The organism is Mycolicibacterium aromaticivorans JS19b1 = JCM 16368 (assembly GCF_000559085.1).
In the GTDB taxonomy this organism is placed as follows: domain Bacteria; phylum Actinomycetota; class Actinomycetes; order Mycobacteriales; family Mycobacteriaceae; genus Mycobacterium; species Mycobacterium aromaticivorans.
Map to the genome: position 1 here is coordinate 2,003,891 of NZ_JALN02000001.1, position 455,795 is coordinate 2,459,685.

Annotated in this window: 440 protein-coding genes, 8 tRNA genes, 1 other RNA gene and 9 pseudogenes (2 of these 458 running past the window's edge); 214 read left to right on the forward strand and 244 right to left on the reverse strand. The window is 66.6% G+C overall.

What is annotated here, in order from left to right:
* The 3 genes from Y900_RS09725 to Y900_RS09735 all read left to right on the forward strand — a co-directional run.
* On the forward strand, window positions 1-1,085 hold the 3' portion of the coding sequence (locus Y900_RS09725) for an oxidoreductase (RefSeq protein ID WP_036341671.1). It extends 868 nt beyond the left edge of the window; 1,085 of the gene's 1,953 nt are visible here — the last part of the coding sequence; its start codon lies off the left edge, out of view; its stop codon occupies window positions 1,083-1,085.
* A 36-nt stretch (window positions 1,086-1,121) separates the two neighbouring features.
* A complete protein-coding gene (locus Y900_RS09730) occupies window positions 1,122-1,547 on the forward strand; it encodes a nuclear transport factor 2 family protein (protein WP_036341672.1) in 426 nt (141 codons plus the stop codon).
* An 82-nt stretch (window positions 1,548-1,629) separates the two neighbouring features.
* The gene (locus Y900_RS09735) at window positions 1,630-2,499 is read left to right on the forward strand and encodes an SDR family NAD(P)-dependent oxidoreductase (RefSeq protein ID WP_036341673.1); all 870 of its coding nucleotides are present in this window, start codon (window positions 1,630-1,632) and stop codon (window positions 2,497-2,499) included.
* A gap of 1 nt (window position 2,500) precedes the next feature.
* On the opposite strand, the gene Y900_RS09740 is transcribed toward Y900_RS09735, so the two are convergent.
* The gene (locus Y900_RS09740) at window positions 2,501-4,468 is read right to left on the reverse strand and encodes a glycosyltransferase family 39 protein (protein ID WP_036341674.1); all 1,968 of its coding nucleotides are present in this window, start codon (window positions 4,466-4,468) and stop codon (window positions 2,501-2,503) included.
* Window position 4,469: 1 nt separating this feature from the next.
* Window positions 4,470-5,690 (reverse strand): bifunctional glycosyltransferase family 2/GtrA family protein, encoded by a 1,221-nt coding sequence (locus Y900_RS09745; RefSeq protein WP_036341675.1) that lies wholly within the window; start codon window positions 5,688-5,690, stop codon window positions 4,470-4,472.
* Between the two features lie 110 nt (window positions 5,691-5,800).
* Here Y900_RS09745 and Y900_RS09750 point away from each other — a divergent pair, with 110 nt between their 5' ends.
* The gene (locus tag Y900_RS09750; protein ID WP_036346319.1) at window positions 5,801-6,205 is read left to right on the forward strand and encodes an HIT family protein; all 405 of its coding nucleotides are present in this window, start codon (window positions 5,801-5,803) and stop codon (window positions 6,203-6,205) included.
* Here Y900_RS09750 and Y900_RS09755 read toward each other — a convergent pair.
* A complete protein-coding gene (locus Y900_RS09755; RefSeq protein WP_036341676.1) occupies window positions 6,202-7,641 on the reverse strand; it encodes a sensor histidine kinase in 1,440 nt (479 codons plus the stop codon). The two genes, Y900_RS09750 and Y900_RS09755, sit on opposite strands and share 4 nt — an antisense overlap.
* A 38-nt stretch (window positions 7,642-7,679) precedes the next feature.
* Window positions 7,680-8,399, reverse strand: coding sequence for a two-component system response regulator PhoP (gene phoP / locus Y900_RS09760; RefSeq protein ID WP_036341677.1), 720 nt, complete (start codon window positions 8,397-8,399; stop codon window positions 7,680-7,682).
* 128 nt (window positions 8,400-8,527) lie between these two features.
* On the opposite strand from phoP, the gene Y900_RS09765 reads away from it, so the two are divergent.
* Together Y900_RS09765 and Y900_RS09770 are read left to right on the forward strand one after the other, a co-directional pair.
* On the forward strand, window positions 8,528-9,274 hold the full coding sequence (locus tag Y900_RS09765; RefSeq protein ID WP_036341678.1) for a hypothetical protein: 747 nt from the start codon (window positions 8,528-8,530) through the stop codon (window positions 9,272-9,274).
* 45 nt (window positions 9,275-9,319) lie between these two features.
* Window positions 9,320-9,391 (forward strand) — tRNA-Thr (locus Y900_RS09770).
* Window positions 9,392-9,496: 105 nt separating this feature from the next.
* Here Y900_RS09770 and Y900_RS30840 read toward each other — a convergent pair.
* A complete protein-coding gene (locus Y900_RS30840; protein ID WP_081845050.1) occupies window positions 9,497-9,907 on the reverse strand; it encodes an HNH endonuclease signature motif containing protein in 411 nt (136 codons plus the stop codon).
* Window positions 9,908-10,055: 148 nt separating this feature from the next.
* On the opposite strand from Y900_RS30840, the gene Y900_RS09775 reads away from it, so the two are divergent.
* The gene (locus tag Y900_RS09775) at window positions 10,056-10,337 is read left to right on the forward strand and encodes an HNH endonuclease (RefSeq protein ID WP_051659985.1); all 282 of its coding nucleotides are present in this window, start codon (window positions 10,056-10,058) and stop codon (window positions 10,335-10,337) included.
* On the opposite strand, the gene Y900_RS09780 is transcribed toward Y900_RS09775, so the two are convergent.
* Window positions 10,334-11,425 (reverse strand): GGDEF domain-containing protein, encoded by a 1,092-nt coding sequence (locus Y900_RS09780; RefSeq protein WP_036346322.1) that lies wholly within the window; start codon window positions 11,423-11,425, stop codon window positions 10,334-10,336. The genes Y900_RS09775 and Y900_RS09780 overlap by 4 nt on opposite strands.
* Before the next feature lie 129 nt (window positions 11,426-11,554).
* Here Y900_RS09780 and Y900_RS09785 point away from each other — a divergent pair, with 129 nt between their 5' ends.
* Both Y900_RS09785 and Y900_RS09790 read left to right on the forward strand, forming a co-directional pair.
* Window positions 11,555-12,574 (forward strand): phosphotransferase family protein, encoded by a 1,020-nt coding sequence (locus Y900_RS09785; protein ID WP_131536128.1) that lies wholly within the window; start codon window positions 11,555-11,557, stop codon window positions 12,572-12,574.
* Window positions 12,571-13,335, forward strand: a complete 765-nt coding sequence (locus Y900_RS09790) for an SDR family NAD(P)-dependent oxidoreductase (RefSeq protein WP_036341680.1) — start codon at window positions 12,571-12,573, stop codon at window positions 13,333-13,335. The genes Y900_RS09785 and Y900_RS09790 overlap by 4 nt, the downstream gene beginning before the upstream one ends.
* On the opposite strand, the gene Y900_RS09795 is transcribed toward Y900_RS09790, so the two are convergent.
* From Y900_RS09795 to Y900_RS09805, 3 genes are read right to left on the reverse strand one after another with little or no spacing between them, the layout of a single operon-like run.
* Window positions 13,336-13,914 (reverse strand): TetR family transcriptional regulator, encoded by a 579-nt coding sequence (locus tag Y900_RS09795; RefSeq protein WP_036341681.1) that lies wholly within the window; start codon window positions 13,912-13,914, stop codon window positions 13,336-13,338. It abuts the gene before it with no gap.
* Window positions 13,911-14,921, reverse strand: coding sequence for a zinc-dependent alcohol dehydrogenase family protein (locus Y900_RS09800; protein WP_051659988.1), 1,011 nt, complete (start codon window positions 14,919-14,921; stop codon window positions 13,911-13,913). The genes Y900_RS09795 and Y900_RS09800 overlap by 4 nt, the downstream gene beginning before the upstream one ends.
* Window positions 14,918-16,213: an acyl-CoA dehydrogenase family protein gene (locus tag Y900_RS09805; protein WP_036341682.1), complete on the reverse strand. Its 1,296-nt coding sequence runs from the start codon at window positions 16,211-16,213 to the stop codon at window positions 14,918-14,920. Before Y900_RS09805 ends, Y900_RS09800 begins: the two co-directional genes overlap by 4 nt.
* Before the next feature lie 77 nt (window positions 16,214-16,290).
* Between Y900_RS09805 and Y900_RS09810 the strand changes: the two genes are divergently transcribed.
* Window positions 16,291-17,286 carry an NADPH:quinone oxidoreductase family protein gene (locus tag Y900_RS09810; protein ID WP_036346330.1) on the forward strand — a complete coding sequence of 332 codons (996 nt, stop codon included), beginning with the start codon at window positions 16,291-16,293 and terminating at the stop codon, window positions 17,284-17,286.
* A gap of 8 nt (window positions 17,287-17,294) precedes the next feature.
* Here Y900_RS09810 and Y900_RS09815 read toward each other — a convergent pair whose 3' ends face one another.
* Window positions 17,295-18,089 carry a DUF2127 domain-containing protein gene (locus Y900_RS09815; protein ID WP_051659989.1) on the reverse strand — a complete coding sequence of 265 codons (795 nt, stop codon included), beginning with the start codon at window positions 18,087-18,089 and terminating at the stop codon, window positions 17,295-17,297.
* A gap of 221 nt (window positions 18,090-18,310) precedes the next feature.
* Between Y900_RS09815 and Y900_RS30220 the strand changes: the two genes are divergently transcribed.
* Window positions 18,311-20,047, forward strand: a complete 1,737-nt coding sequence (locus Y900_RS30220) for a cadherin-like domain-containing protein (RefSeq protein WP_131536130.1) — start codon at window positions 18,311-18,313, stop codon at window positions 20,045-20,047.
* Between the two features lie 12 nt (window positions 20,048-20,059).
* Here Y900_RS30220 and Y900_RS09830 read toward each other — a convergent pair whose 3' ends face one another.
* Window positions 20,060-20,479, reverse strand: coding sequence for a hypothetical protein (locus Y900_RS09830; RefSeq protein WP_036341684.1), 420 nt, complete (start codon window positions 20,477-20,479; stop codon window positions 20,060-20,062).
* A gap of 162 nt (window positions 20,480-20,641) precedes the next feature.
* Here Y900_RS09830 and Y900_RS09835 point away from each other — a divergent pair, with 162 nt between their 5' ends.
* Together Y900_RS09835 and Y900_RS09840 are read left to right on the forward strand one after the other, a co-directional pair.
* Window positions 20,642-22,267 carry a S53 family peptidase gene (locus Y900_RS09835; protein WP_051659991.1) on the forward strand — a complete coding sequence of 542 codons (1,626 nt, stop codon included), beginning with the start codon at window positions 20,642-20,644 and terminating at the stop codon, window positions 22,265-22,267.
* Window positions 22,258-24,153, forward strand: a complete 1,896-nt coding sequence (locus Y900_RS09840; protein WP_036346339.1) for a zinc ribbon domain-containing protein — start codon at window positions 22,258-22,260, stop codon at window positions 24,151-24,153. The genes Y900_RS09835 and Y900_RS09840 overlap by 10 nt, the downstream gene beginning before the upstream one ends.
* A gap of 19 nt (window positions 24,154-24,172) precedes the next feature.
* On the opposite strand, the gene Y900_RS09845 is transcribed toward Y900_RS09840, so the two are convergent.
* From Y900_RS09845 to Y900_RS09855, 3 genes are all read right to left on the reverse strand, one after another.
* On the reverse strand, window positions 24,173-24,847 hold the full coding sequence (locus Y900_RS09845) for a GAP family protein (protein WP_036341685.1): 675 nt from the start codon (window positions 24,845-24,847) through the stop codon (window positions 24,173-24,175).
* Between the two features lie 82 nt (window positions 24,848-24,929).
* Window positions 24,930-26,231 (reverse strand): ammonium transporter, encoded by a 1,302-nt coding sequence (locus tag Y900_RS09850; RefSeq protein ID WP_036341686.1) that lies wholly within the window; start codon window positions 26,229-26,231, stop codon window positions 24,930-24,932.
* A gap of 109 nt (window positions 26,232-26,340) precedes the next feature.
* Window positions 26,341-26,841, reverse strand: a complete 501-nt coding sequence (locus tag Y900_RS09855; protein ID WP_036341687.1) for a DUF427 domain-containing protein — start codon at window positions 26,839-26,841, stop codon at window positions 26,341-26,343.
* Window positions 26,842-26,858: 17 nt separating this feature from the next.
* Here Y900_RS09855 and Y900_RS09860 point away from each other — a divergent pair, with 17 nt between their 5' ends.
* Both Y900_RS09860 and Y900_RS09865 read left to right on the forward strand, forming a co-directional pair.
* Complete coding sequence (locus tag Y900_RS09860) at window positions 26,859-27,284, forward strand: YkvA family protein (protein WP_036341688.1); 426 nt, start codon at window positions 26,859-26,861, stop codon at window positions 27,282-27,284.
* A 102-nt stretch (window positions 27,285-27,386) separates the two neighbouring features.
* Complete coding sequence (locus Y900_RS09865; protein WP_036341689.1) at window positions 27,387-29,705, forward strand: xanthine dehydrogenase family protein molybdopterin-binding subunit; 2,319 nt, start codon at window positions 27,387-27,389, stop codon at window positions 29,703-29,705.
* Here the strand turns inward: Y900_RS09865 and Y900_RS09870 are convergent.
* Together Y900_RS09870 and Y900_RS09875 are read right to left on the reverse strand one after the other, a co-directional pair.
* Complete coding sequence (locus Y900_RS09870) at window positions 29,702-30,184, reverse strand: (2Fe-2S)-binding protein (RefSeq protein WP_036341690.1); 483 nt, start codon at window positions 30,182-30,184, stop codon at window positions 29,702-29,704. The two genes, Y900_RS09865 and Y900_RS09870, sit on opposite strands and share 4 nt — an antisense overlap.
* Entirely contained in the window at window positions 30,177-31,052 is an 876-nt protein-coding gene (locus Y900_RS09875; RefSeq protein ID WP_036341691.1) for an FAD binding domain-containing protein, read from the reverse strand. Before Y900_RS09875 ends, Y900_RS09870 begins: the two co-directional genes overlap by 8 nt.
* Before the next feature lie 138 nt (window positions 31,053-31,190).
* Here Y900_RS09875 and Y900_RS09880 point away from each other — a divergent pair, with 138 nt between their 5' ends.
* The gene (locus Y900_RS09880; protein ID WP_036341692.1) at window positions 31,191-32,759 is read left to right on the forward strand and encodes an LCP family protein; all 1,569 of its coding nucleotides are present in this window, start codon (window positions 31,191-31,193) and stop codon (window positions 32,757-32,759) included.
* Window positions 32,760-32,790: 31 nt separating this feature from the next.
* Complete coding sequence (locus tag Y900_RS09885) at window positions 32,791-33,681, forward strand: NAD(P)-dependent oxidoreductase (RefSeq protein WP_036341693.1); 891 nt, start codon at window positions 32,791-32,793, stop codon at window positions 33,679-33,681.
* On the opposite strand, the gene Y900_RS09890 is transcribed toward Y900_RS09885, so the two are convergent.
* Window positions 33,664-34,494, reverse strand: coding sequence for an SDR family oxidoreductase (locus tag Y900_RS09890; protein WP_036341694.1), 831 nt, complete (start codon window positions 34,492-34,494; stop codon window positions 33,664-33,666). The genes Y900_RS09885 and Y900_RS09890 overlap by 18 nt on opposite strands.
* 410 nt (window positions 34,495-34,904) lie before the next feature.
* Here Y900_RS09890 and Y900_RS09895 point away from each other — a divergent pair, with 410 nt between their 5' ends.
* From Y900_RS09895 to Y900_RS09915, 5 genes are read left to right on the forward strand one after another with little or no spacing between them, the layout of a single operon-like run.
* Entirely contained in the window at window positions 34,905-35,213 is a 309-nt protein-coding gene (locus tag Y900_RS09895; protein WP_036341695.1) for a hypothetical protein, read from the forward strand.
* Between the two features lie 52 nt (window positions 35,214-35,265).
* Window positions 35,266-35,652: a hypothetical protein gene (locus tag Y900_RS09900; RefSeq protein WP_036341696.1), complete on the forward strand. Its 387-nt coding sequence runs from the start codon at window positions 35,266-35,268 to the stop codon at window positions 35,650-35,652.
* Window positions 35,653-35,679: 27 nt separating this feature from the next.
* The gene (locus Y900_RS32125; protein WP_131536132.1) at window positions 35,680-36,123 is read left to right on the forward strand and encodes a hypothetical protein; all 444 of its coding nucleotides are present in this window, start codon (window positions 35,680-35,682) and stop codon (window positions 36,121-36,123) included.
* Between the two features lie 31 nt (window positions 36,124-36,154).
* Window positions 36,155-36,319, forward strand: a complete 165-nt coding sequence (locus Y900_RS31640; protein WP_109751046.1) for a hypothetical protein — start codon at window positions 36,155-36,157, stop codon at window positions 36,317-36,319.
* A gap of 3 nt (window positions 36,320-36,322) precedes the next feature.
* Complete coding sequence (locus Y900_RS09915) at window positions 36,323-37,780, forward strand: alpha,alpha-trehalose-phosphate synthase (UDP-forming) (protein ID WP_036341699.1); 1,458 nt, start codon at window positions 36,323-36,325, stop codon at window positions 37,778-37,780.
* A 16-nt stretch (window positions 37,781-37,796) separates the two neighbouring features.
* Here Y900_RS09915 and Y900_RS09920 read toward each other — a convergent pair whose 3' ends face one another.
* Window positions 37,797-38,717, reverse strand: a complete 921-nt coding sequence (locus tag Y900_RS09920; RefSeq protein ID WP_036341700.1) for a 3-oxoacyl-ACP reductase — start codon at window positions 38,715-38,717, stop codon at window positions 37,797-37,799.
* A gap of 13 nt (window positions 38,718-38,730) precedes the next feature.
* A complete protein-coding gene (locus Y900_RS09925; protein WP_036346341.1) occupies window positions 38,731-38,922 on the reverse strand; it encodes a ferredoxin in 192 nt (63 codons plus the stop codon).
* A 175-nt stretch (window positions 38,923-39,097) separates the two neighbouring features.
* Between Y900_RS09925 and Y900_RS09930 the strand changes: the two genes are divergently transcribed.
* The 4 genes and pseudogenes from Y900_RS09930 to Y900_RS31645 all read left to right on the forward strand — a co-directional run.
* Window positions 39,098-40,282, forward strand: coding sequence for an acyl-CoA dehydrogenase (locus Y900_RS09930; protein ID WP_036341701.1), 1,185 nt, complete (start codon window positions 39,098-39,100; stop codon window positions 40,280-40,282).
* A gap of 36 nt (window positions 40,283-40,318) precedes the next feature.
* A complete protein-coding gene (locus Y900_RS09935; protein WP_036341702.1) occupies window positions 40,319-41,416 on the forward strand; it encodes an acyl-CoA dehydrogenase family protein in 1,098 nt (365 codons plus the stop codon).
* Window positions 41,417-41,424: 8 nt separating this feature from the next.
* Window positions 41,425-42,945: a long-chain-fatty-acid--CoA ligase FadD17 gene (gene fadD17 / locus Y900_RS09940; protein WP_036346343.1), complete on the forward strand. Its 1,521-nt coding sequence runs from the start codon at window positions 41,425-41,427 to the stop codon at window positions 42,943-42,945.
* Between the two features lie 71 nt (window positions 42,946-43,016).
* Window positions 43,017-43,200: pseudogene (locus tag Y900_RS31645) on the forward strand (IS3 family transposase); the annotation flags it as partial.
* Window positions 43,201-43,355: 155 nt separating this feature from the next.
* On the opposite strand, the gene Y900_RS09945 reads toward Y900_RS31645, so the two are convergent.
* Complete coding sequence (locus Y900_RS09945; RefSeq protein WP_036341703.1) at window positions 43,356-44,474, reverse strand: zinc-binding alcohol dehydrogenase family protein; 1,119 nt, start codon at window positions 44,472-44,474, stop codon at window positions 43,356-43,358.
* 6 nt (window positions 44,475-44,480) lie between these two features.
* Window positions 44,481-45,614, reverse strand: coding sequence for a saccharopine dehydrogenase family protein (locus tag Y900_RS09950; protein ID WP_051660353.1), 1,134 nt, complete (start codon window positions 45,612-45,614; stop codon window positions 44,481-44,483).
* A gap of 124 nt (window positions 45,615-45,738) precedes the next feature.
* Between Y900_RS09950 and Y900_RS09955 the strand changes: the two genes are divergently transcribed.
* Entirely contained in the window at window positions 45,739-46,332 is a 594-nt protein-coding gene (locus Y900_RS09955; RefSeq protein WP_036346346.1) for a TetR/AcrR family transcriptional regulator, read from the forward strand.
* 272 nt (window positions 46,333-46,604) lie between these two features.
* Here Y900_RS09955 and Y900_RS09960 read toward each other — a convergent pair whose 3' ends face one another.
* From Y900_RS09960 to Y900_RS09975, 4 genes and pseudogenes are all read right to left on the reverse strand, one after another.
* Window positions 46,605-48,161 carry an acetolactate synthase large subunit gene (locus Y900_RS09960; protein ID WP_036341704.1) on the reverse strand — a complete coding sequence of 519 codons (1,557 nt, stop codon included), beginning with the start codon at window positions 48,159-48,161 and terminating at the stop codon, window positions 46,605-46,607.
* Window positions 48,158-48,860, reverse strand: a pseudogene (locus Y900_RS33710) (amidohydrolase family protein). Before Y900_RS33710 ends, Y900_RS09960 begins: the two are co-directional and overlap by 4 nt.
* Before the next feature lie 160 nt (window positions 48,861-49,020).
* Complete coding sequence (locus Y900_RS09970) at window positions 49,021-50,151, reverse strand: NAD(P)H-dependent flavin oxidoreductase (RefSeq protein ID WP_036341705.1); 1,131 nt, start codon at window positions 50,149-50,151, stop codon at window positions 49,021-49,023.
* Entirely contained in the window at window positions 50,151-51,803 is a 1,653-nt protein-coding gene (locus Y900_RS09975; RefSeq protein ID WP_036341706.1) for a medium/long-chain-fatty-acid--CoA/3-oxocholest-4-en-26-oate--CoA ligase, read from the reverse strand. The genes Y900_RS09970 and Y900_RS09975 overlap by 1 nt, the downstream gene beginning before the upstream one ends.
* Window positions 51,804-51,871: 68 nt before the next feature.
* On the opposite strand from Y900_RS09975, the gene Y900_RS09980 reads away from it, so the two are divergent.
* Window positions 51,872-52,672 (forward strand): crotonase/enoyl-CoA hydratase family protein, encoded by an 801-nt coding sequence (locus tag Y900_RS09980; RefSeq protein ID WP_036341707.1) that lies wholly within the window; start codon window positions 51,872-51,874, stop codon window positions 52,670-52,672.
* Here Y900_RS09980 and Y900_RS09985 read toward each other — a convergent pair.
* Entirely contained in the window at window positions 52,659-53,357 is a 699-nt protein-coding gene (locus tag Y900_RS09985; RefSeq protein ID WP_051660354.1) for a cutinase family protein, read from the reverse strand. The two genes, Y900_RS09980 and Y900_RS09985, sit on opposite strands and share 14 nt — an antisense overlap.
* A 237-nt stretch (window positions 53,358-53,594) precedes the next feature.
* Window positions 53,595-54,806: a cytochrome P450 gene (locus Y900_RS09990; protein WP_036341708.1), complete on the reverse strand. Its 1,212-nt coding sequence runs from the start codon at window positions 54,804-54,806 to the stop codon at window positions 53,595-53,597.
* 59 nt (window positions 54,807-54,865) lie between these two features.
* On the opposite strand from Y900_RS09990, the gene Y900_RS09995 reads away from it, so the two are divergent.
* Window positions 54,866-55,585, forward strand: coding sequence for an acetoacetate decarboxylase family protein (locus Y900_RS09995; RefSeq protein WP_036341709.1), 720 nt, complete (start codon window positions 54,866-54,868; stop codon window positions 55,583-55,585).
* Window positions 55,586-55,640: 55 nt separating this feature from the next.
* Here the strand turns inward: Y900_RS09995 and Y900_RS10000 are convergent, their stop codons facing one another.
* The gene (locus tag Y900_RS10000) at window positions 55,641-56,672 is read right to left on the reverse strand and encodes an LLM class F420-dependent oxidoreductase (protein WP_036341710.1); all 1,032 of its coding nucleotides are present in this window, start codon (window positions 56,670-56,672) and stop codon (window positions 55,641-55,643) included.
* A 67-nt stretch (window positions 56,673-56,739) separates the two neighbouring features.
* Between Y900_RS10000 and Y900_RS10005 the strand changes: the two genes are divergently transcribed.
* Genes Y900_RS10005 through Y900_RS10025 form a run of 5 tightly spaced genes read left to right on the forward strand, consistent with a single transcriptional unit; the run spans window position 56,740 to window position 61,273 of the window.
* The gene (locus tag Y900_RS10005) at window positions 56,740-57,732 is read left to right on the forward strand and encodes a Zn-ribbon domain-containing OB-fold protein (RefSeq protein WP_192827492.1); all 993 of its coding nucleotides are present in this window, start codon (window positions 56,740-56,742) and stop codon (window positions 57,730-57,732) included.
* Window positions 57,733-57,745: 13 nt separating this feature from the next.
* Window positions 57,746-58,807: a thiolase family protein gene (locus Y900_RS10010; protein WP_036341711.1), complete on the forward strand. Its 1,062-nt coding sequence runs from the start codon at window positions 57,746-57,748 to the stop codon at window positions 58,805-58,807.
* A gap of 2 nt (window positions 58,808-58,809) precedes the next feature.
* Window positions 58,810-59,988, forward strand: coding sequence for a thiolase family protein (locus Y900_RS10015; RefSeq protein ID WP_036341712.1), 1,179 nt, complete (start codon window positions 58,810-58,812; stop codon window positions 59,986-59,988).
* A gap of 5 nt (window positions 59,989-59,993) precedes the next feature.
* On the forward strand, window positions 59,994-60,875 hold the full coding sequence (locus Y900_RS10020) for a TIGR03619 family F420-dependent LLM class oxidoreductase (RefSeq protein ID WP_036346354.1): 882 nt from the start codon (window positions 59,994-59,996) through the stop codon (window positions 60,873-60,875).
* A complete protein-coding gene (locus Y900_RS10025; RefSeq protein WP_036341713.1) occupies window positions 60,872-61,273 on the forward strand; it encodes a nuclear transport factor 2 family protein in 402 nt (133 codons plus the stop codon). The genes Y900_RS10020 and Y900_RS10025 overlap by 4 nt, the downstream gene beginning before the upstream one ends.
* Here Y900_RS10025 and Y900_RS33435 read toward each other — a convergent pair.
* Together Y900_RS33435 and Y900_RS10030 are read right to left on the reverse strand one after the other, a co-directional pair.
* Window positions 61,270-61,404 (reverse strand): hypothetical protein, encoded by a 135-nt coding sequence (locus tag Y900_RS33435; RefSeq protein ID WP_272945545.1) that lies wholly within the window; start codon window positions 61,402-61,404, stop codon window positions 61,270-61,272. The genes Y900_RS10025 and Y900_RS33435 overlap by 4 nt on opposite strands.
* An 85-nt stretch (window positions 61,405-61,489) precedes the next feature.
* Complete coding sequence (locus tag Y900_RS10030; protein ID WP_036346357.1) at window positions 61,490-62,014, reverse strand: gamma carbonic anhydrase family protein; 525 nt, start codon at window positions 62,012-62,014, stop codon at window positions 61,490-61,492.
* 120 nt (window positions 62,015-62,134) lie between these two features.
* On the opposite strand from Y900_RS10030, the gene Y900_RS10035 reads away from it, so the two are divergent.
* Together Y900_RS10035 and Y900_RS10040 are read left to right on the forward strand one after the other, a co-directional pair.
* Window positions 62,135-63,277, forward strand: a complete 1,143-nt coding sequence (locus tag Y900_RS10035) for a 3-ketosteroid-9-alpha-monooxygenase, oxygenase component (RefSeq protein ID WP_036341714.1) — start codon at window positions 62,135-62,137, stop codon at window positions 63,275-63,277.
* A gap of 2 nt (window positions 63,278-63,279) precedes the next feature.
* Window positions 63,280-63,738, forward strand: coding sequence for a hypothetical protein (locus Y900_RS10040; protein WP_036341715.1), 459 nt, complete (start codon window positions 63,280-63,282; stop codon window positions 63,736-63,738).
* A 72-nt stretch (window positions 63,739-63,810) separates the two neighbouring features.
* Here the strand turns inward: Y900_RS10040 and Y900_RS10045 are convergent, their stop codons facing one another.
* Genes Y900_RS10045 through Y900_RS10055 form a run of 3 tightly spaced genes read right to left on the reverse strand, consistent with a single transcriptional unit; the run spans window position 63,811 to window position 66,861 of the window.
* Window positions 63,811-64,947, reverse strand: coding sequence for a sulfotransferase family protein (locus tag Y900_RS10045; RefSeq protein WP_036341716.1), 1,137 nt, complete (start codon window positions 64,945-64,947; stop codon window positions 63,811-63,813).
* Window positions 64,947-65,729 carry an SDR family oxidoreductase gene (locus Y900_RS10050; RefSeq protein WP_036341717.1) on the reverse strand — a complete coding sequence of 261 codons (783 nt, stop codon included), beginning with the start codon at window positions 65,727-65,729 and terminating at the stop codon, window positions 64,947-64,949. Before Y900_RS10050 ends, Y900_RS10045 begins: the two co-directional genes overlap by 1 nt.
* Before the next feature lie 4 nt (window positions 65,730-65,733).
* Window positions 65,734-66,861, reverse strand: a complete 1,128-nt coding sequence (locus Y900_RS10055; RefSeq protein ID WP_036341718.1) for a hypothetical protein — start codon at window positions 66,859-66,861, stop codon at window positions 65,734-65,736.
* Between the two features lie 124 nt (window positions 66,862-66,985).
* Here Y900_RS10055 and Y900_RS10060 point away from each other — a divergent pair, with 124 nt between their 5' ends.
* On the forward strand, window positions 66,986-67,897 hold the full coding sequence (locus Y900_RS10060; protein WP_036341719.1) for an IclR family transcriptional regulator: 912 nt from the start codon (window positions 66,986-66,988) through the stop codon (window positions 67,895-67,897).
* A gap of 59 nt (window positions 67,898-67,956) precedes the next feature.
* Here the strand turns inward: Y900_RS10060 and Y900_RS10065 are convergent, their stop codons facing one another.
* From Y900_RS10065 to Y900_RS10080, 4 genes are read right to left on the reverse strand one after another with little or no spacing between them, the layout of a single operon-like run.
* A complete protein-coding gene (locus Y900_RS10065; RefSeq protein ID WP_036341720.1) occupies window positions 67,957-70,047 on the reverse strand; it encodes a RecQ family ATP-dependent DNA helicase in 2,091 nt (696 codons plus the stop codon).
* 30 nt (window positions 70,048-70,077) lie between these two features.
* Window positions 70,078-71,124 (reverse strand): 4-hydroxy-2-oxovalerate aldolase, encoded by a 1,047-nt coding sequence (gene dmpG / locus Y900_RS10070; RefSeq protein WP_036341721.1) that lies wholly within the window; start codon window positions 71,122-71,124, stop codon window positions 70,078-70,080.
* Window positions 71,121-72,038 (reverse strand): acetaldehyde dehydrogenase (acetylating), encoded by a 918-nt coding sequence (locus Y900_RS10075; protein WP_036341722.1) that lies wholly within the window; start codon window positions 72,036-72,038, stop codon window positions 71,121-71,123. The genes dmpG and Y900_RS10075 overlap by 4 nt, the downstream gene beginning before the upstream one ends.
* Window positions 72,039-72,051: 13 nt before the next feature.
* Window positions 72,052-72,837 (reverse strand): 2-keto-4-pentenoate hydratase, encoded by a 786-nt coding sequence (locus Y900_RS10080; RefSeq protein WP_036341723.1) that lies wholly within the window; start codon window positions 72,835-72,837, stop codon window positions 72,052-72,054.
* A gap of 154 nt (window positions 72,838-72,991) precedes the next feature.
* Between Y900_RS10080 and kstD the strand changes: the two genes are divergently transcribed.
* The 3 genes from kstD to Y900_RS32345 all read left to right on the forward strand — a co-directional run bounded on the left by kstD (window position 72,992) and on the right by Y900_RS32345 (window position 76,333).
* The gene (gene kstD / locus Y900_RS10085; RefSeq protein WP_036341724.1) at window positions 72,992-74,704 is read left to right on the forward strand and encodes a 3-oxosteroid 1-dehydrogenase; all 1,713 of its coding nucleotides are present in this window, start codon (window positions 72,992-72,994) and stop codon (window positions 74,702-74,704) included.
* 1 nt (window position 74,705) lies between these two features.
* A complete protein-coding gene (locus Y900_RS10090) occupies window positions 74,706-75,566 on the forward strand; it encodes an enoyl-CoA hydratase ChsH3 (RefSeq protein WP_036341725.1) in 861 nt (286 codons plus the stop codon).
* 137 nt (window positions 75,567-75,703) lie between these two features.
* Window positions 75,704-76,333: a hypothetical protein gene (locus Y900_RS32345; RefSeq protein WP_036341726.1), complete on the forward strand. Its 630-nt coding sequence runs from the start codon at window positions 75,704-75,706 to the stop codon at window positions 76,331-76,333.
* Window positions 76,334-76,369: 36 nt separating this feature from the next.
* Here Y900_RS32345 and Y900_RS10100 read toward each other — a convergent pair whose 3' ends face one another.
* The 7 genes from Y900_RS10100 to Y900_RS10130 all read right to left on the reverse strand — a co-directional run bounded on the left by Y900_RS10100 (window position 76,370) and on the right by Y900_RS10130 (window position 83,318).
* Window positions 76,370-77,239, reverse strand: a complete 870-nt coding sequence (locus Y900_RS10100) for a hypothetical protein (RefSeq protein ID WP_036341727.1) — start codon at window positions 77,237-77,239, stop codon at window positions 76,370-76,372.
* Between the two features lie 101 nt (window positions 77,240-77,340).
* Window positions 77,341-78,507, reverse strand: a complete 1,167-nt coding sequence (locus tag Y900_RS10105; protein ID WP_036341728.1) for a 17-hydroxy-3-oxo-4-pregnene-20-carboxyl-CoA lyase — start codon at window positions 78,505-78,507, stop codon at window positions 77,341-77,343.
* The gene (locus Y900_RS10110; RefSeq protein ID WP_036346359.1) at window positions 78,507-78,908 is read right to left on the reverse strand and encodes a MaoC family dehydratase; all 402 of its coding nucleotides are present in this window, start codon (window positions 78,906-78,908) and stop codon (window positions 78,507-78,509) included. The genes Y900_RS10105 and Y900_RS10110 overlap by 1 nt, the downstream gene beginning before the upstream one ends.
* Window positions 78,905-79,876 carry a bifunctional MaoC family dehydratase N-terminal/OB-fold nucleic acid binding domain-containing protein gene (locus Y900_RS10115; RefSeq protein WP_036341729.1) on the reverse strand — a complete coding sequence of 324 codons (972 nt, stop codon included), beginning with the start codon at window positions 79,874-79,876 and terminating at the stop codon, window positions 78,905-78,907. The genes Y900_RS10110 and Y900_RS10115 overlap by 4 nt, the downstream gene beginning before the upstream one ends.
* The gene (fadE29, locus tag Y900_RS10120) at window positions 79,873-81,036 is read right to left on the reverse strand and encodes an acyl-CoA dehydrogenase FadE29 (protein WP_036341730.1); all 1,164 of its coding nucleotides are present in this window, start codon (window positions 81,034-81,036) and stop codon (window positions 79,873-79,875) included. The genes Y900_RS10115 and fadE29 overlap by 4 nt, the downstream gene beginning before the upstream one ends.
* Window positions 81,037-82,044, reverse strand: coding sequence for an acyl-CoA dehydrogenase family protein (locus Y900_RS10125; protein ID WP_036341731.1), 1,008 nt, complete (start codon window positions 82,042-82,044; stop codon window positions 81,037-81,039). It lies immediately after the preceding gene.
* A gap of 35 nt (window positions 82,045-82,079) precedes the next feature.
* Entirely contained in the window at window positions 82,080-83,318 is a 1,239-nt protein-coding gene (locus Y900_RS10130) for a cytochrome P450 (RefSeq protein WP_036341732.1), read from the reverse strand.
* Between the two features lie 120 nt (window positions 83,319-83,438).
* On the opposite strand from Y900_RS10130, the gene Y900_RS10135 reads away from it, so the two are divergent.
* The 4 genes from Y900_RS10135 (at window position 83,439) to Y900_RS10150 (ending at window position 85,922) form a co-directional block, all read left to right on the forward strand.
* The gene (locus Y900_RS10135) at window positions 83,439-84,602 is read left to right on the forward strand and encodes a steroid 3-ketoacyl-CoA thiolase (RefSeq protein ID WP_036341733.1); all 1,164 of its coding nucleotides are present in this window, start codon (window positions 83,439-83,441) and stop codon (window positions 84,600-84,602) included.
* Window positions 84,602-84,976 (forward strand): DUF8021 domain-containing protein, encoded by a 375-nt coding sequence (locus tag Y900_RS10140; RefSeq protein WP_036341734.1) that lies wholly within the window; start codon window positions 84,602-84,604, stop codon window positions 84,974-84,976. The genes Y900_RS10135 and Y900_RS10140 overlap by 1 nt, the downstream gene beginning before the upstream one ends.
* A 15-nt stretch (window positions 84,977-84,991) precedes the next feature.
* Window positions 84,992-85,447: a nitroreductase family deazaflavin-dependent oxidoreductase gene (locus tag Y900_RS10145; protein WP_036341735.1), complete on the forward strand. Its 456-nt coding sequence runs from the start codon at window positions 84,992-84,994 to the stop codon at window positions 85,445-85,447.
* Window positions 85,448-85,517: 70 nt separating this feature from the next.
* Window positions 85,518-85,922: a nitroreductase family deazaflavin-dependent oxidoreductase gene (locus Y900_RS10150; protein WP_051660355.1), complete on the forward strand. Its 405-nt coding sequence runs from the start codon at window positions 85,518-85,520 to the stop codon at window positions 85,920-85,922.
* A 1-nt stretch (window position 85,923) separates the two neighbouring features.
* Here Y900_RS10150 and Y900_RS10155 read toward each other — a convergent pair whose 3' ends face one another.
* Together Y900_RS10155 and Y900_RS10160 are read right to left on the reverse strand one after the other, a co-directional pair.
* Window positions 85,924-86,829 (reverse strand): SDR family oxidoreductase, encoded by a 906-nt coding sequence (locus Y900_RS10155; protein WP_036341736.1) that lies wholly within the window; start codon window positions 86,827-86,829, stop codon window positions 85,924-85,926.
* Between the two features lie 13 nt (window positions 86,830-86,842).
* The gene (locus tag Y900_RS10160; protein WP_036341737.1) at window positions 86,843-87,622 is read right to left on the reverse strand and encodes an SDR family oxidoreductase; all 780 of its coding nucleotides are present in this window, start codon (window positions 87,620-87,622) and stop codon (window positions 86,843-86,845) included.
* Window positions 87,623-87,690: 68 nt separating this feature from the next.
* Between Y900_RS10160 and echA20 the strand changes: the two genes are divergently transcribed.
* From echA20 to Y900_RS10195, 7 genes are read left to right on the forward strand one after another with little or no spacing between them, the layout of a single operon-like run.
* On the forward strand, window positions 87,691-88,446 hold the full coding sequence (gene echA20 / locus Y900_RS10165) for a (7aS)-7a-methyl-1,5-dioxo-2,3,5,6,7,7a-hexahydro-1H-indene-carboxyl-CoA hydrolase (RefSeq protein WP_036341738.1): 756 nt from the start codon (window positions 87,691-87,693) through the stop codon (window positions 88,444-88,446).
* A gap of 1 nt (window position 88,447) precedes the next feature.
* A complete protein-coding gene (gene ipdA, locus Y900_RS10170; RefSeq protein WP_036341739.1) occupies window positions 88,448-89,326 on the forward strand; it encodes a cholesterol ring-cleaving hydrolase subunit IpdA in 879 nt (292 codons plus the stop codon).
* Entirely contained in the window at window positions 89,323-90,069 is a 747-nt protein-coding gene (ipdB, locus tag Y900_RS10175) for a cholesterol ring-cleaving hydrolase subunit IpdB (protein ID WP_036341740.1), read from the forward strand. The genes ipdA and ipdB overlap by 4 nt, the downstream gene beginning before the upstream one ends.
* 4 nt (window positions 90,070-90,073) lie before the next feature.
* Complete coding sequence (gene ipdC, locus Y900_RS10180) at window positions 90,074-91,138, forward strand: (3aS,4S,5R,7aS)-5-hydroxy-7a-methyl-1-oxo-octahydro-1H-indene-4-carboxyl-CoA dehydrogenase (protein WP_036341741.1); 1,065 nt, start codon at window positions 90,074-90,076, stop codon at window positions 91,136-91,138.
* A 43-nt stretch (window positions 91,139-91,181) separates the two neighbouring features.
* Window positions 91,182-91,823, forward strand: coding sequence for a SatD family protein (locus tag Y900_RS10185; RefSeq protein WP_036341742.1), 642 nt, complete (start codon window positions 91,182-91,184; stop codon window positions 91,821-91,823).
* Window positions 91,820-92,599, forward strand: coding sequence for a hypothetical protein (locus tag Y900_RS10190; protein ID WP_036341743.1), 780 nt, complete (start codon window positions 91,820-91,822; stop codon window positions 92,597-92,599). The genes Y900_RS10185 and Y900_RS10190 overlap by 4 nt, the downstream gene beginning before the upstream one ends.
* Before the next feature lie 46 nt (window positions 92,600-92,645).
* A complete protein-coding gene (locus tag Y900_RS10195) occupies window positions 92,646-93,758 on the forward strand; it encodes an NDMA-dependent alcohol dehydrogenase (protein WP_036341744.1) in 1,113 nt (370 codons plus the stop codon).
* 73 nt (window positions 93,759-93,831) lie between these two features.
* On the opposite strand, the gene fadA6 is transcribed toward Y900_RS10195, so the two are convergent.
* From fadA6 to ipdE1, 4 genes are read right to left on the reverse strand one after another with little or no spacing between them, the layout of a single operon-like run.
* Window positions 93,832-94,989, reverse strand: coding sequence for a steroid 3-ketoacyl-CoA thiolase FadA6 (fadA6, locus tag Y900_RS10200; RefSeq protein WP_036341745.1), 1,158 nt, complete (start codon window positions 94,987-94,989; stop codon window positions 93,832-93,834).
* Between the two features lie 10 nt (window positions 94,990-94,999).
* Window positions 95,000-95,590 (reverse strand): TetR family transcriptional regulator KstR2, encoded by a 591-nt coding sequence (gene kstR2, locus Y900_RS10205; RefSeq protein ID WP_036341746.1) that lies wholly within the window; start codon window positions 95,588-95,590, stop codon window positions 95,000-95,002.
* Complete coding sequence (ipdF, locus tag Y900_RS10210; RefSeq protein ID WP_036341747.1) at window positions 95,587-96,378, reverse strand: (5R,7aS)-5-hydroxy-7a-methyl-1-oxo-2,3,5,6,7,7a-hexahydro-1H-indene-carboxyl-CoA reductase; 792 nt, start codon at window positions 96,376-96,378, stop codon at window positions 95,587-95,589. The genes kstR2 and ipdF overlap by 4 nt, the downstream gene beginning before the upstream one ends.
* Entirely contained in the window at window positions 96,378-97,526 is a 1,149-nt protein-coding gene (gene ipdE1, locus Y900_RS10215) for an acyl-CoA dehydrogenase IpdE1 (protein ID WP_036341748.1), read from the reverse strand. The genes ipdF and ipdE1 overlap by 1 nt, the downstream gene beginning before the upstream one ends.
* A gap of 79 nt (window positions 97,527-97,605) precedes the next feature.
* Here ipdE1 and fadD3 point away from each other — a divergent pair, with 79 nt between their 5' ends.
* From fadD3 to Y900_RS10245, 6 genes are read left to right on the forward strand one after another with little or no spacing between them, the layout of a single operon-like run.
* Entirely contained in the window at window positions 97,606-99,159 is a 1,554-nt protein-coding gene (gene fadD3 / locus Y900_RS10220) for a 3-((3aS,4S,7aS)-7a-methyl-1,5-dioxo-octahydro-1H-inden-4-yl)propanoate--CoA ligase FadD3 (protein ID WP_036341749.1), read from the forward strand.
* Window positions 99,159-100,313, forward strand: a complete 1,155-nt coding sequence (locus Y900_RS10225; protein ID WP_036341750.1) for an acyl-CoA dehydrogenase family protein — start codon at window positions 99,159-99,161, stop codon at window positions 100,311-100,313. Before fadD3 ends, Y900_RS10225 begins: the two co-directional genes overlap by 1 nt.
* Window positions 100,310-101,275 carry an acyl-CoA dehydrogenase family protein gene (locus Y900_RS10230; RefSeq protein WP_036341751.1) on the forward strand — a complete coding sequence of 322 codons (966 nt, stop codon included), beginning with the start codon at window positions 100,310-100,312 and terminating at the stop codon, window positions 101,273-101,275. Before Y900_RS10225 ends, Y900_RS10230 begins: the two co-directional genes overlap by 4 nt.
* A complete protein-coding gene (gene ipdE2, locus Y900_RS10235) occupies window positions 101,272-102,219 on the forward strand; it encodes an acyl-CoA dehydrogenase IpdE2 (protein ID WP_036341752.1) in 948 nt (315 codons plus the stop codon). The genes Y900_RS10230 and ipdE2 overlap by 4 nt, the downstream gene beginning before the upstream one ends.
* 10 nt (window positions 102,220-102,229) lie before the next feature.
* Window positions 102,230-103,390: a pyridoxal phosphate-dependent aminotransferase gene (locus tag Y900_RS10240; protein WP_036341753.1), complete on the forward strand. Its 1,161-nt coding sequence runs from the start codon at window positions 102,230-102,232 to the stop codon at window positions 103,388-103,390.
* Between the two features lie 31 nt (window positions 103,391-103,421).
* On the forward strand, window positions 103,422-104,705 hold the full coding sequence (locus Y900_RS10245; protein WP_036346363.1) for a 13E12 repeat family protein: 1,284 nt from the start codon (window positions 103,422-103,424) through the stop codon (window positions 104,703-104,705).
* Window positions 104,706-104,712: 7 nt separating this feature from the next.
* Here the strand turns inward: Y900_RS10245 and Y900_RS10250 are convergent, their stop codons facing one another.
* Together Y900_RS10250 and Y900_RS10255 are read right to left on the reverse strand one after the other, a co-directional pair.
* Complete coding sequence (locus Y900_RS10250) at window positions 104,713-105,459, reverse strand: 3-hydroxybutyrate dehydrogenase (protein WP_036341754.1); 747 nt, start codon at window positions 105,457-105,459, stop codon at window positions 104,713-104,715.
* Window positions 105,456-106,811 (reverse strand): MFS transporter, encoded by a 1,356-nt coding sequence (locus tag Y900_RS10255; protein ID WP_036341755.1) that lies wholly within the window; start codon window positions 106,809-106,811, stop codon window positions 105,456-105,458. The genes Y900_RS10250 and Y900_RS10255 overlap by 4 nt, the downstream gene beginning before the upstream one ends.
* 111 nt (window positions 106,812-106,922) lie before the next feature.
* Here Y900_RS10255 and Y900_RS32350 point away from each other — a divergent pair, with 111 nt between their 5' ends.
* Entirely contained in the window at window positions 106,923-107,099 is a 177-nt protein-coding gene (locus Y900_RS32350; protein ID WP_157838243.1) for an alpha/beta fold hydrolase, read from the forward strand.
* Here Y900_RS32350 and hsaB read toward each other — a convergent pair.
* Genes hsaB through hsaA form a run of 3 tightly spaced genes read right to left on the reverse strand, consistent with a single transcriptional unit; the run spans window position 107,096 to window position 109,800 of the window.
* Window positions 107,096-107,662: a 3-hydroxy-9,10-secoandrosta-1,3,5(10)-triene-9,17-dione monooxygenase reductase subunit gene (gene hsaB / locus Y900_RS10260; RefSeq protein WP_036341756.1), complete on the reverse strand. Its 567-nt coding sequence runs from the start codon at window positions 107,660-107,662 to the stop codon at window positions 107,096-107,098. The genes Y900_RS32350 and hsaB overlap by 4 nt on opposite strands.
* A gap of 3 nt (window positions 107,663-107,665) precedes the next feature.
* Window positions 107,666-108,565: an iron-dependent extradiol dioxygenase HsaC gene (hsaC, locus tag Y900_RS10265; RefSeq protein ID WP_192827493.1), complete on the reverse strand. Its 900-nt coding sequence runs from the start codon at window positions 108,563-108,565 to the stop codon at window positions 107,666-107,668.
* 44 nt (window positions 108,566-108,609) lie between these two features.
* Window positions 108,610-109,800, reverse strand: coding sequence for a 3-hydroxy-9,10-secoandrosta-1,3,5(10)-triene-9,17-dione monooxygenase oxygenase subunit (gene hsaA / locus Y900_RS10270; protein ID WP_036341757.1), 1,191 nt, complete (start codon window positions 109,798-109,800; stop codon window positions 108,610-108,612).
* Window positions 109,801-109,944: 144 nt separating this feature from the next.
* Between hsaA and Y900_RS10275 the strand changes: the two genes are divergently transcribed.
* Window positions 109,945-111,012 (forward strand): ferredoxin--NADP reductase, encoded by a 1,068-nt coding sequence (locus tag Y900_RS10275; protein WP_036341758.1) that lies wholly within the window; start codon window positions 109,945-109,947, stop codon window positions 111,010-111,012.
* A 48-nt stretch (window positions 111,013-111,060) separates the two neighbouring features.
* Here Y900_RS10275 and Y900_RS10280 read toward each other — a convergent pair whose 3' ends face one another.
* Entirely contained in the window at window positions 111,061-113,166 is a 2,106-nt protein-coding gene (locus tag Y900_RS10280; RefSeq protein ID WP_036341759.1) for an acyl-CoA dehydrogenase family protein, read from the reverse strand.
* Between the two features lie 208 nt (window positions 113,167-113,374).
* On the opposite strand from Y900_RS10280, the gene kstR reads away from it, so the two are divergent.
* Together kstR and otsB are read left to right on the forward strand one after the other, a co-directional pair.
* Window positions 113,375-114,040, forward strand: a complete 666-nt coding sequence (kstR, locus tag Y900_RS10285; RefSeq protein WP_036341760.1) for a cholesterol catabolism transcriptional regulator KstR — start codon at window positions 113,375-113,377, stop codon at window positions 114,038-114,040.
* 21 nt (window positions 114,041-114,061) lie between these two features.
* Window positions 114,062-114,820, forward strand: coding sequence for a trehalose-phosphatase (otsB, locus tag Y900_RS10290; RefSeq protein ID WP_036346367.1), 759 nt, complete (start codon window positions 114,062-114,064; stop codon window positions 114,818-114,820).
* Here otsB and Y900_RS10295 read toward each other — a convergent pair.
* Entirely contained in the window at window positions 114,817-115,917 is a 1,101-nt protein-coding gene (locus Y900_RS10295) for an Rv3575c family transcriptional regulator (RefSeq protein WP_036341761.1), read from the reverse strand. The two genes, otsB and Y900_RS10295, sit on opposite strands and share 4 nt — an antisense overlap.
* A 107-nt stretch (window positions 115,918-116,024) precedes the next feature.
* Here Y900_RS10295 and Y900_RS10300 point away from each other — a divergent pair, with 107 nt between their 5' ends.
* From Y900_RS10300 to Y900_RS10325, 6 genes are read left to right on the forward strand one after another with little or no spacing between them, the layout of a single operon-like run.
* The gene (locus tag Y900_RS10300) at window positions 116,025-116,942 is read left to right on the forward strand and encodes a metal ABC transporter solute-binding protein, Zn/Mn family (RefSeq protein ID WP_051659993.1); all 918 of its coding nucleotides are present in this window, start codon (window positions 116,025-116,027) and stop codon (window positions 116,940-116,942) included.
* Between the two features lie 9 nt (window positions 116,943-116,951).
* Window positions 116,952-117,764 (forward strand): metal ABC transporter ATP-binding protein, encoded by an 813-nt coding sequence (locus tag Y900_RS10305; RefSeq protein WP_036341762.1) that lies wholly within the window; start codon window positions 116,952-116,954, stop codon window positions 117,762-117,764.
* Complete coding sequence (locus tag Y900_RS10310; protein ID WP_036341763.1) at window positions 117,757-118,623, forward strand: metal ABC transporter permease; 867 nt, start codon at window positions 117,757-117,759, stop codon at window positions 118,621-118,623. Before Y900_RS10305 ends, Y900_RS10310 begins: the two co-directional genes overlap by 8 nt.
* Window positions 118,624-118,652: 29 nt before the next feature.
* Window positions 118,653-119,411, forward strand: a complete 759-nt coding sequence (locus Y900_RS10315) for a LamB/YcsF family protein (protein WP_036341764.1) — start codon at window positions 118,653-118,655, stop codon at window positions 119,409-119,411.
* Entirely contained in the window at window positions 119,411-120,331 is a 921-nt protein-coding gene (locus Y900_RS10320) for an MBL fold metallo-hydrolase (protein ID WP_036341765.1), read from the forward strand. Before Y900_RS10315 ends, Y900_RS10320 begins: the two co-directional genes overlap by 1 nt.
* Before the next feature lie 10 nt (window positions 120,332-120,341).
* On the forward strand, window positions 120,342-121,577 hold the full coding sequence (locus Y900_RS10325) for an SLC13 family permease (RefSeq protein WP_036346372.1): 1,236 nt from the start codon (window positions 120,342-120,344) through the stop codon (window positions 121,575-121,577).
* A 2-nt stretch (window positions 121,578-121,579) separates the two neighbouring features.
* Here the strand turns inward: Y900_RS10325 and rlmB are convergent, their stop codons facing one another.
* Genes rlmB through carD form a run of 5 tightly spaced genes read right to left on the reverse strand, consistent with a single transcriptional unit; the run spans window position 121,580 to window position 125,610 of the window.
* Entirely contained in the window at window positions 121,580-122,521 is a 942-nt protein-coding gene (gene rlmB, locus Y900_RS10330; protein WP_036341766.1) for a 23S rRNA (guanosine(2251)-2'-O)-methyltransferase RlmB, read from the reverse strand.
* The gene (gene cysS / locus Y900_RS10335) at window positions 122,522-123,925 is read right to left on the reverse strand and encodes a cysteine--tRNA ligase (RefSeq protein WP_036341767.1); all 1,404 of its coding nucleotides are present in this window, start codon (window positions 123,923-123,925) and stop codon (window positions 122,522-122,524) included. It abuts the gene before it with no gap.
* Between the two features lie 28 nt (window positions 123,926-123,953).
* On the reverse strand, window positions 123,954-124,445 hold the full coding sequence (ispF, locus tag Y900_RS10340) for a 2-C-methyl-D-erythritol 2,4-cyclodiphosphate synthase (RefSeq protein ID WP_036341768.1): 492 nt from the start codon (window positions 124,443-124,445) through the stop codon (window positions 123,954-123,956).
* Entirely contained in the window at window positions 124,442-125,104 is a 663-nt protein-coding gene (gene ispD / locus Y900_RS10345) for a 2-C-methyl-D-erythritol 4-phosphate cytidylyltransferase (protein WP_036341769.1), read from the reverse strand. Before ispD ends, ispF begins: the two co-directional genes overlap by 4 nt.
* A gap of 17 nt (window positions 125,105-125,121) precedes the next feature.
* Window positions 125,122-125,610: an RNA polymerase-binding transcription factor CarD gene (carD, locus tag Y900_RS10350; RefSeq protein ID WP_019512593.1), complete on the reverse strand. Its 489-nt coding sequence runs from the start codon at window positions 125,608-125,610 to the stop codon at window positions 125,122-125,124.
* A gap of 262 nt (window positions 125,611-125,872) precedes the next feature.
* On the opposite strand from carD, the gene Y900_RS10355 reads away from it, so the two are divergent.
* The 3 genes from Y900_RS10355 to disA are packed head-to-tail and all read left to right on the forward strand — an operon-like array spanning window position 125,873 to window position 129,066.
* On the forward strand, window positions 125,873-126,454 hold the full coding sequence (locus Y900_RS10355; RefSeq protein WP_420329750.1) for a copper chaperone PCu(A)C domain-containing protein: 582 nt from the start codon (window positions 125,873-125,875) through the stop codon (window positions 126,452-126,454).
* Window positions 126,455-126,511: 57 nt separating this feature from the next.
* The gene (gene radA, locus Y900_RS10360) at window positions 126,512-127,960 is read left to right on the forward strand and encodes a DNA repair protein RadA (protein ID WP_081845056.1); all 1,449 of its coding nucleotides are present in this window, start codon (window positions 126,512-126,514) and stop codon (window positions 127,958-127,960) included.
* The gene (gene disA / locus Y900_RS10365; RefSeq protein ID WP_051659995.1) at window positions 127,951-129,066 is read left to right on the forward strand and encodes a DNA integrity scanning diadenylate cyclase DisA; all 1,116 of its coding nucleotides are present in this window, start codon (window positions 127,951-127,953) and stop codon (window positions 129,064-129,066) included. Before radA ends, disA begins: the two co-directional genes overlap by 10 nt.
* A 63-nt stretch (window positions 129,067-129,129) precedes the next feature.
* On the opposite strand, the gene Y900_RS10370 is transcribed toward disA, so the two are convergent.
* The gene (locus Y900_RS10370; RefSeq protein ID WP_036346381.1) at window positions 129,130-129,915 is read right to left on the reverse strand and encodes a hypothetical protein; all 786 of its coding nucleotides are present in this window, start codon (window positions 129,913-129,915) and stop codon (window positions 129,130-129,132) included.
* 89 nt (window positions 129,916-130,004) lie between these two features.
* Entirely contained in the window at window positions 130,005-130,622 is a 618-nt protein-coding gene (locus Y900_RS10375; RefSeq protein ID WP_036341770.1) for a carbonic anhydrase, read from the reverse strand.
* Here Y900_RS10375 and Y900_RS10380 point away from each other — a divergent pair.
* Window positions 130,621-131,535 carry an iron-sulfur binding domain-containing protein gene (locus Y900_RS10380; RefSeq protein WP_036341771.1) on the forward strand — a complete coding sequence of 305 codons (915 nt, stop codon included), beginning with the start codon at window positions 130,621-130,623 and terminating at the stop codon, window positions 131,533-131,535. The two genes, Y900_RS10375 and Y900_RS10380, sit on opposite strands and share 2 nt — an antisense overlap.
* Here the strand turns inward: Y900_RS10380 and Y900_RS10385 are convergent.
* Window positions 131,532-132,491: a GlxA family transcriptional regulator gene (locus Y900_RS10385; RefSeq protein ID WP_036341772.1), complete on the reverse strand. Its 960-nt coding sequence runs from the start codon at window positions 132,489-132,491 to the stop codon at window positions 131,532-131,534. The genes Y900_RS10380 and Y900_RS10385 overlap by 4 nt on opposite strands.
* Window positions 132,492-132,562: 71 nt before the next feature.
* On the opposite strand from Y900_RS10385, the gene Y900_RS10390 reads away from it, so the two are divergent.
* Window positions 132,563-132,760, forward strand: a complete 198-nt coding sequence (locus tag Y900_RS10390) for a hypothetical protein (RefSeq protein ID WP_051659996.1) — start codon at window positions 132,563-132,565, stop codon at window positions 132,758-132,760.
* Here Y900_RS10390 and Y900_RS10395 read toward each other — a convergent pair.
* The gene (locus Y900_RS10395) at window positions 132,734-133,507 is read right to left on the reverse strand and encodes an alpha/beta fold hydrolase (RefSeq protein WP_036341774.1); all 774 of its coding nucleotides are present in this window, start codon (window positions 133,505-133,507) and stop codon (window positions 132,734-132,736) included. The genes Y900_RS10390 and Y900_RS10395 overlap by 27 nt on opposite strands.
* A gap of 55 nt (window positions 133,508-133,562) precedes the next feature.
* Between Y900_RS10395 and mhuD the strand changes: the two genes are divergently transcribed.
* A complete protein-coding gene (mhuD, locus tag Y900_RS10400) occupies window positions 133,563-133,880 on the forward strand; it encodes a mycobilin-forming heme oxygenase MhuD (protein ID WP_036341775.1) in 318 nt (105 codons plus the stop codon).
* Window positions 133,855-135,219 carry a serine hydrolase gene (locus Y900_RS10405; protein ID WP_420329751.1) on the forward strand — a complete coding sequence of 455 codons (1,365 nt, stop codon included), beginning with the start codon at window positions 133,855-133,857 and terminating at the stop codon, window positions 135,217-135,219. Before mhuD ends, Y900_RS10405 begins: the two co-directional genes overlap by 26 nt.
* Here Y900_RS10405 and Y900_RS10410 read toward each other — a convergent pair.
* The 7 genes from Y900_RS10410 to lysS all read right to left on the reverse strand — a co-directional run bounded on the left by Y900_RS10410 (window position 135,199) and on the right by lysS (window position 142,236).
* A complete protein-coding gene (locus tag Y900_RS10410) occupies window positions 135,199-135,756 on the reverse strand; it encodes a histidine phosphatase family protein (RefSeq protein WP_036341777.1) in 558 nt (185 codons plus the stop codon). The genes Y900_RS10405 and Y900_RS10410 overlap by 21 nt on opposite strands.
* Before the next feature lie 61 nt (window positions 135,757-135,817).
* A complete protein-coding gene (locus Y900_RS10415; protein ID WP_036341778.1) occupies window positions 135,818-136,621 on the reverse strand; it encodes a CbtA family protein in 804 nt (267 codons plus the stop codon).
* Window positions 136,622-136,645: 24 nt separating this feature from the next.
* Window positions 136,646-136,858 (reverse strand): CbtB domain-containing protein, encoded by a 213-nt coding sequence (locus Y900_RS10420; protein WP_036341779.1) that lies wholly within the window; start codon window positions 136,856-136,858, stop codon window positions 136,646-136,648.
* Between the two features lie 145 nt (window positions 136,859-137,003).
* Window positions 137,004-137,372, reverse strand: a complete 369-nt coding sequence (locus Y900_RS10425) for a YbjQ family protein (protein ID WP_036341780.1) — start codon at window positions 137,370-137,372, stop codon at window positions 137,004-137,006.
* Between the two features lie 107 nt (window positions 137,373-137,479).
* The gene (clpC1, locus tag Y900_RS10430) at window positions 137,480-140,008 is read right to left on the reverse strand and encodes an ATP-dependent protease ATP-binding subunit ClpC (protein WP_036341781.1); all 2,529 of its coding nucleotides are present in this window, start codon (window positions 140,006-140,008) and stop codon (window positions 137,480-137,482) included.
* 250 nt (window positions 140,009-140,258) lie between these two features.
* On the reverse strand, window positions 140,259-140,600 hold the full coding sequence (gene lsr2 / locus Y900_RS10435; protein ID WP_036341782.1) for a histone-like nucleoid-structuring protein Lsr2: 342 nt from the start codon (window positions 140,598-140,600) through the stop codon (window positions 140,259-140,261).
* Between the two features lie 115 nt (window positions 140,601-140,715).
* Window positions 140,716-142,236, reverse strand: coding sequence for a lysine--tRNA ligase (lysS, locus tag Y900_RS10440; RefSeq protein WP_036341783.1), 1,521 nt, complete (start codon window positions 142,234-142,236; stop codon window positions 140,716-140,718).
* A gap of 23 nt (window positions 142,237-142,259) precedes the next feature.
* On the opposite strand from lysS, the gene Y900_RS10445 reads away from it, so the two are divergent.
* A complete protein-coding gene (locus Y900_RS10445; protein WP_036341784.1) occupies window positions 142,260-143,528 on the forward strand; it encodes an alanine racemase in 1,269 nt (422 codons plus the stop codon).
* On the opposite strand, the gene Y900_RS10450 is transcribed toward Y900_RS10445, so the two are convergent.
* The 11 genes from Y900_RS10450 to ftsH form a co-directional block, all read right to left on the reverse strand.
* On the reverse strand, window positions 143,525-144,337 hold the full coding sequence (locus Y900_RS10450) for a type III pantothenate kinase (RefSeq protein ID WP_036341785.1): 813 nt from the start codon (window positions 144,335-144,337) through the stop codon (window positions 143,525-143,527). The two genes, Y900_RS10445 and Y900_RS10450, sit on opposite strands and share 4 nt — an antisense overlap.
* 2 nt (window positions 144,338-144,339) lie before the next feature.
* Window positions 144,340-144,756, reverse strand: a complete 417-nt coding sequence (gene panD, locus Y900_RS10455; protein ID WP_036341786.1) for an aspartate 1-decarboxylase — start codon at window positions 144,754-144,756, stop codon at window positions 144,340-144,342.
* On the reverse strand, window positions 144,756-145,694 hold the full coding sequence (gene panC / locus Y900_RS10460) for a pantoate--beta-alanine ligase (protein ID WP_420329752.1): 939 nt from the start codon (window positions 145,692-145,694) through the stop codon (window positions 144,756-144,758). The genes panD and panC overlap by 1 nt, the downstream gene beginning before the upstream one ends.
* A complete protein-coding gene (locus Y900_RS10465) occupies window positions 145,682-146,617 on the reverse strand; it encodes a Rossmann-like and DUF2520 domain-containing protein (RefSeq protein WP_036346385.1) in 936 nt (311 codons plus the stop codon). Before Y900_RS10465 ends, panC begins: the two co-directional genes overlap by 13 nt.
* Before the next feature lie 96 nt (window positions 146,618-146,713).
* On the reverse strand, window positions 146,714-148,033 hold the full coding sequence (locus Y900_RS10470; RefSeq protein WP_036341787.1) for a DUF6779 domain-containing protein: 1,320 nt from the start codon (window positions 148,031-148,033) through the stop codon (window positions 146,714-146,716).
* A gap of 67 nt (window positions 148,034-148,100) precedes the next feature.
* On the reverse strand, window positions 148,101-148,574 hold the full coding sequence (locus Y900_RS10475) for a DUF3180 domain-containing protein (protein WP_036341788.1): 474 nt from the start codon (window positions 148,572-148,574) through the stop codon (window positions 148,101-148,103).
* Window positions 148,574-149,095, reverse strand: coding sequence for a 2-amino-4-hydroxy-6-hydroxymethyldihydropteridine diphosphokinase (gene folK, locus Y900_RS10480; RefSeq protein ID WP_036341789.1), 522 nt, complete (start codon window positions 149,093-149,095; stop codon window positions 148,574-148,576). The genes Y900_RS10475 and folK overlap by 1 nt, the downstream gene beginning before the upstream one ends.
* The gene (folB, locus tag Y900_RS10485) at window positions 149,092-149,493 is read right to left on the reverse strand and encodes a dihydroneopterin aldolase (RefSeq protein WP_036346386.1); all 402 of its coding nucleotides are present in this window, start codon (window positions 149,491-149,493) and stop codon (window positions 149,092-149,094) included. The genes folK and folB overlap by 4 nt, the downstream gene beginning before the upstream one ends.
* Window positions 149,486-150,340, reverse strand: a complete 855-nt coding sequence (gene folP, locus Y900_RS10490) for a dihydropteroate synthase (RefSeq protein ID WP_081845058.1) — start codon at window positions 150,338-150,340, stop codon at window positions 149,486-149,488. The genes folB and folP overlap by 8 nt, the downstream gene beginning before the upstream one ends.
* Window positions 150,337-150,939, reverse strand: a complete 603-nt coding sequence (gene folE, locus Y900_RS10495; RefSeq protein WP_102807395.1) for a GTP cyclohydrolase I FolE — start codon at window positions 150,937-150,939, stop codon at window positions 150,337-150,339. Before folE ends, folP begins: the two co-directional genes overlap by 4 nt.
* A 17-nt stretch (window positions 150,940-150,956) precedes the next feature.
* The gene (ftsH, locus tag Y900_RS10500) at window positions 150,957-153,281 is read right to left on the reverse strand and encodes an ATP-dependent zinc metalloprotease FtsH (RefSeq protein WP_036341792.1); all 2,325 of its coding nucleotides are present in this window, start codon (window positions 153,279-153,281) and stop codon (window positions 150,957-150,959) included.
* Between the two features lie 174 nt (window positions 153,282-153,455).
* Here ftsH and Y900_RS10505 point away from each other — a divergent pair, with 174 nt between their 5' ends.
* Complete coding sequence (locus tag Y900_RS10505; protein WP_036341793.1) at window positions 153,456-154,355, forward strand: alpha/beta fold hydrolase; 900 nt, start codon at window positions 153,456-153,458, stop codon at window positions 154,353-154,355.
* Entirely contained in the window at window positions 154,352-155,533 is a 1,182-nt protein-coding gene (locus Y900_RS10510) for an LLM class flavin-dependent oxidoreductase (protein ID WP_036341794.1), read from the forward strand. Before Y900_RS10505 ends, Y900_RS10510 begins: the two co-directional genes overlap by 4 nt.
* Here the strand turns inward: Y900_RS10510 and Y900_RS10515 are convergent.
* Window positions 155,530-156,033, reverse strand: coding sequence for a Clp protease N-terminal domain-containing protein (locus Y900_RS10515; protein ID WP_081845059.1), 504 nt, complete (start codon window positions 156,031-156,033; stop codon window positions 155,530-155,532). The genes Y900_RS10510 and Y900_RS10515 overlap by 4 nt on opposite strands.
* Window positions 156,034-156,123: 90 nt before the next feature.
* The gene (locus tag Y900_RS10520; protein ID WP_036341796.1) at window positions 156,124-156,726 is read right to left on the reverse strand and encodes a TetR/AcrR family transcriptional regulator; all 603 of its coding nucleotides are present in this window, start codon (window positions 156,724-156,726) and stop codon (window positions 156,124-156,126) included.
* A gap of 425 nt (window positions 156,727-157,151) precedes the next feature.
* Here Y900_RS10520 and Y900_RS10525 point away from each other — a divergent pair, with 425 nt between their 5' ends.
* A complete protein-coding gene (locus tag Y900_RS10525) occupies window positions 157,152-157,871 on the forward strand; it encodes an SIMPL domain-containing protein (protein ID WP_036341797.1) in 720 nt (239 codons plus the stop codon).
* A gap of 81 nt (window positions 157,872-157,952) precedes the next feature.
* Here the strand turns inward: Y900_RS10525 and hpt are convergent, their stop codons facing one another.
* From hpt to dacB, 4 genes are read right to left on the reverse strand one after another with little or no spacing between them, the layout of a single operon-like run.
* A complete protein-coding gene (gene hpt, locus Y900_RS10530; protein WP_420329753.1) occupies window positions 157,953-158,522 on the reverse strand; it encodes a hypoxanthine phosphoribosyltransferase in 570 nt (189 codons plus the stop codon).
* 38 nt (window positions 158,523-158,560) lie between these two features.
* Window positions 158,561-159,526 carry a tRNA lysidine(34) synthetase TilS gene (tilS, locus tag Y900_RS10535; RefSeq protein WP_036341798.1) on the reverse strand — a complete coding sequence of 322 codons (966 nt, stop codon included), beginning with the start codon at window positions 159,524-159,526 and terminating at the stop codon, window positions 158,561-158,563.
* On the reverse strand, window positions 159,505-160,551 hold the full coding sequence (locus Y900_RS10540; protein WP_036341799.1) for an Rv3626c family coenzyme F420 biosynthesis-associated protein: 1,047 nt from the start codon (window positions 160,549-160,551) through the stop codon (window positions 159,505-159,507). The genes tilS and Y900_RS10540 overlap by 22 nt, the downstream gene beginning before the upstream one ends.
* Window positions 160,548-161,930 carry a D-alanyl-D-alanine carboxypeptidase/D-alanyl-D-alanine endopeptidase gene (gene dacB, locus Y900_RS10545; RefSeq protein ID WP_081845060.1) on the reverse strand — a complete coding sequence of 461 codons (1,383 nt, stop codon included), beginning with the start codon at window positions 161,928-161,930 and terminating at the stop codon, window positions 160,548-160,550. The genes Y900_RS10540 and dacB overlap by 4 nt, the downstream gene beginning before the upstream one ends.
* Before the next feature lie 187 nt (window positions 161,931-162,117).
* On the opposite strand from dacB, the gene Y900_RS10550 reads away from it, so the two are divergent.
* The 6 genes from Y900_RS10550 to puuE all read left to right on the forward strand — a co-directional run bounded on the left by Y900_RS10550 (window position 162,118) and on the right by puuE (window position 167,135).
* Complete coding sequence (locus Y900_RS10550; protein WP_036341801.1) at window positions 162,118-162,606, forward strand: inorganic diphosphatase; 489 nt, start codon at window positions 162,118-162,120, stop codon at window positions 162,604-162,606.
* An 89-nt stretch (window positions 162,607-162,695) separates the two neighbouring features.
* Window positions 162,696-163,226: a 2-oxo-4-hydroxy-4-carboxy-5-ureidoimidazoline decarboxylase gene (locus Y900_RS10555; protein WP_036346388.1), complete on the forward strand. Its 531-nt coding sequence runs from the start codon at window positions 162,696-162,698 to the stop codon at window positions 163,224-163,226.
* A gap of 9 nt (window positions 163,227-163,235) precedes the next feature.
* A complete protein-coding gene (locus Y900_RS10560; RefSeq protein ID WP_036341802.1) occupies window positions 163,236-164,198 on the forward strand; it encodes an alpha/beta hydrolase in 963 nt (320 codons plus the stop codon).
* A 239-nt stretch (window positions 164,199-164,437) separates the two neighbouring features.
* The gene (locus Y900_RS10565; RefSeq protein ID WP_051660356.1) at window positions 164,438-165,118 is read left to right on the forward strand and encodes a hypothetical protein; all 681 of its coding nucleotides are present in this window, start codon (window positions 164,438-164,440) and stop codon (window positions 165,116-165,118) included.
* A gap of 63 nt (window positions 165,119-165,181) precedes the next feature.
* A complete protein-coding gene (gene alc / locus Y900_RS10570) occupies window positions 165,182-166,216 on the forward strand; it encodes an allantoicase (RefSeq protein WP_036346395.1) in 1,035 nt (344 codons plus the stop codon).
* Window position 166,217: 1 nt separating this feature from the next.
* Window positions 166,218-167,135, forward strand: coding sequence for an allantoinase PuuE (gene puuE, locus Y900_RS10575; RefSeq protein ID WP_036341803.1), 918 nt, complete (start codon window positions 166,218-166,220; stop codon window positions 167,133-167,135).
* Here puuE and Y900_RS10580 read toward each other — a convergent pair.
* The 5 genes from Y900_RS10580 to Y900_RS10600 all read right to left on the reverse strand — a co-directional run bounded on the left by Y900_RS10580 (window position 167,105) and on the right by Y900_RS10600 (window position 171,682).
* On the reverse strand, window positions 167,105-167,833 hold the full coding sequence (locus Y900_RS10580) for an aspartate/glutamate racemase family protein (RefSeq protein WP_036341804.1): 729 nt from the start codon (window positions 167,831-167,833) through the stop codon (window positions 167,105-167,107). The two genes, puuE and Y900_RS10580, sit on opposite strands and share 31 nt — an antisense overlap.
* Window positions 167,830-169,380, reverse strand: a complete 1,551-nt coding sequence (locus tag Y900_RS10585) for an NCS1 family nucleobase:cation symporter-1 (RefSeq protein ID WP_036341805.1) — start codon at window positions 169,378-169,380, stop codon at window positions 167,830-167,832. The genes Y900_RS10580 and Y900_RS10585 overlap by 4 nt, the downstream gene beginning before the upstream one ends.
* A 53-nt stretch (window positions 169,381-169,433) precedes the next feature.
* Window positions 169,434-170,156 (reverse strand): GntR family transcriptional regulator, encoded by a 723-nt coding sequence (locus Y900_RS10590; protein WP_109751049.1) that lies wholly within the window; start codon window positions 170,154-170,156, stop codon window positions 169,434-169,436.
* Window positions 170,157-170,203: 47 nt separating this feature from the next.
* Complete coding sequence (locus Y900_RS10595) at window positions 170,204-170,575, reverse strand: SpoIIAA family protein (protein ID WP_036341806.1); 372 nt, start codon at window positions 170,573-170,575, stop codon at window positions 170,204-170,206.
* A gap of 114 nt (window positions 170,576-170,689) precedes the next feature.
* Window positions 170,690-171,682, reverse strand: coding sequence for a TerC family protein (locus Y900_RS10600; RefSeq protein WP_036341807.1), 993 nt, complete (start codon window positions 171,680-171,682; stop codon window positions 170,690-170,692).
* A gap of 208 nt (window positions 171,683-171,890) precedes the next feature.
* On the opposite strand from Y900_RS10600, the gene Y900_RS10605 reads away from it, so the two are divergent.
* From Y900_RS10605 to Y900_RS10625, 5 genes are read left to right on the forward strand one after another with little or no spacing between them, the layout of a single operon-like run.
* Complete coding sequence (locus tag Y900_RS10605) at window positions 171,891-175,826, forward strand: Pls/PosA family non-ribosomal peptide synthetase (RefSeq protein ID WP_081845063.1); 3,936 nt, start codon at window positions 171,891-171,893, stop codon at window positions 175,824-175,826.
* Window positions 175,823-177,160: a M1 family metallopeptidase gene (locus Y900_RS10610; RefSeq protein ID WP_036341808.1), complete on the forward strand. Its 1,338-nt coding sequence runs from the start codon at window positions 175,823-175,825 to the stop codon at window positions 177,158-177,160. Before Y900_RS10605 ends, Y900_RS10610 begins: the two co-directional genes overlap by 4 nt.
* Entirely contained in the window at window positions 177,157-178,443 is a 1,287-nt protein-coding gene (locus Y900_RS10615) for a lipopolysaccharide biosynthesis protein (RefSeq protein WP_420329754.1), read from the forward strand. Before Y900_RS10610 ends, Y900_RS10615 begins: the two co-directional genes overlap by 4 nt.
* A 25-nt stretch (window positions 178,444-178,468) precedes the next feature.
* Window positions 178,469-179,170, forward strand: a complete 702-nt coding sequence (locus tag Y900_RS10620; protein ID WP_036346405.1) for a polyprenyl-phospho-N-acetylgalactosaminyl synthase PpgS — start codon at window positions 178,469-178,471, stop codon at window positions 179,168-179,170.
* On the forward strand, window positions 179,167-179,505 hold the full coding sequence (locus tag Y900_RS10625; protein ID WP_036341809.1) for a DUF2304 domain-containing protein: 339 nt from the start codon (window positions 179,167-179,169) through the stop codon (window positions 179,503-179,505). The genes Y900_RS10620 and Y900_RS10625 overlap by 4 nt, the downstream gene beginning before the upstream one ends.
* Here the strand turns inward: Y900_RS10625 and Y900_RS10630 are convergent.
* Window positions 179,502-180,434 carry an NAD-dependent epimerase/dehydratase family protein gene (locus tag Y900_RS10630; RefSeq protein ID WP_036346407.1) on the reverse strand — a complete coding sequence of 311 codons (933 nt, stop codon included), beginning with the start codon at window positions 180,432-180,434 and terminating at the stop codon, window positions 179,502-179,504. The genes Y900_RS10625 and Y900_RS10630 overlap by 4 nt on opposite strands.
* Window positions 180,435-180,472: 38 nt before the next feature.
* Here Y900_RS10630 and Y900_RS10635 point away from each other — a divergent pair, with 38 nt between their 5' ends.
* Both Y900_RS10635 and Y900_RS10640 read left to right on the forward strand, forming a co-directional pair.
* Entirely contained in the window at window positions 180,473-182,263 is a 1,791-nt protein-coding gene (locus tag Y900_RS10635) for a hypothetical protein (protein WP_036341810.1), read from the forward strand.
* Between the two features lie 27 nt (window positions 182,264-182,290).
* Window positions 182,291-182,659: a carboxymuconolactone decarboxylase family protein gene (locus Y900_RS10640; RefSeq protein ID WP_036341811.1), complete on the forward strand. Its 369-nt coding sequence runs from the start codon at window positions 182,291-182,293 to the stop codon at window positions 182,657-182,659.
* Between the two features lie 78 nt (window positions 182,660-182,737).
* Here the strand turns inward: Y900_RS10640 and Y900_RS10645 are convergent.
* Both Y900_RS10645 and Y900_RS10650 read right to left on the reverse strand, forming a co-directional pair.
* Window positions 182,738-182,813 (reverse strand) — tRNA-Thr (locus Y900_RS10645).
* 23 nt (window positions 182,814-182,836) lie between these two features.
* Window positions 182,837-184,051 (reverse strand): DNA polymerase III subunit delta', encoded by a 1,215-nt coding sequence (locus Y900_RS10650; protein WP_036341812.1) that lies wholly within the window; start codon window positions 184,049-184,051, stop codon window positions 182,837-182,839.
* Between the two features lie 93 nt (window positions 184,052-184,144).
* On the opposite strand from Y900_RS10650, the gene Y900_RS10655 reads away from it, so the two are divergent.
* Window positions 184,145-185,746: an adenylate/guanylate cyclase domain-containing protein gene (locus Y900_RS10655; RefSeq protein ID WP_036341813.1), complete on the forward strand. Its 1,602-nt coding sequence runs from the start codon at window positions 184,145-184,147 to the stop codon at window positions 185,744-185,746.
* Here Y900_RS10655 and topA read toward each other — a convergent pair.
* The 3 genes from topA to Y900_RS10670 all read right to left on the reverse strand — a co-directional run bounded on the left by topA (window position 185,743) and on the right by Y900_RS10670 (window position 189,601).
* Entirely contained in the window at window positions 185,743-188,550 is a 2,808-nt protein-coding gene (topA, locus tag Y900_RS10660; RefSeq protein WP_036341814.1) for a type I DNA topoisomerase, read from the reverse strand. The two genes, Y900_RS10655 and topA, sit on opposite strands and share 4 nt — an antisense overlap.
* Before the next feature lie 114 nt (window positions 188,551-188,664).
* The gene (locus tag Y900_RS10665; RefSeq protein ID WP_036341815.1) at window positions 188,665-189,243 is read right to left on the reverse strand and encodes a hypothetical protein; all 579 of its coding nucleotides are present in this window, start codon (window positions 189,241-189,243) and stop codon (window positions 188,665-188,667) included.
* Window positions 189,244-189,397: 154 nt separating this feature from the next.
* A complete protein-coding gene (locus tag Y900_RS10670; protein WP_005138711.1) occupies window positions 189,398-189,601 on the reverse strand; it encodes a cold-shock protein in 204 nt (67 codons plus the stop codon).
* 289 nt (window positions 189,602-189,890) lie between these two features.
* Between Y900_RS10670 and Y900_RS10675 the strand changes: the two genes are divergently transcribed.
* Together Y900_RS10675 and Y900_RS10680 are read left to right on the forward strand one after the other, a co-directional pair.
* Window positions 189,891-192,218, forward strand: coding sequence for a DNA 3'-5' helicase SftH (locus Y900_RS10675; RefSeq protein ID WP_036341816.1), 2,328 nt, complete (start codon window positions 189,891-189,893; stop codon window positions 192,216-192,218).
* 309 nt (window positions 192,219-192,527) lie between these two features.
* Window positions 192,528-193,553, forward strand: coding sequence for a PAS domain-containing protein (locus Y900_RS10680; protein ID WP_036341817.1), 1,026 nt, complete (start codon window positions 192,528-192,530; stop codon window positions 193,551-193,553).
* 14 nt (window positions 193,554-193,567) lie between these two features.
* On the opposite strand, the gene Y900_RS10685 is transcribed toward Y900_RS10680, so the two are convergent.
* From Y900_RS10685 to Y900_RS10715, 9 genes are all read right to left on the reverse strand, one after another.
* Window positions 193,568-193,954: an Rv3654c family TadE-like protein gene (locus Y900_RS10685; RefSeq protein WP_272945546.1), complete on the reverse strand. Its 387-nt coding sequence runs from the start codon at window positions 193,952-193,954 to the stop codon at window positions 193,568-193,570.
* Complete coding sequence (locus Y900_RS10690) at window positions 193,905-194,195, reverse strand: TadE family type IV pilus minor pilin (RefSeq protein ID WP_109751050.1); 291 nt, start codon at window positions 194,193-194,195, stop codon at window positions 193,905-193,907. The genes Y900_RS10685 and Y900_RS10690 overlap by 50 nt, the downstream gene beginning before the upstream one ends.
* Before the next feature lie 35 nt (window positions 194,196-194,230).
* Window positions 194,231-194,386 (reverse strand): DUF4244 domain-containing protein, encoded by a 156-nt coding sequence (locus tag Y900_RS30855; RefSeq protein WP_081845295.1) that lies wholly within the window; start codon window positions 194,384-194,386, stop codon window positions 194,231-194,233.
* 27 nt (window positions 194,387-194,413) lie between these two features.
* Entirely contained in the window at window positions 194,414-195,307 is an 894-nt protein-coding gene (locus tag Y900_RS10695; RefSeq protein WP_237752539.1) for a hypothetical protein, read from the reverse strand.
* A gap of 15 nt (window positions 195,308-195,322) precedes the next feature.
* On the reverse strand, window positions 195,323-197,008 hold the full coding sequence (locus Y900_RS31655) for a tyrosine-type recombinase/integrase (RefSeq protein ID WP_131536135.1): 1,686 nt from the start codon (window positions 197,006-197,008) through the stop codon (window positions 195,323-195,325).
* Between the two features lie 407 nt (window positions 197,009-197,415).
* Window positions 197,416-198,546: a tyrosine-type recombinase/integrase gene (locus Y900_RS10705; RefSeq protein WP_036346416.1), complete on the reverse strand. Its 1,131-nt coding sequence runs from the start codon at window positions 198,544-198,546 to the stop codon at window positions 197,416-197,418.
* Between the two features lie 18 nt (window positions 198,547-198,564).
* Window positions 198,565-198,708, reverse strand: coding sequence for a hypothetical protein (locus Y900_RS32355; protein WP_157838244.1), 144 nt, complete (start codon window positions 198,706-198,708; stop codon window positions 198,565-198,567).
* Window positions 198,709-198,730: 22 nt separating this feature from the next.
* Entirely contained in the window at window positions 198,731-199,300 is a 570-nt protein-coding gene (locus tag Y900_RS10710; protein ID WP_192827497.1) for a type II secretion system F family protein, read from the reverse strand.
* Window positions 199,297-200,076, reverse strand: coding sequence for a type II secretion system F family protein (locus Y900_RS10715; protein ID WP_036341819.1), 780 nt, complete (start codon window positions 200,074-200,076; stop codon window positions 199,297-199,299). The genes Y900_RS10710 and Y900_RS10715 overlap by 4 nt, the downstream gene beginning before the upstream one ends.
* Window positions 200,077-200,421: 345 nt before the next feature.
* On the opposite strand from Y900_RS10715, the gene Y900_RS10720 reads away from it, so the two are divergent.
* The 6 genes from Y900_RS10720 to Y900_RS10745 all read left to right on the forward strand — a co-directional run bounded on the left by Y900_RS10720 (window position 200,422) and on the right by Y900_RS10745 (window position 207,467).
* The gene (locus Y900_RS10720) at window positions 200,422-201,123 is read left to right on the forward strand and encodes a hypothetical protein (RefSeq protein ID WP_131536137.1); all 702 of its coding nucleotides are present in this window, start codon (window positions 200,422-200,424) and stop codon (window positions 201,121-201,123) included.
* 211 nt (window positions 201,124-201,334) lie between these two features.
* Entirely contained in the window at window positions 201,335-202,444 is a 1,110-nt protein-coding gene (locus tag Y900_RS10725; RefSeq protein ID WP_420329807.1) for an ImmA/IrrE family metallo-endopeptidase, read from the forward strand.
* A 22-nt stretch (window positions 202,445-202,466) separates the two neighbouring features.
* Window positions 202,467-203,672, forward strand: coding sequence for a tyrosine-type recombinase/integrase (locus Y900_RS10730; RefSeq protein WP_036346421.1), 1,206 nt, complete (start codon window positions 202,467-202,469; stop codon window positions 203,670-203,672).
* Complete coding sequence (locus Y900_RS10735) at window positions 203,656-205,884, forward strand: tyrosine-type recombinase/integrase (protein ID WP_036341822.1); 2,229 nt, start codon at window positions 203,656-203,658, stop codon at window positions 205,882-205,884. Before Y900_RS10730 ends, Y900_RS10735 begins: the two co-directional genes overlap by 17 nt.
* Window positions 205,881-206,282 carry a DUF6262 family protein gene (locus tag Y900_RS10740; protein ID WP_036341823.1) on the forward strand — a complete coding sequence of 134 codons (402 nt, stop codon included), beginning with the start codon at window positions 205,881-205,883 and terminating at the stop codon, window positions 206,280-206,282. The genes Y900_RS10735 and Y900_RS10740 overlap by 4 nt, the downstream gene beginning before the upstream one ends.
* 705 nt (window positions 206,283-206,987) lie before the next feature.
* A complete protein-coding gene (locus Y900_RS10745; RefSeq protein WP_036346424.1) occupies window positions 206,988-207,467 on the forward strand; it encodes a hypothetical protein in 480 nt (159 codons plus the stop codon).
* Between the two features lie 32 nt (window positions 207,468-207,499).
* Here Y900_RS10745 and Y900_RS10750 read toward each other — a convergent pair whose 3' ends face one another.
* Window positions 207,500-209,035, reverse strand: coding sequence for a multicopper oxidase family protein (locus tag Y900_RS10750; RefSeq protein ID WP_036341824.1), 1,536 nt, complete (start codon window positions 209,033-209,035; stop codon window positions 207,500-207,502).
* A gap of 4 nt (window positions 209,036-209,039) precedes the next feature.
* Window positions 209,040-209,810, reverse strand: a complete 771-nt coding sequence (locus Y900_RS10755) for an arsenate reductase/protein-tyrosine-phosphatase family protein (RefSeq protein WP_036341825.1) — start codon at window positions 209,808-209,810, stop codon at window positions 209,040-209,042.
* Between the two features lie 274 nt (window positions 209,811-210,084).
* On the opposite strand from Y900_RS10755, the gene Y900_RS10760 reads away from it, so the two are divergent.
* The 4 genes and pseudogenes from Y900_RS10760 to Y900_RS33725 all read left to right on the forward strand — a co-directional run bounded on the left by Y900_RS10760 (window position 210,085) and on the right by Y900_RS33725 (window position 213,605).
* Window positions 210,085-211,647 (forward strand): multicopper oxidase family protein, encoded by a 1,563-nt coding sequence (locus Y900_RS10760; RefSeq protein ID WP_036341826.1) that lies wholly within the window; start codon window positions 210,085-210,087, stop codon window positions 211,645-211,647.
* Between the two features lie 99 nt (window positions 211,648-211,746).
* Window positions 211,747-213,072 carry an APC family permease gene (locus tag Y900_RS10765; protein ID WP_036341827.1) on the forward strand — a complete coding sequence of 442 codons (1,326 nt, stop codon included), beginning with the start codon at window positions 211,747-211,749 and terminating at the stop codon, window positions 213,070-213,072.
* A 25-nt stretch (window positions 213,073-213,097) separates the two neighbouring features.
* Window positions 213,098-213,268: pseudogene (locus Y900_RS33720) on the forward strand (hypothetical protein); the annotation flags it as partial.
* Window positions 213,269-213,374: 106 nt separating this feature from the next.
* A complete protein-coding gene (locus Y900_RS33725; protein WP_237752724.1) occupies window positions 213,375-213,605 on the forward strand; it encodes a hypothetical protein in 231 nt (76 codons plus the stop codon).
* A gap of 4 nt (window positions 213,606-213,609) precedes the next feature.
* Here the strand turns inward: Y900_RS33725 and Y900_RS10775 are convergent, their stop codons facing one another.
* The 3 genes and pseudogenes from Y900_RS10775 to ssd form a co-directional block, all read right to left on the reverse strand.
* On the reverse strand, window positions 213,610-213,915 hold the full coding sequence (locus Y900_RS10775) for an Rv3488 family transcriptional regulator (RefSeq protein ID WP_036341828.1): 306 nt from the start codon (window positions 213,913-213,915) through the stop codon (window positions 213,610-213,612).
* Window positions 213,916-214,310: 395 nt separating this feature from the next.
* Window positions 214,311-215,297, reverse strand: a pseudogene (locus tag Y900_RS10780) (TadA family conjugal transfer-associated ATPase); the annotation flags it as partial.
* On the reverse strand, window positions 215,294-216,361 hold the full coding sequence (gene ssd, locus Y900_RS10785; RefSeq protein WP_036341830.1) for a septum site-determining protein Ssd: 1,068 nt from the start codon (window positions 216,359-216,361) through the stop codon (window positions 215,294-215,296). The pseudogene Y900_RS10780 and the gene ssd, both read right to left, overlap by 4 nt.
* Window positions 216,362-216,771: 410 nt before the next feature.
* Between ssd and Y900_RS10790 the strand changes: the two genes are divergently transcribed.
* Complete coding sequence (locus Y900_RS10790) at window positions 216,772-217,635, forward strand: HAD-IB family hydrolase (protein ID WP_036341831.1); 864 nt, start codon at window positions 216,772-216,774, stop codon at window positions 217,633-217,635.
* A gap of 373 nt (window positions 217,636-218,008) precedes the next feature.
* On the opposite strand, the gene Y900_RS10795 is transcribed toward Y900_RS10790, so the two are convergent.
* On the reverse strand, window positions 218,009-218,755 hold the full coding sequence (locus Y900_RS10795) for a hypothetical protein (protein ID WP_036341832.1): 747 nt from the start codon (window positions 218,753-218,755) through the stop codon (window positions 218,009-218,011).
* Between the two features lie 113 nt (window positions 218,756-218,868).
* On the opposite strand from Y900_RS10795, the gene acs reads away from it, so the two are divergent.
* Entirely contained in the window at window positions 218,869-220,827 is a 1,959-nt protein-coding gene (gene acs, locus Y900_RS10800) for an acetate--CoA ligase (RefSeq protein ID WP_036341833.1), read from the forward strand.
* 1 nt (window position 220,828) lies between these two features.
* Here acs and Y900_RS10805 read toward each other — a convergent pair whose 3' ends face one another.
* A complete protein-coding gene (locus Y900_RS10805; protein WP_109751201.1) occupies window positions 220,829-221,494 on the reverse strand; it encodes a S1 family peptidase in 666 nt (221 codons plus the stop codon).
* 188 nt (window positions 221,495-221,682) lie between these two features.
* On the opposite strand from Y900_RS10805, the gene Y900_RS10810 reads away from it, so the two are divergent.
* A complete protein-coding gene (locus Y900_RS10810) occupies window positions 221,683-222,195 on the forward strand; it encodes a phage holin family protein (RefSeq protein WP_036341835.1) in 513 nt (170 codons plus the stop codon).
* On the forward strand, window positions 222,195-223,151 hold the full coding sequence (locus Y900_RS10815; RefSeq protein WP_036341836.1) for an alpha/beta fold hydrolase: 957 nt from the start codon (window positions 222,195-222,197) through the stop codon (window positions 223,149-223,151). Before Y900_RS10810 ends, Y900_RS10815 begins: the two co-directional genes overlap by 1 nt.
* Here the strand turns inward: Y900_RS10815 and marP are convergent.
* From marP to nth, 4 genes are read right to left on the reverse strand one after another with little or no spacing between them, the layout of a single operon-like run.
* Window positions 223,144-224,331, reverse strand: a complete 1,188-nt coding sequence (marP, locus tag Y900_RS10820) for an acid resistance serine protease MarP (RefSeq protein ID WP_036341837.1) — start codon at window positions 224,329-224,331, stop codon at window positions 223,144-223,146. The genes Y900_RS10815 and marP overlap by 8 nt on opposite strands.
* Window positions 224,328-225,104 carry an NUDIX hydrolase gene (locus Y900_RS10825; protein WP_051660361.1) on the reverse strand — a complete coding sequence of 259 codons (777 nt, stop codon included), beginning with the start codon at window positions 225,102-225,104 and terminating at the stop codon, window positions 224,328-224,330. The genes marP and Y900_RS10825 overlap by 4 nt, the downstream gene beginning before the upstream one ends.
* Window positions 225,105-225,127: 23 nt before the next feature.
* A complete protein-coding gene (locus tag Y900_RS10830; RefSeq protein ID WP_036341839.1) occupies window positions 225,128-225,769 on the reverse strand; it encodes a TlpA family protein disulfide reductase in 642 nt (213 codons plus the stop codon).
* Window positions 225,770-225,791: 22 nt separating this feature from the next.
* Window positions 225,792-226,604, reverse strand: coding sequence for an endonuclease III (gene nth / locus Y900_RS10835; RefSeq protein WP_081845067.1), 813 nt, complete (start codon window positions 226,602-226,604; stop codon window positions 225,792-225,794).
* A gap of 94 nt (window positions 226,605-226,698) precedes the next feature.
* Here nth and Y900_RS10840 point away from each other — a divergent pair, with 94 nt between their 5' ends.
* Window positions 226,699-226,998: a hypothetical protein gene (locus tag Y900_RS10840; RefSeq protein WP_131536139.1), complete on the forward strand. Its 300-nt coding sequence runs from the start codon at window positions 226,699-226,701 to the stop codon at window positions 226,996-226,998.
* Window positions 226,999-227,098: 100 nt separating this feature from the next.
* Window positions 227,099-227,773, forward strand: a complete 675-nt coding sequence (gene crp / locus Y900_RS10845) for a cAMP-activated global transcriptional regulator CRP (RefSeq protein WP_005138643.1) — start codon at window positions 227,099-227,101, stop codon at window positions 227,771-227,773.
* A gap of 58 nt (window positions 227,774-227,831) precedes the next feature.
* On the opposite strand, the gene Y900_RS10850 is transcribed toward crp, so the two are convergent.
* Genes Y900_RS10850 through Y900_RS31665 form a run of 3 tightly spaced genes read right to left on the reverse strand, consistent with a single transcriptional unit; the run spans window position 227,832 to window position 229,242 of the window.
* Complete coding sequence (locus tag Y900_RS10850) at window positions 227,832-228,632, reverse strand: MBL fold metallo-hydrolase (protein ID WP_036341842.1); 801 nt, start codon at window positions 228,630-228,632, stop codon at window positions 227,832-227,834.
* Window positions 228,629-229,084, reverse strand: coding sequence for a RidA family protein (locus tag Y900_RS10855; protein WP_036341843.1), 456 nt, complete (start codon window positions 229,082-229,084; stop codon window positions 228,629-228,631). Before Y900_RS10855 ends, Y900_RS10850 begins: the two co-directional genes overlap by 4 nt.
* On the reverse strand, window positions 229,081-229,242 hold the full coding sequence (locus tag Y900_RS31665; protein ID WP_005138621.1) for a Sp36 family protein: 162 nt from the start codon (window positions 229,240-229,242) through the stop codon (window positions 229,081-229,083). The genes Y900_RS10855 and Y900_RS31665 overlap by 4 nt, the downstream gene beginning before the upstream one ends.
* A 62-nt stretch (window positions 229,243-229,304) precedes the next feature.
* Between Y900_RS31665 and bagA the strand changes: the two genes are divergently transcribed.
* Window positions 229,305-230,327 carry an ATPase BagA gene (gene bagA / locus Y900_RS10860; protein ID WP_109751054.1) on the forward strand — a complete coding sequence of 341 codons (1,023 nt, stop codon included), beginning with the start codon at window positions 229,305-229,307 and terminating at the stop codon, window positions 230,325-230,327.
* Between the two features lie 55 nt (window positions 230,328-230,382).
* Window positions 230,383-231,516, forward strand: a complete 1,134-nt coding sequence (gene bagB, locus Y900_RS10865; RefSeq protein WP_036341845.1) for an ATPase BagB — start codon at window positions 230,383-230,385, stop codon at window positions 231,514-231,516.
* A gap of 39 nt (window positions 231,517-231,555) precedes the next feature.
* On the opposite strand, the gene Y900_RS10870 is transcribed toward bagB, so the two are convergent.
* Complete coding sequence (locus Y900_RS10870) at window positions 231,556-231,909, reverse strand: WhiB family transcriptional regulator (protein WP_036341846.1); 354 nt, start codon at window positions 231,907-231,909, stop codon at window positions 231,556-231,558.
* Between the two features lie 292 nt (window positions 231,910-232,201).
* Between Y900_RS10870 and ponA2 the strand changes: the two genes are divergently transcribed.
* The 4 genes from ponA2 to Y900_RS10890 all read left to right on the forward strand — a co-directional run bounded on the left by ponA2 (window position 232,202) and on the right by Y900_RS10890 (window position 237,090).
* Window positions 232,202-234,634, forward strand: a complete 2,433-nt coding sequence (gene ponA2 / locus Y900_RS10875; RefSeq protein WP_036341847.1) for a transglycosylase/D,D-transpeptidase PonA2 — start codon at window positions 232,202-232,204, stop codon at window positions 234,632-234,634.
* Between the two features lie 38 nt (window positions 234,635-234,672).
* Window positions 234,673-235,629: a metallophosphoesterase gene (locus tag Y900_RS10880; protein WP_036341848.1), complete on the forward strand. Its 957-nt coding sequence runs from the start codon at window positions 234,673-234,675 to the stop codon at window positions 235,627-235,629.
* A gap of 28 nt (window positions 235,630-235,657) precedes the next feature.
* Window positions 235,658-236,776 carry an L-cysteine desulfhydrase Cds1 gene (cds1, locus tag Y900_RS10885; protein ID WP_036341849.1) on the forward strand — a complete coding sequence of 373 codons (1,119 nt, stop codon included), beginning with the start codon at window positions 235,658-235,660 and terminating at the stop codon, window positions 236,774-236,776.
* Window positions 236,777-237,016: 240 nt separating this feature from the next.
* Window positions 237,017-237,090: transfer RNA gene (locus Y900_RS10890), tRNA-Pro, on the forward strand.
* A gap of 69 nt (window positions 237,091-237,159) precedes the next feature.
* Here Y900_RS10890 and Y900_RS10895 read toward each other — a convergent pair.
* The 3 genes from Y900_RS10895 to Y900_RS10905 all read right to left on the reverse strand — a co-directional run bounded on the left by Y900_RS10895 (window position 237,160) and on the right by Y900_RS10905 (window position 241,237).
* The gene (locus tag Y900_RS10895) at window positions 237,160-238,545 is read right to left on the reverse strand and encodes an alpha/beta hydrolase (RefSeq protein WP_051659998.1); all 1,386 of its coding nucleotides are present in this window, start codon (window positions 238,543-238,545) and stop codon (window positions 237,160-237,162) included.
* A 149-nt stretch (window positions 238,546-238,694) separates the two neighbouring features.
* Complete coding sequence (locus Y900_RS30225) at window positions 238,695-239,426, reverse strand: hypothetical protein (protein ID WP_131536141.1); 732 nt, start codon at window positions 239,424-239,426, stop codon at window positions 238,695-238,697.
* Between the two features lie 140 nt (window positions 239,427-239,566).
* Entirely contained in the window at window positions 239,567-241,237 is a 1,671-nt protein-coding gene (locus Y900_RS10905; protein ID WP_036341850.1) for an FAD-binding dehydrogenase, read from the reverse strand.
* Between the two features lie 43 nt (window positions 241,238-241,280).
* On the opposite strand from Y900_RS10905, the pseudogene Y900_RS10910 reads away from it, so the two are divergent.
* Together Y900_RS10910 and Y900_RS10915 are read left to right on the forward strand one after the other, a co-directional pair.
* Window positions 241,281-241,646: pseudogene (locus Y900_RS10910) on the forward strand (hypothetical protein).
* Window positions 241,647-241,706: 60 nt separating this feature from the next.
* Window positions 241,707-242,729 (forward strand): iron-containing redox enzyme family protein, encoded by a 1,023-nt coding sequence (locus tag Y900_RS10915; RefSeq protein WP_036341851.1) that lies wholly within the window; start codon window positions 241,707-241,709, stop codon window positions 242,727-242,729.
* Here Y900_RS10915 and Y900_RS10920 read toward each other — a convergent pair.
* Together Y900_RS10920 and Y900_RS10925 are read right to left on the reverse strand one after the other, a co-directional pair.
* A complete protein-coding gene (locus Y900_RS10920; RefSeq protein ID WP_036341852.1) occupies window positions 242,706-242,936 on the reverse strand; it encodes a CDGSH iron-sulfur domain-containing protein in 231 nt (76 codons plus the stop codon). The two genes, Y900_RS10915 and Y900_RS10920, sit on opposite strands and share 24 nt — an antisense overlap.
* A complete protein-coding gene (locus Y900_RS10925) occupies window positions 242,933-243,628 on the reverse strand; it encodes a HemK2/MTQ2 family protein methyltransferase (RefSeq protein WP_036346433.1) in 696 nt (231 codons plus the stop codon). Before Y900_RS10925 ends, Y900_RS10920 begins: the two co-directional genes overlap by 4 nt.
* A gap of 126 nt (window positions 243,629-243,754) precedes the next feature.
* On the opposite strand from Y900_RS10925, the gene Y900_RS10930 reads away from it, so the two are divergent.
* A complete protein-coding gene (locus Y900_RS10930) occupies window positions 243,755-244,453 on the forward strand; it encodes a hypothetical protein (protein ID WP_036341853.1) in 699 nt (232 codons plus the stop codon).
* On the opposite strand, the gene Y900_RS32715 is transcribed toward Y900_RS10930, so the two are convergent.
* Window positions 244,450-244,623 (reverse strand): hypothetical protein, encoded by a 174-nt coding sequence (locus Y900_RS32715; protein WP_192827498.1) that lies wholly within the window; start codon window positions 244,621-244,623, stop codon window positions 244,450-244,452. The two genes, Y900_RS10930 and Y900_RS32715, sit on opposite strands and share 4 nt — an antisense overlap.
* A gap of 89 nt (window positions 244,624-244,712) precedes the next feature.
* On the opposite strand from Y900_RS32715, the gene Y900_RS10935 reads away from it, so the two are divergent.
* Complete coding sequence (locus Y900_RS10935; RefSeq protein WP_036346436.1) at window positions 244,713-245,297, forward strand: hemerythrin domain-containing protein; 585 nt, start codon at window positions 244,713-244,715, stop codon at window positions 245,295-245,297.
* 63 nt (window positions 245,298-245,360) lie between these two features.
* Here Y900_RS10935 and Y900_RS10940 read toward each other — a convergent pair whose 3' ends face one another.
* The 3 genes from Y900_RS10940 to Y900_RS10950 all read right to left on the reverse strand — a co-directional run bounded on the left by Y900_RS10940 (window position 245,361) and on the right by Y900_RS10950 (window position 247,823).
* Window positions 245,361-246,251: a manganese catalase family protein gene (locus tag Y900_RS10940; protein WP_036341854.1), complete on the reverse strand. Its 891-nt coding sequence runs from the start codon at window positions 246,249-246,251 to the stop codon at window positions 245,361-245,363.
* A gap of 84 nt (window positions 246,252-246,335) precedes the next feature.
* Entirely contained in the window at window positions 246,336-247,322 is a 987-nt protein-coding gene (locus Y900_RS10945) for an LLM class F420-dependent oxidoreductase (protein WP_036341855.1), read from the reverse strand.
* A 36-nt stretch (window positions 247,323-247,358) separates the two neighbouring features.
* Complete coding sequence (locus Y900_RS10950) at window positions 247,359-247,823, reverse strand: GatB/YqeY domain-containing protein (protein WP_036341856.1); 465 nt, start codon at window positions 247,821-247,823, stop codon at window positions 247,359-247,361.
* Between the two features lie 42 nt (window positions 247,824-247,865).
* Here Y900_RS10950 and Y900_RS10955 point away from each other — a divergent pair, with 42 nt between their 5' ends.
* The 5 genes from Y900_RS10955 to Y900_RS10975 are packed head-to-tail and all read left to right on the forward strand — an operon-like array spanning window position 247,866 to window position 253,273.
* Window positions 247,866-249,185, forward strand: a complete 1,320-nt coding sequence (locus Y900_RS10955) for a DUF7847 domain-containing protein (RefSeq protein WP_475035282.1) — start codon at window positions 247,866-247,868, stop codon at window positions 249,183-249,185.
* Window positions 249,186-249,199: 14 nt separating this feature from the next.
* Window positions 249,200-249,853, forward strand: coding sequence for a DUF4129 domain-containing protein (locus tag Y900_RS10960; protein ID WP_036346438.1), 654 nt, complete (start codon window positions 249,200-249,202; stop codon window positions 249,851-249,853).
* Window positions 249,850-250,971 carry a DUF4350 domain-containing protein gene (locus tag Y900_RS10965; protein ID WP_081845068.1) on the forward strand — a complete coding sequence of 374 codons (1,122 nt, stop codon included), beginning with the start codon at window positions 249,850-249,852 and terminating at the stop codon, window positions 250,969-250,971. The genes Y900_RS10960 and Y900_RS10965 overlap by 4 nt, the downstream gene beginning before the upstream one ends.
* Entirely contained in the window at window positions 250,968-251,951 is a 984-nt protein-coding gene (locus Y900_RS10970) for an AAA family ATPase (protein WP_036341859.1), read from the forward strand. Before Y900_RS10965 ends, Y900_RS10970 begins: the two co-directional genes overlap by 4 nt.
* Complete coding sequence (locus Y900_RS10975; protein WP_036341860.1) at window positions 251,951-253,273, forward strand: DUF58 domain-containing protein; 1,323 nt, start codon at window positions 251,951-251,953, stop codon at window positions 253,271-253,273. The genes Y900_RS10970 and Y900_RS10975 overlap by 1 nt, the downstream gene beginning before the upstream one ends.
* A 1-nt stretch (window position 253,274) precedes the next feature.
* Here Y900_RS10975 and Y900_RS10980 read toward each other — a convergent pair whose 3' ends face one another.
* Window positions 253,275-254,267 carry a stage II sporulation protein M gene (locus Y900_RS10980; protein WP_036341861.1) on the reverse strand — a complete coding sequence of 331 codons (993 nt, stop codon included), beginning with the start codon at window positions 254,265-254,267 and terminating at the stop codon, window positions 253,275-253,277.
* Between the two features lie 28 nt (window positions 254,268-254,295).
* On the opposite strand from Y900_RS10980, the gene Y900_RS10985 reads away from it, so the two are divergent.
* Window positions 254,296-255,177, forward strand: coding sequence for an RDD family protein (locus tag Y900_RS10985; protein WP_036341862.1), 882 nt, complete (start codon window positions 254,296-254,298; stop codon window positions 255,175-255,177).
* Window positions 255,178-255,303: 126 nt separating this feature from the next.
* On the opposite strand, the gene Y900_RS33000 is transcribed toward Y900_RS10985, so the two are convergent.
* From Y900_RS33000 to Y900_RS11015, 6 genes are read right to left on the reverse strand one after another with little or no spacing between them, the layout of a single operon-like run.
* Window positions 255,304-255,645 (reverse strand): hypothetical protein, encoded by a 342-nt coding sequence (locus tag Y900_RS33000; protein WP_036341863.1) that lies wholly within the window; start codon window positions 255,643-255,645, stop codon window positions 255,304-255,306.
* Between the two features lie 44 nt (window positions 255,646-255,689).
* The gene (locus tag Y900_RS10995; protein ID WP_081845299.1) at window positions 255,690-256,802 is read right to left on the reverse strand and encodes a cation:proton antiporter; all 1,113 of its coding nucleotides are present in this window, start codon (window positions 256,800-256,802) and stop codon (window positions 255,690-255,692) included.
* A 41-nt stretch (window positions 256,803-256,843) separates the two neighbouring features.
* Window positions 256,844-257,221, reverse strand: a complete 378-nt coding sequence (locus Y900_RS11000; RefSeq protein ID WP_036341865.1) for a hypothetical protein — start codon at window positions 257,219-257,221, stop codon at window positions 256,844-256,846.
* Window positions 257,222-257,246: 25 nt separating this feature from the next.
* A complete protein-coding gene (locus tag Y900_RS11005) occupies window positions 257,247-257,747 on the reverse strand; it encodes a nuclear transport factor 2 family protein (protein WP_036341866.1) in 501 nt (166 codons plus the stop codon).
* Entirely contained in the window at window positions 257,740-258,489 is a 750-nt protein-coding gene (locus Y900_RS11010; RefSeq protein ID WP_036341867.1) for an SDR family NAD(P)-dependent oxidoreductase, read from the reverse strand. The genes Y900_RS11005 and Y900_RS11010 overlap by 8 nt, the downstream gene beginning before the upstream one ends.
* 48 nt (window positions 258,490-258,537) lie before the next feature.
* The gene (locus Y900_RS11015; protein ID WP_036341868.1) at window positions 258,538-259,884 is read right to left on the reverse strand and encodes a carotenoid oxygenase family protein; all 1,347 of its coding nucleotides are present in this window, start codon (window positions 259,882-259,884) and stop codon (window positions 258,538-258,540) included.
* An 89-nt stretch (window positions 259,885-259,973) separates the two neighbouring features.
* Here Y900_RS11015 and Y900_RS11020 point away from each other — a divergent pair, with 89 nt between their 5' ends.
* The 3 genes from Y900_RS11020 (at window position 259,974) to Y900_RS11030 (ending at window position 262,598) form a co-directional block, all read left to right on the forward strand.
* Window positions 259,974-260,498 (forward strand): PadR family transcriptional regulator, encoded by a 525-nt coding sequence (locus Y900_RS11020; RefSeq protein ID WP_036341869.1) that lies wholly within the window; start codon window positions 259,974-259,976, stop codon window positions 260,496-260,498.
* A gap of 83 nt (window positions 260,499-260,581) precedes the next feature.
* Complete coding sequence (locus Y900_RS11025; RefSeq protein WP_036341870.1) at window positions 260,582-261,334, forward strand: PadR family transcriptional regulator; 753 nt, start codon at window positions 260,582-260,584, stop codon at window positions 261,332-261,334.
* A 70-nt stretch (window positions 261,335-261,404) separates the two neighbouring features.
* On the forward strand, window positions 261,405-262,598 hold the full coding sequence (locus tag Y900_RS11030; RefSeq protein WP_051660000.1) for a histidine phosphatase family protein: 1,194 nt from the start codon (window positions 261,405-261,407) through the stop codon (window positions 262,596-262,598).
* 3 nt (window positions 262,599-262,601) lie between these two features.
* On the opposite strand, the gene glpK is transcribed toward Y900_RS11030, so the two are convergent.
* Complete coding sequence (gene glpK / locus Y900_RS11035; RefSeq protein WP_192827499.1) at window positions 262,602-264,170, reverse strand: glycerol kinase GlpK; 1,569 nt, start codon at window positions 264,168-264,170, stop codon at window positions 262,602-262,604.
* 1 nt (window position 264,171) lies between these two features.
* On the opposite strand from glpK, the gene Y900_RS11040 reads away from it, so the two are divergent.
* The 5 genes from Y900_RS11040 (at window position 264,172) to Y900_RS11065 (ending at window position 269,784) form a co-directional block, all read left to right on the forward strand.
* The gene (locus Y900_RS11040) at window positions 264,172-264,927 is read left to right on the forward strand and encodes a class I SAM-dependent methyltransferase (protein ID WP_036346442.1); all 756 of its coding nucleotides are present in this window, start codon (window positions 264,172-264,174) and stop codon (window positions 264,925-264,927) included.
* Window positions 264,928-264,974: 47 nt separating this feature from the next.
* Entirely contained in the window at window positions 264,975-266,453 is a 1,479-nt protein-coding gene (locus Y900_RS11045; protein WP_036341872.1) for a glutamate-cysteine ligase family protein, read from the forward strand.
* Window positions 266,454-266,480: 27 nt separating this feature from the next.
* A complete protein-coding gene (locus Y900_RS11050) occupies window positions 266,481-267,158 on the forward strand; it encodes a class I SAM-dependent methyltransferase (RefSeq protein ID WP_036341873.1) in 678 nt (225 codons plus the stop codon).
* 129 nt (window positions 267,159-267,287) lie between these two features.
* On the forward strand, window positions 267,288-268,658 hold the full coding sequence (locus Y900_RS11060) for a C39 family peptidase (protein ID WP_131536143.1): 1,371 nt from the start codon (window positions 267,288-267,290) through the stop codon (window positions 268,656-268,658).
* A 340-nt stretch (window positions 268,659-268,998) separates the two neighbouring features.
* The gene (locus tag Y900_RS11065; protein WP_131536145.1) at window positions 268,999-269,784 is read left to right on the forward strand and encodes a C39 family peptidase; all 786 of its coding nucleotides are present in this window, start codon (window positions 268,999-269,001) and stop codon (window positions 269,782-269,784) included.
* Window positions 269,785-269,814: 30 nt separating this feature from the next.
* On the opposite strand, the gene egtE is transcribed toward Y900_RS11065, so the two are convergent.
* The 9 genes from egtE to Y900_RS32360 form a co-directional block, all read right to left on the reverse strand.
* On the reverse strand, window positions 269,815-270,930 hold the full coding sequence (egtE, locus tag Y900_RS11070) for an ergothioneine biosynthesis PLP-dependent enzyme EgtE (protein ID WP_036341877.1): 1,116 nt from the start codon (window positions 270,928-270,930) through the stop codon (window positions 269,815-269,817).
* Window positions 270,927-271,892, reverse strand: a complete 966-nt coding sequence (gene egtD / locus Y900_RS11075) for an L-histidine N(alpha)-methyltransferase (protein WP_036341878.1) — start codon at window positions 271,890-271,892, stop codon at window positions 270,927-270,929. The genes egtE and egtD overlap by 4 nt, the downstream gene beginning before the upstream one ends.
* Window positions 271,889-272,617, reverse strand: a complete 729-nt coding sequence (gene egtC / locus Y900_RS11080) for an ergothioneine biosynthesis protein EgtC (RefSeq protein WP_036346444.1) — start codon at window positions 272,615-272,617, stop codon at window positions 271,889-271,891. Before egtC ends, egtD begins: the two co-directional genes overlap by 4 nt.
* The gene (egtB, locus tag Y900_RS11085) at window positions 272,617-273,903 is read right to left on the reverse strand and encodes an ergothioneine biosynthesis protein EgtB (RefSeq protein ID WP_036341879.1); all 1,287 of its coding nucleotides are present in this window, start codon (window positions 273,901-273,903) and stop codon (window positions 272,617-272,619) included. Before egtB ends, egtC begins: the two co-directional genes overlap by 1 nt.
* Entirely contained in the window at window positions 273,900-275,189 is a 1,290-nt protein-coding gene (gene egtA / locus Y900_RS11090; RefSeq protein WP_036346445.1) for an ergothioneine biosynthesis glutamate--cysteine ligase EgtA, read from the reverse strand. Before egtA ends, egtB begins: the two co-directional genes overlap by 4 nt.
* Before the next feature lie 77 nt (window positions 275,190-275,266).
* Window positions 275,267-275,908: a sensor domain-containing protein gene (locus tag Y900_RS11095; protein WP_036346447.1), complete on the reverse strand. Its 642-nt coding sequence runs from the start codon at window positions 275,906-275,908 to the stop codon at window positions 275,267-275,269.
* A gap of 5 nt (window positions 275,909-275,913) precedes the next feature.
* The gene (locus Y900_RS11100) at window positions 275,914-276,342 is read right to left on the reverse strand and encodes an organic hydroperoxide resistance protein (RefSeq protein WP_192827500.1); all 429 of its coding nucleotides are present in this window, start codon (window positions 276,340-276,342) and stop codon (window positions 275,914-275,916) included.
* Between the two features lie 82 nt (window positions 276,343-276,424).
* The gene (locus Y900_RS11105; protein ID WP_036341881.1) at window positions 276,425-277,873 is read right to left on the reverse strand and encodes a catalase; all 1,449 of its coding nucleotides are present in this window, start codon (window positions 277,871-277,873) and stop codon (window positions 276,425-276,427) included.
* A 147-nt stretch (window positions 277,874-278,020) separates the two neighbouring features.
* Window positions 278,021-278,473, reverse strand: coding sequence for a hypothetical protein (locus Y900_RS32360; protein WP_036341882.1), 453 nt, complete (start codon window positions 278,471-278,473; stop codon window positions 278,021-278,023).
* A gap of 128 nt (window positions 278,474-278,601) precedes the next feature.
* Here Y900_RS32360 and Y900_RS11115 point away from each other — a divergent pair, with 128 nt between their 5' ends.
* Both Y900_RS11115 and Y900_RS11120 read left to right on the forward strand, forming a co-directional pair.
* The gene (locus Y900_RS11115; protein ID WP_036341883.1) at window positions 278,602-279,102 is read left to right on the forward strand and encodes a hypothetical protein; all 501 of its coding nucleotides are present in this window, start codon (window positions 278,602-278,604) and stop codon (window positions 279,100-279,102) included.
* 145 nt (window positions 279,103-279,247) lie between these two features.
* Window positions 279,248-279,469 (forward strand): hypothetical protein, encoded by a 222-nt coding sequence (locus tag Y900_RS11120; RefSeq protein WP_131536147.1) that lies wholly within the window; start codon window positions 279,248-279,250, stop codon window positions 279,467-279,469.
* A gap of 140 nt (window positions 279,470-279,609) precedes the next feature.
* Here the strand turns inward: Y900_RS11120 and Y900_RS11125 are convergent, their stop codons facing one another.
* From Y900_RS11125 to Y900_RS11135, 3 genes are read right to left on the reverse strand one after another with little or no spacing between them, the layout of a single operon-like run.
* The gene (locus Y900_RS11125; RefSeq protein WP_036346450.1) at window positions 279,610-280,728 is read right to left on the reverse strand and encodes a DUF4185 domain-containing protein; all 1,119 of its coding nucleotides are present in this window, start codon (window positions 280,726-280,728) and stop codon (window positions 279,610-279,612) included.
* 36 nt (window positions 280,729-280,764) lie between these two features.
* Window positions 280,765-281,811 (reverse strand): aspartate-semialdehyde dehydrogenase, encoded by a 1,047-nt coding sequence (locus Y900_RS11130; protein WP_036341885.1) that lies wholly within the window; start codon window positions 281,809-281,811, stop codon window positions 280,765-280,767.
* A 2-nt stretch (window positions 281,812-281,813) separates the two neighbouring features.
* Window positions 281,814-283,079 (reverse strand): aspartate kinase, encoded by a 1,266-nt coding sequence (locus Y900_RS11135; protein ID WP_036341886.1) that lies wholly within the window; start codon window positions 283,077-283,079, stop codon window positions 281,814-281,816.
* Between the two features lie 94 nt (window positions 283,080-283,173).
* Between Y900_RS11135 and Y900_RS11140 the strand changes: the two genes are divergently transcribed.
* Window positions 283,174-283,782 carry a nitroreductase family protein gene (locus Y900_RS11140; RefSeq protein WP_036341887.1) on the forward strand — a complete coding sequence of 203 codons (609 nt, stop codon included), beginning with the start codon at window positions 283,174-283,176 and terminating at the stop codon, window positions 283,780-283,782.
* A gap of 12 nt (window positions 283,783-283,794) precedes the next feature.
* Here Y900_RS11140 and Y900_RS11145 read toward each other — a convergent pair whose 3' ends face one another.
* Window positions 283,795-284,082: an FmdB family zinc ribbon protein gene (locus Y900_RS11145; protein ID WP_036346453.1), complete on the reverse strand. Its 288-nt coding sequence runs from the start codon at window positions 284,080-284,082 to the stop codon at window positions 283,795-283,797.
* 130 nt (window positions 284,083-284,212) lie between these two features.
* On the opposite strand from Y900_RS11145, the gene fmdA reads away from it, so the two are divergent.
* The gene (gene fmdA, locus Y900_RS11150; RefSeq protein ID WP_036341888.1) at window positions 284,213-285,466 is read left to right on the forward strand and encodes a formamidase; all 1,254 of its coding nucleotides are present in this window, start codon (window positions 284,213-284,215) and stop codon (window positions 285,464-285,466) included.
* 5 nt (window positions 285,467-285,471) lie between these two features.
* On the opposite strand, the gene Y900_RS11155 is transcribed toward fmdA, so the two are convergent.
* On the reverse strand, window positions 285,472-285,918 hold the full coding sequence (locus Y900_RS11155) for a MarR family winged helix-turn-helix transcriptional regulator (protein ID WP_109751056.1): 447 nt from the start codon (window positions 285,916-285,918) through the stop codon (window positions 285,472-285,474).
* 154 nt (window positions 285,919-286,072) lie between these two features.
* On the opposite strand from Y900_RS11155, the gene Y900_RS11160 reads away from it, so the two are divergent.
* Complete coding sequence (locus Y900_RS11160; protein WP_036341889.1) at window positions 286,073-287,137, forward strand: substrate-binding domain-containing protein; 1,065 nt, start codon at window positions 286,073-286,075, stop codon at window positions 287,135-287,137.
* Between the two features lie 23 nt (window positions 287,138-287,160).
* Here the strand turns inward: Y900_RS11160 and Y900_RS32365 are convergent, their stop codons facing one another.
* Together Y900_RS32365 and Y900_RS11170 are read right to left on the reverse strand one after the other, a co-directional pair.
* Window positions 287,161-288,891 carry a purine-cytosine permease family protein gene (locus Y900_RS32365; RefSeq protein WP_081845070.1) on the reverse strand — a complete coding sequence of 577 codons (1,731 nt, stop codon included), beginning with the start codon at window positions 288,889-288,891 and terminating at the stop codon, window positions 287,161-287,163.
* Between the two features lie 214 nt (window positions 288,892-289,105).
* Complete coding sequence (locus Y900_RS11170; protein WP_237752540.1) at window positions 289,106-289,555, reverse strand: hypothetical protein; 450 nt, start codon at window positions 289,553-289,555, stop codon at window positions 289,106-289,108.
* Between the two features lie 129 nt (window positions 289,556-289,684).
* On the opposite strand from Y900_RS11170, the gene Y900_RS11175 reads away from it, so the two are divergent.
* The 7 genes from Y900_RS11175 (at window position 289,685) to Y900_RS11205 (ending at window position 297,094) form a co-directional block, all read left to right on the forward strand.
* Window positions 289,685-290,938, forward strand: coding sequence for an ammonium transporter (locus Y900_RS11175; protein ID WP_036341890.1), 1,254 nt, complete (start codon window positions 289,685-289,687; stop codon window positions 290,936-290,938).
* A gap of 91 nt (window positions 290,939-291,029) precedes the next feature.
* Window positions 291,030-292,337 (forward strand): type III glutamate--ammonia ligase, encoded by a 1,308-nt coding sequence (gene glnT, locus Y900_RS11180; protein ID WP_036341891.1) that lies wholly within the window; start codon window positions 291,030-291,032, stop codon window positions 292,335-292,337.
* A 20-nt stretch (window positions 292,338-292,357) separates the two neighbouring features.
* Window positions 292,358-293,251 (forward strand): class II glutamine amidotransferase domain-containing protein, encoded by an 894-nt coding sequence (locus Y900_RS11185; protein WP_036341892.1) that lies wholly within the window; start codon window positions 292,358-292,360, stop codon window positions 293,249-293,251.
* Window positions 293,239-293,925, forward strand: a complete 687-nt coding sequence (locus Y900_RS11190; protein WP_036341893.1) for a GltB/FmdC/FwdC-like GXGXG domain-containing protein — start codon at window positions 293,239-293,241, stop codon at window positions 293,923-293,925. Before Y900_RS11185 ends, Y900_RS11190 begins: the two co-directional genes overlap by 13 nt.
* 1 nt (window position 293,926) lies before the next feature.
* Window positions 293,927-295,261, forward strand: coding sequence for an FMN-binding glutamate synthase family protein (locus Y900_RS11195; RefSeq protein ID WP_036341894.1), 1,335 nt, complete (start codon window positions 293,927-293,929; stop codon window positions 295,259-295,261).
* Entirely contained in the window at window positions 295,258-296,445 is a 1,188-nt protein-coding gene (locus Y900_RS11200) for an NAD(P)/FAD-dependent oxidoreductase (protein WP_036341895.1), read from the forward strand. Before Y900_RS11195 ends, Y900_RS11200 begins: the two co-directional genes overlap by 4 nt.
* Window positions 296,420-297,094: a helix-turn-helix domain-containing protein gene (locus tag Y900_RS11205; RefSeq protein WP_051660001.1), complete on the forward strand. Its 675-nt coding sequence runs from the start codon at window positions 296,420-296,422 to the stop codon at window positions 297,092-297,094. The genes Y900_RS11200 and Y900_RS11205 overlap by 26 nt, the downstream gene beginning before the upstream one ends.
* Here the strand turns inward: Y900_RS11205 and Y900_RS11210 are convergent.
* Window positions 297,066-297,944 (reverse strand): hypothetical protein, encoded by an 879-nt coding sequence (locus Y900_RS11210; RefSeq protein ID WP_036341897.1) that lies wholly within the window; start codon window positions 297,942-297,944, stop codon window positions 297,066-297,068. The two genes, Y900_RS11205 and Y900_RS11210, sit on opposite strands and share 29 nt — an antisense overlap.
* 381 nt (window positions 297,945-298,325) lie before the next feature.
* Window positions 298,326-299,207, reverse strand: coding sequence for a TauD/TfdA dioxygenase family protein (locus Y900_RS11215; protein ID WP_036341898.1), 882 nt, complete (start codon window positions 299,205-299,207; stop codon window positions 298,326-298,328).
* Window positions 299,208-299,272: 65 nt separating this feature from the next.
* Between Y900_RS11215 and Y900_RS11220 the strand changes: the two genes are divergently transcribed.
* From Y900_RS11220 to Y900_RS11230, 3 genes are all read left to right on the forward strand, one after another.
* The gene (locus Y900_RS11220; protein WP_036341899.1) at window positions 299,273-299,827 is read left to right on the forward strand and encodes a TetR/AcrR family transcriptional regulator; all 555 of its coding nucleotides are present in this window, start codon (window positions 299,273-299,275) and stop codon (window positions 299,825-299,827) included.
* A gap of 124 nt (window positions 299,828-299,951) precedes the next feature.
* Window positions 299,952-301,829, forward strand: coding sequence for a 2-isopropylmalate synthase (leuA, locus tag Y900_RS11225; RefSeq protein WP_081845071.1), 1,878 nt, complete (start codon window positions 299,952-299,954; stop codon window positions 301,827-301,829).
* 29 nt (window positions 301,830-301,858) lie between these two features.
* Window positions 301,859-302,245, forward strand: a complete 387-nt coding sequence (locus Y900_RS11230) for an SHOCT domain-containing protein (RefSeq protein WP_036341901.1) — start codon at window positions 301,859-301,861, stop codon at window positions 302,243-302,245.
* A 93-nt stretch (window positions 302,246-302,338) separates the two neighbouring features.
* Here the strand turns inward: Y900_RS11230 and Y900_RS11235 are convergent, their stop codons facing one another.
* From Y900_RS11235 to Y900_RS11245, 3 genes are all read right to left on the reverse strand, one after another.
* Window positions 302,339-302,545, reverse strand: a complete 207-nt coding sequence (locus tag Y900_RS11235) for a hypothetical protein (RefSeq protein ID WP_036341902.1) — start codon at window positions 302,543-302,545, stop codon at window positions 302,339-302,341.
* 121 nt (window positions 302,546-302,666) lie between these two features.
* The gene (locus Y900_RS11240; RefSeq protein WP_036341903.1) at window positions 302,667-304,982 is read right to left on the reverse strand and encodes a putative bifunctional diguanylate cyclase/phosphodiesterase; all 2,316 of its coding nucleotides are present in this window, start codon (window positions 304,980-304,982) and stop codon (window positions 302,667-302,669) included.
* 41 nt (window positions 304,983-305,023) lie between these two features.
* A complete protein-coding gene (locus tag Y900_RS11245; RefSeq protein WP_036341904.1) occupies window positions 305,024-306,013 on the reverse strand; it encodes a DEDDh family exonuclease in 990 nt (329 codons plus the stop codon).
* Window positions 306,014-306,102: 89 nt separating this feature from the next.
* Between Y900_RS11245 and Y900_RS11250 the strand changes: the two genes are divergently transcribed.
* On the forward strand, window positions 306,103-307,383 hold the full coding sequence (locus Y900_RS11250) for a Mur ligase family protein (protein ID WP_036341905.1): 1,281 nt from the start codon (window positions 306,103-306,105) through the stop codon (window positions 307,381-307,383).
* Window positions 307,380-308,090: a type 1 glutamine amidotransferase gene (locus Y900_RS11255; protein WP_036341906.1), complete on the forward strand. Its 711-nt coding sequence runs from the start codon at window positions 307,380-307,382 to the stop codon at window positions 308,088-308,090. The genes Y900_RS11250 and Y900_RS11255 overlap by 4 nt, the downstream gene beginning before the upstream one ends.
* Window positions 308,091-308,123: 33 nt before the next feature.
* On the opposite strand, the gene Y900_RS11260 is transcribed toward Y900_RS11255, so the two are convergent.
* The 4 genes from Y900_RS11260 to Y900_RS11275 form a co-directional block, all read right to left on the reverse strand.
* A complete protein-coding gene (locus Y900_RS11260) occupies window positions 308,124-309,005 on the reverse strand; it encodes a type IV toxin-antitoxin system AbiEi family antitoxin (protein ID WP_036341907.1) in 882 nt (293 codons plus the stop codon).
* Window positions 309,006-309,126: 121 nt separating this feature from the next.
* Entirely contained in the window at window positions 309,127-309,900 is a 774-nt protein-coding gene (locus Y900_RS11265) for an EAL domain-containing protein (RefSeq protein WP_036341908.1), read from the reverse strand.
* A gap of 19 nt (window positions 309,901-309,919) precedes the next feature.
* Complete coding sequence (gene recR / locus Y900_RS11270; RefSeq protein WP_036341909.1) at window positions 309,920-310,531, reverse strand: recombination mediator RecR; 612 nt, start codon at window positions 310,529-310,531, stop codon at window positions 309,920-309,922.
* A gap of 4 nt (window positions 310,532-310,535) precedes the next feature.
* Window positions 310,536-310,862 (reverse strand): YbaB/EbfC family nucleoid-associated protein, encoded by a 327-nt coding sequence (locus tag Y900_RS11275; protein WP_036346464.1) that lies wholly within the window; start codon window positions 310,860-310,862, stop codon window positions 310,536-310,538.
* 203 nt (window positions 310,863-311,065) lie between these two features.
* Here Y900_RS11275 and Y900_RS11280 point away from each other — a divergent pair, with 203 nt between their 5' ends.
* Complete coding sequence (locus Y900_RS11280; RefSeq protein ID WP_109751205.1) at window positions 311,066-311,779, forward strand: Rv3717 family N-acetylmuramoyl-L-alanine amidase; 714 nt, start codon at window positions 311,066-311,068, stop codon at window positions 311,777-311,779.
* On the opposite strand, the gene Y900_RS11285 is transcribed toward Y900_RS11280, so the two are convergent.
* The gene (locus Y900_RS11285; protein WP_036341910.1) at window positions 311,776-312,222 is read right to left on the reverse strand and encodes an SRPBCC family protein; all 447 of its coding nucleotides are present in this window, start codon (window positions 312,220-312,222) and stop codon (window positions 311,776-311,778) included. The two genes, Y900_RS11280 and Y900_RS11285, sit on opposite strands and share 4 nt — an antisense overlap.
* Before the next feature lie 90 nt (window positions 312,223-312,312).
* Here Y900_RS11285 and Y900_RS11290 point away from each other — a divergent pair, with 90 nt between their 5' ends.
* Both Y900_RS11290 and Y900_RS11295 read left to right on the forward strand, forming a co-directional pair.
* Window positions 312,313-313,695 (forward strand): FAD-binding oxidoreductase, encoded by a 1,383-nt coding sequence (locus Y900_RS11290; protein WP_036341911.1) that lies wholly within the window; start codon window positions 312,313-312,315, stop codon window positions 313,693-313,695.
* On the forward strand, window positions 313,692-315,002 hold the full coding sequence (locus Y900_RS11295; protein WP_036341912.1) for a class I SAM-dependent methyltransferase: 1,311 nt from the start codon (window positions 313,692-313,694) through the stop codon (window positions 315,000-315,002). The genes Y900_RS11290 and Y900_RS11295 overlap by 4 nt, the downstream gene beginning before the upstream one ends.
* A 2-nt stretch (window positions 315,003-315,004) precedes the next feature.
* On the opposite strand, the gene Y900_RS11300 is transcribed toward Y900_RS11295, so the two are convergent.
* From Y900_RS11300 to ffs, 4 genes are all read right to left on the reverse strand, one after another.
* Complete coding sequence (locus tag Y900_RS11300; protein ID WP_036341913.1) at window positions 315,005-315,376, reverse strand: heme-binding protein; 372 nt, start codon at window positions 315,374-315,376, stop codon at window positions 315,005-315,007.
* 83 nt (window positions 315,377-315,459) lie between these two features.
* The gene (locus Y900_RS11305; protein ID WP_036341914.1) at window positions 315,460-317,400 is read right to left on the reverse strand and encodes a DNA polymerase III subunits gamma/tau; all 1,941 of its coding nucleotides are present in this window, start codon (window positions 317,398-317,400) and stop codon (window positions 315,460-315,462) included.
* Between the two features lie 9 nt (window positions 317,401-317,409).
* Window positions 317,410-318,705: an aspartate aminotransferase type Ic gene (locus Y900_RS11310; RefSeq protein ID WP_109751206.1), complete on the reverse strand. Its 1,296-nt coding sequence runs from the start codon at window positions 318,703-318,705 to the stop codon at window positions 317,410-317,412.
* Window positions 318,706-318,718: 13 nt separating this feature from the next.
* Window positions 318,719-318,813, reverse strand: an RNA gene (gene ffs, locus Y900_RS30880) — signal recognition particle sRNA small type.
* 105 nt (window positions 318,814-318,918) lie between these two features.
* Here ffs and Y900_RS11315 point away from each other — a divergent pair.
* The 3 genes from Y900_RS11315 (at window position 318,919) to Y900_RS11325 (ending at window position 321,029) form a co-directional block, all read left to right on the forward strand.
* Window positions 318,919-319,004: transfer RNA gene (locus Y900_RS11315), tRNA-Ser, on the forward strand.
* Window positions 319,005-319,075: 71 nt separating this feature from the next.
* On the forward strand, window positions 319,076-319,897 hold the full coding sequence (gene lucA / locus Y900_RS11320; RefSeq protein WP_036341916.1) for a lipid uptake coordinator LucA: 822 nt from the start codon (window positions 319,076-319,078) through the stop codon (window positions 319,895-319,897).
* A gap of 61 nt (window positions 319,898-319,958) precedes the next feature.
* Window positions 319,959-321,029 (forward strand): NAD(P)H-dependent amine dehydrogenase family protein, encoded by a 1,071-nt coding sequence (locus tag Y900_RS11325; RefSeq protein WP_036341917.1) that lies wholly within the window; start codon window positions 319,959-319,961, stop codon window positions 321,027-321,029.
* 6 nt (window positions 321,030-321,035) lie between these two features.
* On the opposite strand, the gene Y900_RS11330 is transcribed toward Y900_RS11325, so the two are convergent.
* The gene (locus Y900_RS11330; protein WP_036341918.1) at window positions 321,036-321,293 is read right to left on the reverse strand and encodes a hypothetical protein; all 258 of its coding nucleotides are present in this window, start codon (window positions 321,291-321,293) and stop codon (window positions 321,036-321,038) included.
* 200 nt (window positions 321,294-321,493) lie between these two features.
* Here Y900_RS11330 and Y900_RS11335 point away from each other — a divergent pair, with 200 nt between their 5' ends.
* Window positions 321,494-322,162, forward strand: a complete 669-nt coding sequence (locus Y900_RS11335; protein WP_237752541.1) for a cutinase family protein — start codon at window positions 321,494-321,496, stop codon at window positions 322,160-322,162.
* Window positions 322,163-322,170: 8 nt separating this feature from the next.
* Here the strand turns inward: Y900_RS11335 and Y900_RS11340 are convergent, their stop codons facing one another.
* Window positions 322,171-324,702: a CocE/NonD family hydrolase gene (locus tag Y900_RS11340; protein ID WP_036341919.1), complete on the reverse strand. Its 2,532-nt coding sequence runs from the start codon at window positions 324,700-324,702 to the stop codon at window positions 322,171-322,173.
* A gap of 148 nt (window positions 324,703-324,850) precedes the next feature.
* Window positions 324,851-326,161 (reverse strand): PecA family PE domain-processing aspartic protease, encoded by a 1,311-nt coding sequence (locus Y900_RS30230; RefSeq protein ID WP_131536149.1) that lies wholly within the window; start codon window positions 326,159-326,161, stop codon window positions 324,851-324,853.
* A gap of 40 nt (window positions 326,162-326,201) precedes the next feature.
* Here Y900_RS30230 and Y900_RS32370 point away from each other — a divergent pair, with 40 nt between their 5' ends.
* Window positions 326,202-326,468, forward strand: a complete 267-nt coding sequence (locus Y900_RS32370; protein ID WP_036341920.1) for a hypothetical protein — start codon at window positions 326,202-326,204, stop codon at window positions 326,466-326,468.
* 303 nt (window positions 326,469-326,771) lie between these two features.
* Here Y900_RS32370 and Y900_RS32130 read toward each other — a convergent pair whose 3' ends face one another.
* Together Y900_RS32130 and ligD are read right to left on the reverse strand one after the other, a co-directional pair.
* Window positions 326,772-326,966 carry a PASTA domain-containing protein gene (locus Y900_RS32130; RefSeq protein WP_109751207.1) on the reverse strand — a complete coding sequence of 65 codons (195 nt, stop codon included), beginning with the start codon at window positions 326,964-326,966 and terminating at the stop codon, window positions 326,772-326,774.
* 158 nt (window positions 326,967-327,124) lie between these two features.
* On the reverse strand, window positions 327,125-328,177 hold the full coding sequence (gene ligD, locus Y900_RS11360; protein WP_036341922.1) for a non-homologous end-joining DNA ligase: 1,053 nt from the start codon (window positions 328,175-328,177) through the stop codon (window positions 327,125-327,127).
* A gap of 86 nt (window positions 328,178-328,263) precedes the next feature.
* Between ligD and Y900_RS11365 the strand changes: the two genes are divergently transcribed.
* Window positions 328,264-329,328, forward strand: a complete 1,065-nt coding sequence (locus Y900_RS11365) for an ATP-dependent DNA ligase (protein ID WP_036341923.1) — start codon at window positions 328,264-328,266, stop codon at window positions 329,326-329,328.
* Here the strand turns inward: Y900_RS11365 and Y900_RS11370 are convergent.
* Entirely contained in the window at window positions 329,325-329,723 is a 399-nt protein-coding gene (locus Y900_RS11370; RefSeq protein WP_036341924.1) for a DUF302 domain-containing protein, read from the reverse strand. The two genes, Y900_RS11365 and Y900_RS11370, sit on opposite strands and share 4 nt — an antisense overlap.
* Window positions 329,724-329,751: 28 nt before the next feature.
* On the reverse strand, window positions 329,752-330,021 hold the full coding sequence (locus Y900_RS11375) for a metal-sensitive transcriptional regulator (protein ID WP_036341925.1): 270 nt from the start codon (window positions 330,019-330,021) through the stop codon (window positions 329,752-329,754).
* A gap of 196 nt (window positions 330,022-330,217) precedes the next feature.
* On the opposite strand from Y900_RS11375, the pseudogene Y900_RS31685 reads away from it, so the two are divergent.
* Window positions 330,218-330,346, forward strand: a pseudogene (locus Y900_RS31685) (rhodanese-like domain-containing protein); the annotation flags it as partial.
* 172 nt (window positions 330,347-330,518) lie between these two features.
* Here Y900_RS31685 and bfr read toward each other — a convergent pair.
* Window positions 330,519-331,007: a bacterioferritin gene (bfr, locus tag Y900_RS11380; RefSeq protein ID WP_036341926.1), complete on the reverse strand. Its 489-nt coding sequence runs from the start codon at window positions 331,005-331,007 to the stop codon at window positions 330,519-330,521.
* A gap of 409 nt (window positions 331,008-331,416) precedes the next feature.
* Here bfr and Y900_RS11385 point away from each other — a divergent pair, with 409 nt between their 5' ends.
* The 6 genes and pseudogenes from Y900_RS11385 to Y900_RS11405 all read left to right on the forward strand — a co-directional run bounded on the left by Y900_RS11385 (window position 331,417) and on the right by Y900_RS11405 (window position 338,676).
* On the forward strand, window positions 331,417-333,960 hold the full coding sequence (locus Y900_RS11385; protein ID WP_036341927.1) for an ABC transporter ATP-binding protein/permease: 2,544 nt from the start codon (window positions 331,417-331,419) through the stop codon (window positions 333,958-333,960).
* Window positions 333,957-335,717, forward strand: a complete 1,761-nt coding sequence (locus tag Y900_RS11390; protein ID WP_036341928.1) for an ABC transporter ATP-binding protein — start codon at window positions 333,957-333,959, stop codon at window positions 335,715-335,717. Before Y900_RS11385 ends, Y900_RS11390 begins: the two co-directional genes overlap by 4 nt.
* 34 nt (window positions 335,718-335,751) lie before the next feature.
* A complete protein-coding gene (gene gluQRS / locus Y900_RS11395; protein ID WP_036341929.1) occupies window positions 335,752-336,657 on the forward strand; it encodes a tRNA glutamyl-Q(34) synthetase GluQRS in 906 nt (301 codons plus the stop codon).
* A pseudogene (locus Y900_RS33005) lies at window positions 336,621-336,716 on the forward strand (amino acid ABC transporter permease); the annotation flags it as partial. The gene gluQRS and the pseudogene Y900_RS33005, both read left to right, overlap by 37 nt.
* Window position 336,717: 1 nt before the next feature.
* Window positions 336,718-337,273, forward strand: a pseudogene (locus Y900_RS11400) (amino acid ABC transporter ATP-binding protein); the annotation flags it as partial.
* Window positions 337,274-337,302: 29 nt separating this feature from the next.
* On the forward strand, window positions 337,303-338,676 hold the full coding sequence (locus Y900_RS11405; protein WP_036341930.1) for a flavin monoamine oxidase family protein: 1,374 nt from the start codon (window positions 337,303-337,305) through the stop codon (window positions 338,674-338,676).
* Between the two features lie 2 nt (window positions 338,677-338,678).
* On the opposite strand, the gene Y900_RS11410 is transcribed toward Y900_RS11405, so the two are convergent.
* The 3 genes and pseudogenes from Y900_RS11410 to Y900_RS33010 form a co-directional block, all read right to left on the reverse strand.
* Window positions 338,679-339,899 carry a cytochrome P450 gene (locus Y900_RS11410; protein WP_036341931.1) on the reverse strand — a complete coding sequence of 407 codons (1,221 nt, stop codon included), beginning with the start codon at window positions 339,897-339,899 and terminating at the stop codon, window positions 338,679-338,681.
* A gap of 16 nt (window positions 339,900-339,915) precedes the next feature.
* Window positions 339,916-341,148 (reverse strand): tRNA guanosine(34) transglycosylase Tgt, encoded by a 1,233-nt coding sequence (gene tgt, locus Y900_RS11415; protein ID WP_036341932.1) that lies wholly within the window; start codon window positions 341,146-341,148, stop codon window positions 339,916-339,918.
* An 86-nt stretch (window positions 341,149-341,234) separates the two neighbouring features.
* Window positions 341,235-341,491, reverse strand: a pseudogene (locus Y900_RS33010) (haloalkane dehalogenase); the annotation flags it as partial.
* A 183-nt stretch (window positions 341,492-341,674) separates the two neighbouring features.
* On the opposite strand from Y900_RS33010, the gene Y900_RS11425 reads away from it, so the two are divergent.
* Complete coding sequence (locus tag Y900_RS11425; RefSeq protein WP_036341934.1) at window positions 341,675-342,184, forward strand: lipoprotein LpqH; 510 nt, start codon at window positions 341,675-341,677, stop codon at window positions 342,182-342,184.
* Window positions 342,185-342,239: 55 nt separating this feature from the next.
* Here the strand turns inward: Y900_RS11425 and Y900_RS11430 are convergent, their stop codons facing one another.
* The 4 genes from Y900_RS11430 to Y900_RS32375 all read right to left on the reverse strand — a co-directional run bounded on the left by Y900_RS11430 (window position 342,240) and on the right by Y900_RS32375 (window position 344,988).
* Entirely contained in the window at window positions 342,240-343,601 is a 1,362-nt protein-coding gene (locus tag Y900_RS11430) for a WS/DGAT/MGAT family O-acyltransferase (RefSeq protein ID WP_036341935.1), read from the reverse strand.
* A 178-nt stretch (window positions 343,602-343,779) separates the two neighbouring features.
* Window positions 343,780-344,073, reverse strand: a complete 294-nt coding sequence (locus Y900_RS30235; protein ID WP_051660007.1) for a hypothetical protein — start codon at window positions 344,071-344,073, stop codon at window positions 343,780-343,782.
* Between the two features lie 116 nt (window positions 344,074-344,189).
* Window positions 344,190-344,627 (reverse strand): hypothetical protein, encoded by a 438-nt coding sequence (locus tag Y900_RS11440; RefSeq protein ID WP_109751058.1) that lies wholly within the window; start codon window positions 344,625-344,627, stop codon window positions 344,190-344,192.
* 187 nt (window positions 344,628-344,814) lie between these two features.
* Complete coding sequence (locus Y900_RS32375) at window positions 344,815-344,988, reverse strand: hypothetical protein (RefSeq protein WP_157838246.1); 174 nt, start codon at window positions 344,986-344,988, stop codon at window positions 344,815-344,817.
* 233 nt (window positions 344,989-345,221) lie between these two features.
* Between Y900_RS32375 and Y900_RS32380 the strand changes: the two genes are divergently transcribed.
* Both Y900_RS32380 and Y900_RS11450 read left to right on the forward strand, forming a co-directional pair.
* Window positions 345,222-345,380, forward strand: coding sequence for a hypothetical protein (locus tag Y900_RS32380; protein ID WP_157838247.1), 159 nt, complete (start codon window positions 345,222-345,224; stop codon window positions 345,378-345,380).
* A gap of 53 nt (window positions 345,381-345,433) precedes the next feature.
* Window positions 345,434-346,423, forward strand: a complete 990-nt coding sequence (locus Y900_RS11450) for an MBL fold metallo-hydrolase (RefSeq protein ID WP_036341937.1) — start codon at window positions 345,434-345,436, stop codon at window positions 346,421-346,423.
* 209 nt (window positions 346,424-346,632) lie between these two features.
* Here Y900_RS11450 and Y900_RS11455 read toward each other — a convergent pair.
* The 3 genes from Y900_RS11455 to Y900_RS11465 all read right to left on the reverse strand — a co-directional run bounded on the left by Y900_RS11455 (window position 346,633) and on the right by Y900_RS11465 (window position 347,728).
* Window positions 346,633-346,723 (reverse strand) — tRNA-Ser (locus Y900_RS11455).
* 28 nt (window positions 346,724-346,751) lie between these two features.
* The gene (locus tag Y900_RS11460) at window positions 346,752-347,213 is read right to left on the reverse strand and encodes a nucleoside deaminase (protein ID WP_192827501.1); all 462 of its coding nucleotides are present in this window, start codon (window positions 347,211-347,213) and stop codon (window positions 346,752-346,754) included.
* On the reverse strand, window positions 347,210-347,728 hold the full coding sequence (locus Y900_RS11465; protein ID WP_036341938.1) for a tRNA adenosine deaminase-associated protein: 519 nt from the start codon (window positions 347,726-347,728) through the stop codon (window positions 347,210-347,212). The genes Y900_RS11460 and Y900_RS11465 overlap by 4 nt, the downstream gene beginning before the upstream one ends.
* Before the next feature lie 96 nt (window positions 347,729-347,824).
* On the opposite strand from Y900_RS11465, the gene Y900_RS11470 reads away from it, so the two are divergent.
* Window positions 347,825-348,769: a prephenate dehydrogenase gene (locus tag Y900_RS11470; protein WP_036341939.1), complete on the forward strand. Its 945-nt coding sequence runs from the start codon at window positions 347,825-347,827 to the stop codon at window positions 348,767-348,769.
* Here the strand turns inward: Y900_RS11470 and Y900_RS11475 are convergent.
* The 5 genes from Y900_RS11475 to Y900_RS11495 are packed head-to-tail and all read right to left on the reverse strand — an operon-like array spanning window position 348,732 to window position 352,847.
* Window positions 348,732-349,334, reverse strand: coding sequence for a putative glycolipid-binding domain-containing protein (locus tag Y900_RS11475; protein ID WP_036341940.1), 603 nt, complete (start codon window positions 349,332-349,334; stop codon window positions 348,732-348,734). The genes Y900_RS11470 and Y900_RS11475 overlap by 38 nt on opposite strands.
* Window positions 349,331-350,119, reverse strand: coding sequence for an ABC transporter permease (locus Y900_RS11480; RefSeq protein ID WP_036346480.1), 789 nt, complete (start codon window positions 350,117-350,119; stop codon window positions 349,331-349,333). Before Y900_RS11480 ends, Y900_RS11475 begins: the two co-directional genes overlap by 4 nt.
* The gene (locus tag Y900_RS11485) at window positions 350,116-350,760 is read right to left on the reverse strand and encodes an ABC transporter permease (protein WP_036341941.1); all 645 of its coding nucleotides are present in this window, start codon (window positions 350,758-350,760) and stop codon (window positions 350,116-350,118) included. The genes Y900_RS11480 and Y900_RS11485 overlap by 4 nt, the downstream gene beginning before the upstream one ends.
* A gap of 2 nt (window positions 350,761-350,762) precedes the next feature.
* Window positions 350,763-351,893: an ABC transporter ATP-binding protein gene (locus tag Y900_RS11490; RefSeq protein ID WP_036341942.1), complete on the reverse strand. Its 1,131-nt coding sequence runs from the start codon at window positions 351,891-351,893 to the stop codon at window positions 350,763-350,765.
* Complete coding sequence (locus Y900_RS11495; RefSeq protein WP_036341943.1) at window positions 351,894-352,847, reverse strand: ABC transporter substrate-binding protein; 954 nt, start codon at window positions 352,845-352,847, stop codon at window positions 351,894-351,896.
* A gap of 139 nt (window positions 352,848-352,986) precedes the next feature.
* Between Y900_RS11495 and Y900_RS33015 the strand changes: the two genes are divergently transcribed.
* Window positions 352,987-353,361, forward strand: a complete 375-nt coding sequence (locus Y900_RS33015; protein WP_036341944.1) for a LapA family protein — start codon at window positions 352,987-352,989, stop codon at window positions 353,359-353,361.
* Here Y900_RS33015 and Y900_RS11505 read toward each other — a convergent pair.
* The 3 genes from Y900_RS11505 to Y900_RS11515 are packed head-to-tail and all read right to left on the reverse strand — an operon-like array spanning window position 353,358 to window position 356,229.
* Complete coding sequence (locus tag Y900_RS11505; RefSeq protein ID WP_036341945.1) at window positions 353,358-354,383, reverse strand: phosphotransferase family protein; 1,026 nt, start codon at window positions 354,381-354,383, stop codon at window positions 353,358-353,360. The genes Y900_RS33015 and Y900_RS11505 overlap by 4 nt on opposite strands.
* Before the next feature lie 13 nt (window positions 354,384-354,396).
* Window positions 354,397-355,005 (reverse strand): histidine phosphatase family protein, encoded by a 609-nt coding sequence (locus Y900_RS11510; RefSeq protein ID WP_036341946.1) that lies wholly within the window; start codon window positions 355,003-355,005, stop codon window positions 354,397-354,399.
* Window positions 355,006-355,065: 60 nt separating this feature from the next.
* Window positions 355,066-356,229: a CaiB/BaiF CoA transferase family protein gene (locus Y900_RS11515; protein WP_036341947.1), complete on the reverse strand. Its 1,164-nt coding sequence runs from the start codon at window positions 356,227-356,229 to the stop codon at window positions 355,066-355,068.
* A gap of 87 nt (window positions 356,230-356,316) precedes the next feature.
* Here Y900_RS11515 and Y900_RS11520 point away from each other — a divergent pair, with 87 nt between their 5' ends.
* Genes Y900_RS11520 through Y900_RS11540 form a run of 5 tightly spaced genes read left to right on the forward strand, consistent with a single transcriptional unit; the run spans window position 356,317 to window position 361,045 of the window.
* The gene (locus Y900_RS11520; RefSeq protein ID WP_036341948.1) at window positions 356,317-357,360 is read left to right on the forward strand and encodes a phosphotransferase family protein; all 1,044 of its coding nucleotides are present in this window, start codon (window positions 356,317-356,319) and stop codon (window positions 357,358-357,360) included.
* The gene (locus Y900_RS11525; protein WP_036341949.1) at window positions 357,361-358,119 is read left to right on the forward strand and encodes an SDR family NAD(P)-dependent oxidoreductase; all 759 of its coding nucleotides are present in this window, start codon (window positions 357,361-357,363) and stop codon (window positions 358,117-358,119) included.
* A gap of 12 nt (window positions 358,120-358,131) precedes the next feature.
* Window positions 358,132-359,451: an acyl-CoA dehydrogenase family protein gene (locus Y900_RS11530; RefSeq protein WP_036341950.1), complete on the forward strand. Its 1,320-nt coding sequence runs from the start codon at window positions 358,132-358,134 to the stop codon at window positions 359,449-359,451.
* Window positions 359,448-360,071, forward strand: coding sequence for a TetR/AcrR family transcriptional regulator (locus Y900_RS11535; protein WP_036341951.1), 624 nt, complete (start codon window positions 359,448-359,450; stop codon window positions 360,069-360,071). The genes Y900_RS11530 and Y900_RS11535 overlap by 4 nt, the downstream gene beginning before the upstream one ends.
* Window positions 360,071-361,045, forward strand: a complete 975-nt coding sequence (locus Y900_RS11540; RefSeq protein ID WP_036341952.1) for an NADPH:quinone oxidoreductase family protein — start codon at window positions 360,071-360,073, stop codon at window positions 361,043-361,045. The genes Y900_RS11535 and Y900_RS11540 overlap by 1 nt, the downstream gene beginning before the upstream one ends.
* 6 nt (window positions 361,046-361,051) lie before the next feature.
* Here Y900_RS11540 and Y900_RS11545 read toward each other — a convergent pair whose 3' ends face one another.
* The 7 genes from Y900_RS11545 to Y900_RS11575 form a co-directional block, all read right to left on the reverse strand.
* Window positions 361,052-362,929 carry an alkyl/aryl-sulfatase gene (locus tag Y900_RS11545; protein WP_036341953.1) on the reverse strand — a complete coding sequence of 626 codons (1,878 nt, stop codon included), beginning with the start codon at window positions 362,927-362,929 and terminating at the stop codon, window positions 361,052-361,054.
* A gap of 28 nt (window positions 362,930-362,957) precedes the next feature.
* Window positions 362,958-364,784, reverse strand: a complete 1,827-nt coding sequence (locus tag Y900_RS11550; protein ID WP_051660008.1) for an alkaline phosphatase family protein — start codon at window positions 364,782-364,784, stop codon at window positions 362,958-362,960.
* 236 nt (window positions 364,785-365,020) lie between these two features.
* The gene (locus Y900_RS11555) at window positions 365,021-366,928 is read right to left on the reverse strand and encodes an ArnT family glycosyltransferase (RefSeq protein ID WP_036341954.1); all 1,908 of its coding nucleotides are present in this window, start codon (window positions 366,926-366,928) and stop codon (window positions 365,021-365,023) included.
* A complete protein-coding gene (locus Y900_RS11560; RefSeq protein WP_051660009.1) occupies window positions 366,928-368,169 on the reverse strand; it encodes a bifunctional glycosyltransferase family 2/GtrA family protein in 1,242 nt (413 codons plus the stop codon). The genes Y900_RS11555 and Y900_RS11560 overlap by 1 nt, the downstream gene beginning before the upstream one ends.
* A gap of 44 nt (window positions 368,170-368,213) precedes the next feature.
* Window positions 368,214-370,010: an ArnT family glycosyltransferase gene (locus Y900_RS11565; RefSeq protein WP_036341955.1), complete on the reverse strand. Its 1,797-nt coding sequence runs from the start codon at window positions 370,008-370,010 to the stop codon at window positions 368,214-368,216.
* Window positions 370,007-371,509: a sensor histidine kinase gene (locus tag Y900_RS11570; RefSeq protein WP_036341956.1), complete on the reverse strand. Its 1,503-nt coding sequence runs from the start codon at window positions 371,507-371,509 to the stop codon at window positions 370,007-370,009. The genes Y900_RS11565 and Y900_RS11570 overlap by 4 nt, the downstream gene beginning before the upstream one ends.
* Window positions 371,487-372,191, reverse strand: a complete 705-nt coding sequence (locus Y900_RS11575; protein ID WP_036341957.1) for a response regulator transcription factor — start codon at window positions 372,189-372,191, stop codon at window positions 371,487-371,489. Before Y900_RS11575 ends, Y900_RS11570 begins: the two co-directional genes overlap by 23 nt.
* A 160-nt stretch (window positions 372,192-372,351) precedes the next feature.
* Here Y900_RS11575 and Y900_RS11580 point away from each other — a divergent pair, with 160 nt between their 5' ends.
* The 8 genes from Y900_RS11580 to Y900_RS11615 all read left to right on the forward strand — a co-directional run bounded on the left by Y900_RS11580 (window position 372,352) and on the right by Y900_RS11615 (window position 378,281).
* On the forward strand, window positions 372,352-372,813 hold the full coding sequence (locus tag Y900_RS11580; RefSeq protein WP_051660010.1) for a hypothetical protein: 462 nt from the start codon (window positions 372,352-372,354) through the stop codon (window positions 372,811-372,813).
* 7 nt (window positions 372,814-372,820) lie between these two features.
* On the forward strand, window positions 372,821-373,195 hold the full coding sequence (locus Y900_RS11585) for a DUF1622 domain-containing protein (RefSeq protein WP_036341958.1): 375 nt from the start codon (window positions 372,821-372,823) through the stop codon (window positions 373,193-373,195).
* Between the two features lie 38 nt (window positions 373,196-373,233).
* Window positions 373,234-374,550 (forward strand): threonine/serine exporter family protein, encoded by a 1,317-nt coding sequence (locus Y900_RS11590; protein ID WP_036341959.1) that lies wholly within the window; start codon window positions 373,234-373,236, stop codon window positions 374,548-374,550.
* Between the two features lie 40 nt (window positions 374,551-374,590).
* Complete coding sequence (locus tag Y900_RS11595; protein ID WP_109751208.1) at window positions 374,591-375,589, forward strand: phosphotransferase family protein; 999 nt, start codon at window positions 374,591-374,593, stop codon at window positions 375,587-375,589.
* A complete protein-coding gene (locus Y900_RS11600; protein ID WP_036341961.1) occupies window positions 375,586-376,764 on the forward strand; it encodes an acyl-CoA dehydrogenase family protein in 1,179 nt (392 codons plus the stop codon). Before Y900_RS11595 ends, Y900_RS11600 begins: the two co-directional genes overlap by 4 nt.
* Window positions 376,761-377,522 (forward strand): SDR family NAD(P)-dependent oxidoreductase, encoded by a 762-nt coding sequence (locus Y900_RS11605; protein WP_036341962.1) that lies wholly within the window; start codon window positions 376,761-376,763, stop codon window positions 377,520-377,522. Before Y900_RS11600 ends, Y900_RS11605 begins: the two co-directional genes overlap by 4 nt.
* 90 nt (window positions 377,523-377,612) lie before the next feature.
* Window positions 377,613-377,882 carry a hypothetical protein gene (locus Y900_RS11610; RefSeq protein WP_036341963.1) on the forward strand — a complete coding sequence of 90 codons (270 nt, stop codon included), beginning with the start codon at window positions 377,613-377,615 and terminating at the stop codon, window positions 377,880-377,882.
* A gap of 99 nt (window positions 377,883-377,981) precedes the next feature.
* On the forward strand, window positions 377,982-378,281 hold the full coding sequence (locus tag Y900_RS11615; RefSeq protein WP_036341964.1) for a hypothetical protein: 300 nt from the start codon (window positions 377,982-377,984) through the stop codon (window positions 378,279-378,281).
* 10 nt (window positions 378,282-378,291) lie between these two features.
* Here the strand turns inward: Y900_RS11615 and Y900_RS11620 are convergent, their stop codons facing one another.
* Window positions 378,292-378,489, reverse strand: a complete 198-nt coding sequence (locus Y900_RS11620; protein ID WP_051660011.1) for a three-helix bundle dimerization domain-containing protein — start codon at window positions 378,487-378,489, stop codon at window positions 378,292-378,294.
* A 68-nt stretch (window positions 378,490-378,557) separates the two neighbouring features.
* Window positions 378,558-379,115 (reverse strand): TetR/AcrR family transcriptional regulator, encoded by a 558-nt coding sequence (locus Y900_RS11625; protein ID WP_036341966.1) that lies wholly within the window; start codon window positions 379,113-379,115, stop codon window positions 378,558-378,560.
* 83 nt (window positions 379,116-379,198) lie between these two features.
* Between Y900_RS11625 and Y900_RS11630 the strand changes: the two genes are divergently transcribed.
* The 3 genes from Y900_RS11630 to Y900_RS33020 are packed head-to-tail and all read left to right on the forward strand — an operon-like array spanning window position 379,199 to window position 381,053.
* Complete coding sequence (locus Y900_RS11630; RefSeq protein ID WP_036341967.1) at window positions 379,199-379,606, forward strand: hypothetical protein; 408 nt, start codon at window positions 379,199-379,201, stop codon at window positions 379,604-379,606.
* On the forward strand, window positions 379,603-380,835 hold the full coding sequence (locus tag Y900_RS11635; protein WP_237752542.1) for an FAD-dependent oxidoreductase: 1,233 nt from the start codon (window positions 379,603-379,605) through the stop codon (window positions 380,833-380,835). The genes Y900_RS11630 and Y900_RS11635 overlap by 4 nt, the downstream gene beginning before the upstream one ends.
* A 29-nt stretch (window positions 380,836-380,864) precedes the next feature.
* Entirely contained in the window at window positions 380,865-381,053 is a 189-nt protein-coding gene (locus tag Y900_RS33020) for an aromatic-ring hydroxylase C-terminal domain-containing protein (RefSeq protein WP_237752543.1), read from the forward strand.
* Window positions 381,054-381,087: 34 nt separating this feature from the next.
* Here Y900_RS33020 and Y900_RS11640 read toward each other — a convergent pair whose 3' ends face one another.
* From Y900_RS11640 to Y900_RS11650, 3 genes are all read right to left on the reverse strand, one after another.
* On the reverse strand, window positions 381,088-382,209 hold the full coding sequence (locus tag Y900_RS11640; RefSeq protein ID WP_036341968.1) for a GGDEF domain-containing protein: 1,122 nt from the start codon (window positions 382,207-382,209) through the stop codon (window positions 381,088-381,090).
* Window positions 382,210-382,388: 179 nt separating this feature from the next.
* A tRNA-Arg gene (locus Y900_RS11645) sits at window positions 382,389-382,461 on the reverse strand.
* Between the two features lie 40 nt (window positions 382,462-382,501).
* Window positions 382,502-382,590, reverse strand: a tRNA-Ser gene (locus Y900_RS11650).
* 84 nt (window positions 382,591-382,674) lie between these two features.
* On the opposite strand from Y900_RS11650, the gene hisC reads away from it, so the two are divergent.
* Complete coding sequence (hisC, locus tag Y900_RS11655; RefSeq protein ID WP_036341969.1) at window positions 382,675-383,745, forward strand: histidinol-phosphate transaminase; 1,071 nt, start codon at window positions 382,675-382,677, stop codon at window positions 383,743-383,745.
* Here the strand turns inward: hisC and Y900_RS11660 are convergent.
* Complete coding sequence (locus Y900_RS11660; RefSeq protein ID WP_036341970.1) at window positions 383,735-384,322, reverse strand: TIGR03086 family metal-binding protein; 588 nt, start codon at window positions 384,320-384,322, stop codon at window positions 383,735-383,737. The genes hisC and Y900_RS11660 overlap by 11 nt on opposite strands.
* Before the next feature lie 69 nt (window positions 384,323-384,391).
* Between Y900_RS11660 and cysK the strand changes: the two genes are divergently transcribed.
* The 4 genes from cysK (at window position 384,392) to Y900_RS11680 (ending at window position 387,117) form a co-directional block, all read left to right on the forward strand.
* Window positions 384,392-385,327, forward strand: coding sequence for a cysteine synthase A (cysK, locus tag Y900_RS11665; RefSeq protein ID WP_036341971.1), 936 nt, complete (start codon window positions 384,392-384,394; stop codon window positions 385,325-385,327).
* 4 nt (window positions 385,328-385,331) lie between these two features.
* A complete protein-coding gene (gene epsC / locus Y900_RS11670; RefSeq protein ID WP_036341972.1) occupies window positions 385,332-385,916 on the forward strand; it encodes a serine O-acetyltransferase EpsC in 585 nt (194 codons plus the stop codon).
* Between the two features lie 138 nt (window positions 385,917-386,054).
* Window positions 386,055-386,258, forward strand: coding sequence for a hypothetical protein (locus Y900_RS11675; protein WP_036341973.1), 204 nt, complete (start codon window positions 386,055-386,057; stop codon window positions 386,256-386,258).
* A gap of 34 nt (window positions 386,259-386,292) precedes the next feature.
* Window positions 386,293-387,117, forward strand: coding sequence for a crotonase/enoyl-CoA hydratase family protein (locus Y900_RS11680; protein ID WP_036341974.1), 825 nt, complete (start codon window positions 386,293-386,295; stop codon window positions 387,115-387,117).
* Window positions 387,118-387,120: 3 nt separating this feature from the next.
* On the opposite strand, the gene Y900_RS11685 is transcribed toward Y900_RS11680, so the two are convergent.
* The 3 genes from Y900_RS11685 to Y900_RS11695 all read right to left on the reverse strand — a co-directional run bounded on the left by Y900_RS11685 (window position 387,121) and on the right by Y900_RS11695 (window position 388,251).
* Window positions 387,121-387,363 (reverse strand): hypothetical protein, encoded by a 243-nt coding sequence (locus tag Y900_RS11685; protein WP_131536152.1) that lies wholly within the window; start codon window positions 387,361-387,363, stop codon window positions 387,121-387,123.
* A 271-nt stretch (window positions 387,364-387,634) separates the two neighbouring features.
* A tRNA-Ser gene (locus Y900_RS11690) sits at window positions 387,635-387,721 on the reverse strand.
* Between the two features lie 17 nt (window positions 387,722-387,738).
* Window positions 387,739-388,251, reverse strand: a complete 513-nt coding sequence (locus Y900_RS11695; protein ID WP_036341976.1) for a MarR family winged helix-turn-helix transcriptional regulator — start codon at window positions 388,249-388,251, stop codon at window positions 387,739-387,741.
* 64 nt (window positions 388,252-388,315) lie between these two features.
* On the opposite strand from Y900_RS11695, the gene Y900_RS11700 reads away from it, so the two are divergent.
* Complete coding sequence (locus Y900_RS11700; RefSeq protein WP_036341977.1) at window positions 388,316-389,299, forward strand: NAD(P)H-quinone oxidoreductase; 984 nt, start codon at window positions 388,316-388,318, stop codon at window positions 389,297-389,299.
* Window positions 389,300-389,307: 8 nt separating this feature from the next.
* Here the strand turns inward: Y900_RS11700 and Y900_RS11705 are convergent, their stop codons facing one another.
* Window positions 389,308-390,504: a cysteine desulfurase-like protein gene (locus Y900_RS11705; RefSeq protein ID WP_036341978.1), complete on the reverse strand. Its 1,197-nt coding sequence runs from the start codon at window positions 390,502-390,504 to the stop codon at window positions 389,308-389,310.
* 109 nt (window positions 390,505-390,613) lie between these two features.
* Here Y900_RS11705 and Y900_RS11710 point away from each other — a divergent pair, with 109 nt between their 5' ends.
* From Y900_RS11710 to wzm, 5 genes are read left to right on the forward strand one after another with little or no spacing between them, the layout of a single operon-like run.
* Window positions 390,614-392,596: a DUF6541 family protein gene (locus Y900_RS11710; RefSeq protein WP_036341979.1), complete on the forward strand. Its 1,983-nt coding sequence runs from the start codon at window positions 390,614-390,616 to the stop codon at window positions 392,594-392,596.
* Between the two features lie 29 nt (window positions 392,597-392,625).
* A complete protein-coding gene (locus tag Y900_RS11715; RefSeq protein WP_036346488.1) occupies window positions 392,626-393,132 on the forward strand; it encodes a bacterial proteasome activator family protein in 507 nt (168 codons plus the stop codon).
* Window positions 393,133-393,143: 11 nt separating this feature from the next.
* Window positions 393,144-393,968 carry a galactan export ABC transporter ATP-binding subunit Wzt/RfbE gene (gene wzt / locus Y900_RS11720; RefSeq protein ID WP_036341980.1) on the forward strand — a complete coding sequence of 275 codons (825 nt, stop codon included), beginning with the start codon at window positions 393,144-393,146 and terminating at the stop codon, window positions 393,966-393,968.
* Window positions 393,965-394,879 (forward strand): galactofuranosyltransferase GlfT1, encoded by a 915-nt coding sequence (glfT1, locus tag Y900_RS11725; protein ID WP_036341981.1) that lies wholly within the window; start codon window positions 393,965-393,967, stop codon window positions 394,877-394,879. Before wzt ends, glfT1 begins: the two co-directional genes overlap by 4 nt.
* Window positions 394,876-395,706: a galactan export ABC transporter permease subunit Wzm/RfbD gene (gene wzm / locus Y900_RS11730; RefSeq protein ID WP_036341982.1), complete on the forward strand. Its 831-nt coding sequence runs from the start codon at window positions 394,876-394,878 to the stop codon at window positions 395,704-395,706. The genes glfT1 and wzm overlap by 4 nt, the downstream gene beginning before the upstream one ends.
* A gap of 23 nt (window positions 395,707-395,729) precedes the next feature.
* Here the strand turns inward: wzm and Y900_RS11735 are convergent, their stop codons facing one another.
* Together Y900_RS11735 and Y900_RS11740 are read right to left on the reverse strand one after the other, a co-directional pair.
* Window positions 395,730-396,164 carry a pyridoxamine 5'-phosphate oxidase family protein gene (locus Y900_RS11735; protein ID WP_036341983.1) on the reverse strand — a complete coding sequence of 145 codons (435 nt, stop codon included), beginning with the start codon at window positions 396,162-396,164 and terminating at the stop codon, window positions 395,730-395,732.
* A gap of 102 nt (window positions 396,165-396,266) precedes the next feature.
* Window positions 396,267-396,890: an HD domain-containing protein gene (locus Y900_RS11740; protein WP_036346490.1), complete on the reverse strand. Its 624-nt coding sequence runs from the start codon at window positions 396,888-396,890 to the stop codon at window positions 396,267-396,269.
* 107 nt (window positions 396,891-396,997) lie between these two features.
* Between Y900_RS11740 and Y900_RS11745 the strand changes: the two genes are divergently transcribed.
* From Y900_RS11745 to Y900_RS11780, 8 genes are all read left to right on the forward strand, one after another.
* Entirely contained in the window at window positions 396,998-397,363 is a 366-nt protein-coding gene (locus Y900_RS11745) for a GtrA family protein (protein WP_036346493.1), read from the forward strand.
* Between the two features lie 27 nt (window positions 397,364-397,390).
* A complete protein-coding gene (locus tag Y900_RS11750) occupies window positions 397,391-398,791 on the forward strand; it encodes a decaprenylphosphoryl-beta-D-ribose oxidase (protein WP_036341984.1) in 1,401 nt (466 codons plus the stop codon).
* A 19-nt stretch (window positions 398,792-398,810) separates the two neighbouring features.
* A complete protein-coding gene (locus tag Y900_RS11755; RefSeq protein WP_036341985.1) occupies window positions 398,811-399,590 on the forward strand; it encodes a decaprenylphospho-beta-D-erythro-pentofuranosid-2-ulose 2-reductase in 780 nt (259 codons plus the stop codon).
* A 44-nt stretch (window positions 399,591-399,634) separates the two neighbouring features.
* Window positions 399,635-401,482: a galactan 5-O-arabinofuranosyltransferase gene (locus Y900_RS11760; protein ID WP_036346495.1), complete on the forward strand. Its 1,848-nt coding sequence runs from the start codon at window positions 399,635-399,637 to the stop codon at window positions 401,480-401,482.
* Window positions 401,483-401,484: 2 nt separating this feature from the next.
* On the forward strand, window positions 401,485-404,724 hold the full coding sequence (locus Y900_RS11765) for an arabinosyltransferase domain-containing protein (protein ID WP_051660012.1): 3,240 nt from the start codon (window positions 401,485-401,487) through the stop codon (window positions 404,722-404,724).
* 76 nt (window positions 404,725-404,800) lie between these two features.
* Window positions 404,801-408,070 carry an arabinosyltransferase domain-containing protein gene (locus tag Y900_RS11770; protein WP_036341987.1) on the forward strand — a complete coding sequence of 1,090 codons (3,270 nt, stop codon included), beginning with the start codon at window positions 404,801-404,803 and terminating at the stop codon, window positions 408,068-408,070.
* Window positions 408,067-411,279, forward strand: a complete 3,213-nt coding sequence (locus Y900_RS11775; RefSeq protein WP_036341988.1) for an arabinosyltransferase domain-containing protein — start codon at window positions 408,067-408,069, stop codon at window positions 411,277-411,279. The genes Y900_RS11770 and Y900_RS11775 overlap by 4 nt, the downstream gene beginning before the upstream one ends.
* Before the next feature lie 250 nt (window positions 411,280-411,529).
* Entirely contained in the window at window positions 411,530-413,029 is a 1,500-nt protein-coding gene (locus tag Y900_RS11780) for an APC family permease (RefSeq protein ID WP_036341989.1), read from the forward strand.
* Here the strand turns inward: Y900_RS11780 and Y900_RS11785 are convergent.
* Window positions 413,026-413,388, reverse strand: coding sequence for a hypothetical protein (locus Y900_RS11785; protein ID WP_131536154.1), 363 nt, complete (start codon window positions 413,386-413,388; stop codon window positions 413,026-413,028). The genes Y900_RS11780 and Y900_RS11785 overlap by 4 nt on opposite strands.
* A gap of 272 nt (window positions 413,389-413,660) precedes the next feature.
* Between Y900_RS11785 and Y900_RS11790 the strand changes: the two genes are divergently transcribed.
* Window positions 413,661-414,071 (forward strand): hypothetical protein, encoded by a 411-nt coding sequence (locus Y900_RS11790; protein ID WP_036346500.1) that lies wholly within the window; start codon window positions 413,661-413,663, stop codon window positions 414,069-414,071.
* 63 nt (window positions 414,072-414,134) lie between these two features.
* Here the strand turns inward: Y900_RS11790 and Y900_RS11795 are convergent, their stop codons facing one another.
* From Y900_RS11795 to Y900_RS11820, 6 genes are read right to left on the reverse strand one after another with little or no spacing between them, the layout of a single operon-like run.
* Window positions 414,135-415,394, reverse strand: a complete 1,260-nt coding sequence (locus tag Y900_RS11795) for a serine/threonine-protein kinase (protein WP_036341990.1) — start codon at window positions 415,392-415,394, stop codon at window positions 414,135-414,137.
* Between the two features lie 29 nt (window positions 415,395-415,423).
* Window positions 415,424-415,861 (reverse strand): RDD family protein, encoded by a 438-nt coding sequence (locus tag Y900_RS11800; RefSeq protein WP_036341991.1) that lies wholly within the window; start codon window positions 415,859-415,861, stop codon window positions 415,424-415,426.
* Window positions 415,858-416,250, reverse strand: coding sequence for a hypothetical protein (locus Y900_RS11805; protein WP_036341992.1), 393 nt, complete (start codon window positions 416,248-416,250; stop codon window positions 415,858-415,860). The genes Y900_RS11800 and Y900_RS11805 overlap by 4 nt, the downstream gene beginning before the upstream one ends.
* A gap of 16 nt (window positions 416,251-416,266) precedes the next feature.
* Entirely contained in the window at window positions 416,267-417,034 is a 768-nt protein-coding gene (locus tag Y900_RS11810) for an SCO6745 family protein (RefSeq protein ID WP_036341993.1), read from the reverse strand.
* The gene (locus Y900_RS11815; RefSeq protein ID WP_420329756.1) at window positions 417,031-418,935 is read right to left on the reverse strand and encodes an ArnT family glycosyltransferase; all 1,905 of its coding nucleotides are present in this window, start codon (window positions 418,933-418,935) and stop codon (window positions 417,031-417,033) included. The genes Y900_RS11810 and Y900_RS11815 overlap by 4 nt, the downstream gene beginning before the upstream one ends.
* 43 nt (window positions 418,936-418,978) lie before the next feature.
* A complete protein-coding gene (locus Y900_RS11820) occupies window positions 418,979-420,409 on the reverse strand; it encodes an alpha/beta hydrolase (RefSeq protein WP_036341995.1) in 1,431 nt (476 codons plus the stop codon).
* A gap of 120 nt (window positions 420,410-420,529) precedes the next feature.
* On the opposite strand from Y900_RS11820, the gene Y900_RS11825 reads away from it, so the two are divergent.
* Both Y900_RS11825 and Y900_RS11830 read left to right on the forward strand, forming a co-directional pair.
* Window positions 420,530-420,841, forward strand: a complete 312-nt coding sequence (locus Y900_RS11825; protein ID WP_051660014.1) for a Rossmann-fold NAD(P)-binding domain-containing protein — start codon at window positions 420,530-420,532, stop codon at window positions 420,839-420,841.
* Window positions 420,808-422,085 carry a glycoside hydrolase family 27 protein gene (locus Y900_RS11830; RefSeq protein WP_036341996.1) on the forward strand — a complete coding sequence of 426 codons (1,278 nt, stop codon included), beginning with the start codon at window positions 420,808-420,810 and terminating at the stop codon, window positions 422,083-422,085. The genes Y900_RS11825 and Y900_RS11830 overlap by 34 nt, the downstream gene beginning before the upstream one ends.
* Here the strand turns inward: Y900_RS11830 and Y900_RS11835 are convergent.
* From Y900_RS11835 to glf, 14 genes are all read right to left on the reverse strand, one after another.
* Complete coding sequence (locus tag Y900_RS11835; protein ID WP_081845076.1) at window positions 422,082-424,382, reverse strand: molybdopterin-dependent oxidoreductase; 2,301 nt, start codon at window positions 424,380-424,382, stop codon at window positions 422,082-422,084. The genes Y900_RS11830 and Y900_RS11835 overlap by 4 nt on opposite strands.
* Before the next feature lie 67 nt (window positions 424,383-424,449).
* Window positions 424,450-426,024 (reverse strand): acyl-CoA carboxylase subunit beta, encoded by a 1,575-nt coding sequence (locus Y900_RS11840; RefSeq protein WP_036341997.1) that lies wholly within the window; start codon window positions 426,022-426,024, stop codon window positions 424,450-424,452.
* On the reverse strand, window positions 426,021-431,360 hold the full coding sequence (gene pks13 / locus Y900_RS11845; RefSeq protein ID WP_036341998.1) for a polyketide synthase Pks13: 5,340 nt from the start codon (window positions 431,358-431,360) through the stop codon (window positions 426,021-426,023). Before pks13 ends, Y900_RS11840 begins: the two co-directional genes overlap by 4 nt.
* Before the next feature lie 62 nt (window positions 431,361-431,422).
* Complete coding sequence (fadD32, locus tag Y900_RS11850; RefSeq protein WP_036341999.1) at window positions 431,423-433,315, reverse strand: long-chain-fatty-acid--AMP ligase FadD32; 1,893 nt, start codon at window positions 433,313-433,315, stop codon at window positions 431,423-431,425.
* Between the two features lie 278 nt (window positions 433,316-433,593).
* On the reverse strand, window positions 433,594-434,613 hold the full coding sequence (gene culp6, locus Y900_RS11855) for a carboxylesterase Culp6 (protein WP_036342000.1): 1,020 nt from the start codon (window positions 434,611-434,613) through the stop codon (window positions 433,594-433,596).
* Between the two features lie 21 nt (window positions 434,614-434,634).
* Window positions 434,635-435,144 carry a DUF732 domain-containing protein gene (locus tag Y900_RS11860; protein WP_237752544.1) on the reverse strand — a complete coding sequence of 170 codons (510 nt, stop codon included), beginning with the start codon at window positions 435,142-435,144 and terminating at the stop codon, window positions 434,635-434,637.
* Between the two features lie 94 nt (window positions 435,145-435,238).
* Complete coding sequence (locus Y900_RS11865; protein ID WP_036342001.1) at window positions 435,239-436,129, reverse strand: alpha/beta hydrolase-fold protein; 891 nt, start codon at window positions 436,127-436,129, stop codon at window positions 435,239-435,241.
* Between the two features lie 145 nt (window positions 436,130-436,274).
* Entirely contained in the window at window positions 436,275-437,282 is a 1,008-nt protein-coding gene (locus Y900_RS11870) for an esterase family protein (RefSeq protein WP_036342002.1), read from the reverse strand.
* 116 nt (window positions 437,283-437,398) lie between these two features.
* Window positions 437,399-438,358, reverse strand: coding sequence for an alpha/beta hydrolase (locus tag Y900_RS11875; protein WP_036342003.1), 960 nt, complete (start codon window positions 438,356-438,358; stop codon window positions 437,399-437,401).
* Between the two features lie 292 nt (window positions 438,359-438,650).
* Window positions 438,651-440,606: a terminal beta-(1->2)-arabinofuranosyltransferase gene (gene aftB, locus Y900_RS11880; protein WP_051660369.1), complete on the reverse strand. Its 1,956-nt coding sequence runs from the start codon at window positions 440,604-440,606 to the stop codon at window positions 438,651-438,653.
* A gap of 4 nt (window positions 440,607-440,610) precedes the next feature.
* Window positions 440,611-441,525, reverse strand: coding sequence for a decaprenyl-phosphate phosphoribosyltransferase (locus Y900_RS11885; protein WP_036342004.1), 915 nt, complete (start codon window positions 441,523-441,525; stop codon window positions 440,611-440,613).
* 6 nt (window positions 441,526-441,531) lie between these two features.
* Window positions 441,532-442,074, reverse strand: coding sequence for a phosphatase PAP2 family protein (locus Y900_RS11890; protein ID WP_051660015.1), 543 nt, complete (start codon window positions 442,072-442,074; stop codon window positions 441,532-441,534).
* Window positions 442,067-444,007, reverse strand: a complete 1,941-nt coding sequence (locus Y900_RS11895; protein WP_036342005.1) for a glycosyltransferase — start codon at window positions 444,005-444,007, stop codon at window positions 442,067-442,069. Before Y900_RS11895 ends, Y900_RS11890 begins: the two co-directional genes overlap by 8 nt.
* Entirely contained in the window at window positions 444,004-445,257 is a 1,254-nt protein-coding gene (gene glf, locus Y900_RS11900; RefSeq protein WP_036342006.1) for a UDP-galactopyranose mutase, read from the reverse strand. The genes Y900_RS11895 and glf overlap by 4 nt, the downstream gene beginning before the upstream one ends.
* A 245-nt stretch (window positions 445,258-445,502) precedes the next feature.
* Between glf and Y900_RS11905 the strand changes: the two genes are divergently transcribed.
* Complete coding sequence (locus tag Y900_RS11905; RefSeq protein WP_036342007.1) at window positions 445,503-446,480, forward strand: exported repetitive protein Erp; 978 nt, start codon at window positions 445,503-445,505, stop codon at window positions 446,478-446,480.
* Between the two features lie 163 nt (window positions 446,481-446,643).
* A complete protein-coding gene (locus Y900_RS11910) occupies window positions 446,644-448,263 on the forward strand; it encodes an N-acetylmuramoyl-L-alanine amidase (RefSeq protein ID WP_036342008.1) in 1,620 nt (539 codons plus the stop codon).
* A 2-nt stretch (window positions 448,264-448,265) separates the two neighbouring features.
* Here Y900_RS11910 and Y900_RS11915 read toward each other — a convergent pair whose 3' ends face one another.
* The 3 genes from Y900_RS11915 to Y900_RS11925 are packed head-to-tail and all read right to left on the reverse strand — an operon-like array spanning window position 448,266 to window position 450,597.
* On the reverse strand, window positions 448,266-449,078 hold the full coding sequence (locus Y900_RS11915; RefSeq protein ID WP_036342009.1) for a Cof-type HAD-IIB family hydrolase: 813 nt from the start codon (window positions 449,076-449,078) through the stop codon (window positions 448,266-448,268).
* Window positions 449,078-449,824 carry a lysophospholipid acyltransferase family protein gene (locus Y900_RS11920; protein ID WP_036342010.1) on the reverse strand — a complete coding sequence of 249 codons (747 nt, stop codon included), beginning with the start codon at window positions 449,822-449,824 and terminating at the stop codon, window positions 449,078-449,080. Before Y900_RS11920 ends, Y900_RS11915 begins: the two co-directional genes overlap by 1 nt.
* 5 nt (window positions 449,825-449,829) lie before the next feature.
* On the reverse strand, window positions 449,830-450,597 hold the full coding sequence (locus tag Y900_RS11925; protein WP_036342011.1) for a lysophospholipid acyltransferase family protein: 768 nt from the start codon (window positions 450,595-450,597) through the stop codon (window positions 449,830-449,832).
* A 74-nt stretch (window positions 450,598-450,671) separates the two neighbouring features.
* Between Y900_RS11925 and Y900_RS11930 the strand changes: the two genes are divergently transcribed.
* Window positions 450,672-452,222, forward strand: a complete 1,551-nt coding sequence (locus tag Y900_RS11930) for a Rieske 2Fe-2S domain-containing protein (protein WP_036342012.1) — start codon at window positions 450,672-450,674, stop codon at window positions 452,220-452,222.
* Window positions 452,219-452,557: a hypothetical protein gene (locus Y900_RS11935; RefSeq protein WP_036342013.1), complete on the forward strand. Its 339-nt coding sequence runs from the start codon at window positions 452,219-452,221 to the stop codon at window positions 452,555-452,557. The genes Y900_RS11930 and Y900_RS11935 overlap by 4 nt, the downstream gene beginning before the upstream one ends.
* A gap of 86 nt (window positions 452,558-452,643) precedes the next feature.
* Here Y900_RS11935 and Y900_RS11940 read toward each other — a convergent pair whose 3' ends face one another.
* The 3 genes from Y900_RS11940 to serS form a co-directional block, all read right to left on the reverse strand.
* Window positions 452,644-453,828: a hypothetical protein gene (locus Y900_RS11940; protein WP_036342014.1), complete on the reverse strand. Its 1,185-nt coding sequence runs from the start codon at window positions 453,826-453,828 to the stop codon at window positions 452,644-452,646.
* 229 nt (window positions 453,829-454,057) lie between these two features.
* Window positions 454,058-454,873, reverse strand: a complete 816-nt coding sequence (locus Y900_RS11945) for a DUF5718 family protein (RefSeq protein WP_036342015.1) — start codon at window positions 454,871-454,873, stop codon at window positions 454,058-454,060.
* Window positions 454,870-455,795: the 3' portion of a serine--tRNA ligase gene (serS, locus tag Y900_RS11950; protein ID WP_036342016.1), read on the reverse strand. The gene runs 328 nt beyond the window's last position; the window shows 926 of its 1,254 coding nt (coding positions 329-1,254); the start codon falls outside the window, past its right edge — the gene reads right to left on this strand; it ends in the stop codon at window positions 454,870-454,872. The genes Y900_RS11945 and serS overlap by 4 nt, the downstream gene beginning before the upstream one ends.

Consider the following 455,795-nt stretch of genomic DNA (forward strand, 5'->3'; position numbering starts at 1 on the left):
TGGTCGACGTGCCGGTGATCGCGGTGGGCCGCATCCACGACCCCACGCGCGCCGAGCAGATCCTCGCCGACGGCCATGCGGACTTCATCGCCATGGGCCGGCCGATGCTGGCAGATCCGGAGATGGCCGCCAAACTTCACGCAGGCCAGGCGGATCGGGTGCGCCGATGCATCTCGTGCGAGAACTGCATCGACGCCATGGAGCAGCGATTCTCGGTCGACTGCGCGGTGAACCCCCGCACCGGTAAGGAACGCGAGCTGGCGGTGCACCCGGTGGCGCAGCCCAAGCACGTCGTGGTCGTCGGCGGCGGCCCCGGCGGCCTGGAGGCGGCCCGGGTCGCCGCCGAACGCGGTCACCGTGTGACGTTGTTCGAGCGCAACGCCGAACTGGGCGGCGCTCTGGTGTGGGCGTCGATCGTGCATCCGGAGAACGAACCGTTCCTGAGGTATCTGCGCAGTGAGATCGCCGCCAGCACCGTGACACTCGAGATGTCACATCCGGTGGACGTCGACGAGGTCGCCGCGCTGGAGCCTGACGCGGTGATCGTCGCGACCGGCGCGGACATCGTGGTGCCCGACATCGACGGCGCACACAATCCCCGGGTGATCAGCGGTCACGGGGTGCGCGACCTGCTGGCACACCCCGCCGCGCTCCAAGCGGGTCGACGAGTCGTGATCGTCGGCGGCAGCCTCGCCGCGATCCAGCTCGCCGAATATCTCTGCGCCCACGACCGATTCGTCACCGTTCTGGAATCCGGACGCACCGTCGCCGCCGAAGTGGGCCTCAAGCGCCGCACCGAACACATGGACCGGCTCGACCGCCTGGGAGTGCCGCTGCACGTGCGCGCCAACGTGCACCAGATCACCGGCAACAGCGTGGTGTTCACCCCGTATGGCGGCACCCGCCGCGAACTCGCGGCCGACAGCGTGATCATCACCGGACGCCTCGAGGCGGACACCGCCCTGTTCGACGCCCTCACCGATCGGTTGTCCGGCGCCAAGGTGCATGCCGTTGGCGACTGCACCGGTGTAGGACTGATCCGTAAAGCCACCGACGATGGCGCTCGCGCCGCCTGCAGTGTCTGACAAACCCCCAGTATCCGACAACCTAAGGAGAAACTGATGTCCACGACCACCGAACACACTCCAGCACTGGCCGCATCGCAGGCATCTTGGCGCGCCGTGATGTCGCACGACCGCGAGGGCTGGCTGGCCCTGATGGCCGACGACGTCGTGATCGAGGACCCGATCGGGCAGGCCATCACCAACCCCGACGGCAACGGCGTCCGCGGGAAGGCGGCTGTCGCCGACTTCTACGACGCGAACATCTCGGTCAACAACCTTCGCGTCACCTGCGAGGAGACGTTCCCGTCGAGCTCTGCGAACGAGGTGGCGCACATCCTGGTGCTGCGCAGCCAATTCGAAGGCGGAATGACCAGCACGGTGCGCGGCGTGTTCACCTACTCCGTCAACGACGCCGGGCTGATCACCAACATGCGCGGCTACTGGAACATCGACGGCATGCAGTTCGGCCAGGCGGTTCAGTGAGGCTGGCCGGAGTTGGCGCGCCAGCGCCGGCGGAGGTCAGGCGAAGCTGGGACCGCCTCATCTACTCAGCGGCCGCCGAGCAGTGAGTGACCGGCCGCTAGAAGGGTTCGGCGCGGTCGTCGTCGGCGGCTCCCGGGGTATCGGCGCCGCCGTCTCGGCGCTGCTGGCCGAGTGCGGGGCGGGTGTTGTGGTCAACGGCCGCGATGCCGCAGCCGCTGAGGCGACAGTCGCCACGATCAACGACGCCGGTGGCCGCGCCGTCACTCACGCCGGCTCGGCAGCCGATGAGGCGGTTGCCGAGGACTTGATCGCCCTGTGCGAGAGCGAATTCGGCGCCGTCGATGCCCTGGTGAACTGCGCGGGTGCACCCGAGCCGCCGGGGTCGTCGATACTCACGATCACGGCTGCCGAGTTCCGCGCGCTCCTCGACATCCACGTCGGCACCACGTTCGCGACTTGTCGGGCGGCCGCCCCCAGAATGGTGGCCCGCGGCCGGGGCGCGATCGTCAACACCAGTTCCTTTGCCTTCCTTGGCGATTACGGCGGCACCGGCTACCCGGCAGGCAAAGGTGCGGTCAACGGCCTGACGATGGCGATCGCGGCTGAACTGGCCGGGCACGGTGTACGCGCCAACGTGGTGTGCCCGGGCGCCAAGACCCGGCTGTCCAGTGGGTCGGACTTCGAGGAACAGATCGAATCGTTGCGGCAACGCGGCATCCTCGATGACGTCAGCGCCCACGGTGCGCTCGACGCCGCATCACCGGAATACGTCGCCCCCGTCTACGCCTACCTGGTCAGTGACCTTGCCAGTAAGATCACCGGCCAGATGTTCATCGCCTCAGGCGGTTTCGTGGGGCGGTTCGACAAGCCCGCCCCCGTGTTCATCAATTACCGGGATCATCACGACTCGCCGCCGTGGACAATCAGCGAAATCGCGACGATGTTGGCCTGACCTACGCCGTGAGGTCGTATATCAGTACCCTGCCGACCCGCATTGGTGTGAAGTTGCGCTGAACCCATTGCTGGATCAGCGCATTGGTGTCCAGGTGTCCCCACTTGTCCTCGTGGACCGGGTTGGTGACGAGGAAGTAGTGGATTCGCTTGGACAGCGCCATCCGCAGGAACTCGTCGGGCGCCGGAGACGGATCGGTCCCGTTGAATCCACCGACCGGCATCACCGGGTGACCGCTGGCCAGCTGATAGCCGGCCGCACACATCGATCCGATGGTGGCGGCCACCCAGGTGTACCGCTGCGCATCCGCGTCGAGCAGATCGACCAGCTGCCGGTCGGGCACGCCAGAGTCCAGCAAGCTGCAACCGACCAAATGCGTTCCGGTGGTCGATGATTGCGGGGGCAGCAGGAATGCGGGTCCGCTGGCTGAGGTGATCTCGGCGCGCTTGACCGGAGCGACACCCTTGGTCATCGCGGTCACGATGCGCGGAACGGGTCCCGCGATCGGCATTGCGCCAGAATTGCCGCGCTCGACGGTCGTCACGCTGTATGCCACAGGTCCGGCGAGAGCGACCAGTGCGCCTGCCGCGACGATCACCGGCATCGGGATGACGGCGATCATCAGCCCGGCCAGCACCAGCACGGCCGCGAGCGGGATGACCCATCGTAACCACGGATAGAAACCAGGAACGTGTCGCAACACGACCACCGCGGTGGTGGCCGTCAGCGCCACCGCGACCGCCAGCACCGCTTTGACCCACAGACGTTGCCGCTCTTGCCAACTCACCGCAACGCCGATACCCGTCAGCGCGGCGACCGGCGGGGCAAGGGCCACGGTGTAGTACGGGTGAAAAATGCCGGCCATGTAGCTGAACACCCACGCCGTCACCAGCAACCAGAGCACCCACACCAGAATGGCGGCGCGGCGCAGGTCCCGCCGCGCGGCCCGGCCCCGCCACACCAGCACGACGACCGCGAACAGCAGCGCGGCGGGCAGTAGCCAGCCGATGCCACCGATCTGCTCCGGCTCGAACAACCTGCCGACGCCGGGCTGACCCCAGGGGTGCGGCGAAGTCCGGCCACCGGTATGGACCGGCGAGATGAATCCTGGTGAGGCGAGGCTACCCGGCTCGTCGCCATTGAGCCGGCCGAAGCCGTTGTAGCGCAGGGTCAGTTCTAGGATCGAATTGGTCTGCGTCCCACCGATCCACGGCCGTGTGCGCGCTGGCCACAGCTGCACCAGTAGCACCCACCACCCCGCCGCGGCGACGGCGGCGCCCAGCGCCGCCACGAGTTGCCCCAGCCGGGCGAGCAGCGATCGTGGACCGGCCACGAGATACGAGATCGCCAGAGCGGGCACCACCAACGCCACCTCGAGCTGCTTCGTCAGGTACCCGAGTCCCACGAAGCATCCCGACATCAGCAGCCAGCGCAGTCGCCCGTCGTCGATGGCCCGCAGCAGCGCCCACACCGCGGCGATCATCAACAGGACCAGAAGCGCGTCGGGGTTGTTGTAGCGGAAGATCGTCACAGCCACCGGGGTCAGCGCCAGGACCGTGCCGGCCATCAGTGCGGCCGCTTCGCCGAACGGCCGGCGGACGGCATCCCAGAGCAGGGCGACGGAGGCCACCCCGATGACCGCCTGGGGCGCCAGGATGCTCCACGAATTGAGCCCGAACAGGCGGATGGACAGTGCCGGAAGCCACAGCGACAGTGGCGGTTTGTCGACGGTGATCGAGTTGGCGGCGTCCGACGACCCGAACAGCAGCGCCTTCCATGACTGCGAGCCCGCCTGCTCGGCGGCGGAGTAGAACGCGTTGGCCCAGCCCGACCGGTCCAAGCCCCACAGGTAGAGCACGGCAGTCGCGGCCAGCAACACGACCAGCGCCCACCGCTGCGGGCGTATCCGAGTACGTCGGGTAATGGCTTGTGCGACGCCGACTTCCGGCGACTCGACGGTGATCGTCATATCAGCGGGTGGAGGCGCCGAACACCCGTCGCAACGCCACAAATCGCACCAGGGTGGCGACCAGGTTGGCCACGACCAGAACTGACAGTTCCACGCCCTTGCCGACGGTCGGATCGTAACGGTGCAGGAGATACAGCGAGCCGCTGGTGATGGCCAGCCCGAACGCGAAGATCAGCAGGCCGTGGACATGGTGGCGGGCGACACCGGCGCGGCCGCGGATACCAAAGGTGAAGGCCCGATTGGCTGCGGTGTTGGCCAGGGCGGTGAGCAGCAGGGCGGTCAGGTTGGCTGCCTGCGCACCGAGCGCCGGATGCAGCGAAAGATACAGCAGCGCAAAGGCGATGGTGCTGGCGATGCCGATCAGCCCGAAGCGCACCATCTGGCCGACCATGCCGCGGGGGACACCGGGCACCAGCGGCTCGCGGCCCAGCGCGGCCTGCAGGTCACGCAGCGGCAGGGCGCCGGTGGTCAACGCCCGCCCGACCCGCCAGCAGCCTTTGAGGTCTTCGATCGCGGTGGCAAGGATGTCGACGCGCGAGTCCGGGTCGTCGATCCAGTCGACCGGCACCTCGTGGATGCGCAGGCCGGCCTTCTCGGCCAGCACCAGCAGTTCGGTGTCGAAGAACCATCCGGTGTCGGCGACCAACGGAAGCAGCTGGCGGGCAACATCGGCGCGCAACGCCTTGAAGCCGCACTGGGCGTCGGAGAACCGCGCGCCGAGCAGGCCGCGCAGGAGCAGGTTGTAGCCGCGGGACACCACTTCTCGCTTGATGCCACGCACCACCCGTGACGAAGCCGCCAGCCGCGATCCGATGGCGATGTCGGAATGCCCGGACACCAGCGGCGCGACCAACGGCATGAGCGCCGAAAGATGGGTCGAAAGGTCGACGTCCATATAGGCGACGACGTCGGCCGGTGATGACGCCCACGCGGCGGCGAGTGCGCCGCCACGACCCTTGGCGTCGAGGTGGATCACATCGACGTCGGACAGTTCCTCGGCGAGCTTGCGCGCCACCGACAACGTGCCGTCGGTACTGGCGTTGTCGGCCACGACGATTCGGGCCCGGTAGGGCACCTCGTCGAGCAGGAATTGATGGAGCCGTCGCACACAGGAAGCGACGTCGCGCTCCTCGTTGTACACGGGGATGACGATGTCGAGAACGTAGCGACCCCCGACGCCGATCGCAGCAGAGTGCTGCTCGGCCGGCAGGGTGTCGGTCATACCGATGATCGTCGCGTGCCAATCTGCCGTGGCACTGGGCCGGATCTGGGGGGTTGCTGTGAGCCAGCTTCATGATCCGACCCCGGGCGGCTACTCATATGCTTGAGCTCATGACCTCCGTCTTCACCAAGATCATCAACCGCGAACTGCCGGGACGTTTCGTCTACGAGGACGACGAGGTCGTCGCATTCCTGACCATCGAGCCGATGACCGCCGGGCACACGTTGGTGGTTCCACGGGCCGAGGTCGACAACTGGCAGGACGTGGAGCCGGCCGTGTTCAACAAGGTGATGGCGGTGTCCCAGCGGATCGGCAAGGCGGTGTGTGCGGCGTTCGGCGCCGAGCGGTCCGGGCTGATCATCGCCGGGCTCGAAGTGCCGCACCTGCACGTGCACGTGTTCCCCGCGCGCAATCTGTCCGACTTCGGCTTCGCCAACGTCGACCGCAATCCCTCTCCTGCGTCGCTCGACGAAGCACAGGCCAAGATCAAGGCCGCGCTGGCCGAACTCGGCTAGATCCCTGGGGCCACCGGGGTCGCGACGTCGGCGATGCGCGGCAGGCTGACCCGGAAACAGCAGCCCTGGCCCGGCGCGGTCGACACCGTGACGCGGCCACCGTGGGCGTAGACCAGCGAGTCGACGATCGACAGCCCCAGTCCGGTGCCACCGCTGGCGCGGGCGCGGGAGGAGTCGGTGCGGTAGAACCGCTCGAACACCCGCCGGGCGTCCTCCTGTGTCATACCCGGGCCTTCGTCGGCGACTTCGAGCACCGCGTCGTCCGACGAGGTGCCCACCCGCACACTGATTCGGGTGTTCTCAGGGGTGTGCTGCAGGGCGTTGGCCACCAGATTGCCCAGCACCTGACGCAGCCGGGCTTCGTCACCGATTACCTCGGGGGTGCCGGGGCCGTCGAAGACCTCCATGGTGATGGTGCGCTTGGGGGCGATCGACTGGGCATCGTGCACGGCGTCGGTGGCCAAGGTGAGCAGGTCGACGCGGCGCTGTTCGAGCGGGCGCTGCGCGTCGAGACGGGCCAGCAGCAGCAGATCGTCGACCAGTAGACCCATCCGGCGCGACTCGCTTTCGATCCGGGACATCAGCATCTCGACGTCGCGGGCCGCGCCCTGCCGGTAAAGCTCGGCGAAGCCCCGAATTGTGGTCAGCGGGGTGCGCAATTCGTGGCTGGCATCGGTGATGAAGCGCCGCATGCGTTCTTCGGAGGTGCGGGCCTGCTCGGCGGAGTCCTCCGAAGACGCCATCGCGGTCTGGATCTGGGCGAGCATGCCGTTGAGCGCCAGCGACAGCCGGCCGACTTCGGTGCGTGGATCACGTTCGGGCACACGGCGATCGAGCTGTCCGGCGGCGATCGCGGCGGCGGTCTTCTCGACTTCGACGAGCGGCCGAAGGCTGCGGTGCACCACCCAGTACCCGGCGACGCCGAGGATGATCAGGACAGCCGTGCCGATCGCGAACTGCGACCAGGCCAGACTTCGGACGGTGGACTGTATGTCCGACATGTCGATGGCCACCGTGGTCAGTTCGCCGCCGGGCCCGCGCACCGACACCGCACGCCACTCGACCGGCGAATGCTCCAGCGACCCGACCGTCACCGGCACCGGCCCCACGTCGTTGTCGTCGGGCAGGGCAGGCTCGGCGTCACGGTCGTTGACGGCCATCCAGATATGGCCATCGGCGTCGACGCCGCGGACGTAGAAGTTGGACGGCGGCCGGGCCGGGTTGGGCTCCTCGTCGGGTGGGGGCATCCCGCGGGGGGCCTGGGCCCAGCCCCTGGAGGCGTCCAGGAGGGTCTGGTCGGCGCGGTTGATGAGGTCGTGCTGCAGCGTCGAGGTGACGGCGATCCCGGAGGCCAGCAAGCCGCATCCCACGAGCAGCAGCATGGCGGCCACCAGGCCGACTCTCAGCGGCAACGCTCGGTGGTAGGGCGCGGGCATCTCTCTATTGTTCGCGCCTAGCGGCGCGACGCGCCCGATTACCGCGGCTCCCGCAGCACGTATCCGACGCCGCGCAGGGTGTGTAGGAGGCGCTTTTCACCGGTGTCGATCTTGCGGCGCAGGTAGGAGACGTATGACTCGACGACGTTGACGTCGCCGCCGAAGTCGTAGCGCCAGACGTGGTCGAGGATCTTGGGCTTGCTCAACACCGTGCCGGCGTTGATGACGAAGTAGCGCAGCAGGGTGAACTCGGTCGGCGAGAGCGAGACCGGCTCGCCAGCCTTCCAGACCTCGTGGGTGTCCTCGTCGAGCTCGATGTCGGCGAAGGTCAACCGCGAATTGCGCGGCTCCTCCACGCCCTTGCCCGCCCGGCGCAGGATCACCCGTAACCGGGCAACGACCTCTTCGAGGCTGAACGGCTTGGTGACGTAGTCGTCGCCGCCCAGCGTGAGTCCGGCGATCTTGTCCTGGAGGCTGTCGCGCGCGGTCAGGAACAGCGCGGGCGCGTCGATGCCGTCGGCGCGCAACCTGCGCAGCACACCGAAGCCGTCCATGCCGGGCATCATGACGTCGAGGATGACGGCGTCTGGCCGGACCTCCCGAGCGCGATCGAGGGCCGCTGGGCCGCTCGACGCGGTGTGAACCTCGAAGCCCTGGAACTTCAGGCTCACCGACAGCAGTTCCACGATGTTGGTCTCGTCGTCCACGACGAGGACACGTGCCTCAGGTTTGGTTTCGGGTGTTACAGGAGCGGCCATGCTGATAATTTCCTCCCACATTGGTGAACCCACGCCGCCTAGGCGCTGTGAGATTCCTGTGAGTTGGTTTCCCCGTCGGTTGGCCGATACCTCCGGTTACAAACTTTTACCGCTCCTACACTTGTGAAATGGACCTGGCGAAGACGCTTGTTGGCATCGCGAGCGCACCGGTGCGGGTGGGACTGGCCGCAGCCGAGGTCGGGCTCGATGTCGCCAAAGCAGGCGTTGACCTCACCAAACAGGCGCTGGGCGGGGCGGGGGTGGCAGCCTCACCCAGTTCAATGGCGCAGATGTTCGGCTTGGAGGACACCATCTCGCGGGCGAACAAACTCGCTCAATTGCTCGACGACGACGCCCCGCTGGGGCGTGCGCTGGCACCGGACGGCCCGCTGGACCGTCTCATGCGGCCGGGCGGTCTGATCGACCGGCTGACCGCGCCGGACGGTGTCTTGGATCGGTTGACCGCCGAGGGGGGTGGGCTGGACCGGTCGTTGGCGCCGGGCGGGCTGGTCGACCAGCTTCTCGACGAAGACGGCCTGATCGAGCGGATCCTCGGCGAGGAAGGTCTGGCCGACCGGCTGATGGCCGAGGGCGGCCTGGTGGAGAAGCTGACCGCGCGCAACGGCCCCCTGGAGCAGCTGGCCGACGTCGCCGACACCCTGAACCGGCTGGCGCCCGGGCTGGAAGCGCTGGCGCCGACGATCGAGACGCTGCGCGAGGCCGTCACCACACTGAGCCTCGTGGTCAACCCGCTCAGCAACATCGCCGACCGGATCCCGATCCCCGGCCGTCGCCGCAGCTACCCGCCGCCGCGCCCAGTCGGCACCGAGCGGGTCCGCAGCGAGCGGCTGGTCATCGACGACGACGAGCAGTGAGTTCGCTAGTCTGTTAAGCGGTTCCGCCCGGTTCCGGTCGGCCAAGCCTCCTTAGCTCAGTGGTAGAGCAACATACTTGTAATATGTAGGTCATCGGTTCAATCCCGATAGGGGGCTCTCGAACTAAGAGCACACTTGCTGGTCAAGCTCATTTTTCACACTTCGACCATTCCCGACGCCAGGTCCGATTGAGCTGTCGTAACGATCCATAGCAAACATTTGTTAGTACGACTGGCCATTGCCGTACCGCTGCCGCCGAAAGTGGCGACCGTTACCGCGATTTCTCACCTTGTACGTTGGCAGCTCCTGACTGTCGCAGTTAGGACACACAAGCCGCAGATTCTCGCGACGATTGTTCGTTGCGTTTCCATCGATGTGATCAATGATGAACGCGAGTGTCACGCCATTCCACTTACTGTCGATCCCACAGATGGCGCAGCACCCGTCCTGCTGCGCATGCAAGTAATCGCGAACAAAGTGGCCTTGGTGAGACATGCCGCCGCACTGGCCAGTCTCGAGCCACACCTTCAAAAGCATGCTGCGACGGCGCAATTGTTGACATGCGTTGCTGCAGTAGACCCGAGCCTGACGGCCCTCGATAGAGACTCCGCACCCCACGCACTTGACCGTCATGCACTGACGCTACGACTTGCCACCGACAGATTTCCCATTCGCATGCGCCGCCTCATTCACGCCAGTGAGTGTCAGTGGTAGGTCGTAGATTCTGTACGAGAGGCAATGCCGCCGATGCGGCTCAACGCTCACCAAGCGCAGCCAGAAGGTGTACTGCAGCAACGTATGTCAGCAGCTGGCCCGACAGGCCTATCTGAACACTGCTCAGTCCGGCTGCTGCGCGATCTGCGGTGGCACCAACGTATGGCTGGGTCTGCACCTGGCCTTCGTGTTGGACCACATCGACGGCGATCCGACCAACAATCGGCGAGAAAACCTGCGACCGATATGTCCGAACTGCGACTCGCAGCTGCCGACGTACAAGGGCCGCAGCCGAGGCAAGGGCCGCCACTACCGTCGGCAGCGGTACGCCGACGGTCAGACGTACTAGCCGTCGCCCGACGCCATGACGACCCGATTCCGCCCGCTCTGCTTGGCTTGGTAGAGCGCGCGATCCGCGGCCTGTAGGAGATCTTGCGGTGACGTGGTGTCCGCGTCGGTGGCCGCGACGCCGATGCTGATCGAGATCGGGCGCTTGGGCCACGGCGCACGCTGCACGGCCCGGCGGAACCGCTCGCCGAGCACGAACGCACCCTTGCAGGTGGTTTCGGGGAGCACGACGGCGAACTCCTCGCCGCCGTAGCGGAACAGCGAATCGGAGACCCGGAGTTCGGATTGCAGCAGACGGGCAACCCCACGCAGCACCTCGTCACCGGCCGGGTGTCCGTGGATGTCGTTGAATGCCTTGAACAGGTCGACGTCAATCATGATCAGTGACAAGGTGCTGCCGCGGGTTCGCGCCCGCATGCACTCCTCGTCGAGAGTCATGTCGAACGAGCGGCGGTTTTTCACTCCGGTCAACACATCGGTTACCGATTGAGACTCCAGGTGCACTCGCACCTTCTCGATGTCGCGCTGATACTCCTGCAGCAGTTCCACGTACTTCTCCTGGTCCAGCACCGCCTGCTCCAGAGTCTCGATGCTGCGGCGTAGCTCGAGCTGCACGATGATCTCGCGGGACAGAATTGCCAGCGCCTCCCGCTGTGTCTCGCTGAGGGTTCGCGGCTGGCGGTCGATCACACAAATGGTGCCCAGCGCCTCACCGGTCGGCGCCACCAGCGGCGCGCCGGCGTAGAAGCGGATGTGCGGATCGCCGGTCACCAAGGGGTTGGTCGCGAAGCGTTCGTCGGCGGTGGCATCCTCCACGGTCATCACGTCATCGGGCTTCATGATCGCGTGAGCGCAGAACGCCTGCGAACGCGGAGTTTCGCTGACCCCGAGACCGAAGTCGGCTTTGAACCATTGCCGATCCTTGTCCAACAACGAGATGAGCGCGATGGGCGTGCCGCAGATGGCCGACGCCAACTTGACGAAGTCGTCATAGGCCTGTTCCGGCAGCGAGTCCATGATGTTGTAATCCGCAAGGACATTCAGTCGCTCGCGCTCGTTGGCTGGTATCGGAAAAGCGGCCTCTGACATGTACTCCCCCATCAGTCCTTGACACCAGTCACTGATATCTCACAGCTACCCCCGTCAGTAGGATCTTAACGTGATGGTGGAACGTGGTCGGTGACAACGCCACTACCTACGGTGTACAACGCTTGAGTGGTGACCGATTTCGACGTCCAGCGCTTCAGTACCTGGCTGGCCGAGGTCACCGGTCAGGCGGCCGACGTGGCGGTGACGCCGATTCGTGGTGGCGGCAGTTGCGAGATGTTCCGCATCGACCGGCTCGGCGAAACCTGGGTGGTGCGCCGCGCCCCTGTGGCCGCGGTGTCCGACACCGCGCACCAAGTGATCCGCGAAGCGCGCATCATAGAAATTCTTGAATCACAGGGTATTTCAGTTCCGACAGTCTTGGCCCGCTCCGAAGACCCCGCCATCCTCGGCGCACCCTTCTTCGTGATGTCCTTCGTCGACGGTGATGTCATCCGCCGAGACGGACTGCCCGAGGGGCTACGGCAGGACCCGGAGTCGCAGGACAAGATCGGTGAGCAACTCGTCGACATCCTGGCACGGTTGCACGCTGTCGACTGGGCGTCGACCCCGCTGGCCGAGATGTCCCATCCGCACGGCTTCCTCGACCGTCAGGTGGATCGCTGGCTCGGTCAGCTCGACGACTACCGGGTCCGCGACCTGCCCGACGTCGACGATCTCGCCACCTGGTTGCGCGACCACATGCCGAAGCACGGCGATCTGACCGTCATGCACGGTGATTACAAGGTGGACAACGTCATCTGGGCGCCCACCGCCCCGCCACGTATCGCCTGCGTAGTGGATTTCGAGATGACCACCGTCGGCGATCCACTCATCGACCTCGCCTGGGCGATGATCTTCTGGCCCGAGGAGGGCAACTCCATCGCACTGGCCGCTCCCGGCACGCCCAACGGCATCCATCCCGACCACTGCCAGACACCGGAGCAGCTCGTGCAACGGTACGCACGGTCGACCGGCCGGGACCTGTCCGACTTCACCTGGTATCAGGTGTTCAGCGCGTGGAAGCTCGCCATCGTCTTGGAGGGCTCGTACGCCAAACATGTTCGCGGCCAATCCCGCAACCCGGTCCATGAGGTCTTCGGCGCGATCGCCGACGGTCTGCTCACCCGCGCCAGGAGGTTCGCCCGATGACCGACCCACTGTTCGACGTCTCCGGCCGCGTCGTGCTGATCACCGGTGGTAGCCGCGGACTCGGCGCCGCCATGAGCATCGGCCTCGCCGAGCGCGGTGCGAAAGTCGTCATCGCCAGCCGTAAGCTGGCCGCCTGCGAAGCACTGGCCGATCGGATCAACACCCAAGGCGGCGAGGCGTTCCCACTGCAGTGCCATGTCGGCGACTGGGAACGCCTGGGGGCCGTCGTCGACGCCGCCACCGAGCGTTGGGGCCGGCTGGACGGCCTGGTGAACAACGCGGGGATGAGCCCGCTGGCCCCGTCATTGCTCGAAACGTCGGAGACGTTGTTCGACAAGGTGATCGGAGTCAACCTCAAAGGTCCGACCCACCTTACGGCCCTGGCCGCGAATGCCATGGCGAACACCGGCGGCGGATCGATCGTCAACATCAGCTCGCTCGCGTCGGTGAAACCGACCCCCGTCGCGCCGATCTACGGCGCCGCCAAGGCCGGTCTCAACGCGCTCACCAAAGCGTCGGCACTCGAATTCGCCGCCGCCGGGGTTCGGGTGAACTGCATCGTGTGTGGAACATTCGACACCGACGCCGCATCGGGATTCGTCCGCAACGCCGACATGCTGCCCGACGTCGTGAAGCCGATCGCACTGGGGCGGGTCGGCCGACCCGACGAGGTCGTCGGCGCCGTGGTCTACCTGCTGTCCGACGCGTCCAGCTACACCACCGGATCGTTGATGACGATCGACGGTAGTGTCACCGGCTAGTCAGCTGTCGCGGCGGATCCCCTCGATGAGGTACTCGATCTGTAGCGAGAACAACTTGTCGATCTCACCGGCGGTCACACCATCGGGGTGGCTGCCGGCCAACCGATTACGACCTACCGGCACGTCCAACGGCGGGTGGTCCATCGCGACGAATCCCACCGTCGCCCAGGTCAGCAGCCGGCATGCGCGCACCGCGCCTTCGCGCGACATCCCGTCGCGGCGCATGCACTTCAGCAGCGGCCGGGACGCCTCCAGATAGGCCGGTCGCTTCACCTGGAGGAAGAGCCTGCTGTCGGCGGCCTCGGTGAGCCGTTGCCGCAGTTGACCGGTCCAGCGCCGCGCATAGTCCGGCCATGCTTCGTCACTGCCCGGGTCCGGCGCCACGTCAGCCAGGAAGTGGTCCGCGACGGCTGCCAGCAGAGCGTTCTTGTTGCCGATGCGGGCATACACCGGCGGTGGCGTCACCCCGAGCCTGCCGGCCACACTGCGCATACTCACCGCGTCGAGCCCACCCTCACGAAGGATGTCGACGGCGGCAGCCACGATTTGCTCTGGTTGCAAGTCGATTTCGCCGGTCATGAGATCTTCAGCGCGATCTTGCCGATGTGACTGCCTGCCTGCAACACGCGGACGGCGTCACCCACCTCGGTCCAGTCGAAGACATGACTGATGTGTGGCGTGATCCCGGCGGTGGTGATCAGCTCACACAGTTCGACGAAGCTCAGCACGCTGCCGACGGTGATGCCGATGACCCGAATGTTGTTGAGCATCAAGTCGGCAACCGGTATCGGCGCGGCGTCGAACCCCGTGAGCACGCCGATCACCGCGACGGTGCCGCCCATCCTGGCGGCGCGCACCGAGTGGGCCAACGTCTCCGGGCCGCCGAGGTCGACCACCAGATCCGCGCCGCGTCCTCCGGTGATGCGCTTGACCTCGTGCTCCCAGTCCGGCGTATCGAGATAGTTGATGAGATGCGCCGCGCCGAGGGCAGATCCGATCTTGAGCTTCTCATCGGACGATGAGGTCAGGATGACTTCCGCACCGAGCGCGTGCGCGAACTGGACGGCGAACAACGAGACACCCCCGGTGCCCTGTGTGACGACGACATCGCCCGGCCCGATTCCGGCCTCCAGCAACGCATTCCATGCGGTGACCCCCGCGCATGGCAGAGTCGCGGCTTCGATGTCACTCAAATGCACTGGCGTCGCCACCAGCCCGTCGGTTGCCGCGACGCGGTACTGCTGCAACCAGCCGTCCCCGCTGTCGCCGGGCAGTTCGGCCTTGGCCTGCGGGGTGGGCGGACCGTCGTGCCAGCCCGGGTGAAAGGCGCCCATCACGCGGTCTCCCACCGAGAAGTCGGTGACGTCGGGCCCGATCGCCACCACTTCGCCCGCGCCGTCGCTCATCGGGACACGAGGCCACTCACCCCAGATCAGTCCGGCCAGATTCACCATGTCGTGATAGTTGACGCTCGACGCGTTGACCTTCACCAGCACTTCACCCGCACCGGGGTCCGGCAACGGCCGCTGCTCCGGTTCCGGCGCCGCCCCTTGCGCCGTCATCACCATCGCCGTGTAGGTGGTCATGCGATTCCCGCTTCCTGCCTCAGCTGTTGCCACTTCTGTTGCGCCGCAGGGCGACGCGACGGCAGGTGTTCCGTCGGCCACCCGTCGACGGGTTGGTACTTCTTGAGTACATGCCGGGCCAGCACCGACTTGTGCAGCTCGTCCGGGCCATCGCCGATCGACCCGAATCGGGTTATCCGGTACCACTGCTCGACGGGCAGATCACCGGAGTACCCCAGCGCTCCACAGACCTGAATGGTGCGGTCGAGCACCGCCAGGACGACCTTCGACACGTGCGCCTTGACCATGCCCAGGTCGGCGCGCACCGCGCTGGCCCCCAGCCGATCCATCTTCCAGGCGGTGTGGAACGTCAACAACCGTGCGGCCTGAACTTCAGTGTGCGACAACGCGATGAAGTCCTGAACCATCTGGTGTTCACCGAGCAGACGCCCGTGCGACTGCCGCGACACGGCGCGCTCCCCCATGATGTCCAGTGCGCGTTGCGCTTGCCCGAGCCAGCGCATGGCGTGGTGGATCCGGCCACCACCGAGGCGCTGCTGGGCCAGCAGGAAACCCGCACCTCGCTGCCCGATCAGATGATCCGCCGGTACCCGGCAGTCCCGCAACACCACCTCAGCATGGTTACCGCGTCGGCCGTAATCCGGGTCGGGGTGAGCCATCGTGGGAATCTCCCGGACGATCTCGAGTCCTGGCGTATCGGTCGGTACTACGAAGATCGACGCGTGACGGTGCGGCCGTTTGTCGGGGTCGGTCTCGGCCACCACCAGGATGATGTCGGCGCACGACGCGTTGGTGGTGAACCACTTATGGCCGTTGATGATCCAACTGTCGCCGTCGGCCACAGCCGTCGTGGCGATGACGGTGGGATCGGCACCGGCCAGGAACGGCTCCGTCAGGGCGAAGGCACTGGCGATCTCACCGCGCAGATTCGGGAACAGCCAGCGCTGCTTCTGCGCCTCGTCGGCGCCGTGGGCAAGCAGTTCCATATTGCCGCTGTCCGGGGCCTGCACACCGAACAGTTCCATCGATATCATGCAGCGGCCGATGATCTCCGACATCAGGGCCAGTTTGAGTTGACCGCCGCCGGTACCGCCGAGGCCGGGATCGAGGAACATCCCCCAGAGCCCCTGCGCTTTGACGCGATCCTGCAGATGACGCTTGACGGCCTGCCATTCCTCGGCAGGCAGCTCGGACAGGATCGGCTCCAGCGGGATCACGTCGGCATCGATGAACTCCCGCATCCATGCCAGCTGTTCGGCGAACTCGGGGTCGGTTTCGAAATCCCACGCCATGACAGCCCTTCCGCCGAGTCAGATCACAGTGTAATCATGGTGTGATCGTCGAGCGCAACACCGCGGAGGTCCGACCGATGAGAGCTTGGCAGGTGCACGCCCCCGGTGAGCCCGAGGCTGTCTTGCGGTTGGTGGAGCGCGAGGTGCCCGACCCCGGGCCCGGACAGGTGCGGGTCCGCGTCGCGGCGGCCGGAATCGGGCTGCCCGACGTCCTGATGTGCCGCGGCACCTACCCGCTCACCCCTGCCGTCCCCTTCACCCCCGGCCAGGAGCTGGCTGGCACGGTCACCGCGGTCGGTCCCGGGGTCGACGTCCCGCTCGGCTCCCGGGTCATGGGCGTCAGCGATTTCATGAACGGCAACGGCTCGTTCGCCGAGGAAGCATTGGCGCAGGAGACGTCGGTCGTCCCGGCGCCCGCGACACTCGACGACTGCGCCGCCGCCGGCTTCTGGATCCCCAACGTCACCGCGTGGACCGGCTTGGTCGATCGCGGGCAGCTGAGAACCGGGCAATGTCTGGCGGTGCTCGGTGCAGCCGGTAGCAGCGGCATCGCGGCCGTCCAACTCGGTAATGCATTGGGAGCCACAGTGATTGCGGTGGTCGGCGACCAGACCCGTGCCGAATTCTGCCGGTCGTTCGGCGCGGGCCACGTCGTGGTGGCCAGAGGCGACGCCGCCGACGACGGCCGTCCCCTGGCTCGGGCCTTGCGGGAGATCACCGACTGGCAGGGCGTCGACATGATCTTCGACCCGGTCGGCGGGGCTCAGGGCAGCAATGCAATGGGTGCGCTGGCCCGCGGCGGCCGACACCTCGCCGTCGGTTTCGCCAGCGGCAGTTGGCCGACGGTCGACGTCCAGATGATGGCGGTCACCAACACCTCACTGGTGGGTGTTCTCGCCGCCCCGGAGTCGCGCGAACACACCGAGTTCGTGCTGCGCGGTCTCACCGACCTCCTCGACCGCGGCGCCATCCACGACACCGTCCGGACTCGGTGGCCTTTCGCCGACGCTCCCGCGGCGCTCACGCGGGTTGCCGGCCGCAGTCAACCGGGCAAGTGCGTCCTTGTCGTGTGACCAGAGGGTCAGGCCAGGGCACACCTTTCGACGTCGAGCAACTGCTCGCCGCGCCGTTCCTCGTCATAGGCCTCGCGGCCACCGCGCAGGCCGAACAATCGCTTGGACACCAACAGATAGATGACCGCGGCGACGTTGATGACGAACGCTCCGCCTCGGGTGAATGTGACCCCCTTGACCAGGAGGTCGTAGACCTCCAGCGGCAGGAAGATCGACGTCGCGACCACGGCGAAGTATTCACCCCAGCGCGACAGCAGCCACAAACCGACACCCTCGATCAGCTCCAGCAGCGCGTAGACCAGCAGCGCGACGAACACCAGCATCAACGTGCTGGGTTTGGTGGCCAGCGCCTTCTCCAACTCGTGCACGGCGGTCATCTGGTCGACTCTGATTCCCGACGCCCGCAGCAATGGCAGGTCGCGTTCGACGGCGGCTTGGATCGAGCCCCGCGCGCCACGGAACTGCCATACCGCCCACGCGGCAAGCGCGATCAGCAGCGCCCGTACCCACCGCTCCACCGCCAGCGCCCGCACGATGATCGCCTGCCGCAACGCGCTGCCACGAAGGATCAGCGGGGCGTGGTCGGCGGGGCCGCGGCCATGGGGAGGTCCGATGACGAACTCTCCGCACCGCAGGCAACGCCACACTTCGCCCAGCCCGGTCGTCCCACTCAACCGCTCGGCGAGGGCGGCGTCGTCAGGTGCATAGGTGACGTGTCCCCGCCGCGCACAGGTGAACAGTTCCCAGCGGTTGATGCCGCGGGGTGAGTTCGCAGCCTTGCGCTGCTGCTTCGATGTCGCCACCCATCCATCATGTCGCCTCTCGGTGTCAACCACCTGGGGCTGTCACGATCGGGGCCAACTTCGCGCGTAACCGCTCCCCAAAGGCGTCGACTTAGCTTAATATTCGCTGAGAAAGCAAACGGGTGCACGGCCGCCTCGGCGGTTTGGCACCCGCATCGGGGGGTTTGCCTGAAGTCCGCCGACTTCACTGGCAACAGACGACGCACAAAGGCGGTACTTCCGTGGCAAATGTCCAGCGTGGCGCACGAGCTGGTGCGGCCGCCGTCGCATTGGGCCTGTCTCTGGTATGGCCGACCGTCGCCATTGCCAACGCGGACAGCCCCGACGGCGGTTCGTCATCCGCATCGGCCGGCCCGGCAAAGTCCACTAGCGGGGTCGCAAAATCGGCTCGCACGGCCAAACCCAGCCAGAACAACACCGCATCGGCGTCGTCGAAGGCGCCGTCCGCCGCCGGCAGTGGCGGCCGCAAGCCCACGTCAGCGGCGCGCGTCCAGGCCGGCATCCCGGCCACGACGAGCGTCGAGAAGCCGACGGCGCAGTCCAGTCGCACGGTCTCCGATGCCACATCCGCCGCGAGCGCCGACTCCGGGAACACTCCGGCTCAGACGACCGACAACCAGCAACCGGCCACCAGCTCCCCCGCCCAGGCGGTGAGCGCCACACCAACCCCGGCGACCGCCAAGGCAACGACGATCACCGCCTTCCGGATGCCCTCGGCCAGTGCGTCGCCCACCGATGTGCTGACCAGTCTGGTGGGCTCGATTCAGGGGCTTTTCGAGGGCGCTGCACTCTTGGTGCGCCGCACGTTCTTCAACGAGGCACCGACGGTCGCACCCGTTCAGCTGACCGGTGAGACCACCGGGCCGATCACCGGGAACATCGATGCGACCGACCCCGAGGGCGACCACATGGTCTACAAGGTGACCCAGCAAGGCCATTACGGCACTGTCGTCGTCAATTCGGACGGCAGCTACACCTACACCCCGACCGCGGACTTCAAGGGCGTCGATTCGTTCGTCGTCTCAGCGACCGACACCGGACTGCATATCAACCTGCTCAACTGGTTCCGAACCCCCAGCACCTACGCGGCCGGTGCCGTTTACCAGGAGCCCGCAGGCACCCCGAAAATCACCTACACCTTCACCTACGGCAACGGGTCGCAATTCTGGTCGAGCGCCGCCCGGGCGGAGTTGGCGGCCACGGCCGTCTACCTGTCGAGCTACTTCGAGCCGCAGTACAACGTCAACATCACGTATGCGGTCACCGGCCAGTACTCGCTGGCGGGCTCGACCCTGGCATCGGCAGGCAGCGACCTGATCAGTAACAGCGGCTTCTCCTCGACGGTGGTGCAGAACAAAATCCTCACCGGCGTGGATTCCAACGGCACGGCCGCCGACGGCACGATCGACTGGAACTTCGGCTACGGCTGGGGCTACTTCGCGACGGTGCCCGCGGGAAGCTACGACTTCCAGTCCACGGCGATGCACGAGCTGATGCACACCTACGGATTCCTGTCGGTCGTCGACAAGGCGGGCAACAACACCGTCGAGAACTGGACGATTTTCGACAAGTACATGGTCGACAAGAACGGGAACTCCGTGTTCAACGGCACGACGTTCAACACCGCCTCCAACGCGAACCTGACCGGCGGCGTCAGCAACGGCATGTTCTTCGGCGGCGCCAACGCGATGGCAGCCAACGGCGGAAACCCGGTGCCGCTGTACAGCCCGAACCCGTGGGAGTCCGGCAGTTCGATGTCCCACCTCAACGACGATTACTACACCGGCGCCAACCAGAAACTGATGAACGCGTCATCGGACACCGGGCTGGGCGTCCGGACACTGAGCACCATCGAGATCGGCATCATGAAGGACCTCGGCTACACGATGGTGTCGTCGTCCCCGACCGTCGCGGTGCTGTTCATCGGCCTGATGCTCGTCCGCCGCCGGCGGCAGTAGCAATCTGAAAGGTCAGTTGCTTCCTGGGCAGGAGATCGTGAGGAACACGGTCGTGTTGACAGGCGGGTGATCCCCTCGCAGGCCGTCGACACCGGTGATCTTGCACTCTGACAACGGCCGGTCGCTGCCGCTCCCGGCGGCGAAGTTGTACTGGACGTTGTAGCCCTGGCTCTGCAGCGCCAGCATGCCATCGGCGGCATTCTGGTTCTGGTTGAAGGCACGTGGCGGCATCTGGATGACCCCCTTCTCCGTGGGAGACGGGGCCGGCTTGCTCGTCGAGGCACTGCTCGAGTTGGTGGACGACGGGCTCTCCTTGGACGACTGGCCGCAGCCCGCTGAAAGACCGGCTACCGCAATGACTGCCAGAAAGCCGCCGACCAGCGTGAGCTGGCGAGACATCGTGATTGACCGATTAATGCCGTGCTTGACCATGCCGCAAAACCTATCGGCCTGCGCAGAGCCGTCAAACCCGATCAGCCCATTCCCCCCTCCGCGTAAGCAGATGTTCGCCCGCACGCAACCTTCCCGACATCACCATCCCATCGCACTCCCGCTGATATTCTCCGACGAATCGGGGGTGCGGCGACGATGCCCATGAGGTCAATCCGGACACGAAGCGCCAGTCGGGCGACGTGGATCTCGCTCGTCGCTGTCGCCGCGACCCTTGTCGCCCTTGCGTATTCGGTCATCCCGTCCGGCCGGACCCCTGCCCTGCCCGGCGCTATCAGCGGTCCGTATGCAACGCTGCTGTCGGCATCCACCGACCTGGGTCCATCCGGCGCAGGTGCGGTCCAGCTGGTGGCCGGGCTTCGGGACGATTCCCGACCCGCGACACTGATCGACTGGGCACGGCAGCACGCACTGTCGGTGCGCTGGCGCCCCGGTGACCGCTGGGCCACGGTGACCGGCGCGGCCCCCGCGATCGGCCTCGCGTTCGCCGTAGCGGTTCACGACTTTCGCAGACCAACCGGCCAGGTCTTCTACGCCTCGCCGCAGCAGCCAGCCGTCCCCGCACCGGTTGTGGGCGATGTGACCGAGCTCGGCCGCATCCTCGGATACGTCCCGCACAACGAATCGGTGCCGGTCATCGTGCCGCTGGACGTGCCCGATAAGGGGCTCGGGCCTGCCGCGTTGCTCCGCACCTACAACGCTGCGCCGCTGCGCGAAAGCGGCTACACCGGACATGGTTCGACAGTTCTGGTGTTCGCCTTCGACGGGTTCGACCAAGAAGACCTCGACATGTTCGCGTCCGCTTTCGACTTGCCCAAGTTCACCCCAGAACTTATGGGCGACATGCCATCTCAGCGCAGCGGCGAAGCGACCATGGACCTGGAAGCCATCCATGCCGTGGCGCCCGACGCCAAGACCGTATTGGTCAACGCCCGCGGCACGGTGTCCGGCGACGCCACCTATCAGAAGATCGGTGCCTTGATGGAAGAGGCGGATCGTCGTTATCCCGGTGCCGTATGGAGCTTTTCGATCGGCTGGGGATGCGACAAGGTCGCGACCGCGGCAGACCTGATCCCGGCCCGTTCCGCACTGCGGGCCGCACTGCGGCATGGCAGCACCGCGTTCAACGCCAGCGGCGACCTCGCCGGGCTGGAGTGCAAGGGTGGCCACAACTGGTCCTCGCCACCGTCACCCGAGGATGTCGGCCTGGATTCGGTGGCCTCTCTGCCCGAGATGACCGATGTCGGCGGGACCACGTTGTCCACCGACGCCGGCGGGCGTTGGCTGGCCGAACAGTCGTGGTTCGCACCCGCTATCTCCCATGGCACGGGCGGTGGGGTGTCCAACCTGTTCGAGCGGCCACCGTGGCAGACGGGGCTACGCGTAGCGGCTCCGCCCGGGCGGCGACTCACCCCGGACATCGCGGCAGTCGCTGACCCTTACACCGGTGTCCGCATCGTCTTTCGGCGCCAGCACGTCATGGGTGGCGGCACCTCACTCGCCGCGCCGATCTGGGCCGGGATGACAGCGCTTATGAACGACTATCTTCGGCGCAACGGAGGCGGCCCCATCGGGGAGTTGAATCCCCTTTTGTACGAGATCGCCCAGGGCGCAAGGCTTCCCGCTTTCCATGACGTCACCCTGGGCGGCAATGCCGTCGATGACGCGGGCCCGGGCTATGACCTCGTGACAGGACTGGGAACTCCTGATCTCGATCATTTGGCGCGCGACATTCTGGCGCTGCAGAAATGCGGTGCCGGATGCGGCTGAGCATGGCGTGCCCGGTGTGCGGCACCGCGGTGCCCGCCGGGGTGTTCTGCGGAACTTGTGGTGCGCAGCTGAATCCGCAGCCCGGGGATGGCCCGCGGTGGTTGCGCCCACGCGCATTCTGCGCCGCGCCCGACGAGCACGTGTTGCGGCCGGCGATCGCCAGTTCGCTGTTCCCGCACCTGAGTCAATTCTCCCGCACACCATTCAATCTGGGTCTGGTCCTCATCATCGTGGCGATGGCGGTCGCCATCCAGTTGGCTCTGCCTGGCGCCTTGGTGACCGTCTCGGCACTCGGCCTGCCCTTGCTGTTCGCGATCTACCGGCATCAGTCCGGGATCTACCGCGACATTTCGCGCAGTGCGCTGGTGATCACCGTCGTGTTGGGGATCGCGATGGGCGTCGGCTGGGTTTTCGTGACGGGTGATCTGGTGATTCGGGAAACGGGGGCGCCATTCGATGCCGGTATCGCGGGGCACCGAGTGCTGCGCGACGGGCTCGGGGTCGCGGAGGGCGGCGCCCTACTGATGATGGTTCCCGCGGTTGCGGTTCGGCTGCTGCGGCCCGGGGCGCGGGAATCGTTGAGCGGCTTTGTGATAGGCGTCCTCTCGGCCCTGAGCTTCACCGCGGCCGCGACGTTCACCCGGCTTGCACCGCAATTCGCGGCCGCCACCGTCGCCAAGAACCGGCCGGTGGAGTGGCTGCTGGTGGAGGCCGGTATCCGTGGGCTGGCCATACCGCTCACCGCGGCCTGCGCCGGCGGATTGATCGGTGCCGCACTGTGGTTCAAGCGCCCGGGCGGTGCGGTCCGGTTGCGCCGATCGCTGGTGGTTGCCGCCTTGACGATCTTCGGGGTGATCGTGTTGGGGGTCTACGCGATCGTCGGCATCACCGACGTGGCCGGCCTTGCGCAGGAGAAGATGCTCGCCCTGCACATCGCGATGGCGTTGGTCGCGCTGCTCGCACTGCGCCTCGGTCTGCAACTCACCCTGCTGCACGAGCAGCCCGATCCCGCGCGCGGCAAGCCGCTGCTGTGTCTGCACTGCCGAAACGTGGTGCCCGAGATGGCGTTCTGTCCGTCCTGCGGTGCGGCAAACCACGCGTCATCGGCCAAGTCCCTAGCCGACCGGCGCGCGGTCATCCCGACGGCAGGAGCGCAGACCGACGCGGCGGCCGAGCTCTGGCCGGGCTACTCGGTGGATGCGCGGACATACACGTCCCCGCCGTTGTCCCGCACGTCGAGTACCCGTGTACTCAGCTCGTGGCTCGTGGTGATCGTGGTGATCACGACACCGCTGATCGCACTGTCTGCAAGCATCGCGGAGCCGGCTGTCGTCTACAACTGCCCGCCGGATTGCGGTCGGCCGCCCACCGGAACGCCAGTCGCGGCGCTGCCCCGGTTCACCGCTGCCGACGGCCGGTTCTCGGTGTCCTACCCCGCACCCGGCTCGGCCTACGATCTCTCCTTCGCCGACGACGGCGTGGCGGCACAGTTCACCGGCGGGGACGGCGGCACGATGAAGCTGTGGGGCATCCCGGCCGGCGGAAAGTCGGCCAGAGAGGTCGCCGAGGCGTTTCTGGCGGCGCGCTATCCGGACGCCCGAACGGCCTACGAGATCCCGAACGCGATGGTCGGCTACCAGGTCGGCTACGGCGAGGTCGCCGACATCTGGCCGCAGGACGGCGACGCCAGTTACCGGCATCTGCGGCTGGTGATCCTCGTCGCGGTCAAGCACGACCTGGCGCTGATCGCCGGCGCCATCGGTCCCTACCGCGAGTTCAGCCCGACGTTCGGCCCCGGCCGGCCGGCGAGCGCCAACCTGGAACTCGCGATGGACTTGGACAAATACGTCAACAGCTTCTCCTGGCAGGGCGATCCGGCTCGCTGACCGATGAGCCGTCCGCCGGTCAGCGGCCGAACGTTCCGGTGAGCAGCAGCACCGCACCGATGACCACCAGCGCGACCGCACTGATCTCGGCTTGGCGGCGCTGTATCCACGCCCGCAACCGCTCCAGCGGTCGGTCGAATCGCTTGGCCGCCACCGCGTGGGCCAGCACCGGCAGCAGCGTTCCCGAACCCGCGACGGCCACGAAGCACCCCACCGCGGCAACTTGGGCGGCCGGCCCGAGCGTGGCCGCGTCGATCGCCAAACCCGCTGCGGCACAGGCGACGATGATCTTCGGGTTGAGAACTCCGAACGCCACTCCGATCGTCGTGGTGCGGACCGGGGACCACCTGCCGATGGCGTCGAGCCAATTCGACGATCGCACCGCTTTCTTTCGCCGCAACCACAACCACACGCCGGTCACGATCAGTACGGCACCGCCGACCAGCCGCAGTCTCAACTGCCACACCGACGACGTCTCGGCCGAGCCGCCCAGGAGCCTGGGAACGTTGAGGAACAGCACCGTCAACACCGTCAGACCGGTCACCCAGCCGGCCGCGAACGCCAGTCCCGCGGCGCGGGGGCGCGTTGAATACAGCACCAGCAGCAGGGCGGGCAGTATCGAGATCGGGGAAAGGGCGACCACCAATGCCAGCGGTATCAGCCCGGCGGACACCGCAGCCCAGTCACCCGACACCCATCACCTCCGGTCAGCAGCGCCAAGTTACGCAGTCCGGGCCGCCGGCGACAGCCTTGCGCGCAGCGTAATTCGAGGGCGGTCAGTCCTCGTCGGCGGTGTCCGATCGCGGCCTCGGGTCGCCGAACAGCGGGCGCCGCAGAGGCTGATGCCCGTGAACGCCCTCGGCGTACGCGGTTTCGGCGTGCTGGGTGAAGTCCACCCCCGCCGTCTCGTCCTCGGGACTGAGCCGGAAGCCGATCGTGCGATCGATGAGCTTGGCGAGCGCGAACGACATGATGAACGCGTACGCCGCCACCACGACCATCGCGACCGCCTGCTTGCCCAATTGAGCCAGTCCGCCGCCATAGAAGAGGCCCTGCGGCCCGCCGGTCATCACCGCGGTGGCCAGGAAGCCGATCAGCAGCACCCCGACCACGCCGCCGACGAAGTGCACACCGACCACGTCGAGCGAGTCGTCGTAGCCGAACCTGAATTTCAGGCCGATCGCGAACGAACACACCACGCCCGCCGCCACCCCGACGATCGCGGCGCCGAGGGTGTTCACGGTGCCGCACGACGGTGTGATCGCGACCAGCCCCGCGACGACGCCGGAGGCCGCACCGAACGTCGTGGGGCGGCCGTCGCGGATCTGCTCGACCGACAACCAACCGAGCATGCCCAGGCAACCGGCCACCAATGTGTTGAGGAAGATGGCCGCCGCCGTGCCGTTGGCGGCGAGGGCGGATCCGGCGTTGAAGCCGAACCAGCCGAACCACAGCAGTCCGACGCCCAGCAGAACGAAGGGCAGGTTGTGCGGACGCATCGCGTCGACCTTGAACCCGATGCGCGGACCCAATACCAGGGCCAGGGCCAGGGCGGAGGACCCGGAGACGATCTCGACGACGAGGCCGCCGGCGTAGTCGAGCACCCCGAGCTTGAAGAGCCAGCCGCCGGGCGCCCAGACCCAGTGCGCGACAACGGCATACACCACGATCGACCAGACCGGCACGAAGATCATCCAGGCGGCGAACTTTGCCCGGTCGGCGATCGCGCCGCTGATCAGCGCGGCGGTGATGATCGCGAAGCTGAGCTGGAAGGTGGAGTAGAGCAGTTCGGGAACCTGGCCGTGCACGGTGCCGGGGCCGATTCCGGCCATCCCGATGTGCGACAGGTCGCCGATCACGCCGCCGAGGCTGGTTCCGGAGAACGCCAGCGTGTAGCCGAATAGCAGCCAGGCCACGGTGACCAGCGGGATGGCGATGAAGCTCATCATGATCATGTTGAGCACACCGGTCGTGCGGACCATGCCGCCGTAGAAGATGGCCAGTCCCGGTGTCATCAACAGGACGAGCGCTGTGCTGGCCAGCAGCCACGCGGTGGCGGCAGGATCGATCGCTTGCAAAGTCCGGCTCCTTCGACGGTCTCGACGAGAATGTCGGCGCGAAGTTTCGGCGGTGCGGCGATTGTGTTTCGGACGTGTTTCGCCGACCTCACAAGCGGTTGAGCCGCTACTACCACCCCATCGAGCCGGGGATTCCCTTGAACGGACCGACCACCCGGCTGGTGATCCAGCCGCCGTAGAACCCGCCCGGTTGGGGCACGACGGTCTCGCCGTCGACGGTGCACCGGTCCACCATGCTGGCCATCACGGCGATGGCCCCGGCGATCTCGGCGAAGGGAGGCGTCGGCCGGGGATAGGTCCACGCGGCCCTCGACGCCACCGCATCGCCGGCCACCAGGTCGTAGTAGCGCGCCTGGCCTTTCCACTCACACATCGACGCTCCCGGCGCATCGCGCAGGACGCCGTCCTCGAAGGCTTCGCGAGGCAGGTAGTAGGTCGGCGGATGGCTGGTCTCGAGCACTCGCCAGCTGCGCGTGGTGGAGGCGATCACGCGGCCGCCGAGTTCCACGGTGATCGTGCCCGCGAACGGCTCCAGCCGCGGCGGACGCGGGTAATCCCACACTGATTCCTGGCCAGGTCCTGCCTGCTCCGGTGTCGGCCACACGTTCATGCTTCGACGATACGAAGATGGACGGCGTGATGGGTGACTGGTGGCTGATTCCGGTCTCGCTCGCCACCGCCCTGGTCGTGGCGTGGCTGGTCCTGGCGATCACACTGTGGGTCACCAAGCCCGACCAGGTCGGCGTCTCCGACCTGCTCCGCCTGCTGCCCGACACGGTGCGGTTGCTCAAACGGCTGGTCGCCGACCGGCAGTTGCCGCGCCGCATCCGCGTCGTTCTCGCCGGCGTGCTGATATTTCTGGCCTCGCCCATCGACCTGATTCCCGACTTCATCCCGGTGCTCGGCTACGCCGACGACGTGATCATCACGGCCCTCGCGCTGCGCTGGGTCACCCGAACCGCGGGGCAGGAGGCGCTGGCGAGGCACTGGCCGGGGACGCCCGACGGACTGGCCGCGCTGCGCCGGTTGTGCAGGTTGCCCGAGCCGGTTTGACCAACCCTCGGTGACGATCACCGCCTCCTTCGGTACGCTCTGCTGAGCGACTGCTTAGCGCTGTCGCGTCCGGCTCGTCGACGACGCATTGGAGCGAACGCCATGGCCGCACCAGCCACCCGCTACGCGGGAACCCGTGTCCCGCGGGTCGAGGACACTCGCCTGCTCACCGGACACGGCACCTATGTCGACGACGTCGTCCGGCCCGGCATGCTGCACGCCTGCTTCGTGCGCAGCCCGTTCGCGCGCGCCCGGATCAACAGCATCGACACCTCGGCAGCCGTTTCCATGCCCGGTGTGCATGCGGTCCTCACCGCGGCCGATCTCAACGGCGACGTCCACGAGGCGTGGCACGCGGTGGCCGGCAAGGACGTCGCGGACACGCCGCGCCCGCCGCTAGCCGAGGGCGAGGTGAAGTTCGTCGGAGACCCCATTGCGATCGTGATCGCCGAGAACCGCTACCTCGCCGAGGACGCCCTCGAACTGATCGACGTCGACTACGACCCGCTGCCCGCGATCGCCGATTTCACCAGGGCCGTGGGTCACGAGGCGGTGGTCCACGAGGCCTACCCCGACAACGTCGCCGGCGGCCTGGCCGGGGCGCCGCCCGACGAAGAGGCGTTCGCCGCGGCCGCCTATGTCGCCGACGAACGGATCTATCAGCAGACCCACGTGCCGGTGCCGATCGAAACCCGCGGGCTGGTCGTCGAATGGGTCGCCGCGACACAGGAGCTCACCTTGTGGGCCTCCACCCAGACGCCGCACGAATTGCGTGCCTTCGCCGCCCGGCTGCTCGGCATCCCGGCCCAGGGCGTGCGGGTGATCGCCCGGGACACCGGCGGTGGTTTCGGCCAGAAGGTCGTCCCGATGCGGGAGGACATGTGCATCCTGTTGGCCGCACGCAAGGTCTCCGCACCGCTGAAGTGGATCGAAGACCGCCGCGAGAACCTGATGTCGGCCGGGCAGGCCCGTCACGTCGACGGCCGCGCGCGAATGGCATTCGACGCCGACGGCGCTATCACCGCCGTCGATATCGACTTCATCCAGGACATCGGCGCCTACCCCACCCCGTACCCGGTGCTGACGACCGCCGCGATCGGAATGTTCTTTCCCGGCCCCTACCGGGTGCCCAAGTCGAGCTTCAACTACAAGACGGTGTTCACCAACACCAGCGGTCTGGCCGCCTACCGCGGACCCTGGCAGTACGAAACCCTCACGCGGGAAATACTTCTCGACATCGCAGCCCGCAAGATGGGCATCGATCCGGTCGAGCTGCGACGCAAGAATCTGCTGCGCCGCGACGAGATGCCGTTCTTCAACCCCAACGGCATGCCGTACGACCACGTCGCGCCGATGGAGACCTTCGAGCAGGCCGTCAAGATCCTCGACCACGAGGGCTTCCGCAAGGAGCAGGCCGAGGCGCTGGCGCAGGGGCGCTACCTCGGGCTCGGATTCTCCGCGTACATCGAGCCGACCGGTGCAGCGACAGGACACCTGGCCACCGAGGGATGCACCATCCGGATGGAGCCGACCGGCAAGATCAACGTGTACGTGAACGGCGGGTCCAGCGGCAACAGCATCGAGACCACCGTCGTGCAACTGACCGCCGACGCGCTCGGCGCCGATATCGCCGACGTGTCGACGATTCAGGGCGACACCGCGGTGACGCCGTACGGCGCAGGCACCCAGGGCAGCCGCAGCGGACCGATGACCGCAGGTGCGGTCAACGAAGCGGGCACGATTCTGCGAGCCCAGTTGGTGGCGATGGCGGCCCACGTGCTGGGCGTGCCGGAGGACGATATCGAGCTGGCCAACTCGAAGGCCACCTCCCGCGAAGATTCCTCCAAGAGTGTGCGTTTCGCCGATCTGGCCTACCGGTCCTATTACGAGCCCCAACAGCTCGCGCCCGGGATGGCGGCCACGCTGGAGGCCACCGCGCGATTCACCTCGCAGACGATGATCCACTGGGCCAACGCCACTCACGCCTGCACCTGCGAGGTGGACGTCACCACCGGCCGGGTCACGCTGACCCGCTACATCGTCAGCGAGGACGTCGGCCCGATGATCAACCCCAATATCGTCGAGGGGCAGATCGCCGGCGGCACCGTGCAGGGCATCGGCGGGGCACTGTTGGAGAACCTGGTGTACGACGACGAGGGAAATCCGTTGTCCACCACGTTTGTCGACTACCTGCTGCCCACCGCGACCGAGGTGCCGCCGATCGAATACGGGCACGTCGAGGTGCCCAGCCCCGGCGTCGGCGGCTACAAAGGATGCGGCGAGGGCGGCGCCATCGGCTCCACCCCCGCGGTGATCAACGCGATCAATGACGCCCTGGCCCCACTCGGGGTCACCGTCACGACGTTGCCTGCCACGCCGTCAAAGATCGTCGCGCTGATCGAGGCGGCCGCGGCCGATTAGGTTGCGGCCGCGCCGCTTTCCGCAGCTTGGTGCACCGCGTTGACGATGCCCTGGTAGCCGGTGCAGCGACAGAAGTTGCCCGACAGGCCCTCGCGGATCTCCTCGTCGGTGGGATGCGGGTTGTCGCGCAGCAGCGCGGTGATCGACATGACGAATCCCGGTGTGCAGAAACCGCATTGCAGTCCATGACAGTCACGCAGGGCGGCCTGTACCGGTGACAGTTCACCGTCGGCGGAGGCCACTCCTTCGACGGTGGAGACCTCGGCATCCTCGGCCTGCACAGCGAACACCAGGCATGACCGCACCGCGGCCCCGTCGAGCAACACCGTGCATGCGCCGCACGACCCGTGCTCGCATCCCAGGTGTGTTCCGGTCAGGCCGCACCGCTCGCGCAGGAAGTCGGCCAGGGTCAGCCGCGGCTCGACCGTCGCCTCATAGGGAGTTCCGTTGACGGACAACCGGACCGGACGTTCATGCATCGAAGGCCTCCTTGACCGCTGAGCGCCAGGCTTGGGCGGCCATGGCCGCCCCGACCTTTCGCCGGTAGCCGGCCGAACCCTGCAGGTCGGCCGGGATGTCGTCGAGTCCAGTCATAGCGAGCTCACCGATCTCCTCGGCGGTGATGTCGCCGACCGGGCGGCCGGCAATCGCCGCCTCGGCGGCGGACGCCCGCCTCGGCGTGGCGGACAGTCCCAGCAGTCCGATGGCGCTGCGCCGAACCGTGTCGTCGTGGTCGAGTTCGATGGCGGCCACGGCACCGGCGATCGCGAAATCGCCGTGTCGGCGGGCGAATTCCTCAACCGCGAAGCCGCACCGGCCGGACCAGACCGGGAAGCGCAGACCCACCAGCACCTCGTCGGGCGCCATCGCGGTCTCCCACACCCCGGCGAAGAATTCGCCGGCCGGGATCTCGCGCCGCCCGGATGCCGACACCGCCTCGATCGTGGCGTCGAGAGCCAAGGCGACGGCGCCGTATTCGGCGGCCGGGTCGGCATGGGCGATCGACCCGCCGATGGTGCCCCGGCTGCGAATCTGGAAGTGCCCGATCAGCGGCGTGGCCCTGGTCAGCAACGGCACGTTCGTGCGCACCTGTTCGTCGGCGCCAACCACCGCGTGGGTGGTGCCACCGCCGATCCACACGGAGTCGCCGTCGGCCTTGATGCCCTTCATCTCGTCGAGGCGCGAGATGTCGATCAGGTTGTCGAAGAACGCCAGGCGCATCGACAGCATCGGAACCAGGCTCTGACCGCCACCGAGCAGCTTGGCGTCGTCACCGAATTCGCTGAGCATCTGGGTCGCGCCGGCGACGCTGTCGGGCCGGTGATAGTCGAAGGGCGCCGGCTTCATCGGCGGCCGCCACGGCTGAAAATGCTGAGCATGTGCTCAGCATAGCGGGCGGCGCAAGGCCCGGACGGAACCGTTCGGGTCCGCTGCGCCAGCGGCCTAGCTGGGGCCTCGCCAGCAATTGCCCGCATACTGTCGATCATGGATCCGTCGCCGCCCTCACGAGCGGCCGCCGCGGGCAACCGCCGCGGCCGTCACCGAGAGCGGTCCGACACCGGCCGGCGGGTGCTGCGCATCATCTCCCAAACCGTGATCGGCCTGGTCTCGCTGGTCGTGGTGACGCTCACCGGGCTGGCGTACTCCCAAGCACACGGACTACTCAGCGGGATCACGGTGTCTCAGGCGCTCGGCTCCGACGAGCCCCGGTCCAGCGGTGGCGCGATGAACATCCTGCTGATCGGACTCGACTCCCGGAAAGATCAAGACGGTAACGAGCTGCCCGACGAGGTGCTCGACAAGCTGCATGCCGGCGACTCCGACTCGGGCGGCTACAACACCAACACCCTGATCCTGGTGCATATCAGCGCCGATGACCACGTCGTCGCATTCTCGATACCGCGCGACGACTACGTCGCCGTCAGCGGGATCAAGGGCTACAGCCACATCAAGATCAAGGAGGCCTACGGGCTGACGAAATTCCAGACCGAGCAGAAGCTGGTCGACGAGGGCGTCGGCGACCGCAAAGAACTCGAGCGCGCGGGACGAGAGGCCGGCCGCAAGGCGACCATCCGTGCCGTCCGCAACCTGACCGGGCAGCCCATCGACTACTTCGCCGAGGTCAACCTCGCAAGCTTCTACCACCTGGCGGACAGCCTGGGCGGCGTGGATGTCTGCCTCAAACACGCCGTCCACGACGACTACTCCGGCGCCGATTTCCCGGCAGGCCCGCAACGACTCAATGCCGAGCAGGCACTGGCGTTCGTGCGGCAGCGGCACGGACTGGAGAACGGCGACCTCGACCGCACCCATCGCCAGCAGGCCTTTCTCCTGTCGGTCTCGCGCGAGCTGCAGCAGTCGGGCTCGTTCACCGATCTGGACAAGTTCAAGCGCCTGATGGACGTCGCCCGCCAGGACATCGTGTTGTCGCAGGGCTGGGGTGAGGACCAGTTCCGCAGAATGGCGGCACTGGCCGGCGGCGACGTCGAGTTCCGAACTCTGCCGGTGGTGCGCTACGACACCATCAACGGCCAGGACGTCAACATCGTAGACCCGGCCAAGATCCGTGCCGAGATCGCCAGAGCGATCGGCGGCGATTCGGCGGCGGTGACCACTACGGCTGCGCCTCAACCACTTCCGCCGCCGAATCCGCACACCGTCGTCAGTATCGTCAACGCGAGCGACACCTCCGGGCTGGCCTCGCAGGCGGCAAGCCTGCTCGGCAAGCACGAGTTCACGATCAGTGAGGTCCGCGACCGCGAGTCAGGCGAGCCGATCGACACGGTGATCACCTACGGCGCCGGGGCGCAGACCGATGCCCAGTCGGTGGCCACGCTGCTGGGTGTGGACAACGCCCCGCAGGCCACCGGAGCAGTGGCCGCCGACCACATTCGGGTGGTTCTCGGCCAGGGCTACGACATTCCGCCGGAGCAGCCGCCGACCGAGGACACCGTCGCGACCTCCACGGCCCGCAGCTGGTCGGAGATGACGATCACGCCCACTCCGGACCAGGGCGCTCCGATCGACGGCGGCAAGGTGCCCTGCGTGAATTGAGGCTGGTGCCGAGTCGACTAACTTGGGTGCCATGCGCATCGGAGTCATCGGGCTGGGAAACATGGGCGCGGGCATGGCCGCGAATCTGATCAAGGCCGGTCACGACGTGACCGTCTACAACCGATCTCGGGCGAAGGTGGACGAGTTGGCGGCGGTCGGGGCCCGGCCCGCCGACAGCGTGTCCGACGCGTGCCGCGGCGAGGTCGTGCTGACGATGCTCGCCAATGACGACGCGGTGACGGCGGTGACGTTCGGCGACGGTGGCATCATCGGCTCGGCCGGCCAGGACACCGTCCACATCTCCTCCAGCACGATCAGCATCGGCCTGTCGAAACACCTCGCGGAAGCGCACGCCGCCGCCGGTCACAAGTTCGTGTCGGCGCCCGTGTTCGGCCGTCCGGAAGCCGCCGCGGCGGCGGCCCTGTTCGTCGTGACCGCGGGCGCATCCGACACCGTGGCCGCGATGACGCCTGTCTTCGACGCGATCGGCCAGCGGACCTTCGTGGTGTCGGAGGATCCGTCGGCCGCCAACCTGGTGAAGCTGAGCGGCAATTTCCTGATCGGCTCGGTGATCGAGTCGCTCGGCGAGGCAATGGCACTGGTGGACCGCGGCGGGGTCGACAAGCATCAGTATCTGGACATCCTGACGTCGACGCTGTTCTCGGCGCCGGTGTACAAGACCTACGGCGGGCTCATCGCCAGCGAACAGTTCGAGCCGGCCGGATTCGCCGCCCCGTTGGGGCACAAGGACATTGGTTTGGTCCTGGCCGCGGCAGAGGAGCTGCGGGTGCCGCTGCCGATCGCCAGCCTGCTGCGCGACCGGTTCCTGCGGCTGCTTGCCTCCGGTGGGGACCACCTGGATTGGTCTGCGGTCGGCAGCCTGGCGGCGCGCGACGCGGCAGCCTCAGACCACTCCGCGTAGCCCGTCGGCGCCGAAGGCCGGCTCGAGCATCGCCGAGTAGTCCGGCCCGCGGCGCAGGTTCTGCCCGCCGTCGACGCCGATGATCTGTCCGGTGATCCACTGGGCAGCATCGCTGAGCAGGAACAGTGTCGCGTTCGCAACGTCGTCGACCTCACCGGGGCGCGGGAGCGGCGTGCATTCGGCGTAGTCCCCGCTTATTTCGGGTGAGTCGAGAACCATCTGCACCAGTTCGGTCCGGATCAGGCCCGGCCGGATGCCGTTGACGCGCACCCAGGACGCCCCGAGTTCGTCGGCGGCCAGCTGGATCAGATGGTCCAGACCCGACTTGGTGACGCCGTACGGCCCGAACCACCGGTGGGTGTTACTGGAGGCGATCGAGGAGATGCCGACGAAGGATCCTCCGCCGCCACGCACCATCTGCCGTGCCGCATGCTTGAGCACGTACATCGAACCGTTGATGTTGAGGTCGACCGTGGCGCGCCAGGCTTCGGAGTCCATCTGGGTGATGGGGCCGATGGTCTGCGACCCGCCTGCGCAGTGCACCGCACCGTGCAGCCTGCCGTTCCACGCCGTGGCGGCATCCACCACCGCGGCGATCTGGTCCTCGTTGGTGACGTCGGCGGGCTCGTAGCGGACGCTGCCGCTCGGCGCGGCGGCGTTGATCTCCTCGGCTGTCGCGGCGAGCCGATCGGCACCGCGGCCAATGATCATGACGTTGGCGCCGGCTTTGGCCAGCCCTTCCGCCACCCCCTTGCCGATACCGCTGCCACCACCGGTGACCAGGTACGTCCGATCCTCGAACGAGAGCTGCACGCCGACTCCTCACGCAAAACTGAAACAGGTTCTACGTATAGAACCATGGCGTCACGTCGTCGCAAAGGGGCCGTCCCACCACCGCTTCCAGCGAACATCCGCGCGCAGTCGGTCCAGCGCTCCGCGAGACACGACAAGCCGGCCGAAATCCGCGCCGAATACCGGCCGGGGAATTGATTCGGTTCCGTTCCCCGGGCTTTCGATATTCCGGTGCCTACATTTTCACCGATCGTCACCGTATGCCGTGATCAGCGTTTGAGCCAAAGAGAAATACAACCGCCTCGAATATTGACCCCGGCCTAACAGCCCCAAAAGAGGTTTCGATAAAACGGCCGAACAACTGCGGCACAGCGGGGCCAGCCATACACTGCCTCCACGGTCACCCAGCAAACCGAACATAAGGCACCATCATGGCTAACTTCGAGAATGCAAAACGGCGCTTGGCCCTCGCGGGCGGCTTCGCGCTCGCGGTGACGGCAGGCCCGGCGCTGGCCGTCGTCGCCGTTCCGTCCGTCGCAACGATCGCCGTGTGTCCCCCCGGCCAGACCGTCAATCCGGCGACCGGCGGCTGCGAAATGCAGCCCGCCGCGGGGCCCCAGGGCGTCCTGCCGCAGGTCCAGGGAATCCCTTGCACAGGCGCAAACACTGGTCAATGCATAGGATTGCAGCAAGAGCAGCAGGCTCCCGTGGTCCAACCCCGCTCGACCGTCAGTCCGTAAAAACGGAGGGCCGACTTCGGAACTCCATCAACTTCTCAAGAAAGCGTGAAGTATGGCGATTTCCTCCTCAGTCGGCCGCCGCATCCTCCTCGCCGGCGGGTTCAGCCTCACCATCGCGGCTGCGCCCGCAGTCGCGTTCCTCGCTGCGCCGTCGGGCGCGCCGATGGGTCCGGTGATGGCATGCCCTGCCGGCGAGTCCGAGGATCTCTACACCGATCAGTGCATTCCGGAGTTGGTGCCCAACCAGCCGGGCGGCAATTACCCCACGACGTCCAACGACGGCGGTAACGTGACCTACTCGACGCCGGGCGATTCCAGCAGCCTCCCCGAGGTTCAGGGGATTCCGTGCACCGGCGCCAACACCGGTCAGTGCATCGGTCTGCAGGAGAACCAGGTTCCGGCTGTGTCTCCGCACTCGAGCATTTCATCTAGCCCCTAGTCAGGGAGCAGATCAGAAAGGGCAACGATGCCGATCCACTTCACCCTGGTGACAAAGCTGCTCACCGCGGGCGTGTTCACGCTTGCGGTGGCCACAGCTCCGCTGGCACATGCCGAGGGCGCGGGTGGGATTCCCGAGCCGCAGCCGGTGCCGGTGCCCCAGCCGGCGGATACCCAGCCGGGAGGGTCGGCGAGTTGCCAATCGGGTGAGTCGCTGGACCCGTCGACCGGTAACTGCACACCCGCCATGACCGCGGTGGCCACCACCAACGGCGATCAGGCGTTCGACGATCTACAGCCGCGGACCACCCAGGACGTGACGTCGACCTCCGACACCGGAGTCGGGGCCGACTTGGTTCCCAACATCGACGGCACTCCGTGCACCGGCTATTGGGAGTCGGCGGCGTGCTACGAGACCAGCCAGGACGAAGTCGCCGTCCAGCCCAGATCGACCATTTCCTCGAGCCCGTAGCGGCTCCAAGCCCCTTCGCTAAGGTTGAGCAATGCCTGCAAAAACAAATCCCACGGATATCGACGATGTCGAGCCGCTGGCCGACAGCACGGCGCGCCAGGCCCGTCGCGTCGTCGCGGCCTATGCGAATGACGCCGACGAGTGCCGCGTCTTCCTGTCGATGCTCGGCATTGGGCCCTCAAAGCTCGAGGCGTAACCGGTGTCCGGGGGCAAGGACGCCGCCCGCTCCGGAGATTCAGATTTCGTGGTGGTCGCCAACCGGCTGCCGATCGACATGGAGCGGCTGCCCGACGGCAGCATGACGTGGAAACGCAGCCCGGGTGGTCTGGTCACCGCACTGGAGCCATTGCTGCGTCGTCAGCGCGGTGCGTGGATCGGCTGGCCGGGCATTGTCGACGGCCCCGAGGAACCCATCGTCGAGGACGACATGCAGCTCGTGCCGGTGCGACTGTCCGCCGAGGATGTCGCCGAGTACTACGAGGGTTTCTCCAACGCCACCCTGTGGCCGCTGTATCACGATGTGATCGTCAAGCCGATCTACCACCGGGAGTGGTGGGATCGCTACGTCGAGGTCAACCGGCGCTTCGCCGAGGCCACATCGCGGGCCGCCGCCGAAGGCGCCACGGTCTGGGTTCAGGACTACCAGCTTCAACTGGTGCCCAAGATGCTGCGGACGCTGCGCCCCGATCTGACCATCGGGTTCTTCCTGCACATTCCGTTCCCGCCGGTGGAACTGTTCATGCAGATGCCGTGGCGCACCGAGATCATCGAAGGTCTGCTGGGCGCCGATCTCGTCGGTTTCCATCTGCCCGGTGGCGCCCAGAACTTCCTGTTTCTGTCACGAAGGCTGGTCGGTGCCAACACGTCTCGGGCATCGGTTGGGGTGCGGTCCCGGTTCGGCGAAGTGCAGTTGGGCTTCCGCACGGTGAAGGTCGGCGCGTTTCCCATCTCGATCGATTCCGCCGAATTGGACAGCAAGGCGCGTAACCGCGACGTTCGTAAGCGAGCGAAGGAACTTCGCGCCGAGCTCGGCAACCCCCGCAAGATCCTGCTCGGCGTGGATCGGCTCGACTACACCAAGGGCATCGACGTTCGGCTCAGGGCGTTTTCGGAGTTGCTTGCCGAGGGACGCGCGAAGCGCGACGACACCGTACTGGTGCAGCTCGCCACCCCAAGCCGCGAGCGGGTCGAGAGTTATCGGGTGCTGCGCAACGAGATCGAGCAGCAGGTCGGCCACATCAACGGTGAATACGGTGAAGTCGGCCATCCCGTCGTGCATTACATCCACCGGCCGGTACCGCGTGAGGAATTGATCGCGTTCTTCGTGGCGTCCGACGTCATGTTGGTGACTCCGCTGCGCGACGGCATGAACCTGGTCGCCAAGGAGTACGTCGCCTGCCGCAGTGATCTCGGCGGCGCCCTGGTCTTGAGTGAATTCACCGGCGCCGCAGCGGAACTCCGCCAGGCTTACCTGACCAACCCGCACGATCTCGAGGGCGTCAAGGACACCATCGAAGCCGCGCTCAACCAGACTGCCGAGGAGGGTCGGCGGCGGATGCGGGCGCTACGGCGGCAGGTGCTGGCCCACGACGTCGATCGCTGGGCGCGGTCCTTCCTGGACGCGCTCGCAGGTAAGCCCGTCACCGGCGAGGCGTGAGTAGCCCAGAGGCCGATCAGTCGCGCAGCAGGCCCATCACGCCGAAGGTCCGCTCCGGATCGCGGTCAGCAAAGTAGGCCCCCATCGAGGCGCCCAGTGTCGTCGGATCCCACGCGGCCCCGTCCGCATCGAACTGATGCTCGGTGGTCGGTGCAGCCACCAACGCGACGGACGGCCCGTACACGACGAACACCTGTCCGTTGACCTTGTCCGAGGCCGGCGAGGCCAAGAAGCGCACGAGTGTCACCACGTGTTCGGGCGACAGCGGATCGACCTCACCCTCGGCCAGATCAGGAGCCTCGCCGAATACGTCGGCGGTCATCGCGGTGCGCGCCCGCGGGGCGATCGCGTTGGCCCGCACACCATAGCGGCCGAGTGCGCGGGACGCCGTCAGCGTCAGCGCCGTGATGCCCGCCTTGGCGGCTCCGTAGTTGGCCTGGCCGATCGGTCCCGACAGCCCGGCTTCGGATGTGGTGTTGATGATCCGGCCGTAGACCGATCCCCCGTTGTCCTTGGCCTGGTTGCGCCAATATGTGGCGGCGTTGCGGGTCAGCAGGAAGTGTCCGCGCAGGTGCACTGCGATGACTGCGTCCCAGTCCTCGTCGGACATGTTGAACAGCATGCGGTCGCGGGTGATGCCGGCGTTGTTGACGACGATGCTCAGTCCACCGAGTGAGTCGGCGCAGGACACCAGCTCATCGGCGGTCGAACGCTGGCTGATGTCGCCGGCGACCGCGACGCCTTTGGAGCCGGCGGCACTGATCTCATCGAGAACATCGGATTCATCGAGCGCCTTGGCCATGTCATTGACGACGACCGTCGCGCCGGAGCGGGCCAGACCGATGGCCTCGGCGCGGCCGAGGCCCGAGGCGGAACCGGTCACCACGGCGACGCGTCCGGTCAGATCGGCGGCGTCGCCGGTCACTTCTGCAGTCAACTTACTAATACCTCTAGTCTTTGCGGGTCAGTGCTGCGCGAGGGCATTCGGCGATGGACTGCTCGGCCAGCGCCTCCTGGTCGGCGGGGATCGGATCCTTGGTCACGATCACGTAGTCCTCGTCGTCCAGTTCGAAGAGGTCCGGCGCGATTCCCACACAGACAGCGTTACCTTCACAACGATCACGGTCGACTTCGACTCGCATGACAACCTCCTTGGCTGACAGACCCCAACGGCCGGGCGTTCGCAGCACCACGATACGACCAGATCGATCCATATCCCGGCCTAACGGGCGCTGGACCACAAGACTAGAACGTGTTACAACCAGGAGTGTCGGCGGGTCGTCGACAGCTTGCAACTTTCAGCGGAGGATCGAGTCGATGCGGATCAGTTACACCCCCGAACAAGAGGAGCTGCGCCGCGAGCTGCGCTCGTACTTCGGCAAGCTGATGACGCCGGAACGCCTGGAAGCACTCACGTCGACCTCGGGCGGCGAGATCGGCACCGGCAACATCTACCGCGAGACCGTGTCCCAGATGGGTAAGGACGGCTGGCTCACGCTGAACTGGCCCGAGGAATACGGCGGCCAGAACCGCGACCCGATGGACTCCCTCATCTTCACCGACGAGGCGGCCATCGCCGGCGCGCCGGTGCCGTTCCTGACGATCAACAGCGTCGCGCCGACGATCATGGCGTTCGGCACCGAGGAGCAGAAGAAGTTCTACCTGCCCAAGATCGCCTCGGGCGACCTGCACTTCGCCATCGGCTATTCCGAGCCCGGCGCGGGCACCGACCTCGCGGCGTTGCGCACCACCGCGGTGCAGGACGGCGACGACTACGTGGTCAACGGTCAGAAGATGTGGACCAGCCTGATCCAGTACGCCGACTACGTTTGGCTGGCGGTGCGCACCAATCCCGAGGCGAAGAAGCACCGCGGCATCTCGGTGCTGATCGTGCCCACCACCGCCGACGGTTTCTCCTGGACTCCGGTGCACACGATGGCCGGCGTCGGCACGAGCGCCACCTACTACCAGGATGTGCGCGTACCGGTGAGCAGCAGGGTGGGCGAAGAGAACGGTGGCTGGAAGCTGGTCACCAACCAGCTCAACCACGAACGGGTGGCGCTGGTGTCGGCCCAGCCGATCTTCCTCGCGCTCAACCAGGTTCGAGAGTGGGCGCAGAACACCAAGGATGCCCACGGTAACCGCCTCATCGACTCCGAATGGGTGCAGCTCAACCTCGCCCGCGTGCTGGCCAAGGGCGAGTACCTCAAGCTGATCAACTGGGAGCTGGCCTCCGCCAAGAGCGGGACCCTCAGCCCCGCCGATGCCTCTGCGGCCAAGGTCTTCGGCACCGAACTGGCCACCGAGGCCTACCGGCTGCTGATGGAGATCCTCGGCCCCTCAGCCACCCTGCGCCAGGATTCGCCCGGCGCCCTTCTCCGCGGCCGGATCGAGCGGATGCACCGCGCGGCCCTGATCCTCACCTTCGGTGGCGGCACCAACGAGATCCAGCGCGACATCATCGGCATGGTCGCCTTGGGCCTGCCCCGAGTCAACCGCTGAACCAGACCGAGAAGACCTCTAAGGCTTAGGACCAACATGGACTTCACCAGAACAGAAGCGGCACAAGATCTTTCGGGCCTCGTCGGCACCATCGTCGACGCCGTCTGCACCCCCCAGCACCAACGTGAGCTGGACAGCCTCGAGCAGCGCTTCGACACCGAACTGTGGCGCAAGCTGATCGACGCCGACATCCTGTCCACTGCCGCACCGGAATCGGTGGGCGGCGCCGGGTTCGGTGTTCTGGAGCAGACGGCGATCCTGGCGGCGCTGGGCCGACAGCTGGCCGCGGTGCCCTACCTGGAGTCGGTCGTCCTCGGCGCGGGAGCGCTGGGCCGGGTCGGCACACCGGAACTGCGCGAGCAGTGGGCAGCCCCGGCAGTGGCCGGCGAGAAGATCCTGACCGTCGCCCTCGACGGCGAATGGGGCCAGGGCCCGGTGCAGGCCGCCGCCTCCGGCGGCGGGTTCCGGCTGACCGGCACCCGTACCCAGGTCCCGTTCGGTCCGGTGGCGGACGCGTTCCTGGTTCCCGCTGAAACCGATTCCGGCACGAAGGTCTTCCTGGTGGCCAAGGATGACGCGGGGGTATCGGTGACGTCGCTGCTGACCACGGGACTGAACAGCGCGGGCGAGCTCGACCTCGCCGGCGTCGAGGTCGGCGCCGACCGGATCGTCGGTGACGCCGAGGTGCTGGCGTGGTTGTCCACCCACAAGACGCTGGGGTACACCGCCTTCCAGCTCGGCGTGCTGGAGCGTGCGCTCGAGTTGACGGCCGAGTACGCCCGTACCCGCGAGCAGTTCGACCGGCCGATCGGTAGCTTCCAGGCGGTCTCCGCCCGGCTTGCCGACGACTACATCGACATCAAGGGCCTGGGCCTGGCGCTGGTGCAGGCCTCCTGGCGACTGTCGGAGGACCTGCCCGCCGACCCCGAAGTGGCCACCGCCGCGTTCTGGGCTGCCGAGGCGGGACACCGCGTCGCCCACACCACCGTGCACGTCCACGGCGGTGTCGGGATCGATGTCGACCACCAGGTGCACCGATACTTCCTCACTGCCAAGCAGATCGAGTTCGCACTCGGCGGCGCCACCACACAGCTGCGGCAGATCGGCCGTGAGCTGGCCGACACGCCGGCTTGACCGGATCGGTGAACCAGCCGACCGTCACCGACCTGCTGGCGCGGCTGGCTGACGTCGACGATCGCGGCATCCATGCCGACGATGGCTCGTATTCGACCTGGCGCCAACATATTCAGGACGCCGCCGACCTGGCGGCGGCGTGCAAAGCGCGGCTCGATCCGGCCAAGCCACCGCATGTCGGCGTCCTGCTGGGCAACACGCCGTTCTTCTCGTCGCTGCTGGTGGCGGCCGCGATGTCCGGGCTGGTTCCGGTCGGGCTGAACCCGACCCGCCGCGGCGAGGCGCTGGCGCGCGACATCGAGACCGCCGACTGTCAGCTGGTCCTCGCCGACGGTGATCTCGATACTTACGGCGCCGGGTTCGCCCCGGAGGGTACGGCCGTTATCGACGTCGGTTCGCCGGAGTGGGCCGATGAGCTCGCACGGTTTCGCGGATCCCCGATCTCGTTCGCGCCCAGCACGTTCGACGACCTGTTCATGCTGATCTTCACCTCGGGCACCAGCGGCGACCCGAAGGCGGTGCGCTGCACCCACGAGAAGGTGGCTGTCCCGGGTGTGATGCTGTCCGAGAGATTCGGCCTCGGACCCGCCGACACCTGCTATCTGTCGATGCCGCTGTTCCACTCCAACGCGGTGATGGCGGGCTGGGCCGTCGCGGTGGCGGCAGGGGCATCGATTGCGTTGCGCCGCAAGTTCTCCGCTTCCCAGTTCATCCCTGACGCGCGCCGGTTCAACGCCACCTACGCCAATTACGTGGGCAAGCCGATGTCCTACATCCTGGCCACGCCGGTGCGGCCCGACGATGCCGACAACCCGCTGCGGGTCGTCTACGGCAATGAAGCCGCGCCGCGCGACATCGACCGGTTCGCCGCGCGGTTCGGCGTGACGGTGGTCGACGGGTTCGGATCCACCGAGGGCGGCGTCAACATCGCCCGCACCCCGGACACCCCCGAGGGTGCGCTGGGCCCACTGCCCGAAGGTCTCGAGATCGTCGACGTCGACACCGGCGAGCCGTGCCCGCCGGGGGTCATCGGCGAACTGGTGAACCTCACCGGTCCGGGCAACTTCCGCGGCTACTACAACGCCCCGGACGCCGAGTCGGAGCGGATGACCGGCGGCGTCTACCACAGCGGCGATCTGGCCTACCGTGACGACGCCGGCTACGTGCACTTCGCCGGCCGACTGGGCGACTGGATGCGGGTCGACGGCGAGAACCTGGGCACCGCACCGATCGAGCGGGTGCTGATGCGCTACCCCGATGTGACCGAGGCGGCGGTCTACGCCATCCCCGACCCGGCGGTCGGTGATCGGGTGATGGCCGCGCTGGTCATGCCCGAGGGCGCGACGTTCGACGTGAACGACTTCCGCGAGTTTCTGACCGCCCAAAGTGACCTCGGGCCCAAGCAGTGGCCGGCGTTCGTGCGGGTCAGCACATCGTTGCCGCGCACTGAGACGTTCAAGATCATCAAGCGCAGGCTGTCGGCCGAGGCGCTGGAGTGCGCCGACCCGGTGTTCGAGGTACGGCGCTAGCCGGAATCGGTTGACCAAGACCTACGAGAGTCTTGCAACCCACGACGTGGGCAGGAAGGCTCGAGAAAGTCATGGCGACGAGGAAGCGGCATACTCCCGAGCAGATCGTACGCAAGCTGATGACGCTGATCGGCTGTTGGCCGAGGGCAAGGACACCGCGTAGGTGTGTCGCGAGCGGGGTCTCGGAGCAACCTACCCACCCGGAGGCGTAACCAGTTTGGTGGGCTCAAGCCCGAGGACGGGGGAAGGACGCGCTGCGGGAGATGACCCGGAGAAACTTCGAGCCCCGGAATGACGGCGGGAGGCCGCTTGTCATCTCCAGCCGGCCCCGGAGGTCGGCGAACGGTCACCACTCGCGCTCCCAGGCAGCCCCACGGTGAACCGCCAGGATGCCTGGGTCTGGGTGGGGTTCAGAGGGTGATCACAATTTTTTTGGCGGAGACGCCTTTCTTTTGCGCGTCGAGTCCGGCTTGGATGTGGTGAAGGCCGGTGCCGATGATGAGGGGGGCGGGGGCGGCGCGGTAGCGGCCGTCAGCGAGAGCCTGGGGCAGGAAATCGTTGTAGATGACGGTGCTGACTTCGTCGTCCATCAGAGAGGCGCCCCAGATCATCTTGCTGCCAACGTGTCTCATTCGAAATCTGATCTGCGTGGACACTGTTGAGGTTGCCACCCGCGCGATGAGCCGGGCAAGCTGCACGCTCTTGCTGCGACCCGGCGTCACGCTGGCGAACGACACCGGCGGGCTGGCGATGGAGACGAATTTGGTGCCAGAAGCAAAGCCCAAGATCTCGGCGCATACGCCCGCTGAGTCGGTGGCGACCGCGAGGGCTCCGGCAATCGTTCTGCCGTGCAACGCCGCAACGATGTCAGCCACCACAGTGGAGCTGTTGTAGTCGAAGACCTGGCCCGCACCCAGGCCCTTGACGTAGTCGAAGTTCCGTGGCGACGCGGTAGCGATGACGTCGTAGCCGGCCGCGACGGCGAGTTGGATGGCGTTGCTGCCGACACTGGTTGAGCCACCCCACACCAAGAGGGTCTTCCCTGTGGGTTTGGCTGTCGCCGAGGGATATTCGAGGCCCAACTGATCTTTTTGGAATAGCCCGCAGGCGGCGGTGGACAGGGCCAGTGGCAGCACCGCAGCGTCCTCGTAGGCCATGGTGGCTGGGATGGGGGCTGCCATGTGATCCAGGACGATGGTGTATTCCTGGAAGGCGCCCTCGGCGGCGCTGTTGCGGGCTTTCTCCGTGCCCACGGCATGCCCAAGGACACGGTCACCCACTGAAAATCGGGTGACACCGGGTCCGACCTCGACGACTTCACCGGCCAGATCGGAGCCGAGGATGAAAGGGTAGGTGATCCATCGAGTGAAGAGCCCCCCGGTGGCTTGGATGATCCAGTCGTACGGGTTGATCGCCACGGCGTGGTTGCGGACCACGATTTCGTGTTCGCCGGGATGCGGGTAGGGGGCGGCCTTGACTTCGAGGGCCGCGCCTTTGGATCCGATCCAGGCGGCGGTGTTGTTGGACATGTCAACTCATCCTTTCGTGGCGGGGTGAATGCCCCGTTCGGTCTTCGTATGGGTGGGGTCGGCGGCAGGGCTGATGGCGTCGCCGGTGAGGAAGCTGCCGCCGGCAGCCTCGGCGAGTTCGGAGCCGAACAATGCTCCGGGTGTGAACGCACCCGGGCGGCCGTCGCCGCGGAGCAGACGTTGGGTGACTTCGGCGGCGACCGCCGCGGTGAAGTCGTGTCCATCGCCGGTGCGCAGCCAACCGTCACGAACGCTGCCCGAGGGCCACCACACCCGGGCGTGACCCCAGGACGACGCGCGCGGGCGGTCGCCGGCGCGCACCCGAAGCTTGGCGATGGCGGTGGTGGCGAGGTTGCGTAGGCCGGGGATCCGCAAGACCGCCGAGATCGCCGGTAACACCCGTGTCAGGGCGCTCGTGGGCGTCAAGAAGGAGGCCGCAACCACGGAGTTGGCGTTACTAGCTCGCCATGCCGCGATCAACTCCCCGCTGGGACCGCTTCCGGTGGGCAGGACATCACCCTCGGGTGTGCTCAGCGTGACGGCATGTGCGCCGATCGCGGCGCGCACCAGGCGACCGTCGCGGACCTCCCGGCCTCCGGAAGCGAGGATCTCCACCAGGGTTCCGGCCAGCGCCGGGCCGAGGGCGCCGCTATCGGTGGCGACTGACGCGAGCGCATCGACACGCACCTGACTCGGGCGGGGTTGGCCCTGGCAAAGCCGCAACACCACACTCTCAGTGGCCAGCACACCGAAGCCCGCCCCGGTAACCAGCACCTGATCCGCAGCGGCGGCGCGGCGGTCGAGATCCAGGATCGATTCGACGGCGGTGAGTTCGTTGGCGATGTCAACGTAGTGCGTGCCTGCCGGGCAAGCCCTCGCGACCTGGGCTGCCGTGGTCGCGAACGGGCCAACGGTATTCACCACCACGGCCGGGGCGTCCTGGGCCAGCCGGGATAGCGCCGCATCGAGGTCGCCGACCACCAGTCGCGGCGTAGCCCCCAGCTCGGCGGCGACGTGCTCGAGGCGGTCGCGGGCTCTACCCACCAGTACCAGCGGCGCACCCTCCGCGTGCAGCCGTGCCGCGATCATCCGACCCGCCCGACCGGTCGCTCCCAAGATCCACACGTCATTGGTCGTCATCACGCCACTCCCGTCGTCACCTGCCATCATGTGATGGCATTGCGTGTCATCACACAGTAAGTCATGACACTGCGTGTCGTCAATGACGACATTGAATGTCATCAAACCGGTTACGATGGTCGCCATGAGTCGATGGCCGTCCGGCGCGCAAAGCAGGTTGGAGCGCGCCGCCTTGGAGCTGTTCGTCGAGCAAGGTTTCGCGGAGACGACCGTGCCGCAGATCACCGCACGCGCGGGATTGACGACGCGAACCTTCTTCCGGCACTTCGCCGATAAGCGCGAGGTCCTGTTCGCCTACCAAGCCGAACTCCCGACGGTGGTCGCCAACGTATTGGCCGACACCCCAGCCACCCTGGGCCCGATGGACGCAATCGTTCAGGGACTGCAGACCGTCGCCGCCGAGCTGGAAGGTCAGCGCGGCTACCTACTCACTCGACGCGGCATCATCGAAACCGACGACGGTCTACGCGAACGCGAGCTACGCAAACAGTCCATTCTCTCCGAGGCCATCAAGCTCGGGCTTCTCCAGCGTGGCGTCGATGAACTCACCGCAACCCTGACAGCCCAGATCGCGGTCAGCGTCTTCGGTGTAGCTGTCACCCGCTGGCTCGACCAGGACGAGCAACTATCACTGTTGCAAGTCCTCCACGAAACATTCACCGCCCTAACGGTTTTCGCCAAACGCCTCACCGCCGCAGCACCGACCGATGAACCCTGAGGGGGCACGCCCGACGACAACCTCGAGGTACCGGCGATACACCGATCATGTTGGGACAGCAAGTGAACGTCGGGAAGATCCAGGTCCGAGATACCGCGACTCTCGGGCTGGAGGCGCTCACGAGAGATCAACCCGCTGGGCTGGCCGCTGTACCCGTTGACAACTCTCGATTGCTGTGGACCACTCAGGGGGCCCGGTCAATTCGACCTTGACGCCACACCGAGCGCGAACATTTCGCCAAAACGTGACTCTCAGTGCGGTTTCAATGCAAGCTAGCCGGTGATCGAGGGCATGACCGCCTCGATGAGGTGCGGTCCCGGTTCGTCAAAGGCCCACCGCAGCGCGTCGGCGAACTCCTCGGCGGTGCCCACCCGGCGGGCCGGTAGCCCCATGCCTTTGGAAATTCGGACGAAATCAATTGTGGGACTGGTCAAGTCGAGGAGCGACTCGGCTTTCGGACCCGGCCGCTCCCCCGCCGCCTCGGCGCCCACCCGCTGCAGTTCGATGCGCAGGATGTCGTAGGCACGGTTCGCGTAGACCACCGTGGTGACGTCGAGTTGTTCGCGGGCCTGTGTCCACAGTGCCGAGATGGTGTACATCGCCGAACCATCGGACTCCAGACACAGCACCGGCCGATCCGGCGCAGCAATCGCGGCGCCGACCGAAACCGGCAGCGCGTACCCGATCGCCCCACCGGTGAGGGTGAGCCAGTCGTGCGCGGGGGCGCCGGCCGTGGCCTGTGCCAGAAGGACTCCCGACGTGTTCGACTCGTCGACGATGATGGCGTGTTCGGGCAGCAACGCACCGATTACGTCGGCAGAGGTCATCACGTTGAGCGGACCGCTCGGCAACGACGGCCGCGACATCGCCGCAAGGGCGGCAATCTCGGCCGGCGCGATCCGGTCGGCCAACGCGGTCAGCGCGGCCCTGGCGCCGACCGGTCCGGCGAGCGTGTGCACCGCACAACCGTCTGGCACCAGATCACTGGGCTTGCCCGGATAGGCGAAGAACGACACCGGATGCGGCGCACCGGCCAGCACCAGATGCTTGGCCCCCGCGAGCTGGGCGGTAGCCGCTTCGGCGAAGTAGGCCAGCCGCTCGACAGCCGGCAGTCCGGCGCCGCGCTCCAGTCGGGTCGGGAAGGTCTCGCACAACACCTGGGCCCCGTACGCCTGGGCGAGCCTGACCGCTGCGGACAGGCCGTCGGCCCCGGTGGCATCGCCCCCGACCATGATGACCGTGGGCTCACCGGAGCGAAGCACTGACTCGATCTGACCAGCATCATGAAGGACGGCGGCCGGCTGTGCCACAACCTCGTTCACACCGAATGCGCCCTCATCCCACGACACATCCGCGGGCAGGATCAACGTGGCGATGTGCCGGTGGGCACGCGCGGACGCGATGGCCGCGGCGGCATCGGCGGCCACGTCGGCGACCGCCATGGTCCTGCGTACCCAGCCCGATACGGTCCCGGCCACCGAGTCGATGTCCGACTCCAACGGCGCGTCGTATTTCTTGTGATAGGTGGCATGATCACCGACGATCACGACCGCAGGCACATGCGCGCGTCGTGCGTTGTGCAGATTGGCCAGGCCATTACCCAGTCCGGGGCCCAGGTGCAGCAGGACCGCGGCGGGCTCGTTCGCGATGCGTGCGTAACCGTCGGCGGCCCCGGTGGCGACGCCCTCGAACAGGGTGAGCACGCCACGCATCTGCGGCACGGTGTCCAGCGCGGCGACGAAGTGCATCTCCGAGGTGCCGGGGTTGGCGAAGCACACCCGCACCCCGTGGTCGACCAGGGTCGAGATCAGTGCCTGTGCGCCGTTCATGCGGCCACCGCCCCGAGTTTGGCGAAGACCCGAGTCGCGTTGTCGTGCAGATACGCCGAGTGGGTCGACTCGGACAACCCGAGTTCGTCGAGGCCGTCCAGCGCGTGCGTGTGTCCGATCATCGGATAGTTGGTGCCGAACAACACTTTCCGTGCACCGGTGCCGGTCTTCATAAAGCTCACGAGCTCCTTCGGTAGCCGCCGGGAGGTGTAGGCAGAGGTGTCGATGTAGACGTTCTCGTGTTTGCGGGACACGGCGACCATCTCTTCGGTCCAGGGATACCCGACATGACCGCAGACGATCGTCAGTTTGGGGAAGTCCAGGGCGATCTCGTCGATGTAGGGAATCGGCCGACCGGTCTCCGACGGTCGCAGCGGACCCGTGTGGCCCACCTGTGTGCAGAACGGCACCCCGAGTTCTACGCATTCGGCGAACAGCGGGTAGTACCGACGGCCGGTTGGGGGGTGCACCCCACAGCCACGGCACCACTCGCAGCCCGACGAAGCCGTCGTCACGGACCCGCCTGCGCAGTTCGCGGACCGCGTCCATGGGGCGGTCGAGATCCACCGCGGCCAGCCCTGCGAACCTCGACGGGTGCTGGCGAACCCATTCGGCCACTTCGTCGTTGGACACCAGGTCCGCACCGTGGGGTCCACGCCAGGCACTGAGCAGGCCGACTCCGACGCCGGCGGCATCCATCGCGGAGACCGTGACCTCGATCGGCAGGTCACCCTCGGGGATCCGCCCACCGGTCCACCGACGCAGCGACGCGAGGAAGTCGCTGGCCAGAAACCGACGGGTGGGGTGCTGCATCCACACGTCGATGGTCATCGCGTTCGACTGTAGACGCGCGACGCACCTAGCTCTCGCGGATCGAGTCCAAACGTCGCGTCGCGGCCTCGAAGCCCGTGACCAGTTCGGCGATGATGTCGGCGACCGGACGGATCTCGTTCATCCGCCCCACGATCTGACCGACCGGCATCGCGACGGTGGACGGGTCCTCGGACGCGCTCATCCGCTGATGCGCCTCGGAGACCAGGATGTTCTGCAACGGCATCGGCAGCGGCTCGGGTGCACCCTCGGCGTCCCACGCCTCGGTCCACCGGCTCTTGAGCAGGCGGGCCGGCTTGCCGGTGTAGATGCGGCGGCGCACCGTGTCGCTCGAGCTGGCCGCCAGCAGCGCCTCCTGGATCACCGATGCGCCGCCCTCGGTGCGAACACCGAGGTCGTACTCGGCGGCGGTCAGGAACGCAGACCCCATCCAAACACCCTGTGCGCCAAGCGCGAGCGCGGCAGCCACCTGGCGGCCGGTGCCGATACCACCCGCTGCGAGCACAGCGACCGGCCGGTCCAGCCCAGCTAACCCATCGGTGACCTCCGGCACGAGCACCATCGAGGCGATCTCGCCGGTGTGCCCGCCGGCCTCGTGGCCCTGGGCGATCACGATGTCGACGCCGTTCTCCGCGTGCCGCTGCGCATGCTTGGCGCTTCCGGCCAGCGCCGCCACCGGAACCCCGGCCTCGTGAACCTGGTCGATGACGTCCTTGGGAGGAGAGCCCAGCGCGTTCGCGATGAGCTTGATGGGGTGCCGCAGCGCAACCTCGACGTGGCTGCGGGCCACCGAGTGAAGCCACCCGAGCACGCCTTCAGACTTCGCCTCGTCCTCGGGCAGCGGCGGCACTCCCAGGTCGGCGAGCGTCTTGGCGACGAAGTCCCGATGTGTTTGCGGGATCAGCTTGTTGATGTCGATCGACGAGCCCTCGGTGGGGACCTTCGCCGGCATCACGACGTCGACGCCGTACGGCTTGCCTTCGGTGTTGGCGTCCATCCACTGCAGCACGGCTTCGAGGTCGTCGGGGTCGTTGAACCGCACGCACCCCAGGACACCCATGCCGCCGGCGCGGGTGACCGCGGCGGCCACCTTCTCCGACGGGGTGAAGACGAAGATCGGATATTCGATGCCGAAGCGATCGCAGAGCTCGGTACGCATCAGCTAGCGGCTCCAGCGTGCTTGGCGTGCACCTCGTCGGCGGGGCGCAGCTCGGTCTGGTCCTTGGCCCACTTGTAGTCGGGCTTGCCGGCGGGTGAGCGCTTGACCTCGTCGACGATCCAGAGGCTGCGTGGCACCTTGTAGCCGGCAATCTCCTTGCGCACGAACACATCCAGGTCGGCCAGCGACGGGCGGGCTCCCTTGCGGGGAGCGACGACGGCGGCGACGTGGTTGCCGAAGCGCGGATCGGGCACACCGACCACCAGGGCATCGAAGACGTCCGGATGGCCCTTGAGCGCGGCCTCGACCTCTTCGGGGTAGATCTTTTCGCCACCGCTGTTGATCGACACCGAGCCGCGGCCCAGCATCGTCACCGAGCCGTCCGCCTCGACCTCGGCATAGTCGCCGGGGATCGCGTAGCGCACGCCGTTGTAGGTCTTGAACGTCTCGGCCGTCTTCTTTTCGTCCTTGTAGTACCCGACCGGGATGTTGCCCTTCTTGGCGATCACACCCCGCACGCCCGATCCGGGCTTGACCTCGTTGCCGTCCTCGTCGAGCACGACCGTCCGATGGTCGATGGTGACCCGCGGACCACCGTTGTGGTGCTCGCCCTTGGCCACGATGCTGGTGCCACCGAAGCCGGTCTCCGACGAACCGATCGAATCGGTGATGACCCGGTTGGGCAGCAGTTCGAGCAGCTTCTCCTTGAGGCTGGTGGAGAACAGGGCAGCTGTGCTGGCCAGCAGGAACAGCGACGACAGATCGTATTCCCGGCCACCGTCCAGGGCGGCCTGCAGCGCGTCGAGCAGCGGCCGCGCCATGGCGTCACCGGTGAAGAACAGCAGGTTCACCTTGTGCTCGTGGATGGTGCGCCACACTTCGTCGGCGTCGAATTCCGGTGACAGCACGGTGGTTTGGCCGGAGAAGATCGACATCCAGGTCGCCGACTGGGTGGCGCCGTGGATCATCGGCGGGATCGCGTAACGCACCATCGGCGGGTTCTCCGCGGCCGCCCGCGACAGGTCGTATTCGTCCTTGACGAATTCACCGGTGGCAAAGTCGGTGCCGCCGAACAGAACCCGGTAAATGTCCTCGTGGCGCCACATCACGCCCTTGGGGAAGCCGGTGGTCCCGCCGGTATACAGCAGGTAGATGTCATCCTCGCTGCGCTCGCCGAAGTCCCGCTCGGGTGAGGCTTCGGCCAGTGCGGTGTAGAACTCCACGCCGCCGTAGCGGGCGAAGTCCTTGTCACTGCCGTCTTCGACCACGAGGATCGTCTTGACGTTCGGAGTTTCGGGAAGCACGTTGGCGACCCGGTCGGCGTACTGGCGTTCGTGCACCAACGCGACCATGTCGGAGTTGTCGAACAGGTACCGCAGTTCGCCCTCGACATAGCGGAAGTTGACGTTGACCAGGATTGCGCCCGCTTTGATGGTGCCCAGCATCGCGATCACGATCTCGATGCGGTTGCGGCAGTACAACCCGACCTTGTCGTCCTTCTTGACGCCATGGTCTAGGAGGTAGTGCGCGAAGCGGTTCGCCTTCTCCTCCAACTCGGCGAACGTGATTTTGTCGTCACCACAAATGAAGGCGACGCGGTCTGGCACGGCGTCGATGGCGTGCTCGGCTAGATCAGCTATGTTCAGGGCCACGGACCCAAATTAGAACGTGTTACATTTCCTGACAAGTCTGTGGCAGTGACGCTGGAAGGCAGGTACCCGTGAGCGAGTCCGAAAAAAGCCCCGATGCCCTCATTGAGCAGCGCGGACACACTCTCATCGTCACGCTGAACCGGCCCGAGGCGCGCAACGCACTTTCCACCGAGATGCTCTCGATCATGGTGGAGGCTTGGGACCGCGTCGACAACGATCCGGAGATCCGCACCTGCATCCTGACGGGCGCCGGCGGCTACTTCTGCGCGGGCATGGACCTCAAGGGCGCGACCAAGGCGCCTCCCGGTGACTCGTTCAAGAGCGGTGCCTTCGACCCGACGAAGATCGAGGGTCTACTGAAAGGACGCAGGCTCACCAAGCCGCTGATCGCGGCCGTCGAAGGCCCCGCCATCGCGGGCGGCACCGAGATCCTGCAGGGCACCGACATCCGGGTGGCGGGTGAGAGCGCGAAGTTCGGTATCTCCGAGGCCAAGTGGAGCCTGTATCCGATGGGGGGCTCGGCCGTCCGCCTGCCCCGGCAGATCCCGTACACCATCGCCTGCGACCTGCTGCTGACCGGCAGGCACATCACCGCCGCAGAGGCGCTGTCCTACGGGCTGATCGGGTACATGGTGCCCGACGGCACGGCGCTGGACAAGGCGCTCGAGATCGCCGAGGTGATCAACAACAACGGCCCTCTCGCCGTGCAGGCGATCCTGAAGACCATCCGCGAGGCCGAGGGCATGCACGAACTCGACGCATTCAAGCCCGACACCGCCAACGGCATCCCGGTGTTCCTGTCCGACGACGCCAAAGAAGGTCCGCTGGCGTTCAAGGAGAAGCGGGCCCCGCAGTTCAAGATGCGCTAGGCGCCTTCGGGGCCGTCGCCATTGCCGCGACGATCTTGTCCGCCGCGAAACTGGCTGCCTGCGCGGTCATTCCGTTCGCGGCGTAGGCCTGGTGGGCCCCATTGTCTCGGCCGGTCGGCGAGCAGATGGGATCTTCGGGGACGCACTGGTCGATGGTCTTCGCGGCGTAGAGGCTGCCCACCGTGATCGGCGGGGCGGTCCGGTCGATGGTGTTCAAGAACCCGTTGGACGGCTTGCCGAACAGCGCGACAGCCGAGACATGCTTGGCGATCTCCGGCGCCATGGGCCCGGTGATGCCGTCGGGTGGGATGTAGCCGTCCGGGATCTTGTCGGCGGTGACGTAGCCGGCCACCGCCGCGCCCTGCGAATAGCCGCCAAGCACCATCTTGGTGTTCGGACACCGATTCGCCATGTCGCGTACCCGGTTACTCGCATCCACCACGCCGTCAGCCGCGGTCGAAAACTGCAGTGAAGCGGGGTAATTCACCGCATACACGTCGACCGACTTGCCCGCCAGTTGTGGCTGAGCTCGCAGCTCGTCGACGAACGCCTGCCCGATACCACCGACGCCCGGCGGTTCGAATGTGCCGCGGGCGAACACCACCTCAACGTCGGGACAGCCCTCGTCGGCCGAGGCGACCGGGCTGCCCGTCGGCGCCGTCACCAGCGCCGCGGTGGTCAGCATCGCGGCAAGAAAGAACCGCCGCAGGTAATGGGCCTGGTCAGATTCATTCACACTCATGTCGCCCCACAACTAGTCACGATGTCGCCCCGGTCCGGCCAGCACCACCGCTCACCCCGAGGTGGGGTCGTGGTTCCCAGAATCGGGAGTACCCAAACACCCGAGAACACGCCGAGCGTCACCCCGGCGGCACGGTGGGCGTCGGCCGTGACTCTGGTGTGACGGTCGCGCGAGTCGCGCCTAGGCCAGCACGGGCCGCGACGGAGTGAACACCACCGGCATCTGCTCGAGGCCGCTGACGAAGTTGGCGGGGCGCAACGGCAGCGCGGAGTCGTCGGCGAGCCGCAGGTCCGGCAGACGTTCTAGAACCTTGCGCACCATGGTGCTCAACTCCAGGCGAGCCAGCTGATTGCCGAGGCAGAAGTGGGTTCCGAAGCCGAAGGCCAAGTGGCTGTTCGGGTTCCGGTCGATACGGAAGTTCTCCGGGTCACCGAACACCGACTCGTCGAAGTTGGCGGCCTCGAACATCAAGAGCATCTTCTCGCCCTGGCGCAACTGAGTGCCGTGGAAGTCCACATCGCGCATGGCGGTTCGGGCCATGTTCTTCACCGGCGAGGTCCAGCGCAGCATCTCCTCGATGGCCGCGGGTATCAGGCTCGGGTCGGCGACCAGATGCTGCCACTGATCCCGATGGCGCACAAGCTGTTCGGTGCCGCCCGACAATGTGTGCCGGGTGGTCTCGTCGCCGCCGATGAGAATCAGCAGGGTCTCGAAGATGATCTCGTCGTCCGCCATGCGCTGGCCTTCGACCTCGGAGTTGACCAGGATCGAGAACAGATCGTCGGTCGGCTCGGCCCGGCGCTTGGCGATGGTGTCGGTGGCGTACGCGGAATAGCCGGCGAACGCATCCATCACCGCCTGCAGAGTTTCGGCGTCAGCAGCCGAGTTCAAGCCGCACACCAGGTCGTCGGACCACTTCAACAGCGTCGAGCGTTCCTCGGGCAGCACACCGAGCATGTCGCCGATCACGGCCATCGGCAGCGGGGCCGCGATATCGCGGACGAAGTCGCACTCCCCCCGCTCGCACACCGCATCGATCAACGTGTCGCACAACGTGTCGATCCCGGCGACCTTGTCCATCACCCGCTTACGAGTGAAGCCTGCGTTGACGAGCTTGCGCCGCAACAGATGTCCGGGATCGTCCATGTCGATCATGTAGGGCATGCCCGGGTTGTCGGGCCGGATGCCGCCGGTGTTGGAGAAGGTCTCGGGATCGCGCTCGGCGTCGATGACGGCCTGGTAGCTCGTCGCAGCGGCAAGACCTTTGCGGTCGCGAAATACCGGCTGGTTGGCCCGCATCCAGCGATACGCCTCGCGCGCCCCTCCGTCGGCATAGAAATTGCCATCCGTCAGATCAACATTCGGCTTGGCCGGCGCCAGAGTGCCTGTCATTCGGTTCCCTCCACTACTTTTCGTTCACGCTTGGTGTCAAAGCGGTTTACAGTGACCGCATGTCTGATTCGCAGCACACGATTGCCGGCACGGTGCTCACCATGCCGGTACGCGTTCGCAAGGCCGACGTCCACACGGCTATGTTCTCGGTTCCGGCCGACGCCGCGCAGCGACTTGTCGATTACAGCGGACTGAAAGTCTGCGAATTCCGCCCCGGCCGCGCAGTGGTCAACCTGATGCTGGCTCGCTACATCGACGGCGACCTGGGCAAGTACAACGAGTTCGGAACTTGCGTGATGGTCAATCCGCCGGGCTCGAATGCCCGCGGGCTCAAGGCACTCGGAGATGCCGCGGCATTCATCCACCACCTGCCCGTGGACCAGTCCTTCACTCTCGAGGCCGGCCGCACCATCTGGGGCTTCCCCAAGATCATGGCCGACTTCAACGTGCGCGAGGCCAACCCGTTCACCTTCGACGTCAGTGAGAACGGTTCGCTGATCGCCGGAATCGAGTTCCACCGGGGTCTGCCGATCCCGTCGCTGCGCCCGCGCACCCAGGTGCTCAAGACCTACACCTTCGCCGACGGCACCACTCGCGAGGTGCCCTGGGAGATGAAGAATTCGGGCGTCCGCTTCCGGCCGGGCGGCGCCACGCTGCGGCTCGGCGACCACCCCTACGCCAAAGAGCTGGCGTCGCTGGGGCTGCCCAAGCGCGCGATGGTGTCGGGATCGGTCGCCCACGTCGACATGACGTTCGGCGACGCCCACGTGCTGAGCTGAGCCGAGCGTCATCCGGTCAATCTAGAGCCCTGACTAGACAACTCGCAAGAAGTGTCTACAGCAGCGCTGCGGCCTCGTGGATCTGCTCGGGGCTGCGGGCGCCGATCACCATCATCGTCACCCCTGCGGCCTCCCACGCGACGATCTGTTTGCGCACGTAGTCGATGTCGCCGACGATCGCCGAGTCGTCCACGAGCTCGTCGGGCACGGCCTTGGCGGCATCATCTTTGCGGTCGCTGCGGAACAGACGGGTGACCTCGTCGACGACCTCGGCGTACCCCATCCGCCGATAGACGTCGGCGTGGAAGTTGGTGTCTTCTGCGCCCATTCCGCCCATGTAGAGCGCCAGGTGGGGCTTGATCAGGTCCATGATCGAGGCGCGGTCGTCGGTGACGACCACCTGCGCGGTCGCGCAGATCTCGAAGTCCTCGCGGCTGCGGCGAGCACCCGGACGGGCGAAGCCTTCGTCGAGCCACTCGTTGTACATCGGCGCCAGTCGCGGTGAGTAGAAGATCGGCAGCCACCCGTCACAGATCTCGGCGGCCAGCGCCACATTCTTGGGGCCTTCGGCACCCAGCATGATCGGGATGTCGGCCCGCAGCGGATGCACGATCGGCTTGAGCGGCTTGCCCAACCCGGTGGTGCCCTCGCCGGACAGCGGCAGCGGATAGTGCGGGCCGGCGCTGGTGACCGGCGCGTCACGCGCCCAGACCTGGCGGATGATGTCGATGTACTCGCGGGTGCGCGCCAACGGCTTCGGGAACTTCTGCCCGTACCAGCCCTCGACGACCTGGGGTCCGGAGACACCCAGCCCCAGGATGTGCCGACCTCCCGAGAGGTGGTCCAGCGTCAGCGACGCCATCGCACACGCGGTCGGGGTACGCGCAGAGAGTTGCACCACCGAGGTGCCCAACCGCATCCGGGTGGTTTCACGCCCCCACCACGCCAACGGGGTGAATGCATCCGAGCCCCACGCCTCGGCGGTGAACACGGTGTCGAACCCGGCCTCCTCGGCCACGGCCACCAGCTCCGCATGGTTTGTCGGGGGTTGCGCGCTCCAGTATCCGAGTTGCAGACCCAGCTTCATCGGTGCCGCCTTTCTGGCCGGGACACGGTCCTTGCCACGATTCTTAGAACCTGTTCTACTCGATGATGTGACCACCAGCCAAAGCAGCCCGGTGCAGATCGACGCGCATCAGAAGCCCCTTTCGGCACCGCTGAAGCTGTCATTCGACTACACCCGTTCAGTCGGACCACTCCTCGGCCAGTTCTTCACCGCACTGCGTGAGCGACGTATCCTCGGTGTCCGCGGTTCGGACGGGCGAGTGCTCGTACCACCCGCTGAGTATGACCCCGTGACTTACGCGCCGTTGACGGAGGTGGTGCCGGTCGCCGGTGCCGGTACCGTCGAGTCGTGGACCTGGCAGTCCCACCCCCTGGAGGGCCAGCCGCTGGACAAGCCGTTCGCCTGGGCGCTGATCAAGCTCGACGGCGCGGACACCACCCTGCTGCATGCGGTGGCCGCGGATTCGCCCGGCGAGATCAGCACGGGCGCGCGGGTCCACGCGCACTGGATCGACGAGCCCGTCGGCGCGATCACCGATATCGCGTACTTCGCGCTCGGGGACACCGAAGAATCCGTCGAACAGTCTCCTGACGACCGCGAGCCGGTGACCATCCTGGTGTCGCCGAGCAGCATCGAGATCCAGCACACCGCATCGCTTCCGGAGAGCGCATTCCTGCGCGGACTGGAAGACGGCAAGCTGCTGGGCGCCCGTACCGGCAGCGACGGCAAGGTCTACTTCCCGCCGAAGGAAGCCGACCCGGCCACCGGCCTGGAGCTGGACAACTTCATCGAGCTGCCGGACAAGGGCACGGTGACGACGTTCGCCATCATCAACATCCCGTTCGCCGGGCAGCGCATCAAGCCGCCGTACGTCGCGGCCTACGTGTTGCTCGACGGCGCCGATATCCCGTTCCTGCACCTGATCCAGGAGATCGAGGTCGCTGACGTGCGGATGGGCATGCGGGTGCAGGCGGTGTGGAAGCCCCGCGAGGAGTGGGGTCTGGGCATCGACAACATCGAGTACTTCAAACCGACCGGCGAACCCGACGCCGAATACGACACCTACAAGCACCACCTCTAAAGGGAATCGCCACATGACTTTTCGCGACGTAGCGGTCGTTGGCTTCGCGCATGCTCCGCATGTCCGGCGTACCAACGGCACCACCAACGGCGTCGAGATGCTGATGCCGTGCTTCAAATCGCTCTACGACGAGCTCGGGCTGAAGCAGACCGACATCGGCTTCTGGTGCTCCGGTTCGTCGGATTACCTTGCCGGCCGCGCGTTTTCGTTCATCTCTGCGATCGACTCGATCGGTGCAGTGCCGCCGATCAACGAATCGCACGTCGAGATGGACGCGGCCTGGGCGCTGTACGAGGCGTACATCAAGGTCCTGACCGGCGAGGTCGAGACCGCGCTGGTGTACGGCTTCGGCAAGTCCTCGGCGGGCACGCTGCGCCGGGTGCTCGCACTGCAGACCGACCCGTACACCGTCGCGCCGCTGTGGCCCGATTCGGTGTCGATGGCAGGCCTGCAGGCGCGATTCGGCCTGGACTCCGGCAAGTGGACCGAAGAGCAGATGGCTCAGGTCGCCCTCGACGCGTTTGCCGCAGGCGGCCGCACCGACAAAGTGGCAGTGAACGGATCCATCAGCGAACTGCTGGCTCAGCCGTACTTCGCAGATCCGTTGCGGCGCCACGACATCGCTCCGATCACCGACGGGGCGTCGGCCATCGTGCTGGCGGCCGGTGACCGGGCGCGTGAGCTGCGGGAGAACCCGGCGTGGATCACCGGTTTCGAACACCGCATAGAGACGCCGGTGCTCGGTGCCCGCGACCTCACCACGTCGCCGTCGACCGCGGCGTCGGCCAAGGCGGCCACCGGCGGCGACACCAGCTCCATCGAGATCGCGGAGCTCTACGCGCCGTTCAGCCACCAGCAGCTGATCCTGACCGAGGCGATCGGCCTGCCGGAGGCGACGAAGATCAACCCGTCGGGCGGCGCCTTGGCTGCCAACCCGATGTTCTCGGCCGGCCTCGAGCGGATCGGGTTCGCCGCCCAGCACATCTTCTCTGGCTCGGCGGGTCGCGTCCTGGCTCATGCCACCAGCGGCCCTGCGCTGCAACAGAATCTGGTCGCCGTGCTGGAGGGGAAGTAGTCATGGCCAAAAAGCTCGCCGCAGTCCTCGGAACGGGACAGACGAAGTACGTCGCCAAGCGCAAAGACGTCTCGATGAACGGTCTGGTGCGCGAGGCGATCGACCGTGCACTGGAGGACTCGGGGTCGACCTTCGACGACATCGACGCTGTCGTCGTCGGTAAGGCACCCGACTTCTTCGAGGGCGTGATGATGCCCGAGCTGTTCATGGCCGACGCCGTGGGCGCAACCGGCAAGCCGCTGATCCGGGTGCACACCGCGGGTTCGGTGGGCGGGTCAACGGCCATCGTCGCCGCCAGCCTGGTGCAGTCGGGCAAGTACAAGCGTGTGCTGACCATGGCGTGGGAGAAGCAGTCCGAGTCGAATGCCATGTGGGCGTTGAGCATTCCGGTGCCGTTCACCAAGCCGGTTGGCGCAGGCGCGGGTGGCTACTTCGCGCCGCACGTGCGTGCCTACATCCGTCGCTCCGGCGCACCCTTGAACATCGGCGCGATCGTGGCGGTCAAGGACCGGCACAACGGCGCCAAGAACCCACTGGCACACCTGCACCAGCCCGACATCACCGTCGAGAAGGTGATGGAATCCCCGATGCTGTGGGATCCCATCCGCTATGACGAGACCTGCCCGTCCTCGGACGGTGCGGCGGCCATGGTGATCGGTGACGAGGAAGCCGCCGACGCCCGCGTGGCCGACGGACATCCCGTCGCCTGGGTGCATGCGACGGCGCTGCGCACCGAGCCGCTTGCCTACGCCGGCCGCGACCAGGTCAACCCGCAGGCCAGCCGGGATGCGGCTGCCGCACTGTGGAAGGCGGCGGGGATCACCAGTCCGATCGACGAGATCGACGTGGCCGAGGTGTACGTGCCGTTCTCCTGGTACGAGCCAATGTGGCTGGAGAGCCTGGGCTTCGCGCCGGAAGGCGGCGGCTGGAAGCTGACCGAGGCCGGCGAGACGGCGATCGGCGGCAAGATCCCGTTCAACCCCTCCGGCGGCGTGCTGAGCTCCAATCCCATTGGTGCATCAGGCATGATCCGGTTCGCCGAGTCGGCGATCCAGGTGATGGGCAAAGCCGGCGATCATCAGGTCGAGGGTGCGCGCAAGGCACTGGGCCATGCGTACGGCGGCGGTGCGCAGTACTACTCGATGTGGGTGGTCAGCTCCGATAAGCCTGCCGCCAAATGACCAAGATGCAGTACACCATCAGCATCGCGTTCAGCCCGCTGGACCAGCTGATCGAAATCGCCAAGGCGGCTGAGGAACTCGGCTTCGACAACATCGCACTGCCGGACTCGATCTTCTATTTCGAGGAGCAGTCCGTCGACTATCCCTATACCGCCGACGGTAAGCGGATGTTCGACGAGAACTCGCCCTGGGTCGACCCGTTGATCCTCGCGGGCGCGTTGGGGGCGGTGACCTCGAAGCTGCGGTTCTACACCAACGTGATGAAACTCGGCTCGCGCAACCCGCTGCTGCTGGCCCGCCAGGTGGGCTCCGTGGCGAACCTGACCAACAACCGGTTCGGCTTCGGCGTGGGGATCGGCTGGGCACCCGAGGAATTCGAGTGGTGCGGGGTGCCGTATGCCAAGCGCGGCAAGCGCGTCGACGAGATGATCGACATCATCAAGCTGGTGCTCGCCGGCGGCATGGTGGAGCACCACGGTGAGTTCTACGACTTCGACCGGCTGCAGATGAGCCCGGCGCCGTCGGCGCCGGTGCCGTTCTACGTCGGCGGCCACACCGATGTCGCACTCAGGCGTGCGGTCCGGATCGGCGACGGCTGGACCAGCGCGATGATGACCTGCGACGAGTTGGCCGAGACGATCTCCACGCTCAAGAAGCTGCTGGCCGAGGCCGGCCGCGCCGACGACCCCTTCGAGTACCAGGCGGTCTGCATCGACAAGTTCGGCGTCGACGGTCACCGCGATCTGGTCAAGGCGGGCGTCACCGACTACATCGGGATTCCGTGGGTGTTCGAGGGGCTGCCCTTCGACGCGCCGGTGGACAAGAAGATCGACTCGATGAAGCGGTTCGCCGAGACCTACATCCACTCGGGCTGGCAGGAGCAGTGAGTTCACCGGCCCACGAGGCGGGACGGCGATCCCGCGAGGCGGCCATGGCTCGCGACAAGGAGGCATGGCTGGCGGTGTTCGCCGACGACGCGATCGTCGAAGATCCCATCGGCCCATCGCATTTCGACCCTGAAGGCAAGGGTCACCGCGGCAAGGAAGCGATCGCGAAGTTCTACGACATGGCGATCGCCCCCAGCGCGCTGACGTTTAATTTCGAGAAGACATACCAGTGCGGCAACGAGGAAGCCAACGTCGGCCACATCGTGATCGAGTCCAGCGGATACCGGGTGATCGCCGAGGGCGTCTTCACCTATCGCGTCGACGATGAGGGTAAGGTCGTCGCGCTGCGCGCGTACTGGGAGTTGGACAAGGCAACCGCCAGCGCTCAGAAGATCTAGGCGGCGGGCGCGGTCGCTTCGACGTAGGCCACCGGCCATTGCGCTGGTGCCGGTGCGGCCAACGAACAGGCCGCACACACGGCCGCTCCGATGGTGGGATAGCCACACGCCGGGCAGATATCGAGTGCCATCCTCAGTCCTCCACGCGCTACGCCTTGTCAGGTAGCGGTGACATACCCGGCGCCGAAATCGGCCAAACGCCGGGAGACGGGGATCTCAGACGTCGTCGAGGCCTGTCAGATAGCGCTGGGCCAGATCCTGGTAGGCCTTGGGGTTGATGTTCACCCAAACCTCGGCCCGGGTTCCGGCGATCGGACCCTTGACCTTCGCCGGTGATCCGGTGACCAGCACCTCCTCCGGGATGTGGGTGCCGCCGACCACCAGTGAGTGCGCAGCGATCATGCTGCGGGCGCCGATCACCGCACCGTCGAGGACCGTGCAGTGATTGGCGATCAGGGCCTCGGCCCCGACGTGCACCCCATGGATGGTGCACATATGCGCGATCGTCGCCCCGGGACCGATATCCACCGGGATGCCCGGCGGGGCGTGCAGCACCGACCCGTCCTGCACATTGGCGCCCTCCCGGATCACGATCGGCGCGTAGTCCCCCCGCAAAACCGTGTTGAACCACACCGATGCGCCGGCCTCCACGGTCACGTCTCCGATGAGTACCGCAGTGGGCGCGACGAAGGCGGTCGGATCCACCCGCGGTGAACGCCCTTCGAACGAATACATCGGCATCGTCCAGATATACCGCACTTCAGGTGGGTAATCCGCTGCCAGTGCTGCTCTCATTGCGCGAAGAGTCGGAAAAACTGTAACGTGTTCTAGTTAGAACCTACGAGTTGGAGGGGCGCGAGGGTGACAAGCGGCATTCGCGAGATCGACACTGGAACCCTGCCGGACCGGTACGCCCGGGGCTGGCACTGCCTGGGCCCGGTCACTGACTACACCGACGGCAAGCCCCACCCGATCAACGCGTTCGGGACCAAACTGGTGGTTTTCGCCGATTCCAACAACGATGTGCACGTTCTGGACGCGTACTGCCGGCACCTGGGCGGCGACCTGTCGCAAGGCACTATCAAGGACGACGCCCTCGCGTGCCCGTTCCACGACTGGCGCTGGGGCGGCGACGGCCGTTGCCGCCTGGTCCCCTACGCCAAGCGGACCCCGCGATTGGCCCGCACCCGGTCCTGGGAGACCGACGTGCGCAGCGGGCTGTTGTTCGTCTGGCACGACCACGAGGGCAACCCGCCACAGCCCGAGGTGCGGATCCCGGAGATCCCGGAGTACGCAGGCGGCGAGTGGACCGAGTGGAAGTGGAACTCGATGCTGATCGAGGGCTCCAACTGCCGCGAGATCGTCGACAACGTCACCGACATGGCGCACTTCTTCTACATCCACTTCGGTTTGCCGACGTACTTCAAGAACGTCTTCGAGGGCCACATCGCCTCGCAGTACCTGCACAACGTCGGCCGGCCCGACGTCACGCTCGGCGGCTCCGCCTACACCGAGTCACACCTGGATTCCGAGGCGTCGTACTTCGGCCCGTCGTTCATGATCAACTGGCTGCATAACAACTACGGCGGCTTCAAGGCGGAGTCGATCCTGATCAACTGCCACTACCCGGTGACCCAGGATTCGTTCATGCTGCAATGGGGTGTGATCGTCGAGAAGCCCAAGGGCATGGACGACGCCATGAGCGACAAGCTGTCGGACGCCATGGTCGTCGGTGTCAGCAAGGGCTTCCTCCAGGACGTCGAGATCTGGAAGCACAAGACCCGCATCGACAATCCACTGCTCGTCGAAGAAGACGGCGCCGTCTACCAGATGCGCCGCTGGTATCAGCAGTTCTACGTCGACGTCGCCGACGTGACGCCCGACATGACCGACCGCTTCGAGCTCGAAGCGGATACCGCCCCGGCCAACGAGAAGTGGCAGGTTGAGGTTCAGGAGAACCTCAAGAAGCAGGCTTCTTCTGAAGGACAGCCCACCCAGGTGTGAACATGAGCCCCGAGGAAACGCCTGACGTCGACGACCTGGCGCGGTCCATGCTCGAGCTTCTCGGTGTGCACGAGCACGACGAGCCGCACGAGCACAGCGACGATGCGTCTGGATCATGGTCCAAGGCACCGGGTTTCGCCGCGGATCCGCAGCGGATGGCTGCCGTCCAGGAATCGACCCGCCAGGACCGGGAACGGTACCTGTCGGCCGGCCTGGTCGAGATCGACTGCCGGTTCTGCCACATCGCGGTGAAGGTCAAGAAGCTCGGTGCCGCCCACACCGCGGTGCAGTGGAGCAGCGAAGCGCAGCAGCGGTGCGCCTACTTCGCCGAGATCCGGGAAGCGGGCGGCAGCAGCGCCCGCACCCGGTCCTGCCCGAAGTTGTCCGACAGCATCAGACATGCTGTGGCAGAAGGCTGTCTGGAGGAGTACTCCAGCGCACCCGCCCCCGGCGACGGCTAAGCCCTCGCCGAAACCGACGTTTCGCCGCGAAAGTGGGAGTAGATCGCGACATTTCGTCGATCTCGGCGCCGGCTACAGCCCCTTGAAGCGCTCCTTGACCTGTTCCTCGGTCAGGCCGTAGTCGGCCAGCGAGTAGGTGTGCTTGGGCGCACGCGGGCCCTGCTTGCTTTCCTCGTCCGTCCGTTGGATCGCCGCGCGGGCATCGTCGGTCAGCTCGATACCGAAGTGCGAGTAGATCTTTTCCACGGTGCTGATCGGTTCGCGGATGAGCTCGAAGTAGTCGACATCGTAGAACTGCGCCGGATTGTGCTTGGCGCGTTCGGTGTTGAACAACTCCAGCCCGCGCGACCAGGTCTCCAGTGAGTCGGCGCCGATGACCTCGTCTTTGAACGTGTTCGACCAGCCCTCGGTGGTGTGCTGGGCCAGCGAGCACATCGAGGCCATGATCGTCTCGGCCGGCCGGTGGCACTGCAGGATCAGCGCATCCGGATAGACGGCGAACACCGCGTCCAGGGCGAACAGATGGCTGGGATTCTTGAGAACCCAACGCTTTTCGGGATCGTTGAGTCCGATCAGCTGCAGGTTCTTGCGGTGCCGCGCGTACGACTTGGTCCAGTCCTGTCGCGCAAGCCATTGCGCATACGTGGGCACGTGCGCGAGCGTCTCGTAGGACACCGAGTGCACGGACTGGCGCAACAGCTGCCAGCACTCCTCCACCTCGTCCGCGGTCATGTAGTGCAGGCCCGTGTAATCCGGGTTCTCCTCATGCGCCTTGGTGAACTGTGCGTCGATCTGCTGAAAGACCGGGTTGTCCTTCCACGATTCCCGCGGCGGCCGGGGTTGCGGGAACTCCGCGAGCCAAAGCTCCAGCCCCTGGTGCCTAGGATCCCCGCACAGCAACCGGTGCAATGCGGTGGTACCGGTGCGCGGCAGGCCGGTGACGAAGATCGGACGCTCGATCGGGACGACGACGTGCTCCGGATACTGCTTGAAGGCAGCCTCGGAAACAAGTCTGGCCACCAACGCATTTCGCACGAAGAACCGGTGCATCTTGCTACCGAGCTCGGTCAGGTCCGCATCGTTGCGGAACGACTCGAGCAGCACGCTCAGCGCCTCTTGATAGTTGTCGTCGTCGACGCCGAAATCGTCCATACCGGTGGCTTTGACCGCCGAGGCGATCAGACTTTCAACACTCAGGAAGTCAGCCATCAGTTGTGATACTCCCCGCAGTTGACGTCCAGTGTCTGCCCGGTGATGCCGTTGGACAGATCACTGGCCATGAACAGGATCGCCGATGCGACCTCGTCCTCGGTGGGGAGCCGCTTGAGATCGCTGTTGACCGCGGCCGCCTTGTAGATCTCGTCGACGGTCGTGCCGTACTTCCCGGCCTGGTGCTCGAAATAGCCTTGCAATGTCCCGCCCCAGATATAGCCGGGCAGCACGGAATTCACCCGGACGCCCTGGGGGCCGAGTTCACTGGCCAACGACTGAGACATCGACAGCAGCGCCGCCTTGGCCAGCTTGTAGGCGCCCTGCTTGGGGTCGGAGTGCCGCAGCACCATCGAGTTGACGTTGACCACCGAGCCCTTGGCCTCGACCAATGCCGGGGTGAATCCCTGGATCAGCCGCAGCGCACCGAGCACCGTGAGCTCCACCGTCTCGCGGATGTGATCGAACGAGGTGTTGGCGAACGGCTTCATCGACGGCACCTTGAACGCGTTGTTGATCAACACGTCGACCTTGCCGTAGGCGGCCAGGGTCTCCGTGACCAGGTTGTCGACCTGAGCCTCGTCAGTGATGTCGGTGCCCACCGACAGTGCGCGGCGGCCGAGGTCGGTGACCTGCTTGGCCACGTCGTCCAGACGCCCGACCGTGCGTGCCGCCAACACCAGGTCGGCGCCTTCCTCAGCACATCGGCGCGCCAGGGTGGTGCCCAGCGCGGGACCGACGCCACTGATCACGACGACCTTGTTCTCGAGCAAGCCGGCCATGTGTTTACCCCACCATCCTGTTGCCAATTAGTTTTTGACGCAGTGCGATTCGCTGACGCCAGTCGTCTTTGGAGATCTTGTTCTGCTCGTAGTAGGGCAGCTTGCCCGCGACCTCGCCGAGATCGACGATCTCCATCGTCGGGCCGTCGGCCTCGGTCAACGCGCGCGACACTCGCTGCCAGCGGAACTGCAGGTAACCCTTGCCATGCCCGAGCGTTTCGACCCAGTTGGTCACCCCGGGGCTCTTGTCGGCGACGACGATCCGGATCTTGCCATCCGGATCCGCTTGCGCCTGAGTGCCGTTGAGCGAGGTCTGGTGGTTGATGTAGTCCAGCGAGATGTACCAGAGGCTACCGAGCTGGAAGCCGAGGTACGGTGCGTCAGTGACCGGCAGCGTGATGACGATCGCCTGATCTTCGGTGATGTCGTAGTGGCCGACCGACGAGTATTGGGTGGCCAGCCCACCCGGGGTGAGCCGCGGCGCGGTCAGGGTGTTGACCGGCAGGTTGTCGTAGAACCACTTCGGGAACTGGAGCCACGTCTTCACACGTTGCACGAGCTGCTTTCCTGCTGTCGCCCAGCGTCTTTCGATCAGCTCTTTGGTCAGCGCCGGCGGCGCGGTCCCCGCGGTGTCGGTGCGCGCGATAGCGAAGCTGCCCCGCTCGGCGGACCAGTCGTTGTAGACCTCCCGAATGACCAGCTGCGCGTTGCTATCCGGGGTGAACCGCCACTCGAAGGTGCCGTCGGCGGCGATGTCGAGCTTGCGGTCGTCGAATGCGGTTTCGCTGTCCGGAACCACTTCGTCGGTGTACTCGCCACCGAGCAGCTGAAAGCTGACGTCGGTGGTGGTCCCGCGCTTACCGGTGACGACGTACTCGTTGCCGGCCACCACCCGGGTGCCGAAGTACATGGTGTCCGGATTGTCCAGGCCCATTTTGGTGAACGGGCCGGTGCCCGAGTGAAGGAAGGGATGGTCGCGGTCGTAGTCGAAGGCGACGTGCGTGCACGCCGCGACACAGCCGGCCAGGTACTGCAGGCCCTCCAGCAGGTCCGCCTCACTCTCGATGAAGTCGGCTTCCTTCACCAGCCGTTCGGACTCGGCAATGGCGTCCACCAAGGGCTGTGTGTACATGACCGCCTCGCGTTTCAAAATTGGACCGCACTGGTACGTTCTTGGGACTGAGACTAGAACGTGTTCTAATCTCAGTCAACCAAGCATGTGTTCCATATATGGAATATAGAGGTAGGATTTTGCAATGCCGGACGGCTCCGCTCCTGGTCGATCATCGCCCCCCACGCAACGCGTGGTGGCGATCCTGGATTTCCTGGCCAAGCATCCACAAGACAAGTTCGGCCTGTCGGAACTCTCTCGACGATTGCAACTTGCCAAGCCGACCTGCCTCGGCATCGTCACGACGCTGACCGAGTCGGGCTACCTGGTTCGGGACGCGGCCGACAAGACCTACCGGCTGGGCCCCAGCCTGATCGCGCTCGGTCACCTCGCCCAGGAGTCGTTACGGGTCAATCCGGCGGCACGCGCTGAACTCAGCAGGCTGTCGAAGACGTTCGAGACCACGGCGGCGCTCGCCGCTGTCGTGGACGACCGGATCACGCTGCTCGAGTTGGTCGGCCCACCCGGTTCCGATGTCGGGGTGCGTGTCGGGCAGAGCTACCCGTTCGCCCCGCCGGTGGGCTTGATGTTCGTGCTGTGGGACGACGAAGCACTGCGCGGGTGGCTCGGTCGCGCGCCGACCATTCCGCTGCGTACGGAGACGGAGCGACTGGACCGCGTCATCGCCGAATGCCGGACCGCCGGATACCTCGTCGAACGATTGACCCCCGGCGGCCAGCGGCTGTATGCGTTGATGGCGGGCATGTCCACCTCGATGCCCGACGAACTGCGTGCCCTCTTGGGCGAGTTGATCTCCGATATCGGTGAGCGGGTGTACTTGCGAAGCGAAACCGAGGGGCCGGGGTCGCGCCAGCGGCACGACGTCAGTGTCATCTCCGCACCCGTCTACGACCACCACCACCGGCAGGCGATGGTGGTGTCGCTTCAGATCGGTCGCGCTCTCACCGATTCCGAGATCGCCAAGCATGCAAAGGGTTTGGTGGCGACCGCCAACGCCCTCACCACACAGCTCGGTGGCACCAAACCGCAGTGGTGATCTGGCGGGGCCTAGCCCGACGGCGGCGACCACAGCTCCCCGATGACGGCCGGCAGTGCTCAGCTGACGCCCGCGAGCACGAACGGCAGGACCTCCGATACGCCGGCCCGACGCAAGCAGCGCGCCGCGGTGGTCAGCGTCCAACCGGTGTCGGTGACGTCGTCGACCAGAAGCACTGTCCGCGGAACCTGCTGCAGCGCAGTGAAGTCAGGCTCCTGCCAGGCATCGTGCAGTGCCGCGACCCGGTAGGCCGAGTTCACGGCCGTTACCGGCCGTCGCGTCGGGCGGTAGTGGAGCGTCCCCAGGTTTGTCAGCCGACCCGCCCGGCCGAGGCGGTCGACGACGGAACGGATCAGGACCGGATGCGCCGATGAGTCAAGCCCCATGACGGCCTCGGGTCGCGTCTCCCACGGCCAGTCGGCCAACACCGCGATCGCGGCGCGGACGAACTCGTCGGGGACTGGACCGTCCGGTGCATCCAGCAGCCTGCGCAACCGGGTGCCCCAGCCCAGATCCGTGAGCCGTCCGATCGCGCGGCCCTCCAGCGGCCCGTCGTCGATTCGCCCGCTCAGGTCGACCCCGAGCTTGGCCATGCCCGTGGGCCATAGCCGCCGTGGCGCCACCTCGACACCGCACTGCTGCAGCCGGTCGTTGGTGGCGTCGAGCGCACGCTCGTCGACCTCGGCGGTGAAGCGGGATCCGGCACAGTTGTCACACCGGCCGCAGCGATCTTGCGCTGACAGTTCCGGATCGTCCAATTGCGCACGGAGAAAAGCCATCCGGCAGCTGGTCGAGTTCTGATAATCGAGCATGGCCTGCTGTTCTCGGCTCCGGGCCGCGTCCAAGGTGCGATAGCGCTCTTCGTCATAGGTCCACGGCTGGCCGGTACCGATCCAGCCGCCCTTCACCCGCTGCACGGCGCCATCGACATCGAGCACCTTCAGCACCATTTCGAGTCGGTTGCGGCCCAGGTCGACGAGTGGTTCCAGCGCGGGTGTCGACAGCGGGCGGTCCGGCTCCAGCACGCCGATCACCTTGCGCACCAACGCTTCCGGCGGGAATGCGACCGAGGCGAAGTAACTCCATATCTCGGCGTCCTCATGTCCCGGAAGCAGGATCACCTCGGCGCGGGCGGTGGCGCGACCGGCGCGGCCCACCTGCTGGTAGTACGCGATCGGCGACTGTGGCGCCCCGAGGTGAATGACGAAACCCAGATCTGGTTTGTCGAATCCCATCCCGAGCGCGGAGGTGGCCACCAGAGCCTTGACCCGGTTGGCGAGGAGGTCGACCTCCATCTGCTCTCGCTCGGCGGGGTCGGAGGCTCCGGTGTACGCGGCGACCTGATGGCCCTGCTCCCGCAAGACCGCCGCCAGATCGCGGGCGGCGGCGACGGTCAAGGTGTAGATGATGCCGGACCCCTCCAGCGAATTGAGCTGTGCCGCAATCCAGGCGGCGCGCCCGGCGGCGGTGGGTACCTTGACGACCGACAGATGAAGCGACTCGCGGTCCAGACCGCCACGCAGGACCAGCGTGTCGCCACCACCGACGCCGAGTTGGGCCGCCACGTCGCCGACCACTCGGTCGTTGGCCGTCGCCGTGGTGGCCAATACCGGTACCCCGGAACCCAATTCGGCGATCAACGTTCGGATACGCCGGTAGTCCGGCCGGAAGTCATGTCCCCAGTCGGAGACACAGTGCGCCTCGTCCACCACCACCAGGCCGGCGTCGGCGGCCAACGACGGCAGCACCTGGACGCGGAATTCCGGGTTGTTCAACCGTTCCGGGCTGACCAGCAGTACATCGAGACCACCGTCGGCGACCTGGCGGTGGATGTCATCCCACTCGGTGACGTTGCCGGAGTTGATGGTCGCCGCACGCACCCCGGCGCGCTGCGCGGCGCTCACCTGGTTGCGCATGAGAGCCAGCAACGGCGACACGATCACCGTCGGCCCGCGGCCCTGCTCACGCAGCAGCTTGGCGGCGACGAAGTAGACGGCCGACTTGCCCCAGCCGGTGCGTTGCACGACCAGAGCCCGACGCCGGTGCACCACCAAAGCCTCGATGGCCGTCCACTGGTCGTCGCGCAGCACCGCTTGCGGGCCGGCCAGCTGCTCGAGAATCTTCTGTGCGTCAGCTCGGGTCGCGGTCATGGACCCATCGTGCCCGCAGGCGACGACAAGCTACTTGGCGGCAGCCTCTTGTTCGCGCTTGATCTCCAGCGCGATGTCGATGAGCTGATCCTCCTGGCCGCCGATGAGCTTGCGCTGTCCGGCCCGGTGCAGCAGTTGGTGGGCCGGCACGCCGTAGCGTTCGGACTGGCGGATGGCGTGCTTGAGGAAGCTCGAGTACACCCCGGAGTAGCCCATGATCAGAGCGTTGCGGTCCAGCAGACATTCGGCAGGCATCGCCGGTGCGACGACCTCCTCGGCGGCGTCGGCGATGTCGAAGAAGTCGATTCCGGTCTTGACGCCGATCTTGTCGAACACCCCGATGAGCGCCTCGACCGGCGCGTTGCCCGCACCGGCACCGAAGCGGCGGCACGACCCGTCGATCTGCTTGGCTCCCGCGCGGACGGCTTCGATCGAGTTGGCCACGCCCAGGCCCAGGTTCTCGTGGCCATGAAAACCAACTTGAGCATCCGACCCCAATTCGGCGACCAATGCGCTCACCCGGTCGGCCACGCCTTCGAGCACCAGCGCACCCGCCGAGTCGACCACATAGACGCACTGGCAGCCGGCGTCGGCCATGATCCGGGCTTGCTTGGCAAGCTTCTCCGGGCTGATCGTATGGCTCATCATCAGGAAGCCGACGGTCTCCAGCCCGAGTTCGCGGGCCAGCCCGAAGTGCTGGATCGAGACGTCGGCTTCGGTGCAGTGGGTGGCGATCCGGCAGATCGAGCCGCCGTTGTTCTGCGCCTCCTTGATGTCCTCCTTGGTGCCCACGCCGGGCAGCATCAGGAAGGCGATCTTGGATTCCTTGGCCGTCTCGGCGGCCAGCTTGATCAGCTCCTGCTCGGGTGTCTTGGAGAACCCGTAGTTGAAGCTCGAGCCGCCCAGCCCGTCACCGTGCGTCACCTCGATGACCGGGACGCCCGCGGTGTCGAGTGCGGCGACGATGGCACCGACCTCGTCCTTGGTGAACTGGTGGCGCTTGTGGTGGCTGCCGTCGCGCAGGGAGGTGTCCGTCATCCGGACGTCCCACATCGGGTTGAAGTAGATGTCGCTCATGCTTGTGCACCTCCAGAAACGGAAGCCCGTTCCTTCGCGATTTCCTCGCCGACCTTGGTGGCCGCGGCGGTCATGATGTCCAGATTTCCCGCATACGGCGGCAGATAGTCGCCCGCACCCTCGACTTCCACGAACGTGGTGACGAGGTGATGGCCGCCGTTGTACACACTCGGCTCGTCGAACTGCGGCTCGTTGAGCAGGCGGTAGCCCGGCACGTAGGTCTGCACCTCGGCGACGACGTCCTTGATGGACTGCGTGATCGCGTCGTGATCGGCGTCCTCGGGGATTGCGCAGAAGATGGTGTCGCGCATGATCATTGGCGGATCAGCCGGATTCAGGATGATGATCGCCTTGCCCCGCTTCGCGCCGCCGATCACCTCCACGCCGGCGCTGGTGGTCTTGGTGAACTCGTCGATGTTGGCCCGCGTGCCGGGGCCTGCCGACGCCGACGACACCGACGCGACGATCTCCGCATAGGGCACGTCGACGACGCGGGAGACGGCATACACCATCGGGATCGTGGCCTGGCCACCGCAGGTGACCATGTTGACGTTCGGCGCGTCCAGGTGCGCACGCAGGTTCGCCGGCGGGATCACGCCGGGGCCCACGGCGGCCGGCGTCAGGTCGATCGCGCGGATACCGGCTTCCTCGTAGCGGGGCGCGGCAGCCCGGTGCACGTAGGCGCTGGTGGCTTCGAACACCAGGTCCGGCTTTTCCGACTGCGCCAGCAGCCAGTCCACACCCTCGTGGCTGGTCTCCAGTCCGAGCTTGCGTGCCCGGGCCAGACCCTCACTCTCGGGATCGATGCCGATCATCCAGCGCGGCTCGAGCCACTCCGAACGGAGGAGCTTGTACAGCAGATCGGTGCTGATGTTGCCCGACCCGACGATGGCGACAGAACTCTTCTGGGGCACGTGAAGCCTCCTCTTATTCGAATGACAGCCGGACTGAACCCAGACCGGCGAAGTCCGCGACGAACTCGTCGCCTGGGTGGCAGTCGATGGCTCTGGTGCACGATCCGGGCAGGACGATGTCGCCCGCCTTGAGTCGCACACCGAAGCTCTCGACCTTGCGGGCCAGCCACGCCACTGCAGTGACCGGATTGCCGAGAACCGCGTCGCTGCGGCCCTCGGCCACCACGTCGCCGTTACGGGTGAGCACCGCGTCGATGCCCCTGATATCAACGTCTTTCGGCGATACCCGCTCCTTGCCGAGCACGTAGCCCGCCGACGACGCGTTGTCGGCGATGGTGTCGCACAGCGCGATCTTCCAATCCTTGATCCGGGTGTCGATGAGTTCGATCGCCGGGGCGAACGCCGCGGTGGCCGCCAGCACGTCGTCCTCGGTACACCCGGCGCCGGGCAGGTCGTCGGCAAGGATGAATCCGACCTCGACCTCGACGCGCGGGAACAGGAAGCGCCCGGCGGGAACCGGCTGGTCCTCGAACACCTCCATGTCGGCCAAAAGGTGGCCGTAGTCGGGCTCGTCGACGCCCATCATCTTCTGCATGGCCTCCGATGACAGGCCGACCTTGTGACCGACCACCCGAGCACCTTCGGCGATGCGTTGCCGGATGTTGATCAGCTGAATTTCGTAGGCGTCGACCACGTCGATATCGGGGTGGTTGGCCGTCAGCGGCGTCATCGGGACGCGACTGCGCTCCGCCTCGGCAAGGTCGGCGGCAAGCTCTTCGCGCGTCGAAACGCTCAGCATTCCCGGGAGTCCCATCGTCGGTGTGACCGGGGCGAACGGCGCCCGGTGCGGGCAATTCTAGTGTTGTCCGCAGCGCCGTGGGGTAAGCGTTCCGCTGATCGGAAGGGAGGGGTCAGTAGCGCCCGGACGGGGCAATTCTATAACGTGTTCTAGTATGACAGCTCAGGAGTTCGACGTCGTCGTCGTCGGAAGCGGTGCTGCCGGCATGGTCGCCGCACTTACCGCCGCTCACCAGGGACTATCGACAGTCGTCGTCGAGAAGGCCGCACACTTCGGCGGGTCGACCGCCCGCTCGGGTGGCGGCGTGTGGATCCCCAACAACGAGATCCTCAAGCGTGACGGGGTCACCGACACCAAAGAAGCCGCGCGCACCTATCTGCACACGATCATCGGCGACGTGGTGGCGCCCGAGCGCATCGACACCTACCTCGAGCGCGGGCCGGAGATGCTGTCGTTCGTGCTCAAGCACACGCCGCTGAAGTTGTGCTGGGTTCCCGGGTACTCCGACTACTACCCGGAGGCTCCGGGGGGCCGCCCCGGCGGACGCTCGGTCGAACCCAAGCCGTTCGACGCCAAGAAGCTCGGCCCCGATGAGAAGTTCCTGGAGCCCGCGTACGGCAAGGTTCCGCTCAATGTCGTTGTGATGCAGCAGGATTACATGCGTCTCAATCAGCTCAAGCGCCACCCCCGCGGTGTGCTGAGGAGCCTGAAGGTCGGCGCCCGCACCGTGTGGGCCAACGCACGCGGTAAGAACCTGGTAGGCATGGGCCGGGCACTCATCGCCCCGATGCGGATCGGCCTGCGCGAGGCCGGTGTTCCGGTGCTGCTCAACACCGCACTGACCGATTTGTACGTCGAGGACGGCGTGGTGCGCGGCATCTACGTCCGGGACACCACCGGACCGGAAGCGGCTGACCCGCAACTGATCCGCGCACGCCGGGGCGTCATCCTGGGCAGCGGCGGTTTCGAGCACAACGAGCAGATGCGCGTCAAGTATCAGCGCGCGCCGATCACCAGCGAGTGGACCGTTGGGGCCGCGGCCAACACCGGCGATGGCATCGTTGCCGCCGAGAAGCTCGGTGCCGCACTGGAACTGATGGAGGACGCCTGGTGGGGGCCCACGGTGCCGCTGGTCGGCGCCCCGTGGTTCGCACTATCGGAGCGCAATTCCCCCGGCTCGATCATCGTCAACTTGTCCGGCAAGCGCTTCATGAACGAGTCGATGCCCTACGTCGAGGCGTGCCACCACATGTACGGCGGCCAGTACGGTCAGGGCGCCGGTCCCGGCGAGAACGTACCGGCATGGCTGGTGTTCGACCAGCAGTACCGTGACCGCTACATCTTTGCCGGATTGCAACCGGGACAACGCATTCCGAAGAAGTGGATGGAATCCGGCGTCATCGTCAAGGCCGACACCCTCGAGGAACTGGCCAAGGTGACCGGGCTACCGGCCGACGCGCTACTGGCGACCATCGAGCGGTTCAACGGGTTCGCTCGCTCCGGTAAGGACGAAGACTTCCGCCGCGGCGAAAGCGCCTACGACCGCTACTACGGCGATCCGACCAACAAGCCCAACCCCAACCTCGGCGAGATCAAGAACGGTCCGTTCTACGCCGCCAAGATGGTGCCCGGAGATCTGGGCACCAAGGGCGGCGTCCGTACCGATGTCCACGGGCGGGCTCTGCGCGACGACGGTTCGGTGATCGAAGGCCTGTACGCGGCCGGTAATGTCAGCTCGCCGGTGATGGGCCACACCTATCCCGGTCCGGGCGGCACCATCGGCCCCGCGATGGCGTTCGGATATCTGGCGGCTTTGCACATTGCCGGAGCCGCTGGGCCGGCGACATCAGGCACTGGGAAGGGCTGACATGCCGATCGATCTGTCCGTCGCACTCGGCGCCGAGCTGGAGCCGGTTGAGTTCTCGTGGACGAGTAGCGATGTGCAGCTCTATCAGCTCGGCCTCGGTGCGGGCGCAGATCCGATGGATCCCAAGGAGTTGCGATACCTGGTGGACCGCACCCCGCAGGTGCTGCCCACCTTCGGCAACGTGGCGGCCAGCTTCCACATGACCGAGCCGCCGGAGGTGAAGTTCCCCGGTATCGAGATCGAGCTCAGCAAGGTGCTGCACGCCAGCGAGGCGGTGACGGTGCCCGCTCCGCTGCCGCCCAGCGGCACCGCGCGGTCGGTGCAGCGGTTCACCGAGATCTGGGACAAGGGCAAGGCCGCCGTCATCGTCAGCGAGACCACAGTGACCGATCCGGACGGCACACTGCTGTGGACCACCAAGCGGTCGATCTTCGCCCGCGGTGAGGGTGGTTTCGGCGGCGAGCGCGGCCCGTCGACAACGGTGGCTGCCCCGGACCGTGCGCCGGACTACGAGATCGCGGTTCCGGTGCTGCCGCAACAGGCGCTGCTGTACCGGCTCTGCGGAGACCGCAACCCGCTGCATTCCGACCCCGAATTCGCCGCGGCGGCAGGCTTTCCCAAGCCGATCCTGCACGGGCTGTGCACGTACGGCATGACCTGCAAGGCGCTGGTCGACACGCTGCTCGATTCCGACGCCTCGGCCGTGAAGACCTACGGCGCGCGGTTCGCCGGGGTTTGCTATCCCGGTGAGACCATCAAGGTCAGCGCATGGAAGGAAGACGGCCGCTATGTCGGCGTCGTCACCGCTCCGGGCCGCGACGACGCCGTGGTGCTCTCCGACGTGGAGTTCATCCCGGTCTGAGTTCGTGCGGTCGGCTGTCCAGATCACGGGGTGGTGTGATTTGGACGTCAGATTTACGCATAGGTCGGACTTTCAGCCGGCTCCAAGGTAGGAACTTAGGCAAAGCAAACTTTGGTGCTTCTACGAAAGGACGTCCTATGAAGATTGCCCCTACCAAGACCGTCGGCCTCGTCGGTGCGGCGCTGCTGGTGGGCGTTGCCGCAGTCGGCTGCGGCAACAGCGACAAGGGCGCCGAATCGTCGTCGTCATCGGCGGCGTCGAGTTCCTCCGCCACCTCCTCGGCCGCCGCTTCGGACACCACCAGCGCAGCGGCCACCGCCGCCCCCGCGGACGACTACAGCAAACTCCTGCTGAAGGCGTCTGACATCGACCCGAGCTTCACCGCCAGCCCGCCGGAGACGCCCCCGGCCGGTATCACCGGAATCGGCCAGACCATGTCCAACGCCGCGCAGAACCAGACCATCACGTTCCAGATCGTGATCGAGACGGATCCCGCTGCGGCGGTCAAGAGGCTCGATGACGCAAAGGCAACGGTCTCCAAGGACGTCGACGGAGCGCCGCAGCCCGCTGACGTCGGCGACGGCGGCTTCATCGCCACCGGCAAATCGCCCGACGGCTCGAAAGCCGTCACCGAGGTGTACTTCACCCAGGGTAAGGCAGTCACGAGCGTCGAGTTCAGCAGCGCGCCGAACGATCCGGTGCTGCCGGAGACGGCGCTCGCGATCGCCAAGATGCAGGCCACTCAGATCAAGAACAACCTCACCTAACAGCTCTTCGCTTTTCCGCCGAGCGTCACACCAGAGTCACGCTGAACGTTGAACGTGACCCTGGAGTGACGCTCGGCGTGCGATAGCGGCCCGCACCCGCCGGATGACATCGGCCGGCTGATCCCCGGCCAAGACCCGAATGACGACCCAGCCCAGCTCTTCCAGCTTTTCGCGGCGCCGCGAGTCCCAGGCGTATTGCATCCGGTCGGTACGGTGCTGCTGGCCGTCGTACTCGGCAGCTACCTTGATGTCCTCCCAGCCCATGTCGAGATACGCGATCAATTCACCGAACCTGTCATAGACAGCTATCTGGGTCTGCGGCCGCGGCAAGCCGGCCTCGACGAGCAGCAGACGCAGCCAGGTCTCCTTGGGCGACTGCGCTCCCCCGTCGACGAGGGAAAGGCTCTCGCGGGCCATCCGGATTGCGCGCCGACCCGGGTATCGCTCGGCCAGCACCCGCGCATCGGCAGGGTCAATGGACGTAGCTCGCGCAAGCGAATCGAGAGTAGGCACAGCAACATTCCGGGGATACCAGCAGGCTAGATCAAGTGCCGTTCGCAGGGGCGTGGTCACCGGCAAGCCGTAGATCAGCTGGAAATCGCTGTCGCCAAGCCGATCTCCGCGGACATTCACGCCTGAACGTCGATTCCTGTTGTCGTGGATGAGGTCGACGGCTGCGTTGCGGTCGATCCACTTCGCGCCATGCAGTGCTGCGGCAGAACGACCGGCGATGACGGCCTTACGCCCCGACCACAGCCAGCCGGCCCGAGCCCGACCCTGGGCGTCCAATTCGGTGCCGGCTGCTACATACACGTCGGGGAAAACGCGAGTAAAGCGACGCCGCAGCGCAGTCTTGGTGATGTCTCCGGCGGCGACGGCCTCACTTCCGATGAACGGCTGATTCATGGCGGCAGTGTGCCGCTAACCACCGACAACCGCCGTGAACGTCACGCCAGAGTCACGCTCGGGACTGAACGTGACTCTGGTGTGACGCTCGGCGCAAGGCCCTAGCCCAGGAGGATGCCCGACGTCGGGACGCCGGTGCCTGCGGTGACGAGCACGTGCTCGACGTTGTCCACCTGGTTCACCGAGGTGCCGCGCAGCTGGCGCACACCTTCGGCGATGCCGTTCATCCCGTGGATGTAGGCCTCGCCGAGTTGACCGCCGTGAGTGTTGATCGGCAGCCGTCCGCCGATCTCCAGCGCGCCGTCCTTGACGAAGTCCTTCGCATCACCCGGCTCGCAGAAACCCAACTCCTCCAACTGAATCAGCGTGAAAGGGGTGAAGTGGTCGTACAGGATCGCGGTCTGGATGTCGGCCGGCGTCAGACCCGACTGCGCCCACATCTGCTTGCCCACCAAACCCATTTCGGGCAGTCCGAGTTCGGGCCGGTAGTAGCTCGTCATCGAGTACTGGTTCGGGCTCGACCCCTGCGCCGCCGCCTCGATGATGGCGGGCCGATGCTTGAGGTCTTTGGCGCGCTCGGCCGAGACGATCACCAGGGCCACGCCACCGTCGGTCTCCTGGCAGCAGTCCAGCAGCCGCAGTGGCTCAGCGATCCATCGCGAATTCTGGTGATCCTCGATGGTGATCGGCTTCTCGTAGAAGTACGCCTTCGGATTGTTGGCCGCATGTTTGCGGTCCGCGACCGACACCGCGCCGAAATCACGGCTGGTCGCCCCGGAGTAGTGCATGTAGCGCTGGGCGATCATCGCGACCTGTGCGGCCGGCGTCGACAGCCCGTGCGGGTACGAGAACGAGTTGTCCACGCCGGTGGAGTCCGCGTTCTCGACCAGGCGCATCTGCACCTGACCGAAGCGCATGCCGGAACGCTCGTTGAAAGCCCGGTATGCCACCACACAATCCGCGACACCAGTGGCCACCGCGATCGCCGCCTGCTGGACGGTCGCACAGGCCGCACCGCCGCCGTGATGGATCTTGGAGAAGAACTTCAGATCGCCGATGCCGGTGGCCCGTGCGATCGCGACCTCGGTGTTCGAGTCCATCGTGAACGTGGTCATGCCGTCGACGTCGGCGGGCGTCAGGCCCGCGTCGTCGAGAGCGTCGAGCACCGCCTCGGATGCCAGCCGCAGTTCACTGCGACCGGAGTTCTTCGAGAAGTCGGTGGCTCCGATGCCGACAATCGCGGCCTTGCCGCTCAGCTCGCCCGGCATTACGCGGCGCCGATCGTCAGCGTGGCGGTGGCGATCACGTGATCACCAAGACTGTTGCTGCCCACGATCTTCAGCGAGATCACATCGCCCTCCACTGCAGTGACCTCACCGGTGAACGTCACCGTGTCGTAGGCGTACCAGGGTACGCCCAGACGCAAGCCGATCGACTTGATGACGGCGGTCGGGCCGGCCCAGTCGGTGATGAACCGCTGCACCAGACCGGTGTCGGTGAGGATGTTGACGAAGATATCCTTGGAGCCCTTGGCCTGCGCCTTGTCCCGGTCGTGGTGGACATCCTGATAGTCCCGGGTGGCGATCGCCGTCGAGACGATGAACGTCGGGTCGCCGTAGAACTTCAGCTCCGGCAGCTTGGTGCCGACTTCGATGGCTGGTGCGCTCATGTGGCAGGCTCCCACGCGTAGTTGGTCCAGGCAGGCCCGACGTCGTTGGCCGGGAAGTCGATATACATTGCGCGGACGGGCATTCCGATCTTCACGGTCGAGGGATCGACGTTGCGCAACTCCCCGAGCATCCGCACGCCTTCGGAGAGTTCGACGAGCGCGATCACGAACGGCAGCGTCCGACCGGGCACCTTCGGCGCATGGTGCACCACGAAGCTGAAGACCGTACCGTTGCCGCTGGCGACGACGTAGTCGGTCTCCTGCTCCTTGTCGAGCCACAACGCCGGCACCGGCGGATGCACCAGAGTGCCGTCCCCGCGCTTCTGGATGCGCAGTTCGTGCGCGTTGACGCCGTCCCAGAAGAACTTGGTGTCCTTCGACGACGCCGGACGCATGGCGGAGTCGGCATCGAGGTCATCCGGCACCGACGAAGCGGAAGCTTTGGCCCCGTCCTTTTCCGAAGGGATGAACTTCATGATGCGCCACATCATCTCGGCGACATCCTCGTCACCGACCGACCAGGTGATGGTCTGGGTGATGAAGAACGCCTCGCCCAATGCGGTCCGCTTGGGACCGACGACGTCGGTCAGCTCGGCGGCGACACTGACTTCTTCACCGGGCCGCAGATACCGGTGATAGGTCTGCTCGCAGTTGGTCGCGACGACACCGATATAGCCTGCCTCGTCGAACAATTCGATGATCTTGCCCAGCGGGTCGTCATCGGGGCGGACACCGCCCAGACCCATCATCGTCCACACCTGGATCATCGCCGGCGGGGCAACCAAACCGGGATGGCCTGCCGCCTTGGCGGCGTCCTCATCGACGTAGATCGGGTTCTTGTCCCCGATCGCGTCGAGCCAGTGATCGACCATCGGCTGGTTGACCGGATGGCGGGCGACGCGCGGCTTGCTCTTGCCCTCAGCCTTGACCCGTTCGGCGGCGGCCTTGATGTCGTCGACCGCGCTCATCTGGGCACCCTCGGCACCTTCAGGCCGGCAGCCGCGATCATCTCCCGCATGACCTCGTTCACTCCGCCACCGAATGTGATCACCAGGTTGCGCTTCGTCTGGCTGTCCAGCCAGTCCATCAGCTCCGCGGTCTCCGGATCAGCCGGATTGCCGTGTGCAGCAACGATTTCCTCGGCGAGTCGGCCGGCATACTGGATGCGCTCGGTGCCGAACACCTTGGTGGCGGCAGCATCCGCGATGTCGATCTCCTCCCCCGACGCCGCGACCTGCCAGTTGAGCAGTTCGTTGATGCGCCACATGGCCTTGAGCTCGCCAAGCGAGCTCTTGACGTCCGCGTGATCAAGCGGGGTGTTTCCGTTGCTGCCCGGCTTCGAGGCCCAGGAATGCACCTTGTCGTAGAGCGCCGCGAACCGGCCGGCCGGTCCCAGCATGACCCGCTCGTTGTTGAGCTGGGTGGTGATCAGCCGCCATCCGCCGTTCTCTTCACCGACGAGCATGTCGGCGGGCACCCGCACGTCGTTGTAGTACGTGGCGTTGGTGTGGTGGGCGCCGTCGGACAGGATGACCGGCGTCCAGGAGTAACCCGGATCCTTGGTGTCCACGATCAGGATCGAAATGCCCTTGTGCTTCACGGCTTCCGGATCGGTGCGGCAGGCCAGCCAGACATAGTCGGCATCGTGGCCGCCGGTGGTCCACATCTTCTGGCCGTTGACGATGTACTCGTCACCCTGCTTGACCGCCGAGGTCCGCAGCGACGCCAGGTCGGTGCCAGCCTCCGGTTCGCTGTAGCCGATCGCGAAGTGCACCTCGCCGGCCAGGATCGCCGGCAGGAACTTTTTCTTCTGCGCTTCGGTTCCGTACTGCTGCAACGTCGGCCCGACGGTCTGCAGCGTCACCGCGGGCAGCGGCACGTCGGCACGCTGCGCCTCGTTGACGAAGATCGACTGCTCGATGGGGCCGTACCCCAAGCCGCCGTACTCCTTGGGCCAGCCGGCACCCAGCTTGCCGTCGGAGCCCATCCGCTTGATGATCGCGCGGTAGGCCTCGTTGTGCCGGTCGGACTCCATCGCCTGGGCTTCCTCAGGCGAGATGAGATTCGAAAAGTATTCCCGCAGTTCAGCTTGCAGCTGTTTCTGCTCAGGAGTCAGCTCGATGAACATTTATGCTCCCACCAGTTCCAGACGGTGTGCCTTGCCACCCAACAGTCGGGTGAGATCTTTGATCGACGAGTAGTAGCGGTGCATCGGGTAGGTGATGTCCATACCCATACCGCCGTGCAGATGGTGGCACAGCTGCATGACCGGCGGGGCCTGCGAAGTCACCCAGTAGCCAAGGATGTCGATGTCCTCGGTCGCGTCGCGCCCCTCGGACAGTGCCCAGGACACCGCCGTCGACGCCAACGTGATGGTTCGCGAGGCAATGTAGATCTCGGCGAGCTGCGCGGCGACGGTTTGGAAGGTCGACAGCGGCTTGCCGAACTGGTGCCGGTTGGCGACGTAGTCGGCGGTGAGCCGCAGCGCACCTGCCACCAGGCCGGACGCGTAGGCGCCCACGGCGGCAACCACCAGCTGGTTGATCCGGCGCACGGAATCGCTGCCGCCCAACACATCCGCGCTGTCGACGGGGGTGTCGGCGAAGGTGACGACGTATTCGTCGGCGTGTGTCGCCGACGGGGTCTTCGCCAGGCTCACACCGGCCGCCTTGGGCGACACCACCACCACACCGCTGTCGGTGCTCACGACGATCCAATCCGCAAGCTCGGCAAAGGGAACGCCGATCTTGGTGCCGTTCAGCTTGCCGTCCGTCAGCCGCGTCTCGGGCCGCTCGGGCAGCGATCGCCCCGGCTCGTTGAGCGCCGCCGTCAGCACCGCACCCGTGGCGACACCGGCCAGGTAGCGATCCTGCTGGGCGTCCGACGCCAGGTCCAGCAGCGGAAGCAGACCCAGACCGAGGGTCGCGAACGCAGGACTGATGTTGCCGAATCTGCCGATCTGGGTGAGCGCCGCGGTGATCTCGGCCAGACCGAGGCCGTCACCGCCGAGCCGCTCCGGGACGCCGAACGCCACGACGCCACCAGAAACCAGCGCGTCCCAGCTGTTGTCCCGCTCGAGTGCGGACGTCACCACGTCGGTGACTGCCTGCTGCCCTTCGTCCGGACTGAAGTCCACGAAGAATCCTCCTTGATTCTCAGGCGATACGCGTTTTAGGCCGATGCTCCGGTGTAGTCGACTTGCCAGTGCTTGATGGCGTTGAGCCACCCCGAACGTAGCCGCTCCGGCGTGCCGGCCGAGGTGAGATCGGGCATGTGGTCAGCAACTGCGTTGAAGATCAGGTTGATCGTCATCCGGGCCAGGTTGGCGCCCACGCAGTAGTGCACCCCGGTGCCGCCGAAGCCCACATGCGGGTTCGGGTTGCGCAGGATGTTGAAGCTGTACGGGTCCTCGAAGACCTCTTCGTCGAAGTTGGCCGAGCGGTAGAACATCACCACCCGCTGGTCCTTCTTGATCTGCACACCGGACAGCTCGACATCTTCGGCGGCGGTGCGCTGGAACGCGGTGACTGGGGTGGCCCAGCGGACGATTTCGTCGGCCGCGGTCTCCGGGCGCTCCTTCTTGTAGAGCTCCCACTGGTCGGGGTTGTTCGCGAACGCGATCATGCCGTGGGTGATCGAGTTGCGGGTGGTCTCGTTGCCGGCCACGGCAAGCATCATCACGAAGAAGCCGAACTCGTCGTCGGAGAGCTTCTCGCCGTCGATGTCGGCGTTGATCAGCGCGGTGACGATGTCGTTGCCGGGGTTCTTGCCCTTCACCTCGGCCATGTGCATGGCGTAGGCCAGCACCTCCATCGACGACTGCTTGGGATCGACGTCGAACTCTTCGTCACCGTTGCCGGTCATCTCGTTCGACCAGCGGAACAGCTTGGCGCGATCCTCCTGGGGCACCCCCAGCAAATCGGCGATCGCCTGCAGCGGCAGCTCACAAGCGACCTGCTCGACGAAGTCACCGTTGCCCTGCGCGGCAGCCTCTTTCGCGATGATCTGGGCCCGCCGGTCGAGCTCGTCACGCAGAGCGCCGATGGCGCGCGGCGTGAACCCCTTGGAGATGATCCGGCGCAACCGGTCGTGGTACTCGCCGTCCATGTTGAGCATGACGACCTTCTGCAGGTCGATGTCCTCGCGCGCCATCTCATCGGGGAACTGCGGGATCGCGGTGTTCGGCGAGCTGAGGAAGACGTCGTTGCGGCGCGAGACCTCTTTGACGTCCTTGTGCTTGGTGACGACCCAGTAACCGCCGTCGTTGAAGCCGCCCTTGCCGATAGCCTGTTCGCACCACCAGATCGGCGCGACCCGGCGCAGTTCGGCGAGCTCCTCGACCGGCAGACGCTGCACATGCAGGTCCGGATCCAGAAAATCGAAACCGGCCGGGATGTTGGGGGTTGGCATGATGATGCGCTCCTCAATATGACGTGTTCTAGTGCCAGTAAAACATGCCTTCACCGCAGACAAAAGGCACCGTGGCATCCTCGCTTGTCAGACTAATGAAACGTGTTCTAGCCTGACCTCATGGGTAATCCTGTCATCGTCGAAGCCACCCGCAGTCCCATCGGAAAGCGGGGCGGCTGGCTGTCCGGTCTGCATGCGACCGAATTGTTGGGCGCCGTCCAGAAGGCCGTGATCGAGAAGGCGGGTATCGACGCCAACGAGGTCGAGCAGGCCATCGGCGGTTGCGTCACCCAGTACGGCGAGCAGTCCAACAACATCACCCGTGTCGCGTGGCTGACCGCGGGACTGCCCGAGCAGATCGGCGCCACCACCGTCGACTGCCAGTGCGGCAGCGCCCAGCAGGCCAACCACCTCATCGCCGGGCTGATCGCCAGCGGCGCGATCGATGTCGGCATCGCCTGCGGTATCGAAGCCATGAGCCGCGTGGGCCTCGGCGCCAACGCCGGCCCCGACCGCTCGCTGATCCGCGCCGCGTCGTGGGACATCGACATGCCCGATCAGTTCACCGCCGCCGAGCGAATCGCCAAGCGCCGCGGCATCACTCGCGAGGACCTCGACCACCTCGGCTTCCTGTCTCAGCAACGAGCCAAGCGGGCGTGGGACGAGCATCGCTTCGACCGTGAGATCTCCCCGATCGAGGCGCCGGTTCTCGACGAGAACAAGCGACCCACCGAAGAGCGCCACATGGTCAGCCGCGACCAGGGCCTGCGCGACACCACCATGGAGGGCTTGGCCGGGCTCAAGCCGGTTATGGAAGGCGCCATGCACACCGCGGGCACCTCGTCGCAGATCTCCGACGGCGCCGCCGCGGTGTTGTGGATGGACGAAGACAAGGCGCGTGCGCTGGGATTGAAGCCGCGGGCGCGCATCGTCAGCCAGGCGCTCGTCGGTTCCGAGACCTACTACCACCTCGACGGCCCGGTGCAGTCCACCGCGCGGGTGCTGGAGAAGGCCGGCATGAAGCTCGGCGACATCGACCTGGTGGAGATCAACGAGGCCTTCGCTTCGGTGGTGCTCAGCTGGGCGCAGGTCCACGAGGCCGACATGGACAAGGTGAACGTCAACGGTGGCGCGATCGCTCTGGGTCATCCCGTCGGAAGCACCGGAAGCCGGTTGATCACCACCGCGCTGCACGAGTTGGAGCGCACCGATCAGAGCACCGCCCTGATCACCATGTGTGCCGGTGGTGCGTTGTCGACCGGAACGATCATCGAGCGGATCTAGTGCCTGCTACCGAGGACGAACGGATCGCGGCGGCACGGGCATACATCGAGGCCCTCGCCAGTCACAAGGCTGACGACGTGCCGTTCGCGCCCGGCTGCACCCGCATCGAGTTCGGCGTCAAAACCGGATTCTCCGGAGATCAGTTGCGCCGCAGCCTCAATCGCGGTCCGCAGTACCTCGTCATCAAGTCGGTCAGCGAGCCGGAATTCAGTGTGAACGGCGATGAGGTCCACGCCCGATTCGAACTGCTCACCAAACCGACGCTCGCAGGACGACGAGTCGCCGCGCGTATCGACGAGACGTTCCTGATCCCGGCCACTGATGGCAAGATCCATCACATTCGGGCGATGGTTCGCCCGTTCATCAAGAGCTAGCCCGAGGAGTTCTTCTTGCCCAAGCCCCGCCCCAAGGCCCTCGACACACCGACGACGAAGTTCATCATCAAGTGGATGTCAAAAGCGCAGACCGCGCTGTACAAGGCCAGCAAGGGCAAGATCGGCGGCAGTTTCCTCGAAGGGGCGCCGGTGGCGCTGCTGACCACGATCGGGCGTAAAAGCGGCGAGTCGCGCGTCGCGCCGCTGCTCTTCCTCCGCGAGGGCAATCGGGTGGTGCTGGTGGCATCCCAGGGCGGCAGCGACAAGCACCCCCTGTGGTACCTCAACCTCAAGGCGAACCCGAAGGTAAAGGTCCAGATCAAGGACGAGGTCCTCGAGCTGACCGCGCGCGATGCCACCGAGGCTGAGCGCGCCGAGTACTGGCCCAAGATGACCGCGTTCTACACCGGCTTCGAGGACTACAAGTCCTGGACGGACCGCGTGATCCCCATCGTGATTTGCGATCCGTAAAGCTGGGCAATTCATTGGCGTGAGCCAAGAGTCCCACCCCATCCGCAATTCGAGCGTGCTGGCGAAAGCCATGAAGTACTTCGCCCGCGCCCACATCGCGGTGTATCGCCGCACCAACGGCAAGCTGGGCGCGAAGCTGCTGTGGTTCCCCGCCGCGCTGCTGACGACCACCGGCCGCAAGTCGGGCCAGCCGCGCACCACCGCCACGTTGTATCTGCAGGACGGCGAACGCATCGTGCTGCCCGCGTCCTACGGCGGGCGCAACTCGAATCCTGCGTGGTACCTCAATCTGAAGGCCGATCCGAAGGTCGAGGTTCAGGTGCGCGGCACGGTGCGGGAGATGACGGCGCGGGACGCCACCGACGACGAGCGCCGGGTGTACTGGCGCCAGCTGACGCGAATCTACCCGCCGTACAAGGGGTATCAGGACGCCGCGGATCGGCGCATCCCGCTGGTGGTGTGCGAGCCCGTGTGAGCTAGGCGCCGAAGACCGGCAACGGGGTGCGCGAGTTGGCGATCAGGTCGCTGACGACCGGGCCGAGCTCGGCGGGATCCCAGCGGGCGCCCTTGTCGATGGTCCCGCCGCGGTTCCAGCCCTCGGCCACTCGGATGATGCCGCCCTCGACCTCGAACACCTGGCCGGTGACGTCTCTCGACTCGACGCTGCCCAGCCACACCACCAGCGGCGAGACGTTTTCCGGTGCCATCGCGTCGAAAGCCTTGTCCTGCGTTGACATCATCTCGGCGAACACGGTCTCGGTCATCCGGGTACGGGCCGAGGGCGCAATCGCATTGACGGTGACGCCGAAGCGCCCCATCTCGGCGGCGGCCACCAGGGTCAGCGCGGCGATACCCGCCTTGGACGCGCTGTAGGTCGCCTGTCCGACGCTGCCCTGCAGGCCGGCACCCGAGCTGGTGTTGATGATGCGGGCATCGACGGCATTGCCGGCCTTGGACTGCGCGCGCCAGTACGCTCCGGCGTGCTTCATCGTGGCGAAGTGGCCCTTGAGGTGCACGGCGGTGACGGCGTCGAACTCGTCCTCGGTGGCGTTGACGAACATCCGGTCCCGCACGATGCCGGCGTTGTTCACCAGCACGTCGAGTCCACCGAAGGAATCGATCGCGGTCTGGATCAGCGCCTCGGCCTGCGCCCAGTCAGCGACGTTGGAACCGTTGGCGACGGCTTCTCCACCGGCGGCGACGATTTCGTCGACCACACCCTGCGCGGCGCTACCGCCACCGGCAGGCGAACCGTCGAGCCCGACACCGATGTCGTTGACCACCACGCGCGCACCTTCAGCGGCGAACGCCAGCGCGTGCGCCCGGCCGAGGCCGCCGCCCGATCCTGTCACGATGACGACACGACCGTCGAGAAGTCCCATTGACGTTGTCTCCTTATTTGATGTCGGCAGTTGTGGTCGACAGGTAGTGCGGCGGTTCCCCGCCACCATGTACCTCCAGCGACGCACCACTGATGTAGGACGCCGCAGGCGAGGCGAGAAATGCTGTGGCCCAACCGATATCCTCGGGTTTGGCCAGCCTGCCCAGCGGCACGTTCTTGGAGATCGCCGCGATGGATTCGGCGTCACCGTAGAAGAGTTCGGATTGCTCGGTCTCGACCATGCCGACGACGACGGAGTTGACCCGGACCTTCGGCGCCCATTCCACGGCGAGCGTGGTCGTCATGCTTTCCATACCGGCCTTGGCCGCCCCGTAGGCGACGGTGCCCGGCGTCGGCCGTCGGCCGCTCACGCTGGTGATGTTGATGATCGAGCCACCGGAGTCCTGGGCCTGCATCACCGCATTGGCATGCTGCGAGACCGACAGCGCACCAAGAAGATTGAGCTCCACGATCTTGGTGCTGAATTTCGCCGAGGCGTCGGCCGCGAGTACATAGGGTGAGCCGCCCGCATTGTTGACGACGACGTCGAGGCGCCCATGGTCGGCGACAATCCCGTCGATGAGAGCCTTGACAGCCTCGTCGTCGCGGATGTCGCATGCCCTGAACTCGTACGGCGACCCGTCGACCGGTCGTCGGGCGCACGTGATGACGGTGGCGCCCTGCGCGGCGAAGACGGCGCTGATTCCGGCGCCGACACCTCGCACACCCCCCGTCACCAGGACGACAGAGGCGCTCAATTGCAGGTTGATACCGCTGTCAGCCGCTTCGGTCACTGTGCTAGCGTACCAAGCAAGTGCTTGCTTAGGTATTCACCCCGTCAGGAAGTGGCCCAGGTATCCCGATGACCATCACCACCAGCACCGTCGAACCGGGCATCGTCGCCGTCACGGTGAACTACCCGCCCGTCAACGCAATCCCCTCCCGCGGCTGGTTCGAGCTCGGTGACGCCATCACCGCAGCAGGCCGCGACATGAACACCCACGTGGTGATCCTGCGCGCCGAGGGCCGTGGCTTCAACGCCGGTGTCGACATCAAGGAGATGCAGAACACCGAGGGGTTCACCGCTCTGATCGACGCCAACCGCGGATGCTTCCACGCGTTCCGCGCGGTGTACGAGTGCGAGGTGCCGGTGGTCGCAGCCGTCAACGGATTCTGTGTCGGCGGCGGGATCGGACTGGTCGGCAACTCTGATGTGATCGTCGCGTCCGATGATGCGAAGTTCGGCCTGCCCGAGGTGGAGCGCGGCGCACTGGGCGCAGCCACCCACCTGTCCAGGCTGGTGCCCCAGCACATGATGCGCCGGCTGTTCTTCACCGCCGCAACGGTGAGCGCCGAGACGCTGCATCACTTCGGCTCGGTGCACGAGGTGGTGCCGCGCGCCGACCTCGATGAGGCAGCACTGCGGGTGGCCCGCGACATCGCGTCCAAGGACACCCGGGTGATCCGCGCCGCCAAGGAGGCGCTGAACTTCATCGACATCCAGCCGGTCAATGCGCGCTACCGGATGGAGCAGGGCTTCACGTTCGAACTGAACCTGGCCGGCGTCTCCGATGAGCACCGCGACGCGTTCGCCGGAACCGACAAGGGATCGAAATAGCATGGCAGACAAGCGGACAACGCTCGATGAGGCCGTCGCCGTCGTCGAGAGCGGGATGACGATCGGTATCGGCGGCTGGGGTTCCCGGCGCAAGCCGATGGCTCTCGTGCGCGCCTTGCTGCGCACCGCCGTCACCGACCTGACCGTCGTGACCTACGGCGGCCCCGACCTCGGCCTGCTGTGCTCGGCGGGGAAGGTCAAGAAGGTCTATTACGGCTTCGTGTCATTGGATTCGCCGCCGTTCTACGACCCGTGGTTCGCCAAGGCCCGCACGACGGGGGCGATCGAGGCGCGCGAGATGGACGAGGGCATGCTGCGCTGCGGTCTGCAGGCCGCGGCCCAGCGGCTGCCGTTCCTGCCGATCCGCGCCGGACTGGGCAGTGACGTGCGGGCGTTCTGGGGCGACGAGCTCAAGACCGTCAAGTCGCCGTATCCGACCGGGAAGGGCTACGAGGAACTCGTCGCCATGCCCGCCTTGAACCTGGACGTCGCGCTGGTGCACCTCAATCTCGGTGACGCACACGGCAACGCCGCGTACACCGGCATCGACCCGTACTTCGACGACCTGTTCCTGATGTCGGCGAAGCAGCGCGTCATGTCGGTGGAGAAGGTGGTGTCCACCGAGGAGCTGGTGAAATCCGTTCCGGTGCAGGCATTGCTGATCAACCGGATGATGGTCGACAGCGTGGTCGAGGCGCCGGGCGGTGCACACTTCACCACCGCCGAGCCCGACTACCGTCGCGACGAGAAATTCCAGCGTCACTACGCCGAGGCTGCCGGATCCGACGAGACGTGGGCCGAGTTCGTGTCGACCTACTTGTCGGGCAGCGAAGACGATTACCAAGCCGCAGTGCGCAAGTTCAAGGAGGAACAAGCATGATCTCCGCGACCCGCGCCGAGGTGTGCGCCGTCGCCTGCGCGGAACTGTTCCGTGACGCAGGCGAAATCATGGTCAGCCCGATGGCCAACATGGTGTCGATCGGTGCCCGGTTGGCCCGGCTGACGTTCTCCCCCGAAATCCTGCTGACCGACGGCGAGGCGCGCATCCTCGCCGATACCCCGGCGATGGGCGCGACCGGAGCCATCGAGGGCTGGATGCCGTTCGGCCGCGTCTTCGAGACGCTCGCCTGGGGGCGTCGCCATGTGGTGATGGGCGCCAACCAGATCGACCGCTACGGCAACCAGAACCTGTCCGCCTTCGGTCCGCTGCAGCATCCGACCCGCCAGATGTTCGGCGTGCGCGGCGCTCCGGGTAACACGATCAACCACGCGACCAGCTACTGGGTGGGCAACCATTCCAAGCGGGTGTTCGGCGAGAGCGTGGACATCGTCTCCGGAATCGGCTGGGACAAGGTCGATCCGGACAATCCGGCCTACCGCTACATGAACGTCTACCGGGTGGTGACGAATCTCGGCGTGTTCGACTTCAACGGTCCCGACCACCAGATGCGGGCGGTGTCGCTGCATCCGGGCGTGGCGCCCGAGGAGGTCGCCGAGAACACCTCGTTCGAGGTGCACGGCCTCGGTGAGGCCGAGACCTCCCGCCTGCCCTCCGGCGAGGAGCAGAGGCTGCTGCAAGAAGTCATCGATCCCAAGGCGTTAAGGGACCGAGAGGTGAAGTAGGAAGATGTCCGCTTCTTTGAAGACCCCGCTGACCGAACTGATCGGCATCGAACACCCGGTGGTGCAGACCGGCATGGGCTGGGTGGCCGGCGCCCGTCTGGTCTCGGCGACATCCAATGCCGGTGGCCTCGGCATCCTCGCCTCGGCGACGATGACGATCGACGAGCTGGCCACGGCCATCAAAAAGGTGAAGGCCACCACCGACAAACCCTTCGGCGTCAATATCCGGGCCGACGGGGCAGATGCCGGCGACCGGGTCGACCTGATGATCCGAGAGGGTGTCAAGGTGGCGTCGTTCGCCCTGGCGCCGAAGCAAGAGCTGATCGCGAAGCTCAAAGAGGCCGGGTCCGTGGTGATTCCGTCGGTCGGCGCGGCCAAGCATGCTCGTAAGGTGGCCGGCTGGGGCGCCGACGCGGTGATCGTGCAGGGCGGCGAGGGCGGCGGTCACACCGGCCCGGTCGCGACCACCCTGTTGCTGCCGTCGGTGCTCGACGCCGTCGACATCCCGGTGATCGCCGCCGGTGGTTTCTTCGACGGGCGCGGTCTTGCCGCGGCGCTGTCATACGGCGCGGCGGGGGTCGCGATGGGGACCCGCTTCCTGCTGACCTCGGATTCGACTGTGCCCGAGGACATCAAGCAGCGGTACCTCACGGCCGCGCTGGACGGCACCGTGGTGTCCACCCGGGTCGACGGCATGCCACACCGGGTGCTGCGGACCGAACTCGTCGAGAAGCTCGAGAGCGGCTCGCCGGTCCGGGGTTTCACCGCGGCGGCGCGCAATGCGGCCAAGTTCAAGAAGATGTCGCAGATGACGTGGGCGGGGATGATCCGCGACGGTCTGGCGATGCGCCACGGCAAGGACCTCACCTGGTCGCAGGTGCTGATGGCCGCGAACACCCCGATGCTGCTGAAGGCCGGGTTGGTCGAAGGCAACACCGAGGCGGGTGTGCTGGCCTCCGGCCAGGTCGCCGGGATCATCGACAACCTGCCGTCGTGCGCCGAGCTGATCGACACCATCGTCACCGACGCCGTCAAACACTTGCAGTCGGCCAGCTCCTACATCGTGTAAAGCTATCCGCTTCAATTTGCCAAAATGAAGCTATAATCTTCATATGGCTGAAGTGAAGGTTATCGCTTCATCATGTCGGGCGGCTCTGATCGGCGACGTCGTCGACTCCCGCCACGCCGCCGACCGCGCGGACCTGCACCGCCGCGTCACCGACGCGCTTGGCGCAGTCGCCGCGGACCCTCCCGCTTTCACGGTCGGTGACGAGTTCCAGGGTAGTTATCCGAGCGTCGGCGCCGCGATCGACGCCGCGTTGACCGTGCGCTTGGCGCTCGACCCCGACATCGACGTGCGCTTCGGTATCGGTTGGGGCGAGATGACCGTGCTCGACTCCGACACCGGCATTCAGGACGGCCCCGGTTGGTGGTCGGCGCGCGAAGCCATCGAGTGGACGGCGGCCGCCCAGCAGCAGCCAGCTCTGGCGACGGTGCGCACCGCCTACCGACGCCACGGCGACGCCGGGCCCGACCCCGACGCGGTCAACGCCGCCCTGTTGTGTCGGGACCACCTGCTTGGATCGATAGATGCCCGGTCCCTTCGGCTACTGCGGGGACTGCTCGACCACAAGACGAAGAAGGAACTGGCCGCCATGGAAGGTATCAGTGCATCGGCGGTGTCCCAGCGGACCGCGCGCGATGGACTGGATCTGCTGGTGCTGGCGTCCGAACAGCTGAGGGCCGTCCGGTGAGTGGCGTCGCGGTGTTTCTGATCGCCGTCGGCTGCGCCGATGGCCTGCGCAGGTTAACGCAGCGCCGGTGGCCGGCCGTCGTCATCGGTCCGGTGGTCGCGGTGATCACGGCCGTGCTGTGCGGGCTGCTGCATCCCGGTGATCTAATCCTGGTCGGTATCGCCGCGGCTGCCTCAGTGTCATGGGAGCTGTCATGCACCCGCGCCGAGCGGGCCGGCGGCCGCTGGCAAGTGGCGCCGCTGGTGTTGTTCGCGGCCGTGCTGGCGGTGCTGATCCTGCTGTCCGGATTGGGTTCGCCGGTGACCGGCCCGGTCAAGGCCTGGCTCGGGTGGGCCCCGGTGACCGGGACCGATCCGACCCGAATCATGTTGGTGGTCGGCGTGATTGTGCTCCAGATCGTGACAGGTAACCAGCTGGTGCGTCTACTGCTGGGGTCGGTCGGCTCGGTCAAGCCCGCCGGCGAGCCGCAGCCGTCTGACAAGTTGAAGGGCGGGCGGCTACTCGGGCCGATGGAACGGTTGTTGATCGTGGGCCTGGCCCTGGCCGGGCAGCTGGCCGTCGCGTCGGCGGTGGTGGCGGCCAAGAGCATCATCCGTTTTCCGGAGATCAACGCCCAAAAGGCCAGGGAGAACGGCGGAATCGGAATCGGCACCGGCGGGCAGGAGCGCAGCGACCCGGGGATCGGAATCGATGATGTGACCGAGTACTTTCTGGTCGGCAGTTTCGCCAGCTGGATGGTGGCGCTCGGTGGTCTCGCCCTGACCGCTCTCGGTTAGCCGAATCGCCGTCGCGGGACGGCGTCGGCGTCATACGTTGTGCACCATGAAAATGAATGCCGCCATCTTGTGGGATTACGGCCAAGACTGGAGCGTCGAAGAAGTCGAGCTCGATCCGCCGAAGGACGGCGAGGTCCTGGTCTCGTTCGAGGCCACCGGGCTGTGTCACTCCGATCACCACATCCGCGACGGTGATCTGGTCGCGCCCATTCCGCTGATCGGTGGCCATGAAGGCGCGGGCATCGTGCAGGAGGTCGGTCCGGGAGTTCGCGACCTGAAGGTCGGCGATCACATCGTGGCGGCATTCCTGCCCGCATGCGGACGCTGCCGCTGGTGTGCGACCGGCAAGTCGAACCTGTGCGACATGGGCGCCGAGATCCTCATGGGTCTGCAGCCCGACGGCACCTTCCGACGGCACGCGCGCGGCCAAGACATCTACGCGGCAATCGGTTTGGGCACCTTCGCCCCCTACGGCACCGTTCCGGAGGCGTCGCTGGTCAAGATCGACGACGACATCCCGCTGACCCGGGCCTGCCTGCTCGGGTGCGGTGTCACCACCGGGTGGGGTTCGGCGGTCAACACCGCCGACGTGGCGCCGGGCGACACCGTGGTGGTGATCGGTTGCGGCGGCATCGGTAGCGGTGCCATCCAGGGCGCCCGGCTGGCGGGCGCGGAGAAGATCGTCGTGATCGACATCGTGGAGAGCAAGCGGGACAAGGCATTTCTGTTCGGCGCCACCCACTTCGCGACGTCGATCGCGGAAGGCACCGAGCTGGTGCGCGAACTGACCAAAGGTGTGATGGCCGATTCCGCACTGCTGACGGTCGGGCTGGTCGAAGGCCAGATGATCAACGACGCACTGGAACTCGTCAGCAAGGGCGGCGCCGTGGTGCTCACCGCGTTGGCGCCGATGACCGACGTGACGCCGGTGCTGCCGATGACGATGTTCACGCTCTTCCAGAAGCGGTTACTCGGCAGCCTCTACGGGCAGGCCAACCCGCGCGCGGACATCCCGAAGCTGCTCAGCCTCTACCGCCAGGGCAAGCTGCTGCTCGACGAGACCGTCACCCACGAGTACAAGCTGGGCGAGATCAACAACGCCTACGACGACATGCTCGCCGGTCGCAACATCCGTGGAGTCGTCCTGCACGACCACTGACCTCGCGACTGTGCGGTTTCATACGCCGGCGACGGGCGAGCCGGGTATGAAACCGCACAGTCGACGAAAGTCGTTAGAGCCGTTCGATGATCGTGACGTTGGCGGTGCCGCCACCTTCGCACATCGTCTGCAGGCCGTAGCGGCCACCGCGACGCTCGAGCTCGTTGAGCATGGTGGTGAACAGCTTGGCCCCGGTGGCGCCGAGCGGGTGGCCCAGTGCGATCGCACCGCCGTTGGGGTTGACCTTCTCCGGGTCGGCCTTGGTCTCCTTGAGCCAGGCCATCACCACCGGCGCGAACGCCTCATTGATCTCGACGACGTCGATGTCGTCGATCGTCAGGCCGGCCTTGTCCAGTGCGTACTTGGTCGCCGGGATCGGGCCGGTGAGCATGAACACCGGGTCCGCGCCGCGGGCGCTGATGTGGTGGATGCGGGCCCGCGGGGTGAGCTTGTGGTCCTTGACGGCCTGCTCGCTGGCGAGCAGCACCGCGCTGGCGCCGTCGGAGATCTGGCTGGCCATGGCCGCGGTCAGCCGGCCGCCTTCGCGCAGCGTCTTGAGCCCGGCCATCTTCTCCAGGCTGGATTCGCGCGGACCCTCGTCGGTGCGGAACTCGCCGACCGGGACGATCTCGTTCTCGAAGTTGCCGTTGCGGATGGCGGCGAAGGCCTTGTTGTGGCTGTTCAGGGAGAACTCTTCCATCTCCTCACGGGACAGGCCCCACTTCTCGGCGATCATCTCCGCACCGCGGAACTGTGAGATCTCCTGATCGCCATAGCGGTGCAGCCAGTTCTCCGACTCGTTGGTCGGCGAGGTGAAGCCGAACTGCTCGGCGACTGTCATTGCCGACGAGATCGGGATGCGGCTCATGTTCTGCATACCGGCGGCCAATATGAGGTCCGCGGTGCCCGCCATGATGGCTTGAGCGCCAAAGGAAATCGCCTGCTGGCTGGAGCCGCACTGGCGGTCGACGGTCACACCCGGCACCTCCTCGGGGAAGCCGGCCGCCAGCCAGGTGTTGCGGCCGATGTTGCCGGCCTGCGGGCCGATGGTGTCCAGGCAGCCGACGATCGCGTCCTCGACGGCGCCGGGGTCGACGTCGACCCGGTCGAAGATGCCGCGGAACGCCACCACGCCGAGGTCGATGGGATGGACGTGGGCCAGCGAACCGTTGCGCTTGCCGACCGCGGTGCGTACGGCGTCGATGACGTATGCCTGTGAAGCGGGGGCCATGTCGATCTCCTTACTTTGCGGCGGCTATTCCGCCGAGGACGATGGAAAGGTATTGGCGACCAACCTCTTCGGCCGTCAGCGGGCCACCCGGTTGATACCAACGCACGGAAACCCACGTGGTGTCCCGGATGAACCGGTAGACCACGTCGACGTCGATGTCGGGCCGGAAGTAGCCCTGCTCGACGCCGGAGTTGAGCAGGTCGAGCCACATCTTGCGCTGCTCTTTGTTGCGAGTCTCGACGAAATCGAACTGCGGCAGGTTCGTCAGCCGCTTGGCCTCGTCCTGGTAGATCACCACCTGGGCGTGCCGGTCTTCGATCGCCTCGAAGGACGTCATGAACAGACCCTTCAACCGCTCCAACGGATTGGGCTCGGTGGTGATGATCTGGTGATAACGGTCGAACAGCCAGTCCAGGAAGTCGCGCAGGACCTCCTCGACCATCTGCTCCTTGCTCTTGAAGTGGTGATAGAGGCTGCCGGACAGAATGCCCGCCGAGTCGGCGATGTCGCGCACGGTGGTCGCACGCAGTCCCCGCTCGGCGAACATCGTCGCGGCGAGCACCAGAAGCTCGTCGCGACGGCTGACCGGCTGCTCGGTCACGCGCGTTGGCTCGATACCGAAATGACTTCGCCGGTCAGGTAACTCGAGTAGTCACTGGCCAGGAATGCGATGGTGGCCGCCACCTCCCACGGCTCGGCGGCGCGGCCGAATGCCTCGCCCTCCGAGAGCCGGTCGAGCAGGTCGGAGGAGCTGACCTTCTCCAGGAACTTGTGCCGCGCGATGCTCGGCGACACGGCGTTGATGCGCACCCCGTATTCGACGGCTTCGATTGCGCTGCACCGGGTCAGCGCCATCACGCCGGCCTTGGCGGCGGCGTAGTGCGACTGCGAATGCTGCGCCCGCCACCCGAGGACACTGGCGTTGTTGACGATCACTCCGCCGTGACCGGCATCGCGGAAATAGCGCAGAGCCGCGCGGGTCGCCCGCATCACCGACGTCAGTGTGACGTTGAGGACGCGATCCCAGTCGTCGTCGGTCATGTCGATGACTGGGGTTTCACCGCCGAGGCCTGCGTTGTTCACCAGCACGTCGAGGCGGCCCAGGCGCGCGGTGGTGGAGGCGATCAGCGCGTCGACCTGAGCGGTTGACGTGACATCGCACACCACAGCTTCGACCCGGCCCAACCCCAATTCGGCCAACTGGTCTCGGGTTTCGCCGAGCCGGCGTTCGTGGTGATCGGAGACAACGACATCGGCACCTTCGAGCAGCGCGCGGCGCGCAGTCGACGATCCGATACCGGTACCCGCCGCCGCCGTCACCACGACGACCTTGCCGGTCAGCAGACCGTGGCCCGCGATTTCTTCGGGCACCTCCGACAATGACGCCACTAGCCCTTCGCCTCTCGAGGTAGACCGAGCACCCGCTCGGCGATGATGTTGCGCTGGATCTCGTTGGACCCGCCGTAGATCGTGTCCGACCGGGAGAACAGGAACAACCGCTGCCATTCGTCGAACTCGCCGCCGTCCAGAAGCAGCCCGGAGCGACCCTTGATGTCCATCGCCAGCTCGCCGAGATCACGATGCCAGTTGGCCCACAACAGCTTCGAGACGTTGTCTTGCCCCGGCTGCTCCACGTCCATGGTCGCCAGCGCGTAGGACCGCATGGTCTGCAGGCCCGCCCAGGAGCGGGTGAGCCGCTCGCGGATCAGCGGATCGTCGATCGCACCGTTCGACTTGGCCAACTCGGCGACACCGGAAAGCTCACGGGCATAACGGATCTGCTGACCGAGCGTGGACACCCCGCGCTCGAAAGTCAGCGTTCCCATGGCCACCCGCCAGCCGTCGCCCGGCTCTCCGACCACCAGACTCGCATCGGTGCGGGCGTCGGTGAAGAACACCTCGTTGAATTCCGAGTCGCCGGTCAGCTGGATGATCGGGCGTATCTCCACGCCGGGCTGATCGAGCGGCACCAGCAGGTAGGACAGCCCGGCGTGCCGCTTGGAGCCTTTCTCGGTGCGAGCGACCACGAAGCACCACTGCGCCCAGTGCGCCAGCGAGGTCCACACCTTCTGCCCGTTGATGATCCACTGGTCACCGTCGAGGACGGCTGAGGTGGCGACATTGGCCAAGTCACTGCCGGCGCCCGGCTCGGAATAGCCTTGCGACCACAACTCGGTGACGTCGAGGATCCGCGGCAGAAACCGCTGCTGCTGCTCGGGGGTGCCGAACGCGATCAGGGTGGGACCGAGCAGTTCCTCGCCCAGGTGGTTGACCTTGTCCGGGGCGTCGGCCTTGGCGTACTCCTCGTAGAACGCCACCCGGTGGGCTACCGACAGGCCGCGCCCGCCGTGCTCCACCGGCCAGCCCAGGCAGGTCAGGCCCGCCGCTGCCAGGTGCTGGTTCCAGGCCAACCGCTCCTCGAAGGCTTCATGCTCGCGACCCGGGCCGCCGAGACCCTTGAGCGCGGCATATTCACCGACCAGATTGTCGGCCAGCCACTCGCGGACCTCCGCCCGGAACTCCTCGACCGTGATCACCCTTGTAGGCTAACCTACCAAGCACTTGCTTTGTTAGCCCGGGACCGATGCACCGGGTATCAAGCCTTGAGGAGTCTCGATGACGAGCGCCCCGCGCACCACACCCGCGGTGCTTGACCGGATGGCACTCGATTTCGCCGACCACGACGCACTGATCACCGACGACCGCACGTTCACTTTCGCCGAGCTGCGCGACGAGGTCCGCCGAGCGGCCGCCGCGATAATCGGGCTGGGCGTGCAACCCGGCGACAAGATCGCCATCTGGTCACCGAACACCTGGCACTGGGTGATCGCCTGTTTGGCCACGCAGTACGCCGGTGCGGTGATGGTGCCCCTGAATACGCGCTACACCGCTGACGAGGCATCCGACATCCTGGCCCGGACGCACGCACCGCTGCTGTTCGGCATGGGCCGGTTCTTGGGCGCCGACCGGGTTGGCGATCTCGACCGCGCCGCACTGACGGACCTCCGGCACATCGTGCGCATCCCGATCGACTCGGACGACACCGGCTTGGCTGGCACCTGGGACGAGTTCCTCGCCGGCCCGCGGGTGCCGCTCTCGGAGGTCGACGCCCGGGCGGCGGCAGTGAGCCCCGACGACCCGTCCGACGTGCTGTTCACCTCGGGCACCACCGGCCGCAGCAAAGGTGTGCTCTGCGCGCACCGGCAGTCACTGGCCGCGCCCGCGGCATGGGCCGAGTGCGGCCAGCTCACCAGCGCCGACCGCTACCTGTGCATCAACCCGTTCTTCCACAACTTCGGCTACAAGGCCGGCATCCTGGCCTGCCTACAGACCGGCGCGACCCTGATCCCCCAGCTCACGTTCGACCCCGAGCAGGCCATGCGGGTGATCGCCGAGAAGCGCATCACCGTGGTGCCCGGGCCGCCGACCATCTTCCAGACGCTGCTGGATCACCCGAATCGCACGCAGTACGACTTGAGCTCGCTGCGGTTCGCGGTGACCGGCGCGGCGACGGTGCCCGTCGTGTTGATCGAACGCATGCAAGCCGAACTGGACTTCGACATCGTGCTGACCGCATACGGGCTGACCGAGGCCAACGGCTTCGGCACCATGTGCCGGGCCGACGACGACGCGGTCACCGTGGCGACCACCTGCGGCCGGCCGATCGCGGATTTCGAACTGCGTATCGACTCCCCCGATGCCGAGACCGGCGCCGGCGAGGTGCTGCTGCGCGGACCCAATGTGATGCTCGGCTACCTCGACGATCCGGCGGCGACGGCGGCCGCGATCGACAGCGACGGCTGGCTGCACACCGGTGACGTCGGCACCGTCGACGAGGCCGGCAATCTGCGCATCACCGATCGGCTCAAGGACATGTACATCTGCGGCGGTTTCAACGTCTACCCCGCCGAGATCGAGCAGGTCCTGGCCCGGCTCGACGGAGTCGCCGACGCCGCCGTCATCGGAGTACCCGACGAACGCCTCGGTGAAGTCGGCCGGGCATTCATCGTGCGCCGGCCCGGCAACGATCTCGACGAGCAGGCCGTGATCGACTACACCCGCAAGCACCTGGCCAATTTCAAGACCCCGCGCTCGGTGGTATTCGTGGAGGCACTACCTCGAAACCCCGGTGGAAAAGTGGTCAAACCCACACTGCGAGAGATGGTTTGATGGACCTACAGTACGACGACGCGACCGAAGAGTTCCGCACCGAGGTGCGGAACTTCCTGGCGGCCAACAAGGATTCGTTCCCGACCAAGTCCTACGACAATGCCGAAGGGTTCGAGCAGCACCGCCGCTGGGACCGCATCCTGTTCGACGCCGGCCTGTCGGTGGTGACCTGGCCGGAGAAGTACGGCGGCCGCGACGCCACGCTGCTGCAATGGGTGGCCTACGAGGAGGAGTACTTCCGGGCCGGCGCGCCGGGACGCGCCAGCGCCAATGGTACCTCGATGCTGGGACCGACCCTGTTCGCGCACGGCACCGAAGAACAACTGGACCGCATCCTGCCGAAAATGGCCAGCGGCGAAGAGATCTGGGCGCAGGCCTGGTCGGAGCCGGAGTCCGGAAGCGACCTGGCGTCGCTGCGGTCCACGGCCACCCAGACCGACGGCGGCTGGCTGCTCAATGGCCAGAAGATCTGGAGCAGCCGAGCGCCGTTCGGTGACCGCGCCTTCGGCCTGTTCCGGTCCGATCCGAGCGCCGAGCGCCATCGCGGGCTGACCTACTTCATGTTCGACCTGAGGGCCGAGGGTGTGACGGTGCGCCCGATCGCGCAGCTCGGCGGCGACACCGGCTTCGGAGAAGTGTTCCTGGACAACGTCTTCGTCCCCGACGCCGACGTCATCGGCGCCGTGCACGACGGTTGGCGTGCCGCGATGAGCACGTCGAGCAACGAACGCGGTATGTCACTGCGCAGCCCGGCGCGGTTCCTCGCACCTGCTGAGCGTCTGGTGTCGGAGTGGCAGGACCGTGGCGGTGACCCCGCGTTCGCCGACCGAGTAGCCGATGCCTGGATCAAGGCGCAGGCCTACCGGTTGCACACATTCGGCACCGTGACCCGGGTCGCCGCAGGCGGCGAACTGGGCGCCGAGTCGTCGGTGACCAAGGTGTTCTGGTCGGATCTCGACGTCGCACTGCACCAGACGGCGTTGGAACTGCGCGGCGCCGACGCCGAGCTGACCGACTCCTGGACCGAAGGCCTGCTGTTCGCATTGGGCGGCCCGATCTACGCCGGCACCAACGAAATTCAGCGCAACATCATCGCCGAGCGTCTGCTCGGGCTGCCCCGGGAAAGCTCAGCGAGCGCAGGAGCGAAGAAATGAAATTCGCACTCGACGAACAGCAGCGGGACTTCGCCGCCAGTATCGACGCCGCACTCGGCGCCGCCGATGTCCCCGGCGCGGTCCGGGCGTGGGCACAGGGCGACACCGCACCCGCACGCAAGGTGTGGTCGGCGCTGACCGACCTCGGTGTGACTGCGTTGGCCGTCGCCGAGAAGTACGACGGCATCGAAGCGCATCCCGTCGACCTGGTGGTCGCATTGGAGCGCCTCGGCCGCTGGAACGTTCCCGGCCCGGTCACGGAATCTATTGCGGTGGCGCCGGTTCTGCTGGCCGGCCAGGAGGATTGGGCCGACCGATCGGCCGCTCTGGCGGCCGGGGAACTGATCGCCACAGTGGCATTGCCGCCGTCGGTGCCGCGCGCGGTCAACGCCGACTTCGCCGGACTGACCTTGCTGGCGCAGGACGGTCGGGTCGGTGATGCCACCGTCGGGGACGGACACTCCTCCGTCGACCCCAGCCGCACCCTCTTCGACGTCACCGCCGCAGACACCCGCGACGCCGACGTGGCACTGGCATTCGAGTACGGCGCGTTGGCGACCGCCGCGCAACTGGTCGGCGCCGCGCAGGCGATGCTGGACATGTCGGTCGAATATGCCAAGCAGCGCAGTCAATTCGGCCGGATCATCGGCAGCTACCAGGCGATCAAACACAAGCTCGCCGACGTGCACATCGCGGTGGAACTGGCCCGGCCCTTGATCTACGGCGCGGCGCTGTCGCTGGCCGACGGATCCCCCGACACCGCACGCGATGTCAGCGCAGCCAAAGCGGCCGCCTCGGACGCCGCTCTGCTGGCGGCACGATCCTCGCTACAGACCCACGGCGCCATCGGCTTCACCTCCGAACACGATCTGTCCCTGTGGCTGCTGCGGGTACAGGCGCTGCACTCGGCGTGGGGCGATCCGACCAGCCACCGCCGTCGAGTGCTGGAGGCGCTGACATGACATCCACCGAAGAACGGCAGATGCTGCGCGAGACCGTCGCAGCGCTGATCGACAAGCACGCCTCGCCCGCCGCGGTGCGCGACGCCATGGAATCCGATCACGGCTACGACGCGTCGCTGTGGTCCAAGCTGTGCGAACAGGTTGGCGTCGCCGCTCTGGTAGTGCCCGAGGAACTCGGCGGTGCCGGCGGCGAATTGGCGGATGCCGCAGCAGTTCTCGAGGAATTGGGTCGTGGTCTGGTCCCGACGCCACTGTTGGGCACGACGCTGGCCGAGCTGGCCCTGCTCGCCGCGGACCAACCCGACACCGACGCCCTCGAGCAGCTCGCTGCGGGTGAGTCCGTCGGCGCCGTGGTGTTCGATCCCGGCTACGTGGTGAACGGTGACATCGCCGATGTGGTGGTCGGCGTCGACGGCGGTGCGCTGACCCGGTGGAGTGATGTCAGCGCCGAAGCGGTGCAGACCATGGACCCGACCCGCCGGTTGGCGCGGCTGTCCGCGGGATCCGCCGATGCGATCGGCAGCGATCCCGGCCTGGCCGAAATCGCGGCCACCCTGCTGGCGGCCGAGCAGATCGGCGCGGCCACCCGCTGCCTGGAGCTCACCGTCGACTACACCAAGGAACGCGTGCAGTTCGGCCGCCCCATCGGCAGCTTCCAGGCGCTCAAACACCGGATGGCCGATCTGTACGTCGCAGTCCAGTCAGCCCGCGCTGTCGTCGACGCTGCCATTGCCGCACCGTCGCCGACATCGGCAGCGCTGGCCCGCTTGGCCGCCACCGAGGCGTTCATCAAGGTCGCCGGCGAAGCGATCCAACTGCACGGCGGAATCGCGATCACCTGGGAACACGACATCCAGCTGTACTTCAAGCGCGCGCACGGCAGCGCTCAGCTGCTCGGTTCGGTGTCGGACCAACTTCGCCAGCTCGAATCACAGGTGTTCTAGCCTGGCTCAGGTGAACAACCGCGTTGCGCTGCGAGCCGGAATCCCACCGTTCTATGTGATGGACGTGTGGCTGGCCGCCGCGGAGCGCCAGCGCACCCACGGTGATCTGGTGAACCTGTCCGCGGGCCAACCCAGCGTCGGCGCTCCGGAACCGGTGCGCGCGGCCGCGGCGGCGGCTCTGGAGGCCAACCAGCTGGGCTACACCGTCGCACTGGGCATCCCGGAGCTACGGCAGGCGATCGCCGCGTCCTACGCCGACCGGTACGGCGTGGACGTCAGCGCCGACGACGTGGTGGTCACCACCGGATCCTCCGGCGGGTTCCTGCTGGCATTCCTGGCATGTTTCGACACCGGCGACCGCGTGGCCATCGCCAGCCCGGGCTACCCCTGCTACCGCAACATCCTGTCCGCTCTGGGGTGCGAGGTGGTGGAGATCCCGTGCGGGCCCCAGACGCGGTTCCAGCCGACGGTGCAGATGCTGGCCGAGCTGGATCCGCCGGTGCAAGGTGTGATCGTCGCAAGCCCGGCCAACCCGACCGGCACGGTGATCCCGCCGGAGGAGCTCGCGGCGATCGCCACCTGGTGCGACCAGACCGGGGCTCGGCTGATCAGCGATGAGGTGTACCACGGGCTGCTCTACCCCGGTGCACCGGAGACGTCGTGCGCCTGGCAGACGTCGCGCAATGCGGTTGTGGCGAACAGCTTTTCAAAGTACTTCGCGATGACGGGCTGGCGGCTGGGCTGGCTGCTGGTACCGCAGGAGCTGCGCCGCGCGGTGGATTGCCTCACCGGGAACTTCACGATCTGCCCGCCGGTGCTCCCGCAGTACGCCGCGGTGGCCGCGTTCACGCCGGAGGCCGTCGCCGAAGCGGAAGGCCATCTGCACCACTACGCCGCCAACCGGGAGCGGCTGCTGACGGGTTTGCGTGACATCGGCCTGACCCGGCTGGCCCCCACCGACGGTGCCTTCTACGTCTACGCCGACGTCTCGGACTACACGTCGGACTCATTGGGGTTCTGCGAAAAGCTCTTGTCTGACACCGGATTGGCGATCGCCCCGGGGGTCGACTTCGACACTGTGCGAGGCGGGTCGTTCGTACGGTTGTCGTTCGCCGGGCCGTCGAGCAACATCGAGGAGGCGCTGCGCCGGTTGGGACCGTGGCTTCGTTGACTTGTCGGTGGGGCGGAGTACCGTCGACAACATGTTCGAAAGTTTGTTCGATTTCGATTCGGACGTCGACGAGGCGACGCTGCGTGGGATCGTTGAACAGCTCGAACAGCTGAAGGCCGCTGCGGCTGCCGCACAGGCCCGCGCGACGGAGGCGTGGGCGACCAAGCGGCATCTGGCGGAAGCGGAAGCGGGTGTTCCAAAGCCGAAGCGCGGCCGTGGACTGGCCAACGAGGTGGCCCTTGCTCGCCGCGTCGCCCCGATGCGGGGTGGCCAACATCTCGGGTTGGCGACCGCCCTCGTACGCGAGATGCCGCACACCCTTGCCGCGCTGGAAAGTGGTGCACTCAGCGAGTGGCGCGCGACGATGATCGTACGAGAGTCAGCGTGTCTTTCGATCGAGCATCGCCGTCAACTGGACGCCGAACTATGCAGCGATACTTCGGCGCTCGAAGGCTGGGGTGACAAGCGGGTTGCAGCTGAGGCAAAGAAGATCGCCGTGCGACTGGACGCGCAAGCCGTTGTCGAACGCACCGCCAAGGCGGCAGCCGACCGGTGTGTGTGGATCCGTCCTGCGCCGGACACCATGGCCTACGTGACGGTATTGTTGCCCGTCGCGCAGGGAGTCGCCGTGTACACCTCGGTCAAACGACAGGCGGACACTACCTTCGACGGACGTTCCCGCGGTCAGGTCATGGCCGATACCGTGGTGGAGCGCGTCACCGGCAGACCCGCAGAACAGCCCGTACCGGTGTCGCTCAACCTGGTCATGGCCGATACCACCTTGGCCGGTGGCGACGATGAGTCGGCGTGGTTGGACGGGTACGGTCCGGTGCCCGCCGGATTCGCATGCAAGATGGTCGGCGACGCCGCTCTCGATGAAAGCGCCAGAACCACGTTGCGACGGCTTTATCGGCATCCCGACAGCCGACAGCTCGTTGCGATGGAATCGCGTTCGCGAATCTTCCCGAGAGGGTTGGCCGCGTTCATCGGACTGCGGGACCAAACGTGCCGAACGCCGTACTGCGACGCCCCCATTCGCCATCGGGATCATGCGCTACCGCACCGGGAATCCGGCAGTACGAGCGCGCTCAATGGCCTCGGGGAGTGCGAGGCGTGCAACTACGCCAAAGAAGCCCGCGGCTGGCGGGTACGTACTGCCGAGCGCGACGGCATGCATCAGGCCGACTTCACCACTCCGACCGGCGCCACGTATCGGTCCATCGCCCCACCGTTGCCCGGGCCGCCGATCCGAAAACGGGTCAGCATCATCGAGAGTCAGCTCAGCGTCGACCTGGTGACCTTCGACGCTGCCTGACTCCCTGTCACCGGGCGCTCCAGCCGCCGTCCATCGTGTAGGACGCGCCGGTCACCATCGCCGCGGCGGGCGACGCCAGCCAGCCCACCAGATCGGCGACCTCGTCGGGTTCGACCAGCCGTTTGATCGCGCTCTCGCTGAGCAGGATCGTCTCCAGCACTTCCTGCTCGTCGATTCCGTGAGTGCGCGCCTGGTCGGCAATCTGCTTGGTCACCAACGGAGTTCGCACATATCCAGGGTTGACGCAGTTGCTGGTCACCCCGCGCGGGCCGCCTTCGAGTGCGGTCACCTTGGACAGCCCCTCCAGCGCGTGTTTCGCCGTCACATAGGCGACCTTGAACTCCGAGGCCCGCAACCCGTGGATGGAGGAGATGTTGATGATCCGGCCGAACCCGCGTTCGTACATCCCCGGCAACGTGGCGCGAACGAGCAGGAACGGCGCCTCCACCATCAGCGCGAGAAGCGTCCGGAACTTATCCGGCGGATAGTCGACGATCGGATCGATGACCTGCATGCCCGCGTTGTTGACCAGGATGTCGAAGTCCAGGTGCAGTTCTTCCAGCGCTGTGACGTCGAGAAGGTCTACTTCCCAGGACTTTCCGCCGATCTCGGTGGCCAGGGCGGCGGCCCCGGCACCATCGATGTCGGCGACGGTGACCTTCGCCCCGCGCGCAGCCAACTCCCGTGCGCACGCCGCACCGATGCCACTGGCCGCACCGGTGACCAGAACGGAACGCCCATCGAGTGCCGTCATGCCGGCGCCGTCGCGGAGGCCGCCCTGCTGTCGCGCCGGGCGTCGGCGGTGTCGATATCGGCAAGGTCGATACCCTTGGTCTCTCGAGTGAACGCCAGCGCGACCAGGGTTATCACCGCCGCGGCGGCCAGATAGATCGCGATCGGCACCGCCGACTTGTAGGTCTCCAACAGCTTGACCGCGATGATCGGCGCCAGCGATCCCGCGAAGATCGCAGTGACCTGATAGCCAAGGGACACACCCGAATACCGCATCCGGGTGGGAAACATCTCGGCCATCAGCGCCGGCTGCGGGGCGTACATGAGCGCGTGGATGACCAGACCGAGAATGATCGAGCCCATGATCAGCAGGTAATGCCCGCTGTTCATCATCGGGAAGGCGAAGAAGCCCCACGCGCCGGCACCGAGCGCACCGATCAGATAGACCGGTTTTCGCCCGACGCGGTCCGACAACCGGCCGGCGTACGGGATCACCACGAAATGTACTGCGTGCGCGGCCAACAGCCACCACAAGATGTCGCTCGTGTCGGCGTGCACCTGCACCTTGAGATAGGTGATCGAGAAGGTGACCACCAGGTAGTACATGATGTTCTCCGCGACCCGGAGCCCCATCGCGGTGAAAACCCCACGCGGATAACGCTTGACGACCTCGACGACACCGTACGAGCTCGCCTTGATCTGCTCTGCCTCCTGCTGGGCCATCACGAAGATCGGGGCGTCGGTGACCTTGGTCCTGATGTAGTAGCCGATCAGCACCACCACCGCCGACAGCCAGAACCCGACCCGCCAGCCCCAGGACAGGAATGCGGCTTCGGACAGCGTCGTGGTCAACGTCAGCAGCACCACCGTGGCGAGGATATTGCCCACCGGCACGCCGGCTTGGGGCCAGCTGGCCCAGAATCCGCGCTCCCGACTGGGACTGTGTTCGGCGACCAGCAGCACTGCGCCGCCCCACTCCCCACCCACGGCGAAGCCCTGAACGAAGCGCAGCACCACCAGAAGCGCGGGCGCCCAGTAACCGATCTGCCCGAATGTCGGCAGACAGCCCATCAAAAATGTCGACGCACCGACGAGCACCAGGCTGAACTGCAAGAGCTTTTTGCGGCCGTACTTGTCACCGAAATGGCCGAACACAATTCCACCGAGCGGTCGCGCGGCGAAGCCGACGGCATAGGTGATGAACGCTGCGAGGATCGCATCGAGGTCGCTGGTCCCCTTGGCGAAGAAGACCTTGTTGAAGACCAAGGTGGCGGCTGTGCCGTAGAGGAAGAACTCGTACCACTCGACCACGGTGCCCGCCATCGAGGCGGCGACCACCTTGCGAAGACCGCTCGCCACAGTGGTCACGCTCATCTGTCCCCCTCGGTCACTGCATGCCCCCATGTGACGACAGCCACACGTGGATGAGTATTCGCGCACGCCATATCGCGCGCAATATCGAAATACGCAGCACGGATCTCGAATATGCAGATATGCCCGTTTCGTCCGGTCGCCCCGGTCAGCGCGCTGCGCGCCTACGCCGAGCAGATCGAACCCTTGCGGCTACACGGGTTCCCGGGTGCGCATCACGACATCCTGAACGAAACGGTTCACCGAAAGGTGGCCGCGGCGCTCGTCGACTTCATCGACGACCAGCGCTAGAGCCAGGTGTCGGTCGTCGTGGTGGTGAGGAACGCGTCGAGGTCGTCGCGCCACTGCGCCGGGCTGTTCTTGTCCGGCTCGATGCCGGTGTACTCGCCGCGGTAGAACAGCAGCGGGCGCGGCTTCTTCTTCGGCACTTCGGACAGCGAGTGCACGGCACCGAACACCACGAAGTGGTCGCCACCGTCGTGCACCGAATGCACGGTGCAGTCGATGTGGGCCAGGGTGCCGTCGATCACCGGTGAGCCGAGCTTGCTTGGGCTCCAACCGATCCCAGCGAACTTGTCCGGCTCCCTCGACCCGAACCGGGCCGACACGTCCTTCTGGTTCTCGTGCAGGACGTTGACGCAGAACTTCCCGCTGGCCTCGATGGCCGCCCAGGACCGGGACAGCTTGGTCGGGCAGAACAGCACCAGCGGCGGCTCGAGCGACAATGCCGCGAACGACTGGCAAGCGAAGCCGACCGGAATGTCCTCGTGCACGGTCGTGATGATCGTGATGCCGGTGCAGAACTGCCCGAGCACATGGCGAAACGTGCGGGGATCGATCTCCGGGGACGCCATCGGCTACTTGAACCCGACCGAGAAGTCGTGGCCCCACAGGCTGACCGCGGTGCTCTCCCTGGCGATCCAGTCGTGATCGTCGACTTCGAGTCCCTCACAACCGAATTCGACGTCAAAGCCACCGGGCGTCTTCATGTAGAAGGACAGCATCTTGTCGTTGGTGTGCCTGCCCAGCGTCGCCGACATCTTCACCTTGCGGCGCAGCGCGCGGTCCAGGCACAAGCCGACGTCGTCGGAGTTCTCCACCTCGACCATCAGGTGCACGATGCCGGTCGGGTTGGGCATCGGCATGAACGCCAGCGCATGGTGGCGCGGGTTGCAGCCGTAGAACCGCAGCCAGACCGGGTCCCCGTCGGCCGGGCGCCCGGCGATCTCCGGGGGCAGGCTCATCGAATCCCGCAGCTTGAAGCCGAGCACGTCCTGATAAAACGCCTGCGCCGCGGCATCGTCGTCACAGGTGAGCACGACATGGCCGAGACCCTGTTCGGCGGTGACGAATTTGTGGCCGTACGGGCTGACGAACCGGCGACCGAGGTACTGCGCACCGTGGAACGCCTCGAGCGTGTTGCCCGCGGGATCGGAGAACCGGATCAGCCCCTCGACACGTCGCTCGGACTTCTCCTCGCGGGTGCCTTCGGCGAAGTCGACGCCCGCCTTGGCCAGGGTCTCACGCAGAGTCTGCAGCGCGGGCGCATCGGCGACCTCCCAGCCGGATACCAGCAGCCGATCCCGCTCGCCCGGCACGATCACCAGTCGGGCGGCGAACTCGTCCATGCGGAGGTACAGCGCGTCGGGCATGGCCCCGTCGCCTTCCACCATGCCGAGCACCTTGGTTCCGAAATCTCGCCAGGCGGCCACATCGGTGGCCTCAATCCGCATATAGCCGAGGGCTTTCAGCGTCACACTCCACCTCCGAGGAAAGTCGATCGTCAGCTTGTTCGAACCGATTAGACCATCGTGTCGCCGAGCGGCAGCCCGAATTCCTGGTTGCCGAACATCACATAGGCGCGCTCGGCATCGTTGGCTGCGTGCACCCGGCCGGCGTGCGCATCACGCCAGAACCGTTGCAGCGGAGTGTCGATGCCGAGCGCGGTGGCCCCTGCGCTCTCGAAGAGGCGGTCGACGGACGCGATCGCCCGCTGGGTGGCGCGCACCTGGTCGCGGCGGGCCTTGGCGCGCAGCTCCAGCGGAATGTCCTGACCGTCGAGCAGCAACGCGTACTCGGTGGCGAGGTTGCCCGACAGCTGGGTCCAGGCCGCGTCGATGTCGCTGGCCGCTTCGGCGATGCGGACCTTGGCGAACGGGTCGTCCTTGGCCTTCTCGCCGGCGTAGGCGGCGCGCACGCGCTTGCCCTGATGCTCAACGTGAGCGGCGTAGGCGCCGTACGCCATACCGACGATCGGAGTGGAGATCGTGGTGGGATGCATGGTGCCCCAGGGCATCTTGTACACCGGCGCGGTGTTGGTCTGCAGTCCCGGCGAAGCCAGGTCACCCATCGCCTTGAACGAGGTGAACCGGTGGCGGGGAACGAAAACGTCCTTCATCACCAGGGTGTTGCTGCCGGTTCCCTTGAGCCCCACCACATGCCAGTCATCCTCGATGCGGTAGTCGCTGATCGGGACCAGGAAGCTGCCGAAGTCGACCGGCCTGCCGTCCTTGATCACCGGGCCGCCGACGAACGTCCAGGTGGCGTGATCGCAACCCGACGACCAGTGCCAGGCGCCGTTGACGATGTAGCCGTCACCCGCCTCGGTCACCACGCCGGCGCCCATCGGGGCGTACGACGAGGAGATCCGGACCGTGGGGTCGGCACTCCAGACGTCTTCCTGAGCCTGCTGATCGAAGTGCGCCAGATGCCAGTTGTGCACCCCGAGGATGCCGGCCACCCACCCGGTGGACCCGCAGGCGCTGGCCAGCCGTCGCACCGCCTCGTAAAACATCGTCGGGTCACTCTGCAGGCCGCCCCACTGCTCGGGCTGCAACAGCTTGAAGAAGCCGACCTCATCCAGCTCGGCGATCGTGGCCTCGGGGATCCGACGCAGGTCTTCGGTCTCCTGCGCGCGCTCGCGGAGCTTGGGCAACAGTTCATCGATGCCGGTGAGAACTGCGTTCGCGTCACGCTGTTGAATGGACGTCACTGCATGCCTCCCAGAGTGTGGTTCTGGACCCAAGACTAGAACACGTTACGATTTGTGTCGAGCAGGGCGAGCCTGCGGCTGGTAGCGATATGGAAAGCGATTTCTGTAACCTGTTCTAGTTAGGCGGAGGGAAGGCTGAACACCGTGACGCAGGTTCCACCCGACGAGCCGCTGGGCAGCCACGTGCTCGAGTTGGAAGTGACCGACGTGGTCGACGAAACCGACGACTCGCGATCGCTGGTGTTCGGCGTGCCCGCCGGTGCCGACATCCCGGCTGATCGGCTGCGCTACGCACCCGGCCAGTTCCTGACCCTGCGCATCCCCAGCGACCGGACGGGGTCGGTGGCGCGCTGCTACTCGCTGTGCAGCTCGCCGTTCACCGACGACGCCCTGACCGTGACCGTCAAGCGCACAGTTGACGGCTACGCGTCGAATTGGCTGTGCGACCACGCGCACCGGGGCATGAAGATCCACTTGCTCGCGCCGTCGGGAACCTTCGTGCCCAAGACCCTGGACACCGATTTCCTGCTGATCGCGGCGGGCAGCGGCATCACCCCGATGCTGGCCATCTGCAAGTCGGCCCTCTCGGAGGGCAGCGGCAAGGTGACCCTGCTCTACGCCAACCGAGACGAGCGTTCCGTGATCTTCGCCGGCACCCTGCGTGACCTGGCCGCCAAGTACCCCGATCGGCTGACGGTCGTGCACTGGCTGGAGTCGGTGCAGGGATTGCCCAGCACAGCGGCGCTGAGCAGCGTGATGGCGCCCTACACCGATCGGCAGGCGTTCATCTGCGGGCCGGGACCGTTCATGCAGGCTGCCGAGCAAGCGCTGGACTCGTTGCAGGTGCCGGCCAAGCAGGTGCACATCGAGGTGTTCCGCTCACTGGACACCGACCCGTTCGCCGCGGTGACGATCACCGACGACAGCGACGAACCGCCGGCGGAGGCCGTCGTCGAACTCGATGGGCAGACCCACACCGTGTCGTGGCCGCGCAGCGCCAAACTGCTCGACGTCCTGCTCGACAAGGGGCTCGACGTGCCGTTCTCCTGCCGTGAGGGGCACTGCGGAGCGTGCGCGGTGGTCAAGCGCAGCGGTGACGTGGAGATGGACATCAACGACGTCCTGGAGCCCAGCGACATCGACGAGGGGCTGATCCTGGCCTGCCAGGCGCGGCCGACCTCCGATTCGGTCGAAGTCACCTACGACGAATAGCGTTGTGCGAGTGTGGATGACGCGGCACACTCGCGCAACGCTTCCTCGCTAGCGCGGCAGGCCCAGCAGCCGTTCGCCGGCCATCGTGAGCAGGATCTGCTCGGTGCCACCGGCGATCGTCAGGCACCGGGTGTTGAGGAAGTCGTGGACGAATCCGTCGACGGTGAGGCCGCCCGACTCGGACAACTCCTGCCGGAACTCGGCCAGCGCCTGACGGTGCCGAACGCCGATCAGCTTGCGCGCGCTGGCTTCTGCGCTGGTGTCCTGTCCGCTGACCGCCAGCTGCGCGATGCGCTGGTCGAGCAGCGAGCCCGCCTGCGCGGACAGGATCAGCTTGGCCGTCTGGTCCTGCAGCGCGGTGTCGAGTTCACGCGCGGCGACCGAGCGCAGCATCTCCTCCACCGGATTCCCCAGCGCGGTGCCCTGCGCCATCGCGACCCGCTCGTTGGCCAGCGTGGTGCGGGCCAGCCGCCACCCGTTGTTGACGGTGCCGACCACCATGTCGTCGGGCACGAAGACGTCGTCGAAGAAGACCTCGTTGAAGAGCTCGTCGCCGGTGATCTCCCGCAGCGGCCGCACCACGATGCCCGGCGAGCGCATGTCGATCAGGAAGTACGTGATGCCCTTGTGCTTCGGAGCGTCGGGGTCGGTTCTGGCCAGGCAGACACCCCAGTGCGCCTTCTGCGCGGCCGAGGTCCACACCTTCTGCCCGGTGAGCTTCCAACCGCCTTCGGCGCGAACAGCTTTCGTGCGCAGAGCGGCCAGGTCCGACCCGGCACCGGGCTCACTGAACAGCTGGCACCAGATGATCTCGCCGCGCAGGCTGGCCGGCACGAACCGCTCGATCTGCTCGGGCGTACCGCCCTCCAGGATCGTCGGCACCGCCCACCAGCCGATCACCAGATCAGGGCGCTGCACGTCGGCCTTGGCCATCTCGGAGTCGATGAGCAGCTGCTCGGCAGGCGACGCCTCCCGGCCGTAGGGCTTGGGCCAGTGCGGCGCGAGCAGACCGGAGTCGGCCAGCGCGGGCTGGCGCTGGTCGGCCGGCAGCTTGGCCACCTCGGCGACCGCGGCGGCGATCTCCGGCTGCAGGTGCGCGACGGAGTCCAGATCGATGTGCAACTCGCGGCGCACACCGTCCAGCGTCAGCGCGGCGACCCGGCGCAGCCACGCCGGCCGGCCGCCGAGGATCTGGCCGATGCTGTAGGCGCGACGCAGGTAGAGGTGGGCGTCATGCTCCCAGGTGATGCCGATGCCGCCGAGCACCTGGATGCAGTCCTTGGCGTTGGCGGTGGCCGCTTCGATACCGATGGCCGCGGCGATGGCGGCGGCGATGGACAGCTGCTGGGGATCCTCACCGGCAGCCGCGACGGCGGCGTCGGCCGCCGCGACCGCAGCCTGCTGAGAGCGCAACAACATCTCGGCACACATGTGCTTGATGGCCTGGAAGCTGCCGATCGGCTTGCCGAACTGCTCACGCACCTTGGCGTAGTCCACCGCGGTGTCCAGCGTCCAGCGGGCGATGCCCGCGGTCTCGGCGGCCAGCACGGTGGCGGCCAGGTCCTCGAACCGGCGCCGCGAGACGGCCAGCGTGATGGCGGGAACCGAGTTCAGGGTCACCCGACCCAGGGGGCGGGAAAAGTCGGTGGCGGCCAGCAGCTCGACTGAAACCCCGTCGGCGCCCGCGTCGACCACGACGACGTCGTCGCCTACCGGGAGCAGCAGCACGCCCGAGCTGTCGGCGCCGAGCACGAAATCGGCGCTGCCAGAGATCTGATCACCGTCTTTACGGAGGTCGGTGGCCAGCGCGAGGCCAGCGGTGGCCTCGCCCGAAGCCAGCGCTTCAAGCAGTTCGGCATCGGTGATCACCAGCGTGGCGACCGCCGTCGTCGCGACCGGTCCGGGGACCAGCGCCCGCGCCGCCTCCTCGACCATCGCGCACAAATCCTGGATGGATCCGCCGGCGCCACCGGCCTCCTCCGCCACCGCGACACCGAACAAGCCCAGCTCGGCGAGCCCGCGATACACCCGGCGCCACGCGTCGGGGGTGCCATGGTCGACGTCGCGAACAGCGGCCAAGGCGCCCGAGGAGGCCGCCCAGCTGCGGACCAACTCGCGGGCGGCAAACTGTTCGTCGGTGATGGTCGCAGACACCCGCGGCTCCTCAAGGTCACAAAGAACGGGCGCTGAAAAACTTCTCGGCCCACTAGAACGTGTTCTAATAGTGCCAGCGATCAACAGTCAAGTCGACCGGCATCGCAGCAGGACACGCGGCTGTCCTGGGGGACGCAGAGGTGCGCGAGGCGCTGTAGCGATGCGTATCGTTTCTCCCGGAACAGCCTTGGAAGGAGCTAGCCGACCCATGTCATCGCCAGCGCAGAAATCGACGGCCGGCGGTGCAGGTTCGCAGCCACGTGAGGTGATACCGGTGTCCGTACTCGCCGAATCAGAGCTTGGATCCGAGGCTCAGCGCGAACGCCGCAAGCGCATCCTCGACGCCACCATGGCGATCGCCTCCAAGGGCGGATACGAGGCCGTGCAGATGCGTGCGGTGGCCGACCGTGCCGATGTGGCGGTCGGCACGCTGTACCGCTACTTCCCGTCGAAGGTGCACCTGCTGGTCTCCGCGCTGGCCCGCGAGTTCGAGCGCATCGACGCCAAGACCGACCGGACCGCGGTGGCCGGGGGCTCACCGTTCCAGCGGCTCAACTTCATGGTGAGCAAGCTGAACCGGGCAATGCAGCGCAACCCGCTGCTGACGGAGGCGATGACGCGGGCGTACGTGTTCGCCGACGCCTCGGCCGCCGGTGAAGTTGATCACGTCGAGAAGATCATCGACAGCATGTTCGCGCGCGCCATGAGCGACGGCGAACCGACCGAAGACCAGTACCACATCGCCCGGGTCATCTCCGATGTGTGGCTGTCGAACCTGTTGGCCTGGCTGACCCGACGGGCCTCGGCGACCGACGTCAGCAAACGTCTCGATCTCGCGGTGCGGCTGCTGATCGGCGACGACGGCGAGTCCTAGGACCCCGTGCCCGAGGACCCTGTGCCCGATCTTCCCGAGGATCTGCGTCGCGCGCTGAGCCAGGTCGCGCGCGCCCCACAGTTGTTGGTGGCCTCCGACTTCGACGGCACAGTTGCGCCGATCGTGGCCAACCCCGCCGACGCCCGTCCCCTGCCTGCCGCCGCCGACGCCCTTGCCGCGCTGGCGACATTGCAGTCCACCAATGCGGCGCTGATCTCCGGCCGTGCGCTTCGCGACCTGAAAATTCTGTCCGGCGCGCCCGGGGATGTGCATCTGGTGGGCAGCCACGGCGCGGAGTTCGACGCCGACTTCCTTGATGCGATCGACGACGCGGCCAGGGCGCGGCTGGCCGAGCTCGAGCACACGATGACTTCCCTGGCGCGGCGCTATCCCGGCGCGAGCATCGAAGTCAAGCCGGTCAGCGTGGCCTTCCACGTACGCAACGCGGTCCCCGAGGACGCCCAGAAGGCCCTCGACGAGGCGCTGAACGCGGTGCGGGACTGGGACATTCACATCACCGAAGGCAAAGCTGTTCGCGAGTTCGCCGTCATCGACACTGACAAGGGTGCGGCGCTCGAGCAGCTGCGCGAACAACTCGACGCGACCGCGGTGGTGTTCTTCGGCGACGACGTCACCGACGAAAAAGGGTTCAAGCGGCTCACCGGCGGCGACGTCGGGGTGAAGGTCGGTCCGGGCCAGACCCTGGCCCGCTATCGAGTGGATTCCCCTGACGACGTCGCGACCGCCCTGGGGTACCTGGTTAGCGCCCGGCGGGGTTAGACAGGCGGGCCCGCAGTCCGCCCGCGCACCAGTTCGGTGGGCAGCACGTCGATCACCGGCAAGCCGTCGCGTGGCGGGCTGTGCAGCAGCCGGCCGGCCCGCTTGCCCTTCTCCAGGCTAGGCTGCGACACCGTGGTCAGCCCCCGGCTCAAAGCCTCAGGGATGCCGTCGAACCCGGTGACCGTCATCTGGCCGGGCACGTAAATGCCTTTGGCGCGTAGATAATCCATCGCTGAGATGGCCAGTACATCGGCGGTGCACATCAAGGCGGTGATCCGCGGGTTCGTCTGCAGCGCCAGCTCGGCGGCCGCCGCACCCGACGCCGGCCGGTGCTCGCAGCTCTCCACGATGGTCAGGGTGGCCGGGTCGTGCCCCGCAGCCCTCATCGCATCGCGCACGCCGCCGATCCGCTCGGTCTGGACGTGAAAGCGCGAGTCTCTCAGCCGATCCGCGCTGACGAGGCCTGCCGCCTGGTCGCCGACGCGTCGCTCGTTGCCCAATCGCATTGTCAGCAAGCCGATTTCGTGATGCCCGAGCCCGACGACATAGTCGGCCAGTTCCCGCATGGCGGTCCGGTCGTCGATGCAGACCCGGGATGAGCCCGGGACATCCGCGGGCTGGTCGACGACCACGATCGGCACGTGGCGCTGCAACACCGTCTGCAGGTAGGGGTCGTCGTCGGCAGCGGCGTAGACGACGAATCCGTCGACTCCGGCTGCCAGAACGGAATTCATGCCGTCCGAGACACTGCGGTCCGGTCCGACCGCGACCAGTAGCAGGCCCTGCCCGGCTTCTTCGCAGGATTCAGCGAGCCCGGCAACGAAGTTCAATGCGGCGGGATCACTGAAGGCGTAGGTCAACGGCTCGGTGATCACCAGTCCGACCGCGCCGGCCTTTCGGGTTCGCAGCGACCGGGCGACCGGGTCCGGGCCGGCATATCCCAGTCGCTTGGCGGTGGCCAGTACCCGCTCCCGCAGATCAGCCGACAACTGATCTGGCCGGTTGTACGCGTTAGAGATCGTGGTCCGCGAAACCTTGAGTTCGGCAGCCAATGAGGCAAGAGTTGCCCGCCGCCGCGGCGCGGGACTTCGGGACATGCTCCGTGAGGCTAGCGCATCGAGTTGCGCACGACCGGTACCGATGCCCTATGGTTATTGGAAACGGTTTTCATTTGTATTAGGTCTACTCGGTTACAGGAGGGCTCGTGCGCAGTACTGCGATCCGTGCGGTCATAGGTTTGTCGGCGTTGACGCTGGCGGCCGGTCTCACCGCATGCGGGGACAAGTCCCCGGGCAGCGGCCCGGGAGCACAGACCCCCACCGTGGTGGCGTCCACCGACGTCTGGGGCAGCGTCGCGCAGGCGGTCGCAGGCGACCACGCCAAGGTCACCTCGATCATCAACAGCGCCTCGGCCGACCCGCACTCATTCGAGGCCAGCCCCTCGAACGCGGCCGACATCGCCGACGCGTCGCTGGTGGTCTACAACGGCGGCGGCTATGACCACTGGGTCGACGACGTCCTGGCCAGCCACAAGTCAGTGGCTGCTGTCAACGCCTACGCACTGCTGAAGCCGCCCGCCGGCGAACCCCAGCCGGCCAACGAACACGTCTTCTACGACCTGGCCACCGCGCGGGCCGTGGCCAGTTCGATCGCCGACAAGCTCGCCCAGGACGATCCGCAGCACGCCGCCGACTACAAGTCCAACGCCGAGACCTTCAACCGCAAGGTCGACGCGATAGCGCAGACCGAGAACGCCATCCGCACCAGCCACCCGGGCGCCGCGGTGGTCGCGACCGAACCCGTCGCGCACTATCTCCTGGTGGCCGCCGGCCTGACGGACAAGACACCGACCGGATTCGCCGGCGCCGTCGAGCAGGACACCGACCCCGCCCCCGTCGACGTCGCGGCCATGCTGGACCTCATCAAATCCCGCCAGATCGCCGCGGTGGTGTTCAACGAACAAACCATCACCGAGGTCACCAAACAGGTCCAGGCCGCGGCTGCGAGCGCCGGTGTGCCCGTCGTCAGCGTCACCGAGACGCTGCCCGACGGCAAGGACTACCTGACCTGGCAGCGCGATACCGCCGACCGGTTGACCGCCGCGTTGCAGCAGAACCGATAATCACTGCTTGTGAGTACCGAGGTCGTCTGCCTGTCCGGTGCCCGGCTGGCGTTCGGGGACCGGGTGCTCTGGGACCACCTCGACTTGACGGTGGCCCCCGGTGAGTTCATCGCCATCCTCGGCCCCAACGGCACCGGCAAGACGTCGCTGTTCAAGGTGCTGCTGGGTCAGCTGGAACTCAGCGCGGGTACGGCCACCATCCAGGGCAGGCCGATCGAGGCGGGCAGCGAGCGGATCGGGTACGTGCCACAGCACCGCTCGGTCGACCGGGGCCTGAGCCTGCGCGGTCGCGACCTGGTCCGCCTCGGGGTGGACGGTCACCACTGGGGCATCGGGCCGCTGTCGCCGAAGGAGCGCCGGCACCGGAACTCCGTCGTCGAGCGGGCGTTGGCAGCGGTCCAGGCGCCGAAGTTGGCCAAGGTTCCGGTCGGGGTGATGTCCGGCGGCGAACTACAGCGGGTGCGCATCGCCCAGGCACTGGCCAGTGATCCGGTGCTGCTGCTCTGCGACGAGCCCCTACTCAACCTGGATCCGGCCAGCGCCCGGCTGGTCGCCCAACTCATCGACCGGCGCCGCAGGTCCGGTACCGCGGTGATGTTCGTGACGCACGAGATCAACCCGGTGGTCCCCTACGTCGACCGGGTGCTCTATCTGGTCAACGGACGATTCCGGATCGGCACGGTCGCCGAGGTGATGACCTCGGCGACGCTCTCGGAGTTGTACCAGGCCGACATCCAGGTTGTGCAGGTCGGCGACCGCTACGTCGTGGTAGGCGAACACCTCGATCACTCCGGCCACACCCACGGACACACCCATGAATGACCGCTTCGCAGACCTGCTGGATCACCTGTTCGCTTTCGACATCACCGCCGACCTGCTCGGCCGGGACTTCGTTCAGCAGGCCCTGATCGCCGCCGCGCTGCTGGCTTTGGTCGCCGGGCTGATCGGGCCGTTCATCGTGATGCGCCAGATGTCGTTCGCCGTGCACGGTTCCAGCGAGCTGTCGCTGACCGGCGCGGCCTTCGCGTTGCTGGTCGGGTTCAACGTCGGCTTGGGGGCGCTGGTGGGCAGCGCGCTCGCCGCGGTGCTGTTCGGCATCCTTGGGCAGCGGGCCCGCGAGCGTGACTCGGCGATCGGCGTGGTGCTGGCCTTCGGGCTGGGCCTGGCGGTGCTGTTCATCCATCTGTACCCGGGCCGGGCCGGCACCAGCTTCGCGCTGCTGACCGGTCAGATCGTCGGCGTCGGCTACTCGGGTCTGACGCTGCTGATCGCGGTGACCGTGTTGGTGGTCGGCGTGCTGACCTTCAGCTACCGGCCTCTGCTGTTCGCCACCGCGGACCCCGAAGTGGCTGCGGCACGCGGTGTTCCGGTGCGCATGCTGGGCATCGTGTTCGCCGCCCTTGTCGGTGTGGTGGCCGCTCAAGGTGTGCAGATCGTCGGTGCGCTACTGGTCATGTCACTGCTCATCACGCCGGCAGCCGCGGCGGCCCGGGTGTTCAGTTCACCGGCGGCGGTGATCGCGGCGTCGGTGATCTTCGCCGAACTGTCCGCGGTCGTCGGCATCGTGCTGTCGCTGGCGCCCGGAGTTCCGGTATCGGTGTTCGTCACGACGATCTCGTTTGTGATCTATCTCGTGTGCTGGGCCGTCAGCCGACGCCAGGTGGATCCCGCCGCGGCGTGATCCATCCGCCGGCTGGTTAGGCTGGTCCCGTGACGTCCGTCGACCTGAACGCAGACCTCGGCGAAGGCTTCGGGGTGTGGGAACTCGGCAACGACGCCGCCATGCTCGATGTCGTCACGAGCGCCAACGTGGCCTGCGGCTTCCACGCAGGCAATCCGGCCGGGCTGGCCCGCACCAGCCGTGCCGCCGCCGAGCGCGGGGTGCGGATCGGCGCCCAGGTGAGTTATCTCGACCTGGCCGGGTTCGGCCGCCGCTTCATCGACGTCGAACCCGCCGAGCTCACCGCGGAGGTGATCTACCAGATCGGCGCGTTACAGGCACTGGCCCGTTCCGCAGGAACCGATGTCGGCTACGTCAAACCCCATGGCGCGCTGTACAACACGATCGTCACCCATCGAGAGCAGGCCCGGGCGGTTGCCGAGGCGGTGCACGCCGTCGACCCCGGCCTGCCGGTGCTGAGCCTGGCCGGTTCGGTGTTCTTCGAAGAAGCCGAACGACTCGGTCTACGCACCGTCGCCGAGGCGTTCGCCGACCGCGCCTATCGCCCCGACGGGGCGTTGGTTTCCCGCCGGGAGCACGGCGCGGTGCTACACGATCCGGAGCAGATCGCCGAGCGGGTGTCGCGGATGGTGGACAGCGGCCAGGTATCCGCCGTCGACGGGTCGACGATCGACATACGGGTGGAATCGATTTGCGTGCACGGTGATTCGCCCGGTGCGGTGAAGATCGCCACCGCGGTCCGCGACCGCCTGCGGCGCGACGGAGTCGACGTGGCGGCCTTCATCTGATGCGGCTCAAACTCGGAAGGCCCGATATCGGCCAATACCGCGACCGCTTCGACGTCCCCGAAGCCGACCCGGACACCGCGCTATCGGTCACCTGGCTGGGGGTGTCGACGCTCCTCGTCGACGACGGCACCTCGTCGCTGCTGACCGACGGCTTCTTCTCCCGCCCGCCGATGCTGGATGTCGGGCTGCGCCGGCTGGCGCCGTCGGCATCCCGAATCGACTACTGCCTCAACCGGGCCAACATCAACCGGCTGGCCGCCGTGCTGCCCGTGCACACTCACTACGATCACGCCATGGACTCCGCCCTCGTCGCGGCCCGCACCGGCGCCCGGCTGATCGGCGGCGAGTCGGCTGCGAATATTGCTCGGGGATATCGACTTTCGGACGACCAGATCATCGTCGCGGCATCCGGGGAAGAGCTGGCACTCGGCCCGTTCACCGTGACACTCATCGAATCGCACCACTGCCCGCCGGACCGCTTCCCCGGCACCATCACCGCACCCGTCGTGCCGCCGGTGAAAGCCTCGGCGTTCCGCTGCGGCGAGGCGTGGTCGACCCTGATCCACCATGCACCCAGCGATCGGCGGCTGCTCATCCAAGGCAGCGCCGGCTTCCTGGACGGCGCCCTCGACGGCCGTCGCGCCGACATCGTCTACCTGGGTGTCGGCCAGCTCGGTGTGCAACCCCGGGCCTACATCGAGCAGTACTGGGAGCAGACGGTCAGGGCGGTCGGGGCGCGCCGCGTCGTGCTGATCCACTGGGACGACTTCTTCCGCCCGCTCACCGAGCCGCTGATCGCGCTGCCGTACGCCGGCGACGACCTGAACGCGACCATGCGAGTTCTGTCGGGCCTGGCCGAGCGTGACAGCGTCGCACTGCATCTGCCGACGGTGTGGCAACGCGAAGACCCGTGGGCCTGATCGCGCCGTGCTGATCGTCGCCCTGTTGGCCCTGGTGGTCGTCCTCGTCTTCGCCATCGCCCGCCCTGCGGGCTGGTCAGAAGCATGGGCAGCGGTGCCGGCCGCCGCCCTGGTCATCGCGATCGGTGCGGTGTCGACCCACGACGCCGCCGACGAGGCGAGCCGGATGCTCCCGGTGGTCGCCTTCCTGGCCGCGATACTGGTGCTGGCCAAGCTGTGCGACGACGAGGGTCTGTTCCAGGCGGCGGGCACCTGGATGGCACGCGGCACCGCCGGGAAGCCGCGGCGGCTGCTGGGTCAGGTGTTCCTGATCGCGGCGGCCACCACGGCGGTGCTCAGCCTGGACGCCACCGTCGTGCTGCTGACCCCCGTAGTGCTGGCCACGGCGCGCACACTGCGGGTGCCGCCGCGCCCACACCTGTATGCGACTGCGCACCTGTCCAATTCGGCATCGCTGTTGCTGCCGGTGTCCAACCTGACCAACCTGCTGGCGTTCAGTGCCGCCGGGCTGTCATTCACCCGGTTCAGCGCGTTGATGGCAGCACCGTGGCTCGCCGCGATCGCCGTGGAATACCTGGTGCTGCGGCTGGCGTTTCGGCGCGATCTCGCCGACGTGCCGCCCGAAAGCCCGCCCCCGCAGGCGGACCGGCCGGTATTCGTCCTTGGCGTGCTGGCCCTGACGCTGGTCGGATTCGCGGTGGCCTCGTTCGCCGGCCTGTCGCCCGCCTGGGCGGCGCTGGCGGGCGCGGTTGTTCTCGGCGTGCGCTCACTGGCGCAGGGGCGCAGCACAATCGGCGGGATCGTGCACTCGCTGAACGTGCCGTTCCTGCTGTTCGTGCTGGCGCTGGCGGTGGTCGTCAAAGCGGTGATGGTCAACGGTCTCGACACCGCCGCCGCAGACCTGCTGCCGTCGGGTGGCAGCCTATCGGCACTGCTCGGCATAGCGACGGTGGCGGCGCTGCTGTCCAACGTCGTGAACAACCTGCCCGCTGTACTGGTGCTGCTCCCGCTGGCCGCAGGCAGCGGTCCGGCCGCAGTGCTCGCCGTGCTGATCGGGGTGAACATCGGACCGAACCTGACATACGCCGGGTCGCTGGCCAATCTGTTGTGGCGCAGGGTGTTGCATCAGCAGGGCGAGCCGACCAGCGTGCGCGAATTCACCTGGCTGGGTCTGGCGGCGGTTCCGGCCTGCCTGGTGGTGGCGGTGTTGACGTTGTGGGCCGGGGTGGAGCTGATCGGCGTGTAGTGCTAGCGGCGGCGCTGACGGGCGATCTCGGCGAGCACCACACCGGCAGCGACCGATGCGTTCAGCGACTCAGTCGGTCCTGCCATCGGAATCGACACCACCGCATCGCAATTCTGGCGTACCAGTCGCGAAAGCCCCTTGCCCTCCGAGCCGACCACGAGCACCAGCGGACCAGAGCCGTCGAGATCGTCGAGCGTGGTGTCGCCTTCGGCATCGAGACCGATCACCTGAACACCGGCGTCGGCCCAATCCTTTAGCGTGCGAGTGAGATTCGTGGCCCGCGCGACCCGGACGCGGGCGGCCGCACCGGCGCTGGTGCGCCACGCGACCGCCGTCACCGACGCGGAGCGTCGCTGCGGGATCAGCACACCGTGACCCGCGAAGGCGGCCACCGACCGCACGATCGCGCCGAGGTTGCGCGGATCGGAGATGTTGTCCAGTGCGACCAGAAGAGCTGGTTCGACGTCAGAGGTGGCGGCGGCCAGCAGATCGTCGGGGTGGGCGTAGTTGTAGGGCGGCACCTGCAGGGCGATGCCCTGGTGTAACCCGTTGGAGCTCAACCGGTCCAGATCGTGGCGCGGCACTTCGAGAATCGCGATGCCACGGTCCGCGGCCAGCGTGACCGACTCGGTCAGCCGCTCATCGGCTTCCGCGCCCAGCGCCACATACAGCGCTGTCGCCGGCGCGTGCGCACGCAGGCACTCCAACACGGGGTTGCGGCCCAGAACCATCTCGGTCTCGTCGGTGGCCTTCGAATACTGGCGCGCCCGCTTGTCGGCATTTGCGGCGCGCCGGGCCGCCGGATGCCCCGTGCGAGCACTTGCCGGCGGCGTCGCACCGCGGCCTTCCAGCCCACGGCGGCGCTGACCGCCGGAACCGACGGTCGGACCCTTCTTGGTGCCTTCCTTGCGAATCGCACCGCGCCGCTTGGAGTTTCCCGCCATTTACTTGCCGCCTTCTTCGCGTAGCGCCCACTGCGGTCCGTCGGCGGTATCGGTCACCTCGATGCCGGCTTCCTTGAGCCGATCCCGGATCTCATCGGCCAGAGCCCAGTCGCGGGTCTGGCGAGCCCCGTCTCGACGGTTCAGCTCGGCGCGCACCAACACGTCGACCGCAGCCAGGGCCGCCGACGTCTCGTCGCGGGTCTCCCAGCGTTCGTCGAGCGGGTCACACCCGAGAATCCCCATCATCGAACGGATTTCACGCGCCTTCGCCAGCGCGGTCTCGTGGTCGCCGGATTCCAGGGCCCGGTTGCCGTCCGCGCGGGCGGCATGTACCTCGGCCAGGGCGGCGGGTACGGCGAGGTCGTCATCGAGCGCCGCACCGAACTTCTCGGTCCACGTGCTCGGCACGACGACACCGACACGAGTCCGCACCCGGTGCAGGAACTCTTCGATGCCGGTGTACGCCTTGACCGCATCCTGCAGTGCGTTCTCGGAGAACTCCAGCATCGACCGGTAATGCGCACTGCCCAGGTAGTAACGCAGCTCTGCGGGCCGAACCCGTTGCAGCACAGCTGGAATCGACAGGACATTACCCAGCGACTTGCTCATCTTCTCGCCGCCCATGGTGACCCAGCCGTTGTGCAGCCAGTACCGGGCGAAGCCGTCGCCGGCGGCACGCGCCTGCGCGATCTCGTTCTCATGGTGCGGGAAAACCAGATCCATTCCACCGCAATGAATATCGAATTCAGCACCGAGGTATTCGTGGGCCATCGCAACGCATTCGGAGTGCCAGCCCGGGCGGCCCGCTCCCCACGGCGTCGGCCAGGACGGCTCGCCGGGCTTGGCGCCCTTCCACAGGGTGAAGTCACGCTGGTCGCGCTTGCCGGTCGCCACACCCTCGCCCTGGTGCACGTCGTCGACCTTGTGCCCGGAGAGCTTGCCGTACTCCGGGAAGCTCTGTACATCGAAGTAGACGTCCCCTGCGCCGGTGTAGGCGTGGCCGGTGTCGACCAGTCGCTTGATGAGCTCGACGATCTGAGTGATGTGGCCGGTCGCCCGGGGCTCGGCCGACGGCGGCAGCACGCCCAGGGCGTCGTAAGCCGCCGAGAATGCCCGCTCATGGGTGGCGGCCCACTCCCACCACGGGCGGCCCGCGTCGGCGGCCTTGGTGAGGATCTTGTCGTCGATGTCGGTGACGTTGCGGATGAACGCAACGTCAAATCCCTTGGCCATCAGCCAGCGGCGCAGCACATCGAAAGCGACCCCGCTGCGGACATGCCCGATGTGCGGCAAGCCCTGCACGGTGGCACCGCAGAGATAGATCGAGGCATGCCCGGAACGGATCGGCGCGAAATCGCGCACGGCACCGCTGTAGGTGTCGTGGAGTCGCAGGGTGCCGGTCACGACGCGCCAGCTTACCGGCCTGAACGGCTCAGTCAGGCATCGAGGCGGACCCGGCCACCACCAACGCGGTGGCGATGGCCGCCATTCCCTCCCCGCGGCCGGTCAGCCCGAGTCCGTCGGTGGTGGTCGCCGAGACCGACACCGGTGCGCCCAGTAGGCCGGTCAGCAAGCGTTGGGCTTCCTCCCGGCGCGGACCGATCTTGGGGCGGTTGGCGATCACCTGGACAACGGCGTTACCGACGGTGAATCCTGCGGCGGTGAGCAGTTCGCGGACGTGTTCGAGCATGCGGACGCCGGTGACACCACGCCACTGCGGCTGGTCCACGCCGAACACCGAACCGAGATCACCGAGGCTCGCCGCCGAGAGCAGCGCATCACAGAGCGCGTGGACGGCGACGTCCCCATCGGAGTGTCCGGAGCAGCCGTCGGCGTCGTCGAACAACAGGCCCAGCAGCCAGCAGGGCCGGCCCGACTCGATCGGATGGACGTCGCTACCCAGCCCGATGCGGGGAATCGTCATGCGGCCAGCAGGGCTCGGGCCAGCTGGAGATCCAGCGGCGTGGTGACCTTGAACGCCATCGGGTCGCCGGCGACGGTGTACACCGGGGTGCCCAGGTATTCGACCAGCGAGGCGTCGTCGGTGACCGACGCGCTGCCGACGTGCTCGTACGCGCGGCGTAGCAACGCGGTTTCGAATCCCTGGGGTGTTTGCACGGCACGCAGCCCGGACCGCTCGGGAGTCCCGAGGACGACGCCGTTGGCGTCGACGGCCTTGATGGTGTCGGTGACCGGCAGCACCGGAATAACCGCGCGCAGGCCGTCACGCAGGGCGGCGACCACCCGCTGGATCTGCTCGACAGGCGTCAGCGGCCGGGCGGCGTCGTGCACGAGTACAAACTCGGGGTCGCCGACCGCAGCCAATGCTCGTCGCACGGTCTCGGGACGCTCCGGACCGCCGGCGACAACCGTGGCGCGACCGTCGAGCAGCAGCTTTGTTTCGTCGACCCGCTCGGCCGGCGCGGCGACGACCACCCGGTCGATGACGCCGGAGGCCAACAGACCTTCCACCGCCCGTTCGAGCATGGTCCGGCCCTCGAGATCCACAAAAGCCTTTGGGATACCCGCGCCCAGCCGTTCACCGGAACCGGCGGCCGTGACGACCGCGACCGTGTCCGACACCTAACCCCTCAGGGCAGTCAGGACGCGGCGGCCAGGGCCTCGTCGAGAATGATGGTGGCCTTCTCGTCATCAGTGTTCTCAGCGAGGGCCAGCTCGCCGACGAGGATCTGCCGAGCCTTGGCCAGCATGCGCTTCTCGCCCGCCGACAGACCGCGCTCCTGATCCCGGCGCCACAGGTCGCGAACGACCTCGGCGACCTTGTTGACGTCACCGGACGCCAGCTTCTCCAGGTTGGCCTTGTAGCGGCGCGACCAGTTGGTCGGCTCTTCGGTGTGCGGGGCACGAAGCACCTGAAACACCTTGTCCAGGCCTTCCTGTCCGACCACGTCGCGCACGCCGACATATTCGGCGTTGTCGGCGGGAACTCGGACAGTGAGGTCCCCCTGGGACACCTTCAAGACGAGATATTCCTTCTGTTCGCCTTTGATGGTCCGGGTTTCAATGGCCTCGATCAATGCAGCACCGTGGTGTGGATAGACAACGGTGTCTCCGACCTTAAAAATCATCAGTTTCGAGCCCCTTTCACACTGCGATGTTACCACGGTGCCCGACAGCGTGCGGAACAACGATGCAGGTCAGGGGCACCGAAGGTGAAGAGAGGGGGTTGACAGGGTGACGAAAGCGTGCAACGCGGGCGCTCGTACCCACTGCTCAGCACACCACCACCCGGTCGCGGCCGCCGACTTCTGTCACCGCACCGTGAACCCTCAGCTACCGCCGCGCGACGCTACCTACTACTGTGCATAGTCGAACCGCGGCGGCGCGACGATGCCGTCCACACGGGCCGAGCAGGAGGCTGTTGTGAACCGCTTGACGAATCGCCTCGTCGCCGCATCCGCTGGCCTGGCGGCCTGCGGTCTGATCCTGACGGGGTGCGGTGCGGGCCAGATCTCGCAGACCGCCGACCAGCAGTCGGCCGTCAACGGCGCCACTGCGAATATCGCGAACATCGCTCTGCGCAACGTGCACATCCAGGCAGTGCAGTCCGGTGACGCCCTGAAGCCGGGTCGCGCCGTCGAGCTGATCTTCGCCGCGGCAAACATCTCCCCGGACACCAACGACAAGCTGGTCAGCGTCAGCTCCGACGTGGGTTCGGTGGAGCTCACCGGTAACACCTCGATCCCGGCCGGATCGTCCTTGATCGTCGGCAGTGCCGACGGCCAGGCCGAAGCGGCGCCGATGGGCAGTGCGCAGCCGGCCAAGGCCGAGGTCACTCTCAGCCAGCCGATTTCCAACGGCCTGACCTATGGCTTCACCTTCACCTTCGAGAAGGCCGGCCAGGCGACGGTCCAGGTGCCCATCTCGGCGGGCGGAGCGGAGCGGCAAGGGGCACCCGCAGGCCAGGAATGAGCTGACACGGACCGCTAATGCGCGGATCTGTCGGACCCACCCGATAGCGTCACGGCCGTGGCCAAGGCGCGTTCGCAATATCGCTGTTCGGAATGCCGCCATGTAATGGCCAAGTGGGTCGGCCGTTGCCCGGAGTGCGGAACCTGGGGCACGGTCGATGAGGTGGCCGGGGCGAGCGCCGCCGGCACCACTGCACAGCGTGCCGTCGTGCCCTCCACCCCCGCGGTGCCGATCAGTTCCATCAACCCCGACCGCACCCGCCACTTCCCCACTGGCGTCGACGAACTCGACCGAGTCCTCGGCGGCGGTGTGGTGCCCGGTTCAGTCAGCCTGCTGGCCGGTGATCCCGGGGTCGGCAAGTCCACGCTGCTGCTCGACGTGGTGCACCGGTGGGCGAGTTCGGGCCGGCGCTCGCTGTATGTCTCCGGCGAAGAGTCCGCGGGCCAGATCCGGATGCGCGCCGAGCGGACCGGCTGCACCCACGACGAGGTGTTCCTGGCCGCAGAGACCGACGTCAACACCGTGCTCGGCCACATCGAGGCGGTGCAGCCGAGTCTGGTGGTGGTCGACTCGGTGCAGACGATGACGGCCGGTGACACCGACGGCGTCGTCGGCGGAGTGACCCAGGTACGCGCGGTGACGACAGCGCTGACCGCCGCGGCCAAATCGAGCGGCGTGGCGCTGATACTGGTCGGCCACGTCACCAAGGACGGCGCGATCGCCGGGCCGCGGTCGCTTGAACATCTGGTGGACGTGGTGCTGCACTTCGAGGGCGACCGCAACTCCACCCTCCGGATGGTCCGCGGGGTGAAGAATCGCTTCGGCGCCTCCGACGAGGTCGGCTGTTTCGTGTTGCAGGACAACGGTATTCAGGGGATATCCGATCCGTCCGGATTGTTTCTCGACGACCGGCCCAACCCGGTACCCGGTACCGCGGTCACCGTGGCACTGGACGGTAAGCGCCCGCTGATCGGCGAGATCCAGGCCCTGCTGGCCTACCGCCCCGAGAACGCACCGCAACGCCGCGCGGTCAGCGGGGTGGACAGTTCACGCGCGGCGATGATCGCCGCGGTGCTGGAGCGGCGGGCCAACCTCAAGGTCAGCGCCACCGATATCTATCTGTCCACCGTCGGCGGCATGCGATTGATGGATCCCTCGTCGGACCTGGCGGTCGCAATGGCGATGGCATCGGCCTACGCGGACCTGCCGCTGCCCACCACCACCGTGGCGATCGGAGAAGTGGGCTTGGCCGGGGATCTGCGCCGCGTCACCGGGATGGACCGCCGACTCGCCGAAGCGGCACGCCTCGGCTTCACCGAGGCGCTCGTGCCGGTGGGGTGCGGCGCGGTCCCCAAGGGCTTCAAAGCCATCGAATCGGCCACCATCGGCGACGCCCTGCGCTCGATGTTGACCATCGCAAAACGGCCCTACGACAAGGTCGTCACGCAGCTTCGGCGGGAGGGGTCGAGTAACGACCTCGACGCAGTGGACAATAAGTGGCTGTGAGCACCGTCAACGGAGTCAGCGGCTCCGCCCAGCCAACGGCGGCCACGCTGCGCGAGACCATCGGGCGACTGGCGCCCGGCACTGCCCTTCGCGACGGACTGGAGCGCATCCTGCGTGGTCGCACGGGTGCGCTGATCGTTCTGGGCTACGACGAGCGGGTCGAGACGATCTGCGACGGCGGGTTCTCGCTGGATGTGCGGTTCGCCCCGACCCGGTTGCGCGAGCTGTCGAAGATGGACGGCGCCGTGGTGCTGTCCACCGACGGCAGCCGGATCGTACGAGCCAACGTCCAACTGGTGCCGGATCCGACGATCCCCACCGACGAGTCCGGAACCCGGCACCGCTCCGCCGAGCGCACCGCGATCCAGACCGGCTATCCGGTCGTCTCGGTGAGCCACTCGATGAACATCGTCACGGTGTACGTCTCCGGCGAACGCCATGTGGTGGCCGACTCAGCCACCATCCTGTCGCGGGCCAACCAGGCGATCGCCACGCTGGAGCGCTACAAGGCTCGCCTCGACGAGGTGTCCCGGCAGTTGTCCACCGCCGAGATCGAAGACTTCGTCACGCTGCGCGACGTCATGACGGTGGTGCAGCGGCTCGAGATGGTTCGCCGCATCGGCCTCGAAATCGATTACGACGCAGTGGAACTCGGCACCGACGGCAGACAGCTGCGACTACAGCTCGAAGAACTGCTTGGCGGCAACGACACCGCGCGCGAACTGATCATGCGCGACTATCACGCCAACCCCGACCCTCCGTCGAAGACTCAGGTCGCCTCGACGCTGGCCGAATTGGACTCGCTGTCGGACACCGAACTATTGGACTTCACCGCGCTGTCGCGCGTGTTCGGCTATCCCTCGACGGCGGAGGCACAGGATTCGGCACTGAGCGCCCGCGGCTATCGCGCGATGGCCGGTATACCGCGCCTGCAGTTCGCCCACGTCGACCTGCTGGTACGCCGCTTCGGTTCCCTGCAGGGGCTGTTGGCAGCCAGCGCCACCGACCTACAGTCCGTCGAAGGCATCGGTGCGATGTGGGCACGACACGTTCGCGAGGGCTTGTCGCAGCTGGCCGAGTCGACCATCGCCGACCGGCTGGTCTGACGTTCAGATAGCGCTGAGGGCGAAGAATCGGTGGATTCTTCGCCCTCAGCGCTATCTGATTGCTTACCCCGCGGGCGCCGGCGGCGGGGCCTCACCCGGGGCACCGGCGGGCAGCGGCTGCCCGGCGGCGGGTGCGGCACCCGGCGGCGGAGCGTCGGCCAGGATGAACGGCACCGTCGCCGAACGCAGGTTGCCCAGCTGGACCACGAGGTTGTAGGTGCCGGGTCCGATCGGCTGGCGCGGCAGCGGGCACTGCGGTGCGGAGCCCATAGCGGTCCAGGTCACCTCGGTGGTCACCTGCTCACCCGGGTTGAACGTCTTGACCAGCGTTTCGTTCGACGGCGCGCAGTCCAGGTTCGACCAGAGCCGCTTGCCGTCCATCGAGTACACGTAGGCGGCGAGCACGGCTGCGCCGACGTCACGCTTGCAGGCCACCAAGCCGATGTTGGTGACGACCATGGTGAACTTCGGCTGGTCGCCGATCGCGTACTGCGGCTGGTTGGTGATGCCCTTGACCGCCAGGTTGGAATCCGGGCAATCATCGCCCTCTTTGAGGACCGGGGGTGGCATGACGGCCTCGGTGGGCGTCGGCGCGACCGCGACGGGTCCCGACGGGGTCTCGGCCGGGGGCGGCGGCGCGACGACGGGAGTCTTGTTGTCCGGCTGGGGGTTCTGCGGTTGAGCCACGGGCGTGGTCTTCACGGCGCTCTTCGAATCCGAGCCACCGCTGAAGACGAGGAAGGCCACCCCGACGACGATTGCGGTAACCACCGCGACGATGCCGATTGCAAGAGCACGGCGTCGCCAATAGATTTGCGAGGGTAGGGGTCCACGCGGTTCCAGATCCAGATCCAGCACGTTTCCACGGTAAGGGCAGGTCACCGCGAGTTGTCCGACCCCGCTCGGCGTGTCGCCTTGTTAGCTAGCTGGAAAAGTGTTTATTCGCCGATATCGCCGAGGTGTTCGCGCAGCACGACTTTGCCGTCGGCGAGGTGATAGGTCAGGCCCACGATGGCCAGCGTGCCGGCGGCGACCCGCTCCGCGATGAGGGCGGACCGGGCCATCAGCTGCGTGCCGGTCTCGATGACATGGCGGGCTTCGAACTCGTCGACGCGCGTCAAGCCCTCGCGGCGACCCACCAGGATCGACGGTGTCACCCGCTCCACGAGATCGCGAATGTACCCGCCCGGCACCGCTCCGTCGTCGAGGGCGGACAACGTCGCCTGGACCGCGCCACAGCTGTCGTGCCCGAGGACGGCGATCAGCGGCACGTTGAGCACGCCGACCGCGTATTCGATGGACCCCAGCACCGCGGAGTCGATGACATGACCGGCCGTGCGCACCACGAACATATCGCCCAGGCCCTGGTCGAAGATGATCTCGGCGGCGACCCGGCTGTCAGCACACCCGAAGATGACTGCGGTCGGGGTTTGCCCCCCGGCCAACCGCGCACGGTCCTCGATGCTCTGGCTGGGATGCTCTGGCCGGCCGGCAACGAATCGCTCGTTACCCTCTTTGAGTGCCTTCCATGCGGTTATCGGGCTGGTGTTCGGCATGGCCATCATTGTGCCCTGTCTCTCACCTCGAAACGATATGAGTTCCATTTGTGACGAGCTCGTCGTGTGGTACGGGCATGCGCGGCGAGACCTGCCGTGGCGTGCTCCCGATGTGACGGCCTGGCAGATCCTGGTCAGCGAATTCATGCTGCAGCAGACTCCGGTCGCGCGGGTGGCGCCCATCTGGCTGGACTGGGTGGCCCGCTGGCCGACCCCGTCGGCGACGGCTGAAGCCAGTGCCGCGGACGTCCTCCGAGCCTGGGGCAAGCTCGGTTATCCGCGGCGAGCGAAGCGCCTGCACGAGTGCGCGACCATGATCGCCACCGAACACGATGACCAAGTGCCCCACGATGTCGAGGTGTTGTTGACCCTGCCCGGTGTGGGCTCGTACACCGCCCGTGCGGTGGCCTGCTTCGCCTACCAGCAGAGCGTGCCGGTGGTGGACACCAATGTCCGACGGGTCGTGGCTCGCGCGATTCACGGTCGCGCCGATGCTGGAAATCCCTCCGCCACAAGAGATATGGCCGATGTCCTGGCACTGATGCCGGATGACGAGACGGCTCCGGTGTTCTCGGCGGCGCTGATGGAACTCGGTGCGACGGTGTGCACGGCGCGCTCGCCCAAGTGCGGGGTGTGCCCGCTGAGGGTGTGCGCCTGGCGGGCCGCCGGGCACCCGCCGCCGGCGATCGCACCACGGCCCGCCCAGCGGTTTGCCGGAACCGACCGGCAGGTACGCGGCAAGTTGCTGGATGTGTTGCGCACCAGCACTTCTCCGGTACCGCGTGAGCAACTTGACGTCGTCTGGCTGACTGATACCGCACAGCGCGACCGCGCGCTGGATTCGCTTCTGGTGGACGGCCTGGTTGAACAGACCGCCGACGGCCGGTTCGCGTTGTGCGGCGAGGCCAACTAGGCGGAGCGGGCGAACCGGCGGCGGTAGTCCGACGGGGTGACGCCGACGATCCGGCGGAAGTGGTGGCGTAACAGCGTGGCATTGCCGAATCCCGCCCGCTCGGCGATCCGGTCGACGTCCAGATCGGTCTCCTCGAGCATGCGGCGAGCGTAGAGCACCCGCTGATCGGTGACCCACTGCATGGGCGTGGTGCCGGCCTCCTCGACGAAGCGCCGCGCGAACGTGCGCGCCGACATGTTGGCTCGGCGAGCCATGCTTGTGACCGTGTGCGGCTTGTCGAGGTTGGACAGAATCCAATCCAATTGCGGCGCAAAGCCTTCCGAGCATCGCGTGGGGATGGGTTGCTCGATGTACTGACGCTGGCCGCCGTCGCGCTGCGGGGGCACCACCATTCGCCTGGCGATGATGTTGGTGACCGCGCTGCCGAGTTCGCGGCGCACCAGGTGCAGGCACGCGTCGATGCCCGCGGCGGTCCCGGCACTGGTCACCAGATCGCCGTCGTCGACGAACAGCACATTGCGGTCGATGATCGCCGTCGGATAGCGCTGCGCGAGGTCGTCGGCGTGCATCCAGTGGGTGGTACATCGGCGCCCGTCGAGCAGGCCCGCTTCGCCCGCCACGAAAGCGCCCGAACACACGGTCAGGATCGTCGACCCGGCCGCATGCGCGGCTCGCAGGGCTTCAAGTGCTTCCGGCGGGTACGCCTCGACCGGACCGGTGACCGCCGATACCGCCACCACGTCGGCGCCGATCAGGGCGTCGAGGCCGTGGTCGGGCACCAGGGTGGCGCCGACACTCGTGCGCAGCGGCGCGCCCGCCTGCGGCCCGCACACCTTGAAATCGAAGTTGGGCACACCGTCTGCCGCCCGGTCGATTCCGAAGACTTCGCAGACCACGCCGAACTCGAACACGGCGACGTTGTCCAGCACCAGCGCCGATACACTCTTCAAAGGCATGGCAGAATTTTATCTCACCGGGTCAGTACTGCCACTGTTGGCGGGATATTTTTCCCCGAAGCATTACTGCCATGAACGCGTTGGCCGCCATCCTCAAGAAACTGCATCTGCACACCGATCACTTCCGGGTGTGGGCACCGATGGTCGGTCCCCTGTTCGCCGACGATGCCGACCTGCGCCGGATCACCCACGATCTCGACGCCGTGCGGACCCGGTTCGAACACCATCCGGCCTGGCCGTCGTCAGGTGTCCTCGGGGAGCGCCGCTAGGAACGACTCGACGGCGTCGCGGTACTGATCCGGCGCGTCGTCGTGGACGAGGTGGCCTGCCCCGGCGACATGGACGTAGCGCGCCGACGGCCCGGCGAGATCGGCCATCCGGCGCATCTGCCCGGGGGGCGCCACCGAGTCACCCGCCTCGATCAGCAACACCGGCGCCCGGACCGCCTGCCACTGCCGCCAGTAATCGCGAGTCCCCCACTCCGCCGCGATCTCGATCCAGCGAGCAGGCTGGCCGTGCAGCCGCCAACCGGTCGCCGTCCGGTCAAAGGCCTCGAGGAAGTAGCGCCCCGCGATCGGCCCGAATTCGTCGAAAACCTGCTGCGCCGTGGAGTATTCGACCGGCAGGGCATGCACCCACGGCTCCCACGGGCCGGTCGTGCGGCCGACGAAGTCCGGTGCCATGTCCTCGACCACCAACCCGCGCACCAGGTCGGGACGCTGCGCAGCCAGGCACCAGGAATGCAGGCCGCCCATCGAGTGCCCGACGAGTACCGCCGGGCACTCGAGGCGCGCAACGGCGTCGCCGAGGTCGGCCACGAACCGTTCGGTGCTGACCGATTCGGAGTCCTCGACCGCACGGCCTCGATGCCACGGTGCGTCGTAGGTGTGAACCGACCCGAACCGGGCCAGCCACGGGACCTGCCGCGACCACGTGGTGCCGCGGCCCATCAAGCCGTGAACCAACACCACGGGCCGCCCAGTGCCACCCCGATAGGTCAGCAGCTCAGTGCTCACCGGTCCATCTTGCGCGGTCGGTCACCGGCCCGGGCGGGCGCGGTAACCTTGCGCCATGTCCGTGGTGAAGATCAACGCAATCGAGATTCCGCCTGGCGCCGGTCCAGAGCTGGAGAAGCGGTTCGCCAACCGCGCCCACGCCGTAGACAACCAGCCGGGCTTCCTCGGGTTCCAGCTGCTGCGGCCCGTCAAGGGTGAGGACCGCTACTTCGTGGTGACCACATGGGAGTCCGAGGAGGCGTTCCAGGCCTGGGCCAGCGGACCGGCGATCCACGCGCACGCCGGTGAGCGCGCCAACCCGGTGGCCAAGGGTGCCCATCTGCTCGAGTTCGAGGTTGTGTTGGACGTTGCCGGGACCGGCTCGAAGGCGTAGCGCACGCCGGGTGTGCCGACGTGCGGTGGCGGCGGCCACCGTGATCGCGTCCGCCGCCCTGGCAACCAGCTGCACATCCGCCCCCGCGCCGCCTGCCAACGCCGGCGCGGGCGTCCGCATCGACCTCAACACCCCGCAGGGCGTGCGAGCCAAGCAGGTGATGGACATGCTGAACTCGGACTGGCCGATCGGAGACGAGAGCGTCAAGACGCTGGCCGCCCCGGACCTGGTGGACCCGGTCGCCCACACCATGGACTCGCTGTGGTGGGACCGGCCCTACACGCTGGCCGGCGTCGAGGTCGGCGCCAACGTCGCCACCCTGCACATGCTGACGTCCTACGGCGCCCGCCAAGACATCGACCTGCGCATCGGCGACGACACCTTCGTCAGCCGGTTCGTCGTCACCACCGAAAAACCGAAGATCGAATCGTGGCAGGACGTCGACACTGCGCTGAGCCGCACCGGCGCCCGCTATTCGTGGCAGGTCTCCAAAGTCGACGACGGCCGCTGCGAGAAGGTGGCGGGCACCAACACCTCTGAATCCCTGCCGCTGGCTTCGATTTTCAAGACATACGTGTTGTACGCGGTTGAAACTGCCGTCGCCGCAGGCACTGTGAACTGGGACGACAAGCTGACGATCACCGCCGAGCTGAAGAAACTTGGTTCATCGGGCTTCGACAAGCTTCCGCCCGGATCCCAGATCACCGTCCGCGAGGCCGCGGGCAAGATGATCTCCACGAGCGACAACATGGCCACCGACATGCTGATCGGACGGGTGGGAACCCACGCCATCGAAGAGGCCCTGATCGCCGCGGGACACCACGACCCGGCGAGCATGACGCCGTTCCCGACGATGAGGGAACTGTTCGCGATCGGCTGGGGCAACCCCGATGTGCGTGAGCAGTGGAAGACAACCGTGCCTGCGAAGCGGGGAAACCTGTTGCACGATGCAGACTCCCGCCCATACGACCCCGATCCGATGCGCTCCCACACGCCGGCCTCGACCTACGGCGTGGAGTGGTACGGCAGCGCCGAGGACATCTGCCGCGTGCACGCCGCCTTGCAGCACAACGCCGTCGGCCGCGCGGCTCCGGTCAAGGACGTGATGTCCGAAGCCGCGGGCATCGACCTCGACCCCGCCGAGTGGCCCTACATCGCCGCCAAGGCTGGAAACCTGCCCGGGGAGATGACATTCAGCTGGTATGCGGTGGACCGAACCGGCCAGGCCTGGGTGGTCAGCTTCCAGTTCAACTGGCCCCGCTTCCACAGCGCGAACGCGGGCGGGTGGGCGATGATGATCATCAAGCAGGTGTTCGGGCTACTGCCCCGCTACCGGTGAGCGCAGGGTCCACTCCGAACCTCGGTAATGCAACGCGGTACTGCTGGCCGGTGCGATGTCGATGCGCCAGAACGACTGTGGCGGCGCATCGAGGGTGCGCAGGATCGCCGCGCGAACAACTGCCGGGTGGGTGAAGGCGACAACGCGACCCGGGGTGCGGGCCACATCGACCAGCCAACCGCGCACCCGCGCGATCAGCTCGACCACCGATTCGCCGTTGTGCGGCCGGCTTTCCGGGTCGGTCAGCCACTGCGCCAGTTCACCGGGCTGCACCTCGTCGAGACTCAGTCCGCCCCAGGAACCGCACCCCAGGTCGGCCAGCCGCGGATCGACCGCAGGCGTCAGACCTAACGCTTCGGCGCTCTGTCGTGCCCGTAGTTCCGGCCCCGAGAACACCTCATCGCCGGCACCCACGTCGACCCCGGTCAGCTGTCGTCGCCCCATCGGGTTGAGCTCTTCGTCGAGCGGAAATCGCCCGGCTGCCATGGCATCGGTCATGGCGTGTGACACCAAGGTCAGCCGGACGACCTCGCTCACGCAGCTCCCTCGCAGGCGAGGTAGCTGCGTGTCCGCCTATGGTTCGCTCCGCAAGCGTCGCTCACGCAGCGATGGGTTCCTGCTGCTTGCTGTCGAGCAGTCGGTGCAGCATCGCCGCACCGACCAGACCGATCGTCGTCCAGACGATCACCTGGGTGCCCAGAGCGTACAGCCGGAACTCGTAGAGATCCGTCGCAGGGAAGCCCGGGAACACAATCGTCCCGGCGTCATTCACCATCGGGCCGGGTATCTCGTTGATGGTCGGCATCACGAGCATCAGGATGGCGACCGCGACGATGTATGCGCCGCCCGCGGCCAGCGTGGCGTTCCAGGCACCCAGCTTCGGGGTGAGCTGGAAGGCGAGGTAGACCGCGGCGACCATGAACAGCGCCGACAACGCCACCATCAGGATGTAGAGCAGCGCGCGCTGCTTGATGGTTTCGTCGAGGCTGGTGGCCGGCGGGTTGGGCGGATACTTCAGTGCCGGCACCACCCACAGCGCGATGAGCATCGCCCCGGCGGTCAGCACCGCGAGCTTGCGGGCCGACACGGTGTCGATGCGGCTGTAGGCCACGCAGAACACGACGGCGAACAAGGCGCCGAGCGCGACGCTGAACAGAAGCACGCCCAGGCCCATACCGATGTTGGACTGCACCATGCGGGTGAACAGCTCACCGCCTTCATGGCTGTGGCCGTGCCCGTGGCCGGTTGCCATTTCCATGGCTTCATGCGCCGCGGAGGTGCCGTCCTCGAAATCGATGGCCCGCCCGACGATCGGCTCGATGAAGATCTTGGACCAGACGAATCCGAACACGCCTGCGAGGGCGCCGGCCAGAATGCCGCGCCAAATTATTGATTTTTCCATTGCTTTACAGTGATTCCCGCCGGCTCAGTGGCAGGGGAAGCCGAGCAGATGGCGTGCGTCATGCACGAATTCGTGGATGTACATGTTGTCGCCGAACACCGAGGTGGCACCCTGGTCAACACCGACGAAGTACAGCACCACCAGGGCGAAGAAGGCGGTCAGCGAGAGCCAGACGACAGCTTTGGCGGCGGAGAGATCGACGGCGCGCGAGCGGCCCGTTGTCTGCGGAGTAGTCATTCGGTGTCCTTCCAGGGAGCTACGCGTCCCAATGCGAACCATGACGGGCCTCGGGTCTGACTGTCAACAGTGGCGCGACCGTTCTGGAATTTCACCAGATTCCTCGACTCGTCTCTTACACCGAGGATGCTATACCGCCGCGGGTTCAGCCGGCGCCGTAACCCAACTGCTGCGCGGTGTACTTGGCGGCATCGGTGACCGGGACCGCCTGCACCGCGGTGCCATACGCGCAGATTTCGGTCCAGACATCGCCGAGTTCGGTGGTGTCGAACCGCATTCCGATGATCGCGTTGCCGCCGCGGGTGCGGGCCTCGGTCATCAAGCGATTCATCGCCTCGTTGCGGCTCTCGGCGAGGTTCTTCGTCATGCCCTGCAACTCGCCGCCGAACATGCTCTTGAAGCCCGCACCCATCTGGGAGAAGGCATTGCGCGATCGCACGGTGAGACCGAAGACCTCACCGCACACCCGTTGGATCTCCCAGCCGGGAATGTCGTTGGTGGTGACCACAAGCATGAGCAGAGGGTAGCGGTCGCGCGCGGGCAAATCGATGCGGACAAAAACAATTCATCGCCGATACGAAAAAGACCCCCGACATTGTCGGGGGTCTTTTTCGTTCGTGCTTACTCGCTGGCGGTGCCTGCGTTGGCCAAATCCGCCTCGGCGATCTCGGGACGCTTGGGTCCACCGGCGAAGGTGAACTTGGCGTCCTCGCCGGCGCCTTCGCCATCCCAGTTCTCCACGTCAACCGTGACCAGCTGACCGGGGCCGACCTCTTCGAAGAGGATCTTCTCCGAGAGGGCGTCCTCGATCTCGCGCTGGATGGTCCGGCGCAGCGGCCGAGCACCCAGGACCGGGTCGAAGCCGCGCTTGGCCAACAGGGACTTGGCCTTGTCGGTCAGCTCCATCTCCATGTCTTTGGTCTTGAGCTGCTTGGACACCCGGCCCACCATCAGGTCGACCATCTGGATGATCTCGTCCTGAGTCAGCTGGTGGAAGACGATGATGTCGTCGATGCGGTTGAGGAACTCCGGGCGGAAATGCTTCTTCAGCTCGTCGTTGACCTTCTGCTTCATTCGCTCGTAGTTGTTCTCGCCGCCACCGGAGGTGAAGCCGAGACCGACCGCCTTGCTGATGTCGGAGGTGCCCAGGTTCGAGGTGAAGATCAACACGGTGTTCTTGAAGTCGACCGTGCGGCCCTGACCGTCGGTGAGACGGCCGTCCTCGAGAACCTGCAACAGAGTGTTGTAGATCTCCTGATGGGCCTTCTCGATCTCGTCGAACAGCACCACCGAGAACGGCTTGCGCCGCACCTTCTCCGTGAGCTGGCCGCCCTCCTCGTAGCCGACGTATCCGGGCGGGGCACCGAACAACCGCGACGCGGTGAAGCGGTCGTGGAACTCGCCCATGTCGATCTGGATGAGTGCGTCGTCGTCGCCGAACAGGAACTCCGCCAGGGCCTTGGAGAGCTCGGTCTTACCCACACCGGACGGGCCGGCGAAGATGAACGAGCCGGACGGGCGCTTGGGATCCTTCAGGCCGGCGCGGGTACGACGGATGGCCTTGCTGACCGCGCGGACGGCATCCTCCTGGCCGATGATCCGCTTGTGCAGCTCGTCCTCCATGCGCAGCAGCCGAGTGGTCTCCTCCTCGGTCAGCTTGAACACCGGGATGCCGGTCCAGTTGCCCAGAACCTCGGCGATCTGTTCATCGTCGACCTCAGCGACAACATCGAGATCGCCTGAGCGCCACTGCTTTTCACGCTCCGCGCGCTGCGCGACAAGCTGCTTCTCCCGGTCCCGCAGGTTCGCGGCCTTCTCGAAGTCCTGCGCGTCGATCGCGGACTCCTTCTCCCGGCGTGCGTCGGCGATCTTCTCGTCGAACTCACGCAGGTCTGGCGGCGCGGTCATCCGGCGGATGCGCATGCGCGCACCGGCCTCGTCGATCAGGTCAATGGCCTTGTCCGGCAGGAACCGGTCGTTGATGTAGCGGTCGGCAAGCGTCGCCGCCGCGACCATCGCCGCGTCGGTGATCGACACCCGGTGGTGGGCCTCGTACCGGTCGCGCAGACCCTTCAGGATCTCGATGGTGTGCGCCACCGTCGGCTCACCAACCTGGACCGGCTGGAACCGGCGCTCCAGGGCAGCGTCCTTCTCGATGTACTTGCGGTACTCGTCGAGCGTCGTGGCACCGATCGTCTGCAGCTCGCCTCGAGCCAGCTTCGGCTTGAGGATCGACGCCGCGTCGATGGCGCCTTCGGCAGCGCCCGCACCGACCAGCGTGTGCAGCTCGTCGATGAACAGGATGATGTCGCCGCGGGTGTTGATCTCCTTGAGCACCTTCTTGAGGCGCTCCTCGAAATCACCGCGGTAACGGCTGCCGGCCACCAGCGACCCGAGATCGAGGGTGTAGAGCTGCTTGTCCTTGAGCGTCTCGGGAACCTCGCCGTGCACGATGGCCTGGGCCAGGCCCTCCACGACGGCGGTCTTACCGACACCGGGCTCGCCGATCAGCACCGGGTTGTTCTTGGTGCGCCGGCTCAGCACCTGCATCACCCGCTCGATTTCCTTCTCGCGGCCGATGACCGGGTCGAGCTTGCCCTCCATGGCGGCCGCGGTGAGGTTGCGGCCGAACTGGTCGAGGACCAGCGACGTCGACGGGTTGCCGGACTCGCCGCCACGGCCGCCGGTGCCGGCTTCCGCAGTCTCCTTGCCCTGGTAGCCGCTCAACAGCTGGATGACCTGCTGGCGCACCCGGGTCAGTTCGGCGCCGAGCTTCACGAGCACCTGGGCGGCGACGCCCTCGCCCTCGCGGATCAGGCCGAGCAAAATGTGCTCGGTGCCGATGTAGTTGTGGCCGAGCTGCAGCGCCTCGCGCAGGCTCAGCTCGAGAACCTTCTTGGCGCGTGGGGTGAAGGGGATGTGCCCGGACGGGGCCTGCTGGCCCTGACCGATGATCTCCTCGACCTGGCTGCGGACACCTTCGAGTGAGATGCCCAGCGACTCCAGTGACTTGGCGGCGACGCCTTCACCCTCATGAATAAGTCCCAGCAGGATGTGCTCGGTGCCGATGTAGTTGTGGTTGAGCATCCGGGCCTCTTCTTGAGCCAGGACGACGACCCTGCGGGCACGGTCGGTGAATCTCTCGAACATCCTCGGTTACCTGCTCTCCATCACGATTAGGTACAGCGGTAGTCACCACGTACCTGTCGTCCACTCTAATGGGCGGCCCGGGAAGGCGTCCTCCCTTGTCACCCTTACCGCGTCCCTAGCGGTGCGGACCTAGCACACCAACGCGGCGGAGCTGCGAATCGTTTCCGGCAATCACCGGCGTCCGCTTCGCCGCGAGCGAAACGGCGCGACTCCTCCGTCGCGGCGAGAGACGAGCAGGTTAGCTGGGGGCCTAGGTTGCAGCGTGGAAGGCGTCGATGATGTCGGCCGGGATGCGTCCCCGCGTCGACACCTTGTGGCCATTGCGGCGCGCCCATTCCCGGATCGCGGCGCTCTGCTCCCGATCGATGCTCGCGCGGCCACGGCCGGCCGGTCCCGAACGCCCGCGGCGACGGCCGCCCACCCGGCGACTGGCCTCGACCCACTGCTTGAGATCGTTACGCAGTTTCTGAGCATTCTTTGACGAAAGGTCGATCTCATAGCTCACGCCATCGAGCGCGAATTCGACCGTTTCATCGGCTGCGCCCGCACCGTCGAAATCGTCGACGAGAGTCACGGTCACTTTTTTGGCCATTGCCTCACTGAATCCTTCTGCCTGCGCTCAACAACCCATAGTCGAGCGTCTTCCCCATGCGAACCAATGTGCCACAGCGGCCCACATCATTCAACGTAGCTCGGATAAGCGCACCTCAGCCATGTCGGCGAACAATCGGGAACAAAACAGTTTCCCGAATTGACAAGCCGGTGAGTGCCATCAGCAGACGATCGACGCCCATTCCGGTTCCCGTGGTCGGAGGCATCGCATACTCCATTGCCGCCAGGAAATCCTCGTCGAGTGCCATCGCCTCGTCATCGCCCGCGGCCGCCGCCCTGGCTTGGGCTTCGAAGCGCTCGCGCTGAACGATCGGGTCGACCAGCTCGGAATAGCCGGTGGCCAACTCGAACCCGCGCACGTACAGATCCCACTTCTCCGTGACGCCGGGGATGCTGCGGTGCTGGCGGGTCAACGGTGTGGTCTCGACCGGGAAATCCTTGACGAACGTCGGGGCCCACAATGTGTCCCCGACTGTGTGCTCCCACAGTTCTTCGATCACCTTGCCGTGCCCGTAGCCGCGATCCCGCGGGATCTCCACCTCGAGCCGGTCGGCAATAGTGAGGAGATATTCCAGCGAAGTGTCCGGGGTGATCTCTTCACCGAGGGCTTCAGACAACGACGGGTACATTTCCAGCGCCGGCCATTCACCGTCGAGGTCATAGATTGTGCCGTCCGGCAATGGCACTTGCCGCGTGCCGATCGCCTCATCCGCGACTTCCTGAATAACTTCACGGGTGACGATCGCCGAATCGTCATACGTACCCCATGCTTGATAAGTCTCGAGCATCGAGAATTCCGGCGAATGCGTCGAATCGGCGCCTTCGTTTCGGAAGTTTCGATTGAGCTCGAAAACCTTCTCCAGACCGCCCACCACGCATCGTTTGAGGAACAACTCCGGTGCGATCCGCAGATACAGGTCGGCGTCGAGCGCGTTCGAGTGGGTGATGAACGGCCGCGCTGCCGCACCACCGGCGAGCGTCTGCAGCATCGGCGTTTCGACTTCGAGGAACCCGCGACGATCCAGCGCATTGCGCAGTGCACGGACCACCGCGATGCGTTGCCGGGCCACGGTGCGGGCCTGCGGGCGCACGATCAGGTCGACGTACCGCTGCCGGACGCGCGACTCTTCGCTCATCTCTTTGTGAGCGACGGGCAGCGGACGCAACGCCTTGCTGGCCATCTGCCACGCATCGGCCAGCACCGAAAGTTCGCCGCGGCGGGAACTGATCACCTCGCCGTGCACGAACACGATGTCGCCCAGATCCACCTCGGTCTTCCAGGCTTCGAGGGCATCCTCGCCGACGCCGGCCAGGCTGATCATCGCCTGTAGCTGGGTGCCGTCGCCTTCCTGCAGGGTGGCGAAGCACAGCTTGCCCGAATTCCGGGCGAACACCACCCGGCCGGTGACGCCGACGATGTCGCCGGTGGCGGAGTCGGCTTCCAGGTCGGGATACGCCGCCCTGATCTGGGCCAGCGAATGGGTTCGCGGCACCGCGACGGGATAAGGGTCTTTTCCTGCGGCCAACAAGGCCTCGCGCTTGCCCTGGCGAATCCGGAACTGCTCGGGGACGTCGGAGTCCGAGTGGTCGGTTTCCGGAGTATCAGCAGAGCTCACGACGTGCCAGCTTAAATGAGGTCATGGCGTCCCTCATAAACGCGGCCGCGGTCACAGCCCTGGCGGGCGAACGAGTGGACTGGCGGTTCAAGGGGCTGCCGGCCTCCTGGTCGGGGCTGACGGTGGCCCAGATCTGTGCGGGGGCGCCCGACCTGTTCGACGCCGGACCGCTGGGCCCGGTCTGCACGCTCTCCGATACTGCGCTGCGGCACAACCTGGCCACGATGGCGGGCTGGTGTGCCCGGCACGGGGTCGAGCTGGCGCCGCACGGGAAAACCCACATGTCGCCGCAGCTGCTGGCCCGGCAGTTCGCGGTCGGTGCATGCGCGGTGACCGCCGCGACGATCAGCCAGGTGCGGACCTACCGCGCATTCGGGGTCCGCGAGGTGGTGCTGGCCAACGAACTGGTGGACGCCGCGGCCCTGGCGTGGCTGGCTGCCGAACTGGACAGCGATCCCGAGTTCCGGCTGATCTGCTGGGTGGATTCCACGCGTGGGGTGGCGCTGATGAGCAAGGCACTGCAGGCCGCGGGCGCGCGACGCCCGCTGGATGTCTGCGTCGAGCTGGGCGCAGTGGGCACCCGCACCGGCTGCCGCGACGACGCAAGCGCCGATGCGGTGGCCGCCGCGGCGGTCGCCAGTCCGCGGCTTCGTCTGGTCGGAGTGGCCGGCTACGAGGCCGCCCTGGGCCACGACGTGTCGCCCGACGGTGTCGAGCGGGTCCGGGGTTACCTCGAGTGGGTTCGCGCGGCGGCAACCAGGCTGGCGCCTCTGTGTTCGGATATGGTCGTAACCGCCGGTGGCAGTACGCATTTCGACCTGGTCGCCGAGGGGCTGACCGGACCGTGGCGCACGCTCCTGCGCAGCGGGGTGTATCTGACCAACGACGACGGGCTCTATCTGCGGACCTCGCCGCTGACCAGGCCCGGTGCGCAGCCGGGCGGGTTCATACCGGCGATGCACGTGTGGGCTCAGGTGTGTTCGCGGCCCGAGGCGGGCCTGGCGTTGTTGACGATGGGCCGCCGCGACGTGTCCTTCGACGCAGATCTCCCTGTGCCACGACGACTTCGAATCGGCTCCGACTGGACGGATCTCGCGGGCTGCGAAGTCGCCGCGCTCAACGACCAGCACGCGTTCCTGCGGCTGTCGCCGGCCGCCCAGGACGTCGTCGAGGTCGGCAGCTGGATCGAGTTCGGGGTATCGCACCCGTGCACGGTGTTCGACAAATGGCAGCTGATCCCGGTCCTCGACGAGCACGGCCGGGTGATCGATCTGGTGCGGACGTTCTTCTAGCGAGCCGATTTGATCCGGCGCTGATTGTCGCGGTTGCGTTCGTAGACCATCCGCAGGCCGTCCAGGGTGAGGTGCTGGTCGTAGTGCTGCACGGTGTGCAGATCAGGCAGCATCAACGGGGCGGTGTGACCGGTGGCGACGACCGCCACGTCCGAGCCGGCGAAGCCGTCGACATCCTGCCGGATCCGGTTCACCAGACCGTCGACCAGACCGGCGAAGCCGAACATCGCACCGGCCTGCATGCACTCCACGGTGTTCTTGCCGACGACCGACCGCGGCCGCGTGAGCTCGACGCGCCGCAACGCCGCCGACCGTGCGGCCGCAGCATCCGAGGACACTTGCACGCCGGGCGCTATTGCGCCGCCGAGGAATTCGCCTTTGGCCGATACGACGTCCACACAGATCGAAGATCCGAAGTCCACCACGATGGCGGCGGAGGAGAACTTGGCGTAAGCGGCCAGGCAGTTCACGATCCGGTCGGCGCCGACCTCCTTCGGGTTGTCGACCAGCAGCGGAATCCCGGTGCGCACCCCAGGTTCGATCAGCACATGCGGCACGGCGGACCAGTACTGCTCGAGCATGACGCGCACCTCGTGCATCACCGAAGGCACGGTGGACAGGCCGGTCGCACCGGTCAGGCGTTCGGAGTCGTCGCCGATCAATCCCTCGATGGTGAGCGCGAGCTCGTCGGCGGTCACTTCCGGCTCGGTACGGATTCGCCAGTGCTGCATGACTTTCGCATGGTCGCCGGATCCGGAGATCAACCCGACGACGGTGTGGGTGTTGCGGACGTCGATCGCCAGCAGCACGGTCAGCTCACCGTCCGCGGCGACAGCAGACCGGTGACGTCGTCCGGCACATGCGCCGGGTCGTCACCGAGATCTATCTGCCGGTTGTCCGCGTCGACGAACACGACCCGCGGCCGGTACTCCCGCGCCTCGGCATCGGTCATCACGCCATAGGCGATCAGGATCACCAGATCACCGGGGTGGACCAAATGCGCCGCCGCCCCGTTGATTCCGATCACCCCGGTGCCGCGCCGCCCGGTGATCGCGTAGGTCTCCAGCCGCGCACCGTTGTCGATGTCGACGATGGTCACCTGTTCGCCTTCAAGAAGGTCGGCGGCGTCCATCAGGTCGGCGTCGATGGTCACCGAGCCGACGTAGTGCAGGTCGGCGTGGGTGACGGTCGCGCGGTGGATCTTCGACTTCAGCATCGTCCGGAACATCAATTTCTCCAGGTGATTTCGGGGTGACCACCGTTGCCGCCGACGCCGGGCGGTGCGGTGTCGGTGGACAGATCGACGGCGATGTTGTCCAGCAGTCGGGTGGCGCCCAGTCGGGCAGCGATCAACAGCCGGGCCGGGCCGGACGGCGGCGCCTGATCAAGCCACGGCCCCCGCAGTTCCAGGTAGTCGACCTCGATGGCGGGCACCTCGTCGAGCACCGCCCGAGCGGCGTCCAGCGCTGCATCGGCGCCGCCGGCCGCTGCCCACATGCCGGCCAACAGGGCCGAGGACAACGCGCAGGCCTGTTCGCGTTCCTCAGAATTGAGGTAGCGATTGCGCGAGGACATGGCCAGCCCGTCAGCCTCGCGGACGATGGGTACACCGACGATGCGGACATCGACATTGAGGTCGTCGACCATCTGGCGGATCAGCACGAGCTGCTGGTAGTCCTTTTCGCCGAAGAACGCCCGGTCCGGCCGCACGATCTGCAGCAGCTTCAGTACGACGGTCAGCATTCCGGCGAAATGTCCTGGCCGAGAAGCGCCTTCAAGCTCGCCACCTAACTGACCGGGACGCACTGTGGTCCGCGGGCCGTCTGGATACATGGCAGACGCGCTCGGGGCGAAGACCACCTCGACGTCTTCACCGCGCAACAGCTCAAGGTCGGATTCCAGCGTTCGTGGATAGGCGTCGAGATCTTCGCCGGCGCCGAACTGCAAAGGATTGACGAAGATCGACACCACGACCACCGCACCCGGCACTTTCTTGGCTGCGCGCACCAGAGACAGGTGACCGTCATGCAGCGCGCCCATCGTCGGCACCAGCATCACCCGCCTGCCGGTGTGGCGCAGCGCCCGGGTCACATCGGATACCGCTTGCGGCGTCTGGTACAGGTTAAGTTGCCCAGCAATGAATTTCGGCGGTGTCATGGCCGCCACCCTTGTCCTGACCAGTTCGCCAACACCTCGACAACCTCCTCGGGGGCGTGCGCGCGCTGGGCGGTGCGCAGTGAGTTCGCGCAGTAAGACTGGGCCAGTTCGGGATTCACCGCGTCAAGTGCAGCAAGATGGCCGGCTACCGCAGCCGCGTCGCCGCGGGCGACCGGCCCCGTCAGCGCCGCCTGCCCGCGCTGCAGCGTGTTCTCCAGGGCGGCACGCGCCAGCGGGCCCACGATCCGCTCCGCCAGGCCACCAGGCGCGTCACCGACCAGTTCCTGCCCGAGCAGCTCCTGGCCGGATACCGCCGCTCGCAATGCATCCAGCGCATCGGCCACCACCGTGACGAGGTGATTGCTGGCGTGGGCCAGGGCCGCGTGATACAGCGTGCGCGCATCCTCGCGCACCCCGAACGGCTCGCCGCCGATCTCGAGGACCAGCGACTGGGCGATGGCATAGCCGATCTCATCGGCCGCGGTGACGCCGAAGCAGCTGTCGGACAGCCGGGCGATGTCCTCATCGGCGCCGGTGAACGTCATTGCCGGGTGGATCGCCAGCGGGACGCACCCCAAATCGGCCAGCGGCGCCAGGATCGCAACTCCGTTCGCGCCCGAGGTGTGCACGACGATGGTTCCGCGGCGCACCGCACCCGTCGCCGCCAGCCCCCGCACCAAGCCGGGCAGCTCTGAATCGGGAACCGTCAACAGCAGCAACTCGGCCCGGTCGGCGACGTCGGGCACCGGCAGGATCTCGGTGTCGGGCAGCCGCCGTTCGGCGAGCCGGCGCGACGCCACCGAGATCGCGCTGCACGCGACCACCACATGTTCGGCCCGCTCCAACGCGACGCCGAGGGCGGTGCCGACACGGCCGGCCGACACGATGCCGACCTTGAGCCGGGCCGGGCGCAAGCCGCTGGGGGTCCCCACGTAGACGACCTCGCTGACGTCAATGAGTTGTTCGTTCCAGTCCTGTGCCAGGTACCGGACGGTCGAGGACAACTCTAACTCGCCCCGATTCGCGACCTACTCGTCGCGTCGACGCCGCCTGCCGCCCTCCCCGGGCGTGGCATTGGCCTGCAGCCGGGCCAGCAGGTCGGCCACCGACTGGCCGCCGGTCTGCTCGGCGTCCCGGGCCCTGCGCCGCGGCTCCTCCTCGGTCCCGCGGTGCCGGGCCGGAGGCGGTGGGGTGGTCATGGCGGGCTGGCCGGGGCTGTCGACGGAATGGCGCGACCGCGGGGCGGCGGGTTCCGGCGACGGCTGCATCGCGGGTTCGGGCCGCGCGTCCGGCTGCGGTTCCGGCCGGGGTTGCTCGATTGGCGCCGCCTCCTGCGGCGGGGTCCAATGCCGACCCCGGGGCGCGTCAACGGGAGATCCCTGCGCCGCGGCCGACGGCACGACGAAACCGTTGTCGGCGTTGGCAACCCAGTTGCTGCCCGGCGAGCCCGGCGGTAGCCAGCGCCCGTCGGGTTCGACCGGTCGCCATTCCGCACCCTCAGTCGACGGGCGCGGCGGCTCGGACTGCGTAGATTCTGGCGCCAGGGCCGCGGCCGCGGCGGCGACGTCGGGGTCGGGCGGGGGTGGCGCGAACGGTCGCTCCGGCTCGACAGCCCGCCCGGCGTTCCGCTCGCCGTTGTCCCACGGCCGCCGGTGCGAACCAACCGGCTCGGGTTCGGGTTCGGGCTCGACCCGACGGCGGCGCCGCGGCGACGGCTGCGGCTGCTCCGGATGCGACGAGACCAGCGGCTCTTCGGGAACGTCGATGATCGGGTTCTCGGCGGTGCGGCTGGCCGTGTCCGGCGGCCGGACCGGGGTGATCCGGCTGCTCTCGACACGCCCGGGCACCGGCGGCATGGTCGTAGTGTCGCGGGTCCAGTCGGCGGCCCGATCGCCCTCGAGCGCCGGCCGGTCACCCAGGTCGGCGTCGAATATCATCTCCAGATTTGCCCGCAACGCCGCCAGCTCTGCCCGCAGCGCGGCGACCTCGTCGGCAGCCTGCTCACGCAGCTCGGAGGCGAGCTCCCGGCGCAGGTGCGATTCGACGCTGAGTTCGTATTCGCGACGGGCCGAGATCTCCCGGTCGAGCTGCAGGTCGTAGACCAGCTTCAGGTCACGCGCCCGGGCGGCATCGATATCGCTCTGCCTGCGGTACATAACGGAGACGAATGCCCCGATCACCGCGGCCCACAACGACAGGATGACCGCCAGCTTCAGCAGCTCGACGCGAGTGGTGAAAACCAACGCGGAACTGGCCGCAATGGCAAGGACCAGCAACACCGTCAAGAGCAGCCAACCCGGCCTGCGGCCGCCGCGCCGATTCTTGGCGCCGCGGGACAGAACGGTCATGGGCTGACTGTACCCGCGCGACGTCCGTCCGCGTGTCGTCGAGCTGCGGCGATTCGCCGCCTTCGCACTATTCCCGGGCGGCGTCCGGATCGTCGGTCGGGTCGCCGGGCGAGCGGCAGCAATACTCCAGCCAGAGCGCAGCGGCCACCAGCGCGAGGGCACTGACTACCGCGATGACAGCACCGGGGATGAAGGTGCCGGCCACGTGCTCAGTCCGCCTGAGCCATAGGTAGACCAGCACGCCGACCCACCAGCCCAGCATCAGCGCGCCGACCCACGCGGAAGCTTTGGCGATCGCGACGCTGCGTGCGACAGCCAGCGGGTGCAGCCGTCCGCCGCCGACACCGATCTGCCCGTCTCGGATTTTCGTCCGCACAGACACCCCCCAGGCGCCCTCGAGCGCGGCGACCGCCAGTAAGGACAGTCCAGTCCACGCTGTGATCGCAGGAAAGTCGCGGTACAGCACCCGCATCAACAACCAAGCCAGGATCGCGACTCCGACCGCGGCGATGGTGAGATCGCGTTTACGTGTCGGCCCCATCAAGCGCCCAGCCGAAGCACGAGAGGGGTCAGGCGCACTCCGTCGCGGTCCACCGCATCGAGCTCGGCCAGCAGCCGGTCGACCCGCTGGCTCTCGCCGCCCACGGTGAGCTCGGCGTCGGGGTCAACGGCCAGCCATGGCACCATCACGAAGGCTCGCATGTGGGCCAGCGGATGCGGCAGGGTCAGCCCCTCGTCCCGGGAGAAGACCTCGGTATCGCCGTCATGACAGGTGACGAGGTCCACGTCGAGGGTGCGCGGTCCCCACTTCTGCTCACGGATGCGGTCGTTGGCGTTCTCCAAAGCCTGTGCGCGCCTCAACCATTCGTGACCGTCGGCCTCGGGGTCGTCGGCCACCACGACCGCGTTGAGGAACGGGCCCTGCTCGACACCGCCCCAGGCATCGGTTTCGTAGACCGGTGACAGCGCGCGCACGGTGTCGCCGAGCCCGTCGACGGCGGCCTGCAGCCGCGCCACCCGGTCACCGAGATTGGAGCCGATCGAGAGCACAACGCGGGTCACAGCTCACCGTCGAGGGGAACGATCTGGCCCCGTCCGCTGCGGCGAGACCGCCGTGCGACCACTGCAACGTCGGTGAACGTCAACGGGATCGGCGCGTTCGGCTTGTGCACCACCACCTCGACGGCATGCACCCGCCGGTCGTTCATCACGTCTTCGGCGATCTCGCCCGCGACCGTCTCGATCAGATTGCGCGCCGGGCCGCCGACGATGGCGGCCGCGCGCTGGGCCAGCGTCCCGTAGTCGACGGTGTCGGCGAGGTCGTCGCTGGCGGCGGCGTCGGCCAAGTCGATCCATACGGTGATGTCGACGATGAAGTCCTGTCCGTCACGGCGCTCGTGATCGAAGACGCCGTGGTTGCCGCGGACCGTCAGGCCGCGCAGCTCGATCCGGTCAGCCATCTGCACCTGCTTGTTCCCGCCCGCCAGCCCATGCTCCAGCCACTTTGAGCGCGTCCACGCTGGCGCGCACGTCATGCACCCGGACCCCCCAGGCGCCGTGGACCGCGGCCAGCGCCGAGATCACCGCGGTCGCGGTTTCGCGACCGTCCGGCGGTCGGACGGTGCCGTCGGCGTCGGCCAGCAGCGAGCCGAGGAACCGCTTGCGGGACGCACCGACCAGCACCGGGATTCCGGTCGCGACGAACTCCGGCAGCGCGTGCAGCAACGCCCAGTTGTGGTCGGCGGTCTTGGCGAACCCCAGGCCCGGATCGATGATCAGGTTCTCCTGATCCACGCCCGCCGCGACGGCGGCGTCGACACCGGCGAGCAGATCGTCGCGCACCTCGGTCACCACGTCGCCGTAGTCCGGCACATCGTGGGGATGCTCGGTCCGCACCGAGCGCCAATGCATCAGCACCCAGGGCACCTTCGCCTCAGCCACCAGCGGCGCCATCACCGGATCGGCCTTGCCGCCGGAGACGTCGTTGACGACGGTTGCGCCGTTGTCCAGCGCGGCGGCCGCGACAGCCGCGTGCATGGTGTCGATGCTCACCGTGATCCCTTGGGCGGCAAGCTCTTTGATGACGGGTATGACGCGGGCGGACTCGACGGCGGCGTCGATGCGCACCGCACCGGGGCGGGTGGACTCACCGCCGACGTCGATGATGGACGCACCCTGGGCGACCAGGGCCAGTGCGTGTTCGACGGCGCGGGCCGGGTCGAGATAGCGTCCGCCGTCGGAGAAGGAGTCGTCGGTGACGTTGACAACTCCCATCACCAGGGTGCGCGGTCCGTGTGATTGCGTCATTTACGCAAGATGAGATCCAGCGCCTCGGATCGCGATGCATGGTCGGACTTGAACTGTCCGCGGACCGCCGATGTCGTCGTACTCGCACCCGGCTTGCGCACCCCGCGCATCGCCATGCACAAATGCTCGGCCTCGATCACGACTATCACCCCGCGCGGCTTGAGCTTGCGCATCACGGCGTCGGCGATCTGGGTGGTCAGCCGTTCCTGCACCTGGGGGCGCTTGGCATACAGATCGACCACCCGGGCCAGCTTCGACAGTCCGGTCACCCGGCCGTCCTCGCCGGGGATGTAGCCGACGTGCGCGACACCGTGGAACGCCACCAGGTGGTGCTCGCAGGTGGAGTACATCGGGATGTCCTTGACGAGCACGAGTTCGTCGTGTTGTTCGTCGAAGGTGGTGTCCAGCACCGCGTCCGGATCGGTGTACAGCCCGGAGAACATCTCCTGGAAGGCCCGCGCGACCCGCGCCGGTGTGTCCTGCAGACCGTGCCGGTCGGGGTCCTCGCCGACCGCCAGCAGCAGTTCACGAACAGCGGCCTCGGCCCGGGTCTGATCGAATACAGGGGTCTCCAACGTGCTCGCGTTGGGCTGCGCCATCGAAGCTCCGTTCGTCATCAGCCGTGGGACTCATGATTCGACCGGCCCCCGTCGTCACCCGAATCGTCCTGCGGCTTCGCATGCTGACCCGGGTGGCTGGGGGAAGGATACGGCTGATAGGGCGGATATTGCTGGCCCTGCTGCGGATGCGGCTGGCCCCAACCGGGCTGCGGCGGGTACCAATATCCGCCCTGCTGACCGTGCGGCTGGCCTTGCTGGCCCTGCTGCGGGCCACCCTGCGGCGGCCAGCCGGGGGCATGCCAGCCGGCCGGTGCGCCGTAGTCGGGCTGCGTCGAGCCCGGTTGCGGCTGCTGGCCGGCGTGCGCGCCGTTGCCGTTTCCGCCGCGCGGCGCCTGCGCCTGCGCACTGGCCTGCGCGATCGCCTTCTTGAAGGCAGGCTCGGGCATCGGCTTGGGCCACGGCTCGCCACGTTCGATGGCCAGCTCACCCGGGGTCTTGATCGGCGGCTTGTCGGACGGGATGCGTCCGCCGAAGTCGTCGAACACCGTCAGGCGGGGCCGCTTCTTCACGTCACCGAAGATGGCTTCCAGCTCCTTGCGGTGCAGCGTCTCCTTCTCCAGGAGCTCACCGGCCAGGGTGTCGAGCACGTCGCGGTATTCGGTGAGGATCGCCCACGCCTCGGTGTGCGCGGCCTCGATCAGCTTGCGGACCTCGTCGTCGATGTCGCGGGCGACCTCGTGGCTGTAGTCCGACTGGGTGCCCATCGTGCGGCCCAGGAACGGATCGCCGTGCTCGGTGCCGTACTTGACCGCGCCCAGCTTGGCGCTCATGCCGTACTCGGTGACCATCGCGCGGGCGATCTTGGTGGCCTGATCGATGTCGGACACCGCGCCGGTGGTCGGCTCGCGGAACACCAGCTCCTCGGCCGCGCGACCGCCCATCGCGAACACCAGCCGGGCGATCATCTCCGAGCGGGTCATCAGGCCCTTGTCGTCCTCGGGTACCGACACGGCGTGGCCGCCGGTACGGCCGCGGGCCAGGATCGTCACCTTGTAGATCGGTTCGATGTCGGGCATCGCCCAGGCTGCCAGGGTGTGCCCACCCTCGTGGTAGGCGGTGATCTTCTTCTCCAGCTCGCTGATCACGCGACCCTTGCGACGGGGTCCGCCGATCACCCGGTCGACGGCTTCCTCCAGCGCGGCCGCGGTGATGATGGTGCCGTTCTCGCGGGCGGTGAGCAGCGCGGCCTCGTTGATGACGTTGGCAAGGTCGGCGCCGGACATGCCGACGGTGCGCTTGGCCAGTCCGTCGAGGTCGGCGTCGGGGGACATCGGCTTGCCCTGCGAGTGCACCCGCAGCACAGCCTTGCGGCCGGCGAGGTCGGGGCTGGTGACCGGGATCTGGCGGTCGAAGCGGCCCGGGCGCAGCAGCGCCGGGTCGAGAATGTCGGGCCGGTTGGTGGCCGCGATCAGGATGACGCCCTGCCGGTCGCCGAAGCCGTCCATCTCGACGAGCAACTGGTTCAGTGTCTGCTCGCGCTCGTCGTGGCCGCCGCCCATACCGGCGCCACGCTGGCGACCCACAGCGTCGATCTCGTCGACGAAGATGATGCACGGGCTGTTCTGCTTGGCCTGCTCGAACATGTCGCGCACCCGGGAGGCGCCGACGCCGACGAACATTTCGACGAAGTCCGAACCCGAAATGGTGAAGAACGGAACTCCGGCCTCGCCGGCGACCGCGCGGGCCAGCAGGGTCTTACCGGTTCCGGGCGGACCGTAGAGCAGCACGCCGCGCGGGATCTTGGCGCCGAGCGCCTGATACCGCGACGGGTTCTGCAGGAAATCTTTGATCTCGTACAGCTCCTCGACCGCTTCGTCCACGCCCGCGACGTCGGCGAAGGTCGTCTTGGGCATGTCCTTGCCCAGCTGTTTGGCCTTCGACTTGCCGAAGCCGAAGCCCATCCGACCGCCGGTCTGCATGCGGGAGAACAGCACGAACAGGCCGACCAGCAGGAGCAACGGAAGCATGTAGACCAGCAGCGAACCCAGGATGCTGCCCTGGTTCACAACGGTGTTGGTCTTGATGTTCTTGGCGCTCAGCGCGTTGAACAGGTCCACCCCGTACCCGGTCGGGTACTTGGTGATCACCTTGTTGGAGTTCTCGGTGTCGCCGTTGCCGTTCTTCAGCTCGAGGCGGAGTTGTTGCTCGCGGTCGTCGATCTGCGCGCTCTTGACGTTGTCCCCGGTGATCTGCGACATCGCCACCGACGTGTCGATGGGTTTGTAACCCCGGGTGTCGTCACTGAAATAGAAGAACGACCAGCCGAGCAACAGCACGACGGCAATCACCGTGAGTGTGCGGATCACGTTTTTGCGGTTCATCAAGCATCGGCCGTTACGGCCCGGTCCTTCCGATATGCGCAGCTGGGATAGTTCAGGCTACCGCTAGGACAACGTGGGCAACGCGCATGAGGGTTTCCGTCAGGCTTTGGTAGCTGTTCGCTGTGCGCCGAACGGACACTTCCGGGCCGCCCGAAGCTGTGCTTGGCTGGCACCGTGCTCGCTCCGACCGAACGGTTAGTCGACGTCGCCGAGGTCCGGTTGCGGGTGCTCGAAGCCGGTGACCCGGGCGCGCCCGTGGTGGTGCTGGCGCACGGCTTCCCCGAGCTGGCGTACTCGTGGCGACACCAGATTCCCGTCCTCGCCGACGCCGGCTACCACGTACTGGCACCCGACCAGCGCGGCTACGGCGGATCGTCGGCACCCGAGGCGATCGAGGCCTACGACATCCACCGCCTCACCGGCGACCTGGTGGCCCTGCTGGACTCCGAAATTGGCGGCGGCGCGGCGCAGGCCGTGTTCATCGGCCACGACTGGGGCGCAATGGTGGTGTGGCATACCGCGCTGCTGCATCCGGACCGGGTCCGGGCGGTCGCCGGCCTGAGCGTGCCGCCGATCCCGCGGGCGCGGAGCCGGCCCACCGAGCGGTGGCGGGAGAAGTTCGGCGACGACTTCTATATGTTGCGGTTCCAGGAACCCGGCAGGGCCGACGCCGAGATGGCCGCCGATGTGGCCGCCACCATGCGCGAGATGTTCGCCGACCTCTCCCCGTCGGCGCCGCCCGGGTGGATCAGCGACGCCGAGTTCGACCACTACGTCGCCGAGTTCGGCAGGACCGGATTCACCGGTGCGCTGAACTGGTATCGCAACTACGACCGCAACTGGGAGTCGACGCCTCAGCTCGCCGGCGCGCACATCACCGTGCCCGCGCTGTTCGTGGGCGGTACCGCAGACCCGATCGCGCCGACGATGAATCCGGCCCGCGCCCGTGAGGTGGTGGCCGGGCCGTACACCGAGCGGTGGATCGACGGCGCCGGGCACTGGGTGCAGCAGGAGCGCCCCGAGGACGTGAATCGGATCCTGTTGGAGTTCCTACGCGAAGTGGAGTCGTCGTGACGCAAAAGCCGCTGAACTTCGGAGTGTTCATCACGCCGTTTCATCCGGTAGGGCAATCCCCAACCGTCGCACTGGAATACGACCTGGAGCGGACGGTCGCCCTGGATCGGCTCGGGTTCGACGAGGCGTGGTTCGGCGAACACCACTCCGGCGGGTACGAATTGATCGCCTGCCCGGAGGTGTTCATCGCCGCCGCCGCCGAGCGCACCAAGCACATCCGGCTGGGTACCGGCGTGGTGTCGCTGCCCTACCACCATCCGCTGATGGTCGCGGACCGCTGGGTGCTGCTCGACCACCTGACCCGGGGCCGGGTGATCTTCGGCACCGGGCCCGGCGCATTGCCGTCGGACGCGTACATGATGGGCATCGATCCGGTGGAGCAGCGGCGGATGATGCAGGAGTCGCTCGACGCGATCCTGGCGTTGTTCCGCGCCGGGCCCGACGAGCGGGTCGACCGGCACTCAGATTGGTTCACCCTGCGCGACGCGCAGCTGCATATCCGGCCCTACACCTGGCCGTATCCGGAAATCTCCACGGCCGCAATGGTTTCCCCATCGGGTCCGCGACTGGCCGGACAGCTGGGCACCTCGCTGCTGTCGTTGTCGATGTCGGTGCCCGGCGGGTACGCGGCGCTGGAGGACGCCTGGGGTGTCGTGGTCGATCAGGCCGCCAAGGCCGGCCGGCCCGAGCCCGATCGCTCGACGTGGCGGGTGCTCGGGATCATGCACCTGGCCGACACCCGCGAGCAGGCGATCGAGGACTGCACCTACGGACTGCAGGATTTCGCAAACTATTTCGGCGCCGCCGGGTTCGTACCGCTGTCCAATGACGTGGAGGCCGCAGAGCAGTCCCCACAGCAGTTCGTCGCCGACTATGCGGCCGGTGGCAACTGCTGTATCGGCACACCCGATGATGCCGTCGCCTACATCACCGATCTGCTGGACCGCTCGGGCGGCTTCGGCACGTTCCTGATGCTCGGCCACGACTGGGCCGACCCTCAGGCCACCTACCACTCGTACGAGTTGTTCGCGCGAAAAGTCATGCCGCACTTCAAAGGACAGCTTCAGGCGCCGCGAGCGTCGCACGACTGGGCGCAGCGCAAACGCAACGACCTGTTCGGCCGCGCCGGTGAGGCGATCATGAAGGCGATCGGCGAGCACGCCGGCGAGCAGGCTTAGCTGAGGTCCGGAGGCGTTGACGCCGCACACAGCTGCTCGACGTAGCTCAGGTGGCCAAGGTCGGCCAGGATGCGGCGCGCGACCGAGCCCTCGGCGCGGCTGACCGCCAGCCACAGATGGTCGAGGCCGGTCATCGGAGATCGGGTGTCCCGAGCAAGTTCGGCAGCACCGATGAGTACCGCCTTGGCATGAGAGCTGAAGGTCAGGTGGATATACCGTGGCGACTCCCGCCGCTGGGCGCCGGTGATCCGCTCGAACTGCCGTTGAATCGTCTCTACGATCACGGCGCGTTTGTGCAGTGCCGAGCTGACCGCATTCGAGGTGTCGGCGACCAACCCGATCAGTACGTGTGCGGACCCCACGAGGTCGCTGGCATATCCGTAGGCCTCGCTGTACGCGCGATTGACCACGCTGCGACCCTCAGAACTCAGACCGGAGAGGGCAGTTGCAACCCGAGCCGCGACGAGATCCTCGCCCGGAAATGCATCTCCAGCAACCATACTTACATATTGTACAATATTCACGTATGGTTCTTCACCCGGCTCGCCCCCGCGGCCGTCAAGCCACGTCGCCGAGCAGGTCCGGACGCGTCATTCTCTGAACTGTCCATACCGGAGCAGCGTGTTCACCGACTCCTCCCAGCGGCTCAGCTGCTCTGGGGTCCACAGCGGTTCTGGCAGGTGGCGCTCAATATGTCGGCGCAGGATGATCGCGCCGAACACCAGTATCGTCGGGTTCAACGCTGCCCAGACCACATCGAGGTTTTCTCGCGTGGCCCCGATCTCCGCCAACTGCTGCCAGTGGCTCACGACGATCCCCACCGTCGCGTCAAAGAACGCGACCCCGGAGTCGGTCCCGTCTACCAGCAAACGAGCGAGATAGTCGACGACGGCTCGGTGGTCCGATAGCAGTGAGCCCACTCTGCTACCCATCTCCAGCACAGCCTCGGTAGGCGAGTCGGGTAACGGCTGTGTCATCGCGGCGCCGATGACCGCCATCACATGCGCGTCGACGGCCGCGATCAAGCCGTCCTTCGAGCCGAAATGGTGCTGTACCAACCCGACCGAGACACCCGCGGAGTCCGCGATCATCTGCAGTGTCGCCTCAGCGGCGCTTTGCTGGGAAAACACCTCCATCGCAGCGTCGAGGATCCGGTCCTGTCTCGACCGGTCTGAGCGACTCCCCGAGTTCACATGTCCCCTTTCACCTTGCCGACCCGACTCAACCGTCAATAACGACCATAGGTCTGCGCGATTCGGGCCGTGGACACACATCGAGGGCAGAGCAAGACCGTCGACGACCGGTGGTTACCCGCTCAGCTGCGCAGGCAAGCAGGCCTAGACCGCCGTACGCTCGCCCGGCGTGAGCCAACGGGCGTTCGTGAGATCCGACAGTGCCTGGCGCGCAACGGCTTCCGGCTCGGCAAGTGCGTCCAGCCCCTCGTCGTGCACCGAGAACACCTTCCGCGGCCGCGGCGGGCGGGTCACCTCGAGGCCTCGCGGGCGGTCCTGGCGATTCGCCAGCCGTCGAGCTCGATCAGCGTGGTGGGGCGGCCGAGTTGAGTCAGCTGCAGCTTGGCCATCCCAAAAATCCAGCGCGCCACGCTACGGTGTCTCCTATGCCCATCGCCGGACGTCGTGTCGTTGTTGCGCTGGCCTCGATGGCTACGGCCGCCGCCGTCCTCACCGGCTGCGACTCGGCTCCCGCGGTGCCCGCCAATCCGCGGCAGGTCACCGTCGTCGGCTCCGGCGATGTGAAGGGCGTGCCCGACACCCTCACCGCCGACGTCAGCGTCGAGGCAGCCGCAGCCGACGTCACCACTGCGATGAACCAGGCCAACGACCGCCAGAACGCGGTACTCAATGCGCTCAACGCCAGCGGCGTCGACAGCAAGGACATCAGTACCACCGGCGTGAGCCTGCAGCCCCAGTACGGCGACAACTCGGTGATTACCGGCTACCGGGCGAGCAACTCGATCCAGATCAAGATCCGCAAGCTCGACACGGCCTCGCAGGTGCTGGCCAACATCGTCAGCGCCGGCGGCGACGCCACCCGGATCAACTCGGTGAGCTACTCCATCGAGGACGACGCCAAGCTGGTCGGCGACGCGAGAGCCCGGGCGTTCAACGACGCCAAGCAGCGCGCGCAGCAGTACGCCGACCTGTCGGGGCTGTCACTGGGCAAGATCATCTCGATCTCCGAGGCACCCGGCGGCACACCCCCGACTCCCCCGGTGCCGATGCCCGCGCCGCGCGGCGCGATGGCCAGTTCGGTTCCGCTGGCGCCCGGCCAGCAGACCGTGAGCTTCTCGGTGACGGCGGTCTGGGAGCTCAGCTAGAGGATCATTGAGATCGACGAAATGGCGCGCTCCACTCGGACTTTCGCAGCCACCCGCCGGCGTGGGCAGAGCGGGAACCGACTAGCCCTGATACACCTTCGGCTCGAGCGTGCCGATGAAGGGCAGATCACGATAGCGCTCGGCGTAGTCCAGGCCGTAGCCGACCACGAACTCGTTCGGGATGTCGAAGCCGACGTATTCGATGTCGACATCGGCACGCACTGCGTCGGGCTTGCGGAGCAGCGTGCACACCCGCAGCGATTTGGGATGGCGGGTGGCCAGGTTGCGCAGCAGCCACGACAACGTCAGTCCGGAGTCCACGATGTCCTCGACGATCAGCACGTCGCGGTCGTGGATGTCGCGGTCGAGATCCTTGAGGATCCGGACCACCCCCGACGACGACGTGGAGGATCCATACGAGCTGACCGCCATGAACTCCAACTGCGTGGGCAGCGGGATCGCGCGCGCAAGGTCGGTGACGAACATCACCGCACCCTTGAGGACGGTCAGCAGCAGCAGATCCTGACCGTTCAGTGAATCGGCGTAGTCGCGGGCGACTGACGCCGCCAGCTCAGCGGTCCGGGTGTGAATCTGCTCTTGTGACAACAAGACCGATTTGATGTCCCCGGGGTACAGCTCGTGCGCCGACACGTCCACACTGTGCCACGAGCAAGGCCAGACAACCAATCTCACACCGATTGCGTGTACATCATCAGCCTGCCGTCACGTCGGGCGGCGAACAATCTTTGCTGCCGAAGCTCCGAGCCGATCGCCACTCCGCCCTGCCCGCGCCAGGCGGTGACCAGCGCGTCCACCGCGCGGATCTGCTTGTCGGTGAGGTTGGTCGCGCCGCCGCCCAACAGCCAGCCGCGGATCACCCGGCGCCGCACCGCGGTGGGCAGCGCGGCCAACGCGGAGACCGCGACGCTGTCGCCGGTGTCGCCGAGCGCGTCGGCCGCCAAGGCGGCCCAGTCGTCCAATGCATCGGTGTCCTCCCGCAGCGCGGCCGCGGTTCGGGCCAGCGCCTCGGCAACACCACCGCCGAGCACGTCTTCGAGCACTGGCAACACCTCGGTGCGCAGCCGAACCCTGGTGAACCGGTTGTCGTGATTGTGCGGGTCGTCCCACGGGGTGAACCCGAGCTCGGCGCACGCGGCATGGGTGACGGCGCGGCGCACCCCCAGCAGCGGCCGGTACCAAGGCGGGTCGCAGGCCCGCATGCCTGCGATCGACCGCGGTCCCGAGCCGCGGCCGAGCCCCAGCAGCACGGTCTCGGCCTGGTCGTCGAGGGTGTGCGCCAGCAGCACCGGCGCGTCGGCGCGCGCGGCGTCCAGCGCGGTGTAGCGCGCTGCGCGCGCGGCGGCCTCCGGGCCGCCGTCGGTGCCGACCTGTACCCGCAGCACCCGGGCATCCACGCAGCCGAGGTCGTGCGCCTGCCTGCGTGCGGTCTCGGCGACCCGCTCGGAGCCGGGCTGCAAGCCGTGGTCGACGATCAGGGCCGTCGTCGGCAGGGCCGCGGCGGCCGCCGCCGTGAGCGCAAGGGAGTCCGGTCCACCCGACAGCGCGACGCACCACGACGTCGCGCCGGGCAGGTGCTCGGTCGCGAAGCCGGCTGCGCCGGCCCGCAGCGCGGCTACAGCACCCGGTCGATCCACCGCTGCGGATCCTCGATCTCGTCGGGCAGCGGCAGGGTGTCCGCACTCGTCCACACCGTGTTGAACCGGTCCATCCCGACCCGGTCCACCACGTGGTCGACGAACGCCTTGCCGCGGGTGTACTGGCTGAGCTTGGCGTCCACCCCGAGCAGCGCCCGCAGCAGCCGCTGTAGCGGCGGCTGCTTGCGTTGGCGGCGTTGATCGAACCGGTTCCGGATGGTCTGCACCGACGGCACGACGGCCGGGCCGACCGCGTCCATGACGTGGTCGGCGTGACCTTCGAGCAGCGTGCCGAGGACGAGCAGCTGATCGAGCGCCACCTGCTGCGGCTCGGACTGCACCGCGCGCATGAACCCGAGGATGCCCGCGTCATTGGCACCCAACTCACCCCCGCGCCGCTTCTTCACGAAGTCGGCCAACCGCCCCACCACCTGGGTCAGGTCGTCGGCCGTATCGGAGGTCAGCACCCCCAGCGCCTGCGACATGTGTTGTGCCAGCCAGGGATTGGCGGAGAACTGCACGCGGTGGGTGACCTCGTGTAGGCACACCCACAGCCGGAAGTCGGCCGGCGACACCCGCAGTTGGCGCTCGACGGCGATCACGTTCGGGTAGACCAGCAGAAGCAGGCCGTCCTCGGTGCCGGTGTCGGCGAACGGGTCGTACTGGCCGAGGATCCCCGAGGAGATGAACGCCAGCACGGCACCGGTCTGCGCGCCGGTCACCCGTCCGGTGACCGGGTTGCTCGGGCTGTCGGTGCCACCTGTCATCACCCGCATCGAATCCGATGCCGCCCGGATCCAGCCCTGACGATCGACGATGCGCGCTTCGGCGACGGGGGCGTCGCCGCCCATCCGGGTGACCTCGCGGACCGGGCGTTCGGCTTTGCGCGCCGCGACAGACAGTTCGTCGACGGCCTGGCTGCGGGTGTAGTCGGTGGCGGCCGGTCCAGGCCGGGCCAGCCAGGCGCCGACATCGCCGGCGAAGGCCCAGTCCACGGCGCGGCCCACCGTCACCTGCGAGCTCATGAGCCGCACCCGCAGGTCCGCAGAACGCTGGCCAGTGCGTCGAGGGCCACCCGGCCCATCGGGCCGGCATCGTTGGAGAGGAACGCGAACGTCAGCACCCGGCCGCTGTTGTCGGTGACCACCCCGGCCAGGGTGTTGATCGCCGTCAGCGACCCGGTCTTGGCCCGCAACCAGCCCGCCGACGCTCCCTTGGAGTCACCGCCGAGGAAGCGGTCCGACAGCGTTCCGCTGCCGCCGGCGATCGGCAGGACGTCCAGCAGTGGGCGCATGGTGGGCTGATCGGGTCCCGCGGCGGCCTGGACCACCTCGTCGAGTGTCTTGGCGGTGACCCGGTCCAGCACCGACAACCCGCTGGAGTCGAACAGCGTGGCACCGGTCATATCGACGCCGGCTCCGGAGAGCTTGGCGGTGATCGCGTCGACCGCGCCGGCGAAGCTCATCGGACGTCCACCGGCCTTGGCGACTTCCCGGGCAATCGACTCGGCCATTACGTTGTCGGAGGCGTTCATCATCTGCCGCAGCCGCTCCATCAGCGGTGCGCCCTGCACCGCCGCCAGCTGCTTGCCGGTGGGCGGCCTGGCCGCCATCGTGACCTTGGCCGGGTCGACGCCCAGCGCGCTGGCCAGAGCACGGCCGGCGTCCAGGGCGGGGGTCCGGGACCGGGCCGAATCGACCGTGGTCGGCTGGATGCGACCGGCGTCGATCATCACCGACTGAATCGGGGCGATGTCGCCGCCGTCGATGTCGGCGGGATCCCAGCCGGGCGCGAAATCCGGTCCGCTGTACCGGGAATCGTCCACCTGCACCGCTGTCGCTGTGACTCCGCTCTTGCGCACCTGGTCGGCGAGATCGCTGATCCGGGCGGCCCCGCGATACCAGGTCTCTTGGCCGGCCGGGGCGGCAGAGAGGATCGGATCGCCGCCGCCGACAAGCACCACCACGCCGGGCTGGGTGGTCTGGTCGGCCGCGACGACAGTCGTGGTGACCCGCTCGTCGCGGTTCAGAGCCAGCAGCGCAGCGCCGGTGGTGAGCGTCTTGTTGGTCGAGGCCGGCAGCAGCGGGACGTCCGCGCGATGCTCCCAGAGTTGGGTGCCGGTCTGCGCGTCGGTGACCCGGCCGCCGACGTTGCCGAGATTGGGATCGGCGACGGGCAGGGCCAGCGCGGCGGTCAGACCGGCGGCGGTGGGCACCGGCGCGGTATCGGACACCGGGACCACACCGGGACTGGCGGTCACCAGTGCGTGACCCGGCGGGGCCTGCGCGCTGCTGGTGTCACCATGCGTCAGGATGGCGGCCACCGCGACGACGGCCGCAACCAGCGCGATCACCGCCACGGCGAGCACCACGTGGGTGGAGCGCCGCCATTGAGTCGGCCTCATCGCTCTCCTGACTCTCGTTTCGTCTCATTGTGCCGAACCACCGTGTGGTGCAGGCCAGCGCGGGCGTTAGGGTAGGCCGCGTCGCCGTCGGCGGGTTGGGGGTTCCCCCAGCCGAAGGCTAGGGGCGGGCGAAGCGACCGGGGATAATCCCGGCGGGCAGGTGTCAGCGGAAATAAGGAGTCGCACGGTGGAGTTCGACGTCACCATCGAGATCCCGAAGGGTCAGCGCAACAAGTACGAGGTCGACCACGAAACCGGACGGGTCCGCCTTGACCGCTACCTCTACACCCCGATGGCCTACCCCGCGGACTACGGCTTCATCGAGGACACCCTCGGCGAGGACGGCGACCCGCTGGACGCACTGGTACTGCTGCCGCTGTCGGTGTTCCCCGGCGTGCTGATCGAGGCGCGCCCGGTCGGCATGTTCAAGATGGTCGACGAGGCCGGCGGCGACGACAAGGTGCTGTGTGTGCCTGCCGGGGACAACCGCTGGGATCACATCCAGGACATCGGTGACGTGCCCAAGGACGAACTCGATTCGATCCAGCACTTCTTCACCCACTACAAGGACCTCGAGCCGGGCAAGTTCGTCAAGGGCTCCGACTGGGTCGGACGGGCCGAGGCGGAGGCCGAGGTGGAGCGCTCCCGCGAACGGTTCGCCAAAGAAGATCACTGAGGGCTGACCGCCCTGGTGAGAAAGTTTGCCTGGCTGTAACAATCGGTAACCCGGTTGTCCTATGGCTTTTCGATGATGAACTGGTGTTGATGCACCAAGGCATCGGTCTCGAGGCCTTCAACGAGCTGCCGGACAGTAAAGCTGTCCACGCGCTCTACGAGTGCTGCAACAGCGTGACCCTGGCTCGCGACCTGACCCGGGGCCGCCCCTACGCCGACCGGGACGAACTGTTCCGCCGGGCCGACGACTTGCTGTTCTCGCTGTCAGAGTCCTCGGTCGACGACATTCTGCAGGCCTACCCGCATGTCGGGCGGCGCCCGGGCAGTACGAAGTCGCAGGCCGAGCAGTGCTCGGTGTGGGATTCCTCGCCCGAGGTGATGGCCGAACTCACCTCGGCGGTCACCGAGTACAACAAGCATTTCGGTTTCGGGTTCGTCATGCACATCGGCGGTTTGCCACGCGAGGTGTGCGCCAAGTCGGTGATCGCCGCCGTCCGCGACCGGATGCACCACGACCCCGAAACCGAGCGCAAGGTCGTGTGCAACGAGCTGGCGCGGATCAACCGCAGCAGGCTCGAACGGATGCTCGGCCCCGAGGGCGGCTACGACAACTGGGGCTAGGGTGCAACCGTGGCCCTGCCGATGGATCCGGAAGTACTGACCCTGCTGCAGCCGTTGATGGATGCCGCCGCCGCTCTCGAGCCGCCCCCGATCGGGGACGTGGTGACCCGCCGCGAGCGGGCTATCCCGTTGTTCCAGACGCTGGGCGCATCCCGCGAGCCGGTCGACGGTGTCGAGGTGTCGCGGCACACGCTGCCCACCGCCGACGGTGCGGAGCTCGATCTGGCGTGGTACTTCCCAACGTCGGGGCTGCCCGGCAGTGCCGTGCTCTACCTGCACGGCGGCGGCATGATCTACAGCCTGGCCGAGACCGCTCCGGCCTATGACACGGCGATGCGTGGCTATGTCGCGGCCACCGGCGCCCCGATGCTTCTGGTGGATTACCGTGTGGCGCCGGAGTTTCCGGACCCGACGCCGGTCGAGGACTGTTATGCCGCGCTGTGCTGGCTGGCCGAGAACGCCGCCGATCTGGGCGTCGACCCGGCTCGTATCGCGGTGGCCGGTGACAGCGCAGGTGGCGGGCTGGCTGCCGGGGTGAGCCTGCTGGCCCGCGACCGCGGCGGCCCGGCGCCGGCCGCGCAGGTACTGATCTATCCGATGCTCGACGACCGCACCACCACCCCGGATCCTGAGCTGGCACCGGAGTTGCTGACGTGGAACTACAACGACAACATCACGGGTTGGGGCGCGCTCCTCGGCGAGCGCGCCGGCGGCGATGACGTGTCGATCTACGCCGCACCGGCCCGCGCGCAGGTCCTGACCGGACTGCCGCCGACCTACCTCGACGTTGGCGATCTGGACATCTTCCGCGACGAAAACATCGCTTACGCCGCACGTCTTGTCGCTGCCGGTGTGCCCACCGAACTGCACGTGCATCCCGGCTGCCCGCATGCCTGGGAGGCGTTGGCCCCCACAGCGGCGGTGTCCGAGCGCGCGGTCGCCGACCGGATCCGCCGGCTGCGCGCCGTCTGACTTCCGACAGCGCTTGTGGCCGTGGCGAACTCGGCGATCAGATCGGCCTGCACGTCAGGCGCGTCGAGCACAGGGAACGTTCGCGCGCCGTGGATGATCTCCGACCTGGAGTTCGACAGGGTCTCGGCAAGCCCGCGGCCGTCGGCTTGCGGGAAGAACGCGGCACCGGCCGACCACGCGATCAACGCCGGACTGGCGAACTGCGGCAGCTTGGCGGCGGCGATGGCATTCTGGAAACAGTGGATTCGCTGTGGCACTTCTGGTGGCTGATCTTCCCGCTGGGCGGGGTGATCGGCGGTGCTGTCCGGTCTGTGGCCGCCGCCAATGAACGGCGAGCCGACCGGCGCATGGAGCGCTACCGCCTCAAGCAGCAGGCCAAGATCGCGGTCGCCGAGGCCGCCGGTCGAAGCCGAAACGCCGACGCGGCATACCGGCGGGAGCTGACGCGAATCACCATCGCGCACAACCGGACCGACGAACGCTGGTTCAGCTACGAGACAGATGTCGCCAAACTGCTCGACTTCCCGATGATGACCGATATGCGCGACCCGCTGACCGTCGCTTTTCACAGGGCACGCCAGCGCGCCGAGCTACTGCGGCCGGAGGACATCGACGATGTGATCGACGATCGCGATGCCCAACTGGAGTATCGCGATGCCGTAGGCGAGTACGTCGCCGCTTTCGACGTCGCCGAGGCCGAGGCCATCCGCCGGCGCCGCAGCGATTTCTCGGTCGACGACCAGCAGCGCCTGAGCCGTGCGCAGCACCTGTTGCACCTCGCCGAGGATGCTGCCGCCACCCCCCAGGAGCGGCGCGTCGCCTACGACAGAGCACGGCGCGAACTCGACGGACTGATCGCGCTGCCCGCGGCCGCCCGGGACGCGATCGAGCGACGCGTGGCAGGTGAGATCGAAGCCTGATACCAGCCCGGGGCCGCTGCTCAGCGCGCCGCGGCGTAGACGGTCACTTAGGCTCACGGAGTGATCAGCGACCGGCAGAACCCCACTCGGACGCAGTCACACTTCCTGTCCTTCCCCGATCTGGCGGCCCGGCCTGCGGGCGGAGCGGTGGTATGGGCCAACGACGACTTGTTCGCCGAGCGAGAGAACCTCATCAACCCCCGGCCGGCGGAATTCCGTCCCGCCACCTTCGGGCACAAGGGCCAGATATACGACGGTTGGGAGACCCGCCGCAGGCGCGGCGCGGGGCCCGACGACCACGACAGCGCGATCATCCGACTCGGGGTGCCCGCCATCATCGCCGGGGTCGTGGTGGACACCGCCTGGTTTACCGGTAATTACCCACCACAGATCTCGGTCGAGGCCGCCTTCGTGGAGGGATATCCGACCGCCGAAGACCTTGCACACCGGACGCAGTGGACCACGATCGTCGAACGCGGAAACGTCAACGGCGATACCCGGAACCCCTTCGAGGCCAGTTCGTCTCGCCGGTGGACGCACGTACGACTGTCCATCTACCCCGACGGTGGAGTGGCCCGGCTGCGAGTACACGGCCAGGGTCTGCTCGACCCGCGGCTCGTCGGCGATATCCCCCTCGACCTCGCCGCCCTGGACAACGGCGCCCGAGTCACGGCCTGCTCCAACATGTTCTATTCATCCCCGAACAACCTGCTGCTGCCCGGCACCGCGCACACGATGGGCGAGGGGTGGGAGACCTCCCGGCGGCGCGACAACGGGAATGACTGGGTGCAGGTGCAGTTGGCCGGTCAGGGGGTAGTCACCGTAGCCGAACTGGACACGTCCTATTTCCTCGGTAACGCCCCCGGCAGCGCCCGCCTGGTCGGCCGCGACGACGGTGGCGACTGGTTCGAGCTGCTGCCCCGTACCGATCTGCAGCCCGATACCCGGCATCGCTTCCTGCTGTCCGGCCAACGCCCCGTGACCGACGCCCGCCTCGAGGTGTATCCCGACGGCGGTATGGCGCGGCTGCGATTGTTCGGCCGGCTCACCGAGACGGGACTGCGCCGGGTCGCCGACAAGTGGGCCGCGGCGTCGTGAGATGAGCTATCCGAGGGACATGGTCGGCTACGGACGCACACCCCCGCATCCGCACTGGCCGGGCGACGCCGCGATCGCGGTGCAATTCGTGCTCAATTACGAAGAGGGCGCTGAAAACAGTGTGCTCGACGGAGATCCGAACTCGGAGACCTTCCTGTCCGAGATGACACCGGCCGAGGCCTTCCCCAACCGGCACATGAGCATGGAGTCGCTCTACGAGTACGGCTCGCGCGCGGGACTGTGGCGGCTGCTCCGGCTTTTCGAGCGCCGCGGTATCCCGCTGACGGTCTTCGCAGTAGCGATGGCCATGCAGCGAAATAGCGAGGCCGTGGCGGCTTTCGGTGAGCTAGGCCATGAGATCGCCTGCCATGGACTGCGATGGAAGTCCTACCAGTCGGTCGACCGGGACACTGAGCGGGCGGACATGGCGCAGGCGGTCGAGATCCTGCGGGATCTCACCGGCGCAGCACCGCTGGGGTGGTACACCGGCCGCGATTCGCCGCACACGCGCGGGCTCGTCGTGGAACACGGCGGCTTCATCTACGACTCCGACTCCTACGCCGACGACCTGCCGTACTGGGTGGAAGTTCACGGCCGCCACCATCTCGTCGTGCCCTACACGCTGGACACCAACGACATGCGATTTGCCTCTGCCGCAGGCTTTTCCAACGGTGATGAGTTCTTCGCCCACCTGCGCGACGCGTTCGACGTGCTCTACGCCGAGGGCTGCGCGGGCGCCCCGAAGATGCTGTCCATCGGGCTGCATTGCCGGCTGGCCGGGCGTCCGGCGCGCACCGCGGCGCTCGAACGGTTCTGTGACCACGTCCAGTCCCACGATCGGGTCTGGATCGCCCGCCGTATCGAGATCGCCGACCACTGGCGCAGGACTCACCCCGCCGGCGGATCACCGGTCCGATAGCGCTTTTTCGGCGGTGTCGCGTACTCGCCCAGCTTGGACGTGCGCAGGCCCATGGTCACCAGCGACTGGACCGTCAGGGTTGCGGCGGTGACCCCGTCTATGACGGGCACACCCAATTCGGCGGAGATCTCGGCACACATGTCCGCCATACCGGCGCATCCCAGCACCACGACATCGGACCCGTCGGCCTCCAGAGCGTCACGGCAGGCCTCGGTGACGACCTTGCGCGCGTTCGGGTCGCTGTCCAGATCGAGTACCGGAATCTCGCAGGCATGGATACCCCGGCAGAACCGTTGCATGCCATAGCGTTCGGCTAGGCGCGCCGACTGGCCGATGGTTCGCGCAAGGGTGGTCACTATGCTGAACCCACTGCCGAGGTGGCTGGCCGTCTGCATCGCGGCCTCCGCGATACCGATGACAGGTCCGGCCGCCACCTCCCGTGCGGCGTCGAGGCCAGGATCACCGAAACAGGCGATCACGTAGCCGTCGACACCCTCCCGTTCACCTCGCCGCACCGCCCGCAGCACGCCAGGAACAGACAGCGCCTCGTCGTAGTGGCTCTCGATCGACTCCGGTCCGATCTCGGAGGTTATTCCGGTGATGGCCACGCCGGATCCGGCCACCGCCCCGGCGCAGTGGGCAATTGTGTCGGTCATGGCTCCGGTGGTGTTGGGATTGATCACCCAGATCCGGGTCACGGAAGCGGGGCGACCGCGAGTTTGGTGCGCGTCGCGAGCACGTAGTAGATGGCCAGCCCCAACCCGCACCCGATGAACCAGCTGTACTGCGCGGCGGTATGCATGCCCGGCACTCCGACAGCCAGCACCGGGACCACCGCGACCAGAGCCGAGACAGCCGTGGCTATCACCGCCGCTGGGTTGTAACCCTTCTTGTACCAATAGGTTCCGTCCTCGGCGAGGGTGAACAGAGCATCGACGTTCACCCTCTGCTTGTGGATCAGGTAGTAGTGGCCGATCAACACGCCGAACAGCGGGCCGATGAACGCACCGAGCGTCTCCAATGTGTAGTGGATGACTTCGGGATTGTTGTAGAGGTTCCACGGCGTGATGAGCACCGAGCCGACGGCGGCGATCATTCCGCCCGCACGCCAGCTGATCCGCTGCGGGCTGACGTTGGAGAAGTCAAAAGCCGGCGAGATGAAGTTTGCGACGATGTTGATACCGATGGTGGCGATGGTGAAGGTCAACGCTCCCAGCACGATTGCGAAGGTGGAGTCGATCTTGGCCACGGTCGCGACAGGATCGGTGATCAGCTCCCCGAAGACCGGCACCGTGAGCGAGGCGGTGACCACCACCAGGATGGAGAAGACCAGGAAGTTCACCGGCAGTCCGAGAAAGTTGCCCCGCTTGACGGCCGCGAACGACTTGCCATAGCGGGCGAAGTCTCCGAAGTTCAGCATCGGGCCCGAGAAGTAAGACACCACCAGGGCGATGGCGCCGAGCATGACCGGCACGGCGTCCAGACCCGTGTACTTCACGTCACCCAGGTTGAGATCGATTGCGCCCCAACCGGCTTTGTAGATCAGATAGCCGCACAGCATGAACATCACCACGTACACCGCGGGACCGCAGAAGTCGATGAACTTGCGGATGGATTCCATCCCACGCCAGAAGACGCAGGCCTGCAGGACCCAGAGCAGCAGGAAACTTCCCCAGCCGAGGAACGGTAGCCCGAGAAATCCGTGCTGGTTGACGTCGGCGTACGGCGCAAGTCCGGGAAAAAGTTTGAGCAGTACGACATCCAGTGCGGCCGAGGCAAGGTAGGTCTGAATCCCGTACCAGGCCACTGCGATCAGACCGCGAATGATGGCGGGGATGTTCGCACCGAGCACGCCGAAGACGCTGCGGCAGATCACCGGATACGGCACGCCGGTGGCCTGGCTGGGCTTGGCCACCAGGTTGCAGAAGATGTTGACGATCACGATGCCGATGAGCAGTGCGATCAGGACCTGCCAACTGGCGAGGCCGAGGGCGAACAGGCTGCCCGCCGTGACGTAACCCCCGACGCTGTGTACATCGGACATCCAAAAGGCGAAGATGTTGTAAGAACTCCAGTGCTGCGTGCGCAGCGGGGCCAAATCCTCGTTGGTCAGACGCGGGTCGTAGCCCGGCTTGATCAATCCGCCGCCAACCGGGTGACCGGCTGCTTCCACGATGTCGCCGGCGCCGACAACGGCGCCGGGCGGCAGGTCTTTCACGCTCTGCGGTGTGTCGATGTCGGTCATTGCCGGACGCTATCGACGGTGCGTTTCCCCGGTATTTCCGGTGAACTACCCGGCTATTGCGCCGAAGATATATCCGCCGGCAGGAACAGCCCGGTGTCCGTCGGCAACGCTGCAATCACGGAATTCAGGCGTTGGGCGTGCAGCCCGGCAACAGTGAGCAGCTGTTCGGAGTCGCAGGCCAGGAACGCGAGCACCATCTCACGGTGGTCGCCATGCAGGGCAGCCCGGGCCGACGGCGCGACATGCACCATGGACTGCACGGGTTCGGTCATGTTCCATGCCGATTCGAGCATGTGCAGCAGACGGAACATGCGCGACGGCCGGCTCAACGAGAGATGGAACTGCCGGCTTTGCCGGTGATAGGTCAACGGATCGTCGTCATCGACGGCCCGCTGCAGGGCGTCGTTCGCCGCGACGATCGCCGCCCGGTCGGCGTCGGTGGCGTTGGCGACGGCGGACACCAACGCCGCTGCCTCCAAAGTCTCACGCACGATGTACATTTCGCGCAGTTCCTGAACCGTGAGCTGTGCGACGGTGTACCCGGAGTTGGACCGGTGCGCGACCAACCCCTCTCCGATCAGCGTCTTGAGCGACTCCCGTACCGGGATCTGGCTCACCCCGAACAGATCCGCCACCTCGGCCAGCGGGATCGGTGTCCCGGGCGCGACGGCGCCGTCAAGGATGACGCGCCTCAATTCGTCGAGAATGGCCTGTTGCGGGCTGCCCGGGTGGTCGACCACCAGCCGATCGAGGAGTGCCGACCGTCGTCGCAGCATCGGGTCACGTTAGGCGCAGTATGTTTCAGCGGTGCTACGGCTGCGGCCTAGCCGGCCGCCCACTGCTTGGCCTGCTCGAGCTCGCCGAGGCCGAACACCGCGACGTCACCGGGCATCAGCCAGCCCACCGCGTGAATGGTGTGGACCACCCACTCCTTGTCGCTGACCACCGCGACCCGTTTGAAATCGCCGTGACGGGTGAACAGCGTGCCCAGGCCGAGCTTGAGATCCTCCACCAGACCGCCGGGGCCGAACCCCTGGTAGTCGGAGTCGATGACTTCGACGATCCGGATGTCGCCACCCACCTTCATCAGGTCGTCCATGGCCGGCTTGAACGCCGTGAGGTCGTCGCCGCTCACCCGGCCCGACACCCGAATGCCCGTCACACCCTCGGGCATGCCGGAAAGGACTTCGATCATCGCTTAAGCGTAGAACCGCGCCCGCTCAGACGGCCGAGATTCGCAGCGTTCGTGGATTCGGTTCAGGGCGGCCCGCGCCCGGTGGACACAGATCGCCGGCGGGTCCGACCGAGATCAGCGCGGTGCGGCCGAGCTTTTCCGGCGTTTGTCGACCACCCGGGTCTTGATCAGGCTGGCGACCATGGTCAGGAACAGCGTCAGGATGATGACCGCCAGGCTCAGCAGCGTCGGGATCTGCGGGACGTGTAAGCCGGCACCCCCGTTGATGAACGGCAACTCGTTCTCGTGCAGCGCATGCAGGACGAGCTTGACCCCGATGAAGAACAGGATGAAGGCCAGGCCCTGCGACAGATAGACCAGGCGGTTGAGCAGATCACCCAGCAGGAAGTACAGCTGGCGCAATCCCATCAGCGCGAACAGGTTCGCGGTGAAGACGATGTAGGGCTCGCGGGTCAGGCCGTAGATCGCCGGAATCGAGTCCAGCGCGAACAGCAGATCGGTGGTCCCCAACGCGACGATGACCAGAAACATCGGGGTCATCAGACGCTTGCCGCCCTCTTTGAGATAGAGCTTCAAGCCGTCCCATCTGTCGGTGGTCGGCACGTATTTGCGGGCCAGGCGCACCACGGTGTTCTCGGCATCGTCGTCGTGCTGGGTGTCACGAGCCAGCCGGATCGCGGTGTACACCAGGAACGCGCCGAAAATGTAGAAAATCCACGAAAACTGTTGAATGGCAACCGCACCCAGCGCGATGAAGATGCCGCGGAAGATCAGCGCCAGCACGATGCCGATCAGAAGCGCCTCTTGCTGATAGATCTTGGGCACCTTGAAGCTGGCCATGATGATGATGAAGATGAACAGGTTGTCCACCGACAGGCTGTACTCGGTGAGCCAGCCCGCGTAGAACTCCAGGCCGAACTGGCCACCGTGGAAATTCCACACCCACAGGCCGAACGCGATGGCCAGGCCGATGTAGAACGACAGATAGATGCCGCACTCACGCATCGTCGGTTCGTGCGGGCGCCGCGCGATGAAGATCACGTCGAACAGCAGCACCGCGACCGTCACGCCGATGGTGATGAACCATTCGAGCGGTGTCACATTCATAGAAGACCTCCGGGCGTCACAAAACGTCCGAGGTCTCTTCCGCCGAGCAAAGCCCGGCCCGCGGCACCGGACGACCGACGTTGGCCGCCGTGGTGACGACACCGCGACGAAGGAATACTCCCCTCTGCCAGCAGTCTGTCAGGTCGGCGCACCCAGCAGCAAACCGAACGAAGGATCGCCTCGGTCACCGGCCGCGTCCGGCACCGCGATGTCAACGAGGCGGCCTAGGATCCTCGTCGTGGCGACGCCGGAAATTCCCCCGCAATACCTGTTGTCGGAGCAGGCACCGCCCCCGCGCACCCTCATCGACATCCTCTACGACACCGCCAATCGGTACCCCGAGGCCGCCGCCATCGACGACGGCACGGTGCAGTTGACTTACGCCGAGCTGATCGCCGATATCGAGGAGAGCGTCGAATGGCTGGCCGCCCGCGGCATCGGCCGCGGCGACCGGATCGGCATCCGGATGCCGTCCGGCAGTTACGCCCTCTACGTCGCGATCCTGTCCACGCTGGCCGCCGGGGCCGCCTACGTCCCGGTCGACGCCGACGACCCCGATGAGCGCGCCGAGCTGGTGTTCAACGAGGCCGGCGTGGTCGCCGTCATCACCGAGGCCGGCCTGACCCGCGGGCCGGGTTCGTCGCGCGGATGGCGGGCGACGGCCCCACTGGGTCGCGACGACGCGTGGATCATCTTCACCTCCGGATCCACCGGAACCCCCAAAGGTGTCGCAGTCACCCACCGCAACGCGGCGGCGTTCGTCGACGCCGAGGCGCGAATGTTCCTGCAGAGCAATCCGATCGGACCCGCTGACCGAGTGCTGGCCGGTTTGTCGGTGGCGTTCGACGCCTCCTGTGAGGAGATGTGGCTGGCCTGGCGGTACGGCGCATGTCTGGTGCCTGCGCCCCGCGCCCTGGTGCGCAGCGGCATGGACCTCGGGCCGTGGCTGGTGGCGCGGGACATCACGGTGGTGTCCACGGTGCCGACGCTGGCGTCGCTGTGGCCGGCCGAGGCGCTGGAAGCGGTGCGGCTGCTGATCTTCGGCGGTGAAGCCTGCCCGCCCGAGTTGGCCGAACGGCTCGCGGTCGAAGGCCGCGAGGTGTGGAACACCTACGGCCCGACGGAGGCAACCGTGGTGGCCAGCGCCGCCCGCCTCGACGGCCGCGGCCCGGTCAGCATCGGGCGCCCGCTACCGGGCTGGGACCTGGCGGTGGTCGACGCCACCGGCGCCCCCGTCGCTCTCGGCGAGGTGGGCGAGCTGGTGATCGGCGGGGTCGGCCTGGCCCGCTACCTGGATCCGGAGAAAGACGCCGAGAAGTACGCGCCGATGCCGTCGCTGGAGTGGGCGCGGGCCTACCGCAGCGGCGACCTCGTCCGGCTGGAAACCGACGGACTGTATTTTCAGGGTCGCGCCGACGATCAGGTCAAGGTCGGCGGACGCCGCATCGAACTCGGCGAGGTCGACTCGGCGTTGGTGAACCTGCCCGGCGTCAGCGGCGCCGCAGCAGCGGTGCGGCGCACCGCCAGCGGCACTCCGATGCTCGTCGGCTACATCGCCAGCGCCAATCCCGATTTCGACCTCTCAGCGGCCCGGACCCACCTGGCCGAGGCCCTGCCCGCCGCGCTGGTGCCGCGCCTGGTGCTGCTCGACGAGCTGCCGACCCGGACCTCGGGCAAGGTCGATCGCAACGCGCTGCCCTGGCCGCCGCCGGGCTATCAGGACTCCGAACCCGACCTGGGCGGCACCATGGGCTGGCTGGCCGGGTTGTGGCGCGACGTCCTTGGCGCCGTCGTGGACGGCCCGGAGGCGGACTTCTTCGCGCTCGGCGGCGGCTCGCTGTCGGCGGCTCAGCTGGTGGCCGCGCTGCGCGAGCGCTACCCGCAGCTGACCGTCGCCCAGCTCTACGACCACCCCCGGCTGGGGTCGCTGGCCGAATTCCTCGACGAGCAGAAGCCGGCGGCCGCGGTCACCCCACGCCACGTCACGCCCACGCCGGTGACGACGCAGGCGGCCCAGGTGCTGTTGTCGGTGCCGCTGGCCACGCTGACCGGGCTGCAATGGGTGACGTGGCTGGCGCTGATCAACAACGTCGCCGCCGCGGTGCATCCGCTGCCCTGGCTTTCACCGGTCAACTGGTGGCTGGTGGCGGTGGCCTTTGTCCTGTTCATCACCCCGATCGGCCGGATGGGCATCGCTGTGCTGGGCGCGCGAACCCTGCTGTCCGGACTGGAGCCGGGCACCTATCGGCGGGGCGGATCCGAACATTTGCGGGTGTGGCTGGCCGAACGGCTGGCCGACGCCAGCGGCGCCGAGAACCTCGCGGGTGCGCCGTGGCTGGTGTACTACGCACGAGCGCTGGGTAACAAGATCGGGAAAGGCGTGGATCTGCATTCGGCGCCCCCGGTGACCGGCATGCTCACGCTCGGCCACCGGGTTTCCATCGAACCGGAGGTCGACCTGACCGGGCATTGGATCGACGGCGACCTTTTCCACGTCGGCCCGATCAGCGTCGGCAACGACGCCAGCATCGGGGCACGCACCACGCTGTTCCCGGGTGCCGTCGTCGGGAAGAACGCCGACGTCGCGCCCGGCTCGGGCGTGGTCGGCAAGGTGAAGAACGGCCAGTACTGGAAGGGTTCGCCGGCGGTGAAGTCCGGCAAGGCCCGCCATCCGTGGCCGGAGCACCGGCCGCCGCGCGCCGCCCTGTGGGTGGCCGTCTACGGGGTGACGTCCATGCTCCTCGGCGCGGTGCCACTGCTGGCGCTGGCGATCGGATTGGGTGTGCTGGTCTGGCCGGCTCGGCGCAGTGCGACGCTGGATTCGGCCCTGGCCGCGGCGGCGCCGTGGATTCCGGTGGCCGCGCTGGTCGCACTGGTGGTGTACGCAGCCTTCACAGTCGTGGCTGTGCGGATTCTCGCGATCGGGCTGCGCGAGGGCTATCACCCGGTGCGCAGCCGGGTGGGCTGGCAGTTGTGGACCACCGAACGGCTGATGGACGCCGCCCGCAACTATCTGTTCCCCGTCTACGCCAGCCTGCTCACCCCGTGGTGGCTGCGGGCGCTCGGGGCGAAAGTGGGCCGCAACACCGAGATTTCGACCGCATTGCTGACCCCGAAGTTCACTGTCGTCGAGGACGGCGCATTTCTGGCCGACGACACGATGGTGGCCTCCTACGAATTGGGCGGCGGCTGGATCCATGTCGCCAAGGCCACCGTCGGCAAGCGCGCCTTCCTCGGCAACTCCGGTATCACCCAGCCGGGCCGGCGCGTGCCCGACGACGGCCTGGTGGCAGTGCTTTCGGCCGCACCGCACAAGGCGAAAGCCGGTTCGTCGTGGCTGGGGAGTCCGCCGATCCGGTTGCGTCGACGCGCCGACGAAGGCGACGCTTCACTGACGTTCAGCCCGCCGATGCGATTGAAGGTGATGCGCGCCGCGGTCGAGACCTGCCGACTGTTCCCGGTGATGGTCACCTTCGCGATCGGGGTTGCGGTTCTGGCAGCGCTGCAGGCCTTGGCGCTCGAATTCGGCTACGGTTGGGCCGCGCTGGCCGGTGGCGTCGTACTGCTGATTGCGGGCGCAGTCGCGGGCGGGATCGCGGTGGCTGCCAAATGGCTTGTGGTGGGACATATTCCGGCTGACGAGCAGCCCCTGTGGTCGTCGTTCGTGTGGCGTAACGAGGTGTCGGACACGTTCGTGGAGACGGTGGCGGCTCCGTGGTTCGCCCGCGCCGCCAGCGGCACCCCCGTGATGAACCTCTGGCTGCGGGCGCTTGGGGCCAAGATCGGCCGGGGCGTCTGGTGTGAGACGTACTGGCTCCCGGAAGCCGACCTGGTGACACTGCAGCGCGCCAGCACCGTCAACCGCGGCTGCGTGGTGCAGACCCATCTGTTCCATGATCGGATCATGCGCATGGACACCGTCGTGCTCGACGAGGGCGCCACGCTCGGACCGCACTGCGTGGCGTTGCCCGCCGCCAAGCTCGGCGCCGGCGCCACCGTCGGTCCGGCATCGCTGGTGATGCGCGGCGACGAGGTGCCGCCGTCGACCCGTTGGCAGGGTAATCCGATTGCCCCGTGGCTCGTTTCGAGGAAGAAGACCCGCGACGACGGCGCCTCACGCAAAGCCGAGGACAGCGCCGCGTGAAACAGCCCGCCAAGAAGGCCGCCAAGAAAGGCGGCCCACCGGTCATCGATCCGTATCTGCCGAACAACGGCAACTTCGGCTATCGGGTGTCACGCTACGAACTGGACCTGGAGTACAAGGTCGCGATCAACCGGCTGACCGGTACCGCCACCATCACCGCGGCGACGCTGGCGTCATTGAAGACGTTCACCCTGGATCTGTCCGCCGCCCTGTCGGTGTCGAAGGTGACGGTCAACGGCCGCAGACCGTCGAACTTCTCCGCGTCCAATGGCAAGCTGCACATCACCCTGTCCACTCCGTTGCCCGCCGGTGCGGCGATGTCGATCAACGTGCGCTACGGCGGCAACCCCCGGCCGATCCGAAGTTATTGGGGTGAAGTCGGTTTCGAGGAGTTGTCCAACGGCGCGCTGGTGGCCGGCCAGCCGAACGGCGCGGCGTCGTGGTTCCCGTGCGACGACCACCCCAGCGCCAAGGCCAGCTACCGAATCCAGATCAGCACCGACAGCCCCTACCGTGCGGTGGCCAACGGAGAACTGGTCTCGCGGCGGGTCCGGGCCGCCCAGACGGTGTGGACCTACGAACAGCCGGAGCCGACGTCCACCTATCTGATCACCTTGCAGATCGGCATGTACGGCGCCCACAAGCTGCCCAAATCCCAGGTGCCGATGCAGGCGGTGTTGCCGGACCGGCTGCGTCCCGAGTTCGACCAGGACTTCGGCCGTCAGCCGCAGATGATGAAGCTGTTCGTCAAGCTGTTCGGCCCGTACCCGCTGAGCAACGGCTACACCGTTGTGGTGACCGATGACGATCTGGAGATACCGCTTGAAGCACAAGGTATCTCGATCTTCGGTGCCAACCACTGTGACGGCAAGCGCGGCGCCGAACGGCTGATCGCCCACGAGCTGGCCCATCAGTGGTTCGGCAACAGCGTGACCGCGCGGCGCTGGCGCGACATCTGGTTGCACGAGGGATTCGCCTGCTACGCCGAATGGCTGTGGTCGGAGAACTCCGGCGGACGCTCCGCCGATCAGTGGGCCCGCCACTATCACGCCAAGCTGGCGTCCTCGCCGCAGAACCTGTTGCTGGCCGATCCCGGGCCGCGGGACATGTTCGACGACCGGGTATACAAGCGCGGTGCGCTCACATTGCACGTGCTGCGCGGCACCCTCGGCGACGAGAAGTTCTTTGCGCTGCTGCGTGATTGGACCAGCCGCCACCAGCACAGCACGGTGGTGACCGACGACTTCACCGGTCTTGCCGCCAACTACGCCGAGGTCTCGCTGCGTCCACTGTGGGATGCCTGGCTGTATTCCACCGAGGTGCCGCGGCTGTGACCGACGCGGGCGCCTCGTTCGAGGCGCTGAGCGCCACCGGTGCTGACCAGATCAGCGGCACCGGGGCGATCACCCGCAGCAGTGTGGCCAGAGTCGGTGCGGCCACGGCGATCTCGGCGGTGTGCGGATACGCGGTCCTCTACCTGGCCGCCCGCGCGCTGGATCCGGCCGGCTTCTCGGTGTTCGGGGTGTTCTGGGGTGCGTTCGGTTTGGTCGGCGGCGCGGCGTACGGACTGCTGCAGGAGGCCACCCGGGAAGTCCGCTCCGCGGGTTATGTCGAGATCGCCGAGGGACCCCGAACGCACCCGATGCGGATCGCGACGGCGGTCGGGGTGGTGTCCGCTCTCGTCATGGCGGGCACCTCGTTCCTCTGGGCGCCGCACGTGTTCAGCGTGTCGCGGCCGCTATCGGTGGCGCTGCTGAGCGTCGGTCTTGCCGGATTCTGCATTCACGCAACACTTTTAGGCCTGCTCGCCGGTACCGGCCGCTGGGGTGGTTACGGGGCGTTGATGGTCACTGACGCCATCATGCGGGTGGTGGTCGCGGTGGCGGCCTTCGCGGTGGGCTGGGGGTTGGACGGCTTCTTGTGGGCGACCGTCGCCGGTGCGATCGGATGGCTGCTGCTGCTGTCGGTGTCACCGGGCGCGCGGACCGCGGCCGGGCTGCGCACTCCCGGCAGTACCGCCACCTTTCTGCGCGGAGCCGGACACTCGATCGCCGCCGCCGGCGCCAGCGCCATCCTCGTCATGGGCTTCCCGGTGCTGCTGAAGGCGACCTCCGGCGGTGACCTCGGAGCGGCCGGCGGCGTGGTGATCCTGGCGGTGACGCTGACCCGCGCGCCCCTGCTGGTTCCGCTCACCGCGATGCAGGGCAACCTGATCGCACACTTCGTCGACCACCGCGGCCACCGGCTCAGGTCGTTGATCGCGCCCGCGGCGGTGGTGCTGGTGATCGGTGCCGTCGGGGTCGTGGCCGCCGGACTGCTCGGGCCGTGGCTGATCCGAGTCGCGTTCGGCGACGAGTACGGCCCGGGCGGCCTCCTGCTGGCCTGGCTGACCGCCGGCGCGGTGGCGATCGCACTGTTGACCGTGACCGGGGCCGCGACCGTCGCCGCCGGCCTGCACCGGGCCTACTCGATCGGCTGGGTCGGGGCCACCGTCGTCTCCGCGGCCCTGTTGAGCCTTCCCATGGGCCTGACCGATCGCACCGTCGTGGCCCTGCTGTGCGGGCCGCTGGTCGGCATCGTCGTCCACCTTGCCGCGCTGGGCCGCGCCGCGCGCTGAAACCGCAGTTGTCGGCGTGTACCTTGTGGACATCGACACGTCCTACCCCGACGCCTGGATCATCGTGCCGGCGTTCAACGAGGCGCAGGTCATCGCCGACGTCATCGCGGACCTGCGCCAAGTCTTCGACCACGTGGTCTGCGTCGACGACGGAAGCAAGGACGACACCGCCGACATCGCCTGGCGGGCGGGCGCACACGTGGTCCGCCACCCCGTGAATCTCGGGCAGGGTGCGGCCATCCAGACCGGGGTCGAATACGCCCGCCGCCAGCCCGGCGCAGCGGTGTTCGTCACCTTCGACGCCGACGGCCAGCACCGCGTGAAGGACGTCCTCGCCATGATGGAGCGGCTGTCCAAAGGCGACGTCGACATCGTGATCGGCACCCGTTTCGCCGGCACCACCGTCAGCCACACCCCGCCCCTCAAGCGGGTGATCCTGCGCGCGGCGGCCGTGCTGAGCCCCAGCAGCCACCGGCTGCATCTGACCGACTCGCACAATGGGCTGCGCGTGTTCAACAAGACCGTGGCCGACAACCTCAATCTGACGATGAACGGGATGAGCCACGCCGGAGAATTCATCACCCTGATCGCCGAAAATCATTGGCGAGTAACCGAAGAGCCGGTCGAGATTCTCTACACGGACTACTCGATGTCCAAGGGTCAGCCGCTGCTCAACGGGGTGAACATCGTCTTCGACGGGTTTCTGCGCGGAAGGATGCGCCGATGAACTGGATCCAGGTCCTGCTGATCGCAGCGGTGATCGCACTGCTGGTGTACCTGCTCCGGTCCCGCACCAACGCCAAGGCCAAGGCGTGGGTCAAGGTCGGCTACGTGCTGTTCGTGGTGCTGGCGATCTACGCCATCCTTCGCCCGGATGACACCACGGTGCTGGCCAACTTCCTGGGGGTTCGCCGTGGCGCGGACCTGATCACCTATGCGCTGATCATCGCGTTCGTGTTCACCACGTTGAGCACGTATCTGCGATTCAAGGAACTCGAACTGAAGTACGCCCGCCTGGCCCGCGCGGTAGCCCTGGAGGGCGCACGCACCCCGGAACACTAACCGCGGAAGTAGTCCACGGTGCGGGCGATGCCTTCGTCGAGGCGCACCCGCGGCTGCCAGCCCAGCACCATCTCGGCTTTTCGGACGTCCAGGCACGACCGCTTCACGTCGCCGAGCCGCGCCGGAGCCAACTCCGGATCGTCGGCCACTCCGATCACCTTGGCCACCACCGAGTGCAGGTGCCGGTCACTGGTCTCCACACCGGTACCGATGTTGAACCGCTGGCCGCACCCGCCGGTCCCTGCGGCCCGGACGAAGGCGTCGACGACGTCGTCGACGAAGACGTAGTCGCGGGTGTTGGAGCCGTCGCCGTAGACCCGCGTTGGCAGGCCGGCCAGCAGCGCGTTGACGAAGATCGCGACGACGCCGGCCTCGCCGTGCGGGTCTTGGCGCGGGCCATAGACATTCGCCGGCGCGATGAACGAGCAGTCCACGCCGTAGAGGTGACGGAAGGTGTTGAGGTAGAGCTCGCCGGCCACCTTGCTGGCCGCGTAGGGCGACGCCGGGTCGACCGGGGCGGTTTCGTTGGTGGGAAAGTTCGTCGGCACGCCGTAGATAGATCCGCCTGAGGAGGCGTGGACGACCTTGCGGACGCCGGACCGCCTGGCCGCCTCGGCCAGCCGGACCGTGCCGACGACGTTGACCGCCGCGTCGAATTCCGGCTCCTCCACCGAGCGGCGCACGTCGATCTGGGCGGCCAGGTGGTGGACGACCTCGGGCTTGTGCTTCTCGAACAGCCCGATCAGGTCCGCGCTCGCGATGTCGGCCTCGACGAACTCGAACCTGCCGTTGATGCTCGCCGCCGCCAGGTTCGCGCTGCGGCCCCGACTCAGATCGTCGAGCCCGATGACGGTGTACCCGTCGGCGAGCAGGCGATCGACCAGCGTTGAACCGATGAAGCCGGCCGCGCCCGTGACCAGTACCTGCATGTCGGTCACCCTACCGACAGGTGAGTACAGTCGACGCGATGGCAGTTCCGACCCGGGTGGCGCGCATGCCACCGGTGGCTGCCGCGGCCGTCGCCCTGATTGTCGTTCAACTGCTGGTCCGCGCGATCCTGGCATTCGGCGGCTACTTCTACTGGGATGACCTGATCCTGGTGGGCCGGGCCGGCACTCAGGACCTGTTGTCGACGTCGTATCTGTTCGACGATCACGATGGGCACGTCATGCCCGGGGCATTCCTGGTGGCCGGGGTGATCACCCGGTTGGCCCCGCTGGTGTGGGCGTGGCCGGCGGCCAGCCTGGTGGTACTGCAGCTGCTGGTGTCGCTGTCGCTGCTGCGCGCGTTGCACGTGATCCTCGGCTGGCGACCGGTGTTGTTGATTCCGTTGACTTTCGCCTTGTTCACCCCGCTGGGTGTGCCCGGATTCGCGTGGTGGGCGGCCGCGCTGAACTCACTACCGATGCTGGCCGCGATGGCGTGGGTGTGCGCCGACGCAATCCTGCTGGTGCGCACCGGGAATCGACGGTATGCGATCACCGCGGTGCTGGTCTTCTTCGGCGGCCTGCTGTTCTTCGAGAAGGGGGCCGTGATCCCGTTCGTCGCGTTCGCTGTCGCCGCCCTGCTGCATCACGTCCGGGGCGGCACTGCCGCGCTGCGCACGGTGTGGCATCGCGGCATCGCGTTGTGGACGCCCGCGCTGGCGTTGACTGCAGTGTGGGTGGCCGTCTATCTGACCGTCGTCGATCACCGGCGCTGGAGCTCGGATCTGGCTATGACGTGGGATCTGTTGTCCCGCTCGATCACTCATGGGATCGTGCCGGGCCTGGCCGGTGGCCCGTGGGAGTGGCAGCGGTGGGCCCCGGCGTCGCCGTGGGCGGTGCCGCCGGTGTCGGTGATGGTCCTGGGCTGGCTGGTGCTGGTGGCGGTCGCGGCGGTCTCGCTGCTGCGGAAGCGACGCATCGGCGTTGTCTGGTTGGTTGCGGTCGGATACGCGGTGGCCTGTCAGATCCCGATCTATCTGCTGCGCTCTTCGAAGTTCACCGCCCTGGAACTGGCCCAGACCCTGCGGTACTTCCCCGATCTGGTCATTGTGCTGACATTGCTTGCGGCAGTGGCGTTCTGCGCCCCGAACCGCGAAACCCGACGGCTGGACGCCTCACGCGCCCGCACCGCGCTGGTGTCGGCGGTCGCGCTGGCATTCGTGGTCAGCAGCGTGTATTCGACGTCGACGTTCCTGACGAGCTGGCGCGACAATCCCGCACAGCCCTACCTGCAGAACGCGGTCCGGGCGCTGTCGCAGGCGCGAGCATCCTCGTCGGCGGCACTGCTCGACCAGGAGGTCGACCCATTGGTTTTGCAGCGGGTCGCGTACCCGGAGAACCTGGCCAGTCACATGTTCGCGCTCATTCACGACCGGCCCGAATTCGGCGGTTCCACAACACAATTGCGCATGCTCGACAGCAGCGGCCGGCTGGTGGACGCGATCGTCACCTGGACCCGCACGATCGTCGCGGGCCCACAGCCCGGCTGCGGCTATTTCGTCCAGCCCGACGCGCCGGTGCGCATGCCGCTGGACGGGCCGCTGCTGCCTGCCGACTGGACGGCCGAGATCAACTATCTGGCCAACAGCGACGGCTCGATGGTGATGTCGCTGAACGAGGGACCCGAGACCAAGGTGCCCGTACACCCCGGGCTCAACCGGGTCTTCGTCCGGCTGCCCGGGGCCGGCGACGCGATCACCGTGCGGGCGTCGACCGCGGCGCTGTCGCTGTGCCTGGCGTCGGGCCCGGTCGGCTATCTGGCGCCGCGCTGATCCCGGCCGTGTGCCAAAGTAGTTTGTATGTCTAACTTGCGCGAGGATGGCCTACGTGTGTTCCGGGAGATGCTGCCGGGAACATTGCCCGACGGGGACGTCGACTTCGGTGGTGGGTTCGCCCCCGAACTGATGGATATCGGTGTCGAGAGCGTGTTCGGCCGGCTGTGGACCCGCGAGGGTCTCAGCCGCCGCGACCGAAGCCTGGTGACGCTGGGCATCCTGATCGCACTGCGGGCCACCGAGGAGATGGACGCCCACTTCCGGATCGCCCGGCAGAACGGACTGTCCGAGGAGGAATTGGCCGAGGTGATCTATCACGCCAGCGGCTACGCCGGGTTCCCGGCGGCGGCCACGGCCCGCACCATCGCCGCCAAAGCGCTGTCGCGCGATTAGGGATTCAGCCGAATGTGCGGCCTCATCGGCCCACCCCGGCGCGTTCCGTACGAAACCGCACAGTCGTGCGGGCAAGCGTGGAGCCACCTAGGAGAATCGAACTCCTGACCTATTCATTACGAGTGAATTGCTCTACCGACTGAGCTAAGGTGGCGCGGCCTCGACCGAGCAGTGAGTCTACAGGTCCGAACGCAGTGCCTGACCCACGGTGGCCACCATCGCATCGACGGCGAACTTGGGCTTGACGTTGATCGCCAGTGCCTCGCGGCACTCGAGCACCGCTTCGATGCAGCGCAGCAGCCGCTCCGGGGACGCGTGCGCCGCCAGAGCCGCCACCCGCTCGGCCATGTCGGGGTGATTCGGCGCCACCGAGCCCGCGCCGTTGGCCACCAGCAGGGCATCGCGGAAATACGTGGCCAGGTCGATCAGCGCACGGTCGAGCGCGTCGCGGGAGGCGCGGGTCTGCCGGGACTTCTGGCGCCGCTCGAGATCTTTGATCGCCCCCGCCGACCCGCGCAGGGTCCCCGCCGTCCCCTTCCCGGTGCCGCCGGCACCCAGCGCGGTGCGCAGTTCGTCCGCCTCGGCCTCGTCGCGGCCCACATTGAGGGCCTTGGCCTCGGCCTCGGCAGTGGCCACCAACTCCTCGGCGGCCGCATACGCGCGCGACGGGGTCGCAGCGTCGCGGGCCAGGCTCAGCGCGCGGGACCGGCGGTCGCGGGCGTCTGGATCGGTTGCCAGCCGCCGAGCCCGCCCGACATGCCCCCCGCTGATCGACGCCGCCCACTGCGCTTCCTCGGCGGACAACCCGTCGCGGTCGATCAGCACCTGTGCGATCGCCCCGGCCGGCGGCGTCACCAGCGCGACGTGCCGGCACCGTGACCGCAGCGTGATCGCGATGTCCTCCGGGTCCACCGACGGCGCACACAGCAGGAACACCGTCGACGGCGGTGGTTCCTCCACCACCTTGAGCAGCGCGTTGGCCGCACCTTCGGTGAGACGGTCGGCGTCCTCCACCACGACGATCTGCCAGCGGCCGGTGCTGGGCCGCCGGGACGCGATCTGGACGATGGCGCGCATCTCGTGGACCCCGATGGACAGCCCCTCGGGGATGATCCGCCGAACATCGCCGTGGGTGCCGGCCATCGTCGTCGTGCACGCCCGGCACTCCCCGCAGCCGGGGGTGCCCTCGGCGGTGCACTGAAGGGCCGCCGCGAAGCACTGAGCGGCCACCGAACGCCCCGAGCCGGGCGGACCGGTGATCAGCCACGCGTGTGTCATGGTGCCGGTGGCGGCCACATCGTGAGCGGAATCACCCCGGGCGGCCCGAGCGGCACCGACCAACTCCGCTTCCACGGCGCTTTGGCCCACCAACCGCGTGAAAACTCCGGACATCGCCTCAAACACTAGTGCGCAGCAACGACACAATCGCTGCCCACCGGCTTCTAGAGGTGCTGATCGGTCGCTCTGTACCGATACGGTGGGTTCGTGACCACCGCGCAACTCAGCCCGGGGCGGATCAATGGATTCGTCCGGTGGGTTGCGCGTACACCGTGGCCGGTGTTCACCCTGGGCATGCTGCAGGCCGACATCATCGGCGCACTGTTGGTACTGGGCTTCCTGCGGTTCGGGTTGCCGCCGTCGGACCGGGTCATGCTGCAGGACCTGCCGACGTTGAACCTGGTCATCTTTCTGAGTTACCTGTTCGTTTCGTTCGCGGTGGGTGCCTTCGTCAGCCTCAAGCTGCTCGTTCCGGTGTTCCGCTGGCAACGCCGCGACGCCCTGCTGGCCGAGGACGACCCGTCCGCCACCGAGACCGCGCGGCTGCGGGCGCTGCGGATGCCCATCTACCGCTCGGTGATCAGCATGACCAACTGGGTGCTGGGCGCGGCGGTGTTCATCGCCGCCAGCTGGCCGGTGGCCAGCCATGCCGCACCGGTGCTCGCGGTGTCGACGCTGCTGGGCGCCACGGCCACCACGATCATCGGCTACCTACAGTCCGAGCGTGTGCTGCGCCCGGTGGCCGTCGCCGCGCTGCGCGGCGGAGTGCCGGAGAGGTTCCACCGGCCTGGCGTCGTCCAGCGGCTGGTGCTGACCTGGCTGCTGTCCACCGGGGTGCCGCTGCTGGCGATCGTGCTGTCGGTCGTGGCCAGCAAGTTCTCGCTGCTGGCCGCGTCGGCCGACTCTCTGTTCACGCCGATCCTGCTGATGGCCGTCGCCGCGCTGGTGGTCGGGATGGCCGGCAATGTGCTGGCCGCCATGTCGATCGCCGATCCGCTGCGCCAGTTGCGCTGGGCGCTCGGAGAGGTCCAGCGCGGCAACTACAACGCGCACATGCAGATCTATGACGCCAGCGAGCTGGGCCTGCTGCAGGCCGGCTTCAACGACATGGTCCGCGATCTGAGCGAACGGCAGCGGCTGCGCGACCTGTTCGGCCGCTACGTCGGTGAGGACGTCGCCAGGCGCGCCCTGGAGCGCGGCACCGAGCTCGGCGGCCAGGAGCGCGACGTCGCGGTGCTGTTCGTCGACCTGGTCGGCTCGACCCAGCTGGCCGCCTCGCGTCCGCCCAGCGAGGTCGTGAGCATGCTCAACGAGTTCTTCCGGGTGGTCGTCGACACCGTCAAGAAGCACGGCGGCTTCGTCAACAAGTTCCAGGGCGATGCGGCGCTGTGCATCTTCGGCGCGCCCATCGAACACCCCGACGCCTCCGGGGCGGCGCTGGCCGCCTCCCGCGAACTGCACGACGAATTGGTCGGCGTGCTGGGCCAGACCGAGTTCGGTATCGGCGTCTCCGCCGGGCGTGCGATCGCCGGGCATATCGGAGCGCAGGCCCGGTTCGAGTACACCGTGATCGGTGACCCGGTCAACGAAGCCGCCCGACTGACGGAGCTGGCGAAGCTGGAGAACGGCCACGTTCTCGCGTCCGCGATCGCGGTCAGCGGCGCCCTGGACGCCGAGGCTTTGTGCTGGAACGTCGGCGAGATCGTCGAGCTGCGCGGCCGCCGCGCGCCCACGCAGCTGGCCCGCCCGGTGAACCTTCTGCTGCCCAGCGGAACGCGCGGCGAAATGGCCACCGGCTCAAGCGGTTAGGCCTTTTTCGCAGCCTTCTTGGCCGGTGCCTTGCGCGTCGCCTTCTTCGCCGTGCGCTTGACCGGTCCACGAGCCCGCCGGTCAGCGAGCAACTCGGAAGCCCGCTCGTCGGTGATCGACAGGACGTCGTCACCCTTGCGCAGGCTCGCGTTGGTCTCGCCGTCGGTGACGTACGGACCGAAGCGGCCGTCCTTGATCACCATCGGCTTGCCCGACGCCTGATCGACACCCAGCTCGCGCAGCGGCGGTGCGGCAGCACCTTGGCGGCCACGACGTTTGGGCTCGGAGTAGATCTTCAACGCCTCTTCGAGGCTGATCTCGAAGATCTGATCCTCGGTCGCCAGCGAGCGAGAGTCGGTGCCACGCTTGAGGTATGGCCCATAGCGGCCGTTCTGCGCGGTGATCTCCTCGCCGTTGGCGGGATCCACGCCGACGACCCGCGGCAATGAGAGCAGCTTCAGGGCGTCGTCGAGGGTGATGGTCTGCAGATCCATCGAGCGCAGCAGGGAACCGGTGCGCGGCTTGGGGCCGGTCGGCTTTTTGCCCTTCTTGGCGCCCACGCCGGGGTCGTCGTCCGGCGGCGGGGGCAGCACCTCGGTGACGTACGGACCGTATCGCCCGTCCTTGGCCACGATTTCGTGTCCGGACTCCGGGTCCACGCCGAGCACTCTGCCCTCTTGCGGTGTGGCGAAAAGGGTTTCGGCCATCTCGAGGGTCAGCTCGTCGGGGGTGATCTCGTCGTTGAGGTTGGCCCGCTGCGGCTTGAGCTCGCCGTCGGCACTGTCCGGATCGGTGATCATCCGCTCCAGGTACGGGCCGTTCTTGCCCACCCGGACCACGATCGGCCGGCCCTCGTCATCGTCAAAGAGCTTGATGGAGTTGACTTCTCGGGCGTCGATGCCTTCGAGGTTGACGCCCACCAGCTTCTTGAGGCCACCGGCGCGGGCGATCGAATCCGCCACGCCGTGCTCACCGCCGAAGTAGAAGTTCGACAGCCAGTTGGTGCGCCGCTCCTGGCCGGTGGCGATCTCGTCGAGTTCGTCCTCCATGGCGGCGGTGAAGTCGTAGTCGACCAGGCGGCCGAAGTGCTGTTCGAGCAGACCGGTCACCGCGAACGCCACCCAGGACGGCACCAGAGCGCTGCCCTTCTTGTGCACATAGCCGCGGTCCTGGATCGTCTTGATGATCGAGGAATACGTTGAGGGACGGCCGATTCCGAGTTCCTCGAGCGCCTTGATCAGCGACGCCTCGGTGTATCGGGCCGGCGGGTTGGTGGTGTGCCCATCGGCGGTCAGCGCGGTGGCGTCCACCCGCTGGCCCTGGCGCAGCTGCGGCAAGCGGCTCTCGGCGTCGTCCGCCTCACCGCCGGCCTGCTCGTCGACAGTCTCGACGTAGGCCTTCAGGAAGCCGGCGAACGTGATGGTGCGCCCGCTGGCGGCGAACGTGACTTCCCGTCCGTCCGAAGATGTTCCGCTGATGCGCAGGCTCAACGTGGTGCCGCGGGCATCGGCCATCTGCGAGGCGACCGTGCGTTGCCAGATCAGCTCGTAGAGCCGGAACTCGTCGGTGTCGAGTTCGCGATGCAGCGCCCCGGGGGTGGCGAAGACGTCACCGGCGGGGCGGATCGCCTCGTGCGCCTCCTGCGCGTTCTTGACTTTGCGGGTGTACTGCCGCGGCGAGGGATGCACGTACTCGTCGCCGTAGAGCTGACGGGCCTGATTGCGCGCGGCATCGATGGCCGACTGCGACAGTGTCGTCGAGTCGGTACGCATATATGTGATGTAGCCGTTTTCGTACAGCCGCTGCGCGATGCTCATCGTGCGCTCGGCAGAGAACCGCAGTTTGCGGCCCGCCTCCTGCTGCAACGTCGACGTCATGAACGGCGGGTACGGCTTGCGGGTGTAGGGCTTCTCCTCCACCGAGGCCACCGACAGGCCGGCGCCCCGCAAACCGGTGGCCAGCGAACCGGCCGCCGCCTCATCGAGCACGACCACCTCGTCGGGCTTGCGGATGGCGCCGAGGGAGTCGAAGTCGCGGCCGGTGGCCACCCGCTTGCTGCCGACGTTGACCAGCCGGGCGGTGAACCGCGGCGGCGCGGCGTTCGGGTCCGAGACGCTGGCGTCGAGCTCGGCGATGACGTCCCAGTAGGAGGCGCTGCGGAAGGCCATCCGGTCGCGTTCGCGCTGAACGATGATGCGGGTCGCTACGGACTGCACCCGGCCCGCGGACAGCTTCGGGGCGACCTTCTTCCAGAGCACCGGGCTGACTTCGTAGCCGTAGAGCCGGTCGAGGATACGTCGGGTTTCCTGCGCGTCGACCAGATCGTTGTCGAGGTCGCGGGGGTTTTCGGCGGCCGCGCGGATAGCGGGCTCGGTGATCTCGTGAAAGACCATCCGCTTGACCGGGACGCGGGGCTTCAGCGTCTCCAGCAGGTGCCAGGCGATGGCCTCGCCCTCGCGGTCACCGTCGGTGGCCAGATAGAGCTCGTCGACATCCTTGAGCAGGCCCTTGAGCTCGGTGACCGTGCTCTTCTTCTCGGGGCTGATGATGTAGAGCGGCTCGAAGTTGTCTTCGACGTTGACGCCCAGCCGTGCCCAGGGCTCGGTTTTGTACTTGGCGGGCACGTCGGCGGCGTTGCGCGGCAGGTCACGGATGTGCCCCCGGGACGACTCCACGATGTAGTTGGAGCCCAGGTAACCCGCGATTTTGCGGGCCTTGGTGGGTGACTCGACGATGACGAGCCGCCGGACGGCGCCATTGCCCCGCCCGCCACCGCCGCTTCGGCGGCTTCCGTCGTCAGCCAACTGCCCTTACGCTCCACTTCTTCTATGCCCCTCAGGTACCCCCAAACCCGCGGGCACCTGACAATTTCGCACTCTGGACCGGTCAACGCAAACCGACCCTCGCAGGGGAATCTCTCAGATCCGAGGCCACGCTGACAACGCTTCGATCTGATTCGGGGGTTCCCCGACATTCTCTACCAGGCGCGATAGCCGCCGGCGGCCGCTGATTCTCAGTGCCGGCCGGGCACCTCGAGTGCCGATCAGCGTGGGTGCGATCCCCACCCGCATCAACGCCGACGCCAGCGGCGAATGAGTGTCGGGCGCGTGGGGGTCGAGTCCGAGCAGATACCGGTCGGCTTCGGGAATGCCGGCTGCCAGCGTCCAGGCGCGCAGCTCCCGGGATCCGGGCAGCCATTGCGGCGGCACCGTCTTGACGGCCCCCCTGGTCCATTCGGCGGCGATTCCGGCCAGCCGTGCGTCCACGGCCGTCCGCACCAGCGGATTGTTCTCGTCGGTGCGGGTGATTTCGGCTGCGAGGCCGGTTTCGGTGATCATCTCCGCCAGCGCGTCGGCCCGCCACAGGTCCTCGACCACCACCGACAACCGTGCCCCGCCGCCGACGACCACCACCTGTCCGGTGGTGGCGAGCAGCCCGGTGAGGTCGGCGACCGCGGGGGGCACCGACTCAGCCGAGAAGAAGGACAGCTGGCTCACGAGTCGACACTAAGGCAGTAGGAGACGAGCGGGACGCACCCGAGCACTACGACTGGCGGCGGGCGTGGCGGGCCCTGCGCGGGACTCCCACCAACGAAAGCACCCCCGATGCCCGTCACCGGGACTCGGGGGTGTTTCGTGATGTCGCTGTTGATCAGACGGCGCGAACGCCTGTGGCCTGTGGGCCCTTGGGGCTCTGACCGACCTCGAACTCGACCCGTTGGTTCTCCTCAAGGGTGCGGAAGCCCGACCCCTGAATTTCCGTGTAGTGGACGAACACGTCGGCAGAGCCGTCCTCGGGTGCAATGAACCCGAAACCCTTCTCGGCGTTGAACCACTTCACAGTTCCCTGTGGCATCTTTCGTACTTTCCTTCTCTTCCAACCGGGAGCGGCCGACCGAGTTTTCGGCAGACCGGGCCCGTTCCGACCGCCATCCTTCGTGGAGTCGCCGGAACTCACCCGACCTACAACCCTCGCAGGAACCGCGATCGCAACGTCGATCCTGCGAGTGTTGACACACGAACACAGAAGCTGCGACCGCCCTTATCCAATCACGTCCCGAGCTGTTGCGACAGTCTCAGTGCTACTAACTGATGAACAATTCGATACAGGGATGTAGATCGCTTTTAGAAAGGGCTGATTTCAAATGGTGAGTTTCGGCAGCGAGCTGCTCAACGCAGCGGTCGCAGGTGCCGAATCATCGCCGGCTGCGCTACTTCACGTGGCCGAGCTTCCCGCCCGCCAGGCGAGCGGAGCGGACTGGCCTGCCTGGGCTGATTCAGATGTGCTCCGCGCGTTCCATGATCACGGAATCGACGCGCCGTGGTCGCATCAGGTGCAAGCCGCCGAACTCGCGCACGCCGGCCGCCACGTCGTCATCAGCACGGGTACCGCATCGGGCAAGTCGCTGGCGTTCCAATTACCGATCATGGATGCGCTGGCGCGTGATCCGCGCGCCAGGGCACTTTATTTGTCCCCCACCAAAGCACTCGGCCATGACCAAATACGCACCGCCCATTCTTTGACCACCGCGGTGGCCGCGCTGGCCGACGTCGCACCGACTTCCTACGACGGCGACACACCGCTCGAGGTACGGAAATTCGCCCGCGAGCGGTCGCGCTGGCTGTTCTCCAATCCCGACATGATCCATCTGTCGTTGCTGCGCAACCATGCCCGATGGGCGGTCTATCTGCGTGGATTGCGCTACATCGTCGTCGACGAATGCCACTACTACCGAGGCATTTTCGGTTCCAACGTGGCCATGGTGCTGCGACGGCTGCTGCGCCTGTGTCAGCGCTACGCCCCGGCGTCGGGACCGGGGCCGACGGTTATCTTCGCCAGCGCGACCACCGCGGCCCCCGGCGAGACAGCCGCAGAGTTGATCGGGCAGGCCGTGACGGCGGTGACCGAGGACGGGTCACCGCACGGCGCGCGCACGGTCGCGCTGTGGGAGCCCGAACTGCGGACCGATCTGACGGGCGAAAACGGTGCACCGGTGCGCCGTTCGGCCGGTGCCGAGACAGCCCGCATGATGGCCGATCTGGTTGCCGAGGGAGCGCGGACGTTGACATTCGTCAGGTCGCGGCGCGGGGCCGAGCTGACAGCGCTGGGGGCCCGGGCCCGGTTGGAGGACATCGCCCCGCATCTGCTCGACACCGTGGCGTCCTATCGAGCCGGGTACCTCGCGGAGGAACGCCGGGAATTGGAGCGCGCCCTCGCCGACGGCGAATTACGCGGGCTGGCCACCACGAATGCGCTCGAGCTGGGTATCGATATCGCCGGGCTGGATGCCGTTCTGTTGGCGGGCTTTCCGGGGACGGTGGCGTCGTTCTGGCAGCAGGCCGGCCGGTCGGGACGGCGCGGCCAGGGTGCGCTGGTGGTTCTCGTGGCCCGTGACGACCCGTTGGACACCTACCTGGTGCACCACCCGGAGGCGTTGCTGGACAAGCCGGTTGAGCGTGTGGTCATCGACCCGACGAACCCCTACGTCGTGGGTCCGCAGCTGCTGTGCGCGGCGACGGAGATGCCGTTGGAGGATGAGGAGGTACGGCGCTGGGAGGCCGAGCCGGTGGCAGCCGAACTGGTCGACGACGGGTTGCTGCGCCGGCGCGGCGGCAAGTACTTCCCCGCCGCCGGGCTGGATCCCCATTCGGCGGTGGACATCCGCGGTTCGGCCGGGGGCAGCATTGCGATCGTCGAGGCGGGGACGGGACGCATGCTCGGCAGCGCCGACGCGGGCCAGGCGCCGGCGGCCGTTCACCCCGGTGCGGTGTACCTGCATCAAGGTGAGAGCTACCTGGTCGACTCGCTGAGCTTCTCCGACGGCGTGGCGTTCGTGCACGCCGAGGATCCCGGCTACACCACATTCGCCAGGGAGGTCACCGACATCGCGGTGACCGGGACGGGCGAGCGTGTGCACTACGGGCCGGTGACGCTGGGTCTGGTGCCGGTGTCGGTGACCCACCGGGTGATCGGCTACCTTCGGCGCCGGTTGTCCGGCGAGGTGATCGATTTCGTCGAACTGGACATGCCCGAGCACAGCCTGCAGACCACCGCGGTGATGTACACGATCACGCCGGAAGCGCTGGCGCACAGCGGGATCGAACAGCTGCGGACACCGGGTTCCTTGCATGCCGCCGAGCACGCCGCGATCGGGTTGCTGCCGCTGGTGGCCAGTTGCGACCGCGGCGATATCGGCGGCGTGTCCACCGCCGTCGGCGCCGATGGCCTGCCCACGGTGTTCGTCTACGACGGGCATCCGGGTGGGGCCGGTTTCGCCGAGCGCGGCTATCGTCTGGTCAGCACCTGGCTGGGGGCAACCGCGGCCGCGATCGAGGCATGCGAATGCCCGCAGGGCTGCCCGTCATGTGTGCAGTCGCCCAAGTGCGGCAACGGGAATGACCCGCTGGACAAGCCTGGAGCGGTGGCCGTCCTCAAGCTCGTTCTCGCACAGGTGGCTGCAGGCGGTGCCTGACCGGTGTGCCGACCGACCCCTCGAACAGTCGACACGCTCGATGCAAGCACGCGCCACCGTGATGGCGCTGCGACCCCCCACTGCTGGAGGCGTGCGACAGCCTGACATCACTGCCCGCGGCGAACGGCCGGACAACGCGATCCGTTCCCATCCCGACAGGTCGGGTAGGCGAAAAATACCGAACCGCGATTGCGCCCGCAAGGAAATCGGAATCGCGGCGGTTTGCCGGACCAATTCATTGTTTCCCACCGGCGGATTCCGGCGGTCCGTCCCAAGCTCGTCCGAAGGTGGCCTCGTTAAACTGCCACCATGACGCCCGACTGGCTGCTGGTGGAAACACTCGGCACCGAACCGGTGGTGGTCGCTCAGGGCCGTCAGATGAAGAATCTGGTGCCCCTGGCCATTTATTTGCGACGCAACCCGCACCTGGCCGCGATCCAGACCGCGATCGCCGAGACCGTCGCGACCGGCAACAGCCTGGCCAGCATCACCCCGAAGAGCGACCGGGTGATCCGCACCGAGCCCGTCCAGATGTCAGACGGTCGAATCCATGGTGTGCACGTCTGGATCGGTCCGGCCGATGCGGAGCCACCCGAGCGGCCGATACCGGGGCCGTTGAAGTGGGACATGACTCTCGGGATCGCCACCGACACCGTCGAATCGCTGGTGAACGCCGGGCTGGATCCCACCAAGGAGCCCACGCATGGCCGGGCTTTCGCAGAGGATCTGCCGTCGCGCAGCTTCAACCGCGACGAGGCCAAGGTACTGGCCCTGGCGATCGATGCCGCACCTGGCCGAACATATTGCACCACCTGGACTTTCACTGATAACAATGGCGAGACGATTAGAGCGGGCTTTGTGGCGCGCACCGCATCGGAGATGGCCGACGACGCCACCGAGCATCTGATCGCCCGGGCGATGAACCTGCGCTGCGACCTCGACGAGGGCGCGCTGCCGCCCGACCACTTGGCGCAGCGCATTCTCGACGGGCTGTCACAGCCGGGCGTCCACCGCGCCCTCGTCGACCTCAACACGTGGAAGCTGCTGAAGTGGCTCGACGATCCGTGCCCGCACTACGACTGGCGCCAGAGCGTCCAGTTCCACCCCGACGACCGCGACCTGCTCATCCCGATGGCGGACGACTTTGCGACCGGCAGCACCAGCCAGGTATTGCGCCTACCGGGCGTGGACGGCGGCTGGGTGCCGATCCACGTCACCATCAACCGGGTCGAGGTGGACAAGAACATCTTCGCCGGACTGATCACCCTGCGTCTGCCCACCGCGGCGGAACTGTCGGCGGCGCGGCTCACAGCCAAGGGCACCTCAACCAGCTAGCCGACCCGTGTCGTCTAGTGCGCTTCTAGGGGACCCGCCCGCGCCGCAGCGTGTGCACGGCCCCCGAGAAGGCGTCCCGTCGCAACCTCGACGTGAATCACGATGTCGAGCTCGTCGACGTCGCACCCGCTCAGTGCCGTGCCCATGGCGCGACTGACCGCTGCGGCCTGCCGGCACGCCGTCTCGGACCCTTGGGGCAGCCACATGGCCGCGGCCAGCGCCGCCATGTCCGCGCCGGCCTGCGCCCGATGCCGTGCCACCACGGCGCTTCCGATCTGGACACCGGCCACAGTGATCGCCGCCAAGGTGGCGATCAGCACCGCCGCCAGCACTGTCGCGACACCGTGCTCGTCACGCGCCAGGCTCGGTGGCCGCGATCGCGTCGGCGGTGATGACGACACCGGGCAGCAGCCGGGACCTCCCGGTGACGGTCGCCAGGACGTAGCCCCCGTCATGCCGGATCCGAACGGTCGCGCCCGCTGGCCCGACCCGACGGGCCGCGGTGTCCGCGCCCGCCTCATCACCACGGGCCGCCAGCCGGGCCGCCTCACGCGCGGCATCGATGCAGCGCACCTGCATCGCGACCGCGGTGATTCCACCGGCACAGACGACCAGGACCACCACCAACGCGGCGATGGCCAGGGCCGCCTCGACGGTGGCGAAACCACCGTCACCGGTTAGACCTTCGTGTTCAGCGCACGGTTGATGATGTTGGTCAACGCGCCGACGATCGAGTCGCCGGTGACCACGCTGTAGAGGATCGCGCCGAATGCCGCGGCGGCAATCGTGCCGATCGCGTTTATCTGGACACTTCCAGGGCAGATGTGCCCGATGTCACACGCCGATCCCGCGGTGCTCGGTCAGTCGCTCATCGCCGCTTCTACGAGGAGAGCGAACCCGAAGTAGAGATGGCTGAGTCCGGTGATGGCGAGCAGCACCGCGTACTTGTAGTAGTGCTCGTTGGCCTCTTCCTCCATGAGTGCGGCGAGGTTTTCCCTTTCGCCAGAGAAGTGGATGACATCTCCGTATTGGAAGGTGAGGATCAGTTCTTCGGGTTTGATGTTGTTGTAGCTGTAGGGGAAGTCCGATGGGCCGTCCCTGGGTGCGGCTTTACGGCAGACGATGGTTTCCAGGAGCTGGTTCATCAGCTTCCCGCGTGCCGAAACCCATTGCTGAAGAGTGGCGTTGGCGCTTTTGCGTTCGGAAGCGGGGATGTCTTTGAGGGCCTGGAACAGTCTGCCTTTCACCTTGTCGAACGGTGCGTCTTCGTTGCCGCTGTGGAGCTGCCGGAAGGCCAGAGCGGCGGCGGAGAATGCCTCGTCGCTGGGGTAGTCGAGTTCGACGGTGGATACGTCGCCGTGGTCGAAGAGTCGCAGGCGGCTATCGGCATTGATCGCGGAGTAGGCGGCGAGGCGGCGGCACACTTTGACGAAGCGGCTACCGATCAGGCGGTCCTCGTCGGAAAGTGTGGGCAGACGTGGAAATTTGGTGGGGTCGGGGAGGTCGAAAGCGTAGGCAAGTTTCTCCCAGCGATGTCGGAATCCCTTAGTGCCTGCTTGGCTGGCGTGCTCGATCAGGGGAGGTTCGAACGCGAGTGGGTAGGGGTGGATGGTGTCCTGGTAGGGCGTCATCGTGATCGACGTCGTGCCAAGAAGCGGATTGAGCTTCTTGTCCACGATCTTGGCCATCGAGACGAAGTCGAACCACTCGACGGTCACGATCTCGGCGGCTTCCAGGTCTTCCCTGCTGGTCATCTCGGCGCGGTCTCCTTAGCGGCAGTTTCTCGGGGTCACTGGTTGGTCCAATTCTGTGAGCAGGTCGATGATGCGCTCCCGAATTCGTTGGTGTCGCTCGACTTCTCGGGTCCGGCCGCGCTCTTTGGCGTCGGCAATCAGTTCTTCCTCCACGACAACGCGGTCCCGCAGCCTGTCGGCGTACGCAGGGGTCGTGACGAACTTCGAGCACGACAGATAGAGGTCACACTCACAGGGTCCTTCCTGGGGAAGTCTCAGGCATCTGCCGAGTTCCAGTTCGGTTTTGAGGAAGTTGGTTTTCAGCCAGTTGACGGCGTCGTCACCGAGCTGTCCGTTACGGATGGCCTCTGCTTGCGGTCCGGCAAGGACTGCGCCAGGAGTCAGGATCGAAGCGTAGTCCGCCAGGACGGTCGGATCGGTCATGTTGACGTAGGTCATCGACATGCCGGCGCTTTGGTGACCGAGCACTTTCATGATGGTTTGCAGCCGGGCGCCTTTCTCTCCCAGTTCGGTTCCGAGGGTGTGCCGAAAGCGGTGTGGGTTGACCCTTCCGCTGCCGTCGGGCCCGATCAGACCCGCTGCAGCAGAGGCGATCGTCAGGCCACCGACAAACAGATAGTCGCTGCTGGCCAGTCGGCCATGCTGGAGAAACAGATAGCGGACCGGATGTCCCAGGTCGGCGTCGTAGATCGCGCGGTCCGGTTGGCCCTTGCGGATCGCCAGGACGGTGTGGATCGCGTCGGCCGCTTCCTCGTGCAGGGGCACCATCCGTTCTTTGCCGGACTTTCCGGCCGCGAGGCGAAGGCGTGCAGTGCCGTCCGGGTAGCTGCTGAGGCAGTCCAGGTGCAGCTTGCGGATCTCGCCACGGCGCGCCCCACTCCAGCGGGCGACCAGCAGGGCGCAGCGCTGCAGAGGGCATTCGAGGTTTCTGATCGCTTCCAGGAGCGGCTCCAGGACATCGGCCGGGATGGCCCGGGGAACGCGAATGATCATCCTTGGAACATCGCTTGGCCCTATCGGGGATCGGACGGGCACTCCTTCCCATTCCGCTTCTGCAGCTCTGCGGAAAAACATCGAGACCTGGTGAATGATCAGGCGCTGGTAACTGATGCTGAGCGGATTGTGCGGTGCCGCGAGCTTGCGTTGCGACCTGAGCCAGGTCATGAACTCGATCATGTCGTCGCGAGTGAGTTCTTCGAGGCTCACCAGATTCGGGCGCTTCTGTTCGATCCAGTCAGAAAGTCTTCGCAGTGCAGCGCGGGTTTGGTCGACGGAATTGGGACGGTCGAGCAGCTTCCGCTCGGCGACGTATCTCTCCAGCACCGGTCGGATGGTCTCGAGGTTGCTCACCGGGCGAATCGGTTTAAACCGGTTCCGCATCGGCATCTCGTCCACGATTCCAGCGTGGTAGAGCGCGATGCCGGTTTGGAATGTGTACGAGTTCCACACCCTGGGAGCAGTTTTCAACGTCTTGGCCGGCAGGACGGTATCGATCTCTGGGATCTCGGCGACGTTGTGGATGACGGTCCGCATCGACTCGATGTCGTCGATGGTGATCTGGTTGATGTCGCTAATGCCCTTGTGCAACAGCAGGCGTGGGATAGCCCAGTGGATACGTTGGCGGTTGTCGGCGTCGCAGTGCCCGAGATCAACCTGCCGCCGAAGCAGCGCGTCGACCTCGCTGGTGAGCGGCAGCCCCATCGTGTCGGCGACGACCCACGGCTTGAGTATTCCGATGCCCAGCAGCCATCCCCAGTCGAGTTGGATGCGGCCAGTCAGCCCGAGATAGACAAGGTAGGGGCGGGCTTGGTGGTTGATCCAGCCAGCGGTGTGGTCGAAATCGTCGTCGGGGGTCTTGCGGCGAGACTGCACTTCGCCGTTGCGCCATCCGACTCGCTCTCGCAGCGGCCGTTCGAACCACGACCGCAGATCGGGATAGGTGTCGACGAACCGGGTTCGATAGTTCCACAGGTATCGTTGCCATTCGTCGGTTCCGCCGGTTGCTGCGATGTATCGACGGTATTCTCGCTCTGGCACATGGGAATTGAGCTTTCCGCGACGAACCGGCGGGTTGCCTGATGATGACGACGATCGTGCCGACGACCGTGTCACTGCGCCGCTCCGCCCAGAAGGGCTTGCTGGTAGTCCTGGAGCACTTCATGATCGCTCACTCGGGTGTAGACCCGTGTGGATTCCGGGCTCGCGTGCCCAAGTCGGGTCGACAACGTCAACTCGCGCATCCCGAGTTCGGTCATTCGGGTGGCGTGGGTGTGCCGCAGGCTATGCGGTGTCAACCACGGCGTCCGCACTCCCGCCCGATCAGCCGCTCTGGTGAACATGCGGAAAAGGCCGTTGTAACTCAACGGTTCATGCCGGCGAGAGCCCTTGCCGCCGACCAAGAAGATGTATTCGCAGTCAACGTCCTGCGGGCGTTCCAGCATCACGTACCTATTGAGGGCCGGCAGTCCTCTGTCCTCGTACAGGTCGACCATGCGGTCTCGACGCGACTTCTGCCGCACTCCTTTCGGGTGGGTATTGCGCGTTCTCACCGCGATCCGGCGTCGCCCATACTGCACATCTTCGAACTGCAGCCCCAACACTTCACCCGGTCGCAGGCCGCCCTCCCACATCAACTCCATCAGGGCTTGATCACGCAACCGAGGCATCACCTCCAACAGTCGCAGGTAGACATCGTCGGGAATCGGGCGCGGCAGCGGATCAACGGTTTTCAAGCGAAGCACTCGCCTGATCGGACGCTGCTTAGCACTGGTCAACAGTGGTGGTCGATACCGCGCAGGGACCCGGGCGGCGGCAGTATCCAGCCGCTTGGCCAGCGGGTTCTCCGCAGCGTCGTAGCGGCCCGCTGTAATGAGGAACTCGTAGAACGTCGAAACGCCGGCCAACACACGATTGCAGGTTCTCGCCGACAACACCCGCCCACCTGATTCCGCGACGACGCCCACGCCAAGCCGCTGCACCCTGCGTTTCGACGATTGCGTTCGCAGCCAATGCAAAAAATCGACCGACAACGGTGCGCTGAACTCGCGAACCGAAAGGTTCCGCGTCTCAAGGAAGCGCAGCAGCTTCAACGAATCGTAGGCATAGGCCCGAACTGTGTTGGGCGACAGCAGCCTCACCGTCAGGAAATCGAGGAACGCTTCAACGTCGGGATCAACTTGTCCATCAGTCCGCACCAGGACGTACGGCGACTTCCCATCCAGCGGTTCTTCCACATTCACCACACGCATAGCGCGGAACTAAACCACGGCAACACCCCCTCGCACCTGCTGCAACGCCCACAGTGTCCAGATAACTTCGTACTCCACCGTCGACATCCCGGCATCGTCGACCGCCGCCATCATCATCCGCACCTTCAATCTTCGAAACACATTGTTGCTCAATTGTTTTCCTCCCTTGCTCTCTTTACAGAATTCCCGACGCGAACACGTCACCGGCCAATCCGGCCACCACCGGCACAATGCCCAGGCACACGAAAGCCGGAAGAAAACACAGCCCCAGCGGTCCGGCGATCAGCACCGAGGCTCGCTCGGCGGCCGCCGCCGCAGTATGGCCGGCACTCTGCCGCGACTGCTCGGCTAGTTCGGCCACCCCCTGTGCCAGTGCGCTTCCCGACGACGCCGACCGGCGTGCCAGTCTGGTCAGGGCATCGCTGTCCTCGCCGGGCTGCGGGCACCAAGCCGTGTCGGCGTCGGCGCCCAGCGCCAACAGGTCCGCGGCGCGCCGCAAGACCGCACCGAGCCGATCCGGTGCCGAGGGTGCCGTCGCCGCGGCCGCAGCGGACACCGACATTCCGCCCGCCAGGCATACCGCGAACACGTCGAGCGCCGACGCGGTCGCCAGCGGGTCTGGACGCGCATCTTCGCAGCGGACAGCTGTAGAAGTACTGGGGGCGAGCCCTATTCGGCGACGCAGCACCAGCGGGCCTGGCGCCAGAAGCACCGCGGCGGCTAACAACACTGCGGCCGTGGTCACGTCAGCAGCCGATCGGTGATGCGATCAGCCCACGCGAGCCCCGCGCAGACCAGCGCCACACCCACGGTCAACAGCCAGCCGCCCGCAGCGCCGCCGAGGAGAAATCCGATCGGATGTGCACCGATCAGCTCACCGAGCAGGATCCCGAGCAGCGGTAGTCCGGCCAGGATCACCGCGGTCGCGCGCGCCCCGGCCAGGCCGGCGTCGACCCGCGCGGTGAACCGTTGCCGCTCGACGATGTCGCGGTGGGCGGTTCGGATCAGCGCCGCCATCGCCAATCCGTGATCGGCCGCCAGTTGCCAGCACACCGCGAGCCGCTCCCATTGCGCGGGAACCGAAGTCGCCTCAGCGAGCGCCCGCAGTCCTGTTCCGACGTCAGCGCCCAATCCGGCGCGGGCCGCGACCGACCGCAGCGCGGTGCCGATGGCGCCGCCGGACTCTGCGGCAGCGACGGCGAAGGCGCGCACCGGATGCGCACCCACTCGCAACTCGCCGGCCAGCGTCTCCAGCGCCGCCGCCAATGTACGGCCGGCCTCGCTGCGGTCCCGCCGCCACAGTCGACGGCGCCGCCGGTGGATCAGCGTGACACCCAGCATCACCGAAGCCAGCAGCGCGGCCGGCGGCAGCGCCATGGCGATGACCGCGAGAGACGCCACCAGCGCGGGCACCCGCGCACCGGCCCGCAGCGGCCCCAGTCCCAGCCGCGTCCGCGGCGGTGGCGGTGCCGCCAGCACTGCCAGCCCCAGAAGCACAGCAGCGACGGGTATTCCGGTCATGGCCGTCGCCGCTCGTCGATCAGTATCTGAAGTTGTTGCCGACCGTTCTGCCAGCCCCGGTCGGCGTGCCACGCCGTGATCGCATGCACGCCGCCACTGTCCGCGCGGCACATCACTGCGATCTCGGTGAGCCGGCGTGTGCCGTCGCGACGGCGGCCCACATGCACCACCGCCTGGACCAGTTATCAGGGGATACGCTCATTCATACGATCTACAATACGTGTCTACCTGCGTATTTATCTACCGACACATGTATCCTCTTAGGTGTGGATAGCCAGAAAAATTTCGAGTTTGGACGGCGTGGCGCGACGGTAAATGTGGGATACCGGGGTAAAAATTCACCCCATGGAACTACACGACAATCCCCAGCTTTTGGTGGAGACGTTCGTCGAGCAGCATGGCCTCGTCTTAGGGGAAACGCATGGCGATCTCTGTGCGCGGTTGGCGGAGGTCCCGGACCGGTTCGTGGATCAGGGCGACGACCCTCGGGGTATCACGGTGTCGTGCACATTGCTGGAGACGTTGCTGTTCTCAAGGTGGCGGCGACAGACCGAGGATTCAACGTTAAAAGCCATCAAGGGCAACGGGTTCGGGATCGTCTTGGTCGACGGGAAGGGAACCCGAATTGGGGTGCGAAAGCACCCCCGCAACTGGGACGGCAGCCTGCTCGAACCGGTGCCGTATGTGCCAGGCGGGGCTCAGCTGAGCCTCGAGGAGGAGTTGGGGCATCCGATCGGCGGCGAGGATGGCATTCCGGAGCCGCCGGGTTATCGGCAATACGTGTTGTGGTGGCCGGGCAGTCTGGGCCTGGGCGGTGCGGTGCTGGCTGCGGGTGTGCTCACCGACAAGGTGCAGGTTCTTTACGCCAGAACACCGTTGCCGGCACCGATCATGGAGCAGCGCTCCAAGACGATCTCCATGAGGGATGCACTGGAGAAGGGCGCTGGGCAGGGAACTTCTGGAAAGCGGCGCCGGGACGAGGATTTCGCCGGTATCGACGGAGTCGCCGAGGACACGCAGGAGGAAGCACCACCGGAATCGTCGTAGCCCTCATGCACAGTGTTGGGTGCATGAGAGGTCCCCAACCAGGTGATGTTGAATCGAGCGCACGATGATTGAGGTTTTTGGTGCACGGGTCCGGCAGGCCCGTCTTCTGCGACGAATGACAGCAACTTCTGTGGTGGGCCTCGCGGGTTGGAGCAACGCCCGCCAGACGAAGATCGAAAAATCGCCGACTATCTTGTTGTCTTTTCATGAGGTGGAGCGTTTGGCTGAGCTGTTCCGGTTCCCTGCACGGTTTTTCAGTTCAGAGCCGCAGTCTCGGGTATCGGCGGGCGAGTTGCTGTTCCGGGCGCCGAAGTCGATGACGGTCGGTGAGCAAGACTTCTTGGCGACGTTCGCCTCCCTGGCCGGCGATTTTCTGGGCGGTCTGGATGAGATGTCGAAACTGCCGCCGGTGAAGATCCCCTCGGTGAGCGACGAGGGCCCGCGCCGTCCGAGCCTGGTTCAGGCCGCGGGGCGGCTGCGTGAGGCGATGGGTCTGGAACCCGATGAGCCGCTGGACGATTTGATGTACGAAGCAGAACGGCTGGGCGCCCCGGTAATTGTGCGGCGCCGGGCTCCCGGCGAATGGGAGAGCGAGTTCGCGGCCACGCCAGGGCGGGCGCGTGACGAGAGGCACCTGGGCTATTCGAGTTGGGTGGGGCGGCACCGGGATCGCCCGCTGGTGGTGCTGCGTGAAACAGAGTCGTGGGAACGGACCCGCTTCACCGTGGCCCACGAGTTGGGGCATCTGGTATTGCACAGTCGCGCATACTGTTCGGTCAACTCCAGTGAAGAGCTGGAAGCCAACCGGTTCGCCACCGAGTTGTTGGCGCCGGTCGCGGCGATTGCGCCGGAACTGCCGCGGGTGATGTCGCTGTTGAACCTCAAACCGCTCAAGGACAAGTGGGGATTGTCGCTGGGTTCGCTGATCATGCATATGCGGGACTCCGGTTTGATCGATGCGAAGCGTGCGAAAATGCTGACCACACAACTGCATTCGCGGATAAACCCTGAGACGGGTCATACCTGGGGCATGACGGAGCCGGGGTGGAATGAACGAGATCCCGAACGGCCCCGGCTGCTGCGCAAATGGGTGGAACGCTGCTACGGCGGCGCGTCTGTGCCGATGCTGGCCGCTCGCGAGTCGCTGATCTTCCCACCTGATCTGCTCGATTGGTTTCTGGCGACTCAACGACCTTCTCCTGGGACCGATCGGCACCCGGTGGCCGCCAGCGCCGGCTCCAGCGGCGCGGTCAGTGCGGCGCCTGAGTCCATGCCGCAGGTGGTCCGGCTCGACGACTTCCGCCGGGGTAAGACCCCGTGAACGCCAAGGGAGGATGCTGAGGGTGGCGCGGGTGCAGCGGTTGTGCTTTGCGGACCGGCCAGACACCTACAGGGTGGTCGGCGGCGACCAGCTGCCTGTTGCTCCTGCTCGGGAGTATCTGCAGTTCCTCGCCGACCGGGGCGCATCTCCGAATACCGTGCGGGCCTACGCCTACGGGTTGGCGGCGTGGTGGTCGGTGCTCGAACACACCAACACCGCCTGGGATGACTTTCCTACCAGCCTGTTCGGGCAGTTCCTGTCGTATCTTCGCACCGGCGATCTCCCGGGCACTGCCCGCATCGGCGACCCGGAGCCGGGGATGGCCGAGTCGTCGCTGCAGCCGCGGGGCGCTGCGGTGTTGTCGATGTACCGCTACTTCGCCGACGCCCACGATTTGGACCGCCCGTATCGTCGCCTGTTTTCCTCCCATGCCCGGACCTCGCGTTCCCGCTACGCCCCCACTCTGAGCGGCATCGGGCCACAACGTGACCGTGACGTGCCGCTGCACCGCCGTCGGGCACCCAGTCGCACCGAGACCCCGGTGCTGCTGCCGGTTCAGGTCAACGCCATCCTGGACGGCTGCAGTGTGCAGTCAGCATCCGGTGAGTGGACGGGCAGCGCGGCAGGCTTGCGCGACCGCTTGTTCTTCGCCGTGCTGGCCGAGACCGGCATGCGGATGGGCGAAGCGTTATCGCTGCGCCACAACGATTTCCATATCAGCGGCGGCGGCACTCCGTCGATTGCGGTAGCTGGCCGTGATGACCATCCCCACGGCGTGCGCGCCAAATCCGGTGCGCGGCGCATCTACATCGGCGATGACCTGGTCGCTCTCTACAGCGAGTACGTGTGGCAGCTGGTCGGGTGGGGCGCCGATATCGCGGTCGACGACCTGGCGACGCACTTCGTGTTTGTGAACCTGGCCCGCGGCCAACGGTATGCACCGCTGCGCCCGGAAACCATCTACGACAAGGTCGAAACCATCAGAACAGCCCGCGCTGATGTGCTGCCGCAGAACTGGACTCCGCACTGGCTGCGTCACACCCATGCCACCGCCCTTCTGTTATCCGGCGTGCGTGAGCACGTGGTGATGCGCCGCCTGGGCCACGCCGACGTGCAGACCACGCTGTCGATCTACGGCTGGGTGACCGCCGACGCCGAGATGCGTTCGGTCGCTGAGTGGAAGAACTACGTCGCCGGCTGGAAAGTGAGCCATGACCCGACCTCATGACAGCCGCACCGTGGCTGCGGACTCAGCGGCGGCCACCGCGTGGACTCGGCAATGGCAGCAGGTGCCCGAACAGTGGCAAACCTTGCGTTACCGCATCGACACCACGCCCGCCGACACGGTGTTTCTGCGCAACCAGCGCTACCTGAACAGCCCACAGGGACACGACTTCACTCCTACCGAAGTGCCACAACGGTTCTGCCAGGAGATGGCGTGGTGGGTGTGGCTGTGCGGCCAGGAAGGCTTCCGCAAAATCGAACCGTCGCTTCTGAAGTGGACCGGCCGCGCCCTCACCGACGCGGCCGCCGAATATCACCAGCGTCATCGCCGCGCCCCGGCGAGCATCGCCGACCTGGCGGCCGAGGACATCGTGCGCCACGCCGTGCTGCGGTTCGAGCGCCGTAACACTCGCCTGCCCTCACCGGGGGCACGACGCCAGGTCACCAGCTTCATCGAGCATCTGCATCTTCATGTGTCGGTGCGCTGCACCGACACACCGTGGTGGGCCCACGACATCTGGGATCTGCGGGCCGACCCCCGAATTCCCCAACGCGAACACGAACCCAGCCACGACAGAGTCGTCAAGCTATCGGCGATCCAACCGCTCTGGCTACGCGAGGGTGTGCGGTTCTGGTTGCGCACCTCCTTGACCGGAGAACTGTTGCGATGGTCATCGGTCGCCGAGCGGGCCCGCGATATGGCCAGGCACCTGGGTCCGTTCCTGGCCGCCCGCCACATCACCGACCCGCTGCTCACCGAGGACCGCGCCGCGCTGCGGCTGCTGTTCACGGAGTTCTCCGACTACCTGAAATCCCCAGCCGCAGCGGTCAAACCAGACAGGCCGCTGTCGCCGTCCGCGGTGGACACGACCCAGTCCCAGACCCAGGTGTTCTACGCATTCATGGTCGATCACGCCGAGGAGGCCGCCGCAGCGACCGGTGATGCACGGTGGGCGCAGATTACCGACACCTACACCCGGCTGTGGGGTGCGGCGTTTCGGACCCGACGCGCCAACCGGTACCGGGAGCTGACCTGGTTCTCCACCTCGGAACTGCAGCAGATGCTGTGTTACGTCGATGTACTAGCCGCCGACCGAGGCATGCCAGTGGCCATCACCCACCCCGATGCGACCATCTCCGTGGTCGCCGGCCTCGGCGACCCCCAGGCCGCGCGGGTGTGGCTGCTGCAAGCACTGACCGGGCGGCGAGCCTCGGAGATCCTGATGCTCGACTTCGACCCACTGTCATCAATCCCGGGCCAGGAACGGCCCACCGACTCCGACGATCCCGACGCGTTCGTCGCCAAACTGCGCTACCAGCAGACCAAAGTCGACGGAGTGTTGCCCACCATCCTGGTCGAGCAGGCCGTGGTCAACGTGATCAGTGAACAGCAAGCCTGGATTCGCCGACGCTACCCCGATCTGAGCCCGAAGTATCTGTTCCTCGGACTGCGCCACCAGCATCAGGGGCAGCGGCCCCGCACCTACCAGTCCTACGGCGTGACACTGAACAAACTCGACAATATTCACGGCCTGACCGATTCAGCCGGGCGCCCACTGCGGTTCAGCCAAACCCACCGGCTCCGCCACACCCGCGCCACCGAGCTACTCAACGACGGCGTGCCGATCCACGTCGTGCAGCGCTACCTCGGACACGCTTCCCCGGAAATGACACTGCGCTACGCTGCGACGCTGGCTGCCAAAGCGGAATCAGAGTTCCTGCGACACAAAAAGATCGGCGCCCACGGCACCGATGTCGCGATCAGCCCCTCCGACATCTACGATATGACCCAACTCGCAGCGCGCACCGACCGGATCCTGCCCAACGGTGTGTGTCTGCTGCCGCCGCTGAAGACCTGCGACAAGGGCAACGCATGTCTGTCATGTGGACATTTCGCCACCGACACCACCCATCTCGACGAACTTGTTGATCAACGCGCCAAGACCGTGGCGCTGATCGACGTGCGCCGCGAACAGTATCGACGACGCAGCGGCCGCGAGCTGACCGATGACAACGTGTGGATCCACGAACGTCGCCGCGAGATCGCGTCCCTGGACGCCATTATCGAACGCCTCCACACCGAGACCGGCGTCGCCAAACAAGGCAGCAGTGTTGGCGGGGCCGGAACCAGCAACCGGCTACCCCTGTTGCAGATCAAAACCCGCGGTAGCCACGAATCTGCCCTGCGCAAAGCTGACCCCGGCAGCACCGGATGAGACAACGCCCTCCGCCGCCGTCGGACAACGCCCGCCGGGCCCTGGCGAAGTACCGCGAATCCGTGTCCAAGGACAAGCGCCGCGACATCGAGCAGGCCATCAAACACCTGCGCAAGGTCAACGCTCCCATCAACATCTCGACCGTCGCCGCCCGCGCCGGCGTGCAACGCAAGACCGTCTACAAACACGATGACCTCGTGGCCGTCATCGACGCTCACCGCCACCACCGTTCATCCGCCGACAACGCCTCCACGACACGTGAGACCAGCATCATGGCTGCACTGCGCACCCAGTTGGCGGCCAAAGACACCGAAATCCGGACACTGAGAACCAAGCTCGCCGAACAGGAAACGACGATCGCGCTGCTCTACGGACAACTCGACACCCACACCACCTGACGGACATTATCGTCGCCTCCAGTACTGACCGTCCTTGATCTCCTCGCCGTCGTATGGCGGGCGCATTCCCCCGACATCGGCTGTCGGGCTTGATGTTGACGGATGACCCACTCGCTTCGACTACGCAACGAACAGCGCATCCGAACAGCCAGATCGCGGATCCTGGCGGCCGAATTCCCGACCGCAGCGCGGAATCCAACATGGGAATGCCCTCCGGTTCTCCGTATCCAAACGCTGCGCCTTCCTCGAATCGCTGTCCCGGCCAGTGAGTTGTCGCCGCACAGATGCCGAGAACGCAACCAGCGCCAGGGCATCGACGCCTTGGCCTGCCTAGATACCCAGCGGCACGATGTCGGTATGCGATATCGCCGATCGATATTTTCTTGATTCTGCACTAGCATTGCGCTTCGTGGCTTCTACCGGAAGTTCCCGGCCCAGTCGACTGACCCCGTCGGTTAGCTTGGGCGCACTACCGGATGCGTTGGCATCTGAAGGCGCAGGCCCTACGGTTCCGTCTCGGCCAACAGGCAGGACCACATTCGGTCTGCCGGCTCCTATCCCCACGCTTGCGCCTGCCGCCGTCGCAGCCGAACTGCGCCTTTGCGCCTTGGCTCAACGCAGCAGGGCGCAACAGCGTGCCGGTGCCCGTCGTGTCGCAACGGCAGCCTGTCGAAAGACCTGACCCAGAACCCCGTTAGGTGAGAAATGTTCAACGATTTCGAGCTCGCCGAAGTGTTGTGGGACATGGCTGAGCCGTGCCTGACAAACGCCGACCGATCCGCCATGTGCGTCGCCCTGCATGCTTCGGAGTCCTTCCTGGTGATCGTCACCGCCGTGCGCGCACTCAACCAACGGCAGCAGCGCCTTCCTCGCAATGTCTTTGTCGAGTTTCAGAATTGGTTGGGCGCGTTGCCCGCGCTGAATGCCGACGATCCGTGGTTTCCGACCTGGCTGGAACTTCACCTCCTCGCATCGGGGATGCAACCGTCAGACGAAGACACCGATATCACCGCCTACGTATACGGTGACGCGACACTGTGTTACTTCATTCTGGACGAGGCCGGGGTCGCCGACGCGCCGTATGACCGTCAAACCGACGCGCTACGACGATGGCTGGCGGTGAACCGACCCAGTCCGGCGTTGCGCGCCGACCTGAACGCGAATGGCTTTGGACATCTCCTCTGAGGACAATCCCAATACCTACCTCCGCTGCCAGCTCAGCCGTGCGGCATCGAATGTCCCGGTACCGATGGCGGGGGTTGGCCCGGCGCCACGACGCGAAACTGTCCCATCATTCCGGTGTCCTCGTGGAAGAGCAGATGGCAGTGGTACATGAACGGATTGACCGAATCGCCGTAGCCGTTGAAGCGGACCGCCACGCGGACCGTGGTCTGCGGGTAGATGAACACGGTGTCCTTCCAGCCTGCCAGCTCGGGCGGTGGGGCCTGACCGGCGATGTCGAGGACACGGAACTGGGCGTTGTGCACATGGAAGTTGTGCGGCCAGACACGGTCGCGGCCGACCACCTCCCAGATCTCCGTACTGCCCTCTGGCACGTCGAAGTCGATGCGGTTCATGTCCATGAGCTGGTCGTTGATCTTGAAGTTGTTCTTGCCGTTGGCGTCGGTGCCGCGTTGCAGCCGGAACTCCCGCCGTGTGGCGTCGGCGGGTACAGCTGCAGCGGGCAGCGTGGCCAGCACGGCCGGCAGCGGCGCTGCATCGCGCAGTTGCGGGTCGGGTCGCAGTTCGAGAACGTCAAATGAATCGGTGTACCCGAAGCGCTCCCGAAATGTCTCGTCGGGCCACTTGTCAATTGGGAAGGCGTGCAGCAGGATCGGTTCCCCGGGGTTGAGCTGCACGACGATCTCGGCCCGTTCGGCCGGGCTCAACTGGATGCGGGTCAGCGAGACCGGCTTCTCCAACAACCCGCCGTCGCTGGCGATCATCGCGAACGGGCGGTCGTCGCTGAAGCCGAGGTTGTAGACGCGCCCCACCGATGCGTTGAGCAGGCGCATCCGCAGCTGCCGGGTGCTCGCGTCGAAGTACGCCCCTGCCAACCCGTTGGTGGCGATGGTGTCGCCGAGCAACCCGATGTCGTCGGGGTCGGATTCGTCGAGCGCACCGTCCGGGGTGAATTTGTAGTCGGCGATGATCACTGGAATGTCATCCACCCCATAGGTGTTCGGAAGTCCCTGCGGCTCCTGGTCGTCGTCGATGAGGAACATGCCGGTCAGGCCGCGGTACACATGTCGCAGCGTGGCGCCGTGCGGGTGCGGGTGATACCACAATGAGGCCGCCGGCTGATCTATCGTCCAGGTCGGCCGCCACTGGGCGCCGGGCTCGATCGGCTGGTGCGGCCCCCCATCGAAGCGGGCAGGTAGGTGCATGCCGTGCCAGTGACTGGTGGTGGTCTCGGGAAGTTGGTTGTCCACCGTGACTGCGACGGTCTCTCCGCGTCGAGCGCGCAGTGTGGGGCCGAGCATCGACCCGTTGTATCCCCAGGTGGGCGTGCGTGTTCCGGCGACAATCTCGGTCTGACCCGGTGCCGCCCGCAACGAGAAATGCCGCGCCCCGCCCTCCACGGTGGATGGTGCAAGCTGCGGGATGGGCAACCGACGATCGAATGGGCGAGCGGGGATCCTCGACGTCGGCGTGGTAGACGCCGGAGGTGATTCGCCGGTGCCGCACGCTGCCACCAGTAGTCCCGTCGCGCCGATGCCCACCAGGAACGTCCGGCGGTCGATTCCAGGCATCGGATCACACCTCTCTGTGATGGGCGGTGGCAAGGACCGGCAGCAGGTGCCGGACCCGGGTGTTGATCTCGGTGGCGGTCCTTTGGAAGGCCGGGTAGCTGCCCTCGTCGGTGTCGGCCGCCGTGGCCGGGTCGGGGATGCTCCAGTGAACGCACCGTGGGTCGTGCTCGAACTCGGGACACGCTTCCTTGGCTTTGTCGCACAGGGTGATGACATGGTCGAATCGGCGACCGGCGAGGGTGTCGAGGTGGCGGGGCTGCTGGGTGGAGATATCGATACCGAAGTCGTCGTGCAGTACCCGCACCGTGTTGGGGTGCATGATGGGTTTCGGTCGGCTGCCCGCGCTGACTGCCTCGACCCGGCCGGCGGTGTGATGGAGCAGCAGCGCCTCGGCGATGGCCGAGCGTGCGCTGTTGCCCGTACACACGAACAGCACCGTCGCCCGTGCGGCCAGATCGGATACCGGTGGTGCGGGGTGCATGCGCAGCGCTGGGTGCAGCGCGGCGCCGGCGCCGGCCAGGCTTTCGGCGCAACGGTCCAGATCCAGGTGGTAGTAGCTGTCGCGGCCGTCGAAGCTGCTGCGTGTGGCCGTGACCAGCTCGCCGTCGCGCAGCAGCCGCAGGTGATAGGAGATCAGGTTTTGTGGCACCCCAACCCGCGTCACCAACTCGCGAACCCGGTAGTCGCTGTCGGCTAGTTCGCCCAGGAGACGCCAACGCACCGGGTGCGCGGCCAGGCCCACGAAGTCTGGGACGGCTTGACTCGGCGGCAGCACACACCCGAGGGTACATCAAACTGAATTGATTGATGTACGGTGATCCGCGAGACCGATTGCCGTGGTGGACCACAGGTGCGGAAATACGTATCAATTTCCGATATCGATCCCCGTAATTCGCCGGGCTGTCAGTCCATGGACGCGTCGCCTGGATAGATTCACTTGGAAGGGTGGGCCGTAGAACTTGACTGAGCCGAATGCAAGCAACCCGGGGGTCAGCGCGAACGCTGATTCTTCGGCGTCGAGTCGCCTTCGTCGCTTGGCGATGAGAACGATGCGGTGGCGAACGCTGGTGATCATCGTGGGCGCGGTCGCGGCAGTGGTCGTCCTCGTGGTCGCGGCATCGTTCGCATATCCGTATGTGCGGGGTACGGAGTACGTGAACGAGGGTGTCGCTCTTGAGCATCCCCTCGCCATTCCGCCGCTGCTGGAGCCCGCGATCGTCAACGGGGAGAAGGTGTTCTCGCTCACCGCGAAGAGTGGTCGAACGGAGCTGATGCCGGGCGCTGCCTCCGAAACGGCCGGCTACAACGGAACCCTGCTCGGTCCCACAATCCGCGCGCACCGGGGAGAACGTGTCCGCGTCGAGGTGAACAACGAACTGGGCGAAACGACGACCGTGCACTGGCACGGCATGCATCTGCCCGCCATCATGGACGGCGGCCCGCATCAGCCCATTCCTCCGGGTAACACCTGGTCACCGCACTGGACGGTCAACAATGCCGCGGCCACGCTGTGGTATCACCCGCATACGATGGGCAAGACCGCCGAGCAGGTCTACTCCGGACTTGCCGGCATGTTCATCGTCGACGACGAGAACAGCGATGCGCTCGGCTTGCCGAACATCTATGGTGTGGACGACATTCCGCTGATCGTGCAGGATCGAAACTTCGACGACACCGGGAACCTCACCTATGTCCGGGACAAGGCGCAAGACAACTTCGGCGCGATGGGCGACACCATCCTGGTCAACGGCACCCACGGGCCCTATCTCGACGTGCCCAAGCAGCTGATCCGGCTGCGCGTGCTCAACGCCTCCAACGCCCGACGCTATGACTTCGGGTTCTCCGACGGCCGGCCGTTCCGGCAGATCGCGACCGACGGCGGACTACTCGAAGCACCGGTGGAGCGCACCCGGATGCTTCTTAGCCCCGGCGAGCGCGCCGAGATCATCGTCGACATGAGCCAAACGGATCAGCCGGTGACCCTGATGAGTCATGAAATCCAAGGCGCGGCCCCAATGATGCATCTCATGCGGACCCTCAGCGTTGGCGATAATGACGAGTACCAGATCTTCAAAATCCTCGAACTTCGCCCGCAAGGCACCGCGGCGACGCCAGGTGAGCTTCCTGCACGGCTCAACACCATCGCACCACTACGGGCCGAGGATGCCGCCCGGACTCGTCTCTTTGCGATGACCGACCGGATGAGCATCAACGCCAAGCCGATGGACCACGCCCGCATCGACGAGGTGGTGACGAAGGATGACATCGAGATCTGGGAGATCGACAACCGCGAGGCGCTCTTCTATCACCCGTTCCACATTCACGACGTGCAGTTTCAGATCCTCGACCGCGACGGCCGGCCGCCTTCCGACTACGAGCGCGGCTGGAAGGACACCGTCGTCGTCAACCCGCTGGAAAAGGTACGCGTGATCGCCCGATTCTCCGACTACGCCGACCCGCACACGCCCTACATGTACCACTGTCACATCCTCGAGCACGAAGACATGGGCATGATGGGCCAGTTCGTGGTCGTCGAACATCCGTCGGACGAGACAAGCGTCGTCTCGCCGCTCGACGGCACGACCGGGACGGATCATGGCCACGGCCACTAGATCCGGACAAGGATGCCGCGACACGACGCAGGCATACAGATATCGTTCACCGATATCGGGGACCGCAGCATTTATGGGCGTACACCAGGGAGTAGCAACATGAGTCGTCCGCCTGACACCAGTGGTGTAGCCGATGAGCTGCGACGTCGGCTAGGACTGTTCGACGCGGTGGTGATCGGGCTCGGGTCGATGATCGGCGCCGGGATCTTCGCGGCCCTGGCCCCGGCCGCACACGCGGCCGGCTCCGGGCTGCTGCTGGGATTGGCGGTGGCCGCAGTGGTGGCCTACTGCAACGCGATCTCCTCGGCGCGGCTGGCCGCCCTCTACCCGGCCTCGGGCGGCACCTATGTGTATGGCCGGATGCGGCTGGGTGACTTCTGGGGTTATCTGGCGGGCTGGGGGTTTGTGGTCGGCAAGACCGCATCGTGTGCGGCGATGGCGCTGACCATCGGGTTCTATGCGTGGCCGGCGCACGCCCATGCAGTGGCCGTCGCGGCGGTGGTTGCGCTGACCGCAGTGAACTACGCCGGGATACAGAAGTCGGCCTGGCTCACCCGCGCGATCGTCGCCGTCGTATTGGCGGTACTGACCGCCGTCGTTGTTGCCGCCTTCACCTCCGGGACCGCGGTCGCGGAGCGACTCGACATCGGTGCGGACGCATCGATCGGCGGGGTACTGCAGGCGGCGGGCCTGCTGTTCTTCGCGTTCGCCGGATACGCCCGCATCGCCACGATGGGTGAGGAAGTCCGCGACCCGACCCGCACCATCCCGCGTGCCATCCCACTAGCACTCGCCATCACGCTGGCCGTATACGCCATCGTGGCCGTCGCCGCGATCACCGTACTCGGACCGCAGCGGCTCGCGCAGGCCACGGCACCCTTGTCCGAGGCCGTGCAGGTCGCCGGCGTGCACTGGCTGGAGCCGGTGGTACGAGTAGGTGCCGCGGTCGCCGCGCTGGGCGCGCTGCTGGCACTCATTCTCGGGGTTTCCCGCACCACCCTGGCCATGGCCCGCGACCACCACCTACCGCACGCCCTGGCCGCCGTTCACCCAAAGTTCAAGGTGCCCCATCGCGCCGAACTCGCGGTCGGAGCGGTAGTGGCGGTGCTCGCGGCAACAGCGGATGTCCGTGGCGCGATCGGCTTTTCGTCCTTCGGCGTCCTGGTCTACTACACGATCGCTAACGCCTCGGCCTTCACCCTCGGCCCAGGCGAGGGCCGCCCGCCGCGCCTGATCCCGGTGGTGGGGGCGATTGGATGTGTGGTCCTGGCATTCGCGCTGCCGCTGTCCTCGGTGATCTCCGGAGCCGCGGTGCTCGGCATCGGGATCGCGGCCTACGGGGTGCGCCGCGTCATCACCCGCCGAACACGACAGGCCGGATCTGGCGATTCGCAACAACGCGCTCATCCACCAGAGTCTGGCTGAAAGGATCTGGAAGGAAGGACCATTCATGGTCCATAACGTGCAGTGGCTCACCCGACTGACCATCACTGACGCGTCCCCAGCGGTGCTGCTCATCCGCCTCTATGTCGGGCTGGTATTCGCTTCCGAGGGAACCCTGAAATTCCTGCGGCCCGACGAAGTCGGGATTGACCGCTTCGACAAGGCTGGCATTCCCGAACCCGCGTTCTTCGCCCAGCTCGACGGGGTGTTCGAGATCGCCTGCGGTGTACTCATTTTGGCCAGGCCTGCTGACCCGGCTGGCCGCCGTACCCATGATCATCAACATGCTCGGAGCACTGCTGATCACCAAGCTGCCCATCCTGTGGGGCGGCGCCCCGCTGTTTCATGCAGAAAGCGGTTGGTGGGACTTCATCCACGAATCCCGCGCCGACTTGGCCCAACTGTGCGGCAGCGTGTTCCTATTCGTCGTCGGCGCCGGTAGTTATTCGCTCGATGCCCGACTGGCCCGCACAAGCCTCAAACCGACCGCCGGCACCGGGTCCGCGCCCAACTGAACGACTACACGCCCTTGTCGCCGAGGACTTCCCGAGCTAGCTCTTCTAGGGCCTTGCGGTCCTCGCGCAGCGCGCGCCTCCCAGCCTGCGTCACCCGATAGACCCGTCGGGTCCGGCCGTCGACGATCCGCTGTTTGGAGCTGAGCAGCCCGTCGGCCTCCATCCGATGCAACGTCGGATACAGCGTGCCCGGGCTGATGTCGTAGCCGTGACGGGCAAGCTCCTCGGTGATCCACGCACCGTGAACCCCATGCTCAGCAGCATGATGCAAAATGTGCAACCGAACTGCGCCACGCTGGAACTCACGCATCTATCAACCTCGCTCCCGAAGTGACGAAACCGATATCGGCATGCGAAATCTTATCTCACGAAAAGCGCCCGATCATCGCGAACGCCCGGCCGGGCATCTACCGCGGTTTCCCGCGCAGCCCCGCACTTGGTCGTCACCGCGAGCAGTCCAACCGCCGCAGAGTGAGCAATCCGGATCTGCATTCGCACTAGCCCAAGCGACATGCGGATCACCGTAGCCGCGAGACTCCGGCGGTCCTGATCAGATCAGTGGCTGGCTGGCCGAGGTGCGTGCGTGGGTATGAACCAATCCTAATCAGGAACACCATGCCACCGAGCTGTTCCCAGTTAGGAGAAATCGTGCCCGTCCGCCCTAACGGGGCACAGTCCTGCACACTCCAACCGAACCCCAGATAAGACCGCCGCGGCCAGTTGACTGTGCAACGCCGCGCGGTCCAGACCGCCCAGCGCCGCGAGAGCTTCCAGCCGGGCGGGCACCTCGGCCGGGCTGTTGGCGTGCACCGTCCCGGCCCCGCCGTCGTGGCCGGTGTTCAGAGCGGTCAGCAGGTCGACCACCTCGGCGCCGCGCACCTCCCCGACGACGATCCGATCCGGCCGCATCCGCAGGGCCTGACGGACCAGCTGCCGCATCGTGACCTCGCCGGCGCCCTCCACATTGGCGGCCCGCGCCACCAGCCGCACCAGGTGGGGGTGGCTGGGCGCCAGTTCGGGCGCATCTTCGACGCACACGATCCGCTCGCCGCCGTCGACCGCTCCGAGCGCAGCGGCCAACAGAGTCGTCTTGCCAGCGCCCGTACCACCGGAGATGAGGAACGCCAACCGGGCGTCGATGATGCCGGTGAGCACTTCGGCGGCGTCCGGCGCGATCGCCCCCGCCGCGATCAGGGCGGCGAGATCCTGGGTCGCAGGCCGCAACACCCGCAGGGACAAGCAGGTGCCCGCGACGGCGACCGGCGGCAGCACGGCGTGCAGACGCACCGAGAACTCGCCGGTCCCGACCCCGGTGAGCTGCCCGTCGACCCAGGGCTGCGCGTCGTCCAGTCGTCGCCCTGCAGCCACGGCGAGCCGCTGCGCCAGCCGGCGCACGGCGGCTTCATCGGCGAAGCGGACCGCGGCCGGGCGCAGGCCGGTGCCGTCGTCGACCCACACCGCGTCGGGGGCGGTCACCAGAACGTCGGTCGTTCCCGGTGCACGCAGCAACGGCTCGAGCGGCCCAGCCCCGGTGAGCTCGGTCTGCAGCACCTGCAGATTGGTCAGGACCTCGGTGTCGCCGAGCATTCCCCCGGATTCGGCACGGATGGCGGCCGCGACTGCCGCCGGCCGCAAAGACGAGGACTCGGCAGCCAGTCGCTCGCGGACCCGTTCCACCAACGACGCGTTCATGCCGCGCGCACCTGTCCGCCGACGGTCAGGAACTCGAGCACTGTTCGGGCCGCCGCAGCGAGCGGAGAACGCCGCCGCAGCCGCAGGCCACCGCGCTCCAGCCGTTCGGCAAGCATCGGCTCGGGCCGCATGGCCGCCAGAAGTGGCAGGTCCGCGACCTCGGCCGCCTCCGCGGCTCGCAATCCGCTGGGGGCCGGACCGCGCACCACCAGGCCGACGTTTGGGTTGATCCCGCGCAACACCGGCGCCAGGGCCGCAGCCGCCGCGACGCCCCGGACGTCGCAGCTGGTGATCATCACCACCAGGTCGGCACTGTCCAGTGCGGAAGTGACCGCCGCAGTCATTCGCCGCGGCAGATCGCAGATCACCAGAACTCCGCCGCGTCGCCCGGCATCGACAACTGCCTCGACCGCCCCCGCTTCCACCTCATGGCCGTGCCGATCGCCGGACAACACGCTGACACCGTGGTGCCTCGGCAGCGCATCCCGCACCGCACTCCAGGCCAAACGACCGCCCTGCAGGCTCAGGTCGGGCCACCGCAACCCCGGCACGGCCTCACTTCCGATCACGAGATCGATCCCGCCGCCCCACGGATCAAGGTCGACCAGCAGCGACGACGACGCCACCTGCGCCAGCGCCGTCGCGAACGTCGAAGCGCCTGCGCCGCCCCGGCCGCCGGTCACGGCGATCACCCGCCCGGTTCGCGGGCCATCGCGAACCGCCTCGGCGGCGTCAGAGAGATGTCGCACGAGCTCGGCGTCTTGGGCGGGAAGTGTGCAAACCTGTTGAGCGCCAACGGCCATCGCCGCGGCCCAAACGGGTCCATGCGGGTCGGTCGGGCAGATCAGGATCACCCCGTCACGCCTGGGCAGACCGTCTCGCTCGCAGCTTCTGGCCGCATTCTCATCGAGGATGACAGCGACGGCGGCCGACCATGCCTTGCGAGTGAGCGGCGCACAACCGGCCATCGGACGCAGACCCACCGCGGCCGCGACACGCTCGGCCTGTTCGCGTAACTCGGTGTCGCCGGCGAGGACGAGAACGACACCCGGATTGCTGCTCACGACGCAAGCGTCGGCGGCGCGGCGTGCCTACACCAGTCGCCATCGACGGATCTGTGGATGAACGCGGATCTGGGGAGTGACTACCGACACCGAGACAGCGCACGAGTGATCCCGGCAACGTTTCTCAAGTTTGCCGGAACCATCGGGAGTTTTTTGTCCGGAAAAGGGACGACCCCCGCCAGGGGGGGAGGAGGCGGAGGTCGTCGTGTATCAGCCCCGGGGGGTCGGGCTGATGCACACCCGGCATAAGCCGAGTAATAGTCACTATACACACGACGAACCGGAGTCGCGCAAGTGTTGCTATCACTTCGAAACCATGTATTCGCTGTGAAAATGCAGGGTGCGACACGTGGCTTGGCCTGCCACTTTGTCCGCGCCCGCGAACCGCGCCATCCCCCGCGCCTATCCTGATGAGCGTGACCGACCCTGCCTCGGCCGCCGACCAGCTAATCCACGTTCGGCCGGAGCCCGCGACTGGGCTCAACTCTCGGACGGCGGCGTTCTTCGACCTCGACAAGACCGTCATTGCCAAGTCAAGCACGTTGGCTTTCAGCAAACCCTTCTTCGATCAGGGTCTACTCAACCGGCGAGCCGTCCTGAAGTCGAGTTATGCGCAGTTCCTCTTCCTGATGTCCGGCGCCGATCACGACCAGATGGACCGGATGCGCTCCTACGTCACCGCGATGTGCGCAGGCTGGGATGTCGAACAGGTGAGGGCCATCGTCACCGAGACGCTCCATGACATCGTCGACCCCCTGGTCTTTGCGGAAGCTGCGGAACTGATCGCGGACCACCGGTTGTGCGGTCGCGACGTTGTGATCGTCTCGGCCTCGGGTGAGGAGATCGTCGCCCCGATCGCGCGCGCACTCGGCGCCACCCACGCCATGGGCACCCGGATGGTCATCGAGGACGGCAAGTACACCGGCGAGGTTGCCTTCTACTGCTATGGCGAGGGAAAAGCCGCGGCCGTTCGCGAACTGGCCGCGCTGGAGGGGTACGCCCTCGAGCACTGCTACGCATACTCCGATTCGATCACCGACTTGCCGATGCTGAGGTCGGTCGGCCACCCGACCGTCGTCAATCCCGACCGCGCGTTGCGCAAGGAAGCCACCACACAGGGCTGGCCGGTGCAGACGTTCCTGCGCCCGGTGCCGTTGCGCGACAGGATCCCTGCGCCGTCTGGCGCGGCGGTGGCGACGACGGCCGCGTTGGGAATCAGCGCGCTGGCCGCCGGCGCACTGACCTACTCGGTGCTACGCCGGTTGTCGTTCTAAACGCATCCAATTCGTTGCCGACTAGCCCCTTGCTGTGACCGTGGTCACGGAGTACAAAGGAAGGCACGGACGCCTGGCAAGGCCAAGATAGCGCCAGAAGAGAAGGCGATATCTCCCGAGCCGAGCGGCCCAGCACGGTTCCCGGCACCCACGCGGAGCACGCCGCGATAATGGCAGAAGTGTTGCGGGCCTGCGTAATTGCGAAGAGCGGACGGACAGAACGATCCCTTGGGTGGGGTTGTAAACGAAGCGCATCGCAAGACCGCCGAGGCCAACCCACGCAGCCCACCTGGCACGCTTGGTAACCGAGAAACCGTGCTAGCGGGCGGCGAGCCGAAGAGATTCGGATCGTCGCCCGCTTCGCTGTCCAGGCCTACTTGGCAGCTGCGTCCGCGATCGACATCGCCTCTCGCGCACCATCTTCGAACGCTTGGCACGACATCAGCAGCCAGGCCCCGACGGCTGGGGGGTCGCCCGTCGCGAACGCCTGGGCGCGGTCCCGGTACTCGTCGGCGCGGCGCATCCAGTACACCTCCGGCACCCCCAGCCCGTGCGGGTCCAGACCCGTCGCCATGGTCACGAGCCGCGACACCGCGCGTGCCACCACCCCGTCCCCGGGGCCGAACGGCGCCAGCGCGAGCAACTCGCCGTGGGCGACGGCGGCCAGCACCGGCGCGGGTGCCGAGCTGCGGCCGGTGGTCAGCCGGGTGACCAGATCCAGCCGCGCAGCCACCTCCGGATTCTGGCGGGGCCGGCCAAGAAGGTCCCCGTCGACCAGGTCGGCCGCGGCCAGCGCGTGCAGCCGCGCCAGCGCTTGCAGAGGGGCGCGCTGCCACACCCCGACCAGGTTGGTGGTTCCACCCTCCAACGCCTGGCCGACGCGCAGCGCTCCGGCCAGCACCGGATCGTTGGGCTCGGTACCCGAGGCATCCAGTTGCACGGCGCCGCCGTCGAGGGCTGACGACGAGCGCGCCCCGCGGATGGCTGACTCGGCCGCGGTCACCGGCCAGTTCCGAAGATTGGTGCGATGCCGGTGCGCCTTGGCCAACGCATCCCGGGCGGCCTCGGCGGCGTCGGCCACTCCGGGCAGGGTCATCAGCGGGGCCAGGACATCACTCACGTTCGGTCACGCTATCCGATCCCCAGCTGCCGTTCGGCGCGCGGCAGTAACCGCCCGCCGACGATTGTGACGTGCCAACTCCGATGCAACCTTCGGTGACTACGCTCACAGACATGACCGAGGCGCACACCGAAGTTCAATCAAGTTTCCCGGCGTCGGACGAATTCGCCGCCGCCGCCAACGCCACCGCCGCCCTCTACGACGAGGCCGAATCGGACCGGTTGGCGTTTTGGGCAGACCAGGCCAACCGGCTGTCGTGGGAGACGCCCTTCACCGAGGTACTGGACTGGTCCGGCGCGCCGTTCGCGAAATGGTTCGTCGGCGGCAAGCTCAACGTCGCCTACAACTGTGTCGACCGGCACGTCGAGGCCGGCAACGGGGACCGCGTGGCCATCCACTGGGAGGGCGAACCGGTCGGCGACTCGCGGGTGCTGACCTATGCCCAGCTCAAGGACGAGGTGTGCAAGGCCGCCAACGCGCTGACCGATCTCGGGCTGGCGGCGGGCGACCGGGTGGCCATCTACATGCCGATGGTCCCTGAGGCCGTCGTGGCGATGCTGGCCTGTGCGCGCCTGGGCGTGATGCACAGTGTGGTCTTCGCAGGCTTCTCGGCCGCCGCGCTGCGGGCCCGCGTGGAGGACGCCGAGGCCAAGGTCGTCATCACCACCGACGGCCAGTACCGGCGCGGAAAAGCGGTGTCGCTCAAGGAAGCTGTCGACGAGGCGGTACAAGGCCAGGATTGCGTACAGCGCGTTCTGGTGGTGCGCCGCACCGGCATCGACATCGGTTGGACCGAGAACCGCGACCAGTGGTGGCACGAGATCGTGGACTCGGCGTCGACTGAGCACACCCCCGAAGCGTTCGACTCCGAGCATCCGCTGTTCCTGCTCTACACCTCCGGCACCACGGGTAAGCCGAAGGGGATCATGCACACCTCGGGTGGCTATCTGACGCAGGCGTCGTACACCCACTACAACGTGTTCGACATCAAGCCCGACACCGACGTGTACTGGTGCACCGCCGATATCGGCTGGGTCACCGGCCACACGTACATCGTCTACGGGCCGCTCTCCAATGGCGCGACGCAGGTCGTCTACGAAGGCACCCCGGCCTCCCCCGACGAGCACCGCCACTTTCAGGTGATCGAAAAGTACGGTGTGACAATCTATTACACGGCACCTACGTTGATCCGCACGTTCATGAAGTGGGGCCGCGAGCTCGCATTCGAACACGATCTGTCCAGCCTGCGGCTGCTCGGGTCGGTCGGCGAACCGATCAACCCGGAGGCCTGGCGTTGGTACCGCCTGGTTTTCGGTGCCGACAAGACGCCGATCGTCGACACCTGGTGGCAGACCGAGACCGGCGCGATCATGATCTCGCCGCTACCCGGCGTGACGGACTGCAAGCCGGGTTCGGCGATGCGGGCGTTGCCCGGCATCTCGGCCAAGATCGTCGACGACGACGGAAAAGAGTTGGCCCCCAGCGTCGACGGCGGTGAACACGTCACCGGCTACCTCGTGCTCGACAAGCCGTGGCCGTCGATGCTGCGCGGCATCTGGGGTGACCCGGAGCGGTTCAAGGAGACGTACTGGTCGCGCTTCGGCGAGCAGGGCTGGTACTTCGCCGGTGACGGCGCCCGGTACGGCAGCGACGGCGAAGTGTGGGTGCTGGGCCGCATCGATGACGTGATGAACGTGTCAGGGCACCGGATTTCGACCGCTGAGGTGGAGTCCGCACTCGTCGGGCATTCCGGAGTGGCCGAGGCTGCCGTCGTCGGCGCCACCGACGACCACACCGGGCAGGCGATCTGCGCGTTCGTCATACTCAAGGCCCACCACGCCGAGATGCCGCGCGATCAGATGGTCGAGGAGTTGCGTGCCGAGGTGTCCAAGGAGATCTCCCCGATCGCGAAGCCGCGCGAAATCCATGTCGTACCAGAGCTTCCCAAGACCCGCAGCGGCAAGATCATGCGCCGGTTGTTGCGCGATGTCGCCGAAGGCCGCGAACTCGGCGACACGTCGACCCTGGTCGACCCGACGGTGTTCGAAGCGATCCGGGCCAGCAAGGCCTGAGTCAGCCGACGTCGGCTGTCGGGACGAACCCGGTGCCGGGCCGGTTCTTGCCCGCGACGTCGCCCAGGATCGCGTTGATCGACATCGTCACCGCGGGTGTGTGCAACGGAATGAACTTGACCACGCAGGTGGGCAGGTCTTCGCTGAACGCGCCGTGGATCATGCCGACCAGCTTGTTGTTCACCGTGACAGGCGCACCGGAATCGCCCGGCTGGCCGCACACCTGGTTGATGATCGTGCCCGGATCCTGGCCGGGACCCCAGGTGACTCCGCACGAGTAGCCGGTGGTGCGGCCGAGCTTGCAGGCGACCTCGCCAAACGTCGGGTCTGGACCGATGCCGTCGATGACAAAGCCCTTGTAGTTCGAGATCGGCTGCACCTTGGCCGGGTCGAACCGGATCACCGCGTAGTCGAGGCCGTCGTTGCCGGCGACCATGGTGCCGATCACGCCGTCGGCGGGCCGGTCCTCGGAGGCGACCTGAGCACCGGGGCCACCGCAATGTGCGGACGTGAAGCCGATCAACGCACCGGTGTTGTCGTTGCCAATGGACGTCAGCGTGCAGTACGTGTCGCCGTTGACGACGATGCCCGCCCCACCGCCCATCGGTAACTTGCCGTCGGCCGCCGCGACCGGTGCCACGCCGGCGATCAGGGCGACAAGGGCCATCGACGCGGCCCCCGCGATCAGGCGTACACGCTGCGCGGTCGTCACTGGCAACCTCCATTCACCGTCCGCCCCGACAGCGCGAGTCTAGCTTGATCACACCCGTACCTTGCGTAACAGCTCAGTGGGTATCCCCGCTCCGGGCGCGGCATGGCAACATGAACCGCGACGACAGAAGTTGGAGGACAGCCGTGAGCAATGGCGATCGCAAGACCGGTGTACCCACCACCGTCACCTCGATCCCGCTGGTGGATCCGAACGCGCTACCGGCCAACCCCTCCGTCGGCGACCTGGTCAAGGACGCCACCGCACAGATGTCCACCCTCGTGCGCGCCGAGGTCGAACTCGCCAAGGCGGAGATCACCCGTGATGTGAAGAAGGGCCTCACCGGCAGCGTCTTCTTCATCCTGGCGCTGGTCGTGCTGTTCTACTCGACGTTCTTCCTCTTCTTCTTCCTCGCCGAGCTGCTGGACACCTGGCTGTGGCGCTGGGTGGCCTTCCTGATCGTCTTCCTGCTGATGGTGGTCACCACCGCGGTGTTCGCACTCTTCGGCTATCTCAAGGTGCGCCGGATTCGCGGGCCGCAGAAGACCATCGAATCGGTCAAGGAAGCGCGCGAGGCATTCACCCCCGGCCACGACAGGTCACCGGCCAAGGTCGCCACAACCGGCACCCCGCCGCCCACTGACCCCTCCGGCTGGTGATGGCTCAACCGGATCCCTCGGTCACCCGCATCGCGGGTCCGTGGCGGCATTTCGACGTTCACGCCAACGGAATCCGGTTCCACTGTGTCGAATCCACCGATGGCGGTGATCCTCGTGCTCAGGCGTCGCGGCCGCTGGTGATCCTGCTGCACGGCTTCGGCTCATTCTGGTGGTCGTGGCGTCATCAGCTACACGGTCTGTCCGGCGCCCGGGTGGTCGCGGTCGACCTGCGCGGTTACGGCGGCAGCGACAAGCCGCCGCGCGGCTACGACGGCTGGACACTCGCCGGCGACACCGCGGGCCTGATTCGCGCGCTCGGCCACACCTCGGCCACGCTGGTGGGGCATGCCGACGGCGGGTTGGTCTGCTGGGCGACGGCCGTGTTGCATCCGCGCGCGGTACGGGCGATCGCACTGGTGAGCTCGCCGCATCCCGCCGCTTTGCGGGCATCAGCGCTCGGCCGGCGCGACCAGGGCCGCGCCCTGCTGCCGACGCTGCTGCGCTATCAGCTTCCGATCTGGCCTGAGCGTGCCCTCACCCGGCACAACGCCGACCTTCTCGAACATCTGGTACGCAGCCGGGCATCGGGCAAATGGCTTGCTTCCGAGGATTTTTCCGAAACCATCGCGCACATGCGCCGGGCCATCCAGATCCCGTCAGCGGCGCACTCCGCGCTGGAGTACCAGCGCTGGGCGGTCCGCAGCCAATTGCGCAGCGAGGGCTGGCGATTCATGAAGCTGATGAACCGTCCGCTCGTCGTTCCGCTGCTACACCTGCGCGGCGACGCAGACCCCTATGTGCTCGCCGACCCGGTGGACCGCACCCAGCGTTACGCTCCACGCGGCAGGTTCGTGTCGGTCTCCGGCGTCGGGCACTTCGCCCACGAAGAGGCCCCCGACGAGGTCAACGAACACCTGCGGCGGTTCCTCGGGCAGGTCTACGACACCACTAGGTGACGCAGGCCCCCGTGGGCACCTTGGCGGTGTTGCCGATCTTGGCCAGCTGCCGCGACACCTCGTTGGCCGTCAGCACGAACCCGGTGTCGTTGTCGTCCACCGCGGCGCCGAACACCACACCGAGCACCTGGCCCGCCCGATTGATCATCGGTCCGCCCGAGTTGCCCTGGCGCACAGTCCCTCTGATCGTGTAGACCTCGCGGTTGACCGTCGTCGTGCGGTAGATGTCCGGGCCGTTGAGCTCGATGGTCTCGCGTACCCGCGCTGGAGTCGCCGCGAAATCGCCGCCACCGGGGTAACCCAGCACGACGGCGTCGGTACCGGATTTGGCCGGCTGGTCGGCGAACACCAGCGGGCGCTGCGGCAGGTTCGGGACGTCCAGGATCGAGATGTCCTCGTTGGGGTCGTAGGAGACAACCGTCGCATCGTAGGTCTGCCCTTCGGCTTCCACGGTGACGCTTTCCGATCCGGCCACCACGTGCGCGTTGGACATCACCCGGTTCGGGGCGATCACGAAACCGGTGCCCTCCAGCACCTTTTGGCATCCGGGAGCGACACCACGGATCTTCACTACGCTGGCACGTGCATTGCCGACGACCAGGCTGTCGGCCAGCGATGCGTCGGGGGCGTCCACGGCCTGAATGGGAGTGCGGCCGAAGGGCTGCAAGACATCCGGCAGACCGGAGGTGCGCAACAGCGCCGACATCCGCTTGGGCACCGCCTTGAGCCACTCTGGTGCGTACTTGTCCACTTCGGCAAGCACTTTCGAGCCGCGTGTGGCGGCGGCCAGGTTCGGTTGATCCGACGACGTCAACGGGCTGGCGAGCAGCCACGCCGCGACCATCACCACCAGCAGCTGCACCGCCACGCCGATCACCGAGTCGACGGTGCGGACCGCACGATTGCGGATCGCGCCGCGTACCGCCCGGCCGAGGACCACGCCGGCCACCTCACCGACGACCACCAACGCCAGAATCAGGAACAGTGCGGCAAACAGCTTGGCCCGCGGCGAACTGATGTGACTGACGATGTGGGGTGCGAGCATCACCCCGGCGATGGCGCCGAGGATCACGCCGACGAACGACATCAGCGAGCCAAGGGCGCCGGACCGCCAGCCCGAGACGGCTGCCACCAACGCCACCGCCAGCACGGCGATGTCCAGCCATTGCGAACTCGTCACAGGGGCTCCTCACTGCTTCTGACGAGCGCCATGGCCTCGTCCAACTCCCGGACGTCTTCGCTGTTCCACGGTTGCGACCAACCGGCCACATCGAGCATCGCTGAGATTACGTGTCCGGTGAACCCCCATACCAACATCTGGTTGAGCAGGAATGCCGGGCCGGCCAGCTTACGTCCAGCTCCTGTCCGGTAAACCATCAGCCGGTTCTCAGGATTGATGAACGCCCGCACCGGGACTCGCGCGACGAGTGCAGTTTCACCGCTGTCGACGACGGCAACCGGCCCCGGATCCGGTGAGTACGCCAGCACCGGTACGACGTGAAAACCAGAGGGCGGGATGAACATTCGCTCGAGCACGGCGAGCGGATGCAGGCGGTCCGGGTCAATTCCGGTCTCCTCCTGCGCTTCTCGAAGAGCGGTGCCCACCGGCCCGTCGTCACCGGGGTCGGCAGCGCCACCGGGGAACGCGGCCTGGCCGGCATGGTGGCGCAGCGAACCGGCCCGCACCGTGAGCAACAGGTCGGCGTCATCGGGCAACTGCCCGTCGGTGTAACCGGAGCTCGGCCCGGAGAACAGCACGAGCACGGCGGCGTCGCGCGCATTGCTACCGGCCCCGCGAGCTTCGACAACCGCTGCCAGCAGCTCAGGCGGAACCTTGCGGCGATAGGCATGCGGGACGCGGTCGACGTTGTCGACCAGCGGCGCCAGCCACGGCGGCCGGTACTCCGGGGTGAGCGCGCCCGAGCCTGCCGAGCGGGAGGAACCCTGGGTCACCGGCGCGTCTCTCTCGTCTGTCGTCACTGCACTGCATTCTTCACCGCGGCAGCGATCTCGTCGGCATTGGTGAACGCCTGCGGCAGGATTTTGGCAACGCTACCGTCCGCGCGCAGTATCACGGTGGCAGGCATCACGTTGGGCACTCCAAAGGCCGCGGCGATCCGGCGCTGGCCGTCCTGCAGGGTGGGTAGCCGCACGCCGAGCTCGGCCAGTCGCAGCAGGCCGGCCGCCTCGTTCTCGTCCTGATGCACGGTCACCACCGCAACGTCCGGCCCGACTCGGCGCTGGTAGTCCGCCATCGCAGGGAGTTCGTCCGCGCACGGCCCGCACCAATAAGCCCAGAGGTTGAGCACCACCGTGCGACCGGCCAGCGCGCGGGCCACATCTACCTGTGCACCGTCGGCAGCACACTCGACGACGATGCCGCGCAACTCTTTCGGGCCGGGGTTGTCGGCTGCGGTAGGGCACGGCGGCAGGTCGGCGCGCCGGCGCGGCTCGGCCAGCGCCTCGGGCGTGTCGGCGTCGCGGTGGGTCCGCGACACCGGGGCGCCGGGTGACCCGCCCGACCCCGACGGGGTGTCGCCGAGTTCGAGGGCAAACGCGGCGATCAGGGCTGCCGCCACAGCGAGCACCACCAGCGTCCAGCGGGTCGACGTCGTCATCAGTGAAGTTCGGCCCACAAAGTCAGAGACCGGCCAGAGCCAGCAGATGCTCGGTCTCGGGACCTTTGACCAGCGGCGCGGCGATCAGCGGATCGGTGGGCCCGAGCCCGAACGACGGGCAGTCCTTGGCCAGTACGCACACTCCGCAGGCCGGCTTGCGGGCGTGGCAGACCCGGCGGCCGTGAAAAATCACCCGATGGCTCAATAGCGTCCATTCGCGGCGCTCGATCAGATCGCCCACGATGTGTTCGACCTTGACCGGGTCTTCCTCGGCCGTCCACCGCCAACGGCGCACGAGCCGGCCGAAGTGCGTGTCAACGGTGATGCCGGGGATGTCGAAAGCATTGCCGAGGATCACGTTGGCGGTCTTGCGGCCCACGCCGGGCAGCGTCACCAATTCGTCGAGAGTCCGCGGCACTTCACCGTCGAACCGCTCGACGAGCTCCTGGCCCAGCCGGATCAGCGAATTGGCCTTGTTTCGGTAGAAGCCGGTGGGACGGACCAGCTCCTCGAGCTCGGTGCGGTCGGCCTGCGCGTAATCGCGGGCGGTGCGGTACTTCTTGAACAACGCCGGCGTGGTGCGGTTGACGCCCTTATCGGTCGACTGCGCAGACAGGATGGTGGCGACTGTCAGTTCGAGCGGGGTGGTGAAATCGAGCTCGCAATACACGTGCGGAAACGCCATGGCCAACGTGCGGTTCATCCGCCTGGCGCGCCGCACCAGCCCCAGATGGGTTTCGGAGTCCCACTTCTTTGTTTGCGCCGTGCTCGCGGCCGGCGGAGTCGCAGCGCCGCCACCGGTCTTGCGCCTGGTTGACGGGCTGTTCGTGGTCACGATGCAAGGGTACTGACTCGGGTGCGCCGAGCCGCGGACCGACCGGTGACAATTCGTGATCCCGCTGAGACCTTCCGCGTGTTTACTTTCCCCCGTGACCTGGTTGCTCGCGGTATGTGTCCCCGGGCTATTGATGCTTTCAACCTTCGGGTTGCAAAGACTTGAAGAGGCCTTGCGTGTCGATCGGACCGCCGCCGACGAGGTCACCGAATATCTGGAACGCGCAGCCACGACGCACGCCGCACAGGTCGCGCCGCGCGCCGAACCCGCGCTCGGACGGGCCGAAATGCCGTCCCGGCTGAGCGATGACGAGCCCGGTTTGCCCACGCGCTCACACGCCTACCCACGTCCCAATCCGCAATTTCACCGGACTCAATATGCCAATCGTGTGTAGCGTTGGCACGTCGAAAGACCGGTAACCACTAGACTGACCTTGCCCAGCCACACAGCTGGCCTGCGCATTTCATATCACCGAAGAGTTTAAGAGGGGCGACGTGGACGAGATCCTGGCGAGGGCCGGAATCTTCCAGGGAGTTGAACCCAGCGCTGTTTCCGCGCTGACGAAACAGCTTCAGCCGGTTGACTTCCCGCGGGGACATACGGTCTTCGCCGAGGGCGAGCCCGGCGACCGGCTGTACATCATCATCTCCGGGAAGGTGAAGATCGGCCGCCGTTCCCCGGACGGCCGGGAAAACCTGCTGACAATCATGGGTCCGTCGGACATGTTCGGTGAACTGTCCATCTTCGACCCGGGACCGCGGACGTCCAGCGCCACCACGATCACCGAGGTGCGCGCGGTCTCCATGGATCGTGATGCGCTGCGGGCTTGGATCGCCGACCGGCCGGAGATCGCCGAGCAGTTGCTGCGGGTGCTGGCTCGCCGTCTGCGCCGCACCAACAACAATCTCGCCGACCTGATCTTCACCGACGTCCCGGGCCGCGTCGCCAAGCAGCTGCTGCAGCTGGCTCAGCGATTCGGCACCCAGGAGGGCGGCGCACTGCGGGTCACCCACGACCTCACGCAGGAGGAGATCGCCCAGCTGGTGGGCGCCTCGCGCGAGACGGTCAACAAGGCGCTGGCCGACTTCGCCCACCGCGGCTGGATCCGCCTGGAGGGCAAGAGCGTGCTGATCAGCGACAGCGAGCGGCTGGCTCGCCGAGCGAGGTAAGCGCGGGCGGAGCTTGCGGAGCCCGCGCGCAGCCGAGCGAGTATCGGCACAGCGCCCGCTAAGTGCGTAGGTAGTCCATCTGGGCGCGCACCGATTTCTCGGCGGCGTCCCACAGTTTCTGGTCGACGTCGGTGTAGACGTGTTCGACGACCTGCCGCGCTGTGGCGTCCTCACCGAGCTCCCGCAGCGCCTGGCGAACCTGGTCGAGCCGTTCTTCGCGGTGCGACAGGTACAGGGTGGTGACGGCTTCGAGGTCCTCGAGATCGGGACCATGCCCCGGCAGCACCACGCGAGGCCCGAGCCCCTGTAGCCGGCGCAACGAATCCAGGTACTGGGTCAGGCTGCCGTCCTCGTCGTCGATGACGGTGGTGCCACGGCCGAGCACGGTATCGGCGGTCAGCACCGGACCTCTGCCGGTGCTGCGCTTGCCCCTGGCATCGTCGACCAGGAACGACAGTGAGTCCGCGGTGTGTCCGGGGGTGGCCATCACCGTGATCCGCAGGCCGGCGGCGTCGATGACTTCACCATCGCTCAGCGGTCCGCCGAGCCCGCGCAGGAACCCGCTGCCCACCGAGCGGACGACCGCACCGGTCCGGTCGACGATCTTGTCGATGCCGCCGGTGTGGTCTTCATGCTTGTGACTGATCAGCACCAGCGAAATGGTGCCGAGCGCGGCGAGCCTGTCGATGTGCTCGTCGTCGTCGGGACCCGGGTCGACGATCACCATCTCGGCGCTGCCGGGACCGCGCAACACCCACGTGTTGGTGCCGTCCAGCGTCATGATCCCCGGGTTGTTGCACAGGAGTACCGAGGCCGTGTCGGTCACCGGCCGCAGAATCCCGTACGCCGGATGGGTCATTCCACCTCGGCGATGAGCTCGACCTCCACCGGCGCATTCAGCGGCAGCTCGGACACTCCGACCGCGGAGCGGGCGTGCGTGCCGGCCTCGCCGAACACCTCGCCCAGGAACTCCGAGGCCCCGTTGACGACACCGGGTTGACCGGTGAATCCGGGCGCCGACGCGACGAACCCGACCACCTTGACGACCCGGGTCACGCTGTCGAGGCCCACCAGCGCGTCGATCGCGGCCAGTGCGTTCAGCGCGCACAACCGGGCGGCCTGCTTGGCCTGCTCCGCGGTCACCTCGGCGCCGACCTTGCCGGTGTGGATCAGGCTGCCCGATTCAGTCGGCAGCTGGCCAGAGGTATAGACGAGGTTGCCGGTTCGCACCGCGGGCACGTACGCCGCCAGCGGCGTGGCGGGCGTCGGGAGGGTCAGCCCGAGCTCGACCAGTTTCTGGGATGCGGTCACTTGGGGCGCTTCAGGTACGCGACATGCTGTTCGCCGGTAGGGCCGGGAAGGACCGCGACCAGTTCCCAGCCGTCGGCGCCCCACTGGTCGAGGATCTGCTTGGTGGCGTGGGTCAGCAGCGGAACCGTGGCGTATTCCCATGTCGTCGGTTGACTCATGACCGAAGCCTATCGCCCGCTCCCTTTGCCGCCGGGGCCCGCAGGGGCTTGGCTAGCATGCACTGATGGCGACCACATCGAGCGACGGCAGCTCTCTGGCCTGGCCCTCGCGTCTGACCAAGGCGCGTCTGCACTTCGTGACCGGCAAGGGCGGTACCGGCAAGACCACGGTCGCTGCCGCGCTCGCGCTGACCCTGGCCGCAGGCGGCCGCAGGGTGCTGCTGGTGGAAGTCGAAGGGCGGCAAGGCATTGCGCAGCTGTTCGACGTTCCGCCGTTGCCCTACGAGGAGCTGAAAATCGCCACCGCCGAGGGCGGCGGCCACGTCAACGCACTGGCTGTCGACATCGAGGCGGCGTTCCTGGAATACCTCGACATGTTCTACAACCTCGGCCTGGCCGGCCGGGCGATGCGCCGGATCGGTGCCATCGAGTTCGCAACGACGATCGCGCCCGGCCTGCGGGACGTTCTGCTCACCGGCAAGATCAAGGAGTCGGTGGTGCGACTGGACCGCAACAAGCGCCCGGCGTACGACGCGATCGTCGTCGACTCTCCCCCGACCGGCCGGATCGCCCGGTTCCTCGACGTCACAAAGGCCGTCTCGGACCTGGCCAAGGGCGGCCCGGTGCACTCTCAGGCCGACGGCGTGGTCAAGCTGCTGCACTCCGAGCAGACCGCGATCCATTTGGTGACCCTGCTCGAGGCGCTGCCGATTCAGGAGACCATCGAGGCCATCGAGGAACTCAAAGAACTCGGCCTACCCATCGGCAGCGTGATCGTGAACCGCAACATCCCGCCATTCCTGCCCGCCGCCGACCTCGCGAAGGCCGCCGAGGGCGACGTCGATGCCGACGCGGTGCGCGCCGGCCTCGACAAGGTGGGCATCCATCTGGGCGACGACGACTTCGCCGGGCTGCTGACGGAGACCATCGAGCACGCCAGTCGGATCAAGGCTCGCTCCGAGAGCGCTGAGCAACTCGACCGTCTGGAGGTTCCGCGCCTGGAGCTACCGACGATCGCCGACGGAGTGGATTTGGGAAGTCTGTACGAGTTGGCGGAAACACTTGCGCAGCAGGGTGTCCGATGAGTGATGCGAAGAGGACACAGCAGGTGGAAGTGACCACGACAATCGGAGTGAAGCGATGAGCACCGCGCCCCCAGTACTCGACATGAAGTCGATCCTGGCCGACAAGTCCAACCGGGTCGTGGTGTGTTGTGGCGCCGGTGGCGTCGGCAAGACCACCACCGCCGCGTCGATGGCGTTGCGCGCCGCTGAATACGGCCGCATCGTTGTGGTGTTGACCATCGACCCCGCCAAGCGGCTGGCGCAGGCTTTGGGAATCGAGGAGCTCGGCAATACCCCGCAGCGGGTACCGCTGGCGCCGGAGGTGACCGGTGAGCTGTACGCGATGATGCTCGACATGCGCCGGACGTTCGACGAGATGGTGGTCGAATACTCGGGATCCGAACGCGCACAGTCGATTCTGGACAACCAGTTCTATCAGACCGTCGCCACATCGCTGGCCGGCACGCAGGAATACATGGCCATGGAGAAGCTCGGTCAGCTGCTCGGACAGGACCGTTGGGATCTGGTGGTGGTGGACACCCCGCCGTCGCGCAACGCCCTGGACTTCCTCGACGCACCGAAGCGGCTCGGCAGCTTCATGGACGGCCGCCTGTGGCGGTTGCTGCTGGCGCCCGGTCGCGGCTTCGGCAAGCTGGTGACCGGTGTCGTCGGCCTGGCGATGAAGGCCATGTCGACCATCCTCGGTTCGCAGATGCTTTCGGACGCTTCGGCATTCGTGCAATCGCTGGATTCGACGTTCGGCGGTTTCCGCGAGAAGGCCGACCGCACCTACGAGTTGCTCAAGCGGCGCGGCACCCAGTTCGTGGTCGTGTCGGCGGCCGAGCCGGATGCGCTTCGCGAGGCGTCTTTCTTCGTCGACCGGCTCTCCGCGGAGGGCATGCCGTTGGCGGGGCTGATCCTCAACCGCACCCACCCGACGTTGTCCTCGCTCACCGTGGAGCGGGCCATCGACGGCATCGAGGGGTTGGAAGCCGCCGGCCCCGACAACGGGAACCAACTTGCGGCGGCGGTGCTGCAGATCCACGCCGACCGGGCGCAGACCGCGAAGCGGGAGGTGCGGTTGTTGTCGCGGTTCACGGGCGCCAATCCGCATGTTCCGGTGGTTGGCGTGCCCTCGTTGCCGTTCGATGTGTCGGATCTCGACGCCCTGCAGGCGATTGCCGATCAGATCACGGGAGAGACCGCGTAAAGAGAGTCCCGGCCGATCGGCCGGGACTCCTCGCGAAAATTAGCTGACGCTGCGGTGCTTGCGCTGCGCGGCGAAGAATTCCGACCAGGACACCACTTCGGGGTGCTGCTTGAGCAATGCGCGACGCTGACGTTCCGTCATGCCGCCCCACACACCGAATTCCACACGATTGTCGAGCGCATCCGCGCCACACTCGGCCATGACTGGACAGTGACGGCAGATGACGGCGGCTTTGCGCTGGGCGGCGCCGCGGACAAATAGCTCATCAGGGTCGGTTGACCGGCACAGAGCTTGCGAAACCCAAGCGATCCGGGCTTCCCCGTCCGCACCTGGGATGGATCCGTGCAAAAGCGCTGCGCTTGGCTTGCGAACAGCGGTCCGAATACCTGACACCGACGATCCCCTTCGTCCGGCCGCTGTCTGCGGCTGACAATCTTCAGGTGTAGGCCGCGTATGCGATCTACGCCACATTGCGACTTGGAGTGTTACCTGTATCGCACTGTCTGTTTAAGTTAGGTGGTCAGGTATCTTTTGCGCAACAGTTGAATCACAGGTTTTTTGGGACGACCGTCCAGACCGATCATGAACTGGCATTTTCTGACTATCGCGTAAATACCGTCGATATCCTCGTAGGCCGAGGGACGCTGCGCAAGACCAGTCCCGATCTCTCGTTACTCTGTAGCTCATGTCGGAACGCCCGCCAGCCGGGGCCACGATCATCAAGTTGGCCTGGTGCTGCCTGTTGGCCAGCGTGATACTCGCGGCGCTCCTATTTCCCGTGGTCGGCGGCGTGGGCCTGATTTCCAACCGCGCCTCCGATGTGGTGGCCAACGGCTCGGCCCAGCTGGTCGAGGGCGAAGTGCCCGCGGTGACCACCATGGTGGATGCCAAGGGCAACCCGATCGCTTGGCTGTACTCGCAACGTCGCTTCGAGGTTCCCAGCGACAAAATCGCCGACACCATGAAGCTGGCAATCGTGTCCATCGAGGACAAGAGATTTGCCGAACATAACGGTGTCGACTGGAAAGGCACGCTCACCGGCTTGGCCGGTTACGCCTCCGGCGACCTCGACACCCGCGGCGGCTCCACGATCGAGCAGCAGTACGTCAAGAACTACCAACTGCTGGTGATCGCCCAGACCGACGCCGAGAAGCGCGCGGCCGTGGAGACCACGCCGGCCCGCAAGCTGCGGGAGATCCGGATGGCGCTCACGCTGGACAAGACGTTCACCAAGCCTGAGATCTTGACCCGCTACCTGAACCTGGTCAGCTTCGGCAACGGCGCCTTCGGCATTCAGGACGCCGCCCAGACGTACTTCGGCATCGACGCCTCACAGCTGAACTGGCAGCAAGCCGCACTGCTGGCCGGGATGGTGCAGTCGACCAGCACGCTGAACCCGTACACGAACCCCGATGGCGCGCTGGCGCGCCGCAACCTCGTGCTCGACACGATGATCGACAACGTCCCCGGCAAGGCCGATGAACTGCGAGCCGCCAAGCAGGAACCGCTCGGCATCCTGCCGCAGCCGAATGAACTGCCGCGCGGCTGCATCGCCGCCGGCGATCGCGCATTCTTCTGCGATTACGTGCAGGAATACCTCGCGCGGGCCGGGATCAGCAAGGACCAGCTCGCCCGGGGCGGCTACCTGATCAAGACCACGCTGGATCCCGATGTGCAGAATTCGGTGAAGAGCGCCGTCGACTCGCTTGCCGCGCCGGATATCAACGGCATCGCCAGCGTGATGAGCGTCGTGTTGCCGGGCAAGAACGCTCACCCAGTGGTCGCGATGGTCAGTAACCGAACCTACGGCCTGAACTCCGCGGTCGGGGAAACCATGCAGCCGCAACCCTTTTCGCTCGCCGGCGACGGTGCGGGCTCGATCTTCAAGATCTTCACGACGGCCGCCGCGCTGGACATGGGCATGGGCATCAGCGCCAACCTCGACGCCCCCGCGCGCTTCGAGGCGAAAGGCCTCGGCAGTGGCGGCGCCAAAGGCTGCCCGCGGGACACCTGGTGTGTGCAGAACGACGGCAACTATCGCGGATCGATGAGCGTCACCGATGCGCTGGCCCAGTCGCCCAACACCGCGTTCGCCAAGCTGATTTCCCAGGTCGGCGTGCAGCGCACGGTCGACATGGCCGTCAAACTGGGCCTGCGTTCTTACGCCGAGCCCGGTACCGCGCGTCCGTACGATCCGGAGACCAACGAGAGCCTCGCCGACTTCATCAAGCGGCAAAATCTCGGATCGTTCACGCTGGGTCCCATTCAGGTCAACGCGCTCGAGTTGTCCAACGTCGCGGCCACGCTGGCCTCCGGTGGTACCTGGTGCCCGCCCAACCCGGTCGACAAGCTCTACGACCGCAACGGCAACGAGGTCTCGGTCACCACCGAGACCTGCGATCAGGTCGTGCCGGAAGGCTTGGCCAACACTCTGTCCAACGCGCTGAGCAAGGACGCCGTCAACGGTACCGCGGCAGGATCGGCCCGCGCGGTGGGCTGGGACCTGCCTACTTCGGGCAAGACCGGCACCACCGAGGCACACCGGTCCTCGGGTTTCCTCGGCTACACCAACCGCTATGCGGCGGCCGCCTACATCTACGACGACTCCACCACCCCGTCCGATCTGTGTTCCTACCCGCTGCGGCAGTGCAGCGACGGCAACCTCTACGGCGGTAACGAACCCGCCAAGACCTGGTTCACGGCGATGAAGCCGATTGCGACGAGCTTCGGCGACGTCGCGCTCCCGCCCACCGATCCGCGCTACGTCGACGGCGGCCCTGGCTCCCGGGTGCCAACCGTGTCGGGCCTGACGCAGGACGCGGCGCGCACCCGCCTGAAGGAATCCGGTTTCCAGGTGGCCGACCAGGCCAGCCCGGTCAACAGCACGTCGCCGGCCGGCACGGTGGTCGGCACGTCGCCGGGCGGCCAGACGATTCCCGGCTCGATCATCACGATCCAGATCAGCAACGGCATCCCGCCTGCCCCGCCGCCGCCTCCGCCTGGAGCTCCGCCGATACCGGGGGTCGACGGGGCGCCGTTCGGGCAGACCGTCGTCGAGATCCCCGGACTCCCGCCGATCACCGTTCCGCTGCTGGCCCCGCCTCCGCCGCCACCATGATCGGGTGAACGGCGGACGCGGGCAGTATTCTTGCCGGTATGGCTGTGCCGTCCGCTGTGAAGTCGTCCGCCCTCGTGGCCGCCGGCTCGGCCGCGCTTGCGGTCGGCTACGCCACGGTGATCGAACGCAACGCGTTCGTCGTTCGCGAAGTGACCATGCCGGTGCTGTCGCCCGGCTCCACGCCGTTGCGGGTGCTGCACCTCAGCGATATCCATATGCGCCCGGCGCAGCGGCACAAGCAGGCCTGGCTGCGTGAACTCGCCCGCTGGGAGCCCGACCTGGTGGTCAACACCGGCGACAACCTGTCCCACCCCAAGGCCGTGCCCGCGGTGGTGCAGGCAGTCGGGGACCTGTTGTCGGTGCCGGGTGTCTTCGTGTTCGGCAGCAACGACTACTTCGCCCCGAAGTTCAAGAACCCCGCACGGTACCTGTACGACAGCAACGGTCGTATCCACGGCAAGCCGCTGCCCTGGCAGGACCTGCGCGCGGCGTTCACCGAGCGCGGCTGGCTGGATCTGACCCACAACCGCCGCGACTTCGAGGTGGCCGGGCTGACGATCGCCGCCGCCGGCGTCGACGACCCGCATCTGGGCCGGGACCGCTACGACACCATCGCCGGGCCGCCGTCACCTGCGGCCAACCTGACCCTCGGCGTCGCGCACGCGCCCTACACCCGGGTGCTCGACCGCTTTGCCGCCGACGGCTATCAGCTGATCATGGCCGGCCACACGCACGGCGGACAGTTGTGCGTGCCGTTCTACGGCGCCTTGGTCACCAACTGCGATCTGGACCGCTCACGCGTCAAGGGTGCCTCGCGGTGGGGCGCCGACACCGCCCTGCACGTGTCGGCAGGCATCGGCACCGGGCCGTTCGCGCCGTTCCGGTTCTGCTGCCGTCCCGAGGCCACGCTGCTGACTTTGGTGGCCGCGCCGACCGGCGGGCATGACGAGACGCGAAGCGTGGTGCGGTCCAGCCCCACCGCCTCGGTGCGGTGAGCGCCGCCGCCTGCTGTCCCCGCCGGCGATGACTTCGGTCGCCGCACACACCCGGCCGCGCGGCTGGGTGGACAACGCAATCCGTCTGATCGAGGCCGATAGCCGGCGCAGCGCGGACACCCATCTACTGCGATACCCGCTACCGGCGTCGTGGAGCGGCGGTGTGGACATCGCGCTGTATCTCAAGGACGAGTCGACGCACATCACCGGCAGTCTCAAACACCGGCTGGCCCGGTCGCTGTTTCTGTACGGGTTGTGCAACGGCTGGATCGGCGAGCACACCACGGTCGTCGAGGCCTCCTCAGGATCGACAGCGGTGTCCGAGGCCTACTTCGCCGCGTTGTTGGGACTGCCGTTCGTCGCCGTGATGACCGCCTCGACGAGCGCGTCGAAGGTGAAGCTGATCGAGGCGCAGGGCGGACGGTGTCATTTCGTCGACGAGCCCGGCGAGGTGTACACGGCGGCTCAGCGAATCGCCGAGGAGACCGGTGGCCACTACCTGGACCAGTTCACCAACGCCGAGCGGGCCACCGACTGGCGGGGCAACAACAATATCGCCGAGTCGATCTACGACCAGATGAGTGCCGAACGCCATCCGATCCCGACGTGGATCGTGGTGGGCGCCGGCACCGGGGGCACCAGCGCCACGATCGGGCGCTATGTCCGGTATCGACGCCATGAAACGAAGTTGTGCGTGGTCGACCCGGAGAACTCGGCGTTCTTCCCGTCCTACGCGCACGGCCGCGACGTCGTCACCGGAGCACCGTCGCGAATCGAGGGCATCGGGCGTCCGCGCGTCGAGCCGTCGTTCCTGCCGGAGATCGTCGACCGCATGGTGAGCGTTCCCGATGCCGCATCGATCGCGGCAGCACATCACGTCTCGCGCGTATTGGGCCGTCGCGTCGGGCCCTCGACGGGAACGAACGTCTGGGGCGCGTTCGGCCTGTTGGCCGAGATGGTCGCGACCGGGGTCGGCGGCTCGGTGGTCACCCTGATCGCCGACAGCGGCGACCGATACGCCGACACGTACTACAACGCCGACTGGTTAGCGGGTCACAACCTCAACCCCGGCGAGCACGCAGACGCACTGGCCGAGTTCGAACGATCCTGCGGCTGGGTCTGGTCCGGCTCGTCGACGACGTCGTAGTCACCGGTCACCACCAGCCACAGCGCTGCGAGCAGGAAGAAACCCCCGTACACCACGGCCCCCAAAGCGGTCATCATCCGCCCCACCTTTCGCTGCTCGGCGCATTTGTGTCGCCGTCAGTTTCCATAACGCCACCGACAAGTCAGATCCATCCCGCGACACGCCGTGAACTTCGCCGAGAGCCCAACAAGCCGTTTGGCTTCTCACCGGTCGCGTGCGATACGCTGTCGAGGCTTCACGCGGGGTGTGGCGCAGCTTGGTAGCGCGCTTCGTTCGGGACGAAGAGGTCGTGGGTTCGAATCCCGCCACCCCGACTGCGAAAAGTACGAAGGCCTCGATCGATTATTCGATTGAGGCTTCTTTCGTTTCCTACCGGCTTTTCTCTACAGCCCCAGCGCTCGGTAGATGCCGGCCCGCTCGCGATAGGCGTCCGGCAGGGGCGCGAAGATCGTCCAGTCGTGGAACTGGCCCGTCCTGAGCACGAACGTGAAGTCCGCACCCGCGGCGGTGGCTTTGTCACGCAAGCGCAGCGCCTGCTGGGTCAGCAGATCCCGAGAGCTCGAGTAGACCGTCGTCGGCGGCAGTCCGCTCAACGAGCCGAAGATCGGGCTGACGACGGGATCATTCGCGGCAAGATCACCCGCCCACGTCAGAAGGTTGTTGTCATGCCCATCGTGGGGGTTGCCCAGCAGCGGGTCGTCGACCGGATTGGGGAACGTGTCACTGAGGTCGAGCGCCGGGGCCAGGAGCAGGAGGCGATGCGGCTGGGTGCCGTTGCGCTTGACGATCTCCTGCAGCGCGGCCAAGGCGATGGTGCCGCCGGCCGAGTCCCCCATCACGCTCACGTTGTCCGAGCCGTGCGCGGCGATCTGCGCGCCGATGAAGTCAGCCATCACCGGAATGTCGGTTGCCGCAGTGCCAACGGGCGCAAGGGTATACAGCGGGACCACGATCGTCGCATGCGTATCGCGGGCCATGTCGGTGTAGGTCCACCAATGGAAGATGCTGATCTGGCCGATGAACGAGCCGCCGTGAATGGCCACCACGTACTGGCCGCTCGGATCGCGCGGCGTCAGCGTCCACACGGCCATGCCCTCGTATTCCGTCTTCTGCGCTGTGATGCCGGAAAGCAGGAAGAAGTCTGGTTTGCCGTCGGTGAAGAACGGAATCTGCGCGCTGGTTCCACTCAAGCTGAACGGCAGATTGAAGGTCTTGGTGACGAAGTTGATGACGCGCAGGCCGGCCACCACCGCGCGCTGGAAAATCGTGGGCGGCGGACCGCTGTACAAGCTCTCGTCGACCGGCGGCACCGCCTCGACGGCAGCTGCCTGCGCCGTCGCGGTCGCCCTGGCCGACGATGCATGGGCGACCGCATAGGTGGTGGGATTTACCACCAAAGATGTTGTGGCATTTGCCTTTTCCGCTGCTAGCGCAGGCGAGACCACATCCTGGTTGCCGCGCCGTGCGGCACCGAGAACTGAGAGTGCCACCGCCACGACGTTGGGCGTCTTAGGCGCGGGGAGTGTGGACGTGATCCGCACCGGATTCGAAACCACCGACAGCGCTTGCGATTTCGTTACTGGAAGAGGTTTCTGTCGAGCGCTGGACGCGAATGTGTTCTTGGTCGACGCCGCCGACGAGGACGGGCCGGCCGATGCGGATCCGGTGTCCGCCCACGCGACAGCCTGCGCGGTCAACGCTATGCCCGCACCCACCCCGAGGGCAGCGGCAAGCCCACCGATTCGTCCGACGAACACGCCTGCTGCCATGGCCTGACCTCCCGACGACGCTGTGGCTAGGCCGAAGGTAGCAGGACTGCCCTGGTCGCACCCCTATTCTTCGAGGTCGTCAGCCAGGCGAACACCGACACAGCCGTCTGCCGGCCATGCGGCAACGGACCAGCCTCAACGTGTGCGCGTCAGAACGGCGGAGGCGGCAGCCCCGGCGGCGGGGGGAGCGGGGGCGGGCCGGGTAGCGGCGGCGAGCCCGGCAGGAACGGAATCCACGGCGGCGGCGGCAGCGCGGGCGGCGGCGGCAGCGGCGGCGGTCCGATCGCGGGCGGCGGAGGCAGTGGACCGAGCGCCGGCGGCGGTGGCAGCGCGGGGGCTGCCGGAGGCGGAGGCAACACCGGAGCTGCCGGCAATGCGGCAACCGCGGGCGGCGGCGGCAGCGCGGGGGCTGCCGGAGGCGGAGGCAACACCGGAGCTGCCGGCAACGCGGCTGCCGGCAACGCGGCTGCCGCCGGAACCGCAGCTGCCGCCGGAACCGCCGCCGCTGCCGGAACCGCCGCACCCGTCAAGGCCGCGAGCGGATTCCTTCCGTTCTGGAATGCGGAGAACACCAGCGCAGAGCCCACACTGCCGGCCACAGCGGTAGTGCCACCGATCGCACCATTGGCGATCGGTACCCCGATGGCGAGCCCGACATTTTGCGCGGCCTGGTCCTGGGCCGTCTGACGGGCCTCGTCCACTGAACGACCGATGGTGTTGTTGTACGTGTTCGTCAAGCTGTCGAGGTACGTCTGCAGATCCGACCCCTGATCGGCCGTCGCACTGGGGGCGGCTGCACCCGTGCCAGCCGCCGCAAACAGCGTTCCCAGCGACAACGAAGTCGCGGCCACCGCTCGAAGCGATGTATGACGAAGGCTCATATCGGCCTCCTTCCTGATGGCGCCATAGTATCGGGCCGGACGAGAAACCGACACTTACGTTTTTCTAAGGTGATGAGAATCCGGCCAGCAACGTGACAAAGCCTCAGTTCAGGTTGATGAAACGCTGTCATCGTCCCGGCTCACAGCGCTGCTGCGGCCGCCTGACCAGCGGCGCGCCCGGAGAACAGGCAGCCACCGAGGAACGTCCCCTCGAGCGCGTTGTAGCCGTGCACGCCACCGCCGCCGAACCCGGCGACCTCCCCCGCCGCGTACAGACCGTCGATCGGCTTGCCGTCCATTCCCAGCGCTCGTGACGACAGATCGGTCTGAATGCCGCCGAGGGTTTTTCGCGTCAGGATATGCAGCTTCACCCCGATCAGCGGCCCCGCACCCGGGTCGAGGATCCGATGCGGCGCCGCGGTCCGGCCGATGCGGTCCCCGATGTAGCGGCGCGAGTTGCGAATGCCTTGAACCTGCGCGTCTTTGGCGTACGGGTTCGCCATCTGCAGGTCGCGCGCCTCGATCTGCCGGCGAATCAGCCCCGCATCCAGTAACGGTTCAGGTGTCAGCGCATTCATCTTCGACACCAGCTCGTCGAGGCTGTCGGCCACCACGAAGTCCGCTCCGTTGCGCTTGAAGGCCTCCACGGGCGCCGGCGCGCCCTTGCTGAACAGTCGCTCCTTGAGAAACCCGGCGCGGTCCTTGCTGGTGATGTCCGGGTTCTGCTCGGAGCCCGACAGAGCGAACTCCCGCTCGATCATCTTCTGGGTCAGGATGAACCAGCTGTGGTCGTACCCGGCGATTTCCGGGGTGGTACGCAGATAGCGCAACGTGCCCAGGGTGTCGTAGCCGGGCAGGTACGGCTGGGGCAGCCGCCGGCCCAGCGCGTCGAACCACATCGATGACGGCCCCGGCAGGATCCGGATGGCATGGTCCGGCCAGATCGGCGCCCAGTTCTGAACGCCTTCGGTGTAGTGCCACATCCGGTCTCGGTTGACCAGCCGCACGCCGCCGCCGGCGGCGATGTCGAGCATCCGGCCGTCGACATAGGCGGGCACGCCGGTGATCATCGACGTGGGCGGTGTTCCCATCCGCTGCGGCCAGTACCGCCGGACGGCGTCGTGGTTCCCGCCGATACCTCCGGTCGTCACAATGACAGCCTGTGCGTGTAATTCGAAGTCTCCGAGGCGGTCCCGATTCGACGGCGCGCCGCGGGGAGCGTCGTCGGGTGCCAGCACCGTGCCCCGCACACCGGTCGCGACCCCGTCCGCGATGACCAGTTCGTCGACCCGGTGCCGGTGCCGGAAGGTCACCAGCCCGCGCTCGGCGGCTGCCAGCGCGGAGTCGACGAACGGCTCGACCACGCCGGTGCCGGTGCCCCATGCGACGTGGAAGCGCGGCACCGAGTTGCCGTGCCCGTCGGCGCGCAGATCACCCCGCTCGGCCCATCCGACGGTTGGCAGGAACGTGATGCCGTGCCCGAGCAGCCAGGGGCGCTTTTCACCGGCAGCGAACTCGACGTAGGCGCGGGCCCAACGCACCGCCCAGCTGTCCTCGTCGTCGACCCGGTCGAATTGCGCACTGCCGGACCAGTCGCCCCAGGCGAGCTCGAAGCTGTCCTTCACGCCCAGCCGGCGCTGCTCGGGGGTGTCGACCAAGAACAGGCCACCGAACGACCAGAATGCCTGCCCACCGAGGTTGGCCTCGTTCTCCTGGTCGAGCAGCAGCACCTTCTTACCGCGCCTGGTCAGTTCGTGGGTGGCGACAAGACCGGCCAGGCCGGCGCCGATCACGATGACGTCTGCGTCCATTTGATCTGAGCCCCTTCGGTGTCGAGAGGATTATCGTCCCCCCATGACGGAAATCAGTTTCGATCGGTGGTACCGGCCACTGGCTGCTCCGCTGGGACTGGGCCCCGGCCGTTGCGACGTCTCGGTCGCCGGCGCAACCTTGCACGTGTCGATGGGCTGAAGTTTCTCGGCCGACATTCCTCTGGCGCCGATCACCGACGCCAGAGCGGCGACGGGGCCGTTTCTCGGGTGGGGAGTACACGGGTGGCGAGGCCGATGGCTGGTGAACGGCTCGTCGAAAGGTGTGGTCGAGCTGAGCATCGATCCGCCGGTACAGGCCAAGGTGGTCGGAGTTCCCACGACACTGCGGACGCTACTCGTCAGCGTCACCGACCCCGACGCCCTGATCGCCGCTTGCTCAGGCAAGTAAAACCGCAACTGAAGTGACAGAAGGGGTTTAGCTCCACGCCTCAGTGGGGACAAGCTTTAGGTGACGCTTGCTCCCACAGTTGTAGAACCGCGCCTCCCCGAAGCTCGTGGCCCGGTGTCGATGGCGGTCCTCGAGCTTCTCACCGAACGCGCGCCCCGCAATCATCTGCACCGGATCGACGTGTCACTGCATGACTCCGATCCCTACGGCGTCGACATCCAGCTCGCGCTCTACGTCTGCTACGAGCTGCACTACCGCGGATTCACCGGCGTCGACCCGGGCTGGGAGTGGAACCCGGGACTGCTGCATCTGCGCGCCCAACTCGAAGAGATGTTCCTGACGGCTGTGCAGCGCGATGTCGGTGACATCGGCCCCGAAGACACCGCCGATGCCGAGATGGCGAAGCTGACGGTAGAGCCGGCCGGCGGCACCGGACCGTCCTACTTCCTGCGCAGCAAGGGCACCTGGGAGCAGATGCAGGAGTATTTCGTACATCGCTCGCTCTACCACCTCAAGGAGGGCGACCCGCACGCATGGGCCATCCCCCGGCTGACCGGCCTGGCCAAGGCGGCGTTCGTGGCCATCGAGTTCGACGAATTCGGTGGTGGCAGAAGCGATCACGTGCATCAGCAGCTTTTCGCCGACCTCATGGTCGCCGCCGGCCTGGACGCGAGTTACCTCGGCTACATCGACGCGGTGCCCACCGAGTCGCTCGCTGTGGTGAACCTGATGTCACTGTTCGGCCTGCACCGCGCCTATCGGGGCGCCGCGATCGGACACTTCGCCTCCACCGAGATCACCTCGTCGCCGGGGTCGCGCCGACTGGTCGATGCCATGGAGCGCATGGGTGCGCCGGACACCTGCGCACGGTTCTACCGTGAGCATGTGGAGGCTGACGCCGTGCACGAGCAGGTGGTGCGTACTGACGTCGTCGGCGACCTGGTGAGCCGAGAGCCGGCGCTGGACCGGGATGTCGTCTTCGGAATCCGGGCCCACCTGATGGTGGAGGACCGGCTCGCCGATCACCTGATGCGCTGCTGGACCAGCGGGCGCAGCTCGCTACGCCGGCCGCTCAGTAGCTGAAGATTCGCCGTCGCCGGTACGCCGGCGACGACGATGGCTGGTGTCGCACAGCGGATAGGTCTTGCTGCGCTTGCACATACAGATGGCCACCATGAAGCGGTCGGACTCGACGACAGAGCCGTCGGGCATCTCGATCCGGACCGGCCCCTGCACCATCATGGGGCCGCCGCTGACGATCCGGACCACCCGGGGTTCGGCGTCGCTCACCGCTTTTCCGCGCGAATCACCACGATTTCCTCCTCCCGCCTTCCGGCAGGAAGCATACCGATCTTCTCCATCCACAATGCCCGGGCGCTCAGCACCGGCCCGAACGGAATGACCTGGCTGAGAACGACGTCCGCGTCCAGTCCTGTGCCACGCAACCGGGCCAGCGACTGCTCGGTGTCCGAAAACTCCGACTGGACAATGAGCATCGTTCCCCAGTCACTGAGTAGTTCGGCAGCCGAGTCGCACAGCGGATTGAGCACCTGGCGGCCGTCGACACCGGCATTCCATGCCGTGGGCGGGCCCACTTCGGCAGAGATGTCCTCGAGGTGTGCGTCGGGACTCGTTGGTACGTAAGGCGGATTGGAGACCACGAGGTCAAAGGGACCGGCCGCGAGAGCATCTCCCCAAGTACCCAGCCGAGCGTCGACACCGACGCCGGCGTCGTCGGCGTTGGCGGTCGCACATCGAACTGCCTTGGGGCAGATATCGAATGCGGTAACACTGTGGGCTCCCAATTGTGCGGCCGCGATCGCGATCACGCCGCTTCCCGTGCAGAGATCGACGACACGGCGGCCGGTAACTGCGCCAGTGAGGGTCATGGCTTCGATGAGCAATTGCGAATCATGTTGCGGCGCATACACGCCAGGAACAACGGCAACCGAACTTTGAAGGTCGGGGTAGAGAATGGTCAACATTGGCCTTTCGACAGTCGATCGCGCCCGTGTTTTCTCACCGCGCTGCGAGATACATGCCCCATTACGGGGGCGTTAAACCCGCTGGTGTGTTTGCCCGCGTCGCCGACCGGGAAGGCGTTGGGTGTGAAAGCTTCCGATCTTGCAGCCCTTCCGATCGCCGCCGGCGCCGCACTACGGCAGCGCCGCTTCTTCCATCCCAGCGGCGTGTTGGCCAATGGCACGATCGAGCGGTTGTCGCCACCGCATGAAGGCCTTCCGGTCGAATCCGGCAACGTGGTCGGTCGCATCTCGAAAGCGGTCGGCCTTCCGGGCACCCTGCCGGATGCCGCCGGGCTTGCCTGGCGGATGCCTCCTGCCCCGTTCGCGGCGACCCCGTGGGATGTCCTGCTGGTGTCTGCGGGTTTCGGGTCGAGCGCCCTCGTGCCCAACCGCATGGCGTTGCGTGCCGTGACATCATGGTCTGAGGCCGTGTACTCGAGCCTGCTGCCGCTGCGATACGAGGGCGAGTTGTGGTGGATCCGAGCTCGCATGACCACACCCGTAGGCGGCTCAGGATTGTCGCTACACGCAGTGCACCAACGGATCAACGGCGACGGCCTCGACTTCGACATCGAGCAAGCGCGTGGGAATGGCGAATTCGAGCCGATGGCGAGCCTGCGGCTCACCGAGGTGGTGCCGCTGAACCAGCAAGGCGAGCACGACGTCTCCTTCGATCCGGTCCGGCACAGTGCACCGGAAGTGCAGGTCTGGCCGGAGTGGTTGCGAAACCTCCGGGCCACGGCATACCGCAGCAGCCGAGAAGGACGCGACGCCGAGTCCTAGTCGGGTGGCTCCTGGTCAGGGGATTCGGCGACGTCAGGGGTCACTTCGCGCGTGGCCATCCCACCCTGGCCGCCCTTGTCCGCCGGACCGGGCCTGCCGCCGCGCGGCGCGTCTTGGTGATCGTCGGTGTAATCGGCGTGGTCTTCCTCATCCGAGGTGCGGTCGGTCATGACGACCGGAATTACCCGGCGTCATCCGTTTCAACCCATTGGTGGGGGGTATCACGCCACCACAACGCCGATAACGAGGGGAAATGCCCGTGGATGCATTGACTTTCTTACGTGCCGACCACGAAGGTGTGCTCGGAATGTTCGAGGTGCTCGACGGTGCGCCGTCGGGTGAGGGTGCGATGGACAGCGGTCTGGGCACCATGGTGACGAACCTGATCATCGCCGAGTCCCAGCACGAGGCGATCGAGGAGCAGTTGTTCTGGCCATTCGTGCGCAAGGCGCTCGACAACGGTGACGAACTGGCCGACCAGGCGATCGCTCAGGAACAGGAGGGCAAGAAGCTGCTCCAGCGGCTGGAGGACGGTGGACCGGGCGAGGCCGATTACCACAAGGCCTTGGCGGCGTTTATCAAAGCGGGACGGAAACACATCGCTTTCGAGCAGGACCAGGTGTGGCCGCTGCTGCATTCGGCGGTCGGCCACGCCGAGCTCGAGCAGCTCGGCCAGAAGTTGGCTCTCGCCAAGAAGATCGCGCCGACGCGTCCCCATCCGAACACTCCGCCGAGTTCCATGGTCCAACAAACCATCGGGTCCGCCGCAGGTATCGTCGACCACGCGCGAGACGTTGTGACCGGTCGTGCCGGTGAGAACCCACCTGACCCGCAGGGCCGCTGAGAGAGGGCCACGTACGAAAAGACCGGTGCCGGAAATACTTTCCGGCACCGGTCTTTGACTGCGTCAGCTGGTCGGGCTGTGCTGCTCGTGGGTGAACGGCTTCGCGCTGTCCACCTTCGGCGTACCTTGAGGATTGCGTTCCGATCCCTTGTTCTGCCATGCCGAACTGCCGACCCAGTCCGTGGGGTTCTCGATGTACTTCCACTCCATGCCGTCAGGCCACGGGCCCTGGCCTTCGTTCCACGGCCCGCGCACCGAGCCTTCACCGTCGGACATGTTGAGTGCCACGTTCTGGAACCGCTCGTCGCCGGGCAACTGACCGGGCGGAAAGTTCACCGGAAGGTCGTTGAGCGCCGAGGTGAATTGCTGGAAGTGCGTGACTTCGCGAGTCATGAGAAAGCTCAGGGTGTCCTGAACGCCAGGGTCGGTCGTGAATTGCTTGAGATATTCGTACACGACCTTGGCCCGCGACTCCGCCGCGATGTTGCTGCGCAGGTCGACAGTCGGATCGCCGTTGGAGTTCACATATGCACCGCTCCATGGTGCACCCGCCGAATTGCCAACATCCGGTCCGGCTCCGGTCAGGGCGAAATGCAAGGGATTCACCGCCACCGAGTGGATGATTTGGTCGCGGCCGTCCCCGCTGGCGACCGCGGGCATCCAATCGCAGATGTCGTTGGCCTGCTTGAGGTCGTCGTTGAGACCGTCGAGCAACATCGTGATCATCGACCCGACCATCTCGAGATGGCTGAGTTCCTCGGTCGCGATGTCCATGAATAGGTCGTACATCCGGGGGTTCTTCCGCCGCAGGACGAACGCCTGGGTGAAGTATTGCATTGCTGCTGCCAGTTCGCCATTGGCTCCACCAAACTGCTCCTGCAACAGCTTCGCGAACCTCGGGTCGGGCTGAGTGACCCGGACGTCGAATTGAAGATCTTTGTTGTGGATGAACATCCGTACCCCTTCTACTTGTTTGGGTTTGGCTCGGTTACCCGACAGTTTTGGTGCCAAACGCCATACGAGATAAGGGATTTACAATCAGTTGGCGGCGTCCCGCAGCTTCGCCAACAACGGTTCGGCCGCCTTCGCCAGGAACTCGTCCTGCCCCTCGTCACCGATCTGCACAAGTGCGATGTCGGTGAACCCGGCTTCCCAGTACTCCTTCACCGATTCGACGATGGCGTCAAGATCGGGTCCGCACGGAATGCTCTCCGCGACGTCCTGCGGTCTGACGAACTGGGTGGCGCCCGCGAATCCGGCGGGGGTGGGCAGGTCGGCGTTGACGTCCCAGCCGCCGCCGAACCAGCGGAACTGGTCGTGTGCCCGTTGGATCGCGGCGTCGCGGTCGGTGTCCCAGCACACCGGGATCTGCCCGATGACCCGGCCACCCCCTGCCAGACCGGTGGCTTGGCGCGCCCCGTGCCAGGCGTCGACCAGTTTTCCGTCGGGTTCCACCGCGATCAGGTGGTCACTCACGGTCGCGAAGCTCTCCACGGAACGCTCGCCCGACATCGCGACGCCGATGGTGACCGGTTCGTCGGGGATGTCCCAGATCCGTGCCGAATCGACCTCGAAGTAGTCGCCCTTGTGGTCCACGAGATCACCGCTCAACAGCTCGCGGATCACCACGATCGCCTCTTTGAGCATGTCCTGGCGCCGCTGGACCGTCGGCCACCCCTTACCGACGACGTGTTCGTTGAGGTTCTCACCGGAACCCAGACCCAGGGTGAATCGGCCGTCGGCCAGGATCTGCAGTGTGGCGGCCTGTTGCGCGACAACAGCGGGGTGATAGCGCATGGTCGGACAGGTCACGTAGGTGTAGAGCGCCACCCGGTCGGTGGCGTGTGCGACCGCGCCCAGCGTCGTCCAGGCATTGGGAGCGTGCCCTTGGGAGGTCAGCCACGGTGAGAAGTGGTCACTGGAGACTTCGAAGTCGAAGCCTGCTTGTTCAGCCGAAACAGCGTAGCGCACAAGGTCTTTGGGCCCGCTCTGCTCGGTCATGAGGGTGTATCCGAAGCGCGTCATGCGCGACGAGTACCCCGACGCCGGCGAGTGAAACGACTACAGGCGCGCTTTGACCGCCGCGGACAGCCGCGAACCGTCGGCCTTACCCGCGGCGATCGCGTTGGCCGCCTTCATCACCAAACCCATCTGCTTGGTCGACGGGCGCTCACCGATCTCCTCGGCCACCTGTGCGATAGCAGTGTCGGCTACATCGGCCACCTCGGCATCGGTCAGCGGAGTCGGCAGGTACTCGTCGATGATCCGCGCCTCGGCGTGTTCCTCTGCTGCCAGCTCGCCGCGCCCGTTCTGGGTGTAGATCTCGGCGGACTCGCTGCGTTTCTTGGACTCCCTCGCAAGGACCTTCAGCACGTCCTCGTCGGAGAGGTCCCGCGCCTGCTTGCCGGCGACCTCCTCGGTCTGGATCGCCGCAAGCAGCAGCCGCAGCGTCGCGGTTCGCAACTTGTCCTGGGTCTTCATCGCTTCGGTGAGGTCCGATCTGAGCCGGTCCTTGAGCTCCGCCATGGCGCAAACGCTACGCGCCCGGGATGGCGAGGACGTTGAGAAATACTTCGCCGCTCGACAGGATGGGCTGATGAGCTACGACGTCGGGGCTGTTCGCCGGTGACGGTACCCCCAGGACCGCCGCCGGGATGGCCTGGTCAACCGCCCTTCCCGCCTTCCGGATATCCCCCGCCGGGTTACCCGCCGCCGGGCTACGGGCCGCCGGGATATCCCCCGCCGGGCTACGGCCCCCCAGGGTTCCCGCCACCGGGCTACGGCCCCCCAGGGTTCCCGCCACCGGGCTACGGCCCCCCAGGGTTCCCGCCACCGGGCTACGGCCCCCCAGGGTTCCCGCCACCGGGCTACGGCCCCCCAGGGTTCCCGCCGCCCGGTTACGGCCCGCAGCTGCCCATGGCAGCCAAACCGGGCATCATTCCGCTGCGGCCGCTGTCGCTGAGCGACATCTTCAACGGCGCAGTCGGCTACATCCGGGCCAACCCGAAGGCGACGCTGGGTCTGACAACGGTCGTCGTGGTGATCACTCAGGCGCTCGCTCTCATCCTGCAGCTGGGTCCGCTGCTTTCGATGGGCAAGGTGGGCGCGCAGCGCGGCGAGGAGCTGTCCATGCCGGCGATGTTGGGCTCCGCGGCGTCCAGTGCGACTAGCGCGCTGACGACCGCTCTGGCTGGGATTCTGCTGTCCGGCATGCTCACCGTCGTCGTGGGCCGAGCGGTCTTCGGCACCAAGATCACCGTCGGCGAGGCGTGGCAGCGCGTCCGCGGCAGGCTGTGGGCACTGATCGGCTTCAGCGCCCTGGAAGTCCTCGCCGTCCTCCTGGTGGCCGGCGTGGTCGTGGCGGTCATCGCCGGTATTGCGGTGGCCGGCAACGGCACCGCTGCGGTGATCGTGGGCATTCCGCTGGTGCTCGGGTTGATCGCTGCGGTGGCCTACCTGTACACCGCACTGTCGTTCGCGCCCGCGGCCGTCGTACTCGAGCGCAAGCCGATCATGGCATCCATCCGGCGCTCGTTTGGCTTGGTACGCAACCACTTCTGGCGCATATTCGGCATTCGGCTGCTCGCATCGGTGGTGGCCGGTGTCATCGCCGGAGCGGTCGCCGTTCCGTTCAGCATCGCCGGGCAGGTGTTCCTTCTCGGAGCGGACTCCTCGGGACCGATAATCCTCGCCACCACATTGACCGCCATTGGAGGTGCGATCGCCCAGATCATCGTCGCGCCGTTCACCGCAGGTGTGACGGTGCTGCTGTACACCGACACCCGCATTCGCGCGGAGGCCTTCGATCTGGTGCTGCAGACCGGTGCCACCGCGGCGCCGGCGGAATCCGCGGCTGCCGACGATTTGTGGCTCACACCGCTGCGCTGACGCGCCGGATCACCATGTCTGTCATCGACATCGACCGGGAGGCCGCGCACGACGCGGCCCAGCGTGAGCTGGCCAAACCGATCTACCCGAAGGAATCGTTGACCGACAGGCTCAATGAGTGGCTTCAGGAACTGCTGTATCGGTTGATCGCAAAGGGGTCTTCCATTCCGGGCGGGTGGCTGACCATCGCGGTGCTGGCGATCGTGGTGCTGGTGGCGTTCATTTTCGCGGTGCGGATCGCCAGGCAGACGATGCGCACCAACCGGGGTGGCGACGTGGGACTGTTCGGCACGCGCGAACTCAGCTCGGCCGAACACCGGGAAATTGCTGAGACGTATGCGGCGCAAGGTAACTGGGCTGCGGCCATCCGGCACCGGCTTCGTGCGGTGGCCCGCCACCTGGAGGAGACCGGTCTGCTCAACGCTGTCCCCGGCCGTACCGCCAACGAACTCGCCGCGGATGCCGGCCAGCTGCTGCCGGCGTTCGACGGTGACTTACGCCGGGCGGCAACGGTGTTCAACGATGTCACCTACGGCGAACAGCCGGGAACCGAACCGAACTACCGGATGGTTGCCGTCCTCGACGACGCCCTACGCCGGCATGCAAACCCGGCCGGTTCCGATGTCGATGCTCCCGTCGTCGCCGACACCTGGGTTCCGCTGCGGTGAGCGCCACCCTCGGCCGGCGGTGGCGCACCGGGCGCTGGATTGCTCTGGCGCTGATTGTGATCTCGGCGATCGCGGCGGTCAGCGCGTTCCTCACCGCACCTCGACCGGGCGGCCGGATGGATCCGGACTCGACCAGCCCCGACGGCGCGCACGCCCTGGTCACCCTGCTGCGCGACCGCGGTGTCGACGTTGTCGTCGCCGGGAGCGTGGCGGATGTCGAGAAAGCCGCCCGTCCGGACACCCTGCTGCTGGCGGCCGAGACCTACAACACCCGCGGCGAGGATCTGCTGGCCAGGCTGGCGGATGTCCCCGGCGACCGCTTGCTGCTGGAACCCACCTCGCGAGCGCGGCAGGCGCTGGCCGCCGACATCCGACTCGGCGGCGCCAGCATGCTGACCTCCGAGCCCGATTGCGATCTGCGCGAGGCGAACCGCGCCGGAACCGTCCAATTGGGCGCCACCGACACCTATGAGAAAGCCGGCGCCGTCGACGTGACTCGCTGTTACGGCGGCGCGGTGGTGCGCTATCAGGACGGCGGCCGCACCGTGACCGTGGTCGGTAGCGCGGACTTCATGACAAACGGCGGCCTACTCAGCGAGGGCAACGCCGCGCTGGCGTTGAATCTGGCCGGTGACCGGCCCCGCCTCATCTGGTATGCGCCGCAGAAGCCGGAAGGTGAAGGGGCAGAAGGATCGTCGCTGACGGATCTGATGCCCGACGCGGTCAACTGGCTCGTCTGGCAGCTGTGCCTGGTGGTGGTGCTGCTGGCCGTCTGGCAGGGCCGGCGGTTGGGGCCGCTGGTCGCCGAGAAACTGCCTGTGGTGGTGCGGGCCTCCGAGACAGTCGAGGGTCGCGCTCGGCTCTACCGGTCGCGCCGAGCCCGCGGACAAGCCGCCGAGGCCCTGCGTACCGCGACGCTGCAGCGGCTGTCCCCGCGGCTCGGCCTGGGCCCCAACGCCTCTCCCGCGGCGGTGACATCTGCGGTTTCGCAGCGCTACGCCGGGGACCCGACCGCCGTGCAGCATCTGCTGTTCGGGCCGCCCCCGTCGACCGATACCGATTTGCTCCAACTAGCCCATGCACTCGACGACATCGAAAGGCAGGTCACGACGTCGTGACGAATTTTGCCCAGCCTCCCACACCCATCGCCGAGCATGACGCCGCGCGCAGCGCCCTGCTCGCCCTGCGCGGCGAGATCGCCAAAGCCGTGGTCGGGCAGGACGCCGTGGTGAGCGGGCTGGTGATCGCCCTATTGTGCCGCGGACACGTTCTCCTGGAGGGTGTTCCGGGGGTGGCGAAGACACTGCTGGTTCGGGCGATGTCGGCCGCGCTGCAACTGGACTTCAAGCGCGTGCAGTTCACGCCGGATCTGATGCCGGGTGATGTCACCGGGTCGCTGGTCTATGACGCCAAGACCGCGGCGTTCGTATTCCACGAAGGGCCGGTGTTCACCAACCTCATGCTGGCCGACGAGATCAACCGGACCCCGCCGAAAACCCAAGCGGCACTGCTGGAAGCGATGGAGGAGCGTCAGGTCAGCGTCGACGGTGAGCCGCGTGCACTGCCGGACCCGTTCATCGTGGCCGCCACCCAGAACCCGATCGAGTACGAGGGCACCTATCAGTTGCCCGAGGCGCAGCTCGACCGGTTCCTGCTGAAGCTGAATGTCCCGCTGCCGCCGCGCGATCAGGAGATCGCGATCCTGTCCCGGCATGCGAACGGATTCGATCCGCGCGACCTGAGCGCCATCCGCCCGGTGGCCGGCACCGCCGAACTTGCCGCAGGCCGCGAAGCGGTGAAGCGGGTGCTGATCGCCGACGAAGTGTTGGCCTACATCGTCGACATCGTCGGCGCCACCAGGAACTCCCCATCGCTGCAGCTGGGCGTGTCACCGCGCGGTGCGACCGCTCTGTTGGGCACGGCACGGTCCTGGGCATGGTTGTCCGGGCGCGGTTACGTCACCCCCGACGACGTCAAGGCGATGGCCCGGCCGACGCTGCGCCACCGCATCGCGCTGCGCCCCGAGGCCGAACTCGAAGGTGCCAACCCCGACGGCGTACTGGACGGCATCCTGGCCGCGGTGCCGGTGCCGCGCTAGTGATCCTCACCGGACGCGCCGGCCTGATCGCGCTGCTGGGTGCCCTTCCGATCACGCTGTCACCCTGGCCGGCAGCGACATTCGTCGTCACGCTGCTGGTGCTGCTGTTTATCGTGGCCCTCGACATGACGCTGGCCGGAAGTCCGCAGGCACTGCACCTGACCCGCGTGCCCGATATCTCAGCGCGGTTGGGGCAGAGGGTGGATGCTGTGGTGCACGTTCACAACACCGGGCGTCGCCGGTTCCGCGGTGCGGCGCGGGATGCCTGGCCGCCCAGCGCCTGCGCCGAACCCCGCGCGCATCCGCTGTCGCTGCGAGCATCCGAAACCGGGACTGTCACAAGTGTTTTACACCCCGTTCGCCGCGGCGATCTGCGGTCGGAGGTGGTGACGCTCCGCTCGATCGGGCCGCTGGGTGTCGCCGGGCGGCAGCGGTCCCATCCGGTCGCGGGGCGGGTGCGGATCCTGCCGCCGTTCCTGTCGCGCAAGCATCTGCCGTCTCGGCTGGCCCGGTTACGGGAGATCGACGGGCTTCTGCCGGTGCTGATCCGCGGCCAGGGCACCGAATTCGATTCGCTCCGCGAATATGTCGTCGGCGATGACGTCCGATCGATCGACTGGCGCGCCACCGCGCGCCGAGCCGACGTGGTGGTGCGCACCTGGCGCCCCGAACGCGACCGGCGTGTGGTGATCGTGCTCGACACCGGTCGCACGTCGGCCGGTCGCGTCGGTGTGGATCCCACCGCCCGGGACCCGGGCGGCTGGCCACGGCTGGACTGGTCGATGGACGCCGCGCTGCTGCTGGGCGCGCTTGCATCCCGCGCCGGCGACCACGTCGACTTCCTCGCGCACGACCGACTCACCCGCGCAGCGGTTTTCGGCGCCTCCCGCACCGAGTTGCTGGCCCACCTGGTGGAGGCGATGGCGCCGCTGGAGCCGGCGCTGATCGAATCGGATGCGACCGCGATGGTGGCCGCCGTCCAGCGCCGGGTGCGCCGTCGGGCGCTGGTGGTGCTGCTGACCGACCTGAACTCCTCTGCGCTCGACGAGGGGCTGCTGCCGGTGCTCCCGCGGTTGTCGGCCAAGCATCAGGTGATCGTTGCCGCAGTGTCGGATCCGCGGGTCGACGAGCTGGCTGCCGGCCGCGCCGACGCTGCCCAGGTCTACGACGCGGCGGCCGCCGAACGGGCCCGCAACGACCGGCGCAGCATCGCCAGCCGGCTGCGGCACAGCGGTGTCGAGGTGGTCGACGCGTCGCCGGAGGATCTCGCGCCGGCCCTGGCCGACCGCTACCTGTCGATGAAGGCCACCGGCCGCTTGTAGGTCAGCCGGTGGGCACCACGTCGGGGGCGTCCTCGATGTCGCCGGTTTCTCCGGCGCGGCCGGCTTTGCGGCCGAAGTAGATGACATACGCCAGGAACCCGGCCTCGGCGGCCACCCCGATACCGATGCGGACGTACGTCGGCAGCTGGGACGGCGTCACCAGCGCCTCGATCAGCCCCGAGACCAACAGCACACCGGCGAGCCCGACCGCCGCCGCGACCACCGCACGGCCCTGCTCAGCGAGCGCCTGTCCGCGTGGACGGTCGCCCGGCGAGACGACCGTCCATCCCAGCCGCATGCCGACCGCTCCCGCCAGGAAAACCGCCGTCAGTTCGAGCAGCCCGTGCGGGACGAGCAGCCCGAACAACACATCGGCCTTGCCCGCGTGGATCATCAATCCGCCCACGACACCGAGATTGGCCGCGTTCTGGAAGATCACCCACGGGATCGGGATGCCCAGCAGAATCGCAAACCCGATGCACTGCGCAGCCACCCAGGAGTTGTTCACCCACACCCGCAACGCGAACGAGCCTGCCGGATTCTCGCTGTAGTACGAGGCGAAGTCGTGGTTGATCAGATGTTCGATCTCCTGCGGCGTGCTCAGCGCCGACTGCACCTCCGGGCTGCCACCCACCCAGATCCCGATGACAATCGCCACCGCGAAGAACGCAACGGCCGTCGCCAGCCACCAGCGCCAGGCGCGGTAGGCCACCACCGGGAACGACACCGTCCAGAACCGGGCGAACTCATGCCACATCGGTGCGTGCGCACCGGTGACGGCCGCGCGGGCCCGCGCCACCAGGCTGGAGAGTCGCCCCACCAGAACCGAGTCCGACGAGGCCGAACGCACCATCGACAGATGCGTCGAGACCCGCTGGTAGAGCTCGACGAGTTCGTCCACTTCCGGCCCGGAAAGGCGGCGGCGGCGCTTGACCAGCTGCTCGAGCCGGGTCCAGGTGTCCTGGTGGGCCAGCACGAAGGCGTCGACATCCACCCGGCCGACACTAGTACCGTTAACCGTTATGGTGCCCGAGACGGTGGTGACCGGGGACGCCGTCGTCCTCGACGTCCAGATCGCCCAGCTGCCGGTGCGGGCCGTCGGCGCCCTGATCGACATCGCGGTCATCCTGGTCGGCTACATCATCGGTGTGCTGCTGTGGGCCACCACGATCACCCAGTTCGACGAGGCGCTGTCCGCCGCGGTTCTGATCATCTTCACGGTGCTGGTGATGGTCGGCTATCCGGTCGTCTTCGAGACGGCCACGCGGGGAAGGACACTCGGCAAGATCGCGATGGGCCTTCGGGTGGTGTCCGACGACGGCGGCCCGGAACGCTTTCGCCAGGCCCTGTTTCGGGCATTGGCGGGTTTCGTGGAGATCTGGATGTTCATGGGCGGACCCGCGGTGATCTGCAGCCTGGTCTCACCACGGGGCAAACGCATCGGTGACATCTTCGCCGGCACCGTCGTGATCAGTGAACGCGGCCCGAAGACGCCGCCCCCGCCAGCGATGCCGCCGTCGCTGGCGTGGTGGGCGGCCTCGTTGGAACTGTCCGCGCTGGGCCCCGACCAGGCTGAGTTGGCGCGCCAATTCCTGGCTCGCGCACCAGAATTGGATCCCTACGTGCGTGACGATATGGCGTTCCGCATCGCGGTCGACGTGGTCGGCCGCATTTCGCCTCTGCCGCCACCGGGCACGCCGCCGCACTACGTGCTGGCCGCCGTGCTCGCCGAGCGGCACCGCCGCGAGCTGGCCCGGCTCCGCCCGCCGGAACCCGTCCCGCAGTATCCGGCCGGGCCGCCGCGGTATCCGGCGGGGCCGCCGTCATATCCGCTCGCCCAGCCGCCGGGGCCGGTGCCGTCGGCGCCCCCGCCGTCTACCGACGGGTTCGTACCGCCCAGCTAGCGCAGGCGCACACCGGCCACTATCAACGCAGAACCGGCCAGTGCCGCGACGGTCACGGCACCCCGTTTTTCGCGGTCAGCGCCGCGTTCAAACTGGCCCATGGTGTGAGCCCCTGAGCTTTTCGGGCTAGGAGAACGTAGCGGACAGGATGGCGATGTCGATGATCAGCAGCACCCATGCGACGACGGGAACCACCCAGCCGCGTGGATGTTTCGCCGTGAAGATGGTGATCACGACAGCCAGGACGGCGATCGCCGGCGCTCCGTAGGTGAGCAGCCCGTAGACGAAGCCGCTCGGTTTCGGGCAATTGGGATTGCTGCACGCAGCGGTCCCCATCACCGCGCCCATGGCGAACAACTGAACAACCCCCGCGCCCACAAGGGTGGACAGCGCCAACAGCCAGTTGGTCCAGAGCCGCGCCCGCGGCGCCTTCTCGGGGTGGGTTTCGGCGGCGTTCGATGCGCTCATGGACGTCGGCTACCCCAACCGGACAACCGGCACACGTCGTGGCGCTACGCAGCCGGCGCCGGTGGCAGTTCCCGGTCCCGTCGAGCCGCGATCACGCTGGCTATTGACGTGACGCCGATGGTCAGCAGCGCGCCGAGCATCAACGCCGAAGGTTCGCCCGCGGTCAGCAGACCCTTCTGGGTGCCGAGAGTGGCCGCGGCGACCGGCACTCCGAGCTGGGCGGCGGCCAGCGCGGCCAGCGCCAAGGGCTGCCCGGTCAGCCGCGCGGCGCAGTGCGCCAGTACCGCGCCGACGCCCAGGCAGATTCCCAGCAGGATGTAGGCCGGATGGTCGCCGAGTTCACGTACCTGCAGCGAGGCGCCGAGCCACACGAAGAACAGCGGGCTGAACAAACCTTCGGTGATGCCGAACAACTGGCGCGCCAGCCGCCTCGGTTCGCCCGCAGCCTTGACCGCCAGGCCCAGCGCGAAGCCGGCCAACATGATCGATACGTGAGTGGTGATCGCCAGAGTGGCGAGCGCGAAGAGCACGAGCAAACTGATGCGCAACTCGAGGGCGAAGTTGTTGCGCTCGGAGAAGTGGTGTAGCCGCCTGCGCCAACCTCGCCGGTCGGACACCCACAGCCCCAGGAACACCAGGCCGGCACAGAACGCGATCAGCAGCGCGCCGAAGGCCGCGGTCAACGCGCGATCGGGGTCGATCACCAACGGCAGCAACACGATCGACGTGGCATCTGCGATCGCGATCTGTGCGGTGACCGCCTGCACCGCGGCCCCGCCGAGGCCGAGTTGCTGGATGACCGGCAGGGCCAGAGCCGCCGACGACGACGCCATCAACACCGCGTACACCGCCGTGTGGCCGGTCTGGAACACCGCGGCCAACCCGACAGCCACACCGGTCGCGACGGCGCCGACGAGAACCGCCCGAACGACCGCCATGGGAATCGAGGAGCGCAGGGTGGCGTCCCGGATCGGCACATGCGTACCCACCACGAACATCACCAACGCGAATCCGATGTCGGCCAGCAGGCTGAACGTTTTGTCGCCGGGGTCAACGAGGCCGAAACCTGTTCTGCCGATGAGCAATCCGACCGCGAGTTCCCCGATGACAACTGGGATGCGCAGCCTCGGCACCGACGCCAGCAGGGGACCGGCCATGCCGACGACTGCGACCAGCGCCAGGGTGGAGAAGCCGAAGCTCACGCCTTGGGCACCCACGACACGAGCCGGCACGGAATCGCGGTGTCCTCATCGGTCAGGTAGCTTGCGCACACCCGGTGATACCCGTCGGCGATCTGCAGCGCGTCGGCCGGGGTGCCTCGCACCAGCAGGATGGGCGACAGCTTCTTACCGTGCCCGATCTTGTTCACGTCGGAGCGCACGTGCGGGTTGTCGGGCGGCAGCAGGGCCAGTCGGGCGGCACGCAGGATGTCTTTGGCCTCGCGATACACCGGCTTCGCCGATTTCAGTGCGTTGACCGTGGCTGTCACGGTGGCTTCTTCGGCGAGCATGCTCAAATAGTCCGCCGCAGCGTCATAGTCGTGATCTTCCGGGTCGTCCAGCCATTTCACCGCCATGGTGTGCTGAGGGTACTCGCAACCCCTACAGGCCAAAGCGTTTCATGAGGACGTACAGCGGATCATCAGCGTCGCGGGTACCGCGGGGTCCCGGCTGTTCCGGGGCCACGAACAGGTCCGGACGGGTCCACTCCCGCACCGCCCAGCGCTCAGCGACCGCCCACCGACCGTCACGGCGCTCCATGAGGTCGACGTAGCGTGCGCCGGTGGTGAAATTGGCGCGCCGGCCTGAGCCCGGCGGGCCCCAATGCGTTGCCATCAGGTAGGTCTCGCTGATCGCGGCGTCCTGATCGACGAAATCGACGTGGTGGTTGCCGATGAAATGCATTGTTCCGGAGAGGTATTCGAGGCTCTTACTCACCCACGAGACGTATTCGTCGGCGGTTCCATCGAAGCCGGTGTGATGGTCGATGCCGTCGTCGTGGTAGGCCTGCCGCACCAGGTCGAAGTCGAGGCGATCAATGCCACGGCAATACCGGACGACCACATCGCGGATCGCGTGGACATCGGTTATCCGGTCAGACACCGTAACCGCCGTCCACGTCCAGCTTCTGACCGGTGATGAACCCGGCGCGCGGTGAGGCCAGGAAGCACACCGCCTCCGCGATATCGGTGGCATGGCCGAAGCGGCCCAGCGGAGTGTTTCGCCGGGCGGCGTCGAGCGCCTTCTCGTCGAGGTCACCGTCGGCGATCAAGCGCTGCGCGTTGCCGTCGACGAGCATCCCGGGGCCGACACAGTTGGCGCGCACCCCGAATCTGCCTTCCTCGGCGGCGATCCCGCGGATCAGCGCTTCGATGGCGGCCTTCGGTGCGACCGACAATCCGTCGCGGACCGCGAAGCGCCGGGTGGCGGCGGTGGTGACGGCCACGAGACTGCCCTGCGACGCGCGCAGGTGTGGCAAGGCGGCGGAGACGACGTTGAAGAAGCCGGCGGTGTCGGTGTTCAGCTGTCGATCGAACCGCTCGGGATCGATGGTGCTGAGGTGCCGCATCGGCACATGTGCGCCGGCGGCGTGGACGACGGTGTGTATGCCGCCCGCGCCGGCGAACGAGTCGACGATGCGGCGTACTGCCGCCGCGTCGGTGATGTCGAGCTGCTCGGCGATCACGTCATCACCCGCGAGTTCCGCCGCCTTGCCCGCGTTGCCCCGGTAGGTGAAGCCCACCCGCGACCCACACGCGACGAGCATCCGGACTATCTCGGCGCCGATCCCGCCGGTGCCGCCGACCACGATGGCCGTGCCCGGCAGCGTGCTGAAGTCGCCCATGAGCTCATATAGTCGCAGGGGCGGCGCCGGGCAGGTGCTGGAGTACCGCTACGCGGGAATCCAGTTGCCGTGGAAGCCGTATGGCACCCGGCGCGGCAGCTGGATTCGGGCCACCGGCTTACCGGCGAAATCGGAGGCGTCCAGGATCACCAGATCACTGCCGTCGCGCGCGGCGTCGTAGACGTAGGCGATGTACCAGCCGTTGCTCTCGTCGGCCGGTCCCGATGTCGACGGGACGAAGACCGCCTCCCCGGGCCCACCAGGCACCAGTCCGGTGCTGAAGCGGTGCTCGACGGCGCTGCCGTCCGTCAGGTCGTGACGCACCAGGCTCGCGTCGCCGACGGAGACCGAGAAGCGGGCAGGCAGGCCGGCAAGCCGGTCATCGATCCGCGGGAACTCCACCGCGCGGTCGTCGAGCTGACGCTCGCTGACGGTGCCGTTCTGCAGGTCGATCGTCCAGCTCCACATCACCGCATTGGCGTCGAACCCGCCGTTGTCTCGCCACAGTTCGGCGTATCGGACGGCCTGCAGCACAATCGATTTCCCGTCAGCGGACTCATGCGCATTCGCAACGTGGAAGACGTAGCAGGGGTCGATCCCGAACCAGCGGACCTCGCCGAACGGATCGTCGCGCCGCAGCACACCGAGCCGGGCGCCGTAGTCGTCGTCCCATCGGTAGGGCATGTCACCTTCGCCGCGCATCGCGATGTCGAGGTTGAACACGATCGGCAGGTCCATGAAGATCACATGCTCGGCGGTCATCGCGAAGTCGTGCATCATGGTGTGCGCCTTGACGTCCAGTGGACGGTTGACGGTCAGCTCGCCGTTGGCGTCGGCGCGGTGATAGGTGACGTACGGCTCGAAGATGCTGCCGTATCCGAAGAAGTGCAGTTCGCCGGTAGTCGGGCAGATCTTCGGGTGCGCGGTCATAGAGTTCTGCAGCTTGCCGCCGAAGTCATAGCACCCCACCGTCTCCAATTCGTTGGTGATCTCGTACGGGAACGAGGACTCCACCAGCGCCAGGGTCTTGCCGGCGTGGTTGACGACGTGGGTGTTGGCGACGGCGGCCCGCAGGTCACGCGTCCCGTCCTCGCGGTAGAGCGGGAACGGGTCGACGAAGCTGTCGGTGCGCACCCAGCGGTTGCGGTACCACTTGGCCGCGCCGTCTTCGATGCGGACGCCGTGGATCATCCCGTCACCGGTGAACCAATGGCTGTTGGCCTCCCGTGGGTTCGGCCCGTTGCGCAAATACCAGCCGTCGAGTTCGGGCGGGACCGCCCCTTCGACGGGCAAGGCGTATTCGGTGAGTTCGTCCGGCACCGGCGCGTAGTTACCACGCTGGAAGAACTGCCCTTCGGCGGGCAAGTTGCCTGAGTCGGTCGTGGTGTCCGTCATGCCGCTAACTGTGACAGTCCACTGATGACATGTCAATGGTGGTACGTCAGATATTCCATAACTGACATGTCGAGCTTTACGATGGTCGCGTGAGTCTTCGGTACGCGGCGCTTGGCCTCCTCGCCCAAGAGCCTGGCAGCGGGTACGACCTGCTCAAACGCTTCGACGTGTCGATGGCGAACGTTTGGCCGGCGACCCAGAGCCAGCTCTACGGCGAGCTCAACAAGCTCGCCGACGCCGGCCTGATCGAGGTCACCGACGTCGGCCCGCGCGGACGCAAGGAATACCGCGTCACTGATGCCGGACGTCAGGATCTGCTGCGCTGGATGACCAACCCCCAGGACGACCCGCCCTACCGCAGCGCGGAGTTGCTGCGGGTGTTCCTGCTCAGCGAGATGACCCCCGGGCAGGCCCGGGCCTACATGGTCTCGGTCGCCGAGCACGCCGAGGCCGAGCTCACCCGCTACGAACAGGTGCGCGATTGCATGGAGTGGGGCGACAGCGACGTCGGGTTCTACGGCCGCGCAGCCTTGGAATTCGGACTGCGAGTAGAGGCCATGGAGGCCGACTGGGCGCGCTGGGTGGTCGAGGAAATCGACCGGCGATCCAACTAGCCGTTGCATCGCGATAGTTTCCGATATATCGTCAACGTATCGGAAACGCGTTCGGCGTTTCCCGACCAGAAACGAGAACCTTTATGAACACCCCATTTCCCCAGTTCGGAGGCCCGGATATGGGCCGTCCCGGCTTTGGTCCCGGCTTCGGTCCGGGTTTCGGTCCGGGTTTCGGTCCGGGTTTCGGTTTCGCCCCCGCAGGCCGTGGCCGCCGACACGGTCGCCGCGAACTCCGCGATCAACTGCGTGAGCAGTTCCGCGAGCACGGCGGCCACCACGACGGTCCGCCATTCGGCTCGCGCGGCGGCTTCGGCCCCGGCTTCGGCCCCGGTTTCGGTCCTGGCTTCGGTCCCGGTGGCGGCGGCCGCGGCGGTCGCCGCGGACACGGCCGCGGTCGCGGCCGTCGCGGCGACGTGCGTGCCGCGATCCTCAAACTGCTCGCCGAGCGGCCGATGCACGGCTACGAGATGATCCAGGAGATCGCCGAGCGCACTCAGGATCTGTGGAAGCCCAGCCCCGGCTCGGTCTACCCGACCCTGCAGCTGCTCGTCGACGAAGGTCTGCTGGTGGCAAGCGAATCCGAAGGCAGCAAGAAGCTCTTCGAGCTGACCGACGACGGCCGCGCCGCCGCCGACAAGATCGAGACCGCCCCATGGGATGAGATCACCGAAGGCGCCGACCCCGGCCAGATCAACATCCGGGCTGCCGTGGGCCAGCTGTTCGGAGCCGTGCGGCAGGCGGCTTTCGCTGCCAACCCGGAGCAGCAGCAGCGCATCATCGACATCGTCAACACTGCGCGCCGAGAGATCTACCAGATCCTCGGCGAATCCGAGTAATCAGAAACTTGGGCGCGGTTTTCGGTGTACAGCACCGGAAACCGCGCCCCACACATGCTTCGATGCCTCTGTGCTCCGGTCACTCGCGATCCTCCTGACAGTCGGCGTGCTCGCAGCCGGCGTCGCACCCGTCGGCCAGGCTGACGCGTGGCACGTCGTCAGGACTGTTGTCCTCATGCGCCACGGCGTCCGTCCGCCAAACAGCGAACCGCCGTTGCCGCAGTCGATCGCACCCGCTCCTCGGCCGACGTGGGATGCACCACCGGGGTGGCTCACCGACCACGGCGCGGCCGCCATTCGCCTGGTCGCCGCGTCCGACGCCCGGCACTTCGTCGCAGACGGTCTCCTTCCCGTCGGCGGATGCCCTCCGGCCGGCGCGGTCCGCATCACCTCCGACTCACTGGAGCGCACCATCCGAACCGGTGATGAGTACGCGTCCGCTCTCGCGCCGGAGTGCGGTCTCGAAAACCAGCACTCACCGCAGGGCGTCGCAGACCCGCTCTTCTCCGAGTACCGAGACTCCGGAGTCACCGGCGCTACGGCGACCCGTGCCGTCGATTCCGCAGTCGGGCCCGGCGGCGCGACGGCGTTGGCCAGGCGCAATCAGCCGGCCCTTGACGCCGTGTCCCGAATCTTGTGCGGTGACCGCTCCGGCGAGTGCGGCCTGGCGGGCATGCCGAGCGGGGTCGAAGTCGATGCCCAGGGCACCCGCCGTCCCCGCCTCACCGGAGCACTCGCCCACGGTTCGGTCGTCGCCGAGATACTGACGCTGGAGTACGCCGACGGCAAGCCACTGTCCGACGTCGGGTGGGGTCGGGCCACCGCCGAAGACCTGCGCAACGTGGGAACGCTGCATCCGCTGGAACTTTCGATCATCGCCCGGCCGCGGCCATTGGCCCTCGCAAACGCCGGCAAGATCGCCACTGCCATCCGCGATGCTCTGTCGGACGGGCCGCCTCTGACCGTGCTCGTCGGCCACGACACCGAGATCGCCAACATCGCCGGATTACTCGGTGTGCACTGGTCGATCCCCGGGTTTGCCGACGACGAGCCGGCTCCCGGCGGTGCGCTGATGTTCGACCTTGTCGAAGACAGCGGCGGGAACCGCTTCGTCCGCAGCTTCTACCGAGCCCAATCCCTGGACCAGATAAGGGAATTGGATCCGCACGACGCCGTCTCCGTACCGCTGACGCCGTCTGGCTGCGACACCGAGCGATGCCCGTTCGATGTCTTCGCATCCAGGCTCACCGGCCCAGCCGATTGAGTGCTACTCGACCTCGACCCAATCCAGCGTGCGCTGAACGGCTTTGCGCCATCCGGCGTAGCCGGCCTCACGCTGGTCGTCGTCCCACGCCGGCGACCAGCGCCGGTCCTCCTGCCAATTGGCGCGCAGGTCATCGGGATCGGCCCAGAATCCGACCGCCAACCCGGCGGCATAGGCCGCACCCAGCGCGGTGGTCTCGGCGACCACCGGGCGCACCACGTCCACACCCAGCACATCGGCTTGGATCTGCATACACAGCTCGTTCTGGGTGACGCCGCCGTCGACCTTCAAAATCTCAAGGTGCACACCGGAATCGGCCTCCATCGCGTCGACGACGTCGCGGCTCTGATAGCAGATCGCCTCCAGCGTCGCGCGGGCGACATGCGCGTTGGAGTTGTAGCGGGACAGCCCGACGATCGCCCCGCGCGCATCCGATCGCCAGTACGGCGCGAACAGTCCCGAGAACGCCGGCACGAAGTACACGCCGCCGTTGTCGGCGACCTGCCGGGCCAGGGTCTCGCTCTGCGAAGCGCCGCTGATGATGCCGAGCTGGTCGCGCAGCCACTGCACGGCCGAGCCCGTCACCGCGATCGAACCCTCCAGGGCGTAAACAGGTTTCGCTTCTCCGAACTGATAACACACGGTGGTCAGCAACCCGTTCTCGCTGCGCACGATCTTCTCGCCGGTGTTGAGCAGCAGGAAGTTGCCGGTGCCGTAGGTGTTCTTGGCCTCGCCGGGGCTCAAGCACACCTGACCCACCATCGCCGCCTGCTGGTCGCCGAGAATGCCGGTCAACGGCACCTCACCGCCCAGCGGTCCACCGGGCAACGTCACCCCGTACGGCTCCGGCGACGACGACGGCCGGATATCCGGCAGCATCGCGCGCGGAATCCCGAAGAGCGACAACAGTTCGTCGTCCCAGTCCAGCGTCTCCAGGTTCATCAGCATGGTGCGGCTGGCATTGGTGACGTCGGTGACGTGCGTACCGCCGTACGTTCCCCCGGTCAGGTTCCACAGCACCCAGGTGTCCGGCGTGCCGAACAGCGCGTCACCGCGTTCAGCGTCGGCGCGTACGCCGTCGACGTTCTCGAGGATCCACTGCAGCTTGCCGCCGGAGAAGTACGTCGCGGGCGGCAGGCCCGCCTTGCGGCGGATGATGTCGCCGCGGCCATCCCGGTCCAGGGCGGCCGCAATCCGGTCGGTGCGGGTGTCCTGCCACACGATCGCGTTGTGGTACGGCCGTCCCGTCTTGCGGTTCCACACCAGGGTGGTCTCGCGCTGGTTGGTGATGCCCAGCGCGGCCAGGTCGTCGACGGACAGCTTCGTCTTGTTCAACGCCGAGACCACCACGGTCTGCGTGCGTTCCCAGATCTCCACCGGGTTGTGCTCCACCCACCCGGACTTCGGCAGGATCTGTTCGTGCTCGAGCTGATGCCGGCCCACCTCGGCGCCCTTGTGATCGAAGATCATGCAGCGGGTGCTGGTGGTGCCCTGGTCAATCGAGGCGACGAAGTCAGCCAACGGTGCTCCTCTGACGTGCGATGCTGCCGATGCAGCCGACCTTTCGTCCATGATGGCCTACATGGCATCCGAGATCACCGACATCGCCGACATGCCGCGGGGCGGCCCGGACGCGTCGTGCCTGGATCGCCTGCTGGAGACCAACCGTCGGGAATACCTCGACCGCGACGACGTCGACGACGAGGTCAAGCGCGGCATCGTCACCGCGCTGGACGTGATCGGCAACCTGTTCCGCGAACACGACCGCAACGCCGAACTGGTACTGCGCGAGGTCGCCGATGTCATCGACCCCACCATCCTGGAACTCGGCGCCGGTCACGGGGCACTGTCGCGCCGAGTCCTCGAGCAGCATCCGACCGCCCACGTCACGGTCTCCGACGTCAACGCCGAGTCGGTGGCGGCTATCGCGGCATCCGACATCGGTGAACATCCCCGCGCCACCCTGCGCACCATCGACGCGACCGCGATCGACGCCGACGACGGCTCGTTCGACCTGGCCGTCTTCGCGCTGTCGTTTCACCATCTGCCGCCCACCCAGGCCGCCCTGGTTCTCGCCGAAGGCACCCGGGTGGCCAACGAACTGCTGGTCATCGATCTGCCCCGGATGCCCTCGGTTCTGCACATCGCCAAGCTGGCGGCGATGGCTCCACTGGTGTGGTGGCCGTTCGTGCACGACGGACTGGTCAGCTCGCTGCGCTCCTATAGCCCCTCGGCGCTGCGTGCGCTCGGCGCCCATGCCGGCGTCGAGGTGCAGGTCAGCACCAACCCGTTCGATCGACAGGTTCTGCGCGCGCGGCGGCGCCGCTGATGGCGATTCGCTTGCGCAGCTTGGTCTGAACCGGTTCCATCAACCCCATGGGCGACGAGGTCAAGCACGCCACGTTCAACCGGGCGCACCGGCAGCAGTACCGGCGCAAGGTCCAGTTGTGCCTGGACGTGTTCGAAACGATGCTGGCACAATCCAGCTTCGAGTTCGACCGGCCGCTGACCGGGATGGAGATCGAGTGCAACCTGGTCACCGATGACTACCAGCCCGCGATGTCCAACCAGGAGGTCTTGGCCGCGATAGCCGATCCGGCTTACCAAACCGAATTGGGCGCCTACAACATCGAATTCAACGTCCCGCCGCGGCCGCTGCCCGGTCGGACGGCTCTGGAGCTGGAGGCCGAGGTTCGCGCGAGCCTCAATGCCGCGGAGACGAAGGCCAACACCGACGACGCGCACATCGTGATGATCGGGATCCTGCCGACGCTGATGCCCGAACATCTGACCGGCCACTGGATGAGTCCTTCGCTGCGCTATCAGGCGCTCAACGATTCGATCTTCACCGCCCGCGGCGAGGACATCCTGATCGACATCACCGGCCCTGAGCGGCTGAGCATGCACGCGGAGTCCATCGCCCCTGAATCCGCCTGCACCAGTATGCAATTGCACCTGCAGGTGTCCCCGGCCGACTTCGCCGCCAACTGGAACGCCGCTCAGGTGCTGGCCGGCCCGCAGCTGGCCCTCGGCGCCAACTCGCCGTACTTCTTCGGCCACCAGCTGTGGGCCGAAACCCGCATCGAGCTGTTCGCCCAGGCCACCGACACCCGTCCCGACGAACTCAAGGCGCAGGGCGTCCGTCCGCGAGTGTGGTTCGGGGAGCGGTGGATCACCTCGATCTTCGACCTGTTCGAAGAGAACGTCCGCTACTTCCCTTCCTTGCTGCCGGAGATGTCCGACGAGGACCCTGTCGCCGAGCTCGCAGCGGGCCGCACGCCTGCCCTGTCCGAACTGCGGCTGCACAACGGGACGGTGTACCGCTGGAACCGGCCGGTCTACGACGTCGTGAACGGCCGACCGCACCTGCGGGTGGAGAATCGAGTGTTGCCTGCCGGACCCACGGTCGTCGACATGATGGCCAACTCGGCGTTCTATTACGGCGCCTTGAGAGTGTTGGCCGAAGAGGACCGACCGCTGTGGACGAAGATGAGTTTCACTGCGGCACATGACAACTTCATCGAAGCCGCTCGGAACGGCATTGACGCCAGGCTGTACTGGCCCGGGCTCGGCGAAATCACGGCCGACGAGCTTGTGCTGCGCACCCTGCTGCCGATGGCCGACGAGGGTCTGCGCCGCTGGGGTGTGGCCGCCGAAGTACGCGACCGCTATCTCGGCGTGATCGAGGGCCGCGCGAAGACGGGGCGCAACGGGTCGGCATGGCAGGTCGGGACGGTGCAGGCGCTGCAGGCTCGGGGCATGGCGCGGCCGCAGGCTCTGGCCGAGATGCTGCGGCGTTACTGCTCCTTGATGCACAGCAACAAACCGGTGCACACCTGGGACATCACCGAGTGACCGACGAGTCCTTGTAGGTTGAGGGACATGGATTCTGAGGTGATGGACTGGGACGGCGCCTATAAAGAGGAAGGCGCCTTCGCCGGGCCGCCGCCGTGGAACATCGGTGAGCCCCAGCCCGAACTGGCCGCTCTCGTCCGGGACGGGAAGGTCAGCGGTCATGTGCTGGATGCCGGCTGCGGGCATGCCGAGCTCGCGTTGGCCCTGGCGGCGACGGGCAGCACCGTCGTCGGTATCGATGTGTCGCCCACGGCGATCGCGGCGGCGACCGAAGCCGCCCGGCAGCGCGGGTTGAGCCACGTGACCTTCGTGTGCGCCGACATCACCTCCTTCACCGGCTACGACGGGCAATTCGCCACGATCATCGACAGCACGCTGTTCCATTCGCTGCCGGTCGACGCCCGCGATGCCTACCTCAGTGCAATCCACCGGGCGGCCGCACCCGGTGCGCGGCTCTATGTTCTGGTCTTCGCAAAGGGCGCCTTCCCGCCCCACCTCGAGACGAAGCCCAACGAGGTCGACGAGGACGAGCTGCGTGCCGCAGTGTCGAAGTACTTCGTGATCGACGACATTCGGCCCGCGAAGATCCATTCCCACAAGCCGGCGTTCGCCGACCTGCCCCAGGGAGCGATGCCGTTCGACCTCGACGCGAAAGGCCGGCTGATGATGCCGGCCTACTTGCTCAGCGCTCACAAGGCGGGCTGACTCCGGCCACCGAAGTGTTTGCGATCGACGGCTGACCGGTAAGCAGCTTTCGCATCCCCCAGGCATTACCGCGCAGAGTTTCCTATGCTTCATCCGTCTTAGTACCGGAGTCGGGGCCGAGGGGACGCAGTGTCGGTTGAGGATTCGAGAGCGCCACTGAGCGCTGCCTCCTACGGGTGGCTGTTGGCCGCATTGATCGCGGTGGGTCTGGGTGCAGCGATAGTGAGCGGAGCCGCGGTCGCCGCCGCTGACACCGGGAACGCGCCGTCCGGTAGCGGGCCGTCCAGCTCGAGCAGCGCGGCGTCGTCGAAGCATGGCATCGCCTCCAGCCGGCGCGCACCGGTTGCCGCCAGGACCGGAACCGCGCGCACTGACGCGAAAACCCGAAGTACCCACACCAGCCGGGCGACGCCCACAGCCCTCGTCGCCGCGGCCGCGGCGACACCGACGCTGAACCCGGTGCAGGCGTTGATGCGTCAGCTCAACTACATATTCGCCAACAGGGCACCGTCGATCGAGTCGGGCACCCAGACTCCAGGCGGCGGCGCCGTATCGGGCACCGTTGTCGGCAAGAGCAACAACGGTTTCACGCTCAAGTACTCGATCGGCGACCAGCCGAGCAACGGCTCGGTCGTTCTCGACCCGGTGACGGGTGCCTACACGTACACGCCCAACAGCACGCTGCCCGCGGGCGCCATCATGGACGAGTTCACGATCGTCGCCGACAATGGCTCCGCGGCCAAGCTGCACGGACCTCTCGGCGCGGTACAGAACGCGCTGCGTTCAATTGCGGTGCAGCTGGGCACATCCGGAATCACCACCGCAGATGCCGCCATCTATGTCGACCTGGACAATCCCGCCGTTCCGACGATCATCGGCAACCCGGATGTCACCAAGCAGTACTGGGTCACCGACGGAGTGCAGACCTCCGGTCTGGCGGCCGTGGTGATGGCAGCGGGTCAGCTGACCGGCACGATGCCGGATATCGCGGACTGGATCGCCAAAGCCAAGATCACCGACAGCGTCGACCGGCAACTGTTCGTCAACGGCTTCGCCACCGGCCGATACCGGAAGATGTACTTGGACAACGGCACCGACTGGGTGTGGACCGGCGACGCTTTGGAGCTGCTGAGTACCAGCGGTAACGGGATCAACGTCTCGACGACGTACTTCCCCAAGTCCAAGGCTGACGTGGCACTGACCAATATGGCTTCGGCACTCACCGCCGGTTCGGCCGTCCTCGTCAGCATCAACGCCCCCATCCTGGGTAACACCGCCCCCACGAACCACTTGGTCGTCGTCCTCGGCATGAACACCCAGACAGACCAGATCTTCCTCAACGACGCGGCGTGGGGAGCCGACGGCCAGAATCGGGCGATGTCGCTGACCGACTTCATGAAGGCGTGGGAGCCCAACTACCCGCTGGGCATCGCCACCCGCCCGTTGGCGGCCGCGGCGGGCCAACCCCTGACACAAGCCGATCTCGCACTGGCGGCCTGAGGCTACGGAACCGGAGAGCCGAAGTATGAATCGGATCAGGCGACTCGCCCCCTTGACCCTCGCGGCCTGCGGGCTGGCCGTCGGCGCGGGCATTCTGCTCGCGGGTGCAAGCCCAGTGGCGTCGGCCGCACCGGCCGACACCACTCACTCCTCAGTGAGCTCGGGGTCGGCGTCGAGTGCGCGCACGTCCGCCTCGCTACACACGGTGAAAGCCGCTGACACAAACAAGTCCCGCGCGAACGCGAAAACGCCGGCAGCTGTACCGGTCGCCGCAGCCGTTGCGCCGCGCCGCCTTCCGACGCTGCCCTCGCTTCCGACACCAGCCGCGGTGGTTGATGCAGTGCAGAATGCACTGACGACGCTCGGGCGCGACTTGGGCCGGTTGACCGTCAAACCCACTCCGACGGCGGCGAACGGATCATCGACTGCCACAACACCGCTGCGCGACCCGCCGGCCCCGGGTGACGTGGTGTACGGCAATCCCCTGCAGAACGTCCAATACTTCATCTCCCAGGGCGACAACAACACCTGCGTGCTGTCCTCGACCGCCATGGTGATCGGGCAACTCAAGGGCGCAGACGGCATGCCCACCTGGTCGGAGATCGTCCAGGAAGCCAAGGACACCCCGAGCTATCTGTCCGCGCGCAGTTCCGGTTCGGTCTGGAAGGACCTGCTGAATAGGTACGTCCCGCGGACAGGGAACATTTACGACCCGGTGGCCGACGAGTATGTCTACTACGTGGACAGCATGGCGCTGATGGAGAACCACGGCGTCGACGCGACGATGACCACCTACACCAAGAGCCAGGGCGATCTGGCTCTGGCCAACTTGAAATCAGCGCTGACCACCAGCTCCGTCCTGGTCGCCGTGAACAACCAGGTCTGGGCCGAGGCGATCGGCGGCGCACATAGCGCGAGACGGTTCGGTACCGCCAACCACGCCATCACGGTGCTCGGGATCAACGAGACCAAAGACGTCATCTACATCAACGACTCCGGCGGGACGGGCGGACAGGGTCTCGCCGTTCCGTTGGACGGCTTCATGGAAGCCTGGCAGCGCGGACAATACCTGTCGGTGAGCGCTCGTCTGGCGGCCCCGAGCAGCCAGGCGGCCTTGGCGGCCTGATGCCAATCTGGCGGATTGCGCTGAGCGCCTTTAGGTGATCGCGCGCAGCGCGGCGACCAGCGCCTCGAGGTCTTCAGGGCCGGCGTCGACGTGCGGCGAAACCCGTAGCACCGGTGTCGTCAACTCCAGCGGGGCGCGCTCGACTCCGGCCGCGGTGGTCACAATGCCGTGCTCGTCGATCAGGCGGGCTCGCACCTGCACGGGGTCGGCGCCTGCAGTGGGCTCCAATGTGGTGATCGCGGTCGGCGCGTCATCAGGTTCCACCACTCGCCAGCCCTGCGCCTCGGCGAGCATCGCGCGGGTCTGACGTCCGAGCGCGGCCAGCCGGTGACGCACCGTCTCCGGTCCGGCCGCCAGATGCTGTCCCACCGCGACGGAAAAGCCCACCCGCGCAGCGATGTTGGCTTCACCTAACTCAAGGCACCGCAACGCCGATACCGCGCCGGCCCACGGCGGGGATTGCAACAGGTCGGCCAGCGCCGGACGCACCGCCAGCACTCCCACGCCGCGCGGACCGGCCAACCACTTGCGCGACGACGAGTAGACCGCATCGGCATCAGCCAGACAATCGACGTGGCCCAGCGCCTGCGCGGCATCGACGATCAGCGGGACGCCGATCTCCCGGCACACCTCCGCGACCGCGGCGACGGGTTGTACGACACCGCGGTGGCTACCGACCGCGGTCAGGTGGACCATCGCCGGCGGCGTATCGGCCAGGGTGCTGCGGGCGGCATCCGGGTCGACCCGCCCCAGACTGTCGACCGGTAGCTCCCGGCGGGTGAAGCCGCGCGCGGTGAACTCCACCAGGTTGGGGCCGTACTCGCCGGGCAGGCACGCCACGGTCCGTTCCATCGGCCACACGCCGAGCAGCAGTTGCAGTGCGTTGCCCGATCCGGTGGTGAAAATGACGTCGTCCGCGGACATTCCAGTCAACACCGCCACACCGGCGCGCCCGGCGTCGAGAACGGGAGCCGCCGCCTGCGCAGCGACGTAGCCGCCCACCTCGGACTCGTGGCGGGCGTGTGCGGCAGCCGCGTCGATGGCCGCCAGGCTCTGGCGCGAACACGCGGCGCTGTCCAGGTGCACGCCGGCCGCGGGCAGCCGTGCCTGCCGCCAGCTGTCAGCCAGAGCGTCGGGTGCGCTCACTTCACCGCCAGCGACAGCCCGAAGTCCCCGGCCTCATCGGTCCACCACTGCGTCCGACGCAGACCGGCCGCCGCCAGCTCCTGCGCGACGGCCTCGGGCCGAAACTTGCACGACACCTCGGTGAGCATCTCTTCGCCTGCGGTGAACTCGACACGCAGGTCCAGCCCGGCGACGGTGACCTGCTGCGGAGACGTTGCGCGCAGCCACATCTCGATGCGCTCCTCGTCGGGGTTCCAGCGGGCGACGTGCTCAAAGGCGTCGACGTCGAAGTCGGCGTCCAATTCTCGATTGACCACGGTCAGCACGTTGAGGTTGAACTGCGCGGTCACACCCGCGCTGTCGTCGTAGGCGCGAATCAGGCGTTCGGTGTCCTTGACCAGGTCGGTGCCCAGCAGCAGGCAGTCCCCGGGGTCGAGTACGTCGGCGAGGGCGGTGAGGAACTCCGCCCGCGGGGCTGCGGTCAGATTGCCGATGGTCGAACCGAGGAACACGAACAACCTGCGACCGCCGGAGGGAATCTTGGCCAGGTGTTCCTCGAAATCGCCGCACACCGCGTCGATGTCGACATCCGGATACTCGTGCTCCAGCGCCGCTCCCGCCATTTCCAGCACACTCGAGTCGACGTCGAACGGCACAAACCGGCGCAACGACCCGTTGCCGCGCATGGCGCTCAGCAGCAATCGAGTCTTCTCTGACGTTCCGCTGCCGAGTTCCACCAGCGTGTCGGCAGCACTGGCGGTCGCGATCGCCGCCGACTGGGACCGCAGGATCTGCGCTTCGGTCCGGGTCGGGTAGTACTCCGGCAGCCGGGTGATCTGGTCGAACAATTCACTACCGACGGTGTCGTAGAACCATTTGGGCGGCAATGACTTCGGTGTCTGCGTCAAGCCGTGCAGCACATCGTCGCGCAGCGCCTGGGCGGCAGCGTCGGCGGCCAGGTAGTTCGACAGCGTGAACGTCACGAAGATCCTTTCAGCGGGGTCAGCGTCACCTGTCCCCCGCTCACGTCGACGAGATGCCGGTCCGGGATGTCCTGCCAATCGGGGTGATCGTCATAGGGTTCGCTGGCCAGCACCACTCCGTCACTGCGGCGCAACACCGACAGAGTGTCACCCCAGGTGGTGGCCAGAAGCCGAGATCCGTTGGCGGCCATGATGTTCAGCCGGGCGCCCGAATCTGCCGCCCCGACTTCAGCGATGGTATCGCCGAGGTTGGCCGGCCCGCGGTCGAAGATCAGCGCGGCCAGCAGCGCGCTGTCGACCGTCGACTCGGCAACTGGGCTCAACGGCAACACCCCGCGGTCGACGACTCCGTTGTGCGACAGCAACCAGCTGCCGTCACTGAACGGAGCGGATGCGCTGGACTCAATGGGCATGCCCACCGATGCCGAACGCACCGCTGCGACAATGCAATTGCTGCGCAACGCCGGGGCGACCGAGGCGAACGAGACGTCACCCCACAGCGGCGACGCGCTGCGCCAGCGGCGCACCTCGCCGGGTCCGATCCCCGGGTCGCTTCGCTCCTGGCCGCCGGGATCGAAGAAGCCCACACCCCAGCCGTCGGCGTTGATCAACCCGTGCTTCTGCCGGCGCGGCGCGTAGGACTGGACCCTCAGCCCGCATGGCGGGTCGAGGACCAGCGAGGCGATCGTCACCGGTTCGCCCAGCCAGCCCAGGTGTCGGCACATCAGGCGTCCCACGCCAGGCGGACACCCGAGAAGATCTGCCGGCGGATCGGGTGATCCCAATTCCGGAAGCTGGGCCGCAGCGTGTCGGCGCCCACCGCCCACGAACCACCGCGCAACACCTTGTAGTCACCGTCGAAGAACGGCTCCGAATAGCGTTGATAGATCATCGGTGTGAAGCCCGGCCATGGCCGCAGCGGCGAGGTGGTCCACTCCCACACATCGCCGAGCATCTGCTCGGCGCCATAGGCTGACGCTCCATCGGGGTAGCTCCCCACCGGCGCGGGACGCAGCGCCTGCCCGCCGAGGTTGGCCCGTTGCGGTGTCGGTTCCGCCGAGCCCCATGGGTAGCGACGGCGCGCCCCGGCCTGGGGATCCCAGGCGGCGGCCTTCTCCCATTCGACTTCACTCGGCAACCGGGCGCCCGCCCACGTCGCGTAGGCCTCGGCTTCGAAAAAGCTGACGTGCTGGACGGGTTCGTCGCCGGGGATTTCCTCGACGTGGCCGAATCGGGTTCGGGTGCCGTCCGGATTCCAGAACTCGGGTGCGCTCAACTCGGTCTGGACCCGGTGCTCCCATCCGCGCGGCGACCACCATCGCTGTTGGGTATAGCCGCCGTCGTCGATGAATTGCCGCCATTCGGCGTTGGTCACCGGTACCCGGCCGATACGGAACGCCGGCACGTCGACCACGTGGGCGGGGCGTTCATTGTCCAACGACAGCGGTTCGGTCACCGCGTCGACGCCGAGGACGAACGGACCGCCGGGCACCAGAACCGAACTGCCGGTCAACCCCGGTCGGCCCTCTGGCAGCGTCATCCGGTGCGCCAAAATCGGTGCGCCGCTGCGCAAGTTGAGTGCCTGCAGAATCGTCTCGTCGTGCTGGTTCTCGTGGCTGATCACCAGGCCGAAGCGGAACGCGACCTCGGCGTCGTCATCCCGGTGGGGCAAGGTGTCGAGCACGTCGAGTGCGGCGGCCCGCACGCTGGTGCAGTACGCGCGAGACTGCGCCGGCGACAACAGAGGCAGGTCGGCGCGACTGGCGCGAGAATGCACGAACGCGTCGTAGAGGCCTTCGATGTTGGCCGGCAGCATGCCCGGCCGATTCGGGTCGCCGTCGCGCAGCAGCCACAGTTCTTCCTGCTGCCCGATGTGGGCGAGGTCCCAGACCAGTGGACTCATCAGCGGGCTGTACTGGCGATGCAACTCGGCGTCGTCGAAGTCGGTCAGCGCCCACGTGCGCTGGCGGGCCCGTTCGAGGTCGCGCGCCAGCGTTTCGCGTGCGATCACGCCGTCGCCTCGGCCATCTGCAGGACCGCACCTTCGATTCCGCGCTCGATGGCCTGGTCGGCGAAATCGTCGGCTGGGCAGCGGCCTACTTCCACGTTCTGCACCAACCGCTGCATCGACTCGGATAATTCCGCGGGCACCCGGTCGGCGACGAGTGCAACGCAACGGTTGGCCGCTCGGTAGAGCCGGTCGTCCTTGAGGCCGACCCGCGCGGCCAGGTCCCAGGCGGTTGCCACCGGCTCGACGGCCTCGGCGGCCAACTCGGCGAGGGCTGGGTCGTCGAGCAGGGTGACGACGAGGAACACCAATGCGGGCAGCAGTGCGTCGGGCACGCTGTCGAGGTAACGAATCTCCAGCCAGCGGCGTGGGCGCACCGGTGGAAACAGCGTGGTGAGGTGGTAGTCGAGGTCGGCGGTGGTCGGACGGCGATCGCCGAGGAGCACCAGTCCATCGGCCCAGTCCGCGAACGGCACGTGCTCGGTGACCGCGACCGGATCCGGGTTGTGCACCAGCATCACCGGCGCCTTGAGGGCATACCGGGCCCAGTCGGTGCAGGGATCGTCACCGCTGGCGCCCAGGACCGGCCCACAGCGCGCCGAGTCCAGCTGACTCCACACCCGCTGACGTGTCGACACCCAGCCGGTGAAGTCCCCGCCGAGCAACGGTGAATTCGCCGCGATCGCGATCGTGGTGGGGCCGAGCGCATGGGCGAGCCGCACCCGCTCGGCCCAGCCGTCGCGGCGACCCGCGTCGAGATTGATCTGGATCGATGCCGTCGAGGTCATCATCGCCGCCCCTGCGCTCGCCGTCCCGGACGCGACGAAGAACTGTTCCATCGCCTCATAGCGGGCTCCGGGATTGACCCGACGCGGGCGGCGAAGTGGGTCGGCGCCGAGCAGGACCAGGCCGAGGCCGGCATCGGCGAACGCCGAACACAACCTCGCCCGATCGGCGGCCAGCGCGGCGATGGCCGGCAGCGGGCCGTCGGCCGGCGGGCCGGACAGTTCGACCGCGCCCCCCGGTTCCACGGTGACGGCGCTGCCGCCGGCCAGCGGTCCCGCGGTGGCGATCACGTCGCTCAGTTCCGACCAGCCCGGGCGGCGCAGTGGATCAGCCAGATCGAAGCAGTGCGCCTCGAGTTCCAGACCCACCCGGCCGGCCGGACCGTCGTCGAGTGAGGCGCCGGCGATGTGCAAGGCGGCTGAGGATGAGCTGTTCAGGACCCGTTCTTGGGCACCCGGCCCGCAAGGTGCCCGACCCGGCTCCGAGGTGACGACAAACGTCATGACATCCATCTTCCAGACCGCACCGACAAGTTTCGTCGATCGGCGGCTGACCCGTTGATGACGTTCACCCGACCTCGCTATATGCCCAATGTGTTCTGCATGGCGCCGGCCAGCACGTTGACGGCCGGCCCGCCGTTGCCGGACTGGCAGACCTTGGCCTGCAACAGCACGTTTTCCCGCAACCGCGTCTGGGTGAAACACCGTCGATCGGTATCTGCTTCCTGCTTGACCCATACCGCGTCGGTGGCCGTCGGGGCAGCACCGCCGAACGACCACACCTGAGTCGTTCCGTCGTCGAGGTGCATGGCGGTGGTCTGGCCGGCGCACCCGATGGTGCGGTCTACGATGCGGTGGTAGGCGCGGGTGGCGGCGTCATTGGTGGCGAATACCCCGATGGCCTGTTTGACCAGGTGGTTTTGGTCGGTGGCCGAGGTTTGCGTGACCGCACTGTTGAACGACGCAAGGTCGGGGTCGTTGAACACCTCGGGCAACCCGATGTCGGCCCAGTTGTTGCAGACCGGCAGATCGACCCAGAACCCCTGCACCGGATCGGTGCTCACCGACTCCCACGTCATCGGTGCTCCGACGATGTTGCCCACGGAACCTTTGGCGAGCACGGCGTAGGAGACCACGCCCGGGTCCGCTGGACGGGCCTGCGCCGCGCCGGCCCCGAACACGCTTGTCGCCAGCACTGCGGCCGCCGCGGCGGCGGTGCGCATCACCCTCAGACCTTGGCGGTCAATGTGACGTCGATATTGCCGCGAGTCGCCTTCGAGTACGGGCACACCTGGTGAGCCTTGTTCATCAGGTCCTCGGCCTGGCTCTGCTCGAGTCCGGGCAGGTAGCCGATGAGGTGGGCGTTGATGCCGTACCCGCCGTCGGCGTCCTTGCCGAAGCCGACCCGCGCGGTGATGCCCGATGCGCTGTCGAGTCCGATCTTCTCCGAGCGCGCCACCAGTTGTAGCGCGCCGAGGAAGCAAGCGGCGTAGCCCGCCGAGAACAGTTGCTCGGGGTTGGTGCCCTCGCCGCTGCCGCCCGCTTCCTTGGGTGGCCTGGTGTCCAGATCGATTCGGTTGTCCGACGACTTCACGTGGCCGTCCCGCCCGCCGCCGCTGGCCGTGGACTCCGCGGTGTAGATGACCTCGATACTCATGGCTTCGATCATGCCAGCCCGGGAGATCGACATGAAGGTCGTGAAAATTGCCCGATCACAACCCGCATGTCGACTTCGGCTCTCACCCAGTCTTGCTCCGCACACCTTCCTCGATCTTCTTGCCGAGGTCGGCATCGATGTTGCGCCAGTACTCGAACACCCGCGACAGCACCGGCTCTTTGACACCCTTGGATACATGGCCGATGACATTGTGCGCCAATCGGTCTCGTGCATCGTCGTCGAGAACTTCCCGAACGAGGGTGCCGGCTTGACCCCAGTCGTCATCGTCTTGACGAAGGGCGTACGCGGAGCGGACCATGTCACCGTCGGAGGCCCAGTGCACCTCAGCCGCCCGCGCGGGATCGGCCTGCGGCCCCCCAACCGAATTCGGCGCATACACCGGGTCGGTCACGTTGCGCATCCGCATCGCACCGTCTTTGGAATAGCTGTGCACTTCGACTCTCGGTGTGTTGACCGGGATCTGCTTGTAGTTCACCCCGAGCCGGTGCCGATGGGCGTCGCTGTAGGAGAAGCCACGCGCCAACAGCATCTTGTCCGGGCTCAATCCGGTGCCGGGCACGATGTTGTTCGGCTCGAAGGCAGCCTGCTCTATTTCGGCGTGGTAGTCGGTGACGTTGCGGTTCAACGTCATTCGACCAACTTCGTGCAGCGGGTAGTCGCTGTGCGGCCACACCTTGGTCAGGTCGAACGGATTGAACCGGTAGGTCTTGGCATCCTCGAACGGCATGATCTGGACGTGGAGCGTCCAGCTCGGGAAGTCGCCGCCCTCGATGGTGTCGAAGAGGTCGCGCTGGTGGTAATCGCCATCGCTGCCTGCCAATTCGTCGCCTTCCTCCTGGGTGAGGAATTCGATGCCCTGGTCGGTCTTGAAGTGGTACTTCACCCAGAACAGCTCGCCGGCCGCGTTGAGCCAGCTGTAGGTGTGGCTGGAGTAGCCGTTCATGTTGCGCCAGGTCTTCGGGATGCCGCGGTCACCCATCAACCAGGTGACCTGGTGTGCGGATTCCGGTGACAGCGTCCAGAAGTCCCACTGCATGTGGTGATCACGCAGGTTCGACGACTGCAGGCGCTTCTGGGAGCGGATGAAGTTCTGGAACTTGATCGGATCCCGCAGGAAGAACACCGGGGTGTTGTTGCCGACGAGGTCGAAGTTGCCCTCGGAGGTGTAGAACTTCAGCGCGAATCCGCGGGGGTCACGCCAGGTGTCTGGGCTGCCGCGCTCGCCGGCGACGGTGGAGAATCTGGCCAGCATGTCGGTCTTGATGCCGGGCTGCAGGAACGCCGCACGAGTGAACTTGCTGACGTCGTGCGTCACTTCGAACGTGCCGAACGCACCGCCGCCTTTGGCGTGCGGCTGGCGCTCCGGGATTCGCTCGCGATTGAAGTTGGCCATCTGCTCGATCAGGTAGTGATCCTGGAGCAGGATCGGGCCGTCCGGCCCGACGGTCAGGGAATGTTCGAGGCTCGGAGCTGGAGCACCGGCATCGGTCGTCGCAAATTTCTCAGTCATCGTTTCCCCTATCTGGTGTCAGCGCCTTCCGGAAGGCGTGTACCCAAGACCCGTTCTACTCTCCCAAAATGACTCCGGCAGGATCCTGCACAGCAGGGTGCCCGGCGTCCCTGGGGGGTGGGGACGCCGGGCACGTCTGCGGTGCGGTCAGGGACGCTGGGTCGGGGTGGCGGTGCCACCGGGCCCCGCGCCGCCCGGGCCTCCTGGCCCGAATCCGGGGCCGGCGCCCGGACCCTGGTTCTGGCCGCCCGGGCCACCGGGACCCATCGGACCCCAGGGTCCGCCGCCCGGCATCATCATCCCGGGGCCACCGCCAGGTCCGCCCCGGTGGTGGAACTGTTGAGAGCCACCGTCCCCGCCGTGGTGGTGCCAGCCGCCGTGGCCGCTGGCGCGCCCGAGGACGAAACCGGTGAAGAAGACTGCGCCGACTATGAAGACGGTGCCAGCCACGATCGCAACCCATGCAACGGCCTGGTACAGCCGGTTGGGTCGGGTGGCGACAGGGACCGGGCCGTAGTAGGGCGGCGGCGGCGGAGGCGGGTCGAGAGTGGCGACGGGGCTGGTTGCGGGCTCGTCGGCCCGCTCGGGTGTTTCAGTCATGAATCGATGATGCGAGCCCGCTGCCCAGTGCGGGTTAGGTGCCGCCTTTGAAAAGACTGTGAATGACGGATTGTCATCCGCGTGGCCGTTTCCACCCACAGCAGGCTGCCCCGCGCTATGAACCAAAGATGAACAAGCTGCTCAACTCGCTGACCGAAGCCGAGTTCCTGTTGATCCGGGAGACCGACCCCGGCGCACTCACCGAACTCGACGAGGACGCGCTGTTGGACTTGCACGGCAGGATTCGACGCGCCCGCACCAAATACGTCGGGCTCTATCGCCGCAAGGGCGCGGCGAACGTCTCGGCGAAGCGCGCCCGGGGTGCCGCTCGATCGGCCAACGAACGAAATGGGGCCAAGGCCGAGATCTTCGAAGGTGCGCTGGGGCGGGTGAGTAAGCAACTCGGTGTCGCTGCGGCGCGCAGCGCCCGTGAACTCAAGGAGGAGCGGCTGGCTCGGGCCCGTCAGGAAAGTTCGGCCCCCGGAACGCCCGCCAAGGGCGGCAGCCGGGTGCCGACATTGGGTCGGGCCCGGGTGGACCAGTCCCGCGAGTCATCGGGCCGCAAGAAGCGCGAGGCCGGTTCCATCGCAGCGGGCGCGCGGCGGCAAGCCAAGCGCGACAACCGCTGAGTGTGGGTGGTCCGGGGTCTGCGGCTGGCAGGCAGGTCTAACGGTCCTCTTCGGTGGGATCTACCCCGGCCATCGCCGTAGAACTGGACAGTGTCAGCGAACTTTGCCACTATTGCGCGGGGGTTGCCGTGAAGGAGTGTCCGCCGTGTTGTTGTACCTCTACCTCATCGGCGTGCCGCTATTCATCTTTCTCACTCGGGTTTTCTCTGAAGCCTTTGACGCAGGTGAGACGGTGCGAGCCCACGTACGCCTGCCGCTGATCGTCGCGGCGGGATTCCTGTGGCCGGTGTTGCTCGTGGGAGTTGCCCAAATACAGGTGTTGCGACTGCGAGCGAAGCTGCTATACCCCGAGACCAGCGCACACTGAGCCCGCGCCGGAATCCTGCAGGCACGGCCTGATGTCGAGCTGGTCAGTTCTCCCTGTCGTGGCGTGGCTCTCGTACCCGCGGTTACGGCCCTCGGGGAGAACGGAGGTCGGGCCATCCAACCCGCGGTTGAGTTCGCCTCTCACCACGGCTTGATCGGGTTCACCGCGAACTGCAGCACGCGATACGGCGCGCGGTCGCGCGGCATGGTGTTCCACTGGCTGACGAACACCCGCACCTCGTCCAGCGTCGAGCCAGGCGAGATGTAGCCGCCGTAGGGTTGTGCGAGCCGGTTGTCCCCCGGCGGCGGCAGGCTCTCGACGGGGTCGGGCCAGTCACCCGCTTGCACCACCGTCGTCACCGGCGCGGTTCCCAGACCCGTCGGGTCGTAGGCCACCCGCATCTCCATGTTGCCGGTACTGGCGTTGAAGTACGACAGCACCGGCTTTCCGTCGACCTCACGCAGGCTCATCTCGCCGATCTTGTCCGGCCACAACGGCGTTGGCGTCTTGTTCCAGCCGCCGCCCGGACCGGCCGCCCAGCCCTGCCAGCGCGCGCGGTCGGTGAAGTTCTCTCGAGTGGCGCGGTAGAGCGTCACCGGCCCGGACCGGTCGAAGTTGTTGGCCACGATGTACACCCAGCCGGTCTGCGAGTCCGGTGTCGGGATCGGGTCGTAGTAGCCGCTGATCTGCGTCTGACGGCCGCCGGCGTAGGAGGCCGCACGCTGCGAACCCGCGACAGTCTGCCAACCGCCCTGCCCGGCAACCGCTTTCACCAGCCGCGACGTCTGCGGTACCAGATCTTTGGTTGTGGTCACCAGCAGATAGTTCTGCCGGTTGATCTGCACCACCCCAGCGGGCAGCTGCGAAGCGCCCGGCGGCCGGGGGTCGGCCAGCAACGGTTTGTCCACACCGACGACGCCGGTGTAGCGAATGCCGTCGGGGTCGTCGACCGAGTCGCCGGCCACCCGCAGCGCGACCGGCGAGAACCACCCACCGAATCCCACGCCCTGGCCGGCGAAGCTGTCCCCACAGATCTGGAGCAATTCAGTGGGGAATTCCATGAACTCGCACAAGTCGGTGGCGCCGATGCCGTAGTCGCGGGTTGGCGTCCCGGTACCGGCGATCGGCCCGATCCGCATCACCTGGCCTGGCGCCAACGGCGCCAGGATCGGGTCAGGAGCCGGGCTCGGTGGGTCGGCGATCGACGTCGGCGCCAGCACCACCGCCGAGATCGACGAAATGGCGCACGCCACTCGCACTTTCACGCCCAAACTCACGTTTCGGCGCAAAGCGGATCAGAGCTCGGCGGCCAGCAGCTCGGCGATCTGAATCGTATTGAGGGCAGCACCTTTTCGCAGGTTGTCACCCGAAAGAAACAGTGCGAGGCCGCGGCCGTCCGGCACGCCGGGATCCTGACGGATCCGGCCTACCAGGGTCTCGTCCACCCCGGCAGCGGCCAGCGGGGTGGGGACATCGACCAGCTTCACACCCGGGGCACCGTCGAGCAGGGCAGTGGCCCGCTCCGGCGAAATCGGCTCAGCGAATTCGGCATTGATCGACAGTGAGTGCCCGGTGAACACCGGTACCCGCACACACGTCCCGGACACCGCGAGCTCCGGGATGCCGAGGATCTTGCGACTCTCGTTGCGAAGCTTCTGGTCCTCGTCGGTCTCACCGGAGCCGTCGTCAACCAGTGAACCGGCCAGCGGAACCACGTTGAACGCAATCGGCGCAACATATTTCACCGGAGCCGGGTAATCCAGCGCCGACCCGTCGTGCACCAGTTCCTCCACCCCGGAGATCACCGCGCGCGCCTGGGTGGCCAGCTCGTCGACACCGGCCAACCCGCTGCCCGAGACCGCCTGATAGGTGGAGGCGATCATCCGCACCAGACGGGCTTCGTCGTGCAGCACCTTGAGCACGGGCATCGCGGCCATGGTGGTGCAATTCGGGTTGGCGATGATGCCTTTGGGAAGGGACCGAGCGCGATCGGCGACATCCCTGTCGAAATTCACCTCGGACACCACCAGCGGCACCTCGGGGTCCTTCCGCCACGCCGACGAGTTGTCGATCACGACAACCCCGGCAGCAGCGAACCGCGGCGCCTGCACCCGCGACATCGTCGCTCCGGCGGAGAACAACGCGATGTCCAAGCCGGCGGGATCGGCGGTCTCGGCGTCCTCGACCTCGATCTCCTGGCCGCGGAACGGCAACTTCTTGCCTGCCGACCGTGATGAGGCGAAGAACCGAACGCTGGTAACCGGGAAGTCCCGTTCCTCCAGTAGCGTCCGCATCACCTGGCCGACCTGACCGGTGGCTCCCACCACTCCGATAGCGACCATGACTACCGCCCCGTCCCGGCATAGACGACGGCTTCTTCCTCGCCGCCCAGGCCGAACGCCTCATGCAGCGTGGCAACGGCCTTGTCCAGCTCAGTATCCTTGACCAGCACCGAGATTCGGATTTCAGAGGTCGAGATCAGCTCGATGTTCACCCCGACCTCGGCCAGCGCCTCGCAGAACGTCGCGGTAACTCCCGGGTGGCTGCGCATCCCGGCGCCCACCAGCGACACCTTGCCGATGTGGTCGTCGTAGAGCACCTTGGTGAAACCGATCTCACCCTGCAGGGCGGTGAGCTTTTCCACCGCCGTCGGCCCGATGTCGCGCGGGCAGGTGAACGTGATGTCGGTCTTGCCGTCCTCGACCTTGGAGATGTTCTGCAGCACCATGTCGATGTTGATGTCATTGTCGGCGACCGCACGGAACACCTTGGCGGCGTAGCCGGGTACGTCGGGCAGCCCGACAACGGTGACCTTGGCCTCACTGCGGTCGTGGGCAACTCCGGTCAGGATGGCGTCTTCCATGGGGATGTCCTCGATAGATCCTGTGACGATCGTGCCGGGCTTGTCGGTATATGAAGACCGGACGTGAATCGGAACGTTGTAGCGACGGGCGTATTCCACACACCGCAGCATCAGCACCTTCGCACCGCAGGCCGCCATCTCGAGCATTTCCTCGAAGCTGACGGTGTCCAGGCGACGGGCGTTCGGCACGATGCGGGGGTCGGCGGTGAAGATGCCGTCGACGTCGGTGTAGATCTCGCAGACGTCGGCGTCCAGGGCGGCGGCCAGCGCGACGGCGGTGGTGTCCGAGCCGCCGCGGCCCAGGGTCGTGACGTCCTTGGTGTCCTGGCTTACGCCCTGGAAGCCGGCCACCAGCACGATCTGCCCTTCGTCGAGCGCGGATCGCAGCCGAGTGGGCGTGACGTCGATGATCTTGGCGTTGCCATGGGCACCGGTGGTGACAACACCGGCCTGCGATCCGGTGAACGACCGGGCCTGCGCCCCGAGGGACTCGATGGCCATCGCGACCAGCGCGTTCGAAATACGCTCGCCGGCGGTCAGCAGCATGTCGAGCTCCCGGGCAGGCGGCGCCGGGCAGACCTGCTTGGCCAGATCCAGCAGTTCGTCGGTGGTGTCGCCCATCGCCGAGACCACCACGACGACGTCGTTTCCAGCCTTCTTGGTTTCGACGATGCGCTCGGCGACTCGCCGGATCCGGTCGGCATCGGCCACCGAGGATCCGCCGTACTTCTGCACGACGAGCGCCACTGTCTGCCCTTTCGAAAAAGTGGGATGTCGGCTCTAAGGATAAGGGGTCGCAGCACCTGCTTTTTCCGCCCCGATCGGCGGTAACGTCGCGGCGGTGACTGACCGAAGCGCCGACCCGCCCCGCGACCGTCACGCCCGGACCCGGGTGCCGATCCACCTGCCGATCGCCGCACGGTGGAGTCCGCGGGCCTTCGACCCCGGCGCCGAGGTCACCTCAGAGCAGCTGATCGCCCTGATCGAGGCCGCACGCTGGGCCGCGACCTGGGGACATCGCCAGCCGGTGCGGTTCGTGGTCGGCATCAGAGGTGCCAGGGATTTCGCGACACTGGCCGCCCTGCTTCGCCGCGGCAACAGCTACGCCCACGCCGCCTCGGCACTGATTCTGGTGTGCGCCGAGGAAGGAGAGGACGAGCGGACGGCGCTCTACTCCGCGGTCGACGCCGGTGCGGCGATCGCGAACCTGTCGACCGAGGCGGTGTCCCGGAATTTGATCGTGCATCCGATGGCCGGCTTCGACGTCGAGGGTGCCCGCGCCGCGTTCGACCTCCCGCCGGAGATGCGCCCGCTGGCGGTGGTCGCGGTCGGCACGCTGGGCGACTACACGCGGGCGACCCAGGAGATCGCCGAACGCGACGGCCGGCCCAGGGCGCGATTGGCGCTCGAGGACATCGTGCTCAACTGGTCCCGTTCGGAGTTGCCCTGAGGCGTCGCCTGCTCAAGGCCGGGGCAGTCTTCGGTGCAGCGGATTGGTGGTGACCGGGGTGTTCCGGCGACCCGCACCGGGCAGCCGTTGCACCACATCCGGGTGCTCGGCACTGGCCCGGGTGCGATCCTGTAACTGCATCGCGGCGGTGCGCCCGACGCCGAGCGCGGGTGCGCCGAACAGTCGCCGCGCCGGTGCGGCGCATCGTGGGCAGGCATCCTGACCCGGTACATCGGCCATCGGGTAGATCGCACTGAAGTCGGGACAACCGCCGGGGCAGCGGAACTGATACGTCGGCATGACCGACACGATAACCGTTCGCCGGCAACGTCATACGCTGTTAACGCGCAGGATTCGCCTGGGATATATATGGTGTTTTGAATACTTCCATTTGGAACGATAGGGATATACCGACGCCGAGGAGAACACTGTGCCCGAACTGCTCTTCCCATTGGACTCGACGAAGAAGTTCACCGACCAGCAGATCGTCGGACACAACCGCTGGCACCCCGACATTCCCGCGGCCGTCACGGTCAAACCGGGCACCAGCTTTCGGGCTCATTGCCGAGAATGGTTCGACGGCGCCATCGTCAACGACGATTCCGCACAGGACATCCTGAACGCCCCGCTCAAGGGCGTGCACTGCTTGTCGGGTCCGTTCGCCATCGAGGGTGCCGAACCCGGCGATCTGCTGATCGTCGACATCCTGGATGTGGGGCCCATCCCCCAGGAAGACTCCGGGCCGCTGGCCGGACAGGGCTGGGGCTACACCGGCATCTTCGCCAAGGAGAACGGCGGCGGATTCCTCACTGACCAGTTCCCCGACGCCTACAAGGCGATTTGGGATTTCTCCGGCCAGAGCGCGACCTCCCGGCACGTCCCCGGAGTCAAGTACACCGGCATCGTGCATCCCGGTCTGATGGGTACCGCGCCCTCGGCCGCGCTCCTGGCCAAGTGGAACGCGCGCGAGGGCGCGTTGATTGCGACGGACCCCGAGCGGGTGCCGCCGCTGGCGCTCCCCCCGGAACCGCAGGACGCCATCCTCGGCAGCCTGACCGGTACCGCCTTCACCAAGGCCGCCGCCGAGGCCGCCCGCACCGCACCGCCCCGGGAGAATGGCGGCAACCAGGACATCAAGAATCTGACCAAGGGCACCCGGGTCTTCTATCCGGTGTTCGTGCCCGGGGCGAACCTGTCGTTCGGCGACCTGCACTTCTCCCAGGGCGACGGCGAGATCACCTTCTGCGGCGCCATCGAGATGGGCGGATTCCTGGACTTGCATGTCGATCTCATCAAGGGCGGCATGGACACCTACGGCGTGCACGAGAACGCGATCTTCATGCCCGGCAACACCGATCCGCAGTATTCGGAGTGGATCGCGTTCTCGGGAACGTCGGTCACTCTCGACGGCGAACAGAAGTATCTGGATTCCGATCTGGCCTACCGGCGGGCCTGCCTGCACGCCATCGACTACCTGACCAAGTTCGGCTACCGTCCCGAACAGGCGTATCTGTTGTTGGGTTCAGCGCCCATCGAAGGCCGGCTGTCCGGAGTGGTAGATATCCCGAATTCGTGTGCCACGGTGTATATCCCGACGGCGATCTTCGAGTTCCCCGTCGCACCGTGTGCGGCCGGCCCCCATCAGATCGATCCGGGCATGGGCGCCCCACACGCCGCGTTCTGACCGATTCAGATCGACGCGAGGTCCTGGCCGCGAATCGCCGCCAGGGCCTCGCCCAGGCGCGCGGACAAGTCGGCGTGCCGGGCCACCAGGTGGACCAATTCGTCGGATTTCGCCAGCCGGGCACGAACCCGCTGATAGGCCGCCGTCCCACGCCGGGTCTGGTACACGAGCACCCGGCGCCGGTCGGCGACATCGACCTTGCGCAACACCAGATTGTCGTCGACCATGCCGTCGATCAGCCGCGTCAGACTGGGACCGGGCAAGAGCGTCGCGGCACCAAGGGCCGACATCGCCTTACCCTGACCCCCGGCCAGGGCACTCAGCACATGCCACTGTGCCACCGTCATGCCGTCCAGCTCGGCGGCCACCGCGCGATCCAGTTCGTGCACGACCGTTTTCGCCAGACGCGACAGTTCTTCGATGGCTCCTGGTGCGTCTGAGATGGCGTTCATATCGCCTGGGAGCTTACCTGGGAATTACCGAAACTTTCAGCTGGAAAGAAATCCTGGCCGCCCGGGGGTATCTTGACAGTGATCGCCCCGGCGGTGCAGTCAGGGTCACACAGTATCCGTCGTCGTCCCCGATTCGGGTGAGGTGGTTGAGGATATGGAACGCAACCGCGATGCGGTCGATATCGCGCTGGTGGTGCCGCTAAGCGGGCCCGCGGGCATTTTCGGACCGTCGTGCGAGGTCAGTGCCGAACTCGCCGTCGCCGACATCAACGGCGCCGGCGGCATTCTCGATCGACCCGTACGCGTGCACCCCGTCGATGCGGGCGCTCCGCTGTGGGCGTTGTCGGCCCAGGTCCGGCGCCTGATCGACACCGGCAGGATCGATGCCGTGGTGGGGTGGCACCTGTCCAATGCCCGCCAGGTCATCACCCCGCACACTGCCGGCCGGGTGCCCTACGTCTACACCACGTTCTACGAGGGCGGCGAGAACAACGCCGGCGTCTACATGGTCGGCGAGACGCCGCAGCAGCAACTCTTCCCCGCTCTTCAGTGGCTGCGTTCCAATCGAGACATCCAGCGGTGGTGCATCGTCGGCAACGATTACATCTGGCCGCGGCAGACCGCGGCCGTTACCCGCGACTACATGCGCGCCAACGGTCTGGATTTCGTCGGCGACTCATTCGTCCCGCTGGGCGCCCGAGATTTCCGGAAACCGCTGCAGCTCATCGGGTCCTCTGCTGCAGACGGAGTGCTGGTGTTGATGGTGGGTACCGACAACGCTGCATTCAATCGAGCGTTCGCCCGCGCCGGATTGCAGGAGAACAAGATCCGGCTGTCGTTGATGATCGGGGAAGATGTGCTCAGCGCCAGCGGCGCGGACTGCACGCGGGGGCTCTACACCGCCTGCGGATACTTCGAGAGCCTGGTGACGCCGGAAAGCATGGGTTTCGGATCACGTTACGAGCAGCGATTCGGCGAGGCCGCGCCGGCGCTGAACAATATCGGCGAGTCCTGTTATGAAGGGCTGCTTCTACTTTCGGCGTTGGCAGGCGCGGCAGGAAGTCTTCAGGTTCGGGCAATCGATCAGGTGCGCTCCACGGTGTCCTACCAGGGGCCGCGCGGGGAAGTTGCGATGCGCGGCACCCACACCCACCAACCCGTCTTCCTCGCCGACGCCGCCGACATGGAATTCCGGGTCATCGATCAGCTCAGCGCTTGACCGATGACCCGGCTTCCACCCGTCTAGACGGCCGGACTACTGACCTCCTCCGAAATCGAATGCACTGCAGCGCTTTCGGGCTTCTTACACATATCGTGGCACTCCTTGGTCAGAGTGCACGTCAGCGATGAGATCGCGCCGTGATGGAACGGGCAGTCGTGCACCATGTCCGGCAGTTCGTAACTTCTCTGGTCGACGACGTCGATCAGAGTCTGCCCTGCCCATAACGGCTCCTTCTCGATCTCCTCGCGCAACGGGTTGGGCCGGGCCAGGTAATACTTGCCCTTGGTGATGACGCAGATGACCGGCGAGAGCGCGAACGCCAGGGACAGCGCCAGATACGGTGACCATGCGGCCATGAATGGGCCGAACATGTTGAAGAAGGCCAGGATCGAGAACACCGACCCCACCATCATGGACACGAAGCCCACCGGGTTGATGCTGTACAGGTAGGCCCGCTTGAACTCCACGTAGGGCGGACTGAGTTTGAGCAGGGGCTTGTTGATGATCAGATCGGCCACGATCGCGCCGACCCAGGCGATCGCGACATTCGAGTAGAACCCGAGGATCGTGTTGAGCACCGCAAACATATTGCCCAGCATCAACGACAGGGCTATCGCGATGTGCAATGCGAGGTACACGACGCGCCCGGGGTGGACGTGCAGCACCCGCGAGAAGAAGTTCGACCACGACAACGAACCCGAATAGGCGTTGGTCACGTTGATCTTGATCTGTGAGAGCAGCACCATCAACGTCGCCACTGCCAGCGCCGCGGTGTTGTTGTGAATCACCGATCCGAATCCGCCGAGGAATTGTTCGATCGGCTCGGTGGCCGCCGAGAATCCCACCTTTCCGGCGACGTAGAACGCTAAAAAGGCCCCACAGATCTGTTTGGCCGCACCCAGAACCACCCAACCGGGGCCGGCGGCCAGCACCGCACCCCACCAGCGCCACGCGGGCGTTTCCGACTTCTCCGGCATGAACCGCAGATAGTCGACCTGCTCACCGATCTGCGCGATCAGCGACAGGGCCACGCCCGCGCCCGCGCCGACACCGATCGCGGTCGCCCGCTCGGTGCCTCCGTTGCCGGCCCAGGAGAGGAATCCCTCGAAGCCGGAGGGGTCGGCATAGGCGATGAATGCAATGGGTGCCACGAACAACGCCAGCCACAGGGGCTGCGTCCAGACCTGAAACTTGGCCAGCGCGGTCATTCCGTAGAGCACGAGCGGGATGATGATCAGCGATCCGATGATGTAGCCCAACGCCAACGGAAGACCGAACGCCAACTTCATCGCCTGGGCCATGATGGCACCTTCGAGCGCGAAGAAGATGAAGCAGAAGCTGGCATAGATCAGACTGGTCAGAGTCGATCCGAAGTACCCGAAACCCGCTCCGCGCGTGAGTAGATCCATGTCGATGTTGTACTTCGCGGCGTAATAGGCGATGGGGATCCCGGTGAGGAAGATCGTCACCGCCGCCACCAGGATGGCCACCACAGCACTCGCTGACCCGTGAGTGACCGCGATGGACGCGCCGATCGAATAGTCGGCGAGATAAGCGATTCCGCCGAGCGCCGCAATCGCACACGCCATCGGGCTCCATTTGCGAAATGATTTGGGGGCGTACCGCAATGAGAAGTCTTCGATGGTGTCCTGACTCGCCCAGGTGACGAATCGGGTCCAGGGCCCGGAGCCCGGCGGTGCGCCGGCAGGGTGCAGCTGCACTTCGCCGACCGGTTGCTCAGATGAAGTCATGTGCTGTCTCCTTGCCGCGTCACATGTTGTGCAGCGGCCGCTTCAGAAGGATCCGCATTTCAGACAGCACTGTCCGCGCGGCTAGAAGAGCCGGCGGAATTAGCTCCGCCGCAAGGAAACTAACATTGTTACTTCCATATGGCAGTACTCCAAATGAAAAGTAACGCGCATGACACGTATGGTTTACGCGACGACGCAGATAGCGCTCAACCAGTCAGGAACAGGTCTTTCTCAGGTCCGCGAGCTTGGCAACTATCCGGTCGTTGAGTAGCGACATCTCATACATCTGCGGAGGCGGCGGCGCGCCCGGCGCACGGCCCTGGATCTGGGAACGCAGTGTCGGCAGACTGGTGACGAACTGGTTGGCCAACTGCGCTACCTCCGTGGTCTGCGCCGCCAGGCCGGGATCGGTGACTTTCTGGGAGCGCTCCGCCAGGCCATCGGCCCACTGCTGATAGGCAGCGTCCTCGGCCACCGTCGGCACGCCTTCATTGCCCTTGGAGTCGATCTTCGACGCCTGCGAGCGGCTGTAGTCCAGGAAGTCGATCACCGGCTTGCACTTCTCGGGCGGGCCGTCGAAATATTTCGACCACACCGCGATGCCCACCGCGATGACCAATACAGAGATGGTGAGGATCCACCGCGGACGTCGTCGCACGATCATCCAGCCTAGCGTTCGCGGCTGAACGTTTAACGAGGCGGCAACACCACGAGGGCGTCTACGTAACAGAAACATCGTTCACTGTCGGTGAACGGCCCAACCATGGACGGGCCACCACCCGCAGGAGATTAGATGGATACAGGGACCACAGCATTCATGCTGTGTTGCATCATCGGGCTGACGATGATGATCCCGGGCCTGGCGCTGTTCTACGGCGGCATGGTCTCGGTCAAAAGCTCCACCAACATGATGATGATGACGTTCGGCGCCGTGGCCATCGTCGGCGTGCTCTGGATTTTGTTCGGCTTCTCCATGACGTTCGGGACGTCCTACGGCGGATTCGTCGGCAGCCTGACCGAATTCGCCGGCATGAAGAACCTGCTGGAATCGCAGACCACGATCTCCGGCCTGCCGGTCAGTCTGTTCGCGTTGTTCCAGGCACTGTTTGCGGCGATCACGGTCGCACTGGTCTCCGGCGCGGCGGCCGACCGAATGAAGTTCGCGGCCTGGATGGTCTTCGCGACCCTGTGGGCGGTTCTCTGCTACTTCCCCGTCGCGCACTGGGTATTCGCATTCAACGGCGTCGTCACCCCGGACGCAGTCGGCGGCTGGATTGCCAACAACCTCAAGGCAATTGACTTCGCCGGTGGCACAGCGGTGCATATCAACGCCGGTGCAGCCGCTCTGGCGGTCGCCATAGTGCTCGGCAAGGGCGCCAGCTGGGGCAAGCTGCGCAAGCCGCACAACGTCCCGCTGACACTGCTCGGCGCCGGACTGCTGTGGGCCGGCTGGTATGCCTTCAACGGCGGTTCGGCTCTGGCCGCGGGCAATTCGGCGGCCATCGTCATGGTCACCACCTTCGTCGCAACCTGCGCCGCCACGCTCGCCTGGCTGGCAGTGGAGAAGTTCAAAGACGGCCACGTCACCGGCGTCGGTGCGGCGGCGGGTGCCATCACCGGCCTGGTCGCGATCACCCCGGCCTGTGGTTCGGTGACGCCGGTCGGCGCGATCATTCTCGGCCTCGTCGCGGGCGCCATCTGTCCGTTCGCCGTGGGCCTCAAAGAGAAGTTCGGCTATGACGATTCGCTCGACGTTGTCGGCGTGCACCTCGTCGGTGGTGTCATCGGCACCCTGCTGATCGGCTTCCTGGCCAGCGACACAATGCCGAACAAGGTCAACGGCTTCTTCTACGGCGGCGGTTTCGACCAGCTGTGGCGACAAGCCGTGGCGGCCGGTGCGGTGATGATCTATTCGTTCGTTATCGCGTTCGTCATCGCATGGGCCATCAAGAAGACGATGGGTATCCGCATCTCCTCCGAAGAAGAGGAGAAGGGTATCGACACCCACGTCCACCGCGACCCGGCGTACGAGCTCGAGTACGCCTGATGCGGACTCGAGCCGGGCGTGGTACCTCCTTCCCCCGCCCGGCTCGAGCCCCTCGCGCCACCCCCATTCATCAAAGAACTTGTTGGAGAACATGTCTGCCACCCTCGCTGAGCTGGCCGAGGCCTCAGCAACCAAGTTCATCCTCGCGCTGTTCGTCGACCTCCGCGGGAAGCCCTGTGCCAAGCTGGTTCCCGTCGAGGCCGTCGATCTACTGGCGACCGAGGGTGTCGGCTTCGCCGGATACGCCGTCGGTGCAATGGGTCAGGAGCCCAAAGACCCTGACCTCATGGCAATGCCCGACCCCGAGTCGTTCACCCCGATCCCGTTCATCAAGGACGGCCTGGCGATCGTGCACTGCGATCCGCACGTCGAGGGCCGGCCGTGGCCGTATGCGCCGCGCGTCATCCTCAAGTCGCTGATCCAGCGGGCTGCCGATGCAGGCTTCGAGCCCTGGGTCGGCGCGGAAGTCGAATACTTCCTGCTGACCCGCGGCGCGGACGGCACACTGGCCACCGCCGACACTGCCGACACCGCGGCGCAGCCGTGTTACGACGCGCGCGGTGTGACCCGGATGTACGACCACCTCACCGCGATCTCGACCGCGATGAACACCCTCGGCTGGTCCAACTACGCCAATGACCACGAAGACGGCAACGGCCAGTTCGAGCAGAACTTCCAATTCGCCGACGCGCTGACCACAGCCGACCGGGTGGTGACACTGCGCTACCTGCTGTCGATGATCGCCGCCGAGCGCGGCATGGTGGCCACGTTCATGCCCAAACCCTTCTCCGACCGGACCGGGAGCGGCCTGCATCTGCACCTGTCGCTGACTTGTGGGGGCACACCGGTGTTCCCCGAGGAGTCCGACGATCGCGGGCTGGGACTGTCGCCGACCGCGTATGCGTTCATCGGCGGCATCCTCGACCACGCCTGCGCCCTGCAGGCCGTCGTCGGGCCAACGGTCAACTCCTACAAGCGAACCGGAGCACTGACGACGGCCTCCGGGGCCTCCTGGGCTCCGCGCCTGCCCACCTACGGCGGCAATGACCGCACCCACTACATCCGGGTGCCGGACTCTCAGCGAGTGGAGCTACGCGGCGGCGACGGCTCGGCCAACCCGTACCTGGCCATCGCGGCCGCGCTCGGCGCCGGTATCGACGGCATCAAACGCAGCACCGACCCCGGCGCGATCGGCAACACCGACGGCCGCACCGCCCTGCCGCCCACCTTGCTGCACGCCGTCGAAGAGTTCGAGGGTGACCCGGTGGTCACCGGTGTGCTCGACACCGTAGGCGATGGGGTTGCCAGTTACTTCGCCGGTATCAAGCGGGACGAATTCTTCGCCTACCACAGCGCGGTCAGTCCGTGGGAAGTCGACCAGTACCTGACCGCATTCTGACCCCCGAGGAAGGAACAACCATGTGTGGGATCGTGGGTCTGCACCTGCGCGACCCCCAGCTCTACCCCCGGCTCGGTGAACTGCTGACCGGCATGCTGTGTGAAATGTCGGACCGGGGAAGCGATTCCGCCGGAGTAGCCGTCTACGGTGATCCACGCTGGTCACCGCCGGGGAAGGGCACCGTCTCGGTGCTCGACGTCGACGACAGCCCCGACCAGATGGCCGAGGCGCTCCATGCGGCGCTCGGCGAGGTATCGGTGCACCGCGTCGACGAAACACTGTTGGTGTCGGCCGATGTCGCAGCCGAGACGCTGCATGCGGCGATCACGGCGCACTACCCGCATGCGCTGATCGCGGGGTTCGGCGCAAATGTGGCTGTGCTCAAGGGAGTCGGGCATCCGAAAGCCCTCACCGAGGCATGGGGACTGGCTCATGCGCAGGGCTGGCAAGGGGTGGGTCACACCAGGATGGCCACCGAGTCGGCAGTGATACCGGCCGGCGCACATCCCTACGCGGTCGGTCCGGACCAGTGCCTGGTCCACAACGGATCATTCGCCAACCACGCCACCATCCGTCGCGACCTCCGGGCCCGGAGTGTCGTCTTCGACAGCGAGAATGACACCGAAGTCGGTGCGCGCTTCGTGGCCGACCAGCTGGCCCGGGGCCGCGACGTCGAGACCGCGCTCAAGGAGTTGTGTGCCACCTTCGACGGCTTCTACACGCTGCTGGTGTCCAACCACGACTCGTTCGCCGTTGTCCGGGACGCCATCGCCTGCAAGCCGGCGGTGATCGCCGAGACCGACGAGTGGGTGGCAATGGGCAGCGAATACCGCGCGCTGGCAGGACTTCCCGGCGTCGAGAAGGCGGTCATCTGGGAGCCAGAACCAGAGGTGGTGTACGCATGGACGAGGTGATGACCTTCGATTTGGCGTCCACACCGCTGCGCGAGGTCAACGCCGCCCTACACGCGCCGGGCCTGTCCGGTGAAGTCGCGATCACCAACCCCGCCGGCGCACACAATGTCGCGGTCGGCGTCGACGCCCCGATCCGAGTCCGGATCGACGGTCACGTCGGCTACTACGCCGCTGGGATGAACAAGCAAGCGGAGGTCATCGTCGACGGCAACGCGGGGACCGGAGTGGCCGAGAACATGATGAGCGGCACCGTCTGGGTCAAGGGCAATGCGTCCCAGTCCGCCGGCGCCACCGCACACGGCGGCCTGTTGGTGATCGAAGGCGATGCCGCTGCGCGCTGCGGGATCTCGATGAAAGGAGCCGACATCGTGGTCGGCGGCAGCGTCGGACACATGAGCGCGTTCATGGCCCAGGCGGGACGACTGGTGATCCGCGGCGATGCCGGTGAGGCACTGGGTGATTCGATCTACGAGGCCCGCCTGTACGTTCGCGGCGAGGTCGCCTCGCTCGGGGCGGACTGCATCGCCAAGGAGATGCGCGCCGAGCACCACGAAGAACTCAGCCGCCTGCTCAAGGCCGCCGGATTCGAGGACGATGACACCAGCTCCTACACCCGCTACGGCTCGGCACGCCAGCTATACCACTTCCACGTCGACAACACAGAAGTGTACTGAATTGACATACGCAGAAGACGACCGCGCCCGCCTCGGCCTGCGCGAGTCAGCAACCTTCGACCGGGCCACGATCGCCGGCATCCAACGAGCCGCCGACACCGGTATCTACGACATCCGCGGCTGGGGCGCCAAACGCGCACTCCCCCACTTCGACGACCTGCTGTTCCTCGGCGCATCGATGTCGCGCTACCCGCTGGAGGGCTACCGCGAGCGATGCGGTACCGACGTCGTACTCGGCGACCGACACGCCAAACACCCACTGCACCTGGACATCCCGGTGACAATCGCGGGCATGTCATTCGGCGCGTTGTCCGGGCCGGCCAAGGAGGCGCTCGGTCGCGGCGCCAGCGAGGTCGGCACGTCGACCACCACCGGCGACGGCGGTATGACCCCGGAAGAACGCGGACAGTCGAAAACTCTCGTCTACCAATACCTTCCGTCGCGGTACGGGATGAACCCCGACGATCTCCGCAAAGCCGACGCCATCGAGGTCGTGCTCGGCCAGGGCGCCAAGCCCGGTGGCGGCGGAATGCTGCTGGGACAGAAGATCTCCGAACGGGTGGCCGGTATGCGGACACTCCCCGAAGGCATCGACCAGCGCTCCGCCTGCAGGCATCCGGACTGGACCGGGCCAGACGACCTGACCATCAAGATCAACGAACTGCGCGAGCTCACCGACTGGGAGAAGCCGATCTACGTCAAGGTCGGCGCCACCCGCACCTACTACGACGTGAAATTGGCGGTGGCGGCGGGCGCTGACGTAGTCGTCGTCGACGGTATGCAGGGGGGCACCGCGGCCACTCAGGACGTGTTCATCGAGCATGTCGGCATCCCCACGTTGGCCGCGGTTCCACAAGCGGTGCAGGCACTCTCCGAACTCGGCGTGCATCGCAAGGTGCAGCTGATCGTGTCGGGCGGAATTCGGACCGGGGCCGACGTCGCCAAGGCGATGGCCCTGGGCGCCGACGCGGTGGCGATCGGTACCGCGGCGCTGATCGCGCTGGGGGACAACGACCCGAAGTACGCTGCCGAATACGAAAAGCTCGGTAGCGCAGCCGGTTTCTACGACGACTTCCAAGACGGTCGCGACCCGGCCGGTATCAGCACCCAGGATCCCGAGCTTGCGGCCCGACTCGACCCGATCGAGGGCGGTCGCCGCCTGGCCAATTACCTGCGGGTGCTGACCATGGAGGCCCAGACCATCGCGCGCGCGTGCGGTAAGGCACACCTGCTGCACCTGGAACCCGAAGACCTCGTCGCGGTGACCATCGAGGCCGCCGCGATGGCGCGGGTGCCGCTGGCGGGTACGTCGTGGATTCCCGGAGCGGGGCTGTGACCGAGACCGCCGAAGTCGTCATCGTCGGCGGCGGAATCGAGGGGTGCGCCGCCGCCTGGGCATTGAGCCAACGCGGAATCACCGATGTCGTTGTCCTCGAACGTAATACCGTGGGCTCCGGGATGACCGGAAAGTCCAGCGGTATCGTGCGCTGCCACTACGGAGTGAGCTCGCTGGCCGCGATGGCCACCGTCGGCCTGGAGGTGTTCGAGAAAGCCCATGAGATCTTCGGCGACGACATCGGGTTCCGCCAAACGGGATATGTCGTCGGCGTCGGTGAACCCAACGTCGGCTCCCTGCGGAGCAGCATGGCCGCACAGCGCGCCGTCGGTGTGCAGACCGAAGAGATCGATGCCGCCGAGGTGGCCCGACTGTGGCCGTGTGCCGACCTGTCGCCATTCGCCGCGTTCGGTTGGGAGGCGCGTGGCGGGTACGGCGACGCCTACCAGACCGCACAGGCGTTCGCCCTCGCCGCCCGGGCGAGCGGTGTACGAATCCGGCAGGGCGCCAGCGTCACCGGACTGCTGACCGACGGTGACACCGTCACCGGGGTGCGCTTGGCCGACGGCACGCAAGTCAGCGCGGGTAGCGTCGTGGTCGCCACCGGAGTCTGGACCCAGCCGTTTCTGGCGCCCTACGGAGTCGACGTGCCGATCCGGGTGGTCCGCGAGCAGATTGTGATGATCTCGCCCGGTGTCGATCTGGGACCGGTGCCGGTGTTCTCCGATCTGGTGTCACTGCAATACGTACGTCCCGAGGTCGGCGGCGATGTGCTGTTCGGCAACAGTGACCTTTCCGACGTGCTGACCGCCGATCCGGACGATTACCTAAACCGGGCCACCGAAGACTTCATCGATCTCACCGTCGACAAGGTCGGCACCCGTTTCCCCGGCTTCACCGCCGCCGCGATCACGTCGAGCTACGCCGGGTGTTACGACGTCACACCGGATTGGAACCCGGTCATTTCCGCCAGCGGCCGCGACGGGCTGTTCGTGGCTGCCGGGTTCAGCGGTCACGGGTTCAAGATCGCGCCTGCCGTCGGGCGCCTGGTAGCCGACCTCCTTGTCGACGGCCGCAGCAGTGACCCTCGGATACCCGAGACCGATTTCCGGCTGTCCCGCTTCGCCGAGGGGGAGTTACTGAAGAGCCCGTATCCGTATGTGGGTGCGGGGCAGATGCGATAGTGCACTTGTGACCGATCTGCTCCGCAACCAATCGGGAACCGCCCGCGACCGCGACCCGCACGAGCCGGTCGCGGACGTGGAGTTCGAGACCGCGATCGCCCGCAATGTGCGGCAGCTACGCCAGCAGCTGGGGTTCTCCGTCGCCGACATGGCGAGCAGGGTCGGGATCTCGAAGGCGATGATGAGCAAGATCGAGAACGTGCAGACCTCGCCGAGCCTGTCCACTCTGGCTTTGCTGGCCAAGGGTTTCGACGTACCGGTGAGCACGCTGTTCCGTGGCGCCGACGTGGAGCGGCAGGCGGCCTTCGTCAAGGCGGGTACCGGGGCGCGGATCGTGCGCAACGGCACGAGGGCCGGCCACGAGTACGAATTGCTCGGATCGCTGCGCGGCGAGCACAAGCGACTGGAATGCCTGCTGGTCACCCTGTCGGAGAAGAGCACGACCTATCCCCTGTTCCAGCATCCCGGCACCGAGTTCATCTACGTGCTCGAGGGCGTCATGGACTACGCCCACAGCCGCTCGGTGTACCGGCTGCATCCCGGCGATTCGCTGCAGATCGATGGTGAGGGCGCGCACGGTCCCGCGGATCTGATCGAAGTGCCGATCCGATTCCTGTCGGTTATCGCGTTTCCTGACTCCCAGGTCTAGCCGACCGGCCCTTGCCGCCCGAGGCCACCTTTGGGGCGCCGGCGCCGGCGGCCTTGCGCGACGCGTTGGGCGGCTTCGCAGCGCTCGGTGCGACGCTCTGCTGCGCACCGGTGACCGACGCCGACCGTCGGCTCTGACCGACAGCCGGATTCGTGGCCTCCGACGGCGAAGCGACCGCGGACGGAGCGGACCGCTGGGGCGTGGTGGCAGCGACGGGCTGCGCGGGCTGCGCGGGAGGCGTTATCTGCAGCGCTTTGGCGATCGACGGCCCGAATGACAGCAGGTAGCCGAGCGGCCCCGGATTCAGCAGTCCGAAGGCCAGCTGAAAGAGCGGGGTGGAGCAGCAATTCAACGTGGTGTTGAGGTAGACCGCGGGCGCATCGATGAACGCCTGCAACACGGTCTCCGGGGTGGACGGGTATTTGGCGGTGTCGGCGATCAACTGCGCGATCATGACGCCGGGAGCGATGAAGGGGCCGATCAAGCTGAGCGGCGCCATCACCGCGAGGGTGGCCATCACGCCGGCCGCCGCCGCGGCGTGATCACCCATGGTCTGCACGATCTTCAGGGGGGTGCCGCCATCCTGCCCGACGAGCCAGTGCGAATAGGTGGTGAAGTTTTCCGCCACCTGGGTCAAGATCGGCGCGGGTGGGTAATTGACGACCATCGACGCGAGATTGGCGATATCGGCCTGGACATTCTCCTGCAGGGTCTGCCACGCGCCGGTGAGGACGACCGGGACGGCACGCGTAGCCGGCTGCGGATCGGTGGGTAGTGGCGCCAGCGCGATGGTCGCGGCCGCCGTCAGCGACAGCCCGGTCGCGAGCATGGAGCGAACGCTCAGTTGCACGAAGGACTCCCGGTCGCGGCTTGCATCATCGTCAATTTAGCGTGTCGGCGAATTCCCCGGCGCGGATTGGGCGGCGACTTGGCTAGCGCTACGTCCCCGAGCGCTACGTCCCCGGCCCCGGCCGCAACGATGTTCTGTCTCGGATATCCCGGCGACGCCTCGATGAGACGAGTCGACAGGAATCCCCCTTAACAGAATTCGCCCGACCACCGGCAACCGAGCGACGAACGGGCCCGTCCGAATTGCCCACCCCGAGCACAAACCGATCGACGAACCCCCTGCCGCATGGCGCAGAAATCATCAGGCGCTTCTCGGGCTGGACGATACTTGCACACGCAAGTTCAACAGCTGGACTTCCGGCCAGCAGCCCCGCGGCCGCGCTCAGGCCGCTACCGCACCAGAATTGGACTCACCGATGCCGCGGCTGGTCTGCCCGTCTATGGCTACCGGGACATCGCCGGCCAGGGTCACCCGGTGCATCACACGACGCTGGTCGTCGTAGTCGTCGACAGCGCGATGCTGGGTGGCGCGGTTGTCCCAGATCGCGACGTCACCGGGCTGCCAACACCAACGAATCGCGTTCTCCGGCTGAGTGATTCGACGCTGTAGCAACTCGATGAGTGTCGCCGAGTCATGACTGTCCAGACCGACGAGTTGGCGAGCGAAGCCGCCGAGCAACAGTGCGCGCTGACCTGTCTCGGGATGTACCCGCACCACCGGGTGCTCGGTCCGGAAATCCGGGGCGACGAACGCCCGAGCCTCCACGGCGCCGGCCTTAGCCCCAGGGGCCGCGTAGTCGAACCGGTTGCTGTGCACGGCCCACACGTTGTCGGCAAGTGCGCGCAACGGCACGGGCAGCGCGTCGTATGCGGCCACGGTCGAGGCCCACAGAGTGGAGCCGCCATAGCTGGGCAGCGTCACCGCGCGCAGGATCGACGCCTTGGGATAGTCGGCTGTGAAGGTGACGTCGGTATGCCATTGGGTCGCCTTGCCCCATTCGGAATCGATCGGCTGGATCAGCGGCTTGTCGGCGTCGGCGTGCCGGATGGTCGGGTGCCCAACGGGTGTACCCAGGAGCCGGCCGAAGGCTTCCTGCTGCTGGTCGTCGAGATGGTGCTGTCCCCGGATGAATACCACCTTGTAGGTCAGCAGCGCTTGATAGATCTCGTCGGCGATTGTTGCGTCGAGGTCGCCACCGAGCCGGACGCCGTCGATCGTGGCGCCGATCTTGCTGCCGAGTCTGGTCACCGAGATCGCGGTCATGGGCGTGTCCTCTTCAAGCGCGTGTAGTCAACTGTCTACAGTCTGTGTTCCGCTAATGTAGTCGGATGACTACAGGGGGTGCAAGGGGGCGTGACGAGGTAGTGGCTGTGACTTTGGCCGCCGCCGCCGATCTGTTCGCCGAACGTGGGCCGGCTGCGACCTCTATTCGTGACATCGCCGCCAAAGCCGGCGTCAACCATGGCCTGATTCACCGGCACTTCGGGTCCAAGGACCGCCTGATCGGCGCGGTACTCGACCATCTCGGCGCGCAGCTGGCCGACATGCTGGCAGCCGGGGCTGCCGGCAGTGAGGTCGAGGCGGCGATCGATCGGCAGCTGCGGGTGATCGCCCGGGCCAGCTTGGATGGCTACCCCGCGGGTCAGCTTCAGACCCGGTTTCCCAACGTGTCCGACCTCATCGAACAGATGCGGGCGCGTTACTCCACCGAGCATGCGGCGCGGCTCGCGGTCGCGCATATCAACGCACTCCAACTCGGCTGGCGCCTGTTCGGAGATTTCCTGCGGGCCTCGGCCGGGTTGGACGACCTCACCGACGAGGAACTGGCGCAATCGATAGCCGGTGCCATCGCTGCGATGACCAAGTCCGGTCAGAAGCAGTGACGAAATCCGACTTTGGCCAGCTGGCGTGGCGGGAGTACAGTACCGAATTGTGCAGCGGGTGCTCCTCCTCGGACGCCGCGACGGGGTCTGATCCAGACTGGCTTCCCGTCGCGGGTGTTTCGCGATGCGCCGGTCTGAATCCAATCCAAGACACCCGGAGCCAATCGTGACCACCAACAAGCCGTCCTTTGATTCAGTCGACGCCTACGTATCTGCCCGCACCATCTCCACCCCCGCCGGCCCGCGACGAGATGGCCAGCCCTCCTGGAACACCCAGCGCAACTCCTCGATGCCGGTCGACCGGTACCGCTCGTTCGCTGAGGAAGTCGAGCCAGTCACCCTGCCGGACCGCACGTGGCCGGACAGGGTCATCGAGCATGCACCCCTGTGGTGTGCGGTCGACCTGCGCGACGGCAACCAGGCCCTGATCGACCCGATGAGTCCGGCCCGCAAGCGCCGCATGTTCGAGCTGCTGGTCAACATGGGCTACAAGGAGATCGAGGTCGGTTTCCCGTCGGCCAGCCAGACCGATTTCGACTTCGTCCGCGAGATCATCGAGCAGGGCGCCATCCCCGACGACGTCACCATCCAGGTGCTGACTCAGTGCCGCCCCGAGTTGATCACCCGCACCTTCGAGGCGTGCGCTGGAGCGCCGCGAGCGATCGTGCACTTCTACAACTCGACGTCCATCCTGCAGCGCCGCGTGGTGTTTCGGGCCGATCGCGACGCCGTCAAGAAGATCGCCACCGACGGCGCCAAGCTGTGCGTAGCGGAAGCGGCTAAATATCCCGGCACCCAATGGCGATTCGAGTACTCCCCCGAGTCGTATACGGGCACTGAGCTGGAGTACGCAGTCGAGGTGTGCAACGCCGTTGCCGAGATCGTGCAGCCCACCCCGGACGTGCCGCTGATCGTCAACCTGCCCGCGACCGTGGAGATGGCCACGCCCAATGTGTATGCCGACTCGATCGAGTGGATGCACCGGCACCTGACCCCGCGGGACTCGATCATCCTGAGCCTGCACCCGCACAACGACCGGGGAACCGCCGTTGCCGCAGCAGAATTGGGCTACCAGGCCGGCGCGGACCGTATCGAGGGTTGCCTGTTCGGCAACGGCGAGCGCACCGGCAACGTCTGTCTGGTGACGCTGGGCCTGAACCAGTTCTCCCGCGGCGTGGATCCGCAGATCGACTTCTCCAACATCGACGAGATTCGTCGCACCGTCGAGTACTGCAACCAGCTGCCCGTGCACGAGCGCCACCCCTACGGCGGCGACCTGGTGTACACCGCGTTCTCCGGCAGCCACCAGGACGCCATCAACAAGGGCCTGGATGCCATGAAAGTTGCTGCCGACGAAGCGGATTCGGATGTCGACGACATCCTGTGGCAGGTCCCGTACCTGCCGATCGATCCCAAAGACGTCGGCCGCACCTACGAGGCCGTCATCCGGGTCAACTCGCAGTCCGGCAAGGGTGGCGTCGCCTACATCATGAAGGCCGACCACGGCCTGGTGCTGCCGCGCCGGCTCCAGATCGAGTTCTCCCAGGCAATCCAGGCCATCACCGACGGTGAGGGCGGCGAGGTGTCACCCAAGGAGATGTGGGACGCGTTCGCCGACGAATACCTGTCCCCGATCCGGCCGTTGGAGCGCATCCGCCAGAAGGTGGTCGGCGCCGAGGTCGACGGTGGCACGGACGTCATCGAGGCAGTCGTGAAGATCGACGGCACCGAGACCGAGATCACCGGCCAGGGCAACGGACCGCTGGCCGCGTTCGTCGACGCGTTGGGCACAGTCGGTTTCGACGTCAGCGTGCTGGACTATTCCGAGCATGCGATGTCGGCCGGCGAGGAGGCCGCCGCGGCCGCCTACGTCGAGGCGTCCATCGGCGGGCGCACGGTGTGGGGCGTGGGCATCGCGACGTCGATCACGACGGCATCACTGCGAGCCGTGGTCTCCGCGGTGAATCGAGCCGCCCGAATCGGCGCCATCCCAACAACGTAACGTTCTCCCGACGACTTAAGGAGTAGGTCATGGACTGGGGCTCAACGTGGGATTTCTTGTGGCACTTCCTCATCATCTTCGCTTGGATCGCCTATCTGCTGGTGCTGTTCCAGATCCTGGTGGACCTGTTCTGGCGTGACCACACGACGTCCGGCTGGATCAAGGCCGTCTGGGTGATATTCCTGATCGTGTTCCCATGGCTGACCGCGCTGATCTACCTGATCGCCCGCGGTCGAGGCATGACCGAACGCGCCCGGGAAGCCGCGGTGGCCGCGAAGAAGGACACCGACGCCTATATCCGGGAGGCTGCCGGACGTTCTCCGGCACAGGAGATCGAGCACGCCAAGCAACTCTTCGATGCCGGGACCATCTCCCAGCAGGAGTTCGAGTCACTGAAGGCCAAGGCCCTCAGTTAGTCGGCGGACACCGCGTAACGCAGGCGGTCGATCAGCCCGGCTGGGTCGTACCCGTCGGGTTGATCGACCGTGAATGCCGGCGTGGCCGCCTGATCAGGGCGCCGCGACCGCCGTCGTCGTGGTCACAGCCCCGGAGACCGCTGCAGGCGATGGCGGGGTGGGGGTAGGGAATTTCGACTCCTGCCCCGAGTCGGCCGTGGTGCGGGTGGTGGCCGCGCCGGCACCGTCGGTGACGGCGAACAGCGCGAGCATCGCGATTGCCGCTGCACCGATCGTGGCGGCAAGTGTCTTGTTGTGCATCTTCAGCCTCCTGCCAACAAAAGTTGTCAGTAGGCCCCAACTCAGCGGTACGCCAACATATTTCGCAGAAAGCGTCGCCTCAGGGTATTGGCGACAGATACACAGGATTCTGCGAGGGTTCCTATTGCCGCGCTTGCGCTGCCAGCAGCTCCGAGATGTCGGCCGACGAGACCGGCCGTGAGAAGTAGTAGCCCTGTCCGATGTCGCAGCTGTGTTCGCGCAGCCATGAGGCGGTTTCGGCGTCCTCCACACCCTCGGCGACCACCGTGATCCCGAGGTTGTGGGTCAGATCGATCACGGCGCTGACCACAGCCGCGGCCCTGGCGTCCGTCGCGACCGAGGCGATGAAGTGCCGATCGAACTTCACCTCGTCTATCGGCAGATCACGCAGGTAGCTCAAAGCCGAATAGCCGCTCCCGAAGTCGTCGATCGCAATCCGGATCCCGTCGTCGCGCAGCTGTTGCAGCACGCCGGTCACCCGGCCCACCTCGTCGAGCACGAGGTCCTCGGTGATTTCGATGGTCAGTAGTCCGGCAGGCAGATTTCGTTCCTGCAGTACCCGGCGCACCGTGTCGGGCAGCCGTGCGTCGCGCAACAGCGGCGCGAACAGGTTCACCGCGACCGGAACGTCCAACCCCATCGACACCCAGCGCGCACAGTCATCGAGAACCTTCCGGAACACCAGATCGGTGACCGGTCGCATCAACCCATGACGCAGGATCAACGGCATAAACGCGCCTGGCCGAAGCACATTCAGCCGTGGGTGCGGCCAGCGCAGCAGCGCTTCCACACCTGCGATGCGTCCGGTTCCGAGGTCCAGTTTGGGTTGATAGACCATCTCGAGGCCACCGCGGTCGATCGTGCGGCGCAATTCGCCGAGCAACCGCACCTGTTCGGCTCCGCTCTTGGCTGAGCGGGGTTCCCCGTCGCGGGCCAGTTCCTCGATGTCCGGATCAAGCAACGTCATGTCCGAGCTGAATGTGTGCACCGTCGAATTACGCGACCGCTTTGCGAAGTACATCGCGGTGTCGGCACGCTTCACCAGATCTTCGGCCGTGATGCTGTTGTCCACCAACGACGCAACGGCCAAACCCGCGCTGGGATGCATCAGCACCTCGTGTCCGTCGATCAGGAACGGGGTGTCGAATGCGGCGATCACGCGTTCGCACACCAGGTGCGCCTCATCGACGTCGCCCTCGAGCAGCAACGCGAATTCGTCACCGCCGAGCCGTGCCACGGTATCGCCGGCTCGCAGACATGTCGCGATGCGCTCGCCGACACGGATCAGCAGGTTGTCGGCCGCTGGATGACCCATGCTGTCGTTGATCAGTTTGAAGTCGTCGAGATCCAGCGATAACACCGCCACGCACCGATTGTCGCGGGCGCGCAATGCCATTGCGTGCGCCAGCCGATCCTGGAACAACGTGCGATTGGCCAGCCCGGTCAAGGGGTCACGCAACGCCTGATCGGCTGCGGCCGCGAGCAGTCGCCGGTTTTCCCAGCCCGAAAGGACCTGTCGGGCACAGATGAGCGTCATCAGGATGGGCACCAGAACCCGAAGCAGACCGGTCATCACAATCGCCGGCGCTACTGTGCCTGCGATCAGCAGCGGCACGTAGGGCAGCCACAGCGCGATCGAGGACTGCGGTACCGGCGCGGGCGGCACCGGCGGGCGCGGCCGGCGGCTCAACAGTGCGGCCGCGCCGAAGCACGACATTCCCAGCGCCCAGCCGACACTCGTGACGTGTCCGGGGTGATAGTGGTGAGAACCCTGCAGGACGGCGAACGCGACTCCGGAGAACGCCATCAGCGTCACCCCGCCCATGAGAAGCCACATCACGACGCTGTTGCCGGCGCCGGACCGGACGACGAACACCACCGCCCCGACGAACACGAACAGAATGAACAACGGGTACAACAACGCGCGCCCCTGCACCGCGCTGTCAACTCCCCTGGCCTGATATACGTTGCCGAGCACCACCACCCACAACACCAGGAACAGCGACGTGGCGACGATCAACGCATCGAACAGCAGCCGGATGCGTGAGCCCTGCGTCGGTTCGGCCGGGAACTGCAGGAAAGCAATCGGGGCCAGCACGACGAAGATCAGGTACAGGAAGTCCTCCGGCGACGGGAACAAGCTCCGTTCCAACACCAGAGTCACGTACGCGCGCGTCAACTCACCTGCGGTCCACGCCGACAACGCGACGGCCATGGTGGTCCAGGCGAGGCGGTTCCGTCCGTGAGCCGCGCGGGCCGCGACGACCGCGCACGCCGCTGCGTAGGCGCCGAAGGCGGCGAAAGCCAGCCCGTCGACGATGCGGACGGCATTTTCACCGCCCCACTTGAACGCGAAACCCAAAGCGAGCAGCAGACAACTGAGCACCGACAGAAAGATGGGCACGGCCGACTGCAGCAGGCTCCTGCGATCCTCCACGGCATCATCACCTCGGTGGACGATGCTAACGGTGCGACCAGTTAGAAAAGGGCGAACTGCTGACCCTGGTCGACAGATGGTGCGAAGTCGTCGAGTCCGGTGCCATGTGCGACTGAATCAACCGAATCCATGAAATGCCGGTCGGAGACCACCGGCACCCCGAGTTCTCGGGCCAGATAGCCCTTGCCCTGTTCTGGTGTGCGCGCGTTGCAGATGACCAGCGAGGTCTCCGGGTCGACGGCGTCGGAGTAGGCGAGCCCGGCGTGGATGATGCGCTCCACGAGTTCTTCGTGGGTGCGATCCACCTCGGCCGACAACGCGACCCGCATGCCTTGCACCAGGGGCGCACCCCGTCGGTACGGGCCCGGATTCTGGTACGGGCAGGGCATCCGGGAAGCCAGCATTTTCAGTGGCCGCAGCTCGTCGTGGGTGACCCTGCCGTTGGGCCAGCGGCGCCTGGTGACGGGCCGGACCGGGAGCCACACCTCGCGCTCGCGGGCCCGCTGCAACGCGGGGCTCAACACCCTGGACAACACCAGCGCGTCGTCGAAGGCGTCGTGAGCGCGGGTCTGCGGCACGGCCCAGTGCCGCGCCAGGGTCTCGAGCCGCAGGTTGTCCAGGCCGAGGTCGAGGCGGCGAGCAAGCTCGACGGTGCACATGACGGTATCGACGGGCAGCGCGGTCTCGGCGAGTTCAGCCTCGCTGGACAGGAACGCGTAGTCGAACGCGACGTTGTGGGCGACCAGCGTGCGGCCGTGCAGGAGATCGATGACATCGGGGGCGATGTCGGCGAACGTCGGCTGATCTTCCAGCATCTCGGCGGTGAGGCCATGAATGTGGGTGGGGCCGGGATCGACTCCGGGATTGAGCAGGCTGACCACGGAATGCTCGACACGGCCGTCCGGATCCAGCGCCAGCGCGGCGAGGCTGATGACCCGGGCGTGGCCAGGCCGAAAACCCGAGGTCTCGACGTCAACCACGACCCAGCCGTCCCCCGGTTCGCGGGCTGGTCGACCCCAGGTGTGGCTCACACAGTCAGGATGGCACGCAGGTCCGACAGTCCCCGGGAGATCGAATCCGTGTCGGCCCGGCCGTCATTTCACGCATAAACTGCCTTCCGATGCCCAGGCCGACCATGACACTGCGGGGGCGCGCCGCGCTGGCCGCCGGATCCGCCGCGCGCTGGGCTTCCCGGGCGACCGGGCGTGGTGCCGGCGCCATGATCGGCGGCCTCGTCGCGATGACGCTGGACCGCTCGATCCTGAGCCAACTCGGGACCGGCCGACGCGCTGTCGTCGTGACCGGCACAAATGGCAAATCCACCACGACGAGGATGACCGCGGCCGCGCTGAGCACGCTGGGACCGGTGGCGACCAACGCCGAGGGCGCCAACATGGACGCCGGGCTGGTGGCGGCGCTGGCCGGCACCCGCGGTGCGGCGCTGGCGGCCCTCGAGGTGGACGAGATGCATGTGCCGCACGTCGCCGATGCGGTGGACCCGGCGGTGATCGTGCTGCTCAATCTGTCCCGCGATCAGCTGGACCGGGTGGGTGAGATCAACCACATCGAGCGGACGTTGCGCGCCGGGTTGGCCCGTCACCCCGATGCGATCGTCGTCGCCAATTGCGACGACGTCCTGATGACCTCCGCGGCCTACGACTGTCCCCAGGTGGTGTGGGTGGCCGCCGGCGGCGGCTGGGCCAACGACTCGGTCAGCTGCCCACGCAGCGGCGAGGTGATCGTCCGAGACGGGGTTGACTGGTATTCGACCGGCACCGATTTCAAACGGCCGACCCCGCAGTGGTGGTACGACGACACCAATCTGCACGGCCCGGACGGGCTCGAGCTGCCGATGCGGCTCTCCCTGCCAGGCACGGTCAACCGCGGCAATGCCACCCAGGCGGTAGCGGCCGCGGTCGCGTTGGGCGCGGATCCGGCTGCCGCGGTGGCCGCCGTCAGCACGGTGGACGAGGTCGCCGGCCGCTACCAGACCGTGCCGATCGGCGAGCACACCGCGCGCATTCTGCTGGCCAAGAATCCAGCCGGATGGCAGGAGGCACTGTCGATGGTCGACAGGAGTGCCGATGGGGTGGTGATCGCGGTCAACGGTCAGGTGCCCGACGGGGAAGACCTGTCCTGGTTGTGGGACGTGAACTTCGAACATTTCGAGGATGTACCTGTCGTCGCCGCCGGTGAGCGGGGAACGGACCTCGCGGTGCGACTCGGGTATGCAGGTGTCAGTCATACGTTGGTGCACAACACGATTGACGCAATCTTCTCGTGCCCGAAGGGTCACGTCGAGGTGGTCGCGAACTACACGGCGTTCCTGCAGCTGACTCGGACCCTGGGGCACATGCGCCCGGCGGGCGGGAGCGCAGCGACTCGGGGTGAAGAGCGATGAGCGCGGTACGGATCGGCCTGGTGCTGCCCGACGTGATGGGCACGTACGGCGACGGCGGCAATGCTGTCGTGCTGCGTAAACGGTTGCAGCTGCGCGGAATTCCGGCCGAGATCGTCGAGATCACGCTGGCCGACCCGGTGCCCGACTCGCTGGACCTCTACACCCTCGGCGGCGCCGAGGACTATGCACAGCGACTGGCCACCAAACACCTTCTGACGCATCAGGGTTTGCAGCGGGCCGCCGGCCGCGGCGCTCCCGTGCTGGCGATCTGCGCGGCGATCCAGGTGCTGGGTCACTGGTATGAGACCTCGGCCGGTGAGCGGGTCGAGGGGGTGGGCCTGCTGGATGTGACGACCTCGCCACAGGAGAAGCGCACGATCGGCGAGGTGGTGTCCACGCCACTGATCGATGGGCTGACCCAGCCGCTGACCGGTTTCGAAAACCACCGCGGTGGAACGGTTTTAGGGCCTGACGCCCGGCCGCTGGCGACCGTCGTCAAGGGCGCGGGAAACCGCGAAGGCGACGGATACGACGGCGCCGTGCAGGGCAGCGTGGTGGCGACCTATCTGCACGGGCCGTGCTTGGCACGCAATCCCGAGCTGGCCGACCTGCTGCTGTCGCGGGTGGTCGGGCCGCTGGAGCCTCTCGAGCTGCCCGAGGTCGAGCAGCTGCGCCGCGAGCGCCTGGTCGCCCCCCGCCGGATGTAGTCGGCCCCGCATTCTTTTGCGCCCAAACCGACATTACGCAGCGAAAGTTCGAGTAGATCGCGTCATTTCGTCGATCTCGGCGCCGCCGCGGCGAAGATACGCTTCCTTCGCGCGCGATAGAACCTCGGCAGGTCTGTCTTCGGCGATGACGCGAATGACCTCCCAACCGAGCCGCTCCAGCATCGGTAGACGGCGAATATCTCGCACATACTGACGCCTATCGCTGCGGTGTTGGTCGCCGTCGTACTCGAAAGCCAGCTTGAGATCGCGGTAACCCATGTCCAGGTATGCGATAGGAACTCCGTCGTCAAACACGGGAATTTGCGTCTCGGGTCTCGGCAGTCCGCCGTCGATCAGCAGGAGACGAAGCCAGCTTTCTTTTGGGGATGCCGCCCCGGCATCGATCAACGGTAGGAGTTCGCGTAGTTGCCGGACACCCCTAACCGGGCCATAGTGCTTCATAATCAGTTCGACACTTTCGGAACAGATTGGTGCGACGCGCATTAACGCGTCCAGCCGCGCGAGAGCCGTCGTGCGCTTCTGATACCGACCAATATCGAAGGCGGTGCGCGCGACAGACGTCACCGGCAAGCCACCCACAGTTGTGACTTCGTCGTCGCCCACCCGATCCATCCGGACTATCAGCCCAGGTTGTCGTCGTCGTTCACCCACCAGCACTTCGATCGCTACGTCGTCGTCGACCCATTGGGCGCCGTGCAATGCCGAGGCGGCTACGCCGCCGATTACACCCGCTCGGTCGGTGTACAGCCACGCACCGAGCGCGCGGTCGCGCATGGATGGCGTGGCGTACTTCGGGACGTAGACGCCTCGATACATCTGCCGGTACCAACGCTGCAGATCGTGACGGGAGAGGCCGCCGGCCAGCCCTTCCCTACCGAGAAGTACTTCAGTCATGTCGGCATCGTCGCCGCGGGGTCCGACAACTCACCGAGATCGACGAAATGTCGCGATCTACTCGCACTTCTTCTGCGAAGTGTCGGTTTGGGCGATCAGCCGGCTGCGCGCGTATGGGCGATCAGGCGGCTGCGCGCACTTCGGGATTGACGTCGGCCACGCTCTCGAACGTCGGCCTGGCGATGTAGTAACCCTGGAACAGATGCACACCCAGGTCCTGCAGGCACTCCATCTCTTCGCGGCGTTCGATTCCCTCGGCGATGAGCCCGATCCCCAGCTCCTCGCTCACTTGGACGATGCCTTTGCAGATGGCCCTTCGCGCCTTGTCCTGATCGACGTCGCGGACCAGACCCATATCGATCTTGACCAGATCCGGCTGGAGATCCGCCAACAGGTTGAGTCCGGCATACCCGGCGCCGAAGTCATCCATGGCGACGGTGAATCCGCGCTGCCGGTAGTCGGCCACGATCGCCTGCAGGTGTCCGAAGTCCGCGATCTTCTCCGCCTCGGTGAACTCGAAAACAATGCGGTCGGCAGGAAAGTCGTACGTCTCAGCGGCTTCCAGCGTCGTCCGGATGCAGAGTTCCGGGCGGTAGACGGCGTTGGGCATGAAATTGACGTTCAATGACGTCGAAATCCCCAACTGGGCCGCCAATCTGATCGCCGTCACACGGCACACCTGATCGAACCGGTACAAGTTGTGGTGACCGACTTGAGCGAACACCGCCGACGCAGGCTCGTTGCGCACCCCGCGAACCAGCGCTTCTTGCGAGTGGACCTGTTTGGCGCGGCTGTCGAAGATCGGCTGGAATGCCATCGATATCTCGAAACCCAAACCGGCACCGTCGACGCAGGCCCCGCAGTTCAGTGGGACAAAGTCGTCGGGTCTGGCCATGTAGGCGATCCTACGGAAGCTAAACCATCTGGCGGCGGCCGGACAGAGCGCGGCCCAGCGTCAGCTCATCGGCGAACTCCAGATCGCCACCCATCGGCAAGCCCGAGGCGATCCGCGACACCGTCAACCCGGGAATGTCGCGCAGAATCCGCACCAGATAGGTGGCTGTCGCCTCGCCTTCGGTGTTCGGGTCGGTCGCGATGATCACCTCGGTGATGTCCACCCCGTCGACCCGCTCACCAATCCTGTTGAGCAGCTGGCGAATTCGAAGTTGATCGGGTCCGATGCCGGACAGCGGGTCGAGCGCTCCGCCAAGCACGTGATAACGCCCGCGGAACTCGCGGGTTCGTTCCACGGCCTGCACATCCTTGGGTTCCTCGACCACACAGACCAGCGCCCCGTCGCGACGTGCGTCACTGCAGATGCGGCACCGCTCGGCGTCGGAGACGTTGCCGCACACCTCGCAGAACTGCACCCCGTCGCGGACCCTGCCCAGCGCCGCGGTCAGCCGGTCGATGTCCGGCGGCTCCACCGACAACAGGTGGAACGCGATCCGCTGCGCACTCTTGGGACCGACGCCTGGCAGCTTGCCGAGTTCGTCGATCAGATCCTGGACGGGTCCTTCGAACAACGCGTCAGGCCCCCGGAATGCCTGGGGCCTGCCCGGCCAGCGGGCCGAGGTGGGTCTGGGCCAGGATCGTGAATTGGCGAGCCGAGTCGGCGAGCGCGCCGACGATCAGGTCCTGCAGCGTCTCGACGTCATCGGGGTTGACGACCTTCGGGTCGATGCGGATCCCGACGACCTCGCCGCTGCCCTTCATCGTCACCTGCACCAGACCGCCGCCGGCCTGACCGTGCACCTCGGCAGCGGCCAGCGCGGCCTGCGCCTCCATCAGTTTCTGCTGCATCTCCTGGGCCTGCGCCAGCGCGGCCTGCAGACCGGGCATAACCTGGTCGCGCATCTGCTCCGCCTGCTCGCGAAAACCTTCGAGGTTCGGAATCTCACCGGGTTGCATGACAGTCTCCTTGCGTCTCGGTCTCGACTTGGTTTCGCCTGCGAATTCGGGCAGTCAGCGACTTCAAGACTAGACGGCGAAGAGTTACGGTGACGCGCGTGCTTATGTCCGCCCGAGCTCGTGTCGTGGCCGCAGCATGCACCAGCGTCATGCTGGTTGTGTCGACGGTGACCAGTCCGCTTGCCCATGCCGCGCCGAACAGCATCGCCGGGATGATCGTGTTCCTCGATCCCGGCCACAACGGCGCCAACGACGCTTCCCTGACCAAGCAGGTGCCGACCGGCCGTGGCGGCACCAAGGACTGCCAGACGTCGGGCACCACCACCAACGACGGTTTCCCCGAGCACACCTTCAACTGGGACACCGTGCTGCTGATCCGCCAAATGCTGACTCAGCTCGGCGTGCGCACCGCGATGTCCCGCGGGAACGACAACCAGGTGGCCGCCTGCGTCGATGAGCGCGCCGCGATGGCCAACGCGCTCAAGCCGAACGCGATCGTGTCGATTCACGCCGACGGGGGCCCGGCCACCGGGCGCGGTTTCCACGTCAACTACTCCAGCCCGCCGTTGAATGAGGCCCAGGCCGGCCCGTCGGTGCAGCTCGCCCGCGCGATGCGTGACCAGATGGTCGCGGCCGGGATCCCGGCCGCCAACTACATCGGCTCCGACGGTCTCTACGGCCGTGCCGACCTCGCCGGGCTCAACCTCGCCCAGTACCCGTCGGTGCTGGTCGAGTGCGGCAACATGAAAAATCCGGCCGACTCGGAACTGATGGAGAGCCCAGAGGGTCGCCAGAAATACGCTACCGCCGTCGTTTCGGGCATCGCGGCGTTCCTGGCCACCCAGCCGGCGCGCGCCAGCTAGGCCGTTCCGGCCTCGACGGTCTTCTTGAGGTTGCCCAGCAGCTCATCCTGGATACGGCGCAGGCCCAGCGGCGCGAACGTCTTCTCGAAGAAGCCGCCGATGCCGCCGGCGCCTGTCCACGTCGTCTTGAGGGTGACGCTGGAGCCCGGGCCAGCGGGTGCGACGGTCCAGTTGATCACCATCGAGGAATTCGCGTCCTTCTCGATGACGGTGTGGCCGGCGACATCGACCACGGCCTGCACCTCCCGCACGCGCGACTTGGTGGCCTGCAGCTTCCACTTGGCGACCGTGCCCTGGCCCCTGCCGCCCTGCAGCACCTGGTATTCGCTGTACTGCGGCGAGAGGATCTTCGGGCGGACGTTCTGGTAGTCGGCGATCGCGTCGAGCACGGCGGCCGGTTCGGCGTCGATCAAGATCGAACTTGCGGCGCTGACCTGTCCCATCAGGTGAAACTCCTCGGGTGACGGCGGGTTGCGGTGTGATCCATCAGCCGTGCGGTCGCATCGGCTGTGGCTGCGGACTAGCGTAGTCGTGTGTCTGTTTCAGCAGCACTGTCAGCTCATGCCCAGGGCGTGGAGCGGCTTCTGGCCAGCTACCGCGCCATCCCTGCGAACGCGCCCGTACGTCTGGCGAAACCGACGTCCAACCTGTTCCGCGCACGCGCCAAGAGCACCGCGCCCGGGTTGGACATCTCCGGGCTCACCAACGTGATATCCGTCGACCAGGCCGCCAGGACAGCCGATGTCGCCGGCATGTGCACCTACGAGGACCTGGTCGACGCGACCCTGCCCTACGGCCTGTCCCCGCTGGTGGTTCCGCAGCTCAAGACCATCACCCTCGGTGGTGCGGTGACCGGGCTGGGGATCGAGTCGGCGTCGTTCCGCAACGGTCTGCCGCACGAGTCCGTGATCGAGATGGACATCTTGACCGGCTCGGGTGAAGTGATCACCGCAAGCCGAGATCAGCATCCGGACTTGTTCCGGAGCTTTCCCAATTCCTATGGCACACTTGGCTATTCGGTGCGCTTGAAGATCGAGCTCGAGCCGGTGAAGCCGTTCGTCGCGCTCAAGCACCTGCGGTTCCACTCGCTGGCCGACCTGCTCGCCGCGATGGACCGGATCATCGAGACCGGCGGATACGACGGCACCCGGGTCGACTACCTCGACGGCGTGGTGTTCAGCGCCGACGAGAGCTATCTGTGCCTGGGCGTGCAGACTCCCACCGCCGGAGCGGTCAGTGATTACACCGGCCAGGGCATCTACTACCGCTCGATCCAGCATGCCGGGGAGAACGGGGCGGTCAAGGACGACCGGCTGACCATTCACGACTACCTGTGGCGCTGGGACACCGATTGGTTCTGGTGCTCGCGGGCCTTCGGCGCGCAGAACCCGAAGATCCGCCGGTGGTGGCCGCGGCGCTACCGGCGGAGCAGCTTTTACTGGAAGCTGATCGGCTACGACCAGCGGTTCAACATCGCCGACCGGATCGAGGCCCGGCACGGCCGTCCGCCGCTGGAGCGAATAGTGCAGGACGTCGAGGTGCCGATCGAGCGCTGCGTCGAATTCCTGGACTGGTTCCTGACCAACATCCCGATCGAGCCGCTGTGGTTGTGCCCGCTTCGGCTACGCGATCCGGCGGGCTGGCCGCTGTACCCGCTGCGCGCCGGTCACAGCTACGTCAACATCGGGTTCTGGTCCTCGGTGCCGATGGGGCCCACTCCCGGCCACACGAACCGCCTGATTGAAGAGCAGATCGGCAAGCTCGACGGGCACAAGTCGCTGTATTCCGACGCCTTTTACAGCCGGGAAGAGTTTGACAATCTCTACGGCGGCGAAACCTATAAGACCGTAAAAAAGACATACGACCCTGATTCACGGCTGCTGGACCTGTATGCAAAGGCGGTGCAACGACAATGACGACCTTTCGTGAGAACGAGGCGCATGCGCCCGGAAAGTTCAAACTGGCCGAGATCCTCGAGATCTTCACTGCCGGTGGAGAACTGCCGCTGAAGTTCACCGCTTACGACGGCAGTTCCGCGGGGCCCGATGACGCCTCGCTGGGCCTGGACCTGCTGACCCCGCGGGGGACCACGTATCTGGCGACCGCCCCCGGCGATCTGGGCCTGGCCCGCGCCTACGTCTCAGGTGACCTCGAAATGCAGGGCGTACATCCCGGGGATCCGTACGACCTGCTGCGGGCGCTCTCCCACCAGTTGGATTTCAAGCGGCCGCCCGCGCGAGTTCTGGTCGATATCGTGCGCTCGATCGGTATCGAGCACCTCAAGCCGATCGCCCCGCCGCCGCAGGAAGCGCTGCCGCGGTGGCGCCGCGTCGCAGAAGGCCTGCGGCACAGCAAGAAGCGTGACGCCGACGCCATCCACCACCACTACGACGTGTCAAACACGTTCTACGAGTGGGTCCTCGGGCCGTCGATGACCTACACGTGTGCCTGCTACCCGAACGCGGACGCGACGCTGGAGGAGGCGCAGGAGAACAAGTACCGGCTGGTGTTCGAGAAACTGCGGTTGAAGCCCGGCGACCGTCTGCTCGATGTCGGCTGCGGCTGGGGTGGCATGGTGCGCTATGCGGCGAAGCACGGGGTGAAGGCGATCGGTGTGACGCTCTCCCGGGAGCAGGCCGCCTGGGCTCAAAAGGCCATCGCCGAGCAGGGCCTGGCCGACCTGGCTGAGGTCCGCCACAGCGACTACCGCGACGTGCTGGAGAGTGGCTTCGACGCGGTGTCGTCGATCGGGCTGACCGAGCACATCGGGGTGGCCAACTACCCAGCGTACTTCGGCTTCCTGAAAACCAAGCTGCGCGTCGGCGGCTTGCTGCTCAACCACTGCATCACCCGCCCCGACAACAGGGCCACTGCCACCGGGGGATTCATCGACCGCTACGTGTTCCCCGATGGCGAACTGACCGGCTCGGGCCGCATCATCACCGAAGCCCAGGACGCCGGGCTGGAGGTGGTGCACGAGGAGAACCTTCGCCACCACTACGCGCTGACATTGCGCGACTGGTGCCGCAATCTCGTCGAGCACTGGGACGAAGCCGTCGAAGAGGTCGGGCTGGCCACCGCCAAAGTGTGGGGCCTGTACATGGCCGGTTCCCGGCTCGGCTTCGAGACCAATGTCGTTCAGCTGCACCAGGTTCTGGCTGTGAAGCTCGACGAGAAGGGCGGCGACGCGGGGCTGCCGCTGCGGCCGTGGTGGACGGCGTAGACCTAGACGGCCGATCCGGGTAGCTGACCGCAGCGGTTCTTGATGTCCAGCAACGGTTGTCGGATTCCGGTCATGTCAGAGGCCGTCTGCGGATTGGCGGCCATGTAGGCCTTTACCCGCTGAAGTACCTGCGCCCGGGGAACACCGGCCAGGCTGGTGAAGAACGCGTTCACGTCGGGATGGGTGAACAGGTACGCGGACGTCGCTGCCTGGACGCCCATTCGTACGCCTTCCAAATCGGCCGCGGTGCAGTTCGGCGGTGGCGGCGGCGCATCGGGATCTGCTGCCGCAGAGGGAATTTGGCCGAACAAAGCCACTGCCAGCGCGCCGCATGCAGCGAGCGTTACCGCGGTTCGACGAAAGTCGAGGATCATGCACCGACGGTAAAGGTGCCGACACACAAGCGCTTCACAGCACAGCAGATCCACAGCGGACCACGAGACCGCACACAGAACTGCTAACCATCGATCTTGCGGGCGCCCAACTCGGTCTGCAGTAGCTCGAGCGCCACTTCCTCCGGATCACGCCGCGGCGCCGAGTCGTCGTCGCGGCCGACCTCGGCGATCATGCTGTCCTCTTCGGCCCGCTGGCGGTCGACCGGGTCGGGCTCGGGTTCCGGCGGCGGCGGTTGTTCGGTCTCCTGCACGGGCTGGCCCACGCCGACCTCACACCGCACCCGCCAGTCCACCCCGAGCGCATCCTTGAGCGCGTCACGGATGACATCGGCGTTGCGCTGCTCGCACAGCCGTTTCGCCAGCGGCGCCGACTCGTGGCCCAGGATCAGCGTGTTGTTCTCGACCGCCCGCACGATCGCGCCGGCCAGCATCACTTCCGTCGTGCGGCTGCGCTGACGAACCTTCTCCCGCACCGTCGTCCACATGGTCCGCACCGCGGCCGCGCCCGGTTCACCCGTGGCAGCGGCGGCCGGTGCCGCAGCGGGTTCGGCGGTGGGCGGCCGAGTTCTGGCCTCCGGCACCGGATCCGGCGTGGCGACGGGCTCGGGCCGGGCAACCGGCTCGGGTCGAGCAATCGACTCCGGCTTGGCGATTGGCTCGGGAACAGGCTGCGGTGCGGGCGGCTCGACCACAGGAGTCGGCGCGGGCACTGCGGGTGCGGGCGGTACGGCCGCTGCCGGTGCCGGCTCGGGAGCTGCCGGGGCCTGCTGCGTCTTGCGCACATATTGCTTGGCCGGCGCCGCAGCCGGCACACCGGAATTCAACCCGGCCTCGCCCGCCGGGATCGTGATCTCCATCCGGGTCTCGATGCGTTCGATCCGCTGCAGCAGCGCCGACTCGGTGTCGCTGGCCGACGGCAACAGCAGCCGGGCGCACACCACCTCCAGCAGCAGCCGTGGCGCCGTCGCGCCGCGCATCTCCCCCAGCCCCGCGTGCACCACCTCGGCGTAGCGGGTCAGCGTCGCGGGCCCGATCTTCGCTGCCTGCTCGCGCATCCGCTCCAGCACGTCGTCCGGAGCGTCGACCACACCGCGTGAGGCGGCGTCCGGAACTGCTTGCAGCACAATCAAATCGCGGAACCGCTCAAGCAGGTCAACAGCGAAGCGGCGCGGATCATGTCCGGCGTCGATCACCGACTCCACCGCGCCGAACAGCGCAGCCGCATCGCCTGCGGCCAGCGAGTCGACAGCGTCGTCGATCAGGGCCACGTCGGTGGCGCCCAGCAGCGCGAGCGCGCGCTGATAGTGCACGCGGTTGCCTTCGGCACCGGCCAGCAGCTGGTCCAGGACGCTCAACGTGTCGCGGGGCGAGCCGCCGCCGGCCCGGATGACGAGCGGATACACCGCGTCGTCGACGGTGACGCTCTCCGAGGCGATGATCTTCTCGATCAACGCGCGCATGGTCTTCGGGGCCAGCAGCCGGAACGGGTAGTGATGGGTGCGCGACCGGATCGTCGGCAGCACCTTCTCCGGTTCGGTGGTGGCGAACACGAAGATCAGGTGCTCGGGCGGCTCCTCGACGATCTTGAGCAACGCGTTGAAGCCCGCGGTGGTGACCATGTGCGCTTCGTCGACGATGAAGATGCGGTAGCGAGACTGCGCTGGCGCGTAAAAAGCCCGGTCACGTAGTTCGCGGGTGTCGTCCACACCGCCGTGGCTGGCGGCGTCGAGTTCGACGACGTCGACCGACCCCGGGCCGTTGGGGGCCAGCGCCACACACGAGTCGCAATGCCCGCAGGGGGTCGGAGTGGGGCCGTCGGCACAGTTCAGCGAGCGGGCGAGGATGCGCGCCGACGAGGTCTTACCGCACCCGCGCGGTCCGGAGAACAGGTACGCGTGGTTGATCCGATGCGCCGACAGCGCGGTCGACAGCGGTTCGGTGACGTGCTCCTGGCCCACCACCTCGGCGAAGGTTGCCGGCCGGTACTTGCGGTAGAGCGCCACGGGTGAAGGCTACCGACCGTCGGTGACAGCCGCGGACCCCAGCAGGGACTCGGTGGCCGCCAGCAACGCGCAGGTAGCCAGGCCATCGATCGCGTCGGTCAGATCCGACACCGGTGGGAACGTCGGAGCGATCCGAATGTTCTTGTCGTCCGGATCTTTTCGATAGGGGAACGACGCACCCGCCTCGGTGACCGCAATGCCCGCGTCCTTGGCCAGCGCGACGGTCCGCTTGGCCGTCCCGGGCAGTACATCGAGGCTGATGAAATAGCCGCCCTTGGGCTCGGTCCAGGACGCGACCTTCGAGTCGGTGAGTCGCTTGTCCAGGATGTCCAGAGCGAGCGCGAACTTCGGCGCCAGCAGCTGCTGGTGGCGCTGCATGTGCAGTCGCACCCCGTCGGCATCTTTGAAGAACAACAGGTGCCGTAGGTGGTTGACCTTGTCGGGGCCGATCGACTTTTTGCCGGCGTACTGCAGATACCAGGCGATGTTGCCCAGCGAGCCGCCGAAGAAGCTCACGCCTGCCCCGGCGAAGGTGATCTTCGAGGTGGACGCGAACACGTAAGGCCGGTGCGGGTTGCCCGCTTTGTCGGCCAGGCCGAGGATGTCGACCTGCCGCGGGAAGTCCAGCGTCAGCGTGTGCACGGCGTAGGCGTTGTCCCAGAACAATCGGAAATCAGGTGCGGCGGTGCGCATTTGCACCAGCCTGCGGACCGCTTCCCAGGAATAGGTGGTGCCGGTCGGATTGGAGAACACCGGTACGCACCACATGCCCTTGATGGCCGGGTCGGCGGCGACGAGCTCCTCGATGAGGTCGACGTCGGGGCCGTCCTCGTTCATCGGGACGCTGATCATCTCGATGCCAAAGCTCTCGGTGATCGCGAAGTGCCGGTCGTATCCCGGAGCCGGGCATAGGAATTTGATCACCGGCTCGTGACTCCAGGGCCGCGGCGAGTCGACGCCGCCGTGCAGCAGCGAGAACACCACGATGTCGTGCATCAGCTCAAGACTGGCGTTGTTGCCGGCGATCAGATTCGGCACCGGGATGCCGAGAAGGTCGCTGAAGATCGAGCGCAGACCGGGCAGCCCATGCAGGCCGCCGTAATTGCGGGTGTCGGTGCCGTCCTCGTCACGGTACTGCTCACCGGGCAGGCCCAACAGCGCGTTGGACAGGTCAAGCTGCTCTGCCGACGGCTTGCCCCGGGTGAGGTCCAACGACAGCTTTTTTGCCTGCAGGTCGGCGTAGTTCTGCCGCTGCAATTTGTGCTGGGCTTGCAACTCATCGGCGCCCAGGGAGTGGAACGACACCATGCGCCTTTCACGAAGGGGACCCCGCGCACCCGCCAGAGCCCATTGACCCTTGCTGCCTTCCGGCCCTGGGGGAGTTCACAGGATAGACGCCGCGCGGGGTCCGTTGCGAGTGTAATACCCGCGGGGAGGTGCCCCGCCGCGGAGGCTGCAAGACAAGGTGAGCCAGGCAGCCGGGGCGACGCCCTTCCCGAGTCCGCTACCATTGCCGACGGAGGATTCGCCTAGTGGCCTATGGCGCTCGCCTGGAACGCGGGTTGGGTTAACAGCCCTCAGGGGTTCAAATCCCCTATCCTCCGCACCTGATCCGAGGTGCGACTGGGGGGTCACGGCGCCTGGTCGCACCTCGGATTTTACTTTGAGGAGGGGTATGGGGCGCGCGGCTGCAACTGCACTTCAGCTGGTGCTGTGGGTGCTGGCCGGAGCTCTGTACTTCTTGTTCGTGCTGCCCCGGTGGTGGGAGCTCATGGGCGACACCACCCACACGCTGGGCACTGTTGTGCGCATCGTCGCCGGTGTCCTGTTCGCATTGGCCGCGCTTCCGGTGTTGCTCACGTTGTTGCGCAGCCGCAAGCCCGAGGCCGGCACTCCCCAGTTGCCGCTGCGTTTGCGTCTGTGGTCGGTGATCCTGCACGTAATGGCGGGGGTGCTGATCGTCGGGACCGCGGTCGCCGAGATCTGGGTCAGCCTCGACAAGGGCGGCCCGTGGCTGTTCGGCGTCTACGGCGCGGCGGCCGCGATCGCGGTGCTCGCGCTGCTCGCCTTCCAGCTGGCCTATACCGCCGAGCTGCCGCCCAAGCCGGCGAAGCCGAAGAAAGAGAAGAAGGCCAAGAAGAAGCGCGGCAAGGCGGCCGACGACTCCGAAGAGACCGCCGCGATCGCCGAAGCTACCGAACCTGCCGACTCCGCGGAAGCCGACGAGACGGGCGAGCCGGCCGTCGCGGACGAGAAGCCCGCCGAGGTCTCGGCCGAGGCGCCGGCCGAACCCGAGGCTGAACCCGAACCCGAGGCTGAACCCGAACCCGAGGCTGAACCCGAACCCGAGGCTGAACCCGAACCCGAGGCTGAGGCACAACCCACCGACGACACCGCCGCCGAACCTGCTGGTGCGCTGCGGAACAAGCGCCCGACCGGCAAGACGAACCATCGCCTGCGCCGGCGCAACCGCGGCAACGTCGCGGTCGACGAGTAGACGACTGTCAAGTTCACCTAAACAACTGCCTGGACTGCGCAGCCGACCCTATGCTGAGCGAGTGCCCAACATCTCCCCCTATCGGGTCGTCCAGTGGACGACCGGCAATGTAGGAAAGAGCTCCGTCCAGGCGATCACCACCAACCCGACCCTCGAACTCGTCGGCTGTTACGCATGGTCTGCGGACAAGGCCGGTCGCGACGTCGGCGAGCTGGTCGGTATCGAACCGGTCGGAGTTGCCGCGACCAACGACGTCGACGCCCTGCTGGCGCTCAAGCCGGACTGCGTGGTCTACAACCCGATGTGGATCGACGTCGACGAGTTGGTGCGGATCCTGTCGGCAGGCGTCAACGTCGTCGCGTCGGCGTCGTTCATCACCGGCCAGAACCTGGGCGAGGGCCGCGCCCGCATCGAGGAGGCCTGCAAACGCGGCGGCTCGACGATGTTCGGCTCAGGGGTGAGCCCCGGCTTCGCCGAGCTTCTGGCGATCGTCGCCGCCACATCCTGCGATCGAGTCGACAAGATCACCATCGCCGAGTCCGCGGATACCACCCTCTACGACTCCCCCGAAACCGAGCGACCGGTCGGATTCGATATGCGCATCGACGATCCCGAGCTACAGCCGATGGCCGCCAAAGGCACCGCGGTGTTCGCCGAGGCCGTGCAGCTGGTCGCCGATTCCCTCGGCCTGGAGCTGGACGAGATCACCTGCGTGTCCGAATACGCCCAGACCACTGAGGACCTGCCGATGGCATCGTGGACCATCAAGGCAGGCCACGTCGCGGGGGTCTACGCCAGCTGGCAAGGCATCGTCAATGGCAAGACCGTCATCGACATCAACGTGCGGTGGAAGAAGGGCAACACGCTCGAGCCGGCCTGGCAGCTCGACGCCGACGGCTGGAAAATCACCATCGACGGACGTCCGACGGTGAACATGCAGGTCGGCTTTCTGCCGCCGATGGACATGATCGAGAACGCGACGTCACTCGAAGACTTTTTCGTTCTCGGCCACATCATGACGGCGATGCCGCCGATTCACGCGATCCCTGCCGTGGTCGCCGCGCCACCAGGCATTGCGACCTACAACGATCTGCCGTTGCCGAAGGCTCGCGGCGTTGTGCCGTCGATCTAGCAGCAGCTAGAGGCAGGCGCCGCCGCTCACCAGCCCGAACGGGCCGGTGGCCTGGACACAGGCTGCGGGCGGGCCGTAATACACGGGGCCGTAGTCCGGCCCGCGCCAGTCGCCACGGCCGCGGTCATGGTCGTCCCACTGCCAGCCATCGTGGCCGTGGCCATGGCCCGGGTCAGCAAAGGCGATACCGGCGCCCACGCCGAGGCCGGCCAAGCCGAGCCCCGCGGAAAGTGCTGCTGCTGCTGCGATCTTCGTCAGTGTCATCGTGTTGATCCCTTACGACCTCAGGCTCCCCGACCCGTCACACTTGTTTTGCAACAGAACACATTTTAGTCGAATTCCCCTAGCCGCCAACAACTTAGGGTGACCCACACCAGCGTCGGCTCCTGTGTATTTGCTCTTGAGTTCCCGTGGGGTACGGCGCGTCCGATTCTTGCGTGGTCAACCCGTGGCACCATCCGGCCGTGCACACGCATCGGGGCGCACCACTTTTTGCTGCGGGTGTGATGGCACTCGCAGCGCAGATGATGCTGCTCACTACATCGATCGCGCGGGCCGACGCCTGCCCCGACGTCCACGTCGTCTACGCCCGCGGAACCGATACCATTCCGCCGGTCGATACGGTCGGCCAAGCTCTGGTCAACGCGATGAGCGCACAGCTGCCCGGTAAAACGCTGTCGGTGTACGGCATCAACTACCCGGCGAATCTGGACCTGAGCGGAGGAACCACGACCGGTGCCACCGACGGCTGGGTTCACGTCGAGAATCTCGTCGCGGCCTGCCCGGCAACCCACGTGGTGCTGAGCGGTTACTCGCAGGGGGCCGATGTCATCGACCTGCTCACCGCCACTTCGGGCGCGGCCTTCGGCACCCCTACCCCCATGCCGGACGCCGTCGCCGGTCACGTCGCCGCGGTCGTGGTGTTCGGCAATCCCTCCCGCAAGATGGGTGGCGGACCGCTCCCCGGCAGGAGCCCCCTCTACGGCGGCAAGGCCCTCGACGTGTGCCTCACCGGTGACCCCATCTGCTCGAACGGCGCGGACCTGCTCGCGCACAGCAGATACGTCAGTTCCGGGGTGGTCAAACAAGCCGCGCAGTTCGCGGTCAGCCGGCTGACGTCAGCCGCCGGCTGACCGGGTCCTTAAGGTTCCGGGCTGAACTTGGTCGGGTCGGCGGTCGGCAGCGTCAGGTTGATATTGGAGATGTTGACGACGCCGAACGAGGTGAACCTCTCGTACGCGGTCGCCGAGCTGGTGATCTGCAGAGTCAGATTGTCGCTCGCGTCCGCAGCGGTGTAGACCATGTTCTCCATGTTGATGCTCGCGGTGTGGGTGCGCCCATCCAACGTCACCGCCACCGGCGTCACCAAGTTCCCAACGACCAGACCCGTCTTGTTGTCGACCAGCTGTGCGTAGACGAACCGGCTGTTACCCAGACCCTGATAGTCGAAGCTCACTGTGGGCGCGCCCAGGTATGTCGTACCGACCTGGGTCGGCACGGCCACGTTGATCGCGTTGCGCGCTTTGGACGCCAAGCCCAGCGAGTAGGGGATCGCCGCCTGCGGCGCGGGCCCGGAGCCACCGATGATCGGCACGATGCCCAGCGTGCCGCCGGACGCTCCGGTCACCGCTTGGTCCGGTGTGCCGAACAAGCCGCTGCCCGACGTGGGAAGAAGGTCGGACTTGTACCAATTCCCGTTCTGGTCGGTGAACTGGAAATTGGGGATGTTCGGTGTCCCGCTGGTGTTGCCGTCCTTCACGTAGTAGTCCAGCCAGGCGAACGTCGAGGCCAAGTTGGGGTTGACGTCGCCGTTGTTGGTCAGGCACACACCGTGGCCGCCACAGAACCAGATCATCTTCACCGGCGTGCCATAGGGGTTGGCGATGATGGTCTGCGCGTTGTCGATCGCCTGCTGCAGGGTGAACAAGACGTCGACTGTGCCCTGGATCAGCAGCGTCGGAGCCTTCAGCTGGTTGAGCAGAGAGGTGGGGCCACTGCTGGCCAACAAAGACTGTGCGGTGTTGGTCAGGACTCCGAACAAGTCGCCGGTGATGATGCCCTGATAGATCAGGTTGTTGATCCGGGCCTTCGACAGGACCAGCGAGAGCAGCAGCAGCGACGCGTACGCCGTCTTGAACGAGCCGCCGGGGTACAGCGAGTTGTTCAGTGAGTTCCACGAGATACCCGGGACGATCGCGTCGATCCGTGGGTCGGTGGCTGCGCTGGTGAGCTGGATACCGCCGCCGTAGGAGCCGCCGACCATCCCGACGCGAGGATCATTCGGACCGTCGAGAAGCGAGTTATTCAATCCGGCAACATAATTGAGGATCGACGATACGTCGCGCGCCTCGAAGAAGGGACTGTCGAGCTGCAGGATGCCGCCGGAGGCGAACTCGCCGCGAGGATCCCAGGTCACCACGTTGTAGTTGTCGCGCAGTAGCGAGACACCGGGTGTCAGTCCGCCGATGCCGTACTGCGTGTACGGGTCGGTCTGGCCGGCGGTGGCCAGACCGGGGCCGTCGAGAATCGTTGGCGCCGTGTCGGATCCGGTGAGGCCGAGCTTCGGGAACCAGTTGACACTGATCAGGGTGCCGTCAAAGGACGGCATCTTGTAGGTGTAGGCAACCGGGTCGGTGGCGGGCAGCACGGCCGTCGAGTTGAACGTGGCGACCTGCGAGTACCCGATGATCGGTGCCAGCAGGTCACCGAGGACCGGGGTCTGATGCAGGACCACGATGACCTGACCGGCTAAGCCGCCGAGAAGCGGGATGCCCTCCAGGATCTGGTCGAACTGGGTCTTCTGTGCCACCAGAATCTTGAACTGCTCGTTGACCGTTCCGCCGAGCACCGATTGGTCGGGCAGATAGCTGAAGTTGCCGAGCGTGTAGTTGGTGTCACCGGTCGCGGAGAATGTGATCTTCCCGCCCTTGTTGGGGCCACTGATCAGCGTGTAGGTGAGTCCGGACGCCCCAGTGGCGTTGGTGGTGCCGTCGATGATGCCGTTATTGATGACCAGTACCGGATTGATCGCGATCGGATTGCTCGCCAGCGCAGAGGCGGTGGTGCGGCGCTGCAGTGCCGCGAAGGTCAGCGCCAGTGGCGAGTCGACGGCAGGCGTGGGCAGGCCACCGGAGAACGGGTCGAGAACGTCGTGCAGAGCTGTGGTCACCACTCCGGAGATCGCACTTGGGGACGGCAGCACAGGCAGCTTGGGAGCCAGCGAGGCCGTCGGCGTGACTGCTGCGGCAGTCGAGTTCGCCGACGGTGCGACGACATCGGCGCTACCGCCGGACCCGGACTGCGATCCCGAGTTGTTTGCCTCTCCCGCTGTGGAACTCGTTGTCTGCGCGGATACCGCGGAGTCGGCGCGCACAGGAGCGGGGCCGGCCTTGGAATGCTTGGAGCTGGTCTTGGCCCCGCCGGTACTGACCACTTGACCTGACCCGACAGTGGTCGTCCGCTTGGATGCCCCGGTGGATGCCGACGCCCCCTTCGACCCGGTTCCGGACGTGTCCGCGGCGCCGCTCGCAGAGCTCGAATTCGAGCCTGCCCCCGACGATCCCGTCGACCCGTCCGCCCATGCGACGCCGTAACCCGTGGAGAAGACCGCGGCACCCACTCCGAGGGCCACCGCCAATCCGCCAACCCGACCGACAAACCTCGAAGCACCCATGACTCACTACCTCCCGACCGACGACGGCGACAGCGCCTCAGCGGAGGGTATGCCTGCAAACGGACGCGGGTTCACGAAACGACCAAACTGTCAGCAACTAATTTGCTACCGCGACAATACTGAGCGAGTCGCGTTGCGCGCCAAAGAATCAGGCGTAGTCGAAATACGTCGTACCCTGGCCGCCAGGCGTCGTGTAGTCGAGGTAGACCGGGCCATGCTGGTACGGGGCGTAGCCGGTGTTGACGAGCCCGCTCGTAATCACCGTCGGCCGATTCTGCGACGTGACGGTGTACGAGTACAGCAACACTCCATCGGGGGTGTAGACGGAGATCCGTGTCCCCACCGGAACGCTGCCGGCGCCGCCGATCATCGAGGACAGGATCGTCCCGTACACGCCGCCGGAGTCGATGATCGCCCCGACGTTCGTCGGCGAATTGTTGTTGATCTTTACGTTCAGGTAGGCATCGGGTGCACCGGATACCGAGGTCCTACTCGGGAGTGGGTTGGGTCCGAACACCATCACGCCGGCGATGCCGAGGAACAGGCTCTGGTAGAGGAACACGCCTTGGCTGAGGTCACCCGGCAGCGCGGTGGTGGGCAGGCCCTGGGGCCCGGGACCCGCCGCGTTGGCGCCGATTCCCAGTACGCCGGACGCGCCACCCAGCTGGTGGAAGAAAGCCAAAGCGGCTGCGGCGTCCTGAGAGTCGACGATGTTGACGTTCGTCGGCCCGGAGACGATGCCGTTTCCGAAGTTCACCGTCGTCGTGTAGGTGGTGGCCGTGTAGGTGAGGCCGCCGCTGTAGCCGCTCGTGACCGTGCCGGTCGGTGCGCCCAGCGGTGCCGCGTCGCCGACCGATGCCATGGTCACGACCAACCCCGACGAACCGGTGTCGACGAGCACAGGTGTGCTGGGTCCGCCGTTGATGGTGACGTAGACGATCGGCTCGGTGGTGGACCGCATGGTCACCGGAACCAGCGCATAGACGCGGCTGTTGAGCGCGGCCGTGCTGACCGCGTTCTGCACCGGTGTGATGCCGCCGGTTCCCTCGAAGGCGCCGACCAGCGGCAGGAACAGTCCCGCGCTGTTGAGTGCGGTGGTGGCCAGCGTCGGGAGCAACAAGGCCCCTATCAGTCCCACCCCGGCCAGCTCGTGCACGATCGGGACGCCCGAGGTCCTGGCGTACAGCGACTGGGCCGGAGTGATCGACGTGCCCCAGGTGTTCAATGCCAGTGCGGCCTGCGTCAGCAGTACCTGCGGGACGATCGACACCAGCCCCGCCGGGATGTTGCCGCTCCCCCACGTCTGTTGCTGCAGCTCCGACTGCGCCTGTGCGATCTGCTGCAGGGCCAGACTCACCGCGACGTTGGCGACGACCGGCGGCGTCGACGGCAGCCAGGAGTAGCTGCTGGGCGTCGCGTTGGCGGCGGCAGGCGTGGTCGTGTTGGTGACTGCGGCCACCGTGCGCACGCGAGCCGAATGAGCGGTCGACGTCGTCGGCGTGGGCGTGGCGATCGGTGTCGTGCTCGCCGTCTCGGTCGATCCGGTGTCCACGGCGGCCGCCGCGGCCGGCGCCTCACTCGCTGCGGCGGACGACGCCTTGCGCGAGCTGACGTTTGCGCCCGACGACGTCACAGCACTCTGGCGCGCCGAGTGCGCAGTGGACTTCTTGACCGCGGTCGAGTCGGTGGCGCTCGACGTCGTCGAGCTACTTTCGGAGCTGCTGGCCGAGGTCTTGCCCGCCCCCGAGGCGCCGGTGTCGGCATAGGCGACGGCGGATCCACCGGCGAGGGCGGCGCCCAGACCCAGGGTCACGGCGCCGGCACCCAGCCACGCATAAGGCTGACGACGAGGCCGCCGGGCGCGGTGCGCACCCTGTCCGCTGCCGCTGTGCCTCATGGTTCCCCCTGTACTCCAGCCACATCGCCTGGCTGAGAAATTCCTAAGCGAGTTTGCTGAGTGTCTATCACAACTTGCGGCGGCGGCAATAGGCAACCCGCCTGGCGATCACATGTGGATGTCGGCGCGCGCCGAGCGCAACCCTGGCGTCACGTTCGCGGCAGAAAGTTGGTCAGGCGGCAAACTGCAGAGTGATGACGGCGTCGCCGGCGATGACCTGGCCCGGTGCCGGCGTCTGCATGGCAATCTGATTGCGGGCATAGGGGGTGTTCGGCAGATTCGGACCTTTGTCCAGCACCCCGGTCCAGCCCAGTGTCCGGAGAGCCGAATCTGCGTAGGCCCAGTACATTCCCCGCAAGTCGGGCATGACCAGCGCTTCGCTTGAACGCGCCTGCGGGCTCTGTGTGATCGCCGAAGTAGCGGTGGGGCCGGCCGAATCAGGCGCGACGACGGGTTGGCCGGCCGACGAGCACGCTCCGATGAAGAACACAGTCGACGCTGTAATGATCAGTCCGCGTGGCACTTTCACCTCTTGCGGTTACCGTGTTCATCCCAGTGCGCGGCCACTTTCTTGCTCGGCTGCACGCGCGGCGGTTCGCCCGGCATCTTCGGATAGTTGGGCGGGTAGGGAAGGTCGCCTAGGCCGCGGTCCTCATCGGCGGCCGCCATCTCCAGCAGCGCATCGATCGAGTGCGCAACCTCGTCCAGGCCGGCCATCGGATCGCCTCGTTTGGCGATCAGCGACGGCACCGTGGCCATCGTGAAGTCGTCAGGATCGGCGTCGACCAGTTCGTCCCAGGTCAGCGGGGTCGAGACGGTGGCGATGGGCGTCGCACGCACCGAGTAGGCGCTGGCGAAGGTGCGATCGCGGGCGTTCTGGTTGTAGTCGATGAAGACCCGCTGGCCGCGTTCTTCTTTCCACCACGACGTGGTCACCATATCCGGTGCCCGGCGTTCGAGTTCGCGCGCCAACGCGATCCCGGCGCGACGCACCGCGGTGAAGTCCCAGTCCGGCCGAATGCGGACGAACACGTGCACGCCACGGCCGCCGGAGGTTTTCGGGTACCCCACCAGGCCCAGTTCGTCGAGCACCGGCTTGAGGATGTCGACGGCGATGGTGCGCGCCTCCGCGAAGCCGGTACCCGGTTGCGGGTCGAGGTCCACCCTCAGTTCGTCGGGGTGATCAGTGTCCGGACAGCGAACTTGCCACGGGTGCAACGTGATTGTGCCCATCTGAGCGGCCCACACGATCGCCGACGGATGGGTCACCTTCAGTGCGTCGGCGGTGCGCCCGGACGGAAAGGTCACCCGGCAGGTGTGCAGATAGGTGGGGCGCTTTTCGGGCACCCGCTTTTGGTAGATCTCCTCGCCGTCGATCCCGTCCGGGAAGCGCTGCAGGTGAGTCGGGCGGTCGCGCACTGCGGTCAGCAACTGTCCGCCCGTTGCCACTGTGCGGTAGTACTCGACGAGCTTGCCCTTGGTGCCATTCGACCCGAGTTTGGGGAAGTACACCTTGTCCGGGTTGGTGAGCCTGACGGCGACGCCGTCGACGTCGACCTCTTCGGCCTTGGTCCCCATCAGAACGACCGGTTGAATCGGGGTCTGCTCACGCTATTCAACCTACTCACGCGCGAAGCCCCCTCGCACGCGACGAGAATGAAACCATGCAGCTGCCCATCAATCCCCCGGTGTCACCGATGCTCGCCAAGCCGGTGCGCACCATCCCGCCCGACGCCTCCTATGAACCGAAGTGGGATGGGTTCCGCTCGATCTGCTTCCGGGACAGCCATGACGTGGTCCTGGGCAGCCGCAACGAGAAGCCGATGACGCGCTATTTTCCCGAGTTGGTCAGCGCCGCCCTCGCCGAGCTGCCTGAGCGGTGCGTAATCGACGGCGAGATCGTCATCGCCACCGACGGCGGGCTGGACTTCGAGGCGCTGCAACAGCGGATACACCCCGCGGACTCCCGCGTACGCATGCTCGCCGAGAAGACTCCGGCCGCGTTCATCGCGTTCGATCTACTCGCGCTCGGCGACGACGATTTCACCGGGCGCCCGTTCAGCGAGCGTCGCGCCGCACTGACAGCGGCGCTGGCCGAAGCCGGCGCGTCATTCCATGTCACGCCCGCGACCACCGATGCGGACACCGCGCAGCGATGGTTCTCGGAATTCGAAGGAGCCGGCCTCGACGGGGTGATCGCCAAACCGCTGACGATCACCTACCAGCCCGACAAGCGGGTTATGTTCAAGATCAAGCACGAGCGCACCGCGGACTGTGTTGTCGCCGGGTACCGCGTGCACAAGTCGAGCGACGACGCGATCGGTTCGCTGCTCCTCGGGCTCTACAAGGACGACGGGGCCTTGGCGTCGGTCGGAGTGATCGGGGCGTTCCCGATGGCCGAGCGGCGGCGGCTGTTCACCGAGTTACAGCCTCTGGTAACCGAATTCGACTCTCACCCGTGGAACTGGGCTGCGCTCGAGGCCGGCGAACGCACACCCCAGAAGAATGCCGGCTCTCGATGGAACGCCGGCAAGGACTTGTCGTTCGTGCCGCTACGGCCCGAACGGGTGGTGGAAGTGCGCTACGACCACATGGAAGGTGAGCGATTCCGGCACACCGCCCAGTTCAATCGTTGGCGTCCCGACCGCGATCCACGCTCCTGCACCTACGAGCAGCTGGAGCAGCCCGCGACCTTCAGCCTCGGCGAGATCGTGCCTGGTCTGGGCTAGGCATTCAGCGCGGCGATGGCGGCGCCGAGCTTATCGGCCACCTCCTGAGCGACGGGCTGAAGTTGGGGTTCTTCGGTCACGTCCACGAGCAGCTGCGGGTTCATCGCCTCGACAAGGGTTCGGTCCGGATCATCCGGGTCACTGCGAACGACGACGTTGCACGGCAGCAGTAGGCCTATCTGCCGGTCGACCCCGATCGCCCGGTGCGCCAGCGGTGGGTTGCAGGCGCCGAGAATCAGATAGTTCTCCATGTCTTCGTTGAGCTTGTTCTTCATCGTCGCCTTGACATCGATTTCGGTGAGCACACCAAAACCCTGATCTGCCAGCGCCTTACGCGTTCGCGCGACGGCGTCGCCGAAAGGCGTGTCGAGGCTGGCGGTCAACGCGATGCTCATGATGACTCCTTTGTCGTCGTCGTCGTCGCTATGCGAGTGCGAGGAACAGCTTCTCCAGCTCCGCCTCGGTCATGGGCTTGTCCGCCCCGGATGCCTCGCCGGTGACACAGTCCCTCAATCCGGTGGCGACGATCTTGAAGCCGGCACGGTCGAGGGCGCGTGAGACGGCCGCCAGTTGGGTGACCACGTCTTTGCAGTCGCGCCCCTGCTCGATCATCGAGATGACACCGCCCAGCTGACCCTGCGCCCGGCGCAGCCGGTTGAGCACTGCTTCGATCGCGTCCTGATCGCCGACCATGGTGAGTCCCTTCGTTCGCTACTTAGTGTCAGCTTACCCGTGGGGGTATTGAGCATTGGTAACAACGATCCACCCGGCGGGTCAATTCCCCGCGAGCGCTCCGCCAGTATACCCACCTGGGTATATCCCACGGGCGGGAATGCATACCCCCATGGGTATGTTCAGCAGACTGACGGACCGCCGCAAGCGGTGGCGCGTCGTGCACTGCGCGGGTGGCTGGCGTTGCAGTGTGGCCGCTTTGCTGTTGCACGCCAACGGCATTCAGCAGGTGTCCGACCTGCTTGGCGGATACAACGCATGGGTCGCTGCGCACGCGACCGAGTGACCGTAGATAAACGAAAGGAATCAGAACATGTGCTACGCAGTCAACTGCCCGGCCTGTGGCAAGACGACGTGGGATGGCTGCGGCCAACACGTCGAAGGTGTGATGCGGGCGATCCTGCCCGAACGGCGGTGCCAGTGCAACAACGGGCGCACAGAGCCGCGCCGCTGACGGTCTAGTCGAGCGAGCCCGGCGGGCGGGACACGCACTGCGCCGAGTAGAGCTCGACACCGAGCTTGTTCATCAGCTCGAGCTGCGTCTCGAGGTAGTCGATGTGGTGTTCCTCGTCGGCAACGATGTCCTCGAAGAGGTTGGCCGTGGTCGAGTCCTGCTTCTCACGGCACAGCACGATGGCCGGCTTCAACCGGTTGACCACTTCGTACTCCAGCGCCAGGTCGCTCTCGAACTGTTCGCGAATCGTCTGGCCGATGTTCAGTGTGCCGATGCGTTGGTAGTTGGGCAGCCCATCGAGGATCAGGATCCGGTCGGTGACGCGCTCGGCGTGGCGCATCTCGTCGAACGACTCGTCGCGGGTGTGCTTGGCCAGCTCGGTGAAGCCCCAGTTGTCCTGCATCTTGGAGTGCAGGAAGTATTGATTGATCGCGGTCAGTTCGCTTGTCAGCTGCTGATTCAGGAGTGTGAGAACCTCGCTGTCGCCTTGCATTAACTTTCTCCTGTCATCGCTGAAGCCACAATTAGCGGGCTGCCGAATTGGGCTGAATCCAACCAACACCTATGGGTGAATCTAGTACAGGACCACTGCGTGAGCGGCGCTTCTCTCAGCACCAGATCGGTGTTGTCGCGCTTGCACTTTGGCACGTCGCGACGCCGTCGGCAACTTAGATGAGGCTGGACTGCCCGCACGACAATATAGTTAGTCTGGGCTTAGTTTTTGACCGCAATACGTCCCGAGCGACATCTCAATTAAGTAATTTTCACCAACGATATTTTTGGCATGCGCACCCATCACTTGCCGTCTCGTACAGCCCAACCGGCGCGAGAGGGAGGCCTGGCGGGTTAGTTAGCTTAGGTTAAGCTAACTAACCGATGGCTCGCGAGCAGAGGACACCGTGATGGGACGAGGTCTCCAAGGCGCCATGCTGCGCGGATTCGGCGGGCGCGACCACCTCGCGACCGTCGAATATGTCGAGTACATCGCTCCCCACTGCGTCCGGATCACCATGTCCTCGCCGACCTTGTTCGACGACGTCGACGCCGGGCCGACAACCTGGCTGCGGTTCTGGTTTCCCGATCCAGCCGGGGGAAGCACCGAGTTCCAACGCGCCTACACGCTCGTCTGGGCCGACGCCGACGTCGGCCACTTCGCCATCGACGTCGTGCTCCACGAGCCTGCCGGCCCAGCATGCACGTGGGCCTCGACCGCCGCGCCGGGCATCACCATTCCGGTGGTGTCGCTGGGATCCTCGCCGTTCGTCGTGCCCGAGGAACTCCCGGCGGGTTTTCTGCTCGTCGGGGACTCGGCGTCCATCCCGGCGATCAACTCGATCGTTGCCGCGCTGCCCCCCGAGGTTGACGTCGAGGTATACCTCGAACGCCATTGCGACCACGATGAACTCATCCCGCTCGCCGAACACCCGCGTCGGCACCTGCACTGGGTGACGCGAATCGACGACAGGTCCCTGGCCGCAGCCATCGAGGACCGGGACTGGTCCAACTGGTCGGCATGGGCCGGACCAGAGGCCGGTGCGCTCAAACATCTGCGAAAAAGGCTGAAAGACACCTTCGGATTCCCGAAGGCAGAAGTGAAGGCCCAGGCGTACTGGACGCAGGGGCGCGAGATGGGCAGCACCCGCGACGACGATGCCCCCATGCCTCTCGCTGAAACCCCCTCGCCGACAACGGCACTGGCACCCTCGACCGTCGCCAGGGGCACATGGCGCTCTCAGGCCGGCAAAGAGCTTCTCGCACCGGTGAAGTCACAGCTGATCGTCGCCGGTGTGCTGCAGGCACTGCTCACCCTGCTCCAGCTCGCTCCGTTCGTGGTCCTGGTCGAGCTGGCGCAGCAGTTGCTCGGCGGCCCCGACCAAACCCGGGTGTGGAACACGGTGACCGTGTTCGTCGTGCTGCTGACCACCGGCACCACACTGGGTGCGGTTCTGGTGCTGTGGCTGCATGTGGTCGACATGCGGTTCAGCGCCGAGGTGCGGCGCCGGCTGCTCGACAAACTGGCCCAAATGCCGTTGGGCTGGTTCACCGATCGCGGATCGGGCTCGGTGAAGAAACTCATCCAAGACGACACCCTGTCGCTGCACTACCTGGTGACGCACGCGGTGTGCGACGCGGTCGCGGCGGTGGTCGCGCCGATCGCGGTGCTGATCTACCTGTTCGCCGTCGACTGGGGCATGGCCCTGATCCTGTTCGTGCCGATTCTCGTCTACATCGTCACCACCTGGACCATGGTCTATCAGAGCGGCCCGAAGATCGCCGAGGCATCTCGCTGGGCCGAGCAGATGAACGGCGAGTCGGCGGTATTCCTGGAGGGCCAGCCGGTGATTCGGGTTTTCGGCGGCGCAGCGGCCTCGTCGTTCCGCCGCCGACTGAACGGTTACATCGCGTTCCTTAACGAATGGCAGCGCCCGTTCATCGGCAAGAAGACCTTCATGGACCTGGTCACCCGGCCGAGCACTTTCTTGTGGCTCATCGTCACCGCGGGCACCGCGTTCGTGGCCGCCGGCTGGACAGCGCCCACCGCACTGCTTCCATTCCTGTTGCTGGGCACCACCTTCGGCAGTCGCCTGCTGGGCGTCGGCTACGGTCTTGGCGGCATCCGGGAAGGGGCGCAGGCAGCCCGGCGCATCGCGGTCACGCTTGACGAAACAGAATTGAGCACCCGATCCGAGGAGGCGCCGGCATCTGCCGCGCCGGCGGGCGTGACCTTCGACGCCGTCAGCTTCGGCTATCGCCCGGGTATGCCTGTGATCCACGACGTGACGCTGACTCTGAAGGCCGGAACCGTCACCGCTCTGGTCGGGCCGTCGGGCTCGGGCAAGTCCACCCTGGCGGCGCTGTTGGCGCGCTTTCAGGACGTCGACACCGGCGCGATCCGGATCGACGGCCGCGACATCCGCACCATGTCCCCCGACGAGCTGTACAGCCGAGTCGGGTTCGTGTTCCAGGATATTCAGCTGGTCGCCGGAACCGTACGCGACAACATTGCGCTCGCCCGGCCGGAGGCTGCGGCCGTCGACATCGAACGCGCCGCACGCAACGCGCAGATCCACGACCGGATCCTGCAGTTGCCCGACGGGTACGACACCGTCATCGGGGCGAACGCCCCACTGTCGGGCGGTGAGAAACAACGCCTCACCATCGCTCGCGCACTACTGGCCGACACCCCGATCCTGATCCTCGACGAGGCCACGTCATTCGCCGACCCCGAATCCGAATATCTGGTGCAGCAGGCATTGAGCTCGTTGATCGACAACCGCACGGTGTTGGTGATCGCCCACCGACTGCACACCATCACCGGTGCCGACCAGATCGTCGTGCTCGACGGTGGCCGTATCGCCGAGGTCGGCACCCATCCGCAGCTGCTCGCCACCGACGGGCGCTACCGACGCCTGTGGGACGGACGACTGGCCGGTGCCGCCCGATGATCCGCACCCTGATCCGGCTGATTCCTGCCGAGAATCGCGGCCAGCTCGCCAGCTACGTTGCATTGACACTGATTTCGGTGATCCTGCGGGCAGCCTGCGCAATACTGCTGGTACCGCTGCTCGCCGCGCTCTTCGGTCCACGCGCCTCGGAGGCGTGGCCGTGGGTCGGTGCGCTCACCGCGGTCACCGCCGGCGGGTGGGTTGTCGACATGGTCGTGGCCCGCATCGGTTTCAGCCTCGGTTTCACCCTGGCCGACACCACGCAGCACTCGATGGCCAACCGGCTCACCGATGTTCCACTGCGCTGGTTCAGCGCCGACAACACCGCGATGGCCCGCCAGGTCATCGCAGCCAGCGCGCCGGAATTGGTCGGCTTCGTCGCGAACCTGCTGAGTCCCTTCGTCGGTGCACTGCTGCTGCCCGCTGCTATCACTGCCGGGCTGTTTTTCGTCTCCTGGCAGGTCGGGGTGGCGGCGGCGATCGCGTTGCCGTTCCTCCTCGGGGCGCTGGTCGCCAGTCAGCGACTGGTTCGCGCCGCCGACGCCGCCGACGCCAGCGCCCACAGTGCTCTCACCGAACGCCTCGTGGAATTCGCCCGCACCCAGGAGGCGTTGCGAGCCAGTCGCCGCGTCACGGCGGCCCGAAGCCAGACCGGAGAAGCCCTCACCGCGGTGCGCGGCACAACCGCGCGCCTGTTGCTGTTCCAGATCCCCGGTCAGCTGTTGTTCAGCGTGGCCAGCCAGGTCGCGCTCATCCTGCTGGCGGCCACCATCACGACGCTGGCACTCCGCGGCCAACTCGGTGCACCCGAGGCGGTGGCGCTGGCGATCGTCATGGTGCGCTTCCTGGAACCGTTCACTGTCCTGGCCGACTTGTCGGGAGCGATGGAATCCGCACGCGGCCTGCTGGACCGGCTCAACACCGTCACCACCGCACCGTTGACCGCACAGCCAGCACGAAATGCATTGCCGTCGGGCGAACCATCAGCGCCCAGAATCGAATTTCGCTCGGTGAGCTTCGGCTACCAGGGAACCGAGGTGCTCAAGGACCTGTCTTTCACCCTCGAACCCGGAACCACCACCGCGATCGTCGGCCCGTCGGGTTCCGGCAAGAGCACGATCCTGTCGCTGATCGCCGGGCTGCACACCCCCGAGCGCGGCGAGATCGTCGTCGACGGCACCAAGACCGCCGACATCGATCCCGACGCACTGCGCGCCTTGGTCAGTGTGGTGTTCCAGCATCCGTACCTGTTCGACGGAACTATCGCGGACAACATCCGTGTCGGGCATCCCGAGGCCGGCGATGACGCTCTGCACCGGGCGATGAGCCTGGCGCGCGTCAACGATATCGTGGAGCGCCTTCCCGACGGCGCGCAGTCCGCAGTTGGCGAGGCGGGGACCGCCCTGTCCGGCGGCGAACGCCAACGGGTCAGCATCGCAAGGGCATTGGTCAAGCCGGCTGGCGTTCTGCTGATCGACGAGGCGACCAGTGCGCTGGACACCGAGAACGAAGCGGCGATCACCCAGGCGATCAACGATGATCCGCAGCCGCGGACCCGGGTGATCATCGCGCACCGCCTCGACGCCATCCGGCACGCCGACCAGGTGTTGTTCGTCGACGCAGGCACGGTCGTCGAGCAGGGCAGCATCGACGAACTCACCGCGCTCGGTGGGCGTTTCGCCGAGTTCTGGCGTCAACAGGAATCCAGCGCCGGATGGCGGATCGCCGCGGACAGGGCCGGCCAGCACGTCGGATGAGCGCCCGGCGAACACCCTGAGCTAGATTGCGGGCGTGACTCGCCCAACGCCGGGCGCAGGCCGGTTCGCTCCCAGCCCCTCCGCCGACCTGCACATCGGCAACCTGCGCACCGCAATGCTGGCGTGGCTGTTCGCCCGCTCGACAGGCCGCAGCTTCCTGATGCGCGTCGAAGACCTCGACGACCGCACACACGACGACGTGGCGCAGCGTCAGCTCGATGATCTGGCGGCTATCGGCGTCACATGGGACGGTGAACCGCAATGGCAGTCCCGGCAGCGCGAACGCTACGACACAGCGATCGCCGGGTTGGTGCAGCGCGACCTGGTGTACGAATGCTATTGCAGCAGAAAAGATATCCTCAGCGCGCCGCGCGCGCCGCACGCCCCGGAAGGCGCCTACCCGGGCACCTGCCGTGACCTGTCTGTCGCCGAGCGGGCCGCCAAACGCGAGACGGGGCGACCGCCCGCGCTGCGGCTGCGCGCCGAAGCCCGTGAATTCACGGTCACCGACGTCATCCACGGCCGCTACACCGGGGTGGTCGACGACTTCGTGCTGCGCCGTGGTGACGGGGTGCCGGCCTACAATTTGGCCGTCGTGGTCGACGACGCGCACTCCGGTATCGACCAGGTGGTCCGCGGCGACGACCTGCTGGCGTCCGCCCCGCGCCAGGCCTACCTGGCCGGGCTTCTCGGCAACCCGCAACCGGAGTACGCCCACGTTCCGCTGGTCCTCAACCTCGAAGGCAAACGGCTGGCCAAACGCGACGGTGACGTCACGCTGGCCGAGCTCGGAGTGGCCAGAACGTTCGCCTTGATCACCGAATCGCTGGGCTGGCCGTCGTCGGACATGACCGAACTGCTGCGTCATTTCGACCCGGCCAGGTTGCCCCGCGAGCCGTGGGTATATCAACCACCTCACTCGCATCGACCATCCTGGTGACCGAACTGCTGCGCACCGCACAGGTGGCGGCAGCGCCGACCTTCGAATTCTTCGCGCTGTGTCGAGATCGACTTCGCCACGCCGACAACCAAATCCGAAGTACGCAGGTTCCAGTCACGAAGCGGCTTTGTTTCAGGGTCACAACCTGTTTCCGCACAAGACGGTGCTGCAGAACATCATCGAAGAACCGGTGATCGTGCAGAAGCGACCGAAAGAGGAGGCGATCGCCGACGCGGTCACGCTTCTCGATCAGGTCGGGCTGGCAGACAAACGCGACCAGTACCCCTACCAATTGTCCGGCGGACAGCAGCAGCGGGTCGGGATCGCCAGAGCACTGGCGCTCAAGCCCAAACTGGTGTTGTTCGACGAACCGACATCGGCGCTGGATCCCGAGCTGGTCGGCGAGGTGCTCTCGGTGATCAAAGAACTGGCCGTCGAGGGCTGGACGATGGTGATCGTCACCCACGAAATCCAATTCGCCAGACAGGTTTCCAATCAGGTCTTGTTCACCGATGGCGGTGTCATCCTCGAACAAGGACCGCCTGACGAGGTGCTCGGCAATCCGAAAGAAGTCCGAACCCGCCAGTTCCTGGAGCGGGTCCTCAATCCTCTGTAGCCAGACCGCCTCTGTGCCACAGTGTCCAGATGCCGAAGCAGACGCAGATCGACGCGGACGTCGTCATTGTCGGGGCCGGGCTTTCCGGAATGATCGCCGCCCGCACCGTGCTGGCGGCCGGGCTGACACCGGTGGTCCTGGAGGCCGACGAGCGCGTCGGCGGTCGCATCCTGACTGAGGAGGTCATCCCGGGCGTGCCCGTCGAACTCGGCGCCCAGTGGATCGGTGACACCCATGAGAGGATGTTCCGGCTGGCCGCCGAACTCGGCGTCGAGACCTACCCGCAGTTCGACGACGGTGAGACGTCCTACGATCTCGTCGGGTCGGGAGTGTTGCGCGAGAGCGAATTCCATGCGCGCTTCGCCGAAGAGCTGGCCGAGCTCGAGCGGGTGCTGCGTCGGCTGGACGAGCTCGCCACCGAGGTGCCCGTCGACGCCCCGTGGTCGGCACCCGAAGCGGCGCAATGGGATTCCATCACCGCGGGCGCATGGTACGACGCCCAGGGACTGTCACAGGTGGCCCGCACTTTGCTCGAGATCTGTACGGTTGGGATTCTCGCGGTGCCGACTGCCGAGGTGTCGTTCCTGCACCTGCTGTTCACCATTCAGACCTGCGGAGTGACCTCGGAGCTGTTCGCCGAATCCGAAGGAGGCGCACAGACCACCCGGTTCGTCGGCGGCACAGTCGAGATCCCGCGACGGCTGGCCGCGCTGATCGCCGACCGCATCATGCTGAAGGTTCCCGTCCAGCTGATCGAGCACTCCGCCGACAGTGTGACCGTGCACTGCCGCGGTGGGTTGATCGCCCGCGGCCGCCGTGTGATCGTCGCCATCTCGCCGACCCTTGCCGGCCGGATCATGTACGACCCACCGCTTCCCGGTATGCGCGATCAGCTCACGCAGCGTGTGCCCAATGGGTCCGCCATGAAGGCGTTCTTTGTCTACGACGAACCGTTCTGGCGTACTGACGGATTCAATGGCCAGCTGATCTCCGACGTCGGCCCGGCCCGGATGTCCAACGACACCTGCATCCCCGGTGACAATCACGGGGTGATCCTGATGTTCCTCGAGGGCGAACAGGCCCGCTCCTTCGGCCGCCTCCCCGAAGAAGACCGCCGTGCCGCTCTCACCGCCGAGCTGGTGCGGCACTACGGCGGCAAAGCTGCCCACCCCGAGTTCTACGTCGACGGCGAGTGGTCGGACCGGCAGTGGACCCGCGGGTGCTACAACGCCAACCTGGGCCCGCATGTGTGGACGGCCTACGGTCCGGCCCTGTCCGCACCCATCGGCGTGATCCATTGGGCATCAACCGATACCGCGACGTACTGGAGCGCCTACATGGAGGGGGCAGTCGACGCCGGTGAGCGGGCCGCCCGGGAAGTTGTTGTCGCGCTGACCGACTGAGTTCAGACGGCGACGTCGAGGCGGGCCATGCCGCGCAGCGTGACATGCGGCTTATAGATCGGCTCAGCGGCCAGCCGGGCGTGCGGGAAACGTCGGGTCACCGCGGTCAGCGCAACCGCAGCCTCCATTCGGGCCAGCGGCGCACCGAGGCAGAAGTGCGGTCCGTGCCCGAATGCCAGGTGGCGGATCGGGTTTCGGGTCGGGTCGAAGTCGTTGGGCCGCTCGGTCAATTCCGGATCCCGATGCGCTGCCGCCAACAACAGCATCATGATGTCGCCCTTGGGGATTCGTGTCTCACCGATTTGCATGTCGGCGCCGGCCACCCGGCTGACCAGCTGCACCGGTGGGTCGTAGCGCAGGGTCTCCTCGATGATGTTTGGGGCCAGGTCCCGATCGGCACTCAACGCCGTCCAGTGCTCGCGGTGTCGCAACATCGCCAGGATGGCATTGGCGATCAGATTGACCGTCGTCTCGTGGCCCGCGATCAGCAGCAGGTTGCAGGTCGCGACGATCTCCTCTTCGGTGAGCTGGTCACCAGATTCCTCCACGGCGATCAGGCCCGACATCAAGTCGTCGCGCGGCGCCGCGCGGCGGCGCTCCAGCAGATCGCGCAGGTAGCCGCGCAGCCACATTCCGGCCTTCAGACGTTCTTCCAGACCCTGGGGCTCACCGGTGAACGTGGCGAACGGGTCGAGTCCCTGCGCCAAAACCGTTGATGCCGAACTGAACTGCGCCTCATCCTCGATGGGCACGCCGAGCAGCCGACAAATTACCGCTACCGGCAGCGGGTGAGCCAGCTGCTCGATGGCGTCGAATTCACTTGTCTGGGCGGCCTTGTCGAGCAGGTCGTCGACCATGGTGGTGATGTCAGGCTCCAGCGCTTTGACCACTCGCGGCGAGAAGGCCTTGCTGACCAGTTTGCGCAACCGGGTGTGATCAGGTGGGTCGAGGAACAGAAAGCCGGGGGTGCCGAACGGCCGGGGCTGCTCACCGGCTTCGACGGCCCGCTGCGCGGCGGTTGATTTAAGCCGGTCACTGCACGAGTCGGGGTGGCGCAGTACCTCGTCGCAGTCGGCGAAGCTGGACATCACGTGCAGGGTGGACTCGGGAATCAGCATCGGGCTGCGGTCGAGGATCTGCCGGTAGACCGGGTATGGGTTGGGCCGGTTGGCGGGGTCGAGCAGTTTTACCAGCAGCTCTTGCGGCTCGGTGGCAGCAGTCATCCACCTATTGTGCACGCTATTGTGCACGCGTCGAATGGCCGTAGTAGCTGCCGAGGACGTCCTCGCGAAGCTCGTCGAACTCACCCGCCACGATCGCGGCGCGGATCTGGTCGACCAGGCGGATGATGAACCGCTCATTGTGAATCGTGCACAGCGTGGCGGACAGGATCTCCTTGGCCTTGAAAAGGTGGTGTAGGTAGGCACGGGTGTAGTTGGCGCAGGTGTAGCAGTCGCAGTCGCCGTCGATCGGGGTGAAATCCCGCCGGTAGCGTGCGCCGGTGATGTTGAACCGGCCGGTCGGCGAGTAGATCGCCGCATTGCGCGCCACTCGCGACGGCGACACGCAGTCGAAGGTGTCTGCGCCGGCAGCGATCGCGGCGAAGAGGTCGTCGGGCTCACTGATGCCGAGCAGGTGACGGGGCTTGTCGTCGGGCAACTCGTCGACGCACCACCCGACGATCGTCGCCAGGTTCTGCTTTTCCAGCGCTCCACCGATGCCGTAACCATCGAACCCGCGGCCCTCGGAATCGACGATGCCGGCCAGGTCACGCGATGCCTGACGTCGCAAGTCCTCATACTGTGCGCCCTGAACCACCCCGAACAACGCCTGCGCCGGCCGCTCCGGACGGTCGGCGGTCAGCCTGCGGTGCTCAGCGATGCAGCGCACCGCCCACGCTTGCGTACGCGCAACCGACTCCTCTTGGTAGCCACGGGTATTCACCAAAGTCGTCAGCTCGTCGAAGGCGAAGATGATGTCCGCACCGATCTTGTGCTGAATCTGCATCGACACCTCCGGTGTGAACCGGTGCGTCGAGCCGTCGAGATGCGAAATGAACGTCACGCCGTCGTCGTCGACATGCGCCAGCCGCTGCTTGCCCTCGGCGATCACGTCGTCGGCCTGTACCCGGTTGGCGTCCATCGACAGAACTTTGCGGAACCCGGCCCCCAGCGACAGAACCTGGAAACCGCCACTGTCCGTGAACGTCGGCCCGGGCCAGTTCATGAACGCGCCCAGACCACCCGCCTCGTCGACGATGTCGGGGCCGGGCTGAAGGTACAGGTGGTAGGCGTTGGCCAGAACGGCCTGTGCACCCAGCTCGCGCATCGTCTCGGGGAGCACCGCCTTCACGGTGGCCTTGGTGCCGACGGCGACGAACGCCGGGGTCTGAATATCGCCGTGAGGGGTGTGGATCACCCCGCTGCGTCCTCGCCGGCCGGGCAACTCCGCGTCGACGGTGAAGAAGGGCACGTCGACATCTAACCAGCGCGTCGCCTTACGCCAGGAACCGCACGATGTGGCCGGCCCGCATCCTCCTGGATGAAGTGCCCGGCCCAACGCCCGAAACCCTCCAGGTCCGGACAGATGACCCGATGCCCCGGGCAATGAGCACCGGGATCATCGTGCGGTACGGAAACGACCACGTCGGTTCGCCATGCAACAACAGAATTGGATCTGCGTGCTCCGGGCCTTCGTCGATCCAGACCACTCGCAGACGTCCACCCTCGTCATCGTCGAGCTCGCAATAGTGCGGTGCATAAGGGAAATTCGGAATTTCAGCGAATCGCTCGCCGGGTGTGCGCAATGTCTGAATGAACGTGAAGACACCGACTTTGCCTGCACGGCCCGCCATTTGCCCTGATGCTGGGGGAAATTCCGGCTACTTGACTGGCAGATGAGCTTTTTGTCCATTTGTGCCATCACCCGGAGTCGGCGCACCATAATTTTCTCCAATGGTCCGTCAACGTCGATGGATCACTTACATAAGGAGAAATCAGTGAAACGTGGCTTGGTGGTGACCGTTGCCGGTGCCGCGGTCCTGGTGGCCGGATTGTCAGGTTGTTCGAACAACAACAAATCAACGTCGACGACGACCGCAAAGGCGACGACATCCGCGGCTGTGACGACGACGAGTGCGGCGGGATCCCCCAGCGCGACCGCCGGTGCCGGGAGCGCCAAGGTGACGATCGACGGTCAGGCGCAAAACGTCCAGGGTCAGGTCGTCTGCGCGACGGCCGGCGGCAACCTCAACATTGCGATCGGCGAGGCGACCACCGGTATCGCCGCCGTCCTGTCCGCGGATGCATCTTCGGTGCAGTCCGTCGGCCTGGGCAACGTCAACGGCGTCACGCTGGGTTACACCGCGGGTGTGCCCGGTGGGGCGAATGCCACCGCCACCAAAGACGGCAACACGTACAAGATCAGCGGAACTGCGACGGGCGTCGACATGGCCAACCCGATGCAGCCGGTCACCAAGCCGTTCGAAATTCAGGTCACCTGCCCGTAGCGGCACGCCGGACGAAGCGGCGGCGCCCCGAGGGGTCGCCGCCGCTTTCGTTCAGCTAGACCCCGACCGCCTTTTCGAGCCCGGCCAGCGAGTCCTCGAGCTGGGTGAGCAGCCGCTGCAGATGCGGAATGCTGCGCCGGCAGCCGACCAAGCCGAAGTCGAGGTTGTCGGCGTTGTTGGACATCGTGATGTTGAGCGCTTGGCCGTCGAGCGCGATCGACAACGGATAGTTGCCGTCCAGGCGGGCGCCATGCCAGTACAGCGGCTCACGGGCGCCGGGCACGTTGGAGATCACAATGTTGAACGGGGGTGCTGCCGCGGCGGCCAGCGCCGGCAGCAGGGTCAGCGCCAGCGGCGCCATGTTGAACGCCGACAAGGCCAGCTGCTGGAACTTGGGCAGCTGCAAGAACACCTCTTTGTTGCCGCTGATCGACGCGTTGATCGCCGCCAGGCGCTTGGCCGGGTCACTCTCATCGGTGGCCAGGTTGCACAGGATGGCGCCGACCTGGTTGCCGCCACTGGACTGATCGTCCTCGTCGCGCAGATTGACCGGAACCATAGCGATCAGCGGTTTGTCGGGCAGGGCGTCCTGCTCGATCAGATAGGCCCGCAGAGCACCGGCACACATCGCCAGGATGACGTCGTTGACGGTCACACCGGCGGCGTCCTTGATCGCGATGATCCGTTTGACCGGCCAGGACTGCGCGGCCACGCGACGAGCCCCACCGATCGGGACGTTGAACATCGTCTTGGGCGCTTCGAACGGCAGGGTCAGCTGCTGCTCGAGGAGGGCGGCTCGGGCGATGGTCACCGCCGAGGGGGCCAGCCCCGCGAGTGATCCGGCGGCTCGTCTCAGCCCGCCCAGCGGCGACCCGCGGCCCTTGTCTTTGTTGCGTGCGCGCGGCCCGATGGTCCACGGCGCCCGGATCTCGTCGTCCAGCGGATCGGTCGAGAGGGTGCGCCGGGTCAGCTTCATCGCCGAGACACCGTCGAGCAACGAGTGGTGGACCTTGGTGTAGACGGCTACCCGACCGTCTTTGAGGCCCTCGACCAGATGGGTCTCCCACAGCGGCCGGTGCCGATCGAGCAGACTGCCGTGCAGACGCGAGGTCAGCTCGAGGAGTTCACGAACCCGGCCCGGCTGGGGCAGCGCCGAGCGGCGCAGGTGGTATTCGAGATCGATGTCCCGGTCGAAAGACCAGGTCAGGGGCGCGATGCCGCCGAAGAACGCACCGGGATGCTTGCGGAACGTCGGCTGCACGTCCTGGTAAGTGAGCAGATCGTTGTAGATCTCGGCCAGGAACTCCGGGCCCATGCCCTCGGGCGGCTCGAACAGCTGCAGGCCACCGACATGCATGGGATGTTCTCGGGACTCGGCCAGCAAGAACATCGAGTCGGTCGGTGAAATCAGCTCCATCGATGACCTCCGCTTAGATGTCTAACCCGTGTGCCCATTACACCGGTTTGCCACACGGATTTCGCCGCGACGTCGCACCCGGGTCAGCGGTGGCCGCCGCGAGTGTGCGAGCTGATACGCCCGAGCCGGAGTGTCGCGGATGAAACCGCACAACGGATTCGGGTCGGGCGCCGCTCGGTCAGCGGTGTCCGCCGCCGCCCCCACCGCCCCCACCGCCGCCACCGCTGTGGTTGCCGCCGTTGAAGCCCGGCTCGGCCACTTCGGCCTCGGTGAGCTGATCGCTGGTGTCGGGAATGAGCGTCGGGGCACAGTTCATCGAGAAGCTGTCCTCGGTGTCGGAGTCCGAACACTGAGCCGCCAGCCGCGGCGCGGGCTCGGCGATGGCGAACACCGCGACGGCCGGGGCGGCCGCGATCGCCAATCCGATTGCGGCATACAGCAATCGTCGGGTGCTGGTCGAAGCGGTCGTCATGGTCTCAAACCCCCTGGCATACAACATTGAATCCTCAAAGCGCCAGGGTAGGTGAGGTTCCTGGGAATCGCGACGCGTCGGGCGCTATTCACAGCCATAGCGCAGGCGGTGCGGTGTCAGCCGGCCGTACCGATGCCACTTCTGGAGATCGTGAATCCGCGACCGCCCGCCGCAGTGCAGCTGACCCCGCTCTCTTCGGAGAGGCACTTGAATTGCCCGAGCGTCATCGTCTTTCCGTAGGCGAGCGTCGGGATCCCCTGCGCGGCGTCCCCAAGGCAGCTCACGCCGGTACACGACTTGAACGTGCCGTCTTTGTTCAGCGTGACCGACTGGGGCGGACTGTCGGTCTGGCAGTACACGCCGTCCTCGCCGACGCGGCCGCCGGTGTTGATCTCACAACTGATGTTGCGCGAGGGCGAGTAGAAGCCGCAGTACTGGCCCACCGATGTGCAGACCGAATCGTCAGCCGCTGCACCCGGTGCACCGAGGAACAAGCCGACGACGCAAACGGTCGTCGCCCCGACAGACACCCAACCCCGCAGATCTTTCGCCATGCTTACTACCTTGACCGAAGGGCGCAAGGTTTGCTGGCGATTCAGCAAAACAGGCATCAGCCGTCGGCCTGCCAGGTCACTCCTAGGTCTTCCCCCTTGAGGGTGACGATGGACCAGCAACCTCGAATGCTCTTGCAGCACAGCCGTCACCACCTAGGCGTCCTCATCCCAGTCATCCCAGGCAGCCTCATATGCGACCCCACTTGCCGATCCACGCCGCCGCCAGTTCGCTCCAATCGCGCGCGACGTACTCGAGTTCCCTGCCTTGGTTAAGTTCCCTGCCTAGGTTATAGGCCCGGTTCGCGGGCGATTGGGCCGTCGTGACCGTTTCCTCGATCTGCATCCGCAGCACACCGGCCATGTCCACCGCCAGTCATCGAGTGTTACAGGCGGTTTCGATGTGATTGTTTCAGTCGAACCCAACGCCGTCGGATGTGTTCGCCGCCGCACGCCACTGCGGCTCAGTCGATGCTTTTGGGTGGCGGCTGCACTATATTCGTGCCAAGCGGTCTGCTCCGACATGGCCTTCGGGGATGGGAGTCCGATGTTCCTCACGGCGGCTCCTAGTGAGGTAGGTGCGGTGCTCGCTGGTCGGTGGCCGGCGAGCAAATCACAGATCTGCGTGTGCAATGTGGCATCCCGCAGCTTGCGGCGCAGGATGCCGCCAGTCTCGACGATGAGGTGCGTCGCGAGGACTTCGAACGAGCAGGCTTGGCACCGCCGCCGCAGGTAAGCAACGTCGAGCGCCGCTGACCATCCCTGGCAGCGGATTGCACGGACCCCGCAACCGGCAGGAGGCTTTGGCAATGACACTCGATAGCCTTCGAGAGCTGGACGCATTGACGGTCGAGGTGATCAGCGACAACGTCAGCGACACCTACGTGACCAAAACCCCTTTCGCGGCATCAGAATTCGACAACGTAGTCAAAGGCGGCACCAAGACCATCGCCGGCGAGTCCCTATTGGTCGCCAATCTCGGCTACGGTCTGCGGTTGCGGTCCAGGATCGCCGACGATGAACGGGCGATCCTGTTTGACGCCGGCACTGAGCCCGCGGCCTTTGTCCGCAACTGCGAAAATCTCCACCTCGACCTTGGGATAGTCGAGGAGATCGCAATCAGCCACGGACACTGGGATCACATGGGCGCCTTGATCGCAGCCATCGACAAGATCATCATGTCGCGGGGATCCGTTGTGGTGCATGTCAATCCGGGGATGTTCGTCAAACGCGGCATTCGACTCTCCAACGGCCAGACCATTCCCGTCGCAGCCGTGCCCAGTGAGGCCGAGATGCGCGAGCACGGGGCGACCGTTGTCAACAACGGTGAAGCCCGCCTGTTGCTGGACGGACAGCTCTACTACAGCGGTGAGATCCCTCGAGTGACCGCGTTTGAGAAAGGGCGCGTCGATCACCTATGCCGACCCGACGACGCGACTGGTGATTGGCGGCCCGATCCCCTTTTGCTCGACGAGCGGATGCTCATCGCACACGTTCGCGATCTAGGACTAGTCATCTTCAGTGCCTGCTCCCACGCTGGCATCGTCAACGTGTGTACCGAAGCCCACCGACTGTTCCCCGACATTCCAATTCACGCCGTCATGGGTGGTCTGCATCTCGGCGGGGTCATGGAGCGGGTCATCCCCCAAACAGTCGCGGGGTTAGCCCCCTTCGACATTGGACACATCATTGCCGGCCACTGCACCGGCTGGCGAGCGGTACACGCCCTCGCCGAGGCCTACGGTGACCACGTCAGCCAATCCGCGGTCGGAACAAGCTATCACTTCCAAGCGCCCTGACGGACAATGCTCATTTTCGAGGCGCCGGGCTGCGCCGTTCGCTGTGACAGCAGAGGCCGCAGATCATCATCGACCGATTGATGACGAGGAAGACTTGGTCAGCCTGCCGCGACATGTTCTCGGGGCCCGCACGGAGAACGAAAAGTCTCCCACGGCCGCCCTGCGCCATCCGCAAAGAAAACCCTGAACCTCACGCGGTTCAGGGTTTATGGCGGTGGCGGAGGGATTTGAACCCTCGGACGGGGGTTACCCGTCACACGCTTTCGAGGCGTGCTCCTTAGGCCGCTCGGACACGCCACCGCCGAAGAGCTTACGTGTCGCGGGCGGGCTAACCCAAATCGCGCTGACGAGCAAAAAAGCCCTCCAATAGTGCGGCGCACTCCTCGGCGAGCACTCCCCCGCGCACCTCCGGCCGATGCGTCAGCCGCCGGTCGCGCACCACGTCCCAAAGTGAGCCCGCCGCACCGGTTTTGGGCTCCCACGCGCCGAACACCACGCGCGCCACCCGGGCCATCACCAGCGCGCCCGCGCACATCGTGCACGGCTCGACGGTCACCGCCAGGGTCGTCCCCGCCAGCCGCCAGCCGTCGCCGTACACCTGGGCCGCCGCCCGCAGCGCCAAGATCTCGGCGTGGGCGGTCGGGTCACCCAGCTTCTCGCGCGCATTGGCTGCCCGGGCCAACTCGGTGCCGTCCGGGCCGAAGACCACCGCACCGATCGGCACATCCTCGGACCCGGCCAGTCCGGCGGCGTCGAGGGCCGCGCGCACCAGAAGTTCGTCGGCGATCACCGATCGAGGCGGTCGAGCACTGCTGACAGCTCGTCGGCGAAACCCATCTCCCGCGCGATCCGGCCGAGTTGTTCGTCGGCGTACAGATCGGTCTCGTCGAGAATCACGCTCAGCACCGGCTCGGGCAGCCCGATATCGGCCAGGACGCCGAGGTCACCCTCTTCAAAGGGGTCGGCATCTTCGAGATCTTCCGGCGAAATGTCGGCGTCCAGAGTCTCCAGCGCTTCGGCAGCAATGTCGTAATCCAACGCCGCTGTGGCGTCCGACAACAGCAGCCGGGTACCGGACGGCGCCGGCCGCACGATCAAGAAGAACTCGTCGTCGATGTCCAGCAGCCCGAACACCGCGCCGGCGCTGCGCAATTCTCGCAACTCCGTTTCGGCGGCAGTCAGGCTGGTCAAAACCTTTGCGCTCATTGCCGAGCAACGCCACTTGCCGTCTTCGCGAACCACGGCGACCCCGAAGCCGTCCGGGGCCTCCGACCCGGGGCTGTTCTGGGCTCGCTGTGCTTCCATGGGCGCATACGCTAGTCGCTGATCAGGCCTTTTGACCAGGTACCCATCTGCGGTGCGGTTTGGATGTGTCAACCTGGACGTGTGACGAAGACACCCGTGTGCGTCCTCGGTCTCGGGCTCATCGGTGGCTCGGTGTTGCGAGCGGCGGTCGGTGCCGGGCGTGAAGCACTCGGCTACAACCGATCCGTCGAGGGCGCCCAGGGTGCGCGGTTCGACGGTTTCTCCGCCACCACCGATCTGACCGAGGCATTGTCGTGGGCCGCCGACCGCGAAGCGTTGATCGTCCTGGCCGTGCCCATGCCGGCGGTGTCGCAATTGCTCAGCCACATCAAGGACGTCGCCGGCGAATGCCCCCTTACCGACGTCATCAGCGTCAAGCGCGCGGTGCTCGACGCGGTCCGCGAGGCCGGCCTGCTTGACCGCTACGTCGGCGGCCACCCGATGGCCGGCACCGCCCACTCCGGTTGGAGCGCGGGCGACGCCGGACTGTTCGCGGGAGCGCCGTGGGTCCTCACCGTCGACGAGCACGTCGATGCCCGGGTGTGGGAGCAGGTCATGCACCTGGCGCTGGACTGCCATGCCGTCGTGGTCCCCGCCACGTCCGACGAGCACGACGCGGCGGCTGCCAGCATTTCGCACTTACCGCACCTGCTCGCCGAGGCATTGGCGGAGACGGCGGGCGAGGTGCCGCTGGCATTTGCTCTGGCGGCCGGCTCATTTCGGGACGGTACGCGGGTCGCGGCAACGGCCCCCGATCTGGTGCGGGCCATGTGCGAGGCGAACGCCGAGCAACTGCTGCCCACCCTCGACCGCGCGCTGGAGTTACTGAACCAGGCCCGCGCATCGCTGGCCGACAGAGGCTCGGTGGCCGATCTGGTCGAGGCCGGCCATGCCGCCCGCGCCCGCTACGACAGCTTCTCGCGCCCGCAGATCGTGACCATCGCGATCGGGGAAGAGGATTGGCGCGCCGAACTCGCCGCCGCCGGTCGCGCCGGCGGCGTGATCAGATCCGCTCTGCCAGTCCTGGGTAGTCGACAATAAAGCCGTCGGCGTCGACCGTGATCGTGGTGTCGGCGACCGGCGAGTGCAGCTTGATGCCGTCCCCGGCGTCCGGACCGGAGCTGCCGTAGCTGATGGTGGCCTGCTGGACGGTCAGGTCGGGCAAACTCACGTACACCACCGGCAGCGTCACCGAATCGACGCGCTGGTACAGGCCGGTACGCCGGATCGGCAGCGCGTTGAAGAACGGGCTGAAGACGACGTCGACGTCCAACGCCCCGTCGTAGGCGCCCCGCGACTGGCCCTGGTGATCGGTGACCAGCCACATGCCTTCCTCGTCGCGGGCGATCGACAGCTGCCGGTCCCGCTCGGCGAGGGTGACGCTCATGGACAGCCGTTTGGTCGCGCCGGTCTCGTCGGTCACCAGGTCGTAGGAAGCGCTGAAGGCCGGGTTGGTCTCGGCGGCCGCGGCGACGATGCGGCCATAGGCCTTGATCCGCTTGCCCGATAGCTGGACCCGGGCGGACTCCATCCGCGAATCGTCGTGCGCGCGCCAGGTCAGGATCGCCGGCCAGGCGCTTTCTGTCGCGTCGTTGGCTGCACTCACCCGTCTACCGTATGCGACGGGCCGCCCCGTTCGTAACCAGGTCGGGAAGTGCGGCTCATCTGTGATGTGGGTACGCGTGCATCCAAACTGACCTCGTCGTCGAGCAACGGTTGCGGCATCCGCCGGAATCGGCCCGAGCCGGGCACCGAAGCCCACACGGCCAGCGCCAGCAGCGCATCGAGCACCAGGGCCAGCACGGTCACCAGCAACGCACCGACCAAGGCGAGGTAGAACTGCCGGACCTTGATGCCGTCGATGAGGTAGCGCCCCAGGCCACCGAGGCTGGCGTAGGCGGCCACCGTCGCCGTCGCCACCACCTGCAGGGTGGCCGTGCGCAGCCCGCCCAGAATCAGCGGCAGCGCATTGGGCACCTCGACCCGCAGCAAAACCCTGGTCTCAGTCATGCCCATCGACCGGGCGGCGTCCACGACCGCCGGGTCGACGTTCGCGATCCCGGCATAGGTGCCTGCCAGCAGTGGCGGTATGCCCAGCAGCATGAGCGCGACGGTCGGCGGGAGCAGCCCGAGCCCCCACAGCAAGACCCCGAGCAGCAGTACGCCCAGGGTCGGCAGTGCCCGCAGCGCGTTGACCCCGGTGACCACCAGGAAGGTGCCACGCCCGGTGTGTCCGATCAGCAGACCGACGGGGATCGCGATGAGCGCGGAGATGACGACGGCGACGGCGGTGTACTGCAGGTGCTCGGCGATGCGGACCGCCAAACCGGCCCGGCCGCCCCAGTTGGCGCCGGTGAGGATGTAGGCGAGGGCTTCCTGCAGGAAGTTCATGAGCTCGCCTTGGCCCGGGCCCACGGGGTGATCAGGCGACCGGCCAACAGGATCAGTACGTCGATGACGATCGCGAGCAGGAAGATCGCGATGATGCCTGCGATGATCTGATCACTCTTGTCGGCCTGGTAGCCCTCGGTGAACCAGGTTCCCAGCCCGCCGATGCCGATGACCGAACCCACCGACACCATCGAGATGTTGGTCACCGCGACCACCCGCAGACCGGCGATCAGGACCGGAATCGACAGCGGCAGTTCGACTTTGAGCATCCTCGACACCGAGGTATAGCCAACCGCGGTGGCGGCGTCGCGTACCTGCGCCGGTACCGCGTCCAGCGCTTCGGGCACCGCCCGCACCAACAACGCGGTGGTGTAGAGGGTCAGCGCGACGATGACATTGGCCTCGTCGAGGATCCGGGTCGGGATGATCAGCGGCAGCACCACGAACAGTGCCAGCGACGGGATGGTGAAGATGATGCTGGCCGTCACCGTGGTCACCCGGCGCAGAGCGGTCGTCCGCCAGACGTAGGCGCCCACCGGCACCGCGATCACCAGACCCAGCACCACCGGAACCAGGGACAGCCGCAGGTGGATCACGGTCAGCGCCCACGCCTTGTCGAGATGGGTCAGTAGGTAGTTCATGCTCAACCACCGCCCGAGTCGCTGCGCTCCTGCCCCGCCGGGGTCCGTTGGGCCTCTAACGCTTCCAGAACGTCGTCGGCCCTGACCCCGCCGATCACCTGACCGCCGTCGTCGACGGCAACTCCCAGTCCGGCCGGGGAGGACAGCGCCGCATCAAGAGCCAGGCGCAGCGTAGCGCCGGGAGTGAACAGTGATCCGCCCGCAATTGTGCTGTCGTACAACGAGCTTCCGCCCCGGTGCAGTTGCACCCCGTCGGCGTCCAGCCAGGCGTAGGGCCGGCCGTCGTCGCGGGTGACCAGTCGCCAGTCCCCCGGCGCGAGCGTCAGCGCATCGATCTCGGCCTCGGTGACGGTCTGGATGTCGTGCAGCGGCAATCCGGAGGCCTGGCGGAACTGCAGGCCACGGTAGCCGCGGTCGGCGCCGATGAACCCGGAGACGAATTCGTTTGCCGGATTGGACAACAGCCGGGCCGGGGCGTCATATTGCTGCAAGGTGCCCCCGGGCCCGAACACCGCGACCCGGTCACCGAGTTTGATCGCCTCGTCGATGTCATGAGTGACGAAGACGATGGTCTTCTGCAATTCGCCTTGCAGCCGCAGGATTTCGGCCTGCAACTCATCACGCACCACCGGGTCGACCGCCGAGAACGGCTCGTCCATCAGCAGCACCGGCGGATCGGCGGCCAGCGCGCGGGCCACGCCGACGCGCTGCTGTTGCCCACCCGACAGCTGCGCGGGATAGCGATCACCGAGCTTGGGATCGAGACCCACTCGCTCCAGCACCGTGTAGGCGGCCTTGCGGGCGGCCCGCCGGGACTCGCCCTTGAGCACCGGCACCGTTGCCACGTTGTCGATCACCCGCTGGTGCGGCATCAGCCCGCCGCTCTGGATGACATAGCCGATGCCGAGCCGCAGCTTGACCGGGTTGACGCCGGCGATGTCGCGGCCGTCGACGGTGATCGTCCCGGCAGTGGGCTCGATCATCCGGTTGATCATCCGCATGGATGTCGTCTTGCCGCAGCCCGAGGGCCCGACGAATACCGTCAGCGTGCCCGTCGGCACCTCCATGCTCAGGTCATCGACCGCGACGGTGCCGTCCGGGTAGGTCTTCGTGACGTTGGCGAAGGTGATCATCTATTTCCCGATCGGTTTGTCGAAACCGTTGTCCCGTATCCACTTTCGCGCCGCCTCGTCAGGGTCGACGCCGGAGTTGCCGGACACGGCGGTATTGAGTTCTATAAGGGCTTCGGTGCTCAGCTTCGCCGACACCGCATCCAGCACCGTCTTGAGCTCATCGGATTTCTTCTGCGAACTCACCAGCGGCACCACATTGGCCGCCAGAAAGTTGTTCTTGGGGTCTTCCAGCACGACCAGCTTGTTCTGGGGAATGGCCGGCGAGGTGCTGAAGATGTCGGCGGCGGTGACGGTGCCGTCCACCAGCGCGCGCACCGTCGCGGGACCGCCGCCGTCACTGATCGAGACGAAGTTGTCTCCCTTGATGTCCAGCCCGTACTTGGCCTTCAGGCCCGGTAGTCCCTCCGTGCGGCTCTGGAATTCTGACGGCCCACCGAACTTGACCTCAGCGGAATGTGCTGCCAGGTCGCCGATGGTCTTGAGATTCCACCTCTGCGCGGTGGCTTCTGACACCGCGACGGTGTCGGTGTCGTTGGCCGGCGAGGGAGTCAGGATCGACAGATCGCCGGGCAGCACCCGGAACAACGCCAATTCGACCTGATCCGGCGTGGTCACGGTGGTCTTGGAATCGAAGTATTGCAACAGGTTTCCGGTGTACTCCGGCACCAGGTCGATGGAATGGTCACGCACCGCGGGAATGTATGTCTCGCGGCTGCCGATCCCGAACTGCCGGCCCACGGTGAAACCGTTGGCCTCCAAGGCTTGGGCATATATTTCGGCGATGATCTTCGACTCCGGGAAGTCCGCCGAGCCGACAACCAGATTCTTCAGATCCCCTGACGCCGATCCGCCACCGAGTGGATTCGCGCTGCCACAGGCGGCCACCAGCGGGAGCACGAGCGTGAACAGTATCGCCGCAAACCACAGTCGCTTTCCGCCCCGCGACGCATTCATGCGCGTCCTTTCACCCCGACCCGTTTTTCCGACAGTAACGGCACTTACCGTCCTGCGCCGGGGTTTAGATCAGGGCAAACGTCATCGTTCTGTCATCACCCCATTGTTTCTATACCGGTCAGAAGGGAACAATGACTACGTGACGACCAGTGAACCGACCGGCCCGCATTACGAGCCGACGCCGCCGATCCCGCCGGCGCCCCCGGCTCCGGAGCCATCCACGCCCGCCACGGCCAAGGCGGTGAACGAGGTTAAGTTCACCCGCGCCGCGGCCCTGTGGTCGTCGTTGATCTTCGGGTTGTTGATCCTGACGATCCTGCTGATCTTCATCGCCCAGAACACCGCATCGACGTCGTTCGCCTTCCTGGGCTGGCACTGGTCGCTGCCGTTGGGCGTCGCGATCCTGATGGCGGCGGTGGCCGGCGCCCTGGTGACCGTGCTAGCCGGGGCGGCCCGCATCTTCCAACTCCGCCGGGCCGCCAAGAAGAACCTGCGGGCAGCCCGCACCACCTAGCCGAAAAACTCCAGGCCGCGGCTGATCAGCACGGCGACGGCCTCCCCCGCCTGGTCATCATCGTCGGTGGCATCGGAGGCCATCCGGCGCCGGAAGTCGATGCCGGCCACGATGATCGCCAACTTGAAATACCCGAGTGCCATCTGGAAGTCCCAGTGCGGCAATGGATTTCCGGAAATGGCCGAATAGCGCTGGGCTAGATCCTCGGCCGTCGGCATCTGCGGGGCGGTCCACGACTTGTGTTCCTGGCTGAGCAGGTCCAGCATCGGGTCTCGCTGCACACACATCACGGCGACATCGGCCAACGGGTCTCCGAGAGTGGACATCTCCCAATCCAGCACCGCCCGAACGATTGTCGGGTCGTCTGGGTCGATGATGGTGTTGTCGATGCGGTAATCGCCATGCACGATCGAGCTACGACTTTCCGACGGTACCGCCGCGGCCAGCTTCGAATGCAGCCGTTCGACGTCGCCGTCGCGCGGATCCTCGGGCAGCCGAACGTGTTGCCACTGCGACCCCCACCGTCGCACCTGCCGTTCGAGATACCCCACCGGCTTGCCGAAGTCGCCCAGACCCACGCTGTCAGGGTCGATCTCATGGAGGTCCGCGAGCACCCGGATAAGGCTGTCGACGCAATCGCTGACCACGCCGGCATCACCGAGCGCATCAAGTTCGGCGCGGGTGCGAACCACTTGACCCGCCACATACTCCACCATCTGGAACGGCGCACCCCCGACGGAATCGTCGTCGCGCATGGTGACCGCGGGCGCGACCGGCACCGGGCTGCCGGCCAGCGCGGCCACCACCCGATACTCGCGAGCCATGTCGTGCGCCGACGGGGTCAGCCCGTGCAGCGGCGGGCGCCGCAGCACCCATTTGGAGGCGTCGTCGAAGATCAGGAAGGTCAGGTTCGACCGGCCACCGGAGATGAGCTCCGCCTGCAGTTCCCCGCTGCGCGGGATGCCCGCCGATCGCAGGTGCCGGTCCAGTGCCGCCAGGTCGAGCCCGTCCAGAGAAGTCACCCGCTATGTATAGCTAATAGCGCTGGTTGCGCGGCAAGAGATCCCAGACATGTTCGGTGGTGTTGACCGCCGCCACCGTGCCGAACCCGCTGCGGGCGTAGAGCAGGCGGGTGATCGACACATAGTCGATGGGGAACGACAGCAGCCGTTTGGTGCCGAGCAGTTCGTGCAGGATCACGTTGATCACTCCGCCGTGGCTGAATACGGCCACGGTGGCGTCGTGATCGGCCGCCGCGACGATATCGCTCAGCGCCGCGCTCACCCGCCCGCGGAACTCACCCTCGTCGACGCTGGTCGGCAGCCGGCCGTCTGCCATCCGCGCCCACTCCTCCGGCCGCTCTTTGCGTACCTGTTCGATCGGCACGTAGTGGGACAGCCCGCGGTCGTACTCGGCCAGCCGGTCGTCGATGTCGACGGTCAGCCCGGTGGCCTTCGCGACCGGCTCGGCGGTCTGCAGCGCACGCCGCTGCGGGCTACTGACCAGCCGGGCGAGCGGGAATCGGTCCAACGCCTCAGGCAGCCGGCGAGCCTGGTCCCAGCCCTCGTCGGACAGTTCCGGATCGCTGCCTTCGCCGGCCTCGGTGCGGTGTGGCAGGGCATGCCTGACGAGCAGCAGCTGCATGGGTGCGGTGGTCCTTTCACGCGCCGAGCGTGTGAGTTGTCGGAGATTCTTCGACGATTTTCAACGATATCCCGCACGTTCGGCGAGCTCGGCGAGGACCTGGTCGGTGTGCTCGCCGAGCTTCGGGGCGGCCGACCGCGGCGCCCAGGGGGTGCCGTGGAAGTCGGCGGGGGTGGCGATCATCGGGCCGCCGTCGGGCACGTCGACAACACCGCCCGCGGCGTGGAACTGCTCGTCGGCGAGGACGTCCTCCATCGAGTTCACCGGTGACCAGAACAGGTCGGGCTCGGCGTCGAACACTGAAGCCCATTCGGCGAGCGTCTTTGTCGCGAAGATCTCGTCGAGCGTCGCGATGAGCTCACGGGAATGGATCGCGCGGTCACGGGCGGTGGTAAACCGGTTGTCGGTCAACCACTCCGGGCGCCCGACCGCACGGCACAGCGACGGCCAGTGCCGGTCGGCTTCCAGTCCGACGATCCACAGTCGCCGCCCGTCGGCCGCCAGGTAGTTGTTCATACACGGGTTGAACATCGTCTCGCGCTGACCGATCGCGATCGCATTGCCGGTCAGTAGGAAAGTATTGAGGTCGAAGCTGACGGTGTAGGCGCCCTGGCGGTAGAGCGAGGTGGTCACCAGTTGCCCTTCGCCGGTGCGGGCGCGAGCGACCAGTGCGGCGCTGATCGCCGCGGCCAGCGTCATACCGGTCATGTGATCGCCCATACCGCCCCGCTGGAACGGCGGGCTGTCGCCGGGACGGGTGAGCAGATCGGCCACCCCGGAGCGGGCCCAGAACGCGGCGACGTCGTAGGCCGGGCGGTTGGCTTCGGGTCCGCTCTCGCCGTACCCGGTGATCAGGCCGTAGACCAGTCCCGGGTTGAGAGCGGCCACCGACGGATGGTCCAGGTCGAGCCGTCCGAGCGCGTCCGGCCGGACGTTGGTCAGGAAGACGTCTGCCGCCGTGAGCAATTGGCGCGCGGTCGCCAGTCCACCGTCGGTGGTCAGGTCGAGCACGATACTGCGTTTGGACCGGTTGTCCATCTCGAACGGCGGGTTGCCGCCGTCGTCGAGTCCGAGCATCCGGCCGAACATCCGACCCGGGTCACCGGTCGGCGGTTCGATCTTGACGACGTCGGCACCCCAGTCGGCCAGGATCCCTCCGGCGGCCGGCCCGGCGACCCACACCCCGAGCTCGACAACCTTGATGCCCTCCAGCGGTCCGGCCATCGTCGCCCCTTTCGCTATGCGTTGGCCAAAGGCTAGTGGCTCCGCCTTCGGAGAATGCTATTCTCCGAAAGGAGATTGAGGAGTTCCATGACGAGAACGCAAAGCCCCGCGAACCTCGACACCACGACGCTCGGCCGATGGCTCGACACCCAGGACGCCCCCGGCAACGGCGAGGAGCCCGTCGCCGAGGTACTCAAGGGCGGGTCGCAGAACATGCTCTACCGGATCGATCGCGGCGGTGAGGGCATGGTGCTGCGGATGCCCGGACCGCGCGCCGACGAGCGCCGCCTCGGTGAGCTGCTTCGCGAAATCCGTCTGGAGCGGGCGTTGAAGGGCACTGACGTGCCGCACGCCGAGCTGGTCGCCGCTGACGAGAGTGGGGAGGTGCTCGGCAAACCGTTCTTCGTCATGAAGGAAGTGGACGGCTGGAGCCCGATGGAGGGCGGCTGGGAGTCGCCGTTCGATGCCGACCTCGACGCCCGCCGCGAACTGGCCTTCCAGCTGATCGAGGGTGCGGCGAAGCTCGGCCGGGTGGACTGGAAGGCGCAAGGCCTCGAGGGGTTCGGCAAACCCGACGGTTTCCACGACCGACAGGTGGATCGCTGGCTGGCGTTCCTCGCCGCGTTCCAGGTGCGCGAACTGCCCGGGCTGGACGTGGCGTCGCTATGGTTGCGCGACAACCGGCCCGCGCACTACACCCCCGGGATCATGCACGGCGACTACCAGTTCGCCAACGTCATGTACGCCCACGGCGCGCCCGGGCGGCTGGCCGCGATCGTCGACTGGGAGATGACCACGATCGGCGACCCGCTGCTGGACGTGGCATGGGCGCTGCTCGGCTACGACGGTGAACATCCCAAAGGCACCGGCTTCTACCTGCCGATGGACGGTATGCCCACCCGCAGTGAGCTGCTGGCGCACTATGAGAAGGTCAGTGGGCTCTCGACCGCGAACATCCACTACTACCTGGTGTTGGCCAACTGGAAGCTGGGCATCGTGCTGGAGAAGACGTACGCCGCCGCGGTCAACGGGGGCACGGCAGACCCACAAGTGGTCGAGGCCTTCGGCGCGATGGTGCCCGATCTGATCGCCACCGCGGCCCGGTTGGCGCAATCCGGCGAGGAGGCCTGAATGGGCTACGCAGACACTCTTTTTGATTTGACCGGCCGCGTGGTGCTGGTCACCGGCGGTAGCCGTGGCCTGGGCCGCGAGATGGCGATGGCGGCCGCGCGCTGCGGCGCGGACGTGGTGATCGCCAGCCGCAAGTTCGACACCTGCGTGGCGACGGCCAAGGAGATCGAGGCCGAAACAGGCTGCACCGCAATGCCATACGGGGTGCACGTCGGACGCTGGGATGAGCTCGACGGATTGGTCGAGGCGGTCTACGACCGGTTCGGCAAGCTCGATGTTCTGGTGAACAACGCCGGCATGTCACCGACCTACGACAAGCTGACCGATGTCAGCGAGAAGCTTTTCGACGCGGTGGTCAACCTGAATCTGAAAGGACCGTTTCGCCTTTCCGCTCTGGTGGGTGAACGCATGGTCGCCGACGGAGGCGGTGTGATCATCAACGTCAGCACCCACGGCTCGCTGCGGCCGCATCCGTCGTTCATTCCGTACGCGGCGTCCAAAGCCGGGCTGAACGCGATGACCGAAGGCCTCGCGGCGGCGTTCGGGCCGACGGTGCGGGTCAATACACTGATGCCCGGACCGTTCCTCACCGACATCAGCAAGGCCTGGAACTTCGGCGAAGGAAACCCGTTCAAAGCGCACGCCCTGGGGCGGGCCGGCGATCCCCACGAAATCGTCGGCGCCGCAGTGTTTCTGATGTCCGATGCCTCCAGCTTCACCACCGGCTCGATCCTTCGGGCTGACGGCGGAATCCCGTAGAGGAGTACGACGATGGCATGGGACTTTTCCACCGAGCCGGAATTCCAGCAGAAGCTCGAGTGGATCCGGAACTTCGTGCGCGACGAGATCGAACCGCTCGAAGTGATCTTCCCGAGCTGCGAGTTCCTTCCGCTCACCGACGAGCGCCGCAGGATCGTCGACCCGCTCAAGCAGAAGGTCCGCGACCAGGGTTTGTGGGCGCCGCACCTCGGGCCCGAGCTGGGCGGCCAGGGCTTCGGGGCCGTCAAGCTCACGCTGATCAACGAAATCCTGGGCCGCACAACGTGGTCGTCGATCATCTTCGGCACCCAGGCACCCGATACCGGTAACGCCGAGATCCTGGCCCGCTTCGGCACCGAGGAGCAGAAGCAGCGGTACCTGACCGGGCTGCTGTCCGGGGAGATCTTCTCGACGTTCTCGATGACCGAACCGCAGGGTGGGTCCGATCCTCGGGTGTTCACCACTCGTGCGGTGCGCGACGGCTCGGGAAAAGACTCCGACTGGGTTATCAACGGCCGCAAGTACTGGTCGTCGAACGCCTCGGTGGCGTCGTTCTTCATCGTGGTCGCGATCACCGACCCGGACGTGCCGGTCCACACCGGCGCCTCAACCTTCCTGGTCCCGGCCGACACCCCGGGCGTCCGCATCGAGGCGACGCACCACCTGGTCGGCTCGTACTCCCATGACCCCGGGCACTCACTGGTGCACTACGACAACGTCCGGGTTCCCGCGTCGGCGATGCTCGGAGAGGAAGGGCATGGCTTCGGCGTCGCCCAGTCCCGGCTGGCCGGGGGACGCCTGCATCACGCGATGCGCTCGATCGGGGTGGCCCAGCGCGCGATCGACGCGATGGCACGCCGGGCGAAAAGCCGCTTCACCCAGGGAAGTCTGCTGGCCGACAAGCAGCTGATCCAGGAGATGGTCGCCGACTCGTTCGTGGAGCTGACCCAATTCCGGCTCATGGTGTTGCACGCGGCATGGCTGGTCGACACCGCCGGTGAGCGAGCCGCGCGAGAGGAGATCGCGGCCTGCAAGATCGCGACCGCCGCCGTGCTGAAGTCCATCGGCCTGCGTGCCATCCAGGTGCACGGCGGCCTCGGACTGACCGACCAGATGCCGTTGACCAGTGTGCTCATGGGCGGCATCACGCTGGGGATGGCCGACGGGCCGACCGAGGCGCACAAGGTCAACCTGGCCCGCCAGATCCTCAAAGGCTACGAGGCGGAGGATCCGGTCTGGCCCAGTGAGTTCCTGCCCAATCGGATCGAGCGAGCCCGGGAGAAGTACGGCCACCTGGTCGATCGCATTCCCGCGCTTCCTGTTTCACCGTGACCAGCAGAGCCGCTGCCGCCGTGGTGCGAGCGCTCGACGACCGGCAACGGGAGGCCACCGAGGACGTAGAGCGCATCCTGGCCGCCGCACTGCGGGTGCTGCAGCGGGTTTCCCCCGACGCGCCGCGGGTCAGCGACATCGTCGCCGAGGCCGGCGTCTCCAACAAAGCGTTCTACCGCTACTTCGCGGGCAAGGACGATCTGATGTTGGCAGTCATGGAACGCGGTGCGGCCATGGTGGTTTCGTACCTGGAACACCAGATGGCCAAGGAAGCCACCCCGAAGGGCAAGATCACCCGATGGATCAGCGGAGCGCTGGCCCAGGTCGCCGATCCGGAGCTGATCGGCATGAGCCGCGCCCTGGTGGTGCAGATGTCCGACTCCGACAAACGTCGGCTTGGCGAGGAGGAAATGCTGGCTGCCATGCGCGGGCTGCTGGTCGAGCCCATTCGCCAGCTCGGCAGTAGCGATCCCCGGCGTGACGCCGACGCGGTGTTCGTGTGTACCGTCGGCACGATGCGCCGCTACGTGAACTCCACCGACCAACCGGGTCGCAAGGACATCAACCACCTCGTCGGGTTCTGCATGCGGGGCCTCGGCCTGCCGGAGGCGACCAGCTGATGCGCGCCGTCGTCTGCCGCGAGTACGGCACCCCGGAGGATCTGATCATCGACGAACTGCCCGACCCCACACCGGGTCCCGGTCAGGTGGTGGTCAAGGTTCACGCCGCTGCGGTCAACTATCCCGACGTGCTGCTGATCGCAGGCAAGTACCAGATCAAGGTGCCGCCGCCGTTCAGCCCGGGCAGTGAGCTGGCCGGTGAGGTGCTGACCGTCGGCGACGGCGTCGACTTCCGGCCGGGCGACCGGGTCTCGGCCACCACGTTCGTCGGCGGGTTCGCCGAGCAGGCGCTGGTCGATGCGAGGGGCCTGACCCGCGTTCCGGACGGCGTCGACTATGCCGATGCGGCCGCATTCGGAGTCACCAACCGCACCGCCTACTACACGCTGCGCACCGTCGCTCCCGCCCAGCCCGGCGACTGGGTGGTCGTCCTGGGCGCAGGTGGTGGTGTCGGCCTGGCTGCCGTCGACATCGCGGTTCTGATGGGCGCCAAGGTCGTTGCCGCCGCGTCCGGCGCCGAGAAGCTCGAGGTGTGCCGCCGGCGCGGCGCCACAGAGGTGATCGACTATGACCGGGAGGACCTCAAGAGCAGGCTCAAGGAGATCACCGGCGAGGCAGGCACGCGCGTGGTCCTCGACCCTGTCGGTGGTCACTACTCCGAGCCCGCTCTGCGCAGCCTCGGCCGTGGCGGAAAGTTCGTGACGCTCGGATACGCGGCCGGTGAGATCCCGAGGATTCCGCTGAACCTGGTCATGCTCAAGGGAATCACCGTGCAGGGCATGGAGATCCGGACGTTCGCCACCGACTACCCCGACGACATCGCGCGCAACGACGCCGAGCTTGCGCAGTTGTTCGCCGAGGGCAAGCTGCGCCCGTACCTCGGGGCGAGGTTCCCGCTGGAGCAGGCGGCGACCGCGCTGCGCTACGTCGCCGACCGCAAAGCGATCGGCAAGGTCGTCATCGACGTCACCTAGGCAGGCCTAGGGCGTGATGATGTTGAAGCTCGGGTCCGGCTGATCGAGCGCACCGAGGAAGGTCTGCAGCGCTTGTGGATCACCGGTGATCTCCAGTCCCGGTGAGGTGAAATCGCCTGCCGCGGCGGCCAAAAGCCGCAACTTGGTGGCCAGCCGGATGGTCGCGGTTGCCGTCGACTCGTCTGCCGGGCACTGCCGGTAGACCAGCACACCGTTGCGCAGGGTGAGCCGGTAGTTGGCGTCGAGGTCAGCGAACGTCACATCCAGGGAGATGTCTAAATCCCAGGACCGCGGCCCGTTGACGCTGATCGCCAGCACGTCGAACATCTGCTCCGGGGTGAGCTGGGCAAGTAGCGTCGTCGGCGATACCTGGGTGGGCGTGCCGAAGTTTCCGTCGCGCAGCTCGGTGGCACCGGATAGGAAGAAGTTGCGCCACGTCGCGCACTCGGCGCCGTACGCCAGCTGGTCGAGGGTGTCGGCGTAGAGCTCCCTGGCGCCCGCATGCTGTTGGTCGGTGAAGATGACGTGATCCAGTAGCGTTGCCGCCCAACGGTAGTCACCGGATTCGGCGGCCGTACGGGCCAGCTCGACCACCCGGTCGGCGCCACCCATCGCCTCGACGTAACGTGGCCCGATCGCTTCCGGCGGATGAGCCCACAACCGCGCCGGGTTGCCGTCGAACCAGCCCATGTATCGCTGGTAGACGGCTTTGACATTGTGGCTGACAGATCCGTAATACCCGTGCGCATGCCACGCCTTGTGCAGCGCGGGCGGCATTTGGAAGCCCTCGGCGATCTCGATGCCGGTGTAACCCTGATTGAGCTGACGCAACGTCTGGTCGTGCAGGTAGGCATACAGATCACGTTGCAGGGACAGGAATTCGACGATCTTGTCCCGCCCCCACGTCGGCCAGTGATGCGAGGCGAACACCACGTCGGTGCGGTCGGCGAACGTCTCGATCGCCTCGGTCAGGTAGCCCGACCATCCGTGCGGGTCGCGGACCAGTGCCCCGCGCAACGTCAGCAGGTTGTGCAGGTTGTGCGTGGCGTTCTCCGCCATGCACAGCGCGCGGAACTTCGGGAAGTAGAAGTGCATCTCGGCGGGAGCCTCGGTGCCCGGGGCCATCTGGAATTCGATCTCGACGCCGTCGATGGTGTGCGTCTCGCCGGTCGTGGTGATGTCGATGGTCGGCACGATGATCGCCACCTCACCCGTCGACGGGGTCTGGCCCAATCCGCAGCCGACCTGGCCTTGCGGGCCGCGGTCGAGGACGGCGCCGTACATGTAGCCGGCACGGCGGGCCATCGCGGTCCCTGCGTAGACGTTCTCTTGTACGGCGTGTTCGGTGAACCCTTCCGGGGCCAGCACGGCGACCTTGCCCGCGTCGACATCGGCCTGGGTGGTCACCCCGAGGACACCGCCGAAATGGTCGACATGGGAGTGGGTGTAAATGACCGCGACCACGGGCCGGTCACCACGGTGCGCGCGGTAGAGCGCCAGAGCGGCGGCGGCTGTTTCGGTGGAGACCAGCGGATCGATCACCACGATGCCGGTGTCGCCCTCGATGAAGCTGATGTTGGACAGGTCAAGTCCGCGGACCTGATAGATGCCCTCGACCACCTCGTAGAGGCCCTGCTTGGCGGCCAGGATGGACTGCCGCCACAGGCTCGGATGGACTGATGTCGGCGCATCCCCGTTGAGGAATCCGTACGCGTCGTTGTCCCACACCACACGTCCGTCGGCGGCTTTCACCACGCACGGGGTCAGGGCGGCGATGAAGCCGCGGTCGGCGGCCTCGAAGTCCGCGGTGTCCTCGAAAGGCAGGGATTCCAGGTGTTCTGCATGGGCGGCCTCGATAACGGCGGAAGGCGGCTTGGGTGTCATACCGCCATCCTCGCCTAGCGCGATGGAATCAGGTCCAGAATTCGTTGAGGGGTTGGGCGTACTTGTCGTTGTTGGTCATCGGCGGCAGCCCCAGCGCATCCTCGATGGTGCGCAGCGTGCTGTAGTGGTTGTAGGGGTCGGTGGCGACGAACGCACCGCCCTTCATTCCGCCCGCGCTGACCGCCAGCGGTGACGGGATCACCACTGTCACGACATGGTTGCCTTCGTTGCCGAAGCCCAGCGTAATGTTGTTGTTGTCCTCGTCGAAGGTGACGATGATTACCGACTTCGTTGTCTGCCAGACCTCGGAATTCATGATCGTCGGTACGGTTTGCGCCAGGAACTGGTCGAGCGCGGGAACGTTGTACTGATGGCGCGGATCGATCTGGGAGAACGCGAAGTGCGCCACCCCGGCCAGAGAGCTGACCGGGCCCTCGCCATTGGAGGCCTCGTCCGCGGCGAACCACACGAAATTCGGTGTGGTGGCGTTGGACTGAAGATCTGTGGCCATCTGGGTCAGCGGGAACATGTGCGCCGCCGCATAGGCCTGATTGTCACCGATGCCGGCGAACGCCGGCCACGGCGTCTGATCGGGCGAATAGGTGCCGTTCGACACCAACGGTTGGCCCGGTGTCATTCCCTGCGCGTAGGCGCCCCATGTGACGCCTGCGTGGTCCATGGTGAATGCCAGGTTGTTCGGGTCGTTGATACAGACCGATTCGCAGTTGTAGGTCTTACCGAAGACCTGGCCGCCGGCGATCGCGTAGTAGTTCGGCAGGCTGGGATGCGTTACGGCGTAGTAGTTGTTGGCGAGGCCGTAGGAGTTGATCAAGCTGTTGGTGAAGGGCGCGTTCGGGCTTCCGACAATGTCGTTGTAGCCCTTGTTCTCCATATAAACCAGGAACACGTGGTCGAGCGGCTGGACATCGGACACCGGTGGCGTCGGCGCGGGAGGCGCCGCTTGGGCGGTGCCGATGCTGAACGACAGATTGTCGGCGTACGCGTTGTTGTACCGGGCGGTGAAACCGATCACCACCGGATTCAGGTCGTGCATCGTCAAGGTGACGACGGCGCTGCGGGTTCCCACCGGCACGGTCCCGATGGTGGTGCGTTGCCGGAAGCCGGTCTGTCCCCAGCGATCCAGGTTGGAGACCGGACCGATCGAGGAACTTCCGAGGTAAAGCTGGTTCTGGTCCAGGAAGGTGACTTTCACGGTGGCGAACGACGGGTCCAGCAGATACCCGCCCAAGTAGCCGTTCAGGTTGAAGGGCACCGTGCCGGTGTCGATCTGAGCACTCGACGAACTGAGGTTCACGGTCTGGGAGAGCGAGGACGTGGCCACATCTCCGCCACCGAAGAACTGGGCACCACCGCCGGGTGGCGCGGCTTTCACACCGGGGAACGAGATGATGGCGGGCAGATTCGGCCATGCGAAGCTCAATCCCACCGGCCACGCGTTGCGCAGCTCGCCGTACTGAACGACGGTCGGGGTGCCCGTTGCCGTCCACCCCGGCACGCTGACCGTGCTGTTGCCGTACCCCGCCGCATCGCCGAGTTCAGCCCCCGGGTTCGTCAACAAATTGGGCCCGGTCACCGGAACCGCGGTGGTGGTGACCACGCCCGCCATTCCGATACCGGTGATGCGACGTAACTCGTTGCCTGCGTATGCCAGCATCGACGAGATCGTCGCCGGCGAAGGCGGCGTGCCATCGCCGACCAATGAATGCAATGCGGTGGCGATCGAGCGCGCTGTGGGGGCATGCCCAGCCGGTGCCGAAAGTTGCTGAGCGCTGACCACTTTCGCCGCCGACGGCGCCGTCGACAAACTCGGCGTCACCCGGTGCGTCTTGGCCACTGCCGCAGGTTTCTGCTTGGCCGCTGATGCAGTGCTGCCCGATGCCGTCGAGCTATTCGACGGCTGGGCATCGGCGACACAAGGTGTGCTTGCCAGCCAGGAACCGATTCCGAGGGCTACCGCTAGCGCCCCCACCCTGCCGATGTATGCCGCGTTGCCCATGACCCCGTACTCCCGCCAGCCGAATAGGTCAGATGGTACGAAGTGCGGGCCGTCCGCGGACGGTAATCGACGGGTTAGTTCTGGGCGCTCAGGTCGTACACCTCGGTCCCGCCCACATCTTGTGCGGTGAAGTGCTGCTTCACCCATTCGGTGATCTGCGTGCCGGGACCCGAGTCACCGCCGGGGCCTGGGTGGTGGCCGCCCCCGGGACCGTTGCCCGCGATGAAGTAGTGAACCTGCCCCGCCGCGACGTAGGTCTGGAACTGCTCCAGAGTCGGCGAGTTGTCACCGCCGCTGAACCCGCCGATCGACATGATCGACGTGCCGGTGGCCAGCTCCAGGCTGCCCGCCGTGTGTGAGCCGACAGTGGCTGCGGCCCAACGATTGTCGGCCTGAGTGAGCAGACCCTTGAGTTCGGAGTTCTCCGACGCCTGCACGCCCTGACCACCCGGGCCACCGAAGCCGAAGCCGAAACCTGCGTTTGATCGTGGCGGCCCCGACGTCGGGATACCACCCCCGTGATTACCTGCAACCGTCTCCACGGTGTAGGCGGCAGTCGCACCCAGCCCGACGAGCAAACCTGCCGCCGCGACAGCGACCGTCCAGCGGCCGAGGCGGTGCGCGCCTGCCAGCAGAACCGCGGACACGAGGATCGAGCCCACCAAAACAGTCCACCGCAACCATGGCAGCCAGTCCGGAGTGCGGTCGAGCAGGATGAAATTCCACACCCCGGTCACCACGAGCATCGCCGAGAGCACCACGCGCGATGCGACAAATTGCCTGCCACGCCATAGTTCTCGCACGCCGATGCCGATCACTGCGCCGATCGCGGGCGCCAGCGCGATCGTGTAATAGGGATGCATGATCCCCTTCATGAAGCTGAACACCACGACTGTGACCACCAGCCAGCCGCCCCACAGCATCAGCGACGCGCGGGTCCGGTCGGTACGTGGCGCGCGCCTCGTGAACCACAGCCCGGCCACCAAGGCGATCAGCGCAGCAGGCAACAGCCAGGAGATCTCGGTGCCCATCGACTCCCCGAACATCCGGGTCAAACCGGTGGAGCCGCCGAACATCGCACCGCCCATCGGTCCGGGGCCGCCCTCAGAGTTCGAGCTGCCACCCGGATTCCCGTCGCCGCCGAACACCCGGCCCAGACCGTTGTAACCCAGCGCCAGTTGCAGCAGGCTGTTGTCGGTGGAGCCCCCGATGTAGGGTCGAGAGTCGCTGGGCCACAAGCTGACCAGAGCCAGGTACCACCCAGCGGACACCACCAGGGCGATCAAACCGACGGCCAGATGACGCAGCCGCAGCCAGATACTGCCGGGGACCGCGACCAACACCACCAGCGCGAAGGCCGGGGTGACCAGCAGAGCCTGCAGGAGCTTGGCAAGAAACGCGAAACCGATGGCGACACCAGCCAGGGCGATCCAGCGGGTGGGCTTGCCGTCCAACGCGCGGATCACGCAGTATGCGGCCACCACCATCAGCAGAACGAGGAGAGCGTCGGGATTGTTGAAGCGGAACATCAACGCCGCCACCGGCGTCAGCGCCAGCACCGCGCCGGCCAGCAGGCCTGCGCCGTAGCCGCTGACGCGGCGCACCGTGTTGTAGACCAGCGCCACCGAGGCAACACCCATCAAGGCCTGCGGCACCAGCATCGACAGCGTGCCGAATCCGAAGATCCGCCCGGACAATGCCATCACCCACAACGCGGCCGGTGGCTTGTCCACCGTGATCGCGTTGCCCGCGTCGATCGACCCGAACAGCAGGGCCTTCCAGCTCTGGGTGCCGGCCTGCACGGCCGCCGCGTAGTAGTCGTTGGCCCAGCCGGCGGCGTCCAGTCCCCACAGATAGAGCACCGCGGTGACCGCGAGGAGAACACCCAGCGCCGGACTCACCCACCCCGGCCGGGGTGAGCGCTGCTGTTCCTGCGGCTGAACGTGCGTCGGACTTTCGATATGTTCGGCGAGCACGGTCATTACTTTCCCCCAACGTTCTGGCCGGTGCGCCGGGGGTGGAACACCCAGCCGCGCAACAGCACGAAGCGAATGACGGTGGCCATCAGATTGGCCGCGACGAGCACCAGAAGTTCGACGGCGCGGTGCGGTTCGCCAAGCATGTGCAGCAGCGCCAGTGCACCGCTGGTCAGACCCAGCCCGATACCGAAGACCACGAAGCCCTCGAACTGATGGCGTGCCACGCCGCTGCGGCCGCGGACCCCGAAGGTGAACCGCCGGTTGGCCGCGGTGTTGGCGATAGCCGTCACCAGCAACGCCACCAGGTTGGCGCCCTGCGCACCGATCGGGCGCAACAGCAGGAACAGCAGCAGGTACGCCAGCGTGGAGGCGATGCCGATCGCCGCGAACCGCACGCCCTGGTTCAACAACGACTTCGGCGCGCCGGCCTGGTTCCCGAATTGCGCCCCGATCGCCTTGACCGGGATCTGTCCGGTGCCGAATCCCTTGAGCAAGCGTGCGATTCCCTTCAAGTCGGCGACCGCGGTGGCCACAATGTCGACCCGGCTGTCCGGGTCGTCGATCCAGTCGACGGGAACCTCGTGGATCCGCAGGCCGCTGCGCTCGGCCAGCACCAGCAGCTCGGTGTCGAAGAACCAGCCGGTGTCCTCGACGTAGGGCAGCAGCTCGGCGGCGACATCGGCGCGGATCGCCTTGAAACCGCACTGCGCGTCACTGAACTTGGCGGCCAGCGTCGAGCGCAGGATCAGGTTGTAGCAGCGTGAGATGACCTCTCGCTTGGCGCCGCGCACCACCCGAGAACCGCGACTCAGCCGTGTCCCGATGGCCAGATCGGAATGCCCCGACACCAGCGGCGCCACCAGCGGTGACAGCGCGGCCAGATCGGTCGAGAGGTCGACATCCATGTAGGCCAGCACCGGCGCATCCGAGGTCGACCACACCGCATGCAACGCCCGCCCACGGCCCTTCTGCTCGAGGCGCACCATGCGGACCTCGGGCAGTTCGGCAGCCAGTTCGGCGGCAACCTCAGGCGTGTTGTCGATGCTGGCGTTGTCGGCGATCGTGATGCGGAACGAGAACGGGAAGTCCTCGCTCAGGTGGCGGTGCAGCCGGTGGATCGAGTCGGCCAGCACAGCCTGCTCGTTGTACACCGGTACGACGACATCGAGCACGGGCACACCGCGGTCGGCGGCGGTCAGTGCGGCATTGCGTCGGCGTGCCACGGGGATGTCGGTGATGGTCATGCTTTTATGGTCGGCCGTGGCGGTGAGGGCCCAATTTGTGTTTGCTATGCGGCGGCTGTGAATCCCGACGACAGGTCGTAGACGGTGATGCCGTCGACCTCGCGGGACGTGAAATTCGCGCTCACCCAACGCTGAATCTGCTGAGCGGCATCACTGCCCGACCGATTGCCGAACATGAATCCGGGCATGTCAGCGCGGATGAACCAGTGGATGCGCCGCTGGGCTACGTATGCCTGGAACTGCTCGAGGGTGGGAGCGGGATCGGTGCCGTTGAAGCCGCCGACGGCCATCACCGGCAAGCCGGTCGCGAGCTGGTATCCGGCGGCGTTGCTCGAGCCGACCACCGCGGCCGCCCAGGTGAACTGGTCGGCATCCTGGCGCAACGACTCCGCCAGTGCCGCGCCCGGTCGAGGCGCGTCGAACATTCCTCCGGGCGGTCCGCCCCGCCCGCTCGACGGTCCCACGGACGGGATCGCACCGCTGTGCGGCGCGGCGGCGGTGGCCAGCGAGAACGCGACCGGCCCGGCAAGTGCGGCGACCACGGCTACCATTCCCACTGCCACGCCGACCCGGCGCGGCAGGCGAACCACAACCAGCAACAGCAGGGCACAGCCGATGGCGGCGACCACGACGACGACGCGGAGCCACGACAACCACTGCGAATCACGCTGCAGCAGAAGGTAAGCCAGCACACCGGTGATGACAACCATTCCGGACAGGGTGGTGGCGGCGCGAATATCGGTGCGATGCCGCCACAGCAGTGCCGTGCCGATCGCCAGACCACCGGCGATCGCCGGAGCCAGCGCCACGGTGTAGTACGGGTGCAGGATGCCGTTGGCGAAGCTGAACACCACCGCGGTGACCACCAGCCAGCCACTCCATAACAGCAGCGCAGCCCGGGTGATGTCGGTGCGGGGTGCGCGACGGAGAATCACCAGCCCGGCGACGATCGCGATCGCCGCGGCGGGCAGTAGCCAGGCGATGTGGGTGCCCATTTCGGCGCCGAACAGCCGCGCCCAACCGACATCGGAGTTCATGTTGCCGAGGCCGCCGGTTTCCTCACCGGTGATGCGTCCAAGGCCGTTGTAGCCCAGCGCCAGCTCGAGGATCGAATTGTGCTGCGAACCACCGATATACGGCCGCATCGTCGCAGGCCAGACGGCGACCAGCAGTAGATACCAGCCAGCGGACACCAGCAGGGCGACCACCGCGGCCGTCAAGCGCACGAGCCGCGCCCGCAGCGGCGCAGCGGCGGCGAACAGGAAGACCGCGCCGAGCGCAGGCAACACCAAAAAGGCCTGCATCATCTTGGCCAGGAACCCGACGCCGACCGCCACACCCGCCAGCGGCATCCACCACCAGGCGGCGTCGTCGTCCAGCGCGCGCAGCGTCGTATAGGCGGCCACCACCAACGAAAGGACCAGCAGCGCATCGGGATTGTTGAACCGGAACATCAGCGCCGCGGCCGGCGTGAGGGCCAACACCGCGCCTGCGAAGAGTCCGGCCCATGGTCCGCTGATTCGGCGAACGGCGGCGTACAGCACCGCGACGGCGATCACGCCGAACACCGCCTGCGGCACCAGGATGCTCCAGGGGTTGACCCCGAACACGCGCGCCGACAGGCCGGTCACCCACAGTGCGGCGGGGGTCTTGTCGACGGTGATCGCGTTGCCCGCGTCGCTGGACCCGAACAGCCAGGCCGTCCAGTTCTGCGCGCCGGCCTGCGCAGCCGCCGAGTAGAACGGATTCGCCCAGCCGCTGGCGCCCAGGTTCCACATGTAGAGCACGGCGGTGACGGCCAGTAGCACCGCGAGAGCGCCATAGTGCTTGCTACGGATCATGATTGAGCCGATCGGGGCAACCGCACCGTGAATTCGGTCAGGCCCGGCACGCTCGCCAACTCGATGACGCCGCCGTGAGCCCGTACGACGGCCGACGCGATCGCCAGGCCAAGGCCGGTGGACCCACCCTTGCGGGATCGCGAGGTGTCGCCACGCGCGAACCGCTCGAACACCTCGGACTGCAACTCCGCCGGGATGCCCGGCCCGTCGTCGACCACCCGCAGCACCGCGGCGTCGGGCTCCGCGTGCAGCGACAACGTGACCGTGGTCCCGGGGGGCGTGTGAGTGCGGGCATTGGCCAGCAGGTTGGCCACCACCTGGTGCAGTCGGGCGTCGTCGCCGATGACATACAGCGGATCCGACGGCACGTCGAGATCCCAGTCGTGGTCGGGTCCGGCGATGTGCGCATCGCTGGCGACATCGGCCGACAGCCGGGACAGGTCGACCGGCTCGCGTTCCAACGGGCGGCCGGAATCCAAACGGGCCAGCAGCAGCAGATCCTCCACCAGATGGGTCATACGTTCGGCCTCGGACTCCACCCGGCCCATCGCGTGCGCCACGTCGTCGGGTACCTGATCCCGTTTACGTTGTGCCAGTTCGGTATAGCCACGGATGGCGGCCAGGGGGGTGCGTAGCTCGTGGCTGGCGTCGGCGACGAACTGGCGCACCCGGCTCTCGCTGGCCTGCCGCGTCGACAGCGCGGTCGAGATGTGGTCCAGCATCCGATTCAGCGCCAGCCCCAGCCGGCCCACCTCGGTGTAGGGATTCGCGTCGGTGTCCGAGACCCGCACGGGCAGTTGCACCTCGCCACGGTCCAACGGCAGGTTCGCCACTTCGCCCGCGGTGGCCACGACCCGGGTGAGCGGGGCCAGCGCACGACGGTTGATCACGATGCCGACGGTCGTGGCCACCGCCAGCGCCGCGGCGGTCACCACCGCGAAAGTCAGTGCGACCCGCAACAGCGTGGCGTTGAGATTGCCCAGGCTCAGCCCGATCACCAGCGTCTCACCGGTCAGCCTGCTGCGAACCGACATCACCCGATAGTCGCCGAGGCCGTCGAGGTTGCGCGTGATCGGGCGCCGCTGCCCGGCGTTCTGGGTGAGTTCGGCTGTCGCGCCTGAAGGTACCTGCGCGCGCACGCCGCCCGGCCCGAGCAGTCCGGCGTCGCTGGCGGTGCCGTCGGTGATCACGGCCGCAACCATGCCGACCGGCTGTCCGGGAGCGTCCAGGAATTGCGGGCCCGGCCCCGGCCGCGGCCAGGGTGGGCGGTTCTCGCGCAATGCCGGCGGCAGCGGTGGGGGTAGTGGTTCGCCATAGATGATGGCCGAACGGTGGGCCGTCTCGCGGAGCTGATTGTCGACCTCACCGATCAGATACTGGTGCAACGCAAGGATCGTCACCGCGCCGATACCGAGGCAGACGACCAGCAGCAGACACAGCTGACCGATCAGCAGCCGTGCACTGAGCGACCGGGTGTTAGCTCGCAGGTTTGAGAACATAGCCCGCGCCGCGCAACGTGTGGATCATCGGGTCGCGGCCGCTGTCGATCTTCTTGCGCAGGTATGAGATGTACAGCTCGACGATGTTGGACCGACCGCCGAAGTCGTAGCTCCAAACCCGGTCCAGGATCTGGGCTTTCGACAACACCCGCTTGGGGTTGCGCATGAGGAAGCGAAGCAGTTCGAACTCGGTGGACGTCAGCGAGACCGGTTCACCGGCTCGGGTCACCTCGTGGCTGTCCTCGTCGAGCACCAGATCGCCGACGACGATCTGCGCGCCGCTGTCCTCGGTGGTCACACCGGTACGGCGCAGCAGGGCCCGCAGCCGCAGCACCACCTCTTCGATGGAGAACGGCTTGGTGACGTAGTCGTCGCCGCCCGCGGTCAGCCCGGCGATGCGATCTTCCAACGCGTCTTTCGCGGTCAGCAGCAGCACCGGCAGCTGGGGGTTCTGCTCGCGCAGCTTGCGCAGCACGTCCAGGCCGCTCATGTCGGGCAGCATGATGTCGAGCACCACCGCGTCCGGCCGCGCGCTGCGGGCCGCGGTGATCGCCGACGCGCCGTCGGCGGCGGTGGCGATGGTCCAGCCCTCGTAGCGCAGCGCCATCGACACCATCTCGGCCAGTACGGTCTCGTCGTCCACCACCAGCACCGTGATCGGGTTTCCGTCGGCTCGGCGCATCACAACACGTTCCGCCGCTGAAGAGGTCATGTCCTCCAGTATGGGAGCGGCGATGAGTGGTTCCTATGGCGTTCCTATGCCTCCGCTGTGAACAATGATCCACAGAACGCGCTGAAGGTGCGCACAGCAGACGCACAGCTTCGCTGCCCACGGTGGGGTCATGAGCGTCGAACAGCAGCCCATGTGGGGTGCACCCGCCGAGCACCCCAAGACCTGGTCGAACCGCACGACAGCGGCTGCCATCGGGATCGCCGCCGCACTTGCCGTGGTCGGCGGCGTGGTGGTCTACGCCGCCGCGGGCAGCGCAGGCGGGCACGGGGGCGGTCCGCCCGGTTGGGGTCCCGGCGGTCCCGGCGGATCCCAGCGATCGCTGCACGGCGAGAGCGTCGTCTCGGATGGCAAAGGCGGATTCAGCACGGAACTGACTCAGACCGGTGCCGTCACCGCAGCGTCCGACACCTCGGTAACCGTCCGCAGCCAGGACGGCTTCAACCAGACTTACGTTCTCAACACCGACACCCGTAAGCCGCCGCAACCGCTGCAGACGGGAACGCAGGTGTCGGTTCGCGCGACCGAACTGGACGGCGCGGCTACAGCGACGATGGTGATGCCCGCCAGATAATTTGGCGGTGAACTTTTTCGAGGTCATCGAGACGGTGGGCAAGGCGATCGACGCGACGGGAGTCGCGGTGATCGCGATCGGCGCGTTGCTCTCGGCCACCGGTGTGCTTCGCCGGCTGCGGACCGGGGATGCCTACAAAGCGTTCCGCCAGCAGCTTGGTCGATCGATCCTGCTGGGTCTGGAGCTTCTGGTCGCCGCGGACATCATCCGGACCGTCGCGGTGACTCCGGACGCACGCAGTGTGGCGGTGCTGGCCGGCATCGTGCTGATCAGGACGTTCCTGAGTTTTTCGCTGGAGTTGGAGATCACCGGCTACTGGCCGTGGCAGAAGAACCGACAGCCGGCCGCGCCTGAACCCGCCGGCCAGTCGGCCACGACGTGACGTCACGAGGTCGCGATGACGCGGGTAATCATGCGGGTATGGACGACAAGCGACGGGCCCGGCGCCGGCGAATATTCGACGCGATCCGCAAGGTTCCCCCGGAGCCGCTCGGTCCACCGGACTCACACGACCAGGTCGAGGTGGCGGCGATGCTGCGGGAGATCGGCATCGCGCTACTCGAAGTAGAGCAGCCGACTCAGCTGGTGTATGCCCGCCTACTGGAAATCGCAGCGCAGTACACCACCGCGCCGGTACACATCGTCGTGCTCCCCACCGTGCTGATGATCCAAGTGGGGACCGTCGCCTACGAAGTGGACACCTCCACGACCTACTCGGTCCAGCTGAACATGGCCGGCCGCATCGACGACATCGCCAGTCTGGCGGCCGTCGGTGCGATCACACCCGCCGACGCGGTCGAGTCGACGAAGCAGGCGCGCACCCTGCGTCCCCGATTCGGCCCGATCGCCACGACCCTCGGATATGCCGTCACCACAGTCGGTTTCGGCATGGTCATCAATCCCACCTGGGCCTCGCTGCCGGGTTATGTATTTCTTGGACTGGTGGTCGGCGCGATCGCCCTACTCGGGCGCCCGTTCCCGTCGCTCAACCCGGTTCTGCCCACGCTGGCCGCGATGATCGTGACGATGCTGGCGACGTGGTTCGTGGCCGATACCGCGAATGACGGTCTGCTGCGGGTGATCGCGCCGGCCCTGGTGGCGATGTTGCCCGGAATGTCGCTGACGATCGGCGCGATGGAGTTGGCCAGTAACCAGCTGATCGGCGGGACCAGTCGACTGGTCTACGGAATCGCCCAGCTGGCGCTGCTGGTGTTCGGCGTCGCGTTGGGTGTGCATGTCGCCGGCGAGGTGCTCCCGCAGACACCGTCGACGCAGATGGGTCCGTGGGCGCTGTATGTGGCGATCATCGTGGTGGGGGTCGGGTTGTACGTCTATCTGTCCGCGCCGAAGGGCTCGCTGATCTGGTTGATGGCCGCGATCGCAGTCGCGCTGGTCGGTCAGGCGATCGCCGGAAAGTTCGTGGCGGCAGCCTATTCCGGCTTCATCGGCGCCTTCCTGACGGTCCCGTTCGCGATGCTCGCATCGCGAATCAAGACCTCACCCCCGGCAATCGTGATGATGCTCGCGGCATTCTGGGCGCTGGTTCCCGGCGCGTTGAGCTTCGAGTCGGTGAGTCAGGCCGCCACCGGCGGCAACATCGGCGTGGCGAGCCTCGGTGTGACCGGAGCGGCGATCCTGTCGATAGCGCTGGGCACGGTGATCGGCTGGAGCGTGTTCCGCACCATCGACAGCCGGTTGCCTTGGCCGAAGGGATTGGCTCAACCAACCGTACGGTAGGTTCACCTGGGTGGATGAGCTGAGCGCAGTCAGCGCATGGATGTCGGAGCAGGGCCTGGGTGACGGCCCGCTCGAAAACGTCTCCGAAATCACCGGCGGCACCCAGAACGTCATGCTCCGTTTCACCCGCTCGGGTCGTGAGTACGTGTTCCGCCGGGGACCCCGTCACCTGCGCCCGGTGAGCAACAAGGTGATCCTGCGCGAGACCCGGGTGCTGCACGCGTTGGCCGGTACCGATGTCCCCCACCCGCGTCTGATCGCGGTGTGCGACGACACCGCCGTGCTCGGCGACGCCGTGTTCTATCTGATGGAGCCCGTCGACGGGTTCAACGCCGGCTCGATGTTGCCGCCGCTGCACGCCGGTGACGCCGGCATCCGGCACGGGATGGGACTGTCGATGGCGGAGGCGGCCGCCAAGCTCGGCGCCGTCGACCACGTCGCGGTGGGTCTGGCCGACTTCGGCAAGCCGGAGGGGTTCCTGGAACGTCAAGTGCCGCGCTGGCTTTCCGAGCTCGAGTCCTACAGCGGGTTCGACAACTATCCGGGACCCGACATCGGCGACGTCGATGCCGTCGCCACCTGGCTGCAGCAGAAGCAGCCGAGCGACTGGCAGCCGGGCATCATGCACGGCGACTACCACGCGGCCAATGTGATGTTCTCGCCTACCGGCCCCGAGGTGGTGGCCATCGTCGACTGGGAGATGTGCACCATCGGCGACCCGCTGCTGGACCTGGCCTGGATGCTGGCCACCTGGTATGCGCCCGGCCGTGATTCCGTGCTGGGCAACGCCCTCATGGGCGCCGGCGGCCTGGCCACCCCCGACGAACTGATCGAACGGTACGCGCAGAACACCACCCGCGACCTGTCCAACATCGACTGGTACACGGTACTGGCCTGTTTCAAGCTCGGCATCATCCTCGAGGGATCCAATGCCCGTGCCGCTGCGGGGCTGGCGCCCAAGGAAGTTGGCGACCATCTACACATCGCGACAGTGCGCTTGTTCGAGCGCGCTCTGGCACTCATGGAGGGACAACGATGATCGATTTCGAGATTCCCGACGATCTGGCCGCGCTGCGAGATGAGATCCGCGCGTTCGTCGTCGAGAAAATCGTTCCCTACGAACGAGATCCACGCGTCACCCGGCACGGACCAAACGAGGACCTGCGCACCGAGCTCGTCGGGCTGGCCCGCGACGCGGGCCTGCTGACATTCCAGGCTCCGCACCGCTTCGGCGGGCGTGAACCGTCGCATCGCGAGCAGGCCGTGCTGTTCGAGGCGGCCGGCTGGTCGACGCTGGGTCCGGTCGCGCTGAACTGTGCGGCACCCGACGAGGGCAACATGTACCTGTTGTCCAAGATCGCCACCGAGGAGCAGGCCGACAAGTTCCTGGTTCCGGTGATCGACGGCCGCCAGCGCTCGGTGTTCGCGATGACCGAACCAGGAGGCGCCGGATCCGACCCGAATCAGCTTGCCACCGCAGCCGTTTTCGACGGCACCGACTACGTGATCAACGGACGCAAGTGGCTGATCACCGGAGCCAACAAAGCGCGGACGTGGATCATCATGGCGCGAGTGGCACCGAATGCGCACGGTCCCGACGGCCCGACACTATTCCTGTGCGACGGCCAGACCCCGGGTATCGAGCTCGAGCGCGTGATGGACACGATGGACCGCAATTACGTCGAGGGACACGGCGTTGTGCGGTTCGACGACTTACGACTGCCCGCCGCCACGGTCCTGGGCGAGGTGGGCCAAGCGCTGCGCTACGCCCAATTGCGACTGGCGCCAGCGCGTTTGACGCACTGTATGCGTTGGCTCGGCGCGGCATCGCGGGCACAGTCGATCGCGATCGACCATGCCCGCACCCGAACAGGTTTCGGCAAGCCGCTCGGCGAACACCAAGGTGTCAGCTTCATGCTCGCCGACAACGAGATCGCCCTGCAGCAATGCCGGCTGGCGATCTGGTGGGCCTGCTGGACGCTGGACGGCGGCGCCAAGGGCCGCCACGAAAGCTCGATGGTCAAGGCCTACGTGTCCGAGGAGCTGTTCAAGGTGGCCGACCGCTGCGTACAGATCCTTGGCGGTATGGGCATCTCCGACGAAACCCCGGTCGGTGCAATCTTTTCCGACATGCGAGCGTTCCGGCTCTATGACGGCCCGACAGAGGTCCACAAGTACGCGATCGCCCGCCAGGTGCTGAGGAACCCGTCATGAGCATCCTTGATTCGTTCCGGCTCGACGACAAGGTCGTCATCGTCACGGGCGCGTCGTCCGGTTTGGGCGTGTCGTTCGCGCAGGCCTTCGCCGAGGCCGGCGCTCACCTGGTGCTCGGGGCTCGACGAGTCGAACAAATGGCGGGCACCGCGGCCCTCGTCGAAGAAGCCGGCCGCAAGGTGTACACCCGCAAAACCGATGTCGTCGACCCCGATCAGTGCGACCAACTCGTCGAGTCGGCGATGAAGGTGTTCGGTCGAGTGGACGTGTTGGTCAACAACGCCGGAGTGGGCACCGCGGTGCCGGCCACCCGCGAGACGCCCGAACAGTTCCGCAAGGTCGTCGACGTCAACCTCAACGGGTCGTACTGGATGGCACAGGCGTGCGGCCGGGTCATGCAACCCGGAAGCTCAATCATCAATATTTCCAGCATTCTTGGCATCACCACCGGCGGTCTGCCGCAGGCCGCGTACAGCGCGTCGAAGGCAGCCGTGATCGGCCTGACCCGGGATCTGGCCCAACAATGGGGGCCGCGCAAGGGTATTCGTGTCAACGCCTTGGCCCCTGGCTTTTTCCAGAGCGAGATGACCGACGAATACCAGCCCGGCTACCTGGAGACACAGCTACCACGGGTGATGTTGGGCAGGATGGGTGATCCCGTCGAATTGGCCGCTACCGCAGTATGGCTCGCGTCGCAGGCCGGCGGATACGTGACCGGACAGACAATTATCGTCGACGGCGGCTTGACCATCACGTAGTGATAACGATCACGCGTCGATTAGTGCCCTCTCAGGGCTCTCACACGATTGCGACATCCGCTACTAAGAACAGTCTGGCACCCTCCAATCATGTGGACGAACCTGTACGTGATGTCGGCGGTGATCATTGCTGCCGCCACCTGGCTGGTCAGTCCGCGCTTTCAGTCATCTGACCCGCCGAGCGAAGTTTCTCGGGGTTTCTGGTCCGTGGTAGCCGGCGTGCTGTGGCCCGTCGTCGTTGTCGGCGCCTTGCAGTTGGCGGCCTTCCGCTACGTTGTGCAGCGGTTGCGTTCCGAACCGGTCGAGGCTGCGGAGTTACCCCCGCCAGCCGAACTGCAGGACGCCTGCTCGCACTCCTGATCCCGGTGCGGGCTGGACACCCGCAGAATTTGCGTCGTATACGCGACACCTCCTGACGAAATCGGCGATTATTGACGCCTATCGAAGAGGAGGTCTTCCGTGACGGTGCACGAAAGACTGGTGTCGGCGGGCCTTGTGGCCGTCACGTCGGCCGCGATCATGCTCTCGGCGGCCGCGACGGCCTCGGCCGACGACGCGGGCAGCGGCCTGCTGTGGCCGGATCCGACCGAGCCGTACTACTGGGACGACAACGAGAACCCCGGTAGCACCGGGCCCGCGCCGCTACCGACCGACGACTTGTATTGGAAGGAAGGCCAGGACGCCGGCGGCACGGGCAATGCAGCGCAGCCGAGCGGCCCCGAGTACACCGACGAGGGGCAGAACGCCGGGGCCGTCTAGCCCACGCCGGTTACGACGACCAGACCAGCATCGAGTTGTTGCGGGAGAGTTCTTTTCGTGCGCGACGCTCGACGAGAAGTGGAACGAACTCCCGGATCGTGCTGTCGTGGAAGTGATCGTGGGCGCTGGCAACCGTTTGGGCTACATCGTCACGGGGGACGTCCGAATAGGTGGCCGCCAGGCGGTCGACGACCTGCTCGATCAACATAACTTCACTTACGTTTCCCACTTTATTAACTCTGAGCCATCGGATCGTCGCCGTCAATTTGACGTCGATCACGGTGCCGGGTCACCGAGGTAGTGCGCCACTACCGGCCGCAGCCACTCTGCGAGAAGCGCGTCGTCCATTGCCACGAGGGGCGGTAGCCCGAGGACGTAGCGCCCGACCGCCAGACCCAGCATCTGCGAGCCGACCAACGCCGCCCGCTCCGCCGGCCGATCCGGCACCACGGCTGCCAGCGCGGGACTCACCTGGTCCACGAAAACCCCGAGCAGCGCGTCGGCGGCCACCCGGTTGGTGGCCGCCGAGCGCAGCAGCGGCAGAAACGGGCCGTGCGGTCCCCACACGTCGACGAAAAGCGGAAGCACCAGGTCGACGACGCGCTCGGGCGCGCAACCGGTGAGGTCGGGGAAGGTGATCGCGAGTCGCGACGCGGCGGCGAAGAGCTGGGCCTTGGTCCCGAAGTAATGCATGACCAGCGCCGGATCGACTCCCGCGGCCGACGCGATGGACCGAATGGTGGTCCGCTCGAATCCGCGTTCGCCGAACTGGGAGCGGGCTTCGGCCAGAATCCGCGATCGAGTCACTTCACCGTCGCGCGCCTTCACGGTCATCTCGGCAGTCTATTCAACAACTGTTGACATCGCCAAGCTGCCGACCTAGCGTCGAGTTCAACAACTGTTGAGGAGGCGCCGACATGACCGTCACCGCCATTCAGATCGGTCTTGATCCCGACGTGATCGACTACTCATCTCCCGACTTCACGCAGTTCAGCGGGCTGTCGAAGGACCGGCTTCGCGCCGCCAACGACGAGAACGTCGCCGCGCTGCGCGCCGCCGGCTACCGGCTCGACAACTGCCTGATCGGCTTCGGTGCGGCCGGGGTCCAGAAGGCCCACCAGTGGCTGGAAGCCAAGCGCTATGACGCGGTGCTGATCGGCGCGGGCGTCCGCCTGGTCGCCGGTAACACCCTGCTCTTCGAGTCCATCGTCAACGCAGCACACGTGACCCAGCCCGGCTGCCGGTTCGTCTTCAATCAGGCGGCGACGGCCACCCCCGACGACATCCGCCGCTGGTACCCCGATCCGGAAGGAGCTGTGCAATGACCGACCATGACGTCGACGTACTCGTCGTGGGAGCCGGGCCCGCCGGCTTGACCGCGGCCGCGGATCTGGCCCGGGCCGGCCGCTCGGTGACCGTGTTGGAGCGCTGGCCGACGGTCAATCCGTCGAGCCGCGCGTTCGCGGTGATGGCCCGCACGCTCGAAGTGCTCGATGCACGCGGCCTGGCCGAGGACGTGCTGGCTCAGGGACAGCACGCGCAGCGGATCAGGATCTTCGGTGACGCCCACCTTGATCTGACTCATCTGGACTCGCCCTACCGCTTTGTTCTCATCACTCCGCAGACCAACGTGGATGCCGCACTCGCGGCCTATGCCGAAGCGCAGGGCGCGGACATCCGGCGCGGTATCGAGGTGCTCGATCTGGTGCAGGACGAGACCGGCGTGACCGTCACCGGGCGGGCGCAGGAGGGGGCCGAACCACCGACGCGGTTTCGCGCCAAGTACGTGATCGGGGCAGACGGCGCGCACAGCACAGTGCGCCGGCTGGTCGGCGCGGAGTTCCCCGGGAAGACGCTGTTGTCGTCGGTTGTGCTGGCCGATGTGAAACTGGCGCACGGGCCGGATGACGGGCTGAAGCTGGGCAACACCAGGCAGGTGTTCGGATTCCTGGCACCGTATGGACGCGGTGACGCCGACGGCGCGTGGTATCGCGCGATGTTGTGGGACCGCGACCATCAGGTGCCCGACACCGAGCCGGTGGACGACGCCGAGGTGATCGCGGTCCTGAACCGGGCGTTCGCGGCAGATGTGGGGGTTCGCGAGATCAGCTGGAAGTCCCGATTCCATTGCGACGAAAGGCAAGTCGCCCAGTATCGGCACGGCCGGGTATTCCTGGCCGGCGACGCCGCGCACGTGCACTCCCCCGTGGGCGGCCAGGGAATGAACACCGGCATCCAGGATGCGGCCAACCTCGCATGGAAGCTGGCCGCCGTGCTGGGTGGAGCCGACGACAGACTGTTGGACAGCTATCAGGACGAGCGCCATCCGATCGGACGCCGGGTGGTGTTGCAGTCCGGCGTGATGACGCGTGCGGTGACGCTGTATCCGCGGGTGGCGCGTGCGATACGGAACCTGCTGGCGCCCAGAGTTCTTCGAGTGCCGGCGCTGCGCGACGCCATGGCGGGCAGCTTCGCGGGTACCGGGCTCCGGTATGGCCGCCGAGGGCCGGTGGGCACCCCGCAACACAGATACCGCTGGTCGGGGGCCGGCTGACCGAACTGCAGCGCACACCGTGGTTCGCGTTGATCCGCGAACGCGGGGTGCCTCCCGTCGACGTGGCCGGGGTGCTGCAAGCCGAGCGGACCGACGACGGTCCGGCAGTATTGGTGCGGCCGGACGGCTACATCGCGTGGACCGGTTCTTCCGCCGACACGGGATGGCGGACGGTTCTGAAAGCTTGCGCACCGCCGCAGGCCACAGCAGCGCCCTAAAACCCTCCGGGCCTTTGCGTTTCGGTTGCGGTGATCAGCTGGCCGGGGGTAGGTGGACAGTGGTGTTGCCCCCGTTGCGCTTGGCGTCGAACATTGCGAGGTCCGCCCACTGCACGAGCGAGTCGAGAACTGCAACCGGATCATCTCCGGCAGAAGCGAAGATGTCCGCGGCAACACTGGTGACCCCGACACTCGCTGTGATCGGGTACTCGGCCGGAGCAGCGATTGCGTTCCGGATATCGTCGGCCCCCACGCTTGCCAGCCCGGACTCGACCAGGTCGACGACGACGAACTCCTCGCCGCCGATCCGGGCCACCAGCGCGGTGCCGCCCACCGCTGACACGATCCGGCGAGCGCAGAGGATCAGAACCTCGTCGCCGGCGATATGCCCGAAAGTGTCATTGATCGACTTGAAGCGGTCCAGGTCCACGACGATCACCGCCACGTCGGTGGCCGCGGCGACGACGTCCCGGAACAGATCTGCGAGGTGAAGTTGCAGACCCCGCCGGTTGAGTAGACCGGTCAGGGGATCGGTGATCGATTCGTTCGCGTCGTTGCGCAGCGACCAGATCGCGAGCTGGATCCCCAACGGGGTCCAGGCCACGGGCGCCACGGCGGCGATGGTCTTGACGGTGAAGGCAGCGATATCCAGATGGGTGGCATCACTTACGTGCAGGGCGAAGGCCGTGGTCGCCAGGAGCAGCCATAGCACGTGGGCTGCAAGGTATTTCGGGCCGTCGAAGAACATCAGATATACCGAGATCATCGCGAAGGCATTGAAGGCGAACAAGCCGAGCAACCAACTTGCATCCAGCACGGCCACAGCGGCTATCCCGATGTCTGCGGAAATGACGAAAGCGAGCGATACCCGCCGAGACGGCCATGGCCGATAACACCAATTCCAACCCCAAAAAAGCTGCAGCACAGCGAACATGGCCACGACAATCTGCGATGCTGGGGTGCGGGCTGAGGGAAACAGGACGAACAGGGACAGCAGTCCGTTGGTCCCCGTGCCGATACCGATGAGCACTTGGATCGGACCGGACTTCGCGCGTTTGGTGAAGTACTGCACCTGCGCGGCATAATCGACCGGTTCGTTCCACCACTCCCGAAGGTGGTTTCCGAACCCGGCAAAGTCGTCAAAGGTTGCCTGCAAAGACGAGCCCCTGTCCAGCTGTCAAGTCAGACGGCGTCAAGTTATTTGAACCGACAATAACCGCTGCGGGTTAGCCAGGGGAGCCAACTGTGACAAATTTGCCACAACCGCTCGGACGTCGGGCGGGCGTACGCAGTTGCTGGACGGAATGTTGGGCCGCCGACCCCGCACATGAAAAGTGCGCCCGAAGGGATTCGAACCCCTAACCTTCTGATCCGTAGTCAGATGCTCTATCCGTTGAGCTACGGGCGCCGTCTGTCTTCAGTTGTCGTGGCTGACGAATCAGCCGCGGCGGAGGCGAGAGGATTTGAACCTCCGGTCCCCTTTAAGGGGGACAACTCATTAGCAGTGAGTCCCATTCGGCCGCTCTGGCACGCCTCCTGAATTACCTGAGCGTACCGGAGCCTGACTGATGCCCCGAACCGCCGATGGATGAGAGTACACAGCCCACTTAGACTTGGACAAATGACCGCCCGCCTGCGCCCCGAACTGGCCGACCTACCGGCCTACACCCCGGGTAGGACGGTTCCGGGTGCCATCAAGCTGGCCAGCAACGAGACGGTGCACGGGCCGCTGCCCAGCGTTCGCTCGGCGATCGCCGCATCCGCCGAGACCATCAACCGCTACCCCGACAACGGCTATGTGGAGCTCAAGGAGCACCTGGCCAAGCATTTGAGCAAGGAAGGCCCGTTCGCACCTGAGAACATCGCCGTCGGCTGCGGGTCGGTGAGCCTGTGCCAGCAGCTCATCCAGATCACCTCCTCGGTCGGTGACGAAGTGGTCTTCGGCTGGCGCAGCTTCGAGATCTACCCCCTGCAGGTTCGCGTGGCCGGCGCCACCGCGGTCCAGGTACCGCTGCGCGATTACACGTTCGACCTCGACGCCATGCTCGCCGCGATCACCGACCGCACCCGCCTGATCTTCGTCTGCAACCCGAACAACCCGACCTCCACCGTCGTGGACCCCGACGCGCTCGCCGGGTTCGTCGCCGCCGTGCCGCCGGACATTCTCATCGTCATCGACGAGGCCTACGTCGAATACATCCGCGACGGGATGCTGCCCGACAGCCTCGGGCTGGTCCGAAACCATCCCAATGTCGTTGTGCTGCGTACTTTTTCGAAAGCGTACGGGCTGGCCGGGCTGCGGATCGGTTACGCCGTCGGCGATCCCGACATCATCACTGCGCTGGGCAAGGTCTACGTGCCCTTCACCGCGACCACCGTCTCGCAGGCTGCAGCGATCGCGTCGGTGAATGCCGCTGACGAATTGCTCGCCAGGACCGACGCTGTGGTCGCCGAACGCCGCCGAGTCTGCGCCGCGCTCACCGAGCTCGGCTACAGCTTCCCGCCGTCGCAGGCGAACTTCGTGTGGCTGCCGCTGACGCCGCAGGAGACGCCCGACTTCGTCGAGCAGGCCGCCGACAGTCGCGTTCTGGTGCGCCCCTACGGCACCGACGGCGTCCGGGTGACGATCGGCGCACCCGCAGAGAACGACGCGTTCTTGGCTTTCGCGCGCAAGTGGATCGCTACCCGCTGACGGGCGCGCGGCCGGTGAAGGCAACCAGCCGGTCCAGTGCAGAGGCGTGCTGGGCGACCTCGACGGGGTCGTCGAAACCGGCCCGGACACGGCCCTCCGGGGTGATGATCCGGTGCGCCAGGCCCGACACGTACTCGGTCAACGAATCCGGGGCGTGGATCGGGCGACCGATCGCCGATGCGTAATCCCACGCGTGGATGAGGAATTCAACGGAGAGGATGCCGGCCATGAACCGCGCGGGCGCCTCGCTCTCACCGAACGGAACGGTGCCGTCGAGCCCGCGGCGCCGCCAGGCGTCGAGCGCGGGCCGGGCCGCGGCGATCACCTGGCGCTCGATGGAGTCGCCGGGGTTGCGATCCGGGAACTGCGCGCCGGCCGCACCCCCCAACAGGGTGATCGAATTCAGCAGGTGATCGGTGAGCCCGGCCACGTCGAACTCGCGGCACGGCGTCTGCTTATTCACATCATCGGAAGCAATACCGTGCATCACTTGTTGGAGAACCTGGAGCGACGCTTCAGCGCTGGCCAGTTCGTCGGTCGGTGGAGCTTCCGGTCCTGAGGTCAGTTCGTCAGCCATGCCCCAACCGTATGACCAGCGACCGACAGAATAGTGTTCGGTGGGGTGCCACGAGAAGGGACGCGCAGCATGGGCAAGATCTATGACAACGTCACCGAGCTGGTCGGCCACACGCCGCTGGTCCGACTCAACCGCTTGACCGAGGGCCTGGACGCCGACGTCGCGGTCAAGCTCGAGTTCTACAACCCGGCCAACAGCGTCAAGGACCGTATCGGAGTGGCGATCATCGACGCGGCGGAGGCCTCCGGCGAGCTGAAGCCCGGCGGCACGATCGTCGAGGCCACCAGCGGCAACACCGGCATCGCGCTGGCGATGGTCGGGGCGGCCCGCGGCTACAAGGTGATCCTCACCATGCCGGAGACGATGTCGACCGAACGCCGGGTGATGCTGCGCGCCTACGGCGCCGAGATCGTGCTCACCCCCGGCTCCGAAGGCATGGCCGGTGCGGTGGAGAAGTCCCGCCAGATCATCGCCGAAACCGACAACGCCGTCTCGGCGAACCAGTTCGGGAACCCGGCCAACCCGGCCATCCACGAGAAGACCACCGCGGAAGAAGTCTGGAACGACACCGACGGCAAGGTCGACATCTTCGTCGCAGGCATCGGCACCGGCGGGACCGTCACCGGGGTGGGACACGTCCTCAAGGCGCGCAAGCCCGGCGTCCAGATCGTCGGAGTCGAACCCAAGGACTCGCCGCTGCTGACCGAGGGCAAGGCAGGACCGCACAAGATCCAGGGCATGGGAGCCAACTTCGTTCCCGACGTGCTCGATCGCGGCTCCTACGACGAGATCGTCGACGTCGAGCTCGACGACGCCATCAGGGTGGCCCGGGACCTGGGAACCGCGGAAGGCATTCTGGGCGGCATCTCGTCCGGTGCGATCGTGTGGGCCGCCCTGGAAATCGCCAAGCGTCCGGAGAATGCCGGCAAGCTCATCGTGGCCATCGTGTGCGACTACGGCGAGCGCTATATCTCCACACCACTTTTCGAGCACATCAGGGACTGACTTCATGGGCCTGCTGTCCACACTGCGTGAGGACCTGAGCAACGCGCGCAGCCACGATCCGGCCGCGCGCGGCGATGTCGAAAACGCGTTGGTCTACTCCGGCCTGCACGCCGTCTGGTCTTATCGGCTGGCACACCGGCTGTGGGCCAGGCCTGCACTGCGTGGTCCGGCCAGGGTGCTGTCGCAGCTGACCCGGTTCGCCACCGGTATCGAAATCCATCCCGGTGCCACCATCGGCCGCCGGTTCTTCATCGACCACGGAATGGGTGTCGTGATCGGCGAGACCGCCGAGATCGGCAACGACGTGATGCTCTATCACGGCGTGACGCTCGGCGGCCGCTCCCTGGAGCACGGCAAACGTCACCCCACCCTCGGGGACCGAGTTGTCGTAGGTGCGGGAGCAAAAATATTGGGCCCGTTGGTTATTGGTGACGACAGTGCCGTCGGCGCGAACGCCGTGGTCACCCACGACGTGCCAGCGGACTCCATCGCCACCGGCATTCCCGCCGTGGTGCGGCCGCGCAACGAACGGCAGCGCCAACAGCTGGTGGATCCGACGTTCTACGTCGACCCCGCGATGTACATCTGAGCGGCATCGGATCCCCTGAGTCGACACGTCGGATCATGCCCATCTCGGGATATACGGCCTGATCGGCCAGGGCAGTGGCACAACGGCTTTCACCTCCTTCGCGATCATGACGGCGATCGGCCACTTCCCCATCGACCTGTGCGCGACCTTCTCGGACTTCAGCTGATCGGCCAGGCGGCGACCGTGCCGGCGCTCGACGCCGGCAAGGCCGTCGAGAAGGCCCAGACCGACCCGTCGACTTGCCGCAATGCAACTGAGTGGTACCTCGGTACGGTCGCTTCGCCGGATGTCCCCGGAACCCGCCTCGGGCGGCCGCCGCGACCGCTGGTGACCCTGGGGTGACGCGCGCGGCGGCAGGCGTCGTAGCCTTCAGAACATGAGCCAGCAGTATGAATCCCTCACCGTCGAGGTCAATGACCACGTTGCCCAGGTCACGCTGATCGGCCCGGGCAAAGGCAACGCGATGGGCCCGGCGTTCTGGACAGAGATGCCGGTGGCCTTCGGCGAGCTCGACGCAGATCCCGACGTGCGGGCGATCGTGCTGACCGGCTCCGGCCGTAATTTCAGCTACGGCCTGGACCTGGTCGCGATGGGCGACACCATCGGCGGCGCGATGTCCGGAGAGGTGTCGGCCCGGCCTCGTGTCGAGTTCCACGGCAAGCTCAAGCGCATGCAGCAGTCGATCACCGCGGTGGCCGACTGCCGCACCCCGACGATCGCCGCCATCCACGGCTGGTGCATCGGCGGCGGCGTCGACCTCATCAGTGCGGTGGACCTCCGCTACGCCAGCGCCGACGCCAAGTTCTCTGTGCGCGAGGTCAAGCTGTCCATCGTCGCCGACGTGGGCAGCCTGGCCCGGTTGCCCTACATCCTGTCCGACGGGCATCTTCGCGAGTTGGCGTTGACAGGCAAGGACATTGACGCCGCACGCGCCGAGAAGATCGGTCTGGTCAACGACGTCTACCCGGACCCCGAGGCCACGCTGGCCGCGGCCCACGAGACCGCCGCCGAAATCGCGGCGAACTCGCCGCTGGTGGTGCACGGCATCAAGGACGTCCTCGATGAGCAACGCACCGCCGACGTGGCGGCCAGTCTGCGCTACGTCGCAGCCTGGAATTCGGCGTTCTTGCCGTCCAGGGACCTCAATGAGGGCATCGCGGCGATGTTCGCCAAGCGAAAGCCGGAGTTCACCGGCGAATAGCGGTTACTTCCCGGCTTTGATGGCCGGTACCGCTTTGGTGACCTCCAGGGCCGTCGGCTCGTCGGTGGGCTGCATCGTCGTGGTCGCACCCATGTTCATGGCGCCAACGGCAGGCGAGGAGTAAGGGGGGAACTTCGTCTCGTCGCCGGAGTCTGCCGTGTGGGTCAGCGACATGGGCGCGGGGTGGGTGAGCCCGAACAGGCCGAGGACCGCGATGGCTCCACCGCCGACGACAGTTCCCAGCAACCTCTTATCCAGAGCCAAGCTTTTCCGAAGCTTTCGAGGGGAGGACATATTGACCGGCACCTTTCACGATGTTTCGGACCGACGCCATCAAGCCGGGCCGCTACACAAGCAGGATCCGGCTACCTTTTGGGCGCCTTACATCATTTGTATGCCCGTCGACCCGTGGAATGCACGCGTCTCAAGCTGATCCACAGAAGTCCTGATCCCCCCACACAGGTGATCAAGGGCGAAATGCCAGGAGTCAGATGAGCGCCGACCTCCGCCCGCGCAGCGGTGGCGGAGGGATTTGAACCCCCGGACGGTGTTAGCCGTCTCTCGCTTTCAAGGCGAGTGCATTAGGCCGCTCTGCCACGCCACCGCCGACAAGACTAGCGGTTAGACGCGGCCGACCCTCGTGGAGCTGCCGCCATCCTTCAACGCGGCACTGATCCGGCGGCAGTTCTCCCCCATCGCCGCCATCTGCGGACGAGACAACGGAGTCAGGAAGTTCTCCCGGACCCCCTTGGCATACGTCAGCATCGCGTCTTCGACGACCTCACGGCCGAGGTCGGTGATGCTCGCCAGCACTCCGCGACCGTCGTCGGGGCTCGCCTCACGGCGCACGAGTCCCGCGGTCTCCAGCCGGCGAATCTGGCGGGTCACCCGACTCGGCAACGACATCAGCTGCTCGGCCAGATCACCCATCCGAGCCGCGCCGGTCTCCGAGTTGTCCAGAATTTCCAACAGACGTACGTCGACCAAGCTCAACTTGTGCTTGTCGACGAGCCCCCGATTCAATGTCCCGTACAGACGCAGTGCAGCGTCGAGGAAGTTCTGCCAAGACCTCTGCTCGGCTATATCCAACCCCGGCATCTCACTAGCGGTCCGCCCCGCAATCATCCCTCCCATTGCGCAATCGTAAGCGACACAGCGCCGTACGAGGCCGAAATGACTCGGGAGTAACCTGACGCCCATGTTGGCCATCGTCGCTGAATCGTCCGACCGTCTGACCTGGCGCGAAGTGCCTGATGTGTTGCCCGCAAAGGGCGAAGTCCTGATCCGGGTGAACGCCGCGGGGGTGAACCGTGCCGACCTCCTGCAAGCTGCAGGGAACTATCCGCCACCTCCGGGTGCCAGCAACATCCTCGGTCTCGAGGTGTCCGGCGTCGTCGCGAACGTGGGCGAAGGTGTGACGGGATGGACTGTCGGACAAGATGTTTGCGCACTACTGGCCGGAGGCGGTTACGCCGAGTACGTCGCGGTGCCGGCCGGCCAGGTGATGCCCGTTCCCGTCGGGATTTCGCTGCCCGACGCGGCCGCGCTTCCCGAGGTCGCGTGCACGGTGTGGTCCAACATCGCCATGACCGCGCACCTGACCGAGGGCGAACTGCTGCTCATCCACGGCGGCGCAAGCGGGATCGGCACCCACGCCATCCAGGTCGCCACCGCGCTGGGCAGTCGGGTGGCGGTGACGGCGGGCTCGCGCTCGAAGCTCGATCTGTGCCGCGAACTGGGGGCCGACGTCCTAATCCCTTACCGCGACGAGGATTTCGTCGCATGCGTCAATAATGCAACCGATGGGCGCGGGGCCGACGTTATCCTCGACATCATGGGCGCGGCATACCTCGATCGCAACCTCGACGCGTTGGCACCTGACGGCCGGATGACCATCATCGGAATGCAGGGCGGCATCAAAGCGGAATTCAACATCGCCAAGGCGGTCGCCAAGCGGCTGCACGTGATCGGTACCTCGTTGCGCGGCCGGCCCGTCGAAGGACCGCACGGGAAGAAGGCCATCGTCGAGGCGGTGGTGGCCTCGGTCTGGCCGATGATCGCCGACGGCAGGGTTCGCCCCATCATCGGTGCGAGGTTTCCCATCGCGGAGGCCGCCGAAGCGCACCGCGTGCTGGCCGCCGGAGAGACGTTCGGGAAAGTGTTGCTGACCGTCAGCGAGTGAGGACGGATTCAGCCGAGCGACGCGAGCGCCCGCACCAGCTGGTCGACTTCGGCCATCGTCGAGTAGTGCGCCAACCCGACAGTGACCGCACCGCCGATGTCGTTGACGCCGATCAGGTCGAGCACCCGGGAATTGGCGTTGCACACAGCCAGAATCCCGTTGTCCGCCAGCCGCTGGACCACCCGCTCGGCAGGCACGCCCGTGACCGCGAAGCTGACGACCGGGATGTGCGCCTCCGGCCGCCCGATCACCATCACCAGGGGTAGCGACCGCAGCGAGCCCATCAAGTAGTCGAAGAGTCCGCTGAGGTACGAGCCGGCGGATTGCATTGAGAGAGCAAGCCTTTCGCGGCGGCCGCCGCGCGCCGACTCATCCAGCCCGGCCAGATACTCGATGCTCGCCACCACTCCGGCCAGCAAGCCGTACTGGTGGCCGCCGAGTTCGAGTCGTTCCGGACCGCTGGCGTACGGGTTCATCGAGACCGACCCGAAGCTGTCGATGAGCGACGGGTTGCGGAATACCAGCGCCCCGATCGGCGGTCCGCCCCACGCCGGCGCGTTGAGCGCGACGACGTCGGCTTCGGTCTCATCGAGGTCCATCAACTGATACGGCGCCGCGGCCGAATGGTCCACGACCACCAACCCGCTCACGTCATGCACGAGTTTGGTGACGGCACTCACGTCGGTGATCGTGCCCAGGGTCGACGACGCCGACGTCATGGCCACCAATCGGGTGGGCGGCGTGATCAAGCTCTCCCACTGCCACGGCGGCAGCTCACCGGTCTCGATGTCGACTTCGGCCCACTTGACCTTGGCTCCATACCGGTTGGCCGCGCGTAGCCACGGCGCGATGTTCGCCTCATCGTCGAGCCGGCTGACGACCACCTCATAGCCGATCCCGGCACGGGAGGACGATGCATCGGCCAGCGAGGTGAGCAGGATCGAGCGGTCGGCGCCGAGCACCACCCCGCTCGGGTCACCGTTGACCAGGTCGGCCACCGCCTGGCGGGCGGCGTCCAGAACAGCGACGCTCCGTCTGGCCGCTGGATGCGGGCTGGCCGTGTTGGGGACCGAACCACGGAACGCCGTCGAGACCGTGGTCGCCACCGATTCGGGGATCAGCATCCCGGCCTGGGCGTCGAAGCGCATCCACCCGTCGCCCAATGCTGGATGCAGACCACGCACCCGGGCGACGTCGTATGCCATGAGCCCACCTTAGAGCGTCGGTGATTGCGCTATTGAGACAGCGATGGCGCCTGCGGTCCTCGCCGGTGGGCGATAAGGGCAGGTTCACCTGGCCAGCCATACTAGTCCAGTGAGCTTCGGGTTCGGAGTCCTGATCGCGGTCTTGTTGCTGATCCTGCCGGGTGCGGTGGTGGCGCTGGCCGGGCGGCTGCGCTGGTACGTCGCACTCGGTGTGGGGCCGGTGCTGACGTACGGCGTCGTGGGCCTGGCCACCATCCCGTTCGGCGCGATCGGCATCGGCTGGAATGCCTGGACGGCGCTGCTGGCACTGGCCATTGTGACGGCCGCCGTGTTCGGTTTGCGGATTCCGCTCGCCCGGTACCGCGCCGCCGACCCGGCCGGCGACGAGGTGTCACTGTGGCCCACGCTGACGGTGGCCGCCGGGGTGATCCTCGGCGCTGTGTTGATCGGCATCGCCGCCTGGCGGGGTATGCCCTACTGGCAGTCGATCCCGAGCAACTGGGACTCGGTCTGGCACGCCAACACCATCCGCTGGATCCTCGACACCGGTCAGGCATCGTCGACCCACATGGGCGAGCTCCGCAACGTCGAGACCCACGCGCAGCTCTACTACCCCTCGGTCTTCCACGCGCTGGGAGCAGTCCTGGCCCAGCTGACCGGCGCCGCACCGACCACCGCGTACACGCTGAGCTCGCTGGCCGCGGCCGTCTGGTTGTTCCCGCTCAGCGCCGCCCTGTTGACCTGGCAGCTGCTGCGCTCCCGCGGCACCTCACAGTGGCGCACCGCCGGTGCGGCAGCCACCGCGGCCGCGCTGTCCGCGTCGTTCACCTCGGTGCCCTACGTCGAGTTCGACACCGCTTCGATGCCGAACATGGCGGCCTACGGCATCGCGATACCCGCGTTCGTGCTGACCACGTCGTCCCTACGCAACCGTGATCGCATCCCGATGGCGGTGATCGCGCTGGTCGGCGTCTTCTCGGTGCACATCACCGGCGGGGTCGTGGTGGTCACGTTCGTGGTGGCGTGGTGGCTGCTGGACGCGTTGTGGCGGCCCGCGCTTGGCCGGGCCCGCGACTTCATCACCCTGGTGGTCATCGCCGCGCCCACTCTGGCGGTGCTGCTACCGCAGTTTCTCGGCGTGCTGCAGCAAGCCGAGGTCATTGCCGGGCACGCATTCCTGACCCATCAGGGCCGCAAACGCACGCTGTTCAACGCGATCGTCCAACACACCCGGCACCTCAACGACTACCCGATCCAGAACGTCATCATCGCGCTGGCAGGCGCCGGCTTCGTCCTGCTGCTGACCAAGCGGATCTGGTGGCCGGCGGCGGTCTGGCTGGTGCTGATCGTGTCGATCGTGCATTCCGGCGCCCCGTTCGGCGGCCCGCTCGGCACGATCATCGGTAAGTACAGCGACCTGTTCTACAGCGACCCCCGGCGGCTGTCCGCCGTGGTGACGCTGCTGTTGACGCCGATGGCCGGTATCGCGCTCTATTCGCTGGCCTTGCTGCTGGTGGCCGGCGCACGCCGGTTGACCCGACGGTGGGCCGCCGCCCGGGAACCCGACCGCGGGTTCTGGATCGGCGCCACCGCGGTGTTGCTGATGGCCGTCAGTGTCGGGCTGGCCTGGCACTACTTCCCGCGGCACCGATACCTGATGGGCGAGAAGTACGACCGGGTGATCATCGACGACAAGGACCTGCAGGCTTTCGCCTACCTGGCGACCCTGCCCGGCGCCCGCGACACCCTGATCGGCGACGCGAACGTCGACGGCACCGCCTGGATGTACGCGGTGGCCGGCCTGCACCCGCTGTGGACGCACTACGACTACCCGGTGCAGCAGGGCCCGGGCTATCACCGCTTCATCTTCTGGGCTTACGCCGACGACGCCGACCACGATCCGCGGATCGCCGAGGCGGTGAAGGCATTGAACATCCGCTACGTGTTGACGAGCGTTCCGGTGGTTCGCGGGTTCGTCATGCCCGACGGACTAGTGTCACTAGACAAGTCCAAGTCGTGGGCGAAGATCTACGACAACGGCGAGGCCCGCATCTACGAATGGCGCGGATCTGCGCCGCAGGACACCCGGTAACAATGGGCGACGAGGGAATGCTCAACTCCATGACGACGAATACAGACGACGACAACATCGAGATCATCACCGGTGGCGACGAGGGCGACGGCGACGCCGACGGCCGCTCCGTGACCGACCTGGTGGAGCAGCCGGCCAAGGTGATGCGCATCGGCACGATGATCAAGCAGCTGCTCGAAGAGGTGCGCGCCGCACCGTTGGACGACGCCAGCCGAACCCGGCTGCGCGAAATCCACGCGACCTCGATACGCGAGCTCGAAGACGGGCTGGCCCCCGAGCTGCGCGACGAGCTCGAGCGGCTGGCCCTGCCGTTCACCGAGGACAGCATCCCGTCCGACGCCGAGCTGCGGATCGCGCAGGCGCAGCTGGTCGGCTGGCTCGAGGGCCTGTTCCACGGAATCCAGACCGCGCTGTTCGCCCAGCAGATGGCGGCGCGCGCGCAACTGGAGCACATGCGCCAGGGAGCCCTGCCGCCCGGCATAGCACAGCCCGGGCCCCCCGGAGTCCCCGGTCACGGCACCGGGCAGTACCTCTAGACGAGACCCCGGTGCCTGCCGACGACCCCTACATCGAAACCCGCGACGCCTGGGTTGAGTTTCCGATCTTCGACGCGAAGACCCGGTCGCTGAAGAAGACTTTCCTCGGCGCGGCCGGCGGCGCGATCGGGCGCAACACCGAGAACGTCGTGGTGATCGAGGCGCTGCGGGACATCACGCTGTCGCTGAAGATGGGCGACCGCGTCGGCCTCATCGGCCACAACGGCGCTGGCAAGTCCACGCTGCTGCGGTTGCTGTCCGGGATCTACGAACCGACCCGCGGGTCGGCCACCGTCCGCGGACGCGTCGCGCCGGTGTTCGACCTCGGCGTCGGGATGGATCCGGAGATCTCCGGCTTCGAGAACATCATCATCCGCGGGCTGTTCCTGGGGCAGACCCGCAAACAGATGATGGCCAAGGTCGACGAGATCGCCGACTTCACCGAACTCGGTGAATACCTGTCGATGCCGCTGCGCACCTACTCCACCGGCATGCGGGTGCGACTGGCCATGGGCGTGGTCACCAGCATCGATCCCGAGATCCTGCTGCTCGACGAGGGAATCGGCGCGGTGGACGCGGACTTCCTGAAGAAGGCGCAGACGCGGCTGCAGCGTCTGGTCGAGCGTTCCGGAATCCTGGTGTTCGCCAGCCATTCCAACGAGTTCCTGGCGCGGCTGTGCAAGACCGCGATGTGGATCGACCACGGCACCATCAAGATGTCCGGCGGCATCGAAGACGTCGTGCGCGCCTATGAGGGCGAGGACGCTGCCCGGCATGTGCGAGAAGTGCTGGACGAGCACAAGTCCGATTGGTCCGACGGGGTCGCCACCCCGTGACCGACCTGGTGTGCGCCGTCGTCGTCACTCATCGCCGCCTCGACGAACTCGCCAAATCGCTGGGTGTGTTGACCACCCAGACCCGGATGGTCGACCACCTGATCGTCGTCGACAACGACGACGACGAGCGGGTGCGCGACCTCGTCGCCGGACAGCCCGTACCGACCACCTATCTGGGGTCCCGCCGAAACCTCGGCGGCGCAGGAGGATTCGCGTTAGGCATGCTGCACGCACTGTCGTTGGGTGCGGACTGGGTGTGGCTGGCCGACGACGACGGGCGACCGATGGACGGCGAGGTGCTGGCCAGATTGCTGGCCTGTGCACAGCGCCACGATTTGGCCGAGGTGTCGCCGATGGTCTGCGACATGGACCATCCCGACCGGTTCGCCTTCCCTGTTCGCCAGGGCCTGGCGTGGCGTCGCCACACCGCCGAACTGGGCAGCCAAGATCTGCTCCCGGGGTATGCCTCACTTTTCAACGGAGCGTTGTTTCGCGCGGAAACCCTTATGGCCGTGGGTATGCCGGACATCCGCTTGTTCATCCGTGGCGACGAGGTCGACGTGCACCGTCGACTGGTGTTGTCGGGCTTGCCGTTCGGCACCTGCCTGGATGCGACCTACCTGCATCCGTACGGCAGTGACGAGTTCAAGCCGATCCTCGGCGGCAAAATGCACACCCAATATCCGGACGACCCAGGCAAGCGGTACTTCACCTATCGCAACCGCGGCTACCTGCAGGCGCAGCGCGGCATGCGCAAGCTGGTACCGCAGGAGTGGGTGCGATTCGGATGGTTCTTCTTGATCCAGCGCCGCGACCCGAAGGGCTTCGCCGAATGGATTCGGCTGCGGCGCTTGGGTAGGCACGAAAGGTTCTTCCGGGGCGAGCGAAGCGACGGGAAAGGAACAAGATGACGATCGTCGACGCCGCTGCGCAGTCGAAGACCTTCACCCGCGCGTGGGGCGACCTGCTCGATGGGTACCGCAAGCGCGAACTATGGCTTCACCTCGGCTGGCAGGACATCAAGCAGAAGTACCGCCGCTCGGTGCTCGGCCCGTTCTGGATCACGATCGCGACCGGAACCACCGCGGTCGCGATGGGCGGGCTGTACTCACAGTTGTTCCACCTCAAGCTTTCCGAGCACCTGCCGTATGTGACGCTCGGCCTGATCATCTGGAACATGATCAACGCCGCGATCCTCGAGGGCGCTGACGTGTTCATCGCCAACGAAGGATTGATCAAACAGCTGCCGACGCCGCTGAGCGTGCACGTGTACCGGCTGGTGTGGCGGCAGATGATCCTGTTCGGGCACAACATCGTGATCTATGTGGTGATTGCGATGATCTTCCCGAAACCGTGGTCGTGGGCGGATTTGTCGGCCATCCCGGCGCTGTTGTTGATCATGCTGAACTGCGTGTGGGTGTCGTTCTGCTTCGGCATCCTGGCCACCCGCTACCGCGACATCGGCCCGCTGCTGTTCTCGATCGTGCAGCTGCTGTTCTTCATGACGCCGATCATCTGGAACGACAACACCCTGCAGCAGCAGGGCGCCGGCCGCTGGGCCAAGATCATCGAACTCAACCCGCTGCTGCACTACCTCGACATCCTGCGCGCGCCCCTGCTGGGCGCCGACCAGCACCTGCGGCACTGGGCGGTCGTGATCGGGCTGACGCTGCTGGGCTGGCTGCTCGCGGCGTTCGCGCTGCGGCAGTACCGGGCGCGGGTTCCGTACTGGGTGTGACGAGCGCCGAGTGTGCTGGATGCCTAGCCGGGATACGACCCGCGGTCCGGCTCCGGCCCGAAGACAAAACGCCGGCCGGACACCTCACTTGGGGTGATCCGCACGAACCGAAGCTTCTCGGTCGCCACCCAGGGCAGCAGTTGCGCGCGCTCCGCTTCGTGGATGTCATCGGCCGCGGTGAGCACCCGCGCGGTACCGCGGATGATGACGCTCCAGCCCTCCGAGACAGTGTGGTCGTCGACTTCGAAGAGCACCTTCTCGTTCATCACCGTGCTGAAAAGCTTGGTGCCCTCGGCCGTCCGGAACAGCACCGTGTGGTTCTGCGTCACGAAGTTGACGGGGAAGATCTCCAGCTGATCGCCGATCTGCGTCACCAAGCGTCCCAGCGCAGCACTCTTCAGACGATCCCAACTCTCGTGGTCGCTGAGTACCACGATCGGATCCTGTTCGACTGTCATGGGCAGATCTTCCGCCGCCTACCGGCCACGCACATAGGGTCGAACGGCCTTCGGTGAAGGTCGGGCGTCACTACCAGTGCTGATGAGGCCGCTCAATCCGGCTCAACCCGTCAGCGTCGCCAGCTCGGCCCGCAGGTTGCCCTGGGCCGATGACTCCCATTCGCGCCGGGCGTACTCGGTGCGGAAGACACCCGGACCGCCCAGCAGCGCCACCAGAACCTGCACCCGCCCCCGACGGAACACCTCGCTGGGCACGTGGCTGTACTCGGCCTGAATCGCCGCGGTGTTGCGCTCATAGCGGTCCCTGGGCGCCGCCAGCGCCGCCAGGTCGGCATCGGAGAGCACCTCGCCGTTGTGGTCGCCCGGAGCGGGATCGTGCGTGATGGTCAGCCGAATCAGGCGAGCCACCTCGTCGACCAGCTGCGGCTGCACGCCCAGGCGGGTTAAGTCCTGCTCGGCGAGCTGGGCGCTGCGTTCCTCGTCGTCGGGAAGTCCGGCGTAGACCGCGTCGTGATACCAGGCCGCGAGCCGCACCGCGTCTGGGTCGTCGGCGAATTCGGCCAGCTCCTCGACGTGGCCGAGGATGTCGCGCAAGTGCTCGACCGAGTGGTAGCGGCGGTGGGCTTCGGACCAGGACGCCACCAAATCACGGCCCACCTCGGCTACGGCCGGGTCGTCGGTGTACCGGGACAGCAGTGCCGCCCACGACTCAACCAGATCCTGCACACCACCATGGTGCACCGCCCACCGACAGGTAAGCGACCCAGGTAAATCAGTAAGCTTCCGGCGTGGCCGAATCAGCCCCGACGGCGCCCCTGAGCCTCAAGACCCAAATGGTGCGCTTCATCGTCACCGGAGGGCTGTCGGCCATCGTCGACTTCGGGCTCTACGTGCTGTTCCTCAAGCTCGGCCTGCAGGTCAACGTGGCCAAGACGCTGAGCTTCATCGCCGGCACGACCACGGCCTACCTGATCAACCGCCGGTGGACCTTCCAGGCGCCGCCGAGCACGGCCCGCTTCATCGCCGTCGTCGTCCTGTACGCCCTCACTTATGCAGTACAGGTCGGCATCAACTACCTGTTCTATCTGAAGTTCGCCGGCCATTCCTGGCAGGTCCCGGTGGCCTTCGTCATCGCGCAGGGCACCGCCACGATCATCAACTTCGTGGTCCAGCGAGCGGTGATATTCCGGTTGAAGTAAGGGGGCCGGGTAACCTTTGGCACTGATATGGCTACCGCACTTCCCCTCACGCCGCGTTCCCTGACCGGATTCGGCCGAACTGCGCCGAGCGTGGCGCAGGTGCTCTCCACTCCCGACGTGGACGTGATCGCCGACGCCGTCCGGCAGGTCGCCGACGCCGACGCAAGCAGCCCGTCGTACCTGCGCCGCGGCATCGTGCCGCGCGGGCTGGGCCGCTCGTATGGGGACCACGCCTGCAACGGCGGCGGCATCGTCGTCGACATGACCCGGTTGAACCGGATCCACTCGCTGTCCGCCGACACCGCGGTGGCCGACGTGGACGCCGGGGTGAGCCTGGACCAGTTGATGAAGGCCTCGCTGCCGTTCGGTCTGTGGGTACCGGTACTGCCGGGCACCCGGCAGGTGACCGTCGGTGGCGCGATCGGATCGGACATCCACGGCAAGAACCACCACAGTGCGGGCAGTTTCGGTAACCACGTGCTGTCGCTGGACCTGCTGATGGCGGACGGTGAGGTCCGCACGCTCACTCCCGACGGGCCTGACAGCGAGCTGTTCTGGGCCACGGTCGGCGGAAACGGCTTGACCGGCATCGTGATTCGCGCGCGCATCGCGATGACTCGCACCGAGACCGCGTATTTCATCGCCGACGGCGTCAGCACCGCGAACCTGGATGAGACCATCGCCGTCCATCTGGACGGAAGCGAGGACAAGTACACCTACTCCAGCGCCTGGTTCGACCTGATCAGTCCGCCGCCCAAACTCGGCCGGGCCGCGGTCAGCCGGGGCAGCCTGGCCCGGCTGGACCAGTTGCCCGCGAAGCTCGCGAAGAATCCGCTGAAATTCGATGCGCCGCAGCTGTTGACGGTGCCCGATATCTTCCCGGTGAGCGCCATGAACAAGCTGTCGTTCAGCGCGATCGGCGAGGTGTACTACCGCATGGGTGGCACCTACCGGGGCAAGATCATGAACCTGTCGCAGTTCTACCACATGCTCGACCTGGTCAGCGGCTGGAACAATGCTTACGGCCCAGCGGGTTTCGCACAGCATCAATTCCTCGTGCCACCGGACGCCCTGGACGAGTTCAAGGACATCATCCGGTGGATCCAGACCAGCGGCCACTACTCGGCCCTCAACGTATTCAAGCTGTTCGGCCCGGGCAACAAGGCGCCGCTGAGCTTCCCGATGGCAGGCTGGAATGTCGCGATGGATTTCCCGATGAAGCCCGGGGTCAACGAGTTTCTCAACGAACTCGACAGGCGTGCAATGGAATTCGGCGGCCGGGTCTACACCGCCAAGGACTCGCGGGTCAGCGCGCAGAATTTCCACAAGATGTATCCCCGGGTCGATGAGTGGATTGCACTGCGCCGCAAGGCCGATCCGGACGGCGTGTTCGCCTCCGACATGGCCCGCCGACTAGAACTGCTGTAGAAAGGCATCCCCCACCGACATGATCGACGCCACTGGCAATCCGCAAACCATCCTGCTGCTGGGCGGAACCTCCGAGATCGGCCTCGCCATCTGCAAGCGCTACCTGCGCAACGCCAAGGCCCGGATCATCCTGGCCGATCTGCCGAACGCACCCAAGCGTGACGCCGCCATCGCCCAGCTGGAAGCCGCAGGCGCCAGCTCGGTCGAGTACCTCGACTTTGACGCACTGGACACCAAGAGTCATCCGGACGTCATCGAAAAGGCCTGGGCCAATGGCGATGTCGACGTGGCGATCGTCGCGTTCGGCATCCTCGGCGACGCCGAGGAACTCTGGCAGAACCAGTCGAAGGCGGTATTGAGCGCCCAGATCAACTACACCGCGGCGGTCTCGGTGGGGGTGTTGATCGGTGACAAGATGCGCGCCCAGGGTTTCGGCCAGATCATCGCGATGTCCTCGGTGGCCGGGGAACGGGTGCGCCGCAACAACTTCGTCTACGGCTCCACCAAGGCCGGCCTGGACGGCTTCTACCTCGGTCTCGGAGAGGCCCTGCAAGAGCACGGGGTTCACGTCCTCGTCATCCGCCCCGGCCAGGTGCGCACCACCACCACGCTGGAGCACTGGAAGGCCACCGGCGCCAAGGAAGCACCGTTCACGGTGAACGCCGAGGATGTCGCCGAACTGGCCGTCACATCCGCGGCCAAGGGCAAGGCCCTGGTGTGGGCGCCCGGCCAGGTGCGTGTGCTGATGTCCGTGATCCGGCACATCCCGCGCCCCATTTTCCGCAAGCTGCCGATCTAGCAGGCCGCCCGGTGTCCAAGGGCGCGCTGGCCACCGTCGGCCAGATGGCTGCGGCAGTCGTTGCAGCCGTGGCCGTTTCGACCATCGCGCTGATCGCGATCTCAAGGGTGCAGTGGCCGGCCTTCCCGTCGTCGAACCAACTGCACGCACTGACCACCGTCGGGCAGGTCGGGTGCCTGGTCCTGCTGCTGGGTACCGGATTCGTCTGGCGCAGAGGGCACCGCTCGGCGGGCAGGAGCGAAGCGACCCGGGGATATGAGTGGGCTGCCCGCATCGGCGCGGCGGTGTTCCTGTCGGCGTTCACCGTGGTCACCCTCGGCATGCCACTCGGCGCGACCCGCCTCTATCTGTTCGGCATCTCCGTCGACCAACAGTTCCGCACCGAGTATCTGACCCGGCTCACGCAGAGCCCCGCACTGCACGACATGACCTATATCGGTCTGCCGCCGTTCTATCCGGCAGGCTGGTTCTGGCTGGGCGGGCGCGTCGCCGCCCTGACCGGGACTCCAGGCTGGGAGATGCTCAAGCCGTGGGCCATCGTCTCGATCGCGATCGCCGTCGTGCTCGCGATGACGTTGTGGTCGGCCATGATTCGGTTCGAATACGCACTGATCGTCACCGTCGCCACCACCGCGGTGACCCTGGCTTACAGCTCGCCGGAGCCCTACGCCGCGATCATCACCGTCCTCATCCCGCCGGTCCTGGTGCTCGCATGGTCGGGACTGCGCGGCAAGGCCAGACAGGGCGGCTGGGCGGCCGTCGTCGGCGTCGGGGTCTTCCTCGGCGTCTCCGCCACTTTCTACACCCTGCTCGTCGGCTACACCGCATTCACGGTCGTGGTGATGGGCCTGATCGTGGCGATCGCGCGGCGCAGTGCCGAACCGCTGCTGCGGCTCGTGGTCGCCGGCGTCATCGCCCTGTCCATCGCCGCGATCACCTGGCTGCCGTTCCTGCTGCAAGCCGTCCGGCATCCGCTCAGCGACACCGGCAGCGCCCAGCACTACCTGCCCGCCGACGGCGCCGTCCTCACCTTCCCGATGCTGCAGTTCTCGCTGCTGGGTGCGCTGTGCATGCTCGGCACGCTGTGGCTGGTGTGGCGGGCCCGCTCGTCCACGAAAGCGGCCGCACTCGGGATCGGTGTGCTGACCGTCTACGGCTGGTCGGTGCTGTCGATGCTGACCACACTGCTCGGCACCACCCTGCTGTCGTTCCGGCTGCAGCCCACGCTGACCGTTCTGCTGTCGGCTGCCGGGGTGTTCGGCTTCACCGACGTGACGCTGGCGATCGCCGCACGAACGAACCGCAAGGTCATCGGAGCCGCCGCGGCCATCGGGCTGATCGGGTCCGTCGGCTTCAGCCAGGACATCCCCGACGTGCTGCGCCCCGATCTGACCGTCGCCTACACCGACACCGACGGCTACGGCCAGCGCGGTGACCGGCGACCACCCGGAGCCGAGAAGTACTACGCCGAAGTCGACGCCGCGATCGGAAAAATCACCGGCCGGCCCCGCCAGGAGACCGTCGTACTGACCGCCGACTACAGCTTCCTGTCCTACTACCCCTACTACGGGTTCCAGGGTCTGACATCGCATTACGCCAACCCGCTCGCCGAGTTCGAGAAGCGGGCTTCGGCAATCGAATCCTGGGCCGAATTGAAGTCCGCCGACCAGCTGGCCCACGCGCTCGACACCCTGCCGTGGCAGCCCCCGACCGTGTTCCTGATGCGCCGCGGCGCCAATGACACCTACACCCTGCGGCTGGCGCAGGACGTCTACCCCAACCAGCCCAATGTGCGGCGCTACACCGTCGACTTCGACGTCAGTCTGTTCGACGGACCGCACTTCACCGTCAAGACGATCGGACCCTTCGTCGTGGCCATCCGGAATCCGTAGCGATGGCCGTCCCGGACCGCCAATTAATATCTAGCTCCGTGAACGAGACGCGGGCGAAGTACCGGACCGCCCGTCTTGTCGCTGTCGTCGCAGGTCTGTTGGGCGCCGGCCTGGCGATACTGACGCCGCTGCTGCCGGTCGAGCAAACCACAGCAGAACTGAACTGGCCCCAGAATGGGGTGCTGAACAGCGTCACCGCTCCGTTGATCAGCTACGTGGCAACCGATTTGACCATTGACGTGCCGTGTCGCGCGGCCGCCGGGCTGAACAGCCCCGACAAGACCGTGCTGCTGTCCACGGTGCCCAAGCAGGCACCCAAGGCCGTCGACCGCGGGCTGCTGATCCAGCGCGCCAACGACGACCTCGTAGTCGTTGTCCGCAACACCCCTGTCGTCGTCGCCCCGATGAGCCAGGTGCTCAGCCCGGCCTGCCAGAAGCTGACGTTCACCGCGCACGCCGACCGGGTGACCGCCGAATTCGTCGGCCTCACCCAGGGCGCCGACAGCAAAGCTCCCGGCAAGCCGCTCGCCGGCGAACGCAGCGGCTACGACTTCCGGCCCCAGATCGTCGGCATCTTCACCGATCTGTCCGGACCGGCACCGCCCGGGCTGAGTGTTCACGCCACCATCGACACCCGGTACAGCAGCGCCCCGACCGCGCTGAAGATGGCCGCGATGGTGCTCGGCGTGGTGCTGACGATCGTCTCCCTCGGCGCGTTGCACGTCATGGATCGCGCCGACGGGGTCCGGCAGCGGCGTTTCCTGCCGTCGCGCTGGTGGTCGGTGAGCCCGCTGGACGGATTGGTGCTCGCCGTCCTGGTCTGGTGGCACTTCGTCGGCGCCAACACCTCCGACGACGGCTACATCCTGACCATGGCCCGGGTGTCCGAGCACGCCGGATACATGGCCAACTACTACCGCTGGTTCGGCACTCCGGAGGCGCCGTTCGGCTGGTACTACGACCTGCTGGCGCTGTGGGCGCACGTCTCGGCATCCAGTGTGTGGATGCGGCTGCCGACGCTCGGTATGGCCTTGGTGTGCTGGTGGCTGATCAGCCGCGAGGTGATCCCCCGGCTCGGCCACGCCGTCAAGACCAGCCGCGCCGCCGTCTGGACCGCCGCCGGCATGTTCCTGGCGTTCTGGCTGCCGCTGAACAACGGCCTGCGCCCCGAGCCGATCATCGCGCTGGGCATCCTGCTGACGTGGTGCTCGGTCGAGCGTGGGGTGGCCACCAGCCGGCTGCTTCCGGTCGCGTTCGCCTGCATCATCGGGGCGCTGACGTTGTTCTCCGGCCCGACCGGAATCGCGTCGATCGGTGCGCTGCTGGTGGCGATCGGTCCGCTGCGCACGATCCTGCACCGACGATCCCGGCAGTTCGGGCTGCTGCCCCTGCTCGCACCGATCCTGGCCGCAGGGACAGTCACGCTCATCCTGATCTTCCGCGACCAGACCTTTATCGGCGAGGTTCAGGCCAACATGCTCAAGTCGGCCGTCGGCCCCAGCCTGAGCTGGTTCGACGAACACATCCGGTACGAGCGGCTGTTCATGGCCAGCCCCGACGGTTCGGTGTCGCGGCGGTTCGCGGTGCTGGCGCTGCTCGTCGCACTGGCGGTGTCGGTGGCGATGATCCTGCGTCGCGGGCACATCCCCGGAACTGCGGCCGGGCCCAGCAGGCGCATCATCGGGATCACGATCATCTCGTTCCTGGCGATGATGTTCACCCCGACGAAGTGGACGCACCACTTCGGCGTGTTCGCCGGGCTGGCCGGTTCACTGGGTGCGCTGGCCGCGGTCGCGGTCACCGCGCACGTCTTGCGATCCCGAAGAAACCGGGCGATCTTCGCCGCCGCGGTCCTGTTCATCACCGCGCTGTCGTTCGCGAGTGTCAACGGCTGGTGGTACGTCTCGAACTTCGGTGTGCCGTGGTCGAACCAGTTCCCGGAATGGCACTTCGGTTTCACCACGATGCTGCTCGGCCTGACCGTGCTCGCCCTGCTCGTGGCCGCCTGGTTCCACTTCTCCTTCCGCGACACCGGCGGCCCCGCACGCACCCGGTGGTGGTCGCGCTTCATCGGCTCGCCGCTGGCCACGATGGCCTGGCTGCTGGTGGTCTTCGAGGTGCTGTCGCTGACGCTGGGAATGACCGAGCAGTGGCCGGCGTGGTCGGTCGGCCGCTCGAATCTGCAGGCACTGACCGGCAAGAACTGCGGGCTGGCCGACGATGTCCTGGTCGAAGAGGACCCGAACGCCGGGACACTGGCCCCGATCGTCGGAGTATCGGTGGGCGACGCGCTCGCCGCGACGACGGCCCAGGGCTTCACTCCCAACGGAATCCCCGCCGACGTGTCGGCGGACCCGGTGCTGGAGCCGCCCGGCGGCGGCAGTTTCGTCGACAACGACGGGCTGGTCACCAGCAGCGAGGCCGGCACCGAAGGCGGCACCACCGTCGCGGCCGGCGTCAACGGATCCCGCGCCCGGCTGCCCTACGGCCTGGACCCGGCCCACACACCCGTGATGGGCAGCTGGCGTGCCGGCGTACAACAACCCGCCCTACTGCGCTCGGCCTGGTACCAGCTGCCCGCCGACTGGGCCGCTTCCCCATTGCTCGTGGTCGCGGCCGCGGGCCGATTCAACCAGGACGAGGTCCAGGTGCAGTGGGCCACCGACCAACAGGCCGCCGAAGGCAAGTCGGGCGGCTCGGTGCTGTTCGGCGACGTCGGCGCAGCACCGGCGTGGCGCAACCTGCGCGCCCCGTTGGCCGCGATCCCGCGCGACGCAACCCGCATCCGTCTCGTAGCCACCGACGACGACCTCGCACCCCAACACTGGATCGCGATCACCCCACCGCGCATCCCCAAGCTGCGCAGCCTGCAGGATGTGGTCGGATCGCAGGACCCTGTGCTGCTGGATTGGCTTGTCGGACTGGCGTTCCCCTGCCAGCGGCCGTTCGCCCACCGGTATGGCGTCATCGAACCGCCGAAGTGGCGGATCCTGCCGGACCGGTTCGGCGCCGAGGCCAACTCGCCGGTGATGGACAACATCGGCGGCGGTCCGCTCGGCATCAGCGAACTGTTGTACCGCGCGGTCACGGTGCCGAGCTATCTGCGCGACGACTGGTTCCGCGACTGGGGCGCCCTGCAGCGGCTCAACCTGTTCTATCCCGACGCCCAGCCGGCGCGCCTCGATCTCGGCACCGCCACCCGCAGCGGGCTGTGGAGCCCGGCTCCGCTGCGACCTACCTAACATTCGGCTCTCGATTCGCCGTGGCGCCCGCAGGCCTTCCGAACCGACACACCTTCGTCGCCTACCATCGAGCCTCGTGCCAAGCGAGGAAGCCGACTCCACCCGGATCGCCCGGCTCGTCGCCGTCATAGCCGGCATCCTCGGTGTGCTGCTGTGCGGTGTCGTGCCGCTGCTGCCGGTCACGCAGACCACCGCCAGCATCCAGTGGCCACAGGCGCCCGGCCCGGACGGCCTGGTCAGCGACATCACCGCGCCGCTGGTGTCGGGCGCGCCGCAGTCGCTCGAGGTGTCGATCCCCTGCCAGGCCATCGCCACGCTGCCCGCCGAGGGCGGCCTGGTCTTCTCGACGATCCCGCCGGCGGGCATCGACTCCAGCCGCAACGGGCTGTTCGTGCGTGCCAACGCCGCCACCGTCGTCGTCGCGTTCCGTGACACCGTCGCCGCCGTCGCGCCCCGCCCGGCCATTGCCGCGGGGGGTTGCCGCGAACTGCGGATCTGGGCAGGCCCGGGCGGCGTCGGAGCCGATTTCGTCGGCATCCCCGGCGCCACCGGCACCCTCGCCCAGGAGAAGAAGCCGCAGATCGCCGGCATCTTCACGGACCTGAAGGTGGCTTCGCAGCCGGGGTTGAGCGCCCATATCGACATCGACACCCGGTTCATCACCAGCCCCAGCACCCTCAAGATCGCGGTGATGGTGCTCGGGATCGCCTGCGTGGTGGCGTCGTTGATCGCACTCGGCGTGCTCGACCGGCGGGCAGGGCGCCGGGTGCGCGGAGCGTGGCGGCAGTTGTTCAGGGCCCGCGCCGCCACCTGGGTGGCCGACGTCGGGGTGATCGGCGGGTTGCTGCTCTGGCATGTCATCGGCGCCATCTCCTCCGACGACGGCTACAACCTCACCATCGCGCGGGTCTCCGGCCAGGCCGGCTACACCGCCAACTACTTCCGCTACTTCGGGGCCACCGAAGCGCCCTTCGACTGGTACCAGTCGGTGCTCGCCCACCTCGCCGCGATCAGCACCGCTGGCGTGTGGATGCGGCTGCCCGCCACGATCGCCGGCATCGGTACCTGGCTCATCCTGAGCCGCTGTGTGCTGCCCCGGCTGGGCAGGCGGTTGTCGCTCAACCGGGTGACGGTATGGACCGCGGGCGCGGTGTTCCTCGCTGCGTGGCTGCCGTTCAACAACGGGCTGCGACCCGAACCGCTGATCGCATTCGGCGCACTGGCGACGTGGATCCTGGTGGAGAACGCCATCGCCACCCGTCGGCTGGTTCCGGCAGCGCTGGCAATCGTCGTCGCCGTCTTCAGCGTGACGCTCGCCCCGCAGGGCCTGATCGCGATCGCGCCGCTACTCGTCGGCGCACGGGCCGTCGCCCGGGTGATCAAAGCCCGGCGCGGCACCGATGGGCTGCTGGCACCGCTGGCCGCGCTCGCCGCCTCACTGGCGGTCATCTTCGTCGTCGTGTTCCGCGACCAGACCTTGGCGGCTGTCGCCGAATCCGCCCGCATCAAGTACGTCGTCGGCCCGACGATCGCCTGGTATCAGGACTTCCTGCGGTACTACTTCCTGACTGTCGAGGACAATTCGGAAAGCTCACTGACCCGCCGCTTCGGGGTCCTGATCATGTTGCTGTGCCTGTTCGGCATGCTGGCGGTGCTGCTGCGCCGCGGCCATGTCCCGGGGGTGGCCGGCGGCCCGGTATGGCGGCTGCTCGGCAGCACTGCGATCGGCCTGCTGTTGCTGCACTTCACCCCGACCAAGTGGGCTGTGCAGTTCGGTGCGTTCGCCGGACTGGCCGGGGCGCTGGGCGCGGTCACCGCATTCGCCTTTGCCCGCGTCGGGTTGCACAACCGACGCAACCTCGCCCTCTACGTCACCGCCCTGCTGTTCGTGCTGGCGTGGGCGACCTCGGGCACCAACGGCTGGTTCTACGTCGGCAACTACGGCGTGCCGTGGTTCGACCGTCAACCGGTGATCGCCCACCAGCCCGTGACGACGATGTTCCTCGGCCTGGCGATCGTGTCCGGCCTGACCGCCGGCTGGCTGCACTTCCGGATGGACTACGCCGGGCACACCGAGGTCAAGAACACCGGCCGCAACCGGGCTCTTGCGTCCACTCCCCTGCTGGTCTTCGCGATCATCATGGTGCTGCTCGAGGTCGGCTCGATGACCAAGGCCTTCGTGCAGCGCTACCCGGCCTACACCACCGCCGCCGCCAACGTGTCCGCTCTGAAGTCGGGCCTGTCCGACGCCAGCTGCGCGATGGCCGACGACGTTCTGGTCGAGGCAGACCCGAATGCCGGTATGCTGCAACCGGTTCCGGGCCAGAAGTGGGGCAAGTACGGCCCGCTCGGGGGCGACAATCCGGTCGGCTTCACGCCGAACGGCATCAGCGACACCCTGGAGCCTGCCGAGCCGTTCGTCGCCAACCCCGGCACCGTCAACTCCGACGGGTCACCCAACAAGCCCAATGCGGGCATCGCCTTCGCGGCAGGCACCGGCGGCGGGTACGGCCCGGTCGGAGTCAACGGCTCGCGAGTGTTCCTGCCGTTCGGGCTGGACCCGAAGACCACCCCGGTGATGGGCAGCTACAACGAGAACACCGTTGCCGCCAAGGCGACTTCGGCGTGGTATCAGCTGCCGCCACGCACCCCGGACCGGCCGCTGGTGACCGTCGCCGCCGCGGGCGCGATCTGGTTTTACGACGAAGAAGGCCAATTCAACTACGGACAGTCACTCAAGCTGCAGTGGGGTGTCCAGCGGCCGGACGGCAGTTTCCAAGCGCTGAACTCGGTGCAACCCATCGATGTGATCGCCCAAAAGGCCTGGCGAAACCTACGTTTCCCGTTGTCGTGGGCACCGCCGGAGGCCAACGTCGCGCGCATCGTCGCCGACGATCCGAACCTGAGTACCGATCAGTGGTTCGGCTTCACCCCGCCACGTGTGCCGGTCCTGGAGACCGCTCAGCAGTTCCTCGGCTCGCAGACGCCGGTGATGATGGACATCGCCACCGCGGCGAACTTCCCTTGCCAGCGCCCGTTCTCCGAACACCTCGGCGTCGCCGAACTGCCGGAATATCGGATCCTGCCCAACCTCAAGCAGGTGGTGGTGTCGAGCAATATGTGGCAATCCGCCCGTGCCGGTGGGCCGTTCCTGTTCATCCAGGGACTGCTGACCACCGCGACCGTCCCGACGTACCTGCGCGACGACTGGTATCGCGACTGGGGTGCGATCGAGCGCTACGTCCGGCTGGTGCCGTCGTCGGAGGCGCCGAACGCTGTCATCGACCAGGGCACCAAGACGACATTCGGTTGGAGCCGTAGCGGACCGATCAGGGCACTGCCATGACACAGACTCTCGTAGCCAACGCTCGCGACGCCGCCGGCGATGTCCGGGTCACCCGCTGGGTGGCCGCGGTCGCCGGACTGGTGGGCTTCGTGCTGTCGGTGCTGACTCCGCTGCTGCCGGTGGAACAGACCACCGCAACGCTGAATTGGCCGCAAGCCGGTCAGCTGGCCAACGTCACCGCCCCACTGATCTCGCAGGCACCGGTGTCGGTGACGGCGACGGTCCCCTGCGACGTGATCCGGTCCATGCCGCCCGCCGGCGGCTTGGTGCTGGGACTCGCGCCGCAGAAAGGCAAAGAGGCGGCGCTCAATTCGCTGTTCGTCAACGTCAATGCCCAGCGCGTAGACATCACCGACCGCAACGTGGTGGTCGCGAGCGTGCCGCGCGCGCGGGCGGTATCCGCGCAGTGTCAGCGCATCGAGATCACCTCGACCACGGACGGAACGTTCGCGACATTTGTGGGGCTTTCCGATCCATCGACGGGCAAGGAATTGCGCAGCGGCTTTGCCGATCCCAACCTGCGGCCCGCGATCGTCGGGGTCTTCACCGATCTGGTCGGTCCGGCGCCGCCGGGGCTGACCGTCTCGGCGACGATCGACACCCGGTTCTCCACCACGCCAACGGTGTTGAAGCTCACCGCGATGCTGCTGGCGATGACCGCCACCGTGATCGCGCTGGTGGCCCTGTGGCGGCTGGACCGCCTCGACGGGCGCCGCATGCACTCCTGGATTCCGCAGCGCTGGCGCACCTTCACCGCGGTCGACGTGACCGTGGTCGCGGGATTCTTGATCTGGCACGTAATCGGAGCCAACTCCTCCGACGACGGCTACATCCTGCAGATGGCGCGCGTCGCCGACCACGCCGGTTACATGTCGAACTACTTCCGCTGGTTTGGCAGTCCCGAGGATCCATTCGGCTGGTTCTACAACGTGTTGGCACTGATGACCCACGTCAGCGATGCCAGCATCTGGATGCGGTTGCCGGACTTGATCTGTGCGCTGGTCTGCTGGCTGCTGCTGTCCCGCGAAGTGCTCCCCCGGCTGGGCCCCGCCGTGATCGCCAGCCGACCCGCACTGTGGGCCGCGGGCCTGGTGTTGATGGCGGCGTGGATGCCGTTCAACAACGGCCTGCGCCCCGAGGGCCAGATCGCGACCGGCGCGCTGATCACCTATGTGCTCATCGAACGCGCGGTGATCTCCGGTCGACTGACCCCGGCGGCGCTGGCCATCGTCAGCGCGGCGTTCACCCTCGGCATTCAGCCCACCGGCCTGATCGCCGTCGCCGCGCTGATCGCCGGTGGCCGGCCGATTGTGCGAATCCTGGTGCGCAGGCGCGCGGTGGTGGGCACCTGGCCGCTGGTGCTGCCGCTGCTGGCCGCAGGAACCATCATCCTGACCGTCGTCTTCGCCGACCAGACATTCGCAACGGTGTTGGAAGCCACCAGAATTCGCACCGACATCGGACCCAGCCAGGCCTGGTACACCGAGAATCTGCGTTACTACTACCTGATCCTGCCGACCGTGGACGGCTCGCTGTCACGGCGGTTCGGCTTCCTGATGACCGCGCTGTCGCTGTTCGTGTCGATGTTCATCATGTTGCGCCGCAAGCGTGTTCCCGGGGTGGCCCGCGGCCCGGCGTGGCGGCTGATGGGCGTCATCTTCGCGACGATGTTCTTCCTGATGTTCACCCCCACCAAGTGGGTGCATCACTTCGGGCTGTTCGCCGCAGTCGGTGCGGCCATGGCGGCGCTGGCCACCGTGCTGGCCTCACCGGCGGTGTTGCGATGGTCGCGCAACCGGATGACAGTCGTCACCGCGGTGTTCTTCCTGCTGGCGCTGTGCTTCGCCACCACCAACGGCTGGTGGTATGTGTCGAGCTACGGTGTGCCGTTCAACAACGCCATGCCGAAGATCGCCGGGATCACAGTCAGCACAATATTTTTCGCACTGTTCGCCGTGTCGGCGATCTACGCGACGTGGCTGCACTTCAACACCCGCGACCACGGCGAGGGCCGCATCGCCCGGGCCGTGACCACCGCGCCGATCCCGGTCGCCGCCGGATTCATGGTGCTGGTGTTCATCGCCTCGATGGCCGCAGGCGTGGTGCGCCAGTACCCCACCTACTCCAACGCCTGGGCCAACCTGCGATCGTTCTCCGGCGGTTGCGGGCTGGCCGACGACGTCTTGGTGGAGCCGGACGCCAACACCGGATTCCTGACCCCCCTGCCCGGTGATTACGGACCGCTCGGCCCCCTGGGCGGCACCAGCCCGGTCGGCTTCACACCCAGCGGCGTACCGGAACACATTGTGGCCGAGTCAATCCGGATGACCAATCCGCAGCCCGGCACGGATTACGACTGGGACCAGCCGATCAAGCTGGACACCCCGGGCGTCAACGGCTCGACCGTGCCGCTGCCCTACGGCCTCGACCCGGCGCGGGTTCCGCTGGCAGGTAGCTATCTCGTCGGCCCGCAGCAGGACGCCACGTTGACCTCCGCGTGGTATCAGTTGCCGCCCAACGACAATGGCCACCCACTGGTCGTCGTCACCGCCGCAGGTACCATCGCGGGAGTCAGCGTTCTCAACGGCTTCACCGACGGACAGACCGTCGAGTTGGAGTACGGCAAGCCCGGGCCGGGCGGCACCCCGGTGCCCGCCGGCCGGGTCAGCCCCTACGATCTCGGCCCGGCGCCGTCGTGGCGCAACCTGCGCTACCCGCGCTCGGCAATCCCGGCCGACGCGACCACCGTGCGCATCGTTGCGCAGGACCGCTCGCTGTCACAGGGCGACTGGCTGGCCATCACACCGCCACGGGTACCCGACCTGCGGTCGGTACAGGAGTTCGTCGGGTCCACGCAGCCGGTGTTGATGGACTGGGCGGTGGGCCTGGCCTTCCCGTGCCAGCGGCCGATGCTGCACGCGAACGGCGTCACCGAGGTGCCGAAGTTCCGGATCACCCCGGACTACACGGCCAAGAAGCAAGACACCGACACCTGGGAGGACGGCCGTAACGGCGGCCTGCTCGGCATCACCGACCTCCTGCTGCGCGCACACGTCATGTCGACCTACCTGTCGCATGACTGGGGCCGCGACTGGGGCTCGTTGCGCCAGTTCGAGACGATCGTTCCCGCCGAGCCCGCGCAGATCGACCTGGGCACGGCAACGCGCAGCGGCCTGTGGAAGTCGGGACCGATCAGGATCAAGCCGTAACGTATTCCGGGCTCGCTCCTGATCGGCATGGTTACCGGTGCGCTTGCGGCCGTGCGCAATTGGGTGATCAGCCTGCGCCCGCAGCCCAGCGATTCGGCGTCAGTCACCACATCGCACCTCTCGGTGCGGCCCGGCCCCGGCCACTCCGGCAAGCCCGCCTCCGAGGCGGTGCCCGGGGCGCTGACCCGACGGCGATTCGGATCCCGCCGTAACGGCGCTCGTCCGGCATCCGCGGTGGCAGAATCCGCTGATGGCCGAAGACGCAGCAATCGTCGATCCGCTGATGCACGGCCTGCGCTCCAAGGGCCTCAAGAAGGGGTCGGTCTCCCTGGTAGGAGCGGTCGCCATCGGTCTGGCCGCCACCGCCCCGGCCTACTCGCTGACCGGTGCGCTCGGGCGCGGCGCGCAGGAAGTGGGCTATCAGCTACCGATCGTCTTCATCATCGCCGTCATCCCGATGTACTTCGTCGCACTGGCCTACAAGCACCTCACCGACGCCGCCCCGGATGCCGGGACCGTGTTCACCTGGGGCTCCAAGGCGATCGCGCCGCACATCGGCTGGATGGGTGGCTTCGCGCTGGTGCTGTCGTCCATCCTGGCCGGTGTCGGCGCCGCCGGGATCCTGACCAACGCCGCCGCTGTGTTGGTGGGCATGGACTCGTCCCCGGTGTGGTTCGACATCACCGTCGCCACGGTGTTCATCCTGCTGACCACGTGGCTGGTCGCCCGCGGCGCTGAGGAATCCTCCCGCACCACCCTGATCCTGACGATCATTCAGTACGGCGGGCTGCTGGTGTTCGCGGTCATCATGATCATCCCGGTATTCCGCGGCGGGCAGAGCGCAACCGCCGAGTCGTTCTCGTGGGAGTGGTTCAACCCGTTCGCAATTCACGACTTCAGTGGTCTACTGGGTGGCTTCCTGGTGGCCATCTTCATCTTCTGGGGCTTCGACGCCTCGCTGGCCATGTCCGAAGAAACGTCCGGAACGTCGGCCGACGCCGGTCGCAGCGGCGTCACCGCGATTCTGATCACGGTCGCCACCTACGTGATCTTCTCCGTCGCGGCATTGGCCTTCGCCGGTATCGACCCGAACAGTGACACGAGCCTGACTCACGAGGGCAACGTCGACAACGTCTTCACCACGCTGGCCACCCAGTCGATCGGCGAACGCGGCGCGATGCTGGCGGCGCTGGTAGTCGGGGTGTCCGCATTCTCGGCGACAATGTCCACCGTCATGCCGACGGCCCGCGGGCTGTTGTCGATGGCGACCTACAAGGCGTTGCCGGACCGGTTCGCCTCGGTGAGCGAAGCGAGTTCGACGCCCAAGTACGCGACCTGGGTGATCGGCCTGACCAGTCTGGCGATCTACTGCATGCTGGATGTGGTCAGCGACAGTGTGGTGTCGGATTCGGTCTACAGCGTGGGCATCGCGATCATGACGTACTACTCCGTGGTGGCGATCTCCTCAGTTGTGTACTTCTGGCGCACCGCTTTTCGATCGTGGCGCACTGCGATGGGTCAGGTGATCCTGCCCGGCATCGGTGCACTGATCCTGATCCCGGTGGGCGTCGTCGACGCGTATCTGATGGCCGACCCGAGCACCGGTTCCGGCAGCTCCATCCTCGACGTCGGCACCGCGTTCGTCGTCGGCGTGCTCAGCCTGGCGTTCGGTGTCGTACTGATGATCCTGTGGAACCTCAAGGCCCCGGCCTTCTTCCGCGGCAAGACGCTACCGACAGAGCGGACTTAGCCGCCGTTGTGGTTGCCGAAGCCATTCGGCCCGAAGGGCCGGTTCGGCGCCACCGTGACCGTCTGGGTCGCGGTGGCGATCGACGTCGCGACGGAAGTCTCGGTCTGCGTTGCCGTTTCGGTATTGGTCACTGTTTGCGGATCTTGAGTCGCAGTGACGGTCTGCGGCGCCTGGGTCTCGACGACGGTCTGCTGCGGTTGTGCTCCGCCGCCTGAGCCGGAGTTGTATTGGTGATGCGTCGCCGGAGCGGCGGTCGTCGTGGTCGGGGTGGACGTGACGGTGACAGTTGTCGGACCCGTGGCTCCCTTGGATCCACAGGCAACCGCGCCCAACACAACCACCGCTGAAACGGATGCCACCAGACATACCGACCGAATACCTGTGTTCACAGGTGACATGTCTAACTATTGACGCCAGCAAAAGCCATGCGCCACAACAGCCAAACTCCGTACAGTCGGCTGTCAACAAACTCGCCAACGCCTGGAATTCGGGCAAAATCGCTGATACCGAACCGTTTTCGATACGTTACTACTCCCTCAGCGCGCGCCAATTCGTGTCACAGCTCGTACAAATCCCCCGTCCATAACGTCGTAACCGCAAGTGCAACTCGAGCAACGAAACGGATATGACGATGAATCTCACACGATTGATCTACACCTCGACCGCGGCGGTCGGCATCGGTGCGGCCGGACTCTTCGGGCTCGGTATCGGAACCGCGAGTGCCGACCCCGGCCAGTGCGGCGGCCCCGGCCAGCAGAACTGCCAAGGCCCCAACAACGGGTGGAACAACGGCCCCGACAACAACGGGTGGAACAACGGGCACGACAACAACGGGCACGACAACAACGGGCACGACAACAACTGGAACAACGGGCCGGGCGACCAGAACAACGGGCCGGGCGACTGGCAGCATCGCAACGTTGATCAGGCCCGCCAAGATCACCAGCCCTTCAACTGGAACGGCCAGTGGGTCCAGCCGATGCCGGCCGGTAATGGCGCGGGCTGGGGCTTCTGGTTCCTGGGCCAGTGGATCCCGCTGTAACCCGGCGTGCGATGCGGCCGGCCGGTGGCTCGACAGCTGAGTAGAGCCGCCGGCCGATCAGCGCTAGTTCGACCCGCCGGTCGCCGGCTTCTCGGGCTGCAGCGACCACACGATCGGACCGGTGCCCGCGGTCGCGTGCGCGCAGTAGGCCGGCGCGCCGTTCTCACCGACCGCGGCCGCACCCAGCACAGCACAGTTCGCGCCGATCACCACGACGGGCAGATCCATCCGGCTCGACACAGCAGGCGGTGGCGCCGGCGTGTGCGCGGCAGCGGTGTCCACACCGCGCCGGCCGAACAGTAATGAAACCCCCGCGGTCGCACCGGCGATGATCACCACCGCACCCAAGATCGCCGGGATCAGCAGCCGGCGGCGCGAGGAACCGGACTCCGGCTTGGCGTGGCGACCCGCACCGGCCTTCGCCGACGCACCGGATGCCGGCGCGGAACTCGTCACGTCGGTCGCGCCGGTCTGACGTTCCGCGGTACCGATACCTTGCTGCAGCGCCCGCGCGAAGTCGATGCAACGGGTGTAACGCTTACCGGCATCCTTGGCCAGCGCCTTGGCGAAAACCTGGCTCAGGCAGGCCAGTTCGGGCCGCTTGGCGCCGATGGCGGGCGGATCGGAGCTCAGATGCTGACTGATCACGATCGCCGGATTGGTGTGCTGGAACGGCGGCATGCCGGTCAGCAGGTGATAAGCCGTCGCCGCCAGCGCATATTGATCGGCGTGACCGTCGATCAGCTCGCCCTTGAGCTGCTCAGGGGCGGCGTACGCGACGGTTCCGACGGTCATGTTGGTTCCGGTGAGATCACTCGACTGACCCATCCAGCGGGCAATTCCGAAGTCCGCGAGCATGACTCGCTCGTCACCGGTGCCGGGGAGACCCAGCAGAATGTTGGCGGGTTTCACGTCGCGGTGGAGCAGTCCGCGGCTGTGCGCATAATCGAGTGCTTCGGCAACCCCGGTGATGATCCGCACGACCTCGGCGGGCGGCATCCCGTACGGATAGCGCTCGGCGAGCAGACGGGAGGCATCGGTGCCGTCGATGTACTCCATCGCGATCCACAGCTTGTCGTCGAAGTCGCCGCGGTCGTAGATCGTGACGATGTGCCGGTTCGACAGCGTGGCCACCATGTCGGCCTCGAGGTTGAACCGCTTGCGGTACTCGTCATCGGAGCTGACCGCGGAACCGAGCACCTTGAGCGCGTCGTGCCGGGGCAGCCGGGGGTGCTGGACGAGGTAAACCTCACCCATGCCTCCGGCCCCCAGTGTCCGCAGGATGGTGTAACCAGCAACAACCTGGCCGTCAGCTAACGGCATTGGGGCATCCTAGTCATCACCGGTGACGATTACCGAACGGGAGCGCCTGGGGCACGCCGGTCGTACTCGACCCGACTGCCCAGCACGACGTCCTGCGCCGACCGTCGCTGGCGGTCGACAGCAACCCACAGCAACCCGACCGGGAACAACACGCAGGCCACCGCTCGCAGCGCCGCGACAGCAACGCGCATGGGCTTCCCGCGCCGGTCCACCACCCGAACTCCCACTATGACCATCCCCAATGTCCGTCCCGACAGCGTCCAGCCCCCGGTCAGGTACAGCACCGACACGCCGAGAGTCACTGTGGTCGAGAAGACCAGGTTGGGGGCCGGGAACCGGAAAGTGGCCGGGTTGACCATCAACATCGTCAACGCCAAACCGAGATAGAGGGCACCCATCGTGACGAGAACGACCGCCATGTCGACGAGAGCCGCCAACCCTCGGGAAACGATGCCCGCGTTGGTCACTGACGTTCCTGGGTGCCCGGCTCCCGGCCCAGCATCCGGTCGACGAAACCGGAAATCATGTCGTCGGCACGTGCCGTCTGGCTGCGCACGTCGGTCATCACCTCCGCGGTGACAGTCCCGGTCGACTCGCGGATGATCGTGGACAGGTCCACCCCGTCGATGATCTGGTCGGCCAGCCCGATCAGATCGATGCGCGCGATGATGGCATCGATGTCGACGTCGGTCACGATCGCGTCGATGTCGACGCTGTCGCGGACCAGCGCCGTGAGATCGATCTGCTCCAGAACGAGTTCGACGATTCTCGTCAGCCCCGCGACACCGATCCGGGTAGCTTCCAGCCGGGTCGCCCGTAACGGTTCGCCGATCAGCGGAAGCCGCTCCCAGAACACGAGGAGATCGTAGTGCTCAGGCGCCGACCGGGGCCGGCGCGCTGGCCTTCAACGCCGCCAGTGCGGCCACACTCAACCGGGCCAGCTCGTCGGCCTCGGCCGCCGACAACGCGGATTGGTAGATCTGCGCCATCCGCCGGTTGGTGTGGTCTTCGACCTGGTCGTACGCGTCCTTCTTGCCCGCCGCGTCGTCGAACGGCGGCTGCCACCCCATGAACGCCGCATAGTCCGTGCCGTGATTGAGGATGTGCGCCTCGACGGGGCTCAGCCCGGAGATCGTCAGGGCGTTGAAATGAACCGCGGCTCGCAGCTCCCGCAGCACCATCATCACCTGCAGGGCGCGTGCGGGGGCGTCGTCGGCCAGCGGCATGGCCCGCCAGCCCGCATATAGCGGCAGACCGGGCTCTGGGGCGTTCCCGATGACCTTCTCACCCAACTCGGCGATGCGGTCCAGCCCTTCGGTCCCGGCCAGGTATGTCCTGCCGAACTCGGCGAGCTGATCCCAGTAGAGCCGGCAACTCTCCGACGCGGGGTGCACCGCGACGCCGTTCTCCCAACACGACCGCGCGAGGTTGGGTTCGAAGACGGCGAACACCGCGGTGACCGTGGTGCCGGTGGCGTCGCCGAGGACGCCACCGCGGCCGGCGAAGTACGCGGCGAACGGGTCCGGATAGCCCGCCGCGAGGCTCTTCGCGAAGGTGTCCGGGTTGAGCATGAACACGCTGATGGCCTCGCCGATGGCCGCGCCGGCGGTCCGGATCGATTCGACGTCGATATCGCTCATTCGCCGGAGTGTACGGAGGTGAGGTCGTACACCGTGTCGGATCCCACCGTCTTGGGCGTGAAGTTGGCCGCCACCCACGCGGTGATGTCGGCGTGCTGGTTACCGCGGCCAGGGCCGCCGTGGTTGCCGGGGGCGATGTAGTACCCGATCTGGTGAGCGGCGACGTCGGCCCGGAACTGGGTCAGCGACGGAACCGGATCGCTGCCACCGAATCCACCGATCGCCATCACCGCGGTGTTGGTGGCCAGCTCGTAACCGGCGGCCGCCGAGGAGCCGTTCACCGCCGCCGACCACTTCGTGTCGGTCGCCTTCAGGAGGTTGTCGAGCGCGACGTTGTCGCCGTCGTCCCCACCAGGTCGGCCATGACCCCGGTCGGCCTGCGCGGGGCCGACCTGCGCCCCGCCGCCGTTATGCGACTGGCCGATGGTGGCGAACGCATACGCGCCCGACCCGGCCGCGGCGGCGAGAACGCCGACACCCAATGCGATCGCGGCCACCCGGCGGCGGTCGGCGGCGAGACCGACCAGCAGCACAGCGACCGCTACGACCGTCACCGCCAGAATCACCCATCGCAAGGCCGGCAGCCAGTCAGCGTTGCGGCCCAACAGCCACCAACTCCAGGCGCCCGTCACCAGAATCGTTGCCGCCAAGGCCAATCGACCGAACAGCCGGTCACGCAGCAACCACATCTCCCGGCCACCGATGGCGACCAACGCGGCCACCGCGGGTACCACCGACAGGCAGTAGTACGGGTGGACCATGCCCTTCATGTACGAGAGGACCAGCCCGTCGACCAGCAACCAGCCGCCGAACAACACGGCTCCGCCCCGCACCAGATCGGTGCGCGGCGCACGAGCGCGCACCGCGAGCACGAACACCAGGCCGAGAAGTGCCGCCGGCAGCAGCCAACCCATCTCGAAGCCGAACTCACCGGTGAACAGCCTTGTGAGCCCGGGGTTTTGCCGGCCGAAGCCGCCGAACCCGCCGTGCTGGCCGAAGTCGACCGCGGCCGGAGCGCCGGCATGTGTTTGCGGGGCTGCGTGGTTGCGCCCGAGGATCCGCGCCAGACCGTTGTAACCGATCACCAGGTTCATGAAGTTGTTGTCGGTGGATCCGGCCAGATACGGCCGCGACGACGCCGGCCACAGCAGCGTCAGCGCGACGAACCAGCCGGCCGACACCATGCAGGCGGCGGCCGCGGCAGCTACGTGCAGCAGCCGGCCCCGCATCGACGTCGGCGCCACCAGCAGGTAGACCAGACCGATCGCCGGCGCGACCATCAACCCTTCGAGCATCTTGGCCAGGAATGCGAAACCCAAAGCGGCGCCCGCCAACATGATCCACTTGACGCTGGCACGTTCGAGCGCACGGACAGTGCAGTAGGCACCGAACATCATGAGCAGCACCATCACCGCGTCGGGATTGTTGTAGCGGAACATCAACGCCACCACCGGTGTCAGCGCGAAAGCCGCCCCGGCGAGCAGACCGGCGCCAGTGCCTGCGATCCGGCGGACCGCGCCGTACAGGAGTGCGACCGCGCCGACTGCCATCAGTGCTTCCGGCACCAGCATGCTCGCGCTGCTGAATCCGAAGATCTGGCCGGACAGACCCATCACCCATTGCGAGACCGGCGGCTTGTCCACGGTGATGAAGTTGTTCGGATCCACCGAGCCGAACAGCAGCGCTTCCCAGTTCTTCGAACCAGCCTGGGCCGCGCCGGCATAGAACCCATTGCCCATCCCGTTGATGGTGATGTTCCACAGGTAGGTGATGGCAGTGGCGACCAGGAGTGCACCGAGGGCGATTCGGCGCCAGGCGGTGGTCGACAGCGTGAATCGACGGGGCTCGGCGTCGGCACCGGGCCGCGCGGGCAGCGCGAGAGTTGCGGTCATAAAGCCCATTGCGCCAGCCGAACTCCGGTCGCAGCTATGTGAACCTTGTGAGCTAGCTATGAGGCCGGAGGCGCTGCGCGATCCAGGGCAGGGCGTCGGCAAAGGCCCGGGCGCCGAACTGCCAGGTGTGATATCCCACGTACACCCGCAACGTGCAGCCGATGTTCACCGCCTGCGCCGCAACACACAAGTCCGGGAGTGCACCCTTCTCGCGGAACTGATCTTCGTCGCCGTGACCGCCGAACCCGACCGGCGCCAGGCGTTCCACTTGACGCTCGGGAAGGTTCTCGCTCTTGTCGTCGGGCGGTTCCTGGGAGTCCACGAACATGCCCGCGACGCCGGTATAGGGCCCGTGGCGACTCATCACGGTGCGGGTATCGAAGGCGTCCCACTTGGCGGCGTCACCGGCGTAGAGGCGTTCGATCGTCTGCTCCTTGGTACCGGAGTTCGGGCCGCGGTCGCCGCCGATGTCCACGAAGCTGGTGAAGAGTTCCGGATGCATGACGGCCAGATTCATCGCACACGTCCCGCCGGCCGACCACCCGACGACCCCCCACTCCGCGGCTTCCGTGGAAGCGGCGAACTGCGAGACGACATCTGGCCGAACTTCGTCGACCAGATGGTCCGCGGCGTTCCCACGGGGACCGTTCACACACTCGGTGTCGTTGTTGAAGCTTCCGCTGGAGTCGGCGAAGACGAAGATTGGAGCAGCACCGCCGTGGGCGCGGGCGAAGTCGTCGATCGCGGAGACCGCGTTGCCCGTCCGAATCCAGTTCGAGGCGTTGCCGAACTCACCGCCGATCATCATCACAGCCGGCAGTGAGGGCGGCACCGAACCGGCGAACCACGCCGGCGGCAGATAGACGTACTCGTGCCGGTGCCTGAACCCGCTGACCGTGTCGGGGGTGTCGATCACGAGCACCTTGCCGGTGGCAGGGCGGGTGTCGCGCAGCCCCGCCAGCTCGCCGGCATCGATCTGATCGGGCAGTGGCCCCGAAGTGAGGTCTCCCCAGGCTCGTTCGACGGTTGGGTAGTAGCCGACCCACTGATTGAGCACCAGCAGCGAGCACAGCAGTGTCAGCGGAATCGCCACCAGTGACAGCACGCGGCGGCGCCACGACGCAGCTGTCCAACCAATAGCCGCCGCCAGCAGCATCGCCGCGCTGGCTCCCGTCCAGAGCCAGAGGCGAAGCGGGGCGGGGTTCGATGCCAGTCCCTCGGAGTCCATCCAGGCCCAGGCTGTGACCGCGACCAGCGCGCCGATACCCACCGAGACGGGTACCCACAGCAGGCGCCACCGTTTGGATCGCCATCCGACGGCGGCGATGACAACGACGATCGTGACAACCTCAATTGTGGTCGGCAGCCAGCCGCCGAGCAGCGAGATACCGTGCCCGAACTTGCTGAAGTCCGGATCGGGCAAGCGCGGCATCAGAGTCGGCGTCGGAGCCGGCGGGGGCGGCGTTGGCCCGTTCGGAGGCACCGGGCAAGAATGCGGCACGCGCCTGTACGAATCGTGTCAGTTTCCTGAATTCGCCTGTCGCACCGCCAACTCCTAGGCGCGACATAGCGGCCGCTCACGTCCGGACCGTTGAGTGGGGCCATGGCATTTCCTGCGAACCCCGCCAAGAACAGTCCGTTCGTTCTGGTCCTCGACGCCGGAACAGACCGGGGATTCCGGCTTGCCCGGGCACTTCTGGCGGCCGGCAACTGCGTCGTGGCCGTCGACCGCAACGCGGCCGACCTGGTGCGAATCGGCCACGGCCACAGCAGCGCCCAGCTGTTCCTGATCGTCGCCGACACCACCGATCCGACGCAGGCCGAACAGGTGATGGCCCGGGCACATGCGTACTTCGGTGAAGCGACTCCTACTCTTGCGCTATGCGCCGACTATCGACGATCCTCGGCTGCCTAGTTCTGTTGGCCGCCGGCGTCTCGGCCTGTGGCCGGCCGCCAGCCCGGCCGGCTCCGACGGCCCTCACCCCGCCGATGGGCTGGAACTCGTGGAACTCCGGTATCCCACTGTCCGAGCGGACCGTCGAGGAGACCGTCGACGCGATGGTGTCCTCCGGGATGCGCGACGCCGGCTATCGGTATGTCAACCTCGACAACGGCTGGGCGGCCAACCACCGCGACGCGGATGGCAACCTGCAAGCCGATCCCCGCCTGTTCCCCGATGGCATCGCCGCAGTGGCACAGTACGCACACGAGCACGGAATGCTCCTGGGCCTCTACGCCAGCCCCAGCTACCAACTCTGCGGACTGGGCCCGGGCGACACCAGCGAAGGCCACGAAACAGCCGATGCCGCCACCTTCGCGCGGTGGGGTGTCGACTACCTTAAGTACGACTGGTGCAGCACCGACACCGACCATGCGCATCAGGTCAGGGTTTTCACCGCCATGCGAGATGCGCTGCGGGCCACCGGAAGACACATCTTCTACAGCATCAACCCCAATGTCTCCGGCGACCCCGTTCCCCAACCCGACGACTGGTCGCAGGTCGCCGACATGTCGCGCAACACGATCGACTTGGTGCCGTTGTGGCGCAGCAAGTTCGGCAACGACGGCCCGGTGTTCGGCGTGCAAGAGCAGGTGGATGCGGCCATTCCGCTGGCTTCGCAGAGCAAGCCGGGCCACGTCAACGATCCCGACATGCTGGTGGCCGGCGTCTCCTGGCCGGATTTCGTGACCACCCATCCGGGGATGGCCGACACCCTGGCCGGGCAGGTCGGGCCGAGCATGACGGCCGACGAACAGCGCACCCACATCTCGCTGTGGGCGATGCTGGCGGCTCCGCTGTTGGCCGGCAACGATATCCGGACCATGTCACCGCAGACCCGCGACATCCTCACCAACCACGAGATCATTGCAGTGGACCAGGATCCCCTTGTCGTCCAGGGCTATCCACTCACCGGGGACCGCAGGGTCTGGGTCAAACCACTCACCGGCGGCGCGGTAGCCATCGCGCTGGTGAACCCCGATTCGGCGACCGCCTCCATCACGACGACCGCAGCCGCGGCCGGGCTGCCCCGGGCCGCGTGTTACAACGTCCGCGATCTATGGGCCCACACCGACAGCACTACCACCGGTGATCTTAAGGGCGGCGCCCTCGCACCGCACTCGACAGTGGTGTTACGTGTCGAACGAGGCTGTGGCTAACCGCTTTTCGCGGAGACCACAGTCACCGGAATGCCATTGAGCGCCCCGTTGCCCGACGGTTCGTCGAGGAACGTCGGCGGCGACAGGATGTTGGTGTTGACGCCGGGTGAGCCGTTGGCCACCGACATCCGGGTGCCCGGTTTGCCGTGGCCCCAGCCGTGCGGCATCGAGACCACACCGGGTTTGATGGCGTCGGTCACCTCCACCGGCACCTCGATGCGGCCGGCCGAGGACTCAACCGACACCGTCTCCCCGCCGGCGACCCCGCGACTGGCGGCGTCATCGGGATGCATCAGCAGGGTGCAGCGATCGCGGCCCTTCATCAAGACCGAAACATTGTGCAGCCACGAATTGTTCGACCGCAGATGACGTCGGCTCACCAACACCAGCTCGTCGGGTTCGCGCTCGAGACGCCGGCCCAGCCGCGGGATGTCGTCGAGCAGGTACTGCGGGGCCAGACGGATCTTCTTGTCTGTGGTGTTGAGGATTTCGGGTACCTGCGACACCATCGGCCCGAAGTTGATCCCGTTGGGCTGCTCCTTGAGCTTCGCCAGGCTCAGCCCGTCCGGGTTCTCGCCGTAGCGGTCGCCGAACGGCCCGGTGCGCAGGGTCAGATCGAGAATGCGTTCCGGTCCGCCCTGCGTGTAGTTGCTGCGCACCTGCGCGCCGTCGAGTCCCTGGGTGAAGCACAGGTAGTCGAAGAACCCGTCGTCGATTGCGGCGACGTCGACCTCTTCGGCAGGGGTTCCCGCGCACAAGCCGGTGAGCCGCACCAAGATCTCCCACTCCTCCGGGCGGCCGGGATCCTCGGGGGTGAACACCGGTGCGGAATAGTTCGCGATGCTGTTGATCGCGAACGCCAGGATCAGGTCGTCGTGATGCGGCTGCTCCAGCGGCGACAAGCCCGGCAGGATGACGTCGGCATGGCGGGTGGTTTCGTTGAGCCACAAGTCAACCGCGATCATCGCGTCGAGGCCCGGCAGCAGCTCATCGAGCCGATGCCCCTGTGGGGTGGACAGCACCGGATTGCCTGCCACCGTGATGAGTGCGCGGATCTGTCCCTCCCCCGGTGTTTCGATCTCCTCCGCCAGACACGACACCGGCACCTGACCGAGTACCTCCTTGGCGCCGCGAACACGGGTCTGCCAGCGGCCGAACTCGGGCAGTCCACCCTCCAGGCCGGGCTGGGGCTGGGCGGTGACCGTCCACACCGCGGGCCGGGGGAACATGGCACCGCCCGGGGTGTCGAAGTGGCCGGTGAGGATGTTGACGACGTCGACCAGCCAGCTGGCCAGACTGCCGAACTCCTGATTGCACAACCCGATTCGCCCGTACACGACGGCACGTTCGGTGCCCGCCAGTTGGCGGGCGAGGTGTTTGATGCGCTCAGCGTCAATGCCCGTCACCGGGGCCACCCGCTCCGGTGACCAATCGGCCGCGGCCGCCCGCAAAGTCTCGACACCGTCGACGTGGTCGGCCAGGCGGCCCGGGCGGACCAGGTCCTCCTCGAACAAGGTGTGCACCACGGCCAGCAGCAGTGCGGCGTCGGTTCCCGGGGTGATCGGTAACCATTCGTCGGCCTTCGCCGCGGTCGCGGTGCGGACCGGGTCGATGACGATCACGTTGTCGATGCGGCCGAGGATGCCCATCACATCGGGGGCGGCCAGCAGCGAGCCCTGCGAGGCGGCCGGATTCGCGCCCATCACGACCAACAGGTCGGTGCGTTCGATGTCGGGAACCGGGAATCCCCACCAGTTGCCGTACATCAGATGCGACGAGAGGTTCTTCGGCCACTGGTCGACGGTGCCCGGTGAGTAGCTGACCGGGATTCCCGACATACCCAGCAGGACGCCCGTGTAGCGGCCCAGCGAGAACGAATGCGCCAGTGGATTGCCGGTATAGCAGGTGACCGCACCGATGCCATGCTCGGCGATCACCGGGGCGAGCAGTTCGGTGCAGCGCCGAAAGGCGGCGTCCCAGCTGACCTCCTGCCACTGTCCGTCGACCTTGATCATCGGCTTACGGATCCGGTCGGGATCGTCGTGGACGGCGCCCAGCGACGCGCCCTTGGGACACAGGTGCCCCCGGCTCCAGACGTCGTCCTGGTTACCGCGGATGCTGTCGACACGCCCGTCGGAGACCTGAATCTCCAAGCCACACATGGCCTCACACAACGGGCAGGTGTAGAGGTGGCGGCCGTCTCGGCCGATGGCGGCCAGCTCGATCTTCTCGGTGGTCACCGACCCACGGTAAGTCGGCCGGGCTCGCGATCGCCGACGTTTCGTCAACTTTGCCATCAGCCGGTGCCGGCCGAGGCGAATTACACAGGTGTGAGTAAACCCTGGGGATAACCCCGGCGGCGGGTTAGATCGGGATCAGACCATGCTTACGCTGCACGCGCAGGATCTGCTTGTCCCGCAGGATCCGCATGGCGCCGCGCAGCTGCAGACGAGTCTGATGCGGCTCGATCACCGCGTCGACATAGCCCCGCTCGGCAGCCACATACGGCGTTGCCATGTCGCGGTTGTACCCCTCGATGAACTGGCGCCTGATCTCCTGAACTTCTGGAGCCTTGGGATCGGGGAACCGCTTCACGATCAGCTGGGCCGCACCTTCGGCACCGATCACCGCGATGCGCGCCGTCGGCCACAAGAAGTTGAAGTCAGCCGTCAGCTGCTTGGACCCCATCACCGCGTACGCGCCGCCGTAGGACTTGCGGATGGTGATGGTCACCTTCGGCACGTCTGCCTCGACGACGGAGTAGAGGAACCGGCCGCCGCGCTTGATGATGCCGTTCTTCTCCTGCTCGACGCCGGGCAGGAAGCCGGGGGTGTCGACGACGAAAACCAGTGGGGTGTTGAATGCGTCGCAGAACCGCACGAACCGCGCGGCCTTGTCGGACGCCTCGTTGTCGATGGCACCGGACATGTGCATCGGCTGGTTGGCGATCACCCCGACCGGGCGGCCGTCGACACGGGCGAAGCCGGTGATGATGGCCTGGCCGGCTTGCGCGGCGACCTCGAGGAAATCCCCGTCGTCGAAGATCCGCAGCAGGATCTCGTGCATGTCATAGGCGGTGTTGTCCGCGTCCGGCACGAGGCTGTCGAGTTCCAGGTCGTGCGGAGTGATCTCCGGCTCCAGGCCGGGATTGATCACCGGGGCATCGTCAAACGTGTTGGCGGGCAAGAACTGCAGGTAGTCGCGGACGTAGGTGAAGGCGTCCTTCTCCGAGTCGACGACCTGGTGGATATTGCCGTACTTGGCCTGGGCGTCGGCGCCGCCGAGCTCATCGAGGGTGACATCCTCGCCGGTGACGTCCTTGATGACGTCCGGGCCCGTGACGAACATGTAGCCCTGGTCGCGCACCGCCACGATCAGGTCGGTCTGAATCGGCGAGTACACCGCACCGCCGGCGCACTTACCCAGGATGATCGAGATCTGCGGAACCAGACCGCTGAGCAGCTCATGGCGACGGCCGAGCTCGGCGTACCAGGCCAACGACGTGGCCAGGTCCTGGATACGGGCGCCACCGGAGTCGTTGATACCGATGATCGGGCAGCCGACCATCGCAACCCACTCCATCAAGCGGGAAACCTTGCGGCCGAACATCTCTCCCACCGAGCCACCGAACACGGTGTAGTCGTGGCTGAACACGCCGACCGGACGGCCGTTGATGGTGCCGTGCCCGGTGACCACACCGTCGCCGTACAACGCGTTGGGATCGCCGGGTGTCTTGGCCAATGCGCCGATCTCGAGGAAGCTGCCCGGATCCAGCAGCGCGTGGATTCGCGCCCGCGGGCTGGGGATGCCGCGTTTGTCGCGCTTCGCCGCGACCGCCTCACCGCCCGGTTCCTTGGCCAGCTCCAGCTTTTCGCGGAGTTCGGCGAGCTTTTCGGCGGTGGTGACCGGGTGGTGGGTGGGAGCACTCTCAGTGGTCACTTGCCCTGCTTCTCCTCGGCTGTATTGGTGATCGCTTCGCTCTCGATACGGCTGATCGCTTCGCTCATATGCGCCCCGACCTTGGCGATGTACGGCTCGTCGATCGCCTGGATGTGCTCGCCCCCGATGGGCACGATCTCCAGGTCGTGGACGAATTCGCCCCAGCCGCCGTCAGGCTGGCGGACGGCGTAACGCGGTTCGAACATGATCGCGTCGTCGTGATAGCGGTCCGCCATGTAGAGCGTGACGTGCCCGTCGTAGGGCTCGATGTTGGCTGTGTCCAGGGCCCGGTTGTCCAGGTAGGACGTCCGCTGATGCTCGATGATGCCGCCGGGGATGTCGACCCCGGCCTCTTTGACGGCGTCCAGGACGAACCGCACCTGACCTTCGTCGTCGAGTTGTTCGAGTTCCTCGTAAGGGATTTCGGGGATCTCGACGTTGAAGGTCCGCGAAGCGAACACCGCGTAGCGGTCCCAGCGGGCCCGGATCTCCTCCTTGGTCTGCGGCACCTCTTCACCGGCGCGAACCGTGTCGATCAGCCCGACGAAGCGGACGTCGCAGCCGTTGCGCGTGAGCCCGACCGCGCACGCGTAGGCCAGCGCCCCGCCCAGCGACCAGCCGGTGAGGATGTAGGGACCCTTGCCACCGATCTCCATCAGCTTGGGCACGTACTCGGCCGCGCGCTCCTCGATCGAGCCCTCGACGCGTTCCAGACCGTAGACCGGAGTGTCGGCGGGCAGCCGCTTGAGCAGCGGCTCGTAAACCACCGTCGATCCGCCGGCCGGGTGGAACACGAACACCGGGACATGGGCGCTGCCGTCTTTCGGCGCGCGCAAGGTACGGACGAAACCGTCGACCACGCCGTCTTCGAGCTGGGCGCGAACGATGGTGGCCAGTGCTTCGATCGTCTTGGTGGACTTCACATCATTGACACTGATGGTGCCTTCGGCGCGCTCGGAGAGGCGGTCGGCCAGCTTGGTGGCGGTCTCGTCGCTGACGGCGGGCAGCTCGTTGAAGATGCCGCCCGGCGACTTGCCGGTGACGATCGCCCACGTCGCGAACGTGACGCGCTCGGCGGCGTCCCGCGGCGGCACGTCAGCGCCGAGCGCTTCGGTGACGGCCTCTTGGGTCAAGACCTTTGCAGCCGCTGCGGCAGCCGTGGACTTCGCCTTTCCCGGGCCGGCCGGATCAGTCGGCGGCGGCGGGACATTCGGCTCGGACTTCGGCTCAACCTCGGCCTCGGTCGCGATCGGGTGACCAGCTTCGGCGAGCTTGGCCTCGAGTTCGGCGACCGTGCTGGCGCCGCCCATCATCTCCGCCTGCTGGGCGGCGATCTCCTCGGCGGTCTTGCCCTTCTGCGCCTCGGCCAGATCTTCGACCTCGTCGCGGTGCTCGACGGCGTATTCGACGAGTTTCTCGACGGCGTAGAGATTGGCGTCGCGTACCGCCGTCAATTGAATCGGCGGCAGGTCGAAGTCGTACTCGACGCGGTTCTTGATCCGCACCGCCATCAGCGAATCCAGCCCCAGCTCGATCAGCGGGACCTCCCACGGCAGGTCTTCGGGCTCGTAGCCCATGGCCCCACCGACGATCGCCGCGAGCCGGTCGTGCACCGTTTCGCCCGAATCCGGCGACCACTTGGCGAAGCCGGCGGCCAGACCGGCACCCGCGGTCAGGTTGTCGGACAGGATTTCTGCGTCGTCGTCCGGTTCGTCGGCGGGCACTTCAGCCGCCGGAGTGCTCACCGCGACACCAGTGGCGACCGCGGACGGCAACGCCGAGACCGCTCCGCCGCGGGTGACGACGGCGTCGTAGACCAGCGTGAAGGATTCATCGATGCGCGCGTGCACCTGCACCGAGGCGCCACCGGGATGACGGGTCAGCGTGGTGACCAGCCGGGCTCCGTCGCCAGGCACCGCGCGCTGCTCGGATGCGGTCAGTTTGGCGTCCGGAAGAACCTGGGCTGCAGCAGATTTCACCAGAGCAGCCAAGTCGGCCTGCCCCTTCGGCGAGTACTCCCACACGTGCCGGCCGTCGGGGGTGGCCACGTGGTTGCCCGGCATCAGCACCGAGCTGTCTCCGGTGAACTGCGCGTCGAGCCAGTGCGGCTTGCGCTTGAACCGGGTCGGCGGGATCTCGGCGTACTCGCCCGCCTCGAACAGAGTCCGGAAGTCCAGATCGTGGCCGTAGACGTAGAGCTGCGCCATCGCGGCCAGCATCGACTCGACCTCGTCCTGCTTGCGGGCCAGGGTCGCGATCAACTGCGCGTCGTGCAGTCCGGCAGCCGCGGTGGTCAGGCCAACCTGCATGAGCGCCACCGGGTTCGGCGCCAGCTCCAGGAACGTGGTGTGGCCGTTGTCCACGGCGTTGCGAATGCCGTGGGTGAAGTAGACGCTGTGCCGCAGCCCCTTCTTCCAATACTCCACATCGTGGATCGGCTCGCCGCCCGGGCGGATGTAGCTACCCTCGTGCACAGTCGAGAAATAGCCGGTGTGCAGCGGGTGCGCCTCGATGCCCTGGATCTCGGCGGACAACTCACCGAGCAGCGGGTCCATCTGCTGAGTGTGGCTGGCGCCCTTGGTCTGGAGCTTGCGGGCGAATTTGCTTTCGGATTCCGCCCGGGCGATGATCGCGTCGATCTGGTCCGGCGGGCCGCCGATGACCGTCTGGGTGGGGGCGGCGTAGACGCACACCTCCAGACCCGGGTAATCGGAGAACACGGTCTTGATCTCGTCGGCCGAGTACTCGACCAGCGCCATCAGCCGGATGTACTCACCGAACAGCATCGCCTCACCTTCACCCATGAGGTGCGCGCGAGAGCAGATGGTGCGGGTGGCGTCGGCCAGCGACAGGCCACCGGCGAAGTAGGCGGCGGCCGCCTCACCGAGCGACTGGCCCACCACTGCACCAGGTTTGGCGCCGTGGTGCTTGAGCAGTTCACCGAGCGCGATCTGGATGGCGAAGATCACCGTCTGGACCACTTCGATGGGGTACTCGCAGGTCTCGTTGGTGTAGTCGATCGCGTCGTCGAGGATCAGCTCGACAACCGAGTAACCGCGCTCGTCCTGAATGTGCGCGTCGACCTTGTTGATCCACTCGGCGAACACCGGCTCGCGCAGATACAGTTCCTTGCCCATCTTGCGGTGCTGGGCACCGAATCCGGCCAGAACCCACACCGGACCGTTGGTCACCGGGCCGTCGGCGCTGTACACCAGCGGACTCTGCTTGCCGTCGGCGATGGCACGCAGACCCTTGATCGCCTCGTCGTGATCGTGCGCCATCACCACGGCGCGGGAACGGCCGTGGTTGCGCCGTGACAGCGAGCGGCCGATCGATTCCAACGACGCCGCGCGGCCCGCCGGGCTGTCGATCCAGTCGGCCAGGTCAGCCGCCGCCGCGCGCTTACGTGAGGTCAGGAATCCTGAAATAGCCAGCGGCACAACAGGAACTGGCTTCTCAGCGGTTTCCCACTCGGCTCGTGCGGCCTCGATCAACTCCAGCGCTTCGTCGGTAAGGCCGGGCAGCTCCGGCTCGTCGTCGTAGGCGACGGCCGAGGCGTACTCCTCGGCTACCTCCTCATCCCCGGCGTTGACGAACTCACCGTACTCGTCCATCCGGACCCCGCCGACGTACACGGCGTCGGCGTCGGACGCGGCCGCCTCCTCGACCGGTGCGGATTCCGGTTGCGGCTCAGCCAGATCCGCAGGCAGCACCTCACGCACCACCACGTGGGCGTTGGCGCCGCCGAAGCCGAATCCGGAGACACCGGCGATCGCATGGCCGCTGTACCGCGGCCAGTCGGTGACCTTTTCGACGACCCGCAGTCGGACGGCATCGAAATCGATGTACGGGTTGGGGCCGGCGTAGTTGATCGACGGCGGAATCTTGTTGCGGCTCAACGACAATGCCACCTTAGCCAGGCTGGCCGCACCGGCCGCCGACTCCAGGTGACCGAGGTTGGACTTCACCGCGCCCAGCAGGGCGGGCTGTTCGGCAGGGCGGCCGCGGCCGACGACGCGACCGAGCGCGTCGGCCTCCATCGGATCACCGAGAATCGTTCCGGTGCCGTGTGCCTCGATGTAGTCGACGCTGCGCGGATTGATTCCGGCGTTCTTGTAGGCCTTGCGCAACACATCGGCCTGCGCGTCCGGGTTCGGGGCGAGCATGCCGTTGGACCGGCCGTCGTGGTTGATCGCGCTGCCTGCGATGACGGCGAGGATCTCGTCCCCGTCGCGGCGGGCGTCGCTCACGCGCTTGAGCAACAGCATGCCGCCACCCTCCGAGCGCGAGTAGCCGTTGGCATCCGAGGAGAACGACTTGATCCGGCCGTCGGGCGCCAGCACGCCGCCGACCTCGTCGAATCCGATGGTGACCAGCGGGGTGATCATCGCGTTGACACCGCCGACCACGGCCACGTCCGCCTCGCCGGTCCGCAGGGCCTGCACACCCTGGTGGGCGGCGACCAGCGAACTGGAGCAGGCGGTGTCCAAAGCCATTGAGGGGCCGCGGAAGTCGTAGAAGTAGGACACTCGGTTGGCGATGATCGAACTCGTGGTGCCGGTGATCGCGTACGGGTGCGCGGTGGTCGGGTCGGCCACCGCGAGGAACTGGTAGTCGTTGTTCGACGCACCGATGTAGACGGCGACGTTGGTGCCGCGCAGGCTGGATGCGGGGATGCGGGCGTTCTCCAACGCCTCCCAGGTGAGCTCGAGCGCCATCCGCTGCTGCGGGTCGATGTTGTCGGCTTCCATCTTCGACAAAGCGAAGAACTCGGCGTCGAAGCCCTTGATGTCGGCGAGGTATCCACCGCGAGTGGCGGCTTTGGCGACCCGCTCGGCGATGCGCGGTTCGGCCAGGAACTCCGACCAACGCCCGTCGGGCAGGTCGGTGATCGCATCGCGGCCCTCGAGCAGCGCCTGCCACATCTCGCCGGGCGTGTTCATGTCGCCGGGGAACCGGGTGGCGACGCCGACGATCGCAATATCCTCGACATCGGCGGCGCGCGACCAATCCTCGCCGTCGGCGTCGAACTCGACTTCGGGCTCACCCTCGATGATCACCGTGGCGAGCGACTCGATGGTCGGGTGGCGGAAGGCCACCGTCGCGGTCAGCGTCACACCGGTCAGATCCTCGATATCGCTGGCCATCGCTACCGCGTCCCGCGAGGACAGCCCCAACTCCACCATCGGGGTGGACTCGTCGACAGCGTCCGGCGCCTGCCCGGTCGCATTGGCCACCCAGTTGCGTAGCCATTCGCGCATCTCCGGCACCGTCATGTCGGTGCGGGGCGGCGTGTCCGGGGTGTCGGGCATTTCGGGCGTATGTGATTCAGACATGGGGCCTCACCTCGTGCGAAGGGGCGGTCTCCCCTTCATCGGTTGAGTCTTTCCTTCGGTCGTCATTCCGATTCGTCCGGGAAGGCATTGGCCACCTTCCCGCTGCGCAGGGTGCCGTCGAGGTACGCCGACCGGCAGGCTCGCCGGCCGATCTTGCCGCTGGAGGTACGCGGGATCGCGCCTGCCGGTGTCAGCAGCACGTCGCGGACCGTGACGCCGTGGCGTACCGCGATGGCCGCGCGGATGTCGTCGGAGATCGGGCCCATCTCCATCTTGTGGGAACCCGGCGCGCGCTCGGCGACGATCACCAACTGCTCGGAGCTGTCGTCGGCATCGCGCTTGAGCCCGGCGTGGGCGTTGTCGAACACCTCGTCCGGCAACTGGTTCGCCGGCACCGAGAACGCGGCGACGAAACCGGTCCGCACCGCCTTGGTGGCCTCCTGAGCGGAATACTCCAGGTCCTGCGGGTAGTGGTTCCGGCCGTCGATGATCACCAGGTCCTTGACGCGGCCGGTGATGTACAGGTCGCCGTCGTAGAACGCCCCGAGGTCACCGGTGCGCACCCAAGTCGCCTCGTCGGTGGCACCCTCGGCGTGCGACGGGCTGGTCCGCGACTTGAGGATGTTCTGGAACGTCGCGATGGTCTCGTCCGGCTTGTTCCAGTAACCGGTGCCCATGTTCTGGCCGCTGATCCAGATCTCACCGATCTGTCCGTCGGCCAGCTCGGTGGCGGTGTCGTTGTCGACGATGACCGCCCACTCGGCGACACCGATCTTGCCCGCCGAGGCCTGGGCCACCGCCATGGGTGAATCGTCGGGCACCACCACGAAACGGCCCGCGTTCAGCTCGTCGCGATCGACCGAGACGATCTTCGGTTCTTCAGCAGCCGGGGTGGTCGAGACGAACAGGGTTGCCTCGGCCAGGCCGTAAGACGGCTTGATGGCCTTGGGCTGGAAACCGAATGGACGGAAGGCGTCGTTGAAGCGCTGCACGGTGGCCGCCGAGATCGGCTCGCTGCCGTTGAGGATCGCCTTGACGTGGGACAGGTCCAGCGGCTCTTCGTCGTCCTTCGGCACACCACGTGCCGCGGCATGGTCGAACGCGAAGTTCGGCGCCACCGAAATGGCGCCGCCGGTGTCGCCCTCGCGATAAGCAAGTTCACGGATCCAGCGGCCCGGGCGGCGAACGAAAGCCGCAGGCGTCATGAACGTGAAGTAGTGGCCGATCATCGCCGGCAGCAGCGCGGTGACCAGACCCATGTCGTGGAAGAACGGCAGCCAGGACACGCCCCGGTCGCCTTCCTCGCCCTCGAGGGCCTCGATCACCTGCACGACGTTGGTGGCCATGTTCAGGTGGGTGATCTGCACACCGCTGGGGATGCGGGTGGAACCCGAGGTGTACTGCAGATAAGCGATGGTGTTCTCGTCGACCGCATCGAACGGCTCCCAGGTAGCGCCGACCTCGTCGGGCACCGCATCCACGGCGATGACGCGGGGGCGCTCCTTGGCCGGGCGGCTGCGGAAGAACTTGCGCACGCCTTCGGCGGAGTCGGTGGTGGTCAGGATCGCCGACGCGCCGCAGTCGTCCAGCACGGCGTGCAGTCGGCCGACGTGGCCGGGCTCGGCCGGGTCGAACAGCGGGACGGCGATCCGACCGGAGTACATGGTGCCGAAGAACGCGACGAGGTAGTCGAGGTTCTGCGGGCACAGGATGGCGACGCGGTCGCCCGGCTGGGTGACCTGCTGGAGGCGGGCGGCGACGGCGCGGTTCCGGGCGCCGAAGTCGGCCCAGGTCAGCTCGCGGACGACGCCGTCACGTTCGACGGAGAAATCCAGGAACCGGTAGGCGATCTTGTCACCGCGGACCTTGGCCCAGCGCTCCACGTGCTTGATCACACTGGCGCCCTCGGGGAAGGTGATCAGTCCGTTCTTGATGAACGGGTTGTGGAACGGCATACCAGTCTCCTGTCAGAACACATCTGTGTCGGGCCCCGCGGCGGCCGCGCACGACATCGCGCCACCGTTCGCCCTGCGTCTAGGGCCCCAAACCTCACAGATCGTACCGATCCATCCCAGGTCCGTCGGGGACCTCGATAGCCCTGTGGGCCGGCGCCCTGTCGGCTCGGACGCTGGGACGCCGGACCGACAGCTGACGCATGCAGCTCTTATTTTCTTCTTAATGTTAGGCGTAGTCGCGGCGGCGGCCAAATCCATCGGCCGACGAAGCTCCCACGTCATCCATGTTTTGGATGGGGCGCGTTCTCGATCAGATTGCGCGCCCAATTCAGTGTCCACTGCGTCGACGTTTGCCCGTCGAGGTTCCAGAACTGCGGCGTGTTGTACAGCGCGTGCACGGGTTGCCCGGCGCCGCCGGCCAGTACGTCGAGGGTGGTCGGCAGATTCGTGATGTTGAACGCTTGCTGGGGCGCAGCGCAGATCAGGTCACCGGCGGCGCAGATCTCGTTGGTGCGGTTGTTCAGCGCGCCGAAGCCGCCCGGCCGAGCCCCCGTCATGGTCAGCCCCATCGCGGACAACACCGGAACTTCCTGCAGCGTGATCTCGGCGCCTTCGCCCGGCGGGTTGGGGCCGATGTCCTGCCCGACACTCTCCTGGCGACGGCCGTCGGCGATCAGCGTCACACCCAACACCAGGTCCTCGTCGACCGGGCCTCGCCCATTGCCGATATCGCTGGCGATGTCACCGCCGATCACCGCGCCCTGCGAGAAACCGGCGATGACGTAACTGGTCAGCGGGCAGCGGTTGTTCATGTCGGTCATCGCCTTGACCGCATTACGGGTGCCCTCGGCGCGGCTGTCGTTGTAGGACATCTGGTTGTCCTGCGACAGCGGATTATGGAACTGAGCGGTGTAGGGAACGGTGTAGACCTCGACGCGGTCACGGCCGAACTGGCCGGCGATCGGCGCCGTGACGTTGAGCATCAGCGACCGCGGAAACTGCGTCGGGTTCAGCGGGTCGTCGGTCGGCGACGACTCCCAGGTGCCAGGGATCGCGATCATCTGAACGTCCGGGCAGCTGGCGTCCTGGAATTCCGGCCGTGGCTTGTGCTGACCGGGGGAACTGGTTGGCGGCAGCGCGGTCGGCGGCACCGCCGTCGGCGGCGCTTCGGGTCGGCGGGCGACGATGACGATGATCGCGACGATCAGTGCCACCGCGGCGGCCATGGCGCCGGCGGCGATCAGTCCGAGAATGCGGTGACGTCGGCGACGGGCGGGGGTCCGGGATTTTCGAGCCATTGAGGGGAGGTGATCTTCCTTCTAGCAGAGCTGCTGGGTGGCGATCCGGATGTAGTCGGCCGTAGCCGCGGTCACCTGCGGATCGGGGGCAGTGTGCGGCGGCGATCCCGCGTCGACGACGTCACTGCGCACCATCGGAGCAATGTAGTCCCAGACCGCCTGGTCGCTTTGACCGGCCGCATGGGCCTGGCAGACGTGGGAACCGATGCTCAGTGCTTCCAGCTCACTCGATGGATGCACGCCGGCAGCGGTGAGCGCATCGAGGAACCCGCGCTGGGCCGGCGTGACATTGAACTTGGCGGACTGCGGGTCGGCATCTGCCGGCAGCGGCGCACCGTGACCGTGGACGGAGCCGTAGCTCTGCGTGGATGGTGGCGCGGCGGTGGTCACCAGATCCTCGCCGGAGCTGCAGGCCACCATCAGCAGAGTTGCCGAGCCCAGCAGGCCGGCCATCAGCAGCGCCTGCCGGACCGTGCCGGCAGCGGTGGCGTTGACGCCGCTGCCGTTCACACGATGGACCGAGCGCTGCACGTCTCCACGTTACCGGCTGGGCATGGCTGCCCCAGAGCACCGCGAGATTGCGGAAAGTTAACAGTTCGCGCTGACCTGGGATGTCAGAAGCGAGCTATTTGATCGCCGCGACAACATCTCCCGACATCGCGGCCAGCTGCCCGGCCCAGTTGCCCCAGTCGTGATTGCCGCCGGCCGGGAAGTCGAAGTGGCCGTTGTGGCCCCCCACGGCCCGGTAATGCGCGTAGAAGGTCCGGTTGCTGCCCTGGGCCAGGTCGCAGTAGCCGATCATGGCCGGAACGTCACTGCAGGTCGTGGTCTGCGGGCTGAACACCCACAGCCGGGTGTTGTTGTCGGCCAGCAGCTGCACGTGCACCTCGGGGTCGTGCCACTTCCACCGGCCGAGCTGCGCAGCACCCCACATGGCCTGGGTGTTCACTCCGCCGAACTCGTTCATGCCGGCGGTGATGGCGCCGTTCATAAAGGTGTTCGACGGGGTCAGGAAGCCCGACAGTGATCCGGCGTAACGGTAGCGATCAGGGTGGAACGTCGCCTCCATCATCGCGCCGAGGCCGCCCTGCGCGGCGCCGACGATGGCGTGCCCGCCCGGGGCCAACCCCTTGTTGGCGGCCAGCCAGTTGGGCAGCTCGTCGGACAGGAAGGTCTCCCACTGTCGGGTTCCGTCGGCCTCCCAGTTGGTATAGAGCGTGAAGGCACCGCTGGCCGGGGCCACCACGGAGACGCCCTTACCGGCCAGGGTGTTCATCGCGTTGCCCGCGGTGACCCAGTTGCTGACCGGATCGCCGGCGTTGAACGCGTCCAGCAACACAACCGCGTGCGGACCGCCGCCCATGAAGGCGACCGGGATGTCGCGGCCCATGGCCGGCGACGGCACCATCAGATATTCCACGCCGGCCGCATGGCCGGTCGGTGCGGTGGCACTCATAAGGCCCAGCGCCAGAACCGCGGCGCATACTCCCCGAAATAGGCCCGACAGACTCTTCATGGTCACCTCAAAGTCGACTCGTCGCATTTCACAGCCCCGCCCCACCTGCAGGTAGTGAATCACACTGCTTACACGGTTGGTTCGGATACGCCAACGGCGACGACCCGGAGGTCGCCGCCGTTGGTGAGTTGTCGACTGCTGGATATCAGGCGGTCGGCGTGGCGCCGAGCACGCGCTGGATGTCCGGCTTCATCTGCTGCAGCTGCTGGCCCCAGTACGGCCAGTCGTGCACACCGTCGGCCGGGAAGTTGAAGACGCCGTTCGTGCCGCCGTCAGCGAGATAGGTGTCCTTGAAGGTCTTGTTGGTACGCAACGTCAAGCCTTCGAGGAACTTCGCGTTGAACAGGTTGCCCGCGCTCGCGCCCGAGCTCAGCTCCGACGGCTTGCCGTTACCGCAGTAGATCCAGATGCGAGTGTTGTTGGCGATCAGCTTCTGGATGTTGACGAACGGGTCGTTGCGCTTCCAGGCACTGTTCGGGTCCTCGGTCGGGCCCCACATGTCATTGGCCTTGAAGCCGCCGGCGTCACCCATCGAGATGTTCACCAGCGCGGGCCACCAACCCTCGGAGAGGTTCAGGAAGCCCGACAGCGACGCCGCGTACGGGAACTGCTCAGGGTGGTAGATCGCCAGCGTCAGCGCGGCCGAGCCCGCCATGGACAGACCGACCGCGGCGCTGCCGGTCGGCTTGACCTGACGGTTGGCGGCCAGCCAGCTGGGCAGCTCCTGGGTCAGGAACGTCTCCCACTTGTAGGTCTGGCAACCATTCTTGCCGCAGGCCGGCTTGTACCAGTCCGAGTAGAAGCTGGACTGGCCACCGACGGGCATGATGACCGACAGGCCGGAGTTGTAGTACCACTCGAACGCGGGGGTGTTGATGTCCCAGCCGTTGAAGTCGTCCTGCGCGCGCAGACCGTCGAGCAGGTAGACCGCGGGCGAGTTGGGGCCGCCGCTTTGGAACTGGACCTTGATGTCGCGTCCCATGCCTGCGGACGGCACTTCGAGGTACTCGACCGGCAGGCCGGGCTTGGAGAATGCTCCCGCCGTTGCGGAGCCGCCGACGACGCCGATCAGGCCGGGCAGCACGGCGGCAGCCGCGGCAGCGACTGTCAGCCGGCGCAGCCAAACGCCGCGCAACTTCTCAACGAACTTCATGTATTTCCATCCTTTTTCGGGGGCCGCACCGCATGCGATCCACGCAGCCGTGCCCTGGTAGTCAACCACATGTGTCGTGATCGTTCCTCTTCAGAGATGTTGCCGTGACCGCCCTCTCACCGGTTTATGGTGGCGATGAGGTCGGGTTTCAGTGCCGCGAGTTGAGCTCCCCAGTAGGGCCACGAATGGTTGCCCGACGGCGGGAATTCGAACGTCGCTCCTGTGCCGCCGGCGGCTGTGTAGGCGGCCTGAAAATCTTTGTTGCTCTTGATCGCCATCGACTCCAGGCTGGTGGCGCTCAGCGCCGCGCCTGGGTCGCCGCCGACGTCGAGATCGGTCTGCCCACCAGGCGCGCAGTAGATCCACAGCCGGGTGCCGTTGTGTGCGATCGTGGCGGCCTGGACCACCGGGTCATTGCGCTTCCACGCCGGATCCCACGGTGGACCCCACATGTTGTCGACGTTGTAGCCGCCGGCGTCGAGCATGGCCACCCGGATGGCTTGCTGCATCAGCAGCGCCGAGGGATTGAGGAAGCCCGACAGCGAGGCCGCGTAGACGAACTGTTGCGGGTGGTAGGCCGACAGGATCAGGGCGGCCCCACCCGACATCGACAGGCCGACGACGGCGTTGCCGGTCGACGAAACCTGCCTGTTGGCGGCCAGCCATTGCGGGAGCTCGCTGGTGAGGAACGTCTCCCACTTGTAGGTGTACGGCTGCTTGTTGAAGCTCGACGGCGAGTACCAGTCGCTGTAGAAGCTGGACTGCCCGCCGACGGGCATGACCACCGAGACTCCGGAGTTGTAGAACCACTCAAAGGCCGGGGTGTTGATGTCCCACCCGCTGTAGTCGTCCTGGGCGCGCAGACCGTCAAGCATGTAGACGGCCTTCGAGCCGGCGGGGCCGCCTTGGAACTCGACGCGGATGTTGCGGCCCATCGACGGTGAATACACATCGAGGTACTCAACCGGAAGGCCTTCTCGGGAGAATGCTGTGGCGTGCGGGACCACGCCCGTCACGGTCGCCAGCGCGGTCATCAGTAGGACGGCGGCGAGGGAGGCTCTCACGGCACGAACCATTCGGTTGCTCAACTCATTCGTTCACGGCACGGCAGAACCGCTGTCGACATTGACATTGGTTTTGCCAAGCGCTTTCACACTTGACCTGTGTATCGCCGCAAACTGACCGCAGCGTTACCGGCTAGAGCCCGGCTGGCAAACTAAACTACCGCGCCGGCGACGCAATCGTGAAACCCGCTGCACCGAAGGGTTCTTTGCGGCCGTGCTCACCGATTTGCGGTATGTGTCACACGTAACATCTTGCACTCGGCCCACTTTGGCCACATCGCGACGGCGGAAACTGACGGGACGGTCAGGGACCGGTAGCAGGCAGGCCCTTATATGGGGTGCCCTTCAACGGCGGCTCCGCAAGACCGCAACGCGCCAGCTCGTACTGCGGAACGCGATCGATGCGGTATCGGGTGAAATCGATCGCGTGCAACACATTTGACATGAAGCGGCGGATACCCAGCGGGCCCCGGATGGAATTGAACATCGCGTCGGTCTCGGGACACCCCAGCGCCACCTCGGCCTCGGCGATCCACCCCTCGTCGAGGTACGGCGGCACGTACGGGTGCTCCTTGAGCCAAGGCCCCTCGGCAACGGCCCAGTCCGGGAAGAGGTCCTTGTCGTGGCCGATCCGGGCATCCGTCAGCCGCGCGGTGTGCGCGGCGATCGGGTTGGCCAGACCGATCTGGTCGATCACCCTCACGTTCAGCCCGACGTTCATACCGAGCATGCCGAGGTTGGTGAAAAAGATTGTGTGCGGTGCTATTTGGCGACGCCAGGTATCCATCGAGACACCCGGTGGAGGTGGTGGCGGCGGATAGGCGGGCACCACATCCCACTGGTCGTAGTTTCCGGACGGCAGCAGCAGCGCACCATCGGGTGTGTTTGCGATCGCGGCAAGCACCGCCCGCATCCGCGGGTAGTCCAGGTAATCGGCGGCGGTCAGTGGGTGAGCATGGCCTGTGGCCTGCGAGTAGAACCGCCGCTCGTCGACGATGCCCGAATAGGTCACCCGAGTGGCGTCGGCGCCCAACCCCGGCGAGTTCGCCGCCCACAGCGACCAGCCGACCAGTCCCAACCACAGCGCGATCGTCGCGCCCGCGAGCACCGTGGCGCGCTCGCGGGAGAAGGTGAAGGTGTCGGGTAGCACGACCGGGATGACCGCGACGGGAGTCAGCAGGCAGAACAGGGGCGTCAACAACACCCGGCCGTGCATGAAGTCGCCGCCCTGCCGGATCCAATACAGACCCTGCAGCAGGCCACTGACGAGCATGAAAATCACGACGGCAGTGGGACTTTGGATCCTGCGTGCCAGCCGCCGGCGGTCGCCGGGCGGATCCGGCGCGCCGACCCGCGACGAGGTGTCACGCGCTGCCACCACCACCGCGCCCAGTGCGATCACCAGCAGCGCAGCCAACCACAGCGCATAGGGCTGGTTGAAGTTGGCCAGATAGATCAGGCCCTGCCCCCACTTGTCCCCCGAGGCATCCTTGGCCAGCGCGGTCTGCGGGAAAAGCAGTGCGTAGTAACCCATCCGGAAGATCTGATAGCCCACCGGGAACAAGCCACCGGCGACCACGATGATCACACGGGTGGTCCAGCCGCTGGCGGCCACGAGCATCATGACCAGTGCGAGTCCGCCGATCAGGGCGAGTTCGGGCCGCACCAGCACGCTCAAGCCCGCGACAAAGGCCAGCGCGGCGGTGAAGACCCGGCCACCTCGCTGCAGCCGGGGTGCCTGCGCCCAGCAGACCATCATCCACCACAGCAAGCCGATCCACGCCAGCACCAGGCCGTTCTCCAGACCCGAGGTGGCGAAGTCCCGTGCGGGCGGGATCGCGATGTAGGCCAGGGCCCCTGCGGGCAGCAACACGGCTCGGCGGCCTATCAGACCGGGCGTGAATAGTCTTGCGGTGCCGAGCATTATCAGCACCACACCGGCCACGGACAAGCTGAGCGCAAGCGCAAGCGCGACGTACTCCAACTGCACCGGACCGGCGATCAGCGCGCCGAGATAGTTCAGGTAGGTCCAGAGCGTGGAGGTATTGGATTCCACCCGTTCGCCGGCGTTGAACACCGGCCCGTTGCCGGCCAGCAGGTTGCGCACCGTGCGCAGCACGATCAGACCGTCATCGGCGATCCAGCGGCGCTGCCAGGCACCCCACGTCCACAGCACCGCGGTCACCACGACGCCGATCCAGAGGCTTATCCGGGCCGGGCGGCGCCCGGTCGGCGCGGCCGAAACCGGGTCAGGCGTCAGGTGCTCAACTGAAGGCGATCGCTGCACCGATGGTCCCGATCCACGCCAGCAACAGCAGCTGCAGTACCCGATCCTTCAACGCGATGTCTTCGGGTTCGCCGGCCAATCCGCCGTCGACGTCGACCGCGTACCGCAGGATCGCGATGGTGATCGGAATGATCGTGACGGCGTACCAGGACGCGTTGGCCCCGTCCCGCTCGAAAGCCCACAGGCTGTAACAGACCACCATCGCGGTGGCCGCCACCGTCCAGACGAACCGCAGGTAGGAGGCTGTGTAACTCTCGAGCGACTTACGAATCTTGGCGCCGGTGCGTTCGGCGAGTTGTAGTTCGGCATAACGCTTTCCGGCCACCATAAACAACGATCCGAAGGTCATCACCAACAGGAACCATTGCGATAGCGGGATCCCCGCCGCCGCGCCGCCGGCGATGGCACGGATCAGGTAAGCCGACGACACGATGCAGATATCCAGCACCGCTTGGTGTTTGAGCCCGAAGCAATAGGCGAGCTGCATGGCGATGTACACGCCGATCACAATGAGGAGATTCACCGAGGCCAGCAGCGAGAGCCCCAGCGCGGCGATGCCCAGCACGACGGCCAACGAGTACGCCAGCCCCGGCGGAACCACTCCCGCGGCGATCGGGCGGAACCGCTTGGTCGGGTGCTGACGGTCCGCTTCGACGTCCCGCGAGTCATTGACCAGGTAGATGCAGGAGGCGGCCAGCGAGAACGCGGCGAACGCGATCAAAATCTTGACCGCGACCTCTTTGTAGTCGTACTGCACGTTGCCGCCGAGCGCGGCGATCGGGGCGAGCAGCACGAGCAGGTTCTTGACCCACTGGCGAGGGCGAATGGCCTTGATGATCCCGGTGAACAGATTGCTCGGCGGTCCGGCGACCCGCGCCGCCCCCTCACTCATGGGCGCTCATTTCCGCTTCTCCTTCTGCGGTGCGGCGACACGGCCGGCCGTCGTCGCGACAACGGCGCCGACCGCCGCCCCGGCGAGCACGTCAGTCGGGTAGTGCACGCCGAGCACCAACCGCGACAGGGCCATCGCGGGCACCACTGCCAGCGGCAGCCGTGAGCGGGTGGCCCGGCTCAGCAGCATAGCCGCGGCAGTCGTGGAGGTGGCGTGCGCCGAGGGAAAGCTCAGCGCGCTGGGCGTGCCGACGTTGACCGCGACCGCGGGGTGATTCGGGCGCGCGCGGCGCACCACCAGCTTGATCGCGATCGCGGCCGCGTGTGCGGCCACCGCGCCGGCGCCGACCAGCACCCAGTCCCTGCGCCGCTTCGGCATGGCCAGCGCACCGAGCGCCGACACGGCCACCCAGCCCTGGGCATGTTCGCCGAAGTGCGACATCGCGCGGGCCACCTCGATCACCCGGGGCGTACCCAAGGTCGATTGGATGGTGACCAGCGCGGCGATCTCACCGCTCACGGGCGGCGCGACCGGCTCGACCTCAGCCATGGCTGGACGAGCTCTCGAGCAACACCGTTTCCCACTTCTCCTTGCTCGACAGGCTCGGCAGTGCGTCTCGGTAGACCTTGCGCATCCGGTTGAACTTGCGCGCCAGCTGCACCTGGCGGCGCGTCGAAGCCCGCAGTAGCGCAAACATTTTCGCTCGATCGCGCTGCCGGTAGACCACGCCGCGGCCGTCGGCGGTGGTGACGGTGACGCCGTCGACCCGGGACAGCGAGAACCACCGGGCGTCCTGGGTCGCGACGTTGATCTGCGGACGCTCATGGTGGACGGGATCGTGCGGCCTCAGCTGGTGGGCCACACCGCGGGCGAGCCGCACAGCGATCGACAGCGGGTTGGTCGGGATGCTGACTTTGCGCCGCCACCGCTTGTCCGACGGCGTGGGCAATGTGGTCGCGCTGGGCAGCACCACGGCGTCAGGAAACTGCGACCGCAGCTGGCGGACTTCCGGAAGGGCCGACTCGAGGATCGAGAAGATGTGTTCGGGCCCCTCGAGGAAATCGTCCATCGCCTTGTTCTGGATCGCGACAGTCGAATACTCAAGGCAGAGAAGGTGTTTGAGGGTTGCCTTCATGTGGCTGGCGATCAGGCCGCGGACGTTTCCATCCCAATGCAGAGCGGCTACCACCAACCGGTTGCGCAGGTGGAAGTACGCCTGCCAGTCGATGGCGTCGTCCTTGTCGCTCCACGCCATGTGCCAGATCGCGGCGCCGGGCAGCGTGACGGTGGGATAGCCGTGCTCGCCGGCCCGCAGGCCGTAGTCCGCGTCGTCCCATTTGATGAACAGCGGCAGCGGCTGACCGAGCTCCTCGGCGACCTGCCGCGGGATCATGCACATCCACCAGCCGTTGTAGTCGACGTCGATCCGGCGGTGCAGCAGCCGGCTGCGATATTCCTCTTCGTCGTTCAGCGGGTACTTGGCGAAGTTGTGGTCGTACTCGGTGTTGACCGCACCGGTCCACATGAAGTTGGCCGAGTCGACCATCTCACCCATGACGTGCAGGTGACTGGGCTCCTGCAGGTTGAGCATCTGGCCGCCGACCAGGGTCGGAACCTTCGCAAATCGGTTGAGCGCCAAGGCCCGAAGGATCGAGTCGGGCTCGATGCGGATGTCGTCGTCCATGAACAGGATCTGTTCGCAGTCGGTGTTCTTCAGCGCCTCGTACATCACCCGGCTGTAACCGCCCGAACCGCCCAGGTTGGGCTGGTTGTGTATCGACAGACGCGAGCCCAGCGCCGCGGCGGCGGCGTCGAATCCAGGATGGTCTTTCGCCTTCTGAGTTCCTTGATCCGACACGATTACGCCGGTGATCACGTTGTCCACCAACGGATCCGACGTCAGCGCCGCCAGCGCGTTGACACAGTCCGCGGGTCGATTGAAGGTCGGAATGCCCACGACGACGCTGGCCCGGCCCGGCGCGGGCACCGGAGCGTACCAACCCGCCTCGTGGACCGTGGTCTTGGTGTCGGTGGTGATGTCGAACCAGACCCAGCCGCCGTCTTCGAACGGGTCCAGGCCGATCTCGAATTCCGCAGAGGTCCGCGTCGTCGCATCCGGGCTGCTGACCTCGGTGCCGCCGACGGTGATTCGGGCACCGGTGGCCTTGGACCGGTAGACGTCGACGCGGGCCGATCCGGTGATCTCGACGCGCAGCACCACCGAGTCGAGCGTCGACCAGCGTCGCCAATAGCTGGCCGGGAAGGCGTTGAAGTAGGTCGCGAACGAGACTTCAGACTCCGCGCCGATCTCCAAGGAGGTACGGGTGGGCGCGTGCGCCCGGCGCGCGTTGGTGTCGGACTCTTCGATGTAAAGCTTGCGGACGTCGAGCGGCTCGCCGGGACGCGGGAGGATCACCCGCGCCAGCAGGCTGACGGCCTTGGTTTCACCGGCCGCGATCGGGCCGGACGGAATGTCGCTCATTCTGTGCTGCTTTCGGTCAGCGGAGTCCCGTCGCGCAGGTGCGGCGCCAGGGTGTTGTCGTACATGTTCAGCGCGCTGGCGATCGCCATGTGCATGTCCAGGTATTGGTATGTGCCCAGCCTGCCACCGAAAAGCACCTTGTTCGCGGACGTCTCCTCCCGCGCCCGGGTGCGGTAAGCGGCCAGCAGCGCGCGGTCGGACTCGGTGTTGATCGGGTAGTACGGCTCGTCATCGTCGTCGGCGAACCGGGAGTACTCGCGCATGATGACCGTCTTGTCGGTCGGGTACTCGCGCTCCGGGTGGAAGTGACGGAACTCGTGGATGCGGGTGTAAGGGACGTCGAGGTCGTTGTAGTTCATCACCGGGGTGCCTTGGAAGTCCCCGCATGGGAGCACCTCCAGTTCGAAGTCCAGGGTGCGCCAGCCCAACCGACCCTCGGCGTAGTCGAAGTACCGGTCCAGCGGCCCGGTGTAGATCACCGGGGCCTCGGGGCTGGCGGCCCGCAGTTCATCGCGCACGTCGAACCAGTCGGTGTCCAGCCGGACTTCGATACGGTCGTCGACGGCCATGTTCTCCAGCCACTTCGTGTAGCCCTCGACCGGCAGGCCCTCGTAGGTGTCGTTGAAGTAGCGGTTGTCAAACGTGTAGCGCACCGGCAGGCGGCTGATGACTGCTGCCGGGAGTTCGGCCGGGTCGGTCTGCCACTGCTTGGCGGTGTAGCCCTTGACGAAGGCCTCGTAGAGGGGGCGGCCGATCAGCGAGATCGCCTTCTCCTCGAGGTTGGCGGCCTCCTCGGTCTTGAACTCGGCGGCCTGCTCCTGGATCAGCCTGCGAGCCTCGTCGGGGGTGAAGTACTTGCCGAAGAACTGTGCCACCAGTCCGAGCCCCATCGGAAACTGGTAGGCCTGCCCGCCGTGCATGGCGAACACCCTGTGCTGATATCCGGTGAAATCGGTGAACTGCCGGACGTAGTCCCACACCCTCTGGTTGGAGGTGTGAAACAGGTGGGCACCGTAGCGGTGGATCTCGATGCCGGTCTGCGGCTCCGGCTCGGAGTAGGCGTTGCCGCCGATGTGCGACCGGCGTTCGACGACCAGGACCCGCTTGCCCAGCTGGCTGGCCACCCGCTCGGCGATGGTCAGGCCGAAGAAGCCGGAGCCGACGACGAAGAGGTCGAAGGAGCCGGGGGCCGCCCCGGAATTTTGACCGGCGGGCAGGAGCGAAGCGACCGGGGATTCTGAACTGCTCATCGGCGCCTAGGTTATCGGACCGGCGCGGTGTGACCCGCATCGCAAGCCCGGACCCCGGCGGGAAATCAGATGCGCCGGTAACGATCCAAGGTCGCAATTGGCTCACGATTCAGCATCGTCACTCTAGACACACCAGTCACAGCCTTAACATCAATCACGTTGGCTTCGGATTCGGCGCACGGCCGTTTCCGAGTCCCCACGAAGTGATCAGACACGAACGTTGTCTAGATATTGAGGAGACTTCCGTGCCTAACAGCCGTCGACGCAAGCTCTCGACAGCCATGAGCGCAGTCGCCGCATTGGCCGTCGCAAGTCCAATTGCAGCTATTGGTGTGGTCGAACTGACCGCCGCCCCGCAGAAGGCGCCCGAGCATCGCGATTTCGTTCGCGCCGCCGTGGTGACCGACCTGCCCAACGAGTTGATGTCCGCGCTACAGCAGGGTCTGTCGCAGTTCGGGATCAACCTGCCGCCACTGCCGACGGGCCTGAGCCCAGCCGGAGCCCAGCCGGCGCAGGCAGGTCCGACGCTGACCACCCCGGGCTTGACTGCGCCGGGTCTGACGACCCCTGGTCTGACCACACCGGGGCTCACCACCCCGAGTCTGACCGCGCCGGGTCTGACCACACCGGGTCTGACCACACCGGGGCTCACCACCCCGAGTCTGACGACTCCCGGTCTGACCACACCGGGTCTGACCACCCCCGGTCTGACCACCCCCGGTCTGACCACCCCCGGTCTGACCACCCCCGGTCTGACCACGCCCGGCCTCACCACGCCGAGCGTCACCGCCCCGGGTCTCACCACACCTGGCCTCACCACGCCAGGGGCCACCCTGCCGTCGGCGTCGTTGACCGATCCCGGGTTGACCAACCCGGCACTGACGACTCCGCAGCTCGGCACCACTCCGTCGCTGGCAACACCGGGCTTGACCAGCCCCTCGGCGACGGGCCTCGGCCTGCCCAGCGAGCAGCCGATCAGCGCTCCGCTGGGTCCGGTGAACGGGACCTATCCGATCCTCGGGGATCCCTCGCTGGCCATGCCCAGCGCACCCGCCGCCTCCGGCGGCATCATCAGCGATCTCAGCAGCGCCGCCAACCAACTCGGCGTCGGCCAGGCGATCGACCTGCTCAAGGGTGTGGTGATGCCGTCAATCACCCAGGCCATGCAGGGCGCCTCGGCCGCCGCAGCCGCTCCCGCGGCAGCCCCAGCCCCCGCCGGTTGAGAAAAGACCTGCGTCGGAACGGCACCGCAGGGTGGGTCAGGCCGCTAGGGCAGTGAACCCGGAGAGGCCCCTGCGGTGCCGTTGCAGGCATCAAGTATCACTTTCTTCACACTGGCCCGTGTCGAAACAGTGGTATCAGAGGGCGCATACGTAACATCGCCTTGTGCTGCCCCGCCGACCTGCGCCGACGCTCGTGTTCACCGCAATCGCGGCGACCGTCGTCATCCTGCCGTGGGCAATCACCGGCGTGCCCGGATCAGAACGCCCCGACGGGCCGAAGGCAGCCGACACCGTGCTCTCGCAGCAACCGCTGACCGGCGTCGGCGGCGGAGTGACCGTGCGCGAGATCAGCCAGCCGACACCGTTCTCGATGGTGGCCCTCACGGGGACCGACCTGACCGGAACATCGGCGCGGGTACGTGCCAAGCGCCCGGACGGCAGCTGGGGCCCGTGGTACACCGCGGACACTCTGGAATCGAACGCCGACGACAACCAGCACGGCGGCCCCCGCGGCACCGACCCGGTGTTCGTGGGAACCACCACATCGGTGCAGATCGCAGTCACCCGGCCGCCGAACGCGCCGGTCACCACCGCCCCATCCGAGACCGGCAAGGAACTCGGCTACGTGCCCGCCACCGCCGAACAGCCGTTCGCACAGAACATCTCGGCAGTGTTGATCACCCCGCCACCGAAGGCGCCGGTCGACTCGCAGTGGCAGCCGCCGACGGCCGCACTGGGCCCAGGCCAACCACCGAACATCATCAGCCGCGCCCAGTGGGGCGCCGACGAACACATCCGCTGCGGTAACCCCTCCTACGGCAACGGAATTCGCGCCGCAGTGGTACACCACACGGCAGGCAGCAACGACTACGCACCCGAAGACTCCGCCGCGATCGTCCGGGCGATCTACGCCTACCACACCCGCACCCTGGGCTGGTGCGACATCGCCTACAACGCATTGGTCGACAAGTACGGCCAGGTGTTCGAGGGCCGTGCCGGGGGCATCACAAAAGACGTACTCGGTTCGCACACAGGCGGTTTCAATACCGACGTCTGGGGTGTGTCGATGATCGGCGACTTCGAGGACGTGCCGCCCACCGACATCCTGGTCCGGACGGTCGGCAGGCTGCTGGGCTGGCGCCTCGGCCTGGACCACGTCAACCCACTGGGCACCACGATGCTGCGGTCGGCCGGAGGCGACTACACGTTCTACCCCGCCGGCGCCACGCCGACGCTGCCGACCATCTTCGCGCACCGCGACGTCGGCAACACCGCATGCCCGGGTAATGCCGGCTATGCGGCACTGAACCAGATTCGTGACATCGCGTCGAGGTTCAACAGGCCACCGGACCTGATGGATTCGCTGCGCGGCGGTGCGATTCTGGCCAAGTGGGAAGCCATGGGCGGCAAGGATTCACCGCTCGGGATGCCGACGACGCCGGAAGCCGCGGCCGACGGCAACGCGCGGTATGTGACCTTCGAACACGGCGCCGTGTATTGGTCGCCGACCACCGACGCGCAGCCGCTGACCGGTGCGATCTACGAGGCCTGGGCATCGCTGGGCTATGAACGTGGAGCGCTGGGCCTGCCGACCAGCGGCGAGATCCAGGAACCCGAGTGGATTGTGCAGAACTTCCAGCACGGCACCCTCAACTTCGACCGCCAGACGCACAACGTGCTGCGGGTGGTCGACGGGCTGACCCTGGTGATGCCGCCGCCACCGGCCGACGGGCCGCCGGTGCAGCTCGAGCGGTTCAGCCGCATCACCAATCCGATCGCCTAGGTCTACAGCCACCATCGTTCGAGGACCCGGGCCAGGCCATCGTCGGCGTTCGTCGCGGTCACCTCATTGGCGGCAGCGACCGCCTCCGGGTGCGCGTTGCCCATCGCGACGCCGAGGCCCGCCCAGCGCAGCATCGGTACGTCGTTGGGCATGTCGCCGAAGGCGACCACATCCTCGGCGGCGATCCCCAGCGGCCGGGCGATGTGTTCCACGCCGGTCGCCTTACTGGTTCCGATCGGGTTGATCTCGATCAGGCCGTTATTGGTCGAGTAGGTGATATCACCCTGCGGGCCAATATGTTTCGCGAGCTCGACCGCCATGTCCGCGCTGAGGGCGCCGGCCTTGCGGATCAGCAGCTTCACCGCGGGCGCACTGAGCAGGTCCTCGATCGCGACTTCGGTGTTGTCGGGGTTGAGCCAGGCGTGCTCGTAACCGGGTGAGCTGACGAACTGCGGCGTGGCCGAGTCGTGCGCGCTTCGGCCGACCCGCTCCACCGCCAGACCCACACCCGGTATCACCCGGGTGGCGATGTCGGCGAGTTCGGTGAGGACCTCGACCGACAGGGTGCGCGCGGAAATGATGCGGTCCTGATCGGCGTCGTAGATCACGGCACCGTTGGCGCACACCGCCATCGGCGCGAATCCCAATTCCTCGACCACCGGTGGCACCCAGCGCGGCGGGCGGCCGGTCGCCAACACGAACGCGACGCCCGAGGCCACCGCCGCCTGCACCGCGCTGCGGGTGCGCGCCGTGACGTGCTCGTCATCGTCGAGGAGGGTGCCATCCACATCGGTGGCGATCATCGCGGGCAGCATCAGCGGCGTTCCCCCGTGCGGCGCGCACGCTCGGCCAACTCGGCCTCGTCGCGCCGCTTGGCTTCGTCCAGAGTCGGTGCGCCGCCTCCGAGTTCGGCCGGCACCCAGTATTCGCCTGCCGGGTGCGGATACGCCAACTGGACCTCACGCAGTATCGTGCTCATCTGCTCTCTGAGCGCACCTTCCAGATCGCGGGCTGTGCCTACCGGCGGCAGCGCCCGCCCGTACCGCACGGTGAATGGAGTCTTGCTGCGGCCCAACCGTTTCGGGTGATCTTTGGTCCATACCCGATGAGCGCCCCAGACGATGCAGGGGACGATGGGAACCTGCGCCTCCAGGGCCATCCGCGCGGCCCCGCTCTTGAAGTCCTTCAACACGAACGCCCGGCTGATGGTGGCCTCGGGATAGACCCCGACGAGCTCGCCGGCCCTGAGCGCGCGCACCGCTGCGGCGTAGGCATCGGCGCCGGCAGCCCGGTTCACCGGGATGGTGCCCGTGTGCTTGATCAAAAAGTTCACCGTCCGCACATTTTGCATCTCGGCCTTGATCATGAATCGGATGCGGCGTCTGCGTTGGCGGGTACCCAACGCGGCCGGCAGGAAATCGACATAGCCGGTGTGGTTGATCGCGACCACGGCACCACCGCGGGCGGGAATGTTGTCGAGACCCTCGAAGGTGATCGTTGACCCCACTGCCCGGACCGCCATCGAGGCGAGGATCTCCAGGGAGCGAAAAACGGGTTCCATGGCGGCTACCCCGGCGGGTCAGGGCGTTGTGCCCTCTTGGCCGCTTTCTCGGCAGCCTCGGCCGCGTCCATCGCAGATGCTTCGGCCAACGTCGGAGCACCCCCGCCCAACCGGTGCGGCACCCAGAACTCGCCGGCGGGATGCGGGCCGTAGCTGTCCTGCACCTGTTCGAGCAGATGCTGCATACGCGAGTGCAGCAGCGCGGTCAGTTCATTGGCGGGCAGCGTCGGTGCGATGGGCTCCCCGACCGCGATCGCGATCGGCACCTTGGGCCGCCACATCTTGCGCGGACGGCCCTTGGTCCAGATGCGCTGAGCGCCCCACACGATGTGCGGAATGATCGGGACGTCGGCGGCGATCGCCATGCGCGCCGCCCCGGACTTGAATTCTTTGAGCTCGAAGCTGCGGCTGATCGTTGCTTCGGGGTAGACGCCGACCAGTTCGCCGGCCTTCAGCGCCAGGCAGGCCGCGTCGAAGGAGGCAGCGCCACTGGCCCGGTCCACCGGGATGTGGCGCAGGCTGCGCATGATCGGACCGGTGATCTTGGCGTCGAAGACCTCTTGTTTGGCCATGAACCGCACCTTGCGGCCGCGGCCCTGCAGGTAGGCGGGCAGCCCGGCGAACGTGAAGTCGAAATAGCTGGTGTGGTTGATGGCCACGACAGCACCACCGGTCACGGGTAGGTTCTCGACGCCGGTCACGGTGAACTTCAAGCCCTGCGCCCGCCACGTCAGGCGGGCGAGCTGAATGACCGTTCCATATACCGGTTCCACAGCGGTCAGCCTAGCTCGCGAACCGTCGGCGGCTAAGCTCGTGGCTGGTGCAGTTACCACGGAAAAGGGGATTTGTGCAGGTCACCAGCATCGGTCACGCCGGCTTTCGGATCGACACCCAGGCAGGAAGCATCCTGTGCGACCCGTGGCTGAACCCTGCCTATTTCGGTTCGTGGTTCGTCTTCCCCGACAACAGCGCCCTGGACTGGGCCGCGCTGGGCGATTGCGACTACCTCTACGTCTCGCACCTGCACAAAGATCACTTCGACCCCAAGCTGCTTGCCGAGTACGTCAACAAGGACGCGGTCGTCCTGCTGCCGGACTTCCCGGTGCCCGACCTGAAGCGCGAACTCGAGGCGCTGGGCTTCCACCGCTTCTTCGAGACCACCGACTCCGTGAAGCATCGGGTCAGCGGGCCCAAGGGTGAGCTGGACGTGATGATCGTGGCGCTGCGGGCCCCGGCCGACGGCCCGATCGGCGATTCCGGACTGGTCGTCTCCGACGGCACCACGACGGTGTTCAACATGAACGACTCGCGGCCGCTGGCGGTGGACCTACTGGCCGATGCATTCGGGCATATCGACGTGCACATGCTGCAGTACTCGGGCGCGATCTGGTACCCGATGGTCTACGACATGCCCGAGCGCGCCAAGCAGTCGTTCGGCACTCAGAAGCGCCAGCGCGGTATGGACCGCTGCAGGCAGTTCATCGCCGATGTCGGTGCCACCTGGGTGATCCCGTCAGCGGGGCCACCATGTTTCCTCGATCCCGAACTTCGCGACCTCAACGACGACCGCGGCGACCCGGCCAACATCTTCCCTGACCAGATGGTCTTCCTGGACCAGATGCGGCGCAACGGCAATGACGGCGGCCTGCTGATGATCCCCGGGTCGAAAGCCGATTTCACCGGGCAGCAATTGAATTCGCTCGAACACCCGATCCCGACCGCCGAGGTGGAGGCGATCTTCACCACCGGCAAGGCCGACTACATCGCTTCCTACGCCGAACGGATGGCGCCGGTGCTGGCCGCCGAGAAGGCGCGGTGGGCGCCGGCGACGGGCGAATCGCTGCTGGAGCCGCTGCGTGCGAAGTTCGAACCGATCATGCTGCAGAGCGACCAGATCTGCGACGGTATCGGCTACGCGGTGGAGCTGCGGGTCGGACCGGAGACCATCGTGGTGGACTTCCCGAAACGGGTTGTGCGGGAGCCGATTGCCGACGAGAAGTTCCGGTACGGCTTCGAGATCGCCCCGGAATTGGTGCGGACTGTTCTGCGTGACGACGAACCGGACTGGGTGAACACCATCTTCCTGTCCACCCGCTTCCGCGCGTGGCGGGTGGGCGGTTACAACGAGTACCTGTACACCTTCTTCAAGTGCCTGACCGATGAGCGGATCGCGTATGCCGACGGCTGGTTCGCCGAGACCCACGACGACAGCAGCGACGTGGAGATCGGTGGGTACACGATGCAGCGCCGCTGCCCGCACCTGAAAGCCGACCTGTCGAAATTCGGTGTGGTGGAGGGCTCGACGTTGACGTGCAACCTGCACGGCTGGCAGTGGAATCTGGAGACCGGACGGTGCCTGACCACCAAAGGCCACGAGCTGCGGTGTTCTCGGCAATGACCGCCCCGGCGCAGCAGCACTACGACGACGGTCTGGTCCAACTGGACCGTTACGCACTCACGTTGCGGCGCTACCACTTTCCATCGGGTACCGCGAAAGTGATTCCCCTGCAGTCGATCCGGGGATACAAGGCCGAGCCGCTCGGGTTCTGGATGCAGCGCTTCCGGCTCTGGGGCAGCTCTGATCTGCGCCGCTGGCTCCCGCTGGACATCTACCGTCCGGTGAAATCCACGCTGGTGACCCTCGACGTGCCCGGGACCTATCCGAGTCCGGCGTTCACCCCGGTCAAGCCGCAGGAGTTCCTGGCGGTGCTGAACGAGCTGCTCGCGGGCTAAGACCGCTGTCCCAGACGATGAGAGCGGCAGCGTCACCCCTGGTGGTCCGCTGACGGGACGGACTACCAGGGGTGCAGAAGCTGCGATTACGAGGCGCCGCTGTGCGCCCGGGCCTTCCCGGAGCTTCCCCCGCTACGGCCACTGCCGCCTTGGCCCTTCTTGGATCCCTCGCTCCGCTGGCCGCCTGCGGTACTGCCTGCCCCGGATCCCGTTTCGGAACTTGCACCGGCGGCTGCTGTCGGGCTGGTGGTCGCTCCGGGAACCGCCTTGTTGGCATCGCTGGTCTCTGTCTTCTTGAGCGACGCACCCGTGCTCGGAACCGAGTCGGTGGCGGCCGAGCTGTCGGCGTTGCCCGCCCCTGCTGAGCCCTCGGTCGGAGTCTCCTTGGACGGGGTCGCAACCTCTGCGGTCGGGGCGGCCGACCGTGCGGCCACAGCCGCCGACGACGGCGGTGCCGGCGCACCCAGTGCCTGGGCAATCGTGTCCCGAGCGGCCAACAGGCTGGCGATCAATCCCGACGAGAAGGCGCCCGTATACGGGCTGAGGATCCCCACGGTGCCCTGTGCCGAATATCCGTTGAGGAAGGCATCCGTCACTGCGGCGGGGATCTTGATGAGGGTGCGGATGGCCGCCGCAACATCGCCGGCGTGCAGCGAGTCAACGACGAGTTGCCCGGCGTCACCAAATGCGTACGTGGCCCCCGCGATCGGTGAGATTGCGGAAAGGCCGACGCCCAGAAGAATGTTCGGCAGCGCATTGAGCACGTTGGAGACGTTCTTCGCGATTTCTCCGGGGATGTTGAAGACCGGGAGCAGGCTGATCAGAGGGGCCAGCACCAGTCCGAGACCACCCTGGAACAGCGTCTGCACCGCTGCGCTGAACTGTCCGGCCGCCAGCTGCTGAGTGGCGGTGAGGAACGCCTCGGGCAGCGCCGTCACGCCGGCGACGAGTCCGCCGAAGGCACCTCCCAGCGCCGTCGAGACCGTAGCGGCGTTGGCAAGTTGGTTGGTGATGATCTGCTGGATGATCGGATCCGGGCTGCCTTGCACCTGAGTTCCCAGCGCGGCGATGTTGGTGAATGAGGTCTCGATGACCTGGACCCAAGTGGGCAGGCTCTGCGACGTCGACGCAAGTGCCGTCGCAAGGGTCGACATGTGGATAGCCGGCACCTGCATGTCCGGCACCGTCATCGAAATCGGCGACGCGACGATCGCGCTCGCACCGACGATCGCGATGCCCGCGGAAACCTTCGAACGCAGCAGTACCTGCATTGCTTCTCCCTACTCCGTAGTAACGTTACGGAGACGTAACTTACTTTAACGTAAGTTACGGTGTCACCGATTTCGACAAACTCCCGAACATCGAGAATCGGCGCAACCCGTTCGTACGCCAATCGGCGGTGCGCAGCCACCAACCGGCCTGCGTCGAGATCGACGACATGGCGCGATTTAGTCGCACCTTGGCGCCCACACGTCGGTTTGGGCGCAGCGGGAAATGGGACTAGGGCTCCCAGACCAACTGGCGCAGTTCGGATGCCGCATCGCTCTCGGTGTCATACACCCGCACGATGGCCTCATCACCGGGCTGCAGGTACGTCGACTCCCCCAGCTTGGTGTAGCGCGTCGCACCGATGCCGATCAGAACCCGCTCAGGACGCCCGGACGCGACCATCAGCGCTCCGACATCCTCCAAAGGTGTATCGGGAGAGCCTTTTTGGTTGGCCAGTCGTTCGACGATCCAGTCCAGCAGCACCTCGCCGTAATACGAGTAGCCCAGCAGTGGGCTGTCCACTCCGTACTCGTGATGCACGCCGTCTGCGGTGCGCAGATGGCACAGCAGCCGCAGAGTCGCGGTCGGGCCGTCCGGGGTGAGGTCGCTGATGTCGAAGAACTGGTGCGCAACGCCTTTGGAGGAGTGGCCCCAGTTCTTCTTGTGGCTGATCTTGGCCGCGTTGGGCCGACGGATCGAGCAGTCGTTGAACGCGCCGAGCGCAAACGGCCGCAGCGTGACCACAGTGTCGCCCTCCCACACCACGTCACAGGCCAGCCCGACCTCGGGCTCGATCTGCAGATTGAGCGGGCCGTCGGCCTCTGTCGTCTTGGGCACCATCAACGCGTCGTGGGACAGCGGGAACTCACCCAGGAAGCTGTCATTCCCGGGTGCGTACCACGGGAAGATTCCCTTGGGGGCGGCACCCTCGCTGGTGACGTTGACGAAATCGACTGCCTCGCCGGCCTGTTCGAGGTGGCCTGCAAAATTCCCGGCCACGCCGAAGCCGAACCAGCCACGCACCTCATCGAGGTCGAGTTCGATCACGGTTGCAGGACCTCCGTCCCAACGTAGGGCACCAGGGCGGCGGGAACACGCACGCTGCCGTCAGGCTGCTGATGGTTCTCCAGGATCGCTACCAGCCACCGCGTTGTGGCCAGCGTCCCGTTGAGCGTCGCCGCGGTCTGCGGCTTGCCGTTCTCGTCGCGATATCGGGTGGCCAGCCGGCGCGCCTGAAACGTCGTGCAGTTCGACGTCGAGGTCAGCTCGCGGTAGGCCTGCTGAGTGGGAACCCAAGCCTCGCAGTCGAATTTGCGTGCCGCCGACGAACCGAGGTCGCCGGCGGCCACGTCGATCACCCGGTACGGCACGTCGATGAGCTCGAGCATCTCGCGCTGCCAGCCCAGCAGCCGCTGGTGTTCGGCCTCGGCGTCCTCGGGGCGGCAGTAGACGAAGCCCTCCACCTTGTCGAACTGGTGCACCCGAATGATGCCGCGAGTGTCCTTGCCATAACTGCCGGCCTCGCGCCGGAAGCAGGACGACCACCCGGCGTAGCGCAACGGACCGCCCGAGAGGTCGAGGATCTCGTCGGAGTGATAGCCCGCCAGCGGCACCTCGGAGGTGCCGACGAGATAGAGGTCGTCGTCCGCAAGGTGGTAGATCTCGTCGGCGTGGGCACCGAGGAATCCGGTCCCCGCCATCACCTCGGGGCGTACCAGCACCGGCGGGATCATCAGCGTGAAGCCGTTTTCTCCTGCCACCCGCACCGCCAGTTGGAGCAACCCGAGTTGGAGCAGCGCGCCACGGCCGGTCAGGAAGTAGAACCGCGATCCCGACACCTTGGCGCCGCGCTCCATGTCGATGAGCCCCAACGACTCACCCAGTTCGAGATGGTCCTTCGGGTTCTCGATCTCGGGAGGCCGGCCCACCACGTCGAGCACGGTGAAATCGTCCTCGCCGCCAGCCGGAA

Excerpts from the sequence above, each read along its gene's own strand:
- Y900_RS11835 (WP_081845076.1), bottom strand. The coding sequence starts at position 424,382 with ATGGCAAAGTTGACGAAACGTCGGCGATCGCGAGCCCGGCCGACTTAC.
- Y900_RS10745 (WP_036346424.1), top strand. The coding sequence starts at position 206,988 with ATGTTCAACGATTTCGAGCTCGCCGAAGTGTTGTGGGACATGGCTGAG.
- Y900_RS10585 (WP_036341805.1), bottom strand. The coding sequence starts at position 169,380 with ATGACCGACATCGACACACCGCAGAGCGTGAAAGACCTGCCGCCCGGC.
- Y900_RS09955 (WP_036346346.1), top strand. The coding sequence starts at position 45,739 with ATGAGTCGATGGCCGTCCGGCGCGCAAAGCAGGTTGGAGCGCGCCGCC.
- cysK (WP_036341971.1), top strand. The coding sequence starts at position 384,392 with ATGGGCAAGATCTATGACAACGTCACCGAGCTGGTCGGCCACACGCCG.
- Y900_RS32365 (WP_081845070.1), bottom strand. The coding sequence starts at position 288,891 with ATGACTTCATCTGAGCAACCGGTCGGCGAAGTGCAGCTGCACCCTGCC.
- Y900_RS10695 (WP_237752539.1), bottom strand. The coding sequence starts at position 195,307 with ATGACCAGCAGGGAAGACCTGGAAGCCGCCGAGATCGTGACCGTCGAG.
- Y900_RS10470 (WP_036341787.1), bottom strand. The coding sequence starts at position 148,033 with ATGACCGTTCTGTCCCGCGGCGCCAAGAATCGGCGCGGCGGCCGCAGG.
- Y900_RS09840 (WP_036346339.1), top strand. The coding sequence starts at position 22,258 with ATGCGGCTGAGCATGGCGTGCCCGGTGTGCGGCACCGCGGTGCCCGCC.
- Y900_RS11825 (WP_051660014.1), top strand. The coding sequence starts at position 420,530 with ATGGCATTTCCTGCGAACCCCGCCAAGAACAGTCCGTTCGTTCTGGTC.
- Y900_RS10630 (WP_036346407.1), bottom strand. The coding sequence starts at position 180,434 with ATGCAGGTACTGGTCACGGGCGCGGCCGGCTTCATCGGTTCAACGCTG.
- Y900_RS11000 (WP_036341865.1), bottom strand. The coding sequence starts at position 257,221 with ATGGCGGTGAAATGGCTGGACGACCCGGAAGATCACGACTATGACGCT.
- Y900_RS09870 (WP_036341690.1), bottom strand. The coding sequence starts at position 30,184 with ATGCATGAACGTCCGGTCCGGTTGTCCGTCAACGGAACTCCCTATGAG.
- Y900_RS11340 (WP_036341919.1), bottom strand. The coding sequence starts at position 324,702 with ATGGGTGCTTCGAGGTTTGTCGGTCGGGTTGGCGGATTGGCGGTGGCC.
- Y900_RS11745 (WP_036346493.1), top strand. The coding sequence starts at position 396,998 with ATGGTGCGCTTCATCGTCACCGGAGGGCTGTCGGCCATCGTCGACTTC.
- Y900_RS10080 (WP_036341723.1), bottom strand. The coding sequence starts at position 72,837 with ATGCTGAGCGTTTCGACGCGCGAAGAGCTTGCCGCCGACCTTGCCGAG.
- Y900_RS09990 (WP_036341708.1), bottom strand. The coding sequence starts at position 54,806 with ATGACAGGCACTCTGGCGCCGGCCAAGCCGAATGTTGATCTGACGGAT.
- ispF (WP_036341768.1), bottom strand. The coding sequence starts at position 124,445 with ATGACGATTCCCCGCATCGGGCTGGGTAGCGACGTCCATCCGATCGAG.
- puuE (WP_036341803.1), top strand. The coding sequence starts at position 166,218 with ATGAGCTATCCGAGGGACATGGTCGGCTACGGACGCACACCCCCGCAT.
- Y900_RS10650 (WP_036341812.1), bottom strand. The coding sequence starts at position 184,051 with ATGTCCGGAGTTTTCACGCGGTTGGTGGGCCAAAGCGCCGTGGAAGCG.
- Y900_RS09750 (WP_036346319.1), top strand. The coding sequence starts at position 5,801 with ATGACCTCCGTCTTCACCAAGATCATCAACCGCGAACTGCCGGGACGT.
- Y900_RS10670 (WP_005138711.1), bottom strand. The coding sequence starts at position 189,601 with ATGCCACAGGGAACTGTGAAGTGGTTCAACGCCGAGAAGGGTTTCGGG.
- fadA6 (WP_036341745.1), bottom strand. The coding sequence starts at position 94,989 with ATGGCCCCCGCTTCACAGGCATACGTCATCGACGCCGTACGCACCGCG.
- Y900_RS10195 (WP_036341744.1), top strand. The coding sequence starts at position 92,646 with ATGAAAATGAATGCCGCCATCTTGTGGGATTACGGCCAAGACTGGAGC.
- Y900_RS10295 (WP_036341761.1), bottom strand. The coding sequence starts at position 115,917 with ATGTCCCGAAGTCCCGCGCCGCGGCGGCGGGCAACTCTTGCCTCATTG.
- Y900_RS10765 (WP_036341827.1), top strand. The coding sequence starts at position 211,747 with ATGAGTCGTCCGCCTGACACCAGTGGTGTAGCCGATGAGCTGCGACGT.
- Y900_RS11775 (WP_036341988.1), top strand. The coding sequence starts at position 408,067 with ATGACACAGACTCTCGTAGCCAACGCTCGCGACGCCGCCGGCGATGTC.
- Y900_RS09765 (WP_036341678.1), top strand. The coding sequence starts at position 8,528 with ATGGACCTGGCGAAGACGCTTGTTGGCATCGCGAGCGCACCGGTGCGG.
- Y900_RS11875 (WP_036342003.1), bottom strand. The coding sequence starts at position 438,358 with ATGGTTCGTGCCGTGAGAGCCTCCCTCGCCGCCGTCCTACTGATGACC.
- Y900_RS11865 (WP_036342001.1), bottom strand. The coding sequence starts at position 436,129 with ATGAAGAGTCTGTCGGGCCTATTTCGGGGAGTATGCGCCGCGGTTCTG.
- Y900_RS10640 (WP_036341811.1), top strand. The coding sequence starts at position 182,291 with ATGTCTAACTTGCGCGAGGATGGCCTACGTGTGTTCCGGGAGATGCTG.
- glpK (WP_192827499.1), bottom strand. The coding sequence starts at position 264,170 with ATGGACGAAAGGTCGGCTGCATCGGCAGCATCGCACGTCAGAGGAGCA.
- Y900_RS10790 (WP_036341831.1), top strand. The coding sequence starts at position 216,772 with ATGAGCGTGACCGACCCTGCCTCGGCCGCCGACCAGCTAATCCACGTT.
- Y900_RS11700 (WP_036341977.1), top strand. The coding sequence starts at position 388,316 with ATGTTGGCCATCGTCGCTGAATCGTCCGACCGTCTGACCTGGCGCGAA.
- Y900_RS10995 (WP_081845299.1), bottom strand. The coding sequence starts at position 256,802 with ATGGCCGGTCCCCTGCTGGCGTCGGTGCCGAGGCTGCGCATCCCAGTT.
- Y900_RS11190 (WP_036341893.1), top strand. The coding sequence starts at position 293,239 with ATGGACGAGGTGATGACCTTCGATTTGGCGTCCACACCGCTGCGCGAG.
- Y900_RS11620 (WP_051660011.1), bottom strand. The coding sequence starts at position 378,489 with ATGTTGATCGAGCAGGTCGTCGACCGCCTGGCGGCCACCTATTCGGAC.
- Y900_RS11365 (WP_036341923.1), top strand. The coding sequence starts at position 328,264 with ATGCAGCTGCCCATCAATCCCCCGGTGTCACCGATGCTCGCCAAGCCG.
- Y900_RS11025 (WP_036341870.1), top strand. The coding sequence starts at position 260,582 with ATGAACACCCCATTTCCCCAGTTCGGAGGCCCGGATATGGGCCGTCCC.
- Y900_RS30225 (WP_131536141.1), bottom strand. The coding sequence starts at position 239,426 with ATGAGCCTTCGTCATACATCGCTTCGAGCGGTGGCCGCGACTTCGTTG.
- Y900_RS09875 (WP_036341691.1), bottom strand. The coding sequence starts at position 31,052 with ATGAAGCCGGCGCCCTTCGACTATCACCGGCCCGACAGCGTCGCCGGC.
- Y900_RS10135 (WP_036341733.1), top strand. The coding sequence starts at position 83,439 with ATGGGTAATCCTGTCATCGTCGAAGCCACCCGCAGTCCCATCGGAAAG.
- Y900_RS30840 (WP_081845050.1), bottom strand. The coding sequence starts at position 9,907 with ATGACGGTCAAGTGCGTGGGGTGCGGAGTCTCTATCGAGGGCCGTCAG.
- Y900_RS32345 (WP_036341726.1), top strand. The coding sequence starts at position 75,704 with ATGAAGATTGCCCCTACCAAGACCGTCGGCCTCGTCGGTGCGGCGCTG.
- Y900_RS09780 (WP_036346322.1), bottom strand. The coding sequence starts at position 11,425 with ATGTCAGAGGCCGCTTTTCCGATACCAGCCAACGAGCGCGAGCGACTG.
- Y900_RS11410 (WP_036341931.1), bottom strand. The coding sequence starts at position 339,899 with ATGACTGCTGCCACCGAGCCGCAAGAGCTGCTGGTAAAACTGCTCGAC.
- Y900_RS32360 (WP_036341882.1), bottom strand. The coding sequence starts at position 278,473 with ATGACTGAAACACCCGAGCGGGCCGACGAGCCCGCAACCAGCCCCGTC.
- Y900_RS31655 (WP_131536135.1), bottom strand. The coding sequence starts at position 197,008 with ATGGGGCTGCCGCTCACCAGCGAGGTCGACGCGCTGCTTCGGCGGCAG.
- bagB (WP_036341845.1), top strand. The coding sequence starts at position 230,383 with ATGAGCACCGCGCCCCCAGTACTCGACATGAAGTCGATCCTGGCCGAC.
- ipdE2 (WP_036341752.1), top strand. The coding sequence starts at position 101,272 with ATGACATCCACCGAAGAACGGCAGATGCTGCGCGAGACCGTCGCAGCG.
- Y900_RS09835 (WP_051659991.1), top strand. The coding sequence starts at position 20,642 with ATGAGGTCAATCCGGACACGAAGCGCCAGTCGGGCGACGTGGATCTCG.
- Y900_RS10720 (WP_131536137.1), top strand. The coding sequence starts at position 200,422 with ATGGAACTACACGACAATCCCCAGCTTTTGGTGGAGACGTTCGTCGAG.
- Y900_RS10445 (WP_036341784.1), top strand. The coding sequence starts at position 142,260 with ATGGCGTCCCTCATAAACGCGGCCGCGGTCACAGCCCTGGCGGGCGAA.
- hisC (WP_036341969.1), top strand. The coding sequence starts at position 382,675 with ATGACCGCCCGCCTGCGCCCCGAACTGGCCGACCTACCGGCCTACACC.
- Y900_RS11130 (WP_036341885.1), bottom strand. The coding sequence starts at position 281,811 with ATGGTCGCTATCGGAGTGGTGGGAGCCACCGGTCAGGTCGGCCAGGTG.
- Y900_RS10595 (WP_036341806.1), bottom strand. The coding sequence starts at position 170,575 with ATGATCGAAGTCCTTTCCGGCATGCCCGAGGGTGTGACGGGCATTCGG.
- Y900_RS11660 (WP_036341970.1), bottom strand. The coding sequence starts at position 384,322 with ATGGCTGACGAACTGACCTCAGGACCGGAAGCTCCACCGACCGACGAA.
- Y900_RS10715 (WP_036341819.1), bottom strand. The coding sequence starts at position 200,076 with ATGACCGGAATACCCGTCGCTGCTGTGCTTCTGGGGCTGGCAGTGCTG.
- Y900_RS11595 (WP_109751208.1), top strand. The coding sequence starts at position 374,591 with ATGTCGGAGCAGGGCCTGGGTGACGGCCCGCTCGAAAACGTCTCCGAA.
- Y900_RS10905 (WP_036341850.1), bottom strand. The coding sequence starts at position 241,237 with ATGGACGCAGACGTCATCGTGATCGGCGCCGGCCTGGCCGGTCTTGTC.
- Y900_RS11215 (WP_036341898.1), bottom strand. The coding sequence starts at position 299,207 with ATGACCGCGATCTCGGTGACCAGACTCGGCAGCAAGATCGGCGCCACG.
- Y900_RS09795 (WP_036341681.1), bottom strand. The coding sequence starts at position 13,914 with ATGACCGGCGAAATCGACTTGCAACCAGAGCAAATCGTGGCTGCCGCC.
- Y900_RS11015 (WP_036341868.1), bottom strand. The coding sequence starts at position 259,884 with ATGACGGACACCACGACCGACTCAGGCAACTTGCCCGCCGAAGGGCAG.
- Y900_RS09865 (WP_036341689.1), top strand. The coding sequence starts at position 27,387 with ATGGCCGCACCAGCCACCCGCTACGCGGGAACCCGTGTCCCGCGGGTC.
- fadD3 (WP_036341749.1), top strand. The coding sequence starts at position 97,606 with ATGACGAGCGCCCCGCGCACCACACCCGCGGTGCTTGACCGGATGGCA.
- Y900_RS31665 (WP_005138621.1), bottom strand. The coding sequence starts at position 229,242 with ATGAGTCAACCGACGACATGGGAATACGCCACGGTTCCGCTGCTGACC.
- Y900_RS10020 (WP_036346354.1), top strand. The coding sequence starts at position 59,994 with ATGCAGTACACCATCAGCATCGCGTTCAGCCCGCTGGACCAGCTGATC.
- Y900_RS11795 (WP_036341990.1), bottom strand. The coding sequence starts at position 415,394 with ATGCCGTTAGCTGACGGCCAGGTTGTTGCTGGTTACACCATCCTGCGG.
- Y900_RS10985 (WP_036341862.1), top strand. The coding sequence starts at position 254,296 with ATGGTGCCCGAGACGGTGGTGACCGGGGACGCCGTCGTCCTCGACGTC.
- kstD (WP_036341724.1), top strand. The coding sequence starts at position 72,992 with ATGACAGCTCAGGAGTTCGACGTCGTCGTCGTCGGAAGCGGTGCTGCC.
- Y900_RS11485 (WP_036341941.1), bottom strand. The coding sequence starts at position 350,760 with ATGAACTACCTACTGACCCATCTCGACAAGGCGTGGGCGCTGACCGTG.
- Y900_RS32125 (WP_131536132.1), top strand. The coding sequence starts at position 35,680 with ATGCCGATCCACTTCACCCTGGTGACAAAGCTGCTCACCGCGGGCGTG.
- Y900_RS09950 (WP_051660353.1), bottom strand. The coding sequence starts at position 45,614 with ATGACGACCAATGACGTGTGGATCTTGGGAGCGACCGGTCGGGCGGGT.
- Y900_RS10065 (WP_036341720.1), bottom strand. The coding sequence starts at position 70,047 with ATGACCGCGACCCGAGCTGACGCACAGAAGATTCTCGAGCAGCTGGCC.
- Y900_RS11390 (WP_036341928.1), top strand. The coding sequence starts at position 333,957 with ATGATCCGCACCCTGATCCGGCTGATTCCTGCCGAGAATCGCGGCCAG.
- Y900_RS11915 (WP_036342009.1), bottom strand. The coding sequence starts at position 449,078 with ATGCTGCCCGCGATGATCGCCACCGATGTGGATGGCACCCTCCTCGAC.
- Y900_RS33435 (WP_272945545.1), bottom strand. The coding sequence starts at position 61,404 with ATGGCACTCGATATCTGCCCGGCGTGTGGCTATCCCACCATCGGAGCG.
- Y900_RS11610 (WP_036341963.1), top strand. The coding sequence starts at position 377,613 with ATGTGGACGAACCTGTACGTGATGTCGGCGGTGATCATTGCTGCCGCC.
- Y900_RS11715 (WP_036346488.1), top strand. The coding sequence starts at position 392,626 with ATGACGACGAATACAGACGACGACAACATCGAGATCATCACCGGTGGC.
- Y900_RS10380 (WP_036341771.1), top strand. The coding sequence starts at position 130,621 with ATGGCCATCATTGTGCCCTGTCTCTCACCTCGAAACGATATGAGTTCC.
- dacB (WP_081845060.1), bottom strand. The coding sequence starts at position 161,930 with ATGAGGCCGACTCAATGGCGGCGCTCCACCCACGTGGTGCTCGCCGTG.
- Y900_RS10625 (WP_036341809.1), top strand. The coding sequence starts at position 179,167 with ATGAACTGGATCCAGGTCCTGCTGATCGCAGCGGTGATCGCACTGCTG.
- Y900_RS10415 (WP_036341778.1), bottom strand. The coding sequence starts at position 136,621 with ATGGAAAAATCAATAATTTGGCGCGGCATTCTGGCCGGCGCCCTCGCA.
- Y900_RS10015 (WP_036341712.1), top strand. The coding sequence starts at position 58,810 with ATGGCCAAAAAGCTCGCCGCAGTCCTCGGAACGGGACAGACGAAGTAC.
- Y900_RS10815 (WP_036341836.1), top strand. The coding sequence starts at position 222,195 with ATGGCTCAACCGGATCCCTCGGTCACCCGCATCGCGGGTCCGTGGCGG.
- Y900_RS11790 (WP_036346500.1), top strand. The coding sequence starts at position 413,661 with ATGAATCTCACACGATTGATCTACACCTCGACCGCGGCGGTCGGCATC.
- Y900_RS11440 (WP_109751058.1), bottom strand. The coding sequence starts at position 344,627 with ATGGCGAAAGATCTGCGGGGTTGGGTGTCTGTCGGGGCGACGACCGTT.
- Y900_RS10040 (WP_036341715.1), top strand. The coding sequence starts at position 63,280 with ATGAGCCCCGAGGAAACGCCTGACGTCGACGACCTGGCGCGGTCCATG.
- Y900_RS10045 (WP_036341716.1), bottom strand. The coding sequence starts at position 64,947 with ATGGCTGACTTCCTGAGTGTTGAAAGTCTGATCGCCTCGGCGGTCAAA.
- lsr2 (WP_036341782.1), bottom strand. The coding sequence starts at position 140,600 with ATGGCCAAAAAAGTGACCGTGACTCTCGTCGACGATTTCGACGGTGCG.
- Y900_RS09800 (WP_051659988.1), bottom strand. The coding sequence starts at position 14,921 with ATGACCACCTACACGGCGATGGTGATGACGGCGCAAGGGGCGGCGCCG.
- Y900_RS10735 (WP_036341822.1), top strand. The coding sequence starts at position 203,656 with ATGACCCGACCTCATGACAGCCGCACCGTGGCTGCGGACTCAGCGGCG.
- Y900_RS11160 (WP_036341889.1), top strand. The coding sequence starts at position 286,073 with ATGGAACGCAACCGCGATGCGGTCGATATCGCGCTGGTGGTGCCGCTA.
- Y900_RS11870 (WP_036342002.1), bottom strand. The coding sequence starts at position 437,282 with ATGAAGTTCGTTGAGAAGTTGCGCGGCGTTTGGCTGCGCCGGCTGACA.
- Y900_RS11100 (WP_192827500.1), bottom strand. The coding sequence starts at position 276,342 with ATGAGTATCGAGGTCATCTACACCGCGGAGTCCACGGCCAGCGGCGGC.
- Y900_RS10230 (WP_036341751.1), top strand. The coding sequence starts at position 100,310 with ATGAAATTCGCACTCGACGAACAGCAGCGGGACTTCGCCGCCAGTATC.
- Y900_RS09730 (WP_036341672.1), top strand. The coding sequence starts at position 1,122 with ATGTCCACGACCACCGAACACACTCCAGCACTGGCCGCATCGCAGGCA.
- Y900_RS11830 (WP_036341996.1), top strand. The coding sequence starts at position 420,808 with ATGCGCCGACTATCGACGATCCTCGGCTGCCTAGTTCTGTTGGCCGCC.
- ftsH (WP_036341792.1), bottom strand. The coding sequence starts at position 153,281 with ATGAACCGCAAAAACGTGATCCGCACACTCACGGTGATTGCCGTCGTG.
- carD (WP_019512593.1), bottom strand. The coding sequence starts at position 125,610 with ATGATTTTTAAGGTCGGAGACACCGTTGTCTATCCACACCACGGTGCT.
- rlmB (WP_036341766.1), bottom strand. The coding sequence starts at position 122,521 with ATGGCGGGAAACTCCAAGCGGCGCGGTGCGATTCGCAAGGAAGGCACC.
- Y900_RS10155 (WP_036341736.1), bottom strand. The coding sequence starts at position 86,829 with ATGGGACTTCTCGACGGTCGTGTCGTCATCGTGACAGGATCGGGCGGC.
- Y900_RS10760 (WP_036341826.1), top strand. The coding sequence starts at position 210,085 with ATGCGGTGGCGAACGCTGGTGATCATCGTGGGCGCGGTCGCGGCAGTG.
- epsC (WP_036341972.1), top strand. The coding sequence starts at position 385,332 with ATGGGCCTGCTGTCCACACTGCGTGAGGACCTGAGCAACGCGCGCAGC.
- ipdC (WP_036341741.1), top strand. The coding sequence starts at position 90,074 with ATGTCCGCTTCTTTGAAGACCCCGCTGACCGAACTGATCGGCATCGAA.
- Y900_RS11330 (WP_036341918.1), bottom strand. The coding sequence starts at position 321,293 with ATGACACTGACGAAGATCGCAGCAGCAGCAGCACTTTCCGCGGGGCTC.
- Y900_RS11605 (WP_036341962.1), top strand. The coding sequence starts at position 376,761 with ATGAGCATCCTTGATTCGTTCCGGCTCGACGACAAGGTCGTCATCGTC.
- Y900_RS11510 (WP_036341946.1), bottom strand. The coding sequence starts at position 355,005 with ATGCAGCTGCTGCTCGTCAGGCATGCCCTGCCACACCGCACCGAGGCC.
- Y900_RS11115 (WP_036341883.1), top strand. The coding sequence starts at position 278,602 with ATGAACAAGCTGCTCAACTCGCTGACCGAAGCCGAGTTCCTGTTGATC.
- Y900_RS10425 (WP_036341780.1), bottom strand. The coding sequence starts at position 137,372 with ATGCTTGTGGTCACCACCAACGACATTCCCGGCTGGGAGATCCAACGG.
- Y900_RS09810 (WP_036346330.1), top strand. The coding sequence starts at position 16,291 with ATGAGAGCTTGGCAGGTGCACGCCCCCGGTGAGCCCGAGGCTGTCTTG.
- Y900_RS11275 (WP_036346464.1), bottom strand. The coding sequence starts at position 310,862 with ATGCGCGACCAGGTTATGCCCGGTCTGCAGGCCGCGCTGGCGCAGGCC.
- Y900_RS11635 (WP_237752542.1), top strand. The coding sequence starts at position 379,603 with ATGACCGACCATGACGTCGACGTACTCGTCGTGGGAGCCGGGCCCGCC.
- glnT (WP_036341891.1), top strand. The coding sequence starts at position 291,030 with ATGTCTGCCACCCTCGCTGAGCTGGCCGAGGCCTCAGCAACCAAGTTC.
- acs (WP_036341833.1), top strand. The coding sequence starts at position 218,869 with ATGACCGAGGCGCACACCGAAGTTCAATCAAGTTTCCCGGCGTCGGAC.
- Y900_RS11045 (WP_036341872.1), top strand. The coding sequence starts at position 264,975 with ATGGGCGACGAGGTCAAGCACGCCACGTTCAACCGGGCGCACCGGCAG.
- Y900_RS10130 (WP_036341732.1), bottom strand. The coding sequence starts at position 83,318 with ATGCCAACCCCCAACATCCCGGCCGGTTTCGATTTTCTGGATCCGGAC.
- Y900_RS10420 (WP_036341779.1), bottom strand. The coding sequence starts at position 136,858 with ATGACTACTCCGCAGACAACGGGCCGCTCGCGCGCCGTCGATCTCTCC.
- Y900_RS11630 (WP_036341967.1), top strand. The coding sequence starts at position 379,199 with ATGACCGTCACCGCCATTCAGATCGGTCTTGATCCCGACGTGATCGAC.
- egtA (WP_036346445.1), bottom strand. The coding sequence starts at position 275,189 with ATGACGTTTGTCGTCACCTCGGAGCCGGGTCGGGCACCTTGCGGGCCG.
- Y900_RS09935 (WP_036341702.1), top strand. The coding sequence starts at position 40,319 with ATGGACTTCACCAGAACAGAAGCGGCACAAGATCTTTCGGGCCTCGTC.
- Y900_RS11205 (WP_051660001.1), top strand. The coding sequence starts at position 296,420 with ATGTGGGTGCGGGGCAGATGCGATAGTGCACTTGTGACCGATCTGCTC.
- Y900_RS10945 (WP_036341855.1), bottom strand. The coding sequence starts at position 247,322 with ATGACGCGCTTCGGATACACCCTCATGACCGAGCAGAGCGGGCCCAAA.
- Y900_RS09790 (WP_036341680.1), top strand. The coding sequence starts at position 12,571 with ATGACCGACCCACTGTTCGACGTCTCCGGCCGCGTCGTGCTGATCACC.
- Y900_RS32375 (WP_157838246.1), bottom strand. The coding sequence starts at position 344,988 with ATGGCCGGTGTGCTGCGGATGCAGATCGAGGAAACGGTCACGACGGCC.
- Y900_RS11750 (WP_036341984.1), top strand. The coding sequence starts at position 397,391 with ATGGCTACCGCACTTCCCCTCACGCCGCGTTCCCTGACCGGATTCGGC.
- Y900_RS10750 (WP_036341824.1), bottom strand. The coding sequence starts at position 209,035 with ATGCCTGGAATCGACCGCCGGACGTTCCTGGTGGGCATCGGCGCGACG.
- Y900_RS10355 (WP_420329750.1), top strand. The coding sequence starts at position 125,873 with ATGCCGTCCACACGGGCCGAGCAGGAGGCTGTTGTGAACCGCTTGACG.
- Y900_RS10060 (WP_036341719.1), top strand. The coding sequence starts at position 66,986 with ATGCCGGACGGCTCCGCTCCTGGTCGATCATCGCCCCCCACGCAACGC.
- Y900_RS11465 (WP_036341938.1), bottom strand. The coding sequence starts at position 347,728 with ATGGAAGCACAGCGAGCCCAGAACAGCCCCGGGTCGGAGGCCCCGGAC.
- Y900_RS10880 (WP_036341848.1), top strand. The coding sequence starts at position 234,673 with ATGGCTGTGCCGTCCGCTGTGAAGTCGTCCGCCCTCGTGGCCGCCGGC.
- Y900_RS10950 (WP_036341856.1), bottom strand. The coding sequence starts at position 247,823 with ATGGCGGAGCTCAAGGACCGGCTCAGATCGGACCTCACCGAAGCGATG.
- Y900_RS11575 (WP_036341957.1), bottom strand. The coding sequence starts at position 372,191 with ATGCGCCGAGCCGACGGAAACCCGATCACGGTGCTGGTGGTGGACGAC.
- Y900_RS11385 (WP_036341927.1), top strand. The coding sequence starts at position 331,417 with ATGGGACGAGGTCTCCAAGGCGCCATGCTGCGCGGATTCGGCGGGCGC.
- panD (WP_036341786.1), bottom strand. The coding sequence starts at position 144,756 with ATGTTCCGGACGATGCTGAAGTCGAAGATCCACCGCGCGACCGTCACC.
- Y900_RS09900 (WP_036341696.1), top strand. The coding sequence starts at position 35,266 with ATGGCGATTTCCTCCTCAGTCGGCCGCCGCATCCTCCTCGCCGGCGGG.
- Y900_RS09740 (WP_036341674.1), bottom strand. The coding sequence starts at position 4,468 with ATGACGATCACCGTCGAGTCGCCGGAAGTCGGCGTCGCACAAGCCATT.
- Y900_RS10680 (WP_036341817.1), top strand. The coding sequence starts at position 192,528 with ATGACGCCCGACTGGCTGCTGGTGGAAACACTCGGCACCGAACCGGTG.
- fadD32 (WP_036341999.1), bottom strand. The coding sequence starts at position 433,315 with ATGCCGTTCCACAACCCGTTCATCAAGAACGGACTGATCACCTTCCCC.
- Y900_RS10740 (WP_036341823.1), top strand. The coding sequence starts at position 205,881 with ATGAGACAACGCCCTCCGCCGCCGTCGGACAACGCCCGCCGGGCCCTG.
- Y900_RS11940 (WP_036342014.1), bottom strand. The coding sequence starts at position 453,828 with ATGCAGGTACTGCTGCGTTCGAAGGTTTCCGCGGGCATCGCGATCGTC.
- Y900_RS11230 (WP_036341901.1), top strand. The coding sequence starts at position 301,859 with ATGGACTGGGGCTCAACGTGGGATTTCTTGTGGCACTTCCTCATCATC.
- Y900_RS10540 (WP_036341799.1), bottom strand. The coding sequence starts at position 160,551 with ATGAGCTCGCAGGTGACGGTGGGCCGCGCCGTGGACTGGGCCTTCGCC.
- Y900_RS10105 (WP_036341728.1), bottom strand. The coding sequence starts at position 78,507 with ATGCCGGGCGAGCTGAGCGGCAAGGCCGCGATTGTCGGCATCGGAGCC.
- Y900_RS11235 (WP_036341902.1), bottom strand. The coding sequence starts at position 302,545 with ATGCACAACAAGACACTTGCCGCCACGATCGGTGCAGCGGCAATCGCG.
- Y900_RS11040 (WP_036346442.1), top strand. The coding sequence starts at position 264,172 with ATGGCCTACATGGCATCCGAGATCACCGACATCGCCGACATGCCGCGG.
- Y900_RS11810 (WP_036341993.1), bottom strand. The coding sequence starts at position 417,034 with ATGAGCGATATCGACGTCGAATCGATCCGGACCGCCGGCGCGGCCATC.
- Y900_RS11765 (WP_051660012.1), top strand. The coding sequence starts at position 401,485 with ATGGCCGTCCCGGACCGCCAATTAATATCTAGCTCCGTGAACGAGACG.
- Y900_RS11885 (WP_036342004.1), bottom strand. The coding sequence starts at position 441,525 with ATGAGTGAGGGGGCGGCGCGGGTCGCCGGACCGCCGAGCAATCTGTTC.
- Y900_RS10385 (WP_036341772.1), bottom strand. The coding sequence starts at position 132,491 with ATGCCTTTGAAGAGTGTATCGGCGCTGGTGCTGGACAACGTCGCCGTG.
- Y900_RS30235 (WP_051660007.1), bottom strand. The coding sequence starts at position 344,073 with ATGACGACCGCTTCGACCAGCACCCGACGATTGCTGTATGCCGCAATC.
- Y900_RS11265 (WP_036341908.1), bottom strand. The coding sequence starts at position 309,900 with ATGGCCAGACCCGACGACTTTGTCCCACTGAACTGCGGGGCCTGCGTC.
- Y900_RS10250 (WP_036341754.1), bottom strand. The coding sequence starts at position 105,459 with ATGACGGCACTCGATGGGCGTTCCGTTCTGGTCACCGGTGCGGCCAGT.
- fadE29 (WP_036341730.1), bottom strand. The coding sequence starts at position 81,036 with ATGTTCATCGAGCTGACTCCTGAGCAGAAACAGCTGCAAGCTGAACTG.
- Y900_RS11705 (WP_036341978.1), bottom strand. The coding sequence starts at position 390,504 with ATGGCATACGACGTCGCCCGGGTGCGTGGTCTGCATCCAGCATTGGGC.
- Y900_RS09805 (WP_036341682.1), bottom strand. The coding sequence starts at position 16,213 with ATGGCGTGGGATTTCGAAACCGACCCCGAGTTCGCCGAACAGCTGGCA.
- Y900_RS09925 (WP_036346341.1), bottom strand. The coding sequence starts at position 38,922 with ATGCGAGTCGAAGTCGACCGTGATCGTTGTGAAGGTAACGCTGTCTGT.
- phoP (WP_036341677.1), bottom strand. The coding sequence starts at position 8,399 with ATGGCCGCTCCTGTAACACCCGAAACCAAACCTGAGGCACGTGTCCTC.
- Y900_RS11280 (WP_109751205.1), top strand. The coding sequence starts at position 311,066 with ATGCTGGTTGTGTCGACGGTGACCAGTCCGCTTGCCCATGCCGCGCCG.
- Y900_RS11680 (WP_036341974.1), top strand. The coding sequence starts at position 386,293 with ATGAGCCAGCAGTATGAATCCCTCACCGTCGAGGTCAATGACCACGTT.
- Y900_RS10090 (WP_036341725.1), top strand. The coding sequence starts at position 74,706 with ATGCCGATCGATCTGTCCGTCGCACTCGGCGCCGAGCTGGAGCCGGTT.
- Y900_RS09930 (WP_036341701.1), top strand. The coding sequence starts at position 39,098 with ATGCGGATCAGTTACACCCCCGAACAAGAGGAGCTGCGCCGCGAGCTG.
- Y900_RS11625 (WP_036341966.1), bottom strand. The coding sequence starts at position 379,115 with ATGACCGTGAAGGCGCGCGACGGTGAAGTGACTCGATCGCGGATTCTG.
- Y900_RS11755 (WP_036341985.1), top strand. The coding sequence starts at position 398,811 with ATGATCGACGCCACTGGCAATCCGCAAACCATCCTGCTGCTGGGCGGA.
- Y900_RS10775 (WP_036341828.1), bottom strand. The coding sequence starts at position 213,915 with ATGCGTGAGTTCCAGCGTGGCGCAGTTCGGTTGCACATTTTGCATCAT.
- hsaB (WP_036341756.1), bottom strand. The coding sequence starts at position 107,662 with ATGGCGTCCCCGGAGATCGATCCCCGCACGTTTCGCCATGTGCTCGGG.
- Y900_RS11285 (WP_036341910.1), bottom strand. The coding sequence starts at position 312,222 with ATGGGACAGGTCAGCGCCGCAAGTTCGATCTTGATCGACGCCGAACCG.
- Y900_RS11735 (WP_036341983.1), bottom strand. The coding sequence starts at position 396,164 with ATGACAGTCGAACAGGATCCGATCGTGGTACTCAGCGACCACGAGAGT.
- Y900_RS11370 (WP_036341924.1), bottom strand. The coding sequence starts at position 329,723 with ATGAGCATCGCGTTGACCGCCAGCCTCGACACGCCTTTCGGCGACGCC.
- Y900_RS11430 (WP_036341935.1), bottom strand. The coding sequence starts at position 343,601 with ATGGAGCTGATTTCACCGACCGACTCGATGTTCTTGCTGGCCGAGTCC.
- Y900_RS10115 (WP_036341729.1), bottom strand. The coding sequence starts at position 79,876 with ATGAGCGCGGTCGACGACATCAAGGCCGCCGCCGAACGGGTCAAGGCT.
- Y900_RS11260 (WP_036341907.1), bottom strand. The coding sequence starts at position 309,005 with ATGACTGAAGTACTTCTCGGTAGGGAAGGGCTGGCCGGCGGCCTCTCC.
- Y900_RS11695 (WP_036341976.1), bottom strand. The coding sequence starts at position 388,251 with ATGGGAGGGATGATTGCGGGGCGGACCGCTAGTGAGATGCCGGGGTTG.
- Y900_RS11565 (WP_036341955.1), bottom strand. The coding sequence starts at position 370,010 with ATGATCCGTAGCAAGCACTATGGCGCTCTCGCGGTGCTACTGGCCGTC.
- Y900_RS11525 (WP_036341949.1), top strand. The coding sequence starts at position 357,361 with ATGGGCTACGCAGACACTCTTTTTGATTTGACCGGCCGCGTGGTGCTG.
- Y900_RS10515 (WP_081845059.1), bottom strand. The coding sequence starts at position 156,033 with ATGGTTGCTGGAGATGCATTTCCGGGCGAGGATCTCGTCGCGGCTCGG.
- Y900_RS11295 (WP_036341912.1), top strand. The coding sequence starts at position 313,692 with ATGACGACCTTTCGTGAGAACGAGGCGCATGCGCCCGGAAAGTTCAAA.
- ponA2 (WP_036341847.1), top strand. The coding sequence starts at position 232,202 with ATGTCGGAACGCCCGCCAGCCGGGGCCACGATCATCAAGTTGGCCTGG.
- Y900_RS09970 (WP_036341705.1), bottom strand. The coding sequence starts at position 50,151 with ATGCGTACCGAGCTCTGCGATCGCTTCGGCATCGAATATCCGATCTTC.
- ligD (WP_036341922.1), bottom strand. The coding sequence starts at position 328,177 with ATGGGGACCAAGGCCGAAGAGGTCGACGTCGACGGCGTCGCCGTCAGG.
- Y900_RS10600 (WP_036341807.1), bottom strand. The coding sequence starts at position 171,682 with ATGAATGTGACACCGCTCGAATGGTTCATCACCATCGGCGTGACGGTC.
- Y900_RS11050 (WP_036341873.1), top strand. The coding sequence starts at position 266,481 with ATGGATTCTGAGGTGATGGACTGGGACGGCGCCTATAAAGAGGAAGGC.
- Y900_RS10960 (WP_036346438.1), top strand. The coding sequence starts at position 249,200 with ATGTCTGTCATCGACATCGACCGGGAGGCCGCGCACGACGCGGCCCAG.
- culp6 (WP_036342000.1), bottom strand. The coding sequence starts at position 434,613 with ATGGCTCGAAAATCCCGGACCCCCGCCCGTCGCCGACGTCACCGCATT.
- Y900_RS10110 (WP_036346359.1), bottom strand. The coding sequence starts at position 78,908 with ATGAGCGCACCAGCCATCGAAGTCGGCACCAAGCTGCCGGAGCTGAAG.
- clpC1 (WP_036341781.1), bottom strand. The coding sequence starts at position 140,008 with ATGTTCGAGAGATTCACCGACCGTGCCCGCAGGGTCGTCGTCCTGGCT.
- Y900_RS10245 (WP_036346363.1), top strand. The coding sequence starts at position 103,422 with ATGTTCGAAAGTTTGTTCGATTTCGATTCGGACGTCGACGAGGCGACG.
- Y900_RS11170 (WP_237752540.1), bottom strand. The coding sequence starts at position 289,555 with ATGATCGTGCGACGACGTCCGCGGTGGATCCTCACCATCTCTGTATTG.
- Y900_RS11300 (WP_036341913.1), bottom strand. The coding sequence starts at position 315,376 with ATGATCCTCGACTTTCGTCGAACCGCGGTAACGCTCGCTGCATGCGGC.
- Y900_RS09995 (WP_036341709.1), top strand. The coding sequence starts at position 54,866 with ATGTCTGATTCGCAGCACACGATTGCCGGCACGGTGCTCACCATGCCG.
- ipdA (WP_036341739.1), top strand. The coding sequence starts at position 88,448 with ATGGCAGACAAGCGGACAACGCTCGATGAGGCCGTCGCCGTCGTCGAG.
- Y900_RS09880 (WP_036341692.1), top strand. The coding sequence starts at position 31,191 with ATGGATCCGTCGCCGCCCTCACGAGCGGCCGCCGCGGGCAACCGCCGC.
- Y900_RS11010 (WP_036341867.1), bottom strand. The coding sequence starts at position 258,489 with ATGGGCGACTTCAGCACGCTGCCGGGCACGGCCATCGTGGTCGGCGGC.
- lucA (WP_036341916.1), top strand. The coding sequence starts at position 319,076 with ATGGGGCGCGCGGCTGCAACTGCACTTCAGCTGGTGCTGTGGGTGCTG.
- Y900_RS11895 (WP_036342005.1), bottom strand. The coding sequence starts at position 444,007 with ATGAGCGACATTCCGTCCGGCCCGATCGCGGCCGGTGAAACCAAGGCC.
- ipdB (WP_036341740.1), top strand. The coding sequence starts at position 89,323 with ATGATCTCCGCGACCCGCGCCGAGGTGTGCGCCGTCGCCTGCGCGGAA.
- Y900_RS10185 (WP_036341742.1), top strand. The coding sequence starts at position 91,182 with ATGGCTGAAGTGAAGGTTATCGCTTCATCATGTCGGGCGGCTCTGATC.
- Y900_RS11480 (WP_036346480.1), bottom strand. The coding sequence starts at position 350,119 with ATGAACTTCCTGCAGGAAGCCCTCGCCTACATCCTCACCGGCGCCAAC.
- Y900_RS09745 (WP_036341675.1), bottom strand. The coding sequence starts at position 5,690 with ATGACCGACACCCTGCCGGCCGAGCAGCACTCTGCTGCGATCGGCGTC.
- Y900_RS10055 (WP_036341718.1), bottom strand. The coding sequence starts at position 66,861 with ATGTACACACAGCCCTTGGTGGACGCCATTGCCGAGTCCGAACGGCTG.
- mhuD (WP_036341775.1), top strand. The coding sequence starts at position 133,563 with ATGTCCGTGGTGAAGATCAACGCAATCGAGATTCCGCCTGGCGCCGGT.
- Y900_RS10475 (WP_036341788.1), bottom strand. The coding sequence starts at position 148,574 with ATGGGGCCGACACGTAAACGCGATCTCACCATCGCCGCGGTCGGAGTC.
- Y900_RS09755 (WP_036341676.1), bottom strand. The coding sequence starts at position 7,641 with ATGCCCGCGCCCTACCACCGAGCGTTGCCGCTGAGAGTCGGCCTGGTG.
- Y900_RS11890 (WP_051660015.1), bottom strand. The coding sequence starts at position 442,074 with ATGGCTGAGGTCGAGCCGGTCGCGCCGCCCGTGAGCGGTGAGATCGCC.
- Y900_RS11495 (WP_036341943.1), bottom strand. The coding sequence starts at position 352,847 with ATGAATGCGTCGCGGGGCGGAAAGCGACTGTGGTTTGCGGCGATACTG.
- dmpG (WP_036341721.1), bottom strand. The coding sequence starts at position 71,124 with ATGAGCGACATCTACTTCAACCCGATGTGGGACGTCCGGATGACGGAC.
- Y900_RS11175 (WP_036341890.1), top strand. The coding sequence starts at position 289,685 with ATGGATACAGGGACCACAGCATTCATGCTGTGTTGCATCATCGGGCTG.
- glf (WP_036342006.1), bottom strand. The coding sequence starts at position 445,257 with ATGAGCAGTTCAGAATCCCCGGTCGCTTCGCTCCTGCCCGCCGGTCAA.
- Y900_RS11145 (WP_036346453.1), bottom strand. The coding sequence starts at position 284,082 with ATGCCGACGTATCAGTTCCGCTGCCCCGGCGGTTGTCCCGACTTCAGT.
- Y900_RS10390 (WP_051659996.1), top strand. The coding sequence starts at position 132,563 with ATGAACGCGTTGGCCGCCATCCTCAAGAAACTGCATCTGCACACCGAT.
- Y900_RS10605 (WP_081845063.1), top strand. The coding sequence starts at position 171,891 with ATGTCAACGAGGCGGCCTAGGATCCTCGTCGTGGCGACGCCGGAAATT.
- Y900_RS10850 (WP_036341842.1), bottom strand. The coding sequence starts at position 228,632 with ATGACCCATCCGGCGTACGGGATTCTGCGGCCGGTGACCGACACGGCC.
- Y900_RS09945 (WP_036341703.1), bottom strand. The coding sequence starts at position 44,474 with ATGTCCAACAACACCGCCGCCTGGATCGGATCCAAAGGCGCGGCCCTC.
- Y900_RS11600 (WP_036341961.1), top strand. The coding sequence starts at position 375,586 with ATGATCGATTTCGAGATTCCCGACGATCTGGCCGCGCTGCGAGATGAG.
- Y900_RS11185 (WP_036341892.1), top strand. The coding sequence starts at position 292,358 with ATGTGTGGGATCGTGGGTCTGCACCTGCGCGACCCCCAGCTCTACCCC.
- Y900_RS10675 (WP_036341816.1), top strand. The coding sequence starts at position 189,891 with ATGGTGAGTTTCGGCAGCGAGCTGCTCAACGCAGCGGTCGCAGGTGCC.
- wzm (WP_036341982.1), top strand. The coding sequence starts at position 394,876 with ATGACGATCGTCGACGCCGCTGCGCAGTCGAAGACCTTCACCCGCGCG.
- Y900_RS10375 (WP_036341770.1), bottom strand. The coding sequence starts at position 130,622 with ATGCCGAACACCAGCCCGATAACCGCATGGAAGGCACTCAAAGAGGGT.
- Y900_RS11450 (WP_036341937.1), top strand. The coding sequence starts at position 345,434 with ATGACACTCGATAGCCTTCGAGAGCTGGACGCATTGACGGTCGAGGTG.
- Y900_RS10555 (WP_036346388.1), top strand. The coding sequence starts at position 162,696 with ATGCACCAAGGCATCGGTCTCGAGGCCTTCAACGAGCTGCCGGACAGT.
- Y900_RS09960 (WP_036341704.1), bottom strand. The coding sequence starts at position 48,161 with ATGAACGGCGCACAGGCACTGATCTCGACCCTGGTCGACCACGGGGTG.
- Y900_RS11555 (WP_036341954.1), bottom strand. The coding sequence starts at position 366,928 with ATGACCGTGCTCGCCGAACATATCGAAAGTCCGACGCACGTTCAGCCG.
- Y900_RS10310 (WP_036341763.1), top strand. The coding sequence starts at position 117,757 with ATGAATGACCGCTTCGCAGACCTGCTGGATCACCTGTTCGCTTTCGAC.
- Y900_RS10010 (WP_036341711.1), top strand. The coding sequence starts at position 57,746 with ATGACTTTTCGCGACGTAGCGGTCGTTGGCTTCGCGCATGCTCCGCAT.
- Y900_RS10635 (WP_036341810.1), top strand. The coding sequence starts at position 180,473 with ATGGCAGTTCCGACCCGGGTGGCGCGCATGCCACCGGTGGCTGCCGCG.
- Y900_RS11760 (WP_036346495.1), top strand. The coding sequence starts at position 399,635 with ATGGCTGCGGCAGTCGTTGCAGCCGTGGCCGTTTCGACCATCGCGCTG.
- pks13 (WP_036341998.1), bottom strand. The coding sequence starts at position 431,360 with ATGTCTGAATCACATACGCCCGAAATGCCCGACACCCCGGACACGCCG.
- Y900_RS11095 (WP_036346447.1), bottom strand. The coding sequence starts at position 275,908 with ATGCGCACCGCCGCCGCGGCGGCCGCAGTGCTGGCGACAAGCGTGTTC.
- folB (WP_036346386.1), bottom strand. The coding sequence starts at position 149,493 with ATGGCTGACCGGATCGAGCTGCGCGGCCTGACGGTCCGCGGCAACCAC.
- echA20 (WP_036341738.1), top strand. The coding sequence starts at position 87,691 with ATGACCATCACCACCAGCACCGTCGAACCGGGCATCGTCGCCGTCACG.
- Y900_RS33725 (WP_237752724.1), top strand. The coding sequence starts at position 213,375 with ATGCTCGGAGCACTGCTGATCACCAAGCTGCCCATCCTGTGGGGCGGC.
- Y900_RS09855 (WP_036341687.1), bottom strand. The coding sequence starts at position 26,841 with ATGAACGTGTGGCCGACACCGGAGCAGGCAGGACCTGGCCAGGAATCA.
- Y900_RS32130 (WP_109751207.1), bottom strand. The coding sequence starts at position 326,966 with ATGCCCGACTTGCGGGGAATGTACTGGGCCTACGCAGATTCGGCTCTC.
- Y900_RS11490 (WP_036341942.1), bottom strand. The coding sequence starts at position 351,893 with ATGATCACCTTCGCCAACGTCACGAAGACCTACCCGGACGGCACCGTC.
- Y900_RS11530 (WP_036341950.1), top strand. The coding sequence starts at position 358,132 with ATGGCATGGGACTTTTCCACCGAGCCGGAATTCCAGCAGAAGCTCGAG.
- Y900_RS11580 (WP_051660010.1), top strand. The coding sequence starts at position 372,352 with ATGAGCGTCGAACAGCAGCCCATGTGGGGTGCACCCGCCGAGCACCCC.
- Y900_RS11220 (WP_036341899.1), top strand. The coding sequence starts at position 299,273 with ATGACTACAGGGGGTGCAAGGGGGCGTGACGAGGTAGTGGCTGTGACT.
- Y900_RS10805 (WP_109751201.1), bottom strand. The coding sequence starts at position 221,494 with ATGGCCCTTGTCGCCCTGATCGCCGGCGTGGCACCGGTCGCGGCGGCC.
- Y900_RS11375 (WP_036341925.1), bottom strand. The coding sequence starts at position 330,021 with ATGGTCGGCGATCAGGACGCGATCGAAGCAGTGCTCAACCGGCTGCGC.
- Y900_RS11935 (WP_036342013.1), top strand. The coding sequence starts at position 452,219 with ATGACCGCCCCGGCGCAGCAGCACTACGACGACGGTCTGGTCCAACTG.
- kstR (WP_036341760.1), top strand. The coding sequence starts at position 113,375 with ATGTCATCGCCAGCGCAGAAATCGACGGCCGGCGGTGCAGGTTCGCAG.
- Y900_RS11570 (WP_036341956.1), bottom strand. The coding sequence starts at position 371,509 with ATGTTCTCAAACCTGCGAGCTAACACCCGGTCGCTCAGTGCACGGCTG.
- Y900_RS11405 (WP_036341930.1), top strand. The coding sequence starts at position 337,303 with ATGCCGAAGCAGACGCAGATCGACGCGGACGTCGTCATTGTCGGGGCC.
- Y900_RS10830 (WP_036341839.1), bottom strand. The coding sequence starts at position 225,769 with ATGACGACGTCGACCCGCTGGACGCTGGTGGTGCTCGCTGTGGCGGCA.
- Y900_RS31640 (WP_109751046.1), top strand. The coding sequence starts at position 36,155 with ATGCCTGCAAAAACAAATCCCACGGATATCGACGATGTCGAGCCGCTG.
- Y900_RS09830 (WP_036341684.1), bottom strand. The coding sequence starts at position 20,479 with ATGGTCAAGCACGGCATTAATCGGTCAATCACGATGTCTCGCCAGCTC.
- Y900_RS32715 (WP_192827498.1), bottom strand. The coding sequence starts at position 244,623 with ATGACCGACCGCACCTCGGATGAGGAAGACCACGCCGATTACACCGAC.
- folE (WP_102807395.1), bottom strand. The coding sequence starts at position 150,939 with ATGGCGCAGCCCAACGCGAGCACGTTGGAGACCCCTGTATTCGATCAG.
- Y900_RS10895 (WP_051659998.1), bottom strand. The coding sequence starts at position 238,545 with ATGGCAGCAGGCGTGTTCGTCGGACGAATCGGTGGGCTTGCCGCTGCC.
- Y900_RS10150 (WP_051660355.1), top strand. The coding sequence starts at position 85,518 with ATGAAGTACTTCGCCCGCGCCCACATCGCGGTGTATCGCCGCACCAAC.
- Y900_RS09985 (WP_051660354.1), bottom strand. The coding sequence starts at position 53,357 with ATGCTGACCACCGCGGCGCTGGTGACGGCGCCGACGGGCAGCCCGGTC.
- Y900_RS11155 (WP_109751056.1), bottom strand. The coding sequence starts at position 285,918 with ATGAACGCCATCTCAGACGCACCAGGAGCCATCGAAGAACTGTCGCGT.
- Y900_RS09860 (WP_036341688.1), top strand. The coding sequence starts at position 26,859 with ATGGACGGCGTGATGGGTGACTGGTGGCTGATTCCGGTCTCGCTCGCC.
- egtC (WP_036346444.1), bottom strand. The coding sequence starts at position 272,617 with ATGTGCCGACACCTGGGCTGGCTGGGCGAACCGGTGACGATCGCCTCG.
- Y900_RS11105 (WP_036341881.1), bottom strand. The coding sequence starts at position 277,873 with ATGACTGAGAAATTTGCGACGACCGATGCCGGTGCTCCAGCTCCGAGC.
- Y900_RS11255 (WP_036341906.1), top strand. The coding sequence starts at position 307,380 with ATGAGCGCGGTACGGATCGGCCTGGTGCTGCCCGACGTGATGGGCACG.
- Y900_RS32350 (WP_157838243.1), top strand. The coding sequence starts at position 106,923 with ATGCAGATATGCCCGTTTCGTCCGGTCGCCCCGGTCAGCGCGCTGCGC.
- Y900_RS09885 (WP_036341693.1), top strand. The coding sequence starts at position 32,791 with ATGCGCATCGGAGTCATCGGGCTGGGAAACATGGGCGCGGGCATGGCC.
- leuA (WP_081845071.1), top strand. The coding sequence starts at position 299,952 with ATGCGCCGGTCTGAATCCAATCCAAGACACCCGGAGCCAATCGTGACC.
- folP (WP_081845058.1), bottom strand. The coding sequence starts at position 150,340 with ATGACGCAATCACACGGACCGCGCACCCTGGTGATGGGAGTTGTCAAC.
- Y900_RS11520 (WP_036341948.1), top strand. The coding sequence starts at position 356,317 with ATGACGAGAACGCAAAGCCCCGCGAACCTCGACACCACGACGCTCGGC.
- Y900_RS10590 (WP_109751049.1), bottom strand. The coding sequence starts at position 170,156 with ATGCTGCGACGACGGTCGGCACTCCTCGATCGGCTGGTGGTCGACCAC.
- Y900_RS09895 (WP_036341695.1), top strand. The coding sequence starts at position 34,905 with ATGGCTAACTTCGAGAATGCAAAACGGCGCTTGGCCCTCGCGGGCGGC.
- Y900_RS10255 (WP_036341755.1), bottom strand. The coding sequence starts at position 106,811 with ATGAGCGTGACCACTGTGGCGAGCGGTCTTCGCAAGGTGGTCGCCGCC.
- Y900_RS11590 (WP_036341959.1), top strand. The coding sequence starts at position 373,234 with ATGGACGACAAGCGACGGGCCCGGCGCCGGCGAATATTCGACGCGATC.
- Y900_RS11250 (WP_036341905.1), top strand. The coding sequence starts at position 306,103 with ATGCCCAGGCCGACCATGACACTGCGGGGGCGCGCCGCGCTGGCCGCC.
- Y900_RS10940 (WP_036341854.1), bottom strand. The coding sequence starts at position 246,251 with ATGTTCATCCACAACAAAGATCTTCAATTCGACGTCCGGGTCACTCAG.
- Y900_RS10030 (WP_036346357.1), bottom strand. The coding sequence starts at position 62,014 with ATGCCGATGTATTCGTTCGAAGGGCGTTCACCGCGGGTGGATCCGACC.
- bfr (WP_036341926.1), bottom strand. The coding sequence starts at position 331,007 with ATGCAAGGCGACAGCGAGGTTCTCACACTCCTGAATCAGCAGCTGACA.
- cds1 (WP_036341849.1), top strand. The coding sequence starts at position 235,658 with ATGACTTCGGTCGCCGCACACACCCGGCCGCGCGGCTGGGTGGACAAC.
- Y900_RS10525 (WP_036341797.1), top strand. The coding sequence starts at position 157,152 with ATGCCCATCGCCGGACGTCGTGTCGTTGTTGCGCTGGCCTCGATGGCT.
- Y900_RS10050 (WP_036341717.1), bottom strand. The coding sequence starts at position 65,729 with ATGGCCGGCTTGCTCGAGAACAAGGTCGTCGTGATCAGTGGCGTCGGT.
- Y900_RS11920 (WP_036342010.1), bottom strand. The coding sequence starts at position 449,824 with ATGGAACCCGTTTTTCGCTCCCTGGAGATCCTCGCCTCGATGGCGGTC.
- Y900_RS11540 (WP_036341952.1), top strand. The coding sequence starts at position 360,071 with ATGCGCGCCGTCGTCTGCCGCGAGTACGGCACCCCGGAGGATCTGATC.
- Y900_RS11560 (WP_051660009.1), bottom strand. The coding sequence starts at position 368,169 with ATGACCATCACCGACATCCCCGTGGCACGCCGACGCAATGCCGCACTG.
- Y900_RS10000 (WP_036341710.1), bottom strand. The coding sequence starts at position 56,672 with ATGAAGCTGGGTCTGCAACTCGGATACTGGAGCGCGCAACCCCCGACA.
- Y900_RS11780 (WP_036341989.1), top strand. The coding sequence starts at position 411,530 with ATGGCCGAAGACGCAGCAATCGTCGATCCGCTGATGCACGGCCTGCGC.
- Y900_RS10320 (WP_036341765.1), top strand. The coding sequence starts at position 119,411 with ATGCGGCTCAAACTCGGAAGGCCCGATATCGGCCAATACCGCGACCGC.
- Y900_RS11545 (WP_036341953.1), bottom strand. The coding sequence starts at position 362,929 with ATGACACCCAAGCCGCCTTCCGCCGTTATCGAGGCCGCCCATGCAGAA.
- Y900_RS10225 (WP_036341750.1), top strand. The coding sequence starts at position 99,159 with ATGGACCTACAGTACGACGACGCGACCGAAGAGTTCCGCACCGAGGTG.
- Y900_RS33000 (WP_036341863.1), bottom strand. The coding sequence starts at position 255,645 with ATGAGCGCATCGAACGCCGCCGAAACCCACCCCGAGAAGGCGCCGCGG.
- Y900_RS10100 (WP_036341727.1), bottom strand. The coding sequence starts at position 77,239 with ATGAATCAGCCGTTCATCGGAAGTGAGGCCGTCGCCGCCGGAGACATC.
- Y900_RS11515 (WP_036341947.1), bottom strand. The coding sequence starts at position 356,229 with ATGGCCGGACCGCTGGAGGGCATCAAGGTTGTCGAGCTCGGGGTGTGG.
- Y900_RS11815 (WP_420329756.1), bottom strand. The coding sequence starts at position 418,935 with ATGGGCTTTATGACCGCAACTCTCGCGCTGCCCGCGCGGCCCGGTGCC.